General features: G+C 62.6%; 469 protein-coding genes, 10 tRNA genes and 3 pseudogenes (2 of these 482 running past the window's edge). 263 read left to right on the top strand and 219 right to left on the bottom strand.

The features are described from left to right. Together polX and P0648_RS05960 are read left to right on the top strand one after the other, a co-directional pair. Window positions 1-1,091 carry the 3' portion of a DNA polymerase/3'-5' exonuclease PolX gene (gene polX, locus P0648_RS05965; protein ID WP_277505608.1) on the top strand. Its footprint begins 649 nt before the window's first position, so only the last 1,091 of its 1,740 coding nucleotides appear in the window; its start codon lies beyond the left edge, outside the window; its stop codon occupies window positions 1,089-1,091. Beyond that, entirely contained in the window at window positions 1,091-1,531 is a 441-nt protein-coding gene (locus tag P0648_RS05960) for a Mut7-C RNAse domain-containing protein (RefSeq protein WP_277505607.1), read from the top strand. The genes polX and P0648_RS05960 overlap by 1 nt, the downstream gene beginning before the upstream one ends. On the opposite strand, the gene P0648_RS05955 is transcribed toward P0648_RS05960, so the two are convergent. After that, window positions 1,528-2,385, bottom strand: a complete 858-nt coding sequence (locus tag P0648_RS05955; RefSeq protein WP_277505606.1) for a hypothetical protein — start codon at window positions 2,383-2,385, stop codon at window positions 1,528-1,530. The two genes, P0648_RS05960 and P0648_RS05955, sit on opposite strands and share 4 nt — an antisense overlap. Before the next feature lie 153 nt (window positions 2,386-2,538). Between P0648_RS05955 and P0648_RS05950 the strand changes: the two genes are divergently transcribed. The 3 genes from P0648_RS05950 to P0648_RS05940 are packed head-to-tail and all read left to right on the top strand — an operon-like array spanning window position 2,539 to window position 3,990. Continuing rightward, the gene (locus tag P0648_RS05950) at window positions 2,539-2,823 is read left to right on the top strand and encodes a DUF5789 family protein (protein WP_276248185.1); all 285 of its coding nucleotides are present in this window, start codon (window positions 2,539-2,541) and stop codon (window positions 2,821-2,823) included. Between the two features lies 1 nt (window position 2,824). Continuing rightward, a complete protein-coding gene (locus P0648_RS05945; protein ID WP_277505604.1) occupies window positions 2,825-3,502 on the top strand; it encodes a CPBP family intramembrane glutamic endopeptidase in 678 nt (225 codons plus the stop codon). A gap of 38 nt (window positions 3,503-3,540) precedes the next feature. Next, a complete protein-coding gene (locus P0648_RS05940; RefSeq protein ID WP_276248187.1) occupies window positions 3,541-3,990 on the top strand; it encodes a DUF302 domain-containing protein in 450 nt (149 codons plus the stop codon). Here P0648_RS05940 and nreA read toward each other — a convergent pair whose 3' ends face one another. Together nreA and P0648_RS05930 are read right to left on the bottom strand one after the other, a co-directional pair. Next, complete coding sequence (gene nreA, locus P0648_RS05935) at window positions 3,991-5,253, bottom strand: DNA repair protein NreA (RefSeq protein ID WP_277505602.1); 1,263 nt, start codon at window positions 5,251-5,253, stop codon at window positions 3,991-3,993. 173 nt (window positions 5,254-5,426) lie between these two features. Further along, on the bottom strand, window positions 5,427-6,392 hold the full coding sequence (locus P0648_RS05930) for a transcription initiation factor IIB family protein (RefSeq protein WP_276248189.1): 966 nt from the start codon (window positions 6,390-6,392) through the stop codon (window positions 5,427-5,429). Between the two features lie 179 nt (window positions 6,393-6,571). Here P0648_RS05930 and rnhA point away from each other — a divergent pair, with 179 nt between their 5' ends. Further along, window positions 6,572-7,165 carry a ribonuclease HI gene (gene rnhA / locus P0648_RS05925; protein WP_276248190.1) on the top strand — a complete coding sequence of 198 codons (594 nt, stop codon included), beginning with the start codon at window positions 6,572-6,574 and terminating at the stop codon, window positions 7,163-7,165. Further along, complete coding sequence (locus P0648_RS05920; RefSeq protein WP_276248191.1) at window positions 7,158-7,712, top strand: rnhA operon protein; 555 nt, start codon at window positions 7,158-7,160, stop codon at window positions 7,710-7,712. Before rnhA ends, P0648_RS05920 begins: the two co-directional genes overlap by 8 nt. Here the strand turns inward: P0648_RS05920 and P0648_RS05915 are convergent. Then, window positions 7,707-8,066: a PadR family transcriptional regulator gene (locus P0648_RS05915; protein ID WP_276248192.1), complete on the bottom strand. Its 360-nt coding sequence runs from the start codon at window positions 8,064-8,066 to the stop codon at window positions 7,707-7,709. The genes P0648_RS05920 and P0648_RS05915 overlap by 6 nt on opposite strands. 190 nt (window positions 8,067-8,256) lie before the next feature. Here P0648_RS05915 and P0648_RS05910 point away from each other — a divergent pair, with 190 nt between their 5' ends. Continuing rightward, the gene (locus P0648_RS05910) at window positions 8,257-8,790 is read left to right on the top strand and encodes an inorganic diphosphatase (RefSeq protein ID WP_276248193.1); all 534 of its coding nucleotides are present in this window, start codon (window positions 8,257-8,259) and stop codon (window positions 8,788-8,790) included. A gap of 170 nt (window positions 8,791-8,960) precedes the next feature. Further along, the gene (locus tag P0648_RS05905; protein ID WP_276274441.1) at window positions 8,961-10,304 is read left to right on the top strand and encodes an alkaline phosphatase family protein; all 1,344 of its coding nucleotides are present in this window, start codon (window positions 8,961-8,963) and stop codon (window positions 10,302-10,304) included. On the opposite strand, the gene P0648_RS05900 is transcribed toward P0648_RS05905, so the two are convergent. Beyond that, the gene (locus tag P0648_RS05900; RefSeq protein ID WP_277505598.1) at window positions 10,301-11,380 is read right to left on the bottom strand and encodes a tubulin/FtsZ family protein; all 1,080 of its coding nucleotides are present in this window, start codon (window positions 11,378-11,380) and stop codon (window positions 10,301-10,303) included. The two genes, P0648_RS05905 and P0648_RS05900, sit on opposite strands and share 4 nt — an antisense overlap. Before the next feature lie 74 nt (window positions 11,381-11,454). On the opposite strand from P0648_RS05900, the gene P0648_RS05895 reads away from it, so the two are divergent. The 5 genes from P0648_RS05895 to P0648_RS05875 all read left to right on the top strand — a co-directional run bounded on the left by P0648_RS05895 (window position 11,455) and on the right by P0648_RS05875 (window position 16,386). Beyond that, window positions 11,455-12,654: a hypothetical protein gene (locus tag P0648_RS05895; RefSeq protein WP_277505596.1), complete on the top strand. Its 1,200-nt coding sequence runs from the start codon at window positions 11,455-11,457 to the stop codon at window positions 12,652-12,654. 34 nt (window positions 12,655-12,688) lie between these two features. Further along, complete coding sequence (locus tag P0648_RS05890; RefSeq protein ID WP_276248197.1) at window positions 12,689-13,117, top strand: DUF5791 family protein; 429 nt, start codon at window positions 12,689-12,691, stop codon at window positions 13,115-13,117. Continuing rightward, window positions 13,117-14,010 carry an SDR family oxidoreductase gene (locus tag P0648_RS05885; protein WP_277505594.1) on the top strand — a complete coding sequence of 298 codons (894 nt, stop codon included), beginning with the start codon at window positions 13,117-13,119 and terminating at the stop codon, window positions 14,008-14,010. The genes P0648_RS05890 and P0648_RS05885 overlap by 1 nt, the downstream gene beginning before the upstream one ends. A gap of 72 nt (window positions 14,011-14,082) precedes the next feature. Next, window positions 14,083-15,261: a bifunctional oligoribonuclease/PAP phosphatase NrnA gene (locus tag P0648_RS05880; protein WP_277505593.1), complete on the top strand. Its 1,179-nt coding sequence runs from the start codon at window positions 14,083-14,085 to the stop codon at window positions 15,259-15,261. Between the two features lie 36 nt (window positions 15,262-15,297). Then, entirely contained in the window at window positions 15,298-16,386 is a 1,089-nt protein-coding gene (locus P0648_RS05875) for an aldo/keto reductase (RefSeq protein WP_277505591.1), read from the top strand. Here P0648_RS05875 and P0648_RS05870 read toward each other — a convergent pair whose 3' ends face one another. Beyond that, window positions 16,387-16,557 carry an HVO_0758 family zinc finger protein gene (locus tag P0648_RS05870; RefSeq protein ID WP_277505590.1) on the bottom strand — a complete coding sequence of 57 codons (171 nt, stop codon included), beginning with the start codon at window positions 16,555-16,557 and terminating at the stop codon, window positions 16,387-16,389. 149 nt (window positions 16,558-16,706) lie between these two features. On the opposite strand from P0648_RS05870, the gene P0648_RS05865 reads away from it, so the two are divergent. The 4 genes from P0648_RS05865 to P0648_RS05850 are packed head-to-tail and all read left to right on the top strand — an operon-like array spanning window position 16,707 to window position 20,139. Then, entirely contained in the window at window positions 16,707-17,885 is a 1,179-nt protein-coding gene (locus P0648_RS05865) for an MFS transporter (protein ID WP_276248202.1), read from the top strand. Window positions 17,886-17,925: 40 nt separating this feature from the next. After that, a complete protein-coding gene (locus P0648_RS05860; RefSeq protein ID WP_277505589.1) occupies window positions 17,926-19,026 on the top strand; it encodes a glycosyl transferase family 2 in 1,101 nt (366 codons plus the stop codon). A gap of 26 nt (window positions 19,027-19,052) precedes the next feature. Next, window positions 19,053-19,514 (top strand): hypothetical protein, encoded by a 462-nt coding sequence (locus tag P0648_RS05855; RefSeq protein WP_277505586.1) that lies wholly within the window; start codon window positions 19,053-19,055, stop codon window positions 19,512-19,514. A 25-nt stretch (window positions 19,515-19,539) separates the two neighbouring features. Then, window positions 19,540-20,139 carry a CoA pyrophosphatase gene (locus P0648_RS05850; protein ID WP_277505585.1) on the top strand — a complete coding sequence of 200 codons (600 nt, stop codon included), beginning with the start codon at window positions 19,540-19,542 and terminating at the stop codon, window positions 20,137-20,139. Between the two features lie 118 nt (window positions 20,140-20,257). Here the strand turns inward: P0648_RS05850 and P0648_RS05845 are convergent, their stop codons facing one another. Beyond that, window positions 20,258-21,067 (bottom strand): alpha/beta fold hydrolase, encoded by an 810-nt coding sequence (locus P0648_RS05845; RefSeq protein WP_276248206.1) that lies wholly within the window; start codon window positions 21,065-21,067, stop codon window positions 20,258-20,260. Window positions 21,068-21,266: 199 nt separating this feature from the next. Here P0648_RS05845 and P0648_RS05840 point away from each other — a divergent pair, with 199 nt between their 5' ends. Both P0648_RS05840 and P0648_RS05835 read left to right on the top strand, forming a co-directional pair. Continuing rightward, entirely contained in the window at window positions 21,267-22,049 is a 783-nt protein-coding gene (locus tag P0648_RS05840; RefSeq protein WP_276248207.1) for a luciferase, read from the top strand. A gap of 31 nt (window positions 22,050-22,080) precedes the next feature. Continuing rightward, window positions 22,081-23,193 carry an FAD-binding oxidoreductase gene (locus P0648_RS05835; protein ID WP_276248208.1) on the top strand — a complete coding sequence of 371 codons (1,113 nt, stop codon included), beginning with the start codon at window positions 22,081-22,083 and terminating at the stop codon, window positions 23,191-23,193. Here P0648_RS05835 and P0648_RS05830 read toward each other — a convergent pair whose 3' ends face one another. Beyond that, window positions 23,194-23,703 carry an Hsp20/alpha crystallin family protein gene (locus P0648_RS05830; protein ID WP_276248209.1) on the bottom strand — a complete coding sequence of 170 codons (510 nt, stop codon included), beginning with the start codon at window positions 23,701-23,703 and terminating at the stop codon, window positions 23,194-23,196. It lies immediately after the preceding gene. Further along, the gene (locus P0648_RS05825) at window positions 23,700-23,858 is read right to left on the bottom strand and encodes a hypothetical protein (RefSeq protein ID WP_276248210.1); all 159 of its coding nucleotides are present in this window, start codon (window positions 23,856-23,858) and stop codon (window positions 23,700-23,702) included. The genes P0648_RS05830 and P0648_RS05825 overlap by 4 nt, the downstream gene beginning before the upstream one ends. Before the next feature lie 79 nt (window positions 23,859-23,937). Between P0648_RS05825 and P0648_RS05820 the strand changes: the two genes are divergently transcribed. Both P0648_RS05820 and P0648_RS05815 read left to right on the top strand, forming a co-directional pair. After that, window positions 23,938-25,665 carry a radical SAM protein gene (locus P0648_RS05820; RefSeq protein WP_276248211.1) on the top strand — a complete coding sequence of 576 codons (1,728 nt, stop codon included), beginning with the start codon at window positions 23,938-23,940 and terminating at the stop codon, window positions 25,663-25,665. A gap of 74 nt (window positions 25,666-25,739) precedes the next feature. Continuing rightward, window positions 25,740-27,560 carry a flippase-like domain-containing protein gene (locus tag P0648_RS05815; RefSeq protein WP_276248212.1) on the top strand — a complete coding sequence of 607 codons (1,821 nt, stop codon included), beginning with the start codon at window positions 25,740-25,742 and terminating at the stop codon, window positions 27,558-27,560. Here P0648_RS05815 and yjjX read toward each other — a convergent pair. After that, complete coding sequence (yjjX, locus tag P0648_RS05810) at window positions 27,557-28,066, bottom strand: inosine/xanthosine triphosphatase (RefSeq protein WP_276248213.1); 510 nt, start codon at window positions 28,064-28,066, stop codon at window positions 27,557-27,559. The two genes, P0648_RS05815 and yjjX, sit on opposite strands and share 4 nt — an antisense overlap. Before the next feature lie 234 nt (window positions 28,067-28,300). On the opposite strand from yjjX, the gene P0648_RS05805 reads away from it, so the two are divergent. The 4 genes from P0648_RS05805 to P0648_RS05790 all read left to right on the top strand — a co-directional run bounded on the left by P0648_RS05805 (window position 28,301) and on the right by P0648_RS05790 (window position 31,599). After that, window positions 28,301-29,278, top strand: coding sequence for a transcription initiation factor IIB family protein (locus tag P0648_RS05805; RefSeq protein WP_276248214.1), 978 nt, complete (start codon window positions 28,301-28,303; stop codon window positions 29,276-29,278). A gap of 92 nt (window positions 29,279-29,370) precedes the next feature. Then, window positions 29,371-30,408 (top strand): site-specific DNA-methyltransferase, encoded by a 1,038-nt coding sequence (locus P0648_RS05800; RefSeq protein WP_276248215.1) that lies wholly within the window; start codon window positions 29,371-29,373, stop codon window positions 30,406-30,408. A gap of 37 nt (window positions 30,409-30,445) precedes the next feature. Then, window positions 30,446-31,126 (top strand): type I 3-dehydroquinate dehydratase, encoded by a 681-nt coding sequence (locus tag P0648_RS05795; RefSeq protein WP_277505581.1) that lies wholly within the window; start codon window positions 30,446-30,448, stop codon window positions 31,124-31,126. A 53-nt stretch (window positions 31,127-31,179) separates the two neighbouring features. Beyond that, window positions 31,180-31,599 (top strand): zinc ribbon domain-containing protein, encoded by a 420-nt coding sequence (locus tag P0648_RS05790; protein WP_277505579.1) that lies wholly within the window; start codon window positions 31,180-31,182, stop codon window positions 31,597-31,599. 9 nt (window positions 31,600-31,608) lie between these two features. Here the strand turns inward: P0648_RS05790 and P0648_RS05785 are convergent, their stop codons facing one another. The 5 genes from P0648_RS05785 to trpC form a co-directional block, all read right to left on the bottom strand. Next, window positions 31,609-32,781, bottom strand: coding sequence for a 3-dehydroquinate synthase II (locus P0648_RS05785; RefSeq protein ID WP_276248218.1), 1,173 nt, complete (start codon window positions 32,779-32,781; stop codon window positions 31,609-31,611). Between the two features lie 117 nt (window positions 32,782-32,898). Next, on the bottom strand, window positions 32,899-33,693 hold the full coding sequence (locus tag P0648_RS05780; protein WP_276248219.1) for a 2-amino-3,7-dideoxy-D-threo-hept-6-ulosonate synthase: 795 nt from the start codon (window positions 33,691-33,693) through the stop codon (window positions 32,899-32,901). 28 nt (window positions 33,694-33,721) lie between these two features. Continuing rightward, the gene (trpA, locus tag P0648_RS05775) at window positions 33,722-34,534 is read right to left on the bottom strand and encodes a tryptophan synthase subunit alpha (protein ID WP_276248220.1); all 813 of its coding nucleotides are present in this window, start codon (window positions 34,532-34,534) and stop codon (window positions 33,722-33,724) included. Beyond that, a complete protein-coding gene (gene trpB, locus P0648_RS05770) occupies window positions 34,531-35,760 on the bottom strand; it encodes a tryptophan synthase subunit beta (RefSeq protein ID WP_276248221.1) in 1,230 nt (409 codons plus the stop codon). Before trpB ends, trpA begins: the two co-directional genes overlap by 4 nt. After that, complete coding sequence (trpC, locus tag P0648_RS05765) at window positions 35,757-36,509, bottom strand: indole-3-glycerol phosphate synthase (RefSeq protein WP_276248222.1); 753 nt, start codon at window positions 36,507-36,509, stop codon at window positions 35,757-35,759. Before trpC ends, trpB begins: the two co-directional genes overlap by 4 nt. Before the next feature lie 88 nt (window positions 36,510-36,597). Between trpC and P0648_RS05760 the strand changes: the two genes are divergently transcribed. Together P0648_RS05760 and P0648_RS05755 are read left to right on the top strand one after the other, a co-directional pair. Next, the gene (locus P0648_RS05760) at window positions 36,598-37,059 is read left to right on the top strand and encodes an MGMT family protein (RefSeq protein WP_276248223.1); all 462 of its coding nucleotides are present in this window, start codon (window positions 36,598-36,600) and stop codon (window positions 37,057-37,059) included. A 6-nt stretch (window positions 37,060-37,065) separates the two neighbouring features. Next, on the top strand, window positions 37,066-37,350 hold the full coding sequence (locus P0648_RS05755; protein ID WP_276248224.1) for a hypothetical protein: 285 nt from the start codon (window positions 37,066-37,068) through the stop codon (window positions 37,348-37,350). A 17-nt stretch (window positions 37,351-37,367) separates the two neighbouring features. Here the strand turns inward: P0648_RS05755 and P0648_RS05750 are convergent, their stop codons facing one another. After that, complete coding sequence (locus P0648_RS05750; protein WP_276248225.1) at window positions 37,368-37,640, bottom strand: hypothetical protein; 273 nt, start codon at window positions 37,638-37,640, stop codon at window positions 37,368-37,370. Window positions 37,641-37,811: 171 nt separating this feature from the next. Here P0648_RS05750 and P0648_RS05745 point away from each other — a divergent pair, with 171 nt between their 5' ends. Continuing rightward, entirely contained in the window at window positions 37,812-38,660 is an 849-nt protein-coding gene (locus P0648_RS05745) for a VOC family protein (protein WP_276248226.1), read from the top strand. Here the strand turns inward: P0648_RS05745 and P0648_RS05740 are convergent, their stop codons facing one another. Both P0648_RS05740 and lonB read right to left on the bottom strand, forming a co-directional pair. Beyond that, complete coding sequence (locus P0648_RS05740; protein ID WP_277505575.1) at window positions 38,661-39,362, bottom strand: CPBP family intramembrane glutamic endopeptidase; 702 nt, start codon at window positions 39,360-39,362, stop codon at window positions 38,661-38,663. 3 nt (window positions 39,363-39,365) lie between these two features. After that, window positions 39,366-41,399 (bottom strand): ATP-dependent protease LonB, encoded by a 2,034-nt coding sequence (gene lonB, locus P0648_RS05735; RefSeq protein ID WP_276248228.1) that lies wholly within the window; start codon window positions 41,397-41,399, stop codon window positions 39,366-39,368. A 173-nt stretch (window positions 41,400-41,572) separates the two neighbouring features. Between lonB and P0648_RS05730 the strand changes: the two genes are divergently transcribed. From P0648_RS05730 to P0648_RS05720, 3 genes are read left to right on the top strand one after another with little or no spacing between them, the layout of a single operon-like run. Beyond that, on the top strand, window positions 41,573-42,091 hold the full coding sequence (locus P0648_RS05730) for a nicotinamide-nucleotide adenylyltransferase (RefSeq protein WP_276248229.1): 519 nt from the start codon (window positions 41,573-41,575) through the stop codon (window positions 42,089-42,091). Then, window positions 42,088-42,837 carry an S-adenosyl-l-methionine hydroxide adenosyltransferase family protein gene (locus tag P0648_RS05725; protein ID WP_276248230.1) on the top strand — a complete coding sequence of 250 codons (750 nt, stop codon included), beginning with the start codon at window positions 42,088-42,090 and terminating at the stop codon, window positions 42,835-42,837. Before P0648_RS05730 ends, P0648_RS05725 begins: the two co-directional genes overlap by 4 nt. After that, the gene (locus P0648_RS05720; RefSeq protein WP_277505860.1) at window positions 42,837-43,451 is read left to right on the top strand and encodes a trimeric intracellular cation channel family protein; all 615 of its coding nucleotides are present in this window, start codon (window positions 42,837-42,839) and stop codon (window positions 43,449-43,451) included. The genes P0648_RS05725 and P0648_RS05720 overlap by 1 nt, the downstream gene beginning before the upstream one ends. 33 nt (window positions 43,452-43,484) lie before the next feature. Here P0648_RS05720 and thsA read toward each other — a convergent pair whose 3' ends face one another. Further along, window positions 43,485-45,062, bottom strand: a complete 1,578-nt coding sequence (gene thsA / locus P0648_RS05715; protein ID WP_276248231.1) for a thermosome subunit alpha — start codon at window positions 45,060-45,062, stop codon at window positions 43,485-43,487. Between the two features lie 267 nt (window positions 45,063-45,329). Here thsA and P0648_RS05710 point away from each other — a divergent pair, with 267 nt between their 5' ends. Next, entirely contained in the window at window positions 45,330-46,142 is an 813-nt protein-coding gene (locus P0648_RS05710; RefSeq protein ID WP_276248232.1) for an amidohydrolase family protein, read from the top strand. On the opposite strand, the gene P0648_RS05705 is transcribed toward P0648_RS05710, so the two are convergent. Both P0648_RS05705 and P0648_RS05700 read right to left on the bottom strand, forming a co-directional pair. Beyond that, on the bottom strand, window positions 46,139-47,041 hold the full coding sequence (locus P0648_RS05705) for a glycosyltransferase (protein WP_277505573.1): 903 nt from the start codon (window positions 47,039-47,041) through the stop codon (window positions 46,139-46,141). The genes P0648_RS05710 and P0648_RS05705 overlap by 4 nt on opposite strands. Before the next feature lie 58 nt (window positions 47,042-47,099). Further along, window positions 47,100-47,804, bottom strand: a complete 705-nt coding sequence (locus P0648_RS05700; RefSeq protein WP_277505571.1) for a class I SAM-dependent methyltransferase — start codon at window positions 47,802-47,804, stop codon at window positions 47,100-47,102. Between the two features lie 106 nt (window positions 47,805-47,910). Between P0648_RS05700 and P0648_RS05695 the strand changes: the two genes are divergently transcribed. The 4 genes from P0648_RS05695 (at window position 47,911) to P0648_RS05680 (ending at window position 50,004) form a co-directional block, all read left to right on the top strand. Continuing rightward, on the top strand, window positions 47,911-48,075 hold the full coding sequence (locus P0648_RS05695) for a hypothetical protein (protein ID WP_277505569.1): 165 nt from the start codon (window positions 47,911-47,913) through the stop codon (window positions 48,073-48,075). A 144-nt stretch (window positions 48,076-48,219) separates the two neighbouring features. Next, window positions 48,220-48,501, top strand: a complete 282-nt coding sequence (locus P0648_RS05690) for a helix-turn-helix domain-containing protein (RefSeq protein WP_277505568.1) — start codon at window positions 48,220-48,222, stop codon at window positions 48,499-48,501. A 36-nt stretch (window positions 48,502-48,537) separates the two neighbouring features. Next, the gene (locus P0648_RS05685; protein ID WP_277505566.1) at window positions 48,538-49,320 is read left to right on the top strand and encodes an MBL fold metallo-hydrolase; all 783 of its coding nucleotides are present in this window, start codon (window positions 48,538-48,540) and stop codon (window positions 49,318-49,320) included. A 36-nt stretch (window positions 49,321-49,356) separates the two neighbouring features. Further along, on the top strand, window positions 49,357-50,004 hold the full coding sequence (locus P0648_RS05680; RefSeq protein ID WP_276248238.1) for a YkgJ family cysteine cluster protein: 648 nt from the start codon (window positions 49,357-49,359) through the stop codon (window positions 50,002-50,004). Window positions 50,005-50,036: 32 nt separating this feature from the next. On the opposite strand, the gene P0648_RS05675 is transcribed toward P0648_RS05680, so the two are convergent. Beyond that, entirely contained in the window at window positions 50,037-51,218 is a 1,182-nt protein-coding gene (locus tag P0648_RS05675) for an MFS transporter (protein ID WP_277505564.1), read from the bottom strand. Between the two features lie 121 nt (window positions 51,219-51,339). Here P0648_RS05675 and P0648_RS05670 point away from each other — a divergent pair, with 121 nt between their 5' ends. Together P0648_RS05670 and P0648_RS05665 are read left to right on the top strand one after the other, a co-directional pair. Next, window positions 51,340-51,546: a hypothetical protein gene (locus P0648_RS05670; protein WP_277505563.1), complete on the top strand. Its 207-nt coding sequence runs from the start codon at window positions 51,340-51,342 to the stop codon at window positions 51,544-51,546. 152 nt (window positions 51,547-51,698) lie between these two features. Further along, window positions 51,699-52,079 carry a hypothetical protein gene (locus P0648_RS05665; RefSeq protein WP_276248241.1) on the top strand — a complete coding sequence of 127 codons (381 nt, stop codon included), beginning with the start codon at window positions 51,699-51,701 and terminating at the stop codon, window positions 52,077-52,079. A 171-nt stretch (window positions 52,080-52,250) separates the two neighbouring features. On the opposite strand, the gene P0648_RS05660 is transcribed toward P0648_RS05665, so the two are convergent. Beyond that, window positions 52,251-52,673: a TRAM domain-containing protein gene (locus tag P0648_RS05660; protein WP_276248242.1), complete on the bottom strand. Its 423-nt coding sequence runs from the start codon at window positions 52,671-52,673 to the stop codon at window positions 52,251-52,253. Window positions 52,674-52,911: 238 nt separating this feature from the next. Between P0648_RS05660 and P0648_RS05655 the strand changes: the two genes are divergently transcribed. Beyond that, window positions 52,912-53,151, top strand: coding sequence for a hypothetical protein (locus P0648_RS05655; RefSeq protein WP_276248243.1), 240 nt, complete (start codon window positions 52,912-52,914; stop codon window positions 53,149-53,151). Here the strand turns inward: P0648_RS05655 and P0648_RS05650 are convergent. From P0648_RS05650 to P0648_RS05595, 12 genes are all read right to left on the bottom strand, one after another. Beyond that, complete coding sequence (locus P0648_RS05650) at window positions 53,141-53,761, bottom strand: winged helix-turn-helix transcriptional regulator (protein ID WP_276248244.1); 621 nt, start codon at window positions 53,759-53,761, stop codon at window positions 53,141-53,143. The two genes, P0648_RS05655 and P0648_RS05650, sit on opposite strands and share 11 nt — an antisense overlap. A gap of 51 nt (window positions 53,762-53,812) precedes the next feature. Then, complete coding sequence (locus P0648_RS05645; RefSeq protein ID WP_369685104.1) at window positions 53,813-54,904, bottom strand: SPFH domain-containing protein; 1,092 nt, start codon at window positions 54,902-54,904, stop codon at window positions 53,813-53,815. A gap of 180 nt (window positions 54,905-55,084) precedes the next feature. Continuing rightward, window positions 55,085-55,648, bottom strand: a complete 564-nt coding sequence (locus P0648_RS05640) for an NfeD family protein (RefSeq protein ID WP_276248246.1) — start codon at window positions 55,646-55,648, stop codon at window positions 55,085-55,087. Between the two features lie 37 nt (window positions 55,649-55,685). After that, entirely contained in the window at window positions 55,686-55,847 is a 162-nt protein-coding gene (locus P0648_RS05635; RefSeq protein WP_276248247.1) for a hypothetical protein, read from the bottom strand. 25 nt (window positions 55,848-55,872) lie between these two features. Continuing rightward, window positions 55,873-57,627 carry a pyruvate kinase gene (gene pyk, locus P0648_RS05630; RefSeq protein ID WP_277505560.1) on the bottom strand — a complete coding sequence of 585 codons (1,755 nt, stop codon included), beginning with the start codon at window positions 57,625-57,627 and terminating at the stop codon, window positions 55,873-55,875. A 42-nt stretch (window positions 57,628-57,669) separates the two neighbouring features. Further along, window positions 57,670-57,867, bottom strand: a complete 198-nt coding sequence (locus tag P0648_RS05625; protein ID WP_276248249.1) for a hypothetical protein — start codon at window positions 57,865-57,867, stop codon at window positions 57,670-57,672. A 50-nt stretch (window positions 57,868-57,917) separates the two neighbouring features. Beyond that, window positions 57,918-59,975 carry a methionine--tRNA ligase gene (gene metG, locus P0648_RS05620; RefSeq protein WP_277505557.1) on the bottom strand — a complete coding sequence of 686 codons (2,058 nt, stop codon included), beginning with the start codon at window positions 59,973-59,975 and terminating at the stop codon, window positions 57,918-57,920. A gap of 265 nt (window positions 59,976-60,240) precedes the next feature. After that, entirely contained in the window at window positions 60,241-60,930 is a 690-nt protein-coding gene (locus P0648_RS05615) for a hypothetical protein (RefSeq protein WP_277505556.1), read from the bottom strand. A 39-nt stretch (window positions 60,931-60,969) separates the two neighbouring features. Continuing rightward, window positions 60,970-61,491: a YqaA family protein gene (locus P0648_RS05610; RefSeq protein WP_369685105.1), complete on the bottom strand. Its 522-nt coding sequence runs from the start codon at window positions 61,489-61,491 to the stop codon at window positions 60,970-60,972. 166 nt (window positions 61,492-61,657) lie between these two features. Further along, window positions 61,658-62,389: a hypothetical protein gene (locus tag P0648_RS05605; RefSeq protein WP_276248252.1), complete on the bottom strand. Its 732-nt coding sequence runs from the start codon at window positions 62,387-62,389 to the stop codon at window positions 61,658-61,660. Window positions 62,390-62,430: 41 nt separating this feature from the next. Next, window positions 62,431-64,704, bottom strand: a complete 2,274-nt coding sequence (ppsA, locus tag P0648_RS05600) for a pyruvate, water dikinase (protein ID WP_277505554.1) — start codon at window positions 64,702-64,704, stop codon at window positions 62,431-62,433. Between the two features lie 147 nt (window positions 64,705-64,851). Further along, window positions 64,852-65,751: a PhzF family phenazine biosynthesis protein gene (locus P0648_RS05595; protein WP_276248254.1), complete on the bottom strand. Its 900-nt coding sequence runs from the start codon at window positions 65,749-65,751 to the stop codon at window positions 64,852-64,854. A 109-nt stretch (window positions 65,752-65,860) separates the two neighbouring features. Here P0648_RS05595 and P0648_RS05590 point away from each other — a divergent pair, with 109 nt between their 5' ends. The 4 genes from P0648_RS05590 (at window position 65,861) to mtnP (ending at window position 68,884) form a co-directional block, all read left to right on the top strand. Then, window positions 65,861-66,025, top strand: coding sequence for a hypothetical protein (locus P0648_RS05590; RefSeq protein WP_276248255.1), 165 nt, complete (start codon window positions 65,861-65,863; stop codon window positions 66,023-66,025). Between the two features lie 159 nt (window positions 66,026-66,184). Beyond that, window positions 66,185-66,898, top strand: coding sequence for a phosphoribosyltransferase (locus P0648_RS05585; RefSeq protein WP_276248256.1), 714 nt, complete (start codon window positions 66,185-66,187; stop codon window positions 66,896-66,898). Window positions 66,899-66,998: 100 nt separating this feature from the next. Further along, entirely contained in the window at window positions 66,999-67,955 is a 957-nt protein-coding gene (locus tag P0648_RS05580; RefSeq protein ID WP_276248257.1) for an AEC family transporter, read from the top strand. Between the two features lie 74 nt (window positions 67,956-68,029). Then, window positions 68,030-68,884 carry an S-methyl-5'-thioadenosine phosphorylase gene (gene mtnP, locus P0648_RS05575; RefSeq protein WP_276248258.1) on the top strand — a complete coding sequence of 285 codons (855 nt, stop codon included), beginning with the start codon at window positions 68,030-68,032 and terminating at the stop codon, window positions 68,882-68,884. Between the two features lie 220 nt (window positions 68,885-69,104). Here mtnP and P0648_RS05570 read toward each other — a convergent pair whose 3' ends face one another. The 4 genes from P0648_RS05570 to P0648_RS05555 all read right to left on the bottom strand — a co-directional run bounded on the left by P0648_RS05570 (window position 69,105) and on the right by P0648_RS05555 (window position 74,389). Continuing rightward, complete coding sequence (locus P0648_RS05570; protein ID WP_276248259.1) at window positions 69,105-69,617, bottom strand: NUDIX domain-containing protein; 513 nt, start codon at window positions 69,615-69,617, stop codon at window positions 69,105-69,107. Between the two features lie 40 nt (window positions 69,618-69,657). Continuing rightward, window positions 69,658-70,491, bottom strand: coding sequence for a ScpA family protein (locus P0648_RS05565; protein ID WP_277505553.1), 834 nt, complete (start codon window positions 70,489-70,491; stop codon window positions 69,658-69,660). Next, window positions 70,484-74,056 (bottom strand): chromosome segregation protein SMC, encoded by a 3,573-nt coding sequence (gene smc, locus P0648_RS05560; protein ID WP_277505552.1) that lies wholly within the window; start codon window positions 74,054-74,056, stop codon window positions 70,484-70,486. The genes P0648_RS05565 and smc overlap by 8 nt, the downstream gene beginning before the upstream one ends. A gap of 63 nt (window positions 74,057-74,119) precedes the next feature. Further along, window positions 74,120-74,389, bottom strand: a complete 270-nt coding sequence (locus tag P0648_RS05555; protein WP_276248262.1) for a bZIP transcription factor — start codon at window positions 74,387-74,389, stop codon at window positions 74,120-74,122. 135 nt (window positions 74,390-74,524) lie between these two features. On the opposite strand from P0648_RS05555, the gene gatB reads away from it, so the two are divergent. The 4 genes from gatB (at window position 74,525) to P0648_RS05535 (ending at window position 79,755) form a co-directional block, all read left to right on the top strand. Beyond that, window positions 74,525-76,012 (top strand): Asp-tRNA(Asn)/Glu-tRNA(Gln) amidotransferase subunit GatB, encoded by a 1,488-nt coding sequence (gatB, locus tag P0648_RS05550; RefSeq protein ID WP_277505551.1) that lies wholly within the window; start codon window positions 74,525-74,527, stop codon window positions 76,010-76,012. A 68-nt stretch (window positions 76,013-76,080) separates the two neighbouring features. Then, window positions 76,081-76,716, top strand: a complete 636-nt coding sequence (locus P0648_RS05545; RefSeq protein WP_276248264.1) for a helix-turn-helix domain-containing protein — start codon at window positions 76,081-76,083, stop codon at window positions 76,714-76,716. A gap of 23 nt (window positions 76,717-76,739) precedes the next feature. Then, window positions 76,740-78,329 (top strand): S8 family serine peptidase, encoded by a 1,590-nt coding sequence (locus tag P0648_RS05540; protein WP_277505550.1) that lies wholly within the window; start codon window positions 76,740-76,742, stop codon window positions 78,327-78,329. A gap of 166 nt (window positions 78,330-78,495) precedes the next feature. Further along, window positions 78,496-79,755, top strand: coding sequence for a transposase (locus P0648_RS05535; RefSeq protein ID WP_277505547.1), 1,260 nt, complete (start codon window positions 78,496-78,498; stop codon window positions 79,753-79,755). Between the two features lies 1 nt (window position 79,756). Here the strand turns inward: P0648_RS05535 and P0648_RS05530 are convergent, their stop codons facing one another. Beyond that, complete coding sequence (locus P0648_RS05530) at window positions 79,757-80,278, bottom strand: hypothetical protein (RefSeq protein ID WP_277505546.1); 522 nt, start codon at window positions 80,276-80,278, stop codon at window positions 79,757-79,759. 121 nt (window positions 80,279-80,399) lie between these two features. Here P0648_RS05530 and P0648_RS05525 point away from each other — a divergent pair, with 121 nt between their 5' ends. The 3 genes from P0648_RS05525 to P0648_RS05515 all read left to right on the top strand — a co-directional run bounded on the left by P0648_RS05525 (window position 80,400) and on the right by P0648_RS05515 (window position 84,328). Further along, on the top strand, window positions 80,400-82,883 hold the full coding sequence (locus P0648_RS05525; RefSeq protein WP_276248314.1) for a DNA topoisomerase I: 2,484 nt from the start codon (window positions 80,400-80,402) through the stop codon (window positions 82,881-82,883). 40 nt (window positions 82,884-82,923) lie between these two features. After that, window positions 82,924-83,628, top strand: a complete 705-nt coding sequence (locus P0648_RS05520) for a phosphoglycerol geranylgeranyltransferase (protein WP_276248313.1) — start codon at window positions 82,924-82,926, stop codon at window positions 83,626-83,628. A 349-nt stretch (window positions 83,629-83,977) separates the two neighbouring features. After that, on the top strand, window positions 83,978-84,328 hold the full coding sequence (locus P0648_RS05515) for a HalOD1 output domain-containing protein (RefSeq protein ID WP_276248312.1): 351 nt from the start codon (window positions 83,978-83,980) through the stop codon (window positions 84,326-84,328). A gap of 2 nt (window positions 84,329-84,330) precedes the next feature. Here the strand turns inward: P0648_RS05515 and P0648_RS05510 are convergent, their stop codons facing one another. Further along, window positions 84,331-84,768: an NUDIX domain-containing protein gene (locus P0648_RS05510; RefSeq protein WP_277505544.1), complete on the bottom strand. Its 438-nt coding sequence runs from the start codon at window positions 84,766-84,768 to the stop codon at window positions 84,331-84,333. Between the two features lie 65 nt (window positions 84,769-84,833). Further along, complete coding sequence (locus tag P0648_RS05505; protein WP_277505543.1) at window positions 84,834-85,337, bottom strand: hypothetical protein; 504 nt, start codon at window positions 85,335-85,337, stop codon at window positions 84,834-84,836. Window positions 85,338-85,764: 427 nt separating this feature from the next. On the opposite strand from P0648_RS05505, the gene P0648_RS05500 reads away from it, so the two are divergent. The 9 genes from P0648_RS05500 (at window position 85,765) to wecB (ending at window position 94,210) form a co-directional block, all read left to right on the top strand. Continuing rightward, a complete protein-coding gene (locus P0648_RS05500; RefSeq protein ID WP_276248436.1) occupies window positions 85,765-86,043 on the top strand; it encodes a PadR family transcriptional regulator in 279 nt (92 codons plus the stop codon). 186 nt (window positions 86,044-86,229) lie between these two features. Then, a complete protein-coding gene (locus P0648_RS05495) occupies window positions 86,230-87,213 on the top strand; it encodes a DUF1616 domain-containing protein (protein WP_276248309.1) in 984 nt (327 codons plus the stop codon). A gap of 1 nt (window position 87,214) precedes the next feature. Further along, complete coding sequence (locus P0648_RS05490; protein ID WP_276248308.1) at window positions 87,215-87,799, top strand: metal-dependent hydrolase; 585 nt, start codon at window positions 87,215-87,217, stop codon at window positions 87,797-87,799. Window positions 87,800-87,985: 186 nt separating this feature from the next. Then, the gene (locus P0648_RS05485) at window positions 87,986-88,621 is read left to right on the top strand and encodes an acyltransferase (protein WP_277505542.1); all 636 of its coding nucleotides are present in this window, start codon (window positions 87,986-87,988) and stop codon (window positions 88,619-88,621) included. Next, the gene (locus P0648_RS05480) at window positions 88,618-89,724 is read left to right on the top strand and encodes a DegT/DnrJ/EryC1/StrS family aminotransferase (protein WP_369685670.1); all 1,107 of its coding nucleotides are present in this window, start codon (window positions 88,618-88,620) and stop codon (window positions 89,722-89,724) included. The genes P0648_RS05485 and P0648_RS05480 overlap by 4 nt, the downstream gene beginning before the upstream one ends. Further along, window positions 89,721-90,707, top strand: a complete 987-nt coding sequence (locus P0648_RS05475; protein WP_277505541.1) for a Gfo/Idh/MocA family protein — start codon at window positions 89,721-89,723, stop codon at window positions 90,705-90,707. Before P0648_RS05480 ends, P0648_RS05475 begins: the two co-directional genes overlap by 4 nt. Beyond that, window positions 90,704-92,044, top strand: coding sequence for a nucleotide sugar dehydrogenase (locus P0648_RS05470; protein WP_277505539.1), 1,341 nt, complete (start codon window positions 90,704-90,706; stop codon window positions 92,042-92,044). The genes P0648_RS05475 and P0648_RS05470 overlap by 4 nt, the downstream gene beginning before the upstream one ends. A gap of 1 nt (window position 92,045) precedes the next feature. After that, the gene (locus P0648_RS05465; RefSeq protein WP_277505538.1) at window positions 92,046-93,131 is read left to right on the top strand and encodes a glycosyltransferase family 2 protein; all 1,086 of its coding nucleotides are present in this window, start codon (window positions 92,046-92,048) and stop codon (window positions 93,129-93,131) included. Continuing rightward, the gene (gene wecB, locus P0648_RS05460; protein ID WP_277505536.1) at window positions 93,128-94,210 is read left to right on the top strand and encodes a non-hydrolyzing UDP-N-acetylglucosamine 2-epimerase; all 1,083 of its coding nucleotides are present in this window, start codon (window positions 93,128-93,130) and stop codon (window positions 94,208-94,210) included. The genes P0648_RS05465 and wecB overlap by 4 nt, the downstream gene beginning before the upstream one ends. Window position 94,211: 1 nt before the next feature. Here wecB and P0648_RS05455 read toward each other — a convergent pair whose 3' ends face one another. Both P0648_RS05455 and P0648_RS05450 read right to left on the bottom strand, forming a co-directional pair. Then, window positions 94,212-94,673 (bottom strand): SRPBCC domain-containing protein, encoded by a 462-nt coding sequence (locus tag P0648_RS05455; protein ID WP_277505535.1) that lies wholly within the window; start codon window positions 94,671-94,673, stop codon window positions 94,212-94,214. Window positions 94,674-94,730: 57 nt separating this feature from the next. Then, window positions 94,731-95,819: a DUF354 domain-containing protein gene (locus P0648_RS05450; RefSeq protein ID WP_276248301.1), complete on the bottom strand. Its 1,089-nt coding sequence runs from the start codon at window positions 95,817-95,819 to the stop codon at window positions 94,731-94,733. Between the two features lie 146 nt (window positions 95,820-95,965). On the opposite strand from P0648_RS05450, the gene P0648_RS05445 reads away from it, so the two are divergent. The 7 genes from P0648_RS05445 to P0648_RS05415 all read left to right on the top strand — a co-directional run bounded on the left by P0648_RS05445 (window position 95,966) and on the right by P0648_RS05415 (window position 108,290). Beyond that, window positions 95,966-97,177, top strand: coding sequence for an antibiotic ABC transporter permease (locus tag P0648_RS05445; RefSeq protein WP_277505532.1), 1,212 nt, complete (start codon window positions 95,966-95,968; stop codon window positions 97,175-97,177). Window positions 97,178-97,297: 120 nt separating this feature from the next. Continuing rightward, entirely contained in the window at window positions 97,298-99,220 is a 1,923-nt protein-coding gene (locus P0648_RS05440) for a hypothetical protein (RefSeq protein WP_277505531.1), read from the top strand. 58 nt (window positions 99,221-99,278) lie between these two features. Continuing rightward, the gene (locus P0648_RS05435; protein WP_276248298.1) at window positions 99,279-100,403 is read left to right on the top strand and encodes a glycosyltransferase family 4 protein; all 1,125 of its coding nucleotides are present in this window, start codon (window positions 99,279-99,281) and stop codon (window positions 100,401-100,403) included. A 51-nt stretch (window positions 100,404-100,454) separates the two neighbouring features. Further along, window positions 100,455-102,038 carry an alkaline phosphatase family protein gene (locus P0648_RS05430; protein ID WP_277505530.1) on the top strand — a complete coding sequence of 528 codons (1,584 nt, stop codon included), beginning with the start codon at window positions 100,455-100,457 and terminating at the stop codon, window positions 102,036-102,038. 132 nt (window positions 102,039-102,170) lie between these two features. Next, window positions 102,171-103,421, top strand: a complete 1,251-nt coding sequence (locus tag P0648_RS05425) for an AI-2E family transporter (protein ID WP_276248296.1) — start codon at window positions 102,171-102,173, stop codon at window positions 103,419-103,421. Between the two features lie 551 nt (window positions 103,422-103,972). Beyond that, window positions 103,973-106,516, top strand: a complete 2,544-nt coding sequence (locus P0648_RS05420) for a hypothetical protein (RefSeq protein ID WP_277505528.1) — start codon at window positions 103,973-103,975, stop codon at window positions 106,514-106,516. Window positions 106,517-106,652: 136 nt separating this feature from the next. Further along, complete coding sequence (locus P0648_RS05415) at window positions 106,653-108,290, top strand: hypothetical protein (protein WP_277505527.1); 1,638 nt, start codon at window positions 106,653-106,655, stop codon at window positions 108,288-108,290. On the opposite strand, the gene P0648_RS05410 is transcribed toward P0648_RS05415, so the two are convergent. Next, window positions 108,263-109,231 carry a glycosyltransferase family 2 protein gene (locus P0648_RS05410; RefSeq protein ID WP_276248293.1) on the bottom strand — a complete coding sequence of 323 codons (969 nt, stop codon included), beginning with the start codon at window positions 109,229-109,231 and terminating at the stop codon, window positions 108,263-108,265. The two genes, P0648_RS05415 and P0648_RS05410, sit on opposite strands and share 28 nt — an antisense overlap. Before the next feature lie 237 nt (window positions 109,232-109,468). Here P0648_RS05410 and P0648_RS05405 point away from each other — a divergent pair, with 237 nt between their 5' ends. The 5 genes from P0648_RS05405 to P0648_RS05385 all read left to right on the top strand — a co-directional run bounded on the left by P0648_RS05405 (window position 109,469) and on the right by P0648_RS05385 (window position 114,759). Beyond that, the gene (locus tag P0648_RS05405) at window positions 109,469-110,971 is read left to right on the top strand and encodes a lipopolysaccharide biosynthesis protein (RefSeq protein ID WP_277505523.1); all 1,503 of its coding nucleotides are present in this window, start codon (window positions 109,469-109,471) and stop codon (window positions 110,969-110,971) included. A 49-nt stretch (window positions 110,972-111,020) separates the two neighbouring features. Further along, a complete protein-coding gene (locus tag P0648_RS05400; protein WP_277505522.1) occupies window positions 111,021-111,836 on the top strand; it encodes a polysaccharide deacetylase family protein in 816 nt (271 codons plus the stop codon). A 14-nt stretch (window positions 111,837-111,850) separates the two neighbouring features. Next, a complete protein-coding gene (locus P0648_RS05395) occupies window positions 111,851-112,816 on the top strand; it encodes a sugar phosphate isomerase/epimerase (protein ID WP_277505520.1) in 966 nt (321 codons plus the stop codon). Window positions 112,817-112,856: 40 nt separating this feature from the next. Next, window positions 112,857-114,029 carry a VCBS repeat-containing protein gene (locus P0648_RS05390; RefSeq protein WP_276248289.1) on the top strand — a complete coding sequence of 391 codons (1,173 nt, stop codon included), beginning with the start codon at window positions 112,857-112,859 and terminating at the stop codon, window positions 114,027-114,029. A 67-nt stretch (window positions 114,030-114,096) separates the two neighbouring features. Continuing rightward, window positions 114,097-114,759, top strand: coding sequence for a hypothetical protein (locus P0648_RS05385; protein WP_276248288.1), 663 nt, complete (start codon window positions 114,097-114,099; stop codon window positions 114,757-114,759). Window positions 114,760-114,769: 10 nt separating this feature from the next. On the opposite strand, the gene P0648_RS05380 is transcribed toward P0648_RS05385, so the two are convergent. Both P0648_RS05380 and P0648_RS05375 read right to left on the bottom strand, forming a co-directional pair. After that, window positions 114,770-115,666, bottom strand: a complete 897-nt coding sequence (locus P0648_RS05380; protein WP_277505516.1) for a glycosyltransferase family 2 protein — start codon at window positions 115,664-115,666, stop codon at window positions 114,770-114,772. Next, window positions 115,663-116,787 (bottom strand): Gfo/Idh/MocA family protein, encoded by a 1,125-nt coding sequence (locus P0648_RS05375; protein WP_277505514.1) that lies wholly within the window; start codon window positions 116,785-116,787, stop codon window positions 115,663-115,665. The genes P0648_RS05380 and P0648_RS05375 overlap by 4 nt, the downstream gene beginning before the upstream one ends. 227 nt (window positions 116,788-117,014) lie before the next feature. Between P0648_RS05375 and P0648_RS05370 the strand changes: the two genes are divergently transcribed. Beyond that, entirely contained in the window at window positions 117,015-117,236 is a 222-nt protein-coding gene (locus P0648_RS05370; RefSeq protein WP_276248285.1) for a hypothetical protein, read from the top strand. Between the two features lies 1 nt (window position 117,237). Continuing rightward, window positions 117,238-118,170: a glycosyltransferase family 2 protein gene (locus P0648_RS05365; RefSeq protein WP_277505511.1), complete on the top strand. Its 933-nt coding sequence runs from the start codon at window positions 117,238-117,240 to the stop codon at window positions 118,168-118,170. Between the two features lie 184 nt (window positions 118,171-118,354). On the opposite strand, the gene P0648_RS05360 is transcribed toward P0648_RS05365, so the two are convergent. Further along, on the bottom strand, window positions 118,355-119,080 hold the full coding sequence (locus P0648_RS05360; protein WP_277505510.1) for a helix-turn-helix domain-containing protein: 726 nt from the start codon (window positions 119,078-119,080) through the stop codon (window positions 118,355-118,357). 87 nt (window positions 119,081-119,167) lie between these two features. Continuing rightward, window positions 119,168-119,791, bottom strand: coding sequence for a hypothetical protein (locus P0648_RS05355; RefSeq protein ID WP_276248281.1), 624 nt, complete (start codon window positions 119,789-119,791; stop codon window positions 119,168-119,170). A 627-nt stretch (window positions 119,792-120,418) separates the two neighbouring features. On the opposite strand from P0648_RS05355, the gene aspS reads away from it, so the two are divergent. The 8 genes from aspS to P0648_RS05315 all read left to right on the top strand — a co-directional run bounded on the left by aspS (window position 120,419) and on the right by P0648_RS05315 (window position 127,279). Continuing rightward, entirely contained in the window at window positions 120,419-121,723 is a 1,305-nt protein-coding gene (gene aspS / locus P0648_RS05350) for an aspartate--tRNA(Asn) ligase (RefSeq protein ID WP_276248280.1), read from the top strand. A gap of 304 nt (window positions 121,724-122,027) precedes the next feature. After that, window positions 122,028-123,230 (top strand): MFS transporter, encoded by a 1,203-nt coding sequence (locus tag P0648_RS05345; protein ID WP_276248279.1) that lies wholly within the window; start codon window positions 122,028-122,030, stop codon window positions 123,228-123,230. Between the two features lie 48 nt (window positions 123,231-123,278). Beyond that, window positions 123,279-123,857, top strand: a complete 579-nt coding sequence (locus P0648_RS05340; protein WP_277505509.1) for a pyridoxamine 5'-phosphate oxidase family protein — start codon at window positions 123,279-123,281, stop codon at window positions 123,855-123,857. Window positions 123,858-123,929: 72 nt separating this feature from the next. After that, window positions 123,930-124,763: a pantoate kinase gene (locus P0648_RS05335; RefSeq protein WP_277505508.1), complete on the top strand. Its 834-nt coding sequence runs from the start codon at window positions 123,930-123,932 to the stop codon at window positions 124,761-124,763. Between the two features lie 36 nt (window positions 124,764-124,799). Beyond that, the gene (locus P0648_RS05330) at window positions 124,800-125,555 is read left to right on the top strand and encodes a 4-phosphopantoate--beta-alanine ligase (RefSeq protein ID WP_277505506.1); all 756 of its coding nucleotides are present in this window, start codon (window positions 124,800-124,802) and stop codon (window positions 125,553-125,555) included. Between the two features lie 42 nt (window positions 125,556-125,597). Then, the gene (locus P0648_RS05325; RefSeq protein ID WP_277505505.1) at window positions 125,598-125,945 is read left to right on the top strand and encodes a hypothetical protein; all 348 of its coding nucleotides are present in this window, start codon (window positions 125,598-125,600) and stop codon (window positions 125,943-125,945) included. Window positions 125,946-126,029: 84 nt separating this feature from the next. Continuing rightward, window positions 126,030-126,305, top strand: a complete 276-nt coding sequence (locus P0648_RS05320; RefSeq protein WP_276248274.1) for a DUF2892 domain-containing protein — start codon at window positions 126,030-126,032, stop codon at window positions 126,303-126,305. A gap of 47 nt (window positions 126,306-126,352) precedes the next feature. Beyond that, window positions 126,353-127,279 (top strand): sulfide-dependent adenosine diphosphate thiazole synthase, encoded by a 927-nt coding sequence (locus tag P0648_RS05315; RefSeq protein ID WP_276248273.1) that lies wholly within the window; start codon window positions 126,353-126,355, stop codon window positions 127,277-127,279. Between the two features lies 1 nt (window position 127,280). On the opposite strand, the gene P0648_RS05310 is transcribed toward P0648_RS05315, so the two are convergent. From P0648_RS05310 to P0648_RS05290, 5 genes are all read right to left on the bottom strand, one after another. Next, window positions 127,281-127,532 carry a hypothetical protein gene (locus tag P0648_RS05310; RefSeq protein WP_276248272.1) on the bottom strand — a complete coding sequence of 84 codons (252 nt, stop codon included), beginning with the start codon at window positions 127,530-127,532 and terminating at the stop codon, window positions 127,281-127,283. A gap of 80 nt (window positions 127,533-127,612) precedes the next feature. Then, window positions 127,613-128,299 (bottom strand): class I SAM-dependent methyltransferase, encoded by a 687-nt coding sequence (locus tag P0648_RS05305; RefSeq protein WP_276274455.1) that lies wholly within the window; start codon window positions 128,297-128,299, stop codon window positions 127,613-127,615. Further along, the gene (locus P0648_RS05300) at window positions 128,299-129,195 is read right to left on the bottom strand and encodes a thiamine-phosphate synthase family protein (RefSeq protein ID WP_276248270.1); all 897 of its coding nucleotides are present in this window, start codon (window positions 129,193-129,195) and stop codon (window positions 128,299-128,301) included. The genes P0648_RS05305 and P0648_RS05300 overlap by 1 nt, the downstream gene beginning before the upstream one ends. Beyond that, window positions 129,192-129,779 carry a dCTP deaminase gene (dcd, locus tag P0648_RS05295; RefSeq protein ID WP_276248269.1) on the bottom strand — a complete coding sequence of 196 codons (588 nt, stop codon included), beginning with the start codon at window positions 129,777-129,779 and terminating at the stop codon, window positions 129,192-129,194. Before dcd ends, P0648_RS05300 begins: the two co-directional genes overlap by 4 nt. Window positions 129,780-129,834: 55 nt before the next feature. Continuing rightward, window positions 129,835-130,470 (bottom strand): Yip1 family protein, encoded by a 636-nt coding sequence (locus P0648_RS05290; protein WP_277505502.1) that lies wholly within the window; start codon window positions 130,468-130,470, stop codon window positions 129,835-129,837. A gap of 85 nt (window positions 130,471-130,555) precedes the next feature. Between P0648_RS05290 and pth2 the strand changes: the two genes are divergently transcribed. Next, window positions 130,556-130,894, top strand: a complete 339-nt coding sequence (pth2, locus tag P0648_RS05285; protein WP_277505500.1) for a peptidyl-tRNA hydrolase Pth2 — start codon at window positions 130,556-130,558, stop codon at window positions 130,892-130,894. A 15-nt stretch (window positions 130,895-130,909) separates the two neighbouring features. Here pth2 and P0648_RS05280 read toward each other — a convergent pair whose 3' ends face one another. Continuing rightward, window positions 130,910-131,278, bottom strand: a complete 369-nt coding sequence (locus tag P0648_RS05280) for a hypothetical protein (RefSeq protein ID WP_277505499.1) — start codon at window positions 131,276-131,278, stop codon at window positions 130,910-130,912. A gap of 428 nt (window positions 131,279-131,706) precedes the next feature. Between P0648_RS05280 and truD the strand changes: the two genes are divergently transcribed. Continuing rightward, the gene (gene truD, locus P0648_RS05275; RefSeq protein ID WP_277505497.1) at window positions 131,707-133,026 is read left to right on the top strand and encodes a tRNA pseudouridine(13) synthase TruD; all 1,320 of its coding nucleotides are present in this window, start codon (window positions 131,707-131,709) and stop codon (window positions 133,024-133,026) included. 39 nt (window positions 133,027-133,065) lie between these two features. Beyond that, window positions 133,066-133,785 (top strand): DUF2103 domain-containing protein, encoded by a 720-nt coding sequence (locus P0648_RS05270; RefSeq protein WP_277505496.1) that lies wholly within the window; start codon window positions 133,066-133,068, stop codon window positions 133,783-133,785. 1 nt (window position 133,786) lies between these two features. On the opposite strand, the gene P0648_RS05265 is transcribed toward P0648_RS05270, so the two are convergent. Next, the gene (locus P0648_RS05265; protein ID WP_277505495.1) at window positions 133,787-135,007 is read right to left on the bottom strand and encodes an MFS transporter; all 1,221 of its coding nucleotides are present in this window, start codon (window positions 135,005-135,007) and stop codon (window positions 133,787-133,789) included. Between the two features lie 230 nt (window positions 135,008-135,237). Here P0648_RS05265 and P0648_RS05260 point away from each other — a divergent pair, with 230 nt between their 5' ends. The 5 genes from P0648_RS05260 to P0648_RS05240 all read left to right on the top strand — a co-directional run bounded on the left by P0648_RS05260 (window position 135,238) and on the right by P0648_RS05240 (window position 136,670). After that, window positions 135,238-135,522, top strand: coding sequence for a 50S ribosomal protein L37ae (locus P0648_RS05260; protein WP_276248320.1), 285 nt, complete (start codon window positions 135,238-135,240; stop codon window positions 135,520-135,522). 12 nt (window positions 135,523-135,534) lie between these two features. After that, window positions 135,535-135,669: a DNA-directed RNA polymerase subunit P gene (locus tag P0648_RS05255; protein WP_276248321.1), complete on the top strand. Its 135-nt coding sequence runs from the start codon at window positions 135,535-135,537 to the stop codon at window positions 135,667-135,669. A 64-nt stretch (window positions 135,670-135,733) separates the two neighbouring features. Further along, window positions 135,734-136,018: a KEOPS complex subunit Pcc1 gene (locus P0648_RS05250; protein WP_276248322.1), complete on the top strand. Its 285-nt coding sequence runs from the start codon at window positions 135,734-135,736 to the stop codon at window positions 136,016-136,018. A 39-nt stretch (window positions 136,019-136,057) separates the two neighbouring features. Beyond that, the gene (locus P0648_RS05245; protein ID WP_276248323.1) at window positions 136,058-136,432 is read left to right on the top strand and encodes a prefoldin subunit beta; all 375 of its coding nucleotides are present in this window, start codon (window positions 136,058-136,060) and stop codon (window positions 136,430-136,432) included. A gap of 1 nt (window position 136,433) precedes the next feature. Then, window positions 136,434-136,670: a DUF3194 domain-containing protein gene (locus P0648_RS05240; protein ID WP_276248324.1), complete on the top strand. Its 237-nt coding sequence runs from the start codon at window positions 136,434-136,436 to the stop codon at window positions 136,668-136,670. 42 nt (window positions 136,671-136,712) lie between these two features. Here the strand turns inward: P0648_RS05240 and P0648_RS05235 are convergent, their stop codons facing one another. The 3 genes from P0648_RS05235 to P0648_RS05225 are packed head-to-tail and all read right to left on the bottom strand — an operon-like array spanning window position 136,713 to window position 139,645. Then, window positions 136,713-138,569, bottom strand: coding sequence for a DUF2070 family protein (locus P0648_RS05235; RefSeq protein WP_277505493.1), 1,857 nt, complete (start codon window positions 138,567-138,569; stop codon window positions 136,713-136,715). 35 nt (window positions 138,570-138,604) lie between these two features. Beyond that, window positions 138,605-139,153, bottom strand: a complete 549-nt coding sequence (locus tag P0648_RS05230; protein ID WP_276248326.1) for a GMP synthase subunit A — start codon at window positions 139,151-139,153, stop codon at window positions 138,605-138,607. Between the two features lie 57 nt (window positions 139,154-139,210). Next, complete coding sequence (locus tag P0648_RS05225; protein WP_277505492.1) at window positions 139,211-139,645, bottom strand: VOC family protein; 435 nt, start codon at window positions 139,643-139,645, stop codon at window positions 139,211-139,213. 120 nt (window positions 139,646-139,765) lie between these two features. On the opposite strand from P0648_RS05225, the gene P0648_RS05220 reads away from it, so the two are divergent. Further along, a complete protein-coding gene (locus P0648_RS05220; RefSeq protein WP_277505491.1) occupies window positions 139,766-141,022 on the top strand; it encodes a hypothetical protein in 1,257 nt (418 codons plus the stop codon). Here the strand turns inward: P0648_RS05220 and P0648_RS05215 are convergent, their stop codons facing one another. Then, window positions 141,023-141,547 (bottom strand): hypothetical protein, encoded by a 525-nt coding sequence (locus P0648_RS05215; RefSeq protein ID WP_277505490.1) that lies wholly within the window; start codon window positions 141,545-141,547, stop codon window positions 141,023-141,025. It abuts the gene before it with no gap. Between the two features lie 74 nt (window positions 141,548-141,621). On the opposite strand from P0648_RS05215, the gene P0648_RS05210 reads away from it, so the two are divergent. The 3 genes from P0648_RS05210 (at window position 141,622) to P0648_RS05200 (ending at window position 144,057) form a co-directional block, all read left to right on the top strand. Further along, on the top strand, window positions 141,622-141,969 hold the full coding sequence (locus P0648_RS05210; protein WP_276248330.1) for a DUF192 domain-containing protein: 348 nt from the start codon (window positions 141,622-141,624) through the stop codon (window positions 141,967-141,969). 71 nt (window positions 141,970-142,040) lie between these two features. Further along, window positions 142,041-143,579 (top strand): (R)-citramalate synthase, encoded by a 1,539-nt coding sequence (locus P0648_RS05205; protein ID WP_277505487.1) that lies wholly within the window; start codon window positions 142,041-142,043, stop codon window positions 143,577-143,579. Between the two features lie 43 nt (window positions 143,580-143,622). Next, window positions 143,623-144,057: a thioesterase family protein gene (locus tag P0648_RS05200; RefSeq protein WP_276274463.1), complete on the top strand. Its 435-nt coding sequence runs from the start codon at window positions 143,623-143,625 to the stop codon at window positions 144,055-144,057. 3 nt (window positions 144,058-144,060) lie between these two features. Here P0648_RS05200 and P0648_RS05195 read toward each other — a convergent pair whose 3' ends face one another. Beyond that, a complete protein-coding gene (locus P0648_RS05195; protein ID WP_276274464.1) occupies window positions 144,061-144,660 on the bottom strand; it encodes a hypothetical protein in 600 nt (199 codons plus the stop codon). A 116-nt stretch (window positions 144,661-144,776) separates the two neighbouring features. After that, the gene (locus P0648_RS05190; RefSeq protein ID WP_276248334.1) at window positions 144,777-145,163 is read right to left on the bottom strand and encodes a VOC family protein; all 387 of its coding nucleotides are present in this window, start codon (window positions 145,161-145,163) and stop codon (window positions 144,777-144,779) included. Between the two features lie 154 nt (window positions 145,164-145,317). Between P0648_RS05190 and P0648_RS05185 the strand changes: the two genes are divergently transcribed. The 4 genes from P0648_RS05185 to P0648_RS05170 are packed head-to-tail and all read left to right on the top strand — an operon-like array spanning window position 145,318 to window position 149,230. Then, a complete protein-coding gene (locus P0648_RS05185; protein ID WP_276248335.1) occupies window positions 145,318-145,947 on the top strand; it encodes a Yip1 family protein in 630 nt (209 codons plus the stop codon). Beyond that, window positions 145,944-147,425, top strand: a complete 1,482-nt coding sequence (locus tag P0648_RS05180; RefSeq protein ID WP_276248336.1) for a hypothetical protein — start codon at window positions 145,944-145,946, stop codon at window positions 147,423-147,425. Before P0648_RS05185 ends, P0648_RS05180 begins: the two co-directional genes overlap by 4 nt. Next, window positions 147,412-148,101 (top strand): ABC transporter ATP-binding protein, encoded by a 690-nt coding sequence (locus P0648_RS05175; RefSeq protein WP_276248337.1) that lies wholly within the window; start codon window positions 147,412-147,414, stop codon window positions 148,099-148,101. Before P0648_RS05180 ends, P0648_RS05175 begins: the two co-directional genes overlap by 14 nt. Beyond that, entirely contained in the window at window positions 148,094-149,230 is a 1,137-nt protein-coding gene (locus P0648_RS05170) for an ABC transporter permease (RefSeq protein WP_276248338.1), read from the top strand. Before P0648_RS05175 ends, P0648_RS05170 begins: the two co-directional genes overlap by 8 nt. A gap of 3 nt (window positions 149,231-149,233) precedes the next feature. On the opposite strand, the gene P0648_RS05165 is transcribed toward P0648_RS05170, so the two are convergent. The 4 genes from P0648_RS05165 to P0648_RS05150 all read right to left on the bottom strand — a co-directional run bounded on the left by P0648_RS05165 (window position 149,234) and on the right by P0648_RS05150 (window position 153,672). Continuing rightward, window positions 149,234-150,247, bottom strand: coding sequence for a metal ABC transporter permease (locus P0648_RS05165; RefSeq protein ID WP_277505483.1), 1,014 nt, complete (start codon window positions 150,245-150,247; stop codon window positions 149,234-149,236). Further along, window positions 150,247-150,990 carry a metal ABC transporter ATP-binding protein gene (locus P0648_RS05160; protein ID WP_277505481.1) on the bottom strand — a complete coding sequence of 248 codons (744 nt, stop codon included), beginning with the start codon at window positions 150,988-150,990 and terminating at the stop codon, window positions 150,247-150,249. Before P0648_RS05160 ends, P0648_RS05165 begins: the two co-directional genes overlap by 1 nt. Further along, window positions 150,987-152,051, bottom strand: a complete 1,065-nt coding sequence (locus P0648_RS05155; protein WP_277505480.1) for a metal ABC transporter substrate-binding protein — start codon at window positions 152,049-152,051, stop codon at window positions 150,987-150,989. The genes P0648_RS05160 and P0648_RS05155 overlap by 4 nt, the downstream gene beginning before the upstream one ends. Window positions 152,052-152,229: 178 nt before the next feature. Continuing rightward, on the bottom strand, window positions 152,230-153,672 hold the full coding sequence (locus P0648_RS05150) for an amidase (RefSeq protein ID WP_276248342.1): 1,443 nt from the start codon (window positions 153,670-153,672) through the stop codon (window positions 152,230-152,232). A gap of 130 nt (window positions 153,673-153,802) precedes the next feature. Here P0648_RS05150 and P0648_RS05145 point away from each other — a divergent pair, with 130 nt between their 5' ends. Further along, the gene (locus P0648_RS05145) at window positions 153,803-154,033 is read left to right on the top strand and encodes a hypothetical protein (protein WP_276248343.1); all 231 of its coding nucleotides are present in this window, start codon (window positions 153,803-153,805) and stop codon (window positions 154,031-154,033) included. 56 nt (window positions 154,034-154,089) lie between these two features. Next, on the top strand, window positions 154,090-154,317 hold the full coding sequence (locus P0648_RS05140; protein WP_276248344.1) for a hypothetical protein: 228 nt from the start codon (window positions 154,090-154,092) through the stop codon (window positions 154,315-154,317). On the opposite strand, the gene P0648_RS05135 is transcribed toward P0648_RS05140, so the two are convergent. After that, window positions 154,314-156,635, bottom strand: a complete 2,322-nt coding sequence (locus P0648_RS05135; protein ID WP_276248345.1) for a cation-translocating P-type ATPase — start codon at window positions 156,633-156,635, stop codon at window positions 154,314-154,316. The two genes, P0648_RS05140 and P0648_RS05135, sit on opposite strands and share 4 nt — an antisense overlap. Window positions 156,636-156,789: 154 nt before the next feature. Here P0648_RS05135 and P0648_RS05130 point away from each other — a divergent pair, with 154 nt between their 5' ends. Further along, window positions 156,790-156,999 (top strand): hypothetical protein, encoded by a 210-nt coding sequence (locus tag P0648_RS05130; protein ID WP_276248346.1) that lies wholly within the window; start codon window positions 156,790-156,792, stop codon window positions 156,997-156,999. 10 nt (window positions 157,000-157,009) lie between these two features. Here the strand turns inward: P0648_RS05130 and P0648_RS05125 are convergent, their stop codons facing one another. The 3 genes from P0648_RS05125 to P0648_RS05115 all read right to left on the bottom strand — a co-directional run bounded on the left by P0648_RS05125 (window position 157,010) and on the right by P0648_RS05115 (window position 158,719). After that, the gene (locus tag P0648_RS05125) at window positions 157,010-157,447 is read right to left on the bottom strand and encodes an ester cyclase (protein WP_277505477.1); all 438 of its coding nucleotides are present in this window, start codon (window positions 157,445-157,447) and stop codon (window positions 157,010-157,012) included. Between the two features lie 78 nt (window positions 157,448-157,525). Further along, window positions 157,526-158,458 (bottom strand): DMT family transporter, encoded by a 933-nt coding sequence (locus P0648_RS05120; protein ID WP_276248348.1) that lies wholly within the window; start codon window positions 158,456-158,458, stop codon window positions 157,526-157,528. Window positions 158,459-158,470: 12 nt separating this feature from the next. After that, a complete protein-coding gene (locus tag P0648_RS05115) occupies window positions 158,471-158,719 on the bottom strand; it encodes a hypothetical protein (protein ID WP_277505474.1) in 249 nt (82 codons plus the stop codon). A 92-nt stretch (window positions 158,720-158,811) separates the two neighbouring features. On the opposite strand from P0648_RS05115, the gene P0648_RS05110 reads away from it, so the two are divergent. Then, window positions 158,812-159,561 carry a PHP domain-containing protein gene (locus P0648_RS05110; RefSeq protein ID WP_277505473.1) on the top strand — a complete coding sequence of 250 codons (750 nt, stop codon included), beginning with the start codon at window positions 158,812-158,814 and terminating at the stop codon, window positions 159,559-159,561. A gap of 189 nt (window positions 159,562-159,750) precedes the next feature. Here P0648_RS05110 and P0648_RS05105 read toward each other — a convergent pair. Then, window positions 159,751-159,834: transfer RNA gene (locus tag P0648_RS05105), tRNA-Ser, on the bottom strand. Window positions 159,835-159,939: 105 nt separating this feature from the next. Here P0648_RS05105 and P0648_RS05100 point away from each other — a divergent pair. After that, complete coding sequence (locus tag P0648_RS05100; RefSeq protein ID WP_276274470.1) at window positions 159,940-160,890, top strand: MoxR family ATPase; 951 nt, start codon at window positions 159,940-159,942, stop codon at window positions 160,888-160,890. 5 nt (window positions 160,891-160,895) lie between these two features. Here P0648_RS05100 and P0648_RS05095 read toward each other — a convergent pair whose 3' ends face one another. The 14 genes and pseudogenes from P0648_RS05095 to P0648_RS05030 all read right to left on the bottom strand — a co-directional run bounded on the left by P0648_RS05095 (window position 160,896) and on the right by P0648_RS05030 (window position 172,429). Continuing rightward, window positions 160,896-161,393 carry a hypothetical protein gene (locus P0648_RS05095; protein WP_277505470.1) on the bottom strand — a complete coding sequence of 166 codons (498 nt, stop codon included), beginning with the start codon at window positions 161,391-161,393 and terminating at the stop codon, window positions 160,896-160,898. Beyond that, a complete protein-coding gene (locus P0648_RS05090) occupies window positions 161,390-162,709 on the bottom strand; it encodes a DUF58 domain-containing protein (RefSeq protein ID WP_277505468.1) in 1,320 nt (439 codons plus the stop codon). Before P0648_RS05090 ends, P0648_RS05095 begins: the two co-directional genes overlap by 4 nt. Further along, entirely contained in the window at window positions 162,710-163,285 is a 576-nt protein-coding gene (locus P0648_RS05085; RefSeq protein ID WP_276274473.1) for a hypothetical protein, read from the bottom strand. Next, a complete protein-coding gene (locus tag P0648_RS05080; protein WP_276248355.1) occupies window positions 163,282-164,202 on the bottom strand; it encodes a DUF4129 domain-containing protein in 921 nt (306 codons plus the stop codon). The genes P0648_RS05085 and P0648_RS05080 overlap by 4 nt, the downstream gene beginning before the upstream one ends. Before the next feature lie 59 nt (window positions 164,203-164,261). Beyond that, window positions 164,262-164,744, bottom strand: a complete 483-nt coding sequence (locus tag P0648_RS05075; protein ID WP_276248356.1) for a hypothetical protein — start codon at window positions 164,742-164,744, stop codon at window positions 164,262-164,264. Further along, window positions 164,741-166,231, bottom strand: coding sequence for a cobyric acid synthase (locus P0648_RS05070; protein WP_277505464.1), 1,491 nt, complete (start codon window positions 166,229-166,231; stop codon window positions 164,741-164,743). The genes P0648_RS05075 and P0648_RS05070 overlap by 4 nt, the downstream gene beginning before the upstream one ends. Then, a complete protein-coding gene (locus tag P0648_RS05065) occupies window positions 166,228-166,929 on the bottom strand; it encodes a cob(I)yrinic acid a,c-diamide adenosyltransferase (RefSeq protein WP_277505462.1) in 702 nt (233 codons plus the stop codon). The genes P0648_RS05070 and P0648_RS05065 overlap by 4 nt, the downstream gene beginning before the upstream one ends. Next, complete coding sequence (locus P0648_RS05060) at window positions 166,922-167,638, bottom strand: adenosylcobinamide amidohydrolase (protein ID WP_277505461.1); 717 nt, start codon at window positions 167,636-167,638, stop codon at window positions 166,922-166,924. The genes P0648_RS05065 and P0648_RS05060 overlap by 8 nt, the downstream gene beginning before the upstream one ends. Beyond that, window positions 167,631-168,638: a threonine-phosphate decarboxylase gene (locus tag P0648_RS05055; protein ID WP_277505460.1), complete on the bottom strand. Its 1,008-nt coding sequence runs from the start codon at window positions 168,636-168,638 to the stop codon at window positions 167,631-167,633. Before P0648_RS05055 ends, P0648_RS05060 begins: the two co-directional genes overlap by 8 nt. Next, window positions 168,628-169,625 (bottom strand): annotated as a pseudogene (cobT, locus tag P0648_RS05050) (nicotinate mononucleotide-dependent phosphoribosyltransferase CobT). Before cobT ends, P0648_RS05055 begins: the two are co-directional and overlap by 11 nt. Next, window positions 169,622-170,161, bottom strand: a complete 540-nt coding sequence (locus tag P0648_RS05045) for an NTP transferase domain-containing protein (RefSeq protein WP_277505858.1) — start codon at window positions 170,159-170,161, stop codon at window positions 169,622-169,624. Before P0648_RS05045 ends, cobT begins: the two are co-directional and overlap by 4 nt. Then, window positions 170,161-170,904 carry an adenosylcobinamide-GDP ribazoletransferase gene (cobS, locus tag P0648_RS05040; protein ID WP_277505459.1) on the bottom strand — a complete coding sequence of 248 codons (744 nt, stop codon included), beginning with the start codon at window positions 170,902-170,904 and terminating at the stop codon, window positions 170,161-170,163. The genes P0648_RS05045 and cobS overlap by 1 nt, the downstream gene beginning before the upstream one ends. Continuing rightward, window positions 170,895-171,791 carry an adenosylcobinamide-phosphate synthase CbiB gene (gene cbiB / locus P0648_RS05035; protein ID WP_277505458.1) on the bottom strand — a complete coding sequence of 299 codons (897 nt, stop codon included), beginning with the start codon at window positions 171,789-171,791 and terminating at the stop codon, window positions 170,895-170,897. Before cbiB ends, cobS begins: the two co-directional genes overlap by 10 nt. Next, window positions 171,791-172,429: an HAD family hydrolase gene (locus P0648_RS05030; protein WP_277505457.1), complete on the bottom strand. Its 639-nt coding sequence runs from the start codon at window positions 172,427-172,429 to the stop codon at window positions 171,791-171,793. Before P0648_RS05030 ends, cbiB begins: the two co-directional genes overlap by 1 nt. 184 nt (window positions 172,430-172,613) lie before the next feature. Here P0648_RS05030 and P0648_RS05025 point away from each other — a divergent pair, with 184 nt between their 5' ends. Genes P0648_RS05025 through P0648_RS05015 form a run of 3 tightly spaced genes read left to right on the top strand, consistent with a single transcriptional unit; the run spans window position 172,614 to window position 177,981 of the window. Continuing rightward, window positions 172,614-174,152: an NADH-ubiquinone oxidoreductase-F iron-sulfur binding region domain-containing protein gene (locus tag P0648_RS05025; RefSeq protein ID WP_277505456.1), complete on the top strand. Its 1,539-nt coding sequence runs from the start codon at window positions 172,614-172,616 to the stop codon at window positions 174,150-174,152. Between the two features lies 1 nt (window position 174,153). Continuing rightward, window positions 174,154-177,372 (top strand): formate dehydrogenase subunit alpha, encoded by a 3,219-nt coding sequence (fdhF, locus tag P0648_RS05020; RefSeq protein WP_277505455.1) that lies wholly within the window; start codon window positions 174,154-174,156, stop codon window positions 177,370-177,372. Next, window positions 177,373-177,981 (top strand): molybdenum cofactor guanylyltransferase, encoded by a 609-nt coding sequence (locus P0648_RS05015; protein ID WP_277505454.1) that lies wholly within the window; start codon window positions 177,373-177,375, stop codon window positions 177,979-177,981. It abuts the gene before it with no gap. 74 nt (window positions 177,982-178,055) lie between these two features. Here the strand turns inward: P0648_RS05015 and P0648_RS05010 are convergent, their stop codons facing one another. Beyond that, the gene (locus P0648_RS05010; RefSeq protein ID WP_276248368.1) at window positions 178,056-178,307 is read right to left on the bottom strand and encodes a ribbon-helix-helix protein, CopG family; all 252 of its coding nucleotides are present in this window, start codon (window positions 178,305-178,307) and stop codon (window positions 178,056-178,058) included. Between the two features lie 163 nt (window positions 178,308-178,470). Here P0648_RS05010 and P0648_RS05005 point away from each other — a divergent pair, with 163 nt between their 5' ends. Beyond that, window positions 178,471-178,731 (top strand): hypothetical protein, encoded by a 261-nt coding sequence (locus P0648_RS05005; RefSeq protein ID WP_276248369.1) that lies wholly within the window; start codon window positions 178,471-178,473, stop codon window positions 178,729-178,731. 35 nt (window positions 178,732-178,766) lie between these two features. Here the strand turns inward: P0648_RS05005 and P0648_RS05000 are convergent, their stop codons facing one another. Both P0648_RS05000 and yqeC read right to left on the bottom strand, forming a co-directional pair. Next, entirely contained in the window at window positions 178,767-179,009 is a 243-nt protein-coding gene (locus tag P0648_RS05000; RefSeq protein WP_276274486.1) for a PRC-barrel domain containing protein, read from the bottom strand. Between the two features lie 267 nt (window positions 179,010-179,276). Then, complete coding sequence (gene yqeC / locus P0648_RS04995) at window positions 179,277-180,008, bottom strand: selenium cofactor biosynthesis protein YqeC (protein WP_277505452.1); 732 nt, start codon at window positions 180,006-180,008, stop codon at window positions 179,277-179,279. A 222-nt stretch (window positions 180,009-180,230) separates the two neighbouring features. On the opposite strand from yqeC, the gene P0648_RS04990 reads away from it, so the two are divergent. The 4 genes from P0648_RS04990 (at window position 180,231) to P0648_RS04975 (ending at window position 183,349) form a co-directional block, all read left to right on the top strand. Then, window positions 180,231-180,965 carry a hypothetical protein gene (locus tag P0648_RS04990; protein ID WP_277505451.1) on the top strand — a complete coding sequence of 245 codons (735 nt, stop codon included), beginning with the start codon at window positions 180,231-180,233 and terminating at the stop codon, window positions 180,963-180,965. A gap of 92 nt (window positions 180,966-181,057) precedes the next feature. After that, a complete protein-coding gene (locus tag P0648_RS04985; RefSeq protein ID WP_277505450.1) occupies window positions 181,058-181,210 on the top strand; it encodes a DUF2080 family transposase-associated protein in 153 nt (50 codons plus the stop codon). 243 nt (window positions 181,211-181,453) lie between these two features. Beyond that, window positions 181,454-182,959, top strand: a complete 1,506-nt coding sequence (locus P0648_RS04980) for a transposase (protein WP_277505449.1) — start codon at window positions 181,454-181,456, stop codon at window positions 182,957-182,959. 12 nt (window positions 182,960-182,971) lie between these two features. Beyond that, window positions 182,972-183,349: a sensor histidine kinase KdpD gene (locus P0648_RS04975; RefSeq protein WP_277505448.1), complete on the top strand. Its 378-nt coding sequence runs from the start codon at window positions 182,972-182,974 to the stop codon at window positions 183,347-183,349. 1 nt (window position 183,350) lies between these two features. Here P0648_RS04975 and P0648_RS04970 read toward each other — a convergent pair whose 3' ends face one another. Next, the gene (locus P0648_RS04970; RefSeq protein ID WP_276248373.1) at window positions 183,351-183,833 is read right to left on the bottom strand and encodes a right-handed parallel beta-helix repeat-containing protein; all 483 of its coding nucleotides are present in this window, start codon (window positions 183,831-183,833) and stop codon (window positions 183,351-183,353) included. Beyond that, window positions 183,826-185,016: a glycoside hydrolase gene (locus tag P0648_RS04965; RefSeq protein ID WP_277505447.1), complete on the bottom strand. Its 1,191-nt coding sequence runs from the start codon at window positions 185,014-185,016 to the stop codon at window positions 183,826-183,828. Before P0648_RS04965 ends, P0648_RS04970 begins: the two co-directional genes overlap by 8 nt. A gap of 252 nt (window positions 185,017-185,268) precedes the next feature. Here P0648_RS04965 and P0648_RS04960 point away from each other — a divergent pair, with 252 nt between their 5' ends. Together P0648_RS04960 and P0648_RS04955 are read left to right on the top strand one after the other, a co-directional pair. Continuing rightward, window positions 185,269-186,732, top strand: a complete 1,464-nt coding sequence (locus tag P0648_RS04960; protein WP_277505445.1) for a sulfatase — start codon at window positions 185,269-185,271, stop codon at window positions 186,730-186,732. A 39-nt stretch (window positions 186,733-186,771) separates the two neighbouring features. Next, entirely contained in the window at window positions 186,772-187,779 is a 1,008-nt protein-coding gene (locus P0648_RS04955; RefSeq protein WP_277505444.1) for a formylglycine-generating enzyme family protein, read from the top strand. A 16-nt stretch (window positions 187,780-187,795) separates the two neighbouring features. On the opposite strand, the gene P0648_RS04950 is transcribed toward P0648_RS04955, so the two are convergent. The 5 genes from P0648_RS04950 to P0648_RS04930 all read right to left on the bottom strand — a co-directional run bounded on the left by P0648_RS04950 (window position 187,796) and on the right by P0648_RS04930 (window position 192,984). Then, window positions 187,796-188,002, bottom strand: a complete 207-nt coding sequence (locus P0648_RS04950; RefSeq protein WP_277505443.1) for a hypothetical protein — start codon at window positions 188,000-188,002, stop codon at window positions 187,796-187,798. A 102-nt stretch (window positions 188,003-188,104) separates the two neighbouring features. Then, window positions 188,105-189,505, bottom strand: coding sequence for a S8 family peptidase (locus P0648_RS04945; protein ID WP_277505442.1), 1,401 nt, complete (start codon window positions 189,503-189,505; stop codon window positions 188,105-188,107). 188 nt (window positions 189,506-189,693) lie between these two features. Beyond that, the gene (locus tag P0648_RS04940) at window positions 189,694-190,563 is read right to left on the bottom strand and encodes a universal stress protein (RefSeq protein ID WP_277505440.1); all 870 of its coding nucleotides are present in this window, start codon (window positions 190,561-190,563) and stop codon (window positions 189,694-189,696) included. A 137-nt stretch (window positions 190,564-190,700) separates the two neighbouring features. After that, the gene (locus P0648_RS04935) at window positions 190,701-192,191 is read right to left on the bottom strand and encodes a carboxylesterase/lipase family protein (RefSeq protein ID WP_277505439.1); all 1,491 of its coding nucleotides are present in this window, start codon (window positions 192,189-192,191) and stop codon (window positions 190,701-190,703) included. Between the two features lie 22 nt (window positions 192,192-192,213). Next, entirely contained in the window at window positions 192,214-192,984 is a 771-nt protein-coding gene (locus P0648_RS04930; protein WP_276248380.1) for a hypothetical protein, read from the bottom strand. A 379-nt stretch (window positions 192,985-193,363) separates the two neighbouring features. Between P0648_RS04930 and P0648_RS04925 the strand changes: the two genes are divergently transcribed. Beyond that, a complete protein-coding gene (locus tag P0648_RS04925; RefSeq protein ID WP_277505438.1) occupies window positions 193,364-193,534 on the top strand; it encodes a hypothetical protein in 171 nt (56 codons plus the stop codon). A 66-nt stretch (window positions 193,535-193,600) separates the two neighbouring features. Here P0648_RS04925 and P0648_RS04920 read toward each other — a convergent pair whose 3' ends face one another. After that, window positions 193,601-194,842 (bottom strand): transposase, encoded by a 1,242-nt coding sequence (locus tag P0648_RS04920; RefSeq protein WP_277505436.1) that lies wholly within the window; start codon window positions 194,840-194,842, stop codon window positions 193,601-193,603. Window positions 194,843-194,896: 54 nt separating this feature from the next. Here P0648_RS04920 and P0648_RS04915 point away from each other — a divergent pair, with 54 nt between their 5' ends. Beyond that, window positions 194,897-195,046, top strand: a complete 150-nt coding sequence (locus P0648_RS04915; protein ID WP_276248383.1) for a hypothetical protein — start codon at window positions 194,897-194,899, stop codon at window positions 195,044-195,046. A gap of 66 nt (window positions 195,047-195,112) precedes the next feature. Here the strand turns inward: P0648_RS04915 and P0648_RS04910 are convergent, their stop codons facing one another. The 3 genes from P0648_RS04910 to P0648_RS04900 all read right to left on the bottom strand — a co-directional run bounded on the left by P0648_RS04910 (window position 195,113) and on the right by P0648_RS04900 (window position 197,663). After that, complete coding sequence (locus tag P0648_RS04910; protein ID WP_276248384.1) at window positions 195,113-195,373, bottom strand: hypothetical protein; 261 nt, start codon at window positions 195,371-195,373, stop codon at window positions 195,113-195,115. A 178-nt stretch (window positions 195,374-195,551) separates the two neighbouring features. Continuing rightward, window positions 195,552-196,691, bottom strand: a complete 1,140-nt coding sequence (locus tag P0648_RS04905; protein WP_276248385.1) for an NAD(P)/FAD-dependent oxidoreductase — start codon at window positions 196,689-196,691, stop codon at window positions 195,552-195,554. Between the two features lie 159 nt (window positions 196,692-196,850). Continuing rightward, window positions 196,851-197,663, bottom strand: coding sequence for a winged helix-turn-helix domain-containing protein (locus P0648_RS04900; RefSeq protein ID WP_276248386.1), 813 nt, complete (start codon window positions 197,661-197,663; stop codon window positions 196,851-196,853). A 1,374-nt stretch (window positions 197,664-199,037) separates the two neighbouring features. On the opposite strand from P0648_RS04900, the gene P0648_RS04895 reads away from it, so the two are divergent. The 6 genes from P0648_RS04895 (at window position 199,038) to P0648_RS04875 (ending at window position 206,403) form a co-directional block, all read left to right on the top strand. Next, window positions 199,038-200,195 (top strand): low temperature requirement protein A, encoded by a 1,158-nt coding sequence (locus P0648_RS04895; protein WP_277505431.1) that lies wholly within the window; start codon window positions 199,038-199,040, stop codon window positions 200,193-200,195. Then, complete coding sequence (locus tag P0648_RS20545) at window positions 200,159-200,338, top strand: BBE domain-containing protein (protein ID WP_369685098.1); 180 nt, start codon at window positions 200,159-200,161, stop codon at window positions 200,336-200,338. The genes P0648_RS04895 and P0648_RS20545 overlap by 37 nt, the downstream gene beginning before the upstream one ends. 308 nt (window positions 200,339-200,646) lie before the next feature. Further along, window positions 200,647-203,181 (top strand): PAS domain S-box protein, encoded by a 2,535-nt coding sequence (locus P0648_RS04890; protein ID WP_277505429.1) that lies wholly within the window; start codon window positions 200,647-200,649, stop codon window positions 203,179-203,181. Continuing rightward, complete coding sequence (locus P0648_RS04885; protein WP_276248389.1) at window positions 203,174-203,626, top strand: response regulator; 453 nt, start codon at window positions 203,174-203,176, stop codon at window positions 203,624-203,626. The genes P0648_RS04890 and P0648_RS04885 overlap by 8 nt, the downstream gene beginning before the upstream one ends. A 6-nt stretch (window positions 203,627-203,632) precedes the next feature. Beyond that, complete coding sequence (locus tag P0648_RS04880) at window positions 203,633-205,693, top strand: bacterio-opsin activator domain-containing protein (RefSeq protein WP_277505428.1); 2,061 nt, start codon at window positions 203,633-203,635, stop codon at window positions 205,691-205,693. Window positions 205,694-205,923: 230 nt separating this feature from the next. Continuing rightward, window positions 205,924-206,403, top strand: a complete 480-nt coding sequence (locus P0648_RS04875; protein WP_277505427.1) for a helix-turn-helix domain-containing protein — start codon at window positions 205,924-205,926, stop codon at window positions 206,401-206,403. A 77-nt stretch (window positions 206,404-206,480) separates the two neighbouring features. Here P0648_RS04875 and P0648_RS04870 read toward each other — a convergent pair whose 3' ends face one another. The 4 genes from P0648_RS04870 to P0648_RS04855 all read right to left on the bottom strand — a co-directional run bounded on the left by P0648_RS04870 (window position 206,481) and on the right by P0648_RS04855 (window position 209,560). After that, complete coding sequence (locus P0648_RS04870) at window positions 206,481-207,869, bottom strand: ATP-binding protein (RefSeq protein ID WP_277505425.1); 1,389 nt, start codon at window positions 207,867-207,869, stop codon at window positions 206,481-206,483. Window positions 207,870-207,983: 114 nt separating this feature from the next. Beyond that, window positions 207,984-208,388, bottom strand: a complete 405-nt coding sequence (locus P0648_RS04865) for an SWIM zinc finger family protein (RefSeq protein WP_277505424.1) — start codon at window positions 208,386-208,388, stop codon at window positions 207,984-207,986. A gap of 106 nt (window positions 208,389-208,494) precedes the next feature. Further along, window positions 208,495-208,638, bottom strand: coding sequence for a hypothetical protein (locus tag P0648_RS04860; RefSeq protein ID WP_277505423.1), 144 nt, complete (start codon window positions 208,636-208,638; stop codon window positions 208,495-208,497). Window position 208,639: 1 nt separating this feature from the next. Continuing rightward, a complete protein-coding gene (locus P0648_RS04855) occupies window positions 208,640-209,560 on the bottom strand; it encodes a transcription initiation factor IIB family protein (protein WP_277505421.1) in 921 nt (306 codons plus the stop codon). Between the two features lie 216 nt (window positions 209,561-209,776). On the opposite strand from P0648_RS04855, the gene P0648_RS04850 reads away from it, so the two are divergent. After that, window positions 209,777-209,926: a hypothetical protein gene (locus P0648_RS04850; RefSeq protein WP_277505420.1), complete on the top strand. Its 150-nt coding sequence runs from the start codon at window positions 209,777-209,779 to the stop codon at window positions 209,924-209,926. Window positions 209,927-210,099: 173 nt separating this feature from the next. On the opposite strand, the gene P0648_RS04845 is transcribed toward P0648_RS04850, so the two are convergent. Beyond that, a complete protein-coding gene (locus P0648_RS04845; RefSeq protein WP_277505419.1) occupies window positions 210,100-210,900 on the bottom strand; it encodes a hypothetical protein in 801 nt (266 codons plus the stop codon). Between the two features lie 115 nt (window positions 210,901-211,015). On the opposite strand from P0648_RS04845, the gene P0648_RS04840 reads away from it, so the two are divergent. Beyond that, the gene (locus P0648_RS04840; RefSeq protein WP_277505418.1) at window positions 211,016-211,480 is read left to right on the top strand and encodes an ArsR family transcriptional regulator; all 465 of its coding nucleotides are present in this window, start codon (window positions 211,016-211,018) and stop codon (window positions 211,478-211,480) included. 148 nt (window positions 211,481-211,628) lie between these two features. On the opposite strand, the gene P0648_RS04835 is transcribed toward P0648_RS04840, so the two are convergent. Further along, the gene (locus tag P0648_RS04835) at window positions 211,629-212,477 is read right to left on the bottom strand and encodes an OB-fold nucleic acid binding domain-containing protein (RefSeq protein ID WP_277505417.1); all 849 of its coding nucleotides are present in this window, start codon (window positions 212,475-212,477) and stop codon (window positions 211,629-211,631) included. An 868-nt stretch (window positions 212,478-213,345) separates the two neighbouring features. Between P0648_RS04835 and P0648_RS04830 the strand changes: the two genes are divergently transcribed. Then, the gene (locus P0648_RS04830; protein ID WP_277505415.1) at window positions 213,346-214,155 is read left to right on the top strand and encodes a hypothetical protein; all 810 of its coding nucleotides are present in this window, start codon (window positions 213,346-213,348) and stop codon (window positions 214,153-214,155) included. 2,285 nt (window positions 214,156-216,440) lie between these two features. Here P0648_RS04830 and P0648_RS04825 read toward each other — a convergent pair. The 3 genes from P0648_RS04825 to P0648_RS04815 form a co-directional block, all read right to left on the bottom strand. After that, entirely contained in the window at window positions 216,441-217,079 is a 639-nt protein-coding gene (locus P0648_RS04825; protein WP_276248415.1) for a hypothetical protein, read from the bottom strand. A gap of 458 nt (window positions 217,080-217,537) precedes the next feature. Beyond that, window positions 217,538-218,611, bottom strand: a complete 1,074-nt coding sequence (locus P0648_RS04820; protein WP_276248416.1) for a low temperature requirement protein A — start codon at window positions 218,609-218,611, stop codon at window positions 217,538-217,540. Window positions 218,612-218,706: 95 nt separating this feature from the next. Further along, entirely contained in the window at window positions 218,707-220,650 is a 1,944-nt protein-coding gene (locus P0648_RS04815; RefSeq protein WP_277505411.1) for a bacterio-opsin activator domain-containing protein, read from the bottom strand. A 228-nt stretch (window positions 220,651-220,878) separates the two neighbouring features. On the opposite strand from P0648_RS04815, the gene P0648_RS04810 reads away from it, so the two are divergent. The 3 genes from P0648_RS04810 (at window position 220,879) to P0648_RS04800 (ending at window position 224,750) form a co-directional block, all read left to right on the top strand. Continuing rightward, complete coding sequence (locus P0648_RS04810) at window positions 220,879-224,118, top strand: PAS domain S-box protein (RefSeq protein WP_277505408.1); 3,240 nt, start codon at window positions 220,879-220,881, stop codon at window positions 224,116-224,118. A gap of 103 nt (window positions 224,119-224,221) precedes the next feature. Beyond that, window positions 224,222-224,548: a HalOD1 output domain-containing protein gene (locus P0648_RS04805; RefSeq protein WP_277505406.1), complete on the top strand. Its 327-nt coding sequence runs from the start codon at window positions 224,222-224,224 to the stop codon at window positions 224,546-224,548. Window positions 224,549-224,600: 52 nt separating this feature from the next. After that, window positions 224,601-224,750: a hypothetical protein gene (locus P0648_RS04800; RefSeq protein ID WP_276248420.1), complete on the top strand. Its 150-nt coding sequence runs from the start codon at window positions 224,601-224,603 to the stop codon at window positions 224,748-224,750. 29 nt (window positions 224,751-224,779) lie between these two features. Here P0648_RS04800 and P0648_RS04795 read toward each other — a convergent pair whose 3' ends face one another. From P0648_RS04795 to P0648_RS04770, 6 genes are all read right to left on the bottom strand, one after another. Further along, window positions 224,780-225,331 carry a hypothetical protein gene (locus P0648_RS04795; protein WP_276248421.1) on the bottom strand — a complete coding sequence of 184 codons (552 nt, stop codon included), beginning with the start codon at window positions 225,329-225,331 and terminating at the stop codon, window positions 224,780-224,782. A 65-nt stretch (window positions 225,332-225,396) separates the two neighbouring features. Continuing rightward, window positions 225,397-225,699 (bottom strand): hypothetical protein, encoded by a 303-nt coding sequence (locus P0648_RS04790; RefSeq protein ID WP_276248422.1) that lies wholly within the window; start codon window positions 225,697-225,699, stop codon window positions 225,397-225,399. A 54-nt stretch (window positions 225,700-225,753) separates the two neighbouring features. Beyond that, complete coding sequence (locus P0648_RS04785; protein WP_276248423.1) at window positions 225,754-226,041, bottom strand: winged helix-turn-helix domain-containing protein; 288 nt, start codon at window positions 226,039-226,041, stop codon at window positions 225,754-225,756. 20 nt (window positions 226,042-226,061) lie between these two features. Next, window positions 226,062-226,664 (bottom strand): protein sorting system archaetidylserine decarboxylase, encoded by a 603-nt coding sequence (locus P0648_RS04780; RefSeq protein ID WP_276248424.1) that lies wholly within the window; start codon window positions 226,662-226,664, stop codon window positions 226,062-226,064. Between the two features lie 51 nt (window positions 226,665-226,715). Next, complete coding sequence (locus P0648_RS04775) at window positions 226,716-227,261, bottom strand: metal-dependent hydrolase (protein WP_276248425.1); 546 nt, start codon at window positions 227,259-227,261, stop codon at window positions 226,716-226,718. Between the two features lie 50 nt (window positions 227,262-227,311). Further along, window positions 227,312-227,890 carry a hypothetical protein gene (locus P0648_RS04770; protein WP_277505402.1) on the bottom strand — a complete coding sequence of 193 codons (579 nt, stop codon included), beginning with the start codon at window positions 227,888-227,890 and terminating at the stop codon, window positions 227,312-227,314. A 138-nt stretch (window positions 227,891-228,028) separates the two neighbouring features. On the opposite strand from P0648_RS04770, the gene P0648_RS04765 reads away from it, so the two are divergent. Further along, a complete protein-coding gene (locus P0648_RS04765) occupies window positions 228,029-228,265 on the top strand; it encodes a helix-turn-helix domain-containing protein (RefSeq protein ID WP_277505401.1) in 237 nt (78 codons plus the stop codon). 39 nt (window positions 228,266-228,304) lie between these two features. Here the strand turns inward: P0648_RS04765 and P0648_RS04760 are convergent, their stop codons facing one another. After that, window positions 228,305-228,475: a hypothetical protein gene (locus tag P0648_RS04760; protein ID WP_277505400.1), complete on the bottom strand. Its 171-nt coding sequence runs from the start codon at window positions 228,473-228,475 to the stop codon at window positions 228,305-228,307. 52 nt (window positions 228,476-228,527) lie between these two features. Further along, entirely contained in the window at window positions 228,528-229,856 is a 1,329-nt protein-coding gene (locus P0648_RS04755; RefSeq protein ID WP_277505399.1) for a cytochrome P450, read from the bottom strand. Between the two features lie 99 nt (window positions 229,857-229,955). Here P0648_RS04755 and P0648_RS04750 point away from each other — a divergent pair, with 99 nt between their 5' ends. Continuing rightward, entirely contained in the window at window positions 229,956-232,070 is a 2,115-nt protein-coding gene (locus tag P0648_RS04750) for a CocE/NonD family hydrolase (RefSeq protein WP_277505398.1), read from the top strand. Here the strand turns inward: P0648_RS04750 and P0648_RS04745 are convergent. The 4 genes from P0648_RS04745 to P0648_RS04730 form a co-directional block, all read right to left on the bottom strand. Then, window positions 232,067-232,987, bottom strand: coding sequence for a hypothetical protein (locus P0648_RS04745; protein ID WP_277505397.1), 921 nt, complete (start codon window positions 232,985-232,987; stop codon window positions 232,067-232,069). The genes P0648_RS04750 and P0648_RS04745 overlap by 4 nt on opposite strands. A gap of 64 nt (window positions 232,988-233,051) precedes the next feature. Next, window positions 233,052-234,056 (bottom strand): lipid II:glycine glycyltransferase FemX, encoded by a 1,005-nt coding sequence (locus tag P0648_RS04740; RefSeq protein ID WP_277505395.1) that lies wholly within the window; start codon window positions 234,054-234,056, stop codon window positions 233,052-233,054. Window positions 234,057-234,347: 291 nt separating this feature from the next. Beyond that, the gene (locus P0648_RS04735; protein ID WP_277505394.1) at window positions 234,348-234,602 is read right to left on the bottom strand and encodes a hypothetical protein; all 255 of its coding nucleotides are present in this window, start codon (window positions 234,600-234,602) and stop codon (window positions 234,348-234,350) included. A gap of 92 nt (window positions 234,603-234,694) precedes the next feature. Then, a complete protein-coding gene (locus P0648_RS04730) occupies window positions 234,695-235,969 on the bottom strand; it encodes a transposase (protein ID WP_277505393.1) in 1,275 nt (424 codons plus the stop codon). 53 nt (window positions 235,970-236,022) lie between these two features. Here P0648_RS04730 and P0648_RS04725 point away from each other — a divergent pair, with 53 nt between their 5' ends. Continuing rightward, window positions 236,023-236,160, top strand: coding sequence for a hypothetical protein (locus P0648_RS04725; protein ID WP_277505390.1), 138 nt, complete (start codon window positions 236,023-236,025; stop codon window positions 236,158-236,160). Between the two features lie 76 nt (window positions 236,161-236,236). On the opposite strand, the pseudogene P0648_RS04720 reads toward P0648_RS04725, so the two are convergent. The 3 genes and pseudogenes from P0648_RS04720 to P0648_RS04710 all read right to left on the bottom strand — a co-directional run. Further along, window positions 236,237-236,417: pseudogene (locus P0648_RS04720) on the bottom strand (hypothetical protein); the annotation flags it as partial. Then, window positions 236,414-237,187: a P-loop NTPase gene (locus tag P0648_RS04715; protein ID WP_277505389.1), complete on the bottom strand. Its 774-nt coding sequence runs from the start codon at window positions 237,185-237,187 to the stop codon at window positions 236,414-236,416. The pseudogene P0648_RS04720 and the gene P0648_RS04715, both read right to left, overlap by 4 nt. Window positions 237,188-237,382: 195 nt before the next feature. Further along, window positions 237,383-237,844: a hypothetical protein gene (locus tag P0648_RS04710; protein ID WP_277505388.1), complete on the bottom strand. Its 462-nt coding sequence runs from the start codon at window positions 237,842-237,844 to the stop codon at window positions 237,383-237,385. A gap of 290 nt (window positions 237,845-238,134) precedes the next feature. Here P0648_RS04710 and P0648_RS04705 point away from each other — a divergent pair, with 290 nt between their 5' ends. The 3 genes from P0648_RS04705 to P0648_RS04695 all read left to right on the top strand — a co-directional run bounded on the left by P0648_RS04705 (window position 238,135) and on the right by P0648_RS04695 (window position 241,216). After that, entirely contained in the window at window positions 238,135-238,431 is a 297-nt protein-coding gene (locus P0648_RS04705; RefSeq protein WP_277505387.1) for a PadR family transcriptional regulator, read from the top strand. 135 nt (window positions 238,432-238,566) lie between these two features. After that, window positions 238,567-239,886 (top strand): S8 family serine peptidase, encoded by a 1,320-nt coding sequence (locus tag P0648_RS04700; protein ID WP_277505386.1) that lies wholly within the window; start codon window positions 238,567-238,569, stop codon window positions 239,884-239,886. A gap of 277 nt (window positions 239,887-240,163) precedes the next feature. After that, window positions 240,164-241,216, top strand: a complete 1,053-nt coding sequence (locus P0648_RS04695) for a hypothetical protein (RefSeq protein ID WP_277505385.1) — start codon at window positions 240,164-240,166, stop codon at window positions 241,214-241,216. Window positions 241,217-241,413: 197 nt separating this feature from the next. Here the strand turns inward: P0648_RS04695 and P0648_RS04690 are convergent. Further along, window positions 241,414-241,487: transfer RNA gene (locus tag P0648_RS04690), tRNA-Tyr, on the bottom strand. 139 nt (window positions 241,488-241,626) lie between these two features. Between P0648_RS04690 and P0648_RS04685 the strand changes: the two genes are divergently transcribed. From P0648_RS04685 to P0648_RS04665, 5 genes are all read left to right on the top strand, one after another. After that, window positions 241,627-242,154, top strand: coding sequence for a zinc ribbon domain-containing protein (locus P0648_RS04685; protein ID WP_277505383.1), 528 nt, complete (start codon window positions 241,627-241,629; stop codon window positions 242,152-242,154). Window positions 242,155-242,357: 203 nt separating this feature from the next. Next, window positions 242,358-242,537 (top strand): ribbon-helix-helix domain-containing protein, encoded by a 180-nt coding sequence (locus tag P0648_RS04680; protein ID WP_276245404.1) that lies wholly within the window; start codon window positions 242,358-242,360, stop codon window positions 242,535-242,537. A 3-nt stretch (window positions 242,538-242,540) separates the two neighbouring features. Beyond that, window positions 242,541-243,722 carry a cell division protein FtsZ gene (ftsZ, locus tag P0648_RS04675; protein ID WP_276245405.1) on the top strand — a complete coding sequence of 394 codons (1,182 nt, stop codon included), beginning with the start codon at window positions 242,541-242,543 and terminating at the stop codon, window positions 243,720-243,722. A gap of 113 nt (window positions 243,723-243,835) precedes the next feature. After that, a complete protein-coding gene (locus P0648_RS04670; RefSeq protein ID WP_276245406.1) occupies window positions 243,836-244,270 on the top strand; it encodes a trans-aconitate 2-methyltransferase in 435 nt (144 codons plus the stop codon). Continuing rightward, window positions 244,267-244,446 (top strand): hypothetical protein, encoded by a 180-nt coding sequence (locus tag P0648_RS04665; protein ID WP_276245407.1) that lies wholly within the window; start codon window positions 244,267-244,269, stop codon window positions 244,444-244,446. The genes P0648_RS04670 and P0648_RS04665 overlap by 4 nt, the downstream gene beginning before the upstream one ends. On the opposite strand, the gene P0648_RS04660 is transcribed toward P0648_RS04665, so the two are convergent. From P0648_RS04660 to P0648_RS04645, 4 genes are read right to left on the bottom strand one after another with little or no spacing between them, the layout of a single operon-like run. Further along, window positions 244,443-245,414 carry a TIGR00269 family protein gene (locus tag P0648_RS04660; RefSeq protein WP_276245408.1) on the bottom strand — a complete coding sequence of 324 codons (972 nt, stop codon included), beginning with the start codon at window positions 245,412-245,414 and terminating at the stop codon, window positions 244,443-244,445. The genes P0648_RS04665 and P0648_RS04660 overlap by 4 nt on opposite strands. Before the next feature lie 44 nt (window positions 245,415-245,458). Next, window positions 245,459-246,160 (bottom strand): hypothetical protein, encoded by a 702-nt coding sequence (locus P0648_RS04655; protein ID WP_277505379.1) that lies wholly within the window; start codon window positions 246,158-246,160, stop codon window positions 245,459-245,461. Next, window positions 246,157-246,750, bottom strand: a complete 594-nt coding sequence (locus P0648_RS04650; protein WP_276245410.1) for a HalX domain-containing protein — start codon at window positions 246,748-246,750, stop codon at window positions 246,157-246,159. Before P0648_RS04650 ends, P0648_RS04655 begins: the two co-directional genes overlap by 4 nt. Before the next feature lie 54 nt (window positions 246,751-246,804). Then, window positions 246,805-249,906, bottom strand: coding sequence for a PAS domain S-box protein (locus tag P0648_RS04645; RefSeq protein WP_276245411.1), 3,102 nt, complete (start codon window positions 249,904-249,906; stop codon window positions 246,805-246,807). A gap of 92 nt (window positions 249,907-249,998) precedes the next feature. Here P0648_RS04645 and P0648_RS04640 point away from each other — a divergent pair, with 92 nt between their 5' ends. Both P0648_RS04640 and P0648_RS04635 read left to right on the top strand, forming a co-directional pair. Next, the gene (locus tag P0648_RS04640) at window positions 249,999-250,649 is read left to right on the top strand and encodes a hypothetical protein (protein WP_276245412.1); all 651 of its coding nucleotides are present in this window, start codon (window positions 249,999-250,001) and stop codon (window positions 250,647-250,649) included. A 47-nt stretch (window positions 250,650-250,696) separates the two neighbouring features. After that, a complete protein-coding gene (locus P0648_RS04635) occupies window positions 250,697-251,317 on the top strand; it encodes a plastocyanin/azurin family copper-binding protein (protein WP_276245413.1) in 621 nt (206 codons plus the stop codon). Between the two features lie 10 nt (window positions 251,318-251,327). Here the strand turns inward: P0648_RS04635 and P0648_RS04630 are convergent, their stop codons facing one another. Beyond that, window positions 251,328-252,113: a class I SAM-dependent methyltransferase gene (locus P0648_RS04630; protein WP_277505376.1), complete on the bottom strand. Its 786-nt coding sequence runs from the start codon at window positions 252,111-252,113 to the stop codon at window positions 251,328-251,330. A gap of 1 nt (window position 252,114) precedes the next feature. After that, the gene (locus P0648_RS04625; protein WP_369685064.1) at window positions 252,115-252,984 is read right to left on the bottom strand and encodes a deoxyribonuclease IV; all 870 of its coding nucleotides are present in this window, start codon (window positions 252,982-252,984) and stop codon (window positions 252,115-252,117) included. A gap of 86 nt (window positions 252,985-253,070) precedes the next feature. On the opposite strand from P0648_RS04625, the gene P0648_RS04620 reads away from it, so the two are divergent. Beyond that, window positions 253,071-253,604 (top strand): peroxiredoxin, encoded by a 534-nt coding sequence (locus P0648_RS04620; protein WP_277505375.1) that lies wholly within the window; start codon window positions 253,071-253,073, stop codon window positions 253,602-253,604. Here the strand turns inward: P0648_RS04620 and P0648_RS04615 are convergent. The 3 genes from P0648_RS04615 to P0648_RS04605 form a co-directional block, all read right to left on the bottom strand. Beyond that, window positions 253,601-254,416 (bottom strand): biotin/lipoate A/B protein ligase family protein, encoded by an 816-nt coding sequence (locus P0648_RS04615; RefSeq protein WP_276245416.1) that lies wholly within the window; start codon window positions 254,414-254,416, stop codon window positions 253,601-253,603. The two genes, P0648_RS04620 and P0648_RS04615, sit on opposite strands and share 4 nt — an antisense overlap. 42 nt (window positions 254,417-254,458) lie before the next feature. Next, the gene (locus P0648_RS04610) at window positions 254,459-254,632 is read right to left on the bottom strand and encodes a hypothetical protein (RefSeq protein WP_276245417.1); all 174 of its coding nucleotides are present in this window, start codon (window positions 254,630-254,632) and stop codon (window positions 254,459-254,461) included. Window positions 254,633-254,870: 238 nt separating this feature from the next. Beyond that, window positions 254,871-255,083 (bottom strand): DUF302 domain-containing protein, encoded by a 213-nt coding sequence (locus tag P0648_RS04605; RefSeq protein WP_276245418.1) that lies wholly within the window; start codon window positions 255,081-255,083, stop codon window positions 254,871-254,873. A gap of 52 nt (window positions 255,084-255,135) precedes the next feature. On the opposite strand from P0648_RS04605, the gene P0648_RS04600 reads away from it, so the two are divergent. Then, window positions 255,136-255,804: a hypothetical protein gene (locus tag P0648_RS04600; protein WP_276245419.1), complete on the top strand. Its 669-nt coding sequence runs from the start codon at window positions 255,136-255,138 to the stop codon at window positions 255,802-255,804. 143 nt (window positions 255,805-255,947) lie between these two features. Then, window positions 255,948-256,856 (top strand): serine/threonine-protein kinase RIO2, encoded by a 909-nt coding sequence (locus P0648_RS04595; RefSeq protein ID WP_276245420.1) that lies wholly within the window; start codon window positions 255,948-255,950, stop codon window positions 256,854-256,856. A gap of 148 nt (window positions 256,857-257,004) precedes the next feature. Here the strand turns inward: P0648_RS04595 and P0648_RS04590 are convergent, their stop codons facing one another. Then, the gene (locus tag P0648_RS04590; protein WP_277505372.1) at window positions 257,005-257,868 is read right to left on the bottom strand and encodes a hypothetical protein; all 864 of its coding nucleotides are present in this window, start codon (window positions 257,866-257,868) and stop codon (window positions 257,005-257,007) included. Window positions 257,869-258,205: 337 nt separating this feature from the next. Between P0648_RS04590 and otsB the strand changes: the two genes are divergently transcribed. Together otsB and P0648_RS04580 are read left to right on the top strand one after the other, a co-directional pair. Beyond that, window positions 258,206-259,021 (top strand): trehalose-phosphatase, encoded by an 816-nt coding sequence (gene otsB, locus P0648_RS04585; protein WP_277505371.1) that lies wholly within the window; start codon window positions 258,206-258,208, stop codon window positions 259,019-259,021. Window positions 259,022-259,114: 93 nt separating this feature from the next. Beyond that, complete coding sequence (locus P0648_RS04580) at window positions 259,115-260,437, top strand: MFS transporter (protein ID WP_277505369.1); 1,323 nt, start codon at window positions 259,115-259,117, stop codon at window positions 260,435-260,437. Here P0648_RS04580 and P0648_RS04575 read toward each other — a convergent pair. The 5 genes from P0648_RS04575 to P0648_RS04555 form a co-directional block, all read right to left on the bottom strand. Beyond that, window positions 260,426-261,913, bottom strand: a complete 1,488-nt coding sequence (locus P0648_RS04575; RefSeq protein ID WP_277505368.1) for a trehalose-6-phosphate synthase — start codon at window positions 261,911-261,913, stop codon at window positions 260,426-260,428. The genes P0648_RS04580 and P0648_RS04575 overlap by 12 nt on opposite strands. Window positions 261,914-262,032: 119 nt before the next feature. Next, a complete protein-coding gene (locus P0648_RS04570) occupies window positions 262,033-262,278 on the bottom strand; it encodes a PRC-barrel domain containing protein (RefSeq protein ID WP_276245425.1) in 246 nt (81 codons plus the stop codon). A gap of 287 nt (window positions 262,279-262,565) precedes the next feature. After that, on the bottom strand, window positions 262,566-263,642 hold the full coding sequence (locus tag P0648_RS04565) for a hypothetical protein (protein WP_277505367.1): 1,077 nt from the start codon (window positions 263,640-263,642) through the stop codon (window positions 262,566-262,568). Continuing rightward, the gene (locus tag P0648_RS04560) at window positions 263,635-263,841 is read right to left on the bottom strand and encodes a DUF4177 domain-containing protein (RefSeq protein WP_277505366.1); all 207 of its coding nucleotides are present in this window, start codon (window positions 263,839-263,841) and stop codon (window positions 263,635-263,637) included. Before P0648_RS04560 ends, P0648_RS04565 begins: the two co-directional genes overlap by 8 nt. Before the next feature lie 100 nt (window positions 263,842-263,941). Then, window positions 263,942-264,130 (bottom strand): DUF1328 family protein, encoded by a 189-nt coding sequence (locus P0648_RS04555; RefSeq protein WP_276245428.1) that lies wholly within the window; start codon window positions 264,128-264,130, stop codon window positions 263,942-263,944. A gap of 358 nt (window positions 264,131-264,488) precedes the next feature. Between P0648_RS04555 and P0648_RS04550 the strand changes: the two genes are divergently transcribed. Next, window positions 264,489-265,076 carry a 50S ribosomal protein L15e gene (locus P0648_RS04550; RefSeq protein ID WP_276245429.1) on the top strand — a complete coding sequence of 196 codons (588 nt, stop codon included), beginning with the start codon at window positions 264,489-264,491 and terminating at the stop codon, window positions 265,074-265,076. Between the two features lie 21 nt (window positions 265,077-265,097). Here P0648_RS04550 and P0648_RS04545 read toward each other — a convergent pair whose 3' ends face one another. Beyond that, window positions 265,098-266,366: an MFS transporter gene (locus P0648_RS04545; protein ID WP_277505364.1), complete on the bottom strand. Its 1,269-nt coding sequence runs from the start codon at window positions 266,364-266,366 to the stop codon at window positions 265,098-265,100. Window positions 266,367-266,534: 168 nt separating this feature from the next. Here P0648_RS04545 and P0648_RS04540 point away from each other — a divergent pair, with 168 nt between their 5' ends. Beyond that, window positions 266,535-267,191 carry an RNA ligase partner protein gene (locus P0648_RS04540; protein ID WP_277505363.1) on the top strand — a complete coding sequence of 219 codons (657 nt, stop codon included), beginning with the start codon at window positions 266,535-266,537 and terminating at the stop codon, window positions 267,189-267,191. A gap of 386 nt (window positions 267,192-267,577) precedes the next feature. Here the strand turns inward: P0648_RS04540 and P0648_RS04535 are convergent, their stop codons facing one another. Further along, the gene (locus tag P0648_RS04535) at window positions 267,578-269,056 is read right to left on the bottom strand and encodes a CoA-acylating methylmalonate-semialdehyde dehydrogenase (protein ID WP_276245432.1); all 1,479 of its coding nucleotides are present in this window, start codon (window positions 269,054-269,056) and stop codon (window positions 267,578-267,580) included. Window positions 269,057-269,227: 171 nt separating this feature from the next. On the opposite strand from P0648_RS04535, the gene P0648_RS04530 reads away from it, so the two are divergent. From P0648_RS04530 to P0648_RS04520, 3 genes are read left to right on the top strand one after another with little or no spacing between them, the layout of a single operon-like run. Beyond that, window positions 269,228-270,562, top strand: coding sequence for an aspartate aminotransferase family protein (locus tag P0648_RS04530; RefSeq protein WP_276245433.1), 1,335 nt, complete (start codon window positions 269,228-269,230; stop codon window positions 270,560-270,562). After that, a complete protein-coding gene (locus P0648_RS04525; protein ID WP_276245434.1) occupies window positions 270,562-271,083 on the top strand; it encodes an Lrp/AsnC family transcriptional regulator in 522 nt (173 codons plus the stop codon). The genes P0648_RS04530 and P0648_RS04525 overlap by 1 nt, the downstream gene beginning before the upstream one ends. After that, window positions 271,076-272,224: a M20 family metallopeptidase gene (locus tag P0648_RS04520; RefSeq protein ID WP_277505361.1), complete on the top strand. Its 1,149-nt coding sequence runs from the start codon at window positions 271,076-271,078 to the stop codon at window positions 272,222-272,224. Before P0648_RS04525 ends, P0648_RS04520 begins: the two co-directional genes overlap by 8 nt. Before the next feature lie 170 nt (window positions 272,225-272,394). Here the strand turns inward: P0648_RS04520 and P0648_RS20540 are convergent. Beyond that, window positions 272,395-272,517: pseudogene (locus P0648_RS20540) on the bottom strand (ABC transporter ATP-binding protein); the annotation flags it as partial. Here P0648_RS20540 and P0648_RS04510 point away from each other — a divergent pair. The 8 genes from P0648_RS04510 (at window position 272,474) to P0648_RS04475 (ending at window position 279,941) form a co-directional block, all read left to right on the top strand. Beyond that, window positions 272,474-272,764 carry an ABC transporter permease subunit gene (locus P0648_RS04510; RefSeq protein WP_369685667.1) on the top strand — a complete coding sequence of 97 codons (291 nt, stop codon included), beginning with the start codon at window positions 272,474-272,476 and terminating at the stop codon, window positions 272,762-272,764. The pseudogene P0648_RS20540 and the gene P0648_RS04510 overlap by 44 nt on opposite strands. A gap of 47 nt (window positions 272,765-272,811) precedes the next feature. Continuing rightward, the gene (locus tag P0648_RS04505; protein WP_277505359.1) at window positions 272,812-273,339 is read left to right on the top strand and encodes a metal-dependent hydrolase; all 528 of its coding nucleotides are present in this window, start codon (window positions 272,812-272,814) and stop codon (window positions 273,337-273,339) included. 64 nt (window positions 273,340-273,403) lie between these two features. Then, complete coding sequence (locus P0648_RS04500) at window positions 273,404-274,537, top strand: ABC transporter substrate-binding protein (RefSeq protein ID WP_276245437.1); 1,134 nt, start codon at window positions 273,404-273,406, stop codon at window positions 274,535-274,537. Between the two features lie 2 nt (window positions 274,538-274,539). Continuing rightward, window positions 274,540-275,493, top strand: a complete 954-nt coding sequence (locus P0648_RS04495; protein WP_277505358.1) for an FAD-dependent oxidoreductase — start codon at window positions 274,540-274,542, stop codon at window positions 275,491-275,493. A 1-nt stretch (window position 275,494) separates the two neighbouring features. Next, entirely contained in the window at window positions 275,495-276,601 is a 1,107-nt protein-coding gene (locus P0648_RS04490) for an iron ABC transporter permease (protein WP_276245439.1), read from the top strand. Continuing rightward, the gene (locus P0648_RS04485) at window positions 276,601-277,455 is read left to right on the top strand and encodes an ABC transporter ATP-binding protein (protein ID WP_276245440.1); all 855 of its coding nucleotides are present in this window, start codon (window positions 276,601-276,603) and stop codon (window positions 277,453-277,455) included. Before P0648_RS04490 ends, P0648_RS04485 begins: the two co-directional genes overlap by 1 nt. Window positions 277,456-277,537: 82 nt before the next feature. Further along, window positions 277,538-278,725, top strand: a complete 1,188-nt coding sequence (locus tag P0648_RS04480) for an ABC transporter substrate-binding protein (RefSeq protein WP_276245441.1) — start codon at window positions 277,538-277,540, stop codon at window positions 278,723-278,725. Window position 278,726: 1 nt separating this feature from the next. Next, a complete protein-coding gene (locus P0648_RS04475) occupies window positions 278,727-279,941 on the top strand; it encodes an ABC transporter substrate-binding protein (protein ID WP_277505355.1) in 1,215 nt (404 codons plus the stop codon). 13 nt (window positions 279,942-279,954) lie between these two features. On the opposite strand, the gene P0648_RS04470 is transcribed toward P0648_RS04475, so the two are convergent. The 5 genes from P0648_RS04470 to kynU form a co-directional block, all read right to left on the bottom strand. After that, a complete protein-coding gene (locus P0648_RS04470) occupies window positions 279,955-280,605 on the bottom strand; it encodes an alpha/beta hydrolase (RefSeq protein ID WP_276245443.1) in 651 nt (216 codons plus the stop codon). Beyond that, window positions 280,602-281,576, bottom strand: a complete 975-nt coding sequence (locus tag P0648_RS04465; protein WP_276245444.1) for a ring-cleaving dioxygenase — start codon at window positions 281,574-281,576, stop codon at window positions 280,602-280,604. The genes P0648_RS04470 and P0648_RS04465 overlap by 4 nt, the downstream gene beginning before the upstream one ends. Window positions 281,577-281,668: 92 nt before the next feature. Continuing rightward, window positions 281,669-283,237: an ABC transporter substrate-binding protein gene (locus P0648_RS04460; protein ID WP_277505354.1), complete on the bottom strand. Its 1,569-nt coding sequence runs from the start codon at window positions 283,235-283,237 to the stop codon at window positions 281,669-281,671. A gap of 2 nt (window positions 283,238-283,239) precedes the next feature. Further along, window positions 283,240-284,547, bottom strand: a complete 1,308-nt coding sequence (locus tag P0648_RS04455; RefSeq protein ID WP_277505353.1) for an APC family permease — start codon at window positions 284,545-284,547, stop codon at window positions 283,240-283,242. 124 nt (window positions 284,548-284,671) lie between these two features. After that, window positions 284,672-285,937 carry a kynureninase gene (gene kynU / locus P0648_RS04450; protein ID WP_277505352.1) on the bottom strand — a complete coding sequence of 422 codons (1,266 nt, stop codon included), beginning with the start codon at window positions 285,935-285,937 and terminating at the stop codon, window positions 284,672-284,674. A gap of 94 nt (window positions 285,938-286,031) precedes the next feature. On the opposite strand from kynU, the gene P0648_RS04445 reads away from it, so the two are divergent. Next, on the top strand, window positions 286,032-286,460 hold the full coding sequence (locus tag P0648_RS04445; protein WP_276245448.1) for a hypothetical protein: 429 nt from the start codon (window positions 286,032-286,034) through the stop codon (window positions 286,458-286,460). A 2-nt stretch (window positions 286,461-286,462) separates the two neighbouring features. Here P0648_RS04445 and P0648_RS04440 read toward each other — a convergent pair whose 3' ends face one another. Next, window positions 286,463-287,182, bottom strand: a complete 720-nt coding sequence (locus tag P0648_RS04440; RefSeq protein ID WP_276245449.1) for a helix-turn-helix domain-containing protein — start codon at window positions 287,180-287,182, stop codon at window positions 286,463-286,465. Between the two features lie 241 nt (window positions 287,183-287,423). On the opposite strand from P0648_RS04440, the gene P0648_RS04435 reads away from it, so the two are divergent. The 7 genes from P0648_RS04435 to nucS all read left to right on the top strand — a co-directional run bounded on the left by P0648_RS04435 (window position 287,424) and on the right by nucS (window position 291,471). Continuing rightward, entirely contained in the window at window positions 287,424-288,392 is a 969-nt protein-coding gene (locus P0648_RS04435; RefSeq protein ID WP_276245450.1) for a transcription initiation factor IIB family protein, read from the top strand. Then, window positions 288,389-288,769 (top strand): hypothetical protein, encoded by a 381-nt coding sequence (locus P0648_RS04430; RefSeq protein WP_276245451.1) that lies wholly within the window; start codon window positions 288,389-288,391, stop codon window positions 288,767-288,769. The genes P0648_RS04435 and P0648_RS04430 overlap by 4 nt, the downstream gene beginning before the upstream one ends. 72 nt (window positions 288,770-288,841) lie before the next feature. Continuing rightward, window positions 288,842-289,201, top strand: coding sequence for a helix-turn-helix domain-containing protein (locus tag P0648_RS04425; RefSeq protein ID WP_276274979.1), 360 nt, complete (start codon window positions 288,842-288,844; stop codon window positions 289,199-289,201). A 140-nt stretch (window positions 289,202-289,341) separates the two neighbouring features. Further along, window positions 289,342-289,647, top strand: a complete 306-nt coding sequence (locus P0648_RS04420) for a hypothetical protein (protein WP_276245452.1) — start codon at window positions 289,342-289,344, stop codon at window positions 289,645-289,647. 75 nt (window positions 289,648-289,722) lie between these two features. Next, window positions 289,723-290,064, top strand: coding sequence for a thioredoxin family protein (locus P0648_RS04415; protein WP_277505348.1), 342 nt, complete (start codon window positions 289,723-289,725; stop codon window positions 290,062-290,064). Between the two features lie 102 nt (window positions 290,065-290,166). Then, window positions 290,167-290,673, top strand: coding sequence for a DUF6735 family protein (locus P0648_RS04410; protein WP_277505347.1), 507 nt, complete (start codon window positions 290,167-290,169; stop codon window positions 290,671-290,673). Between the two features lie 51 nt (window positions 290,674-290,724). After that, complete coding sequence (gene nucS, locus P0648_RS04405) at window positions 290,725-291,471, top strand: endonuclease NucS (RefSeq protein ID WP_277505346.1); 747 nt, start codon at window positions 290,725-290,727, stop codon at window positions 291,469-291,471. Here nucS and mutS (P0648_RS04400) read toward each other — a convergent pair whose 3' ends face one another. The 8 genes from mutS (P0648_RS04400) to P0648_RS04365 form a co-directional block, all read right to left on the bottom strand. Next, a complete protein-coding gene (gene mutS, locus P0648_RS04400) occupies window positions 291,472-294,006 on the bottom strand; it encodes a DNA mismatch repair protein MutS (protein WP_277505344.1) in 2,535 nt (844 codons plus the stop codon). A gap of 60 nt (window positions 294,007-294,066) precedes the next feature. Continuing rightward, window positions 294,067-295,164 (bottom strand): Xaa-Pro peptidase family protein, encoded by a 1,098-nt coding sequence (locus P0648_RS04395; RefSeq protein ID WP_277505342.1) that lies wholly within the window; start codon window positions 295,162-295,164, stop codon window positions 294,067-294,069. A 41-nt stretch (window positions 295,165-295,205) separates the two neighbouring features. Next, entirely contained in the window at window positions 295,206-296,258 is a 1,053-nt protein-coding gene (locus P0648_RS04390; RefSeq protein WP_277505341.1) for an S-adenosylmethionine:tRNA ribosyltransferase-isomerase, read from the bottom strand. Then, window positions 296,258-297,004: an SDR family oxidoreductase gene (locus tag P0648_RS04385; RefSeq protein ID WP_276245459.1), complete on the bottom strand. Its 747-nt coding sequence runs from the start codon at window positions 297,002-297,004 to the stop codon at window positions 296,258-296,260. The genes P0648_RS04390 and P0648_RS04385 overlap by 1 nt, the downstream gene beginning before the upstream one ends. Before the next feature lie 46 nt (window positions 297,005-297,050). Then, window positions 297,051-297,668 (bottom strand): heme-binding protein, encoded by a 618-nt coding sequence (locus tag P0648_RS04380; protein ID WP_276245460.1) that lies wholly within the window; start codon window positions 297,666-297,668, stop codon window positions 297,051-297,053. A gap of 42 nt (window positions 297,669-297,710) precedes the next feature. Continuing rightward, entirely contained in the window at window positions 297,711-298,340 is a 630-nt protein-coding gene (locus P0648_RS04375; protein ID WP_276274537.1) for a DsbA family protein, read from the bottom strand. 68 nt (window positions 298,341-298,408) lie between these two features. Next, window positions 298,409-299,737 carry a permease gene (locus P0648_RS04370; RefSeq protein WP_277505338.1) on the bottom strand — a complete coding sequence of 443 codons (1,329 nt, stop codon included), beginning with the start codon at window positions 299,735-299,737 and terminating at the stop codon, window positions 298,409-298,411. A gap of 152 nt (window positions 299,738-299,889) precedes the next feature. Beyond that, a complete protein-coding gene (locus tag P0648_RS04365) occupies window positions 299,890-300,261 on the bottom strand; it encodes an SHOCT domain-containing protein (protein ID WP_276245463.1) in 372 nt (123 codons plus the stop codon). 441 nt (window positions 300,262-300,702) lie between these two features. Between P0648_RS04365 and P0648_RS04360 the strand changes: the two genes are divergently transcribed. Further along, window positions 300,703-302,655, top strand: coding sequence for a copper-translocating P-type ATPase (locus P0648_RS04360; protein ID WP_369685674.1), 1,953 nt, complete (start codon window positions 300,703-300,705; stop codon window positions 302,653-302,655). On the opposite strand, the gene P0648_RS04355 is transcribed toward P0648_RS04360, so the two are convergent. Then, entirely contained in the window at window positions 302,612-303,607 is a 996-nt protein-coding gene (locus tag P0648_RS04355; protein ID WP_277505336.1) for a bile acid:sodium symporter family protein, read from the bottom strand. The genes P0648_RS04360 and P0648_RS04355 overlap by 44 nt on opposite strands. Window positions 303,608-303,743: 136 nt before the next feature. Here P0648_RS04355 and P0648_RS04350 point away from each other — a divergent pair, with 136 nt between their 5' ends. From P0648_RS04350 to thiD, 3 genes are read left to right on the top strand one after another with little or no spacing between them, the layout of a single operon-like run. Next, complete coding sequence (locus P0648_RS04350; protein ID WP_276245465.1) at window positions 303,744-304,754, top strand: AIR synthase family protein; 1,011 nt, start codon at window positions 303,744-303,746, stop codon at window positions 304,752-304,754. A gap of 49 nt (window positions 304,755-304,803) precedes the next feature. Continuing rightward, window positions 304,804-305,832 (top strand): AIR synthase family protein, encoded by a 1,029-nt coding sequence (locus tag P0648_RS04345; RefSeq protein ID WP_276245466.1) that lies wholly within the window; start codon window positions 304,804-304,806, stop codon window positions 305,830-305,832. Continuing rightward, on the top strand, window positions 305,829-307,187 hold the full coding sequence (gene thiD / locus P0648_RS04340; RefSeq protein ID WP_277505335.1) for a bifunctional hydroxymethylpyrimidine kinase/phosphomethylpyrimidine kinase: 1,359 nt from the start codon (window positions 305,829-305,831) through the stop codon (window positions 307,185-307,187). The genes P0648_RS04345 and thiD overlap by 4 nt, the downstream gene beginning before the upstream one ends. Before the next feature lie 74 nt (window positions 307,188-307,261). On the opposite strand, the gene P0648_RS04335 is transcribed toward thiD, so the two are convergent. Next, the gene (locus P0648_RS04335; RefSeq protein WP_277505334.1) at window positions 307,262-307,654 is read right to left on the bottom strand and encodes a hypothetical protein; all 393 of its coding nucleotides are present in this window, start codon (window positions 307,652-307,654) and stop codon (window positions 307,262-307,264) included. 176 nt (window positions 307,655-307,830) lie between these two features. On the opposite strand from P0648_RS04335, the gene P0648_RS04330 reads away from it, so the two are divergent. Next, the gene (locus P0648_RS04330) at window positions 307,831-308,586 is read left to right on the top strand and encodes a hypothetical protein (protein WP_277505333.1); all 756 of its coding nucleotides are present in this window, start codon (window positions 307,831-307,833) and stop codon (window positions 308,584-308,586) included. Window positions 308,587-308,604: 18 nt separating this feature from the next. Here the strand turns inward: P0648_RS04330 and P0648_RS04325 are convergent, their stop codons facing one another. After that, complete coding sequence (locus P0648_RS04325) at window positions 308,605-309,027, bottom strand: low molecular weight phosphatase family protein (protein ID WP_277505331.1); 423 nt, start codon at window positions 309,025-309,027, stop codon at window positions 308,605-308,607. 300 nt (window positions 309,028-309,327) lie between these two features. On the opposite strand from P0648_RS04325, the gene mutS (P0648_RS04320) reads away from it, so the two are divergent. Beyond that, the gene (mutS, locus tag P0648_RS04320; RefSeq protein WP_277505330.1) at window positions 309,328-311,955 is read left to right on the top strand and encodes a DNA mismatch repair protein MutS; all 2,628 of its coding nucleotides are present in this window, start codon (window positions 309,328-309,330) and stop codon (window positions 311,953-311,955) included. A gap of 10 nt (window positions 311,956-311,965) precedes the next feature. Here the strand turns inward: mutS (P0648_RS04320) and P0648_RS04315 are convergent, their stop codons facing one another. Together P0648_RS04315 and P0648_RS04310 are read right to left on the bottom strand one after the other, a co-directional pair. Further along, entirely contained in the window at window positions 311,966-313,720 is a 1,755-nt protein-coding gene (locus P0648_RS04315; RefSeq protein ID WP_277505329.1) for a GMC family oxidoreductase N-terminal domain-containing protein, read from the bottom strand. Beyond that, a complete protein-coding gene (locus P0648_RS04310; protein ID WP_277505328.1) occupies window positions 313,717-314,826 on the bottom strand; it encodes a hypothetical protein in 1,110 nt (369 codons plus the stop codon). Before P0648_RS04310 ends, P0648_RS04315 begins: the two co-directional genes overlap by 4 nt. A gap of 361 nt (window positions 314,827-315,187) precedes the next feature. On the opposite strand from P0648_RS04310, the gene P0648_RS04305 reads away from it, so the two are divergent. Then, window positions 315,188-315,961, top strand: a complete 774-nt coding sequence (locus tag P0648_RS04305; RefSeq protein ID WP_276245472.1) for an IclR family transcriptional regulator — start codon at window positions 315,188-315,190, stop codon at window positions 315,959-315,961. A gap of 159 nt (window positions 315,962-316,120) precedes the next feature. Beyond that, on the top strand, window positions 316,121-317,617 hold the full coding sequence (locus tag P0648_RS04300) for a class I adenylate-forming enzyme family protein (RefSeq protein ID WP_276245473.1): 1,497 nt from the start codon (window positions 316,121-316,123) through the stop codon (window positions 317,615-317,617). Window positions 317,618-317,635: 18 nt separating this feature from the next. Here the strand turns inward: P0648_RS04300 and P0648_RS04295 are convergent, their stop codons facing one another. Both P0648_RS04295 and glpK read right to left on the bottom strand, forming a co-directional pair. Then, window positions 317,636-318,751, bottom strand: coding sequence for a hypothetical protein (locus P0648_RS04295; RefSeq protein WP_276245474.1), 1,116 nt, complete (start codon window positions 318,749-318,751; stop codon window positions 317,636-317,638). 2 nt (window positions 318,752-318,753) lie between these two features. Continuing rightward, window positions 318,754-320,295 (bottom strand): glycerol kinase GlpK, encoded by a 1,542-nt coding sequence (gene glpK, locus P0648_RS04290; RefSeq protein WP_277505327.1) that lies wholly within the window; start codon window positions 320,293-320,295, stop codon window positions 318,754-318,756. A gap of 275 nt (window positions 320,296-320,570) precedes the next feature. On the opposite strand from glpK, the gene glpA reads away from it, so the two are divergent. From glpA to P0648_RS04260, 6 genes are all read left to right on the top strand, one after another. Next, the gene (glpA, locus tag P0648_RS04285; RefSeq protein ID WP_277505324.1) at window positions 320,571-322,235 is read left to right on the top strand and encodes an anaerobic glycerol-3-phosphate dehydrogenase subunit GlpA; all 1,665 of its coding nucleotides are present in this window, start codon (window positions 320,571-320,573) and stop codon (window positions 322,233-322,235) included. Beyond that, complete coding sequence (glpB, locus tag P0648_RS04280; RefSeq protein ID WP_276245477.1) at window positions 322,232-323,470, top strand: glycerol-3-phosphate dehydrogenase subunit GlpB; 1,239 nt, start codon at window positions 322,232-322,234, stop codon at window positions 323,468-323,470. The genes glpA and glpB overlap by 4 nt, the downstream gene beginning before the upstream one ends. Further along, complete coding sequence (locus P0648_RS04275) at window positions 323,467-324,735, top strand: anaerobic glycerol-3-phosphate dehydrogenase subunit C (protein ID WP_276245478.1); 1,269 nt, start codon at window positions 323,467-323,469, stop codon at window positions 324,733-324,735. The genes glpB and P0648_RS04275 overlap by 4 nt, the downstream gene beginning before the upstream one ends. Before the next feature lie 119 nt (window positions 324,736-324,854). Next, entirely contained in the window at window positions 324,855-325,025 is a 171-nt protein-coding gene (locus P0648_RS04270) for a hypothetical protein (protein WP_276245479.1), read from the top strand. Window positions 325,026-325,211: 186 nt separating this feature from the next. Next, window positions 325,212-325,367, top strand: coding sequence for a hypothetical protein (locus P0648_RS04265; RefSeq protein WP_276245480.1), 156 nt, complete (start codon window positions 325,212-325,214; stop codon window positions 325,365-325,367). 17 nt (window positions 325,368-325,384) lie between these two features. Continuing rightward, the gene (locus P0648_RS04260) at window positions 325,385-325,609 is read left to right on the top strand and encodes a hypothetical protein (protein WP_276274540.1); all 225 of its coding nucleotides are present in this window, start codon (window positions 325,385-325,387) and stop codon (window positions 325,607-325,609) included. A 23-nt stretch (window positions 325,610-325,632) separates the two neighbouring features. Here the strand turns inward: P0648_RS04260 and P0648_RS04255 are convergent, their stop codons facing one another. Next, the gene (locus P0648_RS04255; RefSeq protein WP_277505323.1) at window positions 325,633-326,676 is read right to left on the bottom strand and encodes a twin-arginine translocation signal domain-containing protein; all 1,044 of its coding nucleotides are present in this window, start codon (window positions 326,674-326,676) and stop codon (window positions 325,633-325,635) included. Between the two features lie 222 nt (window positions 326,677-326,898). Between P0648_RS04255 and P0648_RS04250 the strand changes: the two genes are divergently transcribed. Together P0648_RS04250 and P0648_RS04245 are read left to right on the top strand one after the other, a co-directional pair. After that, entirely contained in the window at window positions 326,899-327,756 is an 858-nt protein-coding gene (locus tag P0648_RS04250; RefSeq protein ID WP_276245483.1) for a hypothetical protein, read from the top strand. 87 nt (window positions 327,757-327,843) lie between these two features. Next, window positions 327,844-329,250: an FAD-binding oxidoreductase gene (locus P0648_RS04245; protein WP_276245484.1), complete on the top strand. Its 1,407-nt coding sequence runs from the start codon at window positions 327,844-327,846 to the stop codon at window positions 329,248-329,250. Window positions 329,251-329,265: 15 nt separating this feature from the next. Here the strand turns inward: P0648_RS04245 and P0648_RS04240 are convergent, their stop codons facing one another. Continuing rightward, entirely contained in the window at window positions 329,266-330,570 is a 1,305-nt protein-coding gene (locus P0648_RS04240; RefSeq protein WP_277505322.1) for a sodium-dependent transporter, read from the bottom strand. A 202-nt stretch (window positions 330,571-330,772) separates the two neighbouring features. Here P0648_RS04240 and mutL point away from each other — a divergent pair, with 202 nt between their 5' ends. From mutL to bcp, 7 genes are all read left to right on the top strand, one after another. Further along, a complete protein-coding gene (mutL, locus tag P0648_RS04235; RefSeq protein WP_277505319.1) occupies window positions 330,773-332,809 on the top strand; it encodes a DNA mismatch repair endonuclease MutL in 2,037 nt (678 codons plus the stop codon). A gap of 93 nt (window positions 332,810-332,902) precedes the next feature. Continuing rightward, window positions 332,903-333,856: a sugar kinase gene (locus P0648_RS04230; RefSeq protein ID WP_277505318.1), complete on the top strand. Its 954-nt coding sequence runs from the start codon at window positions 332,903-332,905 to the stop codon at window positions 333,854-333,856. A 69-nt stretch (window positions 333,857-333,925) separates the two neighbouring features. After that, window positions 333,926-335,311: an NAD(P)/FAD-dependent oxidoreductase gene (locus tag P0648_RS04225; protein ID WP_277505317.1), complete on the top strand. Its 1,386-nt coding sequence runs from the start codon at window positions 333,926-333,928 to the stop codon at window positions 335,309-335,311. 156 nt (window positions 335,312-335,467) lie between these two features. After that, window positions 335,468-336,691 (top strand): PGF-CTERM sorting domain-containing protein, encoded by a 1,224-nt coding sequence (locus P0648_RS04220; protein WP_276245490.1) that lies wholly within the window; start codon window positions 335,468-335,470, stop codon window positions 336,689-336,691. Window positions 336,692-336,721: 30 nt separating this feature from the next. Continuing rightward, the gene (locus P0648_RS04215; protein WP_276245491.1) at window positions 336,722-336,862 is read left to right on the top strand and encodes a hypothetical protein; all 141 of its coding nucleotides are present in this window, start codon (window positions 336,722-336,724) and stop codon (window positions 336,860-336,862) included. A gap of 37 nt (window positions 336,863-336,899) precedes the next feature. Further along, window positions 336,900-338,168, top strand: a complete 1,269-nt coding sequence (locus P0648_RS04210) for an MFS transporter (protein ID WP_276245492.1) — start codon at window positions 336,900-336,902, stop codon at window positions 338,166-338,168. A gap of 31 nt (window positions 338,169-338,199) precedes the next feature. Beyond that, window positions 338,200-338,655: a thioredoxin-dependent thiol peroxidase gene (gene bcp, locus P0648_RS04205; protein WP_276245493.1), complete on the top strand. Its 456-nt coding sequence runs from the start codon at window positions 338,200-338,202 to the stop codon at window positions 338,653-338,655. On the opposite strand, the gene P0648_RS04200 is transcribed toward bcp, so the two are convergent. The 5 genes from P0648_RS04200 to P0648_RS04180 all read right to left on the bottom strand — a co-directional run bounded on the left by P0648_RS04200 (window position 338,652) and on the right by P0648_RS04180 (window position 341,002). Continuing rightward, the gene (locus P0648_RS04200; RefSeq protein ID WP_276245494.1) at window positions 338,652-339,428 is read right to left on the bottom strand and encodes a winged helix-turn-helix domain-containing protein; all 777 of its coding nucleotides are present in this window, start codon (window positions 339,426-339,428) and stop codon (window positions 338,652-338,654) included. The genes bcp and P0648_RS04200 overlap by 4 nt on opposite strands. 51 nt (window positions 339,429-339,479) lie before the next feature. Beyond that, a complete protein-coding gene (locus tag P0648_RS04195) occupies window positions 339,480-339,626 on the bottom strand; it encodes a hypothetical protein (protein ID WP_276245495.1) in 147 nt (48 codons plus the stop codon). A 100-nt stretch (window positions 339,627-339,726) separates the two neighbouring features. Then, window positions 339,727-340,140, bottom strand: coding sequence for a hypothetical protein (locus P0648_RS04190; RefSeq protein ID WP_276245496.1), 414 nt, complete (start codon window positions 340,138-340,140; stop codon window positions 339,727-339,729). A 2-nt stretch (window positions 340,141-340,142) separates the two neighbouring features. After that, window positions 340,143-340,475: a hypothetical protein gene (locus P0648_RS04185; protein ID WP_276245497.1), complete on the bottom strand. Its 333-nt coding sequence runs from the start codon at window positions 340,473-340,475 to the stop codon at window positions 340,143-340,145. Window positions 340,476-340,516: 41 nt separating this feature from the next. Further along, entirely contained in the window at window positions 340,517-341,002 is a 486-nt protein-coding gene (locus tag P0648_RS04180; protein WP_276245498.1) for an Lrp/AsnC family transcriptional regulator, read from the bottom strand. A 194-nt stretch (window positions 341,003-341,196) separates the two neighbouring features. Here P0648_RS04180 and P0648_RS04175 point away from each other — a divergent pair, with 194 nt between their 5' ends. Beyond that, window positions 341,197-342,129 (top strand): DMT family transporter, encoded by a 933-nt coding sequence (locus tag P0648_RS04175; protein ID WP_277505311.1) that lies wholly within the window; start codon window positions 341,197-341,199, stop codon window positions 342,127-342,129. A 41-nt stretch (window positions 342,130-342,170) separates the two neighbouring features. Here the strand turns inward: P0648_RS04175 and P0648_RS04170 are convergent, their stop codons facing one another. Together P0648_RS04170 and P0648_RS04165 are read right to left on the bottom strand one after the other, a co-directional pair. Continuing rightward, window positions 342,171-342,470, bottom strand: coding sequence for a hypothetical protein (locus tag P0648_RS04170; protein WP_276245500.1), 300 nt, complete (start codon window positions 342,468-342,470; stop codon window positions 342,171-342,173). 42 nt (window positions 342,471-342,512) lie between these two features. Next, a complete protein-coding gene (locus P0648_RS04165; protein ID WP_277505309.1) occupies window positions 342,513-343,178 on the bottom strand; it encodes a DUF6663 family protein in 666 nt (221 codons plus the stop codon). Here P0648_RS04165 and P0648_RS04160 point away from each other — a divergent pair. Both P0648_RS04160 and P0648_RS04155 read left to right on the top strand, forming a co-directional pair. Further along, on the top strand, window positions 343,171-344,091 hold the full coding sequence (locus P0648_RS04160; protein ID WP_276245502.1) for an ABC transporter substrate-binding protein: 921 nt from the start codon (window positions 343,171-343,173) through the stop codon (window positions 344,089-344,091). The two genes, P0648_RS04165 and P0648_RS04160, sit on opposite strands and share 8 nt — an antisense overlap. Further along, window positions 344,088-344,501, top strand: a complete 414-nt coding sequence (locus tag P0648_RS04155; RefSeq protein WP_276245503.1) for a desampylase — start codon at window positions 344,088-344,090, stop codon at window positions 344,499-344,501. The genes P0648_RS04160 and P0648_RS04155 overlap by 4 nt, the downstream gene beginning before the upstream one ends. Here the strand turns inward: P0648_RS04155 and P0648_RS04150 are convergent. Then, on the bottom strand, window positions 344,484-345,305 hold the full coding sequence (locus tag P0648_RS04150) for a molybdopterin-synthase adenylyltransferase MoeB (protein ID WP_276248442.1): 822 nt from the start codon (window positions 345,303-345,305) through the stop codon (window positions 344,484-344,486). The two genes, P0648_RS04155 and P0648_RS04150, sit on opposite strands and share 18 nt — an antisense overlap. A gap of 74 nt (window positions 345,306-345,379) precedes the next feature. On the opposite strand from P0648_RS04150, the gene P0648_RS04145 reads away from it, so the two are divergent. After that, entirely contained in the window at window positions 345,380-346,027 is a 648-nt protein-coding gene (locus tag P0648_RS04145) for a type 1 glutamine amidotransferase (RefSeq protein ID WP_277505308.1), read from the top strand. A gap of 6 nt (window positions 346,028-346,033) precedes the next feature. Here P0648_RS04145 and P0648_RS04140 read toward each other — a convergent pair whose 3' ends face one another. Further along, window positions 346,034-346,519 carry a dihydrofolate reductase gene (locus P0648_RS04140; protein WP_277505307.1) on the bottom strand — a complete coding sequence of 162 codons (486 nt, stop codon included), beginning with the start codon at window positions 346,517-346,519 and terminating at the stop codon, window positions 346,034-346,036. A gap of 144 nt (window positions 346,520-346,663) precedes the next feature. On the opposite strand from P0648_RS04140, the gene P0648_RS04135 reads away from it, so the two are divergent. Further along, the gene (locus P0648_RS04135; protein WP_277505306.1) at window positions 346,664-347,020 is read left to right on the top strand and encodes a four-helix bundle copper-binding protein; all 357 of its coding nucleotides are present in this window, start codon (window positions 346,664-346,666) and stop codon (window positions 347,018-347,020) included. An 814-nt stretch (window positions 347,021-347,834) separates the two neighbouring features. Here the strand turns inward: P0648_RS04135 and P0648_RS04130 are convergent. Continuing rightward, window positions 347,835-347,909 (bottom strand) — tRNA-Ile (locus tag P0648_RS04130). 100 nt (window positions 347,910-348,009) lie between these two features. On the opposite strand from P0648_RS04130, the gene P0648_RS04125 reads away from it, so the two are divergent. Beyond that, the gene (locus tag P0648_RS04125; RefSeq protein WP_277505305.1) at window positions 348,010-348,429 is read left to right on the top strand and encodes a hypothetical protein; all 420 of its coding nucleotides are present in this window, start codon (window positions 348,010-348,012) and stop codon (window positions 348,427-348,429) included. Window positions 348,430-348,636: 207 nt separating this feature from the next. On the opposite strand, the gene P0648_RS04120 is transcribed toward P0648_RS04125, so the two are convergent. Further along, window positions 348,637-348,709, bottom strand: a tRNA-Asn gene (locus P0648_RS04120). A gap of 99 nt (window positions 348,710-348,808) precedes the next feature. Between P0648_RS04120 and cca the strand changes: the two genes are divergently transcribed. Continuing rightward, window positions 348,809-350,170 carry a CCA tRNA nucleotidyltransferase gene (gene cca / locus P0648_RS04115; protein WP_277505304.1) on the top strand — a complete coding sequence of 454 codons (1,362 nt, stop codon included), beginning with the start codon at window positions 348,809-348,811 and terminating at the stop codon, window positions 350,168-350,170. On the opposite strand, the gene P0648_RS04110 is transcribed toward cca, so the two are convergent. The 4 genes from P0648_RS04110 to P0648_RS04095 all read right to left on the bottom strand — a co-directional run bounded on the left by P0648_RS04110 (window position 350,149) and on the right by P0648_RS04095 (window position 353,685). Continuing rightward, window positions 350,149-351,162 carry a histone deacetylase gene (locus tag P0648_RS04110; RefSeq protein ID WP_277505303.1) on the bottom strand — a complete coding sequence of 338 codons (1,014 nt, stop codon included), beginning with the start codon at window positions 351,160-351,162 and terminating at the stop codon, window positions 350,149-350,151. The genes cca and P0648_RS04110 overlap by 22 nt on opposite strands. Beyond that, window positions 351,159-351,590 carry a histone gene (locus P0648_RS04105; RefSeq protein WP_276245510.1) on the bottom strand — a complete coding sequence of 144 codons (432 nt, stop codon included), beginning with the start codon at window positions 351,588-351,590 and terminating at the stop codon, window positions 351,159-351,161. The genes P0648_RS04110 and P0648_RS04105 overlap by 4 nt, the downstream gene beginning before the upstream one ends. A gap of 66 nt (window positions 351,591-351,656) precedes the next feature. After that, window positions 351,657-353,060 (bottom strand): single-stranded DNA binding protein, encoded by a 1,404-nt coding sequence (locus P0648_RS04100; RefSeq protein ID WP_276245511.1) that lies wholly within the window; start codon window positions 353,058-353,060, stop codon window positions 351,657-351,659. Window positions 353,061-353,193: 133 nt separating this feature from the next. After that, on the bottom strand, window positions 353,194-353,685 hold the full coding sequence (locus P0648_RS04095) for a hypothetical protein (protein ID WP_276245512.1): 492 nt from the start codon (window positions 353,683-353,685) through the stop codon (window positions 353,194-353,196). A 166-nt stretch (window positions 353,686-353,851) separates the two neighbouring features. On the opposite strand from P0648_RS04095, the gene P0648_RS04090 reads away from it, so the two are divergent. Beyond that, window positions 353,852-353,924 (top strand) — tRNA-Arg (locus tag P0648_RS04090). Window positions 353,925-354,132: 208 nt separating this feature from the next. Here the strand turns inward: P0648_RS04090 and P0648_RS04085 are convergent. Further along, window positions 354,133-354,501, bottom strand: coding sequence for a hypothetical protein (locus P0648_RS04085; RefSeq protein WP_276245513.1), 369 nt, complete (start codon window positions 354,499-354,501; stop codon window positions 354,133-354,135). Between the two features lie 236 nt (window positions 354,502-354,737). Between P0648_RS04085 and P0648_RS04080 the strand changes: the two genes are divergently transcribed. Beyond that, window positions 354,738-355,220 carry an HTH domain-containing protein gene (locus P0648_RS04080; protein WP_276245514.1) on the top strand — a complete coding sequence of 161 codons (483 nt, stop codon included), beginning with the start codon at window positions 354,738-354,740 and terminating at the stop codon, window positions 355,218-355,220. Window positions 355,221-355,255: 35 nt separating this feature from the next. Further along, entirely contained in the window at window positions 355,256-355,873 is a 618-nt protein-coding gene (locus P0648_RS04075; RefSeq protein ID WP_277505301.1) for a DUF309 domain-containing protein, read from the top strand. A gap of 1 nt (window position 355,874) precedes the next feature. Here P0648_RS04075 and azf read toward each other — a convergent pair whose 3' ends face one another. Both azf and P0648_RS04065 read right to left on the bottom strand, forming a co-directional pair. Continuing rightward, window positions 355,875-356,621 carry an NAD-dependent glucose-6-phosphate dehydrogenase Azf gene (gene azf, locus P0648_RS04070; RefSeq protein WP_276245516.1) on the bottom strand — a complete coding sequence of 249 codons (747 nt, stop codon included), beginning with the start codon at window positions 356,619-356,621 and terminating at the stop codon, window positions 355,875-355,877. Between the two features lie 61 nt (window positions 356,622-356,682). Then, window positions 356,683-357,291: a translation initiation factor IF-2 subunit beta gene (locus tag P0648_RS04065; protein ID WP_276245517.1), complete on the bottom strand. Its 609-nt coding sequence runs from the start codon at window positions 357,289-357,291 to the stop codon at window positions 356,683-356,685. A 96-nt stretch (window positions 357,292-357,387) separates the two neighbouring features. Here P0648_RS04065 and P0648_RS04060 point away from each other — a divergent pair, with 96 nt between their 5' ends. The 3 genes from P0648_RS04060 to P0648_RS04050 all read left to right on the top strand — a co-directional run bounded on the left by P0648_RS04060 (window position 357,388) and on the right by P0648_RS04050 (window position 358,939). Beyond that, on the top strand, window positions 357,388-357,723 hold the full coding sequence (locus P0648_RS04060) for a dihydroneopterin aldolase family protein (RefSeq protein ID WP_276245518.1): 336 nt from the start codon (window positions 357,388-357,390) through the stop codon (window positions 357,721-357,723). A 78-nt stretch (window positions 357,724-357,801) separates the two neighbouring features. Beyond that, window positions 357,802-358,251, top strand: a complete 450-nt coding sequence (locus P0648_RS04055) for a DUF5790 family protein (protein WP_276245519.1) — start codon at window positions 357,802-357,804, stop codon at window positions 358,249-358,251. Between the two features lie 211 nt (window positions 358,252-358,462). Further along, window positions 358,463-358,939, top strand: a complete 477-nt coding sequence (locus P0648_RS04050) for a hypothetical protein (RefSeq protein ID WP_276274562.1) — start codon at window positions 358,463-358,465, stop codon at window positions 358,937-358,939. A 20-nt stretch (window positions 358,940-358,959) separates the two neighbouring features. Here P0648_RS04050 and P0648_RS04045 read toward each other — a convergent pair whose 3' ends face one another. The 3 genes from P0648_RS04045 to P0648_RS04035 are packed head-to-tail and all read right to left on the bottom strand — an operon-like array spanning window position 358,960 to window position 362,196. After that, complete coding sequence (locus tag P0648_RS04045; RefSeq protein ID WP_276245521.1) at window positions 358,960-359,685, bottom strand: creatininase family protein; 726 nt, start codon at window positions 359,683-359,685, stop codon at window positions 358,960-358,962. A 33-nt stretch (window positions 359,686-359,718) separates the two neighbouring features. Further along, complete coding sequence (locus P0648_RS04040) at window positions 359,719-361,635, bottom strand: ABC transporter ATP-binding protein (protein WP_276245522.1); 1,917 nt, start codon at window positions 361,633-361,635, stop codon at window positions 359,719-359,721. 51 nt (window positions 361,636-361,686) lie between these two features. Further along, window positions 361,687-362,196: a DUF192 domain-containing protein gene (locus P0648_RS04035; protein ID WP_277505297.1), complete on the bottom strand. Its 510-nt coding sequence runs from the start codon at window positions 362,194-362,196 to the stop codon at window positions 361,687-361,689. Window positions 362,197-362,280: 84 nt separating this feature from the next. Here P0648_RS04035 and P0648_RS04030 point away from each other — a divergent pair. The 4 genes from P0648_RS04030 (at window position 362,281) to P0648_RS04015 (ending at window position 365,622) form a co-directional block, all read left to right on the top strand. Beyond that, window positions 362,281-362,354, top strand: a tRNA-Val gene (locus P0648_RS04030). A 507-nt stretch (window positions 362,355-362,861) separates the two neighbouring features. Then, window positions 362,862-364,217, top strand: a complete 1,356-nt coding sequence (locus P0648_RS04025) for a nitrous oxide reductase family maturation protein NosD (RefSeq protein ID WP_277505295.1) — start codon at window positions 362,862-362,864, stop codon at window positions 364,215-364,217. 268 nt (window positions 364,218-364,485) lie between these two features. Continuing rightward, window positions 364,486-364,559 (top strand) — tRNA-Phe (locus P0648_RS04020). Window positions 364,560-364,920: 361 nt separating this feature from the next. Next, a complete protein-coding gene (locus P0648_RS04015) occupies window positions 364,921-365,622 on the top strand; it encodes a hypothetical protein (RefSeq protein ID WP_276245525.1) in 702 nt (233 codons plus the stop codon). Window positions 365,623-365,692: 70 nt separating this feature from the next. Here the strand turns inward: P0648_RS04015 and P0648_RS04010 are convergent, their stop codons facing one another. Next, on the bottom strand, window positions 365,693-366,130 hold the full coding sequence (locus P0648_RS04010; protein ID WP_277505294.1) for an SRPBCC domain-containing protein: 438 nt from the start codon (window positions 366,128-366,130) through the stop codon (window positions 365,693-365,695). Window positions 366,131-366,213: 83 nt separating this feature from the next. Here P0648_RS04010 and P0648_RS04005 point away from each other — a divergent pair, with 83 nt between their 5' ends. Next, a complete protein-coding gene (locus P0648_RS04005) occupies window positions 366,214-366,552 on the top strand; it encodes a hypothetical protein (RefSeq protein ID WP_277505293.1) in 339 nt (112 codons plus the stop codon). Between the two features lie 50 nt (window positions 366,553-366,602). Beyond that, window positions 366,603-366,728: a hypothetical protein gene (locus P0648_RS04000; protein WP_276245528.1), complete on the top strand. Its 126-nt coding sequence runs from the start codon at window positions 366,603-366,605 to the stop codon at window positions 366,726-366,728. A 33-nt stretch (window positions 366,729-366,761) separates the two neighbouring features. On the opposite strand, the gene P0648_RS03995 is transcribed toward P0648_RS04000, so the two are convergent. Beyond that, window positions 366,762-367,757, bottom strand: coding sequence for a hypothetical protein (locus P0648_RS03995; protein ID WP_276245529.1), 996 nt, complete (start codon window positions 367,755-367,757; stop codon window positions 366,762-366,764). Between the two features lie 355 nt (window positions 367,758-368,112). On the opposite strand from P0648_RS03995, the gene P0648_RS03990 reads away from it, so the two are divergent. The 3 genes from P0648_RS03990 to P0648_RS03980 all read left to right on the top strand — a co-directional run bounded on the left by P0648_RS03990 (window position 368,113) and on the right by P0648_RS03980 (window position 369,034). Continuing rightward, a complete protein-coding gene (locus P0648_RS03990) occupies window positions 368,113-368,307 on the top strand; it encodes a cold-shock protein (protein ID WP_276245530.1) in 195 nt (64 codons plus the stop codon). A 2-nt stretch (window positions 368,308-368,309) separates the two neighbouring features. After that, window positions 368,310-368,504 (top strand): cold-shock protein, encoded by a 195-nt coding sequence (locus tag P0648_RS03985; RefSeq protein ID WP_276245531.1) that lies wholly within the window; start codon window positions 368,310-368,312, stop codon window positions 368,502-368,504. A 122-nt stretch (window positions 368,505-368,626) separates the two neighbouring features. Then, the gene (locus P0648_RS03980; RefSeq protein WP_276245532.1) at window positions 368,627-369,034 is read left to right on the top strand and encodes a nuclear transport factor 2 family protein; all 408 of its coding nucleotides are present in this window, start codon (window positions 368,627-368,629) and stop codon (window positions 369,032-369,034) included. Window positions 369,035-369,055: 21 nt separating this feature from the next. Here P0648_RS03980 and P0648_RS03975 read toward each other — a convergent pair whose 3' ends face one another. Continuing rightward, the gene (locus P0648_RS03975; protein WP_276245533.1) at window positions 369,056-369,487 is read right to left on the bottom strand and encodes a universal stress protein; all 432 of its coding nucleotides are present in this window, start codon (window positions 369,485-369,487) and stop codon (window positions 369,056-369,058) included. A gap of 164 nt (window positions 369,488-369,651) precedes the next feature. Here P0648_RS03975 and P0648_RS03970 point away from each other — a divergent pair, with 164 nt between their 5' ends. Next, on the top strand, window positions 369,652-370,077 hold the full coding sequence (locus P0648_RS03970) for an Hsp20/alpha crystallin family protein (protein ID WP_276245534.1): 426 nt from the start codon (window positions 369,652-369,654) through the stop codon (window positions 370,075-370,077). Between the two features lie 66 nt (window positions 370,078-370,143). Here P0648_RS03970 and P0648_RS03965 read toward each other — a convergent pair whose 3' ends face one another. Both P0648_RS03965 and P0648_RS03960 read right to left on the bottom strand, forming a co-directional pair. Then, on the bottom strand, window positions 370,144-370,338 hold the full coding sequence (locus P0648_RS03965) for a hypothetical protein (protein ID WP_276245535.1): 195 nt from the start codon (window positions 370,336-370,338) through the stop codon (window positions 370,144-370,146). A 98-nt stretch (window positions 370,339-370,436) separates the two neighbouring features. Next, entirely contained in the window at window positions 370,437-371,426 is a 990-nt protein-coding gene (locus P0648_RS03960) for a glutathione S-transferase family protein (protein WP_277505290.1), read from the bottom strand. 143 nt (window positions 371,427-371,569) lie between these two features. Between P0648_RS03960 and P0648_RS03955 the strand changes: the two genes are divergently transcribed. Together P0648_RS03955 and P0648_RS03950 are read left to right on the top strand one after the other, a co-directional pair. Continuing rightward, window positions 371,570-372,100: a 50S ribosomal protein L16 gene (locus P0648_RS03955; protein ID WP_276245537.1), complete on the top strand. Its 531-nt coding sequence runs from the start codon at window positions 371,570-371,572 to the stop codon at window positions 372,098-372,100. A gap of 45 nt (window positions 372,101-372,145) precedes the next feature. Further along, on the top strand, window positions 372,146-373,000 hold the full coding sequence (locus P0648_RS03950) for a RimK family alpha-L-glutamate ligase (RefSeq protein WP_276245538.1): 855 nt from the start codon (window positions 372,146-372,148) through the stop codon (window positions 372,998-373,000). 6 nt (window positions 373,001-373,006) lie between these two features. Here the strand turns inward: P0648_RS03950 and P0648_RS03945 are convergent, their stop codons facing one another. Together P0648_RS03945 and P0648_RS03940 are read right to left on the bottom strand one after the other, a co-directional pair. Further along, complete coding sequence (locus P0648_RS03945; RefSeq protein ID WP_276245539.1) at window positions 373,007-373,390, bottom strand: Hsp20/alpha crystallin family protein; 384 nt, start codon at window positions 373,388-373,390, stop codon at window positions 373,007-373,009. 42 nt (window positions 373,391-373,432) lie between these two features. Then, window positions 373,433-374,446, bottom strand: coding sequence for a type II glyceraldehyde-3-phosphate dehydrogenase (locus P0648_RS03940; protein WP_276245540.1), 1,014 nt, complete (start codon window positions 374,444-374,446; stop codon window positions 373,433-373,435). 115 nt (window positions 374,447-374,561) lie between these two features. On the opposite strand from P0648_RS03940, the gene P0648_RS03935 reads away from it, so the two are divergent. Both P0648_RS03935 and P0648_RS03930 read left to right on the top strand, forming a co-directional pair. Then, window positions 374,562-375,536 carry an aminopeptidase gene (locus P0648_RS03935; RefSeq protein WP_277505289.1) on the top strand — a complete coding sequence of 325 codons (975 nt, stop codon included), beginning with the start codon at window positions 374,562-374,564 and terminating at the stop codon, window positions 375,534-375,536. A gap of 52 nt (window positions 375,537-375,588) precedes the next feature. Continuing rightward, on the top strand, window positions 375,589-376,242 hold the full coding sequence (locus tag P0648_RS03930) for an HVO_0476 family zinc finger protein (RefSeq protein WP_277505287.1): 654 nt from the start codon (window positions 375,589-375,591) through the stop codon (window positions 376,240-376,242). A 36-nt stretch (window positions 376,243-376,278) separates the two neighbouring features. Here the strand turns inward: P0648_RS03930 and katG are convergent, their stop codons facing one another. After that, window positions 376,279-378,417, bottom strand: coding sequence for a catalase/peroxidase HPI (katG, locus tag P0648_RS03925; protein WP_277505286.1), 2,139 nt, complete (start codon window positions 378,415-378,417; stop codon window positions 376,279-376,281). 251 nt (window positions 378,418-378,668) lie between these two features. Here katG and P0648_RS03920 point away from each other — a divergent pair, with 251 nt between their 5' ends. Both P0648_RS03920 and P0648_RS03915 read left to right on the top strand, forming a co-directional pair. Further along, on the top strand, window positions 378,669-379,607 hold the full coding sequence (locus tag P0648_RS03920) for a class I SAM-dependent methyltransferase (RefSeq protein ID WP_277505285.1): 939 nt from the start codon (window positions 378,669-378,671) through the stop codon (window positions 379,605-379,607). A gap of 21 nt (window positions 379,608-379,628) precedes the next feature. Then, window positions 379,629-380,369, top strand: coding sequence for a protein-L-isoaspartate O-methyltransferase (locus P0648_RS03915; protein ID WP_276245545.1), 741 nt, complete (start codon window positions 379,629-379,631; stop codon window positions 380,367-380,369). Here the strand turns inward: P0648_RS03915 and P0648_RS03910 are convergent. Continuing rightward, complete coding sequence (locus tag P0648_RS03910; RefSeq protein ID WP_277505284.1) at window positions 380,366-380,815, bottom strand: carboxypeptidase regulatory-like domain-containing protein; 450 nt, start codon at window positions 380,813-380,815, stop codon at window positions 380,366-380,368. The genes P0648_RS03915 and P0648_RS03910 overlap by 4 nt on opposite strands. 76 nt (window positions 380,816-380,891) lie before the next feature. On the opposite strand from P0648_RS03910, the gene P0648_RS03905 reads away from it, so the two are divergent. After that, window positions 380,892-381,926 carry an ATP-binding protein gene (locus P0648_RS03905; protein WP_277505283.1) on the top strand — a complete coding sequence of 345 codons (1,035 nt, stop codon included), beginning with the start codon at window positions 380,892-380,894 and terminating at the stop codon, window positions 381,924-381,926. Between the two features lie 649 nt (window positions 381,927-382,575). Here the strand turns inward: P0648_RS03905 and P0648_RS03900 are convergent. After that, window positions 382,576-382,648, bottom strand: a tRNA-Asp gene (locus P0648_RS03900). A gap of 258 nt (window positions 382,649-382,906) precedes the next feature. Beyond that, window positions 382,907-382,979: transfer RNA gene (locus tag P0648_RS03895), tRNA-Asp, on the bottom strand. Window positions 382,980-383,188: 209 nt separating this feature from the next. On the opposite strand from P0648_RS03895, the gene P0648_RS03890 reads away from it, so the two are divergent. From P0648_RS03890 to P0648_RS03865, 6 genes are read left to right on the top strand one after another with little or no spacing between them, the layout of a single operon-like run. Further along, window positions 383,189-383,416 carry a DNA-directed RNA polymerase subunit H gene (locus P0648_RS03890; protein ID WP_276245548.1) on the top strand — a complete coding sequence of 76 codons (228 nt, stop codon included), beginning with the start codon at window positions 383,189-383,191 and terminating at the stop codon, window positions 383,414-383,416. Then, window positions 383,416-384,975, top strand: coding sequence for a DNA-directed RNA polymerase subunit B'' (locus tag P0648_RS03885; protein ID WP_276245549.1), 1,560 nt, complete (start codon window positions 383,416-383,418; stop codon window positions 384,973-384,975). Before P0648_RS03890 ends, P0648_RS03885 begins: the two co-directional genes overlap by 1 nt. 1 nt (window position 384,976) lies before the next feature. Further along, window positions 384,977-386,803: a DNA-directed RNA polymerase subunit B gene (rpoB, locus tag P0648_RS03880; RefSeq protein ID WP_276245550.1), complete on the top strand. Its 1,827-nt coding sequence runs from the start codon at window positions 384,977-384,979 to the stop codon at window positions 386,801-386,803. After that, a complete protein-coding gene (locus P0648_RS03875) occupies window positions 386,800-389,736 on the top strand; it encodes a DNA-directed RNA polymerase subunit A' (RefSeq protein WP_277505282.1) in 2,937 nt (978 codons plus the stop codon). Before rpoB ends, P0648_RS03875 begins: the two co-directional genes overlap by 4 nt. After that, the gene (rpoA2, locus tag P0648_RS03870; protein ID WP_276245552.1) at window positions 389,729-390,919 is read left to right on the top strand and encodes a DNA-directed RNA polymerase subunit A''; all 1,191 of its coding nucleotides are present in this window, start codon (window positions 389,729-389,731) and stop codon (window positions 390,917-390,919) included. The genes P0648_RS03875 and rpoA2 overlap by 8 nt, the downstream gene beginning before the upstream one ends. Then, window positions 390,919-391,344, top strand: coding sequence for a NusA-like transcription termination signal-binding factor (locus P0648_RS03865; RefSeq protein ID WP_276245553.1), 426 nt, complete (start codon window positions 390,919-390,921; stop codon window positions 391,342-391,344). The genes rpoA2 and P0648_RS03865 overlap by 1 nt, the downstream gene beginning before the upstream one ends. 67 nt (window positions 391,345-391,411) lie before the next feature. On the opposite strand, the gene P0648_RS03860 is transcribed toward P0648_RS03865, so the two are convergent. Beyond that, window positions 391,412-391,669 carry a hypothetical protein gene (locus P0648_RS03860; RefSeq protein ID WP_276245554.1) on the bottom strand — a complete coding sequence of 86 codons (258 nt, stop codon included), beginning with the start codon at window positions 391,667-391,669 and terminating at the stop codon, window positions 391,412-391,414. Window positions 391,670-391,869: 200 nt separating this feature from the next. On the opposite strand from P0648_RS03860, the gene P0648_RS03855 reads away from it, so the two are divergent. From P0648_RS03855 to P0648_RS03845, 3 genes are all read left to right on the top strand, one after another. Continuing rightward, entirely contained in the window at window positions 391,870-392,298 is a 429-nt protein-coding gene (locus tag P0648_RS03855) for a 30S ribosomal protein S12 (protein WP_276245555.1), read from the top strand. Next, on the top strand, window positions 392,295-392,909 hold the full coding sequence (locus P0648_RS03850; RefSeq protein WP_276245556.1) for a 30S ribosomal protein S7: 615 nt from the start codon (window positions 392,295-392,297) through the stop codon (window positions 392,907-392,909). Before P0648_RS03855 ends, P0648_RS03850 begins: the two co-directional genes overlap by 4 nt. A gap of 114 nt (window positions 392,910-393,023) precedes the next feature. Continuing rightward, complete coding sequence (locus P0648_RS03845; protein WP_276274567.1) at window positions 393,024-393,500, top strand: hypothetical protein; 477 nt, start codon at window positions 393,024-393,026, stop codon at window positions 393,498-393,500. A gap of 6 nt (window positions 393,501-393,506) precedes the next feature. Here the strand turns inward: P0648_RS03845 and P0648_RS03840 are convergent, their stop codons facing one another. Continuing rightward, window positions 393,507-394,034, bottom strand: coding sequence for a hypothetical protein (locus tag P0648_RS03840; RefSeq protein ID WP_276245558.1), 528 nt, complete (start codon window positions 394,032-394,034; stop codon window positions 393,507-393,509). A gap of 433 nt (window positions 394,035-394,467) precedes the next feature. Here P0648_RS03840 and P0648_RS03835 point away from each other — a divergent pair, with 433 nt between their 5' ends. Genes P0648_RS03835 through P0648_RS03825 form a run of 3 tightly spaced genes read left to right on the top strand, consistent with a single transcriptional unit; the run spans window position 394,468 to window position 396,870 of the window. Beyond that, entirely contained in the window at window positions 394,468-395,091 is a 624-nt protein-coding gene (locus tag P0648_RS03835; protein ID WP_276245559.1) for a DUF6230 family protein, read from the top strand. Window positions 395,092-395,123: 32 nt separating this feature from the next. Further along, window positions 395,124-395,534 (top strand): DUF6114 domain-containing protein, encoded by a 411-nt coding sequence (locus tag P0648_RS03830; protein WP_276245560.1) that lies wholly within the window; start codon window positions 395,124-395,126, stop codon window positions 395,532-395,534. Beyond that, a complete protein-coding gene (locus P0648_RS03825; RefSeq protein WP_277505279.1) occupies window positions 395,518-396,870 on the top strand; it encodes a hypothetical protein in 1,353 nt (450 codons plus the stop codon). The genes P0648_RS03830 and P0648_RS03825 overlap by 17 nt, the downstream gene beginning before the upstream one ends. A gap of 14 nt (window positions 396,871-396,884) precedes the next feature. On the opposite strand, the gene P0648_RS03820 is transcribed toward P0648_RS03825, so the two are convergent. Then, window positions 396,885-397,646, bottom strand: a complete 762-nt coding sequence (locus tag P0648_RS03820) for a DUF5781 family protein (protein ID WP_276245562.1) — start codon at window positions 397,644-397,646, stop codon at window positions 396,885-396,887. Between the two features lie 264 nt (window positions 397,647-397,910). Between P0648_RS03820 and P0648_RS03815 the strand changes: the two genes are divergently transcribed. From P0648_RS03815 to P0648_RS03710, 22 genes are all read left to right on the top strand, one after another. After that, a complete protein-coding gene (locus tag P0648_RS03815) occupies window positions 397,911-400,097 on the top strand; it encodes an elongation factor EF-2 (protein ID WP_276245563.1) in 2,187 nt (728 codons plus the stop codon). A 112-nt stretch (window positions 400,098-400,209) separates the two neighbouring features. After that, window positions 400,210-400,683: an Lrp/AsnC family transcriptional regulator gene (locus P0648_RS03810; protein WP_277505277.1), complete on the top strand. Its 474-nt coding sequence runs from the start codon at window positions 400,210-400,212 to the stop codon at window positions 400,681-400,683. 462 nt (window positions 400,684-401,145) lie between these two features. Then, the gene (locus P0648_RS03805) at window positions 401,146-401,694 is read left to right on the top strand and encodes an amino acid-binding protein (RefSeq protein ID WP_276245566.1); all 549 of its coding nucleotides are present in this window, start codon (window positions 401,146-401,148) and stop codon (window positions 401,692-401,694) included. Then, on the top strand, window positions 401,691-402,638 hold the full coding sequence (locus P0648_RS03800) for a homoserine dehydrogenase (RefSeq protein ID WP_277505275.1): 948 nt from the start codon (window positions 401,691-401,693) through the stop codon (window positions 402,636-402,638). Before P0648_RS03805 ends, P0648_RS03800 begins: the two co-directional genes overlap by 4 nt. A 128-nt stretch (window positions 402,639-402,766) precedes the next feature. Then, the gene (gene tuf / locus P0648_RS03795) at window positions 402,767-404,035 is read left to right on the top strand and encodes a translation elongation factor EF-1 subunit alpha (RefSeq protein ID WP_276245568.1); all 1,269 of its coding nucleotides are present in this window, start codon (window positions 402,767-402,769) and stop codon (window positions 404,033-404,035) included. A gap of 6 nt (window positions 404,036-404,041) precedes the next feature. Then, window positions 404,042-404,350 (top strand): 30S ribosomal protein S10, encoded by a 309-nt coding sequence (gene rpsJ / locus P0648_RS03790; RefSeq protein WP_276245569.1) that lies wholly within the window; start codon window positions 404,042-404,044, stop codon window positions 404,348-404,350. A gap of 142 nt (window positions 404,351-404,492) precedes the next feature. Then, window positions 404,493-404,564 (top strand) — tRNA-Ala (locus tag P0648_RS03785). A gap of 502 nt (window positions 404,565-405,066) precedes the next feature. Beyond that, entirely contained in the window at window positions 405,067-405,909 is an 843-nt protein-coding gene (locus P0648_RS03780; RefSeq protein ID WP_276245571.1) for a hypothetical protein, read from the top strand. Between the two features lie 96 nt (window positions 405,910-406,005). Continuing rightward, a complete protein-coding gene (locus tag P0648_RS03775) occupies window positions 406,006-406,839 on the top strand; it encodes a hypothetical protein (RefSeq protein WP_277505274.1) in 834 nt (277 codons plus the stop codon). Between the two features lie 112 nt (window positions 406,840-406,951). Then, window positions 406,952-407,716, top strand: a complete 765-nt coding sequence (gene glpR, locus P0648_RS03770) for an HTH-type transcriptional regulator GlpR (RefSeq protein WP_276245573.1) — start codon at window positions 406,952-406,954, stop codon at window positions 407,714-407,716. Further along, complete coding sequence (pfkB, locus tag P0648_RS03765) at window positions 407,713-408,624, top strand: 1-phosphofructokinase (RefSeq protein ID WP_277505273.1); 912 nt, start codon at window positions 407,713-407,715, stop codon at window positions 408,622-408,624. Before glpR ends, pfkB begins: the two co-directional genes overlap by 4 nt. Before the next feature lie 137 nt (window positions 408,625-408,761). After that, window positions 408,762-409,886, top strand: coding sequence for a PTS fructose transporter subunit IIC (locus P0648_RS03760; protein WP_276245575.1), 1,125 nt, complete (start codon window positions 408,762-408,764; stop codon window positions 409,884-409,886). Window positions 409,887-409,922: 36 nt separating this feature from the next. Further along, a complete protein-coding gene (locus tag P0648_RS03755) occupies window positions 409,923-410,387 on the top strand; it encodes a PTS sugar transporter subunit IIA (protein WP_277505272.1) in 465 nt (154 codons plus the stop codon). Beyond that, complete coding sequence (locus P0648_RS03750; RefSeq protein WP_277505270.1) at window positions 410,387-410,650, top strand: HPr family phosphocarrier protein; 264 nt, start codon at window positions 410,387-410,389, stop codon at window positions 410,648-410,650. Before P0648_RS03755 ends, P0648_RS03750 begins: the two co-directional genes overlap by 1 nt. A 2-nt stretch (window positions 410,651-410,652) precedes the next feature. Further along, window positions 410,653-412,335, top strand: coding sequence for a phosphoenolpyruvate--protein phosphotransferase (gene ptsP, locus P0648_RS03745; RefSeq protein ID WP_277505269.1), 1,683 nt, complete (start codon window positions 410,653-410,655; stop codon window positions 412,333-412,335). After that, window positions 412,332-412,769 (top strand): PTS fructose transporter subunit IIB, encoded by a 438-nt coding sequence (locus P0648_RS03740; protein WP_277505267.1) that lies wholly within the window; start codon window positions 412,332-412,334, stop codon window positions 412,767-412,769. Before ptsP ends, P0648_RS03740 begins: the two co-directional genes overlap by 4 nt. A gap of 178 nt (window positions 412,770-412,947) precedes the next feature. After that, window positions 412,948-413,649 carry a helix-turn-helix domain-containing protein gene (locus tag P0648_RS03735; RefSeq protein ID WP_277505265.1) on the top strand — a complete coding sequence of 234 codons (702 nt, stop codon included), beginning with the start codon at window positions 412,948-412,950 and terminating at the stop codon, window positions 413,647-413,649. A gap of 177 nt (window positions 413,650-413,826) precedes the next feature. Continuing rightward, window positions 413,827-415,110, top strand: coding sequence for an ABC transporter substrate-binding protein (locus P0648_RS03730; RefSeq protein ID WP_369685673.1), 1,284 nt, complete (start codon window positions 413,827-413,829; stop codon window positions 415,108-415,110). Between the two features lie 28 nt (window positions 415,111-415,138). Continuing rightward, a complete protein-coding gene (locus tag P0648_RS03725; RefSeq protein ID WP_277505260.1) occupies window positions 415,139-416,080 on the top strand; it encodes a branched-chain amino acid ABC transporter permease in 942 nt (313 codons plus the stop codon). After that, a complete protein-coding gene (locus tag P0648_RS03720; protein ID WP_277505258.1) occupies window positions 416,073-417,236 on the top strand; it encodes a branched-chain amino acid ABC transporter permease in 1,164 nt (387 codons plus the stop codon). Before P0648_RS03725 ends, P0648_RS03720 begins: the two co-directional genes overlap by 8 nt. A 1-nt stretch (window position 417,237) precedes the next feature. Continuing rightward, complete coding sequence (locus P0648_RS03715; protein ID WP_276245583.1) at window positions 417,238-417,987, top strand: ABC transporter ATP-binding protein; 750 nt, start codon at window positions 417,238-417,240, stop codon at window positions 417,985-417,987. Next, a complete protein-coding gene (locus P0648_RS03710) occupies window positions 417,984-418,718 on the top strand; it encodes an ABC transporter ATP-binding protein (protein WP_276245584.1) in 735 nt (244 codons plus the stop codon). Before P0648_RS03715 ends, P0648_RS03710 begins: the two co-directional genes overlap by 4 nt. On the opposite strand, the gene P0648_RS03705 is transcribed toward P0648_RS03710, so the two are convergent. Genes P0648_RS03705 through P0648_RS03695 form a run of 3 tightly spaced genes read right to left on the bottom strand, consistent with a single transcriptional unit; the run spans window position 418,719 to window position 422,063 of the window. After that, window positions 418,719-420,359 (bottom strand): acyl-CoA synthetase, encoded by a 1,641-nt coding sequence (locus P0648_RS03705; protein ID WP_277505256.1) that lies wholly within the window; start codon window positions 420,357-420,359, stop codon window positions 418,719-418,721. A gap of 52 nt (window positions 420,360-420,411) precedes the next feature. Continuing rightward, complete coding sequence (locus tag P0648_RS03700; RefSeq protein WP_276245586.1) at window positions 420,412-421,716, bottom strand: ribonuclease R family protein; 1,305 nt, start codon at window positions 421,714-421,716, stop codon at window positions 420,412-420,414. Between the two features lie 50 nt (window positions 421,717-421,766). Then, complete coding sequence (locus P0648_RS03695; RefSeq protein WP_276245587.1) at window positions 421,767-422,063, bottom strand: hypothetical protein; 297 nt, start codon at window positions 422,061-422,063, stop codon at window positions 421,767-421,769. Window positions 422,064-422,188: 125 nt separating this feature from the next. Here P0648_RS03695 and P0648_RS03690 point away from each other — a divergent pair, with 125 nt between their 5' ends. After that, entirely contained in the window at window positions 422,189-422,668 is a 480-nt protein-coding gene (locus P0648_RS03690) for an RNA-binding protein (RefSeq protein WP_276245588.1), read from the top strand. 15 nt (window positions 422,669-422,683) lie between these two features. On the opposite strand, the gene P0648_RS03685 is transcribed toward P0648_RS03690, so the two are convergent. Then, the gene (locus P0648_RS03685) at window positions 422,684-423,832 is read right to left on the bottom strand and encodes a S8 family peptidase (RefSeq protein ID WP_277505255.1); all 1,149 of its coding nucleotides are present in this window, start codon (window positions 423,830-423,832) and stop codon (window positions 422,684-422,686) included. A gap of 185 nt (window positions 423,833-424,017) precedes the next feature. On the opposite strand from P0648_RS03685, the gene sepF reads away from it, so the two are divergent. After that, window positions 424,018-424,377, top strand: coding sequence for a cell division protein SepF (gene sepF / locus P0648_RS03680; protein ID WP_276245590.1), 360 nt, complete (start codon window positions 424,018-424,020; stop codon window positions 424,375-424,377). A gap of 200 nt (window positions 424,378-424,577) precedes the next feature. On the opposite strand, the gene P0648_RS03675 is transcribed toward sepF, so the two are convergent. Beyond that, window positions 424,578-424,961, bottom strand: a complete 384-nt coding sequence (locus tag P0648_RS03675; RefSeq protein ID WP_276245591.1) for a DUF5611 family protein — start codon at window positions 424,959-424,961, stop codon at window positions 424,578-424,580. Between the two features lie 25 nt (window positions 424,962-424,986). Further along, window positions 424,987-425,760, bottom strand: coding sequence for a hypothetical protein (locus P0648_RS03670; RefSeq protein ID WP_277505252.1), 774 nt, complete (start codon window positions 425,758-425,760; stop codon window positions 424,987-424,989). Window positions 425,761-425,898: 138 nt separating this feature from the next. On the opposite strand from P0648_RS03670, the gene P0648_RS03665 reads away from it, so the two are divergent. Both P0648_RS03665 and P0648_RS03660 read left to right on the top strand, forming a co-directional pair. Further along, window positions 425,899-426,195: a DUF6432 family protein gene (locus tag P0648_RS03665; RefSeq protein ID WP_277505251.1), complete on the top strand. Its 297-nt coding sequence runs from the start codon at window positions 425,899-425,901 to the stop codon at window positions 426,193-426,195. Window positions 426,196-426,234: 39 nt separating this feature from the next. After that, window positions 426,235-427,311: an aminomethyltransferase family protein gene (locus tag P0648_RS03660; protein ID WP_277505249.1), complete on the top strand. Its 1,077-nt coding sequence runs from the start codon at window positions 426,235-426,237 to the stop codon at window positions 427,309-427,311. A 6-nt stretch (window positions 427,312-427,317) separates the two neighbouring features. Here P0648_RS03660 and P0648_RS03655 read toward each other — a convergent pair whose 3' ends face one another. The 4 genes from P0648_RS03655 to P0648_RS03640 all read right to left on the bottom strand — a co-directional run bounded on the left by P0648_RS03655 (window position 427,318) and on the right by P0648_RS03640 (window position 433,700). Then, entirely contained in the window at window positions 427,318-428,409 is a 1,092-nt protein-coding gene (locus tag P0648_RS03655) for a geranylgeranyl reductase family protein (protein WP_277505247.1), read from the bottom strand. 172 nt (window positions 428,410-428,581) lie between these two features. Next, complete coding sequence (locus P0648_RS03650) at window positions 428,582-429,580, bottom strand: hypothetical protein (RefSeq protein ID WP_277505245.1); 999 nt, start codon at window positions 429,578-429,580, stop codon at window positions 428,582-428,584. 42 nt (window positions 429,581-429,622) lie between these two features. Beyond that, window positions 429,623-432,571 carry an excinuclease ABC subunit UvrA gene (gene uvrA / locus P0648_RS03645; RefSeq protein WP_277505244.1) on the bottom strand — a complete coding sequence of 983 codons (2,949 nt, stop codon included), beginning with the start codon at window positions 432,569-432,571 and terminating at the stop codon, window positions 429,623-429,625. A gap of 40 nt (window positions 432,572-432,611) precedes the next feature. Further along, window positions 432,612-433,700 (bottom strand): GNAT family N-acetyltransferase, encoded by a 1,089-nt coding sequence (locus P0648_RS03640; protein ID WP_277505243.1) that lies wholly within the window; start codon window positions 433,698-433,700, stop codon window positions 432,612-432,614. Between the two features lie 240 nt (window positions 433,701-433,940). Between P0648_RS03640 and P0648_RS03635 the strand changes: the two genes are divergently transcribed. The 3 genes from P0648_RS03635 to P0648_RS03625 are packed head-to-tail and all read left to right on the top strand — an operon-like array spanning window position 433,941 to window position 436,668. Continuing rightward, window positions 433,941-434,390: a universal stress protein gene (locus tag P0648_RS03635; protein WP_277505242.1), complete on the top strand. Its 450-nt coding sequence runs from the start codon at window positions 433,941-433,943 to the stop codon at window positions 434,388-434,390. Window positions 434,391-434,439: 49 nt separating this feature from the next. Beyond that, entirely contained in the window at window positions 434,440-435,120 is a 681-nt protein-coding gene (locus P0648_RS03630; protein WP_276245600.1) for a TIGR00266 family protein, read from the top strand. A 54-nt stretch (window positions 435,121-435,174) separates the two neighbouring features. Continuing rightward, complete coding sequence (locus tag P0648_RS03625; RefSeq protein ID WP_277505241.1) at window positions 435,175-436,668, top strand: LVIVD repeat-containing protein; 1,494 nt, start codon at window positions 435,175-435,177, stop codon at window positions 436,666-436,668. Here the strand turns inward: P0648_RS03625 and P0648_RS03620 are convergent. Genes P0648_RS03620 through P0648_RS03610 form a run of 3 tightly spaced genes read right to left on the bottom strand, consistent with a single transcriptional unit; the run spans window position 436,665 to window position 438,595 of the window. Next, window positions 436,665-438,044 carry a DUF402 domain-containing protein gene (locus P0648_RS03620; protein ID WP_277505240.1) on the bottom strand — a complete coding sequence of 460 codons (1,380 nt, stop codon included), beginning with the start codon at window positions 438,042-438,044 and terminating at the stop codon, window positions 436,665-436,667. The genes P0648_RS03625 and P0648_RS03620 overlap by 4 nt on opposite strands. Then, the gene (locus P0648_RS03615) at window positions 438,041-438,415 is read right to left on the bottom strand and encodes a hypothetical protein (RefSeq protein ID WP_277505239.1); all 375 of its coding nucleotides are present in this window, start codon (window positions 438,413-438,415) and stop codon (window positions 438,041-438,043) included. The genes P0648_RS03620 and P0648_RS03615 overlap by 4 nt, the downstream gene beginning before the upstream one ends. A 45-nt stretch (window positions 438,416-438,460) precedes the next feature. After that, on the bottom strand, window positions 438,461-438,595 hold the full coding sequence (locus P0648_RS03610; RefSeq protein WP_277505237.1) for a hypothetical protein: 135 nt from the start codon (window positions 438,593-438,595) through the stop codon (window positions 438,461-438,463). A 115-nt stretch (window positions 438,596-438,710) separates the two neighbouring features. Between P0648_RS03610 and P0648_RS03605 the strand changes: the two genes are divergently transcribed. Next, on the top strand, window positions 438,711-439,745 hold the full coding sequence (locus tag P0648_RS03605; protein ID WP_276245605.1) for a PrsW family intramembrane metalloprotease: 1,035 nt from the start codon (window positions 438,711-438,713) through the stop codon (window positions 439,743-439,745). Here P0648_RS03605 and P0648_RS03600 read toward each other — a convergent pair. Further along, window positions 439,742-440,317 carry a riboflavin synthase gene (locus tag P0648_RS03600; RefSeq protein WP_276245606.1) on the bottom strand — a complete coding sequence of 192 codons (576 nt, stop codon included), beginning with the start codon at window positions 440,315-440,317 and terminating at the stop codon, window positions 439,742-439,744. The genes P0648_RS03605 and P0648_RS03600 overlap by 4 nt on opposite strands. Before the next feature lie 84 nt (window positions 440,318-440,401). Between P0648_RS03600 and P0648_RS03595 the strand changes: the two genes are divergently transcribed. Beyond that, entirely contained in the window at window positions 440,402-440,644 is a 243-nt protein-coding gene (locus P0648_RS03595) for a hypothetical protein (RefSeq protein ID WP_277505235.1), read from the top strand. Here the strand turns inward: P0648_RS03595 and P0648_RS03590 are convergent, their stop codons facing one another. The 5 genes from P0648_RS03590 to P0648_RS03570 form a co-directional block, all read right to left on the bottom strand. Continuing rightward, entirely contained in the window at window positions 440,645-442,480 is a 1,836-nt protein-coding gene (locus tag P0648_RS03590) for a UvrD-helicase domain-containing protein (RefSeq protein ID WP_276245608.1), read from the bottom strand. It lies immediately after the preceding gene. Between the two features lie 65 nt (window positions 442,481-442,545). Further along, complete coding sequence (locus P0648_RS03585; protein WP_276245609.1) at window positions 442,546-442,704, bottom strand: hypothetical protein; 159 nt, start codon at window positions 442,702-442,704, stop codon at window positions 442,546-442,548. A gap of 104 nt (window positions 442,705-442,808) precedes the next feature. Then, complete coding sequence (locus tag P0648_RS03580; RefSeq protein WP_276245610.1) at window positions 442,809-442,988, bottom strand: HVO_0416 family zinc finger protein; 180 nt, start codon at window positions 442,986-442,988, stop codon at window positions 442,809-442,811. Window positions 442,989-443,114: 126 nt separating this feature from the next. Further along, a complete protein-coding gene (locus P0648_RS03575) occupies window positions 443,115-444,614 on the bottom strand; it encodes a carboxypeptidase M32 (protein WP_276245611.1) in 1,500 nt (499 codons plus the stop codon). Between the two features lie 51 nt (window positions 444,615-444,665). Further along, entirely contained in the window at window positions 444,666-445,733 is a 1,068-nt protein-coding gene (locus P0648_RS03570) for a M20 family metallopeptidase (RefSeq protein WP_276245612.1), read from the bottom strand. A 105-nt stretch (window positions 445,734-445,838) separates the two neighbouring features. On the opposite strand from P0648_RS03570, the gene P0648_RS03565 reads away from it, so the two are divergent. After that, window positions 445,839-446,504 carry the 5' end (the start) of a PINc/VapC family ATPase gene (locus P0648_RS03565; RefSeq protein WP_277505232.1) on the top strand. Its footprint extends 1,182 nt past the window's final position, so 666 of the gene's 1,848 nt are visible here — the first part of the coding sequence; the start codon lies at window positions 445,839-445,841; its stop codon lies beyond the right edge, outside the window.

Below are 446,504 nucleotides of genomic sequence, written 5' to 3'. Positions count from 1 at the left end.
GGTGGCCCGACGTAGACGTCGTCATCGAATCCGGGACCAAGAAGGCCTCGGTGCGCTCGTCGGGTCTCAGAATCGACCTTCGCGTGGTCGACGTCGCCGACTTCGGCGCGGCGCTCCAGTACTTCACTGGGAGTAAGGCCCACAACGTTCACCTCCGCAACGTCGCCATCGACCAGGACCTCAAAATGAACGAGTACGGCGTGTTCGACGTGAGCGGCGTAGACGACCCGGATGCGGGCCAGCGCGTCGGCGAGCGCATTGCTGGGGAAACAGAAGAGAGCATGTACGACGCTGTCGGCGTCCCGTGGATGCCACCCGAACTCCGGGAGGACCGCGGCGAGATCGAGGCCGCCCTCGATGGCACCCTGCCGACGCTCGTAGAAGAGCGCGACATCAGAGGAGACCTGCACCTCCACACCGAGTGGTCGGACGGAAACAACACCATCGCCGAGATGGTCGAAGGGGCCGCAGAATTCGGCCACGAGTACCTCTGTATCTCCGACCACGCGACCGGTCCCGGCATGGTCGGTGGGGTCGGTCTCGACGACGAGGAGTTGCTCGAACAACTCGAGGAGATTCGCTCGGTGGCTGCAGACGCCGATATCGAGGTGTTCGCGGGCGTCGAAGCAAACATCGACGCAGACGGCGGCATCTCCATCGGCGACGAGGTTGCAGAGGCACTGGACATCGTCGTCGCCTCGCCGCACAGCGGCCTCGACGGGGATGCCACAGACCGCCTCGTCACGGCCGTCTCGAATCCGGACGTGAACATCCTCGGCCACCCAACCGGTCGGTTGCTCAACCAGCGATCGGGTCTCGAATTTGACATTGAGGCGGTTGCGAAAGCCGCCGCAAAACACGAGACTGCCCTCGAAATCAACGCGAATCCCCACCGCCTCGACCTCTCTGGGAGCATGGTCCAGCAGGCGTTGAAACACGGCGCGACAATCTCCATCAACACCGACGCCCACAGCCCGGCGAGCTACTCGCTCATTCGCTACGGCGTCCACACGGCCCGTCGCGGGTGGGCTGAGGCAGACGACGTGGTCAACACCTGGCCGACCGACGACGTGCGCGAGTTCATCGAGTGATGGCACCGCGGCTGCTGCTCGACGTGATGCTTGGCCGACTCGCGAGCTATCTGCGCATGTGCGGCTACGACACCGTCTACGCGCTCGACCGTAACATCGAAGCGGACGACGAACTACTCGCGCTTGCCCGCGAGGAAGACCGGAGACTGCTCACGCGAGACGTTTTACTCGCAGCGCAAAGCCACGCGAGTATCCTCATTCAAGAACGCGACGTACACGAGCAGTTGCGCGAACTCGAGGCCACCGGCCTCACACTTGAGCTCGCAGAACCGGCGTACTGCGGGCGGTGTAACGGCTCGCTCGAACCGAGTACATCCGATTCACGCCCCGAATACGTCCCGGACGAGGTGACCGCATTGTGGCGGTGTCGTGACTGCGGGCAGTTCTTCTGGAAAGGGAGCCACTGGGACCGCGTCGAACAGACGCTCGAATCGCTCTAATCGTCGAGATTCGACTGCCACTGAGCACACGGTTCCATGTCGCTCATCAGTTCGTCGTGCGCCCCACAATAGGGCTTGCGTCCCTGCGTGGTCTGGACGTACTGGAAATGCGCGCAGTTGCCACAGTACGGGTCGGCGGGTCGCTGCTGGCGTGGCTGGTCCAGTAGTTCTGCGCCGTCGTCGAACGACACGTCCCGTCGCTGACGGGCGTCCGCGCCGCCGTCGCTCATCTGGCGAGCGTGCCGGGAGGTTTGTCGGGACTTCTGTACGGCCGTCTGCGTCTCGACTTCGCCGTCCGGCTGTGCACCGAGCAGGCCAATGCCACCGAGGCCACCGGACAGCGCAGGGCCATCGACGGCGACAATGCGCGTCTTGCCCTCCTTGGTTACTTCGAGTTTGACCGTTCCGCCCGGCTTGTTGCGAACTTTGAAGTTCGTCACGCCGGCGAACAGACACCAGAGTGTGGTCATCGTACCGAGGAAGTAGACCGCGACGACGGGGAGCGTGAGGTCGACCGGGTCCTGGAACCACATCTTCGGGAACGCATACCAGAAGAGTGCGACACCGAGCAACGAGACGCTCGCGCCAAGGGTGGCGAGTACCCGAGTGCGCCGTCCCGCCGGCAGGACGCTGAAGATGCCCACGAAGACGGCAGGCAGGCCAATGCCCGCGAGGACGCCCGCGACCTCCCGCGATTGCCAGAGGATATCGCCGACGACCTGCGTCGTGGCGACGATGATGCCGAGGACAACGAGGACCGCGCCGACGCCGAACAGCCCGAGGCCGAGATACAGCCGTTGGAGGCTCGCTTCAGTGCCCACGTTCCTCTCGTACACCTCCGTAAGGCTGGTCATGACGAGGGCTACACTTCCCCTCCACAAAACAGTACGTCAGACATTGCTCTATTTATTGTCACTATGCGCGACTTGCGCGTGTACGCGGTGCTAGAGCGTGCGAAAACGCCGCGAGTCGAAAGGTCTAATCACGGGGCAAGCAAACGTCGTCCCATGGCAGACGAAGTGGAAGAAGAGACTGGGCCGGCAGTCGAACTCGGCGAGGGTGAAGCCGTCGAAGGCATCCCGCTCGCTCGCGTCGCGTCCCGACTGACGTGGGGCATCGAGCACAGTGAAATCGAACGCCGCGAGGGCGACACGGTCATCCGGACGCCGGACGGGCCACAGTCGCTCGCCGACGTCCTCGCGAAGATCGACACGCCGTACTTCTCCACCCGGCAGGAGTTCGTAGACGACGTCCGCACAGCAATCGGCACCGGCCCGGTCCCGACCGAATAAGGTGGCAACCGAGGCGCTGCGACGGCGACTCTCATCGCTGTCCTGGGTGCAACTCGCACTTCTCTGGGGAGCCATCCTCACCATCGTCTGGATGGAGTGGGAGACCACCGGCCTCAACCAGCGGGTAGTCCGCGAGTCGGTCGTGTACATCGTCGGCCCAGCCACGCTTGCACTGTTCTACGGCAAGCACCTCGGCTGGCGCGTCGACCGCCTCGCGCTCAAGAACACCGTCCTGCTCGCGCTGTTCGTGTTACCCTTCTACATCGTCGGTTCCTCACTCCCCTCGGTCAGAACCTACTACCCGATGTGGGAGACGGGGGCTGCACTCGGCGAGTTTCTCCCACACACTGTAAAGCAATTCGTCGTGGTAGTCGCCGCAGAGACCTACTACCGTGGCCTCCTGTGCGTCAGCGTTCGCGAGATTGGCTTTAAGAGCGTGTTCATCAGCCCAATCGTATACACCTTCCACCACCTCGGCAAGCCGCCAATCGAGATTCTCCTCTCCGGGCCGACGGACGTGCTGTTCGGTGCCGTAGACTACAAGAGCAACTCCATTCTCCCCTCTATCGTCGCCCACGGGATGGGGCTCGCGCTGCTCGATTGGCTCGTCCTGCACGACCCGCTCATCCCGCCCGAGCAGGTGCTCTCGTGGTTGCGCTGGCTTCCGATTCCACTCTAGCGAGAAGCCTTTTTGCTCTGCCGTCCGTCCCCCCGGCTATGAGCCCAACGTTCGACCCGTCAGAACTCGACCCTAAGGCCATCGGCGAGGAGACGGCGACGCTCCGGATGGACCACGACGAAGCAATCGAGCACGTTCGTGAGGCGTTCACGAGCGCTGGATTCGGCGTCGCCACCGAATTTTCGCCATCCGAACTGCTGAACGAGAAGGTGGATGCAGGCCGCGACCCGTACTACGTCCTCGGCGCGTGCAACCCGAAGATGGCGGACTGGGCGCTCGACGCGAGCGACAACAAGATTGGGGCGCTGTTCCCCTGCAACGTCGTCATCTGGGAGGAAGAACCCGGCGTCCAACAGGTCTACCACGTGAGCATCATGCGAGCAGCGCGCCTGCTCGGCATGGCTCCAGATAACGAGGAGTGGGAGGAACTGGTCGCAGAGACGGGCGAACTCGTCGACGAGGCGTTCGCGAACCTCGACAGCGAGTGATCAGGAGAAGTCGGTGAGGTTCGCCTGAATCCCCGACACCATCGACGATTTTCTGCGGAGGTCGTTGAGCGAGACCGGCAAGAGCGGTGCGACCTGTCGAACCGCATCGTGGAACGACTCAGCCTCACCGTGGTCGCCGTCGAAGGCGTTTCGCACGCTCTCTCTGACCTGCCAGACGCCCACCGGCCCCCAGTAGTCGTCGGAGACGTGCCGAAGGACGAGACACTTCGCCTGCCGCCCGATGGACTCCAGATGTTCGAGGACGCCGAGCCGGGCGGCGTAGTACGCCCCGGACGTTTCGTCGACGTAGGCCGTGCGGCCCTCGTAGCCCTCAGAATCGGCCCCCATCCAGAGTGCGCCACCGGGGTCGGGGTTCCAGATGCTTCCCGGTGCTTTCATCTCGACGAGTTCGAACTCCCAGCTGCCCGGCGCGAGGACGACCCAGAACTGATTGCCCATGTACTCGTTCGTCCACACCTGCACCGAGTCGATGCTCGGCGCGTTGCGGATGCGCCCTCGCAGATACTGGCCGACCGTGTCGTCGACGGCGGTAATCGACCAGCGCGTCGGAACCAGCTTCCGTGTCTGAGCCTGCCCGAGTGCCCCCGCCGAGAGAATCTTGTTGATGTCGTAGACGTCGAATCCGCGACGGTAGAGATAGTTCATCGCCCCTTGTGCCTGCCAGTCGTCGTCTTCGAGCGTCTTCTGGACCGGCCGCGGAATGTAGGGATTCTCGGCGAGGTCGGCCGACCGAGCGCGAGCTCGCGGGCCTGTCGGGGTCGAAATCTCGTCGATGGTCGGCTGTAAGTCGAGCGAGGAAGCGTTGTCGAGACCGATTTCCACATCGACCGGGCGGCCCGCGATTGCCACCTCTCGCTGGACGCCGACGAAGCCGTCCCACACGTCGTTGACGTCGACGGCCGCAGAGCGCGTCGAGTTGAGGAGACCGGTTCGACGCTGGAACACGTCGTCGATGCTCAGCCCCTGGCGGTACCACTCGCCGCTGGTCGCGAAGTCTGCGGCGTTCGACTCGGGATCCATCGGAGAGAGCAGGCCCGTCGAAACGCGGGGGTAATTAGACCGGCCGACGAAGATAGACGGGGCAGTGCTCCCGAACAGCGAATCGCCCTGTAACACCTCGTTGAACGACCGCTGGGCATTGTCGATGTAGTCGAGGATTTCGTAGGATTTCTCGGCCGCGAGCCGCCGTCGCTCGGCGTCGGGGTCGCGTTCGAGTCCCTCGATGAATTCGTCGAGCCGCATTCGAGTAAACCGACGGCTGGGACGGCCTTCAATGTTCGTTCGTGGCGAGCAGGCGACACCGAATCCGCCCACGAGACGGCGTGTCGCACGACCGCAGTGCGTCCCGTGGCTGGCGTGCAGGTGATGTCACTCCGTGGTCGCGGCTTCGGTGATAAAAGGCAGGGTGGACGGGCCTAGTTGTGGATGCCCATCGCTTCGATCTGTTCTTGGTAGCGGTTCCGGATGGTGACCTCGGTGACCTGCGCGACGTCTGCGACTTCTCGCTGGGTCTTCTTCTCGTTGCAGAGCAGCGAAGCGGCGTAGATAGCAGCGGCGGCGTAACCGGTCGGCGATTTGCCGGACAGCAGGCCTTTTTCGGCGGTCGTCTCGATAATCTCGTTTGCCTTCGACTGAACTTCTTCAGAGAGGTTGAGTTCAGAGCAGAACCGGGGGACGTACTTCTTCGGGTCCACTGGACGCATTTCGAGACCGAGTTCCTGTGAGATGTAGCGATAGGTGCGGCCAATCTCCTTGCGTTCGACACGCGAGACCTCGGAAATCTCCTCTAAGCTACGCGGGATGCCTTCCTTGCGGCAGGCGGCGTAGAGTGCGGACGTGGCGACCCCCTCAATCGAACGTCCGCGAATGAGGTCTTCTTTCAATGCGCGGCGGTAGATAACACTCGCAACTTCGCGGACTGACCGTGGCACACCGAGCGCGGAGGCCATGCGGTCGATTTCGGAGAGCGCGAACTGCAGGTTCCGTTCGCCCGCGTCCTTCGTGCGAATGCGCTCTTGCCACTTGCGGAGTCGGTGCATCTGACTGCGCTTTTTCGACGAAATAGAGCGGCCGTAGGCGTCCTTGTCTTTCCAGTCGATGGTCGTCGTAAGCCCCTTGTCGTGCATCGTCTGCGTCGTCGGTGCACCTACACGCGACTTTTGCTGGCGTTCCTGGTGGTTGAACGCCCGCCACTCCGGACCTGGGTCGATGTTTTCCTCTTCGACGACTAAGCCACAGTCGTCACAGACAATCTCCCCCCGGTCTGTACTCTTGACAAGATTCTCAGATTCACATTCAGGACAAGTGCGAACCCCCTCTCGCTCCTCCCCGGTTGATTCCTCCTCGAGCGTACGCTCCCGTGTTCGGGTGGACCGTGTCATCGCATTTTTATAGTAGTAACACCGAGCTACTTAAACCCTTGGTGTGAATCTTGTGGCTCGTCCGAGGACAGGTACAGATCACACCAGCGAAAAACCGCAGTACAGCGCCGATGTGAGACTGTGTTGCCGGAAAGATAAACCGGAAATCGTATATTAGACTATCAGTGACTTCACCTCCAATGCCAGTCATCGAGTGCGATGTAGCAGAGGCGCGAGACCGCCTGCAAGCGGCGGGTATCGAAGTGCAAGCAGGCAACACAGACCACGAGCAGTGGCGGGCCTCCTACGAGGGCGCGACGGCCGTCGCCTACGCGGACAAGGTCGTGATTCAGGGAACGAACACCGCTCGACTGGCTGGCCTCCTCGAAGGTGGTGGCGGCCGCGCGCACCTCTACTTCGACGGCGCGAGCCGCGGGAATCCCGGTCCGGCTTCCGTCGGCTGGGTCATCGTGACCGGCGACGGTATCGTCGCGGAGGGGAGCGAACGAATCGGTGAGACGACCAACAACCGAGCCGAGTACGAGGCGCTCATCACGGTACTCGAAGTCGCCGCCGATTACGGATTCGACGAGATACACGTTCGCGGTGACTCCCAACTCGTCGTCAAGCAGGTTCGCGGCGAGTGGAACGCAAACGACCCCGGGATGCGCGAACGACGAGTACGCGTCCACGAACTGCTCGGAAACTTCGGCGAGTGGTCGCTCGACCACGTTCCGCGAGAGATAAACGAACACGCTGACAAGCTTGCGAACGAGGCCCTCGACGATGCCTGAAGTACCTGACGACGTGATAGCTGAGGCAGAGCGACTGACGAGACTGGCGCTTTCAGTCGTCGACGAAAACGAGGCGGCGGCTCACCGAGCACGGCGAGACCAGCTCGTCGCCGGATACGATTTCGTCGCTCGCGTCCGCGAGGAAGGAACGCGCCACACGCTGGTGCTGTACCCGACCGAGTGGGTCGAAGACGACGAGGTGCAGTTCGACCGCATCCGGGATACGTCGCGGGCGATAGAGCGCGTCATCGACGGCACCGGCGCGGAGAGCGAGTGGGAAGCCGTCGAAGCGCACAATCAGGCTCTCGTCGAACAGATCAGCACCGAGTTCGGTGACGACCACGCGGCGAACGTCCGGAAGTTCGCCGATTTCATGGGCAACCACTACGTTCGGCGGCTGGACTCCGCGACGACCGCAGAGGTAGAAGAATTCCTCTCAGAGTACTATCTGCGCAACACGTGGCCGACCGACGCGCAAAAAACGATTGTGCGAGCGAGTCTGGCGCGAGCGTTCGAACTCGCGGGCAGAGAGTCGCCGCCGTTATAGCTGCTTGTTGATGATGTCGCGAACGGTTGACGCCCGGTCGTCCTCGTTCACGAACTTCGAGAGAATCCACTCGAGTTTGTCGACGACCGCGCCCTCACCCTTGCTGGTGAGTGCGTACTGGTTGGTGCGCTTGTCGAGTTCACTCTTCTCTACGAGTCCCATCTCCACGAGGTCGTCTAAGTTGGGGTAGAGACGCCCGTGGTTCACCTCTGAGCCGTAGTACGACTCGAGTTCCCGCTTGATTGCGAGCCCGTACATCGGTTTTTCGCTCAGGATGACGAGAATGTTCTGTTGGAACGCTGTCAGGTTCCGGACCATGCCCAGGTCATTCGATACTGCTTGTGCCTCTGACATAGGGGATGATATGTCACCAATCCATTTAACACTTCTCAACCAATCAGCGGGTTTCACGCCGGCTACCGGTGCTTATTGCCGACAGATTGGTGGGAACCGGCGTGCTGTGGAGCAGATAGGGTCAGCGTGTGGCGCCACCTCGCGGGCATGCCGAAAGGACTTTTTTCCCCCCTCACCGACACGCAGGTGCATGGCGAATCTCTGGGAAGATCTGCAGACAGGGCCGAACTCGCCCGAAGTGATCAACGTCGTCGTCGAGTGTCTCAAAGGTGAACGCAACAAGTACGAGTACGACAAGGACATCCCCGGTGTCGTCCTCGACCGCGTACTTCACTCGAACGTCCACTACCCGAGCGACTACGGGTTCATCCCGCGCTCGTACTACGACGACGAAGACCCATTCGACGCGCTCGTCCTCGTAGAGGACGCGACGTTCCCCGGGTGCATCATCGAAGCCCGTCCGGTCGCCCTCATGAAGATGGACGACGATGGCGAACAGGACGACAAGGTCATCGCTGTTCCGAACGAGGACCCACGCTTCGACCACATCGAGGACTTAGAAGACATCCCACAGCACCTGCGCGACGAAATTGACGAGTTCTTCTCGACGTACAAAAACCTAGAGAAGGGCAAGGAAGTCACGACGCAGGGCTGGGAAGACAAGCAGGCGGCGTACGACGCCATCGAACACGCACGCGACCTCTACGCACAGCACTTCGGCTGAACGGTCGCTGTCGGCGACACCGCCAACACCCTCACGTTTTCGGCTGTGTTCGATTACCCGACCCACGGGTGTGGCGCGGGTCGCCGTCACGAATTGCCGCAATCGACGAGTCCACCTGATTTTCGCAGTCGAAACGAAACTTCTTGTGCCCCACGACGGAATGGGTGGGTATGGGTTTGTTCGACCGGCTCCGTGGCGACGATGCTCCTCGCGTCGCTTTCTTCGGTATCGACGGCGTACCGTACAGCCTTCTCGCAGAACACGAGGACGAATTTCCGAACCTCGCCGCACTCGCGGACGAGGGGGCGTCCGGTGCAATCGACAGCATCGTCCCGCCCGAATCGAGCGCCTGCTGGCCATCGCTTACCACGGGGAAGAATCCCGGTGAGACTGGTGTCTACGGGTTCCAGGACCGCGAGGTCGGTTCCTACGACACGTACGTCCCGATGGGGCGCGACGTGCAGGCGGAACGCCTCTGGGACCGCGTGACCTCCGAGGGACGCAACGCGACGGTGATGAACGTCCCCGTCACGTTCCCACCCCAGCGCAACGTCCAGCGCATGGTCTCCGGGTTCCTCTCACCGAGCCTCGACAAAGCGAGCTATCCAGACGATCTGGAATCGACGCTCGCCGACTTCGGCTACCGAATCGACGTGAACGCCAAACTGGGCCACGACGACGACAAGACCGCCTTCATCGAGGACGCCCACAAGACCCTCGACGGACGGTTCAAGGCGTTCAAGCACTTCGTCGAGCAGGACGACTGGGACCTCTTCTTCGGCGTCTTCATGACGACCGACCGGGTGAATCACTTCCTGTTCAAGGACTACGAACACGACGGCGAGTACAAGGAGGAGTTCATGGAGTTCTACCGGAAGGTAGACCGCTACCTCGGCGAACTCCGCAACGCGCTTGCAGACGACGTGACGATGGTGGTCGCGAGCGACCACGGCTTTACCACCCTTAACTACGAGGTTCACTGCAACGCCTGGCTCAACGAAGAAGGGTGGCTCGATTACCAGGATGACGACCACTCCGGACTCGACGACATCTCCGGGGACACGAAGGCCTACTCGCTCATTCCCGGCCGCTTCTACATCAACTTAGAGGGGCGCGAACCCCGCGGCAGCGTCCCACAGGACGAATACGAAGCCGTCCGCGACGAACTCAAGTCGAAGCTCGAAGCACTCGAAGGCCCCGACGGCAAGAAGGTTGCACAGCGCGTGGTCAAGAAGGAAGAGGCTTTCCGCGGCGACCACGAGGACATCGCTCCCGACCTCGTCGTCATCCCGAACCACGGCTACGACCTGAAATCCGGGTTCAAGCCACACGGCGACGTCTTCGACGTCGGACCACGAAACGGGATGCACAGTTTCGACAACGCCTCGCTCTACATCGACGACCAGAACGCGACCATCCGCGACGCGGACCTCTTCGACATCACGCCGACCATCCTCGACCTGATGGATATCGACTTCGCCCGCGACGCCTACGACGGCGCGAGCCTGCTCTAAAACAGGTCCTCTAACTGGTCGTTTTTGAACGCGGCCGCCGGGTCCGTCCGCTTCTCTGGGCGCGACTCGTGGGCCACTTTCGCCCGCTCCATGAACTCCCTGAGCCGTGGCGACCGCTCGACGCCACACACGAGCACCAGCACCGCGATGCGCTCGCTGTCGAGCGGGAAGTCGCCACCACGAACCTGCATGCTCCCCGTCTCGTCTTCGAGCCACCGCCGCGCCTTTTCGACGCCCTTCCTCGAAAGTCGGTCGGGCTTACCCGCGACGACGAGCAGCGCAGCTTCAGCGTCCACCGCGTTCGGCAGACTTGACCCGGTGAGCAGCGCGTTCCGGGCAACACTCGTGATAACGGTCAGATTCTCGCCCGCGTCTGGACTCGCCGTCGCACTGGCGTAGCCGAGGGCAGCAATACCGCCCGCCCGGAGGGTGTTGATGACCTCGCTCGAATCGACGACGCTCTCCCCGACACCCTCCGTCGCCTCGCCCGCCGCGAGCAGGAGGCCGACTCGCTGGGCGATGTGCTCGTTTATCGTCCCGAACCCTTCTTCGACGCTCTCGCCCGTTGCGTGCCACGCGTCGTTGTCGATGAGCAACACGGCGTCTGCCTCGCGGGCCACCGTCTTCAGCGACCGACCTGCGTTCGCCTGATAAAGCGACCCCTCGCTACGCCCGGGGAGCACACCGATGACGTACACTGGAATGTCGTAGATTCGTTTCAGGTGGCGGGCGAGAACCGGCGCACCGCCGCTGCCCGTGCCCCCGCCGAGTCCAGCGACGATGAACAGTGCCTCCACCTCCGAGGTGATGCGCCCGTCGAGCGCGTCCATCACTTCCGGAGCGTCTTCGTCCATGATTTTCGCGCCGAGTTCGTTGTCGCCACCGACGCCGTGGCCCTTCACCCGCTCCTGGCCGATGAGTAGTGTATCGATGGAGAGTCCCTGGAGGTCCGCGTGCGCGGAGTTCACCGCGAGTGCTCCGCGAATCGCGTCGAACCCCATTCTGGCGTCGAACTCGGCCATTCGTTGCGTGAGTTTCCCCCCGGCCTGTCCGACCCCGATGAGAACGGCTTTCATACGAGAATGTCGATTGCTGAACTAATCAACGTTGTCCCGGACATTCAAAGCAGATGGCGCGACCAGCGTCGGCTATGGTCGATACAGAAACGCTCGAAACCCGGTTGCAAGCCGTCGAACGCGCACTCACCGATTCCGACCACTCCGTCGCCGCGATTCTCAACGCTCAGCGGGAGGTGACGGCAGAGCCATCCCGACCCATCGAAGGGTCGGTGACGGGACCAGTCACGCTCTCGGTGGACGGAGCACCCTCGTATCTCACACTGGCGGCGGTCACCCACGAGTCCGTACCCGCCGTGAACCGAGGCGAGACGACGCATCCGCTCGTCGCTCGAAACCAAAATCTGTTCACCATTCCGTACGGCGATGTCGCGGATACGGTGACTGCGGGACTTGGAGGCAATGAGGAGCGGACAGACCTCCGAACCGCCGCACAGGTCCTGAAAGCGTCGCGTTCCGTCTCAGCCGCCACCGCGAACGAATCGCTCGCCACGAACCGACGTGAACTCGAAGCGTCGGTGTCCACGGGGACAGGTCACGTCACCTCACGCCTCGTCACGGCCCTGAGACGGGAGGGAGTTGGGGCGAGCGACGACGCCCAGGAGCAACTCGTCGAGGATGCGCTCGGTCGATGGCAGACGCCAGCGGGCAGGGCGCTCACACTGGCAAACGGGTCGTCCACCCGGGCAGTGGCACGGGCGGGTGCGGCCGAAGACGACTCCCGCACCGCGGAGCGACTCGCCGTTCAGTTAGACGTGGCAGTCGCAGAATCGCTGCAAGAACAGTCGTCCCGACCGACCGAGGAAGTGGTGAATACCACGCTTCAGACGACCAGAACCGTCTCCCAGACGGTGGCGAAAGAGGTCATCGCGAACGCGACAGAGCACCACAGCAAAGCGGTGCTCGAACGGCGACTCAACCGCTCGTTCGCCCGGCTTCCGGCTGGCCTTCCGATCGCGCCGATGCCGGGGTACTGGTACGCGACGACGAACCTCTGGACGGTCGATGTCGCTGGATCATACACTCGATTCACAGTCGCGTCGTCCACTGGACCCCGGGGAATCGCCTACACCCGGGCGGGTCAGACAGTAACGCTCGACGTCGATGGAGACGGCGTCGTCGAACGGTTTGGACGCGCTCCGAAGGTGTCGTTCGCCGTTAAAACGGCTGTCGTGGTCGTCGTCCCACCGGGTCGCGCCGGCGTCGGCGATATCGACGGCGACGCGGACGAACGCTCTCCGGGCTGGCCCACCAGCAGTACCGGTGGCAAGTGACAACCACTTGTACCGGGAGGTTCTACAGAGGCGCATGTTGTACGACGTGAGCGACGAGCCGGGCGAACTGTCGCCCACCGAACTGCGAGCCCTCTACGAAGCTGAGTTGCGCGAGACGATTTCTGCGGTCGGCATCGAGTCCGTGGCCGCAGCGAGCGACGTGGACATAGAAACCGTCGAGGCGCTGGCTGGCGGCGAGTCACCCGCACTGACGCTCGAAGACGCAGCGGCGATTCTCGCCTGTGACGACGCGCTCCCCGACAAACGAACCATCCTGATGGAGGTCCGCGACCACCTGCTCATGGGAATGACCACGGCCATCCTCGACGTGGAAGCCATCGAGTCCGGGCTGAACAACCACCTCGACGCGCGCGACATCCAGCAGAAAGTCGAGGGGCGTGCGCCGATGACGCTGAGCGAGTTCGCGGCGCTCCACCAGTTCATCGAGAGTCGAAAACGCTGATGCGCGTCGCAATCCTCGGCTGTGGCTACGTCGGGCTGGAACTCGGTCGCCAGCTCACGCCCCGCCAGGAGGTGTGGGGCGTCAGGCGCTCTGCCGAGGGCCGAAACGCCATCGACGCGGCCGGTTTCGAGCCGATTCGCGCAGACCTGACCGACCCCGACTCACTCGGTGCGATTCCAGACATCGATGCCCTCGTGTTCGCGGCGAGTTCTGGTGGCCGCGGAGCGGCCGCTGCCCGCCGCATCTTCGTCGAGGGATTACAAGGAGCAATCGACCACTTCGGGGCGAGAGCGAACGCTCCAGACCGACTCGTCTACACCTCGAGTACAGGCGTCTATGGCGACCACGGCGGCGAGTGGGTGGACGAAGCGACGCCCATCGAGCCGACGACAGAGAAGACGCGTGTGCTCGCCGAAGCAGAACGAGTCGCCATCGAATCGGCCGCCGACGCGGGAATCGATGGAACAGTCGCACGATTCGCCGGGTTGTACGGCCCAGACCGCTACCGGCTCGACCGTTACCTCTCGGGCCCGGTCACGGAGGGGTATCTCAACATGGTCCACCGCGACGATGCGGCCGGTGCGCTGGCCTATTTCCTCGAAGCGGACCTTGCACGCGGGGAGGTAGTGTTGGTCGCAGACGACGAACCAGCCGCGAAGTGGACGTTCGCCGATTGGCTCGCCACGGAGTGCGGCGTGCCGGAACCGCCAAAGCGAACGAAAGCCGAGCGCCTCGAAGCCGACGCACTCTCCGAGGCGGCGAGACGGCGGATTCTGACGAGCAAGCGCTGTTCGAACGACTATCTCCGCGCTCTCGGGTACGAATTCGCGTTCCCGACGTACCGCGAGGGCTATCGCGCTGCTATCGACGCGTACCGCCAGCAGAACCGGTAGCCAGCGAAGAACCCATACCCAGTGTCGTGGTTGAGGGTAACATACTTACCAATTCGCGTAGAGCGAATGGGTATGTCGAGACAGGCGGTTGTCGCAGGCGAATTCGGTCAACTTACCGATACCGCCTCGGCATTCGCCGCGGAGAACCCGTTGCTCGTCGCTGCCGGTGGCGTTCTTCTCCTCGCACTGCTCGTCTTTGCGGTGCGGGCGGGAACGCCTCAACTGCGTCGGCATCCGAGTTCGAAGTTCTGCAAGCAATTGGCTCGATACGACGAGGTGACGGTGCTGATGCACCCGAACCCCGACCCGGACGCGATGGCGTGTGCGGCGGCAGTCGAATTCCTCGCAGAGAGCGTCGGGACGCGGGCAACGCTCCAGTATCCGGGAAAGATTCGCCACCAGGAAAACCGAGCGTTCGAGACGGTACTCGACCTCGAACTGGTCCACATCGACACCGCAGGCGACCTCGCCTCCGAGAACGTCGTACTCGTAGACCACAACGTCCCACGGGGGTTCAACGGCGCATCAGGAATCGTCCCGTTCGCCGTCATCGACCATCATCCGGGGACTGGAACGGGAACCGCCTTCACCGACTGTCGGACGGCCTACGGGGCGTGTTCGACGATTCTCGCGGAATACCTCGACGAACAGGGCTACGAACCCGACCGCGAGGATGCGGACGTAGAGAAACCGATTCCCCGAACGCTCGCCACCGGCCTGTTGTACGGAATTCAAGCCGACACGAAACATCTGACCAAGGGCTGTAGTGCGGCGGAGTTTCGCGCCTGCAGCTTTCTGTTCCCGGGCGTGGACGAGGATTCGCTCGACCGCATCGCCAACCCGCAGGTCGGAGCCAACGTGCTCAAAATCAAGGCTCGCGCCATCACGGAGTGTGACTTAGACCACCCGCCGTTCGCCGTGAGCGACGTGGGTAACGTCGATATCGTAGACGCCATTCCGCAGGCCGCAGACGAACTCGTTCGCCTGGAAGGCTTTACGGCCGTCGTCGTGCTGGGGTCGAGCAATGGGACCATCCACATCTCGGGGCGCTCCCGGGACGACCGGGTTCACATGGGAAAGACCCTCCAGGAGGTCGTAAACGACATCCCGATGTCGAGTGCGGGCGGCCACGCGAGAATGGGCGGCGGACAGGTTTCGGTCGAACACATGGAGGGCATCGGCCCTCGAAAGGGGATGAACCGAGAGGAACTGATCGACCGCCTGTACGACGGCATGGCCGGCGAACTCTAACTGGGGGCTTTTACCCCTCGCGGCGCTACGACAGGCATGGCTACTGCCGACGGCACCTGGCGCTATCGGAATCGCTACTTCGAGCGGTTCGGCCGCGCCTATTTCCGGCGTTTTGGCGACCAGACCATCACGAGCATCGGCCTCGGAACGTACCTCGGCGACCCGACCGACACGGTGGACGAGTCCTACCACGAAGCCATCGTCACGACGCTCGAATCGGGCTGTAACGTCGTGGACACGGCCATCAACTACCGAAATCAGCGAAGCGAGCGCGTGGTCGGCGCGGCGCTCGCGGATGCGGACGTAGACCGTGAGGAGATTCTCGTTTCGACGAAAGGCGGGTTCGTCCCGTTCGACGGCGACCGCCCGGAAAATCCGGGCGAGTACGTGAAATCCGAGTACGTCGATTCCGGCCTCGTCTCGCGGGAGGACCTCGCCCACGGCAGCCACTGCATCTCGCCTGCGTATATCGACGACCAGGTAGACCGGTCGCTCGAAAATCTCGACCTCGATACCATCGACCTCTACTACGTCCACAACCCCGAGACGCAACTCGACGTGCGCTCTCGAGAGGCGGTGTACGACGCGCTCGAAGCCACGTTCACGCGACTCGAAGAGCGGGCCGCAGCCGGGGACATCAACCACTACGGTGTGGCGACGTGGGACGCCTTCCGCGTACCGAAAGACCACGACCACTACCTCTCTATCGTGGAGGTCGTCTCGCGAGCACGGAAGGCTGCGAAAGCCGCCGGCAACACGACCACCCACTTCCGGGCGATTCAACTGCCGTTCAACGTCGGGATGGCCGACGCCTTCACCCAGGAGAGCCACGACGGCCCGGAAGGAGCACAGAGCGTCCTCTGGTTCGCCAGAGAGGCGGGGCTCAACGTGTTCACGAGCGCGAGTCTGTTACAGGGGCGACTCGCCCGCGACCTGCCGGACGCCGTCGCCGCCCAACTGCCCGGTGAGACGACCGCTCAACAGGCACTCAACTTCGCCCGAAGTGCCCCCGGCGTGACCTGCTCGCTCGTCGGAATGTCCTCGCCGGCCCACGTCGAAGAGAATCTCAAGGCCGGCGAAGGGGACGCGATGGGTGCCCGGGCGTTCGACGCCATCTTCGAATGATTAGCGCAGTTCGCGCCACTCCGTACCACAGTCCGGGCAGGCCCGTACCGAGCCGATTTCGTCCGGGTCGTTTCGCGTCTTGAGTTTCTTGTTGCACTCCGCGCAGGTGAGCCGTTCGTAGGTGTCCTTGACGATGGCCCCCGACCGAAGGCCCTTGCGAGTCGATTCCATACTGCCGGGCTACGGACGGGGAGCCCAAATATACCGGGGTGGCTGTAGAGCCGGTAAACCCGCTCACGGGACTGCACGATACGTGAAGTCAGGAGCACGCAACGGGGCACTTCGGAACCTTTGAGAGGGCGAGGGTGAAATCCCAGGACGTGTCACGCCGCCAGTTATTCGGCTCGCTCTGTGCGATGGTGTTCCTCGTCAATCTCGGACGAGTGCTGTTCGCACCGCTCTTAGAGCCGCTCATCGTGGACTTCGAGACGACCCGCACGACGATGGGTCTGGTGGCAACCCTCGCCTGGATGGGCAGTGCCCTGCCACGGATTCCGACCGGCTACCTCCTCACTCGGGTCCGCCGGCATCGCGTGGTTCTGCTCACGGGCTTCATCCTCACCGCCGCGTCGCTGTTCACCGCGGCCGCGTCCTCCGTCGAAATGCTGATGGTCGGGTCGTTCTCGATGGGCGTCGCGAGCGGGGCGTACTTCATCGCCGCGAATCCACTCGTGAGTGAACTCTACCCCCAGCGCCTCGGGCGCGCCATCGGCGTCCACGGTATGTCGAGCCAGATGGCCGCCGTCCTCGCCCCGCTGCTCGTGACCGCGGTGCTCTTCGTCGACGACTGGCGGAGCGTGTTCCAACTCGTCGCCGTCGTCGCCCTCCTTGCGACGGCCGTGCTCTTTCTCGTCGCCCGTCGAACCGACATCCCGCAGGGTGGAGCCTCCGACCGCAATCTGCTCACGGCGGTGAAAAAGCAGTGGCGCATCATCCTCGCAGGCATCGCCTTCGTTGGCGTCGCCTCGTTCGTCTGGAACGGCCTGTTCAACTGGTATCCATCCTACCTGACGGTGAAAGGGCTGTCGCCTGAAACCTCCCGAACTATGCTCTCGGTCGTCTTCGCCGCGGGCGTCCCCGCCTTCCTCGTCGGTGGCCGGTTCGCAGACCGCTTCGACACGGTGCGCCTGCAACTCGCCATCGTCGGCGCGTTCGCACTGAGCCTCGTGGCTCTGACGTTCGCCGCCGGATTAATACAGATTATCGTCGTGAGCACAATCATCGGCTTCGTCATCCACAGCATGTTTCCGACCGTCGATACCTTCCTGCTGTCGTCGCTGCCCGACCAGCACCGCGCGAGCGCCTACTCGGTTTACAGCGGGACGATGATGCCGATGCAGGCGACCGGCTCGTACGTCGTCGGCGGCCTCACCGACGTGGGATACAGTTACGGAACGATTTACCAGTTCTTCGCGGTCTGCCTCGTCGGCGTGATGGTCGTCCTGTTCGTGCTGAACCGCGCCGGACGCATCCCGCGGCGCGGCCGAACCGACGCCTGAATGCGGCTGCTTTTTGCGACCCAGAACCTATCAGTCGCCGATGGAGTACGTCCAGGAGCGCGTGACGACGCTGCACGACCTGACCGGGCACGTCCCCGACGCGCCGACAGACCGGGCCGCCGTCGTCGTTCCGATGACCGAGCGCGAATACGCGGGACTGGCCGCAGAACGGGTACTCTCGACGCTGGAGCGCGTCGACCCCGCCCGCGTGGTCGTCCCGCTTCGGGCGAGTGCGGACCGCGTTGGCGACTTCTGTGACTGGTTCGACGCCTTCGAGTTGGACGTGGACCTACTCTGGTGTACCGGACCGGGACTGGGAGACCGCCTCGCGGAGGCGGGGCTCTCCGGACCGATGGGAAAGGGTCGGGACGTGTGGCTCGCCCTCGGCATCGCCGCCCAGGAGGAGTACGTCGTCGTCCACGATGCGGACGCGAAGACCTACGCCGCGAGCCACGTTCCACGGCTTCTCGCACCGCTCGCGGGCGAGTACGAGTTCACGAAGGGCTACTACGCCCGCGTCGAGAACAACCAGCTCTACGGCCGCCTCGCCCGCCTGTTCGTCGCGCCGCTGCTTCGGGCGCTCGTCGCCGAACACGACGCCCCGATTCTCGACTACCTGACGGCGTTTCGCTACCCGCTCGCCGGAGAATTCGCATCCACCTCGAAACTCGCCCATCACCTCCGTCCCCAGCGCCAGTGGGGGCTCGAACTCTCGACGCTTGGCGACGCTTTTGGTGCAGTCGGCTTTACTGGCTCTGCGCAGGTCGATTTGGGGAAACACGAACACGACCACCGCGCCGTCTCCGGTCCGACTGGCCTCTCGGACATGAGCGAAGGAGTCGGACAGGCGCTCTTTCAGGTGCTCGCAGACTTCGACGTAAAACCGGATTACGACGCACTGCCGGGGCAGTACCGCGAGACTGCGCTCCAGTTCGTCCGTCAGTACGCCGCCGACGCCGCGTTCAACGGGCTCGACTACGACCGCGAAGCAGAACGCCGGCAGGTGGGCGTGTATCAGCAGGCAATCGAACCACTGACCGATGACACGCGCCTGCCGTCGTGGGACGAGAGTTCTCTCTCGTCCGACGAGGTGTGGGCAGCCTCGCGAATCGACCTCGAAGCCGCGATGGATGACCATTAAGCCCGGGTGGCCAGAATGTGATGACGATGGACCTGAGCCACGACGAACTCGCGGGGGTTGTAGACCTCTTTACCGCACTCACCCGTGAGGAACTCACCACTGCGCTCGCCGAACTTGCCTACCGACAGGGCACGGAGGACGCGGTGTTTACGGACCAAATCGACGCCGCCGTCGAACGCTACTTTCTGGTCGAATTCGAGCGCGACGGAACGGCCTACCTCACACCCGGCCCGGTCGCGTTCCCCGAGTTGCCCGACGGCGGCGAAGACCTCCCGCACATCCTCGATGTAGAATTGCGAGAGATAGACCGGAGCGCGATTGCTACGCCCGTCGAGGCACGATTTCGTCGGGACGCCGCGGCCGCCGTCAACGCGGGCGACGACGAGCGCATCCTCCACCTGCTCGACGTGAGCTACGACCTGGAAGCGTGGGGACCGGTCGACTTGGACGCCGCCCGCGACCTGCTCGACGAGGCCCGGGCGAATTAAGCCGCTCCGTCGCATGACTTCGCATATGAATCTCGACCGGGTGGCGCGCTACTCGCCCTCCGAAGTCACGGACGAGGAGCGCGAAGCGGGCGTCCTCGTGCCCATTCTCACCCGTGACGGGGAGCCACAGCTTCTCTTTACGAAGCGCGCAGACCACCTCGGCGAACACCCCGGGCAGATGTCGTTTCCCGGCGGCGGGCGCGAGCCCGCGGACGCGGACCTCGAAGCAACTGCCCTCCGAGAGGCAAACGAGGAGATCGGCTTGGACCCCCGCACCGCAGAAATTGTGGGCCGACTGGACGACATCAGGACGATTACGAGCTACGCGGTGCGCCCCTTCGTCGCCACCGTCCCCGACGCCCAGTACACCCCCGACGAGCGCGAGGTGGCCGAAATCGTCGTCCTCAGCCTCGACGACCTGACCGACCTCGCGAACTACGAGTCAGAGCGCCGGATGCACCCCCACTACGGCGACATCCGACTGCACTTTTTCCACGTCGATGGCTACACCGTCTGGGGCGCGACGGGGCGCATCCTGGTGAACTTCCTCGAAGTCGCGACGGATTGGGAGATGCCACGGAAAGTTGATAGGGTGGTTGATCCAGACGCGGACTTGCCCACTTGAGCGGTTTATCGCGAAAGAGCGAGTCAGCGTCTGTTTGATGCTGATTCACCGACGTGAGCGTCTCGTCGCGAACGCGTGAATCAGCGTCTGTCTGATGCGGACCTTCCCACCTGAGTCCTCACGGCGCACGAGGAACTGACTCCGACTCTCGAACGAACGTGAGCACAGCATCCACGAATTCGTCCGGAGCCGAATTTATCGCGACGTGGCCGTGACCCTCGAACGTGACGATTCGGCTGTTCGGCAGCGTTTCTGCGAGCGCGGCCGTGGCTTCCCGGAGGAACGGAGCACTCTCGCTGCCGGTCAACAGCAGCGTCGGCATCGTGAGCGCGGCGAGTCGGTCGGCGTCGAATTCGTACGCGTCTGGGGCCGCCTCCTCTCTCGCGATTGTGTGTGCGGCGGCGACGCGGTCCGGCCAGTTCGGAGCCGTGCGAAGCACGTCAACCCCCGCTGGTGGCATCCCGGCGACGTCCTTGAAGAAGCGGACCAGTGCTTGCTCGTTCTGATTGCGGTCTACAAGTGCTTGTATCGCTTCGAGCGTCTCGTGGGACGAGATGACCTGGCCCGTCGGTGAGAACGGCGGTTCGTACAGGACGAGTTTGCTGACGTTCTCGGTGTGCAGCGCGGCCTCCAGCGAGCAGAGTGCGCCGTACGAATGGCCGAGCAAGACCACTGGTTCCCCGATCGAGTCGACGACGGCGACCACGTCTTCTACCTCTCGCTCTAAACTATACTCGGGTGCGTCACCGCTCTCGCCGCGACCTCGGCGGTCGATGGCGTAGAGCGTGAAGTGTTCTTCGAGCGCCGAGCGGATTGGTTCCCACCGGGTATGGTCAGCCGTCGTCCCGTGAACGAGGACCATCGGTGGCCCGTGGCCCGTCTTTTCGTACGCAATCTCGATTCCATCTGCCGAACGAACTGTTTCCATCTGCCTCCCCTCACGAGACTAGACGAGCGCGACAGTGCTCTCTGTTTCGCCCGCATTCGAGACAGTCAGCTGGCCGTGACAGGCAATTTCGCCACGAGCGATAACCTTTTGCCGGGAACGGCGATAGAAGGTGTATGGTCGCACAGACGATGGATCGAGTTCCGGAGCGGCGATAGACTATTTTCCATGAGAGGTGGCTATGCTAACTGGTGAGACACGTCTCTCTGAGACGGGTTTGGACGCGGTCGCGCTCAAACCCGCGGAGTGTGACGTGCGCAGAGCGGACGCCCTCTCCGTGGGCGTCGTCACGATAGACTACGAGGGCCGCGAGCACCTCCCCGACGTCGACGTACTCGCCGAACTCGCCCGGACGAAGGAGGTCAGACTGACCACGCCCGTTCGCGCAGACGGTTTCGACCCCCTCGGCGACGACTCGCGCTACGACGAGATTCCAGATGGAATCAAGCAGGTGCTCGTCGCCGGCCACTCGGCGTACCTCACAGCGGAGGAGCGAAAACGTCCCATAGCGCCCCGGTTGGCCGCCGCCCTCGAACGTGCGCCCGACTCGTGGGTCGGCACGGAAGGCGTAGAGCGAATCGCGCTCGCCACCGGCGGGACGCAGTTCGACCTGCTCTCGCGGACGACCCGACGAGACGTGCGGGCGCTTCGGGCCGCCGGCTACGACGGCGAACTCGCCGTCTACGCACCCACGGTGCTCACCGACGACGAGGACGAGATTCTGGATGCAGTTGGAGCCTACGCCGCGCGCAGACGGCCCGTCGCCCGGGCGCTGCCCGACGGCGCGGCCACCGACTCGTCGGCCACCGGTCGCGCTCGGAAGGTGTTGCTCGCGGCGAGTCGCGACTACGCGCTCGTCGGCACGCCCAGCGCGGTCGCAGAACAAATCGAAGCGCTCCGCGCGGTCGGCGTCGATACCGTCGTCGGCTACCCCGCCCGGGGCATCGACGAGTTTCTGCGCTGAGAGTTAAGCCCCCGGCCGACGAGGGTTCCGTATGACGTTTCGAGTGGCCGTCGCCGGCGGCGGCGCAGTTGGCGTGACCACCGCCCACGACCTCGCGGTGCGCGACGCGGACGTGACGCTTTTCGAACGCGACGAACTGGCGAGCGGGTCGAGCGGCCGCGCCGCTGGCGTGTGTTACTCGCACTTTCCGAACCCGGTTGACGCGCGGATTGCTCGACGGTCGCTCTCCCGATTCCGGGAGTTCGCCGCTGCGCGCGAGGACTTCGAATTCACGTCCTGTCCGTACGTCTGGTTCGCTCACGAGTCAGACGAGGAGCGGTGCGACCGGCTCGGCGAACAGGTCGAGCGGATGAACGCAACCGGCGGCGACGTCTCCCGCGTGACGCCTGCGGAACTAGAAGCCGACTTCCCGGCGTTACGGGCCGCGGACATCGGGGCGGCCGCCCGTGCCGACGACGCCGGCTATACGGAACCCGCCACCTACGTCCGGGCGATGGGCGAGGCGGCCCGTGAAGCCGGCGTCACCATCGAGGAGAACGCGCCGGTTCGTCTCGACGACGATGGGAATCTGGAGACACCCCGGGACGCAGGTGCGTTCGACGCCGTGGTTCTCACGACGGGTGTCCAGACGAAGAAATTACTCGCAGATGCAGGCATCCAGATTGCGATGAAGCCGTACCGGGTGCAGGCGCTCACTACCGAAAAGGCGGCAGCGAGCGACGAGATTCCGATGACCTACGACGCGACTGAGGGGTTCTACTTTCGCCCGCGGAAAGGCGGCCTGCTCGTCGGGGACGGGACCGAACTGTTCGAGCGCGATCCGGACGACTACCCCGAGGATGCAGACGACGAGTTCGTGGAGACGAACCGGCAACGAGTGGCCCGACGCGTCGCGTTCGAACCGAGAGTTTCCCGAGCGTGGGCGGGGATGTGTGGGGCGACGCCGGACTACGACCCACTGGTCGGGGAAGTAAGAGACGACTTGTTCGTCGCCTGTGGCTTCCAGGGCCACGGCTTCATGCGCTCGCCAGGCATCGGAGAACTGCTCGCAAAACAGGTGCTCGGGGAAACCGACTTCGACGCGTTCGACCCGACACGATTTCGGGGCGACGAGGAGTTCGAAATCGTCGAAGGACTCAGCTGATTACGGCCGGTCTTCGTCGTCTGCTGCCTCGTCCGTGTCCTCGATGTCGTCCGTGCCTGCCGGCTTGACGTCGGATTCGTCGACGTCGTCCATCTCGATGACCTCGTCCTCCTCGTCTTCGACCGTGACTTCCGTCTCTTGCACCTTCGGCACGCGGACGTGAAGGGTGCCGTTTTTCGTGAGTTTCGCCGTCGCGTCGGTCGTATCGACCTCTGCCTCGGGGGGCAGTTTCACGCTGCCGTCGAGCGAGAGGCCGCGGCCGGGAAAGCGCATCTCGTAGCCGTCGTGGAAGTCACGGAAGCGGTCGACGCGGACGTGGATGGTGTTCTCGGCAAAGCGCACCTGCACGTCGCTCTGGGTCGCCCCGGGAGCGTCGAAGACGGCGAGGAAGGCGTCGTCGCTTTCGAGTAAATCGACGGGCAGTGGCTTTCGTTCCTGGACGCGACTGGAGGCGCGCCCGACGTTCTCGACGATGACGTTCCCGATGGATTTGCCAAGTTCCTTAATCATACCTCGATTTCCTCCAGCGAGTCGTCTCGCTCGCAGTACGGGCAGGAGAAGTCTGCCACGGTGACGCTGTCTGGCATGTCGTAGGTGTAGTGCAACTCGAACATGTCGAGCTCGCAGGCGTCGTTCGTGCAGGCTACTTCGAGCGTCTTTGGCATGCGAGGAGATAGTGTATCCACGAGTATAAGCGCGCGGGCTTTCGCATCCGTTTTACCGTTCGACGGGCTAGACTGGCCTATGACTGACCCCGCCGACCTGCAGGTCACCATCGTCGACGGGTACGTAGACGAACCGGCGCACTTCGGCGTGCCACCGTACATCTCGACGTATCCGCGGTACACGGCGGGCGCGCTCGTAGACGCCGGCGTTCCCGAGTCCCAGATTACCTACCACACCATCGACGCACTACGCGACGAAATGACCAACTGGCGCGACGTCGAGGAAGCCGACTTGCTCATCTACGTCGGCGGAATGACCGTCCCCGGGAAGTACGTCGGCGGCACGCCCGCCGAACCCGACGAGGTCAAACGCCTCGCGTGGACCGCCAGGGGCACGACGCTCATGGGCGGCCCCATCCGATTCGGCGTCGGCGAGAACAACGAGGGCGGCAGCGACATGGAGCGCAAGGACCTCGACTACGACTTCGTCGCCAAGGGCGACATCGAGGCGGCCGCCCACGACCTCGTCGAAAGTGGCCTCGAAGGCTTCGGCGACCGGATGCGCTCGAACGAGGAAATCGACCGCTGGGCCGCGAACGGCGCGTTCGTCATCGAGAACCACCCGAACTATCCCGAATATCTCATCTGCGAAATGGAGACCTCCCGGGGCTGTGCTTACCGCTGTTCGTTCTGCACGGAACCACTGTACGGGAACCCAGCGTTCCGCAGCGCAGAGTCCGTCGTGCGCGAAGTCGAGGAACTCTACACCCGCGGCGCGCGCCACTTTCGCATCGGACGGCAGGCCGACATCCTGGCCTTCGGCGGCGACGGCGAGAAACCGAACCCGGACGCCCTGCGCGACCTCTACGGCGGCATCCGCGAGGTGGCCCCTGACCTCGGCACGCTCCATCTCGATAACATGAACCCCATTACGGTCGTGAAGTGGCCGGAACTGTCGAGAGAAGGCATTCGCGTCATCGCGAAGCACAACACGCCCGGCGACACCGCCGCCTTCGGCCTCGAAAGCGCGGACCCGGTCGTCCAAGAGGAGAACAACCTAAACGTCACAGCAGAGGAGTGTTTCGAGGCAGTCAAAATCGTCAACGAGGAGGCTGGCTGGCGACCCGGTGACGACCCGTCTGCGGCCCCGACCCACGGCGAGGAGGCGTCTGCACGGTTACCAAAATTGCTGCCCGGCATCAACCTCCTGCACGGGCTGAAAGGCGAGACGAAAGAGACCTACCAGCACAATCTCGACTTCCTGCAGCGCGTCTACGACGAGGGCCTGATGGTCCGTCGGGTGAACATCCGGCAAGTGATGGCCTTCGCGGGCACCGAAATGTCGGAGACAGGGTCGGCAATCGCGAAGGACCACAAGAAATTGTTCAAGAAGTACAAAAAGCAGGTGCGCGAGGAGATCGACAACCCGATGCTAAAACGAGTCGCGCCGGCGGGAACTATTCTCCCCCACGTCCACCTCGAATACCACAAGGACGGCAAGACGTTCGGCCGTCAACTCGGAACCTACCCGCTGCTCGTCGCGGTTCCCGGCGAGCGGGAACTCGGGCGGACCGTAGACATCGTCGTGACCGACCACGGCTATCGCTCGATTTCCGGCGTCCCACACCCCCTCGACGTGAACGAGGCGACCATGGACGAACTGATGGCCATTCCCGGCCTCGGTCGAGGGCGGGCGGGAGACATCATCGTCAACCGACCGTACACGACGCCCGACCAGCTCAAATCGCAAGTGGGCGCGGACGTGGGACCGTTCATCGACACCCTTCTTCCCGGGCAGTCGAACTAACAGTTTTTTCGACTGGTCTTCGCAGTGAGAGCAGGCCAGAAGTGCTTTAGGAGTCGGTGGACGAAACTCCGGTAATGAGCCAAGACGTTGAAGTGAGCGTGGTTCTCCCCGCCTACAACGAGGAGAAAACCATCGAGCACACGGTGAAAACCACGCTCGACACGCTCGCGACGTTCCTCCCCCCAGGCTCGTTCGAAGTCATCGTCGCCGAAGACGGGTGTGACGACCGTACCCCTGAAATCGCAGACGAGATGGAAGCGGAGTTCCCCGCCGTCCGCCACTTCCACAGCGATGAACGACTCGGCCGCGGTGGCGCGTTAGAACGGGCATTCGAAGCCTCCCACGGTCGCACGCTGGTCTACTTCGATACGGACCTTGCGACGGACATGAAGCACCTGGAAGAACTCGTAGAGAGCGTTCGCTCCGGCGAGTACGACATCGCGACCGGGTCGCGGTGGATGCCAGGCAAAGAGATAGACCGCCCCGCAAAGCGCGGAATTCCGAGCAAGGGCTTCAACGGCCTCACGCGGTTTTTCCTGCGCTCTGACTTGCTCGACCACCAGTGTGGGTTCAAAGCGTTCGACCGCGAGGCGTTGTTCGACATCATGGACGACGTCGAGGACAACCACTGGTTCTGGGACACGGAGGTTCTCGTTCGCGCCCAGAAGAAGGGCTACCGCATCAACGAGTTCGCCGTCGAATGGACGCCCATGGAGGACACGAAAGTGGACCTCGTCCGCGACGTGTTCGGGATGGGCAGCCAGATTCTGCGGGTCTGGTACGAGTTCTCCGTCAGCCCGAAAATCAACCGCAAGACGACGCTCGGCGCGGGGACGCTGCTGACCATCGTCGCCCTCCTCCTCATGACCCAGTACATCGACTTCAGTCAGGTCATCACGGAGATGCAGGGCGCAGACCCCGTTCTCATCGGCGTCGCCGCGGTCATTTACCTCGTCTCGTGGCCGCTCCGCGGCGCGCGGTACAAGGACATCTTGAACAAACTCGGCTTCCGCGAAAAGACCGGCTTCCTGACCGGTGCCATCTTCATCAGTCAGACCGGGAACCTCGTGTTCCCCGCCCGTGCCGGTGACGCGGTGCGTGCCTACGTGGTGAAGACCCGCCGGAAAGTGCCGTACCCCTCCGGGTTCGCGTCGCTTACCGTCGAGCGTGTCTTCGACCTGCTCACCATCACGGTGCTCGCGGGCGCGGTGTTCATCCTGCTCGCACTGACCGGGTTTACGAGCGTCGAAGGCCTGAGCCAGGCCATCACGCAGATTAGCGGCGAGCGCGGACAGAGCGGCCGGTACGCCCTCTACCTCGCCGGATTCGTCGGCGTGGCCGCCATCTCCGCGACGGCGCTCATCGTCGCCTCCGCGCGGACGGAGAGCAACCACATCCGGAGTTTCGTCACCCGCATCAGCAACGACTCCTACGCCGACTACGTCGCGGGCGTCTTAGAACGGTTCGCCGGAGACGTGCAGGTCGTGGCGAGCGACAAGCGCGCCTTCGCCCGCGTCGGCGCGAGCAGCCTGCTCATCTGGACGCTCGACGTGCTGACCGCAGTCGTCGTGTTCGCCGCCTTCGGCGTGGATCTCCCGTTCACCACGCTGCTCGCCGTTGGGTTCTTCGCAGTGAGCGTCGGGAACCTGGCGAAGGTTCTCCCCCTCTCGCCCGGCGGCGTCGGCCTCTACGAGGGGGCCTTTTCGCTGCTCGTGGTGGCGCTGCTCCCCGTCTCGTGGGAAGTCGCACTCGGCGCGGCCATCGTCGACCACGCCGTGAAGAACATCGTGACGGTGCTCGGCGGCGTCGCCTCGATGCTGCTGCTCAACGTCTCGCTCACGACGGCAGTAAAAGAGAGCCGCGACGTACCTGACGTCGAAGCCGTCGAGAACTAGTACAGGTCGGTGACGAAGGGGCCGAGCGCCCCCGCTACAGCCTGCGTCAATGCCGCTTCGCGGTCCACGATACCGGCCGTGAGCGCTCCTGCTGCACCCTGTTTTTTCGCCACGTTGTTCATATCGAGTACGTCGTCCATCACGGGGCCGAGTTCCTCGCCCACCTCGATTCGTGCGGCGATATCTTCGGGGAGCGCGAGACTCGGTCCCGCGCCGCGCCCGACGCGCTCGCCGTCCGTGACGGCCGCCCACATCACGAGGTAGAGACGGTCGTCGACCGTCGCGACGCCACCCTCGATGCCGATACCGAGGTCGAACTCACCCGCGTCGAGCACGGCTCGCGCCCGGTTTTCGGCTCCCGAGATGGTCTCCTGAAGACCGCGCGGCTGTTCTGACACGCCCGATTCGACGGCGACGGGTTCGACCGTCGCGTCCAACACGTTCGCGAGTGCCTGTTCGGTGGCCCTGACTTTGACCGGATTCTGACTGCCGACGCCGACGCGCATGGCAGTGAGAAGCCGCGTCGGTCACTTGGGAATTACCATCCGCGGCTCGACGCATGACAATATATAACATTTGTGCCGGCAGAACCTGAAACGGCCATTTGTTCCTGTTTCGCGGCGATACCGTAGCGTAAACCAAAACCCTTAAATGACTTTCGTCCGAAGCCCGGGCCACGGACAGCCATCCGGGATTTCTCCAGATACGCTTCCCGGATAGCCCCCGCCAGCGCTACACCCATGAGAGAACACACCCGCACGCGAACCCGAGCACAAACAGAAGAGAGCGAGAACGAACAGGAATCGAGCAACAACAAGCTCAACTGCCCAGAATGTGGCTCCGGCAAACTCGTCGGCGACTCCACCCACGGCGAGACGGTCTGTCAGGACTGTGGTCTCGTCGTAGACGAGAAAGAAATCGACCGCGGCCCAGAGTGGCGCGCCTTCGACTCCCGAGAGAAGGATAAAAAATCGCGCGTCGGCGCCCCGACGACCAACACGATGCACGACAAGGGGCTCTCGACCAACATCGACTGGCGCGACAAGGACGCCTACGGGAAGTCCCTCGGCAGCCGCCAGCGCGCGAAGATGCAGCGCCTTCGCAAGTGGAACGAACGATTCCGCACCCGCGACAGCAAAGAGCGCAACCTCAAACAGGCACTTGGGGAAATCGACCGCATGGCCTCGGCCCTCGGCCTCCCGAACAACGTCCGGGAAACCGCCTCGGTCATCTACCGCCGCGCGCTCTCCGAGAACCTCCTGCCCGGACGCTCCATCGAAGGCGTCGCAACCTCGGCGGTCTACGCCGCCGCCCGCCAGGCGAGCATGCCGCGCAGTCTCGACGAAATTGCGGAGGTCTCCCGTGTCGAGAAGAGCGAGATTGCCCGCACGTACCGCTACGTCGTCCGCGAACTCGGCCTCGAAGTGCGCCCCGCGGACCCAGAGAGCTACGTGCCGCGCTTTGCCTCCTCGCTCGACCTCTCCGAGGAAGCAGAACACCGCGCCCGCCAGCTCCTGCGCAACGCCAAGGAGCAGGGCGTCCACAGCGGCAAGTCGCCGGTCGGCCTCGCCGCCGCCGCCGTCTACGCCGCCGCGCTGCTCACCAACGAGAAGACGACGCAGGCCGCCGTGAGCGAAGTCGCAGACATCAGCGAGGTCACCATCCGCAACCGCTACCACGAACTGCTCGAAGCCGAGCAGGACGTGCCGATGGCGTAACTCCTGCCACCCGTTTTCCGTTTTCCGTTTTCCACCCGCCGACGAGTCATGAGACCGCAAGAAACGTACCCCCGGCCCGCGACTGACCGTCCATGCAGACCGAACACGTCATCTACGCGTCCGACGCCCGCGAGATGACACACGTAGACGACGGGACGGTCGACCTCGTCGTCACATCCCCGCCCTACCCCATGATAGAGATGTGGGACGGTCTCTTCACGTCGCTCGACGCGACCATCGACGAGTACCTCGACTCAGGGGCCGGCGACGCCGCCTTCGAGGCCATGCACGAGGCGCTTGCCCCCTGCTGGGACGAACTCGCCCGCGTGTTGCGCCCCGGCGGCATCGCGTGCATCAACGTCGGCGACGCCACCCGTTCTATCGGCGGCGATTTCCAGTTGTTCCCGAACCACGTCGCCGTCGTCGACGCGATGCGCGACCGCGGCTTTTCGGTGCTCCCGGACATTCTCTGGCGAAAGCCGTCGAACCGCCTGACGAAGTTCATGGGCTCTGGAATGCTCCCGACGAACGCCTACGCGACACTCGAACACGAGTACATCCTCGTGTTTCGCAAGGGTGGCACCCGCGAATTTGACCCCGGCTGTGCGGAACGCTACGAGAGCGCCTTCTTCTGGGAGGAGCGAAACGAGTGGTTCTCAGACCTCTGGACCGACGTGCGCGGAACCGGGCAACTGCTCTCCGATGCGAATCGCGACCGCTCTGGGGCGTTCCCCCTCGAAATCCCACTCCGGCTGATTCGAATGTTCTCCGTCTACGACGACACCGTCTTAGACCCCTTCTGGGGAACCGGAACGACGACGCTCGCGGCGATGCTCGCCGGGCGAAACTCACTCGGCTACGAACTCGACGCGGACCTCGTCGCCCAGTTCGACGAGCGAGTAGAAGGTGCGCCGGAACTCTCTCGCAAGCGCACGAGGGCGCGACTCGACGCTCATCGAGACTTCGTCGCCGCCCGAAAAGCCGACGCAGACCCGCCCGACTACGAAGCAACCCACTACGATTTCCCGGTCGTCACTCGTCAAGAACGCGAAATTCGGTTCTACGTCGTCGCCGGGGTCGAACCGGATGAAGACGGCTATCTGGTTACCCACGAACCCCATTCCTCGTAGGGGTATGCTTTTTTTACAGGGGCGTGTATCCCCTGCCATGGATTTCGACGAGTTCGTCCTCGCCGCGAGTACCGCGGTGCTGGACGACGAGCCGGATGCCCGGCCCCACGCCGACGCCGTCGAATTCCGGATGGACCTCGCCGCCGACCCGCTCGCGGCACTCCGGAACTACGGCGGCACCCTCCCCATCATCGCGACCAACCGCGTGAACTGGGAAGGCGGCCAGGCTGAGGACGACGCCACTCGGCTCGATACGCTCTGTGCGGCCGCCGCCGAAACCGCCGTGGAGGCGGTAGACATCGAACTCGCCGCGATTCTGAACGGGGACGGGGCGCGGGTGGTAGACGCCGCCCGCGAGTCGGACACGAAGGTCATCGTCTCGGTCCACGACTTCGAGGAGACCCCTCGCATCGCCGAATTGCGCCACCTGCTCAAGGAGGCGACCGACCACGGCGACGTGGGCAAACTCGCGTGCACGGCGACGAGCGTCGACGACGTCCTCGACCTCCTGTTCGCGACGCGGACGTTTTCGATGAACGGTCGCCCGGTGGCGACGATGGCGATGGGGAAACTCGGCCGTCACTCCCGGGTCGTCGCGCCGCTGTACGGGTCGTGTCTCGGTTTCGCGCCCATCAGACCGGAAGATGCGACGGCTCCGGGCCAGTACGACCTCGCGACGTTACGCCAGCTGCTAACCCAGCTGCAGGGCGATGGCTAAAACGGGGTCGTTCGGAAGTTTAACAAACAGTGACAACCGAGACGGAGGAAGTGATGGGGCAGACTATGCGTAAGCGCCCGTGGCTCGCTGCACTCCTCGCGTTCATCTACCCTGGCCTCGGCCACGTCTACATTCGGGAGTGGCTCAGAGCTCTCCTCTGGTTCGGGTTGATGATTGCGACGGCGTCGTTCGTCATCCCCGAGCAGGCCGTCCAGACGGCGGACCTCTCGCTCTCTGCGCTCTCCCGCGCGAGCGAGCAGTTGCCGCTGGAAGCGGCCCTCTCGGTGCTGTTCATTACGGCATTGAGCATGATCGACGCCTACCGACTCGCAGCGACGAAAAATCAGGAAGTGAAAGCCGTCGTAGAAGGGACGCGCTGTCCGAACTGCGGGCGCGACGTCGACCCCGAACTCGGCTTCTGTCACTGGTGTACGACGGAACTCCCACAGACGACCGCGCCGGAAAACCAGTAAGTCCGCCGGTTATTTCTCGATGATGCTCTCTTCTACAGCCTCGCCGAAGTGGCGAGCCGTGTCCTCGTAGTAGATTTTTACCTCGTCGCCGACCGCGAGGTCCGTGACCGCCTTGCGGCCTTCGGCGGTGGCGACCTTGATAGTCTCTGCGTTCTGCAGGAGCGTCTCGATGCGGTCGCCGTTTTCTGTCTCGGCTTCGACCCGGAACATCGGGCGCTTCTCGATTTTCGCCCGGCCGACGATGGCCTCGCGGGTGTGTCCCGCCGTATCGACGACCTGCACCTCGTCGCCGCTTTTGAGTTCCGCGAGGTACTTCGTGCCGCCGTCTGGCGTCCGGACGTAGGCGTGGACCGCCCCAGCGTTCACGCGGAACGGGCGAGAGGCGACGTACGGCGACTCTGCGGTCTCCGCGTGGACGAAAAAGAGGCCGCGGCTCATGCTGCCGACCAACATCCCCTCGTCGTGTTCGAACAGCGACCCCGTGTCGACGCAGACGCGGTCTGCGGACCCCGTCTGTTCGATGGCGGTGACGGTCGCCCACTGGAGGTCGAGCGACTCACGGGCGGCGTCGTCGCGCACTTCGACCGTGCGACGAATCTCGTCGGGGTCGTCGGTGTCGAGCAACACGGCGTCTGCGCCGAGTTCGAGCGTCTCGAAGGCCGTCTTCGCCTCTGCGGCTGTTTGGACGCCCGCGACGAGTTCCGTCTCCTCGCCGATGCGGGCGATGAGGTTTTCGAGCGGGATGATGGTCCAGTCCTCGCCGATGACGATGGTATAGTCTGCGTCCTGGGCGGCGGCCTCGGCGAACGACTCGTAGTCCTTGTTCAGAATGCGGACGTACGCACCGTGAGCGCGGTCGTCGCTGCGCCGCAGTGTAGAGAGGTCAGCAGACCCGGAGAAGTCGTTTGGCAGGTCGACGGTTCCGTCACCTTCGCCTTCCTTGCCGACGATGGTCGCGTCGGGTAGGTCCTCGATGCCTTCGGGTTCTGCGTCCATGACGTGGACGTCGCCGTTTGTGAACGCCGCGACGTTCACCTGGCCGAGTTCGCGAACCTTCGCGACGTCTTCGCTGTCTACGAGTACCCAGTCGACGCCGGCCTCGAGCCCAGCGGTGATTCGTTTCCGGCGCGCCTCCCAGTCGCCGACGGTGTCGTCGGCTTTGAGCCAAACGGAGCGTGTCATACTCTGACGCTCGCGGCGGGGATTCTTGAACGTGGCGGAAGTGGCCACTGTCTCCCCGCCGGCCGGTTTCGTGGCCGTCGCTGGAGAAGGCTGGAGACGTGATGAAACACCGCTTCGTCAGGCTTTAACGGCGAGGCCGGCGCGTTCGAGCGCGTCCGCGGCGGGTGCGTCGTTGTGTACCACGTCCGCGACGGCGCGGGCGATGGCCTCTGGGTTCTCGTGCTGGAAGATAGACCGACCCATTGAGACGCCGGCCGCGCCGCCGTCCATCGCGCCGCGGACCATCTCGATGGTTTCTAAATCAGTTCCTCTGGAGCCGCCGGCGATGACGACGGGGAGGCGGGTCGATTCGGTGACGTGACGGAAGCTTTCGGGGTCGCCCGAGTAGGCCGTCTTGATGATGTCCGCGCCGAGTTCTTCGCCGAAGCGGACGGCGTGGCCGAGGGCTTCTGCGTCGTGTTCGTCGATGCCGGGGCCGCGTGCGTAGGTCATCGCAAGGACAGGGATGCCGAGTCGGTCAGCCTCGGAGGTGACCCGTGCGAGGTCTTCCATCTGTTTCGGTTCGTGGTCTGACCCGACGTTGATGTGCAACGAGACGGCGTCAGCGCCGGCGCGAACCGCGTCTTCGACGGTGCTCGTCATGCGTTTGTCGTTTTCGTCGGGACCGATTGTCGTAGAAGCGTTGAGGTGGACGACGTAGCCTTTGTCGTTCTTGTTCGCGTGGACGCGGGGGGCGATTCCCTTCTGGGTGAGGACGCAATCTGCGCCGCCGCGTGTCACCGCGTCGATGGTCGATTCGATGTCTTTGAGGCCCTGTACGGCCCCGAGTGTAATGCCGTGGTCCATAGGGACGATGACGTATCGACCCCGTGTGCCGATTCGCTCGAGACGAGCTGTTTTTCCGATACTCATTGGTATGTTAGTGTGTAGCAAGCGTTATTTAAGTGCGTTCCGGTCGCGGCACACGTTGGGAGTATCCCGTCCGTGCGCCCTCGGCCAGTTCTGCCGCCTTCTGTTCCAGTTTCGTCGCCACTTCGTCCCCAGCGGCAATGAGGTCAACGAAGACGCTTCCGGCGACGACGCCGTCCGCGCCCGCGGCGACGATTTCGCGAGCGTGGTGACGCTCGCTCACCCCGAAGCCGACCGCCTTCGGCACGTCGTAGTCCGCGAGGCGGCCGAGACTGTCGTGGGTCTGCGAACTCACGTCCGCCTGCGCCCCGGTGGTCCCGAGGCGCGCCTGGACGTAGACGAATCCGGAGACCTGTTCCATCACCCGGTCGAGTCGGTCGCCCCGGGTCGTCGGCGCGACGATGAAGATGAGGTCGAGGCCGAACTCGTCGCAGGCCGCCCGCAGGACGCCCGACTCCTCGACCGGGAGGTCCGGAACGATGAGGCCAGCGATGCCAGCCGCGGCGGCCGCCTCGACGAACGCGCGGACGGGCTCGTCGCCGAACTGGTAGATGAGGTTGTAGTAGGTCATGCAGACGATGGGCACGTCCACGTCGAGGTCGGCCACCAGGTCGAGGTACGACCGCGGCGTCATCCCCGCATCCAGCGACCGCTGGATAGCGTTTTGAATCGTCGGGCCGTCCGCGATTGGCTCCGAGAAGGGCAGGCCGAGTTCGATGACATCCGCCCCACCGCGGGCGAGCGCGCGGACCTGTTCTTTGGTCGCCGCCGCGTCCGGGTCGCCGGCGGTGATGTACGGCACGAGCCCGGGCCCCTCGCGGAAGGCGTCGCCAATCTCGCTCATTCGAACACCCCCATCTCCGGGGCGTTCGCAAGGTCACGCTGGGCAGTCTCCTCTAACACCGATTCTAAGTCCTTGTCGCCCCGGCCTGAGACGTTCACGATGACCGAGTCACCGAGGTCGTCTGCCGTTTCGAGGTAGGCGATGGCGTGGGCGGTTTCGAGCGCAGGGATGACGCCCTCCTCCTGGGAGAAGCGGTGGAACGCTTCGAGGGCGGCGTCGTCGGGGACCGTCACCGGCGTCACACGCCCGCTGTCGACGAGGTAGGCGAGTTCCGGGCCGACGCCGGCGTAGTCGAGGCCCGAACTGATGCTGTGGGATTCGAGAATCTGGCCGTCGCGCGACTGGAGCAGGCGAGTGCACGCGCCGTGGAGCACGCCGACAGACCCCGTCGAGAGCGACGCGGAGTTCGGGGCGACGCCTGCCTCTTCGTCCACGTCGAGGCTGGAGCCACCGGCTTCGACGGCGTAGAGGGATACGTTCTCGTCGGGGACGAAGTTGTGGAACGCGCCCATCGTGTTCGACCCGCCGCCAGCGCAGGCGACGACGCTGTCGGGCAGGCCACCGGTTTTCTCGCGAATTTGCTCGCGCGCCTCTTCGCTGATGACCGACTGGAAGTCACGGACCATCCGCGGGAAGGGGTGGGGACCGACCACCGAGCCGATGACGTAGTGGGTGTCTTCGACGTTGGTCGCCCAGTCGCGCATCGTTTCGTTGATGGCCTCCTTCAGGGTTCCGCGCCCCACGTCCACGGGGTTGACCGCGGAACCGTTGATTCGCATGCGGAACACGTTCGGCCGCTGGCGGGTGATGTCTCGGCGGCCCATGTAGACTTCACAGTCCATGCCGAGGTGGGCCGCAGCCATCGCCGTCGCCGTGCCGTGCTGGCCGGCCCCAGTTTCGGCGACGATGCGCTCTTTGCCCATGTATTTGGCCAGCAGTACCTGTCCGAGCGCGTTGTTCAGTTTGTGCGCCCCGCCGTGGACGAGGTCCTCGCGTTTGAGGTAGACGTCGGTTCCGTACCGCTCGCTGAGTTGCGCTGCGTGCTGGAGCGGGGTCGGCCGGCCGCCGAAGTCGCGCAATCGGGCGCGAAAGTCGTCCATGAAGCCGTCTTCGTTGTCGAGCACGTACCGTTCGTACGCGTCGGTCAGTTCCTCGATGGCGGGCATCAGCACTTCCGGGACGTACTGGCCGCCGTATTCGCCGAATTTTGCGGGTGCGTCACTCATAGCTGAGAGAGTCGTCGGGTGTTTTCGGTCACGTCGCCGTCCATGATGGCGGTTCCGATGAGGAGGCCGTCCGCGCCGGCCTCGCGCATGCGGGCCACGTCTTCGGGCGTCGAAACGCCGCTTTCCGCGATGCAAAGTACGTCGTCTGGAACCTTCGGAGCCAGTCGCTCGAAGGTGCCGAGGTCCACCGACAGTGAGGTCAGGTCGCGGTTGTTGATGCCGATGATGTCGGCTCCCGCATCAAGGGCCGCTTCGAGTTCGGCTTCGGTGTGAACTTCCACGAGCACCTGAAACCCCCGCTCGCGGGCGGCCGTGAGCAGGCCGTCGAGGTCAGAGACGAACCGAACGATGAGCAAGATGACGTCCGCCTCCACCCCGTCGAGTTGCTCCTCGCGGAGGATGAAGTCCTTCCTGAGTACGGGCACGTCGACCGCCTCGCGGACTGCCCGGAGGTTGTCGAGCGACCCGCCGAAGTGGTCCGGTTCCGTGAGCACGGAGATGGCGCTCGCCCCGCCCGCAACCATCTCGCGGGCGAGTTCCGCAGGGTCATCCGCTCGGATTCCCTCGGTGGTCGGGCTCGTCGGTTTCACCTCGGAAAGTATCGGGACCCGTCCCTCGGCCGCCGCGGCGTCGAACGCCGACCTGAGCGACCGCGGTTCGACCGACACCCGCTCTGTTGCCCGTTGCCTGCGGCGGGCGGCGGCGAGGATGGCGGCCACCTCGGGGGCGACCTCGTCTCTAACTACCATTGTTGTTCAATGATGAACTGATTTGTACATAAGGCTTGCGCAGTCGAGAGAGCCGAATGTTGAAGTTCGAGACGGTCCACGTACAGGTATGGACGAGTCTGCTGGTATCTACGCCCGCGAATCCGACTACTTAGACCGGTTCGTACAAATCGGCGTCGCGAGCGGCCGAGTCATCTCGGTTTCGTTCCCCGATAAAGCGCCAGCGGACGCGAACCCCGACCACCCGGTCCTCGACCGTATCTTCGCCTACCTCGAAGGCGTCCAGGAGTCGTTCGACACCGTCGACGTGGCGCTTACGGTCCCTACCGCCCACCGGCGCGTGCTCGACACGGTCCGACAGATTCCCTACGGCCAACAGTACACCGTCGAGCGAATCGCTCGAATGACCCCCGAACTGGACCCACAGGACGACGCCGACCTGACGCTCGTCAGAACCGCCCTCGACGAAAATCCGACACCCATCCTGATTCCGGACCACCGGGTGCGCGACGGGCCGAGTGCTGCACCACCGGAAATCGAGCAGAAGCTTCGCTCGCTCGAAGGGCTGTAGGGGTCAATGGTCAACTACGAAACGATTTTTCTCGGCGTCGAACCCCCAGAGGCAGCAGAACGCATCTCCAACATTGTCAAACACCTGCGCCAGTCACAGTCCGGCAAGGAGTACGAGTACCGGACGAACGCCGGCATTCATCTCGCCACGCTCTCGCCGGTCCGCGACCGGTCCGGAAAACGGAAGTCAAAGCTCCGGTATCGCACTTCCATCATCGGCGCACACCTGTTTCACGCCCACAACAAGGGAAAAGAGATACGCGCGGCTGTCGAGTCGGTGCGGGTACGATAAAAATACTGGGTGGAACTTCAGTCGTCGGCGGGTGCGCTCTTCCGCGTCGGCGTCATCGGCTCGCTCAGTTTCCCGACCGGCGAGGAGCCGCCAGCCAGGATGGACGCGGAGACGAGCAGTGCAGCGGAGAGCACCACGAAATCACCGCTCGCCGCGCGGCCGGCGAGTTCGGCACCCATCGTCACGACGAACACCGTGACGTAGAAGCCGATGATCGCGAGGATAATCATGACGAGGAACGCGACGACGTTCTCGACTAAGTCTCCGAGTGCGTTGGTTACTTTACCCATAGTGTAACACCAGTAACGTGTTGCCACAGCAACTATTTATACTTATGTTAGACACATGTCTGACGCGTAATTTAGTGTGTGGATGATGGAACCGCTTTGCTGGACTCGAATTTCCGGCGGCGATGGGACTATCCAGACACATCACATACCAGTAACCAATCGATCGAAACCATGTCACCACACATCGCCCCGGAAACCCACGTCGGCCGCGTCGCCCTTCGCGTAAACGACCTCGACCGAGTCGTCGAGTTCTACAGCGACGTCGTCGGCCTCGCCGTCCTCACAGAATCCGAAACGGCGGCGACCCTCGGCGCGGGAGGCCGACCGTTCCTCGAACTCACCACAGCCCCGGACCTCCCTGAGCGCGGACGAACCGAAACCGGCCTGTTTCACACAGCGTTTCGTGTGCCGACTCGCGAGGCACTCGGCGACGCACTCCACCGCGTGGAAAACCAGTGGCGACTCTCAGGAGCCTCGGACCACCTCGTGAGCGAAGCACTCTACCTCAACGACCCGGAGGGCAACGGCATCGAAATCTACACCGACCGCCCGCGCGAGACGTGGGAGCGCGACGAGGACGGCGAACTCCTGATGGATACGCTGCCACTCGACCTTGGTGAGTTGCGCGAGCTGGGAGACACCGACAGCACCGTCCCCGACGGTACCGACGTGGGCCACATTCACCTCGAAGTCTCCTCGATTCCGGCGACTCGGGAGTTCTACGAGGACGCGGTCGGACTCGATTCGCCCGTCGCGCTGCCCGCACCCTACGGCGGGTCGTCGCTGTTCGTCTCCGCCGGGGGCTACCACCATCACATCGGCGCGAACACCTGGAACGGGCGCACCGACCCGCCCAGCGGCCGCGGACTCGACTGGTTCGAACTCGTCGTCCCCGACGAGGCGGCGCTCGCGGCGGTTCGCGACCAGTTCGACACCGCAGGCGTGGACGTTGCCGAGGCTGACGGCGAACTTCACGTCCACGACCCGAACGGCATCGAACTCAGAATTCGCACCGAATAATCAGGCGACGCCCTCGTGAATCACGAATTCGAGGGCGTTTACGACGTAGTGGGCGACCACTACCACGACGAGGCTCCCCGTCGCGACGAACGCGGCGGCGAGGACGAGGCCGAGCGCCCACGTGACCACGATGCCAGCGACGCCCTGTGCGCCGTGGCCCAGCGCGAATGCGAGTGACGAGAGCACAGCCAGCACCCACGGTGAGACGCCGTAGCCCGCACTCAGCGCACCGACGAGCGCTGCTCTGAACAGGAGTTCCTCGAAACCCGCGATGATGGGCAAGACGCCCACGAGCAACAGCAGCCAGCCGCGTCGCGTCTTCGGGGCGAGCAGTTCGCGCAACTCGTCGCCGTGGTCGAAGCCGAGCCGACGCATCGACCACGCGCCGAGGCGATTGGTCCCGTAGAGCAACGCCCCGAGCACGAGGCCGATGGCGACGGTGGCGGCCGTCGGCAGGTGAACGCCAAGAGCAGGCCACGGAATCTGTGTGACCCACGCCGCGAGCAACAGAAACACGCCGAGAAAGCCCTGCGAGAACGCGACGTTCGCGAGCAGCATTCCCGTCGTTAGCCCGTGGGGCTGTGCGTGAGCTGGGTCAGGTGGAGCCGCCTCGATCACGACGGAACGCGAGGCGTAGGAGAGTGAAAGCAAGAGGAGTAAAATGAGGGCGACGAGTCCCGTGAACGTCGCCCACTGGGCCACGGCTTAGTTCGGACTCGGGCTGCCGTGTCCCGTGCGGCTCCCCGACTTCTCGAGGGCCTGCCCGGTGATGCTCTTCAAGCGGTCGACGAGCGAATCCTTCTCGGGTTCGCCCGCGAGCGCGACTTCGAGCACTTCGCTGATGTGGCTGACCGGGATGATCTCGATCTGCTCTTTGTACTCGTCTTCGATCATGACGTCCTGCTCGTTCGCAGCCGGGATGATGACCTTCTTGAGACCGGCCTTCGCGGCCGCCTCGATTTTGTGGGTCACCCCACCGACTGGGAGCACGTCGCCACGGACCGACAGCGAGCCCGTCATCGCGAGGTTCTGTTCGACGGGGATGTCCTCCAGCGCGGAGATGACGGCCGCCGCGACCGTAATCGAAGCAGAGTCACCGTCGACCCCGCCCTGTCCGGTCTGGACGAACTGGATGTGGATGTCCTTCTCGGAGATGTCCTCGTCGGAGAACTTCTTGATGATGGCGCTCACGTTCTGGACGGCCTCCTCTGCGATGTCCTGGAGCTGGCCGGTCGCGATGACCTGCCCCGGCCCCTGGGACGGCGTGACTTCCGCCATCACGGGGAGGACGATACCGGAGTCCTCTCCCATGACCGCAAGCCCGTTGACGCGGCCCGTGACCGCGCCTTCGTTGACAGTGAGGTCGTAGTCCTTGCGGCGCTCGATGTACTGGTCTGCCAGTTGCTGCTCGATGGAGCGCGAGCGCTGCTTTGCCTGCAGGACGTGTTCGCGCGTCGTGTTCGGTGCGTCCTCGGCGCGGGCGATGTCACCCGCGACGCGGACGAGGCCACCGAGGTCACGGAAGCGCAGCGTCAGGTGACCCTTGCGGCCCGCACGGCGGCGGGCTTCGAGGATGACCTCGCTGATGGCTTCGTCCGTGAAGTGTGGCAGGCGGCCGTCTTTCGCGACTTCCTGTGCGACGAACCGGGCGTACCGGCGGCGCATCTCGGGGGAGTCGCGGATGGAGTCGTCCATGTACACCTCGTACCCGTACCCTTTGATACGGGACCGGAGTGCTGGGTGCATGTTCTCCATCGCGTCTAAGTTCCCTGCTGCGACCATGACGAAGTCCGTCGGGACGGGTTCGGTCTGGACCATCGCGCCCGAGGAACGCTCGGACTGGCCCGTAATCGCGAACCGACCCTCCTGAATCGCCGTCATGAGGTGCTGCTGGGAGCGAATGTCGAGGGTGTTGATTTCGTCGATGAACAACACGCCCTTGTTCGCCTTGTGGATGGCACCGGCCTCGACGCGGTCGTGGCTCGGCGTCTCCATCCCACCGGACTGGAACGGGTCGTGGCGCACGTCGCCGAGGAGTGCCCCGGCGTGTGCACCGGTCGCGTCCTCGAACGGCGCGCTCTTCGTGTCGCCGTTGTTGACCAGCAGGTTTGGAATCATCGAATCGCTCGACCGGCTTCCGTACCGGAACGCGAGGTAGACGACACCCGCTGCGAGGATGCCGAGCAGAATCTGCTGGGCGACGAGCAGCGAGTAGCCAATCACGATGGCGATGATGATCCACATGAGGAACGAGCGCATCTGGTTGCGCTTTCTCGCTTCCTCTTTGTGTGCTTCGATAATCTGTTCACCTTTGCCCGCGGGGACGGTACGGACCTTTGGCTCGTTGCCGTCGTCCGGGTTGTGGTAGACGAGGACGTCCTGTAATTCCTCTTTGGGCAGGAGTTCACTCATCGCCTTTGCGAGCATCGATTTGCCCGTACCCGGTGAGCCAATCATCATGACGTGACGCCGCTGTTTTGCGGCCTTCATGATGACGTCTCGGGCGTGGTCCTGGCCGATGACCTGGTCGACCAGCCTGTCGGGGATTTCGATATCCTCAGTGGAGGATATCTGCAGGCCACCAAGCAAGCTGTCTTCGTCCGCTTCGACAACTGCTGACTCGGCCCCGACCTCGACATCGCTGCCGAGTTCGTCTTTGGATTCGTCTCGGTCGGCTTCGGGAGAAGCCTCTTCTTCCGCTTCCGACGAGACGTTGTCAGTCTCCATGTCGTTACTCATAGAACTACGGTTTCCGCTATCTGATTTCAGGGGCTATCATTTGATATACTTTCTCCCCGAATGTCTCGCTCAGACACTACCGAAACCCCCGGACATCGGCTGGTTCCGGCGGAATTTGCCGCCCGGCTCGGACGACCCGACGGATTTTATAAACCGGGCCTGTAACTGCGGATATGACTCGCGGGTTCTTCATCGGCCGCTTCCAGCCGTTTCACAACGGGCACTACGCGATGGTCGAACGCATCGCAGAAGAGGTAGACGAACTCGTTCTCGGCATCGGGAGCGCCGGTGACAGCCACACCACCAACGACCCCTTCACCGCGGGCGAGCGCATCATGATGATAACGAAGGCGCTCACCGACATGGACCTCGTCACCTACGCCGTGCCCATCGAGGACTTAGACCGCAACTCCGTCTGGGTGAGCCACGTCCAGAGCATGAGTCCGACCTTCGACGTCGCCTACTCGAACAACCCACTCGTCGTCCGCCTGTTCAAAGAAGCGGGCGTCGAAGTGCGCCAGTCGCCGATGTTCAACCGCGCCGTCTTCGAGGGCACGGAAGTCCGTGCACGGATGATAGAGGGCAAAAACTGGGAGGAACTCGTCCCAGAGGCGGTGACTGAGGTCGTCGAAGAAATCGACGGCATCGACCGCATTCAGCACGTAAGCGACACGGACGCAAACGACGAATGATTACGCTGAGTTCAGACTTCGGTTCGCCGTATCCCGCCGCGATGAAGGGCGTCATCCTCCAGCAGACGGACACCCGGCTGGTAGACGTTTCCCACGAGTTTCCGCGACAGGATGTCCGCGCTGCCGCGTTCTGGTTGCGCGAAGTGCTGCCCTACTTCCCGCCCGCCGTCCACCTCGTCGTCGTCGACCCCGGCGTCGGCACCGACCGGAAGGCCATCGCCGTCCGCGCGGGCGACCACCTCCTCGTCGGCCCCGACAACGGCGTCCTGCTCCCGGTCGCCCGACGACTGGCAGCAGACTTCTCCGTGTTCGAACTCGACGCAGGACGACCGAAGAGTACGACGTTCCACGGTCGAGACGTGTTCGCGCCCTGGGCGGCGAAACTCCACGATGTCGGCGTCGAATCAATCGACGACCTCCCGGGCGTGACGCGAACTGACGCGTACGTCAACGAACGCTTCCCCGAACCGACGATAACCGACGACGGTGCGACGGGCGAAGTACTCGTCGTGGACGACTTTGGCAACGTGATTACGAACATCCCCGGGCACGTCCTCGACGGCCGCAAGATGGTCACGGTGAACGACCAGCCCATCCCGATTGGCGAGACGTTCGCCGCCGTCGGCATGGGCGCGAAGGTCGTCACCGTCGGCAGCCACGAGAACGTCGAACTGGCCGTCAATCAGGGACGTGGCGACGAGGCGTTCGCGCTCGGCCCGGGCGACGACGTAACCCTTTCCTGGTGATGCTCTCTGCGTTCGCGGTGATGAACGTCGTCGGCCTGCTCGCGTTCGCCGTGACCGGGTCGCTCAAAGCAATCGACGAGCAACTGGACGTGCTCGGCGTCTTCGTCCTCGGGACAATGACCGCCCTCGGCGGCGGAATGACCCGCGACGTCCTCGTCGGCGCGGTTCCGAACGCGCTGCAATCGACCGACGACGTGACCATCGCGCTCGCAGGCGTGGTACTCGCAATTTTCCTCTCGCGCACTCGCAGGAACTGGGTTCAACACTCGGCGATTCTCGTCCCCGACGCCATTGGCCTCGCCGCCTTCGCCGCGACGGGGGCACTCGTCGGCGCAGAGGCGGGCGTCTCCGGATTCGGTGTCGTCCTGCTCGCGACGCTCACAGGCGTCGGTGGCGGCCTCATCTCCGACGTGTTGCTCCAGCGCGTTCCTGGCGTCCTCAAAGAGGATTTCTACGCCACCTGCGCCGTCGCCGGCGGCGTCGTGTTCTGGGCCGTCTCGGAAGGTGGGGCCGGCCCCGATGTCGCCGCGGCGGCCTGCGCCGCGACGGTGCTCGCGCTCCGGTTGTTGGCACTCAGGTTCGACTGGTCGCTCCCCCGCGTGAGCGTCTCCTGACTGGTTCGAACAAAAAGAATAGACGCGACGTGATTACTTCGCGGCGATGACGTCGTCGATGCGGACGATCATGGTCGCGGCTTCGGTCGCTGATTCGACCGCCCCGTGCTTGACGGCCGCCGGGTCGATAATACCGTAGTCGAGCGGGTCGCCGATGACGCCCGTCTGGCCCTCGGCGATGATGCCGGCGCGGCCGTCGGCCTCGAAGCGCGAGCGGAGGTCGACGATTGCATCGATTGGGTCCATCCCGGTGTTCTCTGCGAGAGTTCGTGGAAGCATGTCGACGGCGTCGGCGAAGGCCATGACCGCGAGTTGCTTGCGACCCTCGATACCCGCGGACTTGGTGCGGATGTAGTCGGCGATGGCGATTTCGGTCGCCCCCGCGCCGGGGACGACGCCACCCTTGTCGAGGGAGGCAGTCACCACGTCCAGGGCGTCCTCTAAGGCGCGTTCGAGTTCGTCGACGACGTGCTCGGTTCCGCCGCGGACGAAGACGGTGACGGACTTCGCGGCCGCGCCACCCTCGATGAAGGTGAGTTCGTCCTCGCCAAAGCGCTGGACGTGAATGAGGTCGGCGTGACCGAAGTCGTCTTTGGAGACGTCTTCGAGCGTGCCGATGCGGGTCGCGCCCGTCGCGCGAGCGATGGCAGTCGCGTCCTTCTTGTTGACGCTCTTGAAGGCGAGAATGCCGGCTTTCGCGAGGTATGAGGCGACGCGGTCGTCGATGCCGTCGGTGACGAAGACGACGTCCACGCCAGCGTCTTTGAGCGCGGCGGCGTAGCCGCGCAGCTCACCCTCTTCTGCGTCGAGCGCGGCGTTCAGCTGCTCGATGGAGGTGATGTTGTACTCGGCGTCGACGTGGCTCTTTCGCACGTCGAGTTCCATGTCGAGGATGGCGATGGTCGCGTCTTCGACCTTCCGAGGCATGTTGTCGTGGACGGGTTCCTTGTCGAGAATGACTCCCTCTACGAGCTCCGTCGCCGAGGAGGACGACCCAACTTTCGTCTGGATGCGGACGTCGTCACGTTCGACGCGCTTTTCGCCCTGAACGTGGCGGATGGCTTTCACCACGGTCTTTGCGAGGGCGTCTGCGGTGACGCCACCGGTCCCCTTACCGGTCATCGAGGATTCGGCGACTTTCTCTAAGAGTTCGTCGTCGAGTTCGTCGTCCATGACCTGTGCGTCGATGGCCTCGTGAGCGAGGCGAGCGGCCTCGTGGTAGCCCTCGACGATGGTCGTGGGGTGGACGTCGTCTTCGAGCAGGTCCTCTGCCTTCGCGAGGAGTTCGCCCGCGAGAACCGCCGCTGTCGTCGTCCCGTCGCCGACTTCGTCCTCCTGGCTCTGGGAGACCTCGACGATCATCTGGGCCGCCGGGTGCTCGATGTCCATCTTGTTGAGGATGGTCGCACCGTCGTTGGTGATGACGACGTCACCCGACGACGAAACGAGCATCTTGTCCATCCCGCGTGGGCCAAGCGTCGTGCGGACCGCGCCGCTTACCGCTTTCCCCGCGGCGATGTTCGAACCCTGGGCGTCGCGGCCTCGGGTTCGTCGCGTTCCCTCGCTCAGAATGAAAAGGGGCTGACCCCCGGCGTAGAATGCTTGTGCCATAACTGAAACCTCGGTATCTGAATGTTTATAATTCTATATAAATCTTTCTCAAATGACGAGAAAACCGCAAGCAAGCGAAGGCGTGTCGTAGCACAGTTCGCTGAGAGGGTCGTTCAGAAAAGTGATAATTTCACGAGAGAGATGCCTGATTCTGGGACGGTTCGCCGGGTTGCGGGCGGTGGGAGACGACCCACGCTGTCCGCAGAAATTCAGACAATCCGACACGAATCGGTACGACCATATTCCGGCCCGTCGATTCCTTTCGAAATGCTGGAACTGGAACACAGATTCCGCGTCGTAGACGTCCACGCCCGGCTCAGCACGGACGAGGGAGGTGTCAGTACACGAGGCCGAGCCATCGGGCCGGAGAACTTAGAACGGGAACTCCACCAGGCGGGCGTCGTGAAAGCCGTCGTCTACCCGGACGCCGGCGAGGGAGCCTACCTCCGGGCGAACAACGCCGTCGCCCGTATGAGCGTCGAGCGTCCGTTCGTCGCCTTCGCCAGACTCACCGGCACACTCGACGCCGAGGCGAACATCGGCGCGCGATTCCGGAATCTCGCCGCGCGCCGAAAAGACTGGCACACGTCGCCCGAGGACGTCGAACGCTACGCCTACGACGACCGGTTCGAAGGGTTCGTCGTGGACCCGACAGCAGACGGCCTCCTCGACGGTGAGGTTGTTGCCCAACTCGCCGACGTGTCGCTCCCCGTCCTCGTGCGCGGAGGGGTGTCCTTCCCACCCGCTGCCGTCGCAGAAGCGTTCCTCGACTGGGACATCCCGCTCATCCTCGCGCATTTCGGCGGCCACCCGCTCGACCGAGCGTTGATGGACGAGGCGATTTCGCTGCTCGATTCCCACGACACGCTCTACCTCGACACGAGTTTCGTCCGCTATCGCGGGCTGTTAGAACGAGCCATCCGCGAGCACCCGGACCGCGTGCTGTTCGGCAGCGGTGCCCCCGACACGCACCCGAACGTCTCGGTGATGGAGATTCTGACCCTCGACGTTCCAGAAGATGCGATGGCACGAGTGTTCTCGAAAAATCCGTCGCGGGTCGTCCCCGCGCTCGCGCCCTAACGCCAGGTGTACACTTCGACAGCGCGGTCTGCTCGCGACGACATCCCGTTCGGGTTGCGCCGTCCACTCTTGTCCTTTCGCCGCGAGAAAATCCCGTCTGCTGTTCCACGAGCCATGCCGCGGAGGACGTCGCGGCCGCTTCCGACCCAACTAGAGGGCGTCGCGTTGCCACGGGCGACGTCGCGCAGCGTGTCCAGTGCGTCCGCGCCGCCGTGGCTGAGCGTCCGGCGGGCGACGGTCGGGCGAATGCCGTAGTTTTTCACGAGGCGATAAGTGAGCGCGCGATACTTCCACGCCCAGTCGCGCTCGCGGCGGCCGCCGTCGGCTTCGAGGCCGCGGTGGACGCACATCTTGCCCGCCCAGCCGACCTGATAGTCGTTCGCTGCGAGGCGGTGGGAGAGGTCGCGTGCGCCGCCGGTCTGGAGGTACTCGTCGAAGCCATCGAGGGCTTCGAACACGTCGCGGTGGAAGGCCGCGTTCGAGCCGTTGACGTAGGTGACTTCGCGGCCGGCGATGGCTCGCGATTCGAGAACCTCCGAAGCCAGCCCCGTCGTGAGTTCACGATGCGTCGGGCCCGTGACCGCATCAGCGTCTTCGAGGCCGGCGACGACGGCCTCGAACCAGCCGGCTTCGATGGCGCGGTCAGAAGAGATGAAGGCGATGGCGTCGCCGTCGGCGCGGACCGCCCCGGCGTTTCGGGCCACGTTCAGGTTTCTGTCGGCGAGTTCGATGAGTCTGGTGACGTCGTCTCGCTCGCGAATCATGCCCGTCGTCCCGTCCGTCGAGGGGCCGTTTACGACGATTCGCTCTGCCTCTGGGGCGTGTTCGGTGAGCGAGTCGAGCGTGCGAGCGAGGCGCTCTCGGTCGTTGAGCGTGGGGATGACCACCGAGAGCTTCATAGTACTCGATAGAAGCACGGACAGGTAAAAATACCCGGTGTTCGCTGTCGGCTACCTGTCAGTTTTTGTGAGCCTTCCAGTAGGAGACGGAGGCGAGATTTCCGAGAGCAGTGTCGCCAAGCGAGGTGTCGAGACGGCGGGCGGTGGAGGCGATGCCGTTCGGAATGCTGCGATAAAAGCCGTATGGCAGGAGGAAGTCGTGTTCGACGTGGTTGAGCGTCAGGTCCGTCTCGCTGAACAGCGAGGAAACCTCGTCTTCGGTGTAGAGGCGTGACCCCATCGGAAGGAGCCAGTTGTAGACCGACCGCGCGCTCGGCGCGTTGAAGGTGTCGAAAAAGACCACGTCGTTCGAGACGCGGCGCATCTCCGAGAGGAACGACGCGGGGGTATCCGCGAGGTGGAAAAAGCGCATCGCGAACACGATGTCGAAGTGGTCGTCGGGGAACGGTAAGCGCGCTGCGTCCCCGCGCATGAACTCGATGTGGTCTGCGACGCCCGCGGCGCCAGCCTTGTGGCGGCCCTGCTGGAGCATCGCCTTCGAGATGTCGAGACCGATGATGTCTGCGCCACGCTCTGCGAGCATCACGGTAAACCGACCGGTCCCGCAGGCGATTTCGAGGACGTCTTTGCCCTCGATGTCGCCAACTGCGTCGAGCAACGCCTGTTTTTCCCGACGGTCGATGAGGCGGCCGCCCCGAGAGAATCGTTTCGTGTCGTACTCTTCGGCCACCTCGTCCGCCTGGTACCACTCCTGCCCTTTCACGCTACCATCACTTCTCTGTCGAGGGGATAAAACGATACTGGAACAGTCCCACGGCGAGGTGAGGCCGCCACAATTATGCTGATTGCTACCAAAGTACATGGTAGGAATGACGACCTGTAGCCATTGCGGCAACGAATACACCGCAGACCAGCTCATCCGCCACGAGCGTCCGCGCCTCGTAGTCATCCACTGTCCCGGGTGCAACGCGCCACTCGGCCAGTACCGTCGTCACGGCGACGACCCGCACGTAGACCTGGCGAAGCGTGCCTGAACGGTGATTACGCCCGATCGTTGAACCTGGTGCAAACCAGTCAAATTTCTATGTTTTAAGGATGATTATACGCACTTATGCATCCCTATTATTTGGAGGTGTTTAGAGACAACATTTACCAATGACCTCCCGAGAGCAGGTGGTATGAGCACGACCACCAAGGAACGTACTCGCACAGCCGAAGACTCACCGTTGGCAGACCCCGACTTCCGCGAGCGGCTTCGTGAGCTCCCACCGAGCGCGAAACTCGTCGCGAAAGTCCTCGAAGGACAGGCACCGCTCTCGCAGGGACAACTCGCGGACGAATCGCTGCTGCCAGACCGCACCGTCCGCTACGCGCTGAATCGACTCGAAGAGGTCGACCTCGTGAACTCGCGGTACTCCTTCCACGACGCGCGCAAGCAAGTCTACACGCTCGAGAACTGAACCCAGTCTTTTCGTCATCCACACCGTTTTTGGGGTATGGACCCCGTCGCCTGCATCCCCGTGAGCGTCGCAACCTACGCCCCGGAAGGCGCGACCAACGCCTACGTCGTCGGCACGAACGGCGCGATTCTCATAGATCCAGCCGCCCGGAGCGACGACCTCGACCGAGAGGTCGAAAAGCGAAGCGTCGAACACGTCCTCGTAACCCACACGCATCCGGACCACGTCGGCGCGGTGGCCGCTTACGCCGAGGAGTGCGGTGCGACCGTCTGGGCACGCCGTGGGCGTGAAACCACCTTCGAACAGGCGACGAGCATCGCCCCCGACCACACCTTCGTCGAGGGAACGACGCTCACCACGCAGAGTCGAGACGAAGTGACTGTCCTCGACACGCCCGGCCACGCCCGTGACCACGTCGCCCTCGCCACCGACCACGGCATCTTCTCCGGCGACCTCGCAGTTCAGGAGGGGAGCGTCGTCGTCGCGGCAGGCGAGGGCGACGTTCGCGCCTACCTCACGGCGTTGCGGCGACTCGCCGCCCGCAATCCTCCACGACTCTATCCCGGCCACGGGCTGATCATCGAGAACGTCAGGGAGACGTGCGAACGCCTCATCCGCCACCGGCTCGACCGCGAAAAGCGCGTGCTCGCGGCGGTCCGTGAAGGGGCGACCACCCTCGACGCCATCACCGACGCCGCCTACGACAAGGACATCTCTGCGGTGCGGTCGCTCGCGGAGGGCACGGTCGCCGCGCACCTCGAAAAACTCGATGTTGAGCACAAGCTCTCGTGGGACGGCACGCGGGCCACCCCGCGCTGACGACGCGCTTTTCAGCGCCGGGGCGGTAGCAAGCGTGTGCAAAGTCTCGAAGCCGAACTCGAAGATGCGCGAGCACTCTCCATTTCCGAGCTAGCCGACGCCATCGAGTCAATCGGCTTCGAGTGTACGCGGTGTGGTGCCTGCTGTAAAGCCGACGACGCGGACCCCCACACCGCGACGATTTTTCCCGACGAAGTGCGCGACATCCAGCAGACCCACGAATACGACTGGCGCGACGTGGCCCGCCCGATGCCCTACGGTTTAGACGAAGCGGGCGCGGGCGAGACGTTCGAGTGGGCCATCCAGACCACCGGGTGTGGCGACTGCTCGTTTTACGTCGAGGAGGACGGCGTCGGAGCCTGCTCAATCCACGACGACCGCCCGCTCATCTGCCAGACCTACCCGTTCAGCGTCGCGCTCGGCGGAACCAGCCAGCCGATGGGCGAAGCCGTAGACCAGCAGGGAATGGTCCGCGCCCACGAATGCGAGGGGCTCGGCCGCGACATCTCGCGAGCGGAGGCAGAAGAACTGGCCGCGGCGCTCAAAGAACGCGCCATCCGTGAACTCGAAGAGGCAGTCGGTGTCCGCGACAACTACGCCGTCACGAATCCTGCTGACGAAGACGTTGTCGTCCACGATTCAGAGGGCGCAAAGCGAGCGGACGGGACGCCAATCGAGGAGTAGCGGTGAGTCGCAGGCGGTGGCGGTGAATCGGTTCAGGGTCCAGTCGCGCTCTTGGGAAGGCGCGCAACCGCGGCGATGCCACAGGCCGCCACCAACCCGGCGACGACGAATGCCGTCGTCCACGAGAGCGTCTCGACGAGCCAACCAGCGGCGACGGGTGCGACCAGCGACCCGGTGATGGACAGCGTCATGAGCACCGAGAGACTCGTCCCCGCCGACTCGGTGGGGGCGACCTCCTCGACGAAGACGTAGAAGACGCCCGTGCCGAGTTGGGACCCGATACCGGCGAGTAACAGCGCGGCCGCGAAGCCGACCACCGACGTGGAAAGCCCCGCACCGACGAGTGCCGGCACGACGAGCAAGAACGCCGCGACGATCACTGGCCGGCGACGACCGCCAAGCCGGTCAGAGAGCCAGCCGCCGCCCGGCCGAGCGACCAGCCCCATCGCGGGAACCAGCGCGGTGAGCGCGCCGGCGACCGCGATGTCTACGCCGACGACTTCGGTGGCGTAGGTCGGCATCCACGAATTCAGAAACACGAACAGCGAGTAAGCACAGAAACTACTGAGTGCGATAGCCAGCACGCGACGGTTCCCCAGCGCAGCGACGAAGTTCCCCGCCGAGAGTGCCGACTCGTTTCTGACTGGCTGGTCGAGCGCCCAGACGAACAGTGGGAGCCCACAGAGGGTGACGACGCCGTACACCGCCACGACGCCTTGCCAGCCGAGAAACGGCACGAGCGTCGGCCCGGCGGCCTGCGCGAGGGTGACCCCGGCGGGCGCGCTCGCGACGAACAGACTCGTTCCGAGAGCGCGACGTTGCGGGGGAAACGACTGGCTGACGATGTTGGTGTTCGCCGTCCAGAGGAACACGGCCGCGATGCCGCCGACGAATCGCGTCGCGAGAAACGCGGGATACGTCGTCGTAACGAGACTCGCTGCCGAGACGCCGAGGAACAGAACTGCCCCGGCCAACACGAGTCTGCGGTTGTCGTACCGGTCCATCAGGAAGCCACTCGGAATCTGGAACAGCGCCCACGCAAGAAAGACGACGCTGATTGCGAGTCCCGCGGTGGGTTTGTCGATGTCGAAGGCGGTGACGAACGAGGGAAGAATGCTCGCCGGGGCGAACAGATACGCGTTGAATCCAATGGAAACGATAGCACACCCCGCGAGCGCCAGCCACGGACGCCGAGCGGATGCCGTGGAAGTCATGGCGAATCAACTGTCGGTGACGACAAAACCTCGGGGGTTGCGGCACCTTTGTCGGAACACGCTCGACGCCCGTCACTGACAGGTGAACAACACCTTTACCCGTCACCCGAGATGGGTGCGTATGCGCGGCCCGCTTCACGCCCTCTGGAACACCCGTCTGATTGGGACGTATCTCAAATTCAGAGTCGGCATTGTCCTCGCGGTTCTACTGGCGATGGGAGCAGGCGTCGTCGCGCTCGGAATCGGCGGCATCGCTGGAACGGTCGCCCTCTTTGGTCTCGTCGCGCTCGCCTTTCTCACGCTCTGGTTCGCCGTCCTGACGAGGTGACAGTACGTCTCGATTGCTGAGATTGCAACTCCTCGCGCGCCCCGAGACGTTCTGCACCGATTCGAGACAGGTCGGCTTAATAGGTCAAATCCGTGGGTCGTGGGATGCTAACGAAGAATTTGGCCGTCCTCTCTCAGCTTGGGGAAGAGCCAATGCACTCGAACATAGAGGCAATTCCAGTCGAAGTGGAGACAGAGGAGATGATTCTCCACGAGATGCACCTCGGTGAGATGAACGTCGGCTACGAGATTTTCAACGCGCACGTCACCACCGACGAAATGTTCGCGGACCTGCCAGACGGTCGCTGCCAGTCGCCACACTACGGCTACGTCATCGAGGGTCAGCTGACCCTCAGGTACGCAGACGAGGAGGAGACGGTCGCCGCTGGCGAAGTCTATTACATCAGACCCGGACACAACGTGACGCTCGAAGCCGGCACGAAACTCGTGGAGTTCAGCCCGCTCGGCGAAAGCTACGAACAGACGCTCGAAGCTGCCGGTGAGGGCGTAAAGAAGATGGAAGCCTCAGACTGAGGCTGATTTTTGGGCGATAGCAACCCTGATTAGCGTTTGCGGTGCGGCGCGGTCGCGGTGCGGTGGCTCACAGGTTTGCATCCGAGAGCGATTTATCGCTCTCGGCCTTTTTCGCGCACGTTTTTGCGATGAGTGGTGCGCTCCGCGCACCCGAATCGGAAAAAGGTGCGGTCAGAGGACGTCGTCGTCGATGATTTCGCCGACGGCGAAGTTCGACTTGACTTCCGACACTTCGATTTTGACGCGTTCGCCGACCTCGGCACCCGGAACGATGATGACGTAGCCGCGCTCGACGCGCGCGATGCCGTCACCCTGTTTGCCGATGTCTTCGATTTCGACGTAGCGAATCTCACCAATTTCGACCGGTGGCTGGGGCTCAGACGAGACCGTAGACCCGGACGACGCAGATTCACCGGCGTCGCTGCTGGAACTCTCCTCCGCTTCGTGGCGGGAGATGAGTGCGACGCGATAGGTTTCGCCGGCTTCGATGGAGCCGGTTTCAATTTCACGACGTGGGATCTCGACGACGTACTTGTCGTCGGTGACCGTCACGTCCGCGCTGAACAGACACAAGAGCTTATCAGAAATCTCCAAGGGTAAACCTCCGTCGTGAGGTATTGTATGCAACTGATAAAGAAGTACCGCCGCCGTTTCAGCCGACTAACACGTACGACACGGTGAATCTCGGGTGAAAGTGGACGTTAACCTGCTGTACCAACGGACACGCGAGGTGAGAGTCGAATGTGCACCGACGGGGATGAAACCGCACGACTGCGGCGTGTTAACCGGTCGTACCAAACCGGCTAAAGTACCGTCTGTCGTAGGAATTGGTATGAGCACGAGCGCGGCAGCAGCAATCGACCTCTCTGAAAAACAACGGCGCATCCTTCAGTACCTCCGCGAACGCGGGCAAACGAAGACCTACTTCAAATCGCGACTCATCGGCAAGGACCTCGGCATGTCAGCCAAAGAGGTCGGGACGAACATGACCGCAATCGAGAACGGTGAGTTCGACATTCACGTCGAGAAGTGGGGCTACTCGTCGTCTACGACCTGGAAAGTCACCGTTTAGGGTCGTAGCGAATCAGCGATGCCGCGTCCGCAGCGAAGGCAGCGGCCTGCTCGTCGAAGGAGTTCGCGTAGCGGACAAGGAGCGTGAGCAGGGTTTCTGGTTTTTCGAGCGCGTAGCCGTCGGCCCGCGAGAGGACGCCTGCGCGTTCCAGTTCGGCGGCGTACTTGCTCACGGTTGGGCGCGAAACGTCGAGAGAATCTGCGAGCGAGCTCGCGGAGATTTCTGGGTCGCGCAGGAGCGCGATGAGCATCCCTCGGGGCGTGTCCCGACGGAGGTAGCCGAGGGCGACTTGCTCGAAGTCCGAAAACTGGTTCGCGGGGAAAAAGCGCTTGTAATCGCCGTCGCGACGACTCTCGACGGCCCCGGCTTCGAGCAGTCGCCGGAGGTGGTGTTGGGTCTCGCCAGTGCCGAGTTTCAGGTCGTCTCGAATCTTCGAGAAGTGCGCGCCCGGAGTCGCCGCGAGGTAGCCAGCGATGGCTTCGCGGGCGTCGCTGTCGCCCGTGTCCCGGCCGGAATCGACGAGGCGGGCGAGCGGACTCGCCGCACCGAGCGCAGCGAACCGTTTGAGGGTCGCTCGCTTGCTCTCGTCGACGTTCTGGCCTCCAGACATATGCACAGGCATTAGGCGCTCTGCGATAAAACGCCTTCGCTTGTGTGAGACTCACTCACTGCCGGCTTCTGGTTCCTTCTCCACCGACTCGTCGGATTCGAGTTTCGATTTGTCCTTGTCGAGGTCCTTGTCGAGTTTCGAGTCCATCTCTTCGATTGCCTTGTCGATACTCTGCATATCGGCGGAACCGGCTTTGACCGCCTGGGCAGCCTCTTCCATCGCTTCGATATCGACTTCGGCTTCCTGGTCGATTTCACCGAGAATCTGCTCGATGTCGTCTAAGCCGAGCATCTCGCGGGTCTCGTCGTCGAAGTCGAGACTGGAGAGTTGGTCTGCGCTGACCTGAACGTCGCTGCCAGTGAGGTGTTTGCCGTACCGGGAGAACAGGGAGGTGAGTTCCTGGGGCAGGACGAAGGTAGTCGATTCGCTCTGACCGATGGCTTCGAGCGTTTCGAGGCCCTTGTCGATGACGGCGCGCTCGCCCATCGATTCTGCGGCTTTTGCCCGCAGGACGGTCGAAATCGCGTCACCCTGTGCTTCGAGAATCTGACTCTGTTTTGCACCTTGCGCGCGGATGATGTTCGACTGCTTGTCACCCTCTGCGCGCTCGATGGCGCTGCGACGTTCACCCTGTGCTTCGAGAATCATCGCACGACGGCGACGCTCGGCGGAGGTCTGTTGCTCCATCGCTTGCTGGACGTCGGCGCTCGGATTGACCTCACGCACCTCGACGCTCTCGACGCGAATCCCCCACTCGTCGGTGGGTTCGTCGAGTTCGCGGCGGATGCGCGCGTTGATTTCCTGACGCTTGTTCAGCGTCTCGTCGAGTTCCATGTCACCCAGCACGGCGCGGAGGGTGGTCTGGGCGAGGTTGGAAACGGCGGTTTTGTAGTCTTCGACTTCGAGGAACGCCTTCTTCGCGTCCATCACCTTGATGTAGACGACGGCGTCCGCGGTCACAGGCGAGTTGTCGCGCGTGATGGCTTCCTGACGCGGGACGTCGAGCGTCTGGGTACGCATGTCGAAAGAGTAGGTCCGCGAGACGAACGGCGGAATGAACGAGATACCGGGTTCGAGCAGGCGGCGGTACTCACCGAACACCGTCAGCGCGCGTTTTTCGTACGCGTTGACGATTTCCACCATCTGGTAGACGATGATGATGGCGAGTAAGAGCGCCACGATGGCTCCAATCGAGAGCCCGATGCTCGGTCCCAGTCCTTGGAGGGGGGTTACAGGGAGCATATGTGAATCTCTAGAAGGGTAGGTTAAAAAGGGTTCCTCCGAAAATTGCCCGCGACTACCGTATTTTTCGCCGTTTCGCGCTCAAATTGCGTCCGATTCTGACTCTTTTTCGACGCGTTCTGCTTCTTGTCGTCCTTTCGCGAGTTCGCGGTCGATGTCGTCTTCGATGACTTCGAGCGATTCGACGGTGATGACGTTGCCGCCGCCGGGGTCTACGACCATAATTTCAGTTCCCTCTGGAATCGTCCCGTGGACCGAACGAGCGGCGTAGAAGGGATTGAAGCCGCCGGCGTCGAGTTTCACCTCGCCCGAGGTGTTCGTCACCGTCTCCGTCACGCGGCCGGTCTGGCCCTTGAGCGACATCGAATCGCTCGTCTGGCCAGTCCCCTTGCCGCCGTAGATATCGAGGTTCCGGTACGCCCAGAGGGCGGCCCCGCCGGTACCGAGGACGAGCGCGGCGAGGACGAACGGCATGAGGGCGGGGGCGACGACCGACCCGAGGGCGAGGCCGATGAGCCCAGACACGAGCAGAGCGACCCCGAGGACGATGAAGTGGGCACCCGGAGCCAGCGCTTCTGCGACGACGAGAATCGTGCCCGCGACGACGAGCAACAGCGAGAGGGACTGGTCGAGCAGCTCTACCATACCCCATCTTGGCGGGCGTTGTGGATTAACGTTTGGCCTACAGGACCAACCGAGAGAGGGCGAACAGCGCGAGCAACGCACCGAGGACGACGAATGCGATGTGTTCTGGCTTCGGGGATCCTGGGGTCAAATCCTCCACTGCAGTCTCCCCGTCGTCTTCCAGATCTTCGAGTTCGTATTTCCAGTCGCCATCAGACATATACCCTCAACTAGTGGCCCCCGCCTCAAAAGGGCTCCCGTCGCGGCCCGCGCAGGACGTTGCCCTCGTAGACGACGCCGCGTTCCGCATCGAGGGTGACTGTCGTCCCGTCGGCGACGGCGAGTTCCGCGTCACTCACCATCGGCACGTCCAGTTCACGCGCAACGAGCGCCGGGTAACCTGTCAATCCCGGCTGTTTCGCGACGATACCACCAATGACCGAAAGGTCGCCGTCGAACTGGTCGTCGAATTCGTCGGGAAGCACGACGATGGAACCCGGTTTCACCGACGAGAGGTCGCCCGAAGACAGCGTGACCGCAGGACCGACCGCCCGGCCGACGTGAACGCTGCGACCCGTCGCAATCGGTTCGGCGGCGACGTGGACCTTGAGCATGTTCGTCGAGCGGCCTTCGAGTTCGCTCATCATGCCGGACACCACGACCACGGTGTCTCCGCTTTCGGCGACGCCTGCATCGAGGGCGGCCTGTGCGGCGCGGTCGATGATGGTTCCGACGCCTTCGCTCGCGCCCAAATCGACGTACTGCGGGATGACGCCCGCAGAGAGCGCGAGCTGGCGGCGAACCACGTCGTTCGGCGTCGCGGCCACGACGGGTACCTCTGGACGGAACTTCGCCGTCTTGAGCGCGGTGTACCCGGATTCGGAGGCCACGACCACCGCGCTCGCGCCGACGTCGCGGGCGAGGTAGCGAGCGGAGCGCGAGAGGGCTTCGGCGCGAGATTCTCCAGCCTTCGGGATGCGCTGTTCGCGTCCCTCCACGTAGTCGTCGCTCGATTCGGCCTCGCGGATGATACGGTCCATCGTTTCGACCACGCGCACGGGATGGTCGCCGACGGCGGTTTCGGCGGAGAGCATGACGGCGTCCGTCCCGTCGAGGACGGCGTTCGCCACGTCGGAGGCTTCGGCGCGGGTTGGCCGCCGGGAGTGAATCATCGAATCGAGCATCTCCGTGGCCGTGATGACGGGCACGCCCGCCTCACGGCAGGTGCGGATGATGCGCTTCTGGATGATTGGCACGTCCTCCATCGGGCACTCGACGCCTAAATCGCCGCGGGCGACCATGATGCCGTAGGCGGCTTCGACGATTTCTTCGAGGTTGTCCACCGCGTCTGCGCGTTCGATTTTCGCGATGACGGGGATGGCCGCTCCGCGGTTTTCGAGTTCCTCGCGGACGGTGTAGATGTCCGCTGCGTTCCCGACGAAACTCGCGGCGACGAAGTCGACGCCCGCCTCGACAGCGAGGTCGAGTTCGCGGCGGTCGTCCTCGGTGAGCGCGTCGAGGCCTAAATCGACGCCGGGAACGTTCACGCCCTTGCGGCCTTTGAGTTCGCCGCCACTTTCGACGCGGGCGGTGACGGTATCTTCGCCCACCGACTGGACGACCGTCTCGATGCGCCCGTCGTCGAGGAGAACGCGGTCGCCCGCAGAGACACCCTCGATACTCACAGAGAGGCCGACGCGCTCGGGAGTGGCGTCGTCGCCCTCGTAGAACTCGATGGTAGACCCAGTTTCGAGGAAGATAGGGTCGTCGAGGGGTGCGGTGCGGACCTCCGGCCCGGCGAGGTCGAGGAGCGCGGAGACGGGTTCCGCGGTCGCTTCGTCCACCTGCTGGACGGTCTGTATCAGGTCCTTTCGCACGTCGGTCGAACCGTGGCTCGTGTTCAAACGGGCGACGGACATCCCCGCGTCGGCGAGGTCACGGATGACGCCGGGGTCAGAAGAGGCGGGCCCGAGCGTGCAGACGATTTTCGCATTGCGCATTACTCGAAGCGAGGAGACGACGAACGAAAAAATTTGGGAGAGTCACCACAGGTTCGTGTAGGCGTTGTGGATGAGCGCGATACAGATGCAGATGGTGCCGAGGGCGAGGCCCACGTCGGTAATCGGGAGCGTCGCGGCAGATTCGACCTGCATCCCGAGTCCCACGGCTGAGAGGATGATAGCGACGAAACATGCAACGATGATGAGCCGGGGAAAGGCAATCGCTTGGCGGATGGACATACGCGAACTATCCCATCAACCAACAAATAGGTGCTGACGCGAGTCGCGAGTTACGCGATTTTCGTGCCCGGTTTCGCGTCGCCGAGCGTGGTCAGCAGGTCGGCCTGGTCGCCTGCGGCAAGTAGCATGCCGTTGGATTCGACGCCGAACAGTTCGGCCTTTTCTAAGTTGGCGACGATGATGACACGCTCGCCCACGAGGTCGTCCACGTCGTGCAGTTCCTTGATGCCCGCGACGATTTGGCGGGTTTCGAGGCCGATGTCCACTTCGAGACGGACGAGTTTGTCGGAGCCCTCGATTGGCTCTGCGAGTTCGATTTCCCCGACGCGGAGGTCGAGGGCGAGGAAGTCGTCGAAACTGATGCGGTCGTCTGCGATGGGTTCGAGTTCGGTCATTTCGGAATCGTCGTCTTCGTCTGGGTCGTCTGCGGTCGCTTCTGCGATGCGCTGGTCGAGTTTCGCGTTCAGGTCTTCGACGCGCTCGTCCGGAATCTTCTCGAAGAGTTCGCTCGGCGCGTCGAAGTCGGCCTGCGGCGCGTCGAGGGCGGCGTCGAGGCCCACGTCGTGAACCGAGCCATCTTCGCCGAGTTGGCTCCAGAGGTTCTCCGCCTTCTCCGGGAGGGCGGGTGCGAGGAGCACGGCGAGCGCCTTCGAAAGCTGGACACAGTCGTAGATGACCTGTGCGGCTTTTTCGGGGTCGTCGTCGGTGAGTTTCCACGGTTCGTTGCGCTGGATGTACTCGTTGCCGAACTGGGCGAGGCGCACGCCCGCGGTGGTCGCCTGCCGGATGGAGTAGTCGTTCAGCCCCTCGCTGAACTCGGTGATGGCCTGCTCGATACGCGCTCGGACTTCCTCGGAGAGGTCAGCCTCCGGCGTGCCCTCGTAGTTGCGGTGGGCGAACAGCAGCGAGCGGTAGAGGAAGTTCCCGACCGTGCCCACGAGTTCCGAATTGACGCGCTCCTGGAAGCGCTCCCACGAAAAGTTGATGTCCTGCTGGAAGCGGCTGCCCGTGGCGATGTAGAATCGCAGCAAGTCTGGGTGGAAGCCCTCTGCGAGGTACTCGTCGGCCCAGACGGCCCGGCCACGCGAGGTCGAGAAGCCCTTGCCGTCCAAGTTCACGAAGCCACTCGCCATGACGGCGCGCGGTTCGTTGTAGCCTGCGCCGTGGAGCATCGCCGGCCAGAAGATGGTGTGGTGCTGGATGATGTCGCGGCCAATGACGTGGATGATTTCGCCGCTCTCTTTCCACGTCTCCTCCCAGTCGTACTCGTCCGTGCCGACACGCTCGCTGTACTGCTTCGTCGAGGCGATGTACTCGATTGGCGCGTCCACCCAGACGTAGAGGACGAGGTCCTCGGCCCCTTCTCCCGGGTAGTCGATACCCCAGTCCATGTCGCGGGTGATACACCAGTCCTGGAGTTCGCCCTCGATCCACTCGCGTGGCTGGTTGCGGGCGTTGTCGGTGCCTTCTAAGCGGTCGATGAATCCCTGAAGGTACTCCTGCAGTTCGTTCAGGTTGAAGAACTTGTGCGGCCGGGAGCGGTACTCCGCCGGGTTCCCGGTGATGATGCTCGTTGGGCTCTCGATTTCGCCGGGTTCCAGATGGCGGCCACAGCCCTCGTCACACTCGTCGCCGCGGGCGGTTTCCCCACAGTAGGGACACGTTCCCGTGACGTAGCGGTCGGGCAGCGCCTGGTCTTCCTCTGGGTCCCACGCGACCATAATCTCCTTCTCGTAGATGTAGCCCTCCTCGTCCAGTTTGCGGACGATTTCCTGGGTGAGTTCCGTATTGGTCTCGTCGTGGGTGTGGCCGTAGTTGTCGAAGGCGATGTTGAACTTCGGGAACGTCGTCTCGTACTTCTCGTGGAAGCGCAGCGCGAACTCCTCGGGGGTGACACCCTCTTTCCAGGCGTTCACCGCCACGGGCGTTCCGTGCATGTCAGAGCCGGAGACGAACGCCGTCTGCTGGCCGAGTTTGCGCAGGCCCCGCGAGTAGATGTCGCCGCCCACGTAGGTTCGCAGGTGGCCGATGTGCAGGTCGCCGTTGGCGTAGGGCAACCCGCAGGTCACCACGGCCTGGTTGTCCGTCGGGAACGAATCGTGACTCATATGCAATCCTCACTCTCGTGGCGGTGTAAAACCCGCCGATTTCGGTCGTATGTCATGTGTCGGTGTTGGGTACTGGTCGCTCAGCGATTCGAATATGAAAACTCGGGTTTCTGCCACGCATTCGCCGTATGAGGGCGCTCGGCGTGACGTCCTCCCGAAGACGGCTCCGAGACGGAGCGCGGGCTACATGCGCATCGAAAATCGGAACGGAACCGTCTGGGTCACACCACCTCGTAGTCCGCAATCGAATAAAAAGGTTCGCCGTTCAATCGGTAATTTCGATGCCGCCAAATGCAACAAATCCGGTGACGACGAGGTCCGGCGTTTCCCGATCTTCGGCCACCGGGTGGCGCATGCGCGAGTCTTCGATGGCTCCGAGGACGGGGAGTACTTCGAGGCGCACGTCCCACTCCGGGGGAACACGGAACTCTGCGCCCCCGAACAGCGTGATGACGTTGAGCGTCGCAGGCCCGGCGAGTTGCGCGTCCCGCAGGTCGATGTCAGCGCCACCGAACACGGTCATCACGTCGCCGCCGATGAATGCAGGTGAGGCGAGGCGACGTTCGACGCCACCGAATAGCACCATCGCGTCGAGTCGGTTCAACCGTTCGACGGGGATGTTCCGGCGGCGATACCGACTCACCACGATACCTCCACCGATGAGGATGAGGCCGAGGGGCCACCACTGCCCGATGACGGCCTCCGAGAGAACGTCGAGGACCAGCAATTGGACGGTTCCCGCGACGACGATGAGGACGAGCGGCCCGACGAGGTTTCGGAGGCGACTGCGGACGATTGCCCACAGGCCGATGAGGACGAACACCGACGGGACGAACTGCCAGATGCGGCCCGTGTCGTACAGCCCCGTGGTCTGGACGAGTAACAGGAGGCCGATGACGATGAGTACCCCACCCGTGAGCAATTGCCCTGACAATCTGCGGCGACTGGCTGCCATGCTCTAGAACTTGGTCGCCACGGAGCCTAAGCGTGCCTCTCAGGTAACCGACGTGAACGCGCCGATGACTCCAAGGGTGAATAGGAGGCGTCCAACGCTGCCCGCGAACGTAGCGACGGCGAACTTCACGTAGTCCTCTTCGAGCACGGTGAAAGCGTAAATCGAGAGGGTGTCGGGGAAGCCCGGCACCGAAAGTGCGAGGGCGAGGCCGACGAAGCCAAATCGCTTCGCGAGTTCGACGATTCGCCGCTCCGACCACGCGACGATATTGATGCCGGAGCGTTCGAGTGCCCGGATGATGGGGCCTGACTGTTTTGCCTGGTGCCCGATGTGGAACGCGAAGACGCTCCCTGCGGCCTTGCCGAGCCCGCTCGCGACGATGATGAGCGCGAGTTCAGCACTGTCTGGCAGGCCCAGTTTGAGCGGTGCGCCGAGGACGATTTCGCTCGGGAGCGGTAACACGACGGCGATGAGAAACGAGTAAATCGCGATGATGAGGAGGCCAAGCGGCCCAGTCGCGGTTTCGACAGCTTGCTCTAACGCTTCGAAGAAGCCACCCACGAACGCGACGTGTTCTACGAGCGCGGCCAACGCGACGAACGACACACCTGTCACTCAGCACCCATCGTACCTAAGTCTTGAGGCAACGGCGAGACGAAAATAGTGGTATCGTCTGTCATATTTCGAGTTGTCTTGACCATTGCCGAGGCTGGTGCTGGCACGTCGATTATGCCGCACCCGAAACCCACGACGGTTTCTCGACGGTCGAGTCGTTTTCGAGGAGTTGGTAGTCGATTTGCATCGTCTGTGTCGAGCCGGCGAGCGCGTAGTCCATCGTGGCGGACATCGCGTGGACGCGGCCCGTCTCGTCGACGATGATGGTCCCCTCGAACTGGCTCACGTCGGACGCGCCGCGAACGAGTTTCGTCACGTTCTCGGGAGCCGTCTGCGAGGTGAGCGTCGTGTAGGTGTGGCCGTCTTTCTCCTCTGTCTTCTCGACGGTGTAGCTGTCGTCGACAAACGTGTCGATGAACGAGGCGCTCGCGAGACTCTGCGGTTGTTGTGGCTGGCCGCGCTGGTACTGGACGTTGCCGCCGTTCTGGATGCGGACGAACTGTGCCGTATCGTTCGCCCAGACGTCGAACTTCACCGACGACGACCCGACCGACTCCGTCACCCGGTACTGATACGGCGAGAAGCCTTCCTCGACCAGCACCTGCTGGCGACGGGTGAACTCGACTGCCTGGTCGTTCTGGACGATGCTGCCGTCGATGGTGATGTCCGTCTCGTAGGACTGTTCGGACAGGGCCTGCGTGTGCGCCGAGACGAGCGCCGTCTCGTTTTGAACGCCGCCGTCTGCGATGCCCGGTGGGGACGCAGAACCGCCCGTAAAGGGGAGCGAACACCCCGAGAGAACGAGCAGCGCGGCGACCGCGAGTGCTGTCGCAATCCGTTGCATGCGCTCACGTCGTGGGGGTGCGTGAAAAAAGACTCCGTTGTCTATCGGACGGAATCGAGGATGAGTTGCTGTTCGACGCGCTTGACTTCGTGCTGGACGTCGCGGACGGCGTCGATATTGGCCGAGATAGAACTTACGCCCTTGTTGACGAGGAACCGAACCATCTGGGGCTTCGAGCCAGCCTGCCCACAGATGCTCGTCTTCACACCGTATTCACGGCACGTCTCGATGGTCTCGCCGATGAGTTTGAGCACGGCCGGGTGCAGTTCGTCGAACCGGTCTGCGACGCGCTCGTTGTTCCGGTCGACGGCGAGGGTGTACTGGGTCAGGTCGTTCGTCCCGAAGGAGGCGAACTTGATGCCCGCCTGGGCGAGTTCCTCGATGGAGAGAGCACTGGCTGGCGTCTCGATCATCACACCCCACGAGCGTTTGCGGGGGTCGATGCCGGCGCGCTCCATGAGCGATTTCGCCTGCACGACGTCCTCGGCGTCGTTTACGAGCGGGAACATGATTTCGACGTTGTCGTAGCCCATCTCGTAGAGTCGGCGGAACGCTTCGAGTTCGTGTTCGAACACGTCAGGTCGGTCGAGGCTGCGGCGGATGCCACGGTAGCCGAGCATCGGGTTGTGCTCGCGTGGCTCGTCTTCGCCACCCTGGAGCTGGCGGAACTCGTCGGTCGGCGCGTCGAGCGTGCGGACGCGGACTGGGCGCGGGTAGAACTCGTCTGCGACGCCGCGGACGCCCTCGACGATTTCCTCGATGTACTCGTCTTCGCCGTGGTCCTTGATGTAGCGCTCCGGGGTCTTACCCGTCGAGAGAATCATGTGCTCGAGACGGAGCAGGCCGACGCCGTCTGCACCCGTCGCGGCGGCCCGGGGGGCAGCCTCGGGGATGGAGACGTTGACCTTCACCTCGGTCGCGGTCATCGGCTTGACCGGAGTCTTCGGGCGGGCTTCCTCGATTGGGTCGCGCTCGATTGCCTTGTCGGCTGCGCCACCCTCGCGGATGGTGCCCTTGTCGCCGTCCAAGGTGACGACCTGGTCGTCCGTGAGTTCGCGGGAGGCGCTGCCCGTGCCGACGACGGCCGGGACGCCGAGTTCGCGCGAGACGATCGCTGCGTGGCTCGTCATGCCACCTTCGTCGGTGATGATGCCGGCGGCGCGCTTCATCGCGGGCACCATGTCCGGCGTGGTCATCTCGGCGACGATGATGTCGCCTTCACCGACCTTGTCGAGCTGGTCGAGTTTCTTCACGATGCGGACCTTCCCGCTCGCGATGCCTGGGCTGGCTCCGAGTCCGCTCAGGATGACGTCGTCTTTGTGTTTCTGTTTAGCCGAGCCGTTGCCGTCCGTGCTCGCCTTCGCCGCCTCTTTCGAGATGGTGGTGATGGGCCGCGACTGGAGCATGAACGCCTCGCCATCGATGATGGCCCACTCGACGTCCTGTGGGGTGTCGTAGTGTTCTTCGACGATTTCACCGAGTTCGACGAGGCGGGCGATTTCATCGTCGTTGAGGACGCGCTTGTTGCGCAGTTCGTCCTCGACTTCTTTCTCTACGGTCTTGCCCGTCTCCGGGTCTTTGATGCACTGAATCTTCTTGTCGGCGATGGTCACCTCTTCGACCTCGCCGGATTTGCGGTCGACGACGTAGTTGTCCGGAGAGACGGACCCGGAGACGACAGCCTCACCGAGCCCCCACGCGGCCTCGATGATGACGCGGGGTTCGCCCGTCGAGGGGTGGCTCGTAAAGAGGACGCCACTCTTCTTCGAATCGACCATCTGCTGGACGACGACGGCGATGTTCACTTTGTGGTGCTCGAATCCCTGCTGCTGGCGGTAGTAAATCGCGCGCTGGGTGAACAGCGACGCCCAGCACTCGCGAACCTTTTCGAGGAGTTCGTCCTCACGGATGTTGAGGAACGTCTCCTGTTGGCCCGCGAAACTCGCGTCCGGGAGGTCCTCTGCGGTCGCAGAGGAGCGGACTGCGACGAACGCCTCTCCGTCGCCGAGGTTGCGATACGCTTTGAGGATTTCCTCGCGGAGTTCCTCGGGCAGTTCGGTTTCGAGGATGAGTTCGCTCGCGCGCTCGGCCGCCGCGGCGAGCGCCTTCGAGTCGTCGGCATCGACGTCGACGGCTTCGAACAGCTCCTCGTCGATACCGGTTTCTTCGATGAACGTTCGGTACGTACCCGCCGTGACCACGAATCCCGGGGGTACGGGGAGGCCCGCGTTCGTGAGTTCGCCGAGGGACGCACCCTTGCCACCCACGGATTCGAGGTCATCAGCCCTGATTTCGTCCAGCCAGAGTACAGGCATTATCTTCACCCATATGCTGACTAAGTGCGATAAAGAAGGTTCCGGCTCTCGTGACAGACATAGCATAGCACAACCGGACGGTTCGGGCGAAAACTGCGGGCGACGCACGGACTCGGAAATCGTACCCGTTTGACACGAACGCGGCCGTCAGGCTTCGAGAATCTCGTCTTCGTCGAGCGCGGGAACTACGAGCGACCCGTCGAAAACCGTGATGGCACGCCCACCAACTCGAATCTGGTCTCCCACGCGCACGCGGACTCCGCCAGGCCGCTCGACGAAGTGGCCCTGCTCGAACACCATCTCGTCGGGCATGGAGTCGAACGCGCCGAAGTGCCGGAGGTACGCTCCCGTCGCGCCGCTCGCCGTGCCGGTCACGGGGTCTTCGGGAACGCCTGCTCGCGGGGCGAACATCCGCCCGTGGAGCGTCGAGTGGGCGTCCAGCGCGTCGAAGGTGAACGCGTAGATGCCAGCAGTATCGACCCTCTCGCTCAGTTCTTCGATTTTCGCCATGTCCGGCTCCGCGTTGCTGAGGTGTTCTAAGAAGGTGACGGGGACGACGAGGAATGGAAGCCCGGTGGTGGCGCGGGCGAGTGGTAGTTCGTCCTCGATGTCCGTGAGCCCCGCCGGGTCGATGCCGAGCGCCTCCGCTACCGTCTCGTAGTCGACGTCTACCTCGCGAATCTCCGGCTGACTCTGGGTCATCCAGATGGTCCCGTCTTCCTCCACGTCGATGTCGAGGACGCCGACGTTCGTTTCGAGCGTGTGGGTTCCCGGGTCGATGGCACCAGCCTCGTGGAGGAAGGCGTGGCTCGCGATGGTCGCGTGGCCACAGAGGTCCACCTCCTGGCGGGGCGTGAAGTAGCGAATCCGCCGGTCTGCACTCCCGGTCGAGAGCAAGAAGGCGGTTTCGCTCGCGTTGAATTCGCGGGCGACCGCTTGCATCTGGGCCGCGGAGAGGCCGTCGGCGTCGGGCACGAGGCCCGCCGCGTTGCCCGAAAGCGGTTCGTCTGTGAACGCATCCACCAGCAGCGCACGACGTGTCTCCATAGCCCATCCGTCGGCCCCCCGGGGTATCAAGTCTGCGCCGCGGACAGTCCAAAAAAACGGCCATTTTATTTATTAGATATTAGTCCAGAAATTTACCGAGGACAGCCGTATGAGCCTCACAGACAAAATAAAAGGCCTCGTCCCGAGCGGCGAGGAGAAAGTCTACAGTTACCGGTGTCTCGAATGCGAAACGGAGTTCGAATCGCCGGAAGCGCACATGGCGAAGGTCGAATGCCCCAACTGTCACGCTCGGGGCGGCCGGTCCATCGTCTGAAGCCGCCACCGACACGCTCCCGTGGTGGCGGGAGACGTGGCGTCGAACCTGGCGGTACACGTCCCCGTTTTTCGAGCTGGCACGCAGACAGTGCGCCTCGCGCTGATTCATACCACTTAATTGTGCGCGACCCGTCTGCGGCGGTGGTGAACATCTAGTATGGGCGACCTGCCGGACGAATTCAAGTGCACCATCACGAATTGGGAGTACATCTACTCGCTGTGCCGAGAAGTGAGCGACGAGGTCAAAGCGGCGCAGTTCGAACCCGACGTGGTCGTGGCACTCGCCCGCGGTGGCTGGTTCGCGGGTCGTTGTATCTGTGACTTCCTCGGGCTCGACGACCTCACGAGTTTGAAGATGGAACACTACGTGGGCACGGCCCAGAAATCGGGCACGCCAGAGGTGCGCTACCCGATGCCCGAAGGCTCCGTCGAGGGCAAAGACGTGCTCATCATCGACGACATCGCCGACACCGGCGGTTCCATCAAGCGGGCAGACGAGTACGTCCGCGAACGCAACCCCGGCGAAGTCCGCACCGCGACGCTCCAGTTACTCGGCACGAGCGAGTTCGAACCGGATTACGTCGGCGAAAAACTCGAAGAGTGGGCCTGGGTCGTCTATCCGTGGAACTTCATCGAGGACATAATCGACCTCACGAGCGGCGTCATGGTCAAAGCCGGTCAGGACAGCTACACGGCAGAGGACGTCCGCCACTTCCTGAAAGAATATCACGAGGTAGACCGCATCGAGATGGAAATCGCCCAGCCGAATCGACTGCCCGAAGTGCTCTCGGAGATGGAGCGTCGCGGCGTCGTCGAAGCCACGAGCGCCGGCAAGTGGCGACTCGCGGACCACGAAGACGCTGGTGTCTAGGTGAATGAGTTCGCCTGCGCTATCCGCGAAGTCGAGCTGGAGAACGGATAGCGGCGGCGCGTCGTGCAGCGCAGGGCGAGGGAGACGGGGTGTGTGACCGATGAGTCTGCTCTCCATTTTCGCGACGGCCATCTTGCCCATCGTCTCGCTCGCGGGCCTCGGATTCCTCCTCGGCAGAGTCAAGGACGTCGACACCGGTCCGCTCAACACCGTCGTCGTCTACATTCTCGCGCCGGCACTCGTGTTTCACAGTCTCGCGACCACGACGCTCGGCGGCGACACCCTCGTCCGCGTGGTCGGCGGTGTCGCCGTCTACCTCGTCGCGATGGTCGTCATCGGCGAAGCCGTCGGTCGCCTGTTCGGCCGGTCGGAACCGCTCCTCTCCGCGCTCGTCCTCGTGAGCGCCTTTCCAAACTCCGGGAACTACGGCATTCCCGTCGCCGAGTTCGCCTTCGGCGCGACCGGTCGGAGTACGGCCGTCCTCTTTCTCGCCGCCCAGAGCGTCCTCATCTACACGGTTGGCGTCTACATCGCCTCGCGAAGCGGCGGGAAAGACGGCTTCGCGGGCGTGAAACGCGTGTTGCGCATTCCACTCGTCTACGCTGTCATTGCCGCGCTCGCCGTCCGGTATCTCGGCGTCGTCCCGCCCGCAGAGACCACGGCGATGACGACGCTCAAACTCGTCGGCGACTCTTCGATTCCGCTCATGTTGCTCATCCTCGGCATCCAACTCGCGAGAACGAACTACGGGGCCGCGCTCCGGCGGGCCGGGACGGCGAACGTCCTCAAGATGGTCGTCGCCCCCGTCGTCGGCCTCGGCGTGGCCTTCGGGCTTGGCTTCACCGACCCGACGGTGGCGAAGGTGTTCGTCCTCGAATGTGCGATGCCCGCGGCGGTGACCCCGCTCATCCTCATCTCCGAGTTCGCGAGCGACCAGCAGATTGGCAACATCGCCGTCGCGGAGTACGTGAGTACGGTGGTGCTCACGACCACGCTGGTGAGCGTCCCGCTGCTCACCCTCTACATCGCGCTGCTCGAAACGGGCGTCCTGTTCTGACCGCGGCCGTATTCGAGAGCCGGGAGAGGCGAGAAAGCGGATACTTTAGGTAAAACGCCTCCGTGGGTGCGAATATGATTGGCTTCATCGGCGGCAGCGGAATCTACGAAGCGCTCCCGCTCGAAAATACCCGCGAAGAGGTCGTAGAGACGCCCTATGGCGAACCGAGTGCACCCGTCACCATCGGCGAGTTCGGCGACACCGGACGCGAGGTCGCGTTCCTGCCCCGCCACGGGTCGAAGCACGGTCGCTCCCCGACGCACCTGCCCTACCGCGCCAACATCTACGCCTTCAAGAAACTCGGCGTGAAGTACATCCTCGCGAGCAACGCCGTCGGGAGCCTGAAATCCAGTCTCCACCCCGGCACGCTCGTCGTCCCAACCCAGATTTTCGACCGGACGAAACACCGCAAATCCACCTTCTTCGGCGACGGTATCGTCGTCCATCAGCCAATCACCGAACCGTACAGCCCCGAACTCGTGAGCCACCTCGCCGACGCCGCGAAGTCGGTCACCAAGGCCAAGGTCAAAGAAGGCGGCACCTACGTCTGCATCGAGGGTCCGCAGTACTCCACTCGCGCCGAATCCGAGTTCTACCGCGCCCAGGGCTGGGACATCGTCGGCATGACTTCGATTCCGGAGGCGAAACTCGCCCGCGAGGCGGAAATCGCCTACGCCACCGTCGCTGGCGTCACGGACTACGACGTCTGGAAGAAGGACCACGAGGTCACGCTCGCGGAAGTGCTCGAAAACGCGGAGAAGAATCAGGCGGCGATAAAAGAGACCGTCGAGGAAGCCATCCGCACGCTCCCCGAAGACTTCGAGTGCGAAGCGCACACGGCGCTCGAAGGAACGATTAACACGCCGGCAGACGCGATTCCAGAGGAGACCCGCGACCGCGTCGAACTGCTCGTCTCGGACTACCTGTAGAGCAATCGCTCACGCGGTTTGTTATCCGGCCCGCGAGCCGTGCTCACCGGCCCTTGTCACGGACGTACTTGAGCGCCCGAAGGAACTCGTCGTGGTCGACCCTGCCCTCTGTCTCCTTGAGTCGCTCCTGAAGTTTGGCTGGCGTCATGCTACACAATAACTTACACGGTTTTCCATTATAATTGTGTCGCCGCTAGCAGGATTCACACCCAACCGCAGGCTACATCTCGAAGAAGAGTTGGATATCGTCCAGGACGGCCCCGCCTGCGGCGTCGTCTGGAACCGAAGAAATCCATCGCAAATCCCACGCTCCCGCTTCGTCGACCTGTGTGGCCTCCGTTATTGTCTCGCCCGCGAGTGATGACGCTCGCATCACGACGTCGTACCCGACAGTCTGGCGCGAACCGTCGCCCTCCGGCGCATAGTGCTTCTTGCGAACGCGTGCGACACCGTCGATGACGACTGCACAGTCTGTGAGTTCTTCGACGCGCCGTGTGGCCACTGCGACCCAGTCTTCACCGGACTCAACGCTGTCGTATGGGAGCGTCATGTGCGGCCCCTCTCGATGGATGAGCAGCAGCACCTCTCCTTCGTCGTTCGTGATGCCGACGATCACCATCCCCTGTATCGGTTCGTACGCGTCGAAGTGGTGTTGATGCTCGACGCAGGGCTTCTCGGTGTACTCTACGTCTGCACGAGTTTGCAACGAAGCAGGGTCAGAAAGCGCGTCCATGCCATTCGACGAACACGAACGGGTCGGATAAATCCTCGGCTCAGTCCGTCTCGGCCACCGCGTCGCTCGCACTCGCGACTGCCGGCGGGTTCTGAATCCAGAGGTCGCCGAAGATGTCCTCCTGTTCCAGCACGATGCGCCCGCGGTGGGCCATGAACAACAACGCGAGGAACGTCGTGACCCGAGAGCCACCGGCGGTCGAAACCTCCTCGAACAGCACCTCGGTGCGCCCGTGGTCGTACTGTTCTTTCAGCATCACCCACACGTCGTCGATGACCTCCTCGATGTGTTCGGTGTGGGCCGTGCCGGTGACTTCCTCTTCGGTGGGTTCGTCGTCCATGCGGAAGTCGTCCGCAGAGCGGTAATCGAGCGTCTGGGTTCCGCGGCGGAAGCCCTTCGGCGAATTCGACGTGTCGTACTGGCGGCGTTCTTTCCACCACGAGCCGCGCTCTGCCTCCCGGAGTTCCCGGACGAGCTGGTCGAGCGTCTGAGGCGTCCCGCGAACCGACTTGCGGTCGAGGCGGCGCTCCATCTCGGCTTCGAGGCCGGCGATGGGGTCCGGACCGTCGAACTCAGGTTCCTGACCGGGTGGCGCTTCCCACGGCTCCATCCACTCCTCTTCTTCGGGTTCCGGGTCGTCCGGTTCGAGCAGCGCGTCGGATTTCATCCGCAACAGGACGCTCGCGTAGAACAGCGCCCGCCCCGAGGTGCGCAGGTCCGCCTCGTCGAGGGCGGCGAGGAACTTGTCCGTGACGTCCACGATGTCGATGTCCCACGGCTCGATTTCACCCTCCTCTGCGAGTTGGACGAGCAGTTCGACCGGTTCGACCTCGTCTTCGGCCTCGACGAGCGGTTTGGGTTCGATTTCAGTCATCTGCGGGCACCTCCTGTGAACTCAGGTCGATGCCAGTCACGACGCTCACGTTGTCGTCGTGCATGGTGACACCGATGGCCCGCTCAGAGCGTTCGAGCATCGCAGACCGGTGGGAGACGACGACGAACTGGGCATCACCAGCGAGTTCGTCCACCATCTCGCCGACGAGGTCCGCGTTCACCGCGTCGAGGAAGGCGTCCACCTCGTCAAGTGCGTAGAACGGCGCGGGGTTGTACCGCTGGAGCGCGAAGATGAACGCCAGTGCGGTAAGCGACTTCTCCCCGCCGGACATCGCATCGAGGCGCTGAATCGGCTTGTCGCCGGGTTGGGCTTTCATCGTGAGGCCGCCGTCGAACGGGTCGGCCTCGTTTTCGAGATGGAGCGTCCCCGAGCCACGCGAGAGACTCGCGAAGATGTCCTCGAAGTTGTCGTTGATGTCGGTGAAGGCGTCCATGAACGTCTCCTTTTTCAGCGACTCGTAGGAGTCGATGCGGTCGTTGATGGCCTCGCGTTCGTCCACGAGCGTGCCCTTCTTCTCGGTCAGGTCGTCGAGGCCGTCTTTGACCTCGTCGTACTCGTCGATGGCGAGCATGTTGACCGGTTCGAGCGCCTCCATCTTCCGCTCCAGACGGCCGATGGTTCGCTTCACCTCGTCGTGGTCGGGAATCTCCTCGGGGTCGTAGTCGCCGACCTGTCCGGCGAGTTCGTCGACCTCCCATTCGAGGCGGTCTGCGGCGCTCTCTGCGCTTTCGAGTTTCGACTGCACGCCGGACACCTTCTCGCGGGCGCTGTCGCGCGTCTGCTTTGCGTCCTTGAGGTCGCCCTTCAGCTCCTCGCGTTCTGCTTTGAGGTCTGCGAGTTCGTCCTCTAAGTCCTCGACTTGCTCCGCTTTGGCTTCGAGCACCGCCTGCTGGTCTTCGATTTTGCCCTCCAACTCGGCGATGCGCTCTTGCTGGGCGGCCTTCTTGTTCTGGGCAGATTCGATTTCGCCGTGGAGGTCCTCGATGGACTCCTCTGCGTACTGCTTTTCGAGGCCAAGTTCGTTGAGGCGGGCGTCGAAGGTGTCGAGTTGGGATTCGTGGTCCTCCTTTTCGGCCCGAATCTCGTCCATCTCCGCGGTGAGTTCCGGAATCTTCGAATCGGCGAGTTCCGACTCCAGTTCGTCGATGTCGGCCTCGATGTCCGCGATGCGCTCGTCGTGGGCGGACAGTTTCTCCTCTAGGGCCTGCATCTGCTCGTTGACCTCTTCACGTTCTGCGTCGAGGTCGGCGATGTCCGCTTCGAGCGCTTCGATGCGCTCGTCGGTGCTGTCGAGTTGCCCCCGAACGCGTTCGAGGTCGGATTCGATGTCCCGCACCTGGTCTGCGCTGTCCGCCTTTCGGTCACGAGCGTCGTCCAGACGCTCCTCTACGTCGCGAATCTCCTCGTTCAGTTCGCGACGCTCGTCTTCGAGACTGGCGATTTTCTCGGCCACGCGTTCGAGTTGGCCCTTGCCAGACTTCGAGAACGAGTAGCGCGACCCACTCGACGACCCGCCGGTCATCGCTCCGCTCTTCTCTACGAGTTCGCCAGAGAGCGTGACGAGGCGGAAGTCACCCATCAGGTCGCGGGCCGTCTCGATGCTGTCCACGACGAGCGTGTCGCCGAGGACGTACGAGAAGATGCCCGCGTACTGCTTGTCGAAGTCCACGAGGTTGTACGCGAAGTCCACGACACCGTCGTGGTTCGGCACGCTCGGCAGGCGGCGGGTGTGCATCTTGTTGATGGGCAGGAACGTGGCGCGACCCGCGTTCCGCCGCTTCAGGTACTCGATGCACTGCTGGCCGACGCCGTCGTCGTTGACCACGACGTGAGCAAGCCGGCCACCGGCGGCGGTCTCACACGCCGTCGCGTACTCTTGGGAGACGCCACCGAGTTGGCCAACGGTTCCGTGGACGCCATCGAGGTTGCCGTTGAGGATGGTCGTCACAGCGCGGCCGTAGGAGGTGTCGCCCGACTCGTCGGCGCGAGCGTTGAGTTCCGCGTACTCCTGCTGGCGGGCGCGCAGGTCTTGCTCTATGTCGTCGAGTTCCGCCTGCAACTCGCGTTTTTGCTGTTTCAGGTTGTCGACGACCTGCGAGATGTTGTCCCGGTTCTTCCGCGCCTTCTCGAGTTCGTCTTCGAGATCTCTCGCCGTCGCCTTGAGTTCGGGAATCTCTTCGCGAACCTCCTCGATTTTTGCTTCCTTCTCCGCCTTCTCGTTCGAGCGCCGGCGCGCCTCGTCGAGCAGGCGGTCTTGTTCGCGCTGGGTGGCGTTCTTCTCCGTCTTCGCCGCCTCCAGCGCCTCGCGTTTTTCGTTGAGTTCGGCCTTCACCTCGTCGTACTCGGTGTCTACGGCGTCGATTTCCGCCTGAAGGTCTGCGAGTTTCGCCTGCTTTTCCTGTATCTCCGCGACGACGGAGGATTTCGCGACCTTCGTCTCGCGTATCTCGCTTTCCAGGTCGTCTACCGTCTCCTGTTTGCGGTCGATCTGGATGAACGCCTCGCGGCGGCGCTGTTCTGCCTCCTGAATCCGTTCTTCTGCGGCGTCGATGGCGTCTTCGAGGCGGGCGATTTCGCCTTTGACCTCCTCGATTTCGCGTTTGATGCGCAGTTGCTCGTCTTCGCCTTTCGTCTCGATTTCGGTGTTGAGGGCGTCGAGTTCGTCTTCGAGACGGACGACGCGACCCTGTTTCTCGTCGAGGTCGCGTTGCAGCGATTCCACTTTCTGCCGGTGGCGCTCGATGCGTTTCTCGGTCTTCGCCAGGTCTGCGCGCTTGTCTTCGAGTTCCGCGGCTTTCAGATAGCCTTCGTACTCCTCTTTCTCCTCGCGATGCCCTTTATATTCGAGGGCAGTTTCGCGTTCGTCGCTTAGCTGGTCGAGGCGGGCCTGTTTCTCCTCGATGCGCAGTTCGGCCTCCGAGATGCGGTCTTTGACGACTTCGAGTTCCTCGAAGGCGGCCTCCTTTTTCGCGTCGAATTCAGCGACGCCAGCGATTTCGTCGATGATGCCCCGGCGCTCGTACGGCGTCATCTGGATAATCCCGGTCACGTCGCCCTGCATCACGACGTTGTACCCTTCTGGGGTGATGCCCGCCTGCGCGAGCAGGCCTTGAATGTCCGAGAGGTTCACGGAGCGCCCGTTCAAATAGTAATACGAGTAGTAGTTCTCGGGCGTCTCCTTTACCCGGCGGCGAATCGAGATGTCGTCTACCTCGCCGACGTTCTCCGTGCCGGCGGCGTTCACGACCTGTGCGCGAGAAAGCGTGGCGTCGCTGTTGTCGAGAACCACTTCGACGCTGGCCTCGCGGGTTTCCTCCCCGCTCGGGTCACCGTCGTTGCCGGGGTTGTAGATGAGGTCGGTCAGTTTCTCGGCGCGGATACCGCGCGTTCGAGCGAGTCCGAGGGCGAACAGCACGCTGTCGATGATGTTCGACTTCCCCGACCCGTTCGGGCCGGAGACCGTGGTGAAGTCCTCGTAGAACGGGATTCGCGTCTTGCGCCCGAAGCTTTTGAAGTTGTCAAGGACGATTTCTTTGATATGCATAGTCGGCGAGATGTCGCGCAGGAGTGGCGCGCGACGCGGCCAGGAATCGAGTGCGAAGCGACGTTACGCGACGATGATGTCGTCGGTTTTGGTCGATTCCTCGTCGGTGTTATCTACATCCTCGCTCTCCTGCCCTTTAGGGGCTTCGGAGGCGTCCTCTGCCTCGGTTTTTCGCGTGAGTTTCCGGTCGAGAAGATCCTCTGGTTCGACCTCTTCTTCGAGCGCCTTGACACGCTCTTTCGTTTCGATGAGTTCGTCGGTGAGTCCGGAGACAGAGGCCTGGAGTTCTTTGACGCGCTTTTCGAGTTCCTCGACGCGGTTGCCGCGAGTCATACTCCTACACGCCGCTTCTACACCCATAAACATACGTCAGACATTGTGACGAAACATGACAGGTTCACAGAGAGTTAGTGGCGCGGGGAGTTCCGTCCCGTTACGCTTTAGCGGGCGGGCGCGGAATTACGGCTAATGACCGCACAAGCCGCCGAGACGCGGGACCTCGCCGTCGTTATCGGGCTCGAGGTCCACGTCCAGCTAGAGACTGCCACCAAAATCTTCTGTGGGTGTTCTACTGCCAACGCGGACGCGGAACCGAACTCCCGCACCTGCCCCGTCTGTCTCGGGCTTCCGGGGGCACTGCCCGTCTTGAACGAGGGGGCCGTGGAAGCTGCCGTTAAAATCGGGAAGGCACTCAAGGCGACCATCCCCGAGGAGACCACGTTCCACCGGAAGAACTACTTCTACCCAGACCTGCCGAAGGACTTCCAGATTACCCAGTACGACGCCCCCATCTGCCAGGATGGCCAGTTGGAGGTGAACGTCAAGGGACAGTCGCGCGTCATCGGCATCGAGCGCGCCCACTTGGAGGAAGACCCCGGCAGCCTCCAGCATGTCGGTGGCTCCATCGACACCGCGGAGTACGTCCTCGTGAACTACAACCGCGCCGGGACGCCACTCATGGAAATCGTGACAAAGCCGGACTTCCGCTCGCCGAGCGAGGTGCGTGCCTTCCTCAAGAAACTCGAAGAAGTACTCGACTACCTCGGCGTCTTCGACTCGACGCGCGATGGGTCGCTGCGCATCGACGCCAACATCTCGCTCGTTCCCGGCGAGGAGGTCGAGGAAGACGGCTCCATCGGCGACGAGGCACTCGCCGCGGCGAACCGCACCGAGGTGAAGAACATCTCCAGTCACAAGGGCGCAGAGAAGGCCCTCGCTTACGAGGTCACCCGCCAGAAAAACGCCGTCATGCGCGGCCGTGAGGTCGAACAGGAGACTCGCCACTGGGACGAGTCCCGCGGCATCACCGTCTCCATGCGGTCGAAAGAGGAGGAAAAGGACTACCGCTACTTCGGCGAGGCCGACCTCCCGCCCCTGCAGGTGTCCCACTGGAAGGAAGAAATCGACATCCCAGAGCTGCCACACGCCCGCCGCGAGCGGTTCCAGGAGGAGTACGGACTTTCCGCCGAGGCCGCCTCGAAACTCACGTCGACTAAGCAGGTGGCCGACTTCTACGAGCGCGTCGCCACGGAGTTCGACCCGGACCTCGCAGCGACGTGGGTCGCGGACAACCTGCTCGGCGAACTCAACTACCGCGACATGGAGATTACGGACGTCGCAGACCGATTAGACGAGTTCGTCCGTCTCATCGAACTCGTCGCCGACGAGAAAATCACGGTCAAACACGCCCAGGAGACGGTCATGCGGACGATGCTCGACGAGGGAATCGACCCGGACACCATCGTCGAGCAAGAAGGCCTCAGCAAGGCAGACACGGGCGAAGTCGAACAGGCAGTCGCGGCGGCCATCGACGAGAACCCAGAGGCGGTCGAAGACTACCACAGCGGTGAGGGAAGCGCACTCAACTTCCTCGTCGGACAGGTCATGCAGAAAACCGGCGGCAGTGCGGACCCTGGAACCGTCAACGAGCTGCTTCGCGAGCGTCTCGACAGCTAACGCAGACGTTCACGATTCTAGATGGGTGGCAATGGGGCTTAATATGTCTCCGTGTCGTATCCCAAACAATGTCAGGGTTGATGCCCTCCGACAGCGACGCTCTCTCGAACCAGGAGGGCGAGCTGCGAACGCTCTGGCTGGACAACGAAGACGCAGGTGACCTGCTGTCTTCACTGGCGTCCGAGACGGCACGGGCGATTCTCACCGAGTTACACAAACAGCCACAGGCCGCCTCCGAACTGGCCGACTCCGTGGGAACCTCGCTGCAGAACGTACGCCACCATCTCACGAATCTCGACGAGGCAGGACTGATACGCGTCGCGGACACGCGCTACTCGCCGAAGGGCCGTGAGATGAACGTCTATGCTCCAGCACAGGAACCGCTCGTGGTCTTTGTCGGACGCGAAGAGAAGAAGGATGGATTCGTCGATTCGTTGAAGCGACTGTTCGCTGCCGTCGGCATTCTCGCCGTCGCGAGCCTGCTCGTCCAGGCGCTCGTCCAGACCACCGTCGTCGGCGTCGGCGGTCCGGGGTCGCTGCCGCGGGTGCCCGATTCGGTTGGGTCCACTGGTGGCGTGCTGTCGCTGCTCGATGCCGTGCCGCCAGGCGCGCTGTTTTTCGCAGGCGGCGCACTCGTGTTGGCGCTCGTAGCGGGCTACCTGTACCGAAACGAGCGTCGCACGCCCAGACGACAAAGAATTTAACGATTAATCGCCCTTTTGTAGACATGTGGGTTCGTGGGGAGCGGTTTGCCGTCTTCGCGCTCGTCTTCGCGACGGTTGCGGTGGCCGTCGCTCCGGGTGCGATTTTCTCAGGAGGTGACCAGTTCGACGGCCCGAGCCCCGAGCGCATCGCCCAGCTCGAAGACCAGTTTCGCCCCTACGAAGACCAGTTCGACCAGCAGATAGACCGCGACGCACAGGTCGTGGTGCTGTTGAAGCAGGGTGCGCCCGTCCCGGAGGGCCACGGGCTGCAGATAGAACGCGTGGAGGTACGAGAAGGCAGTCACTATCTCCACGGGTCGATTCCCTATTCGAAGATCACGACGCTTTCTGCTGACCCCCGCACCGAAACGATTCTCATCGAACATAGACCACGCCTCCCGGCAATCGAAAATCGCGTCGCGACGGGCGTTGTAACCATCGGCGCGACCGACCTCCACGACCAGGGCGTGCGCGGTGACAACGTCACCGTCGGCATCGTCGGTCGCGGGTTCAGAGTGAGCAGTCCGGAAATCGCCGACTACGTTGGGGCGTACCGAACCTTCTCGACTGAGGATTCGGCCCCCGCCGCGGACGCGCACGGAACGGCGGTCGCGAGCATCGTCGCGGACACCGCTCCGAATGCGACGCTCTACCTCGCGGACGTCGGAACCGAGACGACCGCGAGCGAGTACGACCGCGCCATCACCTGGCTGCTCGACTCGGAGGTAGACATCGTCCTCGACGCGGGGAGTTACTTCGACGAGGGCACAGCGGAGTCGAGCATCAACGACATCGCCAACCGAGCGAGCGAAGAGGTCGTGTTCGTCACCTCTGCCGGGAACTACGCAGAGCGCCACTGGCAGGGCAACCCGTCCGCAGCAGACGGGTCGTGGGTGTCGTTCGCAGACGGCGTCGAGGGGAACGCACTGGCCGGCGGTGCGCCGATTACGGGTGAGGTTCACCTGACGCTCTCCTGGAACACGAGCGACGACTACGACCTCTACTTGCTCCGAGAAACCGGCGCACAGGACACCGTCGTCGCGAAATCGACGAGTCGCCAGACCGAGGGCGCTTCGAGCGTCGAACGCCTTTCGGTGATGGTTCCCCAGGGCCAGTACTACGTGGGAATTTACGGACACCAGACTACGGGGAACACCTCACTCGACCTCTTTTCGAGCAAGCGTAATCTCACCTACGCGACTCCAGAGGGGAGTCTCGCCGCACCTGCCACTGCCCCCTCGGTGCTGACGGTCGGGTCGTCTGACGGGCGCGACGTGGCGGCGTTCAGTTCTCGCGGGCCGACCGCAGACGGGAGAAACGGCGTGGACCTCGTCGCGCCCGGCGGCGTCGGCGGCGTCGACATCGCGGGCGTTTCGGCCGGGACGTCGGTCTCTGCGTCCTACGCCGCCGGGTCGGCGGCACTGCTCAAGTCCGCGTACCCGGGACTGTCGGCAGCCGAAATCACCGCGCTGCTCACCGACTCGGCGACGGACCTCGGCGAGGAAGGGGTCGATTCGGAAAGCGGCTACGGCGAGGTGAACGTCTCTGCGGCCTACGAGCGGGCGAAGGAGAAATACGAACCGCGGGAGACGGGCATCGCAACTGGCCCTTAGCTGAAAGGTAGGGTGCTAAGCCCCCTTCCTCAAGGAGCGAACGGAGTGAGCGAGTAGGGAGGGGAGACAGCACCCGCACAAGTTTCAAACACCCTACTCAATACCATTAATACACCCTGTTTCGTACAGTTTTATACATCGTATGGAGTATAGTCCACGCTTCTGATTGTTGCCCAACGAGGAGCAACGCGACACACTGGACTGGACGCGAAACACCGTACGACAAGTGTACAACCACGGCCTCTACCGATTCAACCAACTCGACGAATCCGAGGGAACCGTGAAACAACGAGTCCGGCAAGTCCGCAACGAGCTACCCGAACTCAAAACATGGTGGACAGACCTGAAAGACGTGTACTCAAAGGTCTTGCAAACACACATCGAGCGCATCGCTCGAAACATCGAGAACCCCAGGAAACTCAAAAGCAAAGGCTACAACGTCGGCTCGTTGAACTGGAAGAAACCACGAGAGTTCCGCAGTTTCACGTACAACCAATCGGGCTTCAAACTCGACACCAAGAGTGGCCCAAACGGACGTGGCAAACTTCGACTCTCGAAACTCGGTTGGATTCCAATCCGTCTCCACCGCGACATCCTCGAAAACGCAGAAATCAAAGAGGTGACGGTGAAGAAAGAACCGACTGGTGCGTGGTACGCCTCGTTCTGCATCGACGTAGAAGAACCTGCGAAGCCCTCAGTCGAATCTCTCACCGTTGACGATTGTGTTGGCATTGACCTTGGCGTTCTCAACTTCATCCACGACTCGAACGGTCTTTCCGTTGGACGCCTCGACTTGTCCGACGACCGAGACCGACTTGAACGCGAACAACGAGCATTGTCTCGGAAAGAGTACGAGTCGAAAAATTGGGACAGACAGCGTCGGAGAGTAGCAAAAATCCACGCTCGGATGAACGAGAAGAAGTGGGACTTCAAGAACAAGCTCGCGCACTACTACACGACGCACTACAAAGCCGTGTTTTTCGAAGACTTGAACGTAAAGGGGATGCTCGAAGGCCCACAGAACGCGCGAAACAAAGCCGAAGTCGGATGGCGAGACCTAATCTCCATCTTCAAGCATCACGGTCGAAAGAACGGGTGCTACGTGGTCACGGTCAAGTCAGAACGAACGACGCTCAATTGTGTTTCATGCGAAACGAGTGTGTACAAACCGTTGTGGGTTCGTGAACACTCATGTCCGACGTGCGGATTCAAGACTGACCGAGATTGGAATGCAGCACTCAACGTCCTCTCACGAGGACTCAAGAAACTAGGAGTGGTTCACTCCGAATTAATGCCTGTGGAGACTGCGACTGCTGTGTCTACTGACGGTGGCGAGTCATCGTCCATCGTGGTGGATGCAAGTCGCGTCACAGAAGCAGGAAGCCCCGTCCTCAACGAACGCGTCAGCGCGAGTAGGGCGGGGTAGTTCACTCTGTTTTCCAGTAGAGCAGTCCGAAAATGAGAGTCGCGCCAGCCTCAGAGAGCTTCGAGGCCGCGTCGAGCGGAACCTCCACGAGGTGCTGGACGACCGTCGTCAGGATGCCGCCGCCGTGGGTGTGCCCGCCCGCGGCGAGGAACGCCTGGCCGTGGTTGATGACGGTGTGCCAGAACACCCAGCTGCCGATGTAGGTGACCATCATTGCAATACCGAGGAGGTAGAGTTTCTTGCGGGCGACCAGGCCGTTGAACAGCGCGTAGAGACCCGCGAGAACGACGATCGCGGAGACGGTGAACAGAAATGGGCGCGGGTCGGGAAACGCCCCGGAGTTCAGGTAGTAGGAGACGGCACTCGGCCGTGTGTAGATGAGCACCCGTGGAACGCCGAGAAACAGGTGGATGCCGGCCGAGATGAGAACGAGTTGCGCCGCGATGAATTCGAGGACGCGCACGGTGCCCTTGTCCATGCCCGACTCGTAGACATCGTGGGCTAAGAGGGAATCGATTCTCACTCTCGCGCACGCGAGCGCACTACGCGCACGGGCTCCGTCTGGCGGTTTTTCGGCGAAAAGTATAGAAACGACCTGCGCGTACACCGGGGGTAATGACTGCAATTTCGCGGGGTGTCCCCTCGTGGAGCTGATAATTACGGAGAAGGACATCGCGGCGCGTCGAATTGCCGACATTCTCTCGGGCGAGCACGCGAGCGTCGAGCGCGAACACGGCGTGAACGTCTATCGCTGGGCGGACAAGCGCGTCGTCGGGCTTTCGGGCCACGTCGTCGACGTGGATTTCCCGCCCGAATACTCGGACTGGCGCGACGTCGAACCGTCCGAACTCATCGACGCACAGGTGGTGAAGAACGCGACGAAAGAGAACATCGTCCGCACGCTTCGTCTCTACGCGCGGAAAGCGGACAACGTCACCATCGCGACAGACTACGACCGCGAGGGTGAACTCATCGGGAAGGAGGCCTACGAGCTCGTCCGCGAGGTAAACGAGGACGTGCCCGTCCAGCGGGTGCGCTTCTCCTCGATTACCCACAACGAGGTGACCAAGGCGTTCGAGGACCCGGACGAACTCGACTTCAACCTCGCCGCCTCCGGCGAGGCGCGACAGGTCATCGACCTCGTGTGGGGGGCCGCACTCACGCGTTTCCTCTCGCTCTCGGCGCGACAACTGGGCAACGATTTCATCAGCGTGGGCCGCGTCCAGAGTCCGACGCTCAAACTCATCGTCGACCGCGAGCGCGAGATCGAGGCGTTCGACCCCGAAGACTACTGGGAACTGTTCGCTGACCTGACGAAGGACGCAGAAGCCTTCGAAGCCCAGTACTTCTACGAAGCGGACGACGGCACGGAAGCAGAGCGCGTCTGGGACGAGGCCACCGCGGCCGAGGTGTTCGAGACGCTCAAGGACGTGGAGGCGGCGACGGTCACGTCGGTCAACCGCCGCACGCGAACCGACGACCCGCCGGCTCCGTTCAACACCACGCAGTTCATCCGCGCGGCGGGGTCGCTTGGCTACTCCGCGAAACAGGCGATGAGCATCGCGGAGGACCTCTACACCTCCGGGTTCATCACTTACCCCCGGACGGACAACACCGTCTACCCGAACGACCTGGACGTGCGCGACCTGCTCGAAACGTTCCAGAACCACCGCACCTTCGGTGAAGACGCCAAATCCCTCCTCGAAGCCGAGGACATCGTCCCGACGCGGGGCGACAGCGAGACGACCGACCACCCGCCGATTCACCCGACCGGGGAGATTCCGACGGCGAGCGAACTCAGCGACTCCGAGTGGGAAGTGTACGAACTCGTCGTCCGGCGGTTCTTCGCGACGTGTGCGGACCCCGCGGAGTGGGAACACCTGCGCGTGGTGGCGGAGGCGGCGGGCCTCAGCCTGAAGGCAAACGGTAAACGCCTGCTCGAACCCGGCTACCACGCCGTTTACCCGTACTTCTCGACCAACGAGAATTTCGTCCCGGACGTGGACAAGGGGGAGGAACTCGCGGTCAGCAACGTCCGCAACGACGCCAAACAGACCCAACCACCTCGCAGATACGGGCAGTCACGCCTCATCGAGACGATGGAGAAGATGGGCATCGGGACCAAGGCGACCCGCCACGAGACGCTCGAAAAACTCTACGACCGTGGCTACGTCGAATCCGACCCACCGCGGCCAACTCGCCTTGCAATGGCCGTCGTCGAAGCAGGCGAGGACTACGCAGAGCACCTCGTCACCGAAGAGATGACGAGTCAACTCGAAGCCGACATGCAGAAAATCGCCAAGGGCGAGGCGACGCTGGACGAGGTGACCACCGAATCCCGCGAGATGTTAGAGAAGGTGTTCGCCGAACTCGAAGCCTCCCGCGAGGAAATCGGCGACCACATCCAGAAGTCGCTCAAGGCGGACAAGACGCTCGGGCCGTGTCCCGAGTGTGGCAATGACCTGCTGGTCCGGCGCTCTCGACGAGGCTCCTACTTCGTCGGCTGTGACGGCTATCCAGACTGCACGTACACCCTGCCACTGCCCTCTACGGGCAAGCCGCTCATCATGGACGAGACGTGCGAGGACCACGACCTACGGAACGTGAAGATGCTCGCGGGTCGCCAGACGTTCGTCCACGGCTGTCCGCAGTGTAAGGCAGACGAGGCGGACGAGGAGGAAGACGAGGTCATCGGCGTCTGCCCCGAGTGCGGCGAGGAACACGGCGGCGAACTCGCGATCAAGCGGCTTCGAACCGGGTCGCGACTCGTCGGCTGTACCCGGTATCCTGAGTGTGACTACTCGCTACCCCTGCCGCGGCGCGGTGAAATCGAGGTGACCGAAACCCGGTGTGAAGAACACGACCTGCCGGAGCTCGTCGTCCACAACGGCGACGAACCGTGGGAACTGGGCTGTCCCATCTGCAACTACGAGGAGTACAAATCACGAAACGAAGTGACGGACATCGAGGACCTGTCGGGAATCGGGAAGAAGACTGCCGAGAAACTCAAAGCCGCCGGCATCGAGAGCCTCGACGACCTCAAAAACGCGACCCCCGAGGACGTCGCAGACCAGGTTCAAGGCGTGAGCGCAGACCGGGTGCGTGAGTGGCAGGCACAAGCAGACTGAGGCCGAAGGGGTTTTAGTCAGCCGTTGGATTTGAAAGCGTATGCGAAATTCGTGGGACGACTGGGACCACATCGTGAAGCTCGACCCAGACAAGACGCTCGTCGACGGCGAGACGTTCGAAGACGTCTGTGCCACCGGGACCGACGCCATCGAAATCGGCGGCACGACGGGCATGACCGAGGAGAAGATGTCCCGCGTCGTCGACGCCTGTGGCAAGTACGACGTACCACTGTACATCGAACCGAGTCACTCCGGGGCCGTCGTCCACTCTGACTATCTGGACGGCTATTTCATCCCCGTCGTGTTCAACGCGGGCGACATGACGTGGATGACCGGCGCACACAAGGAGTGGGTGCGGATGGACGACGGTATCGACTGGGAGATGACGACCACCGAAGCCTACATCGTCCTCAACCCCGATTCGACCGTCGCCGAGTACACGCAGGCGAACTGCGACCTCGAACCCGAGGACGTCGCCGCCTACGCCGAGGTGGCAGAGCAGATGTTCGGCCAAGAAATCGTCTACATCGAGTACTCGGGCACGCTCGGCGACCCGGAAACCGTCGAGGCGGCCCACGACGCTCTCGACGAGGCAACACTGTTCTACGGCGGCGGCATTGGCGACTACGACGCCGCCTACGAGATGGCACAGGTCTCTGACACCGTCATCGTCGGCGACCTCGTCCACGACGAGGGTGTCGATGCAGTCGAGGCGACCGTTCGCGGCGCGAAGGACGCGAACTGAGGCGAACACGGCGGCCTGTTTTACTGTCGATTCCGCTGCCAAATCGGAGCGAGGCGACTCCTCGAGAACGGCTCTGTTAAAAAGGGCGCTTCCAAAACAGATTGGGATGTGGCAATACGTCAGATTAATAGAGTGAGACACCACCGAACCATCCCCAGTTATTCGGGAGACATAGGCCCTAAACCACAATATATTGAAAGCAGTGATAGTCCCACTTTCGAAACAATCCACATTCTGATAGCATTAGAAAACCGAATTATTAAATACGAGTTGGTCGCACTGTAGTGTGTACTGAATACGACTGCGCTACGGACGAGATACCGGCTTTATTAACTCGAGCATTTCCATCATGAACTCACAGCAACCCACCAACCGGACGGTACCGTTGCACGAACAGCAGTCAAACGCGTATCACATCTACCACGATCCGGGTCACTCCGGCGTCGGCGCGACCATCATGGATGCGGTCGCTTCTATCGCCGAGAAATCGGTCAGCGAACTCGGGCCGCTGAACGACATCATCGATCCCGACGCGCTCGACGCCCTCTTTTCGGCCCAGCCTGACGGCCGCCCGCGGGGCACCGGCTACATCCACTTCGCCATCCAAAATTTCGAGGTGAGCGTCCACAGCAACGGACACATCTCCATCGTTCCCCACGAGGAAGACCCACTGACAATCGGCCGGTTTGGCCGAAACTAGGCTCAAAACAGCTTCGACAACTGGGCGTGTAGATTTTGACTGAGCCGAACGGCAGTCGGCAGTGGCACCCAGGAGTAACTGTACACCTCACCGACTTCTTCACCCGTCCCGGTCACGACATGGTCCCACGAGTCACGCGGCTCCTCGACTTCGAGGTGGAAGAAGTACCGACGGTAGTGTTTGAGCCGATCCGCTTTCTCCCGCGTCCACGTGTCCGCCCCGAGCGGGCGAATCGACGCGAATTCGGTGAGGCCACTTTCTTCCGCGACTTCGCGGACGACGGCGTCGAACGGTGATTCGGCCGGTTCGACCGTCCCTTTCGGCACCTGGAGGCCCGTAACGCCCGGTTCGTGGAACACGAGCAACTGCGCCGTTCCGTCCACCTCGCGCGTGATGTACGCACAGGCCTTGGGGACAGTGTCCACCCATTGTGAAATCATGGAATCAGGAGACGAGAGCGAAGCGGATAGTTACAACCGACCTAAAAGAGCGTCGTAATTGTGAGTCACTCGATGAGCGATTCGATGGTCGCCATGTTCTTGCCGCCCCGTTGGCGGTTGTAGAGGTAGTGGGCGACCGTGATGCCGATGACGCCGATGGCGATGAGGAAGGCGACCGTGTTGCCGTTCATCGCGTCGAACGGGGGCACCTGGAACCAGAGGCCGAGCAGCAGGAACACACTAATCACCGAAAGCACTGCGTAATACAGCGGCCACGGGAGGCTCTGGGCCGGTTTCGTGTCGAGGTACCGTGAGAGCTGATCTGCTCGTGGCGTGAGCTCCGCGATGCGTGCGTCACTGTCGTAACGCACGATGTCGAACTCCGCGAGCTTCGGGAGGTGTGTCTGGTACAGCGAAATGTACACGCGTCTCGTCTCCTCGTCAGTGATGGATTCGAGCGGTGCTCCGCTTTCCCAGGCGGCGATGTGTCTCGCCAGTTCTTTCAGTTCCGCTGTTCCCTCGTGCGAGTAGAGGTAGTAGATGACGTATCTACGTCGAGAACTGCTCAATACTTCGAATATATTGTCTTTTGAGAGCGTATCCGTCGTCTGTGACATGTTCGACTCCTGGGAGCGACCACGGACATCCCTGCCCACCCTTGTGTGCATCATGTGCCCGAACACCCATCAATAGACGAGCGACGGTCTTTGTTACAGAGTCGTTAGAAATCACCAATTAATGATACATCTGTAGCAGTTGACACCTAATCCGTCAATCTTCGCGAATTCAAGCACAGACTATTTGCCGTCTGTCGGCCCGAACGGGCGAATTCGGCCGGAATACGACTTTTATTCACGATGATACGAGATTTGCCCGGAAAGCTGAGATTACACGACAGCAGCTAGATAGAACAGTGGTAGTGTTTCGCAACTAACTGACATTCACGGGTGGATAACAAAATCCCTAGCCCCAGTATTGCTCTCTATGTCAATGGAGATGTTCGAACTGACAGGCTTTCAGCGCGACCTGCTGTACGTCATAAACGGAAAGGAAAAGCCCTCAGGGCAGACCATCAAAGAAGAGCTGGAACAGTACGTCGGTGAGATCAACCACGGCCGCCTATACCCCAATCTCGACACGCTGGTCGAAAAGGAACTGGTCGAAAAGGGGCAGATAGACCGCCGAACCAACTACTATAACATCACCGCGAGCGGGCGCGACATCATCGAGAAGCGACGGGAGTGGGAACGCCAATACCTCAGCGCCGTCCTGTAGACTCGCCTCGACTGACCGGGCACGCGCGTCCGTCGGTGTGTATCACAGTTCGAACACCCCCTTCTTTTCGTAATTTCCCAATAACAAAGCGCGTCTCGCGCGTGTAACAGACAAGATGGGACGACACGAACGTCCGGTGGTGGCGACGCAGGCAGCGCCGGTCGGCCACCACACCGGAGGACACTGATGGCGCTCGCGAACGCCGCCGAAACCGGCAGCCAGCAAGCGCGTCGGTTGCCGTGGGACGTAGGCCTCGTCCTCCTTCTCGTCGCCCTTTCGCTCGCCGTCGGGTCGCTCGATGCGGGAGCACCGCTCAGGGTTGCCCTCGCGTTCGTCGCCCTCGTATTTCTTCCCGGATTCGCGCTGACGACACTGGTTTTTCCCGGACGAACGAGCCACCGCGCTGCACCGACCGACCGGACGATTCCAAGCCTCGATACGGTCGAACGACTCGCCCTCTCGGTCGGACTCAGCGTCGTGGTCGTCATCACCACCGCCTTCGTGCTGTCGCAGACGGCCTTCGGCCTCGAACTGCCGACGCTCGTCGCCGCCGTCGCACTCGTGACCGGAACCCTCGCCGTCCTCGGTGCGATTCGGCGACTTCGGGTCCCCGCCCCGTATCGGTTCGCGGTCGTGCCGAGAGAACAGTACGGTGCGATTCGAAACTGGCGACGCGAGACGCCGCCGGTGGACGTGGCGCTCACACTCGTCCTCGTCGTGGCCGTCGTTGGGTCGCTCGCGGGGCTCGGGTTCGCGCTCGTCTCACCCCAGTCGGGGGAAGCGTACACCGACTTCCAGTTGCTCACGGAGGAAAACGGCCAACTGATTGCTGGGGGCTACCCGACCGAACTCACCCGCAACCAGCCCGCTGCCCTCGTCTTCGCCGTCTCGAACTTCGAGGGTGAGGCAGCCACCTACACCGTCGTCGTCCAGTTACAGCGGGTGAACGCCGAAGGGCAGGTCACTAACGCCGCCGAACTCGACCGCTTCGAGGGCACGGTGCAGGCCGGCGACCGCTGGGTGCTCCCGCACACGGTGACGCCAACGGTGGCCGGAGACGACCTGCGAATCGCCTACCTGCTCTACAAAAGCGACCCGCCGGCAACTCCCTCGCAATCGAACGCGTACCGCCAACTCTATATCTGGGTGACGGTGGCGGAGGAGGCCTGAAGTGTGGCCCTGGGAACACCTCGCCGTTGGCTACCTGGTCTACTCGCTGTCCGTCCACGTGACGCGGCGGCGAAAACCGTCCGCGCTCGCCGCACTCGCGGTGGGGTTCGGGTCGCTGTTCCCGGACCTCGTCGATAAGCCACTCGGCTGGACGTTCGCCATCCTTTCGAGTGGCACGTCGCTCGCCCACTCGGTGCTCGTCGCCGTCCCGCTCGTCGTCATCGTCTGGGCGATCGCCGCCGCGCGTGGCCGCGGCGACGTTGGCGCGGGGTTCGGCGTCGGCTATCTGCTTCACCTTCCCGCGGACGCGTTCTACCCGCTGGTGTTCGGGCGCCCGCCGAAGTTCAGTTCGTTCTTCTGGCCTCTCATTCAGGTCGACTCGCCAGCACGTGGCGGCCTGCTCGAAACAGTCGTGTACTTTCTGAACCAGTACGTCGGCCTGCTCGGAACCCCGGAAGCCACTGCCTACCTGGCGTTTGAGTTCGCCTTACTGCTCGCCGCATTCGGCCTCTGGGTGTACGACGGCTACCCAGGCGCGCCGTTTCGGGGCCGAAAGCGGGTGAATCGCTCTGCTCCGCGAGACTGACCAAATTAACGTCGTTCAATCGAACGAATCGCATGACAGCACAGGAGGTTTGTCATTCACTTCCACGAATAAATCCCAGACTTCCGATGGTCAGTAACCGAATAACAAAGCGCGAAAGGAGTCTTTCAGAATACAAGCCCGCCACCAACACGGGGTAACGTGGAAACAGGGGGAGGGCAGGGAGTTATGAGTCACAGCTACGAAACCAGACAGCCGGTTGATGCGGGAGAACCGGAAACCCAGCGAGTACAGCTCGGAGACCACTGCCGCGTCGAGGACAACGTCCACCTCGCGACAGCCTACGACGTCCACCAACGTCCGACGGTAATCGGTGACTGTGCGGCCATCCGCGCGGGAACCAACATTTACGCGAACGTCACCATCGGTGACAATCTCAGAACCGGGCACAACGCCCTCGTACGCGAAGGAACCACCATCGGCGACGACGTGCTCGTCGGGACGAACACCGTCATCGACGGCCAGACGACCATCGGGTCGCGGGTCAGCCTCCAGACGAACGTCTACATCCCGACCAACACGACCATCGGCAACGACGTGTTCGTCGGCCCGGGCGTCACGATGACCAACGACATGTACCCGATTCGAAAGGAGTTCGACCTCGTCGGACCCACGCTCGAAGACGGCGTGTCAATCGGCGCGAACGCGACGATTCTGCCGGGTGTCACTATCGGCGCTGAATCGTTCGTCGCGGCCGGTGCCCTCGTCATCGAGGACGTGCCACCGCGCACGCTCGCCCTCGGGGTGCCAGCCACCCACCGCCCGCTGCCGGCGTCGCTGCAGGGGAGGAATCAGATCGCATGATGTCGATTCCCGACAAACGCATCCACCTCGCGAACCCGCAGATGGGTGAGGAGGAAATCGCCCGCGTCGTGGCCGTCATGGAAAGCGGCCAGCTCGCAGACGGGCCCGAAGTTCGGGCCTTCGAACGCGAGTTCGCAGACTTCTGCGGCGCGAAACACGGCGTCGCCGTCTCGAACGGCACGACCGCCCTCCACGCGGCCTTCGTCGGCCTCGGCCTCGCCGAGGGGTCGCGCGTCGTCACCTCGCCGTTCTCGTTCATCGCGAGCGCGAACGGCATCCGCCTGGCCGGCGCTGACGTCGGCTTCGTGGACATCGACCCGGCGACGTACAACATGGACCCCCACGCCCTCGAAGCGCAACTCCGCGCCGGCGAGCAGATAGACGGGGTCCTCGCGGTCCACCTCTACGGGCTGCCCGCGGACATGGCGCACCTCGCTGAACTCCGCGACGAATTCGGCTTCGTCCTCGTCGAGGACGCGGCGCAGGCGCACGGCGCAACGGTGAACGGACGGCGGGTCGGCTCGCTCGGCGACGCCGCCTGCTTCTCGTTCTACCCGACCAAGAACATGACCACGGGCGAAGGTGGGATGATTCTCACCGACGACGCAGACGTCGCAGAGCGCGCCGCCCGGTACATCAACCACGGGCGCATCGGCGTCTACGAGCACTCCGAAGTCGGCCACAACTTCCGCCTGACCAGCATCGGGGCCGCCATTGGCCGGGCACAGCTCGAAAAGCTGCCCGGGTTCACTCAGGCACGCCAGGACAACGCGGCGCTCCTCACCGAACGCCTCGCCGACACCGGCCTCGTGACGCCCTTCGTCCCGGCAGACCGAACGCACGTCTACCACCAGTACACGGTGCGAACGCCCGACCGCGACGCGCTGAAGGCGCACTTAGATACCCGCGGTATCGACTCGGGGGTCTACTATCCGAAGCCGATTCACCAGCAACCCGCCTACGCTGACATGACCTTCCACGCGCCCGAGGCCGAAGCGGCGGCCGCAGAAGTGCTCTCGCTGCCGGTTCACCCGACGCTCTCAGAGGAGGACCTGGCCCGCATCGTCGCGGCTATCACCGAGTTCTCGGAGGGGTCGCTATGAGCCTCACCAACGGGACGCTCAAAGCGGGCGTCATCGGAACCGGCGTGATGGGACGTAACCACGTTCGCATCTACTCCGAGATTTCGAAGGTCGACCTCGTCGGCGTCACCGACGTAAACGAGGCGGCCGCAAAGGAGGTCGCAGAGACCTTCGGCACGCAGGCGCTCACGCTCGACGAACTCATCGACCAGGCGGACCTCGTCTCCATCGCCGTTCCCACCCAGTTCCACTACAAGGTGGCGAAAAAGTGCATCGAGAACAAGGTCCACGTCCTCATCGAGAAGCCGTTCGTCGACGACTTAGACCAGGGGCGCGAACTCATCGAGCTCGCGAACGAACACGGCGTCATCATCCAGGTCGGCCACATCGAGCGGTTCAACCCGGCGGTCGCCGCCCTGCTCGAACTCATCGGTGAGATGGACGTCATCGCCATCGAGGCCCACCGCCTCGGCCCACCCCTCGCTCGCGTCATCGAGGACAGCGTCGTGATGGACCTGATGATCCACGACATCGACATCCTGCTGTCGCTGGTCGACAGCCCCATCCGGAAGCTGTCCGCGATGGGCGCCCGAGGCGTCCAGCACGCCACCGCGCAACTCGCGTTCGAAAACGGCGTCATCGGCGTCCTCTCTGCGAGTCGCCTGACCCAGAAGAAGGTGCGGACGCTCAACGTCACCACCCGCGAGTGCCAGATCGAAGTCGATTACATCGACCAGACGGTGCGCATCCACCGCCAGTTCCACCCACAGTACACCGACGAGAGTGGGAAGATGCGCCAGCGCTTCGAGAGCGTCACCGAACGCCCGCTCGTCGAGACTGGCGAACCGTTAAAGCGCGAACTCAAGGCGTTCATCGACGCGGTCACGACCGGCCAACAGCCGCTCGTCACCGCAGAACAGGCGCTTCGCGCAATCGAAGTCGCCCGACAAATCGACGCCCTGGCGGCGGCGAGCGAAGTCAAAGCGGAGGTACTCACGGAATGAACGGCCTATACAATTCGGCAGAATCGCACGCAGACCAGCGCCAGGCGCTCGTAACCGGGCAGGTTCCCGTCTCGGTCTTCGGACTCGGGAAGATGGGGCTCCCGCTCGCGGCCTGCTACGCAGCAGCCACGAGCAACGTCATCGGCGTCGACGTGAACACGGCGGTGGTCGAAGCCATCAACCGCGGGGAGTGCCCCATCGAGCGCGAACCCGGCCTCGACGAACTCGTCGCCGAGTTGGTCGCAGACGGCAAACTCCGCGCCACGACCGAGGCGGAGACCGCGGTCGCAGAAGCACGAATCCACGTCGTCATCGTGCCGACGCCCATCACCGAGGAGAAGGACCCGAACCTCTCGATTCTCGAAGATGCGGTGTCGAAAATCGGCCGCGGGCTGAAGCCCGGTGACCTCGTCGTCATCGAGTGCACGGTCCCGCCAGGCACCAGCAAGAACCTCGTCGTCCCGCTGCTCGAAGCCGAAAGCGGCCTCGAATTCGGCGAGTTCGGCGTCGCGTTCTGTCCAGAGCGCACCTCCAGCGGGCGCGCTCTAGAAGACATCCGCGGGGCGTACCCCAAGGTCGTCGGCGGCGTGGACGCAGAGAGTGCCCGGGTCGCGGAACTCATCTACCGCGAAATCAACACGAACGACGTGCTCGTCGTCTCGGATGCGACCACCGCGGAGGCGGTCAAACTGTTCGAGGGACTCTACCGCGACGTGAACATCGCGCTCGCGAACGAACTGGCTCGCCACGCCGGTGACCTGGACGTGGACGTAAACGAGGCCATCGAGGTCGCGAACAGCCAGCCGTTCTGCCACCTGCACTCGCCGGGCCCGGGCGTCGGGGGTCACTGCATCCCCTACTACCCGTACTTCGTGATGCGCCGGGTTTCGGGCGACATGCCCCTGCTGCGGACCGCTCGCGAGGTAAACGACAGCATGCCCGAGTTCACCGCCGGCAAGATGCGCGACGAACTCGACGCGGCCGGCCGAGATATCGCCGATTCGACCATCCTCGTGCTGGGGCTGACGTACCGCCCCGCCATCAAGGAGACGCGAGCGGCCCCCGCAAAGCCGCTCATCGAGTCGCTGCGCCGGATGGGGGCGAACGTGCTCGCGGTCGACCCGATTCTGGACGACACGAGCGAGTTCGACGCGGTTCGCGTCCACCTCGACCAGCCAGAGACTTACGACGTGGACGGCGTGATTCTCGTGACGCCACACGAGGAGTTCGACGCCATCGACTGGGACCGGTTCGCGGACGTGGTGGTGATAGACGGCCGCAGAACCCTGCACGGGCGGGCGGCCGACCACCGCGTCTACACCATCGGGAGCAAGTAGTATGTATCGCGGGCAACGCATCGGCGTTGTCGTACCCGCATACAACGAAGCGAGACTCATCGGGCGCGTCATCGAGACGATGCCCGCCTTCGTCGACCGGATTTACGTTTTTAACGACCACTCGACCGACGACACGTGGAACGCCATCCAACACGCCGCACGAGTGGCAAACCAGCGCGTTGCGAGCGAGGGCGAGTACGACGAGCGCGTCGTCGGCGTCAACAACCCCGCGAACATGGGCGTCGGTGGCTGTGTGAAACACGGGTTCGGTCTCGCGCTCGCAGACGGCATCGACATCGTTGCGCGAATGGACGGCGACGGGCAGATGGACCCGACGCAACTCTCGCGGTTGCTCGACCCTATCATCGACGGCGTCGCCGACTTTTCGAAGGGCAACCGACTGTGGTACAAGGCGTATCACCGCGACATGAGCAGATGGCGGCTGTTCGGTAACTCCGTGCTCACGGGTTTGACGAAGGTGGCGAGTGGCTACTGGAAGATGGTGGACCCGCAGAACGGCTTCTGTGCGCTCTCGCGGCGGACGCTCGAAACCATCCCTTTCGAGCAACTGTACGAGGGCTACGGGTTCGAAAACGACCTGCTCGTGATGTGTAACGTCTACGACCAGCGCCTCGCTGAGGTGGCACACCCAGCCGTCTACGGCGAGGAAATAAGCGACATCCACTACGCCTCGTTCGTCCCGCATCTCTCTGCCATCCTCCTGCGGACGTTCCTCTGGCGGCTCAAGATGAAGTTCTTCGTCTACGACTTCCATCCGGCCATCTTTGCATACATCATCGGCACGTTTGGCCTGGCGTTCGGCGTCGTCGCCACGCTCCTCGTGGGTAGCGGCGTTCTCACCGGGACGGCGGGCCTGACCGACGGACTCCTGCTCTTTTCCGTGTTCTTGCTCTCCTCGCTTCTGCTCATCCTCGCCGTGAGCGTCGACGTCGAACGAAACGCCGACCTCGTGGTGCTCGTCCACCACAAGCCAACGGTCGGCGAGCAGGCGACGGAGCACGTCTCCGTCTCGGTGTCGTCACCCGACGAGGAATCGTTCGGACGGCAACGCGGTGATGTCCAGTGAAGCTCTGTTCGGTGGTCGGCGCACGCCCCCAGTTCGTGAAGGCGTTTCCCGTCTCGCGGGCGCTCGCTGCCGACCACGACGAGGTGCTCGTCCACACCGGCCAGCACTACGACGAAACCATGTCTGCGGTGTTCTTCACTGACCTCGACATCCCCGAACCGGCGTACAATCTTGGGGTGGGCTCCGCGCCTCACGCCATCCAGACGGGCGAGATGATGGCGAAACTGGACGCCGTCTTCGACGAGGAACAGCCGGACGCGGTGCTCGTCTACGGGGATACGAACTCGACGCTCGCCGCCGCGCTGGTCGCGGCCAAACGCGATTGCGTACTCGCCCACGTCGAGGCGGGCCTGCGGAGTTTCAACCGCGAGATGCCAGAAGAAGTGAACCGCGTGCTCACCGACCACGCCGCGGACCTCCTGTTTGCGCCAACCGACACCGCCGTGGCGAATCTCGAACGGGAGGGCATCACCGCGGGCGTCCACCTGACCGGCGACGTGATGTACGACGCCATCCTCGCGGTGGCCGACCGAGCGATGGCGGAATCGACGGTGTTGGACCGATTCTCGCTCACCGACGGTGAGTACATTCTCGCAACCGTCCACCGGCCCGCGAACACGGACGACCCCGAGACGCTCCGGGGCATCGTCGAGGCGCTCGGCGACGCCCCGCTGCCAGTGGTGTTTCCGGCCCACCCGCGGACGGTGGCCCGCCTCGAATCCTTCGGCCTGCTCGACACGGCGCACAACAACCTCAAACTCGTCTCGCCGGTGGGCTACCGCGACCTCGTCCGCCTGCTCGCGGGCGCTGAGCGGGTTGCCACGGATTCGGGCGGCATCCAGAAAGAGGCCTTCTTCCTCGACACGCCCTGCGTCACCCTCCGCGAGGAGACCGAGTGGATGGAGACGGTCGATGCGGGAAGGAACGTCCTCGTCGGATCCAGCCCGGACGCCATCCGCGAGGGTCTCACCCGGGCGTTCGCGCTGTCGGAGAAACCAGCACCCTACGGCGACGGACACGCCGCGGAGAAGATTTGTGAGGTGCTGACCCACGAAGTACCACGACTACAGAACCAGTGAATTAGGCCGCCGCGTCCGCGCCGTCTGCTTTTGCCATCGATTCTGCTCGTTCCTTGAGTGCCGCGTTCACGCCGTGGAAGTTGCGCTCGGTCTGGTCGCCGAAGAAGCGATTGAACAGGCCGACGAGGACCCCCGAGAACCGCTCTGCCTGCGTCAGCCGTGACGTGCCGTCGCCGAGGTCGGTGATTTCGAAGCGGTGTTCGCCGTCGAACAGTCCCCGGACGTAGAGGTGGCCGAGCCATCGCAGTTCGCGGTTTGCGTCCGCTCTGAGGACTTCCGGTTTGAACGACGGCGAGCGCCCCGCCGCGGGGCCGGGCGTGATGTGCAACCGCGTTCCGACGGTCGGGCGTCCGGCGATGTGCATGAAGTCGTTCCACTCGGGGTAGTGGTCGAAGTCGGTGAGCACCCGCCAGACCGTCTCCGGCGGCGCGTCGATGTCGATACTGGTGGTGAGTTTGTCCATGGTGAACCAAAACGCTCGCACGGAGCATAGCGTTCGCCTGAGGGGTGAGTACAGGGGTCATGGAGCAGGTCGCACGCCCGCACCGCGCTCCACCTGCGCGATTCCCTCGACTGCGCCCATGTGTGCTGCCACCTCCACGATGAGGTCGGTGAGATTCACTTTGTCCGCGATGTAGGCGTCGCGCTTTTCGGCCCACTCGGCTTTCGCGTCGGGGGTTGCGACTAGGTCGCGGGCGAGGGTGAGGACGGTGTCGAACTCACGGACGTTGTAGATGAGGCCGTGGACGGCGAGGTCGGTGAAGTTGCCCATGTCGTCCGCGCCGACCCAGGAGTTAGACCGGATGGCGGGCGTCCCGAGCAGGGCGGCCTCCGTGACCATCGTCTGCGTGTCGGCGACGAGCAGGTCGGCGGCGGCGAGCGCGTCGTGCATCAGTCCCGGGTGCAGGTCGAATCGGCGGGCGGGAAGGTCGTCGAACGCGAGGGATTCTGACTCGTCGGAGACGAACACGGTGACGTACTCGGCGAGGGCGGTGAGGAGTTCGCGGCGCTGGGCGGGCGAAAAGCCAGCGTGGCCCACGTCGTGGTGGGAGCCAAAGGCATTGAACCGGACGATGGCGAACCGCTCGTCCGTGTCGAGGCCGAGCAGGTCGCGGATGCCGGGGTTGGGCACGAACACGTCCGGGTGGAGGTAGGCGGTCTCTTTGAATCCGGTAAAGTGGAAGTGCTTCTGGCCGAGGTCCTTGCGGAAGGCGTGGGGCGTCAGGATGGTCGTCGCAAAGCGCCGGGAGAACCGGTGGTCGAGGCTCGTCGGCTCGGAGTCGAGGATGAGGACGACCGGTGCTCGGGAGACGGCCCCGGCGAAGGCGGCGTACGAGCCCATCCCGAAGACGAGGTTCGGGGAGAACTCGCGGGCGAGTCGGAGGATGCGGGCAAAATGCCTCGGGAGGTTGCGCAGCAGCGACCCCTTCGTCGGCCCGCACGACCCGTAGACGAGGTAGGGCAGGTCGTAGTATTCGAGCAAGGAAACGGTGACGCCGTAGTCCCGTCCCAGGATGAGCACTTCGTGGCCGTCGGCCTGCAACCGGCGCACGGCGTGTTTGTAGAGGTGGACGTGCGCCGGAGTGTTCGTGAAGAACAGGTATCGCATGGGCGCTCTGACCCCACAGAGGGGGGCAACCAGCGTAACTACTTGGGTGCATATTTTCTCAGACAGGCTGTAAGCCCTGCTTACACGCGGTCTCAGGCGTACACTCGGTGACTAACAATTGGGGTTCGCCCCGTCTGTCCACGTGGATGGCTCGCTCTGACGAGCGGACGGTTCGACCCGAGGAGCTGCTCGCGGCCACCCTCCGCTACGCTCGCGCCCGGTCGTACACCGGCTGGGACTACGCAGACGGGATGAGTAGCCGCCTGCTCGCCGCGCTTCCGGTCGAGAATCGGTGGCTGAACTTCGTCGTTCAAGAGGGAATCAAGCGCGCTCCCATCAATCTGCGACCGCTGTTCCTCGTCGAGCGACGCCAATCGTTCAAGGGGAGCGCCCTGTTCGCTCTCGCGAATCGACGGGCGAGCCAACTTGGTCTCGACGACGTGGATTACGACGCGGAGGCGCGCGGACTCGCAGATTGGCTCGTCGCCAATCAGAGACCCGGCTATCACGGCTTCTGCGGCGGTCACGCACACGTCCTGCAGGAGTTGGGAGGGAAGCGACAACCCACGGAGGGTGACGTCGTTTCGACGACCTACGGCGTCCGGTCGCTGCTCGAACTGGCTGCGTTCGACCCGACGTACGCGCAGGTCGCGGAGAGCGCCGCAGCGTTTCTCACGACCGACCTCAACTACACCGAAACAGGCGACGAAGCGTACGTCACCTACGTCGCCGCTGAGGAGGCGACGTTCCACACCCTGAATGCCATCGCGCTCGCGGGAAGCTGTTTCGTGGACCTCTACGCCCACACTGGTGACGAGACGTACGCCGAGAAGGCCACGAAACTCCTCGCGTTCGTCGTGGCCCGTCAACAACCGATTGGCGGGTGGTACTATCGTGACCCCCGCGAAGCGTCACACCTCTCGATGGACGGCCACCACAACGGCTTCATCATCGAGTGCCTCCAGCACTACGCGGCCGTGGTCAATGCAGACCGGTTCGAGACGGCACTCGACGTGGGACTCGCATTCTACCGTACTCGCCTGTTCGACCCGGACGGCGCACCTCGCTGGGACGAACGGCGGGCCTTTCCACGGGACGTCCACGCGGCCGCACAGGGCATTCTCGTGTTCACGCGGGCCGGTGACCTCAACTTCGCCGGGCGCATCCTCCAGTGGACGGTTCGGAACCTGTACCTGGGGGACGGGCGGTTCGCGTTCCGTTGCGGTCGGTTCTACACCAGACGGGTCGTATTGATGCGGTGGGCCGAAGCGTGGATGGCCTACGCCATCGCGGAGTTCGCTCACGCTCGCTCGAAAGCCGCCCTTGAACCGACGTCAGAGCGGGCCGGGTCTCCCTGAGCCGTCGGCTGCCATCCCGTAGACGCAGGCCTCGCATTAACTCTGGAATAACAAAGTCTGCGCCGGGGCTTCTAGTGGTAAGAAGCGGTCGTGTCTTCCGACAGTCAGAACCCGGAGCGAATGGAATCTGCCGTGGATAGCTTCGTCGATGGGCTGGGCACTACGCGACACGCCGTCGGCGTCGCAGACCGCTACGAGGCGCGAAGACGCGGTGGAACAGTCGCGCTCACCGTCGGCTACCTCTCGCTGCTCGCCGCCGTAGTGGTCGCACACGCGGCCCCGGCGACGCGCTACGAACTCTCGATTTACGAAGCCACGCCGGTCGCGTTCTGGATTGGGGTCGCCGCGGCGTTCCTTATCGCCATCGTCGTAGCTCTGTACGGCGCAGCGTGGAGTCTGCGGGCCGGAAGCGTCCTGCTCGCCGGGACGGCGACCACGTCGGTCGTCGGCCTGCCGTTGATTCGGGGCTACTACTTCTACGGATTGCTCGACTCGCTCATCCACCTCGGCTGGGCGCGGTCGCTCGACGCAGGCGTGTTCACCGTCTACAGCATTCCGTATCCGGGCAGCCACCTGTTCGCGGCCGTGCTCGGCCGCCTGACCGGGTTCGCCATGCCGACGGCGATGCTGTTCACCGTGCTCGTGTTCACCGTGGTCTACTTCCTGTTCGTTGCGCTCACGGCCAGACTGCTCCTCCCTTCGAGTCGAGTGGCCATCGTCGCCGCGTTTTCGGCGTTCTTGCTCCTGCCAATCAACAGCCTCGCGACGCACGTTTCCTTTCACCCCTTCACGCTCGCGACGCTGTTCTTTCCGCTCTTTCTGTACCTGCTGGTCAAGCACATGAGCCACGAGGCAAACGACGACCGCCTGCCGCAATTCGTCTCCGCGGCGTCGCTCGTGCTGCCGCTCGTCGCGTTCGTCATGGTCATCTTGCACCCACAGTTGACGCTCAACGTCCTCCTGTTCGTTCTGGGGATGGCCGGAGTTCAGTTGCTCTACCGCCTCCTGCAACCGAATAGCGCGGCGGCGGGCTATCGGGCCATCTACGGACAGGTGTTCGTCCTGCTGGTCATCTTCGTCTTCTGGGTGAACCAGCACCAGTCCACGTTCAACACCTTAGACCAGACGCTCGCGGCGGTCGAGGGTCTGTTGCTCGGAACCGCTGCCGCAGGACAGGTCATCAGTTCGCAGTCCGATTCGGCGGCCGACATCGGCGTGAGCCTCGCTGAACTGTTCGTGAAGCTCTTTCTGGTGAGCGTCGTGTACCTCGCAGCGAGTGCCCTGCTAATCGTCGGGTGGCTCCGCGGACGGGCAGTAGAAACCCGCGTCGGCGGGCTGCTGCCGTTTTTCGTCTGGGGGTCGCTCGCGTTCCTCCCGGTCGTCGCTGCGCAGTTCATCGGCGACATCTCGACGTACTTCTTCCGGCACCTCGGATTCGCCATGGTCATCGCCACGATTCTCGGTGCAGTGGGAATTACACGCCTCGCGGGGCGTGTTTCGAGCGGATCTCTCAGCACGCTCGTCCGGCCACTCATCGTGCTCGGGGTGGTCGCACTCGTCGCGCTCTCGCTGGTGAGCCTGTTCCCCTCGCCGTACATCTTCCTCCCCGGTCAGCACGTCGCCGCCCAGCACATGGAGGGCTACCAGACCTCATTCAACGCCCAGCCGGCGGACAAGACCATCTGGTACGGGGCGGTGAGGACGGGCATCGACCGCTACGAGGCGGCGTTCTACGACGAACCCTTCTCCATCCACAGCGGGCCGGCCCCCGAATCGGCGATGCTCACCGGATTGCGACCGTACTACGAGAACCATCCAGAGGAAGTCGTCAGGCGCGACCACTGGTTCGTCGTCACTCAGACGGATATAGAGCGAGAGGTAGACGCCTACCGCGAACTTCGCTACTCGCGGGCGAGTTTCACCGCCATCACCACCGAGAGGGGCGTCCACCTCGTCCAGTCGAACGGCGAGTACCACCAGTTCTACGTCGATATCGGGGCTCGCCCGCCAGTCCCCGAGGGGACGTTCAGAGAGAACACGTAGGGCATCGGTCGGATGTTCTATAGGATAAGTTGTGACTTACTAACCGGCGAACCCGCGTATGTCAGTTAGTGACATGGGTTCGGTCGAGGTGCTGGTCGTCGGGCCGGCGAGCAAGGAGACGGGTGGGATAGCCAGATACATCGCCGCGCAGGTGTCGTACTTGCCGAGAACGGTTCGCACCCGGGTCTACGACGTGGCTCCGGCCTCGGACGGAACCGGCGCGTGGTGGCTCACAAAAGAGGTGTTTCGGGCAGGGTTGCGCGCGGTTCGGTTCCCGTTCCAGTCACGACCCGACGTCGTCCACGTCCACACCTCCCACTGGCGGTCGTTTTACCTCTCGTCGTGGTTCGTCCTCGTCGCCAGCTACCTCTGGCGGCGGCCCGTCGTCCTCCACGTCCACGGCTCCGAGTTCGATGACTTCGTAGAGCGGGCCTCTCGCCCGTCTCGTCTGCTGCTTTCTCGGGTGTTCGCTGCCGCCGCCGCGGTCGTCGTCCTCTCTGCCTACTGGCGCGACGTCCTCAGGCCGGTCGCGGGAACCACCCCGCTGCTCGTGCTCCCGAACGCGGTAGACCCGGACGAGTACGACCCCCACTTCGACGTGACGCCCCCGCACGTCGCGTTCGTCTCGAATCACGTCCCCCGAAAGGGCCTGCGCGAGTTCGTAGACGCCGTAACCGCCTGCAAGCGTGAGGGGCTCGACTTCCGGGTGACGATTGCCGGACGCGGCCCGCTCTCACACTTCGCGGAGGCACTCGCCGAGACGACGCCCGACGTGACCTACCGCGGCTTCGTGAGCGAGGCAGCGAAACGCGACCTCCTCGCAGAAAGCTCGATTTACGTGCTCCCGACGCACGCAGAGGGGTTGCCAATCGCCATCCTCGAAGCGATGGCCGGTGGGAACGCCATCATCTCGACCCCGGTGGGGAGCATCCCCGAACTCGTTGGCGCGGAGGGCGGGATTCTCGTCCAGCCGGGTGACGGAGAAGAACTCGCCGCCGCGCTCGGGTCGCTCGTGGCAGCCCCCGAAACCGTGCGACAGATGGCAGAGACGAATCGCCGACTCGTCGAACAGGAGTACACCTGGCAAGGGGTCGCAGCCAACCTCACTGCACTGTACGCGGGATTGGCGGGAGGGCAGCCAGTCGGCGAAACCACGGAGACTGACCCGCTCGTCGTCGAGTGACGCTGTAGTCGCCGCGTAACAATACCCGTCGCAGGCCTATCTTCTGGCAGAATGTCCACGCAGAGCCACGGCCGGGCGTTCGTCCTCGGCTTCGACGGCGTCCCGTGGGACCTGGTCGTGCGCTGGAGCGACGCTGGCGAGTTACCGAACTTCGCCCGTCTGTTCGCGGAGGGGGCCGCCGGCCCGCTCGAAAGCACGAAACCGGCGAACACGCCCGTCGCCTGGCCAGCCATCGCCACCGGAACGTGGCCCGACCGCCACGGCGTCTACGAGTTCGTGAAACTGGGCGCGGACTACACCCAGCGACCCTACTCGCGAAACGACATCCGCGAGCCAGTGCTCTGGGAGCAACTCACCCCGGCAGTCGTGGGCAACGTCCCGCTCACCTACCCGCCGGCCGAAATAGACGGGGCGCTCGTGACGGGGATGCTCACGCCCTCGGCCTCGGCGCGGTTCGCCCACCCCAAATCGCTCGAAGCGCAGATACGCCGCGAGCTTCCGGACTACCAGTTCGAACTCAAGTGGCACGAGTACGGCGACCGGACCGAGGCGTTCCTCGCGGACCTCGAACGCCTCGTCGCCAACCGCCGAAAGCTCATGGAATTGCTCATGGAGCGCGAGGACTGGCGACTGTTCTTCTTCGTGTACGTCGCTCCCGACCGCCTCCAGCACCTCGTCTGGGACGACGACGTGCTCCTCAACCACTACCGGACGCTCGACGACATCCTCGGTGAGGTCATGGCTTACGTCGAGGCGCGCGAGGCGACGCTGTTTGTGGTTTCAGACCACGGCTTTGGCCCCGTCTCCCGCGTAGTGAGCGTGAACCGCCTGCTCGTCGAAACGGGCTACCTCGTTCCGCGGTCCCAGACCGGGGTGCGAGGAGCGCTCTCGAAACTCGGCCTCGACAAGACTCGCGTCCTCGCAGCCCTCTCGCGGGTCGGCATCACCGACCGCCTACTGGTGCAGTACCTCCCGCCGGGCGTCCTCAAGTCGGCGGCAGCGCGCATCCCGGGCGACCACCAGCTGTACGACGTGGACTACCGACGAACGACCGCCTTCCTCCACGGCCTCGGGAGCGTCTACGTCAACGACACGGCGCGGTTTACGCCCGGCGCGGTCTCCCCGTCGGACCGCCCTCGAATCAAGGCCGAACTCGCCGCGCTGCTCGCAGCCCTGACCGATCCCGAGACGGGAGCGCCCGTCCTGTCGGTGTTCGACGGCGCGACGCTCAATCCTCGCGACCCGAACGGTCCTGACCTCGTCATCACCGCTCGCGAAGGCTACCACGTAGACCCGTCGCTCGGCCCCGAAGTCGTCGGCGACGTGACCGGCGTCGCGGCGTACCACAGACCAGACGGCATCTTCTTCGCGTGGGGACCGGACGTCGCGGCAGGCGTCGCCCCTACCGAGGCGTGGGTGGTGGACGTCGCGCCGACCGTGCTCCACGCCGCGGGCGAATCGATTGCGAAGGATTCAGACGGGCGCGTCCTCACAGAAATCTTCGCCCCCGACTCCGAGACGGCACGACGGGAAATCAAGTCACGCGCCTACCGGCGAACCCAATCTGCCGGCATCGTCGAGGAAGATTATTCCGCGGTCGAAGACCGCCTGCGCGGACTGGGCTACCTCGAATGAGCGGGCGTTGCCGCCGGGGCGAACGCGGCCAACGGTTAATACCGCCCAAGCGGTACTAGAGGGAAGGCTCTCACGGGTCGCGCCGGGGTGGGAACGGCGGGCTGCGACTCGCCGTGTAGGCTCCCGAAAGCCATGACAGACACTTCCAACACAGACGCCGGTACACCTGCCGAGCGGTCGCGCATCTTGCGAGCGTTACAGCAGAGCGAGATGAGACGCGACCGGGCGGGGCTGTGGGTCGTCGCGCTAGTGTTGTTTCTCACGCTCGCGTACGTCACCTGGCAGTTCGTGGGGACCGTCGTCCTCGGGCTGTTCATCTACTACGTGACGCGGCCCGTGTTCAAGCAGGTGAACAGACGCATCCAGCGACGGCTGTACGCCGTCGTCGTGACGCTTACGTTGGTCGCGATTCCCGTGCTGTTCCTCGTCGGCTGGGCGATCGCCATCATCATCAACACGCTGTCGCAGTACCTCGATGCGGAGCGGCAGGCCGAGCTGACAGCGCTCATCGCCCCGTACATCGACCTGACGACCGTACTCCAGGATTCTGAGGAGACGATTCGATTGCTCATCACGGACCCCAGTCAACTCGCCGACTCGGGACTTGGCGACGTACTCGGGCAGGTGACGGACGTGCTGCTCGCCTCGCTCGCGACGCTACTGAACGTGAGTTTCCACGCCTTCATCGCCCTGCTCATCGCCTTCTTCCTCCTGAAAGACGACTACCGATTCGTCGCCTGGGGACGGCAGACGATTCTCCGGCGCGACAGCCCGCTCGAACACTACTTCAGGACGGTCGATGCCGACCTCCGGTCGATTTATTTCGGCAACATCCTGAACGCGCTCGCCACCGGCCTGCTCGGGGTGGTCACGTACGTCGTACTCAATCTGTTCGCCCCGGCCCCGGTGCGCATTCCCGAACCGGTGCTCGTCGGAATGCTCGTCGGCGTCGGCAGCCTCGTCCCGGTCATCGGTATGAAAATCGTCTGGGTGCCCGTCGCGGCCCTCCTGTTCGCTCGTGCGGCGCTCGTCGCCCCCGAAGCACTCTGGTTCCCGGTGGTGTTCAGCGTCGTCTCCATCGTCGTCGTGGACACCATCCCAGACCAGTTGCTGCGCCCCTACGTGAGCGGACGGTCGCTCCACATCGGGGCGGTGATTCTCGCCTACACCTTCGGCCCCCTGCTGTTCGGGTGGTACGGCATCTTCCTCGGCCCACTCATCCTCGCCGTGGTCTACGAGTTCGGCCGAATCGTCTTCCCGTGGCTGGTGGACCCGACGTACGAACCGCGACCAGCACCCGTCGTCAAAGCCGAAGACCCCGCAACCGAAGCGACAGACCAGCCGGATTCGGCGGCTGCCCCAGAGGGGAGTGAGTCTGCCTGAAGCGGGGCTCCCGGCGCGCACGCGTCAGACGCGAAACGTGATAACGGCCGGTTCACCGTCGGAGCACAGGCGACAGAATAAGCGTTCGAACGACGGAATCCCCAATCGAACAAAGTCGCCAGCGGCGTGGCCATCCACCATCCGAGCCAGCCCGAAGTCACCCTCGAAAAGCCACGGACATACATCACAATTTCTGACAGTATATTCAGCAGTGTGAAACGATTGCATACGGCACGGTCGGGCTCCGTACCGAATCTCGAAATGACCAATTTCGCGATACATGAGTGTGAACTATCACGTCAGCGATACCGTTTCGGCGCGCAGAGTGTTCACCTGGTACTGGCCCGTATAAACTTACACAGTCGCCCGATTAATCCGGAACTAATCCGATTGGTCGAACAGTTATACGGACATGAATCACCTGGTTGATAAATAGGTTAGCGGCGGAGACAGTCAGGATTTGATTAGTATGTTTGCGTGACACTCAACAAATCGAACTAATGTCAGAATCACAATATTTATGGTCGATAGCTTGTGCTTAACGAACTGCAATGGCACGCGAACTGGCACGCGGACAGCAACGAAAAGCGACGGCAGAGGAGGACGACTCCCTTCTCAATCGTCGCGATTATCTTAGAATGGGTGCGTACGCGGCAGCGGCCGGCAGTACTGCAGCGGTCGTTTCCTCCGGCAGTGCGAAGGCTGCGACGACCCGACACGGCATCAGTTTCGACCGTGTCGTGAACATCGTCGACGACTACGGCGCAGACCCAACTGGCACCGAACCCGTGAACTCGGCCCTCGAGCAAGCGGCGAGCGACGGAACCCTCATCAAATTCCCCGAAGGCAGCTACAAATTTAGCGGCAAGTACATCCCCCGCAACAACCGCCTCGGATTCCTCGGCGAAGGCGACGTGAAATTCGTCCCGCCGAACGGCTACACAGACCTCCTCATCGACAGCTGGTCCGGGTACGACGAAATCCTCATCGAGAACATCGACATCGACATTCGAGACGAGAGCACGACGGCGGGCATCCGCCTGAAGTGCCAGACCAAGTTCCATTTAGAGGACATCGAATACCGCGGGCGCGGCATCACGGCCCACCAGGGCCAGATAAGCGCGTTCCTCCTCGCACTCGAAAGCGCAGATGGCGAGGGTGTCCTCAAGAAAGCCGTCGCCAAGAAAGGCTCCCGGTTCGACGGCTACGAGGGCGGCAACGGCCGCATCGGCGTCTGGATTGGCTGGTCGAACAAAGGGACCATTCGCTTAGAGGAGTGTGACTTCCGCGAGTTCGGGAACAACGCCTGTTACACCTCCCGAACCCCCGGCAACGTCCAGATCGTCGATTCGTACTTCCTCAACAACAACGCCTCTCAGATTCGCCTGAGTGGCAAGGGGAGCTACGTCAAAAACTGCGTCCTCGAAATCGACTTCGACAAGTACACCGGCCCGAAGCCAATCGACACGTCGAACGAGTTCGGGATTCGCGGCATCTCCGTCGACCAGGGTGTCCAGCAGGACGTTCCCGCGATTCCGGCGGGCGCAGAAATCGTCGACTGTGACATTATCGGCCGCAACGCCCCGCAGGGCGTCGGCCTCATCAACGTCTCCCCGCAGGGACGCAGCGTGACGGTCAAGAACACGCGCATTCAGTGTGACCTTCCGAACACGCCTGCGGTCCGCCGCGGCGAACCCGGCGCGATTCAGTGGCGGCCGTACCAGCAGGTTCCACCGAAACCCCACTACCTCCACCTGGAGAACTGCAGCATCACGGGGAGCGCGGACGGCCGGGAAGCGGTGTTCATCGACAGCGCCGACGGCAGTTCCATCACGGACTGCTGTATCCAGCAGACCGGGTCCGGGCGCTCCGGCGTGCGCGTCGTCAACTCGAACGACGTGAACGTGACGAACTCGACCATCAACGTGAGCGGAACGGCAGTCGATTACCAGAACTCGACGGGCGAGACGGCCGGCATCGAGCAATCCGGCTCCTGCCCGGTTCCGAGCACGAAGATTGGTGCGTCGAGCGACCAGACCGATTCGGACAGTGACGCTGCATCCACCCAAAGCGCCGAAGGTGATTCTTCGGACTCGAAATCCTCGGGCGATGAGACGGAATCTGACTCCAACGAGGCCGCAGCCACTGATTCGAACGAGAAGGTCCTCACCATCAACGGCGTCGAATCGCCGGGCGAGTACGTCTTTTCGGTGAGCGGCGACCTGCAAAAGAGCGAGGCGAACGGCGCGACCGTAGACGACAACGACGACCTCTCGGGGGCCACTGCCCGCGGACAGGTCGAAGGCGGCATCGACAGTTATACTTTCACCGGTTCGTTCACCCGGTTCGACGTGACGGGCGGCAACCCGACCATCACGGTAAACGGTGAGGCCATAGACCCGTCGTCGGTCGCCCAGACCGCAGACGACGCGCCACAGAAGGGCGTCACGGCAGCCGATTCGACCACCAGTGCGTCGAGTGATGCCGGTTCGAGCAGCGGTAGTTCGAGCGGCGGAAGCGCCACTGGCTCCACCAAATCGAGCGCAAAGGACGCAGCGACGCACACTATCGCGCTCGTCGGCGCGGCCACCGGAACGACCACCTACACGTTCAACGTGAGCGGTTCGGTCTCGGAGGCTGCCGACAGCAAACTCGACCTCAACAAGAACGTCTTCGGGACGAACGTCGAGGGTGCGGTTTCGAAAGCGGCCCACAGCTACCAGTACTCCGGTGAAATCACCGACATCTCGGTGGACGGCCCGGCAGACATCTACGTAGACGGCATCAAGGTTCGGCCAGAGGAGGCACTCGAACGGCTTCCAGAACTGCCGAACCTGCTCATCCTCGACGGCGACGCGAGCGACGACGTCACCGGCTACATGGTGTCGGTCGACGGCGAACTCGTGCGCAGTGACGCGCTCAGTTCCGCCCCCGAGGACGCGACGACGTGGGACCGCTTAGACGACACCGTAAAGAACGGAACCGTCACCGGCGTGGTCGCGGAAGGGACCGACGCCTACCGCTTCGACGGCGACGTGACCAAGTTTAAGGTTCGCGGGTCTGCCGCGATAACCTTCGAAGACCTGGACGGCTAAGCCAGTCCGCTCGCTGCCATTCTCCCCCGCTCTCGTACGGTGAGCGACAGTGCCCGTCCGTCGGCGGTCGGTTTGCTGTGACACACTGTCCGTAAGCGCAGAATAACGATACGCTCCCGTCGTCTCCGTCGAAGTAATGGGCACGCGCCCGTCCAGACGGCGATATCTCGCGGCGATAGGAGCCGCCGCACTGGGCGGCGGCCTCGCCGGGTGTCAGTTCGTTCCTGGACCGACGCCTACGCCGCCGCCCACGCCGCCCGAAACCCCGACGGCGGAACCACCGAACCTGTTGCGCCACGGCATCCAGTTCATACGGTCGGTCGACCTCGTGGCTGATTTCGGCGCAGACCCGACTGGGTCAGAACCAATCGACGACCTGCTGGCGATGGCGGCGACGGCCGGAACCCTCGTCGTCCTGCCGGCGGGTCGCTATCTGCTGAACGAGACGTACAACTTCGAGGCGAACACGGTTGGCCTCCTCGGAATTGGTGACGTGCGTATCGTCCCGTCGGTGGGGTTCCACGACCTCGTCTTCGACACCAACGAAGTCGACGTCGACGAGATTCTGCTCGAAAACGTCGATATCGACATTACCCACCCACAGACGTCCGCCGGCATCCGCCTCCTGACGCGGACGAAGTTTCACGTCCAGGACCTGGAGTACGTGGGTCGCGGTCTGACCGAGTTCCGCGAGCAAGCGAGCGCGTTCCTGCTCGCCATCACCGACCCGGATGGCCTCGGGACGCTCAGGCGGGTCGTCGCAAAGGAAGGCGCGCGCATCGACGGCTATCTCAACGGAAACGGACGCATCGCCGTCTGGGCGGGGTGGGAACACAAGGGAACTATCCGCATCGAGAAGTGTGATTTCCGCGAGTTCGGAAACAACGCCTGTTACACCTCCCGGACGCCCGGGAAGGTACAAATCGTCGATTCGTACTTCCTCAACAACAACGCTTCGAGCATCCGCCTCGGCGGAAAGGGCAGTTTCGCAGAAAACTGCACGGTCGAAATCGACCTGGAGAAATACACTGGTCCACCGCTCGAAAACATCTCGACTGGCTTCAACACGCGCGCCATCGTGGTCGAAACCGGCGTGCAACTCGACGTGCCCGGCATCGAACCAGGCGCAGAGATTCGAAACTGCCGGGTCATCGCTCGCAACTCGCCGAAGTCCCAGTCGCTCGTCGAACTCTCGCCACAGGGCCAGACGATGGTGCTGAAAGATTCGGTCATCGTTTGCGACATCGACGACACGCCCGCGATTCGCCGGGCGCGGCCGGGCGAACTCCCGTGGCGACCCTCCCAGCAGGTGCCGCCGAAGCCACATTGGATTACCGTCGAAAACGTCACCATCCTCGGCTCTGCGAGCGGCGGCGAGGCCATCCGCATCGAGGAAGGTCCGGAATCGGTCTTCAGAAACTGCCGCATCGAACAGTCCGGCGCGGGACGCGACGGCATCCGACTGGTCGATTCGACCGACTGCCTCGTCGACGGCGGGTCGATAACCACCGCCCGCCACCCGATTCGCGTCGAGTACGGCGGCCTCGCAGACGACCGGTGTCTCCTGAAACTCGGGTCAGCCCCGACGCTCTCGTCGGTCGAAACCGCCGACGCACCCCTCCTCTACGAACATACGACCGATACGCCGACCCCGTGTATCGTGACGGCAGCCCAACCCTTCGTAAACGGGCTCGACCGGTCGGTCATCAACATCGACGACATCAGCGACGAGAGCCCAATTCGGCTCTACGGCAACGTGTTGTTCGAGGCCTGAGTTCGGGAGACGCGGCGCTTTAGCGTCCGGGCGAGGCCGTAGGTAAGCCGCCCGCCGAGCGAGAGTGCGAGATACGCCCACGACGCGGAATCCGTCGGGGTCGCTCGCAGCGCCCGAATCGACGCCCGGCGAGCGTCGCGATAGGCGCCAGCATCCAGTGCGGCCACCGCGAGCATCCGAGCGGTCGCGGCCTCGAACTCGGGAACCATGCCGTAGGACGCCGCGAGCGGGCGGTGGGTTTCGAGCAAAAGCGGGTACGCGGTATCCCGAATGCGCTCGAACTCCCCCGAGAGTTGGTCACCCGCGCCCATCCGGCGGACGACGAGCGGTTCGGGGACGATGTCGAACGCACACACAGTCGCGAGTCGGAGGTACCACTCGCGATCCTCCCAGACGGGGAAGCGGTCGTCGAGCGTCCCGGCCGCGTCGAGCGCGGTTTTCCGAACGAGCACCGTCGAGAACGGGGCTAGCGGTTCGCCTCGGAGCAGGTCGCGAGCCACCCAGCCTCGCGTCGTCGGCGTCCGAATCGTGGTCGTGCGTCCCCTCGTATCGACGTAGCGTTGGCCGGTGTACACCACGCCGACGTCGTCGTCTGCGGCCGCAAAACGGGCGATTTGCTTTTCGAGTTTTTCGGGTTCCCACTGGTCGTCGTCGTCGAGAAAGGCGACGTACGTGCCGTCAGCGGCGGCGAGGCCGCGGTTTCGTGCGGCGGCCGCCCCCTGCGGGTTCGCGGTTCTGATGAAGTGCGTCTCCGCGATGGCCGCGAGTTCGAGCCCTTTCAGGACGTGTTCTGCCGATTTCTCGGAGTCGTCTACCACGATGAGTTGGATGGACTCGTATGTCTGGGCGTTGATGCTCGCAATCGCCTTCGTGAGTGCGTCAGGCCGGTCGCGCGTCGGGACGACGACGCTCACGAGCGGGGTTTTGCCGGCTGCTCCCATACCTGCTCTTCGCCCCGAACGGACATTGTTAGTCAGTTCCTGTCACACCGTGGTTGCGTCGGATTTGGCAGCCAATTCCGTCTCTGTCTGCCAGTTTTCCGATTCGACGACGCCGCTTACGCGACATTAACTCTGAAATAACAATTGCCGCCGACGGCCCAGGTACAGGATAATGAGCGTCCCGTCTCTTCCGTATGGTTCGTCGCTGCGACGCGGACGCAGGCTAGTGGTGGTACGATGAGAGTTCCCGGTGGCGGTCTCTTTCGGCGGTTGCTCCCCGGCGGGTCGCTCGCAGACCGGACGATAAAGAGCGGTATCTGGGTGACGATATCGAACATCACCGACCGCGGCCTGCAACTTCTGTTGCTGGTCATCCTCGCCCGATTGCTCGCGCCCGCCGACTTCGGGCTGATGGGTATCGCGTTGCTCACGGCGACGGCGCTCCGACGACTCTCGAATCTCGGCCTGAATCAGGCACTCATCTACCAGAAGGGCGACGACGTCGACCACTACCTCAACACCGCCTGGAGCATGGAAGTCGCCCGCGGCTTGCTCCTTGCGGCAGTGACGTTCGCCATCGCGCCGCTGGTCGCCGACCTCTTTCACGAACCGCGCGCCCTGCCCGTCCTGCAAATGGTGGCGATTTCGCCGCTGTTGACGGGTATCAGAAATCCGGGCGTCATCTACTTCCAGAAGAACTTGGAGTTCCACAAACAGCTCGTCTACCAGTTGTCGGGGTCGTTCACCAACTTCATCGTCGCGGTCACCATCGCGGTCATCTACGGCTCGGTCTGGGCGCTCGTCCTCGGCTACGTCCTCGCGGACGCCGCCCGCCTCGTTGTCTCCTACCTCGCCCACGAGTTCAGGCCGGGGCTGTCGTTCGACCTCAGCGCGGCCCGCGAACTGTTCACCTACGGGAAGTGGGTCACCGGGGGCGGCATCGTCACGTTCCTCTACAGTCAGGGCGACGACGCGGTGGTCGGCTGGCTGTTGAACGCCACCTCACTCGGCTTCTACCAGGTCGCCTATCAGTTCGCGATGGCCCCGGCGACCGAAATCGCCGCCGTCATCTCCTCGGTGGCCTTCCCGAGCTATTCGAAATTGCAGGATGACGTCCCCGCCTTGCGGGAAGCGTTCTTCCAGACGGTGCAGGTCTCGACGGCCGTCTCGTTCCCCCTCGCGGTTGGCATCGTCGCCGTCGCGCCCACCTTCGTCGTCGCCTTCCTCGGCGAGACGTGGGAACCGACCATCGTCCCGATTCAACTCATCGGCGTCTACGCCTTCCTCATCTCGATGACGATGACGTTCGCCCCGGTGTGGCAGGCACGGGGCCACCCCGACTACGGGACGAAAGTTTCGGCGCTTCGCACCGTCTTCCTCGCCATCGTCATCATCCCCGCGACGCTCCAGTACGGCATCGTCGGCACCGCCGCCGCCGTCGTCGCGACGTACGTCGTCCCCTCCGTGCCCATCGACATCTACCTCCTCGTTAGAACCGTGGAGACGACCTACGGCCGGTTCGTCCGCGAGATTACCTACCCACTCGTCGCCAGCCTCCTGATGGGCGGTGCGGTCTGGGCGACCCAGCTGCTCGTTACCGTCAACCCGCTGGTTGAGTTCGTCCTGCTCGTAATAGTCGGGGCGGGCGTCTACGGCGCGGTCGTGTTCGTCCTCACGACCCGCTTTGGGTGGAGTCTCGGCCGAAACATCCGCACCATCGGAGCTGTGGTCCGCGGATGAGTCGATTAAGCGGCGGGTACTTTAGCCACTCGGCGACCCTCCTTTCGCTATGACCGGGGCGTGGGACGCACTCGCCAGCAGCGACCGCAGGCTCCGTCTCTCCAGCCGATTCCCCGACCGCAGAAACGCGATTCTCGTCTACCATTCGGTGGGGATGCCCGGACGCTTTGGCACTGTCTCTGTCGAGCGGTTCCGCCGCGACCTCGACTATCTCACAAGCCGGTACACCGTCTGTGACCTGCCCGACGTACTGGAGTCGGGGACCAAAAAACGGGTCGCCATCACCTTCGACGACGGCTTCGCCGACTTCGAGACGAACGCGCTCCCCCTGCTCCGGGAGTTCGACTGTCCGGCGACCGTGTTCGTGTCGAGCGATTTCGTCGGCGACGAGAATCTGAGCCACTTCGCAGCGCGTCACGAACTCGAACCGACGGCGGACCAGGTCATGTTGACCGCGGCGCAACTACGGGCGCTCGCCACGGACCCACTCGTGACCGTGGGCAATCACACACGGAGCCACCCACGCCTCTCTGAACTCGGAGACGACGAAGCCCGTCGTGAGGAGATTCTCGGCGCGAAGGCCGCCCTGGAAACCATCGTCGGCGTGGAAATCGACCGCTTTTCGTACCCCTACGGCGACCACGACCCGGCGAGCGTCGTGCTCGTTCGCGATTCTCACGCTCTCGCCGTGACGACGGCAGGTCGCCTCGTCGCACCGGGAAGCGACCCGTATCTCCTTCCGCGACTTGCGGGGCACGTCCCCGAATCGACGCTGCGATGGGAGCTATCCGACCTCGGGGACGCGATTCGGACAGCGACACGACGCATTAACGGTCGGCTTACAATGCCCTCACGCCGTGTCTGAGCAGCCAGGTTCGCATGCTTCGCCCTGCCATCCAGCTCTACACGATTCGCGACCTCGACGAACCGCTCGCCGACGTCGTCCGCCGGGTGTCGGAAGCCGGCATCGAAGGGGTCGAGTTCGCCCATCGCATCCAGCGCGAAGACCCGGAACCCGTCGCCCGCGCGCTCGCGGAGACGGGCGTCGTCCCGGTCGCCGCCCACGTCGAATTACAGCAACTCGAATACGACCGCGAGACGCTGCTCCCTCGCTACCGGACGCTCGGGTGTGACACGCTCGTCGTCCCGCACCTCTCGAAGGCACACTTCCTGACTGAGCGACGGGTGCGACAGCTCGCACAGCGACTCAATCGACTCGGCGAGCAGCTCACAGCCGAGGGCTTCAGTCTCCTCTATCACAATCAGGACCACGACTTCTTCCCGCTCGTCGAGTCGGGGTGGCTCGGAGCGGCGCTCACGTCGATTTCGCCCGAGACCCACGACGTGCGCACGGAGTCGTTCGGCCAGCGCGTGTGGCGCATTCTGGGCTCCGCCGGTGACAGACAGTTCATGAAACGATACCTTACCGACCTGCCCGAGGTCCCCCTCGAACCGACGGCGTACGGCCTGCTCGCGACGCTTCTCGACCCGGAGTACGTGCAGTTCGAAGTGGACGCCGGGGCGGTGGTGGCTGCTGGTCACGACCCCGTTGAGGTGCTCGAATACGTCGCCGGTCGCTCGCCGCTCGTCCACCTGAAAGATGTTGCGAAGCCGGAGACGCCGCGACCCGGCGGCGGCCAGCGGTCGGTTCAACCGGGCACCGGTGGCCTCGACATCGCGGCCACGGCGACGGCCGCAGCGCGCCTCGGGACCGAGTGGGTCGTCTACGAACACGACCACCCCGAGGACGCACTCGACGCACTTGCTCACGGGGTGTCGGTCCTGCAGGCGATTACCGGAAAATCACCCGGCGACGACTCCCCCTCACCGGCGCGGGCCGATTAAGCGGTCGCTTACAATTCGAACCGAGGCCGTCAGTTTTCCCATGAAGTTCCGCCACGAGACCATCGACCCGCGGCCGCCGTGTACGCGCCTCGGCATCTGCCTCACGACGGATTTGACCGGCAACGGCCTCCCCGACGTCATCGTCGGCGGGATGGGAGCGATAAAGAACATGAAGATTCGGGGGCGCTACAGCAGCCTGCCGAACCTCGCGGGACTGAAGGACATGGTCGGTCTGAAAGAAGAGAGCATCTTCTGGTACGAGAATCCCGGGTGGCGACGCCACCGCCTCTCCACCTCGCCCGACCTCTACGTCTTCGGCAACGCTCTCGGGGACGTGAACGGCGACGGCCGCCTCGACCTCGTCGTGGGCCAGGCCTACCGGGGGACGAAGCTATTCTGGCTCGAACAGCCAGCAGACCCCACTCAGCCGTGGCCCGAACACCTGATCCACGACAAGTACGACAAGTACCACGACATCGCGGTCGCCGACGTGGACGACGACGGCGAGAACGAAATCGTCGGCCTCTCACAGGAGAGCAAAGTCATCTTCTACTACGACGTTCCAGCCGACCCCACCCAGTCGCCCTGGCCCGAGGAGAACCTCCACGTCATTGCCGAGGGGCTGGCCGTCGAGGGCCTCGTCGTGGTGGACGTAGACGGCGACGGCGAGACGGAAGTCGTCGCTGGCCCGCACATCTTCTCACAGCCTGCCACGCCCGGCGAACTTTGGCACCACGAAGAAATTTCGACGGGGTGGGACTACACCCGTGCCGCCGTCGCGGACATAGACGACGATGGAGACCTTGAGATAATCCTGGCAGAGGGCGACTCGCCAACCTACGGTACCCACCCCGGCCGCCTCGCGATTCTCGACCCGCCGACGTGGGAGGCGACCTTCATCCACGAAGACCTGTTCTGCCCGCACAGTTTGCAGGTCGCGGACGTAGACGGCGACGGCCACCTCGACATCTACGTCGGCGAGATGGGCCTCGGCGAGAATCCGAACCCCCGTCACTTCGTGTTCCACAACCAGGGTGACGGCACGTTCGAACCGGTGGTCATCGCGACGGGAATTCCCACCCACGAGGCGAAAGTCGTCGACCTGAACGGCGACGGCCGCCTCGACATCGTGGGCAAACCCTACGAACCGGAACGCCACGTGGACGTGTGGTACAACGAGCGCGAGGACACGGCGGGCTTCGCTGACGACTGACCGGCTGAAACCCCCGCACAACTGCCAGAATCCAAGAGTATAATTGTCATACCGATAATCTACGTCCATGTCACTCATCGCAGCGGCGACGGCGGGCGCGGTCCTGGGCGTGCGCCACGCCCTCGAATCGGACCACCTCGCGGCGGTCGCGACGCTCGTCGAGGACGACACCGACCAGTCGGGCGTGGTCGGCGCGTCGTGGGGCATCGGGCACTCGCTCCCCATCGTCGTCCTCGGCCTCCTATTCGTGGCCTTCGGCGTCCACCTTCCCGAGTCGATAACCAGACTGTTCGAGTTCGTCGTCGGCGGCATCCTCATCTTCCTCGGCGCGCGGATGCTGTACTCCGCCGTCGGCGGCGTGGACGTCGAAGCCCATACTCATGGCACCGGCGTCCACACCCACTTGCGCGTCGGCGAGTCCGCATTTGGCTCCGACCACCAGCACGTAAACGACGACTCGTTCCTCGTCGGCGTGCTCCACGGATTCGCCGGGAGCGGCATCCTCGTCGTCGCACTCGTCTCCTCCGCGCCGACGATGGGCAGCGCGCTCACCTTCCTCGCGGCGTTCAGCGTCCTCACCATCGCGACGATGGCCGCCGTCTCGGTCATCTGGGGGCACACCCTCGATACGCAGTTCTCCGCGTACCTAAAGGGCGCAGCAGGACTGTTCGGTATCGTCATCGGGGCGCAACTCGCGCTGTCACAGGTCGCCGCCATCGGCCTGTTCTGAGCGCGCCGGGTCAGCGGCGGAGCGCACTCAGCGGTGCCGCGAGCGATTCGATAAGACGAATTTTGAGCCGGTCAGTGAAGCCGAGGCGGCCGGGGACGCCCGGTCGGTTCGCCTCGTACTCGCTCGTGAAGGCGAACAGATGCGGGTAGTCCTCACGGAGGGCGGCCTGATAGCGCCTGAAGTACCGCTTTTTGTTGACGTACACCCAGAATCCGTCGGCGTAATCGTGGGCGACCACGGCGTCCGGGTAGTAGACGATTTTCGACGCCGGAATACCCGCCTCGAGTGCGCGGTAGGTCCACTCGATGCCTTCGTGACCGGCGCGGCCCTCGAACGACTCGTCGTAGCCGCCGAGCGAGCGGAAGGTGTCGCGGTCGAACGAGGTGTTTCCCTCCACGTTGATGTACGTCGGGAACTGAGCCGGGCCGAGGTCGTAGTGGCTCTGCATCTTGTTGTAGATGGTGTCGGTGCGCGGGACGACCCGCCCGCGGGCGGCGATGACGTTGCTCACTCGATGGACGCGAAGGTGTTCTTCGACGAAGTGGGGGTCTGGAACCGCGTCGTCGTCGAGAAAGACGAGAAGTGGCCCGGCAGCCAGATGCGCCCCTAGATTTCGGGCCACCGTCACGCCGTGGTTTCCGGTCAGTTCGACGTAGGTTCGGACCCGGCGCGACCCGGCGAGCACCGCGGGGACGTCCCACGTCGTCCCGTTGTCCACGACGATGACGTCGAAGGCGTCCGCCGTCTGTGCGTCGAGGGCGGCGAGCGTCGTTTCGAAGGCGGCTCGGTCCGTCCGATAGAGCACCACGACGACCGTCGCGAGGATTTCGTGTTCGGGAATCGTGACCGCGGTCGTCCGCGCGACGAGCGACCGATAGCGGGCGGGCAGGGTGTCGAATGTCGTCATGTTTCTGGATGGGTCGAATCGGTGGCGGGTCGCAGGTCGCCAGCCTCGACCATCGATTCGAGCGGATTGTCCTCGACGCCGAGTGGGAGGCTGACCCGTCCTCGGCGGCGGGCGGATTCCCAGCACGCGAAGATGAGTTCGGTCGCCGCGAGCGCGTGTTTCCCGCTCAGTTCGCTCTCGCGGTCGGTTTCGAGGCACTCGACGATGTGGGCGATAGCCCGGTCTACGTACGTCGTCCGTTCCTCGCGGCCGAATCGAGAGAGCAGTGCGCCCATGCGACCAGATTGCGGTGGTCCGTAGACGCCCTCACCACCGGTGTCGACCGCGCGCCAGTCGCCCATCGTCTTGACGAACAGTGCGGGCGTGCTGTGGCGAATCTCGATGACGCCCTCGCTCCCGACGAGTCTGAGGAAACAGCCGATCATGTCCGCACCCCAGCCCGTCGCGGCGAGGCCATAGACGCCCGAGTCGTACTTCCACTGGGCGAGTCCCTGGTTCTCGTTGTGCGTCCCGAACCACCGATTTTCGACGGAGTATTCGACCTGCGCGAGGACCCACTCGACCGGCGTGCCGTCGGTCATGTAGTCGGCAAGGTCGAACAGGTGCGTTCCCGTGTCGTAGAGGTCGCGGTCGGCGAATTCGATGCGTTCGAGCGTCCCGATTTCACCCGCATCGAGCAAGGCCTTCATCCGGCGAAACGGTTCGCCGAAGCGATACTGGTGGTTGAACGTGAGTTGAACGTCCGCCGCGTCGCAGACGGCGACCATCCGTTTTGCGTCACCCCAGGTGAGCGCCATCGGCTTCTCACAGTGAATCGCCCGCACCGAGGGATGGCGAGCGCAGGCGGTGACGATGTCAGCGTGCGTTCCCGGCGGCGTGGCGATGCTCACGATGTCGGGGTTCGCGGCGTCGAGCATCGTCGACACGTCGGTGTAGACGCCGTCGATGCCGAACGCCTCGGCGAACGCCTGTGCGTTCTCGCGAACGATGTCGGCGCACGCGACGAGCTGGCACTGCGGGAGTCTGGCGTACCCGCTCGCGTGGCGGTAGGCCATCGCGAATCCTTTCGTGCCCGGTGGCGGCGTTTTCGCCCCGGTGCCGACGAACGCGACAGAGAACATACCTGTAAACTCGAAGGGAATGGACACGCAAGAGTATAGACCGGCTAACGACGGGATAGCGGGCCTCAACCCGGTTTTACTGAGAGTAAGTGTTTTATTTCATACACGTTAGCTCGCGCTTCGCGCTTTCGGGTAGTGATGAAAGCGAACCTTAACCAAAATCGGCCGGAAGATGACCGCTCGAAGCCGTCGAATAACTAAACGACTGCTGGCCGTTTCACACCAGTATGGGGGAGCAATGCCCGCACCGCCCAGGGGGGCGTGTCATCGATTGTGCACTTTGCCAGCCGTTGCTCGGCAAGGAGGCAGAGGAGACGAAGACGCTCTACTACGCCTCCGGACGCTGGAAGCCAGTGGACGAGGCGAAAACGGAGACTGAGAAGAAGCCTCCCGTTCGCCACAGTTCGACCGCCGTCGGCGACTGGGCGGCCCGCCACGGCAGCGACTGAGATGGCTCCCCGGGTCTCGATTATCGTCCCTGTTTTGAACGACCCGGTTGGATTGAAACAAACGCTCACCACGCTTTCTGCGCAAACGGACCCGGATTTCGAGGTTCTGGTCGTGGACAACGGCTCGACCGACGACACGAGAGCGGTCGCTCGGGCCTTCGCACGGCGCGATGAACGGGTGAAGCTGCTCGTCGAGACAGCGGTGCAGAGTTCCTACGCCGCGAGAAATCGAGGAATTCGACACGCGCGAGGTTTCCTACTCGCGTTCGTGGACGCGAACGTCACCGTCGAGCCGGGGTGGCTCGAAGCCGTCGTCGAGCGCATGGGCAAGGACGTCTCGTACCTCGGGTGTGCGGTCGAGGTGTCCTCCGAGGGTCGGGAGACGTTCGCGGCGAAGTACAATCGGCTGACCGACCTGCGTGTCGCGTACTTCGTCCACCGCCTCGGGTTCGCGCCGACGTGCTGTCTCGTCGTCCGGACGGCGCTCGTTGAGGCGGTTGGCCCGTTCGACGACCGCCTCACGTCGAGCGGCGACGTGGAGTTCGGAAACCGCGTGGCCGGGGCAGGCTATCAACTCGTGTACGCGCCAGACATCGTGATGCGCCACCCGTCGAGAACGTCGGTGCGAGCGCTCGTGAAGAAGGCGGTTCGCATCGGCCGCGGTAAAAGTCAATTGCGCCGCTACTATCCCGAGCGCTACGGGACCCCGCTTCGCGGTATCGTAAATCCCGCGGCCTACCTCCCCCCGACGCGGCGGGCGTTGCGGACGCTCGTCGTCGGGTGGGAGTCACTTTCAATCAGGGAGAAACTCGGCGTCTTCGGTCTCTTTTACCTGCTCAGACTCGCGAAGGCGTACGGGCAGCTCGCGGCGGTAGCCGAACAGGACCGGTCCCCGAGACAGGAACGCGTCGTCGGGCGGACGGGACAGGTTTGAGCGTGTGAGCTTTCAGCTCTGCGAAATAGCGTCTCGAAAGGCTCTGGGCCGCAACCACAATAGTCGCTGGCACGCGAACTGGCATAGGTGCGTCGCGGCCCTGAGCACGCGTATATTTGTTCTGTCAGCTGATAAACGCACTGGATTCGTGCCTCGGCTGTGAACACTCTGCGTGCGCTGAGTGTCACTCGTCGTTACGAAACGAATCGATGTCCGGGAGCGCATTCACTCCGGCGTGCGTCCCGAGATAGTTGGCGTCACGGACGGTTCGCAGAAATTCACCGTGAGACTGATACTCGCGGAACGTGAGGACGCGGCCGCCTTCGACGGCGAAGACGATTTCGAGCGTGCCGTCCGGTAATCGGTAGTGGTCTGCCCGCGTCACCTCGGGTGGCAATTCACCGACCATACCGCCTGTTAGCGGGCTGACGATATGAACGTCCGGCAAGGGAGACTCGCGAGTGCGTTCCCAGAGCTTCTCGAACTGCGCCATCAGCTCGTCGTCGAGGGCGAGTCGGACCGTCATTACTCGCTCATCGAGGTCGAAGTCGAGGGGCTCCAAGTTAAGTTCCCGAACCGCAACCCCTGTGGACGGAGCCTGGTCGAGATGTACGGCGATGCCGTCCGTGGTGATGTCGATCGCGAGCGAGTCGATGGCCGTTACGAACGCCCGCTTGTTCGGCGCAGAGACCCTCGCGTGGTCCTCGCGGACGAGTCCGCTCTCTACGAGATCAGAGAGCCGTCTGTACACGGTCGATTGAGAGACGCCGGTCTGTTCGGTCAGGTCCTCTATCGTCACCGGACCACCACTTCCCGCTTGCAGAATCTCGCGGGCGACGCTATCTCCAAGGAGCGAGAGGATGCGCCTCGTGGTCGTTCCGCCGTCTCCATTTTCCCCCAGAATCCCCATAGTCTGTTATTCAGACGTATTCCTAGGATATGTAGTTTTAGTCACAAAAAATGTGGGCCGGTCAGCGGGATATTCGGTGCGGAGCCGTTATTCGGTCGGCTGGGCTGCCTGTCCGCGAAGGGCAGACACCAGTTCGAACACACGCCCCTCTGGCGAGTATTCGGTGTAAAGCTGCACACCGGTGACCGCGACGAGCGTCGCGGTACTGAGTGCGGCCCACCACAGACCGGGAATCGACGTGAACGGCGAGATACCGATGAGGGCAGCCGAGACGCCGAGACCGATGGTAATGGCCATCGCGAGGACGTACTTGCCGATTGACGACGGCGATTCCGTCTGCGTTTCCATCAGGTACGGGTCGAGTTGCCCAGCCGATTCGAGCAACTGAATCGTCCCGCGATTCTTGTTGAACGCGATGATGCCAGCACTGTCCATCTTCGGCAGGTGGCACTGGTACAGTCCGATGTACACTCGCTTTCGCTGGTCAGAGGACAGTTCCATGACCGTGATGTTGTTTTCTTTCGCTGCAATGTACTCTGCAAGTTCGTCCAGACGGGCTGTGCCCCCGTTCTGTTCGAGGTAGCGGAGCGCATCGCGGCGGCGGCGGTTCTTCAAGATTTCGAAGATGACGTCTTTGTCAAGCGGGTCTGCTTTGATTTCAACGTCTCCCCCCACGTCGGCGTCGTGCGCGACGGATTGTAGTGAACTCATTTGTATCACCGTTGAGCACGAAATGTTCGTACGAGCTGCCAAGCGGAACTGGCAGGCACAGATACACTGGCCTTTCCCCACATTCCCCCACTTGGGCCCCCTACGCCCACCATGCTGGTTACCGTGAACCAAACCATAATATGCGCTCCCTTAAGATAAGGTTAATCCAACGTTGCAGATTCTGAAGATGTTTGACGAGCGATTCGCAGCGTCTGACAGAGACGACCTGTGTCGTGTTTTTACCACCATATCCTACATTCGCGAAATAAATACTGTCAGAAACATAATATTGTTTATTGTCGCGTGTTCACGGGTCCTCGAAGCGGTCACAGTCGCACGAATATGAGCTGTCCCATGTCACAGATATGTTCTATCATATGATACTCTTCGGTTACTGATTGTCATACACTGCGAAATCGGTAAGTCGGACATAAGCGCCCCAAAACTCGGTATATCCAACCTTCCAGTACGGAAGGCAGTGGCGACTCAGCATATCCTATATATTAACCCAGACAGTCCAGAAATCCGTCGGATTCGAGAGTGAGGGGAACGCGCGCACCTGGCGCTGACTCGCGTAAGAGGGTGAAAAGCGAGTATCTTAAAGGGGGTGCCTCCAAATTCGCGGGTATGCAGGACCGCACACACACGGCAGACGTCTCGCCCGGCGAGACGGTCACCATCGCGGGCTGGGCGCACGAGACGCGCGACCTCGGTGGGATTGCTTTCCTCATCGTCCGGGACAAGACGGGGAAGATTCAGGTCAAGTTCGAGAAAGACGAGATGGACGACGACCTCGTCGAGACCGGCACGAACGTCTCCCGCGAGAGCGTCGTGACGGTCACCGGCAAGGCCGAGGAAGAACCGCGCGCCCCGACCGGCGTCGAAATCGTCCCCGAGTCCATCGAGATACTCGCCGCCGCAGAGCCAGAACTCCCCCTCGACCCGTCGGGAAAGGTCGACGCTGAACTCTCGACCCGCCTCGACAACCGCACGCTCGACGCCCGCCGCGACGAGACAAAGGCCATCTTCGAGATTCGCGCCGAGATTCTCCGCGCCGTCCGCGACTACTTCCGCTCGGTCGGTGGCACGGAAATCAACACGCCGAAAATCGTCGCCACCGGGACGGAGGGTGGGACGGAACTGTTCCCGATCACCTACTTCGGCCAGGAAGCGTTCATGAACCAGTCGCCACAACTGTTCAAGCAGCTGATGGTCGGCTCCGGCTTAGAGCGCGTTTTCGAAATCGGCCCAATCTTCCGCGCAGAGGAACACAACACGCCACGCCACCTGAACGAAGCGACGATGATCGACTTCGAGAGCGCGTTCATCGACCACCAGGAAGCGATGGACGTGTGCGAGGGGACGCTCAAGGCGGCCTACTCGGCCGTCGCCGAGAACTGCGAGGAAGAACTCGAAACCCTCGGCCTCGCAGACGACTTCGAGGTCCCAGCGGACGACTTCCCACGCCTCACCTACGAGGAGGCCATCCAGCGCATCAACGCGACGGGCGAACTGGACGAACAACTCGTCTGGGGCGACGACCTCCCGACCGAGGGCGAGAAGGCACTCGGCAAGGACGTCGGCGGCCACTACTTCATCATCGACTGGCCGAGCGAAATCAAGCCGTTCTACATCCAAGACTACGACGAGGACCCCGACCTCTCGAAGGGCTTCGATCTCATGCACCCGCGCATGGAACTCGTCTCCGGTGGCCAGCGTGAACACCGCTACGACAACCTCGTCGAAGGCTTCAAACAGCAGGGTCTCGACCCGGACGCCTTCGAATACTACACCAAGATGTTCAAGTACGGCATGCCACCGCACGCCGGCTGGGCATACGGTGTCGAGCGTCTCGTCATGACGATGCTCGGACTGTCCAACATTCGTGAGGCTGTTCTGTTCCCGCGGGACAGACAACGTCTGAGCCCATAGGGCGAAGACTTGGCTGTTAGCGAGAGGAACGGTAGTGACTCTCGCCAAACCGTCAGCGTCTGAGTCCGTAGGACGAAGACCTGACTGCCGACGAGGCTAGCGCGAGCGAGTCTCGTCAGTCTGTAGCGTCTGTCGACGTAGGCGACGACGCGACCGCGAACATGACGTCCTAATCAGGACGCACCCTCTGGAAGCAACCGACTATCCTCATTTCTCGACTACTAACCTGCGCAGTGCCAACACCCCGCTTCAGGAACGGCTTTCTCCGCGGCGCACCTCAATCCATTAACAGGAGGGGGAAGCTATGGCGCGCACACAAACGAGCATCATTTTACGCTACTATTTCTACATGGCTGGCTCGTCGTTTGGGTTCATCGCGCCAATCTGGGTCGTCCTGCTCGAATCGCGGAATCTGAACTTCACGGAAATCATGGTGTTAGACGCCATCTTCGCCGTAACGCTCGTGCTCGGGGAGGTGCCGACAGGCTACCTCGGCGACCGCATCGGGCGGCGGACGAGTCTCATCCTGAGCGCGGTCATCGTGAGTGGGTCGTCGCTCGCGTTCGCCGTCGCCCAGCGATTCGAGACGTTCCTCGTGGTGTATTTCATCTGGGCAGTGGCCATCACCATGCGCTCTGGGAACGACAGCGCGTGGCTCTACGACACGCTGAAACAGTTCGGCAACGAGGCGACGTTCACTCGCGTGCGGGGTCGGGGATTCTCGGTCCTGCTCATCACCGGGGCCGTCTCGTCGCTCGCGGCGGGTGCCCTCGCGGAGGTGGACATTCGGTATCCGTTCGTCGCGTTCGCGATTCTCGGACTGGTGAGCGCGCTCGTGTTGCTCACGATGCCCGAACCAACCATCGAGTCGGGGGCGGGCGAGACGCTCTCGATTGCCCACGTTCGGGACGTCATCCAGCGGAAGTTGTTTCGACCGCCGTTGCGGGCGTTCGTCATGTTCGTCGCGCTGTTCTACGCGGCGACGTGGAGCGTCGAGATTCTGGTTCAGCCGGTGAGCACGCGTCTCGGCCTCGGTTTCGGCGAGCTGGGCGTCATGTACGCGACGTTCGCGGTGTTCGGTGCGATTGCCTCCGGGTCTGCCGACTGGATTCAGGAGCAGATTGGGGTCCACCGCTGGCTCATGTTAGCGACCATCGGGCTCGGGGCGAGCCTGTTGCTCATCCTCGCCGTCCCGCTGGTGGCCCTGCCGTCGTTCTTGCTCATGCACACGGCGTTCAACGCGGCGCTCCCGATGGTCGAACAGCACCTAAACGACCGGATGCCCTCGGTCGGACGGGCGACGGTGTTGTCTGCGATTTCGATGGCGGTTTCCGTCGCCAGTGTGCCGCTCAAGCTCGGGAGCGGGGCGCTCGCGGACGCCACCTCGCCGGCGATGGCCGTCGTTGGGCTCGGTGCAATCTTGCTCGCGGGTGGTCTCTACGTCGTCGTCGCGAACGTCTCCCTCTCGGGCGGAGAAACCGCCGTCCTCGGTAGTGAGAGCGACTGAGGGTCGGCAACCGATACGCCCATACCCGCGACCTCCGTAGCGCCGCCAATGGGAGACGAGCTGCCGGGCAGCGACGGCGAGCACGCGCTGCAAGAGCGTTTCGAGACGAAAGAACGGGCACTTCGCTTCTACGAGGACAGCATGCACGAGGAGTTGAACGAAGTGATGCAGCGGTTCATCGGTGAGCGCATCCTGTTCTTTCTCGCGACCGCCGACGCGAACGGGCACACAGACTGCTCGCCGCGACTCGGACCGCGCGGGTTCGTCACCGTCCTCGACGAGAAGACGCTCGCCTACCCCGAGTACCGGGGCAACGGCGTCCACGCCTCGCTCGGCAACATCGAAGAGAACCCCTACGCCAGCCTCACGTTCGTCGATTGGTGGGACACCACCGTCGGACTGCACGTGAACGGGCCGGCCACCCTGCACGACGAGTTGTCGGGTGCCGTCGACCCCTCGGGAACCGACCGGCAGAAGGTGTGGGTGAAGGTGGACGTCGAGGAGGCGTACATCCACTGTGCGAAACACCTCCCCCAACTCTCTATCGAGGAGTTCGACCCGCCGTGGGGGACCGACGACGAGGGCGCGAAACGAACCGACTTCTTCGACGACGAGAATAAATTGTAAACGTTTTACAATCGGGTAACGGAGTCGCGAGTAGATGATGCTGGGTGACCGGGCGATGGAGGCGAAGAGCCGATGAGTCGAGAGCGAGCGCAGGCGTTCGTTCCCGGCCACGTCACTGGATTCTTCAGCGCCCACCAGCACGACGACCCACTCCGTGCGGGGTCGCGCGGGGCGGGCCTCACGCTGACCGACGGCGTTCACGTCACCGTCGAGCCGGCAGCAGAGACGACGGTCACGCTCGAAGGTCAGTCGGCAGAGATGACCGCGGTGAACCACGTCCTCTCGGAACTCGGCGTCTCGTGTACGGTAACGGCGACGACCGACCTCCCGATAAGCGCGGGTTTCGGCGTCTCCGGGGCCACCGCTCTCGGCACGGCGCTCGGAGCGAACGCTGTCTTCGACCTCCACCGGTCTGAAAACACGCTGGTCGGCCTCGCTCACGCGGGTGAGGTGCAGGCAGGAACCGGCCTCGGCGACGTGGTAGCGCAGGCACGCGGGGGGATTCCAATCCGGCTCGAACCTGGCGCACCCGGCTTCGGAACCCTGGACGGGATTCCAGCCCGCGGCCCGGTCGAGTACTGCACGTTTGGCTCGCTTTCGACGGCCGACATCATCACGGGAGACACGGTGCAACTCACGGCGGCGGGCGAACGTGCGCTCTCCTTCCTGATGGAAGAGCCGACGCTCACCCGGTTGATGGTCGCCTCTCGGCGATTCGCCCGCGAGGCAGACCTGCTGACTGCGGAGGTGGAGACGGCCATCGACGCCGTCCAGGACGCGGGTGGGCAGGCCGCGATGGCGATGCTCGGCCAGACGGTGTTCGCGCTCGGAACCGGCCTCTCGGACGCTGGCTACGACGCGCATTCGTGTCGCATCCACCCACCGGGTGCGACCCTTGAAGAGTAACGCGCGATTTTTCAGGCGGCCGACCGAAGCAGTGCTATGAGCGAAATCGAGGTTCCCGAAGACCACCCCCGCTACGAGTCGCTACTCACGCGACACCGTATCGAGGAAGGGGTGCGAACGGGCATCACCAGTCTCCAGGGACTCATCGCCGAGGGGCGTGGCGAGGCCTACGACTACCTGCTCGGGGAACGGACGCTTCCGAGCGCGGACGAGGCCGCACGCGCCGCCGCTGCCCACCTCTTGCTCGCGGACCACGCCGTCCTCTCGGTGAACGGCAACGTCGCCGCGCTCGTGCCCGGCGAACTCGTCGAACTCGCCGAGGTGACCGGTGCGGACATCGAGGTGAACCTGTTCAACCGGACGCCAGAGCGAATGCAGGCCATCGCTGACCACTTGGCAGAGCACGGCGCGACGGACGTGAAAGGGCTCACGGCAGACGCACGGATTCCGGGCCTGAGCCACGAGCGCGGCAAGGTAGATGCAGACGGCATCTTCGACGCAGACGTGGTGCTCGTCCCGCTCGAAGACGGCGACCGCGCGGAGGCGCTCGGCGCGATGGGGAAGACCGAAATCGTCGTCGACCTGAACCCGAAATCCCGCTCGCCGCAGATGGCCGCCGTCCCGGTCATCGACAACGTGATGCGGGCGATTCCGAACATCACGCGCCACGCCCGGGACCTGAAGGGAGCGTCCCGCGAGGAACTTGAGACCATCGTCGCCGACTTCGACCGCGAGGCCGCCCTCGAAGCGGCAGAGCGGGCGATTCGAGAAGGCATCGACCGCGACGACTGAGGCGCTGAAACGATTTTGTCGGTGTGCGACGTAGAGAGAGCGATGGACGATTCCGTACAGCTCGGCCCACCGCTCGTGACCTGCCAGCCGTTCGCCTCGCTCGAAGGCGGTCGGTTCAAGGTGGCGACGTTCAGCCCAATCTGGTTCGAACTGGACCAGCGCGACACGCGGAAACTCTACGACGCGCTCTCCCGGTTGTACGACGGCCACGGCGGCGTCACCTTCCCGGTCACGAACCGACTCGCGCCATCGACGGTTCCACGGAACCTGCTGGTCGACGTCGAGTCGCGGACGGTCGCCTTTTTCGCAGACCACACGGAGGTCATCTCCTTCGACGCCCGCGACACGCGCAAGATTTTCGATCTGCTCGACCGAAACCTGCGCCCCTGAGGCCAGTCACGGTCGAATACCTGCGCAACTCCCCAACCAGTTGTGCTTCGAGATTAGGATGTCTCGTCGCCTACAGATAGCGAGATGCAGAAGAATGTCGGCGGAACCGACCGCACGCTCCGGCTCGTGGTTGGCACCCTCTTGCTCGCCGTCGCGGCGGCGACGTACACCCAGCGTCTGAGCCTCGCCCTGAGCGTGGTGCTGACGGTCGCCCTCGTCGGCGCAGTCGCTGTAAGCGGCTTCTACCTCGTGACGGGCGCGCGTCCGAACTGGTCGCTCGCGTCCGCCCCTAGAATGTCACTGGTTAGCCGCCGGTTCGTCCACCGCACCGACGATTTTCACCCACCTGACCGCGACTGACGCTGACCCAAACGCCTTTGTATTACTCGATTATATTACCGAGTGGTATGACGCAGTTCGACCCATTCAGCGAGGCCAGTGAAGCGAGCGTAACGAGTGCAATCGCCCAGTCCTGGAGCGAGGAGTTCTTAGACCACGTCGAGTCCGACGTCATCATCGTCGGCGGTGGGCCCTCCGGGTTGGTCGCCGCGAAGGAGCTGTCCAGTCGCGGCGTGAAGACGATGGTCGTAGAGAAGAACAACTACCTCGGCGGCGGGTTCTGGCTCGGCGGGTTCCTGATGAACAAGATTACCGTCAGAAGCCCCGCTCACCACGTGCTCGACGAACTCGGCGTCCCGTACGAGGACACCGACACGGAAGGGCTGTACCTCGCGGACGGTCCCCACGCCACGTCCGCGCTCATCGAGTCGGCCTGTGCGGCGGGGGCGAAGATTCAGAACATGACCGAGTTCACCGACATCGTGGTGCGAGAAGACCATCGCGTCGGCGGCATCGTGATGAACTGGACGCCGGTCCACGCCCTGCCACGAGAACTCACCTGCGTGGACCCGGTGGCCGTCGAGAGTGACCTCGTCATCGACGGGACGGGTCACGACGCGCTCGTCATCAGCAAACTCAGAGAGCGCGGCGTCTTCTCCGCGCCCGGCCTCGAACACGCCGCAGAACACAACACCGGCATGGACAAGACCGGGTCCGGCGAGTACGGCGCACCGGGCCACGACTCGCCCGGCCACGACTCGATGTGGGTCGGCAAGTCCGAGGACGCCGTCGTCGAGAAGACGGGCCTCGCCCACGACGGGGTCATCGTCACCGGCATGGCGACGGCGACGACCTACGGACTCCCGCGCATGGGACCGACCTTCGGTGCGATGTTACTCTCGGGGAAGAAGGCGGCGCAGGCCGCGCTCGACGAACTGGGCGTGGAGGCAGAACCCGTCTCCCTCGGCCAGCGAGCGGCCCCGGCCGACGACTGAGTCACGCCCGCCGGGAGGTCCAGACGAGTTCCATCGCCAGCCAGAACAGCCACCACACGAGGAAGACGAAGAAGACGATGGCGACGGAGGAGAGGACGCCCAGTTCACTCGCCAGTAAAACGACGAGTGAGTAGGTGCTCGCCACGAGCACCAGGGCGACGACCAGTCCAACCATGCCGAGCGCGTGGTGGGCGACGAACCCGACACGGGGAGTAGCGTTGCTCCCGTTTTCGGTCGAATTGGCGTGTGACATGTTATCTCGCACCATACACTAGACCGTACTCGGTCCGAGAATATCAATTATCGCGGTTCCGCGATGGCAGCGAGCGAAACTCACTCGTTCGATTCCGGCCGCCTGCCGCCCGTCACCTGCACGAATCCGAGCGCCCGGTCTTCGTGCGTCCGAGCGACGGTTCCGTGTTCAAGCGCGCGCCGCGCCGCCGCAACCCGCGAATCGAGAACGTTCCACGGTTCCTCGCGGTGGCGACTGCGGGTTCCGGGTGGCGACGAGGCGAGGACGAACGCCTGAAACAGCGCGTTTAGCGGTTCGCCGACGAGGCGCGAACTCTGGGCGGCGTCGAGCAGGACGATGCGACCGCCGGGCCGGAGGAGTGAAATCCAGTCGCCAACGGTGCGTTCTGGGTCACCGAGCATCCCGACGACGAACGACGAGATGACGGCATCGACCGGCCCGCATACTGGGGGACGACTCGCGTCTCCCCGGACGACGTAGACGTTCGCCCAGTCCTCACGCTCCACTCGCGCATGGGCCTGGTCCAGCATCCCTGCCGTGTAATCGACGCCCACCAACGTCCCGTCTGAGCCGATTCGCTCGCGGATGAACGGGAAGTTCGCCCCCGTCCCACAGCCCATGTCGAGGACGGTGTCGCCGGGTTCGAGTGCGAGCGTCGAGACGGCCGCGTCGCGTACCGACCCGACGCCGGGCGTGGAGGTGGCGATGACGTCGTAGAGACGCGCCCATCGACCGTAGAACTGCTGGGCGGCTGCCGTGCCGCTCATCAGACGAGGTCCCGAACGCGCTCTGCGACGGCCTGCGCGTCGCTCCCGAGCAGGTACGTAATCGGTTCGATGCCGAAGCCGCCGGGCTGGGAGAGCACGTCCACAGTTGGGTCATCCGCCAGCGCGGCGTCGATTGCCTCGTCGAGAGGCAGGTCGGCGTCGAACGTCGCGGCGGTGTACCCGGCGTCGTCGAGGGCACTCGCGATACGGTCGTCGTAGCGGATGTTGAGCGCGGCGCGAGCGGGCGACCCGTTCCGACGGGCAGCCAGCAGGACGCTCGCGACGTGCTCGCTCACGCCGAATTCTGGTTCGCCGGGGACGGTCGCGGTTCCCTTCACGTCGAAGATGCGGCCGGGGACGCCGACTACGTCGTCGATGGTCGCCGCGTCGGGCAGACACTCGACGAGGTTCGACCCGACGTTCGGGATGAGCGCGGCGAACCCGGACGTGTTCTGGAGCGTCCGGATGCCCCGGCGTACCGACGAGAGGACGCGCTCTGAGGCTCTGAGGCCGCTTTCCGGGTCGTGAATCGAGAGCGGGCCGTCGTAGCGGGCGAGCGCCGGCATCTCGGCTTCGTGCAATTGAGCGAGGAGGTCGCCGCGTTCGAGTTGGCGGATGAGCACCTCCGTCTCGATGAGGCCCTGTACGGGCGTCATGTCGCCTTCCGCGAGGCCGTCTGCGAGGCGCGTGACGAGGTTCACGACGCGCTCGTCTTCGAGTACCTGCTGGTTGCGCGTTACCTCGCCGTGGGCGTACTTCGAGACGGCGCTCTGGCTGATGCCGAGCACCGCGGCGACTTCGCTCTGGGTCAGGCCGCGGTCACGAAGCGCCTCTGCGAGCATCGACCGAAACGTGGGGAGGAACTCGTCGACGACGATTTCTTCGACGAATCTCACTGGTCGCCACCGAACTCCCGGTCACCCCCAATCCGTGAGGCTTGGGGGCCGACCTGGTCCTGGTACTTCGAACCGCGTTCGGAACCGTAGGGTCGCTCCGAGCGGGTCTTGAGTTCCGTGAAGATGAGCTGAGAGATGCGCATGCCCGGCGTGAGCGCGACTGGCGCGGTGCCGAGATTCGAGAGTTCGAGCGTTATCTGGCCCCGGTAGCCCGGGTCCACGACGCCCGCCGTCGCGTGGACGACGATGGCGAGACGCCCAAGCGAGGAGCGACCCTCGACGTGGGCGAGCAGGTCAGCCGGAATCTCGACGCGCTCGATGGTCGTCCCGAGGACGAAGTCGCCCGGGTGCAGGATGAACTCCCCATCTTCCTCCACGACCGTCTCTTTGACGTATTTCCCGACCTCGTCGTCGCGGTTGGGGTGGATACACGGGATGTTGGCCCGCTGAAATTCGAGAAACTCGGGGCCGAGTCGGAGGTCGATGCTGGCCGGTTGAATCTGCAGTTCGGGGTCTGCGAGCGGTTCGACCACGAGGTCGCCGTCCGTGAGGCGCTCGCGGATGTCCGCGTCTGAAAGTATCATACAACTCTATCGTCCTCCCGGGGTCGTAAAATGCGCTGGTTGCTTGCCTCTCGAATCAGACCACAGACGTGATGAACAACAGGAAGGCGACGATGCCCGCGATGAGCAGGGCGGTGTCTGGTTCGAGTTCGTGGAACTCCTTCATCCCGAACGCCCAGATATAGCCCTGCCAGCCCACCGAGACGAGCGAGATGAGAACGCCGAGGATGCCAGCACCGCCCTGCATCCGCTGGACGAGGCCGACGAACTGCTCGGGGGACGACGAGATGGGTTGTCCACGTAGCGTGAGGTACACGGAGCCAGTCACGAGAAACGCGGTGAAGATGGTGGGAATCGTCGCCCAGCCGGTAATCCGAAGCGAGTCCCCGAAGGTTCCCTCGCCGTCTGCGAGTTTGATACCGATGTGGAGGACGGCAGTAACGAGGACCCACCCGACGATGGCGGCGATGAAGACGACCGGCAACTGACCGAGGAACACGTCCCAGAGAACCGAGTCCGCGGAGACCTGCTGGCCATTGTGCGTGACCGTCGCGTCTATCTTCTGGGCGAAAATTAGCCCCATGAGCAGGAGGTTGACGACGGTGACGAGGGCGGTGAGGACGACCACACCCGTCGCGGCCGCGAGATCGTCGGCCCACGGGTTCTCCTCGAAGAACGTCCCAGGGTCGAACAGGAGGGTTTTGACGAACATTGTGGCGAGTTCTCGACAGTTTGATAAGTACTTTCTCCCGTGGCGAGTAGCCACACCTATACGCCGCGGGCGATTCGCCTCGTGTATGAAACAGGCCATCGTCGCCCGCACGGACATCGGGATGGGCACGGGCAAACTCGCCGCGCAAGTGGCCCACGCCTCGCTCTCCGCCTACGAGGACGCAGACACACCAACGCGCACCGAATGGAAGGGCGAGGGACAGAAGAAGGTCGTTCTGAAAGCGAGCAGCGAGTCAGAGCTGTTCGAACTCGCCGACAAGGCCCGCGCCGAAGGCCTCCCCTACGCCATCATCCGCGACGCCGGACACACCCAACTCGAACCGGGGACGGTCACCACGCTCGCCGTCGGCCCAGGACCGGACAATCTGATCGACAAGGTGACCGGCGACCTCTCGTTGTTCTAACGCTTGGTGGTCAGTTCAACAAGTTTTGGTCCCGACTGTTACATCAGTCGCTGAAACAGTAATGGCAATTTCTTGTTGTTCACAGCCGCTCATCGAGAACGATTTAGACACACTCGCTGTGTTGTCTGGAATAATCTTTATTTGGTATGTTCCACCTTCGAATGCATTCGTTTCTTCATAATTCTCGTCCGGTTTTAATTCGAAGGCTTGGTCAAATACCAATTCTCCAGTTTCCGTTTCTGCTTGGACCGTTACTCTCCGTTTTTCAGCTGTCCCGTTCACAACAAGAACATCTACTGAAGTGGTGTTACTGAATTGACTACACCCACCAATCAGCAGCGTCGATGTAGCTAAAATCCCGTTGATAAAGTTCCGTCGTTTCATCTGTGAAAAAATCGAGTTTGTTCAAAATATTACTTTCTACGCAGTCGCTCGGTTTCAAGACAATTTGAACGGTGACGACACACTCGTTCTGTTCCATCTCAGAAGGGTAGATACCGTACGATGGTATCGCTTCACGTCGTTCAAAAATCGACCTGCCGTCACTACTTCCCGTGGACGTCTTTCTTGTGTTGTTCGAGTTCTTCCTCCGAGTGGAACACTTCGCCGCACGCACAGACGAAGTGTTCGTGGCCGGAGTGGTCTGTGTGGCCTTTCGTACCCATGCTCCGAGATAGACTGGCTGGCGACATGAGTCCGCGCCAACACCGTCGTAACCAGGTTACCTCGGAGTGGGGGCGAGGTTGGTGGGCTTAAGGCGCTCGGCGAGAAGTCCACGGTATGAATCTTCCCACGCTCGGAGGGACACGCTGATGCGGGCGGCCCACCCCGTCGAGCAACTGGTCGGTATCGACCACTACGTGAGCGACGCCGAGGGCATCGGCGGGAAACTACGGGTCGCGCCGGAGGACTTCCGAGTGCGCGAACTCGAACGGTTCTCGGTCGAACCCGTTTCTGCAGATACCGGCTCCTACGCCTACCTCGTGTTCCGGGCGACGCTCGACTCGTGGGACACGAACCAGTTCACGAAGGAGGTCGCGAGCCGGATGGGCGTCAGCCGCGAGCGTCTCTCGTGGGCCGGGACGAAGGACAAACACGCCGTCACGACGCAGTTGTTCAGCATCTACGACGCCGACCCCGAGGACCTGCCGGACATCCCGGACGCCGACATCGAGGTGCTCGGCCGGGCCGGGCGCGGTCTCCAGTTCGGCGACCTTGCGGGCAACGAGTTCGAGATTCGAGTGCGGGACGCCGACCACCCCGAGAACGTAGCGGACATCACCGCCGACCTCGCCGACTTTGGGGGCAGAGACGGCATCGTCGGCGTGCCGAACTTCTTCGGCCACCAGCGGTTCGGGAGCAGGCGGCCGGTGAGCCACGACGTCGGCCTCGACATCGTTCGCCGCGACTGGGAGGCCGCGGTCATGGCCTACGTCGCGAATCCCTCCGAGCGAGAGCGCGAGCAGACCCGCGAGGCCCGCCGGTTCGTCGGTGAAACCCGCGACTGGAAGGCCGCCCTCGAAGATTATCCAGGCTACCTGCACTACGAGCGGGCGATGCTCCACAAACTCGCAGAGAACGGCGGCGAGTCCCCCGAGGACTTCCGCGAAGCACTCGAAACCTTCCCGACGAACCTTCAGCGCCTGATGGTGAACGCCGCACAGTCGTACCTGTTCAACCAGATTCTCTCCGAGCGACTCGCCCGAGGAATTCCGTTCGACCGGGCCGTTGCGGGCGACGTGGTCTGTTTCGCGGATGCGGACGCCCCTGGCGACCTCGTCCTGCCCGACACCGACCGCGAGCAAGCCGTGACGGAGAAACGGGTGGACACCATCAACCGCCACTGCGAACGCGGGCGAGCGTTCGTGACAGCTCCGCTCATCGGCACGGAAACGGAGTTCGCAGACGGCGAACCCGGCGAAATTGCTCGTGAAGTGCTCGAAGCGGAGGGGCTCACCCGTGAGGACTTCGACCTGCCCGGGGAGTTCCACTCGAAGGGAACCCGACGGGCGATTCTCCTCCAAACGGGCCTCGAAACCGCGGACACGACGTTCACCTTCTCGTTGCCGAAGGGGTCGTACGCGACGGTGCTCATGCGCGAGTACCTGAAGACCGACCCGGACTCGATGTGAATCCCGTTTTTTAAACCCGATGGCGCGCCACCTTCACGCATGAACTGTCGCCAGTGCGCCTCGTCACTCGAACGCCCGGGTGACTACTGTCTGGTCTGCCAGACGCGCAACTGCGACACCGTCGTCCTCGACGTGGAACGCGACCACGCCACCCTCACCTTCCTCTACGAGGAGGAGCTCGTCGGCCACTCCGACGTGCGGACGACGCCCGAGACGGCCGAGGAACTATCGACCGTCGAGCTGCGGAACTTCGCTGGACGCATCGCCGACGACCTCCAGCGAAAACGCCCCGACGAAGTGTACGCCACTGGCGACCGAGCGGTCATTCAGGCCGTCCGTGCACAGGCCCACTACGACTTCTATCGTGTTTCGGGCGACGACCCGGTGGAGGCCGTCCTCGCCCGCCTTGGCGAACCGGCCCTGGAAGTCGTGGAGTTGGACCCGAAGGAGAAACTCGGCGGCTCGCACACCACGCTCATCGGCGAGCGAGCGGGCCAGAAGGTCATCATGCTCGTCGCCGGCCACCCGAACGTGAAGAAGATAATTCCCGGTCCCATCGACGCCGGGGGGTCCGGTTCTCGGACGGGCGTCCGGGCCAAGGCCACCCGCGCCGACGAACACGGTAACGTGCGCCTCCTGCTCCGTGATGGCTCCAGCGTCCAGGAGAACCGCGTCGTGACGACCGCAAGCGACCGCGAGATGGGCGAGCGCATCCGCGACGACGTGAACGAGGCGTTGGCCGAAGAAGGGTTTCAGTGAATCAGTCGTCTGTGAGGCTCACCGTCGTCGGGTTGAGTTCACCAGTCTGTGAATAAACGCTTCCGACAAGGAGGAGGCCCGCCACGAGCGGAATGATCGCACAAGTGGCGTACACTGGTGCGAAGCCGAGCGCATCGATGAGCGGGAGTGACACCAACGGCCCAAGTGCGCCGCCCAAGTCTCCGAGTACGTTGTTCGTCGCGGTCGCTCGCCCCATTCGTTCCGTGGGTGTGAAGTCGGCGAGAAGCGCGATGAGCGGGCCGCTCGTCCCACCCTGCCCCATGCCGATGAGCAGGCAAGCAAGTGCAAGGAGAGGGATGGTTTCTGCGAGGGCGAGCAAGGCGAACCCGACGAACGAGACGACGAGGAAGCCAAGCAAGACCGGGACGCGCGCGCCGTAGTCGTCACTCAGTTTTCCGCCACCGAAGGTGAATGCGGCCGCGGCAACGACCGTCACGGCCATCAACAGCCCGGACATCCCCTGTGGGCCGTAGCCCCAGATACTGAGATCGTGGAAATCGAGAAAAAGGACGAGCGTAGAGAACAGCGCACCGAGGTACGCAAAATAAAGCCCAAAGTTAACCGCGCCAACAGTGAGTGCGGAGGCACTCACGTCAACGTCCCACGGTTTTACGCGCCGTGGCGGCCCGGAGATGTGCGTCTCAGGAATCGCGACATAGGCGATGGCACTCGCAAGCAGGGCGAACGCCGCCGCGAGGACGAACGCTGTCGTGACAGAGTAGAGGTCACTCACGACTCCACCCATGACCAGCCCAGCGGGGAAGCCAAGCGTCATCCCACCTCGGACGACGCCCATGTTCGTCCCCCGAGATTGCCCCGTACTCACGTCTGCGGCAATCGTGTATGCGGTGGCGAATACGAGTGCACTGCCGAAGCCCCAGCAGATGCGAGCAGCGAGGAACCATGCTTCGGGGAATCCGGCGTTCAGCGCGACGACGTAGCCGAACGTGGCGATACCCTCGACGAACAGTCCCGCAATGAACGGCTTTCGCGTTCCGATACGGTCGATAAGCGACCCAGCAGGGGTGTTGGCTATGACCCGCGTAAATCGGTTCGCACTCAAAATGAGTCCGACGACGAACGGCGAAATACCGAGCAGTGCGCCGAGGTTCGGGAGGATAGGGAACACGACGCCGCCGCCAAACCCGACGAAGAAGGTGCTCACGATAACCGCGATGATGATGGTACGCGGACGGGTCATCGAATCGGCCTGCTTTTGCGGGACGACAGAATCGAACGCATTGGGTACCGAAGATGGTTCGACAGGGGGGTTATCCCTGTCGTTCACGGGTGTCTCAACCGGCTTCTACGGTTTTTGCGAACGCGCCACACACGCCCGGAAACGCCGTCGTTGCACCCCTGACAAACCCCCGCAGAGCGCCTCCGCAACTCAAAGGCTTTATCTGTCCCCTGGGGGTATGCACACGTATTATGGCCGAGCAAAAGAAGGGTCGACGAACCGGCAGCGCCGGTCGGTTCGGCGCACGCTACGGTCGCGTTGCGCGACGCCGTGTAGCTGAGATCGAATCGGACATGAACAAGAAACACGCCTGCCCCGAGTGCGGTGCCCACAAGGTCACCCGTCAGGGAACCGGCATCTGGCAGTGTGCCCGCTGTGACTACAAGTTCGCAGGCGGCACCTACCGACCGGCGACGCCCGGTGGCAAGTCTGTCAACCGCTCCATTCGCGCCGCCCTCTCGAGCGACGACGAATAATACCACTCTCATATGAGCTACAAGTGTTCGCGCTGCAAGCGGGACGTCGAACTCGACGAGTACGGCGGCGTTCGCTGTCCGTACTGCGGCCACCGTGTGCTCTTAAAAGAGCGCAGTCGCGTGGTCAAAGAAGTCGACGTCAAGTAATCGGCGACCTCGATGCCGGCGGGCGGTGGCCACACCGCCGCCGGAGCCGGCGCCTGAATCAGCAATGAATCATTCTTTCGAGGACGCAGAACCGTTGCACACCGCGATTCTCTCGTTCGAGTACGAAACCGACGCCTACGCCCGCATAGTGGCACGGAGCGTCCGCCAGGAACTCGACGAAATCGAGGGCGACCGCACCACCGCCACGCTCACCCGCGAGGGGGCGACGGTCACCGTCGAAGTCGGGGCGGCAGACCTCGTCGCCTTGCGCGCAGGGTGCAACACGTGGCTCACCCTCGTCAAAACAGCAGAATCGCTTGCGGACGTGGGTTTCGACGCGGAGCACTAAGAGACAGGGTTTTTCAGTGAGCACCGCTACGGTGGACACATGCAGGGTAATCTTCCACCGGAAGCACAGGAAAAGCTCGAAGAACTGCAGGGTCTCCAGCAGACCGCCCAGCAGGTCGCAACCCAGAAACAAACCGCAGAGTCCTCCCTTCAGGAAGCCAAAGCGGCGCTCGAAGAACTCGAGAACGTAGACGAGGACGCGACGATGTACCGCGAAGTCGGCGAACTGTTCATCCAGACCACCTACGAAGAAGCAAAAGAGAACCTCTCTGACAAGGTCGACACGCTCGAAATCCGCGTCGAGACGCTCACGAAGCAAGAAGACCGCGTCGAGAGCCAGTTCGAAGAACTCCAGGAGGAGCTCCAGCAGATGCTCGGCGGCGGTGCAATGGGCGGCGCAGGCGGCGCGCAGTAAGATGCCAACCGACGACGAAGTCGTTCAGACGGCCGCAGAGGCTGCTGAAGGACTCGTCTTCGCACGCTACAAGAACTCCGAGGTCAAAGACCTCGACATCACCGTCCACTTCGAGGATGGCGTCCTCGAAGTCGACGTGTATCTGAACGCACCCGGCGACGCCGAAGCGGTTGCCGACGAGGCCGCCCGCGCGGCACAGGACGCGGTCGACGACCTGTTCGAAGCGGAATCGGCCTGAGTCGGCACGCACTTCTCCGTTTATTTTCGTGGTGAGCGACGGCTACGCCAGCAAGAAGATGAGGATGCTCACGCCGAAGACGACGACGATGAACGCCGCGGCGAGCGCCCCGCCCATCGACATGAGCGCGTTCGCGTGACTCGCGAGGGTTTCCGTGCGGTCGTTGCCGAACACCGTCACTTCCGCGCGCGACGTGGCCATCCCGGCCTCGACGGGTTCTAAGTCGGCGCGGGCCGCCTCCGTGAGCGAGATGATGAGGTCGACGAGTTCGTCGTGGGGAATCGCGCCACCGACCTGATTTGCCGATTTCACCGTGTTCACCACGTGGGTGTCGGTGGTCATCACTTCGGCTTGGTCTACATCCGGAATCGCCTCGACGATGCGATCGCGCAAGCCCGGCTCCATGTTGTTGCCGTCCACGAGGACGTACGCGGTGAGCTGGTCGTCGACTTCGACGAGGGCGACGCGGACGCCGAGCGGGCCGATGCCCTGCGGGGGCGACCAGGGCGTCCGGTCCCACGCCACCCCGAGTTGCGCCGGGCCGCGAGGGGCGCGAGCGAGCGCCGCGGCGACGGCCCCAGATGCCTGAATCATGTCGTACGACCGCTTACTTCCCGGCACGACGTGCCCGAGGTCCGGTCCCGTAAGGCCGTTGTTCGAGTTGTGGGCGTCGACGAGCATCACGTCCTGGAGGCCGTGGACGCGTGCCTCCGCACCCGCGGTCATCCCGATGGAGAACTCCACGTCGTCTGCGAACTTCGGCGAGAACGTCGAAACGAGCAGCGCGTCGTCACCGAACGCCTGCCCGAGGAGTGAGGCGTCGCCGACCTTCTCGCGAACGCTCCGGGTGGCGTCCTGACTGTAGGTTATGTTATCGAACGCCTCGGTGGCGGCGTCGAGAATCGAATCCACCTCGTGTTCCGTGACGAGATTGAAGTCGTGACCCGCCGTCGCGTGGGGCGGAAAGGCCAGCCCGTCAGACCAGTCTGCGACCCGCTCGGGAAGGTTCCCCCCGCCGATTTCACCCATCGGCCCGGGATGAATCATCGGCAGGGTAAATCGTGCCTTCTCACGCCCACCGGGGGTTCGAAACGAGAGCACGGTGACGGGGACGATGGCCTCCTCGCCGATATCCTCGAAGAACGTCTCCAGTTCGCGAGACCCCTCGGCGATATGGCCGATGAATCCGCGGATGAAGTCGAGGACGGAGACGTTCATGCTGCGTCGCCACGGACGGTCGATGACGGCGAGGAACGCCCAGACGGCGGCGGCATAGAGGACGCAGATGACGCCGAGAATGAGGAAGTCCTGTGGGATGATGACGAGCAGTTCGGGCGGTGCTCGGTCCGGTCGCGAGAGATACGACTGGGCGAGCGGGCCGCCGATTTCGAAGTAGCGCATCGTGCCGGAGTAGACGAACAGAAGCGCCGCGGCGGCCACTGTCTGGATACTCGCGGGAATCGACGCGATGAGCAGCGATTTGCGCGAGACGGCCATCACGACGAGCAGTCGGAGGGCGTACACGCTCGCGAGGGCGGCGAGCAACGCGTCGAAGACGAACCCCTGTCCAAGGGGGGTGAACACGGCGATGACACCCGCGGCGATGAGGAAGGCGATGACGACGAGTTCGCCAGCGAGCGCGAGCAACGACGCGCGATTGCGCGTGAGTTGGCCGCCGAGTTTGCCGTCGATCCACGGGGTCAGCACGCTCGCGATGATAGTCGGGACGCCGATGAAGAAGATGCCCTGCCAGGCGTCTTCGAGGACGAACCGGAAGTCGAAAGCCGCGACTCCGGCGACGGCGGCGATGAAGAGGGCAAATGCGAGGCTGGAATACCACCGCGGTGCGCGGAAGATATAGCGAGAAAGTGCCGCAAGGTCACCTTGCGTGGCAGTCATTACTCAATACTTCTAGGGAGAGGACAAAAATCCCGTTACTCGCAGATGGCGCGGAAGTTCTCGAACACTTCCTCGCCCTCGTCGGTGTGGGCGACTTCTGGGTGCCACTGGACGCCGTAGAGGTCACGGTCTACGTTGCTCATGGATTCGATGCCACAGACGTCGCTCGTGCCGGTGTGGGTGAAGCCCTCGGGGAGTTCTTTGACCTCGTCTGCGTGGCTGGCCCAGACGCGTGTTTCGGGTGCGAGCGACCCGAGGAGCGGGTCGTTTTCGTCGAGAATTTCGACCGTCACGTCGGCATAGCCGCCGTACTCGCCGCCGCCGACGCGCCCGCCGAGTTTTTCGGCCATAATCTGCATGCCGAGACAGATGCCGAGCACCGGCACGTCCATCTCGAGATACTCTTCACAGCGCCCGATGTCGTCCATGCTGGGGCCGCCCGAGAGGACGATGCCGTCCGCGTCGATGTCTTCGGGCGGCGTGTCGTTGTCGATAAGGTCCGTGTCGATGCCGAGGTCGCGCAGCGCCCGGTGTTCTAAGTGGGTGAACTGCCCGTGATTGTTAATCACGACGATGCGGGTCATTAGCGGTGAGTAGCGAGTATCGTCGTATAAACCTCCTGAAACGGGCCGATTTTCGCGTCAGAGTGCGAGCGGGTCGAACCGGCCGTTGTACCCGTCCCACGTCCGCTGGTCGTTCGCGGCGCGCGTGTCGAGGTACACTTCGAGGCCGTTGCCGTCCGGGTCGTCGAAGTAGAGCGCTTTACTGATGCCGTGATCGAGCGCCGCCACGTCCACCTCGCGGACGACGAGTCTCCGGTAGATGTCCTGCATCACTTCGACCGACTCGACTTCGAACGCGGCGTGGAACATCCCCACCCCGTCGCCCGGTCCCGCCGCGTGCGGCCCAATCTCCTGAAGAGCGACGTCGTGGTGGCGCTCGCCCCACGAGAGGAAGACGTAGTTCTGGTGGCGCTCGGTCTCCCCGAGGGCGAGCACCTCCGTGTAGAAATTGTGGGCACGCGAGAGGTCCCGCACCTTGAGGTGGACGTGGCCGACGAGGGTTGGGTGGTTCATTGAATCGTGTCGTGGCGAGTGGGACACAAGTCCGTTGTGGCTACCCATCAACAGACCAGATAGTCACAGATATTATATTTTTTACACAACACTATATCGCCTTCCATCGAATCGTCAGGGATGGACAGACGCGAGTACATGGAACTGCTTGCGGCGGGGGGTGCACTGGGAGTGGCGGGTTGTACGTCGGCCGAGCAGGGCCCGACGACTGAGCCTCCGTCGGACGACATTCCACCGCTCACGACGGCAGACAGAGCGTCGCAGGAAGACCCGACGACTGAAACACCAACGAGCGAGGCGACGACCGAGACCCAGACCACACAGGAGCCAACCGAAAGCGAACCAGGAACTACTGCTGAGCAGCCGACTGAAACGGAAGCCGAACCCACGACTCAGGAACCAGCCGAGACGACCCAACAGCCGACCACCGAGGAACCGACGCAAACCACAGAAACGGCGACACAAGAGCAGACGACGCAAGAACAGACGACCCAACAATCGACGACGACCGAGGAGCCTACGACCACGACTCAGGAGCCGACGACCACGGAAGAATCGACGACTACGACCGAGGAACCCACAGAGACGCCCACTGAGACAGCCCAGGAACCGACCACCGAGGAACCGACAGAAACGACGACCGAGGAGCCAACCGGACAGGCCACCTTCGAACTCGTCGCCTTCGACGCACCCGAAGAGGTGGATATGGGCACGGCGTTCACCTACTCGTTTACCGTCGAGAATACGGGGGACGCAACAGGTGAATTCGAGACGGAGGTCAACACGAAAGTCGATTACTGGTTCGATTGGCCGACGAAACCGTTCCAGTGGGCTGTGACCCTCGGACCCGGCGAGCAGGCGACTTTCCAGAGCGAGGAAATCAAGGGGTGGTGGGACGCACCGTACACGATTCGGATCGAGGCACTCGACGAGGAACGGCAGATACGGTTTACACGGCCGGTGCTCGCCTTTGGTGAGTCCTTCGAACTGTGGGACGGAAAGCGAATTACCATCGACATAGACGTGGGGGACCAGACGAGCTACTTCGTCCCCGTCTTCGACTACGATGCCATCGCGCTGGACAAGAAAGACTCGGCAAACACCTTCGTCCACGCCTGGATTTCCATGGAAGATATCAGTGGTGAAATCTGGCAGTTCGTCCTTGGGTCGAACGGAGACTGGTACTCGGCAAACTACGGACGCCATCCTGGATTCTACCCGTATCTCCCGGACGACCACGACACCCGCGAGGGATGGCTCACCTTCGAGGCGTCCAGCTCATTCGACCCTGATGACGTCACCGTGGGTTGGCAGGACGAAGACGCGATTGCGATGATTGGGGCGTATTGGACGAACAATCCGGCCGGCGTACCCTGATTACTCGTTTTTCCTGCGCTCGCTCGCTGTCTGAAAGCCCAGTTCGTCAAGCTCCTGACCTCGGCGTGTTTCGCCCTCGGCGATGGCTTCGGGATCGGGACTCGCGTCGTCGTCGATTCTCGCAAAGGAGTTGTGAATCTTCGCGTGACACCACCGACAGAGAAACACCGTGATTTCGTGGGTGCCGGCCTCCCGGTCGGCGTAGGAGAGGTGGTGTTCTTCGAGGAGTGGACGGGCCTGAGTCGAGTGTTTGTTCAGTCGCTCTTCTAAGCCACAGCGGGCGCACTCGCGGTTGTGCTCAGTCGAGCGAAAGTGCGGGCAGTCGCGCCACTCCCAGTCGTGATCTGGGTCAACAACCGGGCACTGAAAATCGTCTGCTTTCCGCGCCGCGGCGAACTCGGGGTCGTTGCCGGCGTAGTGGAAGGCGTAGCGACACCGCCCGTCGTCGGTGAGGTGGTCGCACCGCTCGACGTGGGCGTAGGGATCGTCCACCCCGACGGAGGTTCCCTGCGGCGTCTTCGCCATACCCCACGTTGCGCGTCCGTGGATTTGAAACTGACTCCCGAATCACTTTTCCGCCCGCCCGCCGACGACAGCGTGTGCGACTCGTTCACGATTCAGCCGAGGGCCGGCACGTGCTCGCCACGCAGGTGGAGACGGCCGACAACGTCCTCCAGCAGGGCGTTGGCCTCATGTTCCGCCGGTCGATTTCCGACGACTACGGACTCGCCTTCCGGTTTTCGAAGGCGCGACGGCGCGACATCCACATGCTGTTCGTGTTCTTCCCAATCGACGTCATCTGGGCGCGAGACAGCGAGGTGGTGAAGGTCGAAACCCTGCGCCCGTGGCTCGGCTACGGAGCGGCGACGGCCGACCTCATCGTCGAGTTGCCCGAGGGTGCGGCGAGCGACGTGGCTATCGGCGACCGTCTCGCCATTGTCGATTGAACAGCAACATCTGCCACATCAGCCTGGTTTAAGTCCCCAGGGGCGTTTCGTGAGGATGGCTATCATGACCAGTGACCGTTTTATTCGGGTCCCTTCCCGAATCACATCTCACCTCTGACTCGGTTTCCGTACAGTTCGTAGATACAACGCTTCGCGACGGTGAGCAAGCCCCAGGTGTCTCGCTCACTCCAGACCAGAAGGCCCAGATTGCCCGCGAGTTAGACCGGGCGCGGGTCTCCGTCATCGAGGCGGGCAGCGCCTGCACCGGCGCGGGCGAGCGCGAGACTATCTCGCGAGTCGCCTCGCTCGGCCTCGACGCCCGGGTGACGAGTTTCGCCCGCGGCGTGCAGGGAGACATCGACCTCGCACTCGACTGCGGCGTCGACGGCGTCCACCTCGTCGTGCCGTCGAGCGACCGCCACATCGAAACGAAAGTCGGGACGACCCGCGACGACGTCGTCGCGAACACCGTCTCGCTCGTCGAATACGCCCGCGACCACGACCTCTGGGTCGAAGTCCTCGGCGAAGACGGGTCGCGCGCCGACTTAGACTACCTCGAACGATTGATGGGCGCGGCCTTAGACGCTGGTGCAGACCGCGTCTGCTACTGCGACACCGTCGGGCACGCGACGCCCGAACACACCTACGAGGCCGTCTCCCGACTGGCCCAATTAGGACCGACGGGCACGCACACCCACGACGACCTCGGCCTCGCCGTCTCGAACGTCCTCGCCAGCGTGCGGGCGGGCGCAGACCTCATTCACGCGACGGTAAACGGCATCGGCGAGCGCGCCGGCAACGTCGCCTTAGAAGAGGTCGCCATCGCCTTAGACCACGGCTACGGCATCGAGACGGTGGATACGACCCGGCTGTTCCCCCTCGCACAGACCGTGGCCACGGCGACGGGCATCCCGCTCGCGCCGAACAAGGCCGTCTGCGGCGAGAACGCCTTCAGCCACGAGAGCGGCATCCACACCGACGGCACGCTCAAAGACGACGCGATGTACGAACCCTACCCCCCAGAAAAGGTGGGTCGGGAGCGCCGCCTCGTCCTCGGCAAGCACGCCGGGCGTGCGGGTGTCGAGGCCGCACTCGAAGAACACGGCGTCAGCGTTAGTGACGACGAACTCGCGACGGTCGTCTCCCGCGTGAAGGAACTCGGCGACCGGGGCAAGCGCGTCACCGACGCCGACCTCCTCACGATTGCAGAAGAAGTCCAGCAACGAGAGCGCGACCGGCGCGTCGAATTGCTCGGCCTCACCGCCGCCTCGGGTGGCGGTACGCCAACCGCGAGCGTTCGCCTCCTCGTCGATGGCGAAGAGCGCGTCGCTTCCGGTACGGGAAGCGGCCCCGTCGACGCGGCCGTCTCGGCCGTTCGGTCGGCGCTCGGTCCGGCGGCGGACGCCCAGCTCGACAGCTACCACGTCGACGCCATCACGGGCGGCACGGACGCCGTCGTGACCGTCGAAGTCGAGATGTCCCGCGATGGCCGCCACGTCACGGTGTCCTCCAGTGAAGCGGACATCACCCGCGCGAGCGTCAACGCGATGGTCGACGCACTCGACCGACTACTCGCCACCGAATCGACGCGCGTGGTCGCCGACGACTGACCACTCGCAACACGCTTTTCGTGTGCGCCACCCGAGAAGAGCCATGGCTGAATTCTACGACGTGTTCGAAAACCGGGTGCGCTTCGCCGAGACAGACATGCAGGGCGTCGTCTTCTACGGAAACTACGTCACCTTCCAGGACGAGACGTTCAACGCCTTCCTCCGGGAGATTGACTACGGCTACGACACGTTCGCAGACAAAGGCTGGGACGTCCACGTCGTCCACGTGGATGTAGATTACCACGCCCCCGCGAAGTTCGACGACGTAGTCGTGAACGCGATGCGCGTCGCAGAACTCGGCACGAAGAGCATCACGTTCGCCTACCGCGCCCGAAAGAAGGCCGACGACACACTGTTCGCCTCGGGCCACGTCACCCACGTCGCCGTGAGCGCGCAGACGGGCGAGGCAATTGCGATTCCAGACGACTTCCGCGAGGCGCTGCTCGCGTTTCAGGAGACGCCGCCGGAGGTCCGGTAACAATCACGACCCGAAGCAATCAACTGTTCGCCCGCCTCGCCAAGGGTCGGGATGGAGTGTCTCTGAGTCATCACTCGCCCCGGTACTCTCTGCACGGATGACGACCGACTGGTCGACGTAGTACGTCACAAAAATACGGGGAGAGTCGCCGATAACAGCTCCATCTTCCGTCTCGACGGTTTCAGAATATCGATATTGAACTCGAACGAGAGCAGTCTGTTCAGGCGCGTCGTAGGTCCGTGTCTCGTCTATCCAAATCGAGACGTTGGTGAGGCGGTCCCCGTACTGGGCCAGCAACGAGTTCACTCTGTACGCTTTTTCGTATTCAGTGACGTACTCGACGATGCCACCTCCGTTTTCGATCGACTCGGGACGTGACGGGTACGCTTTCGGTTCGACCGCATTCTCAGCGCGTGGTGGATTTGGTTCTGGTCGGTAGGCTGCCCCACAATCGTAGCTGGGCGGTGTTCGTGACGGTTCGGGCGTTTCCGTGCTGGTGTTCACGTCGGAGGGGGCCGTATCGAGACACGCCGTGAGCGCACCAGACAGCCCGACTCCGGTTAGTGTGAGCAATTGGCGGCGGCGAAACCGAGGGGCAGTCATATCGAGAAAATCACACAATACCGGTAAATGTCTTCTCTACACGTTCGCCACTTGCGGTCCATCCCGTACTACCGTCAAACTCACCTTCGACAGCTGTATCAGCAACTAAGCTTGGCTCAGGCGGCCGTCTCGTCGGCTTCCATCAACCCGAACTGGTTGCCTTCAGTGTCCTCACAGTACGCGAGCCAGCCGACGCCATCGACGGCGTGTTTTTCGGTGATGACTTTCCCGCCGAAGCGTTCGACCAGGTCCACCGTCTCGTCCACCGAGTCGACGTCCACCGTACAGGCAAACCCATTAAACGGGTCGTGGCCCGTAGGTCTTGGCCCCTCTCGTTTGGTGATTGCGCCGTCGATGCCCGGTTCGTCCGCCTCGCCAGTGACGAGCAGCCAGTAGTCCATGTCGCCCCACTGCTCTGCGGTCCAGTCGAAGACGTTCTCGTAGAATTCGAGGGCGCGCTCTGGGTTCTGTGCGTGAATCTCGAAGTGAACAATGCGTCCCATCTGAATTTCCCAGATTTCGTAGGATGCCAGCAGATTAATAGATTCGCACGGAAACGGCCGCTTCTGCTTCCAGAACCCATCTAAACTAAAAACTCGTTCTGTGATATACTGTATCCCTGATACAGTTATCTCCTTTCGAGACTAACCTCAGGTGATGATTCTCGACCTCGTTACGAACCCGGACGCGTTCTTCCGGGCAGAGGCCGAGTCACCGCGGCTTTGGGGAGCCGCTGGGGTCGTTTTGCTCGCGGGGGTGGTCGGGGCGATAACGTCGTTCCTCCTGCTCTCGCGCATCCTCACCGCGCTTCCTGCCGACGTTGGCCCGGCCGTCGCACTACTGAGCTACACGTTCGGCGTCGGCGGGGCGCTTGTCACGCAGTTCGTCGTCTGGGTGCTGTTCGCCGTCGTCTTCCACGTCATCTCCATCGTCTTCGACGGTGAGGGTGACTTCAGAAAGACGCTCGCATTGACCGGGTGGGGGTTCGTCCCCGCCATCTTCGGCGGCCTGCTCGGCCTCGGCGCGATGTACCTCGCCCTGCAAGGAATTCCGTCGCCGACCACGCCCGAAGCTATCGAGCCGTTTACGCTCGCAGTCACTCGGTCGAGCGTCCTGCAAGTCGCCGGTCTCGTCGGTATCGCGTTCACCCTGTGGAGCGCGTTCCTCTGGGCGTTCGCCGTCAAATACGCCCGCCACGTCACGCTCGGCCAGGGAATACTCATCGTCGCGCTTCCGGTCGCGGTCAGCATCGCACTCACACTCGCAAGCCAACTGTTTGTTCCATGAAATCCACACTCCTCACCATTCTCGTCGTCTGCGCGTTGCTCGCACCGACGACCGCACTCGCCCAGGAAGACACCTTCATCTCGGTCACGGGCGCGACGGTCACCCCCGAGCAACCCGGCGTCGCAGACCTCGTCACCGTCACCGCGACCATCCGCAACTCAGCGGGCAGCCAACAGGCGTTCGAAGTGACCGCCGTCTCGCTCGAAGCCCGCGAGGGCTCGACCCGCTACGACCGCGTCGAAGACCTGGGGACGCTCTCACCGGGTGAGAGTCTCGCCGTGCCGCTCACCGTGACCTTCGAGGACGCGGGCGTGAAGAAACTCGAAGTCGAAGTCCGCGGCCGCTCGACCAACGGCTCTGGCGAGACGATTCGTTACCCGGTCACCATCGACGTCCGCGAATCGGTCATCGATGGGTCGGTCCCCCGCCTGCAAATCGTGACCGGGTCACCGGTGTCGAACACCGAGAGCACCTACGCCGTGCGCGTCTCGAACGGCGGCGAGGCGACGCTGCGCGACCTCGAACTCACGCTTTCGGGCAGCGCCATCGCCGTCGAGGACGCCGTTCGCGTCGTTCCCCGACTCGAACCCGGGCAGTTACTCACGTTCAACTTCACCGTCGAAAACGAACGAGCGGGCCAGTTCACGACCGCGGCCGAACTCTCCTACACCGTCGGCGACGACCGACGCACCGTCTCCGCGACGCGCTCCGTGACGGTCGAACCGCTGGTCGAGAACGTCGTCGTGGAGGCGAGCGTGCAGGCGACCGAAGACACCGTCGTCTCCCCGCCCGTGACCGTCTCCGTGTTGAACCTCGGGAACGCACCCATCGAGAACGTCGTCGTGACGGCCGCGACACAGGACGGCCTCGCCGTCGCACGAACGTTGATTCCCGTTGTCGCCGCGGAGTCAGCGGGCAGCGCAACGCTCGACCTGACCGGCGTGACCGACCCGACCGACCTCATCATCCAGACCGCCTACGAGACCGGAACCGTCTCCGGAACGAGCGAAACCACGCTCCGCTACACCCCGCGCGTGGGCGTCGTCGCGCTCACCGGCATCAACACCGAGTTCGAGGACGGCACACTCCACATCACGGGCAGCGCGAGCAACGTCGGGCAAGGCCCCGCAGAGAGCGTCGTCGTGCGCGTCGTCCCCGCAGACGGCGTGACGCCCGCCCAGCCGTTCCGCGAGTACTTCGTCGGGACGGTCCCCGAGAGCGACTTCGTCGTCTTCGACCTCTACGCCGAGGTAGACGAGGAGGTCACCACCGTGCCCGTGAGCGTCACCTACCTCGCGGGCGGCGAGGAGCGAACCGAGACGGTTCAGGTCCGCGTCGAAGGCGACCGCACCGCGAACGACCAGCCGACCGACGGCGGCCTCGATCTGCCGCTCGTTCTCGGCGGTGTGTTCGTCGTCCTGCTCGTGGCCGGGGTCGTCGGCTACGCCTGGCGCAACTCTCGCGATGGCGCTCGTTGAACTGCGCGGCGTGGTCAAGCGCTACGAACTCGGCGGCGAGACGCTCACCGTCCTCAAGGGCGTCGATTTCGCCATCGAACCGGGCGAGTTCGTTGCGGTCATGGGACCCAGTGGCTCCGGGAAATCGACCATGCTCAACATGATCGGCCTGCTCGACGAGCCGAGCGAGGGGACCGTCCTGCTCGACGGCGAGGACGTAACCACGCTCTCTGACCGAGACCGCACCAAGGCCCGACAGGGAGCCATCGGCTTCATCTTCCAGGACTTCTACCTCATTCCCTCGCTCACGGCGACCGAAAACGTCGAACTACCGACGCTGTTCGGCGGGGCCGCCGCCGCGGAGGGGCGAGTACGGGCAGAACAGTTGCTCACCGACCTCGGCCTCGGCGATAGACTGGACCACCTGCCCTCTGAACTCTCTGGCGGCCAGCAACAGCGCGTGGCCATCGCCCGGTCGCTCGTGAACGAACCGCGCGTGCTACTCGCGGACGAACCGACGGGCAACTTAGACCAGAAGACGGGCCGAGAAATCTTAGAGCGCCTTCGAGCCATCTGCGACGAGGGCGTCGGCATCGTCGCGGTCACCCACGACCCGAACGTCGCCGCGTTCGCCGACCGCCGGGTCAACATCGTCGATGGGGTTATCACCGGCGAGGAGGTCGTGACCGATGTTTGAACCAATTTACCGGCGCTTCCCCGCGGTGATGATGGCGCGGCGCAACCTCACGCGAAACAAGATTCGCTCGGCGCTCGCCATGCTCGGCATCGTCATTGGCGTCCTCGCCATCGCCTCGCTCGGCATCTTCGGGAACACCCTGCAGGTGAGTGTCACCGAATCGCTCGGCGACATCGGCAGCGAAATCATCGTCTCGCCGGCGTTCGAGGAGGGCGTGAGTTTCCTCTCAGACCGCGACGTCCAGAACGTCGAACGGGCGGCTCCCGGCGCGACGGTCACGCCGGTCGCCCAGAAACAGGGCGTCATCGAGTTCAGCGGCGAACAACAGGTGATACAGGTGTTTGGCGTCTCCCGACCCGGCGACCTCTACGAGGCGGAGGCCGGTTCGATTCCGCCGACGCTCAGAAGCGGCGCACTCGTCGGGACGACCCTCGCTGAAGACCTCGGCGTGCGCGTCGGCAACAGCATCGTCGTAGACGGAACGACCTACCGGGTGAGCGCGATTCTCGCCGAGAGTCAGGCGTTCTCGCCCACCTCCGCGAACAACGGCGTCGTGATTCCCGTCGAGGCGTTCCCCGCACGCGAGTACGGCCAAATCGTCGTCGATGCCGGGTCAGGCTTGGAGGCGAACGCGACGGCCGAAGCCATCCGCGGCCTAAACGACCGAGACCGCCGCTACGAAGTGTTCGAACTCGCCGACATCTCCGCGCAAATCGCAGAGGCGTTCAACGCCATCGGCACCTTCCTCATCGCCATCGGGGCCATCTCACTGGTCGTCGCGGGGGTGAGCATCCTGAACGTCATGCTCATGAGCACCATTGAGCGACGCACCGAAATTGGCGTCCTCCGGGCCGTGGGCGTCCAGAAAATCGAGATTCTCGGCATCATCCTCGTCGAAGCCCTACTGCTCGGCGTCATCGGCGGCGTCGTCGGCGTCTTCCTCTCAATCGGCGCGGGCATGGCCGTGAGCCAGTTCATCCTCGAAGACCCATTTGGCGTGTTTACCCTCGCGAACTTCGCCTTCATCGGGCAGGCCTACGCCTTCGGTCTCGGGGCAAGTCTCATCTCTGGCCTCTACCCGGCGTGGCGAGCGGCGAATCTGAACCCCGTGGACGCCCTCCGCGGGTGAAAATCAGTCTGAGTTCGTCTCTGTCGTTCCGGTGGTGATGCTCCCCAGTTCGGGGGTTTCGTCCACGGTGAACCGCGTCTGGAGTTTGCCAGCGACGACGGCGAGCGCGTAGAGTGCGACGGCGACGAGGACGATGACGCCCCCAGCGGTTGCCTCGCCGTAGTACGCCGCGCCGATACCCAGCAGGACGGCGAGTTGCGCGAGAATGACGGAGACGAACAACGATTCGGTGAAACTTCGCGACACCTGCGTCGCCCCGGCGACGGGAACGACGAGCATCGCGGCGACGAGAATGACGCCCATTATCTGCATCGCGCCGACGACGACGAGCGCCGTCAGCATGACCATCACGCGGTTGTACCAGCTCACGGACAGTCCCGAGACGGCCGCGGCCGTCTCGTCGAAGGTGACGTAGAGCAGTTGGTTGCGGAACACGGCGACGGTCCCGACGATGATGGTGAACAACACGAGCAAGATGGCGGCGTTCTCCGCGGACACCGTGGCGAGGTTGCCGAACAGGAACTGGTTGATGCCGACGGCGAGGCCGCCCGCGTTCAGGCTGATGAGCACCGACCCGAGGGCGAATCCCGTCGAGAGGACGATGGCCATCGACACGTCGTTGTAGGCGTCGGTGGCCTCGGCGATGAGTTCGATGAGGAGCGCGGCGATGACGGCGACGACGACGGCCGTCAGATACGGCGACACCCCGAGACTGAACACGCCGTTCAGGAACAGGCCAATCGCCACACCCGCGAAGGCGGTGTGGGCGAGGGCGTCTCCGATGAGCGCGAGTTGTCGATGGACGAGAAACGTCCCGATGAGCGGGGCCATCACGCCGATACAGAGGCCGACGAGGATGGCGCGGTGCATGAACTTGTACTCGGGGCTGATTAGCTCCAGGCCGGTCAGGTAGTACAGTTGGGTCATGACCCAGTACCAGCCTTCGAGGAGGACGTACAGCGGCGAGAGGACGGGGTCAAGCGGACTCGACTGCAGGAGGATGCCGAGTTCGAACATCAGGCATCACCCGAGATGGCCACTGCCGTCCCGAACGCCCGGTGGAGGGCGTCGCTTTCGACGAACTCCGTGGTCGGCCCGTCGAAGTAGATGCCGCGATTCAGGCAGACGACGCGGTGTGCGTGGTCGGCCACCGCCCCGAGGTCGTGTTCGATGAGCAGGATGGTGATGCCCTGGTCGTTGAGGGCTTCGAGCAGTTCGTAGAACGCCTCGACGGATTCTGCGTCCACGCCGACGGTCGGTTCGTCGAGGACGAGCAGGTCTGCCTCCCCGGCGAGCGCCCGGGCGATGAACGCTCGCTGGCGCTGCCCGCCCGAAAGCTGCGTCACCCGACGGTTGGCGAAGGCGGTCATCCCCACCGTTTCGAGTGACTGGTCTACGATTTTCCAGTCGGCAGCCGAGAGCCGACCGGTTCCGACGTGCGGAAAGCGCCCCATCTTCACGACTTCGCGGACGGTAATCGGCATCTCCTTCGAGGCGCTCGCGTGCTGGGCGACGTAGCCGATTCGCGCACCATCGTCGAACTCGTGAGACGGTTGCGAAAAGAGGCGTGCCTCGCCGCTGTCGGGGCGGAGCAAGCCGAGCATGAGTTTCATCAGCGTCGACTTCCCCGAACCGTTCGGCCCGACGACGGCGACGTATTCGCCCGACTCGATCTCGAGGGAGATGTCTTCGACGACGGGCGTCGCAGTGTAGCCAAAGGACACGTCAGAGAGACTGATGAGCGGGGCCTCCTCAGTCATTCGAAGTTCCTCCACTCACCGCTCCAGCCGTCCGGCCCGGCTTCGGCGGGCGACGTGTTGCCCAGGACGACTTCGAAGGTTGGCATGTTGATGTTGTATGCAATCTCTTCGTAACCCCAGTCGTTTGCGACCCAGTTCTCGCGGACGCCCGCGTACGGCGTGACCGGGTAGTACGCCTCGACGTCGGTCTCTGCGAGCAGTTGCTTCGCCGGCTTTCGCGTCTCGAAGACGCCTGCGCCGATGTAGCTGATGTCGAACTCCTCGATGGTTTCCTTCGCCTTCGTGATGTCGGAGGGTTTCACGTCGCCGCTCGCCGCGAGATTCACCACGAGCGGGCGCATCTCCACGTCGTAGCGCGTCCCGATGTACTGGAAGGCGTTGTGCGCGGCCAGCTGGACGACCTTTCGCTCTGCGGCGTCGAAGATAGCCTGGTAGTCGGCGTCGATGCGGTCGAGAACCTCGGACTTGTACGCCGTCGCGTTCGCCTCGAACGTGTCTGCGTGGTCGGGGAAGTACTCGACGAAGCCCGCGGTGATGTTGTCCACCGAGGTTTTCGCCCGCTGTGGGTCGAGCCAAAAGTGCGGGTCCTGCCCTCTACCCTCGCCGACGCCCTCCTCTTCGGGGTCGAGGCTCGCGGCGAGGTCGACCAGTTCGACGCCTTCGCGGACGTTGATGAGTTCGGTGTTCGCGCCGTCGTCTTCGAGCGTCTGAATCGCGCGGTCGGCCCACGGCTGGAAGTCCTCGCCGACGTGGATGAACACGTCCGCCTCGATGATGTCGCGGGTGACGCTCGAATTCGGCTCCCAGCCGTGCCCGTGCAGGCCCGTCGGGACCAGATTCTTCACTTCGACGGGCGTGTCTGCGGCGATTTTCCGCGCAAAGTCGTAGAAACTGAAGAACGATGCGACAGCAACTGGCCCGTCAGTATCGTTGTTCTTTCCGCCTGCGACCGCCTCACCGCCGCCGAGACACCCGGCGAACCCTGCAGCAAGCAGTCCAGCGCCGGCAGCGAGCGCCTTCCGCCGCGTCAATCTGCCCGATTGAGAATGCGTGTCAGTCATTGATATCTGATTTAGACGGGTGAGTTCACTTAACAGTATTGGTCTAACTCAATGTTTAGACTTATCTAAATCGTTGGTGTGGGCAACAGGCTGTCAGATTCTCCGAACGGAAAATGCAGTAGTGAGCGTCCAGCACGAGTCAATCCAGGAAACGAGAACGAGGTTGCTCAGCGAGCAGTCACTTCGGTGGCCGGTGGTCGTGCCACGACGCCACCTGCTCGAACGCGCGGCACGCTGCGAGCACCACGTCGTCGCGGTGGCGACGGCCGACCACCTGCATTCCGACGGGGCGACCATCGACGACGCCCGCGGGGACCGATGCCGCCGGATGGCCGGTCAGGTTGAACGGGAGCGTTAAATACCAGCCCGTGTACGGGTCTATCTCCTCGCCGTCGATTTCCTCCGGCCCGTAGATACCACGCTTGAACGGCGGCGTGCCCATCGTCGGCGTCAGGATGAGGTCGTAGTTCGCGAAGACGCGCTCGACTGCGTCCACGACTTTCGTCCGAATGGCGTTCGCCTCCGAGAGCGCCATGACCGAGTGCTTCTTTCCGAGATGCGCCATCGCACCGAAGGCCGGACTCAGGTCCTCTGCGTGGTCCGCGAGGTTGACGCCGAACGCCTCCTCGGAGTGGGCGACGACCCACGCGACTCGCGCCTGAAACAGGATGCGCCCCGCCGTCTCCACGTCCTCCCAGATGTCGCCGAAGGCGGGGTCTGCACGTTCGACGGTCATGCCCGCTTCTTCGAACTTCTCGGCGGTCTCGTGGGCGATGTCTCGCACCTCGTCTGCGACGGTGAACGCCTCCATCGTGGGGGAGAACGCGACGGTCAGGTCATCGACTGGCTGGGAAAGCGCGTCGAGGTAGCTGCCCTCGCGGGCCGGCAGCGAAAAGGGGTCAGCCGGGTCGGGACCCGAAAGCGCGTCCATGGCGAGCGCGGCGTCCTCCACAGTCCGGGTGAGCGGCCCGGAGTGGACGAACGGCCACGCGTCGAGAAAGCCGTCCGGACGCTCGCGGTGGGCCACCCGCCCGAACGACGGTTTCAGCCCGAAGATGCCACAGCACGATGCCGGAATTCGAACGGAGCCACCTGCGTCCGTCCCGAGCGCGAGGGGAGCCATGCCATCTGCGACGGCCGCCGCGCTGCCCCCCGAGGAGCCACCCGCGGTGTACTCCGGAGCGTAGGGCGTGCCCGTCGAACCGAACAGTTCGTTGTCCGTAATCGCGACGTGCCCGAACTCCGCAGTGTTGGTCTTGCCGAGGACGATGCCCCCGGCGTCTTTGACCCGCGAAACCTCGATTGCGTCCGCGTCGGGGACAACGTCGGCGAGCGGTTTCGACCCGAACGTGGTCTGCATCCCCGCGGTCTGGAGCAGGTCCTTGACCGCGATGGGGAGGCCGTGCAGTGGCCCGACCGTCGCGCCACTGGAGACGGCCTGTTCTGCTTCCCGTGCGGCCTCACGCGCCTCAGCCTCGGCGAGGTGGACGTACGCGTTCGTGCGCTCGTTTCGCGTCTCGATGCGGTCGAGATGGGCGTTGAGCACTGCAACTGGCGACAGGTCGCCTGCCCGGATGCGTCGGGCGAGCGATGCGGCAGGTTCGAAACACAGGTCGGTCATTGTGTGCGGATTGTTCGCACGCCGACAAAAGTGTAGGTTCCGCGGCAGTCGCGGACGAGAGTCGTGTGGCCGTCTCACCCGGCGCATGTAGGCACAAAACGCATTATTTCGAATTGAGTAGTGGGAAATAATGTGGGGAGGGAACGGAGAGTCGTCGATTGGAGCGTCCGCGCTGACCAGACAGTTCTTGCTCTTCCTCGTGGCGCTCGCCGTCTGGGTCACGCCGCTCGCCATCCTTCGCGTCGTGTTTTCGGCGGGCGACATCTCCGTCTCGGCTGTCGGCCTCGTCGTCGGCGTACTCATCGCCTACGCGCTCAGGCCGGCGTTCGTGGAAACCCGACAGACCGACCGAAACGAGTGACGCGACAAGTCAATCCACGCACGAGGTTTATTGTAGCTTCCAGAACAGGTTCGGGTATGCGCCGAAACTTCGGTCCGGAGGACACCGAGGACCACTCGCTCAAGTACGCCCTCCTCTTCGCGGCAGTATTTCTGTGGCTGGTGCCGACGATTATCCTCCGAGTCGTGTTTCACGCGAGCGACGCGCAGTTGCTGGTGGCGATGTTCGTCATCGGGTCCATCAGCTACTACATTTTCAAACCGCTGTTTAAACGGGTTCACGTCACTCACGGCGTAGACGACTAAGTCATCTCGGGAATCGAGACTTCGTCTTCCGGTTCGATTCTGGAGAGTCGCATCGCGTTGCCCGTCACCACCGTCGTCATGCCCACGTCGCCTGCGAGCACGGCGACGACGACGGAGACGAAGCCGAGGGGAATCCCGACGGCGAGCAGCGCCTTCACCGCGAGACTGCCCCAGATGTTCTGTCGGATGACGCCGTTTGCCTGGTGGGCGAGGTCGTAGAGGTAGGGCAGTTTCGAGAGGTCGTCGCCCATGAGCGCGATGTCCGCGGTTTCGATGGCGGTCGCAGAGCCCGCCGCGCCCATGGCGATGCCGACGGTGGCGGTGGCGAGCGCGGGCGCGTCGTTGATGCCGTCGCCGACCATCGCGACCGATTCGTACTCTGCGAGGAGAGCTTCGATTGCGTCCACCTTCTCCTCGGGGAGCAGGCTCGCGCGGAACTCGTCTACGCCCACCTCGCGGGCGACGGCCTCGGCTGTGCCCTCGTTGTCACCGGTGAGCATCACCGTTCGGACGCCGCGGTCTTTGAGTGCGGCGACCACCGCTTTCGCCTCGGGACGCACGGTGTCCGCGACGGCGATGAGACCTTCCAGGTCGTCTGCGGTTCCGATGAGCACCACCGTCTTCCCCTGGTCTTGCAGCCGGGGAATGGTGTCAGAGACGAGGTCGAGACAGCCCTCGCGCTCGCACTGGGCCTGCGTCTCGTGTGGAAGGTCGCCCGCGCCCGTGGTGAAGTGGACGTGGTCTAAATCGAACCCGAGGTCCTCGAACAGCGCGGGTTTGCCGGCGTAGTGGGTCTCGCCCCCGAGTTGGGCGCGCACGCCTTTGCCGGTCAGGCTCTCGAAGTCGTCGATATCAGCCGTGTACTCGGCGTCGATGTGCTCGGTGATGGCGGCGGCGATGGGGTGTTCGCTGCGCGATTCGACGCCATAGGCGCATTCGAGCACGTCGTCCGCCGAGTTGCCGTTGAGCGGGATGACGTCCGTGACCGAGAGTTTGCCCGTCGTCAGCGTGCCCGTCTTGTCGAAGGCGACGGTTTCGACCTCGCCCATCGCCTCCAGGTAATTACCACCCTTGATGAGCACGCCGTTTCGGGCGGCGCTCGTGACCCCCGAGACCACCGTGACGGGCGTCGAGATGACGAACGCACACGGGCAGGCGATGACCAGCAGCGCGATGCCGCGGACGAACCACTCGACCCACGGCGCGGCGAACAACAGCGGCGGAATCGCGGCGGTGAGAATCGCGGCCACGACCACGACGGGCGTGTAGTAGCCCGCAAATCGCTCGACGAACTGCTCGCGTTTGGTCTGTTTCTCCTGGGCGCTCTCGACGAGGTCGATGATGCGTGCGAGCGTGTTCTCGTCTGCTCGCGCCGTCACCTCGACTTCGAGATAGCCGGCTTCGTTCAGGGTGCCTGCGTACACCTCGTCACCCGGTTCCTTGTCGATAGGCACGCTCTCGCCTGTGATGGGAGCTTGGTTAACCGCGCTCTCACCCTCTACGACCGTGCCGTCGGTCGGAATCTTCTCACCCGGCTGGACGACGACGATGTCGCCTACGTCGAGTTCCTCCACCGACCGCTCGTGGGTGTGCCCGTCATGTTTGACCGTCGCCGTCTCGGGAGCGAGCGAAAACAGTTCTGCGAGCGAGGTGCGGGCGCGTTCGATGGACCGCCGTTCGAGCAACTCGGCGACGTTGAACAACACGGCAATCGACCCTGCTTCGACGAACAGGTTTTCTGCCGGAATGGCGAGCGTGACACCCGTTGCGGCGAGAATCGCGACGCTCATCAGGAAGTCGATGTCGAGGTTCAGGTTGCGCGCCGAGTAGTAGCCGTTTCGGAGGATGACCTGCCCGCCGACGACGATGGCCGTGAGAAACAGCAGGTCGGAGACGGTGAACTGGCGGGTGAGAACCGACGCGATAGCCACGTCGAAGCCAGCGAGCAGGAACTCGAAGACGAGTGCAAAGAGCAGGAACACCCCGCTGACGGCCGTTTTCTTCGCCCGGGTAGAGCGCCACACTGAGGTCGACGGTTCGTCTCTGGTCGCACCCACTTCGTCCAGATTCGCTACTTCGTAGCCCGCCCGGTCGAACGCAGCGAGCACCGCCTCTCGCGTCGTCTCGTCGGGGTCGAACACGACCTCCGCTTTGCCGGTCGTTGGGCGAAGGTCGTACTCGACGACGCCGACAACGTCGTCGAGCGCGTTACTAATCTTTCCGGCGCAGGAGGCACAGTCCATCTCGGGGACCGAAAGCGAGAGCTGCTCGCGATGGCCGTGTCCGTGGCCGGCAGGTGCGGAAGATTCCGCTGTCATTACCTGATTTTCGCGGTCGTTGCTTATTAATCAAGCTACCATTTCCACCACCCATATTAATAAATTTGGCGTTGGTGGGGGGGTTGAGTTAATAACTCGGGCTGCACTGGCGGGCAAACGCGCGACTTTTGGGTTTCCACGCCCAACCCCGGATATGGACCGGACGACGTCGGCCGTACTCGCGGTCATCCCCTTCCTCTTTCTGGGCATCGCAGACATCGTCTTGTTACTCGTCTGGGGGCTCGACCCACTCTGGGGATTCATGATTCTCCCGCCAATCCTCTTCATGAGCGTTCTCGCATGGATTGGCTTCAAAAGCGGCTTCATCGGCAAGACTGCCGACGAATCGCAGCGACCAAACTAAGAATGCGTGCTCAGCTTCCCTGTTCTGGAATCACGCCGACCTGCTGCATCAACGAGAGCCCGTCGGGAATCGCCCACGACTCGACGATTTTTCCGTCTTTGAATCTGAACTCGACGATGTCGTTCACTTCGATGGCCTTGTTGGACGCCGGGATGCCGTTGAGTTCGCCCGAGTGCATCCCCTTTGACGTCCCGCGCGTGACGACACGGTCGCCCTCTGCGATGACCTCGTTTATGCTGTAGTCCGTTTCCGAGAGACCTGCGTGAATGGCTCTGAAGTACTCCTTTATTCCTTCGGGGCCGATGATGTCGCCCTCTACTGTCGTATCGTGCCCAACGAATTCTGCGGCACAGAGGTCGTCTATCGTGTCGTACTCACCCCGCCAGAGGGTTTCGAGTGCGCGGCGTGCAACGTCCTTGTTCTGCTCTATCGATTGGTCTGTTGCCATGTTTGTCACCACTACTACAGACGACGACAGAGCGGATAGCCGTTGACCAACATCACGAAGCCGAGGACTGTCTCGGCGTCAGGAATCTGTCTGCTGGCGAACCCGCGCGACCACCGTTCCCACGCCCGCTCGGAGGGCCTCGCGTTTGACCAGGGCGAATCCACAGAAAATGGCGAGGAAGCCGAGAACGCTCTGGGCACTCACGAGCGACCCGAGCAGCGCGAAACTGAGCACCGTCGCCCAGACCGGTTCCAAGTAGCCGATGAGGTTGATCTGAATCGGGCCGAGGCGGTCTAACAGTTCGAAGTAGATGAAGAAGGCAACGGCTCCCGACCCAACTGCGAGGTACGCGAGCGAGAGGATACCGGTCTGCGTCCAGGCGATTTGCGCCATCGACTCGCCACGAGCGAGGGCGACGAGATGGAGTAACGCCGCGCCGAGCAGCATTCCCCACGCCTGAAGCGACTGCACAGGGAAGTCGGTGCGAATCGGTCGGGTGAGCACCGCACCGAGGGCGAAACACACCGAGGCGACGAACACGAGCGCGATGCCAAGGACGTTCGCCGTGAGCAGGTTTTGTGGGTCGGGGTTCGCGATGATGACGACACCGAGGAGGCCGAGACCGAGGCCGACGAGGCCCGGCAGACGCAGGCGCTCGCTCGGGAGCAGCGCACTCGCGAACACCGTCGTCAACACCGGCCCGAGGCTGATGATGACCGCCGCAATCGCCCCGGAGACGAACTGCTGACCGAGATACAGAAAGGCGTGGTGCCCGCCAATGAGAAAGCCACCCGAAATGCCCGCGATGAGCCACTCGGCTCGCGAGCGGGGTAGCCAGCGCGCAGTCGAACTCACCGCGTAGCCAAGCATGATGGCCCCCGCAATGTAGTACCTGAGCGCGGCGAACAACACCGGCGGGAAGAAGTCGAGACCGATTTCGATGGCCACGAACGACGCCCCCCAGAGCAGGCCGAGCAGGGCGAACAGCAGGGCGGTTAGATTGCGGGGCACAGTCGGATTTACTCAAACCACCACGAAAAAGCTGACTTCTGTGGCAAGAACATCGGTATTCGCACCGAAGAATTGAAGAAATATCCAACACAGGGCGGCGAGCCGTTCTTTAAGAATCTGCCCATCACCGGCGACCCGTTCGGCGATCGACCGGGAAACGGCGTCTCGCTCGACGAGGCACACCGCTACGAGAAAATCGTCGGGCGCCATCGACCCAACGGAGTGGGAGACGCTCCTCGAACGCGAGTTCGGCATCTCCATCGACGGCGTGACCGCGTTGTGACTCGCAGTAAACTCGTCAGTCGGGCAGAACGCTTAACCACTTCTTCGCAGAGTCTCCACATACGAGAAAAATGGAGACCACCATCTCCGTACGAATCGACCCCCACGTCCACTCGGAGGGCTCATACGATGGCCGCGAACCGGTCGAGCTCATCCTCGAACACGCGAGCGAAATCGGGTTGGACGGCGTGGTCGTCACCGACCACGACACCATCGAGGAGTCGCGGAGAGCGGCGGAACTCGCCCCCGAGTTCGACCTCATCGGCATCCCCGGCGTCGAAGTCTCGACGAAAGCCGGCCACCTCCTCGCCATTGGCGTTGAAGAGTGCCCGCCGAAAGGCCAGTCCTTCGCCGAGACCGTCTCGTACATCCGTGACCTCGGCGGCATCGCCATCACCCCCCATCCCTTCCAGCGCACCCGTCACGGCGTCAGAAAGCGCAATCTCTCTGACTGCGACGGCATCGAAGTGTACAACTCCATGCTGTTCACCGGCTACCGGAATCGGCGGGCGCACAAGTTCGCAGAGCGACGCGACTACCCGAAAATCGGCGCGAGCGACGCCCACTACCTCCCGAACATCGGCCGCGCCGTCACCGAGATTCACGTCGACGAATCCGAGGTGTCGTTCACCGAAGAGACCGTAGACGGCGACCGCCTCATCGACGCCATCCGCGAGGGCGACACCACGATTCACGGCAAACGAACCCCGATTCACAAAAGCGCCCGCCAGTACGCCATCGGCGCGAGCAAAAAGTCACTGTATCTGCTGACTTCGCAGTTGCCATTCCTGCCGACGATTCCGAGTGCGTTTGATCAGTGAGCAAATCCTGCGGATTTGCGAGTCTCGATTCAGCCTTGCTGAATCGTTGGTGAGCAATCACGAAGTGAAGATTTGAACCTCGGTCGCTCGCTATGCTCGCTCCCTGGTTCAAATCTCAATTGGTTGCATACAACTGTCCCAGCGTGCGAGCGACACAGCGGTAGCTCGCGGGTGTTGAAAGTTGAAAGACGCCGAGAGTGAGATTTGAACTCACGAGTCCGAGGGACAGTTGCTTTCGAGGCAACCGCCTTGGCCGGGCTAGGCTATCTCGGCTCTACCAGAGAGTTCCGGCGTGTTGCGTTTATCCGTTTCGATTTTTGCCGAGCGAAAACCATGAAAAGCGATAGACATAAACGGCCGCCGGACCCCGATGTGTGCATGGATATCACGGATGCGAGCGCGGAGTGCAACGCCGTGCTAGACGGCGTGAGCACCGCCGTCATCGCAGAGCGCGACTTTCTCGAAAGCGTCCTCATGGGTATTGTCGGGCAGGGCCACGTCCTCATCGAAGACGTGCCCGGGACGGGCAAGACCCTCACTGCCCGGAGCTTCGCGAAGGCGCTCGGCCTGTCGTTCTCGCGCATCCAGTTCACCCCGGACCTCCTCCCCTCTGACGTGACCGGGACGCACGTCTTCAACGAAGGCGACCGAACCTTCGAGTTCACGGAAGGCCCCATCTTCGCGAACGTCGTCCTCGCAGACGAAATCAACCGCGCCCCGCCCAAAACGCAGGCCGCTCTCCTCGAAGCCATGGAGGAAAAACAGGTCACCGTCGATGGGGACACCCACCAGCTTCCAGACCCCTTCTTCGTCATGGCGACGCAGAATCCAGTCGAGCAGGAGGGGACCTTCGCGCTCCCGGAAGCGCAGGTCGATCGCTTCGCGGTGAAAACGTCAATTGGCTATCCCGACGAGGACGGCGAGTTCGAGCTGCTCAAACGCCGGGCGGCCCGCCGCGTCCAGAGTCCCTCCGTCGAGCGCGTTCTCACGACCGAGCGCGTGCGTGACCTCCAGCGCGCCCCCGAGAACGTCCACGTGGACGACGACCTGCTGCGCTACATGGTCGCCATCTCACGAGAGACCCGAGCGGACCCGCGGGTCCGGATTGGCGTCTCCCCTCGCGGAACCCAGCGCCTGTTCGAAGCGGCCCGCGCCCGCGCGGTCATCGTTGGCCGCGAGTACGTCACTCCCGACGACGTGAAGCGAATCGCGCGCCCGGTGCTCGCCCACCGCGTCGTCCTCACGCCGGATGCGAAAATCAGCGACATCACGAAGGCGGAGATCATCGAAGACGTCCTCGAATCGGTGGCCGTACCGACTATCGACTGAGCCGACTACTCTCGAAGTACCGAGGTCAACATCAGCGCCCCGATGAGCAGGAGCACCAGCGCGGTCAGTGAGTTCGTCCCTGTCGCCAGTTCGAACACGCCGACTGCGAGCGTCCCGACGAGGAGTGCCACGACGAGGCTCCCACCCGCGTGAACGAGTTGCGCCCTTTTGGTTGCAGTTTCCCGACCGAGTTGCTCGCCGAGACTCACTGCGTTCTCGCCGACGTCCCAGGCCAGAATTGCCGCGCCCGCACCGAGGAGCGTAAGCGGAGTGGAGAGCCCAGAAACTCCTGCCAGCAGAAGGGCGACGAACAGCACGCCCGCGCCGACGGTCACGCCGAGGCGTCGACCGCGCAGGACGCCGATACCCATGCTCACGAGTCCGGCGAGCGCGAGCAGCAGCGTCGCTGGGCCGGCGTAGGCCGCCACCAACACGGCGACGAGCGCGACCCCCATCGTGAGCACCCGTCCGAAATCAGGCGGCGTGCGGTCGATGTCGCTCATTGAGCCAGCCTCCGGGCCGCCTTCTCTAAGGTCGCCGGCAGCGACTCGTCACCCGGCCAGTCGATGACGCGAATCCCCACGGCGCGGAGGTTCGACAGTCGCGTCTGGCGTTCGATACGGGCGAGTCGCTGGCCGGGCGTCTTCGTCGCCGTCGGGTCCGGACTGAGCACAGTCACGAGGTGGCCGTAGGCGTCGAATCGTCGGGCAAGCGAGGCGATATAATCGTCACACATCGGCGAGATGAGGACGAGTTGCGCGTGACCAGGCAATCGTTTTCGCAGTTGATTCACCCTGACCGAGGGATAGAACGGCTCCGTCGGCGGCGTCGGGGCGAGCGATTCGTGCGTCGAGAGTGCCTCTCGCACCCGGGCGCGGTGCTCGTCGTCGGCACGCGGCCCGAGCCACAGCGGCGTCGGCGAGAGCGTCGCCACCCCTACCTGGTCACCCGTCGCGAGCAGCGAGACGAAGGTGTGACTTGCGGCGTCGATACTCCGCTGAACTGCGGTTTCTGCCTCCGCGTTGGGCGCGAGGTAGGCCTCTTTGCGGGCGTCGATGAGGAGCACGACCGTCGCGGCGCGTTCCTCGCGGAATTCGAGCGTCGAGAGGCGACCGGTGCGCGCCTTCCGATTCCAGTCGATTCGACTGAGCGGGTCGCCCGACCGGTACTCGCGGGTGGCGAAGAACTCGATGCCCGAACCTCCAGTATCGGTTTCGACCTGCCCGGTATATTGGGAAGTCTGCGCCCGAAGCGGGAACGTCCCCACCGGCGGAAGTGGACTCACACAGCGAACCATCCCCTCGCAGGGAATCTGCACCGCGCGTTCGACCGTCCCCGGAAGGTTCCGCGCAAGAGCCAGAAGTGGGCGAAACTCGTGGCCACCGCGGACCGCCTCGACGGTGTACGAGAGCGTGACCGATTCGCCGGGCCGCAACGCGGTGGCGACCCGGGGCGACCCCGCAGTCACGTCGAGGCCCGCCGGCACGCCGTCAGTGAGTCGAAGGTCGACGAGCGGTTCGGTCCCCTCGTTTCGCACAATCGTCGTGATTTCCACCTCGTCGCCGGGTTCCGGCGCGTCGGTTTCGACGGTTCTGTTCACGCTGAGTGACACCTGCGGCGCGGTTCGAAGCTGTGCGTAGGCGGCGAAGCCGACGCCGAGGACGCCAGCGAGCAACACCGCGGGTCTGTTCGACAGGACGCCGAGGGCTCCGGCGAGGAAAGCGACGACGCTCACGCCCGTCCACCGGCCCGTTTTCCGGTCGAGTATCTCACCGAGGTCAGGCAGTTCGTCCGGGTCAGGTCGAAGCTGTCTGCGCATTCACCTAGCCTCCGTGATGAGCCGGCGATTCAGCGCGTCGATGACGTGACGCGCGCGGCGCTGGAACGTCGATTCGCTGGTAATCGAGGTACTGAAAAAGCCGCCGAGGAACCCGCCGTCGTCCACGTCGGTCGCGAAAAAGGCGGCGGCGTAAACGTCGTCAGTCCACGTCCCTGCCTTCATCTGGGCTCTCGCTTGCTCCTCGGTGAGACCGCCATACCGGGTGAGGACGGCGACGGTCGCGTGTTCGAGACGGTCTCGCACTTCGTCGCGCCGACGTGCTCCGCGCATTCGGCCCATGGCACCGAGGTCGCCAAAGCCCTCGTCGAACGCCGTGCCCGGAATCGGAACGGGGTCCCTCCGCTCTACGACACGGGTCGTGGCAGCCTCTTCGGTGGATTTGAGTCGGTCCGTCGCTGCGCTCACCGCCTGAACGAGCGCCACCACGCCGAGGACGGTCACGATGATGTACGTCGGATTCGAGAAATCGATGAGGCCGGGGACGAACGCCGCCAAAATACCGAGCGACGCGGTGACCGCCCCGAGCAGAATGAACAGCGAGCGACCGACGCTCATACCGCGCCCTCGCCGTAGGTTCGTTCGATGCGCCGGAGTGCGCTCACCGCGCGAGATTCGCGCTCGTCGGTCGGCGTGTGGCCGCCGTAGCGAACCTCCTCGAACAGGCGCGTGAGTTCGGCCACGTCCGCCGATTCCATGCCCGCCGCAACCGCCGCGTCTGCGAACTCCGTCGGCGTGCTCGTCGCCGGGTTCGGCAGGTTGAGATGGTCGGTCATGGCCTTCCACGCGCGGTACACCTCGTTGTCAGGTTCACCGCCGTTTCGCTCGATGCGCCGGGCCGCTCGTCCGGCTACGGCACCGATTTCGCTCACGTCCACCTGTGGTGCGCCGGGGACCGTCTCCTCGTCCTCGTCGTCGCCCCGCACTGACTGCGTGTAGGCGAAGATGAACAACACGAGCACGATGCCGAAGATAATGGCGAACGCCGTCGGAACTGCGGGCTGGGTGGCAATCTGCGTGGCGTCCACCTCGCCCATGCTCCCGCCACCAGGAAGCTGGATGCTCCCGCCGTCTCCGAAGCCGCCGGAGCCGGAGCGAAGGTCGAACCCGCCCCCTTGCAGGAGAAAGTAGAGCAACACGGCGAGGAAGATGCCGACACCGAACACAGAGAGGGGGCCTTTGATGCCGTAATCACGGTAGAGCACGACGATGCCGACGACTGCGCCGACGATGATGAAGACGCCGACGAGCTGTGAGAGAAGTCGGTAGAACGGCGAAACGCTCGACTCTTCCTGGGGCTGGGGCGCAGGGCCGCCGAACGAGAACTCCTCGTCGGAGCCGATGCCGATTTCGCTGGACCCGACACCAACTCCCGGGGAGGACTCTGCGGTTGCGTCGAGGTTCGCGGCCGCGACGGAGAGGGCGAGCACAGAGAGGAGGGCGATGGCGGCGAGCGCGACGTGCTGCCGATTCACAAAGCAAGTAGGCCGTGGGCGGAATTTAGACTTTTCCCATCACGCTAACAAGTTCGGTGTTAGGCTTTCTCGACCCAGACGTTCACGTCGTCGCGGATGTGGTCCGGCACGTCGACGTCGTCGAACTCCTCCAGATGAATCGTGTACATGTCGCCGCGTGCGGTGATATAGCCCGGCCCGAGGCTCTGGAAGTGGGTTGCGAGGCCATCGTCCCACTGCTCCGAGACGATGTGGCTGAGCATGGCGAACATCGCGTCCTCTTCTGCGATGCCGTAGCGACCCTGCGATTCGACGATTTTCACGCTACACGTCGGACACTGGTGAATCTCGTACCCGTCGGTCGTGGCGAAAATCTCTTCTTCGAAGTCGATGGCTGCGAGGCGTTCGTCCATCCGACCGTGAGCCTCACAGACCGCCTTTTCCTCGGGCTGATCGCCGATGTAGAGTGGCGTGTAGTCGCCTTGCATGTCCGAGGCTTCGCCCGGGCAGGTAACTGCGTTGTGGTCTCGAATCGGAATCCATCGACACTCATCGACACTCATCGACAAATCGAGTCGAGGAATGCAGCATCCAGCTGCTCCGTCACCAGTCTCGCTGCCCGGTCTGCGGGGTCGGTTCGCCCCTTTCCAACTCCAGGCGGGGACTTCCCCGTTGCCTCGAACACCGCGGTCACGAACGCGCTGCGAACCGATTCGTTCTCGAACAGGCCGTGGAGGTACGTCCCGAGCACGCGGTCGGTGGCCGCGCTCTCCGGGCCGAGCGGTTGGGAGACTGCCTCCACTGCCGTCGTCCGCCCCATGTGAATCTCGTAGCCGGTTGCCGAACCAGACGCCCCAGCGAGGAGGCCGTCACCATCCACCGTGACTGTTGCTCGCGTCACGCGCTTTTCCGGACGGAATTCGGTCGTCACCGGGAGCAGGGCGACGCCGGGGAGTTCGCCCCGCTCGCTCGTGCTCTCGATTTCGACGTTCGTGAGACGTTCGCCGAGCATCTGGAAGCCCCCGCAGATGCCGACCACCGGCCCGTCGAAAGCGCGGAGTCGCTCGTCGAATCTGGCCCCACGGAGCGCGAGCAAATCGTCCACCGTGTTCTTCGTCCCCGGGAGCACGACGGCGTCGGCCTTCGAGAGCGAGGAATCGAGCGGGAGGAACGCGATACGGACGCCCGGTTCGGCCGCGAGCGGTTCGAGGTCGGTGAAATTCGAGATGCGGGGGAGTCGCGGGACGGCAATCGTGATTGCATCCGACTCGGAAACGCCGTCGTCTGCGCCCCAGGTTGCCAACTCGCCTTCAACGGGGAGCGAGACGCTGTCCTCTTCCGGGAGGCCGGGGTCGTCGTAGGGCAGCACGCCGAGACAGGGGATGTCCGTTCTGGCTTCCAGTCCTTCGAGGCCGGAATCGAGGAGACTCGGGTCGCCTCGGAATTTGGTGATGGCCGTTCCGACGACGCGCTCGCGGAGGTCCGCGGGCATGAGTTCGAGCGTCCCGTAGAGGCTGGCGAACACGCCGCCGCGTTCGATGTCGCCGAGCAAGAGGATGTCCGCGTCCGCGAACTGCGCCGTCTCGCGGTTGGCGAGGTCGCGCGCTGCGAGGTTGATTTCGGCGATGCTGCCCGCGCCCTCGGCGACGATGACGTCGCGTTCTGCGGCGAGGCGAGCGAAGGACTCCTCGGCCGCGGCGCGGGCGCGTTGCCACCCGGATTCGTAGTACGCACCCGCCTCGAAATTCCCCACTGGCTCGCCCTGAATCACGAGTTGCGACTGACCGTCACCCCGCGGTTTGAGCAGGACCGGGTTCATGTCCGTCGTCGGCGGGACGCGGGCGGCGCGAGCCTGAACGTACTGGGAGACGCCAATCTCGCCCCAGTCCCCATTCGGCGAAAGGGCCACACGGGCGTTGTTGCTCATATTCTGGGCCTTGAACGGGGCGACCGAGACGCCAGCGTCGGCGAGGGCGCGACACAGACCCGCCGCGACGGTGCTCTTGCCAACGTGACTCGCCGTTCCGGCCACCAGGATGGTTCGCGTCAATACTCCGTCCCACGCCGGGCGCGCTGGCCGGCGTCGAAGGGGTGTTTGTGCTTTTTCACCTCGGTCACGAGGTCCACCGCGTCGAAGATGTATTCGGGCGGTTCGTGGCCCCCGGTGAGGACGAGTTCGAGGTTCGGCGGTTTGTTCTCCGCGAGCGCGACCACGGCGTCCGGGTCCACGAGCCCGCGATTTGCCGCGTACAGCACCTCGTCTAAGATGAGCATGTGGACGCCCGCTTCGGGGTCGTCGTCGAATGCGAGCGGCCCCTCGAGGTTGGCGTCCGCGGTCGCCCAGCACAGTTCTCGCGCCCGGTCGAGCCCGGCCCTGGCGCGGGCGGCGTGGTCGTCGTCGTCGCTGCCGTCGAGGAAGCCGTGCCAGCCGTAACTCCCGGACGTTTCGTAACTGAACCCGGGGAAGGCGTCGATGGCGTTGTACTCCCCGCGTACGTCCTCGACGCTCGACGCGCCGCCTTTCATGAACTGCAGGAAGTGGACGCGATAGCCGTGTCCGGCAGCGCGAAAGCCCATGCCGAGGGCCGCGGTGGTCTTTCCCTTCCCGTCGCCCCACCACACCTGCACCAGGCCGAACTCCTCGGGGGCGCTCGGTTCAATGGCACGGGCAGTTGGAGTACGGCCTTTGCCGGGTGTGTTTTCTAGCTGGTCGTCTCTCGTCGGTGGGTTCGAGTCTGAATCAGTCATCGTTCTGTGGGTCGAAGGTAGTCGCTCTATCCGCTGTCGCGACGCCGTATTTCGCGTCGTCGACGCTCTCTGGCATCGGTTTCTCGGGGTCGTCCGCGTACCGGGCCGTGAGGGCTGCCTGCACGGCTTCTCGAACGCAGGCTCTCGCCGCGATGCCGACGGCCGTCGCGCTCCCCGCGAAGGTGGCTTCCTCACCGGCGGGGTCGCTGCCGACGACGACGGCGTCTGTGGTGGTTCCCGTGAAGCCGGTCTCTGCGAGGAGAGTGGCGGTCTTCGCTTCAACCACCACGGCGAGCAGGGTGGCCAGCGCGTCGTCCGCGAGCGCCCGGTCGGTGCAGAGGACGACGTTCACCGTTCCCGCCTCGGGTTCAGCGGTCGGAGCGGACGGCGCTCCCGAGGGGTCCATCGGCAGGGTCGCCGGGTTCGAAACCCCGGCGGTCGCGTAGGCGACGACGCCGTCCAGTCGCGCACCCCGGAGGTGCGCCATATCGACGCCGGTTAATAGTGTCGGGCCAGTCTCGTGGAACTCAGCGCGCTTCCGACGGGCTTTGGTGTATTCGTCGAGGTCGGTCCGTTCCCATCCCTCCGGAACGCTCACGTTGAACGCGGCGTCTGCCGTCTCGTAGCCGCCGTTCCAGCCCGTCGAGAGCCACCGCGCACCCGGCTGGCGAACGCGAAGCACGCCCTCCCGGACGGTCGGGTCAAACATCGAGCACCTCGAGCAGTTCGTCGTTCTCGTCGGGGAGGCGAACCGCCACCCGGACGTGCGAGTCGAGGCCGCGAAACGTCGTCGCGTCGCGGATGGCGATGCCGTGCGAGAGCGCGTGTTCGAGAAGGTCAGTCACGTCCCGGTTGCCCACGTCGAGGAGCAGGTACGGCGCGTCCGAGGGATGGACGGTGAACTTCTCGCCGAGTGCCGACGCCATGCGGTCGCGTTCGCTCGCCACGCGCACTCTCGTCTCCGCGACGAACGCAGTCTGGCGCATGCAGAACGCACCCACGTCGAGAGCTGGCGTACCCATGTTCCAGGACCGCCGGGCGGCGAGCAGCGAGTCAAGCAGGTCACCCTCGGCCACCGCGAATCCGGCGCGGATGCCGGGCAGGCCGAACAGTTTGGTGAGCGACCGGGCGACGACGACGCCCGGTTCACCCGCGAGCGACGGGTGGTCGGTGAACCCGAGAAACGCCTCGTCTACGAGCAGAGGCGTCCCGGCATCCCGACACCGCACCGCGAACTCTCGCAAACAGGCCGGGTCGACCGCCTCGCCCGTCGGATTGTTCGGGGTACAGCAAACGGCGAGAGCGTGGCCAGCGGGGTCGGCGGCGAGCAGTTCGTCGTGAGGAACGTGCGAGACAGTCGCTCCCTGCAATCGCACCTCGCGGGCGTATTCGCCGAAACTCGGGTACGGCACTAGTACGGAGTCGCCCGGCGAGACGGTGCACTCGATGGCCAGTCGAATCGCCGCGAGACCGCCGGGCGTCGGGACGACCTGCGACGGGTCACAATCGACGTACTCGGCGGCCGCCTCACGGTACTCCGCGGGCGGTTCCTGCGGATACGTTCGGGCGCGTTCGAGGGCGGCAGCGTACACCTCGCGAACGCCCGGCGGGACGAGCGGGTTCGTGTTCGCGCTGAAGTCCAGCACGTCGGGGTCGTCGCTGCTCCCGTGGGGCACCCGACCCGTCGCCCGGACGGCCTCAGGGTCCATCCTCACCCACCAGTCGGTCGTAGCACGCGACGATTCGGTCGCGGACGGCAGCCATCGAAACGCCCCGTTCTGCAGCCAGCGCGAGCGCCCCGCCCATGCCAGCACCCTCCTTCGCGACGCCCGCCCGGTAGTGGTCGAAGGCGACGTGGTCGCCCGCTGGGAATCCAGGGTCGGTGACGGTGCAGTCGAGGTCGAGCGCGGCCGCCGCCCCGACCACGTCTGCGGAGGAGTCTGCGGCCACGAACGAGGTGGTCGCGAGTTCGAGCGGCGCGTCGATACCGGCGTGTCGAACCAGCGCCGCCGCCGCAATCTGCTGGGTGCCGCCGGCGAGCGTGACCCGCGCCCCCGGTCGAGCGCGCCTACGGCGAGGCCGGCGACGGCAGCGAGCATCGGGTCGCCCATGCGTTCTACGGCCCGAATCGGGTCGCCCGCGCAGTCCCCGGGTTCGAGGTCGCTGGCGCGAAGGCCCGCTTCGACCACCCGCTCTTTCAGCGATTGCGGGTTTTCTGGAAGCGACGACGAAGTCGAATGCGGTTCGCCAAGCGCGGTGAGCACCCCGAGTGCCGTCGTCGTCCCGCCCGGAATGGACTCGCCGACGACGAGGTGGTCGTCAGGCAACGACCGGCCGAGTTCCACGCCACATTCGTAGACGGCGTGGGCGTTCGAGACGGGTTCGGGGTCTCGAATATCGCCACCCGGACGGTTGCCGAGGGAGACGGTCGGCGCGCCCGTCGGCGCGGCGAGGCCGGCGTCACAGACGAGCAGCGGGAAGTCGGTCCACTCGCGCACCGCTCTGGTCACGATGGCCGGAGTCGGACAGCCGTCGGGGCTGACCGGGACGACCGGGGCGAGCGCAGGCTGGCCGTAGGCGAGCAATTCTGCGTCCGCCGCGGGCGTGTGGGCCATCAGCGTCCGGGTTGCGCCCGCCGCGCTGATACCCTCGATGCGTGCCGTCTCGGTCGCGGCACAGACGAGAAGGAACCTCACAGCCACGCCTCCGCAATCTGGGCGTCCGTCGGTCGATTCACGTTCACTGCCAGTCGATGGTCGTTGGTGAGCATCATGCGTTCATCGTCGGTCGGGGCGACCACGTTCACGCCCGTCGGCGCGACCGGGCCCCCCTCGTGGTCGAAAGTCAGGTCGGCGCTCACGCCGAGACGCGCTTTGAGCGCGGCGGGGACGCAGACGGTGAGCGAGTCACCGTCGTATTCGTGGAGAACCGCGTCTACGGCATCGCCCGTCAGGAGCGGGAGGTCAGCCGCGACGGTGAGAACGGGTTTCGACACCCGTTCGAGGGCATAGCCGAGGTCGGAAACGTAGCCCTCTCCGGGGGCACGAATCTGCGGCAAGTCGTCGAGATGGCGTGCGGTTTCGGGCGTGTGCGGCGAGACGACGGCGACGACGCGGTCGACGCGGCTTTCGTCGAGGGCGGCGACGACGCAGTCTACCATTCTCGTCCCGCAGATTTTGTAGAGTGGTTTTTCGACGTCGGCGTTGAGGCGGGTACCCCGACCGCCGCACATCACCAGTGCGTCCACGCAATCACCCCCGCGTGAAGCGCGACGACGCGCACGAGTTCGTTCGTCGCGCCGAGCACGTCGCCACTGACACCGCCGAGCGTCCGGGTCGCCCACCAGAACAGGGCGAGTGCGGCCCCGAGACCGGCGACAAGCGAGACAGCTCCCGCCGGATTCGGCCACGACAGCGCGGCCACCGGCAGCGCGACGAGCAGTGGAATGACCGCAGACCAGGGGCCGAGCGGCGCGGTGAGCGTCGAGCCGAGGCCCTCGTGAGGGGCCGTGCCGAGACACGCGACGAGGACCATCCCGAGTTTCGCCGCCACCTCGGCGACGACGACGAGCGAGAGTGCCCGGACGGGAAGCGAAGCGAGCGCGAATCCAGCGGTGGCGAGGCCGAGGAAGACAACGGCGACGGCGAGCACCGCACCCACGCCGACGGTCGTATCGCGCATGACCTCGCGGCGGCGTTCGGGGCCGCCGTGGACCGCGAGCGCGTCGCCGAGGTCGGCCACCCCGTCTGCGTGATTGACACCGGTGACGAGCAGCACCCAGCAGACGAAACAGAACGCGAGCGTCGCGGGCGGGAGCGGCGCGAGGAAGGGGAGTGTGAGCAACGCGCCGAGGACGTAGCCAGCGAGCGGGAAGGCGACCGGCGTCCGGACGAACGCCTCCCACGCGGCACCCGTCTGGCCGACGGGTAGTTGCGAGAGAAAGCCGAGCGCACCTCGGAGCGCGGTCAGAACCACACGGCCACCCCGGCGAGGAGGAAGGCGAGCGTACAGGCGACGGAGACGAGGCGAATGCCGTGGTTCGCCGTCTCTGCCGAGGGGAGTGGCGCGTCAGGGTTCAGCGTGTACGCCTCGGGTTTGTGCAGTCGCGTGTTCGTGGCGACGGCGAGCGTGGCCATCGGCCACCCGGAATTGGGCGACGGCGGGGTTCGCGCCCACCGACGGGCCGCGGCGAGGGCGCGGAGGTTCCGGGCGGCGAGGGCGAGCAACACCGCGCTCAGGCGGGCAGGCACCCACATCACCGCGTCGTCGAGTCGCGCACTGGCCCAGCCGTGGGGTTTCGACGGGTAGCCGAGCATCGAATCGAGCGTGTTCACCGCCTTCACCCAGACAGCAGCGGCGACGCCGAGTGCGAGCGACACCTGTGCGCCGACGGCGAACGCGAGCAGTGGCGCGACGAGGCCGTCGGCGACGTTCTCGGCAGCGCTCTCGACGGCCCCACTTCTGAGTTCGGCAGCGCCGAGCGTGGTCGTGTCCCGCCCGACGAGGCCGCGAATCTGTTCGCGCGCGCGAGGCGAGTCGGTGTCTATCGCTTCGACGACGTCGCTGGCGAGACCGACGAGCATCGAACGACTCGTGACCGAGAATAGCCAGCAGCCGGCGACCGTGGCGGCGAGGAGTTCCGTTTCGAGGGCAGCGATGCTGGCGAAGGCGACCGCGGCCGCTGCCAGCGGCAGGAGCGTCGCAATCGCCGTCCCGACGAGTTTCGGGGCGGGCCAGGCGCGGTCGAGCGGGGCGACAAGCCGGCCGAACAGCGCCACGGGGTGGACGCGACTCGGCGGCTCCGCGAAGAGCGCGTCGAGCGCGAAGGCGAGTCCCACGACGAGTGCGGCCGGCCAGCCCATCAGCGTTCCACCAGCCAGTCTGGGAATTCGGTGAGGGGGACGTCGTCTAATAGAACGGCGGTCGCGCCAGCGTCCGCGGCCCCGCCGTCTGTCTCCGGGTCGTCGCCGACGTGAACCAGTTCGGTGACGGGGGCGTCGAGCATCCGAGCGACGGATTCGAACGCTCTGGCGTCGGGTTTGCGCCAGCCACACCCGAGACTCGTCACGATGGCGTCGAATCGCTGTGAGTCGAGGTCAGAGCGGACGAGCGCCCGGCGAGCGAGTCCCGGTACGCTACAGTTAGAGAGGACGCCGACCGGGCCGTATTCGCGGGCGGCGGCGACGGCTTCGACCGCGCCCGGTCGGGTGGTCACCTCGGGGTCGAACGCGGCGACGAGCGCCCGGCGAACCACGTTCCCGTGGCCGTCCCCGCCCGCCCGGAAGTCCACACCGCGACTGCGCAGCGCGGCGTTTACGTGTGCGGGAAGCGGCACCTCCGCACCGGGCGGGGCGTCTACGTGAACCTCGTGGTAGGCGTCTTCCCAGTCGTCAGGGACGGTGACGTTTCGCGTTTCGAGTTCTGCGGCCACCGCCGCCGCGGGGTCGTTCGGGTACGTCACCGAGACGAGCGTCCCGAACAGGTCGAACGAGACGGTCATCGACCCCTCCGGCGAGGGACGGTTCGTCGTCGAGTCGGGTGCCTGCGTTGGGTCACGGTTGTCTGTTACTCACCCCGTTGTACAATAAAAATGCACCTACCGCAAGCTGAGTTGTTCTTCTGCCGTCACGTCGCGTGTCCCCACGCCACAAACCTTTCGACGCTGCTCCACCGAGACCTATGAAATGGGAGCCACGACGGGCGCGGTGGGGCGACAGGACGCCGTCAGAATCTGCGCCGGGCCGGAGACGAGAGACCGGGCACGAGCCCTCGCCTCACGGATCCGTGAGGCGACGGAGAGGCCAGTGTTCGAGGTCGGTTCGACCGGAATCACGGGCATCGAACCGCTCGTCCTCGTCACGCGCGAGGGGGAGACGGCGTTCTACGAAGCGCCGACCGACGAACGACTGGATGAACTCGCGGAATCGTTCGACGACTCGCCGTCGAATGCGGACGCCGTCGTCGAACACGACCCGGCGCGAGAGACACTGCCCCTGCCCGAGACGGGGCCACTCGCCGTCGGAACTCGGCGCGTCCTCGCGCGGTGTGGCTGGGCGGCCCCGGGTGCGCCAGCAGACGCAGGCGAGTTCGTTTTCGAGAGAATCGACGACGAGACGGCCGACACAGTCCGCAACTGTGGCCTGCTCGGGCGGGGACGCGGCGACGGCAGCACAGACCAGCCGATTGCGACGGCGTGGGACCTCGCCCGCGAGGCCGAGGGCGACCCGGTCGTCGTCGTGAACGGCAACGAAAGCGACGCGCGAAATCACACCGACCACCTCCTGCTCGAAAGTGACCCACTCGCCGTGCTCGACGGCGCACTCACCGTCGCCCAGCTGGGGGGCGGTGACGATCCGGCCGACGTGGTCGTCTACCTGAACGAATCGGAGACGCTGGCCCAGGAGCGCGTTCGGGCAGCAGTGGAGGCGCTCGCAGACGAACGCGACCTCGATGGGATTCCAGAGGTAGTGGCCGGCCCCGACCGCTTCATCGCCGGCGAGATGACGATGGCGCTGGAGGCCATGGAAGGGAAAGACCGGTTGGAAGCACGGCTTCGACCGCCGACTCCCGCGGAGGTTGGCCTGTACGGGCGACCCACCGTCATTCACACCCCGCGGACGCTCGCGCAGGTGCGCGAGGCGGTTCGCTCGCCCGATACGTTCGACCCTGAGGCGGCCGACCCGGGGACGCGACTCGTGACCGTCTCTGGCGACGTGGACGCTCCGGCGACGGTCGAACTGCCGACGACGGCCTCGCTGTCGGCCGCCCGGGATGCAGTGACCGTCGACGGGCCGCTCAAACTCGCCTGCGTCGGCGGACAGTTCGGCGGCCTGACCGACACCCTCTCCCACGAGGTGAGCGCCCCCGCGTTGGCGCGGGCGAATCTCGGAACCGACGGCGCGGTCGAACTGTTCGGCGAGCGCACCTGTCCCGTGGCACTTGCGGGGACGCGGTCACGGTTTGCCTACGAGGAGAATTGTGGGCGCTGTGTCCCGTGTCGCGAGGGTTCGACGCAACTCGTGAACCTGCTGCGCGACGTGTACGACGGCCAGTATGCGAGAGCGAAGATACAGGAACTGGCCCGCGTCATGCGCGAAACGAGTACCTGCGACTTCGGGCGGATGGCCTCCCGCCCGGCGACCACCGCAATGGCCACCTTCGAGGCCGACTTCGTCGCACACGCCGAGGGCCGCTGCCCGAGTGGCGTCTGCGAGGGGATGTGAGATGAGTACCGACAAGTCAGACCCACTGCCCGGCGTTCCACGCATCGACGACCCGCGGACGAGCACCCCGCTGACCGAGACGTTCAACACGGGGACGGCGAGCGACCCCGAGGTGGGGACTCGCGGGGAAGACATGACCACGATAACGGTGGACGGCACCGCCGTGGCGCTGCCGCCCGGGTCGACGCTGATGGACGCGCTTTCGAGTGTGGATACCGCGGCGTCCGTGCCTGCCCTGTGTTACTACGACCGCCACGAGGCCGGCGAAGCGGAGCGGACCGACGCCGCCGGCGAAATCGGCCCGCGCAGCGAGTGTCGCACCTGCATGGTCGAAACCGACGACCACGGACTCGTCCCGGCGTGCAGTTTCCCGGCAGAAGACGGCCTCTCCGTGCGGACGGATGCCGCGAGCGCGACCGAGGCCCGCGACGTGAACCTCGACCTCGTTCTCTCGAATCACAACCTCCGGTGTACGACCTGCAACCAGAATGGTCGCTGTGAGCTCCAGGACGTGAGCATCGAAAACGACGTGATGCACCCGCGTTACGGCGTGTTCGACGACCGCGACGAGTACGCTCCGCTCGACGATTCTCACCCGTTCATCCAGATAGACCGCAACAAGTGCATCCTCTGTAATCGCTGCGTCGAAGCCTGCAACGACGTGCAGATGGAAGGCGTCCTCCGCATCGAGGGCTCCGGGGCTGACACCCGAATTGGCTTCCAGAACGGCGCAGAGACGATGGCCGACTCGATGTGTGTCTCGTGTGGTCACTGTGAGTCGGTGTGTCCGACTGGGTCGCTCACGAACAAGGGGATGGCCAATCTGGCGACGCTCCCGATTCCCGGCTTCAACCAGCGCAACTCGATTGGGACCGTCATCGAACACGAGAAAGTGGAGACGGCCGATAAGACCGACGCGACGAATCGGGGCATTGGCGGCGCGAGCGAGCGCGAGGTTGCGAAGAAATCGGGCGTCGCACGGATGATGGCGCGGGCAAAACAACGCGCCCGGAAGACGGCAGATGGCCTCGGCGAGCGGGCTATGCAGACGGTCGAACACACCGCAGAGGACCTTGCAGCGCGGACGATTCCAGAGGGCTACCTGTTCGCCGTTGCGAGCGCGGTGAGCGACGTGCGCCTGCGGAACGTCGAGAAGACGGAGACGACGTGTGGCTACTGCTCGGTCGGGTGTCGCTTCGACGTGTACACCAAAGACGACGACTTCCTCGGCGTCCAGCCGACCGACCCGGACGTGGCTCCCGTCAACGACTTTTCGACCTGCGTGAAGGGGAAGTTCGGCTACGAGTTCGTCGACGCCGACGACCGCCTGACGAAACCGCTCGTCCGCGGCGACGACGGCGAGTTCCACGAGGCGTCGTGGGAGGATGCCCTCTCGCGGGTGGTCGCGGGCCTCTCGAGAATTCGCGAGGAATCCGGCCCCGACGCGTTGGTCTGCTTTGCCTCCTCTAAGTGCACGAACGAGGAGGACTACCTGATGCAGAAATTCGCCCGGCAGGTTCTGGGGACGAAAAACATCGACAACTGCGCTCGCCTCTGTCACTCCTCGACCGTCGCCGCGCTGAAACAGACGGTGGGTTACGGTGCGATGACCAACCGCATCAACGAGGACATCGGCGAAACGGACGCCTACCTTATCACCGGGTCGAACACCACAGAGAGCCACCCGGTGCTCGCGACGCGCATCAAGCAGAACGTGGACGCAGGCGCTGACCTCGTCGTCTTCGACCCGCGCAAGGTCGGCATCGGCGAGCACGCGAGCCAGTTCGTTCGGGTGAAACCCGGCTACGACGTGGCGTGGATTAGCGGCCTCACGCGCTACATCATCGAACACGACCTGCACGACGAGCAGTTCATCGAAGAACACACGAAACACTTCGACGAGTTGGTCGAGAAGGTCGAACCGTTCACCCCCGAAGAAGTCGAACGGCTGACGGAGGTTCCCGCAGCCGAACTCGCACAGGCCGCAGAGACGCTCGCCGCCGCAGAGAACGTCGTCTTCGGGTGGGCGATGGGCATGACCCAACACTCCCACGGGACGCAAAACGTCCTCGCGCTCGCGAACCTCGCGCTCACGCTCGGGCAGGTCGGAAAGCCAAAGGCCGGCCTCTCGCCGTTCCGCGGCCACAACAACGTCCAGGGCGGGGGCGGCGACATGGGCACGCTCCCGAACTCCCTCCCGGGCTATCAGGACGTGACCGACGACGACGTGCTCGACAAGTTCGAGAAAGCGTGGGGCGACCGCCCGCCGAACGAGGTGGGCCTGAAAGTCACCGAAGCCTTCGACGAGGCCCACGAAGGCAACGTCCGCGGGATGTACATCATGGGCGAGAATCCGGCGCTCTCTGAACCCGACATCAGCCACGCAGAGGAGGCGCTCGCGAATCTCGACTTCCTCGTCGTCCAGGACATCTTCCCGACGGAGACGACCCAGTACGCAGACGTGATTCTCCCCGCGGCCGCCTTCCCGGAAAAAGATGGGACGTTCACGAACACAGAGCGCCGCGTCCAGCTCGTCGGCAAGGCGATGGACCCGCCCGGCGAGGCCCGCCAGGACTATGAGATTCTGCAGGACCTCGCCAATCGGATGGGCTTCGACTGGGACTACGACCACCCGGCCGACATCATGGACGAGATTGCCGAGGTGACGCCAATCTACGGCGGCGTCGACCACGACCGCCTCGCGACCGAGGGTGGCCTCCAGTGGCCGTGCTGGGACCAGGAGCACCCAGGGACGCCTTACCTCTACGAAGAAGGGTTCAACTTCGAGGACGGCAAGGCCCGATTCGTCCCCGCAGACATGGGCCAACCCGGCGAACTGCCTGGTGAGGAGTACCCCCTCACCATGACGACGGGGCGCGTCCTCTATCACTTCCACACGGGGACGCTCACCCGTCGCGTCGAGGGCATCATGTCCCACGTCGGCGAGAGTTTCGTCGAGATTCACCCCGAGACGGCCGAAACGCTCGGTATCGAAGACGGCGACTACGTGACCGTCGCGTCGAAGCGCGGCGAGATTACCGTGAAAGCGGAGGTCACCGACCGCCCCGGCAAGGGCGTCGTCTTCATCCCGATGCACTTCGCCGCGGGTGCGGTCAATCGCCTCACCAACGAGGCGTTCGACGAGATAAGCGGCATCCCCGAGTACAAGGTGGCGAGCGTCCGGGTGACCCGCGCGGACGGGCCGCCCGAGGAGCACTGAGTGCGCGCCGCTGTCATCATCGCAGGCGGTCGTTCGACCCGCTTTGGCGACGCGGACAAAGCCGTCGCCGACCTCGCGGGCACGCCCATGATTCGCCGGGTCGCAGACCGCCTCACGGGAGTCGTCGACGAACTCGTCGTCAACTGCCGCACTGACCAGACCGCCGCCATCCGCGAGGCGCTGGCAGGCTATCCCCATCCCGTCCGAGTCGCCGAGGACGAGGACCCAGACGAAGGCCCGATGGCCGGCATCCGCACGGGGCTGCGAGCGGTCGAAGCCGAGTACGCCGTCGTCGTCGCCTGCGACATGCCGTTCGTGGACGCCGAGTTGGTCACCTCCCTGTTCGAGCTGGCCGCGGGCCACGACGCCGCCGTCCCGAAACTCGACGACGGCTGGTACCAGACGACCCACGCCGTCTACCGAGCGCAGCCGATGGCCGACGCCTGCGACGCCGCGCTCGCCGCGGGCGACCACAAAATTATCGCGCCGTTGTTCAAATTAGAGTACGTCGTGGTCGAAGAAGACGCGATTCGCGCCCACGGAAACGTCGAGAGTTTCGAGAATTTGAACACCCGCGAAGAGTTCGAGGCCGCAGCCAGGCGGTTTTGAGAACAGTGTGGCACTCAGAGGAACTCAAATTCAACGTCGTCAGATAATGCGACCTGTATCAGCAATCGCAACGATTACGCATTCAGGCCCCATCGAACGTCATCACTGACTGCCTCGAGTTCTCGTTCTGCGCGTTTGACACGGTCTCGTCCGACGAGTTCAATTGCCGTCTCTCGGTCAATCTCCTCGCTCAGGTAGCGAGAGAGAACGAGATCTATCCAAAGGTCCTCGACACCGCGTTCCAATGCCTGTTCGAGGATCTCCGACTCAGGAATGCCTCGGGCTTTGGCGATTTCTTGGACCCGTTCGGTGAGATCCGTGACCATGGTTCACAAGAATTCCTCAATGAGGGAAAAACCCACGGGCGAACACCCCGAGTTCACGGGTTTCGAGGGCGTTTCCCGACGATTCTGAAAACCGTATTGCCGGCGAGATATACCGCTCGAAGGTGAAATATAGCTATTCCATCGGCCAGCGTCAAATCGCGCTATGGCACAATCTGACTCCGGTGGGAACCACGACGCAGCGAAGCACATCGTCCTCGAACCCGACGCCATCCACGAACAAGAGGGCGGCCTCTACATCGACTGTCCGGCCTGTGGCTCTGCGACGCCAATCCTCACCATCGTCGAGACGGGTCACTGCAGTGGCTACGTCGAAGCAGAGATGACCGAGACAGGCGGCGACACCGACCCCGTAGCTGGTGATTGCCGGGCATCGCTATCGCTCGAACTCGTCTGGGAAGACTGACTGAAAAAATCGGCTCCGGAAACCCCTCCTCCAATTTAAAGGCGACCGAGGTGGATTTCGTCGTCAGTGATTCGGTCGACGTGTCCCGTGCGAAGCGGGTAGGTCTCTTCGTCCTGGTCCTCCCAGCCGAGTTTCGCCTGCAGCTTGTCGAAGACGCCCGGTTCCGGGTTGATGTACGCGACGCCCTCGCGGACGGCGGCGACCATGCCGATTTCCTCGCCGCGGGAGTCTACAACGCGCTTTCCAACGTCACTGTCGGAGAAGGTCACTTCTTGCATGACAGGTAGATTCGTCGTGCGTTCAGGGCTTTATTATTAAGATAGAAAGGACGATTAAATTAAGCGATTTTTCCAGACCATCCGTGAAATAATACAAGCACTGAAATCTGGTGGTTCCGACACGCGGGACTATCAATCGGTCAACTACATCCCGCTGAATGGGCGGGAAGTGCCGCGAGCGGCCCTTAGGAGTTTCCAACTACTCACGGATATTCTGACTTTCTCACTTATGTCGAAGCTAACGGTTCTGACACCCAACAGGTCCGCTCAACGCTCGACCACGGCGACGAGCGGGTCGGTCGCAGTCATCTGGGAGAGCACGACGCGCGGGACGGAGGAGCGGGCGAGCACGGCGGTTGCAATCTCGCGGCCGACCGATTCGAGGGCGGTGTCGTCGACCATGTTGACGAGCGGAATCGCCGTTGTGCCGTCGGGGAGGTCCTTCAGCCCGCCTTCCTCGCTCGCGAGGACCGTCGCAACGTCTTCGGCCGTAAGGTGATCGCCGAGTGCCCGGCCCGTCACGCTGGCGACGCGCTCGGGACGGTGGACGTGTGCTGCCGTCAGTGGTTCCCCCACGACGCGGGCGCTCGCGATGGGAATCACGGTGTCAGCGTTCTGTGGAAGCTGTGGCTCTCGGTCGTTTGGCGCTTTGAGCAGGCGGGTGCGCGCCCCGTCCGCCTTCACGAGAACCGGGATGTCGGGGAGCGCGTCCGCGAGTCGAGCGACTGTCTCCGGGTCGTATCCACGATAGCGGTCTGCTCGTTCGCGTTCGGCCACGAGGCCGAGCGGCCAGGCGTGGGTGGAAGCGAGCGCGCTCTCAGGGTCGTCGGTGACCACCACCTCGCCGACCTGTTCGTCGAAGATGGGAATGCGGACGGTGGCCGTCACGACGGCCCGACCGAGTCGGTTTGCGAGGTGATAGAGCGTCGTCTTCTTGCCCCCTGCGCCGACCACGCAGGCGACGCCCGATTCCGCGGCGAGTGCGTCGACAATGTCCATTGGCACGTCGTTCGGGTCCAACGCTAAAAGCCTGAATCGTTCTCGAACATGTACTTCGAGTTACGCGAATTTTTATTTCACTACTTGAGAAAATCGTATTTGATTACCAATGTGTTCGATTGAACGACGATACCGATAGAGACGATGACGGAAAATCACTCACAACACGCATCCCGTGTGGAGTGGATACCGAGACTTATCGTTGGTCTCGGGGCGTTCCTGTTGCTCACACACCTTCTCGAGTGGGCGCTGTACCCGGGTTCGTTTCAAAGTTTCCTCGCGGGCGGCTTTCTCATCAGCCTGTTCACCACGATTCCGGCCACGAGTGGGATCATCGTCGCTGGCTACTGGCTCGATCGCAGCGACCTCGAACCGACGCGGTACGAACGCATTGCAAAGTGGACCGCAGGGGGTTTGCTCGTCTTTCTCGGGATTAATATACTCATCATCAATGCCATCTTCCTCGAGTTTTTCCCGGCTGACAGACAGGCTTCGCTGTTGGTCGGCTGGGTTCGCTTCGCGATGAGTCTCGGCGCTGCTTGCGGGCTGTTCATCGGCATCGTCGAAGCCCGCGCCATCGAACGCGCCCTCGACGCAGAGCGGGCGACGATGCGCGCGGCAGAACTCGAACACCAGACCGACCAGCTCGAATTCTTCAACAGCATCCTCCGTCACGACGTGCTGAACGGAATGACCGTCATCCGCAGCCGGGCGGAGTTCCTCGATGACGACCTGACCGACGAAACCCAGCGCAGGCACGCAGACACCATCCTCCGATGGAGCGACGACATCGTCCTCATCATCCAGCGGGTCAGGCGCATCCTCGATACCCTCACCGAATCCGCCGAGTTCGTCCCGACCGCCACCGACCTCGCGAGCGTCGTCGGAGACGAAGTAGACCGTATCAGCGCCACCTACCCCACAGTCGAGTTCGAAACGGAGGTGCCAGAAGGGTAGCGTAACAGCTACAAAAATTGGCAGTGAACAGCAGTCCTTCAATACAAATCCGACCCAAACATTTATTTTATACTGAGTATAAATTCAGTATAATGGCCGAGTTCACGTTCGAGGGTCGGGAAGCCCTTGAGAAAGAAGCGAAACCCGTTGGAGGCGGCGCACACGTCCTCGTGCCGAAAGACTGGATTGGCGAGAAAGTCGCCGTCATCCGCCTCGAACAGCAAGAAAACGACGAAGACGAGTAACACACGATGGCGTCCACACACCTCTCACTCCCGATCCGACTCCCGTTCGAGGAGCGAGAGCGACACGCCCGATTCGACTCCCTCACAACTCGTGTAGCAAATACACTTATCGAGCAATACTGGACGCCTAAACACCTCTCAGGGATTGACGAATCCTCGTATCAAGCGTGGAAATACTTTGACGAAGACGAAGCATTCGCAGATGTTGGATTGTACCTTCCGAGTCGGTACAAGCGGTGTGTGATGCAGAAAGTGGGAGAGACCCTCCGAAGTCACGCTGATAAACGTGAAGCCTTCCAGTCAATCCAATCAGTTCACCCCGACCACAAGATTCGCCGTATCCACACCCGACGAATCAAAGAACAACTCTGGAACTCAGAGAACTACATCAAATCCGGGTACGTTGACTTGCTCATCGGGCAACTCAACTCGTACTACGACCGTCACGGACGGTTCCCTGACTCGTATTTCGAGATGCAAGAGTGTCCCTCGTACTCGAAAGGTGTGCTTCCGTACTCCGCTGACGATGGGCCGACATCAGGGCAGGCAGTCAAATACGGATATGACGAAGACACGCAAACACTCACGACCAAACTCAAAACACCTGATACACTTGAACCCGAGTCTCGTGGTGATTGGACGTGGACAGAACACGAACTTGAGGGCTACGAAGCGTTCCACGAATTGCTCGAACATGGCAATCTCTCTGCCCCCTCGTTCCACCCCACACGAACCAAAACGGGAGAGGATTACTACGAACTATCATTCCCCGTCGAAGTCAAACACGCGAAGAAATCAGATGACGTAGAAACCGTCTTAGCAATTGATGGGGGCCTCAGAAAAGACGCAACTGCTGTTGTCGTGAACGACGATGGAGAACAACTCTCCGTCCCGTATTTCATCCAGAACACAGAGCGAGACAAGATGAGACGGCTTGCTCAGGAACGTAACCAACTCAACTCCAAACTTGCCTACCTACGCGGAAACGGACGTGACCATACGGACTCGTACACCTGTGTCCGCGCGGAGTACGAGCGCGTGAACAACAAGATTCGGCACAAGCGAGAACAACTCGTTCACGACGTTGCCAATCAAATCCTCGCACTCGCGTTAGTGTACGATGTTGATGCGATTGTTCACGAAGACCTACGAAGTCTGTCCCCGCCTCGTGGTGAGGGACAGTTGTCGTGGGAATTATCGTCGTGGGCACGCCGAGAAATAATCTCGAAAATCGAGTACCGCGCCGAAATCGCCGGACTGCACGTTGAGAAAGTGCGTCCGGGTAACACGTCTCGGTCGTGTCCTCGATGTGGTTCCACCGGGCACACTACGAAGTCCCCCGACCACTTCCACGAGGTGTGGTGGGGTGGTCACTTCCGCTGTGACAACGCTCGGTGTGGCTTTCAGGCCAACCGGGACTACGTTGGTGCGGTGAACGTAGCCCGCGTGTTCTTTAGCGAGACGGCTGAGCTGGAACACGGTTTCACGTCTTCCTATACGGGGGACTTTGAAATCGTACCAGCTAGCCGTTCCGCTGGCCCGCGTCTCACGTTCGGTGACGCTCCCGTAGCGTATCTCGGACAGTCGGAAAAAGATGTGACTGCTGGTGGCGGGTCGTGCTTCATAGCGCCCGCTGTCACCCCGACAGAGACGAAAAACAATAGCAGTAACAACGATTCAGTGTCAAGCCCAGCGACACACAGTACGTCTTGCTTCGTCAAGCAGACTGCTGTTTACTGCCGAAAATAGGAACGGTTGTTCGTGGCCGCAGACGACCTGCTCGGCGAAGTCATCGGCAACCTCCTCACGAACGCCGTCGAACACAACGACCAGGAGGGATTGACCGTCACGACCAGCGCCACCGCCGAGGGGGACACCGTGACGATCCGCATCGCGGACACCGGTCGGGGCGTCCCCGACGACCTGAAGACGAGCATCTTCCGCCGCGGAGAGACCGGCCGCGGAATCCACGCCGGAACCGGCTTTGGCCTCTTTTTCATCGATTCGATGCTGTCGATGTACGGCGGCCAGATTCACGTCGAGGACAACGACCCTCACGGGGCCGTGTTCGTCGTCGAACTGCCACGAGCGACCCAGAAACCTGCCAAAGCGAGCGCTAAATCGGTGTCGCTGCGATGACTCACCCGCGACGCGCCACGCGATAAACGTCCCGGCCGGCGTTCGATTCGAAGCGGTTGTCCTCGAGCGAGACGTTGCTCGGCGCATCCATCATCACGCCGAGAACGTTCTGGACGATGTGGGAGTCACGGACGCGCACCGACTCGGTGTTGACAAACGAAATGCCGTACCCGGTATCGACGAGGCGAGCGTTTCGAACGACGCCGCCCCTGACGTTCTCGAACCGGATGCCGTAGTCCCACCCGCTGACCGTGAGATTGTGAATCGTCACGTTCTGGACGTCCGCGGCGACGATTCCCGTCGTATCGCTCACGCCCCGTCCGGCGAGCGTGAACCCGCGTCCATCGAGGACCACGTCGTCGGCTTCGATTCGAATGCACGCTTCTGAGAGATGGGTCCCGCCGCCGTTCTGGATATCCGACGCCAGCGTGTATCGTCCAGGCTTCGTTATCGTCACCTTCGCGCCGATCGTTCGCTCACTCATCGGCCCCCTCCGTCTGCGGTGGGGTCGCCCACGCTGGCAGGCGTTTTCGCACCTCGCCCTCGAAGTCCGACGTGCCGGACATCGCCTGTATCGCTCGGGCGTCGTCGAGACTCCACACCGCGCCGTCTTCGTGAAACAAGCCGTTTACGACGCCGTTGCTCCGCTGGGGCTGAATCCACGCCGGTTTCACCATCAACGACCAGAAAAAGTTGCCAAAGCCCGTCTCGTGGACGAGCGGGGCTAAACTCGCGTAGTCAGGCGTTCTTTCGCTCGGTTTCGGTGCCGACGTGAATCCGCGACCACGGCGCGTCCGTTGCCATTCGGTAAGCCAGATTGGCGAGTCCATCGCGTCGTGGAGGACGGCGACGCGGTCGAGCATCGTCCGAAACGTCTGGCGGTCGCTCGCAAAGTTGTAGTGAAACTGGAGGATTTCGCTTCCCCACGCCGCGTACTCGGCGTTCTTGCCGAGGCTGGTCGACCCGACGGTGAGCGGGACGGTTCCCCGGTGGTCCGCGGCCGTGGCGAACATCGCTTCGGCGAAGGATTTGCGGATTGATTCCCACCCCGGTTCGTTCATCAGTTCGATGCCGAGCAACCGCTCGTCGTCGCGGTAGCGGTCCATGAACCAACGGACAAATCGACGCGTTTCGTCCCACTTCTCTCGATTGAGCAGGACGATGCTGGATGGCGAACTGAGCCCAATTGCCGTTCGCGGGTCGGTGTCTTCGAGACGACTCGGTTTCGGTTCTGCACCAATGGCGTCGAACAGGCCGAGAAGCACCGAGATGTCTCGGTCTGCCGCTGCCGCGAGGAAGTGGTCGAGGGCTTCCTCGTGCCCCTCCGGGTCGTCCTTCCACACTTCGTAACACAGCCACGTCCGAACGGCGTTCAGGTTCACCCGCTTTGCGTACGATAGGTCGCGCTCTATCACCTCTGGGTCGTATCGGTCCCACATCTGATAGAGGTTGAACGCACGCGACGGGATGTAGACCGCACCGCGCACGTCGACCGGGTCCGGGTTGTGACGGTTCCCCGGTCGTTCTCGGGACTTGTCGGTTGACAGCGGCTCCGCTTCGGTCGAATGTGCGTCGCGATGACGAATCGTTCTATACCACGCCGTGCCCGCCACGCCTGAGGTAGCCCCGGCCAGCAATACGTGCCGTCGCGAGATGTCAGGAGCCATCGCACAGACTCCAGAAACTGGCTGTCAGCCCTTCGTCAAAGGCTTTTACGGTGAGTTGAGTGGGGACCATGAGTTACGTTCGCGGGATGCGCCGTCACCGTCCGCAGCTGACGCATATTCTTGTGTGAGAGTCTCTGGGTGGGTTTTCTCGGCCCGCTATTAGCGATTTTGGCCACGTTCTGGAAATTGGTACAGACGGACAGGACCGCGGCGATGCGAACAGTTTTGACACCGGCCACAGCAGTGTGTTCCATGTCAACAAGCCGCCCGAACATCGTCTTCGTCATCACGGACCAACAGCGGATGGACACCATCGGGGCGCTCGGAACCTCGCACATGGACACGCCCAATCTGGACCGCCTCGCCGAAGAGGGTGTCACGTTCACCGACTGCCACATCACCGCCCCGTCCTGTGCCCCCTCGCGTGCGAGTCTTTTTACTGGACACTACCCGCACACGACGGGCATCTACAAGAACGGCGACCGGTGGACACGCTCGTGGGTCGAAGACCTGCGCGAGAGCGGGTATCACACCGTGAACGTCGGGAAGATGCACACCGCGCCGTACAACACTCCGCTCGGGTTCGACGAACGCTACGAGGTGGAGAACAAGGACCGCTACCTCGGCCCGGTTCCCGCGGGCGACCCACCGCTCCCCGGCGAGAAGTTCTACTTAGACGAGTGGGACCGGGCGCTCCAGGCGCGCGGCCTGCTCAAACAACAACGGGAGTTCTACCGCCAATGGGATGACTACGACGAACGCCTTGGCGCGTTCGAGTGGGAACTCCCCGAAGACGCCCACCCGGACGTGTTCGTCGGCGACTTCGCGGCGCGATGGCTGAACCACATGCCCGCGCTCGACCAACCGCTGTTCATGCAGGTTGGGTTCCCTGGGCCCCACCCGCCGTACGACCCGACGCCCGAGTACGCAGCGGCGTACATGGATCGCGACCTCCCGCTGCCGACGCGCTCTGACGCCGACCTCGAGGGCCAGCCACCGCCGCTCAAAAAGCTCCGAGCGCACCACGAGGCAGTGGACCACGACTCGGTGAGTCACGACGTGGACGCGAGCGACGAGCAGCTCCACCGGCAGCGAGCGTACTACTACGCGAACGTGGCGATGATAGACGAACAGGTCGGCAAGCTACTCGACGCCCTCGAAGCGAACGGCTACGACGACACCGTCGTCGTCTTCACCTCCGACCACGGCGAGGCCCTCGGCGACCACGGCCACATCCAGAAGTGGACGATGTACGACGTCATCACGAACGTCCCGACCATCGTGTGGTCGCCCGACCGCTTCGAATCGCGCACCGTCGAGGAGTTGGTCTCGCTGTTCGACCTCGGGCCGACCGTCCTCGACCTGGCCGGCGTCGAAGCCGACCCGTCGATCGAAGCCCAGTCGCTCGTTCCCGCACTCGAAGGCGACGACGAGTGGACCGGCCGCGACCAGGTGTTCGCCGAACACGCCCGCGACGGCATCCTCCGCGAGACACAGTTCATGACGATGGTGCGGACCGACGACTGGAAACTCGTCCACTTCGTCGACGAGGAAGAAGGCCAACTGTTCGACCTGAACGCAGACCCGGACGAACTCGTAAATCGATGGGACGACCCTGACGCACAGGCCGTGAAACGCGACCTCCTCGATACACTATTGGAGTGGCGGATTCGGAGTGGGGTGCGGTCGGCTGATTGGGCGACGGAGTTCAGGTGAGGTCGGGACAGTGAACGTCACTCTGACGGAGGAAACCACGTGACTGCGGACGACCCCGTCTGCTGTAGCGCGTCGCGAAGTGGCAAATCAGGCGAGAGGCGCGAATCCGACGAAGCCGACGCCGTCGAAGCAGCGCAATCGACCGCGCCAGCCGCCTCCGACGATCCGCGGACGAAGGCGATGGTTCGTCTCGACGGCGGCTCCTTTGAGATGGGCACCGATGAGGACGTGGGCTTTCCCGAAGATGGCGAAGGCCCGGCGCGGGAGGTGACCGTCGACCCGTTCTACATCGACACATTCGCCGTGACCAACGCCCAGTTCCTCGCGTTCGTCAAGGAGACGGGCTACACCACCGAGGCAGAACGCTTTGGCTGGTCGTTCGTCTTCGCGGATTTCGTGGCCTCCGAAGACGAGAGGCACATTCTGCGAGCGGCCCCCGAAACCGAGTGGTGGGTGGCCGTCGAGGGGGCGAATTGGCTCTTCCCGGAGGGACCGAGTGCGAACGTCATCGAGGACGACCGCCTGACCCACCCCGTGACACACGTCTCGTGGGCAGACGCCACCGCCTACGCAGACTGGGCGGGCAAGCGCCTCCCCACCGAGGCCGAGTGGGAGTACGCCGCCCGCGGTGGTCTCGACGGGAAACGATACCCCTGGGGAGACCAGCTAAAACCGGAGGGTGAGCATCGCTGTAACATCTGGCAAGGTGAGTTTCCAGTGCAAAATACTGGCGCAGATGGCTTCGTCGGGACGGCGCCCGTAAACGAGTACGCCTCAAACGACTTTGGCCTCTACAACACCGCGGGCAACGTCTGGGAGTGGTGTGCCGACTGGTTCAGCCCCGACTTTCACACGACCCTCGCCGCCGACCACGACAACCCGACCGGCCCGCCCACAGGCGACGCCCGCGTGATGCGCGGGGGGTCGTACCTCTGCCATCGCTCGTGGTGCAATCGCTACCGGGTCGCCGCGCGCAGCAAGAACACGCCCGACAGTTCGACCGGGAACATCGGGTTTCGCTGTGTCGTAGATGCAAAAACTGAGTGAGAACGGGCAAAGCCCCTCATTCAGCGTCGGCCGTCGCGCCGAACGCCACCCCCAGTCCGGCTCCGAGTGCCAGTCCCATCGCGCTTCCTAACGCGATTCCGAGCGCAACGTTTCCCAACACGACACCGACCGCCGACCCGAGGCCAGTTCCGAGTGCCATCCCGATGACGATCCAAATCGCGAGCGACCCGTCGCCATTCTCCGAGCGAGCGCTCCCAAGCATACTCACAGGTCGGTTCAGTGTCGGAAAGCAGTTTCCGTGGGACGAGCAAGTGGGCACTCGACTCGCGAAAGATGAAATGAAGAAAGATGAAATGAATGGCCGTTATTGGGCGGCCTTGACCAGCGCTTCGAGGTCGAGGTGGCCAGCGCCGTGGTAGGTTTCGCCCTCTTCTGGCATACTCGCCGTGTCTGTGAGGAGCTGTTCGACTTCCTCGACGGAGGCGTCTGGACGCAGCGAGCGAATCAGCGCGACGGCACCCGAGACCTGCGGTGCGGCCATCGAGGTGCCGGCTTTCCACCCGTAGCCGCCGGGAATCGTCGAGTAAACGAGGTCCTGTGCGGCTCCCTCGACGCCCGCGTTGAACGCTTCTAGGTCGGCGTTCCCGCCGCTGGCGCTGATATCAACCGCACTCCCGTAGTTCGTGTAGAACGCGGGCTGGGTCGTCGGCTCTTCCAGTCTGTCGCCTGAGAGCCATTTCTCCTCGTTATCGCTGTGTTTGTCGCCCCAGCCACAGCCGATTGGACCGGTCGCACTCACGCCGAAGACGCCCTCGGCTTCCGTCGGCAGGCTGAGTGTGCTCTCGGGGGTCATGTCGAGGCCGTCGTTCCCGGCGGAGTTGACGATGACCGTCCCCTGTGACCGGACGTATTCTGCGACCTGTTCTGCGATACGGAGTTCCTCGATGAGGAAGGGATAGTCTTCGGGGTAGACGTACGGAGCGGGGAAGCCCACGCTGTAGTTGATGGCGTCACAGCCAGCCTCGGCGGCTTTCACCCATCCGGCGTAGCCGTCGCCCTGTTTGCCTTCGACGCCCGAGAACATCCGGTAGGAGACGATTTCCGTATCGGGTGCGGTCCCGAGGACGCCACCATCGGGGCCGTCGTTGCTGTTCGTCGCCGCGATGATGCCAGCGACGTGGGTCCCGTGGCTCCCCGCGCCGTTTGGTCGCCAGTCAAAGCGGTCTTCGGAGACGTTCTCGGAGAGGTCGTCGTTGACGACGTCCGCGAGGTCGGGGTGGCTGTCGTCGACGCCCGTGTCGACGACGGCGACGCGCGTTCCCTCGCCGGTCGTGGTGTCGTGAATCGACCGCTCGTTTTCGGGCTGGTCGGTGAGTTCGTCACTGACGTTCTGGACACGCTTGTCCCACTGGTACTCGGAGTTCTTTGGCGCACCGTCGTGGTTGTGACTCGCTCCCTCACCGTCGAGGGAGGGACCGTCTCGGGACGCGACTGCACCTGTCGTATCGTCGCTCAGGTTGAGGGTGATATCACTGACCGTCGTCCCGTCGACGCGTGACTGGTCGCCGCGGGCGACGAGGACGTCCGCCTGCGAGAGGTCGTGGACGATTTCGATGTCGTCTGGAACCGCCCCACGCTCGACGTCCCGGAGGTTGATGAAGAATCGCGAGTCTGCTTCCTGTGCCGTTACTTGCCCAGCCCCCAGGGTCCCCACACTGACCGCCCCAGTAAGCTTCAAAAACGTCCGCCGATTGTAATCAGACATCCGAATAACCTTGGCCGATTGACACGTATAACGTTTGTGTTAGCAGAAGATAGGTAGAAAAATACGAGTTGAATCGAGTGCGGCACAGCCCCCAGCTGTCCCTCCGGTCGAAGGTACCGAGCCACTCGAATCTGTTTAAACCACCACTGGCAATCGCTTCGTTGTTGCCGGGACGTCGCGTTGGCGAACTACTCAGGTTCACCGACCGTGAGCACGGGCACCGGTGCCGATCGAACAGTCTTTTCTGCGACGCTTCCGAGGAGGATTCGCTCCGTCCTGCGTCTGCCCGTCGTCCCCAGGACGACAACGTGGATGTCGTTGGCGTCGATACAGTCGAGAATCGCATCCACCGGATCCCCGTGTTCGAGATGTTCTACTATCTCGGAGAGACCGAAGGTCTCTGCTTCTGTGACGAGTTCTTCGATGGCTTCCGTTGCTGCTTGTTCGTGTGCTTGTTCAGGAAAAGCCGACCGAATATCGAAGCCGAGTGATGCGTCGTCCACGACCGAAAGGACGTGAGCGGTTGCGTTAAGCGACTCCGCGAGCGCCAGTCCATGTTTCGCTGCCCGGAGTGCGCCAGCACTGCCATCCGTTGGGATGAGCACATTCTCGTAAGGGAACACCAACTGCTCGTCGGGCTGCATTCTGGCGGTGAGGACAGGGACCGAAGCGAGACGGACGACCTTCTCGCTGACACTACCGTGGAGATACCGTGACAGTCCCGTTCGCCCATGGGTGGCCATCACGATCAGATCATGCCCGTACCGCTCGGCGTACTCGACGATGGTGGGCGCTGGATTCCCCTGTACGACGTCAGTCTCGTACTCGACACCACGGGCCGACAAGGTCTTACCTGCATCCTCGACGATGTCTTCGCCCTCCTCGACGAGCGCGTCGACCACCGTGTTTTCGACGACGGTGACGCTGTCGCGCGTCGTATCTGCGACGAAAAGGAGATGGACCGTTGCGTCTGCCCAGTTCGCAAGCTCCCCGACGTGCCGGAGAATTTCACGACTGTCCTCGCTTTCGTCAACTGGGAACAGGATATTCTCGTACATACTCCCGATACAGACTGATACGGGAGGTGCTTTCTAAGGTGTTTGCACGGGGGGAGTGTTGTTACAAGCGGCGATAGATGACAAAATTCCACGAACGCTCTCGAGTCACAGGTCCCCTCCAGTGCGTTCACGATCTGCTACCGTACCCCTTCCCATAGCGTCCGCTCGTTGGACACGGAATCGTCGACGACCTCCGAGGTTGTATCGAAGTGCATGGTTGCCCTGCGACCGAAATTATACATTGGCCAGCCGCAATCTCCAGTAGTCGCAAAGCCGACCCACGCGGCGTGCATCGTGTCAGCGAGCGATTGCGGCGGGTTGGGTCCCCAAAGTGCCTCGGTCTCGTTTCCGAGCGTATCGAAGACAAAGGGAATCTCTAGGGCATGGCACGCGCCGATGCGGCCGTTGAACTGTGGGGAACGCCAGGCGAATTCGTACATGTAGGTTGCCTGTGCGTTCTTCGCATGAGCGTCAGCCAGGCGGATCGCAGGGATACGCCAGAACCAGTCGGTCTGAATGGCTGCGAGCAGGTCGCCAGCACCGGCGTCGGGATAGAGATTGCGATACGTGGATAACGCCTCTTCAACCGAAAGTCCGTATGCGGCGACAGCGCCGGACAGGGCCTCCTCAGTTATCTGGTCGATGATACCACTGGCCACCAAGAATAACCGATGCTCGTCGGTGTTCGTCCCCACCAGTAGGTCGATATCTGAACTGGCACCTGCCTCGATGCAATCGAGTGGGGCCGCAGGAAGGACGTCCCCGTCGACCACCGGCTGCCACGGCATGAAGGTAGCCACCACCTCACCACCCCAGCGCTCCGGGTCGGGAGTCGATTGCAGATCAACCCGTAGCTCTTCTTGCGCAGCCAGCACGCGATCGACGGGGACATCGGCGATTGCCTCTCGGGTAGCTTCCACACCAAGTTTCTCGGCGAGATGCTGGGCAATCTGCGTCCCCGTCTCAGGCGACAATACATGCTGGGCTCCTCCGCTCTGAGCGATGGCATGCTGGAACAACCCTTCGGCAGAGGGCATGGCGAGCAACGTCGCGACGCTCATCGCGCCAGCCGATTCGCCAAAGATGGTGACGTTCTTCGGGTCGCCACCGAAAGCCGCGATATTTTCCTGCACCCACTCGAGGGCGGCGACCTGGTCGAGCAAGCCCAGGTTTTCGATGCCGTCGTCAAAATAGAGGAATCCGTCAGCTCCAACCCGGTAACTGATGGTCACACAGACGACGCCGTCACGAGCGAACCGACTACCGTCGTACCAGGGCGAGGCGCTTGTCCCGTGATATTCGTACACCCCGCCGGGAATCCACACCATCACCGGCCGAGTGGCTGAGCCGGGATCTTGGGTCCAGATGTTGAGCGTGAGACAATCCTCACCAGAGTCGGTGAGCTCCGGGAGGATTAGCTTGACCTCCGGCGGGTACTCCGGTTGCGGTGACTTCGGGCCGTAGGTGAGCGCGTCCCGCACGCCACTCCAGGGCGCAGGTGGTTGCGGGGGCTGAAACCGATTCTCCTCGTACGGTGGGGCCGCGAAGGGAATTCCCTTAAACACGCATACGCCATTGACCTCACTACCACGGACCGTCCCGGACCTGGTACTGACAAGCGTATTCATTTCTCAGTCTCCCTGAAACCCCCTACACAGGGGCCGGCGTCTCGCTATCGGCCGGGACCGTCTCCTCCTCGGAGGGGAGTGCGATGAGCTGATTGAACGCCGCTGCGAGCGTCGCGAGCGTGAAGACCGTCGTCAGCGCACTGCCGACCTGGGTGATGACAACGCCGACGACGCCGCCGGCCACCCCGCCGATGCCGAAGACGGCGCTCACGACGAGCTCGATGAGGACGACTGCAACGCCAAGCAAGAAGAGTCGCAGGCGGTGCCCGCGGGTCAACGCCCAGCTCTCCTGCATACCCGCGATGAAGTTTCGGTCCTCGGTCGCGACGTAGACGGTCCAGAACGCCAGTGCGACGAGCAAGAAGATGCCGGGGATGACGAATAAGACGAAGCCAATCCCGACGATTATCGCGAAGACGATGACGCCGACGAAGAAGTTCACGCCCGGCCACACGATGTTCTGGGTGAAGTTCGCTCCCGGCAGGCGCTCGGTCTCGTCACTCACGAAGGTCCGGAGTGCACCGATGGTGAGAACGATCGTTGCCAAGCCCGCGAGGAGTGAGACGAGACCTCCCACGACCGGTGGGACAGCCAAGGGGGCAGCACCGATCTCTCCAGGGAACGGAAACTCCGGCGGGAGAACGCCGCGGTCTGCGACCCACCGTGTGACACCGAGCCCGACGATTGTGTTGACCGTCGAGACGACAAACAGGACACCCACGAGGAGCAGGCCGTTCCGGGCGACGGTCCGGTTGACGCCTCTCCGCAGGGCGGCTTCAATGTTAATCGGCATAGCGTGTATTCGTACGCTCTCGGCCGACATATAGCGCTAGTCTGACTCCTGGCTACTGGGAATGATCGAGTACATCACGAACGATCGACAGCCGATACCGAGCGTACTCCCAGTTCTTCGACTCGGCGCTATTTCGTCGTCACGTATGTCGGAGCCGGTACGCACCATCGTTTCAACTCCTGAGTCCACACACCGCTGGACGATGTGTTTCGAGAACGTGTGGGACTGACTTCCTCCCACGACTGAAGTCGGGGCTTTCTCCTCGAACCACTGTAAGTGGATGCGGCGAGCCCCCCTCCGTCAGTGTGTGTCCAGCGGGCCGTCCGGGGGTGGGAGGCCTATATTTCATGCGGGCGTATCTTCCACCTTAGGTGGCACCATGAAGACGCAGTACTACACCGCGACGAGCATCGACGGGTATCTCGCTGACGAGGACAACTCGCTCGACTGGCTCTTCCAGTTCGGCGAACTCGACGGCATGGACGACGAGTACGCACAGTTCATCGAACAGATTGGCGCGGCGGCCATGGGGTCTACTACCTACGAGTGACATCCTCCCCGTCGTAAACGACGGGGCTTCCCCGACACGGGGACTCAGGCCGAGTGCCTGAAGGTTTCAGTCCTGATGCGTCGTGAGGGTCATTTGCGCTGGTGCGCTCGTCTCACGGTGGACTGTGGCGGTGTCACAACCGCTCCCGTCCTGTGGCGAGTCATCGCCTGCCTGTTTCACTGGCAGGCTCTCTCCCCACGGGTCTACGCGACGTGCGATGTTCGCACTCGCGTTAATATCCGCTTGAAACGTCGAAACGTGGCACACCGGGTTCTTGCACTTGAACTCAGCCTGTCGGGGCCGATACCCGATGTGCTTGCACGAGTGGCACGTCTTCGACGTGTACTGTGGGTGGACGTACCGAACCGGAATACCCGCGTCTCGTGCTTTGTCCTCAATACGCCCCTGCAAACGGGCGAACGCCCACGAGTGCAGACGTCGATTCATGTACTTCCCGTAGTCCAGCGACTCACGGATGTACGCCAAGTCCTCCATCACGATAACAGGGTTATCGAACTGTTGAGCGTACTCCACGGACTCACGAGACGCCTTCTCGATGATGTCCGTGAGTCGATTCTGGTAGTACGAAAAGCGTTCTTCGACGCGCCACTCGGATGCGTCTCGCTCTTGGAGGCGTTTCAGGGTGGTGAACATCTCCTTGCGGAGTCGCTTGGCTTCCTTCCCGTTGATGAGAAGTGGTTTGGTGGGGGTGTCGTGTTGGAGGGCACAGCCCGTAACCAACATCGACTCGCCAATATCGAATCCAACCCGAGTCGGATTCTCAGGGATTTCGGAGGTGTCCGTGATTTCGTATTCGACGGTAACGTGGAGTGTCCACGTCTTCCGGTGTTTCTGCAAGCGAAGTTCGCCCACTTTGGTACCCGACTCGTCATCGAGTAGTTCGCCCCACAAGTCCTCTTGCTCGGGATTCAGTCGAAGTGGTATCCAGAAGTTGGTTCCGCGACCGGGTTGCGGAACGTTCCAACAGATTTCGTACTCACGCGAGGAGTCGCGGTCGAACTTTCCAGCCCGATTCACGAATCGGAGCGGGTGGTCTTCTTTGAGTTCCTTCGCACGGTACGTGCGTCGGAGTTTTGGGACGTAGGATTTGAGAGCGTCTTTCGCTTGGTACGGCAAATTGTACGGAGTTACCACGTCGTTCGTGGCGCTCATCGTCGTGCAACCGTTGTCGAACGCCTCGTAGAGTGCCTCTCGGTACTCGGTGAGGGTTTGCTGGAGGCGTTGCTCTTTGCACCGCGTGGGCGGTGCGAGCGTGGCTTCCAGCGTCTTGTTCGCGGTTGCAGACACAGTAACCTGTACGAATTAGACACACTTAAACGTAACTAATACGTAACACAGGACATGACGAAGTACGTAAAAATCGAGTTCGATAACGAGGAGCAGTACGAATCGTTGAAAGAGACGAAAGACCACTACGGGTTTACGTGGAAAGGGATGTTACTGAAGGCGCAACGCACGTTGGAGTCCCAACCGAGCGACGAAGAGCAGTAGTTCAGCAGGTGTCGGATTCCCTCCCGGCCTGAAGGCCGGGATTCCCTCCTTGTAGGAAGATGGCTACTACATCACGTCGACCGCGTCCGATTCGGCGAGCGCCGCCCTGAGTTCGCCGCGAGCAATCTTCGCGACGCCCTCGATTGGCTGAAGCGTGCCCCACTCGGGAACTGCCTCGCCGCAGTCCGGGCACCGCCGCACGACGCGGTCGCGCGCTGGTTCGATATTCCAATCCACGATAGCGTCGTCGTGGCCCGTCCAGCCACAGCGACAGTCGAGTTTCGCGTGCGGTTCGCTGAAGCTTCGCTCCCAGCGCGGTTCGGTCATTGGACTAGCAACCCGAGAGAGTATGTTAAGTGTTGTCTTTGGCCATAGTAGGGTGAGTGAAGTGATGCAGCCTGAGTCTTAAATACGAATTCGCGGCCAGAGGGGCCATGGGAAGAAATCAGATGGCGACGTGTACGAGACTGGCCGTTCTCAGACGTGAGGCCGACGTCACACTCGACTACGACTGCTGTGGGAGGGCGTCCACCGATCCAGTATAGCTCGGCCGAGGCTGCTGCTGGCGCGCCGTCGACGTCAGGTGGTCGACGACGTACTCCGCATCCCTGCCGACGCCGGTAAACAATCCCGATGTCATCGCATACAGGAAGAACAGGCCAACGAAGTACAGGCCCGGCTCATCCGGGACGACACCGCGCACGTGAACGGGCTCCTTGGGCTGTTCCTTCCCGTCGAAGATTGGAAGGTCGATCCACGAAAAGTCAGGACGGAAGCCAGTGCACCAGATGACGTTCTTGACGTCAAGGACCCGGTCGTCCCCGACGACGGGGCGGCCGTCGCGGACGCCAGTCGTGCGAGGCACTCGCTCGATGCCAGCCGCGGCCAGATCACTCGGCTTCGTGCGCACCAGCTGGATGCCCTGGGACAGCATCTTCGGACGCTTCCGGCGCCCAATCGGCGTCTCCGTCGTGAGAATTCTGTGAAAGAGCACGCGCATCACGAACGGGCCCCCCAGGTGACGGCCGAACCAGGAGTCGATGTGGAATGGCACGTGACCGACGTCCCGGCCAGACAGCCACGTCTCGTGCTCGTCGACGACATCGAGGGCGATCTCTGCTCCCGAGTTACCCGCACCGACGACGAGCACGCCCCCGTCCTGCAGCTGTTCGGGGTTGCGGTAGTCGCTCGTGTGCAGCTGGACGACGTCGTCGGAGAGCTTCGACGCGAACGCCGGGACCTTCGGGGCCTGGTAGCTCGCCATCGCCACCACGACGTTGGTCGCCTCGATCCGCCGGTCGCCCGCGGTGATGAGGAAGCGATCGCCGCTCCGTTCCAGCCCATCCACGCGGACGCCGAGTTCGACGGGCAGGTCGAACCGTTGGGCATAGGTCTCCAAGTAGTCGGCGACCTCATCCTTCGTGGGGAAGGCGTGTGGTGAGCCCGGGAAGTCCATCCCTGGCAGGCTCGAGTAGCGGGCGGGCGTGAACACCCGGAGAGAGTCCCAGCGGGCCCGCCATGCGTCGCCAACGCGGTCGCTCGCGTCGAGAATGACGAAGTCCTGGTCGTGCTGGTGCAGGTAGTACCCGGTCGCCAGTCCGGCCTGGCCGCCGCCGATAACGACGGTCTCGTATCGTTCGATCATGTGTTTGGTCCTCGGTAAACGTACGCGACGGAGGGACGTGATGGTGCCGCGTGCAAGATTTCACGCCCTGAAATCTCGGGGAGGCCGGATCCCTGCTCCGTCAGAGGCTCTCGGCTGGCCGGGTTGCAAGTCCGATGACGGTGGCCGTCGCCCGTGGCGTTACGACGGCACGCGTGATTCGAAGGCGGTAGGATCTACCGGGGTCGCCTCTGCACGAACTTGCTCGAAGATCGAGATGGCCCAGTCACGCGCCTCTGGGGCGTCGGTGTCGATGACCGCCACGAGTGCCCCAGTCTTGGCGTCATGACAGCAGATGCCGGCCCGGTCGTCCACGATGCCGAGACCGCAGCGATCACCGTCAGGAAGGTGGTCGTGGACGAGGACGGTCGCATTCTCGCAGGCGGCGACCTCCATGATCCGGGCAGGGTTCCAGGCAAACATCCCCTCCAGAGTCTCGGGCGTGAACACGTACTCGAAGGTCATCCCGTCGAGGACTGCGCCGCAGGCCGTCTCGAGGTTGCTCGACTTGTAGACGATGTTGTCGAACCCGCGCAACGACGAGGTCGACGCGATGAGCTGACCGAGGCGCTCGACGGGCTCGTAGGGGTACCCTGGCCCGGGGTAGGAGACGACCGCGTCGGCGAACAGGTCGACGGAAAAGCCCGGCATCTCGACCGGCAGCCACTGCCAGACGTCGCGGAGTTTCTCCTCGACCTCCATCGCGTCCCGGAGAGTCAAGAACTGGTCGGCCACGTACTCGCCGAGGGGGGTCAGCCCGTACGTGGGGCCGTCCCTGCCGAGCCACTTCCGCTCTTCGAAGTCGGCGAGCACCCGTCCGACGGTTGGCGAGGAGGCGCCGGTGGCCTCACACAGCTCTCGACGGTCAGTCGGCCCGTCGCGCAACGTTTCGAGGACGCCGACGCGGTGGGCCGACGTGGCCAGGAACTGGATGTTGTCGATTCCCGCAGTCATAGGTACTGTAGTAGGGCGAGGAGCTTAGCGTTTCTACCGTGGGGAGGGACAGGCGACTCTCTGTTCGAGGGACTCGGGAAGATCACGTGTTGCTGAGGCAAACACCAAGTCAACTGCCAGTTTTCGGACAGTCAATCACGACGGGAGACCGTCGCAACGACAACCACGGATACGCAGTGTGGGCACTCATACGTGCGGGTTCAGTGGTTGCGAACCGTGCGGCGTGGACAAGACGCTTCGCGTCTTGTTCGCATCTCGCAGGACCACAGGTCCTGCGGACTCGTCGGAATCCAGCGGATACCGAGACACCAGAACGCATCGCGTTCTGGGGACGATTCATCCCACGACTCAAGTCGTTGGTTTTCTCGCCTAATCTCTATAAAGATTCAAGAAGAATACTGGTGGCTTTAGCTGAATTGCAGGCGGGTACGCCCCCTTCCTCAACGAACGACCGAAGGGAGTGAGTAGGGAGGGGATACACCGCCGTCTTCGTCTACGTTCACTGTGCGGTATACCTTTACTCCCCCCGCGTTCAAACGGTGTCGTAAGGCACTCACTCCACTGCGTCCGGTGTTCAAACGTGGTTCGCGAAACGGCTTCGCCGTTTCGTCATCACGAAAGGCGCGACGCGCCGTTCGAACGACGACAAAAAGCGTGCACCGGTCGTGGCTGTTGAGTGTCCATCCGGTAGGAGTGGGACACTCCGAACCGCCTGTAAAGGGAAATCGCCTGCGGAGTCTGGAACCGCTGTGGAAACGGTTTCTGCAAGTTCCGACACAGAAACAGGAAGCTCCCACCTCAACAAGTGAGGGCCGGGTAGGCCCGAACGCGGTAGGTGGGAGTAGTTCACCCACCAGATGAATCCGACTATTTAACTCACAATCCACCGTATTACGCACTGTGCGTGGAGAGCTGGCAGTTGACCCGGAGTTTGCCACGGTTCATAGCCGAAACCAAAACGTAAGCCGACCACGTCCCCAGAAATCACAGATTTCTGGTGTGCGAACGAGACGCGTCTCGTCAACGCCGACCGTCGTTAAACAATCAGGTAACTCGAAGCCCCATGCGGGTACGAGTAACGGCTTCGTGGCAGCGCCACTGGCTGACTGTCCAGCAAACCTTAGACTCCCAACCTTCAGGATTGACCTGCCCGGCCAACACCGGGTGGGAGACCCGCGTCGTTAGACGCGGGAGGATGTCACCCTGTCTGATGACCTCAACTACACTCGCTAATCGCCCGAAATGAGCCCTCAGATGCCTCCAAACGAGACGAGAGGCAATCAGCGCGCCGAATCAACGACGATGGGGCAGACAGTTCGCCAGTTCGGGACGTCTGCCGTCCGACTGTGGCGAACAATCAGCGTGCCTCCACGAGTGTACACCACCGATAAGCCCCGACACGCGACATGGCTCGAACTCTTTTTCGATCTCGTCTACGTTGCAGCCATTGCCGAACTTGGTGGGCTACTGCATGATGACCCGAGCGTCAGTGGGTTCCTCGGGTTTGCCGGCTTGTTCTTCATCGTCCTCTACACCTGGTTGGGCTTCACGCTCTACGCTGATCAATTCGATACCGACGATTTGTTCCACCGGCTCGGGATGGCGGCGACCATGTTAGGCGTCATCATCCTCACGGCGACCATTCACGACGCCCTCCGCGGTGGCTCGGTTGCCTTTACGCTGGCGTACCTCCTGCTTAGAGTCCTCATGATCGGCATGTACCTCAGGGCTTGGTTTAGCATCCCAGATATGCGGCTGTTCACAGAAGCGGTCATACTCTCGACAGCGGCGAGTGCCGTAGTCTGGGCGTCATCGCTGCTCGTTTCCGAGCCCTGGCGGTTCGTCATCTGGGGGCTATCCTACGTGGTCGGTCTGGCGACGACCACCGTCGTCTACGTCGGGAGTGATACCATACCGAAACCTACCTCCCACTACTCCGAACGGCTCGGCCTATTCACCATCCTTGTCCTCGGAGAAACCGTTATCGCGATAGCCGTGGAGACGTCGGGTACTGACTGGGGATTCAACTCCGGACTCGTCGCTGGAGCCGGGTTTATCGTGGTGCTGGCCTTGTGGTGGACCTACTTTCGCCACGTCGATGAGTGGTTCCTCCACCGCGCGTTCAACGAGGATAAAGGGGCGTGGTCACGTGTCCGTGAATACTCGCTAGTACACGTTCTGAGCCATTACTTGGTCTACGTCGGGATCGTCGCTGCCGGTGTCGGCATCGCGTTTACCGTCGAGGCCGCAGCAGCTGGACAACCGATTGAGTGGAACCGCGCGGCGGTACTTGTGGCCGGCGTCGCCACCTACCTCCTCGGGACCATCGTCGTCCATCGAACAACGTTCGACCCAGTGAGGGATAGATCGGTGGTTCTTCGGCTGGGGGTCGTTGCGCTCGTCACCCTGTCTATTGTGCACCCCCCTATCGAGCCTATCGCGTTCCTCGGGTTCGTGGCTAGCTTGCTGGTGACGTTCAACATCGTGGAAGGTGGATGGGCGGTAGTCGCCGGCCCAACGAGAGAGAGGTGACCAGCCCTCAGGAGATCGGCGCTTTCGTTCGACGGTGGTCAGTTTGCCCAGCCTCAAATTATGACCGACTGGTCGCGTTGAAAAACGAGTGGGATCCGGATAATCGTTTCCGGATGAATCAGAACATCTCGCCAACGGTCTGAGTGACGTCCCTCGTTCGTGCACAGATAGAGGGATACTCAGTTGACCGCGCCCACTGAAGTGAATGCACATGAACAATGTTGGATGATAGTCAAGTACACGCATTCCCAGAATGCTCCAGTGGCCGCCATCCGGCGAGAGGAGCCGCGAGGACTGAATTCTAGGTACGAGCGGTGTGAGAAATATATACGAGATTTTTACATTAGTTAAGGAACATGTTTATTATCGTTCCTTGTGTCGTGGCCGTATGGAAACTCCTGAGAAAAGACCACCCACCACCCTAAGGGATACCCTGCGGGTGTTCGAGAAGGTGGACACCAAATACGCGCCGCTCACAGCTCAGGAGGTCGCAGACGGACTGGGAACGACCCACAAAATCGCACGGGAACACCTCGCCCGACTCACAGAGCAAGGCACACTTGGCTCGAAACGCGTGGGTGACACCCGCGTCTGGTGGCTCCTCGCCGACCGGACACACCGAGAAGCAGACCTCCGGCGCGAGCGCGAACTGACCGACCAACTCCTGAAGACAGCTCCGGTCGCCATTTCGGTCAAGAATGCAGCTGGCGAGACGATAGTAGCGAACCGACGCGCCCAAGATCTCCTTGGGTTGTCAGAACGAGAAATCCTGGACAAACCCGAAGACGTAGACGAGTGGGACATTTTCGACGCCACTGGCGAACCCCTGGACCCCGAGGACACGCCAGCGGCACGCGTCTATCAAACTGGTAACCCGGTGTTTAACGAAGAAGTTGCCATCAGGCGCCCATCTGGAGAGCAAATGTGGTTCTCGGTGAATGCCGCTCCGATCTTCGACGACGACGGAACCCTCGATCGAGTCGTCTCCGCTGGTGAGGACATTACCGAACTCAAGAAACGAGAGCGACAACTCGAACAACGAAAGAGCGACCTCGAGACGGAGTTGAGCGAAATTCTCGGGCGAATTTCAGACGGCTTCTACGCACTCGACAACCAGTGGTGCTTTATCCACGTAAACAGCCGCGCAGAAGAAATCCTCCAGCACACAGCAACAGACCTCCTCGGAACGCAAATCTGGACGGCGTTTCCGGATGCAGAAGACAGTCTTTTTTGGGAGCAAGTTCACGAAGCGATGGACTCCCAAGAGCCCGTCTCGTTCGAGGTGCACGAAGCGCACGAAGACCGCTGGCTCGAAGTGAACGCCTATCCATCGAAGACCGGGCTTTCGGTGTACCTCAAAGACATCAGTCAGCGTGTACACCGCGAACACCAACTCGAGCGTTACGAGAAGATTTTTGAGACCATTCAGGATGGCGTGTATTCCGTCGATAACGACAACCGATTTACGATGGTTAACGACGCCTACCTCGAGATGGTTGAATATCCGCGAGAGGAACTCATTGGAGCGCATTCCTCGACGGTCGTCGAAACAGAAACGACCGAAACAGCCCAAGAAATCCAACAGAGCCTCGAAAGCGACGAGGTTGAATCGTCAAAGCTCGAAGCAGACCTGTATACTTCCTCCGGCAGAACGATTCGCGCAGAAGCCACGTTTGCTCTCCTTCCAGGGGACGGTGACGGCTACGAGCGAGTTGGTGTTGTTCGCGACGTCAGCGACCGCGTTGCGCGCGAACGGGCTCTCACCGCCCGTGCTCGCCAGCAGAAAGCTGTCTCAGAACTTGGGCAGCTAGCGCTTGAAAACTCCGACCTCGACGACTTGTTCAAGCAAGCGTCACAACGCGTCGCAGCAGTACTCGAAAACGACTACTGCAAAGTACTCGAGCTTGACGCCACCGCAGAGCACTTACTGTTACGCCAGGGCGTCGGCTGGCGCGACGGAATCGTCGGCACAGCAACGGTTTCGAGCGTTGAGGCAGAGTCACAAGCCTCGTACACGCTCCTCTCTGAAGGACCCGTTATCGTTACCGACCTTGAAAACGACACACGGCTCTCTGGACCAGAGCTGCTCACTTCACACGGCATTACCAGCGGTATCAGCACGATTATCGGGTCACTCGAGGCGCCGTGGGGAATCCTCGGAACGCATGCCACAGAGAAGAAGTTGTTCACTGACGAGGACATCTCATTCATCCAGAGCGTTGCCAACATCCTCGCAGAGGCCATCGAGCGCCAGCGATATGAAGACGAACTGGAGGCCCTGGTCGAGGCGCTCGGAGAGTCAAACGAGCGCCTCGAACAGTTCGCCTACATCGCCTCCCACGACTTACAAGAACCCCTCCGCATGATCTCTAATTATCTCCAGCTCATCGAAAGTCGATACAGGGATGAACTCGATGATGACGCTCGCGACTTCATCGATTTCGCGGTAGATGGGGCCGAGCGAATGCGAGAGATGGTCAACGGCCTGCTCAAATATTCGCGCGTCGATACGGAAACCGAGCCGTTCGAGCCGACAGATATCGAGGCTGTCGTAGAGCGAGTGCTCGCGAACCTGCAGTTACCGATAGAACAACACGCAATTGAGGTGGCTGTCGAGCCGCTTCCAACTGTCTATGGAGACCGCAAGCAATTCGAGCAGTTGTTCCAGAACCTCGTCTCGAATGCCATCAAATATCGGAGCGATACGTCTCCGCAAATTGAAATCGGCGTCACAGAACGCGAGACCGACTGGCTGTTTGCCATCTCGGACAACGGGATTGGAATCGATACCGACCACCACGAACGCATCTTCGAGGTGTTCAGGCGACTCCATTCTCACGAAGAGTACGCAGGGACCGGCATTGGCCTCGCCCTGTGTCGGAAAATTGTCGAACGACACAGTGGTCGCATCTGGGTGGAGTCTGCACCCAACGAAGGCTCGACGTTCTACGTTACGATTCCACGGACAGAGGTTTCCAATGAGTAACACTCGCAACGCAACACCAATCGACATTCTGTTAGTCGAGGATAATCCAGGCGACGTACGACTCACCAAAGAGGCATTCAACGAGGGGCAGATTAACAATAAATTACACGTCGTCACCGATGGTGAAGAGGCACTCGACTTCCTGTATCGTCGTGGTGAGTACGAATCGACGATTCAACCGCAACTTATCCTCCTTGACCTGAACCTGCCAAAAGTCGACGGCCTTGAGGTCTTAGAGCAACTCAAATCGGATCCAACCCTCCGACACATTCCAGTCGTCATTCTGACGAGCTCTGCAGCAGAAGAAGATATCATCAAAAGCTACGAGTTACACACGAATGCCTATTTGACCAAGCCAATCAATCCAGCCGAATTCATCAGCCTCGTCCGGACGTTCGAGCTATTCTGGTTTGAGTTCGTACAGCTACCCCCACGGGAGCGCTGAAACCCCATGCATCGACAGAAATCCGCTCACGACGAAGCAATCTCGATACTCCTTGTCGAGGACAATCCCGGTGATGCCCGTTTTATCAGAGAGTTATTCCGCGGTGTTGAAGAACTCTCTGAGCGCGCGCCGACTCCGGATCGAAACCGACTGACAGAGCAGACAGACAGTCCACTCCCTGCCGACCCGACAATCGTTCACGAGACACGACTCACAGCCGGCCTCGAACGTCTCACAGACAGCCACATTGATGTCATTCTGTTGGACCTGAATCTGCCAGATAGCGGTGGGCTAGAGACGGTCGAAACGGTTCGAACGCATGTACAATCAATCCCAATTGTCGTGCTCACTGGCCTTCGTGACCGGAACCTTGGGGTAGCGGCACTCCGCAAAGGGGCCGAAGAATATCTCGTCAAAGATGAAATCAACGCGGATATGTTGATTCGATCGGTACACCACGCGATCGAGCGGAAAGCCCACGAACGAGAGCTCGTACAGTACCAAACACTCATCGAGACCGTGAGTGATGGCGTGTACGTCGTTGATGAGGAGTCGCGGTTCGTTCTCGTGAACGAGGCACTCGAATCGATAACCGGATATTCACGTGACACACTGCTCGGCGCTTCAGCTACGCGCCTGCTGACCCAGCCTAACAACGAGACGGGCGACGAAGCCAGCAAGTCGAAACTGGCAGCCGAAAACCAGCCAGGAAAGATTGAAACGGAGCTACGAACCGCAGACGGCAGTTCGATTCCAGTCGAAACGAACGTCACGCCGCTTCCACTCGGTGACGATCGATATGGGCAGGTGGGGGTCATCCGCAACATCACCGAACGAAAGGAGCGAGAGCACAAACTTGAGCGCCAGCGAAATCAACTTGCGATGCTCAACTCGTTAAACGAGCTCGTCCACGAAATTTCACACCTCATACTCGAATCGACCACCCGCAAAGAGATCGAGCAACTGGTCTGTGAGCACCTTGCAAATTCAGATGCCTACGAGTTCGCCTGGATTGGTGATGTGACCTCCGACAACGAAACAGTCACCATGCGGGCCGAAGCCGGCGTCAATGGCTATCTCGATGCAACGACAGTTCGGGTCGGCGACGATGTTGAAGGACACGGCCCAACCGGGAAGGCAATTCGGACCGGCGAGGTTCAGGTTTCCCAGAACATCCACCGAAACCCGACCGATGAACCGTGGGCCGAACGGGCCTGCGAACACGGAATCGGTGCGTTTGCGGCCATTCCAATCGAGTACGAAAATACCCTCTATGGCGTGTTGAACATCTCTGCTGCGAAGCCAAATACGTTCAACCAGAACGAACGCACGGTCATCGCTCGACTCGGAGAGGTAATCGGCCACGCAATCAATGCCATCGAGCGAAAGCAAGCGTTGATTAGCGAAGAGGTGGTCGAACTCAGATTCCAGGTCCGAAACGTGCTCGGCGCAGAGACGCCCCACGCAGGGACAATCACGTTCGACCGGACGATTCCACTTGGCGAGAACAAGTTTCTCCAGTACGGGACGGTGACCCACGAGGCAATGGAGACACTCGCCGCCTTTGTCTCCGAATTTCCGCATTATCGAGACGTGACACTTGACGACCCGGAAGCAGACGTATCTCGATTCGAAGTGCAGCTTTCAGGGCCGCCTGCCATCTCATCGGTTGCAGCCATCGGTGGGCGTATCGAATCTGTCGCGATCGAAAAGGGAGATATCAACATTGTGGCCCAGATTCCACCGGGTGCAAACGTTCGCCGAGTCGTCGACGCCGTCAAAGCGGAATATCCCCGTGCGGAGATACTAGCTAATCGTCGGACGACTCGTACCACCGAGCGAGCACAACGACTCGACCAGATTATTCACGAGCGGCTTACCGATAAACAACGAGCTGCGCTCGAAACGGCCTATTTCGCTGGGTTCTTCGAATGGCCACGCAATAAATCAGGCGAAGATGTCGCCACGTCGATGGGGGTTGCCGCCTCAACGTTTCACGAACACATCCGCACAAGTCAGCGAAAACTCTTACGTGCGGTTTTCGATACTGACCACTCCCACGACTGACGTCGTGGGCGTTCTCCTCACGTCTTTGAGAATCGAACAGATAAGAGGCAACTAGTCGACACTGCAGGCGAGTGCCCCACAAACGACACATTTCTAGAGTGCTAAAAATCAACATAGGCCACGGTAGATACCTCCAACAAGTTGTTTGTATGGTGTTGGATGTTGAAAATAACAAACGCCGAAAATTTTGGGTGGTAGGATATTGATACTCGCGGAGAATTGAAGATGTAATGATACCCACCCTCTCGGTAGTCACTGACCGGTTGCAGCACGTCATGTCCTTGTTGGCTCAGGGCCAGCCCGTTCTCACTGACGCGAACGATATCGACTTGAAAGACGCATCTGCAGAGGGTGAGAAGACTGTTGCACGAAACAGAACGGTTGGAGAAGAAAACAAGACAGCGGTTGACCCTGCTGAGTTGCAGACACCCAGTGACGTTTTGGCTAAACTGGGACAGCTGCCAGAGGAGTTCGTCATCCACCTGCTCGAATCGAACGACGGACGACTGAAACAACAGGCGTTCACCGAGCTTACCGCGTGGTCACCCTCAACGACAAGTCGCCTCCTCCAAGAACTAGAAGAAGACGGACACATCGTCCGTGTGCAGATCGGTATCGAGAAAATCGTCTACCTCCCTGAAGAGGCACCGACGAGTACGATCGAACCTCCACATACTACATCCACCGAATTATCAGTAACCCACAACTGAGGTCGTACGGGTGCATTCAGTGGGGCAAACCGGAAAGAGAGGTTAATAAACGGGTGAACGAATCTGACTTCGTTTTTCTACGGGCTTAGCAAGTCAGCAAGTCGATTACAATCGAACAGTTCCCACTGATCATCGAGCGATTCTCGAAGTCCCGGTGTGAATCCTGCCTTAGAGAACAGCGCGTACGTCTCCGTCCGTCCGCCCGTGTGCCAGCGAACCGATTCCGCTTTCGTACGAAGTTCATCGGCGAGCGTCTCGCCCACAGGACTGTTCGTCCACTTGCATTCCCCGAGAAGAATTTGGTCGCTTCCCGGTGCGAGCGCGACAATGTCGATTTCGTCTTCTCCGTACCACCACGAACCAACCTGGGAATAGGGTTCAAATTCTCCGCGCCGCACTGCCTCCCAGACTGCCTCTCGACAGATGCGTTCGAACGTCACACTCACGTGCCGTGGGAGGTCTGGCTCGATCGTTTTTTCGTATACCACCTGTGGCACTTCCTCGATACCAGAGCGGTTCGGTTCGATATACCGGAACCAGAAGCGGAGAAATTCATCGTCGATTTCGTATATCGAGCGCTTGGATTTCTTCGCTGACTCCGTCACTGGAATGCGCCGTTTGATGAATCGCAGTCGACGGAGTGTCTGGAGGTACCGCGACAGTGGCCCGACGTCGATACCCGTTGCCCCAGCGATTTCGTTCGGAGTCGAGTGACCGGTTGCAATTGCTTCGAGAATACTCATATACCGTCCTGGATTTCGAACTTCAGACCGAAGCAAGAACTCAGGTTCGTTGTAGAGAATCGATCGCTGAGAGAGAACGTGATTGTAAACGTTCGATGAGAGGTCAGTTGTATAATCGAATAACGTCACATAGAGCGGGGTTCCACCGGTGATTGCGTAGGATCGAACTGCATCCTCGAACGAATACTCGATAACGTTGCGAGCCGCCCTAAACGAAAACGGATCAAGGTCGAGTTGTGAGGTTCGACGACCAAAAAGTGGACTCTCATGACTGAGTACCGCAGACTCCATCACGCTAATACTCGACCCACAAAGGATGAGTGTTGAATTCGTCTCAGAAAGTACCTCATCGACGAATCCCTGGACGTAGGACGGAAGCGAATCGTTCGAATCAACCAAATATGGAAACTCGTCGATGACGAGCGTCAAATCCTCCTGGGCAAGGTTTTCGCCCACATAGTCGAACGCGTCTGGCCAGTCTGTAATTTGAGGAAGACGATCATCGTACCGTGTTGCAACCTGCTCGACGAATTTCTCCAGTTGGCGAGATTCAGACTCTTGTGCAGCGAGATAGTAGACGTGTGGCCGATCAGCGCAGAATTCTTTCAACAGTGCAGTCTTTCCAACCCGGCGACGACCGTACAGTACGATAAACGAGTGACCTGGAGAGTCGTGTTCCTCGACCAATGTCGCAAGCTCGGTTTTCCGGTCGTAGAAGGTCATTATCTAGATAATCATTATCGAGATAATGACTTAACGGTTTTTGTTGGACCACGAGACAGACGGGCGTGACAGCAGTCCCACGCCCCTTGGGGACCGATAAACTGGGTTGGGGGTCTACGCAATTTCCTCCTGTTCAGCCAGGTAACACTCCCAACAGGTAAACCCGGGAAAGCATTCGTCACAGGCAGGCTCGTCCACTTCCGTTGGCTCTGCACGGGTGACGCCGCCATCGGTCACGACGCGTTCGACCTTCTGAGCGGCCTGTAAGATGGGTGCCCGAATCGCCACGGCGAGCCGGTGTTTACACGCACCCTCGAACCGTGCGTCCGCAGGACATTCGCAGTGTGTGGGAACGCCATGCCTGACCGCCACGAGATACTCGTGATTCTCTGGGTCAGCGTAACTCCCGTTTCTGACGAGCACGCCTCGTTCGGTAAGGGAGAACTCGAAGGCTTCGTATTGGGCGCGTTTCAGTGAGCGATTCGTGTACGTCAGTCGATTGAGAAGGTGTTCTGACATGGGGATACAGCGGAGCCTGTGACAGGCCCCGCACCCCTTGGGGGCAGATAAACTCTCAGACGTCTCGCCTGTACAGCAGTGGTTGAGACGAAGGAAGAATCGGCGTTCAAAACTCGAACGTGACCACTTCCGTTGGGCCACAGTACGGACACCGTGAATCGCCGTGATCGAGGGTCATCCCGCAGTGGCGACACTCGTAGACGGTATTGTCTGCGACCTCGCTAAACCACCACTCTGCCAGCCATCCCATCTCACGCCACCGCCACGAGGGCGTCGCGGTGTTTTCGCAGTGTACACGTCGAGACGTCTGCCGCCGCCGCCAAGTCAAGTTGAAGGACTCGCTCCTCGGCATCTCTACTCGCCAATTCGAGACACGCTGCAGCTACGCCAGCAGGATTACAGCCGTTGCCGATGCCCTGTTCGCGTGCTTGTTCGATGTAGTCGAGGGCCCGGTGTCGAACAGTCGGCGACAGGTCGAGCGCCGAGGAGAGTTGCGGAATAAATAGACGTGGCGTGGGAGGGGGCGTAGGTAAGCCTAACTCGGTATTCAGCACACCAAATGCGTTGCGGACAGAAGCCTCGTTACACTGGGCGAATCGAGCGATTTCTGTGATAGACCGGGGGAGAGCGTTGCAGCGACACACCGCGTACACACACCCAGCCGCGATTGCTTCGAGTGAGCGACCTCGGAGCAGATTCTTTTCTTGAGTTGTCCTAAAGAGCGCACACGTCTGGTCGCGGATGCTCCGCCCGAGGTCGAGACCACTGACGATTCGGCGAATCTCGTAGAATCCACGGACTTGGTTACGTTCACGCGTCGTCGCGCGCTGTGCACGTCCCTGTTCTCGACGCAGTCGTCTGAGTTGACGTTGTTTTTCGAGTGGAAGGCTGCGTCCCTTGCCGTCCTGGTGCTTGCCAATGGTCGTCGAGAGTCCCTGGTCGTGCAGTGAAGGAGTGAGGGGTGCACCCGTCCGTTCGGGGTTAGATTGGTCTTCGGAGAACGACCGCCACTCCGGACCAGGGTCAATAGCTTGGTCAGACAGGATGAGGCCACAATCGTCGCAGACGGTTTCGTGCGTGTTCGTGGTTACTCTGCCGTCGCATTCAGGGCAGATGTTCGTGGGCTGTACGTCTTCGTCGAACGCCGTTTCGTAGATGTTTCTCGTCGCCATTCGAAATCACGAGGGACAGGAAGCCCCTCGCCCCTCAGGGGCGCATAAACTGGCGTGACGGACGGGCATCCTAATCGTGTGCAAGTTGATATTCAACCCGTCTCCGGCCCTGTAGTAACGAGAGTACGTTTCGTCTGTTCTCCGTGAAAACCAATGACGACAATAACATTCTTTTCTGGTGGAATGATTAATATACTAACACTTCCTAGGAGGCCTATGGACACAGAAAAGACCTCCACCGAAGCGGGCGACGGTTCGCATCCCGGTCCTTCACCAGCAGATCACAGAGCGGGCGATACGACGAATCCCGGCCCCGCACCGGAAGAACACGAAGCAGATGGTGCAGCAGGAACAGGCGGACCTTAGTCGAGCATTCAGCATTTTTCTGTCCAGCTGATAGAGCAAAGTGGCGATGTCGGTCTCCGCGAGTGCGATTCAACCCATCTTCGGTCCTACTGTAACGTCCCTTCGACCTCGTTCAGACCAGCCTCGTAGTTGACTTCTGTTCCTTATTGATGGTCAAATTTTCCACTCGTTCGTCACTGCTCCTCGCGTTCTTCCCACGTGGGACGTGGAGTCGGCGAGGGAAGCTTCGAGACGGCCGTTCGGAGGTCATCTTCCGTAGACCAGGGGACACAGCGACCATGTAGTTCGAATTTTCTGAATTTGTTGAGATGGACCCAGCTGTACGTCGCGAGCGCATCGTCCGTGCTTTCTCGCTCGCCAACCACATCCCAAACGTCCGGTTCTGTAATGTCGATATCGGCACGACGTGCACGGTCGACGAGAGACGCAATCTCTGTCTCTCGTTCATCGTCCGCCAACTCATCGGTGAACGCAATCTCGATTGCAGCCTGAATGACCTCCTGTTTCGACTCGAGATTCGTTTCGGAGATCCAGGTATAATCGCGTGGAAACACGTACGACTTCTCGAAATAGGGGGCGTCGTCAATTTCCCCCAGTTCCGGTGCCTCGCCACCACTATCCTTCTCGAACACGCCGACGATATAATCGGCATATGTCGCGAGCAGGGAGAACATGATGTCGAAGGAATTGAGCCGGTTGGTCGGAAGCTCTACGAGATCGCCCATGATGAAGGGGTAGGCACCAAGCTGCTTCGAGAGTTCATTTTGGACGGCACGAAGACGACGAATGTACGGGTCACGGTAGCTGCCCAAAATGAAATACGAGGTTCGCTGACTCCAGAGATAAGGGAGCTCACGCTGGGCGAATCGCCAGATGTTCCGTTTTTCTGTGGGCTCAAGTTCGAGACCACCAACAGCCTCGTGAACCAGTTCCATAATTACAGCCGCGTCAGGCGGTGGGCTGGGGCCACTCATCACCTCCGTATTCTAACCACTACACCATATTCCTATTGAATCAATGTGGTTTTTCAAAGAAAAACCAACTTGGATAATCCGAACCATTATAGCGACGCTCACCGTAGAGGCGAATATGAGCGAGAGCGACACTGGGGCTGTGGATACAGGGCCGTTCGCAGAGCAACAGCGTTTATTCAAACTCCTCTCGCAGGACACGCGCCACCTCATCATTCAAGAGTTGCTGGGCCATCCCGCCCACCTCATGTCCCTTGCCGAACTCGAGTACATGGTCGGGAAGAGTCAGGCAGCGATCAAAGACCAAGTAGAGACACTCATCGAGGCAGGAATTCTCGCCCAATACACGTACGAACCTAGCAAAGGGAAACGAGACCTTCCCTCGCAGTTCTACGGGTTTACCACACGCGGGGTTGAGATTCTCTACGACTACAAATATCTCCGTGGAGTCCCGATTGCCCGCGCGCTGTACGAGAACACGCGGAAGACAGAGAAAGTCGAGCGACACGAAGCGGCACCACGTCCAGCACTCCCCACAGCTGTCGTTGAGGCACTCACCTTCGACGAACCAGACCTCAAGTGAATAGTCAGCTCATCGGTGGCAAACGCATGTTCACCACCGCATCACGGTTGTGGCTGCGCGCGCAGCGAGGCAACGAGCGAGCACGGAGCGGAGGGTGGGGAGGTGGGTCGGTGGGTGGACGGCGACAAAAAAGAGCGCCGTGGTTAGTCTACTTCCACCACTCTCCGCGTTCTGGGAATTCGATATTCGACCACCGTGTCAGTGCAATCGAACACCGCCCCTCGTACCAGTTTTTCGCCGCCGCTCGAAACCGCACCCTGTCGCCTTCACGAACCAATGGTTGTTTTGATTTCTTCCACACCGTGAATCGGATTCTCCCACTCTCATCTTCGAGGAGCCCAACCGATTGAATCGCTGGATGCGATGGCTCCCAAATGCGCTCGATTCGGCCTTCAACGGTGACTTCGCCTCTATCCATGTCACCGACTTTCGCGATGGGAACGATTCCTCCCGGTCGCATCCACTGGTCTTCGATGACTGCTGTGGCCGCACCCACCAGCTCTGCACCATTGCTCATCCGCTCTGCAATCTGTTTCGAGAGCACTGCCCGAGAGACACTGCTTTTCACCATCTGGTGAATGCGCATCGCTTGCTGATTCACCGCCGCCAACTCCTCGCGACGCAGACCCTTACGAGGGTCTTCTCGGCCTGGCTCTAATCGGGCATCCACGCTGGCCGCCCGCTTTTCGAACTCAACGTTCCGTTCTTTGCTTTGTTCGCTCACCCTTCGCCGTGTCCGCGCTTCCCGGTCAGATTCTTGCCTGTCGTCCCACCGCGTCCGCGTCTTCGCAATCTCCCACTCGCGTGCTCTCATGCGCTCTTCTGCAGCTAGGGTCAGTCCAGTCACTCCCGTATCCGGGTGATTCAAATCGACTTTCGCCTGAATCTCCATCTCGACTGTGGGCCGCAGCTCGGGGCGCTCATCTGCCGCCTCAAATTCGTAATCATGTGCCTGTTCGACCGAAGCTTCTTCACCGATAGTGCGTTTAGTACTCATTGGTAATTCCTCTTAGGACAGGGTTACCGCAGAAGGCGCTCACTCGGCGTCTTCTTTTGAACCACAAACTCTCCAGCCGTGGCTCTCAACACAACTCGTCACATTCCTGCGCGCTCGCTTCGCGCCTTCGTAAGCGACCTCCGGGAGCGAAGCGAGCGCGCCTGAAAACCAACACAAACGAGTCCGCGCGAAACGCGACCCGCCGACGCGAGCGCCCAGCACGCAAGCCGGTTTCGCGTCCGTCGACCACGGGGAGACGCAACCGAAAGCGCGCTTGGTGCTGGCGTCGAAACCAGACGCCCGGACCGGCCGTAGGCCGCACGCCCGGAATGGTCGGTCGCGAGCGAACGAGGCCCGACCGAAGGGAAGGCCTCGGTGCGGAGGCGCGGTCGCTCGAGCGGGCGAACGAAAACACACCAGTCAACCACTCTCCAAAGACCACACAGCCCACGGGGTGGGATTGAACGGGGCCGGGCGCTCGCGCGTGTCTGGTTGCCTCAGCGACCCCTATCGGCGCAGCCGATATGTCGCCTGAGCGACCGCGAGCGTCCGGGGGCGTTCGAAAGCCTCTACTCTCGGTGTCAACGTTCTCGCTGCCGTCGTCTCCCGTGTTGAACCCCATTCGTCCAGTGTCCCACTCGACTGCACGAGAAATTGAGTGCCAGATCTCGAGGTAGATGCCAAATCAGGGGCAGATTCGAATTTTCTCAAGGCTACTCACTCCAGAGTTCAGAGGTAACCAGTAGAAACTAAAGGTATTTGATATTGTAGAATAAGGCGTATCGGACTGCATTGTGTTATCTCCCTGCACAATAGTTATATATTTGATATTAACGTCTATGACCGTATGGTATCGAAGCGGCAGCGTGTGATTCTCGTTGTCGCGGCTGTTGTGGTTCTGATGCCGTTGGCTGCCCTCGGTATGTTACTGTTCCCGCCCGACTTCATGTACAGTCACTACTCTTCGTACGCCTACACAACATCGATCAGTACGAACACGACCATTGAGAACGTGACCGTGTTCCTGCCATTCCCTGCCGGAACAGACGTTGGGTCAGATCCGGTTTCGGATCTATGGATCTACGACGACACCGGAGCCCAGGTCACAGACTGGGAGGCAGCCGTCGTCCAGACTCCCCACGGGCCGATGATGCGCCTGCACGCAGACCAGTTGGTCGGAGAAGATCGCTACGTGCTCTGGACATACGCCCCCAACGGCTCAGTAATCGATCGCCAAGAGATCGGCCCAGACGAGATTCCAGCCAATATGACGAATCGGGAACTCGTTCGCGACCCGACCAGGTACTCGATTGCCTGGCAGACCACGGTCGATCACGATATCGAGACACGCTACCCGGTTGGCAATGCGTCGTTCATCGTCCCAACCAACGACGTGGCAGCCACCTCGTGCCAGGATCCATGGTCGGAGACGGACACATGTTTCACGTTCACGAGCGTGATCGGGACGACCTACGAGGCAGATCAGACGGCAACGGTTACGGTCGGGGAGATTCGGTTCGAAGGCTGGAATGAATGGGGATTCTGGCTAGCAAACAGTTTCAACACGTTTGAGGCGACCACCTCGCCGGCAGTCTTCACCGATGACCAGCAAGGCTGGGTTTCCGTCGATGGGCAGCTCCACGGAGGAATGGGCCGATATGACGGGCCAGCAAGGTAACACTCGCTGTCACAGCGCCCAGACCATCGCGTCAGAGCGTCATAGCTGTTCATCAGCGCAGTGATGAGGACCACCGGAAGTGAGGGGACTATTTTCTGAAGTTCAGGAGTCACCTTCGGTATGGGAGACCCCGAACATAGAAGCTCCTTCGCGTGGTGGTTCGGCGTGACACTGTTAGCCGGCATCCCCGGCATCGTCAGCGACAGCGATCTCACGACGTCGCCGAGTGCCATCCCGGCCGGCCTGACGCTCCCTCTCCGTGCCATTGTGTCAGGAATCAATCGCAGTGGCATAGAACAACAGACGCTCTCAACCGAACAACAGCGACGTCGTCTACGACCTCGATTACCAAAGCCCATAGAATGAGGCGTCCCTACGTGGGTTAGAAAAATACGAAACCACACGACTCCAACCGATTGTGGAGGTTGAAAATCACATATGAGGGATACCGTTCTCGGCCTGATTGGTCTCCCCAGAGAAACTGCGTTTCATAATCGACGTGAAGACGTCCACCCGACGAAACAAGCGTCTTGGCACCGCTCAGCGAGTCGCTGTGGTCTCAGAATCGGATTCAATCCCCGGAAGAGAGTAACCAAGAACAGAGCAAGTGGGAACGAGGCAGAAAGAAGCGAGCTAGAAGGTACGCGAGAGCAGTCAAGAACAGGTAGCAAACCCAATATCGGGGTACGTGAGGGGAATAGCGCGTGTTGTATTCACCGATGCCCGTCCACAATCCAGAGTGCAAAACCACCAGACGCAAACCGATTATGAACGTTTGAGCGGGGATTTCAGCGGATTCGAGGCAGTCTCGAGATTCGACTAACCTCCAGAATACGCGCCCTCCGGGCGCTGAAATTCCAATAATGGCTCTGCGAAGAACCCGAACCTAGTTCGAATACAGTCCCTGTACCTTACACTCCTCCGGGCGCTGAGCCCGAGTATGACCGGACAAGTAAGCGCACACCCAGCCCGATATGCCCTGATACCGTCACTCGACCCGTGAATCCGAGAATGAGCACCCGAGACCAGTCTAGAGTGGCCGTGAGACCGCGCATAAACGGGCTGTCCGAGCCGAGTAGAGCGACAACAGAGACACGTTCTGATTCAGATTCACTGTGAAACCACCGGAGGGAAACCGAGTATGAGAACTTGAGTGCAAAGGTCGTCGCTGCATCCGCAACCGTGGATAGTGACCTCGAACTGTGGAGGCCGAGCTCAACCGCACGAATGCTTCCGAGACAGTGCATTCAACTCGCGATGAACACCGCAAATTGTTCCACACTCGGAATCCGGGCCTAAGGATGGCCGAACACAGAAACGAGGGTTGCTCAGTGAGTAACGTAGTTTCCACAATCGGCTTCAAACTCCGGAAGAAGGCGTGAGAACAGCATGTAGCGCTGAGTGTGAACGGTGGAAGCCGGAGGCCAGAATGGGAACAATGAAAACGGAGTTTGGAGGGGAGAACCCACAGGAGTGGGTATTTCGAGAGTTTCAGAATTCGTGTTGTCGCGTGAAACAGGCCGTTCAATCTCGAATCAGACCGCCAAAATCCAAAACCGCACGACGGAAACCGATTGTGGAACTCATAGCGCCCCAATTCCCAGCAAACTGCCCGAATCGACCCGGATTTCACCCGCACATGCATACTCGAATTCCCGGGTTTCAACCCACTCAAACCCACGGTTTGGTAAAAAGAACATCTCGGGGCACAGCACGTCACCTTCCTCCACACTCGCCTTGGACTCTACACAGGAACATCTCTTCCGGAGAATCAGCCCGATGGTGTAGGTTCCAAAGGAAAGTTACTCCGAAAACCCGAATTCAACTACAGAGTCTTCTAAACGCCCGATAACGGGGTTTCAGTAGCATAGGAATTCTGTATATTCGTAGCCACAGCCGACATCGAATTTATCGGGCTTCGAAACCCTGAACCGCCAAGGTTCGCCCCGTAGAAGCCCAGAAAACCCAAAATTGCAAATCAACATAGTGGAGGCCTGTCTGGTTGTGAACGCTCGTGAGCAAAACGGGACGTAGTGGAATTTTTGGCCGATTCTGTCGATTAGCGGCTGGGTTTGCTGGAAAACGACGCTGGTTTTGAACCCAAAAACCCTGGAGGGAAACCGATTGTGGAAATTCGAACGGGCAGTCACAATCCTTCCTATAGTAGAGGTGTGCAGCCGAGACGCACTTCATTGCTGTCGTCAATATCACTTCAAAACGTAGTTACGATTGAGGAGTTGGATGTTGTGGTGATCCACAGACATTCAAATCACGGTGGTTGCAGGTCAGGGCATACCAAGAGCAGTAATGCGTTTGTAAAGATAGTAGCCCAGATAAACCGGTATGGGAATCACGAATAAGAGGCTCACTGCAGCGTAGGTAAACTGCGAAGTTGGATTCGGTTGCCAATCAGCAGATTGCAGGCGAACGAAGGCGGCGTCTTTGTAGATCGCGATGGGGAAGAGAGCTGTCACAAACAGGCCAACAAATCCGAGTAGCGGCTGGTTCACGACTGTCTCGATACCACCAATCAGAACGGGGACAAGGAGAGTTGCAAGTGCGACGAGCCACCAGTATTGTCGAGCTTCCCAGTCGATAACGGTCTGCTGGCGTTTGTAGAGATAATGTAAGAGCGTCAATCCACCGAACACCACCCCTAACACCGCGTACAGCCACGGTTTCGGCTCCCAGTCAAGGCCCTTTCCACGAAGACGCCGCGCATCGAAATACAACAATACAGGAACAACGAGGCGAAGAATAACTGGAACGAAAAGGAAGCCAGCACCGACGAGCCAGTTTTGCAGGAAGACAATCGACCCAGTCAATGCGCCAATCAGGATTACAACAAAGAGCGGGAGACCAAGGAGGATCCCTTCGAGTCCTCGGTACGAACGTGATGGAACGTTGGAAATTGGAACCGCCATCAGTGACTCTCCGGGATACCGCGGGTTGGTTGACTTGAGAAATTTTTCTGCGCGAACGGATTTGTGAATCGTTGCAAGGATCCAATCATCTGTTGACAGGATGGGTATTTCGAAGTTAGTTATTGTTGATATACCGGGCGGTAGGAGGCGTCTATCGTGTAATAGAGCTATTGGAAAGCTTCCCCAGTCAACGTCGATATATCGAGGAGAAGACCACATGCTGGGAGAACTAACCGCCACACTAGAAAGTTGGTGTCGTCCAGAATGAGACGAATAGTTCAGACCAGGAAACTTCGACACCATCCCCGTGATGGTTATTTGAAACGGATACCCTCGAATCGAGTGCCATTGAACGGAGTGTGACTCTTGCGGACAGTGCCGTCGCGTTCGACGTGACGGTCGTCACCGAGCGGGGAACGACCGAATTGACGGTCGTGGTGTAACCGAGAGAACAACCATCACTCAACTGCCTGTCTGCTCGCCCGAAGTTCACGCCGGTGAGCAGACCACAGCGTCTCGTAAGCGGCGAGCCCGCAGAACAGCACCGTGAGCGCCGCGAGGGCGACAAATGCAGGAATCTGTAGGGCGACGAGGATCAGCGCGAGCGAGACGAGCGAGACGACGAGGCGGAGGACGCTCACCGTGCGGTGGTCGCGGTAGCGAAACGCGTTGTGTCCGAGGAGGTAGAGCGCGCCGCCACCGAACAGCGCGACGGCGGGAATCAGGGCGAGTGCGTCGTTCACGTGGGCGATGGTCTGCTCGATGCCGAGGGCGATGAAGATGATGCCACCGACCATCGAGAGGTGGATAAAGCTGTAGGAGTCGCGGGCGAGCACCGTCCGCTCGTAGTCGTCGGTCACCGAGGCCAAACGGCGTTCTGCGGCGAGGACGATGTAGTCGAAGTAGAGCCACCAGAGGGCGATGACGAACGTGATACCGAACAGTGCGGCGAGGAGGACGGCGAGCGAGAGGGCGAGGCCCTCCGCGCCGACGCCGAAGTCGATGGCGATGGCGAGCACCCAGAGTGCGCCCTGAAGGAGGCCATCCGTGAATCCGGCGACGAGGAGCAATGCGGGGCCGCCGAGGAACCCCGGAGTTACGCGAAGGACCGCACTCCGCGTGTCGGGTGGGGTGGCGACGGCGTAGAGGACGACGTGCAGGGTGCGGACGACGACGTAGGCGACGCCGAAGAGAATCGCTGTTTCCTCGAACGCCCCGGGGACGGCGAGGACGACGACGAGCATCGCGGCCATCGCCGCGAGGATGACCAATCGGGCGGGCAGGACGTCCTCTGCAGGGACCGCGTCGGTCAGCCAGGAGTAGCCAACCCACGCCCACCAGAGGATGGCGAGTATGGCCGCGCCGCGAAGCACGCCCGGCCAGGTGAGGTCGTGGGCGAGGAACGCAGTCACCTGCGTGAACGAGAAGACGAACACGAGGTCGAAGAAGAGTTCGAGCGGTGTGACGGCCTGTTCCTGTTCGGCGGCGTCTTCGGGTTGGACTGGTGGAGAGGATGGGTCGGCGGCGCTCATCGTCGATTCCTGCTCAATCTATTCGCGTGCTGTCTGCATCTAGTTACTGAGAGGTGTGACACGCTGAGGGGTGAGGTGTGTACCGTGGAAAGCGGCTACAACTCGTCGAACAGCACTTCGAACACCTTTCGCTCGGCGATGCGCAGGTGCTGGGAGAACGTCGGGTGGGAGATGCCGAGTAACGAGGCCATCTCGGAGCCGGATTTGGCCCGCGGCCAGTCGAAAAAGCCGGCGAGATAGGCCATCTGGAGGACGTCGTGCTGGCGGTCGGTGAGTTTCGTCTCGACGCCGGCGAGGAAATCGACGGACGAGCGGCGCTCGCGCTGGGTCTTGCGCTGGGCGACCAGCGACAGTTCTGCGAAGTTCGATTCGATGGCCGCAACGACGGCTGCGACGTCGGTTCCGGTGGGCAGTTCGACGATGACGCGAACCTCGCCGTCGGCTGAGATGACCTGCTTGACCGTGCCGCCGTAGTCGCCGACGAGGTCTACGACGGACTCGCCGTCGTATTCGAGCTGGACGACGTGCGACGACTCGCTTTCGGAGACGACGGAGACGGCGAACTCGTCGGGACTTCGCGACGCGAGGTCGGCGAGGGTCTCTGCGTCGATGCCGTGGACCGTGATGAACTCGACGAGCGTGCCGTCGTCGCGGCGGACGAACCCGTCGAGGGAGAATTGTGCTTCGATATGTTGGGCGGCGCGCACGAGGAAGTCCTCCTGGTCGGTCAGGACGAATTCGAGTTCCGTGACGGTATCCGTCATGAGCGCCGTCCGGGCTTCTGCGGCGTTCATCGCCGCGGCGACGGTCTGGCCAAGTTCTGCGAACACCGACTTCTCGACGCGGTCGAAGGCGTTCGGTTCGTCGGCGTACAGCGCGAGGACGCCGTAAATCTGGTCGTTGTAGACGAGCGGCGTGGCGAGCGCAGACCGAAAGCCCTGGTCTAAGGCCGCCTCGCGCCAGAGCGAGGCGACACTGTCCGCGGTGATGTCCATCGCCACCTGCGATTCGCGTTCGAGAATGGCGGTTTTCGCCGTGACGCCGCCGTCGAACTTGCCCGCAGTCGGTCGCGCTTCGAGGTACGACTGCCCCTCTCCGGCCCACGCCGTGGGTTCGACGCGGTCTGCGGCGACGTGGTACTCGCCGATCCACGCGAACTGATAGCGGTCGTCCTCGATGAGGCGTTCGCAGACGGTCTGGGCGATTTCGAGTCGCGTGGTCGCTTGCACGAGCCCTGCGTTCACGTCTCTGATGACCCGGTTGATGTGATTCAACCGCCGGAGGCGTCTGGCCTGCTCTTTGCGGGCGTCTTCGCGCCGCCGTCGCACCGAAACGTCCCGGCCGATGCCACATACTCCCCAGGGGTTGCCGTCGTCGTCGGTGAGCAACGCGCCCGTGAACTCGATAGGAATGGTCCTGCCGTGTTTGGTCACGAGGTCGGCTTCGACCTTCGCCTGCCCGTCGTCGACGATTTGGTGGATGGTTCGCCTGACCAGCGCGACGTCTTCGCCGAAAAAGTCGGTCGGCCCCATGTGTCTGACTTCCTCGTCGGTGTAGCCGGTCACGGCCGTCACGTTCGCGTTCCAGCGCCGGAAGGTCCCGTCCATGTCGAACAGGAAGAAGATGTCAGGGAGCGATTCGATTGCCGCCTCGAGTTCGAGTGTGTCGCGCATCGACCGCTGGTGGCCGACCGCCCGGGCGAGGTGTTCGATGCTATCTCGCGTTGGCTCACTCGCCGGGAGACACTGGGTCGCCCCCGCGGCGAGTGCGTCAGCCGCATCGCGTTCTGCCTCGTAGCGGTAGAGAATCGGCAACGCAGGGTTACTCGCTCGGGCTCGCTCAACGAACGCGTGGTCGTCGCCGCCGGGAACTGAATCGACGACGAGGACGCCGCGAAATGTGGTGAGTGCCGAGCGTGCCGGGGCCTCGTCTGTGACCACGCGAACCGAGAGGTCGTGGTGGTCTGTGAGTCCCTCCGCGAGGACCGACGCCCGCTCCGAACGGCCAACGAGTAAGACGGCGGGGGCTGTCTGCGCCATCACCGTCTAGCCAGGGGACACAACCGTTTAACACATCGGCCTTCGACCCGCATGTCATCTGCGTGAACAGACGCCGGTAGAAATGACAGCTGTTGTGGGTATACGCCCGACGTGCCGGAGGTTCCACGGACCGTCCGACGACACCCGTCTATTCGATTGTTAACATGACGAACCCCCTGGTTTTTTAGTTCAGTTCGGAGAGAGTGTACTAAACAACAACGTGTCGTGATGTTACAAAATTCACATATTCTATACGTCACCGATGCGCAAGCGGGGGCCGACGCTGACGCGGTGCGGACGCACCTCGCCGAGCGACGAGCGGACGCCCACGTAGCAGTCGCCACCGTAGCGGAGGGGAAACGCATGGTCGAAGCAGGGGCCACGGACGCAGTCGTGACCGATTTCGACGGGTTCGCCAACCTGTCGTCGGCGTGCGCTGACCTACCTGTCGTCGTGTACGCGAGCGACCCCGCACCCGATGCCGTCGAAGCGGCGTACGACGCGGGCGTCACGGCCGTCGTCGAACGAACCGAAGCGAGCGGCGCGATTCTCGCGGCAACGCTCGACCGTGTGCTGTCTGCGGACGGGGGCGAGGGGTCGCTCGACCCGGCGAACGGATCGCACCTCGACGCCATCGTCGAATCGGCCTCCGATTGCATCGTCACCATCGACGCGAACAGCACCATCCAGTTCGTCAACTCGGTCGTCGAAACCGTGTTCGGCTACGACCCGGAGGCACTCGTCGGGGAGCCGCTGACGAAACTGATGAGCGATTCGCTCGCCGAACGCCACCTCGGAGCCATCGACCGCTATCTCGACACCGGGGAACGCCACTTCGACTGGGGGTACGTCGAACTGCTCGGCCAGCACCGCGACGGTCACCAGATTCCCCTCGGGGTCTCGTTCTCCGAGTTCGAGCGCGACGGCGAGCGCTACTTCACGGGCGTGCTTCGCGACATCACCGACCGAAAGCGTGCAGAGCGGCTCAGACGGCGGCGAAAACGCCAGTTCGACGCCGTGTTCAACGACCCGTTCACGTTCTTCGCGCTGCTCGACCGCGACGGAACGGTCCGAAACGTGAATCGACCAGCACTCGACTTCGCCGACGTGGACGTGGCCGACGTTGCCGGAAAACCGTTCTGGGAGTGCCCGTGGTGGAGCCACTCGCCCGAGTTGCAGTCGAAACTCGAAGCCGAACTCGAACGGGTCAAAGCGGGGGAGTACAGCAAGTTCGAAGCCACCCACGTCAACCCTGCGGGCGAGACCATAACTGTCGATTTCCAGGCCCGGCCCGTGGTCGACGGCGACGAAGTGACCGGTATCGTCGCGGAAGGTCTCGACATCACCGAGCAAAAGCGGCTTCAGGAAGAGTTGCGCCACCAGCACATCCTCAACCAGCGGGTCATCGACACCGCACCCGTCGGCATCGTCGTCATCGACGAGTCGGGCAACATCGAGCACATCAACGACCGGGCGGTGGACATCGCCGGCGTCTCGCGCGACCGACTGGAAGGCGGGGCGAGCGAGTTCAGTTTCACCGACGACGAAGGGAACCCGATTCCCGAGGCCGACCTCCCGTTCAGAACCGTCCTCGAAACGGGAACCACGGTGTACGACGTCGAGCTGGGCGTCATCCGGCCGGACGGCAGTCGAATCTGGCTCTCGCTGAACGGGTCGCGCCTCCTCGCAAACGACGGCGAAACCGTCCGAGGCATCTTCACCTTCGAGGACATCACCGACACGAAGCGACGAGCCACCCGACTGGAAGCGCTCACCGAAAAGGCCCAGCAGTTGCCCGAGGCAAAGACGGCGACCGCGGTCTGCGAGACCATCGTGGACGCCGCCGCGGACGTGCTCGACCTGCCCTACTCCTACATCCTTCGCTACGAGGAAGCCGAGGGCACCCTCGAACCCGCCGCCCAGACCGAGGGCGTCGCAGCCCTCGTCGAGTCACCCATGCTCGGCGACCTCGGCGAGAGTCCCGTCTGGGAGGTGTTCATCCGCGACGAAGCGACCGTCCTGTCCGAGGGGGACCAGCGAATCCCAACAGCGTCTGCGATACAGAGCATCGGCATCTTCCCGCTCGGGGAGTTCGGCGTGTTCGTGACCTGCTCGCCCGACGCAGACGGTCTGCGAGAGACGGACCTCCTGCTCGCAGACATGCTCTGTGCGAACGCGCGCTCGTCGCTCGCACGCGCGGCGCGAGAGGCAGACCTCAGACGCCAGCGCGACACGCTCGAACGCAAGAACAAGCACCTGGCGCGGGTAAACCGCATCAATCGAGCCATCCGCGACATCACGAAGGTGCTCATTCAGGCGGAAACCAAAGAAGAAATCGAGTCGCTCGTCTGCGAGAAGTTGGCCGCCATCGACCCCTTCGCGTTCGCCTGGGTCGGCCACCAGGACCTCGCGACTGATACGATCACGCCAGTCGCCTCGGCGGGCGACGGTGACGGCTACCTCGACCGCGTCCAGATTGCGACGGACGGTTCGACCACGGGCGGGTGTCCGGCCGGGCGTGCCCTGCGGTCGAAACAACCCCAGGTGCTGAACAACATCCTGACCGACGTCGACGCCGAACTGTGGCGCGAAGAGGCGCTGTCTCGGGGGTTCAGGGCGAGCATCGCCGTCCCGCTCGTCTACCGCGACACGGTGTACGGCGTGTTGAACCTGTATTCGAGAAAGCCACTCGTGTTCGAGCAGATGGAGCTGTCCGTTCTCACGGAACTCGGCCAGTCCATCGGCTACGCGATGAACGCTCTCGAACGAAAGCGGGCGCTCGTGAGCGAACGGTCGGTCGAACTCGACTTCGTCTGTGGTCCCCTCGACTCGCCCCTCTTCGGGTTCGTGGACGGATCGCTGGGAACGTTCGAACTGGAGAACGCAGTCAGACGACTCGACGGGAACGTCCACCTGTTTTTCGACGTGCGGGGCATCGACCCGGACGACCTGCGAGCGCACGTGACGGCGTCGCCCGCCGTCGAACAGTTCGCGCTCATCGCCGCGGACGACGACGGCTGTCGCTGTGAGTGTACCGTCCGCGACGACACGCTCGTCTCCTCGCTCGCAGACCGCGGGGCGAGTCTCGACCACCTGTGCGTAACCGCCGACACCGCGACGCTGACCGTACGAATCCCACAGAGCGCAGACGTTCGGGACATCGCCGCCCACCTCGAATCGACCGTCGGCGGGGTGGAACTGCGAGCGAAGCGGGAGTTCGACACACCGGTCATGACGACACAGGAGTTCGAAAGCGAAGTACGAAATCGGTTGACACAGCGCCAGGAGGAGGTTATCAAAACCGCCTACTTCAGCGGCTTTTTCGAGTGGCCACGAGAGAGCAACGGCCAGGACGTCGCGGAGATCCTCGGCGTGACCCAGCCAACAATCAACCGACACATTCGAGCAGGCGAACGGGCGCTGTTCGGCCTCCTGTTCTCGGGAGACGACCCGTGGAAGGCGGAGTGACGGCCCGAGATTGCTGATTTACTATCGTAAATTCGCCGCGTCCTGAGACTTACATATCAACAGTCAAGTGATTTGATGGTTGTCCACCGATAGTAAAGCGGAGATGAACGACACGGTGCGGGTAACAGGGCAACGGGCGCGGCGACCGGTCAGCGAACTTCTCGTACACGCACTCGCGAAGTGGGGTCGGGTAGCCCCACACGAACTCGACGTGTGCATTTACGATTACGTCGACCCAGAGGCGCTCGACCAGTTGTTTACGCCACCGCGTGTTGGCCTCCCTCGACGAGGAACGGTGACGGTTCCACTGGAAACCGTCGTCGCCACCATCGACGTTGGGCGCGACGATGCCGTCGAGATAACTATCGAGCCGCAGGTGTCGAAGACTGGCGCGTACACGCACTCGACAGTAGCGGGCAACAGTGACTGAACAGGGCGTGACGACACACCGTGGTCGCGTCGATGACAGCCGTGGGAGTACTATGGAATACGACAACATACAGAAACGAGAGACACACGAACTGATTTACACCGAATACGAGGACGAGTTTCGCTCGGTCGCCGTCATCGAGGACCCGGAGTTGCTCGATGCCTGGCTCCTCTCGACACACTACGTCCCGATAGAGCAGTGAACTGACGCTCCATTTTCGCGAATCCTGCGTCAATAGTAGCTCCCGCCATCGGTCGTCGTCGTCCCGTTCGTCTGCCGGACTGGCGTTCCGTCGGGACGGAGAACCCACCAAACGTCGTTTACCCCCTGCCCGTTCGCATCACCGGGGTTCTCGTCGGGGGCAAAGTAGTAGAGTGGCCATCCGGCGGCGGCGACCTGCGTCGATCCCTCCCCCCGGTCGAACGTGGTGAGGGCCGCGCTGACGGCTGGCGCTTTCGTCGGTGATTCGCTCACGGTAAGCGGCGGCCACGTCTCTGCACACGACCCGCTGCAAGTGCTTGAGGGGTCACCCTCGGTATCGCTGTCGAACATGTAGAGCGTCATTCCCTCCGGACCGACGAGAATGTCGCCGAGGTCCGGATGGGAAGCGACCTGCACGGTTTCTTCGGCGGTGCCGTCAGCGGTCGTCGTCGTGTCGGCCATCGTGGTGGGTTCGGCTGTCGTCGACTGAGTCGTCGTCTCGCCACCACCTGACCCGCCGACACAGCCGGCGAGCGCGCTCGATGCGGCGACAGTGAGAAACAGGCGTCGTGAGAGTACCATGTCTAGAACGGCGACGATTCGTGCAAAGAACGTTGTCCGAATTTCGTCCAAAATTCGTCCAATCTTCACGCCCAGGTGATACGTGCGAGGTAGGCGAGGGCCACCAGTTCGAGGCCACACAGCAGCGTCATGCCCACCTGCACGTCGGTTCCCGCGTTGGTGAACCAACCGATGAAATCGGGGTGGACGAGGTAGAAGGAGAGCCAGAGGAGGTTCTCGACGAAGAGGAAGGCCGCAAACACGAGCAACCCACGGGTGTGGTCTGCGCCGTGACGCCGGAAGTTTCGGAGCCAGACCGAGCCGAGGACTACCAACAGGAGAATGTTCACGGCGGCGGCGACGCGGGCCGCCTCAAGCCAGATGCTCATCGCTTCCTCGTAGGGGTGTCGTAACCATAGGTGCTGTCCAAAATTCGTCCGAACTCATGGGTCCTCCGTGTCCACCACGGCGAGTACCTCCTCTACGACCGTCCAGTTCGATTTGAGCTGGTCGGTAAACAGGTAGACGGCGGCATAGTCGTCGTCGGTTCGTCTGACGACGTTGTTCTTCAACAATACGTCCAGATGGTGGCGAATCGTCGTGTAGTCGAGGTCGAGGGCCGTCGCGAGTTGGTTCGCGTTTCGAGGGCGCTCTGCAATCGCTTTGACGATACGCACGCGCGTCGGGCCGCCCCGAGAACTCGCGAGTACGTACCAGAGAACGCCCTCCATTGATACTGCTGTTTTTCCGATTACTCCTTAAATCCGCGTGCGAGCATCGACGACCCCGCCCGGACGCGGTCACCCTGCTCGACGGTGAGCATCTCTTCTGTAACGTCTGGCGGCAAGAGCACGTCCGCCCGACTGCCGAAGGAGATGTGCCCGATGCGGTCGCCTTTCTCGACGGTGTCGCCTACCTCCACGTAGGGGTGGATGCGCCGGGCGAACCAGCCGGCGATGAGGACGACGGTGTAGTCCTCGAACTCGATGTGGAGCTGTTCGTTGTTGTCCGATTCCTTCGAGAAGGCGAGTTTGTAGCCACCTGGCTTGTGCGTGACCGACTGGACGGTTCCGGCGAGCGGAGCGCGATTGACGTGGACGTCACGGGCGCTCATGTACGTGCCAACGCGGACCTGGTCGCCCTCGCGGCGGATGACCGACACCTTGCCGTCGGCGGGGGCGGCCACGCCCGTCTCGACGATGTCGCGCTCTGGGTCGCGGTAGAATAGCAGGACGGAACCGGAGAGCAGGAGGCCAAAGAGCGCCCCGATGGGAGAGAAGATGGTCGCCGCGAGGCCCGCGAGGAACGCGACGACGGCGAACTTGAGTCCGTCGGGGGCGAGTCCAGGAGTCATACGAGCGAATTGCGTCGCGGTCGGTATCAAAGCCGTGTTTCGGCCCGGGAATCACGCCGGGAAGAAGTCCGGGACTTGTTTGCGGATGACAGTGTAGACCACCGAGAGCGCGATATTGACGATGAGCAGGTAGAACAGCGCCCCCGTCGCGACGACAAAGGCGGGTATCGAGAACAGGATGCAGAGTGCGAGGTCCTCGGGTGAGCCGTCGTATCTGACCCCGCGGGTAGGCGGAATCCAGCGGTCTGCGGGATGGAGAAACACGGCTCGCGTCGAGGGGCCTTCCCACGGGTGGGCCTCCGCGCCGCCGCCGAAGATGTCCGAAATCGAGTGTACCCACGCAAACGCGAGGAAGGTGAACAGGCCAACGACGAGTTGCGAGGGGACGAGGATGACCAGCACCGCGAGCGGGAGCGCGGCGACGCCGAAGTAGACTGGGAAGTGGAGCGTCTTTCGGTGTTCGAACACGACGTCGAAGTCCGGGAAAATGCTCGCCACGACGGCGACGCCGAGGACGAGCGTGGTGTAATCGGGGAGGAGGGCGGCGAGGCCGTACGCGAGCGACAGGCCGAGCGCGATGTGGGTCGTCGTCATCATCGAGGCGTCTACCGGGTGTAGGGCAGCGAGCGACAAAGCAGTTCGTTCGGTCAGTCGTCAGACTGCGACCGATTGGTCTGGGAGATGGTCCGGGCGACTTCAGAGCGGTGGACTTCGACGGTGCGGGTCTCACCCTCGGTGGTGATTTCGACGGTAACCATGTCGCCGGGCGTGTTGCGCGTCTTGAACGTCGCGACGGCGACGAACACGTAGGCGAACGCGATGATGGTCCCGAGGAAGTAGAGGCCGACGACGACCAGCGTGAGGTCGGGATTGCCCGTCGTCGCGCCGTTCCACCAGTAGGGATAGGCGAACTGGAACAGGGCGACGCCGACGAACGCGAGCATACTCCCGCCAAGGACGCCACGCAGCGCCCCCTTCTCGGTCGGGAGGGCGATGACGACGCCGAGCAACAGCGCGGGAATCGCCACGCCCGCGAGGACGCCCGCGAGTTTTCGGGCCTCGAACACGCTCCAGCCGAACGACTCGAAGACCGACGTCGTCGCCATCGCGATGGCCGAGAGGAGGCCGACGGTTCCGGCCACGAGAAAGAGGACGCCGAGGAGCAGTCGGCGCGTGTTCCCCTCCGACTGCTCGCGCTTGCTGTAGGCGTCTGCGATGCTCTCCATACGGCTTCGTACACGCGAGAGAACAATAATGACACGTCAGACGCACGTCAGACGGCTAGCGAGGCGCGGGCAGCGACCACCTATTTTCGACAATTGTTGAATAGTAGTTTTATTATCGTCGAAATACGAGTGGCTGCAATGAGTTCGAATCACGCTGCCGTCGCACCGAATCGTCGACCACTGCCCGCGCAGTTGGCCTCACCGCGAGCGAAACTCGTCTACCTCTACCTCCGAACCGAACAGGAAGCGACGATAGACGACCTTCACGAGGCACTCGGCATGGCGCACATCTCGCTGTATCCGATTCTCAGAAAGCTCGCCAGTCGGGGCTTCGTCGAGACGGAGGGCGACCAGTACTGGTTGCTCGAAGAATAGTGGGTTCCGGCTAGCGCGTCTGCAACGAGTCGAACCAGGTCAGTACGTACCGATGAATTCCCTGAGCGCGTAGACGATAGCGATCGTTGCGACCGCGATGCCAATCGTTCCGAGCGTTTGGTTTCGCGGGACGACCGACGTCTCTGCGACGACGAGTAGCGCAACAAGTATCACGAGTACCGAAAAAAGTCGCTCAGTACGGGCTGTCATATCCAATCTTGTTGGACTGTGGACATTAAGTGTTCGGTTGGAGTGTCTGCCCTCACCGTCTCCGGACGCGAACACGAATCCCATCCTTCGGTCGCAGCGTAATCGCCGGGTCGAGTTCGAGCGGTTTTGTCGAGACGGCTTCGACGTCGAACTGTTGGAGAATCGTCCCGAGGACGAACTTCGCTTCGAGCATGGCAAACCGGTCGCCGATGCACCGCCGCGGCCCGCCGCCGAACGGGAAGTAGGCGAACGCGGGCAGTTCGCGCTCGAAGGCGGGCGTCCAGCGGTCGGGGCGAAAACTGCGCGGATCGGAGAAGAATCGCGGGTCGCGGTGGATGACCCACTGGTGCATTCCGACCGTCGCGCCGACCGGGATGTGGTAGCCGCCGATTTCGTCGTCCGTGAGCGGTTCGCGAAGCAGGCCGTACACTGGCGGGTAGAGGCGCATCGACTCCTTGAGCACCTGGTCTGTGCGCGTCATCGCCTTCACGTCGGCCATCATCGGCGGGTGGCCAGCGAGCGAGTCGAGTTCCGCCTGCACCTCCGCGAGCACCGGTGGGTGGCGCGTGAGCAGGTCGAACGTGTACGAGAGGGCGAGCGCCGTCGTCTCGTGGCCGGCGAGGACGAGCGTCAGCACCTCGTCACGGAGATTCTCCTCGGGGACGCCTGCGTCGAGCAAGCGCGAAACCACGTCGTCTGCGCCCTCGCGGGTCCCGGCGTTTCGCTCGCGGATGATGTTCGCGACGACGGCGTCGAGGGCCTTCGCCGCCCGGTGGAATTCGAGGTTCGTCCGGGTGGGCAGCCAGTCGGGCACTTCGAGTGGCAGGCGCGAGGAGCGCCGGAACTGCTCCATGACCGTCTCCAGCGCCTCGCCGATTTCCGTCGATTCGCGGCGAATGTCCACCGAGAACAGGGCGTCGGCGACGATTTCGAGCGTGAGGCGCATCATGTCCTCGTGAACATCTCTGACTTCCTCGTCGGCCCACTCTTCGAGAAGGCGTTCAGTGTAGCCCGTCATCATCTCCGCAAACGCGGCGATTCGCTGGGGGTGGAAGGCGGGTTCGAGTCGGTGGCGTTGCTCGCGCCACGCCGCGCCCTCGCTGTTCAACAGGCCCTGGCCGAGTAGGCGCAGTTCGTACTGGAACAGGTCGCCCTTGCGGTAGTTCTGGTTGTTCTCGACGAGGACGTACTTCACTAGGTCCGGGTGGTTGAGCTGGTAGAAGGGCATCCCCGCGAACTCGAGGTACACCACGTCGCCGTAGGCCCGGGCCGCGTGGGTCATGTACGAGAGGGGGTCGCGACCGAACTGGAGGCTGTTGCCGACCACCGGCAGTCCGGTCGGACCGGGTGGTCTGGCGTCACGATTCTCCACGAGAGACATGCGCCCCAATAGGGCTCGTTCGCGCATGACTCTTTCTCAGAACGTTTTGATGGCGTTGTCAGAGGGCCTTTTGTGCGACACCGAGAGTCGCAAACGAATATGACTCGAGATGCAGGCGACCGGAGGCTCTCACGACGACGAGTGCTCCAGACATCGGGCGCGCTGGCTGGCGTATCGCTACTCGGTCTCTCCGCGACACCAGCCGCTGGGGCCGCCTACGAGACGACGACGGGGAAAAGCGAACCACAGTACGAGAAACTCCCAGCAGAAGACCACTACGTCGAGACGGAGTTCGTCGTAGACGGCGAGACGGAGACACCCACCCTCTACGGGTCTATCATCTGCCCGGACACGGACGAATCCGTGCCGGTTATTGCCACCTACTCGCCGTACAACGACATCCGCAGTCCGCAAGGCGAGGCTGGCAGCACCGCAGCGGACGGCGTCGCAGACTACTTCGTCCCGCGAGGCTACGCCCGGGCGATGTTCGACGTGGTGGGCACGCGCAATTCCGAGGGCTGTTACGACTACGGGGGCATCCGCGAGCGAAAGACGGCCGCGCAGGTCGTCGAGTATCTCGGCACCCGCGAGTGGTCCTCGGGCAAAGTCGGCATGATTGGGGGGTCCTACGACGGCACGACCCAGCTTGCAGCAGCCATCGAAGACCCGGACCATCTAACGACCATCATCCCGCAGGTGGCCATCGACCGCTGGTACGACTACGCCTTCGGCGGGGGGATTCGCTACTTCCTGAACAACGAGTATCCCACCGACGAGGGATTCGACACGCCGCTGGCCTTCGACTTCGGGTTCGGCCTGATTCCCCCGATGAACGGCGGTGACACCGACCAGTTCACGAGCACGTTCGGCGACCGCATCACGCCGTGTGACGAAATCGAGCACACGAATCGCGCCTACGAATTCGACCCGGTCTACGACGCGTTCTGGGACGAACGCGACTACCGGGCGAAGGCCGAGAACGTCTCGTGTTCGGTGTTCATCGAAGGCGGGTGGCTCGACCACAACGTCAAACACTGGGACTCGACGCGATTCTTCATGGCGCTCCCCGACGATGTGCCCAAAAAGCTGGTCATGGGCCAGTGGAACCACGCGGCGAGCCAGTTCGAAGACGCACAGGACATCCGTCACGCCTGGTTCGACTACTGGCTCAAGAGTCTCGACACCGGTGTGATGGACCTGCCGCGAGTGGACACGCAACTCAACACCGGCGAGCGCATCCAGCAGGCAGACTGGCCGCCCGAAGGAACCCGCGACGTCGAAGTCTCGCTCACCCGCACTGCGAGTGCGGACCCGCTCGAACTCGGCCTCGAGGGGACGAGCATTCCAGTGTACGACGACGTGACGCCGCCGGTCACCGAAGAGGAGATGTTCTCGGGGTCGAATCGCGGCTATCTCACCTTCAAGGCGGGACAACTCGCCGAGTCAGTGCGCATCTCGGGCAGTCCGTTGCTCGACCTGCTCGTCGCCTCGTCTGACGATTCGACGCACTTCACGCCCGTCCTGTTCGACGAAGCGCCCGACGGCAGCACGGAAGTCATCACCCGAGGCTTCCTGAACGCGCGTAATCGCGACGGCCTCGACCAGTCAGAACCCGTCCCCACAGACGACACCTACCGTGCCCCGGTCGAACTGTGGGACATCGATTGGGAACTGCCCGCGGGCCACCGTCTCGGACTGGTCGTGGCCTCCGACAACGCAGACTGGGCGCTCGACGACCCTGACGGCGAGAGCACAAACGAACTCCTCCTCGACGCCGGCGGCGCAGACGGGTCGCGTCTTTGCTTGCCCGTCAGTGAAGGCGACGCCCGCGCAACCACGCTTTCCGTCTCGGGAACGCGCGAAGACGACGGCTCCGTGTTCACGGGCGGGCAGACGAATCAGATAGCCCTCACCGTCGAGGTGTCAGCGCCGGCCGTCGTCCGCGACTACGTCCCCGGCGGCTGGACCGTCCTCGACGTGGGTGACGTCTCCCACACCGGACCCGCCGGCGACGGGCAGGGCCAGTACGTCTACTTCGACACCGACCCGGCCGAGACGGTCGCTGTCACCTACTTCGTCGAAGCGCCCGCAGGGGCGACGGCGACCGGGTCGTACGACTTCGGCCCTGTCGAAGCGCGGGCAGCGGCTGGACAGGTCTGGCTCGGCGTGAATGGGACGACGGACGAAAATACGGTCGTGGGTCAACAGACCTAGACGCGACGGGTCAGCATGTCGACGACGTTGTGTCGGATGGCCTGAATCCGGTCTACCGTCTTCGCGCCGTCTGCGAGAACGGGATACGACACGTCGAGGGGTCTGTACAGGTAGTCGTGGAACGACCCGCTGTCGGTGCGACGGATGCCGAATCTGATACCCTCCTGCATCGCGTGCTGGCGCTCGGTGAGCACGGTCGTCACCCGGTCTTCGATGTCGTCGAGCCGTTCCCACGCGGCATGGAGGTCGGCGTACGACCGCCGGTAGAACGGTTCACTTGACACGTCGTCGAGTTCTTCCTCGGCCGACTCCAGCAGCGCGGTCGCGTCTTCGAGTTCCTCCAGTTCCCGGTCCAACGTCCCGAGCATCGCGTCGCGCTGGTCGCGGGCCAGTTCGGCCTGCTGGACGAGCGCCTGCTTCAGCGGCGGGGTGAGTTGTGTGCCGTGCCTCACCGCGCGCGCGAGTTCGTCGCCGAACTCCATCGCCATGTGGACTTCGAGCGATTCGTCGTACTCTTCTGTGAAGTGGGGGACGGTCATCACCGTCTCCTCGAACGCCTCGCGCACCTCGCGGATGGACTGGTCTGCCGACTGGACGTTGGCGACGGTCATGCCACTCGTCTGGACCTGCGTCGTTACCTGTGAGACACTGATTCCGGACAATCGCCGGAGGAACCGTGTGTACGCATCGCGCTCTGTCCGCGTCCGCGACGATTCGGTCTCGCAGACCCGTCTCGCCTGACCGAGATAGAGCGCGACGGCAACGAGCGCGAGGGTGAGAATCCCCGCGCCGAGATAGAATAAAAGGTCGCCCAGCTGCTCCGCCCCTGCACACTCGAATGCCTGACACCACGCAGCGTCGCCCATTTGTGGGCTGCGCGTGTACACCGCGCTCGCCGTGACCCCCGTTGAAACCATGTTGGACTATAACACGGTCTACTGGCGCATAATCGTTGTGTCAGCGGTGGCTATTGTCAGGCACTCACGAGAGTAGTTTGTAGATGCCAGCGACCACGGCCATCTCTTGGCTTGCCCGCTCGATGTTGAAGTACGGTCGTAACACCGGGTTGAACTTCGATTTGTACTGGTTTATCTGCTGGACGTTCGCCCCCGCGAAGTCGTACCACGTCAGGCCGTTTTCCACGCCGTCGGCCATGATCTTCCAGTCGAGCAGGTCGTTGACCGGGACGTCTAATCCCGGCGTCGCCCCGCCCAGCCACACACAGATGGTGTCGCCAAAGGAAACGACGATGTTGCCACCCGCGTAGGTCCCATCGACGTGGGCTTCGTAGGGCAGCACGCTCCCCGCGGGAAGTCTGCGGTAGAGTTCCATGACGAGTTCTGGCGTCACTTCGAAGCGTTTGTCTTGCTCTACGTGACGTGCTTTCACCTGCGTGATGATGCGCTCGATTGCGTCCTCGCCGCCGACCGTGACGGTGGCCTCGTTGGCCTCCGCCTTGCGAATGTTGGTCCGAGCGTCACCACTGAACTGTGCCAGCAGGTGGTCTTTCCCGCCCGTCAAATCGACGTGGTAGGTGTAGCGCGGCAAGATATCGAACCCGTGCCAGATGTATGGACGGATGTCCTCGTAGCCGACGGCGCTTCGAATGTTGAGATACCGCGACCGAACCGTCTCTTCTAAGTACTCGAGACAGCCGTCGACGAACTCCTGATGTCTGGCTTCGAGCGTTCGCTGGCGAAGGTGGCTGCTGTTGAGGAGCACCGGCCCGAGGTACGGGATTTTGAGCCCCGCGGGCGGTGAGAAGGCGACGGTGAGCCCGAACACCGACTTGACGAACACCGGAAACAACCCCACGACTTCCTCTCCCTTCCGTCCAACGAGCAACTCGAGCGTCGTCCGCGAGTGTGCGGCGAGCACGTCGAGCACTTCGAGCTGGTGGAAGAACGTCCCCTGGGGAGACGCGGCGACGTAGTCGTTCCATCGCTGCTGGTCTGCGATTGATGCGAGTTCGACCTGAACAGTCATGCGTCCCCTCCACTGGGACGGCGTCGGATGCTCACGATACCGAGCGACGATTTCATTGTTTGATATGTCGCCCAAGAACGACATTGTTAGGCGGGATTTACCCGGCCGTTCGTGCGGTTAAGAGCGGCCAACTTATCAAAATTGCAGTATTACGGCCGAAGAGGCTAATCGGATGGTGACACCACCGAACCATCGATAATCGCCCGTTATCTCACGGTTACTGAGCAGGACAGTGTCACCAACTGACCCGGCAACCGCATCCCGCGTCGCGCCGCCGTTGACGCGACGCTATTAATCGTCGAACCCCCACTCTTGGGCACGCGTCGCGGCCTCCTCGCGTGCCTGGCGCTGGATGGCTTCGATTTTCTCGTCGTCTGCGAGAAACGCCTCTACAGCACCGAGTTCGCGCTCTGCAGGGTCCGCCGCGCTGTCGCGTCGGTCCGACGGTGCCGCCTCCCGCGTGCGGGCCGCCAGGTCCGGGTCGCCGGCGAGGCGGTCCGCGGGTAACTCGGGCGGGACGGTCAGGTCGGTTGCGGCGTGGGCCACCGCGAGAATGTCTTCCTGGAGTGAGAACAGCGAGACGCTATGACATCCTCCCTGGCGTGAACGCCGGGGTTTCCTCGCGCTGGGGGTATCGCTTACCGACCCACGGAGGCAACTTGCGGGTTCGTATGCTCCTCGTTGGGAACTGAGCGTGGTGACTCTGACCATGAATGGTCGTCCCACTTGAGGCATACAGGCCGTGCCATCGACCGTGGTACCGTCGTCTGCCGTCTCAAGAACGTCTCCGACGCGGTGAGGTCTGCGTGCCCCTCGAATCCACACGGACATGTCAGCGTGTCTCTGTGGCGCGTCGTATCCTCAGTCGAACCGCAATTCGGACACTCCTGACTCGTCCACGCCTCCGACCGAGCATCCACTGAAATGCCGTATTCTTCGGCGGTACACGCCAGTCGATTCACGAACGCTCTGAACGCCCAGAAATTGTGCGTCTTTGCGTTCGTCTCTACCGACCAGTGTGTCTCCAACACGTCGGTTAAATCACCCACGTACACTGTCGAAACGCCATCTTCGTACAGGCGTTTGATGAGGTCACGGACGAGTGCGTCTTGCGCGTGGTCACGTCGCTTGGTACGCCGGTCGTACAGGCGTCGGATGCGGTGACTACTGTATCGGCCATCCTCCAACAGTGATTGGAGGCGGGCAATCTCTCGCGTCGTCTCGCGGAATCGCTTGAACAGGTCGCGTCCTTCGTACAGGTATTGTTGGCCGGTTGTGGTTGTGCAAGCGACGAGGTTGTTCGCACCAATGTCCAGAGCGGCTTCTTCCGAAGCCAGTGGGTGTGCCAGCCGAGAAGTGTCGATAGTGACTGGCTGAAAGGCACTGAACGTCTGTGCTTGCTCGTCGTAGAACAACTCTAACCGACCTTGCTTGTCGTACTCTTTCCAGTTGGGGTCGCCCCGAACTTCGAGGCGGAGACGTTCGCGGTGTCCAAGACCGTACTCGTCTTTCAGGTCTTTCCCGACGAGAATTTCGAGCCGAGAGTATTCGCCCCACTCAACGGAGTACGACGTGTTGCGAATGTACGTGCGGAGTTCGCGTCCGTCTTCTGCGTTGCCCCAGAAGCCGGGTTTGCCGTTGGCTTCGCCCTTCTTCTTGAGGCTGAAGAACGACTTCCACGCTTCGCGGTTTTTGCGTTCAATTTGCTGAACCGTGGACGCGCCGAGAATACCGCCGTAGCGCCCGCGATACTCGCTGATTTTCCAGACATCGCCGTCTGGGTCGGCGTAGTGTTCGCGGCGTTCGTAGGTGATTTCGTTCCAGAGAGCGGCAGAAGCGTCCAACAGGCATCGAAGCAACTCCTCGTCCTCGGCGGACTGCGGAATCACCTCAAACGTGTTGGCTCGCTTCATCAACTACGGGTTGTATCCGAACACACAAAAGTGTGGGGTTTATGTGTTATTGTATGGTCGAAGTTCGCATCGAGTTTGACGACGACGAACAGTACAAACGACTGAAGGAACTGAAGAAGCACCGTGGACTGACGTGGAAGGGCTTACTTCTCGAAGGCGAGAAGAAAGTCAGGGAAGATACCCCGGAGTAAGCGTCGAACATAGTCTGTGAAATATAGTGTCGGATTCACGCCCGCCCTAAAGGGCGGGACTCTCTCCTTGATTCAGGTAGGCGAGAACTGGAATCCCATCTTCGAAGGTCACGACGCCCCTGCCCGCCTGGTCGAGCAGCAGCGAATCTTGCGGGACGAGGACGGCGTAGCCAGTTAGCTCTCGGTCGAGCGCCGAGCGGCGCAGAAACGTCTGCGACAACTCGTGATTTCACCAGGTCTCCACGCGGAAGCCTCATGGGGTCTTTGGAATCACCGCACTGCGAAAGCGGTCTGCCACAGCGTCCGATTCGCCGGCCTGCACCTCGATGGTCGCAGCCGCCTCGCGGTAGGCGTCCGCAGCGACCGAGTCGGGGGCGTGAGCGAGCAGCGGTTTTCCGGCACGGCGGGCCGCCCGCGCCGACTCGCTCGCCGGAACTGTCGCGAGAGTCGGGCCGTCGAAGTACCGTTCGGCCTGCGTTGCGATGCGGCCGATACCCACCTCGTCTCGTACCTTATTGAACAGGACGCCCGCGGTGCCCGTCCCGTACGAGCGGGCGTACTCCTGGACCTTGAGCGCGTCAGAGAGTGCGGGAATCGTCGGTTCCAGGACGACGATGATGCGGTCTGCGAGCACGATGGGCAACACCGCACTCTTGCTGTCGAGTGCCGCTGGCGAGTCCAGAAGAAGCACGTCGGTGTCCGCGGCCAGTTCGGCGACGACGTGTTTGAGCCGGTGTGGGTCTGCGGCCTCGAAATCCGCGAGATTCGTCCCGCAGGGAACGACCTTCATCCCAAACCGCTCGTAGACCGCCGCCTCGACCGGCGCTGGGTCGTCGCTCAACAGCACGTCGTGCAGCGTCGTTTCGACGTCAGCGAGTCCGGCGTGAAACAGCAGGTTCGCCATGCCCGTATCCGCGTCCACGACGGTCACGTCGTACTCGGCGGCGAGCGCCATCCCAAGCGCCAGCGTACTCGTCGTCTTGCCCGTGCCGCCTTTTCCGCTCGCAACGGCGAACGCCTCGACCATTGTATTCAGTTCGATTGGCATGAAGGATAAACGTTCGCACATTCCGACCATTGTGAACACACGACCACCACGTTCCACTCACTCGATAGCATGCTGTGGATTCGACCGGGCTAACCGGAGCTACGAACCGGCGTCTTGGCTGGGACGTGGCGGATATTCGAAAGGATTCTACTGGGTATCGAAACCGGGCCGTGCTCACCGGAGCAACTGCTTGAGCGGTGGCGTCCCGGTTCGGTTGACCGCTTGCAGACGTTCGCGCGCTGAGTAGCGTGCTTCTCGCAGGTCGCGGGGGGACACGTCCTCGCCACGAGCACGATTCCGGCAGAGCGCGTAGAGTTCGTCGACCGCCTGCTGGTACTCCACGACATGCTGGACGCACTCGAGGGCGGACCGCAGCGCAGCCGGTTCGGGGGGTTCTTCGAGAAGCTGGTAGAAGTCGGCCGTCGAACCGGCCGCCGACCCGATGCCGATGAGCGGCACGGACGCGTAGGTGCTGAACGCGTCTGCGCCGGGAACCGACAAGGAGAGGACGACCACGTCTGTGTCCGCATCTGGTCCGACGGACACGTCCGTAATCGACTCGACTGTTGTCACGTCGTGGTCCGCGAGGGCCTCGGCTACCACGACACTGGTGGCGCTTTCAGCAACAACGACCACATTCACAGGTCTACGTCTCCCCCGGACGGCATAGATGTTTGGGAGTTCTCATTAGGTTATCCCAACCAGGAAAGTGCCGTGAGAGAAATTGGAGAGAAGGCCGCTTCTCTACAGGCTGTCGTTAATAAATCGTATTTCGCGATAGGAAATCCAATCAACTGGGCTCGAAGAACCATCGCTTCTGTGCGTCACCGGTACTCGTGACGGTGCGAATGCGGGTCAGAACACATGTCAACGAGACACGTATTCGGCCATTAGGGATAAGAAGGGGTACACGATAATGTGATGTAATGCACGACCTGACTGGTTTCCAGCGTGACCTGTTGTACGTGATTGCAGGGAAAGAAGAACCGCATGGCCTCGCCATCAAAGAAGAACTCGAAACGTACTACGAGAAGGAGATTCACCACGGGCGACTCTACCCGAACCTCGACACGCTCGTCGACAAGGGCCTCGTCGAGAAGGGCGAACTCGACCGCCGGACGAACTTCTACACGCTCACGCGTCGCGGGCGGCGTGAGATTGAAGCCCGCAAAGACTGGGAAAAGAAGTACCTCGACAACGTGCTGAACGCGGCCACGGCGTAAGCCACGCGACACCCACCTCCACTTTTGTAACAATTGCACGAACGAGCGACAGCTTCGTCCAAATGTTATCCGGTTTTAATTAGACGAGTTTAATTATAGAATAATATATATTCGTGTGAACGAAAGTTAGCTCGCATGGTAGCTACTTCACGCCGTCGCTTCCTCAAAGCGAGCGGCCTTCTCGTGGGTGGGATTGCCGCCAGTCCAACAGTCTCCGCCACCGAATCGACCGACCGTTTCATCGTCGAATCGAAGAATCTGCGGGACGCAGACTTCGAAGACGCCGCCCTCACCGTCGTCCATCCCCTTGACGCACTGGACTACACCGTCGTCTCCGGGACAGAGTCGGCCGTCGCCGACCTCGGTGTCAAATACGAACCAGACCTCGTTTACGAACTCGACCTCCCTGTGACCGCGACGGAAGCCGCGGACGAGCCAGGCTATCCCCTTCAGTGGGACAAACAGGTACAGGACATTCCCGCCGTCCACGACGTGACGCGCGGCGAGGGCACCCGCGTGGCAGTCATCGACTCCGGCGTCTCAGCGAGTCACCCGGACCTCCAGCACGCCGTGAACGTGGACCTCTCCCGTAATTTCACAGGTGACGGCTACGGCGCGGGCCGCGCCGTCGGCGGCGGGCACGGGACCCACGTCGCGGGCATCATCGCCGCGAACGACCAGAACGACGTGGGCGTCACCGGCAGCGCACCGGCGACCGAAATCGTCGATTGTCGCGTGTTCTCGACTGGCCCCTCCGCGAGCTTCGCCGACATTCTCGCCGCCCTCGTGTACGCGGGCGAAATCGGCTGTGATGCCGCGAACATGAGCCTCGGCGCGTACCCCGTCTCGCGACAGGCGAACGGGGAGTTCTACGGAAAGGTACTCAACAACACGACCTCCTACGTGAGCAACCAACTCGGGACACTCATCGTCGCCTCCGCCGGGAACGACGCCGCGGACCTCCAGCACGACGGGAGCGTAATCAGCCTCCCGAACGAGGCAGCAAACATCATGAGCATCAGCGCAACTGGCCCCATCGGCTACATGTGGGGCGAAGAAGGGCTCCGCGAGGAGTTCGTCTCGCCTGCGTTCTACACGAACTACGGCACGAACGCGGTGGACCTCGGCGCGCCCGGCGGCGACGCGGATACCGACGCCATCGATACGGGGGTACCGTGGTTCTACGACCTCGTGTACAACACGTACACCGTCCCGACCTACGACGAAGCGTCGAACTCGTTTACGTTCGAGAACACCTACTCGTGGCTCGCTGGGACGAGCATGGCCGCCCCGCAGGTCGCGGCCGCTGCGGCGCTCGTAAAGAGCGTGAATCAGGACTATTCGGCCACGCAAGTTAGGGACACCCTCGAGGACACCGCAAGCGTGCCGGAAGGCCAGGACAAGGCGTACTACGGGGCGGGCTTCCTCGACCCGCTCGCCGCCGTACTGAACTGAACCACGGAATCGGGACCGTTTCAGTTTTTCCGATTCTGCGACAACCATTCAACTCTATCGAGAGAACGAACTATTTGAGGAGATCGTTCAGACTTGCGCTGGTTAGGTTCATCAAGAGAACAGTGACGTCCTCCCCACCCTGCTCGCTCCCTAAGGTCTATCGCTGAAGGTGAGGTCTTAGCGCCTACACCGATAAAGATAACTCCACGTTCGGTTCGCCGCTTGATGGAGGAAACTTTGATAAGTTCATACAATTAACTCTAAAATTACGAGTTCGATGTCTGATTCAAATCAGAGAACAGCTCGGAGAACATCTCTCGCAGACGAACTTCCTGACTGGTTCGTCTTTGGAGGCGTGTTTGTACTCGCGATGCTCTTTTCAACGTGGCGCGTTGCGTATCTGGAACTGGGCCAGGCGAATACGCTCTTTTACGATGCACAAATAGTCTGGAAACCACTCACAGAGCAGGTGATGGGAGGCGTACCACTGTATACGGGACCTGCAGTCGATAACAAGCCACCACTCTTCCAGTACGTGAATCTCATCGCTGGATACACGGGCGAATACAATATCTCGATGACCCTCCTCGTCGGGATTGCAAACGCACTCACTGCAGGGCTAGTGTACCGCTGGCGAGCCAACCACGGCGAACCACGCGAAGGAATTGCCATTGCGATACTATATCTCGCGACACTGCCGCTTGTGAACGGACTTGTCATCAACGCCCGATCGTTCGCCATGGTCGGATTAATGATTGCTGTGATATACACCCAGCCCGGAATTCGCGGTGGTGCGGTCGCGGTTGCAGGGCTGTTTTCACAGTATAGCTTTTTTGCCGTGCCAGTTCTTGTCGTCCATTCCTCCCAGCGCACGCAGAAACTCCTCCGGTGGCTCATGGTTTTCACGGCCACAGCCCTCTGTATCGTGGGGATGGCGTTTGCTTCTGTAGGAGTCATTTGGGGCACCGAGTCGATGACGAACGCGATGTACTACAGTATGAGTGGAGCTGGCGAGTACGTTACGAGTGGAAACACTCACTCACCGTTCCACTCTGTGACCACCTGGTTTGGTATTCTCAGTCACACGATGGTGAACCTCGCATGGCTGCTCATTCCAACCACTTTGGGTGGACTTCTGGTGGTAATCGAAAGTTTTCGTGTTCCGTGGTCAGAGCGCACGTTCGCTTTAGCGCTCGGCGTTTCGCTCTCACTTCCATTATTCATTCGTTCACTGCTCTATTACTGGATTCCTGCGCTCCCCTTCTTCGGACTTCTCGCGGTACACGCGCTCTCCCGATTTCTAGCAGGCAGTAGCCATGAGGAACGGTAACTAGCACAGCGGACGACGAAGTAGGAAGTCCAATCTTTGCGACCACACTCCCCGATTCGAACTCGTCGTAGGAAAAGTCCGCTCTCCCCGATTTGAACGAAGTGAGACGGTCTCGTTCGCTCCGCTCACGAGCTGCGACTCACAGGTTCAAACCGTCCGGATAGACGTTTCACTGCTCACATGGTTCGCAGGAAAAGTCCGCTCTCCCCGATTTGAACGGGGGACCAGCCGATCTACAGTCGGCTGCTCTACCAGGCTGAGCTAAGAGCGGATACAATACAACGTAGGTCGATTGTCCGACTTAAGAATTATTATTCGAAACCGCCAGCGGGACGCCGGACGGCTGACGGGCGTCAGACTGGTAGGAAAATTAATATGGTTGGGAGACAAGCCGTAAGACGACAGCTGAGATGAGTAAAATTACGTTTCGGGCCGACGATGATCTCGTGAGACGCCTCGAGGAGTTCGACTCCTCGAAGAGCGAGGTCATGCGCGAGGCACTGCGCCAGTACCTCGACGCCGCGGACCCGACGCCAACCAAAAAGCCGGCAGCCGAGACGAGCCTCGACGACCTGGTCGCGGCACGCGTCGACGCGCTCATCGACGAGCGCCTGGATGCCCTCATCGACGAACATCTTCGGTCGCGCGCGGGGAGCGGCCAGGACGTGAACGTGAACATCACCCTCGACGGAGAAGGGATGCGCGCGCGCCAGACGCCGCGTAAGACATCCGAGCCGGAGCCACTCGACGCGACGGACAATGCCTGTGTCCAATGCGGCGAATCGCTGGACGGAGACCACGTGTACTGCCCGAACTGCGGTGAGAAAGCAACCCACCGCGTGTTCTGTGAGTGTGGCGACGAGGTCCGGTCGGACTGGGCGTTCTGCCCGAGCTGCGGCCGTCGGACCCCGGCAGCCGACGTGTTGGACCGCTCGTAACCGAGTTACGGCGACGATTTTGCGCGATTGTCTTACAATCGCCACAACATTTATAACCCTTCAATTAGTGCATACTTCTGCGTAAGACGGTTGTCTTACACACCAGCAATTTGGGGGTGGCGCGGTGCGGCCTCATGCGGTTTTGGTGTGTAAGACAGGTGTGCGGGGGACCCGCATGCTTCCATCTTACAAGGGGATATACCATGGAGCGTGTGACACTACGGATTCCAAAGCAGCAGATCGAGGAGGTCGAGAGAATGGTCGAGACGGGAGAATTCCCGAACCGAAGCGAGGCCATTCGCTCCGCCGTCCGCGAGATGCTCAACGAACAGACAGAGGGTCGTGAACCGACGACCAAGAAGCGCAACTGGGCGAGGGTCTAACTAATGCAAGACATCGTTCAATCCGCGCTCGAGAACTCTGAAGCAGAACAGCAAAAGCGAAACGACGCAGCTTCGACCAACGACGAATTCGGCGACCCACGCATCGTCATCGTTGGTGCTGGTGGTGCCGGTAACAACACCATCAACCGCCTGTACAACATCGGCGTCGAAGGCGCAGACACGATCGCCATCAACACCGACAAGCAGCACCTCAAGATGATCGAGGCGGACACCAAGATTCTCGTCGGCAAATCGCTGACGCAGGGGCTTGGTGCCGGTGGCGACCCGTCGATGGGCGAACGCGCAACCGAGATGGCTCAGGGGACCATCAAGGAAGTGCTCGGCGAGGCAGACCTCGTCTTCGTCACGGCAGGCATGGGTGGCGGTACCGGGACCGGTGCCGCACCTGTGGTCGCCAAAATCGCCAAAGAGCAAGGCGCAATCGTCGTCGGCATGGTCTCGACACCGTTCAACGTCGAGCGTGCCCGCACGGTGAAGGCAGAGGAAGGACTGGAGAAACTCCGCAACGCCGCGGACTCCATCATCGTCCTCGACAACAACCGTCTGCTCGACTACGTCCCGAACCTCCCAATCGGCAAGGCGTTCTCGGTCATGGACCAGATCATCGCCGAAACCGTGAAGGGTATCTCGGAGACGATTACCCAGCCGTCGCTCATCAACCTGGACTACGCCGACATGACCGCCATCATGAATCAGGGTGGCGTCGCCGTCATGCTCGTCGGCGAGACACAGGACAAGAACAAGACCGAAGAAGTGGTTCGCGACGCGATGAACCACCCACTGCTGGACGTGGACTACCGCGGTGCATCCGGTGGGCTCGTCCACATCACCGGCGGCCCAGACCTTACCCTGAAAGAGGCAGAGGGCATCGCCCAGAACATCACCGAGCGCCTCGACGCCTCGGCGAACGTCATCTGGGGCGCCCGCATCCAGGAGGAGTACAAGGGCAAAGTCCGCGTCATGGCCATCATGACCGGCGTCCAGAGCGCCCAGATTCTCGGGCCATCGACCCAGAAGCAGGCCAACCGCTCGCGTGCGAAGCTGAACGAAGGCAACAACGGTAGCACCAACGACAACGACGACGGCATCAAAACCTTCGGCGCACAGTCCGACGGCGGCCAGAACGAACTCGAGAACAACAACGGTCTCGACGTCATCCGGTAGACGTCGCTCCCAGACCTCATTCCAAGAACTACGGTTTCTTTTTTCGCTTTTTTTCGCCCGTGAGGGCTCCTCGTGCGAAGCGTTTACCGGACTCCGATGAGATGCTTCGTTCAATGACCGACGACGGGACGATTTCGACGTACGATTCGCGGGTCACAGAGTACACGGAGCGAAACCACGACCGCTCGGTAATCGAAGCCGAAGTCCGTGAATTTCTGCGACACGTCGAACGTAAGACACCGCGTGAGACGGCCCGCATCGCCGACGTCGGCTGTGGCCCCGGCTTCGAATCCACGACGTTCGCCGCGGCCGGTCACGACATGGTCGGCGTCGATTTGACCCCCGACTTCCTCCACGCTGCCCGCGCCGACGTGCCCAATGCCGAATTCACCCGAATGGACATGCGCACCCTCGGGCTCGCGTCGGACAGCCTCGACGGCCTCTGGGCCTGTGCCCCTTCCTCCACGTTCCCCGCGAAGACGCACCCGCGACGCTGGCCGAATTTCGGCGTGTCTTACGTCCGGGCGGCGTGCTCCACGTCTCGGTGAAACAGGGAGACGGTGAGTCTGAAGGCGACGTGCACGAGGGCGACTCACGGACGTTTACGCTGTACGAGGTGGAAGAGTTGGAGGAGTTGGCGAACGAGGCTGGCTTCAAGATCGACTCGTGTGAGGCGAACGACGACGGCTGGATTCAGTTGGTGGCGGCCGCAGAAAAGCGCTAGACAGCGTTTACAGCCTCGACCAACTTGCACTTCCGACAGACGTCCCGGGTCGTCGCCGACCCACAGCGTTCGCACTCCACGAGATTCGTCTCGCCGTCGCCGTCCTCGCGGTACTCCTTGGCGGCGATGGCGGCGAGTTCCTCGTAGCCGGCCATAATCGAGTGGCGCGTGCCGGGGTGGTTCGATTCTAAGTTGAGCAGGAGTTCCTGAATCTCGCCGCGGAACGCCTCCGAGGAGTGAGGGCATTCGGTGATGTGCGCGGGGAGGTTTTTGATGTGGGCGTAGAGGGCAACTTCCTTCTCGGGAATGTCACGGAGCGGCTTGGCGCGGGGGATGAAGTGGTCTGACTCGCCGCGCTCGTCGAAACTGCCGAGACTCGCGTCGAAGTGTTTCGCGACCTGTCGGACGTCGCCTTCCAAGATGTTCATCAGCGCAGTCTGAGCTTCGTCGTCCAGATTGTGCCCGGTCAGGAGTTTGGTCGCGCCGTATTCTTCGGCGTACTTAGAGAGCAGGTCCCTGCGGAACACGCCGCAGTAGGCGCAGGCGGCCATGTTCATCGGGTCCTTCTCGACGACGTCGTCCATCTTCAGGTCGAACTCGTCCTCGTAGGTGACGACTTCGTGGCGCATGTCGAGTTTCTCCGCGAGTTCGACGCAGGCGTCGAGACTGGTGTCGCGGTAGCCCTCGATGCCCTCGTGAATCGTGAGCGCAATCATCTCGATGCGCGGGTCCTGGTTGAACGTCTCGTCTAAAATCGAGGTGAGGACCACGCTGTCTTTGCCCCCCGAGAGGCCGATGACCCACGTTTCGGGGTCGTCGGGCGTGGCCGAGCGCGGGACGAGTGAGTCCTCTCGAATCCGGCGTCGGACGCGCTTTTCGACCGACTGGCAGAAGTGGGACTCACAGAGGTGGCCCCCGGAGTACGCCGCGTGCATGACAGCATCGCGGTCGCACTTGTCGCATTCCATTGGGCGACGATTACGGAGCGGCGCGTATCACCGTTTCGCCTTAACTACTCGAGTGGCGTCCAGGTGGACGCTACGTTCGGCAACCCGACCACGCGCGCTTCGAGCGTCCCGTCGTCGGTTTCGCGGAGTTTGAGGGCTGCGTCGAACAGCGACCTGAGCACGTTCAGGTCCGCGTCGTCGTGGGCCGACGGGTCGATGGTGTAGACGCCAAAGTAGCCCGCGGCGGACACCCGCCCGGTGAGGACGTGGAGGAAGTTGAACACGCGGCCGACCTCGGCGTAGCGAAGTAGCGTCGAGAGGGAGAACACCCCAAGCCGGAGGCCCGACGTCGCCCCCGCACCGATTTCCTGCGTGCACTTGACGAGGCCGACGCCGATGCCGGTGAGGTCGCTCGGCGAGGTGACGTACTTCACGTGAGGTTCGTCGTCGAACGAACCCTTCCCCGAGACGCCGGTACAATCGACGACGTACAGCCGGTCTGCGTCGCCGTCGAAGGCCGAAACGTCGCGGACGACCCGGTCTGCGTTCGCGTCCGAAGAGATGACGACGGCGTTCTCGCCCTGTGCGGTACCAGTCGCGAGCAGCTGCGTCGCAAGCTGGCGGGTGTCCGCCTGGAGCGGCCCCTCGATGAGGAGGTTCGTCCCCGGTGGCACCTCCTCGAACCCTTCGATGTCGATGGCCGAGCCGAGCACGTAGGTCGTCGGACGCGAGACGACCGCCTGCAGTTGCCGGTCACTGCTACTCATTGCTTGCCACCTCCCTCGCCCGCGTCGAACCCACGGATGGCTGCGACGAACGACATGTCGTCGAGAAACGCGTCTTTCTGTGCGTCGAGTTCGGCTTCGAGTGCCTCGATGGCGGCTTCGAGTTCGGCGAACGCTTCACTTCCTGCCAGTTCGCCGGCTGGCTTCTCTGCTGTGAGTGCGGCCCGTTTCGCGAGCAACGAGTGGTACTCCCTGACCTGTCCCGTGTAGGCATCGCGTGCCAGTAAATCCTCAATCGTCTCGACGAGTTGCTGTTCGGTCGGTGGCTTTCTGACGTAGTCGTCGAAGCCCATCTCGATGATGTCGAAGTCGGGGTCGACTGCGGTGACCATCGCGACTCGACAGTCGATATTCCGGCTTCGAATTTCGGCGAGAACTTCGTCGCCGGACAGCCGGGGCATCATCCGGTCGAGCAACACGACGTCCACCTCGTCGGTGAGCACGTCGAGGGCCGCCTGCCCGTCTCCGGCGTGACGAACGTCGTATCGGTCCAACAACCACATCTCGTAGGTTTCGGCGACGTCAAGGTTGTCTTCGACGATGAGGACGACAGGTTTCTCGGGAGAAGTCATTCGAGTGGGCTGATAATTCGGGCCCACTACTATGATGGTTTCCCACGAACCAGGTCAGGCCAGCGGGAGGGTGATGACGAAGACGGCCCCAGAGGGGTCGTTGTCCTCGATGTGAACCGTACCGCCGTACTGGTCGACCATCGTATCGACGAAAAAGAGCCCAAAACCGCTGCCCGCAGACTTCACGTGACCGGTCTCGTCGCGCCTGAAGATGTGGTCTTTCAGGTCGTCGGGGACGCCGACGCCGTTGTCGCCAACGCGGACCGTCGCCGTCTCGCCGTCGGTCGTGAGCGAAACGTCGATGTGTGGGTTCTCCGTTCGGTTGTGCTCGACGGCGTTCGTGATGACGTTGCCCAGGACTTCGGCGAGTAACGCGTTCGCCTCGACGGTGACGGCCTCGTCGATGTCGACGTCGAATCCGATCTCCGGATAGGCAGACCGGATGCGGTCGACCTGTCTTTCGAGAATGTCGGACAGGGACACCGGGTGGAACTCCACGCCCCGTCCCGCGAACAGGTCGAGCATCACTCGGACGTGCTGGACGAGTTCGATGATATTGTCAGACCAGCGCTCGATGGTCTCTGCGTGTCGTTTCTCCTCTCCTTCGAGTCTGTCGCGCAAGTACGTCGCTCGCGACTGAATCACGACCATCCCGTTCAGGATGTCGTGGCGCAGGAGACTGTTGAGAAATTCGAGACGGTCGTTTTGCTCCTGTAAGTCGGCCTCGAAGCGTGCTTCTTTGAGCGCCGCCTCGGTGTTTGCGGCGAGCAACCGCGCGATGGACACGTCGGTTTCGTCGAAGTCTCCGGGGACGAGCGACCCGATGTTCAACACGCCGGCAGACCCGAGCGGCAAGATGAGTTCGCTTCGAATCTTCGTGTTCGGATTGTACCGACCCTCAGTAGCCTGCACGTCCGCAATCGTGAATGGCGTTCCCGACTCGAAGGCCTGCCAGGAGAGGCTCTCACCGTCTGCAGTGAACGTCGGCATTTCGGAGAAGAGTTCGGCCGACTCGTCGGTCCACGCGACCGGTTCGAGTCTCGTCCCCGTCTCGTCGGCCAGCCAGAGGGTACAGAGCGGGAAGCCGAGGACGTTTCGCGCCGTCTCGATGGCGATTTCCGCGACTTCCTGCACCTCGGTCGTCGCGACCATCGTCCGCATATCCGCGTGCAACGCCTCGATGGTTTCTTCACGGGAGATTCGTTCGAGCGCGTTTTCGACGCTGCGAGAGAGGATGCTCACGAGATAGCGACTCGTCTGTGAGACCGTCTGGCGTTCGAGCGACCCCAGCCCGAGCAGCCCGTGCGACCCGAGCGGGACGTACACGGCGCTCGTAAGCGGCAGTGGGAACCGACGCGCGGCGGGGAAGTCCTGATAGTTTTCGACCACCTGCATCTCACCATTCTCGAATGCGTCCATCTGTTGCATCCCGGGCGTGACGACGAGGTTGTCGATTACCATGTCAGCGTCTTCGAACATCTGGTGGGCAGCATCGGACGCGTGCGTCGGAACCAGCGAATCTCGCTCTTCGTCGTACGTCCAGTAGATGGCGAGCGAGTAGTCCATGATGGACTGGCTGATTTCGACCGCAGACTCGATGACACTGGATAGGTCGCGTTCGGTGCCGAGGTCGAGGGTCGCCTCCTGTAAGAGATTGAGCCTGATTTCTTCGAGGCGACGTTCGGTAACGTCGCGAGCCGTACAGACGAGGTGGCCGTCCGCGAGCGCGTTCAGCGACAGTTCCTGCGTGAATTTCGACCCATCGCGTTTCGTAGCGTGGGTCTCGCCGTTCCAGTGGCCGATCGATTGGAGCGCCGGGAACACGGTCGATTCGACGCGTTTCAATTCCGTGGAGTCGTAGTGGGTGCGCCACGACGCTCCCACGAGCGCCTCAGGGTCGTCGAAGCCGTAGAGCCGCGCGTGGGCGGCGTTCAGGTAGACGTACTCCCCGTCCGGGTCGATAATCGCAATCCCGTCGAGGGCGTTTTCTATCGCTGCCGCCTGTAAGTCGAGGCGTTGTTCGCGTTCCTTTCGTTCCGAGATGTCGATGAGGATACCCGTAAACAGGTGCTGGCCATCGAAGGTGGTTTCACCGAACGAGACGCTGAGGGGGACTTCGTGACCGTCGCGGTGGAGTCCCGCCAGTTCGAGCGCACTCCAATCGAGGTGCTGTTCGCCCGTATTGAGGTAGCGGTTTACACCAGCTTTGTGCGCGGGTCGGAATCTGTCTGGAATAAGCGTCGCCATCGGCTCACCGACGAGTTCTACGGCGTCGTAGCCGAGCATTTCGGCGAGTTGCTGGTTCGCGAATTGAATGACGTTGTCCTCGTCGAGCGTGACGACACCGACGGGAGCGTTTTCCGTAAGGGCCCGGAAGCGAGCGCGCTCCTCCCTGAGTGCGCGCTGGGATTCGTGTTTTTCAGTGATGTCACGGATGACGACCGCGAGGCCGCCGTCGTCCAGTTGGTTGACCGTGAGTTCCTTCGGGAACGTCGTTCCGTCGCAGCGAACGCCCGTGAGTTCGCCGCGCCAGCCACCGGTTTGCTGAACCGCAGGTTTCACTTCCTCCTCGAGTCGGTCCGTCTCGACGGTCAGTTCCAGTTCGAGGTAGGAGTGGCCACACAGTTGGTCCGCAGACTCGAAGCCGTAGATGTCGAGAAACGATTGATTTGCCGACTGGAATCGGTGGTGTTCGTCCAGCACCGCGACGCCGTCCATCGTCGCGTCCACTGCCTGTTCGGTCCGAACTGCTCGCTCTCGGTGCTCTGCTCTACGAACGTCCAGAAAGCCGATTGCGGCCCCGGATAGTCCGCCGACGGTGACGTTTACGAGTGCCTGTTCGAGTATTTCTGCCGTCGAGATGCCGCTCGTGAGGTTATGATACCCTGACCAAAGACTCACGACGAAGAGGACGCCAATTCCCGCGACCACCCAGAGCGCGATAGAGGCGACCTTTGCGGGCGAGAGACGGGACTGAACCAGCCACCAGCCGAACCCAACCAACCCCATCGCGAGAAAGAGCGGAAGGACGTGTTCGAGCGCAGAGAGAGACGAATGTTCACTGTACAGGAGGCCGGATGAGAGCGCCGCGAGCAGCCCGCCAAGCAGGGCGACCGACCACTGCTTGACACGGCGCAACGCGACAGCGAAAGACATACCGAACACTCACAACATATCAGCAAGAAAGTTTTCCCTAACCAACACGCGCGGAAGCAACCGTTTTCCGCACCCGCTTGCAATACCCGGGCATGGAACTGGACCGTGCGACGGCGGTCGACCGCGTCGAACGACTCGTCGAGACGGTCGAGAACGAGACGATGCCGGTCCCGGTGCGCGAAATCTGGGTGTACGGCGACCTCGCACTCGGCCTCGACCCCGTCTCTCGCCTCGATATCTACCTGAAAAAGGACCTGCTGTTCCACGGCGACGCCAGCCGTGAGGAGGAGTTTCGCCGCGAATACGGCGTGAAGGGCGTCGGGCAGACCGTCAGTCTGGAGTGGGCAGAACAGTACCCGGAGTACATCCGCGCGAACGACAACGGGCACGTCGCCCCCGAAAAGTGCCTCGCCGCCCACCTCGTCGACAGCGACGAACCGATTCACCTCGAAGTGTGCAACGCCGGGTTCGAGAACAACGTCACCCAGCGCCTGAAAGGCGCGATGGCGCGTGAGGCATACGAACAGATTCTCGACCCCCGCGGGGCCGCCCTCTGGATAGATGGCCAGCGCTCGACTGACGCCTTCGACAAACTGCGAACCGGCGAGTACGTCTTCCCGACGCTCGCGGGCGCACTCGAAATGCTCGGCATGGACGACGACGAAGCCGCCACAGCGGCGGACGCGGTTCGCGCCTACCGGTCGAGTCAGGAGGGCGCGTCCGTCCGGGGTGACGTTGTCTAACACGCTGGCCGCAACAGGTTTTAGACTGGTGTGCTGTATTCCCGACAATGACCGACTGGACGACGCGCCGCCGACTGCTCCAGCTTACGGGGGCAGGGCTCGCACTCTCGCTCGCTGGCTGTACGTCGGGTGGATCCGAGACCGACCAGACGACGAGCGCCACGACCGCTGGACAATCGAATAATACGACGACCACGGCCGCGACGACGACGCGGACGGCGACACCCGAAGACCCAAGCGAACCGTCGGGCGACACGACCGTCGAGATGTGGACGGAGGGCAGTGAGACCGGCTTCGCCCCGGATATCGTCTGGGTCGAACAGGGCGCGACTGTGACGTGGAAGCAGGTCAGTGGCGTCCACTCGGCGACCGCGTACCACCTCGACTACGACCAGCCCACACGCATCCCGGACGAGGCAGAGCCGTGGGACAGTGAGGTGCTGGTAGACGAAGGTGCCGTGTTCGAGCACACCTTCGAGGTGGAAGGCGTCTACGACTACTTCTGTACGCCCCACGAGAAGGTGGGAATGCTCGGGACTGTCATCGTCGGCAAGCCGTCCCCCGACGGTCAGCCCGGCCTGGAACCCCCACAGAAAATGCTCCCCGAGGAAGCCCAGAAGAAAATCGAGGAACTCAACGAGCGGACGAAGAAGATTCTCGACGGGTAATTCGCGTCACTCAAACGCGCCCGACGGTTACGTAAAACGGCACGGTCTCAGTTTTCTCGTAGGTTTCTGCTTGCATCTGCGCGATTGCCTCGCGCCCCATCTCGCGCCACGCGGTTCGCAGGGCGTCGTACTGGTCTGCGGTCAGGTCACCGGCGAGCAGCGTCTTCCGGTCCTTTTCGAGTCCCGACCCGAGCGCTTTTCGCTTCGCCGCTTCGAGTTCGTGGGCCGCATACGGCACAGTGACCGTTCGAGTGTGGTCGTAGCGGACGGTCGAAACGTCGGTGAACCCGGCGTCACGGAACAGGGCAGCCGCGTCCGCGCCGAGCGTCACGTCCGTGTTTACGCCGGCGACGTAGTGTTTACGCGCCGTTTCCGCGAGCTGCGACTCAGCAGCGACGGTCGAATCGATGGTCACCGCACCGTTGTCCGGTTCGATGGCCGCGACGAGGTCGCCCGAAACGCGCCCGAACTCGCGGACGGCGACGGCGGGGTCGGGCAGATTGATGAGCAGTGCCTGACAGACCACGAGGTCGAACGAGTCGTCCGTAAACGGAATCGAGAGGGCGTCTCCGAGGACTGCGGGCCCAGAAAGGTGTGCAAGCAGCGCCGGGTCGCGGTCGAGACCGACCACTTCACTGGGCGTCTCCGCGCTGAGTACCGTCGTCAGTTCGCCCGTGCCACAGCCAACGTCGAGGACACGCCGGCGATTCGGGAGATCGAGACCGGCGAGTGCAGACCGGTCCGTCCACATCCCGCGGCGTGTCTCGCGGAGGTACTCGGCGGCGAAGCGACGCATTTCAGTTTTCGCGCAGGTCCTTCACGCGGTCGATGTTCCACGCGAAGCCCTTGCCGTCTTCCGTCGGCGTTTCGAGGACGAGCGGGACGTCTTCGAGGTCCGGATGGTTGATGATGGCGCGCATGCCTTCTTCACCAATCAGGCCCTCGCCGATGAGGGCGTGTTCGTCCTTGTTGGTTCCACAGGCGTGTTTTGAGTCGTTGAGGTGGATGCACTTGAGGTGTTCGAGGCCGACGACGTCGTCGAGTTCTTCGACGGTTTCGTAGACGCCCTCCTCCGTCGAGAGGTCGTAGCCCGCGGCGAAGGCGTGGGCCGTGTCGAGGCAGATGTCCAGATTCTGGTCCGAATGTTCGAGGACGTAGGCGAGGTGCTCGAAGTCGCCGCCGAGTTTCGTCCCGCTCCCGGCGTCGCTCTCGATGAGGACGGTCACGTCCTCGGGGACGTCGAGTTCGCTCAGCGCGGAGACGGCGTTTTCGAGGCCGCCTTCGACGCCTGCACCGGTGTGTGCCCCGAGGTGGACGTTCACGTACTCGATGTCGAGGGCGGCGGCGGCGTCTACTTCCTCTTGCATGCTGTCGATGGACTTCTGTCGGAGGCCGTCTTTCGGCGTACAGAGGTTCACGAGATACGAGGTATGGATGACCCACGGGCCGTCGAGTTCGGCGGCCGTCCGGTCTCTGAACAGCGCCACCTCTTCCTCGCCGAGGTCCGGGCTTTGCCAGACCTGGGGAGAGTGGGTGAAAATCTGTCCGCAGTTGCCGCCGAAGGCGACCTGGCGGAAGACGGCGTTCGCGATGTTGTCGTGTGGCGGTTTATCGTCGTCACTCGACACTTTCGAACTCGACATAGAAACGTGTGCTCCGACTCGCATACGCGTCTTTTTTCCCAGAGGAGCAAAGGGGCTTCGAAGGTGTCTCCGACCCGAGTCTATACATTCGTGTAGACCTATCAGAAATCATGACTGGAACCAGAGGACTCACTGTCGGACAGGAAGCGCCGGAGTTCACCGCCCCGCTCGTCACGCCGTCGGGGGCCATCGAACCGACCACGCTCTCTGCGCTGCTCGACGACCGGCCCGTCCTTCTCGCGTTTTACACGAACGACTTCACGCCCGACTGCATCAGCGAGTGTTGTGCCTTTCGCGACTACGACTGGTTCGCGACGGGCGAGCAGGTGCAGGTCGTCGGCGTGAGCAAGTCTCGCCCCGCCACGCACCGCCGGTTCATCGACCATCTCGGCCTCTCGTTTCCGCTCTACTCGGATACCGACCTCTCGATTGCGGAGGCCTACGACGTGCGATATCGGGCGTTCAAGGTCGTCCCGCGCGCGCATCGGTCCTGCTTCCTCATCGATACAGATGGCGTCATCCGGTACCGGTGGCTGGCGGACGACCCCATCGACCCGACGCGGGACACCCCGCCGATGGCGGCGCTTCACGAGGCCGTCGTCGAACACATCGGCGAACCGGAAAACAAGACGTTCGGGTTCTAGTTTGCGAGCGGATTCGTCCGCTCTCGGTTCCACGCGTCGGTGGCGAATTTCGTCGCTGCTCGCTCGCGCGCACGGTCGATTTCGTCCTGCGTCCATTGGCCTTCTTCTGCGTTCGCCCACTCACCGAGTGCGTCTTCGAGGGCGCGAACCGCCTGCTCGCGGTCGATGCCCGCGAGTTCGCGAATCGAGGTGATGCGAGTTTCTACGTCTTCGGGAGTGAGGTCAGGGTCTGCAAACACGGCCAGATGCGTCTCCGCGTCGAGGTCGTACTTAAGCGACCCGTGCTGGATGATGGCGTCTCGACGGCGGTACTGGGCGTTGCCGCTTATCTTGCGCCCCGCCGCGACCACGTCGTGGGCGGGATGCAGGTCGCGCAGGTAGCACGACGGTTGGTAAAGCGACGGCTGGGGTTCGTCCGCGAAGTGGGCGGGGACGTCCATCGCGGAGAAGGCATCGAAGACGGGCGTACACAGCAGTTCGTAGGTCTCCATGAGGTCGCCGGGCAACTCCGCCGCGGGCGCGGTAATCGAGTAGGAGATGTCGGTGTCGTAGCCGTGGAAAATACCGCCGCCGCCGGTCGGTCGCCGGGTGACCGTGATGCCTTCGCGGTCGCAGTAGTCCCAGTCGGCGGTGTCTGCCTCCTGTCTGTAGCCGAGCGAGAGCGTGCTCGGTTTCCAGCGGTAGACTCGAAGCGTGCGCGGTCCGCCGGCGGCCGCCGTCTCTGCTGCAATTTCGTCGAGTGCCATGTTCATCGGCCCGTCCCACGATTCTTCGCGGATGAGCCGCCACTCGCGGTCTGCGAGGTCTGTCATCAAGTCACTGTCCGCAGGCCGAAAAGAAAGGAGTTGCGCCGGTCAGTGGTCTTCGAGTGCGCCGTGGGCGGCCCCCGCGTGGATGGCGGCGACCGTCACACAGTCGAGACACGCCCAGACGCGGTCGTCGTTGTCGCCGAACACGCGCCGGAACTGCGGGGTGACGGCCTGTCCGCAGTTTTGACAGAGCGTCTTCTCGAACGCGGCTCCGTTCACGGCGTCACCTCGAACGGGTGGTACGGTCGGTTTCGGTACTGAAACGGTGTGGAGACGGTGGTAGTGATGGCTATTCCCCCCTGAAGGTAATGGCGTGAAAGTCGTGACCCCACACGACTTTCAGTTGGGCCCCGAATTCCCCACCCCCATTGGGTCCGGTGACCCGTACTCATTCGAGAATTTCAACCAACTAACAAATAGTGCTTGAGTGGTAAAGCCCTATTTATTGCACAGTCGATTACGGTGAATCTTCCCCGGTTGCGAGACCATCGAGAACCGAGGCAATCTGCGTCAATCGCTCGTCCTCACCTTCGATATCGTGACGGTCGGACAGATACTGCGGGTCGTTGTATGTCACGTTCACAGTGCCGTCTTCCTCCCAGACGAGGAGTTTCTGGGGCAGGACAGTATCGACTGGATACGAATTTACACCGGCGGCGGGGCAATCCACGCCCACCGAAAGAGATAGGTTGTATATTTGAGATTTGAAAAGCAGCTCCGAAATGCACGCACGAACGATGGTCCTCGTCTGGCTGGCGCTGGCGCTCTCCGTCGGCAACGGTGCTGCGCTGACCCCGCACCCGGCGCTCGACACCGCGGTCTCACTCCCAGACGACACGACCGACACTCTAACCGACACAGACGGCGATGGGCTGACAGACGCCGAAGAGGAACAGAATTACCAGACAGACCCGAGAGAAGCCGACAGCGACCAAGACGGACTCGGTGACGGCAGAGAAATCCAGTACGGCACCGACCCGGCCGACCCCGATTCGGACAACGACGGCGTCCTCGACGGTGAGGAACTCGACGTGACCGACCCCCTCCACCCGGATACCGACACCGACGGGCTGAGAGACGGTGCCGAGTTGGAGCACGGAACCGATCCCGTGCGGAGCGACACCGACGGCGATGGCTTACCGGACGGCGAGGAAATCGACCGCGGAACCGACCCACTCAGTGTCGACTCAGACGGCGACGGTGCGCGTGATGGTGAGGAGGTTCGCCTCGAAACCGACCCGCTGCAACCCGACCAGCGGACGGAACTCGACCTCTCGCTGTCGGCGATGCAAACGCAGATCGCGACGTGGAAACCGGTCGATTTCGTCGGCGTCGGAGTACTGGTCGCCCTGGCTGCGTTCAGCGCGTTTTTCCTCTTGCGACGGGCCTAACGGAGTCGCGCTTCGGCCAGCACCCTCCGTAAACCACCGCGGAATGAACCACTAAGCTCGGATTTTATATCCCAATATGCGGTTTATTCACCATGCTCCCGCACACGCGGAACTTTTAGCCACGGGCCCGCTATCAGCCAGTAATGGTCAGAAACGTCGCACCCGAGATGGCGGATCTCGAGCCCGAGGACTTCTATCTCCTCTCGGGCATCGAACACGGGATGCGCTTTAGCAAGTGGGTCAACCGCGAGAAACTCCCCGAGTTCGCGAACCTCACCGAGAAAGAGGTCGATTACCGCATCGACCGGTGTCACGACCGAGGGTTCATCGAACGAAAGACCCAGCAGTACGAGGGGTTCCGGCTGACCTTCGAGGGGTACGACATCCTCGCGCTACGAACGTTTGCGGAGCGCGACACCATCCGCGGGTTCGGATCACCACTCGGCGTCGGCAAAGAGAGCGACGTCTACGAAGTGCAGTCGTACAAACCGCTCGCGCTCAAGTACCACCGGGAGGGCTTTACGAATTTCCGACAGGTGCAAAAAGAGCGCGACTACACGTCCGACAACCAGCACGTCTCCTGGCAGTACACCGCCCGCAAGGCAGCAGAGCGCGAGTACGAAATCCTCGAAACGCTCTACCCCGACGTGCGAGTCCCCCGGCCCATCGACCACAACCGTCACGCCATCATCATGGAGAAGATAGACGGCGTCGAACTCTCCCGGGCCGGACTCGAACCGGAGCAGGTCGTCCCCGTGTTGAACCTCATCCTCCGCGAGATGCAGGGGGCCTACGAGCGAGGGTACGTCCACTCGGACATGAGCGCGTACAACGTGTTCGTCGGAACCGACGGCGTCACGATTTTCGACTGGCCACAGGCGGTGGCCACCGACCACGACAACGCCGCGGAACTGCTCACCCGCGACGTCGAGAACATCGTTGGCCACTTCCAGCAGAAATACCCCGGGCAGATGGCCGACAACATAGACATGCGCGCCATCGCCCAGGCCGTGATGGCCGGCGAGTTCGAGTCGATCGAACACACGGCGTAGTAGGATTCCGTATTTTCGGCAGTTAGAGCCTCGATACGGCCGAGTATGCGATTGTGGAGGCGCGATGAATAAACCGTATTTCAGGATATGAAATCTGCGTTCGAGGCGGAATCCACCGTAGGTAGCGTGCTACCAACGGTTGAGACGGCTACCCGAACACTTCGAGTTGCGCTTCGTAGTCTGTCCCGTCGTACGCGAAGTAGACCTCCTCGGAGAACTCGACGCGTCCCAAGTCCGGCTCTGGGGTATCGTCCACACCGAGTCGCGCTAAAATATCGGTGAAGTCGGTCGAGAGCGGAACTGTTTCTTCGTATCCGAGACCCCCCTGCGCCGAGTCGAGCAGTGACTGCTGTTCGTCCGTGAGGTCTTCGCTCCAGAAGGTAGTCTCGAGATACGTGTCGTCGAGATAGGCACGGTACGCGGCTTCCGAGTCAGCGATTCGCGTCGCTTCGTGTTCGTACTGCGCGAGTTCGACCGACACTTCTTCCACGACCGCACGGGCGTATACCGTTCCGTCACCCGATTCGAAGACGACGTGCGTGAACGGTGGTGCGGGGACGAGGTCGGTTTCGTCGGCTGACCGGCGAAGGAACAGGTGTCCCCGGTGTTCGGGCGGTTCATCTTCGAGGTCGATAAAGCCGTACTCGGGTGCCATCCTGCCTTCCGCAGTTTCGACTGCGTGAATATCGAGTTCCGAAAGCCCGTGAGTCGTGTCGAGAGGCGTTGGATTACCCAGGCCGAGACTGGAGGTGTACGTTTCGGCGTCAGCAGGTGGTTGACCGTCGATGCGGTCGAACCAGAGCAGCCATCGCGTCCGCGTCACCGTCCCCGTTTCCCTGACGCGCACTTCGTAGTAGTTCCCTTCCTGTTCCAGATAGGCGGGAACGTTTCTCCCGGTGGTCGAAAGGGCGAAACCCTCGGTGGTGACCGCGCCCTCGGTTACGATTCGTGAAGCAAGGTCCCGGTCGGATTCGTCGTACGGACCGGCGGCTCGCCAGGTGAACCGACCCACAAGAGATGGCCCGAGCCTGCGAAGGGAAAGCCGATATCTGGGGGCATTGTCTGTACGTGTAACACACCCACCGACTGTGCCAATGGCCACCCCACCGAGCGAAGTCAGGAACGTCCGTCGAGACGGGGAGCGACCGCCGGGAGTAGCAGATGGCCGATGTGGAGGAACCTGCATACGACAAAATGTTAATCTGTTGGTAAATGTTTTCTCCCACTTCGACGCAAACCAAGTGGATTGGACCTCGAAATAGCCGCTGGTAGCGCGCGCTGGCAGGGGCGGGTGCCGCTGGAACCGCCAGAGCACTTAATTGGCTCACGCGAGTGTGACGACTCACGAAATGTGTTCGTCTCCCCAGTCGCTTCGTGAGCCAGTGTTACAGCGCCGCGTCGCCGCCGAACTGGCAGCCGGAGAGACGCTCGCGCTCTGTCTCGACTTCGACGGGACGCTCTCGCCGATTCGCGCCGACCCGACCGCCGCGACGCTTGCCAGCGAGAATCGACGACTGCTCACCGCGTTCCGTGACCATCCGGCCACCGAAGTGGCCGTCATCAGCGGGCGGGCGCTCGCCGACGTGCGCGACCGGGTTGGCATCGAGGGACTCACCTACGCCGGGAATCACGGACTCGAACTGCAGAGAGACGGGCGAACGGTCATCCACCCGCTCGCGGCGGCGTGTGAACCGACCATTCGTTCGGTGGTCGAGACGGTTCGAGACAGCCTCGCGGACATCGACGGCGCGTTCGTAGAGGACAAAGACGTCACCGCGACCATTCACTACCGAGGGGTTGCAAGTCAGCAGGTCGAGGCAGTGCATCGAGCAGTGGACCGAGCGGTCGCGGACGCAGACCGTCCCGTTCAGGTCGGCGACGGTAAGGAGATACTCGAAGTGCGTCCGGCTGTCTCCTGGGACAAAGGAGCTATCGTCGAACTGGTCGACGAGTCCGCTGGCCCGGGTGCGACTACCGTCTACATTGGCGACGATACGACCGACGAAGCCGCCTTCCGAGCAGTCGGCCGGTCGGGCGCGTCGGTTCACGTCGGAACCACCAGCGAAACCACTGCCGCGTATCAGCTGTCTGACCCGGAGGCGGTGACCGCTTTCCTCGGTAGGTTGTGGGCTGAACTGGCGAGTTCGGCCGACGTTGAGGGCTGAGCGACGGCCGCTTGCTCGCTGTTCTCGCCGTCTTTCGGCGTCGACTGGCCCGCAGTTCTTTACGTCGTGAGAGTTGATTTTCCAACACAATATATGGGTGAAAATAGATGGCTTGCTGCGTGGGGACTGGGCTCGATTGCCGCCGGCGGTGCGTCGTTGCTCGTGCCGCTCTACGTGGTCAACCTCGGTGCCGGGCCCGGCGAACTCGGCGTGCTCGCGTCAATGGCGGCACTCGCTGGCGCAGTCGGGGCACTCGTCTGGGGACGACTCGCCGACAGGATGGGGCGTTGGCGACTGCTCGGCGTGGCTAGTCTCGGCGGCATCGGGCTCTCGCTTGCGACCATTCCGGTCGTTTCTGGAACGACCCTCATTGTCGCGCTGAACGGGTTGCTCTGGCTCTCGTTTTCCGCCGCGACGCCCGTGTTCACCATGCTGACAGTGAACGACGCGAATCCCGGCGAACGGAGTGGACGGCTCGCCCACCTCAACCGAGTCCAGGGCTACGGCTGGGCGAGCGGCCTCGCCATCGGAACTGTCTGGACCGTCGTGTCGAGTCAAATCTTCGCACTCCCGGCGCTCGCGAGCCAGCGACTCTTCTTTGGGATGTGCGCCGCAATGGCAGTCGGAAGCGTCCTCGCCGCCGGGGTCTGGTTGCCTGTCGGTGGGGGGCGGACGCCCTCGAACGGAACGACGAACCGGCAGCGAAACCCTCGTCCGGTCGTCGCGTCCACGTTCCCATTCCTGCCGAGTCAGTTGTACTGGAAGGTCAGAGGGCTCCAGCCCCAGCAGTTCGTCACCCGATTCACCCCGGCGCTGGCGGCGTATTTTTTTACCGTGGCGCTGTTCTTCGCCGGATTCGGCATCTTCTTCGCTCCCCTGCCGGCGTATCTCACGGTGGTCGGCTACTCTGAGACGTTCATCTACCTGTTCTACGTCGTGTCGGCGCTCGGGTCGGCAGTCTTCTTCGGCAAAGCCGGGGAATTGAGCGCGACGCGCAATCGTCGGTCGCTCCAGGCGGGTGCGCTCTCTATTCGCGGGACCGCACTTCCCGCCGTCGCGCTCGTCGGCTCGGGCACGGCATTCGGCGCGGGCGTCCTTGCACTTGGTGGCATCTTCGCACTCATCGGTGCTGCCTGGGCAGTCATCGCGCTCACCGCGACCGAGTTCATCTCGGACCTCGCGCCGTCGGTGATTCGGGGTGAGGCCCTCGGGATGTACACCGCGCTCTCCGCGCTCGCCGGCGGACTCGGAAGCCTGCTCGGCGGGGCGCTCGCCGACACGCTTGGCTACTCGCTCACGTTCACCGTCGCTGGCATCGTCGTGCTCGTGAGCGCCGTGTTCGTGATGAAACCGAAACTCCTGCGCGTCGGGTTCGGCGCGGGACAAAAACAGGAAGCCGGGTCGTCACTCGATTGAGGCGGCCTCGGCGAAGAAGCCGTCTATCCACGACTCCAGATTCTCCTCGCGGACGACCTCTCTGAGCGCACGCATCCTGGCGATGCGCTCTGCTTTCGACAATTCGATTGCCTGCTCGATCGTCGCGGCCATCGCGCCGGTGTCGTGGGGATTGACCGTGAGTGCCCCCTCACCGAGTTCCTCGCTCGCGCCGGCGAGTTCGCTGAGAACCAGGACACCGTCATCGTCTGTCTGGGCAGCGATGTACTCCTTCGCGACGAGGTTCATCCCGTCACGCAGCGAACTAACGAGGCCGATATCGCTGTGGTGATACAGCGAGACGAGGTGTTCGCGTGAGAGGTGCGCTCGCGTCTCGACCACCGGTTGCCAGTCGTCGGTCCCGAAGCGGTCGTTGATGCGCTCGATGGCGTCGGCCACGGTCTCCTGAAGATTCTGATAGGCAGGGATGCGACTGCGACTTTCGGTCCCCTTCTGAACGTAGGTTAGTTCCTCTCGTAGGTCGGGACGATGCTCGAACAGCGATTCGAGGGCGTCGAGGCGCTTTGGAATCCCTTTCGTGTAGTCGAGACGGTCCACGCCGAGGGCGACCTGCACGTCAGCATCGATGCTGTGTTCGGCACGGAAGTCGGCCCAGAACGATCCGTCTGCGGCACGGGCCTGCTTCCGGACGGATTCCTCGTCGATACCCATCGAGGCGTGTGTGACGGTCGTCGTGCCCTGCGCGGTGTGAACCGTATTCTCTTCCCAGTTGACCGTCGCTTCGGGGAGCAACCGGTCTGCACATTCGAGGAAGTTCGCGGCGAACCGCGGCGTGTGGAAGCCGAGCAGGTCGTTCCCGGTGAGGCCGTCGAGGATTCGTTCCGCGTGGGGACAGGCGCGGAAGACGTCCGGGGCGGGCCACGGGATGTGGAAGAAGTGCATCAGTCGGACGTCCTCGTCCAGACGATTTCGCACCATCCGCGGCACGAGGGTGAGGTGGTAGTCCTGGAACCAGATTGCACCGCCCGGCTGGGCGTGGGTGACGACCACGTCTGCGAACTTATCGTTCACCTCACGGTAGGTCTGCCAGTCGCCCGTGTCGATGTCAATTTTCTCGGCCATGCTGTGACAGAGCGGCCAGAGCAGCTGGTTGCTGTAGCCGTCGTAATAGCCTCGAACGTCGAACTCGCTGAGCGAGAGCCGTTGCAGCGTGTATCTGGGTTGGTCGGGCGGGACCCGGACACAGTTGTCGTCGTCGGTCGACGCGGAGTCTGCGTCCCCATCACCCCAGGCGACCCACGTCCCCTGTATCTCCTGCATCACGGGGTCGAGACCGGCGGTGAGGCCGCCACACGGTCTGTCTACGGAAATCGTTTCGTCGTCCTCGTCGAAGGAGTGGCGATACGGCTGTCGGTTCGAAACCACGACCACGTCCGAAAACGCGTTCGTCGGGTCTGTGGCTGCTGACGTCTGATTGACTACAGAGCGCTGTGACATATGGTATAATTGACCACGAGCGCCACCCCTGTAGACCCGTGGCTTGCTTGTGAAAGCCGAGCAGAGAAATTGCCTGCAGACCCGCCTCCAGTAGGTGGTCGAGACTGTTCAGAAACGTGCTAATAATCGTCTTTCAGGTAGACACCGTCGTCGCTGACCGACCCGACTGCGTGGAGTGCGAGCGGGTAGGTGTCCATCCCGTCTTCGCTCACCGACCACCCGAGTTTCGAACGCAGGAGGCCGGAAAGTCCGGTTTGCGGCGCGACGTACACCGTCTCCTGGTCTACGCGTGCGACTTCGCCAACCGTCTCGTCTCCCCAGAACACCGTCTTCCCCGAATCGATTTCGGCGAGTTGTATCGTCATAGCGCTACTTGGAGTCTGTCCCCCAAATTACTTGACCATGCAAATGCAGGCGATATCGCATGCCGGCGGCGACTTGCAAATGCAGGCACAAGAATAGTGCCTGCGCCGTCGGAACTGACGGCTGGGCTCTGGGACGGTTTCCACGACAGCGCTTTCCCGCTGTCGGACGAGATGAAATCATTGGATGGAGCTTCCGAAGGGGGACTCCGCCGCGCTGGGGGGCGCGGACCGCTTCTCTCGTCGCCATCTCAGAACCCGGTGGTTCTCTCGACGCCATCGAAAGCCGCTTAGCGCTGCGATTCGCGCAGGATGAGCGGTCCGATGGCGAGCGTTCGCTTCGCGATGGTTGCGATGCGGGCGATGTACGACACGAGCAACAGGAAGGGCAACAGCGTAATCGACAGCGCCCCGACCACGAGCCAGACGATAGTCGGGATGCCGAGCATCGTGCCTGGCACCGTTCCGCTCCCGATGAACGTGAGCATCCCACCCGAGACGATGAGCGCCGGAATCGCGGCGTAGAGAATCATCTGGGAGAGGTCGATGAGCGCCCACTCGAAGTAGAGTGTCTTGATGTGCTCGCGGGCAGGGCCGAACATCGTGAGCGTCGTCTTCAGTTCTTCGAGCAGCCCCTGGTCGTCGTCGGTGAGGACGTCTTCGTACTCGTGTTGAATCCGCTCGACCTGGAAAATCTTCCAGCCGTAATTGAAGTCGAGCGCCGAGTAGAGCACGTCGAACTCGCCGAACTTCGCGCCGTCGAGTTCGGACTTCACCTCGTCTGCGTTCCCGGTCAGACTGTCGGTGAACTCGTCCACCTCGTCGCGCAATTGGTCGTTGTCGTGACCTGAAATCTGGTCGCGGAAGGCCTTGGTCCGGCGCTGTGTGGCATGGACGAGATGCTGGAGGAACGCAGATGGGTCCGCCGGCACCGGGTGGCCGAGCAACTCCTTCGTGTAGGTGCGAAAGTCCATCGTGTTGCTCATGCGCAGGTGCTGGTCGCCGAGTGGGCCGTTCTCCTGTGAGACGACCAACTGGGTGATGGTGACGACGAGCGTCGTCCCGGTGATGATCGCCCCGAGCATGGTCGAGAAGATTGTCTCGATGGTGTCCCCCGACTGGAGGTCGGACTGGAACGCCGGGTAGAACACCGCCCCGAGGACGAGCAACGAGACGAACACCAGGCCGGCGAGCGCCCCCGTCACCGCGAGGCGGTTCGCGTCCAGCATCACGTACAGTTTGATGCGACTCTCGTTGGTCCGCTCGGTCATCGTGTTCGCGGTGCTGATGTCCGCGTCACCAGCGGTGTCTAACTCCGTGTCCGAGTCGGCGTCGCCGTTCAAGTCGGTCGTCGCCTGATCACTCATCACTGCCCTCTGTGGCCGGGCGTTTGAAGACCAGATACTTCGTCCCGCCGCCGACGTACGAGATAGATTCCGCGAGTTCCCACCCCTCGCTGCCGAGTTCGTTGAGTTCAGCTGTCGGGTCCGTCGCCTCTTTCTTCGTCGAACCACGAGGCGGCTGAATTGTCTTGTACTCCCACGCCACCGTCGAATCGCTCCCCATAGATTCTGCGTTGGGACGTGAGTTAAAAAGGCAACTGGCCAGCAGTTTGGCGTTGTGACTCTCAGGGTCGCGAGTGCGTCAGAAAAATCACGGCGTCACGTCACAGGATGAGCGCGATGATGGCGAGGATGAGGAAGATCGCGATGAAGATTTTCGCGATTTCCATCGTAATCCCCGCAATCCCGCGTGCTCCCACGACGGACGCGATGATCGCCAGCACGAAGAACAACAGCGCATACTGGAGGAACTGGCCGGAGAACGCCTGCAGCGGCGTGAGTAACTCCAACATCTCAGTTCACCTCCGAACGGCCGGATTGGTGTGCGGGCAAGTCGCCATCTGCGCCGCTTGGTAGTGGCACCATGGCGTCCTGTATTCTGGGCCGGATGCCCTTTGTTAAGCAGATGCAAAGATTACAAAATACGGACCTTATGTCCGACGTAAGGTGTGAAACGGTTCGTAGCGAACGTCCGATTCGAAGGCCTTAAGCGGCAAAGCGCGGAAGTGGCGAACAACTCGCTGGGCGACACGGGCACCAGCGGGCACCTGTGAATTCAGGTCGGAATGTGGCCAGGGTGGACCGTCCACCGAACCGCACGGCCCCGCGCCGTCGAGATGGCTGAACCACGCAACGCCCGTGGTGATACCCATGGCAAAAAGCTTCTACTCTCACATCCGAGACGCATGGAAGACCCCGAAGGAAGGCAAACTCGCCGACCTGCAGTGGGAACGAATGCAGGACTGGCGAAACCAGGGCGCAATCGAGCGCATCGAGCGCCCCACCCGCCTCGACAAAGCCCGCCAGCTCGGCTACAAGGCCAAGCAGGGCATCGTCGTCGTGCGCGTCAGCGTCCGCAAGGGCAGCGCCCGCAAACAGCGCCACAAAGCCGGTCGCCGGTCGAAGCGCCAGGGCGTAAACCGCATCACGCGCAAGAAGTCCATCCAGCGCATCGCCGAGGAGCGCTCCTCGACGAAGTACCGCAACATGCGCGTGCTCAACTCCTACTGGGTCGGTGAAGACGGCCGACAGAAGTGGTTCGAAGTGATTCTGGTCGACCCGGCACACCCGGCCATCCAGAACGACGACGACCTCAACTGGATCGTCGACGAAGACCACAAGGGACGCGCCTTCCGCGGTCTCACCAGCGCCGGCAAGTCCAACCGCGGCCTCCAGAAGCGTGGCAAGGGGACGGAACACAACCGTCCGTCCACCCGCAAAGGCCAGCGTCGCGACTAAACCGCAGTTTTTCTTTCGCGCTCAATCTTCCGTGACTGGCGAGACCCCCGTCCGGTAGGCTTCCGCGCCGAACTCCGGGTGGGTTTCGCGCATCCAGACAATCGCGACGCCGCCAGAGAGGAACATCGCGAGGGCGACCATCACGAAGGCTGCCTCGATGCCGAGGGCGTCTGCGGTGACGCCGATGAGGATTGCCCCGAAGCCGTAGCCAGCGTCGCGCCACATGCGGTAGACGCCGAGGCCCGTCGCCCGCCACGTCGGGTGGGCGGCGTCGCCAACCACGGTGATGAGGTTCGGGTAGAGCAGCGCCATCCCGACGCCGGTGAATCCGGCAGTCAGTATCCACGGCCAGTAGCCGGTGACGAAAACCGTGCCAAGCACGCCCGCCCCGGCGATGAACATCCCGGAGATGATCGGGATGCGCCGGCCGATGTCGTCTGCGAGTTTGCCGGTGTAGAGTTGGAGGACGCCCCAGACGCCGCCGTAGACGCCAACGACTACGCCGACCTGTGCGACGTTCAGCCCGTTGGCGGTGAGATAGAGGGGGTAGGCAATCCAGACGAGAGCGTCCACGAACTTCTCGACGCTGCCCGCCTGTGCGGCGGCGAACAGCGTTCGGTCGCCCCACGTCGCACGCTTGAGGACGGCGGTGAAGGGGAGGTTTGCGTCAGCACCGTCGCTCGCATCCGCCTCAGCCTGCGCGTAGGGCAGCGTCTCTTCGACGAAGAATATCGCACCGAAGAGGGCGAGGACGATGACCCCCGCGAGGAAGTAGAACGGTTCTGGTTGGAGGCTGTATTCGGCGGCGATGACGCCGGTAATCCACGCGCCGATGGCGACGCCCGTGTAGCCAAACGCCTCGTCCAGGCCGACGGCAGTGCCGCGGGCGGCCTCACCCGCGAGGTCGATTTTCGCGTTCACGCTCATACTCCACGCGAGGCCCTGATTGACCCCGAGGAGGACGTTCCCGAGCGTAATCCACCACCAGTTCGGCGCGTAGATAAGGATGACCGGGATAGGAAGGGCAACTAGCCAGCCCGCGATGAGAATCGGGCGACGACCGTAGGTCTCCGACCACTTCCCGCCGTAGAGGTTGAGCAGGGCTTTGACGAAGCCAAAGCTCACGACGAACGACCCGATAATCGCGAGCGACTCGACGCCGAAGAGGTCTCTGCCCAACAGCGGGACGACGTTTCGCTCGGCCCCGATGGTGAGGCCGACGGCGAAGACGGTCAACAGTTGGAGGGCGAACTGTGCGCGATTCTGCCGAATACCCTGTGCGTAGTTCATTTATGTGAGAGCGGGGTGGTCACTGCACGTTCTCCAGCGGTGATTATATCGGTACCGTCCGCAGGCCAGTATTGTCCAATATGGGCACAACTATTGCATCCAACCTGATTACGGTGTTGCTTCCACGTGCCATTGGTATCTATTGCCACGCGCGACGAACGGGTAGTGATGGCTGACCATCCGCTGAAACAGCGATTCGTCCTTGACACGACGACGTTCATCACGGAGGAGATTCGGGTGGACGACGAAGGCGTTGAGGAAGCGGTCGACCGACTCCTCGACCTCATCGCCGAAGCCAAACTCAAACTCCACATCTCCTGTTACATCCCGCCGTCGGTTTACGACGAACTCGCTCAGATGCTCGAAGACCGGGGCGTCTCAGACGAGGTGCTCTCGAAACTGAACACCTGGCTAATCAAGAAGAATCCAGACCGGTACACCGTGATGATTCCGGCCGAAATCGTCTATGAGTTCATCGAGGAGATGAGCAATCGCGTGAACCGCGGGCTGCGCGTCTCAGAGAAGGCGGTGCGGAAAGCAGAGGAGTCGAAAGACGCAGCGAACGGCGATGTCATGAGCGAAGTCGACAAGGTCATCTCCGAACTGCGCTCTGAGTATCGCTCGACGCTTCGGCGGGGGATTCTCGACTCCCGGGAGGACTTCGACCTGCTGATTCTCGCCCGCGAACTCGAAGCCGGGGTCGTCACCGAGGACACGGGCATCATTCGGTGGGCGGAGGATTTCGGGCTCAGATACCTGAAAGGCCGGGACTTCCCGTTGCTCCTCGAATCGTATCTGAACGCGAGCGACGGTGAGACGGCGTAATCACTCGCGGTCATAAAATCGTCGAGAGCCACGAATAGGACCCGAACGGGAAACGTTTTCCACAACCCTCTACGGCTCTTCTGGTTTCCCAGATTCACGAACGACGCTTACACGCCATCCGTTACATGGCCTTCACAACACGCCTTCCGGAAGGCGACGTTTGTGGATTGCTTCGGTTCTCCTTCGGAGCGTTGACTTCGTTCTCCTTTCACAGAGACTCAGTTGTTGCCCCTAACCTGTTCCGTACTGTCTGAGATCAGAGTTTCTGGTTCAGATCGCTCGGTGAATCCTCGTGGTTCCCGATACACCATATGGTACGTCACATCATACCATAAAACTGCGTTCGTTTACCCAGACACGTTCTCTCTCAAAAGATAAGCACGTCTTCAGGCGTCAGGCCACCGCTCGATGTAGATGGTCTTGTCCGTGTAGAACTGAATCATGTCCTCGCCCTGTGCGTGCAGGTCGCCGAAGGCAGAGGCTTTGCGCCCGCCGAAGTGGAAGAAGGCCATCGGGGCGCTCGTCCCGACGTTCACGCCGAGGTTGCCCGCCTGCGCTTCGTTGCGGAACCGGCGAGCGTCCGCACCCTCGCGGGTGAACAGACTCGCCGCGTTCCCGAACTCACTCATGTTCAGCGTCTCGATGGCGTCGGTCATGTCCGAGACGCGCACCAGGCCGAACACCGGACCGAAGATTTCCTCGCGCGCGATGGTCATGTCCGGGGTGACGTCGCCGAAGATGGTCGGGCCGATGAACTCGCCGTCGTAGCCCTCGACTTCGACGACCCGCCCGTCGCGCAGGAGCGTCGCACCCTCGTCGATGCCGCTCTGGATGTGGCCGCGCACCCGCTCTGCGTGGGGTGCAGAAATCATCGCGCCGATGTCGGTGCCCTCGTCAAGCCCGTAGCCGACGACCTGCTGGTCTGCGATTTCGACGACGAGGTCTGCGAACTCGTCGTACACCGAGTCGTGGACGAGCACCACGTCGTTGGCGAGACAGCGCTCGCCCGCACAGGCGCAGGCCGAGGAGACGGTCTGCTCTGCGGCGTGGCGGAGGTCCGCGGACTCCGCGACGATGATGTGGTTTTTCGCCCCGCCCTGTGCCTGCACGCGCTTGCCCGCGGCGGCGGCTTCCTTGTAGACGTGGCGGGCGACCGGCGTGCTGCCGACGAAGGAAACGCCCGCGATGCCCTCGTGGGTGATGAGCGCGTTCACGGTGTCCTTGCCGCCGTTTACGAGCTGGACGACGCCGTCTGGGAAGCCCGCCTCGTCGATGAGTTCGAAGATGCGCTGGGCAACCAGTGGGTCCTGCTCGGAGGGCTTCAGAATGAACGAATTCCCCGTCGCGACGGCGTACGGGAGGAACCAGAGCGGAATCATGCCCGGGAAGTTAAACGGCGTGATGGCGGTGAAGACGCCGAGTGGCTGGCGGATGGCGGCTTCGTCGATGCCGGGTGCGGCGTTTTCGAGGAAGCCAGCCTGCATCATCGTCGGGATGCCACAGGCGACTTCGACGTTCTCAATACCGCGGCGCAGTTCCCCGCGCGCCTCGGCGAGCGTCTTCCCGTGTTCCTGGACGAGAATCTCCGCGAGTTCGTCCTGATGTTCGTCGAGCAGGGCTTTCAGCCGGAACATCGGCTGGATTCGCTCGACGACTGGCGTGTTTCGCCACGTCTCGAACGCTTTCTGCCCGGTCGCGATTGCCTCGTCTAGCTGTGCCTGGCCGGTGAACGGGACGTAGGCGAGTTCCTCGCCAGTCGCGGGGTTGACGACTGGTTGGCCGTCGTCGCCCTCGACCGCGGTCCAGTTGCCACCGACGTAGTTGCGTACCTCTCCCGTCTGAGAGAGGGCGTCAAGTGAAACCATGTGCGTGAATGGTTCTCAGCCACCACTATAAAGATTCGTCGCGCTAAAATTCGATAGATATCGGCTTCTTTCGAACAGTGTTCAATTGTTTTCCGAAACTACACGAAAGAGTTGTCTAATCGAGCTATTGAGCAAAAGATTAACCATACATGAGAATCGATGTCAAGCCACATGACGAGCCAAGAGGCCGCGGATGGCATGAACGAAATCGAGCGGCTGGACAAACAGTACGTCTTCGGGACGTGGTCGTACCAGTCTGAAGTCAGACCGACGCAAGTCGTCGGCGCAAACGGGAACCGCATCGAGACGGCAGACGGGAACAGCTATCTGGACCTGTCGGGCCAACTCATGTGTTCGAACCTCGGGCACTCGGCCGACGCCGTCGCGGAGGCGATGGCCGAGCAAGCACAGCGTGCCGCCTACGTCGCGCCGGGCTACACCACGGAAGCGCGCGCGAAACTCGGGCAAAAACTAGCCGAGGTGACGCCGGGCAACCTCACGAAGACGTTCTTCTCTACGAGTGGGACGGAGGCAATCGAGGCGGCCATCAAAATCGCCCGCTTCGTCACGGGCAAGCACAAAATCGTCTCGCGCTACCGGTCGTACCACGGCTCTACCTACGGGTCGATTAGCGTCACGGGCGACCCCCGCCGACTGATGGCCGAACCGGGCATCCCGGGCACCATCAAGGCTCCCGACCCCTACGCCTACGGGTCGACGCTCGAACCGATGGAAAGTCTCGAATACATCGACGAGATGCTGATGCTCGAAGGCGACACCGTCGCCGCCATCCTGGTCGAACCCATCGTCGGGTCGAACGGAATTCTCGTCCCACCAAAGGAGTACCTCCCCCGGTTGAAAGAGATCGCCCACGACCACGGCGCACTGCTCATCGCGGACGAAGTGATGAGCGGCTTTGGGCGCACCGGCGAGTGGTTCGGCTGTGACGTCTTCGACGTGACGCCGGACATCATGACGATGGCGAAGGGCCTGACCGGGGCGTACGCACCGCTCGGCGCGACCATCGTCACCGACGAGGTGGCCGCCCACTTCGAGGACAACATGTTCTGTCACGGCCACACCTACTCCGGGCACCCGGTGGCCGTGGCCGCGGGTCTCGCCGCCGTCGAAACCTACGAACGCGAGGGTCTCATCGACCAGGCGCGCGAGCGCGGGGCGTACCTCGGCGAGAAACTCGAGGAACTCGCAGCAGACCACCCGAGCGTGGGCGAAACTCGCGGCGTCGGCCTGTTCCGTGGTATCGAACTCACGAAATCGAGCGAGGGGCGCGTGCCGTTTGGCCACCGCGAGGACAAGATTTCGATGGGCAAGACTGTCGTCGACGAAGTTTCCGGCGCGGCGAAAGAACAGGGCGTCTACGTCGCGAACATGATTAACACGCTCATCATCGCGCCGCCGCTCACCATCAGCGAGGACGAAATCGACGAGGCGGTTGCGGCGCTCGATACCGCGCTCGAAGTCTCAGACGCCGCGATGGAGGAGTGATGGACGGCGCCCCCGCCGTCTCGCTCGACGAGACAGACTTCGCGCTGCTGTCGGCAGTCGAACGCGACTTCGACGTGAGCCTGGAGACGCTCGCGAACGAACTCGGTCTCTCGAAATCGGCGGTCCACTATCGACTGTCGAAATTAAAAGAGAACGGGGCGATTTCGGGTGTCACGGCGGACGTAGACCCCCACGCCCTGGGGCTGTCGATGGTGACGATAACCGAAGTGTCGGTCACCCACGAACGAGGGTACGCAGAGGAAATCGGTGCCCGACTCGGCCAGATTGGCGGCGTCCAGCAGGTGTTCTACACCCTCGGCGACGTCGACTTCATCGTCATCTCCCGGGTCGCCTCGCGCGAACAGATGAACGCCCTCTTAGACGACATCGTCGCCGTCGAGGGTGTAGACGAAACGTCCTCACACTTCGTGATGAAAGAGATTCCCGTGAATCCAGAACGCCTGCTCAACCTCTCCAAGACGCAGGCGACGCAGTTGCTCTCCGGAGATGCAAATGACTGACGAACTCACCGAACTCATCCAGGACCTCGTCCGTATCGAGACGGAAAATCCACCCGGCAACGAAGCCGCCGCCGCCGAGTACATCCACGATTGGTTTCGCGACCAGGGCATCGAGTCGTGGCTGGTCGAGGAACCCTATCCAGACCGCCCGCAGGTCGCAGCGCGGGTGGGCGACGGCGACCCGACAATCGTCCTGAACGGCCACATCGACGTGGTGCCGGCGGGCGACCGCGACCAGTGGACCTATGACCCGTACGGCGGCGAAATCGCAGACGGGAAACTCTACGGTCGGGGCAGCGTGGACATGAAAGCGCAGGTCGCCATCGCGATGGTGCTCGCTCGCGACCTCGCCCCGGAATTCGAATCCGGCGACATGCCGGGGTCACTCGTCGTCCACGCGGCCATCGGCGAGGAAACCGGCGAACCCGGCACGAAATCACTCCTCGAAGAAGGCTACGACGGCGACTACGGCGTCGTCCTCGAACCGACGAAACTGCGCACTGCGACCAGCGAGAAGGGCCTCGCGTGGTACGAGTTCTCCGTCGAGGGCGCGCCGTCGCACGCGAGTCGCCCCGACCAGGGGACGAACGCCATCATGCACGCTCGCCCGCTGCTCGACGCCATCGAAGCCTACGACGCGGAACTGCGGACGCGGACCGACCCGCTCGTGGAGAAGGCCTACGCGACGGTGACGAAGTTCGAAGCCGGGACGAAGGAGAACGTCGTGCCAGAACGTGCCGTCATCACGATTGACCGCCGAATTCTGCCGGGTGAGCCGGTCGAGGGCGTCGACGCGGAAATTGACGACCTCGTCGCCGAGGTGGCCCGCGACCACGACGTGGACATTTCGTGGGAGCGAATTCGGACCTACGAGGCCGCAGAAATCGACGTGGACAGCCCGCTCGCCGATGTGTTCCGAAAGCATTCGGCAGAACTCGGCGGCGTCGACCCGGAGCCGTGGGGCATTCAGGCTTCAACGGACGTGCGTAACTTCGTCAATGACGCGGGCATCGAGGCCATCACCTGGGGGCCGGGCGACCTCTCGCGAGCGCACAAGTTCGACGAGTACATCGAACTCGCGGAGGTCGAAACCGGGTACGACGTGCTCGACCGCGCCGTCCGCGAGGTGCTAACCCGCTAGTCGTCGCCGTAGAGGTGACAGGCGGTCGGGTGTGACTGTCCTCGCAGTTCGAGCGCCGGATTTTTTCTATCGCAGGGTGAGTCGAACCGCTCTGCGAGCAGGGCGGCCGCCCCCTGCTCGTTGCCCGCGGCGAGTTGGTCGAGGGCGTTCGAAAAAACTGCTTCTGCGGCGTCGTCGACGAGCGAGGAGAGGAAGTCGAGAATCTCTGCCTGCACGCTCACGTCTAAGGCACTCACGGGTTCGTCCGCGATGAGCAGGTCAGGGTTGACGACGAGCGCCATGGCGATAACCACGCACGCGGTCGAGCAGCGCGACCGCCCGGTCGCCTGCCTCACGCTTATGGTGCTCAACGTCTACGTCATCGAGCGACTGTTCGGCATCGGCGGCATCGGCCGGTTGAGTCTGTTCGCCATCCTTCAGCGCGACCTTCCGCTCGTCATCGGGACGGCGATGATCATCGTCCTCGCGAGCGTGGTCATCTCGCTGCTCCAGGACGTTGCGAACACCATCATCGACCCGCGTGTGGCCGGCGACGCCTGAGTCGGTTGGCCCGCACCGTTATCTGGGATTAGTGCTTTTGCCGGGGCATGGTAGACCTCTCGGGACACGTCGCGTTTGCCCTCCTGCTCTCACTGCCCGTCTGGCTGACGTTCGACCGACGCCACAGTCTCGTCTTTCTTGCCCTCGCCGCACCAACGGCGCTGTTGCCGGACTCTGACCTCTTTCTCCGGGCGGTGCTCCCCGTCTCCCACCACGGCATCACCCACACCGTCGTGTTCGCACTCGGACTGGCGCTCGCCATTGGTGGCCTCGCCGCCACCGTGGTCGCCCCGCGCATTCGGTCGCACCTCGACCGATATCTCGGGTCCGTGCCGAGTACGCGCGACGTGTTCGGATTCACCGCCGTCGCCGTCTTTATCGGGGCGTCAAGCCACCTCGTCGGCGACATCCTCTCTGCGCCAGACATCGCCCCGCCGATCAAGCCGTTCCTCCCCTTTACCGACGCGCCGGTCATCGTCGATACCATCTACTACAACGCGGACGTGTGGAACTACGGTCTGTTCGCCACGCTGGTGGCCGTCCACGGCGTCATCTACTGGTACGTCGGCGAGTGACACAGTAGTTTAGGCGTGCCAAAAAATCGGAATCGTTATAGTGGTTTAGGCAGGCCTAAACCCCATGGACAAGCAGACGTGGGCACCGACGCGACGAACCCTCCTCACGACCGGCGGCGCGCTTGCCGGTGCGTCGCTGGCCGGTTGTCTCGGCGGCGCAACCGACTCGAGCAACGAAGACGAAAGCGACGGCGACTCCGGTGACGGTCCCTACACCGTCTCGATGGCTCCCGTCGGCGAGGTCACCTTCGACGCCGTCCCCGAGACGTGGGTCGCGAACAACGGCAGTTGGGCCGACATGGGCATCGCACTCGGCCTCGAACCGCCGAAGGCGCTCTGGCTCACGAGTCGCTATCACACCCAGTACTACGACGAGATTCCGGGCGTCTCGGTGGACAAAAGCGACATGGTGTCGCTCTATCAGGACGGCGTGAGCAAGGAGTTGTTCTACGAACTCGACGCCGACGTCCACGTCATGGATCCGAACTTCCTCACCAATCGGTTCAAGGGCTGGAAACAGGCCGACGTAGACGAGATTACGGACACCATCGGCCCGCTTTTCGGCAACTGCATCTACGCCCAGCACTACCCGTGGCACGAGGACTATCGGTACTACTCGCTGTACGAAGGCTTCGAAAAACTCGCCCAGGTGTTCAAGCGAACCGACCGCTACGAAGCCTTCGCCACCCTCCACGACGAGTTTCAACAGCAACTCACCGACGTCGTCCCCGACGAGGGCGACCGGCCCGCCGTCGCCGTCCTCTGGGGCGTCGGCGAGGAACCCGAGGAGTTCTACCCGTACATCATCGGCGAGGGAACCGGCTTCAAACACCTGCGCGACCTCGGCGTGAGCGACGCGCTCGCCAATACCGACGTGAAAGACTTCCACGGAAGTCGCGCCGCCATCGACCTCGAAACGGTGCTCGAAGTCGACCCAGAAGTGCTCATGCTCCGGGGCTACGAGGCGAAGTCCGAGGCCGAGTTCCAGGACACCGTCGTCTCGGCGCTCGAGAACCACGAAACTGCGAGCGCACTCACCGCGGTCGAAAACGGCGACGTGTACCGCGCCGGCGGCCTCTATCAGGGTCCGATTACGAACCTCGTGTTGACCGAGCGGACGGCAGGACAACTGTACGACTTCGAGGGTGAACTGTTCGACCGCGACCGCGTCACGAGCATCGTCGACGGAGACGTCTAACCGTGGCGCACGAGCGGTCGGACGACGCAGACTACGACGTGGTCGTGGTCGGTGGCGGCCCCGCTGGCTGTTCTGTCGGCGTGTTCACCGCCCGGTACGGCCTCACGACGGCCATCTTCGACCGCGGACGCTCCTCGTTGGGGCTGTGTGGTCACCTCGAAAACTACCTCGGCTTCCCCGCCGGCATCGACATCGAGACGTTCTACGCGCTCATGCACGACCACGCCGAAGAGGCCGGGTGCGAGCGTATCCCCGACCTCGTCGAATCGGTCACCCGGCGTGACGAGGGTCGTGGGTTCGTCGTCGAACCACAGGAGGGTGAGCCGGTCACCGCCACGCGCGTCGTCGCGGCCACTCGCTACGACGGCGAGTACCTGCGACCCCTCGGCGGGGACGCGATGTTCGAGACCCGCGAGTACGACGGCGAACAGCGGGAGTTCTTCGACAACGACTACGCGGACGCAGACGGCACGACGCCGGTCGAGGGATTGTACGTCGCCTCCCCCTCTGCTGCGGCAGACCGGCAGGCAATCATCACGGCCGGGCGGGGCGCGCGCGTCGGGCTTGCGGTGGTCGAAGCCGGCCGCCGCGAGCAGGGCTACCCCGCCGAGATGGCCCCCCGCTACGACTGGGTGCGCCAGGAGTCCAGTCGGCCCCCTGAGTGGGACACCCGCGACCGATGGCGCGAGTGGGCAGAAGAGAAGCGACCCGAAGACCACGAACTGGACGAGGAGCGGTGGGTCGCCCTTCGAGAGGCAGAAATCGACCGCCGACTCGCGACCTACGTCACTGACGACGAACGCGACCAACTGGCGGCCCGCGGTCAGGAACGACTGCTCGAACACGTGGACGACGAGCGCATCCTCGCGTACGCGCGGAATCTCGAATCAGCAGGCGAACAGTCGCCAGCAGAACCGGCCGTGAGCAAAAAGCGCGAGCAATCGGTGGAGCACTGACATGGCGAGCGAGAACGACTCGGTCGAACTCGGGAACCTTGGCGTGCTCGGCCGCTTCGACCGGTCGCTCGTGACGCTCTGTCTCGGCAGTCTCGTCGTCGTCGTCGCTGGGGGCCTCGTGCAGGTCAGTTTTGGCGCGTACTCGATGAGTCTCGGGGAGGCGTGGCGGGCGGTGTTCAACCCGAACGTCATCTTCAACGTCCAGACGTGGCAGGCGTTCCTCCTCGGCGGCGAAGTGCCCGAGATGACGAAACAGAGCCTCATCGTCTGGAACATCCGCCTGCCGCGGGTGTTCGTCGCGATGCTCGTCGGGATGAACCTCGCTGTCTCAGGAGCCATCTTCCAGGCGGTCACCCGCAACGAACTCGCGAGTCCGTTCGTCCTCGGCGTCTCCTCGGGTGCAGGACTGCTCATCCTGCTCACGCTCGTCGTGTTTTCGGGACTTACCGCCTTCCTCCCGCTCATCGCCTCCGTCGGCGGGGCGCTCGCGTTCCTCGTCGTCTACGTCATCGCGTGGAAGAACGGGACCTCGCCCGTGCGACTGGTGCTCGCAGGCGTCATCGTCGGCACCGTCTTCGGGAGCCTCCAGACGGCGCTGTTCTTCTTCGCAGACGACATCGGCGTCGTCCAGTCGGCCATCGCGTGGACCACCGGGTCGCTCACCGGAACCGACTGGGAGCAAGTCCGTATGGCCCTCCCGTGGACGCTCGTCGCCATGTTCCTCGCGCTACTCGGCTCTCGCCAACTCAACCTCCTCATGCTCGGAGAGACCACGGCGAAGTCGCTCGGGATGCGCGTCGAGAAGGTTCGCTTCGCGCTGTCGGGCGTTGCCGTCCTCGCGGCGGCGGCGAGCATCGCCGTCGCGGGTATCGTCGGCTTCGTCGGCCTCATCGTCCCGCACATGGTGCGAACCATCGTCGGCAGCGACTCGCGGAAACTCGTCGTCGGCTGCATCTTCGCGGGGCCGGCGCTGATGGTCGCCGCAGACGTCGGGGCGCGCCTCGTGTTGAACCCCGTCCAGATTCCAGTCGGCATCGTCACCGGCCTCGTCGGCGGTCCGTACTTCCTCTATCTGATGCGAAAACAGGATTCGATGGGTGAACTCTGATGAGCGACAGCCACCACATCACCGAGCGAATCGACGCGGAAGCTGAAGCGGACGAGCGACCGCCGAGTGAACTCGTCGGCGAGGCGCTCGAAATTGGCTATCCCACCACGGACGAACCGGTCGTCGAGTGCGACACGGTCGTCCTGCCGGCGGGTGAGGTGACGGCGCTGGTCGGGCCGAACGGCAGTGGCAAGAGCACGCTGCTGAAAACGATGGCCAACCAGCTCGCCCCCGACGGCGGACACATCCTGCTCGACGGCGAGCGCATCCAGTCGTTCGACTCGAAGCAACTCGCCCAGCACCTCGGCTTGCTCTCGCAGGAGAACGACTCGCCGGGGACGCTCACCGTCGAAGAACTCGTCTATCACGGCCGGTATCCCCACCGGAGTTTCTTCGATTCGCTCTCCGCGGCGGACCGCGAGGCAGTAGACCGCGCAATCGACTTGGCTGGCGTCGAGAATCTCCGCGACGCCGAGATGGGAAATCTGAGCGGCGGGCAAAAGCAACTCGCGTGGATCGCGATGGTGCTCGCCCAGGACACGGACGTTCTCCTGCTCGACGAGCCGACCACGTACTTGGACCTCCACCACCAGCTTCGCGTGATGGAGGTCGTGCGGACGCTCAACCGCGAGAAGGGCGTCACCGTCGGCATCGTGCTCCACGACATCGGACAGGCAGCGCGGTTCGCGGACAACCTCATCGCGATGAAGGACGGCGCGTTGTACGACTGGGGACCGCCGCGCGAAGTCGTGACGGAGGAACTGCTCGCAGACGTGTTCCGCGTCGACGCGGACGTGGACGGCGAGAGCCCCACCGGCCCCCACATCGCCCCCCACCGCGCCATCGAACGGTGAGTTCAGGGCGCGAGCACAGACCGTATTTTTAGGCCGACCTAAAAATCGGAGCTGTTATATATTTTTAGGCTAGCCTAAAACTATGCGAGATTCACAGACGGGCACGGACGGCGTGACGAGACGGACCTACCTGAAATACGGGAGCGCGGCACTCGGAAGCGCGTTCGTCGCTGGGTGTACGGGCGGCGCAGACGAAGCGCCGGGCACGGAGGGGTCGGACGACAAACCGACCGCAGAAGGTGGAGACAGCACCTACTCGATCACCATGGAACCGATGGGCGAGGTCACATTCGAGTCGGTCCCCGAGCGGTGGGTCGCCTACGACGGCGGCTACGCCGACATGGGCGTCGCCCTCGGGAAGGGAGACGGCATGGCCGGAATCGGCAGTTCAGACCGCTACTACACGCAGGTGTACGACGAACTGCCGGGCGTGAGCGTCGACCGCGAATCGCTCGAAGCCAACGACCTGGGAGAGGCGGGCATGTCCAAGGAATTGTTCTACGAACTCGACTGCGACGTCCACGTGATGGACCCGCAGATGCTCGTAAACTGGTTCGACTGGAAGGAATCCGATGTCGAGGAAATCGAGACGGGCGTCGGACCATTCGTCGGCAACCTCATCTTCCGCCGGGAAGACGAGTGGCACGACTACCGCTACTACACCCTCTACGAGGCCTTCGAGAAGGTCGCTCAGCTGTTCGGCGAAGTCGAACGGTACGAGGCCTTCGAGACGCTCCACGACGAGTTCATCGCCGACGTGCAGGCGAAGCTTCCGCCAGCAGACGAGCGCCCGAACGTCCTCCTCGTCTACGCGGGAAGCGACCAGCCCGAGGAGTTCTCCCCCTACCGGCTGAACGACAAGGGGACGAGCAAGAAACAGTGGCACGACCTCGGCGTGAGTGACGCGCTCGCGGGAACGGACGTCGACGGCCTGAGCACGACCGACCGCGGGAAGATTGACTACGAGACGATGCTCGAAATCGACCCCGACGTCATCATGCTCCGGGCCCACGAGCGCAAGTCGGCCGCCGAGTTCCAGGAGACGGTGCTCTCGTTCATGCAAGACCACCCCGTCGCGCGCGAACTCACGGCCGTCCAGAACGGCCGGGTCTATCGCGGTGGCTACCTCTTTCAGGGACCGATTCATAACCTGTTTCTCACCGAACGGGGCGCACAACAACTCTATCCCGACGTGTTCGGCGAAGTTACGGGCGACGACCAGTTGTTCGACCGCCAGCGCGTCGCAGACATCGTGAACGGGGAGTTCTGACGTGAGCGAGACGGGAAGCGACCGCACGACTGGCCCGACTCGACGCCAATATCTTGTCTCCGGCGGAGCAGTCGTCGCCGGCGGCCTCCTCGCCGGGTGCACCTCGTCGAAGTCGCCTGACGAGACGACGGGAACGGCAATGAGTGGCCCGGATTCGTCGGTGAAACCATACACGGCAACCATCTCTCCCGTCGGCGAGGTGACGTTCGACGGTGTCCCGGAACGCGTGTTCACCGTCTTCCCGCAGTACCTCGACATGGCCGTCGCACTCGGCCACGGCGACGCGGTCAACGCGGTGTACGTCCCGGAGATGTCCGGGACGACGATGAACCACTACTACCACCACTTAGACGGCGTCTCTCTCGACTGGGAGGGACTTCACGACCCGCTGGCCGACGGGCTCTCGAAGGAACTCCTGTACGAACTCGACAGCGACGTCCACCTCGCCGACCCTACGTGGGTGGCCACTCAGGACAGCTGGACCGAATCCGACGTTTCCGAGGTGGCGACCCAACTTGCCCCCTGGTTCGGCAACTTCTACAGCGGGACGCAGGCCGCGCCGCCGTCGGGGGCCGACGAGTACGAGTATTACACGCTCTGGGAACTGTTCGAGAGGATGGCGGCGGTGTTCGACGAACGAGAGCGATACGAGGCGCTCGAACAGGTCCACGCTGACCTCGTCTCGCACATCCAGGAGAATCTCCCACCGAAAGTCGAGCGACCGACCGCGGTCCGCGCCACACTTTCTGCCGACGGGACGAAATTCTGGACGTACCACCTCAACGAACCGGGGTACTGGCTGGCCGACACCCGCCCCCTCGGCGCGAACGACGCGTTCGAATCGGCAGACTGGGGCGGTCTGTGGGGCACGGTCGATTACGAGGCCATGCTCGAAGCAGACCCGGACGTCATCCTCCACCTGTGGGGGCTGACGCCGAGTTACAGCATGTCCGAGACGCGCGCGACACTCTCGAACGACCCGGCAGGCAAGCAGTTGCGGGCGGTCAAAAACGACCGCGTCTACGCCGCTGGGATGCGCTATCAGGGGCCGATAATGAACCTCTTTCAGCTCGAGATGGGCGCAAAACAGCTCTACCCCGACGTGTTCGGCCCGTGGCCAGGGTACGAAGACGGCGACCACTACCCGGAGATACAAGAGGATGAACACCTGTTCGACCGCCAGCGCGTCGCCGATATCGTGACCGGCGAGTTCTGAAGAAGGAACCGATTCAATCGACCAGACCGGAGACGAGTTCCCGGACGGCGTCGATTTCGTCGTCGTTCACCGTGTGGCCCATGCCGCGGTAGATGCGTTCGTCGACTTCTGCGCCGAGTTCGGAGAGGACTTTGGTGGTTTCCTGGACTCGGTCGAGCGGAATGTGTGGGTCGGAGTCGGAGCAGCCGAGGAACACTGGCGTCTCTTCTAAGTCACCCTCGTAGTTGCGCGGCGTCCCCCGCGGGCCGATGAGGCCGGCGCTCAGCCCCGCGACGCCGCCGTAGCGTTTCGCGTTGCGAGCGATGTACTCGGTGGCCAGACAGCCACCCTGTGAGAAGCCGACGAGTGCGGTATTTTCGGCCGGGATGCCGGCCTCCTCGATTTCCGCGAGCAGGTCGGCGACGAGTTCGAGCGCAGAGGAGAGGTGGGGCTCGTTCGTCGAGATGTGGTTCATGAACGAGTAGGGATACCACGTGTTGTTCGCCGCCTGCGGGGCGAGATACGCGACGCCGTCGACGGCCAGTTGGTCGCCGAGCGCGAGGATGCCGGTGGCCATCGCGCCGCGCCCGTGGAGCAGGATGACGGCCGCCTCGGCTTCTTCGAGGGGCGTCCCGCCGCGGGAGACGTGCTGGCCCTGGTGGGGATGTTCGTCCGTCGTGCTCATTGTTCGGCCTCCATCGTGGCCGGGCGAGAGACGTCGAGCGGCGGCAGGTTCGCTTCGATTTCCTCACGGCGACCTTCGAGCCATTCGGGAAGCACGAGGCTCGTGCCGAGGGCGTCGAGTTCCTCGTCTACGGTGTAGCCGGGGTTCTCGGTCGCGATTTCGAACAGCACGCCGCCGGGTTCGCGGAAGTAAATCGAGTGGAACCACTTGCGGTCGATGATGTCGGTCACGTTCAACTGCCGGGCGACGAGCGCCTTGCGCCACGATTCGTGAACCTCGTCGTTCGGGACGCGGAAGGCGACGTGGTGGACCGTCCCCGCACCGGGAACGCCACGCTCACGGTCGGAATCTTCGACGATGTCCACGACGAAGCCGCGGTCACCGGACGACCGGAACCGCTGGCGTTCTGCGTCCACGTCGCCGACGCGCTCGTAGCCCATCGCCGAGAGCAGGTCGGCCGTCGGGCCGGCGGCTCTGAGCGCGAGCGTCACGCCGAAGAAACCGCGAATCTGGTTTTCTGCAGGAACCGGACTCTCGTCCCACGGGGTGCCCGCCGGGGCGTCCGGGTGGGCGACGAGTTCGAGTTGTAGGCCGTCCGGGTCACGGAACGGGACGACCGTCTCGTCTGCACGCTGTTCCGGGTCGCTGTACTCGACGCCCAGGTCTTCGAACCGTTCGACCCAGTAGTCGACCGCGTCCGGGTCTACGAGAAAGCTCGTCGTCTGCGCCATGCCCGCCCCGGCGCGGCCCGGCCGGGCGTGTTCGATGGGGAAGAAGGTCATCGAGGTGCCCGGAGAGCCGGCCCCGTCGCCGTAGAACAGGTGGTAGGTGTGAACCTCGTCCTGGTTCACGCTCTGTTTCACGAGACGCAGCCCGAGGGTCTCGGTGTAGAAATCGACGTTTCGCTGGGGGTCGCTCGCGAGCGCCGTGACGTGGTGGATGCCTTCCGTAGGGTCGAAATCTGATGTCACGTTACTCGCACTAAGCGATGGGCACGAAAATACCTTCGCAGACACCACAGCCACCAGGTGACGCCGATGTTAGCTGCAGCCCCCAACGGGGCCTACGGATCGAGGGCGGCAAGTCGGGGATTCTCCCCCGGCAGCGGATGCGGGTCGAAACCGTCGATGCCTGCGGCGAGGCCAAAGGAGTTGTCGAGCGTGAACACCGGGAGCGCCACCCGCTCTTCGAGCAGGGTACGCGTCGCCGACTCGTACAGGTCGCGGCGACGCGCCTCGTCGGTGGTTTTGCGTGCGTCATCGAGGGTCTGCATCACCGATTCGTTCTGGTAGAACGTCCCGTTGGTTCGCCCCTCCGCGTTCTCGTGGAACAATGGGTAGAGGTACGTGTCGGGGTCCGGCCCGCCGGCCCACGCGTCCACGAAGATGTTGTACTCGCTCGGCGACCCTGAGACGATCTTCTCGCGGAACTCGTCCCACGGGTACTTCTCGGTCCGAGCGCGGTAGAACCCGACCGCAGAGAGGCCGTGGACGAGTTCCTCCGCGATTTTCTCTCGCAGGAGGTCGTGTTTCGGCACGGCGATAGTCGGGGCCCACGACCCCACGTCGGCCTCGATGAACAACTGCTTCGCTTTCTCTTTGTTCTTCGCGCGCGGAATCGACCGCCACGCGTCGACCGGCAGTTCCCACTCGCTCGCGAGCTGCGGCGGGAGCAGACCGTACTGGCGTCTGCCAACCGGCCCGATGAACTGTTTGGTCACCTCGTCCAGGTTCACGAGGTAGTCGATAGCCAGCCGAACCCTCGGGTCGGCGGTCGGCCCCTCGTTGCAGTTGAAGCCGATGTAGTGAGAGAGATAGCCCTCTTGAAGAGCCGTTTTCGCGTTCGAGAAGTCCTTCGTCACGTCCCACAACCGCGGATTCACACGTTCGACGATGTCGTTTTGCCCCGTCTTGAGGCTGGTCGTGCGAGCGAGGTCTGAGTGGTTCTGGACGAACCGGGCGTGCGTGATTGTCGGGGCTGCGTCACCCCAATACTCCGGCCAGTGGGTGAGCGAGACGTGCTCGCCGAGCGTGGCCGTCTCCACCTCGTAGGGGCCGGAGCCGACGGGTTTCTTGTGGGCGAACTTCTCGGGGTTCGACTCTCGGACGCCTTTCGGCACGATGCCCCGAGTGAGCGCGTGGCCCATCGCCGGATAGGGGTGCGAGAGGTGGAACGCGACCGTCGTTTCGTCGCGAACCTCGATGTGGTCGAGTGGCCGCACCTGCCACATATCGGGACGTTCCTCCTCGCGGACCGCGCGGTAGGAGTAAGCCACGTCCGCGGCAGTCACCGCGGCTCCGTCGTGGAACCGTGCGTCCGTTTCGAGCGTCACGACGTGGGTTTTCCCGTCGTTCTCGACGGTGGGTTCGCCCGCGGCGAGTTGCGGGACGAGGGTCATGTCGTGGTCGTAGCGGTACAATCCCTCGAACACGTTCGTCGCCACCGACTGCGACCACGGGTCGGCCATCCGAACGGGGTCGAGCGTCTTCGGCGCGAGTGCCTGGGCGTACCGGACTGAGGGCGCGGAGTCCCGCCCGAGGACGCTCGAACAACCGGCGAGTGCGGCGGTGCTCGCAAGGCCGCCGAGTCCCTTGAGCACGCTTCGTCTGCTGAAATCAGTGGTGTCATTCATGGTCATTCACCCGACATCCACGGCAGCACGTCTTCGATTGGTTCTCGTTCGAAGTACAGCAGTTCGACGCCGATGACCGCCGCGCCGATGAGCAGGACGGTCACAAACATCTCCGGACTGTTGAGATAGAGGTCGTAGAGCAACAGCGGGAAAAACGCCGCCGTGCCGAGGAGTCCGACCACCGGAATCGGCGTGATGAGGTCCAGCTGGTCGCGCTGTTTCAGGGCGAGATAGCTCATCCCCCCGAACACCGCGATGAAGGCGAGCGAGGCGAAGGAGGTGATGCTCTTCAGACTGCCCACCACGGCGAAACCGGCAGAAAGCGCCCCCAACACGACGACGATTCGTTTCGGTATCTCGCCGTCGCTGCTCCCGCCGATTTTTTCGGGGAGGAGACCCCGGTCGATGAGGTTCTGTGAGAATAGGGCGCTCGAAAATAGCGTGGCGTTCACCGCGCTCGCCGTCGAGAACAGCGCAGAGATGCCGATGATGAGCGCACCGATAGTCCCCATGAACTGGAGACCGGCGTAGAGCAGCGACACCTCCGGGGAGACGGCGATGACCGAAATCTTGAGCAGGCTCACCGTCGTCAGCGCGACGAGTATGTAGAGCACCGTTGCAGCCGGAATCGAGATGTAAATCGCTTTCTTGATGTCTGTTTTCGGGTTGTCGAACTTGTCCTGGTCGTACATCAGGAGTTGCCATCCCTGGAAGGCAACGAACGACATCGCCGCGCCGAGGATGGGGTCGCGAATCGACATCGACGAGAGCCCGAACGTCAACTTCTGGACGGTGAATGCGTGGTACACTCCCCAGATGCCGAACACCCCGATGACGACGACTTTGATGAAGGTGAGCACGTCCTCTGCCTGCCCCGTCTCCGCGGCCCCAACGAGGTTGAGCGCGACGAACGCGCCGATGAGGAGGATTGAAACGGCGTTTGCAACGGGAATCCCGTAGAAGTGGAGGCGACCGAGCAGTTCCGAGAAGAACGAGGAGAAGGCGTAAGCGTAGAGCGCCATCGACCCAACGTACCCGAACAGTAGGGTCCAGCCGGTCATCCCCGCGAGCGTCGAGTTGCCGACGAGTTCCTCGATGTAGGTCGGTGCGCCTCCCTTAGCGTCCACGAAGGTGTTCAGTTTCACGTAGCTGTACCCCGCACACATCGCGACGATGCCCGCGACGAGCCACGCGAGCCACGATGCGTCACCGGAGATGGCGACGACGATGCCGAAGGCCGAGTAAATCCCCCCGCCAATCATGCCACCGAGCGCCATTGCAACGGCTTCTTTGAGTGAAAGCTGTCCCATGTGTCAGTCCGAATTCGAAAACGTCCACTCGTCAATCGGAATACGATACCCACCGTCCCCAACGCACGTCGTCCTTCTATTGGGCAGGACGGGCGCGGGTACAATAATGGCTACGGCCAACCGGTCAGGTCACCCCGCCCTGTCGCAGTTTGAACCTTTCATATGCAAGGTCATCGACGATTTCCCCGAGCATTTCGACGACGTGCCACACGTCCTCGAAGGTTGAGTAGAGCGGCGCAGGACACACGCGGACGACGTTCGGCGGGCGGAAATCGACGACGACACCGCGCTCTTTGAGCGCGAGCGAGATGCGGTAGGCTTCCGCGTGTTCGAGCGCGATGTGACCACCGCGGCGGGCGTGTTCGCGCGGCGTCCCAATCGCGAATCCGCGGTCTGTGAGTTTCGCATCCGCGAGCGCCACGAGGAAGTCGGTGAGCGCGAGCGACTTCTCGCGCACGGCCTCGATGCTCGTCTCCTCGAAGATGGAGAGCGACCCGTCGAGGGGGGCCGCGGCGAGAATCGGGATGGTTCCGATTTGCCACGCGCCCGCCGACTCGGCAGACGTGAACTCGTGGCGCATCTCGAACTGGGTGGCTTTGTCGTGACCCCACCATCCGGCGAGTGCGGGCGTCGTCCCGAAGTGTTTCGAATTGACGTACAGACCGGCGATGGCCCCCGGCCCGGCGTTCAGGTACTTGTAGGAACACCAGACGGCGAAATCGACGCCCCACGCAGACAGTTCGTGGGGAACCGCGCCGACCGAGTGGGCGAGGTCGAATCCGGCGAGTGCGCCGCGGTCGTGGGCCGCCTCCGTGATGCGTTCGACGTCGAGCAACTGCCCGCTTCGGTAAAGCACTGAGGGCATGAACACGATGGCCGTCTCGTCGTCGATGGCTGCCTCGATGTCGGCCTCGTCGATGGTGCGTCCGTCTCGACTCTCGACGGAGACGAGGTGGTCGTCCGGGTCGAGTCCGCGCAGACGGAGTTGGGACTTGATGGCGTAGTGGTCGGTCGGAAAGTCGAGGTCGTTGACGATGATTTTGCCCGGGTTGTCCGCGAGGAAGGTGCCGATGAGCGTGTGAATGTTGACCGTCGTGGAGTTGGCGACGACGACCGCTTCGGGGGCCGCGCCGACGAGCGGGGCGGTGCGCGCGCCGAGGCGTTCGCCGTAGTGAAACCAGTCCGGGTCTGCGTCCGTCCACCCCCGGATGGCGAGGTCGCGCCACTCGGCGACGGCGTCCGTGAGGGCGGTGTCCGCGTCTTCGGAGGAGAGGCCGAGCGAATTGCCGTCCATGTAGAACTCGTCTTCGCGCGTGTGAAAGCGCGCTCTGAGGTGTGCGAGGCCGTCGGCCGCGTCGCGCTCGCGGGCGGCGGCGAGTGAAAGGTCCATATCGGGGGAACGAACCGGGCAGGGAAAGCCCTTGAGTGAAGTGAACGTTTCAGTCTACGGAGTAGTTATCCGGACGCCACCCGAAGTGCTACCAATGCGCTTGCACCTGCCCGCGTTCCTCTTCGGCGAGGAACCGGCCCACTTCCTTCCGCTGGTGGTGCTCGCCGTCCTCCTCGCGGGGGCGACGACGGTTGCGTACGAACTGGTGTTGCACCAGATGCTCGGCGGTGTCGTGTTCTATCCCGGGCCGGTCGCCTTCCTCGGCGTGCTCGCCGCCGGACTGGCGGGCCTGCGAAACAGCGGGCTCGTGGTAGGCATACTGCTCGGCGCGGCCCCAGCGTTCGGATTCAACGTCTTTCACTACGTGCTCTCCATCGGCCACCGGTCGGTGCAGTGGGGACTGGTCGAAGCCGCGTTGAGTCCCATGCTGGTCATCGGTGGCGTCATCGGCGTCGTGGGCTTCTTGCTCGGGCGCGGCCTCGACCGGCTCAGTCCCGAACTCGCGCGAAAAAGTGGCGTGTGACTTCAGAGACACTCGTTTACGAACCCGCTCGCCAGCCAGGATTCGGCGCGCTGGAGGCGATACTGGAGCGTCGATTGCGGGACGCCGATTTCGTCTGCGAGTTCGGCGAGCGTCGTCTCGCGGGGGGTCTCGTAGTAGCCGTGCGAGACGGCGAGTTCCAGCACCTCGCGCTGTTCGAACGGGAGTTCGCAGGCCGTGATGGCCTCGTCCGTCCAGTGGGTCGGATTCGAGAGGTGTGAGAGCGACACGCTGACGCCACCAGAGAGGTGCGCCTGCACCGCGTCGAACAGTTCGCCGACGCTGTCGTCAGAGCGCATGAGGATACGCCATTCGTAGGCATTCCCGCGGCGCTGGGTCTCGTAGAGCAGTCCCGGACCGAGGTGTTCGTGGGCGAGCGAGGGGAGGGTGCGACACTCCTCGATGCCCTGGCGGTAGGTGTAGATGGTTGCGCTCGTGGTGTCCGCCGCGAGTAATTCGTGTTCGCGATACGAATCGCAGGTCGGGTCGTTCAGACACTCGTTACAGCGCGAGGGGTCGGTGAGAAGGTCCGTGAGCGCGGAGACGGCAGGTTCCGGACCGGTGATGCGGTCTAACCGCCACATGTCGTTCCCAGCGACGGCGCAATCGAGTGACTTAGACAGCGCGGCCGGATATTCGATGAACACGTCTGCGACAGGGTCTACACCCGGTTCGTACGTGAGGCTGAACACGAACTCTCTCATTGCCCCAAGTTGGTGTGTACCAAGTAAAGAGCGTATCGGTCTGCACAGTTAGGCACAACATTTATAGTAGGTTATGACCGGGGCATGTATGCGGTTTCCCCTAAATTTCGCCGCGTTACTTACTGTGACGTAAGCAGGTGACACGAGTGTTATTTGGTCTATACCAAACGAGGTTATAACCCCAAACGGTCCCTACAATGTCGTGTATAGAACCGCGTAGCTACCCCCATTTCCCACTCCAGTGCAACAAGTAACCTCATACAATCAGTCGGAACGGACGAAGCGCACGCAGACTCGCGAACAGCAGGCCGAAGTGACCTGTCCAGAGTGTGGGAGTCTCCTCACGACTGACCACGAACACGGCGAACGCCACTGTGAAGAGTGTGGCCTCGTCGTCGAAGAGACAGAGCTCGACCACGGCCCAGAATGGCGAGCGTTCGACTCCGCAGAGCGCGACCAGAAGTCCCGCGTCGGTGCCCCGATGACGAAGATGATGCACGACAAGGGACTGTCCACCACCATCGACTGGCAGGACAAGGACGCTCGGGGGAACACCCTGAGCGCGAAAAAGCGAAAGCAACTCGGTCGCCTTCGGATGTGGGACCGCCGGACGAAGACCCGTAACGCCCGCGACCGCAACCTCAGACAGGCGCTCGGCGAAATCGACCGCATGGCAAGTGCCCTCGGCCTGCCGAAGGCCATCCGCGAGACCGCTTCGGTCATCTACCGCCGCGCCCTCGAAGAGGACCTGCTGCCGGGCCGCTCCATCGAAGGGATGGCGACGGCTTCGCTTCACGCCGCCGCTCGGCAGGCCGGGAACCCCCGAACCGTAGACGAGATGGCGTCGGTCACGCGCGTCGGCGAGATGGAATTCCAGCGCGCCTACCGCTACATCGTCCGCGAACTCGACCTCCAGATTGCGCCCCCGGACCCCGTCAGCTACGTCGGTCGGTTCGCCTCTGGTCTCGACGTGAGCGACGAGACCGAACGCCGCGCCCGCGAGTTGCTCGAAACCGCAAAGCGCGAGGGCATCCTGAGCGGGAAGTCCCCGGTCGGCCTCGCCGCCGCGTCGATTTACGCCGCTGGCCTGCTCACCAACGCCGAAATCACGCAGGCAGAAGTGAGTGAGGTCGCAGACATCAGCGAGGTCACCATCCGCAACCGGTACCGCGAGCTTCTGAAGACGGAACAGGAGGCCGCCGCCGCGTGACGACGCACCGACCAGCACTCACGTGCTATCGGTGTGGCCACCAGTACGATTACCTCGGCACGACACCGCATCCGGGTCGCTGCCCAGCGTGCGATTCGCGTGCGGTCACGCCAGCAGGAAACCTCGTCGTCGTGGGAACTGAGACTGACACGGACGGCGACCCTCCGGTCGTCCGCCTGCAAGCGACCGACGGGAGCGACCGAACCTTCCGGTTCACGTTCGAAATCACGGGCGAAGGAAAGGTCGCACTCCGGCGGTTGCTCGTGGACAACACCCTCATCCGCAGTCCGGACGGGACGTGGCCGGAGGCCGTCGTTGCCGAACCGATTCGAGAGACACTCGCGGACGCGGGCTACTCGCTCGCCCCCACCCAGTAAGTTTCATTTTGTAACCTGGTTCCAATCCGAACCTCTATATCGAATGGGACCCCAGGTATGACGAGAACGCCCATGCAAGGCCAGGACGCAGAAATTGACAAGTACTCGGAAAATGCGTGTGTCGTCATCGACTCACTCCAGCAAATCGGGTCACAGTGGCGACTCATCGTCCTCCACGACCTCCAGGAGGGCGAAAAGCGGTTCAACGAACTCAAGCGTTCGACCGACGCGAGTTCGCGCACGCTGTCGCGGGTGCTCGACGACCTCCAGGAAACAGGGTTCGTCGACCGCCGTCTTGAAGAGGACGCACCGGTCGCAACGTACTACAGCCTCACCGAGAAGGGAGCCTCGCTGTTTCCCGTCTTCGAAGAGATCGAACGCTGGGCGAACGAGTGGCTCGACACGTCCATCATCGAGCCAACAGCCGACTGACAGGGCCGCGTTTTCGTTCCCGATGTGACCGCGTGGCTAGCCACGCGTACCCACGGAAATCGGGCGCATACGGGCCGCTGTCGCCGGAATCGAAACCTTTTGCATCGACCCGTCCTGACCCTCGACTGGAGGCACCATCGATGCGAGGCACACAGCAATCTCCCACCCATCCCCCGGAATCGACGACCGCCTCGCCCGACATCGACTACCTCATCGACTGGGACGCAGACACCCAGGGTCGAATCCACGTCACGCTCCCCCGGTGGCGGCGATTCGGCGCGTATCTCGAATCTCACCTGTTCGAGTGGGGCGAGTCGGTCGGCGACACGGTCGAAGTACACTACGTGAAATCCATCCACCGAAACGGACAGACCACGCGCATCTACCGCGACCCAGACATCGTCGCCGCGCTGCAGCGCGAGCGGAACGTCGTCGTGAGCTGGTAGACGCGACCCCATCGATAACCCACTGTTCTCGCACCCACCCGGCAGGCTAAGTGCGTCGCGCAAGTACAGTTGTCAGTGACAGCCACCACGCCAGCGAAACCAGACCGGCCGGTCCGCCTCGAATCGGCCGCCGAGTTAGACGCCCTCGTCGCGGACCACGACCTCGTCCTCGTCGATTTCTACACCAAGGGCTGTACCCTCTGTCAGAGCATCGAACCGGTGCTCGGGAACGTCCACCGCGTCTCGGAAGCCGTCGTCGCGCTCATCAATCCCGTGAACGACATCGACCTCGTCGAGACGTACAACGTCCGAAGCGTTCCGACTCTGTTACTGTTCAAAGATGGCGACGTGGTGGATCGCCTCGCCGAGGGGTTCCAGAGCACAGAACAGATTCTCTCGTTCGTCGAGTCGGCCTGACCTTTTTATCCGAAGACGGGGCCAGGTACCCGTGCCGTGTCCCCAGCGCAACACCCCCAGCAAGCAGCACAGTCCCCCAGCACAGCGGAGCGGTGGTAGCAGATGGGTCACCGTGCCCTCGTCGCCTACGAACAGGCAGACGGGACGTTCGACCTCCACTACTCCCAGTGGGGAGCCCTCGGCTTTCGCCTTGCATACACGCTCGCCGAAACTGACCCCTTCGGCCCCGACGAGACGGTCGAACCCACGCCCCGGGCCACGGGCCTCTCGCTCGACGTCATTCTCACCGATTACCTCGATTTCCTGTTGCACGAGGCGTTCTACGTCGTCTCGCCCGGGTTCGACGTGACGGCCTACGTTCCCGTCTGGTTCGGGCTCGAAACTGACGACGAGGTGGTTGGCAACGGCGCGCTCGTGCCCGTCATCTGGCGGAACGGGACTCCCGTCGATGTGGAGTATCTCGAAGGCTGGGTCGATGGCGCAAAGACCAGCCTCCGCGCCCACCACGAGCAGTGTGCGCTCACCCCGGCTGCCATCCAGGAATTCTTCGCAGAGACACTTCCCGAGTGGTTCGGCAACGACGTGATACTCGCCTCGGAGGTGCGCTGAGTCCGGCGCTCAGCAGGCGGTTTTTATGCGCCGAGTGGCAACGCTCACGCAGTGACCGCGACAGACGAGGAGCAAGCAGGCCCACCCGCGACGCTCTCCCAGCCGACGCCAGCGGCGGCCACCGACTTCCTCGAAACCGCACTCGCCCGCGACTCGTTGATAACCCTGTTCGGGCGCTGTACGGTCGAGTACGACGGCCGGGCGGCGAGCTATCTCGGCCCCGGCGACCGCCACATCATGCTCAAACCCGACGGGTCGTTGCTCGTCCACACGGGCGAGGGGCAGAAACCGGTCAACTGGCAACCACCGGGCTGTACTCACGAGCCACGGCTCTGTGAGGGAAGTCTCCAGATTCGAAGCGTACGGTCCAACCCCGCCGAAGAACTCCTCGTGACCTTCGAGTCCGTGGTGCAGGTCGCCGCGTTCGACCCGACCGACGAGAGTACGCTCGCCGTCGAAGGGACCGAAGCAGACCTGAAACGACGCATCCTCGACGACCCGTCGCTCGTCGAACCGGGCTTCCAGCCACTGGCTACGGAGCGCGAGACGCCTGCTGGCGCAGTGGATATCTTCGGGCGGGACGCCGCCGGCCGGACCGTCGTCGTGGAGTTGAAACGCCGGCGCGTCGGCCCGGACGCGGTGGGGCAACTTGGCCGCTACGTCGAGGCGCTTCGGCGGGAGTTACACGCGGACGCCACCGTTCGTGGCATCCTCGTCGCTCCCTCCGTGACCGACCGGGCACGCGACTTGCTCGCAGAGAATGGGCTCGAATTCGTCGCGCTCGACCCGACCGCGTAATCAGTCGAGGTCGTTTTTCAGCCGGTGGAGGACGTTCATCGCTTCGAGTGGCGTCGTGTTCGCGAGGTCGACCTCACGGAGGAGGTCGGCGAGGTCGCCATCGACAGCGGGTGGTTCTTGCTCGGCAACGTCTGTCTCGGCGAGCAGTTCCTGCGACCGGGTAACGACCGAGGCGGGCAAGCCGGCGGCCTTCGCGACTTCCACGCCGTAGGAGGCGGCGGCCGCGCCGGGCGAGAGGTCGTGCTGGAACACGACTTCGTCGTCCACCTGCGTCGCTTCGAAGTGGAGGTTGTGGACGCCCGCAAGGCGGTTTGCCATCGCCGTCAGTTCGTGATGGTGAGTCGCGAACAGCGTCCGCGCACCGATATCGTCGTGGATGTGTTCGGTTACCGCCCGGGCGATGGCGAGGCCGTCTGTGGTGCTCGTCCCGCGGCCCACTTCGTCCAAAAGGACGAGCGATTTGTCGGTCGCCTCCCGCAGAATGTCGGCAACCTCAGTCATCTCGACCATGAAGGTTGACCGCCCGCCAGCGATGTCGTCGGACGCTCCGACTCGCGTGAAGATGCGGTCGACGAGTTCGATTTCCGCGCTCGCCGCGGGGACGAAACTGCCCACCTGCGTGAGAATCGTGAGGAGGGCGACCTGTCGCATGTAGGTGGACTTCCCGCTCATGTTCGGCCCGGTGAGGATGGCGAACCGGTCGGTCGCGTCGAGGTGCGTGTCGTTGGGCACGAACGACTGTTCGGTACGTTCGACGACGGGGTGGCGACCGCCTTCGATGTGGATGCCGTCGGTTCCGATGTCGGGCCGGGTGTAGCCGTGATTCGCCGCGACGTCGGCGAGCGAGACGAGCACGTCGAGCGCCGCGAGCGTGTCCGCGACGGCCTGAATCCGCGCGGATTCGGCGGCCACCTCGTCGCGGATGTCGCGGAACAACTCGTGTTCCAGGTCGTCTGCGCGCTGTTCGGCCCGGAGGATTTCGTCCTCGCGTTCTTTCAGGTCGGGCGTGTAGAATCGCTCTGAGTTCTTGAGCGTCTGGCGGCGCTGGTAGTCGTCTGGAACCTTCTCGAGGTTCGGGTTCGTCACCTCGATGTAGTAGCCGTGGACCTGGTTGAACCCGACTTTCAGCGACCCGATGCCGGTGCGTTCGCGCTCGGTTTCTTCGAGGGCGTTTATCCACTCCTTGCCGGAGCGTTCGGTATCTCGGAGTTGGTCTAAGTCGTCGTCGTAGCCGAGTTTGATGACGCGCCCCTCGGTGATTTCGACCGGCGGGTCTTCGCGGATGGACTGGGCGATGAGGTTGCGAATCTCGGGCAGGTCGTCGAGGCCCTCGTGGAGCGACTGGAGTTGCTCCGAGTCGGCGTCTCGCAGGAGGTCTCGGAGGTTGGGAACCACGTCGAGGGTCTGTTTGAGCGAGCGCAGGTCCCTGGCGTTCGCCCGCCCACGAGAGACGCGTCCGATGAGTCGCTCGATGTCGTAGACGTCCCGGAGGTGGTCGTGGGCCGCCTCCCGCACCTGGAGGGCGGTCGTGAGTTCCTCGACCGCGTCGAGCCGGTCGTCGATGCGCGTCGAATCGACGAGCGGGCGGCGAAGCCACGCCTTCAGTTTGCGACTGCCGAGCGCCGAGGCCGTCTCGTCTAAGATGCCGACGAGGGTTGCGTTTCGCGCCGCGTGGACCGCCCGCGGCTCGAACAGTTCGAGGCTTCGGAGGGCGACGGGGTCGAGCAGGAGGTACTCCCGGGGGTCGTAGCGCGTGAGGTGGTTGAGGTAGTCGAGGTGGCCGTCCTCGCCGCCGCGAGTGTATTCGGCGTAGGCGAGCAGCGCCCCACAAGCCTGAATCTCCGCTTCGCCCGCGAGCAACGCCTCCGGCGGGCCAAAGTAGGTCGAGATGCGGTCGCGGGCCGCGTCTGACTCGAAGATATCGTCAGAGACGGGCGTTACCATGCAGTCTGCGTCGAACAGGTTGTCGTCCACGCCGGGGCCGACGATGGCTTCGGTGGGGGCGAAGCGACCGAGTTCGTCGCGAATCGAGTCGAGCGACTGGGCGCTCGTCGCGAGGAACTCACCGGTCGAAACGTCGAGCAGCGCGAGGCCGTACCCGGCCGTCAGACAGGCGACGTAGTTGTTGTCGTCAGTCCGAAGAAGTTCGTCTTCGGTGAGCGTCCCCGGCGTGATGATGCGGGTGACCGCGCGGTCGACGATGCCGGAGGTTTCAGACGGGTCCTGCACCTGGTCTGCGATGGCGACACGAAAGCCCGCGTCGAGCAGTTTCGCGACGTAGGAGGACGCGTTGTCGATGGGGACGCCGGCCATCGGGTAGCGGCCCGTACTGTCCTCGCGGGCGGTAAGCGTGATATCGAGGAGCCGGGAGATGGTCTCTGCGGCGTCGCAGAACGCCTCGTAGAAGTCGCCGACCTGAAACAGCACCAGACAGTCTTCGTACTGGCCCGTCAACTCGAAGTACTGACTCATCATCGGCGTCAACTCGTCTGCGTTCTCGGCCATCTGTGCGGGTTGCCCAAGCGCCCCTTCCATGTGAAAGGGAGTCGCCTTCAGCGTCAAAAAGATGCTCGGGTTGGGCCGTCGGTCGCCAAGTCAGTAGTGGCGCGGTGAGTGATTGAGGCGTTCGTGGCCGTCTTCGGTGACCACGACGAGGTCCTCGATGCGAACGCCGAATTCGTTCGAGCGGTAGACGCCGGGTTCGACGCTGAACACCATGCCGGGTTCGAGTTCCATCTCGTTGCCGGCGACGATATAGGGGTCCTCGTGAACGTCGAGGCCGACACCGTGACCCGTCCGGTGGATGAACTGCTCGCCGTATCCTGCTTCCGTGATGATGTCGCGGGCAACCTGGTCGATGCGCTCCGCTTTCACACCGGGTTCGACCGCTTGCACGGCGGCTTCCTGGGCCGCTTTCACCGCGTCGAAGGCGTCCTCGAACCCGTCTGGCGGGTCGCCCGCGAACACGACAGTGCGCGTCTGGTCGCTCGGGTAGTGGTCGCAGAACACGCCAAAGTCGAGGACAACAGGGTCGCCCGCCTCGATTTCTCGATCGCTGTGGCGGTGGTGGGGCTTCGCCCCGTTCGGTCCCGACCCGACGATGACGTCGAACGAGAGCGCGTCCGCACCGGCGTCGCTACACAGAGTCTCGATGTGTCGGGCGAGTTCGGCCTCGGTCATGCCGATTGCCTCCTCGCCCATTGCTCTGACGCGCTCGCACACGTCGTCCGCGATGGCGGCCGCTCTGCGCATCGCGGCCAGTTCGGTCTCGTCTTTGCGCATCCGGAGGGGGGCGAGGGCTTCGCTCGCGAGGCCGAATGTGGCCGTCGGTGCGGCAGCTTCGAGGTCCTGGGTGAACTGCGCCCACAGCTGGTCGTCCACGAGGAGATTTCCGGCCACGATGTCGAGGTCGATGAGGACGTTCTCGACGAGGCGGCGCGGGTCGTCGCCGTCGGCCCAGGTTCGCACGTCTTCGACCCACGAGGCGTCGCGAATCTGCGCTTCGTACAGTTCGGGCGCGACGAAAATAGGGTCTCCCTTGCGGGCCACGAACAGGAAGAGGTGACGCTCCATCGGTTCGTCGTGAAACCCCGAGAGATAGTACATATTCTCGCCGGGAAAGCAGACGACAGCGTCCGCGTCGGCGGCGAGCGCCTCCTGACAGGCACGGGTGCGTCGCTCGAATGCGTTCATACGAACCGTTTTCGCGGCAGGGTCAAAGGGCTATCCACCGCTCAGGCGAGGATGAGGTGTGAGTCGCCGAATTCGTGCCAGAGGTAGCCCTCGTCTATGGCTTCCCGGTATCCGTCCATGATGCGCTCGCGTCCCGCAATCGCGTAGAGCATTGCGAGGTGGGTCGTCTGGGGGTCGTGAAGCCCGGTCAGTAGGCCATCGACGACGTGAACCCCGCTATCGGGTGAGATGAACCGACGGGTGAACCCACCGGTCGCCCGGACCTGTTCGCCATCCCACGCGGTTTCGACGGCGCGGACGACGGTGGTCCCGACGGCGACGACTCGACCCCCGCGCGCTTTCGTGGCCGAAATCGCTCGCGCCGTCGCGGCGGGAACCGAGAACGGTTCGGGATAGAGGGGGAGGCAGGCGTCCTCCCGGCAGCCGAGTTCGCACTGGTCGGCTTCGACCTCCAGACTCGACACGCCGGTGTGGAGAGTGAGCGTCGCGATACCCACCCCGCGGGCGCGGAGACGGTCCACGACGCGGGCGGTGAACGGCCGGGCGGCCGAGGGCATCTCCGCGCTCCCCGGCGTCGTGGCGAAGTACGTCTGGTAGGCCGAAAGCGGAAACGCGCGGTCGAGGTAGCCGTACCGGATGGGCGAGCCGTGCGTCGCCATCGCCGCTCCCACGTCGCCGGCTATGCGGACGAACGTGAGTCGTGGAATGTTCGGGAATACGGAGACGATCCGACCGTGGAGGCCCGCAACTTCGAGTCGGTCGCCCGGTGAGAGGGAGAGCGGGCCGGGTTCGCTCGCGCTTCGTCGTGGCTCAGTGAGCCAGAGGCCGTGTCCGTAGTCGGTACACAGGTTGAGGATGAACGCGCCGTCCGGACCGGTCGCTGGGAGGCTGGCTGGAATCGTCGCACTCTGGTTGACGATGAGCAGGTCGCCCGGACGGAGGGCGTCGGCGAGATGAAGGAACCGGTCGTGGTGGTGGCTCCCGCCTTCGCTCACGAGTAAGCGCACTTCGTCGCGTTCGAGCCCTCGTTCCTCTGGCGGTTCGATCGCCTGCAAGGCTTGCGGGCGTTCGAACTGCAGGTCGGTTAGTTGCATCACGGCGCGGCCTCCCAGTAGTCCGCCTGCGCCTGGAAGCGTCGCCCGTTGATTGCGAGCGGGTCCTGCCCGAGCAACCAGCCCCAGAACGGGAGCGTAATGTCTGGCAGCGGACGGTCCGTGATGTCCTCGCCGGGGTACGCCTGCTGGTGCATGTCGGTTCGCATATCGCCGGGGTCTACGATGACGACGCCGACCTCGCCTTCGAGTTCCGCGGCCAGTGTCTTGCTCAGGAGTTCGAGCGCCGCTTTGCTCGCACCGTAGCCACCCCACCCGGGATAGCCCTCCACGCCCGCGTCGCTCGTAATGTTCACGACGAGTCCTGACCGCGCGGCGAGCGCCGGAAGGAGCGCCTGAATTAGCGCGAGCGGGGCGACCGCGTTCGTCTCGAAGACGGCTTCGAGGTCAGCGAGGGGATACTCGGCGAGCGGCGGAAGCGGAGACGGTCCGAGCGTCGAGGCGTTGTTCACGAGCAGGTCGAGGCCGCCGCGTTCGTCTACGTACTTGCGTAACGCGTCGCGGTGGGCGAGGTCGGTCACGTCGCCGACGACCGTTTCGACTGGTCCCTCGAAACCCATCGCCTCGATGTCGCGGGCCGTCTCGGTCAGGTCGGCCGCCGTCCTCGCGGTGAGCAACAGGTCGTAGCCATGCCCGGCGAGGAAGGTCGCCACTACCTTGCCAAGACCCTTGCTCGCGCCGGTGACCAGGGCGAGGCGCGCGTCGCCACTCGCTGTCGTCGAATCCATGCAAGAGATACTCTGCCAGTGCGGAAAAGGTGCGCGCAGTGACGAGTTACGGGGCGATTTCGACGGCGACCTCGTTTCGCCGCATGAACGGGGGCGTCCACGGCGCGTCGTACTGGAGGACGTAGGGGTCGCCTTTCACAATAATTTCGTTGTCCGTGAGCGTCCGGAGCAGGGCGCGTTTCTCGCGTTCGATGCGGTCGTCGGTGGCGTACCAGCCAAACGACCGCACTGCAAGCGTTCGGGGCACCTCCACGACGAGCGAGACGGTCGGGTTCGTGGGTTTCGGCACCGCTGCGGGGGTGTATTCGCGTGGCAAGAAAAAGCCCATCGTGACCTGCGCTTCGTCGGTGACGGTGCGAACCGGTGCGGTCATCGAAATCTTCCCGCCGTGGGTCCGCACGGGCGCAGTCATCGAAATCTTCGACGCGCCCTCGTTCTCGCCGGAGATGTACTCAAACAGCCGGCGGAACGCGACGTTTTCGTTTGGGGCTCTCGTCTCCGCGACGATGACCTCGGGGTACTCCCTGAGTTCGACCCCGTCTACGGTGCTGCGTATGGTGTAGGGGATGCGGTCTGCAGCCCGTTTGTTGTAGAGTCCCCACGCTGCCCAGATGGCGAGGAGACCGGCCGTCGTGGCCGCCGCGAATTTGGCCGTGCGATTCACGAACGATGTAAGCCCCGAGAGGCGATAAGTACCGGTGGCGAATCAGACGCCTTCGACGAGTCGGTCGAGTTGCTCGGGCGGCACCGCACCGCGGGCGGCGTAGCCGTCGTAGGCGAACGTCGGGACGCCCGTGACGCCGTACTCGTGAGCCTCACTGAACTTTTCGAACACCTGCTCACGGAGCGTTTCGTCGTCAAGCGCGAGTTCGATTTCCTCGGGGTCGATGCCCGAAGCTTCGGCGAGTTCGAAGAGAACCTCCCGGTCACCGATGTCCCGACCGTCCTGCCAGAGCGCGGTGAAGATGGCCTCGTCGAAGTCCAGCCACTGCTCGGGATACTCCTGTTTGACGTAGAAGGAGGCGACTTGTGCATCGAGGGAATCGATGTCCGTCGCGAGGTCGAGGGTCATCTCGACGTCGTACTTTTCCTGCAGGCGGCGGACGTTCTCCTTGGCCTGGGCGTAGTAGTCTTCGTCCTTGCCGTCGTCGACCGAGAAGTCGATGGTGCCGTCCGGGTTGCGCTTTTGGCTGCGGAGGTCGAACGGATGCCAGTCGACGTCGAGTGGCTCCTCACGAGTTTCCTGGTACTTCGAGAGGGAGTGTCGGCCGAGGTAGCAAAACGGACAGACGTAGTCCGAGAACACGGTAATTTGGTCGGATTCGGAATCGCTCATATGGCCTTACTTGGGCGACGAAACAAAAGGCAGTTGGTCGGGTGTGTACTTGCCGCGGACGACCGTGTTCAGTCCGTGGAGTGCGCCATTCCGCCAGGAGCGTCCTCGCCGGCCGATTCGCGGGTATGCAGCCAGTAGAGGGCGATGAAGACGACAGTCGCCAGGACGTTCAAAACGAGTTTGTAGTTCATCTCGATTTTCACCTCGGCGACCTGTGCGGTCGAGGGGTCTGGGATGAGGCCCAGCCCGAGGAACAGGAAGTGGATGACCACGCCCACGAGTACCGCCGCGAGGAAGATCATCCCCGAGAGCATGGCGGCGAATTTCGTCCCGTAGTACTCGCGGTAGGCGTCCATAATCGGCGGGACGATGAGGTCCGCGTAGATGTACGAGAGCACCGACCCGAACGGCAGGCCGTTCGTCCAGAGGACGGTTCCGAACGGCACGTTCCCGACCGAACAGACGAACGTCGCGACGCCGACGATGGCCCCGAGGGCGGCCGTCCAGACGATGAAGACGGGAGCGCCGCTCGCACCGCCCGAGAAGAGACTCGTCCAGACGGTCTGTGGGATGAATCCGGCGATGAGGCCGGCGAAGACGAACCCGATAGCGATTTCGTCCCAGAGCATGGCCCACTCCTTCCACTGCTTGTCGGCGAGGGCTTTCCAGCCCGCTTTCGAGGTGGCCTGTTCGACGATGGTCGTGTTCGCTTCCTCGGGGTCGAAACTTTCCTTGCACGACTGCGAGCAGAAGTGGTAGGTCGTGCCGTCGTGCTGTATGTGATAATCCGTTTCTTCGGGGTTCACCTCCATACCACAGACGGGGTCCTCTGCGGTGGGCTCGCCGTCGCGCTGGGCGTTCTCGCGGGCCTGGTCGATGACCTCGTCCGGGACGAGGTAGACGAACCCGACGGTCATCAGGCCGATGAGCAGGAAGCCACCGAGGAAGTCAGCGAGCAGGAATTCCCACCCCAGCAGAATCCAGATGACGGCCCCGATTTCGATGACGAGGTTGGTGGAGGCGAACATGAACGCGCCGAGCGCGGCGGCCGCCGAAGCCCCCTTCTTGAAGAGGTTCTTCGCGGTCGCGATGGCGCTGTAGGAGCACGAAGACGAGACGAACCCGAAGAACGTCGCCGCGCCGATGTCTCGTGGTCCGTGCCCGGACATGAGGTCGGCGATGTCGTCGGAATCGACCCACGCCTCGACACCGCCCGCGATGGCGAACCCGAGGACGAGCGCCCACCAGGTAATCCACGCCATCGCGACGGTGGTCGTGGCGGCCGTCGTCGCGCTCTCGACGAAGAACGTGGAGAGTGGTTGATTCGTGGTCGCAACGCCAATTCCGACCACGGCCAGTGCGATCGTCGTTAATAGGGCGTACTCCCAGCGGTCCATGAGTCTCTCGTCTAAACAAACGGGAGCGGACTCTAATGCGATTGTGGCTTGGAAACCGAAACACAGGACGGCATTCGGTTTGGTTTCCAAACCGGAGCCGGAGAACAACTGGCGATGGCAAATCCGGTTCGACGAGCGCGAACGCCGTCAAATCACCTCGAATCGGCTTCGAGGCGGTGTTTTCGCGTCTCGTACTCCTCGTCGGTCAGGTCGCCGCGTGCGTACGCGAGTCGTAATTCGTCGAGCGCGGAATCGGTTCCACTGTTCGATATCGACCGCACGAGCAGATAGCCGCCGGCGACGATGGCGGCGAGAAACAGGAGTTGACCGACGAACGCTACCGCGAGCATCCATCCGGGAATCGCCCCGCTTCCCATCCCGAAGCCACCACCCCAGAACCCGCCCATCATCGACCCGAAGCCCATCATGCCGAATCCCACGAAGAGAATCGGGAAGAGGAGGAGCGCGCCGAGGATGACGAGTACAATCGAGCCCACTCGTCGGTCCGTTGTTGATGTCGTCATTATCGCACTCACGTATTGTTAATTGTAGACAATACCACACGTAGAGATATGCGAGACTGCTTGAATACGTTTTTCCCTCAGAAACCACGGTTTTTCGCCCCTTCGGCATTGAAATCGAAAGTCGATACGCGAGACCCAACCCACGGTTTCGTGCCGGTTCGTCGTCGCCCGTAGCGTCGGCCGACTTTCCATTGCTGGTTCAGCCCGCAGTGAAGAAGGCGGCAAGGGGATGAAACGACGCGACAAATATACACCATGGGTAACACTTCGACACCCGGGACCGATGCGGAATCGTTCGGCCCCGAGGAGAGCGCCAGTCACGGAGCGCACGGGCACAACGTGGTCGAGCGAGACGGACGGCCTGCCGGTCATGGAGGGCACGCAAGACCGGCCATGCACACTGCCCAACGTGCCCACACAGACCACACCGGTCACGAGGCGATGTTCCGCCGCCGATTCCTCGTGTCGCTCGTCCTCTCGGTTCCGGTCGTCTTCTGGAGCGAGTTCATCCAGGATACCCTCGGGTACGCGGCGCCAGTGTTTCCGGGCAGTTCGCTGATATCGCCGGTCCTTTCGGTCGTCGTCTTCGCCTACGGTGGCGTTCCCTTCCTGCGGATGGCCCGGACCGAGGTCGATAATCGCGAACCGGGGATGATGCTACTCATCTCGCTCGCGATTACGGTCGCATTCGGTTACTCGATTGTGAGTCTGTTCCTGCCCGGAACCACGCCCTTTTTCTGGGAACTCGTCACCCTCATCGACATCATGTTGCTCGGCCATTGGCTCGAAATGCGTTCGGTGCGACAGGCTTCGGGCGCGCTCGACGAACTGGCGAAACTCCTGCCCGATACCGCAGAGCGCGTCACCGCGGACGGTGGGACGGAGGAAGTCCCCGTCGCGACGCTGACAGAAGGCGACGTCGTCCTCGTCAGACCGGGCGCAAGCATCCCCGCTGACGGGATGGTGGTCGAAGGGGCCTCGTCCGTAGACGAGTCGATGATTACAGGCGAATCGAAACCGGTGGACAAGGAGGCCGAAAGCGACGTCGTTGCGGGAACCGTCAATCAAGACGGCAGCCTTCGCGTTCGCGTGACGAAGACAGGCGACGACACGGCCCTCGCAGGCATTATGCGCCTCGTCGACGAAGCCCAACGCTCTACGTCCCAGACACAACTGCTCGCAGACCGGGCGGCGGGGTGGCTGTTTTACATCGCCCTCGCTGTGGCGGCGTTCACCGCCGTCGCGTGGGTGCTTGCGACCGGATTCTCCATCGGCGTGTTAGAGCGGGTAGTGACGGTGCTTGTCATCGCCTGTCCTCACGCCCTCGGCCTCGCCGTGCCGCTCGTCGTCGCCATCAACACCTCGACCGCCGCCCGAAACGGGATTCTCGTTCGCAATCGCAAGGCGATGGAGGAAGCGCGGAATCTGGATGTCGTGGTCTTCGACAAGACGGGGACGCTGACGAAGGGTCAACAGGGAGTGGTCGGCATCAAAACTGAATCGGGGTGGGACGAAACGCGGGCGCTCACCGTTGGGGCGGGCGTCGAGGGCGACTCAGAACACATGATCGCCCGAGCGATTCGAGCGGCGGCGACCGACCGCGGACTGGTCGGCGTCACCGTCTCCGACTTCGAGAACCTCCGTGGGCTCGGCGTCCGCGCCACCGTAGACGGGGCAGTCGTCCACCTCGGTGGCCCAAACCTCCTGACAAACCTTGGCATCGAACCGTCGGGTTCCATCCGCGCGTTCGCCGCGGAAGCCGGGGAAAACGCCCAGACCGTCGTCTATCTCGTCGAGAACGAAACGGCTATCGTCGCCGCCTTCGCGCTCGCTGACGTCGTTCGCGAAGAGAGCAGACGGGCCGTCGATGCTCTCCACGCGATGGGCATCGAGGTCGCCATGTTGACCGGCGACAGCGAGGACGTGGCGCGCGCGGTCGCCACAGACCTCGGCATCGACCAGTATTTTGCCGAGGTACTCCCCGACGAGAAAGACGCAAAAATCGGCCAGTTACAGGCGGCGGGCAAACGCGTCGCGATGGTCGGCGACGGCGTCAACGACGCACCGGCCCTTGCCCGTGCCGACGTCGGCATCGCCATCGGCTCCGGCACGGACGTGGCAATCGAGTCCGGCGACATCGTCCTCGTCGAGAACGACCCGGTCGACGTGGTGCGACTCGTCGAGCTCTCGCGAGCGAGTTACCGCAAGATGCAGGAGAATCTCGTCTGGGCGACGGGTTACAACGTCGTTGCACTCCCGCTCGCGGCGGGGATTCTCGCGCCGGTCGGCATCCTGCTCTCACCCGCCATCGGCGCGGTGTTCATGTCCGTCTCGACGATTATCGTGGCCGTCAATGCTCGCCGGCTCCGTGGGGTCGCGTTGACCCCGTCGTGACCGACTCTTCACGCGAGAAGTAACTCGCAAGCGCCGGCCCAGTGACGTTGTGCCAGACGCTGAACAGCGCCGGGACGAGCGCCGCCGTCGGGCTGAAGAAGGCGGTGGCGAGCGCGACGGCGAGGCCGCTGTTCTGGAGGCCCACTTCGAAGGTGGTCGTCCGAACCCGGTCTTCAGCCATCCCCGAGAGTCTGCCAACGCCGTACCCTGCGCTGAGACCGATGGCGTTGTGGGCGACGACGGCGACGAGCACCGCCGCGCCCGCGGTGAGGATGTTTTCGACGTTCAGGCCGACCACGGCCGCGACGATGGCGACGATGGTGGCGACGCTCACGAGCGGGAACACGTCGAGGCCGACCTCGGCGGCGGCCGGCGCGTACTCGTCTAGAAGGAAGCGAACCCAGAACCCGACGACGACGGGGATGAACACGATTTGGACGATGCTCACGAAGAGGTCCATGAACGTGACGTTCAGCGTCTCGCCTGCGAGGAAGACGACCCATGCGGGCATGACGATGGGTGCGGCGAGCGTCGTCACCGTCGTGATGGCGACCGAGAGCGCGACGTCGCCCTTTCCGAGATAGGCCATCACGTTCGAGGCCGTGCCGCCGGGGGCCGCGCCGACGAGGATGACGCCGATGGCGAGTTCCGTGGGCAACTGGAGGGCGATGGTCAGGCCATAGGCGGCGAGTGGCATCACAATCCACTGGGCGACTGCGCCGATGGCGACGTCACGCGGTTCTGCGGCAAGCCGGCGGAAGTCGGCGGGACGAAGCGTGAGACCCATTCCGAGCATGATGAGGCCGAGACCCGGGGAGATGAGGCCGCGCTCTGCAATCCACGTGAACAGGCCCGGTTCGAGGAGTGCAATTGCCGAAAACAGGAGCACCCAGACGACGAAGTATCGGCTCGCGAGGTCGCTTACCCGGCGAACCGCGCCGAGGGCGCTCATCGTGACTCGCTCCGGCGTGCCCGAGTAATGTCATGTTCTGTCATGCGCGTATATCAATCGAATCGACAGGTTATGTGTATCGGTTTCGGCAACGCCATCAGCACGGCTTTTACCCGACACACCCACACTTTTGCGTATGACCGACCTCGGCAAGGTGGACCGCGCCTTCTTCGACGCCCTCATTTACCCGCATCTGGGGGCAGCCCGCGACGACGTGACTCTCGGACCGAAACACGGCGTCGATTTCGGCGTGCTCGACGTGGGCGGAGAGGCACTCGTCGTCGCCACCGACCCCATCTCGATTCTTCCGCAGCTCGGCTTCGAACAGGCCGCTCGCTTCGCCCTCCACATCGTTCTCGCGGACGTGGCCGTGTCCGGAATCGCCCCCTCGCATCTCGCCATCTCGTTTTCCCTGCCGCCGGAGATTACCGACGAGCAGTTCGCGACCATCTGGGAGACCATCGACGCCGAGTGTCGCGAACTCGGCATCAGCATCGTCACCGGCCACACCGCCCGGTACTCGGGCATCGAGTACCCGTGGGTGGGCGCGGCGACCGTGTTCGGCGTCGGCGACCACACAGACCTCGTCCGGCCCGACGGAGCGAACCCGGGCGACAACCTCCTCGTCACGAAAGGTCCGGCCGCCGAAGCGGTTGGCCTGCTCACCAGCCTGTTCGGCGACCAGATGAACCTGGACGACGAGACACTCGAACAGGCGCGAGCACGCCTCGAAGACACGAGCGTCGTTCGGGACGCGCTCGTCGCCGGAGCGGCGGGCGGCGTCACCGCGATGCACGACGCCACCGAAGGCGGGATTCACGGTGGTCTCGTGGAACTGGCCCGCGGAGCAGGGGTGCGCATCGACTTCGACCCCGACGCGGTGCCGATGCTCCCTGGCGTGGCAGAAACCTGCGCGTATCTGGACATGGACCCGTGGGCCTCGACGAGTTGTGGGACGCTCCTCCTGACCGTCGAACCCGGAGCCGTGGCCCGCGTCGTCGCCGCCCTCGAAGCCGAAGACATCCTCGTCGCGGAGGCCGGAACGGTCACCGAAGGCGAGGGCGTGTACGCAGCCGGCGAGCGTATCGAGCATCCCGACGTGGACCCGTCGTGGGCCGTCTACGCGAAATACGCCGAAGACCGCTAACGTCGCCGACACCACTACCAACTAATAGCACCCAGTTGTAATTCGAGGTATGGCAGAACTGGGTAAAGTAGACCGGGAGTTCTTCGAGGAGTACATCTATCCGAATCTGGGCGCCACCCGCGACGACGAGACGCTGTCGCCCCAACACGGCGTCGACTTCGGCGTCATCGACGTCGGCGGGAAGGCGGTCGCCCTCGCGACTGACCCCGTGTTCCTCATGCCGTCGCTCGGCTTCGAACGCGCGGCGTGGTTCGCATTCCACATCCTGATGAGCGACGTGGCCGTCTCGGGGATGACCCCGACGCACCTCTCCATCGACTTCAACCTCCCGTCGGAGATTACCGACGAGCAGTTCGCGACGGTCTGGGAGACGTTCGACGCGGAGGCCAAGGAACTCGGCGTGAGCGTCGTGACCGGGCACACTGCGCGCTACGCCGGATGCAACTACCCGATGGTCGGCGGCGCGACCGCCATCGCCGTCGGTGAGTACGACGACCTCGTCCGGCCGGACGGCGCGCAGGTCGGTGACAAAGTCATCGTCACGAAAGGCCCAGCCGTCGAAGCGACCGGCCTGCTCTCGATTCAATTCGAGTCGCTCATGGTCGACGAGCTGGACGCAGACACAATCGAGGCCGCCAAAGACCGCTTCTACGACATGAGTCCGGTCCAGGATGCTCTCGTCGCCGCGGCCGCCGGGCCTGTCACCGCGATGCACGATGCAACCGAGTGTGGCATCTTCGGCGGCCTCTACGAAATCGCCCGTGCCGCCGGCGTCGGCATCGAGATGGAGACCGACGCCGTGCCCATCCTGCCGGGCGTCCGTGAGACCTGCGACTTCTTCGACATCGAACTGTGGCACTCCATCAGCGAGGGGACGCTGCTCGCAACAGTCCAGCCAGAGGGCGTAGACGACGTGCTCGCCGCGCTCGACGCCGAGGGGATTCCAGCCGCGGAAGTCGGCGAAGTGGTCGCAGACTCCGGCCTCGTCGTCGACGGCGAACCGACCGACCACCCCGGCGTGGACCCGTTCTGGGGCGCGTTCGAGGAGTACATGGGCAAACTGCAGGAGGCAGAATGACCCGGCGAGCTTCCCCCGTCTCGCCACCCGTGTGCCTGACCATCGCGGGGAGCGATTCGGGCGGCGGGGCAGGGATTCAAGCGGACATCAAAACCATGGAAGCCCACGGCGCATTCGCCACGAGCGTCGTGACGAGCGTAACCGCCCAGAACACACAGGGGGTGACAAGTTCGTACACCCTCCCCGTCGCAGAAATCGAAGCGCAGTACGACGCCGTCGTTTCGGACTTCGACGTGCGCGTGGTAAAGACGGGAATGCTCGGGACCGCCGAGGTCGTCGAAGCCGTGGCCGACCGACTGGCCGACTTCGACGCCCCACTCGTCGTGGACCCCGTAATGGTCGCCACCTCTGGGGACCGGCTGCTCGAATCTGCGGCGGAGTCGGCCTACGAGCAATTGGTCGCACAGGCGACGCTCGTCACGCCGAATGCGGACGAAGCGACGGTCCTCACCGGCGTCGAAATCGCGACACCAGCAGACGCAATCGAGGCAGGCGAGCGACTGGTCGAGATGGGCGCGGACGCCGCGTTCGTGAAAGGCGGCCACCTCTCGGGAGCCACCGTCGTTGACGTGCTCGTGGCAGACGAAGTGACGAGATTCACCCACCCGCGCGTGGAGACCGACGCGACCCACGGGTCGGGGTGTACCCTGTCGAGCGCCATCGCCGCTCGCCTCGCCCAGGGCGACGCACTCGCAGACGCCGTCGGGACGGGCGTCTCCTTCATGACGCGAGCGGTGCGCTATCCACTCGACGTTGGGGAGGGTCCGGGCGCGGTCCACCACCTCGTCGACCTGCGAAACCGCGCCGCCCGCGAGGAGACGGCGGAGGCCGTCGAGGGGATTGTCGAGCAGTTCGTCGCCCGCGACGTGAGCGCGCTGGTTCCCGAAATCGGCATGAACGTCGTCGGCGCGACGCCCTTCGCGGAGGCCGTCTCCGAGACGGCGGCAGTCGAAGGACGCATCACTCGCACGCTCTCGGGCGTGAAACCGAATCGGGGCGTGCGCTTCGGCGCGTCGAGCCACGTCGCCCGGTTCCTGCTTGGCGCGCGGGAAAGCGTCCCGAACCTCAGATTCGCGGTCAACTGTCGGTTCGACGACGAGGTGGAAGCCGCACTTTCGGAACTGGAGTGGCCGCTCGCGGAGTTCGACCGGAGCGTCGAACCCGAGGACGTGAAAGCACGAGAGGGCAACACGATGGGGTGGGGCGCACGCCGGGCCTTTGGCGGTGCGGGCGAGACGCCAATCGCGGTCATCGACCGCGGCGAAGTCGGCAAGGAGCCAATCGTGAAACTGGTTGCAGAAGACGCGGAGACGCTCGCAGAGAGGGTGTTTGCGTTGCTCGCGGCGCTCGATTAGTTTCTGGAGACGTCGAACGATTCAACGGTTTTCCCGTTGTGACGGACAGTGTATTTCTTCACTTCTTCGATCTGTTACGTTATTTGAATCCGATACTGGGTACGAGACGGACACTCTTCGAGGTCTTCTGCTTCCTTTGTGAAAACCGTGAGCAGAAGCTCATTATTCTCAGTGACTCGATTGACGTTCTGGAGATACGCAGTTTTCTGTGGCTCTCCGTCGGTGATGTTTCCAGTGATTCTGATTCGATTTGCAGACGAATCGTGAGTGAACTCCACTTCGTTTGCGGATTCTAAGTTCGTGTCTTCAGCGAGACAATCGTGGTTGAGTACGTCGAATTCAATCGACTGATTCGGGTCGTCGATGTACGCTGTCGTTTGTTCGTTCGCAGAGCCATTCCTGAAATCAGTACAGCCAGTGAGTGCCGTAGCTGCAACAACCCCGAAGAGGAATTTTCTCCTATACATTGAGTGAAAATAACTATCCAGCATGATAAGTACTACGAAATGACCCATAAGATTCAAAATAGAAATAGATTGGATTTACATGTGAATAGACATATTTATAATAATTCAATAACTACTCATGGACGTAGATATCAAATAAAAATCCGAAGAAATTGTCTCGTCGTAATGTTTTGAAGATGACTGCAGGAGCTACAGCTCTTGGTTCCATACCTATTGTTGGTGCTGCTGGACGAGCAGACAAATCGTTCAAGAAAAAAATTCAGGCGTCTCATCGTAGACTTGAGAACGGTGCAAGCCTAAAAGAGCGCGAAGAATTCCTCAAAAATCAGGGCATTGGATTTGACAAGAGCCAACATGTCTACGATGTTCCTAGTAATGATGGAGGAATCGGTACGATGTCATACCAAGATAATGATCTTGACATCTCATGCTACCTGTGGCACAACTGCCCGAAAGGAGAGTACTATGCCGAACTCATATGGACGTACAACTGGGAATGGGATGATTCTGGACAAAAACCCAACGACCGAGTCGGTATCGGCTATGAAAACCAGTGGTGGGATTTTGAATCCTACAATGTCTCAGAGACTACAGAGACGAGCACTTATGTAACTCCGAATGAGAACGAATTTGGTGATGGACCTTCGTTCGAGGTGGATGATTATTATATTGGGTGGGACGGTGCAGAGAACGACCAGCATTGGGCAGGAGTTTATCTGGAACCGGTCGGGAACTATACCTCAGATGAACGGCGTATCCAAGGAGGTTATTCGCATATTTGGAATAATGTCTCGATCGATAGTGTCTCCATAGGTTATCCATGGGGGGTCTCCGTGTCTGTGAGCGATTCACGATACGAGTGGAGGACTACAACTGATGATAGTGGAAATCTCCTTCGTGTGAGACAAGAAGATTCTAACTACTGTTCATAGACGATAATCCAACCTCCATCAGGCGAGTTCGTCGAACAGTTCGACAACTCGCCCCTCGATTTCGTCACGAATCTCACGCACTTCCTCGGGCGATTTTCCGTGCGGGTCATCTAGGTCCCAGTCGCGACTCTCGCCGCCCCAGCCGAAGGGGCAGACGTCGTTCGCGTCACAGCCCATCGTGATGACGTAGTCGTACTCGGCCAGGTCGTCGGGCGTGACTTCGTGGGGGTCCCGACCCGTGATGTCGATGCCGAGTTCGGCCATCGACTCGGCGACGTTCTCGTGGACGCGCTCTGCGGGGTTCGTGCCGCCGGTGAGCAGGTCGATATGGTCGGCGTTGCGGCGGCCGCGTTCGCGTTCGGCGAAGGCCATGGCCATCTGGCTGCGCCCGGCGTTCTGCACGCAGACGAAGGCGATTCGGGTGGAGTCGGTGGCGGTCATTGGAAGTGGTGTAGGGACTGCTGGTTGATTATCGTGACTGAAAGCAGGAGGGTGACGTACGCAGCCCCGGTGGGTGACGGATGGTAGTTGGTATGACAGCAACTGCCTCTGGATTGACTGGTTCGTGGGCTGTGTCTGATGCCTGTCTGACTCGTACGTCATCTGCACGTTTCGATAACGGGGCTAAATAACTCGCTATGAAACCTATAGAGCCGTACAGAGCCCGCAATACGACTCCCCGAAACGCGGTGTCCGGGCGAACCCACAGCGTTTTACACTCCCTCGCGGAGAGGTGAGAGTATGACTGAGGCGACGGGCATCGTCGGCGAATTTCTCTCGCTCAAGGAGTCTACGGATGCCGATATTCTCGCGATGCAGTGTGGCGACTTCTACGAATTCTTCGCGGACGACGCCGAACTCGTCGGCGAGGAACTCGACTTGAAAGTCTCACAGAAGTCCAGCCACGGTTCTTCGTATCCGATGGCCGGCGTCCCGCTCAAAGAACTGACCCCGTACCTCAAGGCCCTCGTCGAACGCGGCTATCGCGTGGCCGTCGCAGACCAGTACGACACCGAAGACGGCGGCCTCGCCCGCGAAATCGTCCGCGTCGTCACCCCCGGAACGCTCCTCGAAACCACCTCGGCTGACGCCCAGTACCTCGCCGCAGTGGTTCGCGGTGACGACGCCTACGGGCTGGCGTTCGCGGACGTGACCACGGGTCACTTCCACGCCACGGAAGTCGAAGATGCAGACGCCGCGCTGACCGAACTCTACCGCTTCGCGCCCGCCGAAATCCTCCCCGGTCCCGAGGTTCGGGGCGACGAGACGTTCCTCTCCGACCTGCGTTCGCGAACCGACGCTTCCCTCTCGTTGCACGCGGCAGACGCGTTCGCGCCGGGCCGCGCCCGCCACACCGTCGCCGCGCAGTTCGGCGACGAAGCACTCGCGAGCGTCGGCTTAGAAGAGGCAGAAGCCGCGATTCAGGCCGCCGGAGCGGTGCTCGCTTACGTCGACGAATCTGGCGTCGGCGTCCTCCAGTCGATGACGCGACTGCACCCCTACCGGGCCGACGACCACGTCGAACTCGATTCGACAACCCAGCGCAACCTCGAACTCGCGGAGACGATGGGTCGGGGCGGCCAGTCGCTGTTCGGGACGCTGGACCACACCGTAACCAGTCCGGGCGGTCGCCTGCTCAAATCGTGGCTCCAGCGCCCGCGACGCTCGCCGCAGGTGCTCGAAGTCCGCCAGCAGAGCGTCGCCGCGCTCGCCGAAGCCGCCCTCGCACGCGAAGAGATTCGAGACGTGCTCGGCGATGCCTACGACGTCGAACGCCTCGCAAGTCGCGCCGCGTCCGGGAGTGCTGGTGCGAGTCAACTGTTGCAGGTGCGGGATACGCTCGCGTTACTCCCCGACCTCGCAGACGCAATCGACGCCGACCCGACGCTCTCCGACTCGCCACTGGCGAGTATCGTGGCGAACCCCGACCGCGAGGCTGCGGCAGGCCTCCACGACGCCCTCGACGACGCGCTCGCAGACGATCCACCGGCGACGGTAACGCAGGGCGGCCTGTTCCGGTACGGCTACGACGACGAACTCGACCGGCTCATCGAGCGCCACGACGACGCCTTAGACTGGATCGAGACGCTCGCCGGGCGAGAGAAGTCGAAGTACGGCATCTCTCACCTGCAGGTAGACCGCAACCGGACAGACGGCTACTACATTCAGGTCGGCAAGTCACAGGTCGAGAAGGTTCCCGACGCGTACCGCGAAATCAAGACGCTCAAGAATTCGAAACGGTACACGATTCCCGAGTTAGAGGAGAAAGAGCGCGACATCTTGCAGGTCGAAGAACAGCGTGGCGAACTGGAGTACGAACTGTTTCAGGACCTTCGCGCCGAAGTCGCCGCCGAGGCCGCCCTGTTACAGGACGTGGGTCGCGCCCTCGCCGAGCTGGACGTGCTCGCGAGTTTTGCCGCCCACGCCGCGAAGCATCGCTGGGTGTGCCCCGAACTTGCTGACCACGGGCCGGTGGACATCGAGGCGGGTCGCCACCCCGTCGTCGAACAGACCACAGAGTTCGTGCCAAACGACGCCCGGCTCGACGATAACCGGTCGTTCCTAATCGTCACCGGGCCGAACATGAGCGGGAAGTCCACCTACATGCGACAGGTGGCGCTCATCGTCCTACTGGCGCAGGTGGGGAGTTACGTACCCGCGAAAGCCGCCCGCATCGGTCTCGTCGATGGTATCTTCACCCGCGTCGGGGCGCTCGACGAACTCGCACAGGGACGCTCTACGTTCATGGTCGAGATGCAGGAGTTGGCCAATATTCTCCACTCCGCGTCCGAAGACTCACTGGTCATCCTGGACGAAGTGGGTCGCGGAACTGCAACCTACGACGGCATCTCCATCGCGTGGGCGGCCACGGAATACCTCGTGAACGAGATCTCGGCCAAGACGCTCTTCGCGACCCACTATCACGAACTCACGAGTCTCGCGGGACGGCTCCCGGGCGTCCACAACGTCCACATGGGCGCGGACGAGCGCGACGGCGACGTGACCTTCCTCCGGACGATACGCGAGGGGGCCGCAGACCGCTCCTACGGGGTTCACGTCGCGGAATTGGCCGGCGTCCCGCGCCCCGTCGTGAGCAGGGCGGACGACGTGCTCTCTCGCCTCCGGACGGACAGGGCCATCGACGTTCGCGGGAGTGCGAGCGGGACGAAACAGGTCGTCTTCGACCTCGGGTCGGGGCAGTTGCGCGAGTCCGACGACGACTCGGGGAGTGATGTGCCGGACCCGGAATCGCTCGAGTCCGCCGCGAAAGCAGTGCTCGACGAACTGGGTGGAATCGACGTGAACTCGATTTCGCCGGTCGAACTGATGGCGAAGGTCCAGCAGTGGCAGGATTCACTCGAAAAATGAACAGCGGGAGTTAGAAGTAGAGCGACGCGATTTTGTCGGCGGTGCGCAGGGCGAGCGCCTGCCCCGAGTTCGTCGGGTTCGGGCCACCGAGGCCGTTGGCGAGCGCCGAGTGGTCCGCGACGAACAGCCGGTCTACGTTCTTCGCCTCTGCGTTCGAGTCGAGCACCTTGCCCATCCGCATCGACGACTGCATGTGGAGGAGCAGCGGCGGCCAATCACAGCGGTGGACGTGCTCTGCGCCGGCTTCCCGGTGGATGCGAGCGGCGATGCGACAGAGTTCGTCGCGCTTCGCGTCGTCGTCCGGATGTGGCGACCACTTGATTTTCGGCACGGCACCGTGTTCGTCCGAGAACGTGTTGTCGAGCGAGACGCCGTTGTCCTGGCGTGGCAGGTCGTCGGTGAGGATGAGCAGCGCCTTCGTCTGGCGGTAGTCGGACATCCGCCGTTTGAGTTCCTCGCCGACTACGTAGCCGCGGGTGTCCCACGGTTCGTCCGGGTCCACGGGCGTGTCGAAACTGTAGCCCGCCTGGCTGAACAGGTAGTCGGCGTAGGAGACGAGGCCGGGTGACATTCCGATGTCCTCCATCCCGCCGACGCCCGGCTTGTCGAAGCGGACGGCGGAGTTCTGGCCGATGTAGGGGTCCATGTGCTCGCCGTCGGGGTTGATTTCGGCGATAGTGTCGTCGTCGTAGACGCCGACAACCCAGTCGAACCAGTGGGTGGTGAGGCCCTTGCCGACCCAGCCGTCGTCCGGCAGGCCGGAGTTGAGCCAGAGGCGTGGCGACTCGATACAGCCGCCTGCGAGGACGACGGTGTCCGCCTCGACGGTTTGGGTCATGCCGGACCAGCTGTCGCGGAAGGTGACGCCGCTCGCCTCGATGCTGCCCGGCCCGCCCGTCGTCTCGATGTTCGTGACGTAGGCGTTCGGTCGGATGGCGACGTTCCCCTTCTCTGCGTCCTTGTTCGTGTCGAGCGCGGGTGGCACGTAGCTCACGTTACTCGACTTGCGGGCTTTGTCGCGGACCGGCGCGTCCACCGGCGTCGAAGAGCCCTGGAAGTGGTCGCCGACGAGCGTGTCGCCGCGGAAGCCGTCGTCGTAGCTAAAGGAGCCCTCGTAATCAGCGTCGAGTGGCTGGCCGTTCGAGGTTTCGCGGCCCGGCACCTCGACGGCGTTGGCCTGTGGCCGCCACCCCGTCTCGGTGACGTTTTTGCTGTCGATGAGTGGGTAGCCCGCGTTCGTCGCCCCCTCGATGAAGACCTCTTCTTTGCCCGTCATGGGTGCCTGCTGGGTGCTGGTCATCTCCTCGTTTAGCTGGTAGTAGGGAACGAGTTCCTCGTAGGAGATGGGCCAGTGGTCCTGCGTGTCGATGGCGTAGGGGTACGCCCGGGGGTGGTTCGCGAAGTAGTGCAGCGACGTGCCGCCCACGGCGCTGATTTGCCAGATGAACGCGTTCTGGTGGAGGTTGCGGAACCACGGGGCCCGGGAGTGGTCCGCGGGGCCGACCCGGAGGTACCCCCAGGTCGGGTCGTTCGCATCCGCCTCGAGGTGGGTGAACTGTTCGTCTAAGAGCTTACCGTCCAGGTCAGCGGGGTCGGTGCTGACGGTGCCGCCTGCGTCGGCGTGTGGTTTCGGCCACTGCTTGTTGCCGTGGAACGCCCCACCTTCGAGGATGAGCACGTCGAGACCGTGGTCGTCTGCGAGTTTCCACGCCGCCGCCGGGCCGTCGGCACCCGCGCCGACGATGATGACGTCTGGATTATTCATTGGGAGCCACCTCCGAGACCGTCGATGACGTCATCGCCAGCGAGGTCGTCGGGTAAGTTCAGATTCTTCGCTTTCGGGTCTTTGAAGCCGCCGGGAACCGCGTGCCGCCAGTTTGCGGCGTAGCCGGGTGCGGGGCCGGGGTAGTCGGTCTGGGTTCTGCTCTGGACCTCGCCTGCGGGAACTTCCATCTCGCGGTCGTTTGGCATCTCTGCCTTCGTGCTGCCGTAGCCCGACCACTCGGTGTAGTAGCCAAAGCCGTGGAGGCCGTTTACCGCCATCACGACGTACTTGAGAATGCCCACGTCCGGAAGCATCGGCGAGAGCAATTCGTCGAGGTCGTCCACGACGCCGCCGTCGACGATGGTCCAGAGACAGCGCAGCCGGTCTTCGGGTGCGAGGCGGGTGAACGTCCCGCCGGCCGGGAACTTCTCGTTCGGTGCGGGCGGCTCCTCGTTTTTCCCCTTCGCGAGGAACTCTGCGGCCACGACGTCGAACGCGAACGTAAATACCGGCGCGTAGGGGTAGTTCTGGAGCACCTGGTGGTACTGTTCGCCGTCGGAATCGACGGTGACCTCGAAGTTCGCGATGCCTTCGGTCGAGGTGTCGAGGTCCGCGAATCCGACGTCGATGGAATCGACCGCGCCGAAATCGAGGTGGTCTTCGAGTTCGTCGGTGTCGAGGCCCAGGTCGAGTAGGTCGAGCAACGTGAGGTCGGCGAGGTCGAGGAGCGCGTCGAGTGGGGAGCCGAGGCCGCCGAGGTCGAGGTCGAACTCGAACAGCGCGGTCGGCATGGAGAGTCCCGTCTCCGATTCGACCTTCTCGGTCACCATCTCGGAGCGAATCTCTTGGAAGTGGTTGAAGTCCCAGATGAGAAATTTTTCGAGTTCGGCGTCGAGGCCGCCGGGAACGTGTTCCGAGCCGAGTTCGGCTTCGAGCTGCGGGGTCCGCGGAATAATCGCGTCCACGATTGAGCGGTAGGTGTCCGCCGTGTGCGGGTCGCTCGGAAGCGGGTCGGTCAACGCTGCCTGTGCGTCAGCGATGGTCGCGTTCGACATCGAGAGGGCGGCGATGCCACCGATGCCTTTCATGACGCCTCTGCGCGTCATGGAGCTGTTGTTTTTGTCCATGGTTGTCACTGAATGAGGGCGATACCAACAACCGTCAGCCAACTGCTGGCGGCCCGTATTGCAGCCAATATAACCGTGGTTAAATAAATCTTGGTATTGATTGATAACTTATAGATGTGCGCGATACCTTCGCAGCCACCGTAGAGGAGAAGAGAACTTCCGGGCTTCAGAAGTCGAAAATGAGGCGATTTAGCGTTTCGGACACGTCTCGAAAACGAGCCAAATTTAATGCGTGTTTTTTGGTAATTTCGGGTGTGAAGTTGTCTCACTATCCGGCTCGAACGCACGTCTGTCCCACATCGTCGAACAGAACTAAGTGTGGACCGCCCGAGCGAGAGGCATGGACGAGCCAGTTGTTCCCATCAATTCGATAAAACGGTCGTACGAAATCGTCGGTGAGATTCGCGACCGGGAAGGGTCGGGCGCGACCGAACTCTCGGGCGCGCTCGACCTTCCGAAGAGCACCGTCCACAATCATCTGAAGTCGCTCGAAGCGCTCGGCTACCTCGTCAAACGCGGCGGGGAGTATCGGCTGAGCACCCAGTTTCTCCACCTCGGTCGGGAGTCGCGCAACAGCAACGAACTGTTCATCCACGGCCGACAAGCGTCGAAGGCGCTCGCCGACGAGACGAACACCTACAGCCAACTCGTCGTCGAAGAAAACGGTCGCGGAGCCATCCTGCTCGCGACGCGCTGGGAGTACGAGGACCTCCCACCCTCCGCCCGCCACGTCTACCCCACGCACGAACACCTCCACACGAATGCGCCGGGGAAGGCGATTCTCTCCGCGTTCACCACCGACCGCGTCGAGAAAATCGTCGCACGCCACGGCCTGCCGGGGAGAACCGAGAAGACGCTGACAGCCCTTCCAGCCCTACGCGAAGAGCTCTCGACTGTCCGCGAACAGGGGTACGCCGTCGATACGGGCGAGATGATTCCGGGCATCGTCGGCGTGGCCGCGCCCGTGGCGACCGACGACCGGGTGTACGGCGCACTCGCCGCCTACGGCCCCGCGAGCGACCTTCGAGGGTCACTCGACGGCGACCTCTCGACCGTCGTCCGTGAGAAGGCCGCCCACGTCCGCGACGAGATCGTCTTCGCCACGATGGACTGAGCGGGCCTCGTTTCCCACATGGTCGAACGGCATTTGGCCGCTTTGCCCGTGCCCCGCCCGCCCATCGGAACGACCGTGAATACCCGTCCGTTCGTTATTCATTGCTGATAATTATTATTCGTGGGAAACACGCATTGTCGAGCAGGCGTATCGTGAGCCATGAACTTCGCGAACGTCCTCGACCTCGCCGCCGGGAACGCGCCGGTCAAGCCGGCGGTGAGCGACACGGACATCCTCCACACCTACCGGGCACTGAAAGCGCGGACGAACGCCGCGGCGAACGCGTTCACCGATATTGGCGTCGAGTCAGACGAGCGCGTAGGTATCTGCCTCACCAACAGCCTCGAACTGCTGACCGCACACCTCGGCGCGATGAAGCGCGGGGCCGTCCCCGTCCCGCTGAACACGCAGTTCTCGCCGTCGCAGATTCGTCACACCCTCGACGCGAGCGACGTGTCGGTCCTCGTCACGGACGACTCGTTCGCAGAAGTCGCGGGCGACGTCGAGGTTCCGATTACGGTAGACGGAAGCGTCGGCGAGGACTTCCACGACCTGCTCGCCGCGGCAGACGACGATTACGAGGTCTGCCCACGCCGGAGCGACGAACTCGCCGAAGTGTTCTACACATCGGGGACCACCGGCCAGCCGAAGGGCGTGCGCCACACCCACGGGAATCTCCTCTCTAACGCCCTCGGCATCGTGAACTACCTGAACCTCACCCGCCAGGACGTGGGCCTCACCGTCTGTCAGTGCTTCCACGTCACCGGTCTCAACGTCACGACCACGCCGCTGCTCTACACGGGAGCCGCGAATCACCTCCTGCCGGCGTTCGACCCCGAAACGGTGTTCGCGACCGTCGAAAACCACCGGGTGACCTACGCCTTCCTCACACCGAGCATGCTCATCGACCTGCTCGACCACCCAGCACGCGACCACTACGACCTCTCGTCGCTCGAAACGGTGGGCGTCGGCGGCGCACCGCTCCCGAAGGGCCGGTTCCACGAGGCCGAAGAAACCCTCGACTGTGCCGTCCTCGAAGGCTACGGGATGACCGAGACCACGCCGCTCGCCGCGTTCAACCGCCCGGACCCGACCCCGCGCAAACCCGGAAGCGTCGGCCCAGTCGCCCGGGAAGTGGTGGCACTTCGGGTGGAGCACCTTGAGACGGGAGAGTCTGTATCCCCCGGCGAGCGCGGAGAGTTGCTCTGGCGAGGCGACACCGTGACCCCCGGGTACGAACGCCCGCAAAACGACCGGAAGGCGTTCGTCGAGCGTGACGGCGTCCGCTGGCTGCGTTCGGGAGACATCGGCTGGGTGGACGACGACGACCACCTGTTCATTGTCGACCGCCGCGAGGACATGTTCACGACGGGGTGTGCGAACGTCTATCCACGAGAAATCGAGGACGTGCTCTACGACATCGAGGGCGTCGAGAGCGCCGCCGTCATCGACGCCCGAGACGACCTTCGCGGGGCGGTCGTGACGGCCATCATCACCCGGTCGGGAGACCTCTCTCGTGAACGCATTCGGGAGGTTTGCGCCGCCGCGCTGGACGAACACGAGGTTCCCCAGCGAATCGAGTTCGTGGACGAGATTCCACAGACGGTGACGGGAAAAGTGAACCGGGTTGCCCTGCGCGAGTCCTACGGCGGGTAGTCGAAACGCGCCCGCGAATCAGAGCAAGCCAAGCGTCGGAACCCACCCGGCCTGCGGGAGGACGCCGACGATAGCGAGCACCGCGATGAAGAACGAATTCACGACGATTGCCGCCGCGGGCGGGTCGAAGTGCGTGTCGCTGTGGGCGTAGAAGACGCGCTGGATGACCTCACCGGTGAGGGCCCCGCTTACGCCGAACAGCGCACCAATTGCGAGCGCGGGCAGAATCGGAACTGTCGTCACCGTCTCCGGAACGATGGCCAGTGCGGCCGTGCTCGCCGGCAGCGCGATGTGGTGGGTGACCGGAATCTGCTCGATGCCGAGTGCGAGAAACACGAGCGAAGCGGCGCTGATGCCGAAGGCGAGGAAGAAACTCCCCGTCTTGACCGCGGTGTAGGCGGCGAGCAGGCCGACGACGAGGCCAATCATGGCGACGTTCGCCCACTCGTACTGGTGGGGGAGCCACGGTTCAACCTTGAATCGAGTCGCTGTCGCACCGCCGTCTGCAATCGGCTTTCCGCCGTCGGCGACGACTTTGCCGCCCTCTGCGGTCTGGCGCATCTCCTCGCGCTCGAACGGCGACATGTCGAGGATGCTGCGGCCCCGCACGTCCCCGATGACCGGGAAGCCGAGGACGATTCGGTGGAAGATGGCAGAGAGAACGACACCCATCGCGATGGGGTCCCACGGAAGTGCGAATGCGCCCGAGAACTGGCGGATGAACATCCCGAGGATGCCGAACAGGCCACCGACGACGAGCACGTCGGGTTTCGTGCCGAGCGCGTGGGCAATGTTCTTCGCCTCGAAGTAGTCGAAGCCGGTGTCCATGTAGCCCTTCCGGGCGGCGTAGGCGGCCGCCGCCGCACCGCCGGCGAAGGAGATGTGCGGGCCGAACACCGGACCAAAGGCGATGCTCCCAGTGATACCGACGTTGATGGCGTCGGCGGAGGCGACGCCCGCGGCACCGAGTTCGCTCTTGATGATGTTCGCGCCCTCACCGACGATGACCATGAGGCCGGTGAAGACGAAGGCTGGAAGTGCGCCGATGGCTGCGCCGAACGCGCCGCCCGCGAACGCCGCGACGACGAGGACGAGCCACGCTTCGAGCGTATTGCCGAAGAATTCGACGGCCACGCTCAGTCACCTCCGTCGCGCGCCCAGTCGAGCGAGCGGTCGACTGCCTCGTGCCAGCGGTCGAACCGCGAATCGGCCTCTGTGGGCTCCATCTCCGGGGTGAACTTGCGGTCTACGTGCCAGTTGTTCCGCAGTTCGTCTACCGTCTCCCAGTAGCCAACCGCGAGGCCGGCGGCGTAGGCCGCGCCGAGAGCCGTGGTCTCGTCGACTTCGGGGCGGACGATGTCCGTCTGGATGATGTCAGATTGGAGTTGACAGAGGAAGTTGTTCTTGACCGCGCCGCCGTCGACGCGCAGGTAGTTCATCTCGATGCCCGAATCGCTCTCCATGGCTTCCGCGACGTCGCGGGTCTGGTAGGCGATGGATTCGAGCGTCGCCCGCACGAGGTGTTCGCGCTTCGTCCCGCGGGTGATGCCGACGATGGTGCCGCGAGCGCGGCCGTCCCAGTGGGGTGCGCCGAGACCCGTGAAGGCGGGGACGACGTACACGTCGTCGGTCGAATCGACCGCCCGGGCGAGTTCTGCGGTCTGGGCCGGGTCGGCGATGAGTTCGACGTCCTCTAACCACTCGATGGCCGCGCCGGTGATGAAGATGGAGCCTTCGAGGGCGTACTGGACCGGTTCGCCGGAGCGCTGGAAGCCGATAGTCGTGAGCAGGCCGTGGTCGCTCGCGACGGCCTCCTCGCCGGTGTTCATCAGGAAGAACGACCCCGTGCCGTAGGTGTTCTTCGCGTCGCCTTCGTCAAAACACGTCTGGCCGAACAGGGCCGCCTGCTGGTCGCCGAGCGCGCCGGCGACGGGGACGCGCGCCCCGAGGAAGCCCTCGGGGTCGGTGTATCCGTAATAGTCGTCGTCGCTGGACGGGCGGACTTCCGGCAGGAGTTCCCGAGGGATGTCGAACTCGGCGAGGAGTTCTGCGTCCCACGTCAGGTCGCGGATGTTGTAGAGCATCGTCCGCGAGGCGTTGGTCACGTCGGTGACGTGCTGGCCCGTGAGTTTGTAGATGAGCCAGGTGTCGATGGTCCCCATGCGCAGTTCGCCCGCCTCGGCGCGGTCGCGCACGTCCTCAGGGCGGCTTCGCTGAATCTTGATGGGGTCTGCGTTGTCGAGCAACCACTCGGCTTTCGTCGCGGAGAAGTAGGCGTCTGCTTCGAGGCCCGTCTTCTCTCGAATCCACTCGACCTTCTCGTCGGCTTCGAGTTCCTCGACGCGGTCGGTGGTCCGCCGGTCCTGCCAGACGAGGGCGTTGTGGACCGGCGTACCCGTCTGGGCGTCCCAGATGAGCGTCGTCTCGCGCTGATTCGTGATGCCGAGCGCTTCCAGCTGGCCCGGGTCGATGTCCGCTTCCCGCAGCGCCCGCGAGACCACAAGTTTGGTGTTCTCCCAGATTTCGACGGGGTCGTGTTCGACCCAGCCGGGTTCGGGGTAAATCTGTTCGTGCGTTTCGTAGGCGTTGGCGACGACCTGCCCGGCGTGGTCGAAGACCATGAACCGTGTGCCAGTCGTGCCCTGGTCTATCGCACCGATGTAGGTGTTCGTTGTCATTGGTGGGAGTGGGGGAGAGACGACGTGCCCGTCGATTCGTGCCCGCCGCCCGCAGAGACCAACCGAATTGTAATCATCGTTTGGTCTGTTGGCGTAGTCTGCTCTAGAATTGCCGATAAATCTTCGGGCCGCTCGTCGGTTGCGATACAGCAATTGTCCAGAAATCCGGGAATAATTCCCGTGGTTCGTGTGAACACGATGCGCGAGAGGCGGCAGAAATCACCCCCGCGCGGCGGTAAACGTGAAGTACTCTCACCCGACAGGTGTACCATTGGATGGAGTCGAGAACTGAAGTCCTCGTCATCGGCGGGGGCTCTACGGGCTGTGGTATCACCCGGGACCTCGCGATGCGCGGGGTGGGCGTCACCCTCGTAGAGCAGGGCAATCTGACCCATGGAACCACCGGGCGGATGCACGGGTTGCTCCACAGCGGCGGTCGCTACGCCGTTTCTGACCAGAAATCAGCCCGCGAATGTATCGAAGAGAACCGCGTCCTCCGGGACATCGCCGCCCACTGTGTCGAGGAGACGGGTGGGTTGTTCGTGAAGCGCCCGGAGGACACAGACGATTACTTCGAGGAGAAACTCGCAGGCTGTGAGGCCTGTGACATTCCCACGGAGATTCTGAGTAACGAAGAAGCCCGCGAAGTCGAGCCTTTCCTCGCCCCGGACATCGAGAAGGCCATCTGGGTTCCGGACGGGGCGGTCGACCCCTTCCGGCTGTGCGTCGCGAACGCCGCGAGCGCGGAGCAACACGGCGGACGAGTCCTGACTCACGCGCCCGTCACCGACCTCATCGTGGAGGCGGGCGAAGTGGTCGGCGCGAAAATTCGCCACGAACCGGGCCCGCGAAACGCGGCGACCGCCGGCAAAACCGAGACCATCTACGCAGACCACGTCGTGAACGCGACGGGAGCGTGGGCCGGGCGTCTCGGCGAGATGGCGGGCGTCGACATCGAGGTGCGCCCCTCGAAAGGCGTCATGACCATCATGAACGTCCGGCAGGTGGACACCGTTATCAACCGCTGTCGCCCCAAAGGTGACGCGGACATCATCGTCCCCCACGAAACCACCTGCATCCTCGGAACCACCGACGAGGAGGTTTCTGACCCGGAGGATTACCCCGAAGAACAGTGGGAAGTCGACCTGGTCATCGACGAACTCACGAAACTCGTCCCGATTCTCGGAGACGCCCGCACGATTCGCTCGTTCTGGGGGGTGCGCCCGCTGTACGAACCGCCGGAAGTCGGCAGCGCAGACCCCACCGACATCACGCGGGACTTCTTTCTGCTCGACCACGCAGACCGCGACGAACTGCCGGGCATGACGAGCATCGTCGGCGGGAAGTTCACCACCTACCGGATGATGGCCGAGTCGATTGCCGACCACGTCTGCCAGAAACTCGGCACCTGCACCCGCTGTGAGACGGCCGACGTTCCACTTCCCGGCAGCGAGGATTTCAGCGTCCTTCGCGACTACATGGACGAGTTCAGTCTTCGCTCGCCGGTCGGTCGACGGTCGGTCCAACGCCTCGGCTCTCGCGCCGACGACGTGCTGAAAACGGACGCCCCGAATCCGGTTCTCTGTGAGTGCGAGGGCGTCACCCGAGCCGAGGTGCAGGACGCACTCTCCCAATCGGGAACCGACCTGAACGCCGTCCGCATCCGCACTCGGGCGTCGATGGGCAACTGTCAGGGTGGGTTTTGCTGTCACCGGCTGGCGGCCGAACTCCACCCGGACCACGACGAGCAAACCGCTCGTGCCTCCCTCGACGACCTGTATCAGGAACGCTGGAAGGGCGAGCGCCACGCGTTGTGGGGCGAACAACTCTCGCAGGCCGCGCTCAAACACGCCCTCCACGCGGCGACGATGAATCGGGACACGGACCTCGCCAAAACGGGTACACCCGACTGGACCGACTTCGACGGAGGCCAGCCGTGATAGAGAGCGACGTCCTCGTCGTCGGCGGCGGGCTTGCGGGCGGGACGGCGGCGCTCTCGGCCGCCCGCGAAGGCGCAGACGTGCGCCTCGTCTCGCACAAGGAATCGACGCTTCGCCACGCGTCCGGCCTCATCGACGTGCTCGGCTACCACGACGGTACTCTACTCGCGGACCCCTTTTCCGCGGTCGGCGACATGCCAGAAGGGCATCCCTACGAGCGCGTCGGCTCGGCGGCCGTCGAAGCGGGCCTCGACCTGTTCGACGAGGTGGCAGGCGACCTGTACGCGGGCAGTCACACGACGAAGAACGCGCTCGTGCCGACCCACGGCGGGACAGTCAAACCGACCGCTCGCTACCCCGCGAGCGTCGCGCCGGGACTTGCGAGCGACGACGGCGAGATGCTCCTCGTCGGGTTCGAAACGCTCACCGACTTCGACGCACCACTCGCCGCAGACCACCTGCAAAATGCGGGCGTCCCGTTCGAAGTTCGAGGGGTCACGGCGCGCTTCCCGATGCTCCGGGCGGATGCGAAAATTACGCGGTATGCGAAGGTGCTCGACACCGACGAGAAGGGCATTCGCAGCCAACTCGTCGAGGCGATCGAACCGCACCTCGGCGACGCGACACGCGTGGGTTTCCCGGCCGTCCTCGGCCACGACCACCCGGCGCGTGTTCGTGAGGCACTCGCCGACGCACTCGGCGCGGACGTGTTCGAGGTCCCGAGCGGCCCGCCCTCGCTGCCCGGAATGCGCCTCGAAGACGTCCTGTTCGCGGCCCTCCGCGAGGCGGGCGTCACCATCGAGACTGGCAATCCAGTCGTCGGCTTCGAAGCCAGCGACGGACGCATCGACCACGTTGCCGTGAAACGCACCCACCAGCGCGTGCCGTATTTCGCAGATGAGTTCGTGCTGGCAACCGGCGGCCTCGTCGGGAAAGGAATCACCACCTCGCGCGAGGGTGTGCGCGAACCGGTGTTCGACCTGCACGTCCCACACCCGGAGAACCGATACGACTGGTTCGAAGACGAGGCCTTCGGCGACCACCCCTTCGCCCGATTCGGCGTGGCCGTCGATACGGACCTCCGACCTCTCGACGGGTCGGGTGCGGTCGAGTACGCAAACCTCCGGGCCGCAGGCGGCGTTCTCGGCGGCGCGGACTTCGCAGCAGAGAAATCGGGTAGCGGCATCTCGCTCGCAACCGGGCGGGTCGCCGGGAGGCGAGCAGCGCAATCATGAGTGACTCTGAAAACTTCCCCATCGACGTATTTCCCGAGACGGAGGAGATGGACCTCCGGCCCGGGGCGGACAGTTGCTACAAATGCTCGGCCTGCGACACCTCGTGTCCCGTCGCCGAGGTGGATGACGACTTCCCCGGCCCGAAGTTCCAGGGGCCGGAACAGTGGCGGTTGAAACGAAAGGAGGACACGAGCGTCGACGAGTCGGTGATGAAGTGTTCGAACTGCATGCGTTGTGACGGGGCCTGTCCCTCCGGTGTCCCCCTCTCGCAGATGCACAACACCGCTCGCGCCGAGTACGTCTCTGAGGAGATGTCCATGCTCAGCACCGAATACTGGCGCAATCGCATCCTCGCGAACTACGGCACGCTCGCCCGGATTGGGTCGAAAGTCCCGCGACTCACCAACTTCGTGATGGGCAACTCGCTTGTCCAGCAGGTAAACGAGAAATTCCTCGGCATCACCGCAGAGCGCGAGTTCCCCGAGTTCGCCACGGAGACGTTCGTCGAGTGGTTCGAGAAACGTGGGGGGTCCACGGTCCAGTCCGAGGACAAACGCGTCGCCTACTTCCACGGCGACTACGCGAACTACAACACCCCCGAGGTGGCGAAGGCGCTCGTCCGCGTGTTCGAACACTACGGCTACGAAGTGGCCGTCCCCGACCAGCGGTGTTCCGGCACGCCGATGTTCGCCAACGGCATGATGGACGACGCGCGCCGCGCCGCGAAGTTCAACGTCGAAACGTTCCACAACCTCGTCGAAGATGGCTACGACATCGTCTGTTCGTGTACCTCGTGTTCGATGGCGCTCCGCCAGGAGTACCCCGAACTGTTCACCTTCGACGGAACCGCCGAAGTCGCCGCCCACACCTACGAGGCGCTCGAATACCTGCGCATCTACGAGGACGTCGAAGGTGACCTGAAAGGGGCGAAACCGAACTTCCCCAACCTCGCCTACCACGCGCCGTGTCACGCCCGCAATCAGGGCCTCGACGGACAGGCCGTGAACCTGTTCTCGGAACTCGACGGCCTCGAAGTCACGGACGTCGGCGACTCCTGTTCGGGGATTTCGGGGACCTACGGCTGGAAGGAGGAGAACTACGACACCTCCATGAAAATCGGCGAGGAGATGTTCGAGCACATGGAAGACGCGCCCGGCGAAACCGGCCTGACCGAGTGTCCGACCTGCGCGATGCAGATGGGCCACGGCTCTGGCTACGAGATACGCCACCCGCTCGAAGTCGTCGAGTCGGCGCTGGTGAACTGACGGAGAGAGCAGTTCACTGACTTCTGCCAGTGTGAGTGCAATCCCCCACCGGCCAGCGTGTGAAGTTTCTGAACCGTCTGCTGCGGTCATTTTATGAGAATGAAGAACAGTTGACACACATGGAGCCGTACGAACAGCTGTTTGCGATAGGTATGGTGATACTGATAGCCCCCTTCATCCATCCACTCCTCGTCGTGTTCGCTGATTTTCTCCAGGTCATCGTCCCTATTGGATTCGTTACGATATTTCTCGGCGTGCTATTGCGAATCTCAGAGAAATATTCTGCGTGAATGCGCAGCTCATGGAGCACCAGCGAAGTGGTAGAGTTCGAACCGACGAATTGTCGTCTCAATTTCACGATTCACGGAGTTTCACGGCCGATTAGGTAACGAGATTTCACTCGAAAATCCGATAGAAATGTTTTTCAGCTAACATATATTGCCGCCCCAGAAGTAGGCTTACCTGGGGAAAAGTCAATGAGACAAACCTACCACGCTGGGGGAATCGCGGTCGAATCGCTACTGAACACGGCTGTGGGCCGACGCCTCGTCTTCGTCCTACTCGTGGCGCTCGCGTTGCTCGTCGCAGCGACCGGGAGTGCTGCGGCAATGGAGACGTTCCACGTCATCTAGGAGGCGCAGCCGAATCGATGCCACTCGAAGTGCTGGTGACGCTGGTCGCGTGGGTGGCGATACTCGGGCTGTTGGTCCTGCTTCCGTGGCTCGCCATTTCGGCGGTCGGCGGCGCGATAGACGCCTTCGAACCACGACCGAAGCCACTGCCCGTTGATCGCGTCGAACCGATAGACAAGCCGGCTATCGCGGACGGGTCCGGGTCGGCGTTCGACCCGAGTGACCCACACCCGCACCGGTGACGTTTTTTAGAGACGCGATGCGCTCAGCATTCGCGGTCAAGCAGGTCGTCCACGAGCGCAGACCCGACGCGATAGACGTTCTCGACGCTCGGCGCGAAGCCGCCGGAGTCCGCGGCGAGGCTCTCTTCTATCGTCTGACCGGGATGTGGCTGGTCGAAGTTCGAGACGCTGCGGATGCTCACGTAGCGGTCGAGCAGCCCGTAGCGTTTGAGGACGGTCGCCGTCGCGAAGTCCTCCATCTCCGTCGTGGCGTAGGTGCCGACGTCGTACTCGTCGACGATGTGCTGTGCTTGCTCTGAGAACGTCTCCCCGTGCCAGTAGGTGTCTCCACAGAGGGTCGTCCCGACGCCGACGAACGGTTCCGACTGAGCGACCTCCTCGTCGTAGAGTGCGCGGTACTCCTTCGCTCGCTCGCTGTCGGTGAGCGTCACGTCCTCGGCGAGCGTGCTGGCGCGTTCGACGAGGTCGTTGTTCAGTTCGAAGGCGTGGTCCGGGCGGTGCGGGCGGAGCATCATCGCGTGAGGGTCTGCCGGGCCGTCTGCACGCGACCAGCGGTGGAGCAGGTCCCAGTCGGCGACGGCCTCGCTGACGAACACGGAGCCGAGCGTGCCAACCGACGGCGGTGACCCAGAGATTCCCGCCGTGACGAAGTAGGTGTCTTCGAAGTCGAATTTCGGCGACCTGAGAATGGCCGAAAGCGACCCGGCAGTGTTGCTCTTTCCGATGCCCGTGATGGTCCCCGCGACGCCCTCGTCGTTGTAGTAAACGGGCGCGAACGCACCGGGAACGTCAGCCTCGGTCGTCAGGTCGTAGCCGTCGTACCAGAGCTGGAACTCGCCGGGTGCGTCGCCGTTCTCTCGTTTCTTGAGCTTCGCGACTTCGAATGCCGCGAGGACGAACACCTTCACGTCCACGGGGTCCTCGACTGCGTCGGTGTCTCCAGCGAGGCTGGCCTGGGCCTCCTGCGACCCGGCACTCGACAGACAGCCGGCGAGTCCGGCGAGGGCAGTTGCACCACTGGCTTTCAGGAACTGGCGGCGGACGAGCGCGTTGCGCTTTCCAGACATGTGCAAATGTGTGCCCATGTGACTTAAATAAATTCTGGAATTCGCCAGTTTTTTGAGCATAAACTTGCATATATTTGAGAAATGTATGTGGCGCGAAACATCAACGCTTCCACACGCGATTTCCGGTTCGAGTGTCCCACAACGGGAGCCGACATGTGCTGTTTACTCCCGACGTGCAAGAATAACTACTAAATTGGTCGTGTTCGAAAGATAACACTCGAAATGCCCTCCTTCATCACTCGCGTGCAGACCGGTCTGAGTCTCGCGCAATCGTACCTGGCGTTGGCGGTCGTCCCCCTGCTCACCGCTCTCGTGGAAGTTGAAAAGCTGGAGCGAATCGTCGCCCATCAGGGATTCCACATCGGCTTCAGATTCAGTGTTCCCGCAGACGTGGTGAACCTCTGGACCTTCGTTGACGTGCCGAATCAGGGGTTCCACGTCGAATCGGTCGCCCCAGCCATCGGTCCTATCTTCCTCACGCTTCCGGCGACACTCCTGCTCTCCACAGTCCTTTCCGCAGGCTACTTCGGCAGCATCGCGGAGGCACTCGAAACTGGGGAGTATCGGTTCGTCTCGAACGTCAAGAAACACTTCGTGGCGTTCCTCGTCTACGCAATCGTCCCTGTCGTCCTCGTCGCACCCCTGCTGCTGTTGGGTGGACAACCGCTTAGTCCGTCGATTATCCCCGTCGTTTTGCTTCTCGGGATCGCCTTCCTCGTCCTCGGATACCTGTTCTACGCGACGCCGTATCTCGTCGTCCTGCGCGACACCGGGCTCGTGGCAGCCGCGCGCGGTGCGTACGGCATCGCGGTCGATGGCGGCGCGTTCTTTCGCTACACGGTCGGCTTCGTGTTGTTCTCGATGCTCCTCTCCGGGTTCGCGTCCGCGTTCGTCGTGAACCTCGGCGTCGTCGGCCTTCTCGTTGGCGTCCTCGTGCTCGCGCCTGTGGGACTCGGCCTCAACATCGCCACGATGCAGTTGATAGCCGACATCGACCCGCACTCGCCACCGAGCGTCGGCCTGCAGGACGCGATTGACGGGAGCGCCGGGACAGACTCGTCTACGGATTCTGCAGCCTGATTCACGATTGAACGACTCTCTGCGAAACTATCAAATTACATACGATTTCATCTTCTCAATCGTCGTAGTTCATGCAGGTGAGGTGAAATGGCACTTACAACCAGAAAACTGGACGGAGACGCCGTCACGGCGCTCCGAGGGATGGTGAGGGGGATGGTACTGCTTCCGGACGAACCCGGGTACGACGATTCGAGACACATCTGGAACGCGATGTACGACCGGCATCCGGCGGTCATCGTCCAGGCCCGCGGGGCGAGCGACGTGATGCAGGCGGTCCGATTCGCCAGGGAGCACGGCCTCGAAATCGCCATCAAAGGCGGCGGGCACAACGTCGCCGGCAACGCGGTGTGCGACGACGGGCTGGTAATCGACCTCTCCGAGATGCGATCGGTTCACATCGACCCCGAAGCGAAGACTGCCCGCGTGGAACCCGGCTGCAAACTTCACGACTTCGACGTCGAGGCGCAGGCCCACGGCCTCGTGACGCCAGCAGGATTCATCTCGACGACCGGCGTGGCGGGACTCACGCTCGGCGGTGGCTTTGGCTACCTCTCGCGCAAGTGGGGGCTGACTATCGACAACCTGCGGTCGGTGGACCTCGTGACCGCGACCGGCGAGTACGTCACCGCGAGCGGGACCGAGCACTCGGACCTGTTCTGGGCGATTCGCGGCGGCGGCGGCAATTTCGGTGTCGTTACGTCCTTCGAATTCGACCTCCACGAACTCGCGAGTCCGATACTCTGTGGACCTATCGTCCACGCGTTCGACGACGCGCCCGCTGTGATGCGCGAGGTGGCAGCATTCATCCGCGACGCACCGGACGAAGTGAGTTGCCTCGTCGGCATCCGCAACTCGCCACCGGCACCGTTCATTCCACAGGAGTGGCACGGAAAGTTGATTCTGCTCGTCGCACCGATGTACGCCGGATCGGTCGAGGCGGGTGAACAGGCGCTCGCGCCGCTGCGGGCAATCGGCGAACCAATCGTCGACGCCGTCGCCCCCCGACCGTACACGGTGTTCCAGACGTTGTTCGACGCGGCCGGCCTTCCCGGCAGCAGAAACTACTGGAAGGCACACTACCTCGCAGACCTGACCGACGAGGCGATAGCCGTCATCTGCGACCACGCGGCGACCATCTCGACGCCGGAGACGACTATCGGTATGCTGTCACTCGGCGGCGAGATTGCGCGGGTTCCAGAAGACGAGACACCCTACCCCCACCGCGATGCGGGGTGGGTGCTGAACGTCCAGTCACGGTGGGTGAACGAGGCCGAAGACGACGCCCACATCGCCTGGGCGAGAGACCTCTTTACCGACATGATTCCCCACTCGACCGGCGGGGTGTACGTGAACTTCCTCAGCGAAGGAGAAGGTGAAGACCGAATTCGTGCGGCGTACGGTCCAGAAGACTACGACCGCCTCGCCGAGGTGAAGGCGGCGTGGGACCCGGACAACGTGTTCCACATGAACCAGAACATCAAGCCCCGGACCTGAGCCGGTTCTGATTTTTTAGAGCCCGAAGTACTTCGCGAAGCTCAACACGAGCGTCATGATGACGGCGGCGAGCAGGCCGATGCGGACGTGCCAGAGCCACAGCCGTGAGAGCCCCTCCTGTGCGCCGCGGCTGAGTTCGGTGATGGCGTCGCGGCCGTACACCCAGCCGACGTAGAGCGTAGCGAAGAAGACGCCGAGCGGGAGGAGGATGTTGCTCGCGATGCCGTCGTAGAGGCCGAGTGTTCCCGTGTCGAGTGCCGTCGGGATGCCGACGAGGAAACTCGTGAGGCCGAGGCCAGCGGCGAGGATGCGTCGGTCGATGTCGTAGTTGTCCACGAAGTAGGCGACGACGACTTCGAGCAGGCTGATGGCAGAGGAGATGGCTGCGATGAGCACGACGGCGTAGAACAGCACGCCGAGCAGGCGGCCCGCGGGCAGCGACTCGAACGCGGTTGCGACGCTGATGAAGATTGCCCCCGCTCCGGGGTCACCCGGGTCGATGCCCTGTGCGAACAGCAGCGGGAACACGACGAGGCCCGCGAGGACGCCGATGAACGTGTTCACCGTGACGATGGCGAGACCGTCGGTGACGAGGCTCTCGTCGCCCTCGATGTACGAAGAGTAGGTAATCATCGCGCCCATCCCGAGCGAGAGAGTGAACAGCACCTCGCCGACGGCAGCGGGGACGATGGTCTGCCAGTTCGCCGCGAGGTGGGCGAAGTCCGGCTGGAGGAAGAACTCGTAGCCAGCACCCGCACCCGGCAGCGTGGCCGCCCAGATGGCAAGCCCGACCATCATCAACACGACGGAGGGGACCATGACGCGATTCCCGATTTCGATACCGCGCTCGACGCCGAGCGCGACGATGCCGATGGTCACGGCGAGGAACAGACCAGCGAAGGCGAGCGCCTCAGGCCCGGCGGACACGGTTCCGAAGTAGCCCTCCGGGTTACCGAAGTACGCGCCCGTCGCGCTCCCGACGATGTAGCGTATCACCCACCCGCCGACCACGGAGTAATACGAAAGAATCCAGAACCCGGTGAACAGCGCGAGGACGCCCGCCAGTTTCCAGGCCTTGTGGCCGTCGAAGCCGTAGGCATCGACCACGTTCTTCCGCGCCCGCCGCCCGATGGAAAACTCCACCAGCATCGCGGGGAGGCCAATGGCGAGTATCGCGATGATGTCCACGAGAAGGAACGCCGCCCCGCCATTCGCGGCCGCTTCGTAGGGGAACCGCCAGATGTTACCTAGTCCGACCGCACTGCCGACCGCCGCAAGAATGAATCCGATTCGTGACTTCCAGTGCTCTCGTTGTGCCATATTTGGCGGTGCTTCGGCAAATATTGCAATAAAGATATTGGCCCTGATATGGACACTCACACCAAATATCACGTTATCACAAGCCATGGCGTTACGAATCAACACCGGATTGATAGGGGCCTACCCCGTCGGTGTGGACGATGACCGACTGTCCACACGTTCTCTCTCTTCGTACAGTCACCGCGCACGCGGAGGCGGGCCGATGACCGACCGCCCCGAAATCCGCCACCTCGACGCCACGACCATCGAGCGAATCGCCGCCGGGGAAGTGGTCGAGCGCCCGGCCTCCGTCGTCAAGGAACTCGTCGAGAACAGCATCGACGCGGACGCCTCGCGCATCACCGTCACCGTCGAGCAGGGCGGGAAGGCGGGCATCCACATCAGCGACGACGGGGTCGGGATGACCCGCGAAGCTGTCGAACTGGCCGTCCAGAAGCACACCACGAGCAAGATTCGCGACAGTTCGGATTTGGAGGCGGGCATCGGGACGCTCGGTTTCCGGGGGGAGGCCCTCCACGTCATCGGCGCAGTGGCGCGGCTGACCATCCGCACGAAACCTCGCGGAGGCGAGACGGGTACGGAACTCGCCTACGAAGGTGGGAGCGTCGAACACGTGAAACCCGCCGGGTGTCCCGAAGGGACGACCATCGACGTCGCGGACCTGTTCTACAACACGCCCGCCCGGAAGAAGTACCTCAAGCAGGATTCCACGGAGTTCGCCCACGTGAACACCGTCGTCACGCAATACGCCCTCGCCAACCCGGACATCGCGGTGACGCTCGAACACAACGGCCGCGAAGTGTTCTCGACCACGGGCCAGGGGTCGCTCGAAGCGACGCTACTCTCGGTGTACGGCCGCGAAGTGGCGAAAGCGATGCTACCTGTCGAGCAGGTTCCACCGGGGCCGCTCGCCGACCTCTCGGGCGTCGTGAGCCACCCCGAAACCACCCGGAGCAGTGCCGAATACGTCTCGACCTACGTGAACGGGCGATACGTCACCTCGAAACCCGTCCGCGACGCCGTCGTCGAAGCCTATGGGTCGCAAATCGCTCCCGACCGCTACCCCTTCGCCGTGCTGTTCCTCGACGTGCCGCCAGAGACCGTAGACGTAAACGTCCATCCGCGGAAGATGGAGGTCCGGTTCGGCGACGACGCGGCGGTTCGCGAGCAAGTGAAAAACGCCGTCGAGGGCGCGCTGATGCGCGAAGGCCTCGTTCGGACGGCGGCCCCGCGAGGCCGGTCTGCCCCCGAACAGACAGAAATCGTCCCCGAGACGAGCGGGCAAGAAGACACCGAATCACCCGGCGTCTCGCATCCGGCGACCCGCAAACGCACCCGGACACGCCCTACGCCGTCTCGCCCCGAGAAACGCCGTCGGGCGCGTCCAGCGGCCGCCTCGCGTCCAGCCACCGACGAGAGCAGCGCGGACGAGGACGGTAACGAGGGAGGCGAACCCGAAACGGCAGACAGCAGCGACGAATCGACGCGGACAGCACCGGCCCGGCGTGAGTCGGCGGACCCGACAGCCGAGACGCCCACCGACACCACCTCGAACCGGAAGTTCCGCGACCGACCGACACAACAGACGCTTTCTGGCGAGCGGACGACGGGCGAGCGCGAGTTCGACCGCCTGCCCGCGCTGCGCGTCCTCGGCCAGCTCGACGACACCTACATCGTCGCGGAGACGGCAGAGGGAATGGTCCTCGTAGACCAGCACGCGGCGGACGAACGGGTGAACTACGAGCGCCTCCGCGAGCAGTTCCTCGGCGACGTGCCCGCACAGGCGCTCGCGTCGCCAGTTTCGCTCGAACTCACCGCACGCGAAGCCGAGTTGTTCGCAGACTACGAAGCGACGCTCGCGGAACTGGGATTCGAAGCGACCCTTGCGGACGACCGGACTGTTCGGCTGACGGCGGTTCCCTCGGTCGTTGCGGGGGCGGCAGACCCGGCGTTGCTCAGGGACGTGCTCTCAGAGTTCGTCGACACAGAACGGCCCGCAGAGACGGTGGACGCCGTGCGCGACCACCTCCTTGCCGACCTCGCGTGCTACCCGTCGATTACGGGGAACACGTCGCTCACGGAGGGGTCGGTGGTTGACCTGCTCGCCGCGCTCGACGCCTGCGAGAACCCCTACGCCTGCCCGCATGGCCGACCGGTCGTCATCGAGATCTCGAGCGCTGAAATCGAGAACCGCTTCGAGCGCGATTACCCCGGCCACGCCGGCCGCCGTGAAGAGTGAATCGAGCGACACGACCCCGGGAAACGCGAATCTCTGCTTTTCCAGACAGTCTCACCCCACTGAATTAAGTCGGTAGAAAGTGTCAATAGATTCATGGCTGACCTGGTTACCTTTGGGGAAGCACTGCTCCGACTCAAACCGGAGGCGAACGACCGACTCGAGACCGCCTCGGGGTTTACCGCCTGTGTTACCGGCCCGGAGTGTAACGTCGCCATCGCGGCCCAGCGACTCGGTACGAACACGTCGTGGCTCTCAAAATTGCCGGACACGCCGATTGGCCACCACGTCGCGCGGTCGATTCGCCAGCACGGCATCGACACGGAAATCGTCTGGACCGACGAGGGCAGGCAGGGAGTCGTCTACGTCGAACAGGCGACCGCGCCGCGAAAGGCGACCCGCACGCCCGACCGAATGGGGATTTCGATTGGCACGCTCACACCGGACGAACTACCCCAGGAGTACGTCGAAAATGCAGCCTGTTTCTTCGTCAGCGGGGTGACGCCGGGAATCTCTGACACGCTCGCCGAGACGACGGCCCGCCTGCTCAGGCAGGCGAAGGACGCGGAGGTGAAGACCGTGTTCAGTCTGGACTACCAGCAGGACTGCTGGACACCCGAGGAGGCCCGCGAGACGCTCACCGAGTACTTCTCCGCGGTAGACATCTTCATCGGACGCGAGCGCGACGCCCGGACGGTGTTCGACCTCGAAGGGCAACCGGCGGCGCTCGCCCACCGAATCGCGACGGAGTACGATCTCGAGACCGTCGTCCTCTCTCGTGGCGAACAGGGTGCAATCGCTCTCGACGGGACGACCATCCACGAGCAGAAGCCAATCCACACGGAGACCGTCGACCCAGAAGGGACCTACGACGCGTTCTGCGGGGCGTTCGTGGCCCGCCACCTCGCCGGTCACTCCTTCGACGACGCGATTCGATACGGGGTCGCAACGGCGGCCCTCGCCCGGACGATTCCCGGTGCGGCGGCGACCATCTCTCTGCCGGAGGTCGAACGGGTTCTCACGGAGCAATCGGACGCAAACCGCCGGTAACCACCGGGCGGACTGGAATCGCACAACCGGGCCAAACGGCTAACAGGCACGCCCGCAACATCTTATCGTATGACGCACGTCGCAATCATCGGCGCGTACGGCAGCGCCGGTGTCGCCGTCGCCCAGTCGCTCGCAGACGAGGACGTGGAACTGACGCTCGTAGACGACGGAGAGCCGGGCGGCGGTCTCTGTATCCTCCGGGGCTGTATGCCGTCGAAGGAGGTGCTCTCTGCTGCGGCCCACCGGTTTCAAGTTCGCCACGACGAGCGGGTCACGGGAACACCCGAAGTGGACCTGCAGGCGGTCGTGGAGACGAAAGACGAGCACATCTCGAACTTTGCGAGACACCGGCGGGCGGCGGTTCACCGTCTCGCCGACCGGGACAACGTCACTTTCCTTCACGAAACGGCGACGCTCGTCGGCGACCGAAAACTGGCGGTCGGCGACCGGACCATCGAACCCGACTACCTCGTCGTCGCCACCGGGTCTACGGTTTCGGTTCCCGACCTGTCGGGCATCGACGACGTGGACTTCTGGACGAGCGACGACGTCCTCGACGCCACGAGCCTCCCCGGCTCGGCCATCGTGATGGGCTTTGGCGTTATCGGTCTCGAACTGGCTCCCTATCTCAGCGAGTGTGGCGTGGACGTAACCGTCATCGAGCACGACGCTCGCCCGCTCGACGACGCCCCGGACGAGTACGGGGACTGGGTTCTGGACATCTACCGCGACGAGTTCGACATTGAGGTTCTAACGCGCACCCGCGAGCAGGCAGTGAAAAGCACCGACGATGGCGGCGTTCGCATGACTGTCGAGCGAGACGATTCGACCGAGACCATCGACGCAGATGACCTGTTCGTGTTCACAGGTCGCCGGCCGAACGTGGACGGCCTCGGACTCGAGAACACCAGCCTCGAAGCCGAACCTGGATGGGTGAGAGAGACGATGCAGACGGTGGAAGACGACCGCACCTACGTCGTCGGGGACGCGAATGGGAAGGAACCGCTGTTGCACGTCGCGAAAGAGCAGGGGTTCACCGCCGCAGACAACATCCTCGCGGACGTGGCGGGCGACCAGCTCACCGCCTACGAGAACTACCGGCATCTGGTTGTGTTCTCGGGCCTCGGCGTCTACCCCTACGCTCGCGTCGGCCACACGCCCGAGGCCGCACGTGAGGCGGACTACGACCCGATAGTGGTGACACGCGAGGCGGCAACCGACGGCGTGTTCAAGACGAAACATCACGACGCGGGGATGGCCACGCTGGTCGTCGCCCGCGACGGGACGGTACTCGGCTATCAGGGCCTCCACTACCATGCGGACGTGATGGCGAAGACGATGCAGGTAGCGGTGGCGCTCGGCCAGGACGTGCGCACGCTTCCGGACCGCGCTTATCACCCGACGACACCGGAGATTCTCGACGGATTGTTCCGCGCCGCGAAGGACGAATTATAAGCGCGTCAGACACCTCTTCGCGTTCAAACAGGTCACGCGATATCACAGGCAGATGAATCAGGATTCAGGCAGAATTTTCGATACACAGCACACTGTCTGACGATTCTATGAGACAGGATGACAGAGATTTATATTCTTTGGACATGAAGTAGACGTATGAGATTTCGTGCGCTCGCCGTCACACTGGTCGTGATTTTTTCCGTATTCGCCGGACCAGTCGCCGCACAGGAAACCGTGACGCTCACCGCGAGCGTCGTCGACCGAGCAGGCTCCCCCGTCTCCGGCGCCGAACTCACGGCGTCGTGGGACGGCGGCGAGCTCACCCGCACGACCGCTGGCAACGGCAAGGCGTTCCTCGACGTGCCCGAGGGAGCAGACGTGACGATAACCGTCTCCCACCCCACCTACGTGAGAAATCGCCCGCTCGTCGTTGAAGATGCGAGCGAACAGGAGATTACCGTCAACGTGGCTCAGCGAGGGTCGGTCGACCTCGTCGTGAGCGACGAAGACGGACCGCTCGCAGACGCCAGCGTCATCCTTTCGAAGGACAACCAGGAAATCGTCCGCGAGACCACAGACAGCGACGGGTCGGTCGAGACGGGAATCATCGAGCGCGGGGAGTACAGCATCACCGTGCTCAAATCGGGCTACTTCACCCATCGGGGCCCGCTCTCGGTCACGGGCGACATCAACCGACAGGTCGACTTAGAGCGCGGGTCGGTGACCGTTCAGTTCTCCGTGCGAGACGACCACTTCGACCCCGCACGGCCGGTTCAGGACGCCCGCGTGACCGTCGGCGGGTCGACAGTGACGACCCTCGGAAACGGTGAGGCGACGCTCCAGATCCCGGTGAACACGCGCGTCAGTGCGGAGGTTACCAAAGAAGGCTACGACGGACAGACCGTCGAGTTCAACGTCGCCGAACGTGCTCGAACCGTGGACGCCACCATCCAGCGAACGCCGTCGGTGACCATCGAATCCGCACAGAGCCGCATCGTCGTCGGTGAGAGCGTCAGGCTCGAAGTCACAGACGAGTACGGCGACCCTGTAAGCGGAGCCACCATCACGGTAGACGGCTCTGCGGTCGGCGAGACGAACGACCAGGGCGTCCTCGTGGCGACCATCGAATCTGCGGGTGAACAAGAACTCGTCGCAAGTATCGACTCGCTCCAGTCAGAACCGCTCGTCGTTGAGGGTATCGAGGCCAGCCAGCAGACGACGACCACGGAAGCGCCGACGACGACGGCGACGACTACCGAACCGACCACCGTCGCTGACGACGAGACCACCACCAACGTTGGCCTGCCGGGCTTTACCGCCATCACAGCCGTCCTCGCGCTGGTCGTCGTAGCGTTCCTCGCCCGGCGGCGGCTGAGATAAGGTTAGGTCGATTCAACACCAATTGTTCGTATGGATCTGAGCCTGCTGGTCATCGGGGCGTTTTTCGCCGTTCTCGCCGTCCACCAGTGGCTTCGCTGGCGGTGGCGGGCTGCGTGGTTCGACCGTATCTGGCTCGAAGCGGAGGAAGAACAGCGGGTAAAACGTCAGTGACACCTAGTGCTATTTTGGTCGGCATCTGACACCACGTATGGCAGGTGACGGCGTCCGCCGGACGCTTAGAGAGGTGGCCGGACTCGAACGCGACGTGCTCGTCCTCTCCGTCGCGATGCTCGCGTTCAGCCTCTCCTACCAGATGACAGACCGGTACGTCGCCGCCTACATGCAGGCGCTGGGGGCCGGCGCGGGCGTCATCGGGATCTTCGGCAGTTTCAAGCAGTTCATCGCGGCCATCTACCCCTACCCGGGCGGGGCGATTTCTGACCGCATCGGCACGCGGCGAGCGCTCACGCTGTTCGGCCTGCTCTCTGTCGTCGGGTTCGTTGTCTGGCTGGCCGCGCCTGGCCTCGGCGGGCCGCTCCCGGCGTGGGCGTGGCTGTTCGTCGGCCTCGTCCTGGTCCAGGCGTGGAACTCGCTCGGCCTCGGCGCGACGTTCGCGCTCGTCAAACAGAGCGTGGATGCCGCCCATCTCGCACGCGGATTCGCCGCCACGGAGGTCGTCCGCCGGGTCGGCTTCCTGCTCGGCCCGCTGTTCGCGACGGCCATCTTCGCGCTCACCGCCGGGTTCCTCGACGGCTTTCAGTTCGTGCTTGTCGTCGCGATTGGCTTCGCCGTGGTCGCGACGGTCGCCCAGCGCCTCCTCTACGACCCGATCGGCGACACGCTTGGGAAAGCGTGGGCCGGACTCGCGTCGGTGCGCGAGGACCTCGCCGCGCTCCCCCGGCCGCTGCGCCCGTTGCTCGTCGCGGACACTCTCGTCCGGTTCGCCAACGGGATGGTGTACGTCTTCTTCGTCCTCGTCGTGGTCGACCGCTTACAGGTGAGCGCGACCCTGCCAGTCGTTGGCCTCCTGCGCCCGGAGGCGTATTTCGGGGTGTTGCTCGCCGTGGAGATGGTGGTCGCGTTGCTTGTCATGCTCCCGAGCGCGTGGGTGGCCGACAACTGGGGGCTCAAACCCGTCGTTGCCGCCGGGTTTTCGGTGTACGCGCTCACCCCCATTCTCCTCATATCCGCACCACCGGAGGCACTCGTGGTCGCGCTCGTCTTCGCGTTCTCGGGCCTGCGCTTTGCGGGCCTTCCCGCACACAAGGCGCTCATCGTCGGCCCCGCAGAGAAAGGGGCTGGCGGGCGAGTCACGGGAGCGTACTACCTGCTCAGGAACGCACTCACTGTGCCGGGGGCGGCCGTGGGCGGCTTTCTCTACGCCCAATCACCGACGATCGCGTTCACCGTGGCTACCGTCGTTGGCCTCGTCGGGACGCTCGTGTTCGTGGTGTTCGGGGTCGAGCCGACAACATAACGGGTTTCGTCGTGGGGTCCCAAGCAAGGGTATGCTCGAAGTCGGAGACGAGGCTCCCTCGTTCACACTCACGAATCAGGACGGCGAGGACGTTTCACTCGCGGACTACGCTGGCAGACACGTCGTCGTTTACTTCTACCCGCGGGCCGACACGCCCGGCTGTACCACCGAAGCCTGCGAGTTTCGCGACCTCTGGAAGCAGTACGAAGCGCGCGACATCGCGGTGCTCGCCATCAGTGACGACCCTGTTGGCGACCTACAGGACTTCGCTGAAAAGTACGACCTGCCCATCGAACTTCTGAGCGACGAGTCGGGTGCGGTCGCCGCAGCTTACGACTCCTACGGCGAGAAGAACATGTTCGGCAAGACGTTCGACGGCGTGTTCCGGAACACCTACCTCGTCGGGCCTGACGGCACCGTCGTCGACGTCTACCGGAACGTCACACCGGAGGGCCACGCAGCGACCGTCCTCAAAGCGCTCGACTAGTCGGTCACGCACTCGGCCAATTCACGGTACGATTCGAACTGCGCTCTGCCCCACGCGATGGCGTCTGCGTCGTGGTTAGTGACGAACGCCCGCATGTTCTGGCGGCTGTCGTAGAGGCTTATTCCCACGAACGGTTCCGGTTCCTCGACCACGATAAGTTCGTACGGGAGCGGTTCCTCGGTCGTGAAAAAGCGGAAATTTTCGAGCGCGAACACGTCCTCCATCACGTCCGCGTACTCGGAGACGAGGTAGGTGACGACGGAGGTCGTCGTGAGTAACTCGGCCTCGAGCGACCCCGAGCGCAACTCGTTTGCGAACAGTTCGACGTACCGAGACCGGGTAATCGGGGAAAACCCCTGGAGGCGCGAGGCCTCTCTGACCGCCTGCTCGAAGGCATCGACCGGGCGGTCCGGGTCGTGGGAGACGGCGTGGACCACCTCGCCGCCACAGAACACGTCGGCAGGGAGGTTCGCTTCGCGAGGGAGGTCAGAGAGGGGCGTTTCGAGTTCACAGAGCGTTTTTAGATTCTCGTAAAACGAGTCGTACAGTTCGACTACGAGTCGCCCAAACGTCGTCAGATGGTACTTGCCACCGTCCTGTTCGACGAGTCTGAGCGCCTCGAGTTCACGCGTCCCCCGGTAGACGGTCGAGCGTGACGCCCCGAGTGCGTCTACGAGGTCTCGCGTGTCCTGTGGGCCGTCGAGGAGGCACGTCACGAGTTCGCTCCGTTTCCCGACGACCTCCATCGCCTCACGCGGTGCTGGCGTACCCATACTCTACTCTGTGATGAAGCGTCAGGTGGATAAGCGTACGGGTGGGTTGGTTCACTCGATTTCGAGCCGGGCGATGTCGGCTTCGCCGCAGTACGGACACTCACTGAATGCGGACTCGACGGTCGTTCCACACTCTCGGCACTCGTAGACGACTGGGTCGTCGTCGACGGCAAATACGGTTTTTACTCTATCTAACACTGATATTCTCCCCTGGCCGTTAGTCACGTATTACAACTAATCCACCATAATTATGCAGTCGTTAGTTCTGACAAATCGAGTTGTTGAACAGTCACAACAGTTATCTATAATCGACGGACAGTGCGGCGTCCGGCGACGATTTCGCCCGCCTGTACGTCGGCGGCCCGCTGCCCACCACGTCGAAGGCCTCGATGCGGATGACGAGGCGGCCAGCAGGTAGGGTTGCACGCAGTAGTGGCCCTGTACTCGTCACGACGACGTAGGGCGGGGCGGCGACCGGTTGTGCCTGCATCGTCTCGCCGCCGGCCTCGACCGCCGTCGCGAGCATCGCGGGGTAGGTCGAGAGCACGCCCCGGTCCGTGAGGAGGGCGCGAAACGGTTCGACAAGGTGCTCGCGGTCGCGCACTGACTCGTCCGGCCACGCCTCGCTCACAGCGTCTGCACACCGAAGTGTCTCGCGAATCGTCTCGCTGTACTCGGCTACGAGCGCGCGCTGAATCCCCGCTGTATCCATCGTCACTCCGAGATGGTGTTGAGGACGTAGGTGGAGAACCCAACCTCAGTGATGTCCTCCGCGTCCAGGGCTTCGAGCCAGCCCTTTTCCATGTGCCAGGTGCCGCGCAACGTTCCCTCCGTGTCGGTGACGCGGGCCTCGATTCTGCGTGGGCGGGCTGCCTGTTCGCGGTAAACCGTCACGACCTGTCCGACGCTCTGTTGTGGAACGCCCGTGCCCGGAGCAACCGTCTCGTATTCGAGTTCGAGCGTCTCCTGGGTTACCGTCGCGTCGGTCACGTAGACGCCGAAGCTCATCAGGTGCATTTCGAGCGTCTCTTCGAGCGACTCGCTCATGGCTCACGAGAGGGGCGGCAGGCACATAATGGCCACCATCGTCACTCTTCTGCGAGTTCGTCGAGGAGGGTTTCGAGGCTGTAGCTGTCGAGTGCCCGGTTGCTGTCGCGCAGCGTCGAGATGACGAACGTCGAGTTGGTGCGCTCTACCTCCTCCAGCGATTCGAAGTCAGTGATGAGGCGTTCTACCTTGTCCGCGTCAGAAAGCTGGGCGATGACGATGAAGTCTGTCTCGCCCATCGTGAAGTACGCCTTGGTCACGCCCTCGATGGCGAGCAGTTTCTCCTCTACGTCCTGGTGGGGGCCGTGGTAGTCGGTGAGCACCTCCACGATGACGGTGACGCCGAGGCCGAGTTCCTCTAAGTCGAGGTCGTAGAGGTCGTTGGTGATGACGCCTCGCTCTTTGAGTTTGTTCAGTCGGTAGTGAATCGTCGAGACCGGAATCTCCGTCTCCTCGTGGAGTTTCTCTGGACTCCCGGTTTCCAGGTCCACGATTGCCTTGAGCAGCGTGATGTCGCGCTCGTCCATTGGCCCAACCCACGCCACCGAGGCGGTTGAATCTATCCTCTCAGCGACGAGCCATGCGGACACCCAGCACTCAATCTATAAGGATTAATTACCCGTCAAAATCGAATTTTAGCCCGATTATCGTAGATTTCTACAAACCATAATGGATTGTTTGTAGTAGAGTTTAAATGTCTGCGTCTATTTCGACTAGGCACATGAACAAACGGCTCCTCGCTATGTTCGCCCTCCTCGCGACGTTCTGGGGCACCTCCTTCGTCGCCATCGAGGTGGGCCTGCACGCATTCCCACCACTCCTGTTCGCCGCCCTGCGCTACGACGTCGCCGGGCTGATTATCCTCGGCTACGCGGCCCTGACCACAGACCGGTGGCTTCCGCGCGCGAAAGACGAGTTTCTGCTCGTCGCCATCACGGGCGTGACCATCATCGGCGCGTATCACGGCCTGCTCTATCTCGGCGCACAGCACGTCCCCGGCGCGATTGCCGCTGTCATCATCAGCCTCTCACCGGTGTTGACCGCCGTCTTCGCGAGCACGTTGCTCCCAGACCAGTCGCTTCACCCGCTTGGAATCGCCGGCCTGCTGGCCGGTCTCGTCGGCGTGGTCGTCATCGCCAATCCCGACCCGTCTAACCTGCTCTCTGCGAGTATGCTCGGCATCGTCCTCATCTTCCTCGGCACGGCGAGTTTCGCCCTCGGATCGGTGCTCACCCGGCCGATTCGCTCTGACCTCCCGCTCCCCACCCTGCAGGGCTGGGCGATGCTCCTCGGGTCCGGTCTGCTTCACGTCGTCAGCGTCGCTCGCGGTGAGTCGTTCGCCGCTATCGAGTGGACCCTTCCCGCCGTCACGTCGCTCACGTACCTGACGCTCATCTCGGGAGTCGTCGCGTTCCTGCTCTACTTCGAGTTGCTCGACATCCTCGGCCCAATCGAGATCAACCTCATCGGCTACCTCGAACCGGTCGTCGCCTCCACGATGAGCTTCCTCCTGCTCGGTCACGTCATCAGCGCACCGACGCTCGCTGGCTTCGTCGCCATCTTCGTCGGATTCGCGCTCATCAAGTACGAGACCCTGCAGGCGGCGCTCCACACGGCGTCGGCCAGAGCGCGCCGAACCACCCACCGGTTCTAACCGGCGCTCCCTGCGTGAATCGTTCGAAAAACAGTCGCCCGCTACGCTTCTTCTTCGCCGCGCTCCGAGTACGCAGCGTAGCGAAGCAGGTTCAGACTCCACTCCTCTGGCAGGTCGGTGATGAGGTCGTTTACATCCTGAGATTCGTAGTCGCCCGAGAGAATTTCCGCGACGAAATCTGCGGCCTTGCCGTAGGCGACCGACTTGCCGAGTGACTCGCCTTTCTGCTCTGCGCTCCACTCGTCTTCGTACTCGATTGCTTCGAGTTTGTGAGCGCCAGAGAGGATGCGAAGACGGAGTCGAAGATTTTCCAGTGACTTGCGGTCGGATGAATCTTGCATAGCTATTGGCGTCTCGTATGTGGGCCTGTGGTATAAAATCCGCTACCGCCGCGGGCAGTCGTAGGTGTCCCGAACCGTGTCCGCGAGCATGCCGCCCTTCTCCAGACAGATGTAGACCACGACGAACGGTTCGACCTCCGGATTGAGAACGAACACCTCGTAGGGCGGCGCGACGTGCTCGCCGACCCGTTCGACGAGCGGTTCGAGCGGGGTGATGCCGTCGCGGAATTCAGAGAACAGGTCGCGTTCACCCGCCTGTTTCACGAAGGTGTAGACGACGCCGTTTGGCTCGTTGTCGGTACTGTAGGTGACGGTGGAGTTCATCCCCTCACCCATCGACTCACCCTCCTGCCAGGTGTCCTGGGCGGCCTCGAAGATGTTCGTCGCGCCGTCTACGAACTCGAACAGCGTCTCCGTACGCACCGAGAGCGTCGTGACCCGCGGCGTGCCCTCCTCCCACTCGACTGTCGCGTCGATGGTGTAGCCCGGTTCGAGGTCGGCGACCGACTCGCCGACTGCCACGTACGTCGGGTCGTACGATTCGACGTCGAGCAGGAGGAGTTCGTTCTCCTCACGCGTGCTCTCGAGAACGCGAAACGTCCCGTGGGTCGTCACCTGCATGCCCGGCGGTAGGCCGGGGAGCCTCTTGAACCGCCCGTCTCGGGGATGACTTACAAGCGCCGACCCCCAACCGACGCCCATGCGCATCGTCTCGCTCCTGCCCGCTGCCACCGAGTTGCTCTACGCCCTCGGCGTCACACCCGTGGGCGTCAGCCACGAGTGTGACTACCCGCCCGCCGCCGCTGACCTGCCGTCCGTGGTCGAATCGCGCATCGACGCCTCGGCCACGAGCGCCGAAATCGACGCCCAGGTGCAGGCCGCGATGGCCGAACACGGCAGCATCTACGCGCTCGACCGCGAGAAGCTGCGGACGCTCGACCCGGACGTCGTCGTCACGCAGGGCGTCTGTGACGTGTGCGCGGTCGATTCTGCGCTCGTCGAGACGGCCGTCCGCGACCTCGGCCTGGACGCCGAAGTCGTGACGACGGACGTTCACTCGCTCGCAGACCTGTATCGCGACCTGCGGAAGGTGGGCGCGGTGACGGGCCGAGAGGAGGCGGCCGAGGAGGTCGTTTCTACACTGCAAGCGCGGGTCGGCGAGGTCGAATCGCGGGCGAGCGCAGCCTCTGAATCACCCACAGTCGCCGTCCTCGACTGGCTCGACCCGGTGATGGTCGCCGGTCACTGGATTCCCGAACTCGTGGAATTGGCTGGGGGAACCTACCCACTCGCCGACGTGGGCGCGGAGTCCAGACCCCGCGAGTGGGCGACGATTCGGGAGTGCGACCCGGACGTGCTCGTCGCGGCTCCCTGTGGATTCGAACTGGCCGACGCCAGCGACGACGCCACGCAACTTCGCGAGAACCCGGGGTGGGACGACCTCACCGCGGTCCGGACGAACCGGGCCTACGCGATGGAGGGTCACCATCTCGTGAACCGCCCCGGCCCGCGACTCGTGGACACGCTCGAACATCTCGCACGACTGATTCATCCCGAGGAGTTCGGCAATCCAGACCCCACCGTCGCGGCCACAATCTCCCGAACCATCCCCCCACGATGATTCGATTCACGCAGGAAGCGTACGACGCACTCGTGGACCACGCGATGGCGGGCGCACCCGAAGAGATCTGTGGCATCCTCGAAGGCGGGCGCGAAGGAGACACAGCACAGGTGCAGGCCGCCCACCCGGTCGAAAACGTGGCTGAACAGCCACGGACGCGCTATACCCTCGACCCGGAGGCACAGCTCGACGTGATGGAGGAAATCGAGGAGCGCGGCGCGTCAGTGGTTGGCTTCTATCACTCACATCCCGACGGGCCGACGGGGCCGAGCGCCACCGACGAGGCTCAGGCGACGTGGCCTGGCTACTCGTACGTTATCGTCGCACTCGCGGGCCGCCCCTTCGTCGGGTCGTGGAAGTGGACCGGCGACCGGTTCGAACAGGAAGTCGTCTCAGTCGGCGGTGATTGAACAGGTTTCCGCATACTCCACGTCGTGGACGGACTCGATGGCCGGGTCCTCCCCGCAGACCGGGCACTCGGGATTCTTCTGGATGGTGACCTCCTCGAAGGTCATGTCCATCGCGTCGTAGAACAGCAGGCGACCGGTAAGCGTCTCGCCTTTGCCCATCAGGTGTTTCACCGTCTCCGTGGCCTGAATGCAGCCAACGGTCCCGGGGAGGACGCCGAGGACACCCGTCGTCGCGCAGTCGGGGACGGTTCCGGCCGGGGGCGCTTCGGGGAAGACACACCGATAACACGGCGAATCCTCGTCGCCCGAAAAGGTCGTGACCTGCCCCTCGAAGCGGTAAATCGCACCGTGCGAGAAGGGCGTGCCGGCGAGGGTGCAGGCGTCGTTCACGAGGTAGCGCGTCTGGAAGTTGTCGGAGCCATCGACCACGAAGTCGTAGTCCGCGATGAGGTCCTCTACGTTGTCGGGGGTGACGCGCAGTTCGTGGGTTTCGACGGTGATGTCGGGATTGAGTCGGGCCACGTACTCCGCGGCGCTCTCGACTTTCGGGTCGCCGATGTTCGCGTCGGCGTGGATGACCTGGCGCTGGAGGTTGCTCCGTTCGACCACGTCGTCGTCGGCGATGCCGAGGGTGCCCACGCCCGCGGCAGCGAGATACTGGATAATCGGTGCGCCGAGACCACCGGCACCAACGACGAGAACGTGGGCGTCGAGCAGGCGCTTCTGGCCCTCGGGGCCGACTTCGTCCATGATGATGTGCCGGGAGTAGCGGTCGAGTTGTGTCGCGTCGAGGTCCAAGCCCATGGCTTCAGATTGGCGGTGGTGGAGGATAAACGCCCGGGTGAGGCTTATCACGCCCCCATCCCTACCCCCGAGCAATGATTCTCGTCCTCGAAAACGAGGTGGACCCGCGCTATCGCTACTTCGGCGAGGCACTCGTTTCGCACCTGCCCGGCGAGGTGACCGTCTACGACTACCCGGCCCAGGGCGGACGGCCCTCGCTCGACGGCGTCGAAGCAGTCGTCATCGGCGGCAGCACCGCCGGCGTGTACGAGGCAGACGACCATCCGTGGATGGACGACGAGAAGGCGTTCATCTTGGCCTTGGTCGAAGCGCGCGTCCCGACGCTCGGCGTCTGCTTCGGCCACCAACTCATCAACGAGGCGCTCGGCGGCCGGGTCGAACACCGCGGGACACACGCGAAACTCGAAACCGTCGACCTCGGAGACGACCCGCTGTTCGAGGGCGTAAACGACGTGATTCCGGCCGTCCACGGCGACTTCGTCGTCGAGCGCGGTGACGGAATGGACGTACTCGCTGCCGCCGACTACTACCAGAACTTCGCCACCCGCCACCGCGAGGCTCCCGTCTGGACCGTGCAGTTCCACCCCGAGTTCACTGCGGAACTCCTGGACGCGGTCCGCGAAGACTTCGGCTGGACTGACACCGAGCGGTCGTTCGACGACGTGAACGCGGTCAAACTGCTCGCGAACTTCTGTTCGATGGCACGAAAAATAGACGCCTGAGTCCGGTCACTCGATGTCCTTCCGAACCCACTCTTGCAGCGTAAAGCGGTCGTACTCAGTCTCGGATTCGAGTTCCCAGTCGCCCTCGTCCCACTCCGGGTAGTAGGCGTCGCCCTCGTACTCGCCGGGAACGCGGCTGAGAACCATCCGATCGAGGTGCGGCTGGAACAGTTCGTAGATTTTCCCGCCACCGATGACGTACACCGTGTCGTCGCCGAGCGATTCTGCGATGTCGAGCGCCTCCTCCAAGTCGGCGGCGTGGTGGGCAGTTTCAGGTTCGAACGCCGTCTCGCTCCGACTGAGGACGATTTGTGCGGTACCGGGCAAGTCATCAAGCATCGACTCGAACGTCTTCCGTCCGAGGATGATGGGATGATCTGCGATGCGGGCGCGATACTGTCTTTTGTCCTCGGGAATGCTCTCCCACGGAATTTTCCCGTCCTTCCCGATGACGAGGTTATCTGAGATGGCGGCGACCGAAACGAGTTCCATACGTAATCTGCGGCGGCGCGGGAAAAAAGCGTATTCACCGGGAAGGTGAGACGCCACGGTTTAGATTCCGAAATTCAGCCCCGACGGACCGTAACATTCTGAGCCACAATTGAGGAAAGGGAAGCCGTCGTATCTAGACACGCTATGTCACTGGCAGACACCGTCTCCGAAATCAGTCACCTGAGCGACGAGCAGCAAGAATGCATCGAGAACTGCACCCGCGCTGCGGAGGTGTGCGAGTGGTGTGCCGACGCCTGCGCCGACGAGGACGGCATGGGCGAGTGCATCCGCCTCTGCCGTGACGTGGCGGATATTGCCTCGCTCCACGCCCGATTCATGGCACGCGATTCGGACTACAGCAACGACCTCGCGAGCATCTGCGCCGACCTCTGTGAAGCCTGCGCCGAAGAGTGCGAACAGCACGACCACGACCACTGCCAGCTGTGTGCCGAAGTGCTGCCCGAATGTGCCAAGACGTGTCGGCAGATGGCGTCGGCGTAAGGAAACCGCCAGTTTCCGTTTGCCAATCAATTTTTATCTGTGAACAACTATCGGGGGTTGATACCAAGCACAGTTATTGGCAACTTGGTTCAGACATTCGAATTGTGTTGCCGTTTACAGTCAGTTTTAGAACGCTGATGTAGTCAGAATTCACTTGCCCGATTCTATTGTCAAATAGAGTCCGTGTTAGAAGATATCAAATTTCCAACTGTATTTATATATGGCAAAGTTGTAGTAATTCACGATGGGCAACAGATTGGGGAGAAGAGATTTTTGTCGAACCGCACTTGCGGCATGCACAATAGGCACCACATTATCACTCGCAGGATGCACATCATCTACTTCAGCCAGCAGTCGGGGCGCTCCAAGTTCTCGTGATGTTCGAACCACCGTTTGTCGAACTGAAAGTGAATGGAGAGAGATTGAATTAGTAAACCATTTGGGTTCAGTTAGTGCCGGGAATGTGTGGACCTGGAAGCTAAACCTCCAAGAAGGAGATGTTGTGACAATAAGCGCACTAAAAATTGATGGAGCGCGGCCTGCAGTCGAGATTTTGAACCCAAGAGGGAACCAGATAATGAAATCGGACCCCAATTCTAAATTGTATCGGCGATTTACAGCGTACGAAGCAGGGACTTACTACTTCAAATTCGAAAATGAGGCGGTGTTTACAAGTGGGCAATGGGATGTATCTGTAATTGCAAATAGAAAATACGACCGTAGAGTTTGCAATTAGTTTTACTTTTGAATTCGAATACAGTTGGGCGGGATAGTGGATCTACATTTAGCGTTCACGGAGTTCGCAGATGAAAAATGGGCCCTGCAGGATTTGAACCAGCGCTCACCCGGTTATGAGCCGGGCGCTTTAACCAGACTAAGCTAAGGGCCCTCTGTTGGCTCCTTTTCTCGTCTTCGTATTTAGCCTATCGCTTGCCGAATCCCCGCCACCGATATGGTTGATACAATCCGACCCCTCTTACCCCACCACCATGGAACGAGGGGACTTCGGCACCGGCATCGACCACGAACTGGCAGAGAGCATCGTAAGTGCAGCCCGAACCAGTCTCGGTGACACGTTGCGCAGCGTGGTGTACTTCACGCCCTCACAGTTCGACGTGCTGTACACCCGCACCGACCTCTACGAGTCGGGTGCAGAGGTGCGCGACGCCAAGTCGCGACTCGTCGATTTGGAGATGATGGGATTTGCTGAAGCGCCACTCAGAACCGTTCTCACGGAAACGAGTGCCCCGTCGAGCATCGGCCCCTACGAATTCACCGTCCGATTCCACGAAGAGGGGTTCGTCGTCCGCGTCGTCCGCGGCAACCACGGCGTGCTCCTGACGACGGATGCCATGGACGTGAACGCCTTCGAAGAGACGGTCGATGCGTTCAATCGACTCCTTGAATAACGGCACTTTCGGCTACCGGCACTGATTCGCGTCGTTCGGAGACGAGACTCCTCGTGAGGGGTGATGATTGGAAGAAGCGCCGTCGTCAGGGCTCGAATCCACTCGCTCACTGCGTTCGCTCGTTATTCCAGCCTGTCGAGTTTCGCTGATACCACTCTCAGAATGTGTTCGGAGCAGGAGCTCCTCACGGGTTGAGAGTGGAAGAAGCGCCGTCGCCAGGGCTCGAACCTGGGACCACCTCGTTAACAGCGAGGTGCTCTACCATCTGAGCTACGACGGCCCATTACTGCACTTTCTGGTAGAGGGAGTTGCATGATATGACTTTCGTTTTTTCCCTCGCATCGACACGCTTTCACTACCGCGCGGGCAAGCAGTTTCAATGACTGAGCGAGACGAGTACGAGCGGGTCTTCGAGAGCGTCCGGGCGTGGGTCGAGCCCGACGCTGACGAGCAAGCCCGACTCACCGAGGCGGCAGCGGCGCTCCTCGAGCGCACAGGAGAGGCCATCGCCGACCTCGGCGTCGAGGCCGACACCATCCTCGTCGGGAGCACCGCACGCGGGACGTGGATCAGCGGGGACCGCGACATCGACGTATTCGTGCGGTTTCCAGAATCACTTGCGCGAGAGGACCTCGAACGGTTTGGCCTGCAAATTGGCGCTACCGTCCTCCCCGACGGGCAAAAAGAGTACGCAGAACATCCCTACACCAAAGGCGACTACGACGGCTTCAGCGTGGACCTCGTGCCCTGCTATGCCGTGCCAACGGCCGCCGATATCAAGTCCGCAGTAGACCGGACGCCGTTTCACACCGAGTATCTAGACGACCACCTCACCGACGACCTCGCCGGAGAAGTGCGCCTCGCGAAACAGTTCCTGAAGGGAATCGGGAGCTACGGGTCAGACCTCCGGACGGAGGGTTTTTCCGGCTATCTCACCGAACTCCTGATTCTCGAGTACGGTAGCCTTCTCGCGTTTCTCGAAGCCGCGGCCGATTGGAAGCCGCCAGTAAAGTTCGACCCGGAGAACCACGGCCAGCGCAGTTTCACCGACCCGCTCGTCGTCATCGACCCAACCGACCCACGTCGGAACGTCGCCGCGGCCGTCTCGCCCGCGAACGTCGCCCGGTTGCAACACCACGCCCGAGCGTTCCTCGTCGCGCCGAGCGAAACCATGTTCATCCCCGCCACCCCGGACCCCCTCAACACAGACCAGGTCCGAATGGCAATCGACCGCCGGGGAACGATTCCCATCGCGGTCCGTTTCGAGACGCCGGACATCGTCGAGGACCAACTCTACCCGCAGTTGCGCAAGTCCATCGAAGGCATGGCGAGCGAACTCGACCGTCGGGGCTTCGACGTGCTCCGGACGGCCACGTTCGCGGCGGAGACGGCGGTGCTGTTCGCCGAGCTCGAAGTGGCGAGTCGTCCAGCAATAGAGCGCCACGAGGGACCGCCGGTCCACGTCCGCGAGCACGCGACGGGCTTCTACGAGAAATACGCGGACGACCCTGACGCCTTCGGGCCGTTCATCGACGGCGACCGCTACGTCGTCGAACGCGACCGTGAATTCACGACGGCGCGGGCGTTCCTCGAAAGCGAGGCGCTCTTCGACGTGGCGCTCGGGGCGACGATTCAACGGCAGGTAGAGAAGGAGTACGAGGTGCTGGCTGGGTCCGACGTCGCCGACCTCGCAGGTGAGTTCGGAGCGCAACTGGCGCATTACTTCTCGCCGAAGCCGTGAACCTTCGCGGTCCGGTCGATGATTATTTGGGCGCGCTCTGAGGCGTCGCCATCGGGCTGAACCGGTTCGCGTCCGTCGAACACTTCGTGGACCATCGCGATGCTCTCTGCGAGCGTGTCGAGTCCGTAGCCACCTTCGAGGACGAATCCGAGCGCGGCGTCGAGGTCTGCCGCGAGCGACCGCACGCGGTCGGTGAGCACGCCGTAGCCCTCCGTCGAGACGCGCATTCGCGAGATGGGGTCGTGTTCGTGCGCGTCGAAGCCGGCGCTCACGAGGAGCAGGTCCGGTTCGAACGCTTCCAGTGCGGGGACGAGCAGTTGGTCGAACGCGTCTGCGTACTCCGCGTCGCCGCTACCCGAGGGGAGCGGGGCGTTGAGCGTCGTTCCCTCGCCTGCCCCCTCGCCGACTTCTTCTGCCTCGCCGGTCCCGGGGTAGAGGCCCGCCTCGTGGAACGAGGAGTAGTGGACGTCGCCACGCTCGTAGAAAATGTCCTGCGTGCCGTTACCGTGGTGGACGTCCCAATCGAAGATTGCGACGCGACTCGCGTCGCCGCTGTCGAGGGCGGTCTGGGCTGCGACGGCAGCGTTGTTCACGAAACAGAAGCCCATCGCGTTGTCGTAGACCGCGTGATGACCCGGCGGCCGGCCGATAGAAAACGGCGTGTCGCGGCCTGTTTCGCCGCTGAGGGCGGCCGTCGCGGCCCACTCCGCGAGGCCGGCACTCTGCAGGGCGGCGCCCCACGTCGCTTCGACAGCGATGGTGTCGGGGTCCCACTCACCACCGCCATCGGCACAGAACTGCTTGACGCGGTCTACGTACTCGTCTTCGTGCACGGCGCGGACGGCGGCCTCCGTCGCGGGGGCTGCCTCGACGTAATCGACGCCGTGTTGCTTCGTGAGTCCGCGACGAATCGCGCGGAGACGGTCTGGACTCTCAGGATGGCGAGCCCCCGTGTCGTGGTCCAGACAGACCTCGCTGTAGCCAAATTTCATTCAAAGAGTTCGAAGTACGTCTGGATGTCTTCTGCTTTGATGGTGCGGCGGTCTGCGTGCCTGGCGAGAATCGCCGCGGCCATCGCGATGTTTTCGGCGTAGTCTTCGAGGATGTCCGCGAGGGCGATTCGCGCGTCCATCGCCACGCGATATCGGTCGTCGATGCGTAGGCGGGCGATGCGGTCGACAGGCGCGATGGGCAGCGTCAGCGAATCCTTGTCGACGAGTTGTTCGACCCCGAAGTCCTGTGCCATCAGCGTCTTGCGACCGTCCGCAGTCGCGTGCTCTGCGGCGTCGATAGCCAGCGTCGCGCCGTGCCCCTGAATCCGGCGTGCGAGCTCTTCTGCGGCATCAGCACTCACGCGGAGGGACCCGGCATTGCGCCGAATGATGGTGTCTACCGGGGCGAACGGTAGCTCTACACTCATACCACAGAAGGGGTCCGATTGCCCCATAAGAGTTTCCGTCGGACTCGCTAGCCGTCGCTGCGCCGCTTAGAAGATATCCGACGCGTCGAGCCGTCCGTCGCGGAGCGTCCCTCGGACCGTAATCTCCTGACCGAGCTGCACCGTCTGGGAGGTTTCGACGCTCATCGTTTCTTTCCCGTCGTCGAGAACGACCGGATTGCCAGCCTGCACGACCGTTCCGGTGAATTCGACGGTCTCACCGTCCGCGCTGGATTCAGCATCGCCGTCGTCACCCGTCTCGGGTTTCGGCTTGTTCCCCTCGGCGAACGCAGAGAGTCCCGTGTCGCTTGGGCTGTCCTGTGTCGCCGACTCCACCTCGCGGTCGGTGTCCTGGGTCACCGTGATGGTCGTCCGCCAGCCCGCGGAGGCTTCCATGTCCTCCTGCCAGCCGTCTTTGATTTCGACGTCCGCGAGGTGGACCTCGTCGCCGGGTGCGATTTCGTAGTCTGCTTTCTCACCCCAGAGGGCGACACGGATATCGCCCGTCGAGTCCTGCACGCGGATGTTTCTGACCTGTCCCTCCGACCCGTCGTCGCGGTCGAAGGTTCGTTTTGGGTCCGCAGAGCGGACGACGCCGCCGATGTCAGCGTTCATGCCGATTTCGAGGTCGGCGATTGGCGTCGATTCTGGGACGTATTCTACGTCCTCGTCTATCTCTTCGATCTTGCCGCGGTTGCCGACGTGCAGTTCTAAGTTGCCGTCGCGCTCGCGGACGTAGCCGTCTACGACTTCGACTGACGTGCCTGTGGTGAGTTCCTCGGCACGGTTCGCCTGCTCGTCCCACATCGTGACTCGGATGCGTCCCGTCGGGTCGCCGAGCGTGATGTTCGCGACGCGACCCTCGGAGCCGTCGTCCCGCGAGAAGGTGCGAACCGTCCCGGTGTCGAGGACCTTCCCCTGGAGATTGACGTCCGAGAGGCCGAGCGAGAGTTTCTCGATGGTGTGGGTGTCGAGCACCTCGACGTCGATTTCGACGTCCTCGTCGGGTTCGGCCTGGTCGACGCTCACTTCGACACCGTTGTACCCCTCTTTCGGGCGGCCCTTGATGCGCAGGACCGTGCCGACGTCGAGTTGGCCGTCGGCCACGGCTTGAGCCTGCTCGTCCCAGAAGGTGATGCGAATCGTTCCGGTTTCGTCTGCGACTTCGACGTTGATGACGCGGCCGTCCTCGTCCTCGCCGTCGCGCTCGAAGGTGCGGAGGTCGCCGACCTTCACCACTTTCGCGATGAACTTGACCTCCTCTTGGCCGGGTTTGATGTCCCCGATGCCGGAAACCTCGCCGTCTTTGAGTTCGTGCGCGATGAGCATGGCCGCCGTTTCCTCGTCGGCGAGGCCCCCCATCTGCTCGACTTTCGCGGCGACGGCCTCGCGGAATTCCTCCTCCGAGACGTCAGCGTCAAGGTCCGCATAGATGTCCTCGATATCGCCCATAATCGTACGATTCACCAAGTTATGGCCGCGCTTAAGCGTTGTCGTTGGTCGAATAGACGGCTCTCGTCGGTCGGTTTTTTCAGGCCGAATCTAGCGTGCATGACGGGGGATTGTCCCGCCATCCGACTTGAATCTACGCCGACTGTGATTTCTTGGTGACTTCCGTCTTCTCGCCACTGACGGTGTGGTTCACGACGACCGTCTCGGGGAGACCGTTTTCGAACCCGACCGACGCCTCGTACTCGATCTTCTGAATGCACTGCGCGCACATCGCGTCCTCGTCTGGCTGTTCCGTGACGACGTGAACCGTGAGCGTGTCAGACTTCTCGTCGTATTCGGCCGATTCGAGTTTTCCGGTGTGACAGGCGTTTGGCCCCCAGATGACCCCGCTGACCTGCACCTGCGACTGGTCGGGCTGGAACGAGACGCTCGCCTCGCTGACTTCGTTGCCACAGCCCGCACTGACCACCGAGAGCGATTTGTTCGTCACCTTCGGCTTCGGCTCTGGCGTCGCGGTCGTAGTCGTGCTGCCACCCGCACCATTTCCATTTCCGGAACTGACGCAGCCTGCACCAGCTACCACGGCGACGCCAGCGGCGGTCGTGATGAATGTCCGTCGATTCATACCAATACCGTCGCCGGGTGTAATAAAGGACGTTGGGTAGATTCAAAGAGCCATTTCACATATCGAAACCCGGTGCGCGCGAGTGAGTGACACCCGCAAAATCGACGGACGAAGCGAGGGCGAGAATCGTAACCCCTTTAACCGCGCCGGAGGTACGTGTAGATGAGTCCTGATAGGGTAGTGGACTATCCTCCTGGCTTGCGGAGCCAGGGACCGGAGTTCAAATCTCCGTCAGGACGTTTCATTTCATTCAAGGACCTGATTTGCTCCACGCTCGCGTTCGCTCGCGTGGAACTCCGTGAGAACTGCGTTCTCACGTGCCTCACACTCGTTTCACTCGTGTGAGACTCCGTCAGGACGTTTCGTTCAGAACCAAACGACGAGCGAAGCGGTGCGCTCGCTCGTTATTGGGTGTCAACCGTTTCTACAAAAAATCGAGTGACGACGTTAGTCACCCGTGTACAGCAGATAGCCGAGGACGACGAGCATGGCGACCTGCACGACCTTGTCGAGAACCCCAATCGTAAAGTGGGGCGTGCCAGCGAGAATCCAGAGGACGATTTGGCCGGCGACGAAGAGAATCCCGATGGCGTAGAGGAGTCGTCTAAAGACGTTGAGCGCCATCGCGACGACCGCGGCGAAGAAGATGACGCCGGCGAGGAGGAACGGAACCATGGCGTCCAGCGTGTAGAGATAAACGTGAACTGCCCCCGTGATGATGGCGAGCACTGCGAGCAGCCAGTGAACCGACGTGAGCGATTCCATTCGAAAGCCAAACCCCTCGTCTGCCAGCGTCCGGGATGGTTGGGTTGCCATGGTGCGACCCTAGGACATCTCCCGCACGTGACATAGGTATAGTATCGTTAATCGAAGAATGTCATTCGTTTGCGAGTACCGCTGAGAGTTGCTGTCCGTCAAACGGTTTTGGGATATTACTGGACATTCATAACATTTTAACACGTGCTTAGTCGAAGAAACTGACTGTCCGTCCGGTGGCCAAACAACTATATGTGAAGGAAGTCCGTACTCCCCCTCAGAGGGGACAGGGGACAATGAGCCACCAAGCAGAGACTCGACTCGAACTGTACGTCCGCTCGCTCGCACCTGGAGTCGCGCGCGAGCAGCAAGACCGCATCATCGACCAACTGGACTCACTCAAGGACGCAGACGCTATCGCAGACTACGACATCGAAGTCTGGGGCAGAGAGGTGTGCACGACGGCAGCCACCGCGCGCACCGAAGCCGGCAAGCGCGTCCTCGACAAAATTTCCGAGTTCGAACGGTGGGCCGACCGAAACGGCCGGTCGCTCTCTTCGGTGTTCGAGGTCCACGAAGTCGATTCGAGCATTACCGACGAACAATACGAGAGCATCGTCCTCCCGCTGATGGTGCTCGCAGAGTACCACGACGACGAACTCGTCGGCGTCGCGCCGTGCGCCTACGAAGGTGCACCCGTCACCATCGACGAGTGCCTCGCCACGCTGGACGAGCAGACGGACCGACCGCTACTCGCTGCCGGACAGGCGAGCCAGTAGCCACACCTTTTCACCTTCGCTCTCGAGATTCGCGTATGGACGACCACCTCCAGGCAGGCATCGCCATCTACAACGCGGGCGAGTTCCACGCCGCCCACGACGCCTGGGAGGACGTATGGTTGGACCTCGACGCAGGCAGCGACGACGAGCGCCTGCTCCACGGCCTCATCCAGTTCACCGCCGCGGTTCACCACGCGACGCGCCAGAACTGGGAGGGCGTGGCCGGACTCGTCGAGAGCGCGGGGGAGTATCTCTCCGGACTTCCCGCCGACTACCGAGGCGTGAACGTCGGGCCGGTCCGCGACTACCTCACGACGCTCGCCCGCGACCCGACTGCCATCGACTTCGATGCGCCGCTCGCGCTAACCTACGAAGGACGCGAACTCCACGTACACCACCTCGACTTTCCGGCGGCCGCGATTGCGGCGCTGGTGCTCGCCGAAGAACACGATTACGACGAGGCAGTCGTCGCGCAGGCAGTCGCCTACGCACGAGACGATTTAGCAGCGAACAATCAGACAAGTCAGTTTATCACGTTCGTGATGGACTTTGCGTCCGACCCTGCCCACCGCGGCATCGTCTTCCAGCGACTTGCTCAGCACGTAGAACGCCGGAAATCGAAAGAACGAGACGTAGAGGGATTATTCGACTGAGCTATTCGTCGAAGTGCGCAGAGTTGTCCCGTGGCTCGTAGCCGAGGACCTCCTTCGCCCGGTCGATGGAGTAGTACTTACGGTCGTTGTCCGAGATGCCGTAGACGATTTCGTAGTCGTAGTCGGCCTGGATACATCGGTCGAACAGGTGCGCACAGTCGCGATAGGAGAGCCACATCGCCTGGCCACGCTCGTAATCGATTGGCGGGTGGTCCTTCGTGAGGTTGCCGATGCGCACGCAGACCACGCTCAGGTCGTGGTGGTCGTGGTAGTACCGGCCGAGAATCTCGCCGGAGGCTTTGCTCACACCGTAGAGGTTGCTCGGTCGGGGAAGTTCGGTGCCGTCTAAGCGAAACTCGTCGTGCGTGCGGTAGATGTCCGGTTTTCGCTCCTCGGTCTCGAACGCGCCCACCGCGTGATTCGAGGAGGCGAAGGCGAACTTCTCTACGCCCGCGTCGACCGCTGCTTCGAGGATGTTCTGTGTGCCGTCGATGTTGTTCCGTAAGACGCTATCCCAGGGGGCCTCGGGACGGGGGTCACCCGCGAGGTGGATGATTGCAGAGACGCCCTCGACCGCTTCTCGGATGGCCTCCTCATCCGTGATGTCGGCGACGACGTACTCGTGGTCGACCTCGCCGGTGGGGGGTTCGCGGTCGAGGAGTCGCCACTCGTACTTGTCGGCAATGTCGCCCAGGATGGCCGTGCCGACGCGGCCCGCAGCGCCCGTGAGTAAGACCGGGTCGTCCATTCAGATGGTTCTCGGAGCGGGGACAGTAAGTAACGTGCGATTCAGAAAAGTCGTCTGTAGATTAGGCGAGCCGCGCGAACGCCAGCGTGCCAGAGATGTTCTCGATGTAGATGTTCACCACGTCACCCTCGCGTGCGCCGGGCACGAAGATGGTGTACTTGCCTTTCTCGGCGACGCCGTCGCCCTTGCGACCGGTGTCGGTAATCTTGACCTCGTAGGTCTTGCCCTCTTCGAGGACGGCACGGTTCTGGGTCGCGGAGGTTTTGCTGCGCTTTGCGACGGGGCGGAAGGCACCACACGCCTCACAGCGGAGCATCTGCGTGCGCCCTTCCATCGTCAGGCGGGTGTCGGGAAGGCCACACTCAGAGCAGATGACGAACTCTTCCATGTAGCTCTCGATGGCCGCCTCGAAGTCGGAGGGCGAGAACGACCCGTTATAGCGCGCCCAGTTCTCCTCTATCTGGCCGTTCGTCCCGAATTCGCGCTGGATTGCGCTGTGGAGATGTTCCGGTTTGCGCGAGAGGGCGTCCGCGATGGCGTTCAGGTTGGTCAGGCGAGTGAACGCCCCGTCCTTTTGCACTTCCGCGTCCGGGACGCGAAGTCGGTCTTCGCTGCCCCGGAAGTCGGGCACAGACTCCATGGCTCTGTTGAGGCTGGCTTCGTAGTCCATACTCGAACGAGGTGGTCGGGGCCTAAAGGAGTTGCGTGATTAGCTATCGCGTGGGGTCACAGAAGACGTATTGGCCCGGAAGGCGGAGAAAGCGCCATGGAACCGACCGACGCAGAGACCGCCTGTTTCGAGGCGGGCATCAAGTTCGGCACGCTGTATCACCAGTTCGCGGGGACGCCCGTCAGCCCCGAGAGTGCTGACTCGCTCGCCCGTGCTATGGAGGAAGCGATTTTGAACCAACCCCACTGTGAGGCAGTCTCGGTGGAGATTCGCAAAGACGACCTCGCAGCGGCCATCGACCACGGCTACACCGAGCTTACGGGCAAGTTCATGGACGTCGAGATGCGTATCGAGTACGAAGGTGTCACCGTGCACACGCGCATGGCGATGGAAGGCGGCTACCCGATGATGCGCGTCGTGGACGTGGCCTGAAAAACCCCCTGACAGCACGCGATTTTCACTTTCAGTTTCGGGCAATGGTTTAAAAGGGATGCCAACGAATACCAGGCCATGAGTCAAGCGACGCTCAACGACGACGAACTCTTCGGCGAAGCCGCAAGCGAAATGCGTGCCGACGTGGAGTCGCACCTCCAGCAAGCATACGAGTCGCTCCCAGCTGCGGACGACGTGTGGGACGTGGAAGCCGAGAACACCCTCGGCGTCCTCAACTCCCTTCGCTCGGCCCTCAATACGGGCGACGCAGAAGAGCACCTGCGCAACGCCAAAAAATGGTACACGATGGGCGTGCGGGCTGACGCCTTCGAGGACGCAGACGACTTAGAACAACAAATCGAGGACCTCACCGAACTCATCGAGGAGATCGAGGAGGCCCACGAGAAGGTCGGCGGCCTCACCTCGACGATTCCGAAACTCCGCAAATCGCTCGAAGCTATGGGCGAAGAAGCGGAGGATGCGGACGAAGAAGACGAGGAAGAAGAGGAAGAGGACGAAGAAGAGTAGGGACCACTCCGAGCGTCGCCGTGACGTTCTGCAATTCGCGCATTGAATTTTCGGAGAGCGACAGCTTTTGACACAGAAGTGGTTACAAACCTTGCTCGCTCCCTTTTCCGCGGACAGGTACCAGAATGCAGACGAAGGCTGAAACTACCACTTGAGATTCCAGTTTCGAATCAGGCGAAAGAATCCTCTTGGCTGTGCGCGAACTGATGGTATGATAACGTATTCGACGGAGATACACCCGCCGACAGACGCCCTCGAACTCACCGTCGAAGCCTCAAGTGCCCCCACAGCAACGAGTCCACCGCTCGTCACGGTCTGTTTGACATACGTCGGAGATACCCCTACGACGTTATACTATGGGTACATTGCCCCGTTCAATCGCTTTTCCGCGTGGAACGACGACGAGACAAAACGAGTGATGATCTTCCCACCTCGGTTAAACGAGCAACAGCATGTGATTCCGGACCAGCCAGTCGGGAAGAGCTGGCCGATGGGTCTGTCAGCGCTGCAACTCGAGAGTGGGCGACTATGGAAAGTCACGGCAGGGGACCGGCTCTGTGAGGAGTACGCCGTTCTCACGTTTGCTCCCTCTCTGGCTGGCTATCCGAAGGGAACCTACACGGCTCGTGACCGAGTGAAATTTGATGATAATGAGTTCGAAGTGCGACTCAGAATCGAGTGTACGTAAGCAGGAGCGTGGGCAACGGATTACTTGTGGACGGGCCGCGACACATCTCGCTCTCTGACTGCTTCTAACAACGTTGCAAGCGCCGTCCCCGCATCGTCGAGCAATGCTTCGCCGCGCTCTGCGTCGCCTGCGCCCGGGTCGCCAACCACACCATTTTCCGTAAATTCCGCCGAATCCACCGCGAGGTTCACGCGACTCGCCCAGTCGCCCCAGCGTTCAGCCGCCCCTTTGCGGGCTTCCTCGATGCGGTCTTCGTGGACGAGGTCGGGGTTCGTGTGTCGGAGCAGTGCGGTTTCGAGTGGCCCGCCGTGACCCATTTCCTTGCGCCCGGTAAACCAGGTGAAGGGGACGGCAAAGGCGTCGTCGTGGCGGGTGATGGTTTGGCAGACTTCGGCGAGTGCGTTGATGTTGCCGCCGTGGCCGTTGACGACGACGACGCGGTCCCAGCCGTGGTACGCGAGGCTCTGGACTGTTTCGCGCACGTAGCGCCGGAAGGTGTCCTCTGAGACCCAGAGCGTGCCGGTGAAGTGGCGATGTTCTTCTGCGATACCGACGGGAATTGTGGGGGCAACGACGAGATCGCCATCGTAGGCCTCGTGCCCGGCGGCGGCGACGGCCTCTGCAGTGAGAATGTCCGTGCCGAGTGGGGCGTGTGGCCCGTGCTGTTCGGTGCTGCCGACGGGGAGGAGTGCGAGATTCGTGTCGGCGGAATCGGCGTCCGTCCACGTCTCTTCGGCGAGGTACATGGACGACTCATGTGCCTGGCGCACCTTAATGGGTCAGTCCACGGACTCGGTGCGGGCCTGCCTGCGGGCGGCGCGTTCGACGAACTCCTCGGGTAGGGAGTCGATTTCGCCCGCTTGCACCCCCCAGAGGTGGGCGTAGAGACCGTCCGCCGCGAGCAGGTCGTCGTGGGTGCCGCGTTCGACGATTTTCCCGTCCTCCAAGACGACGATTTTGTCCGCGTCCTTGATTGTCGAGAGGCGGTGGGCGATGGCGAACGTCGTCCGGTCTGCGGTGAGTTTGTCGAGACTTCGCTGGATGAGCATCTCCGTCTCGGTGTCCACGTCGCTCGTCGCCTCGTCTAAGATGAGGATGTCCGGGTCGCGGAGGATGGCTCGGGCGATGGCGATGCGCTGGCGCTGTCCGCCCGAGAGTTTCACGCCGCGCTCGCCGACCATCGTGTCGTAGCCGTCGGTGAGGTTCTCGATGAAGTCGTGGGCTTCCGCGGCTTTCGCCGCCTCCACCACGTCCTCCTCGCTCGCGTCGAACGTGCCATAGGCGATGTTCTCCAGAACCGTCCCGTAGAACAGGAAGGTGTCTTGACTGACGTAGCCAATGGATTTACGGAGGCTGGAGAGGGTCACGTCACGGACGTCGGTGTCGTCTACTTTGACCGCTCCCTCGTCTACGTCGTACATCCGGAGCAGGAGTTTGAGGAAGGTCGATTTCCCTGCGCCCGTCGGGCCGACGAGCGCGAGCGTCTCGCCGCCCTCGACGACGACGGAGACGTCTTCGAGGATGGTGTCCCCGTCGTCGTAGCCGAAGGTGACGTGGTCGTACTCGACGCTCCCGTCTTCAACGTTGAGGTCGATTGCGTCGGGCGACTCCTCGATACGAGCGGGTTCGTCCATCAGGCCGAAGATGCGGGCGCTGGAGGCACGGGCCCGCTGGTACATGTTGATAATTTGTCCAAACTGCGCCATCGGCCAGATGAACCGCTGGGTGTAGAGGATGAACGCGACGAACTGGCCTGTGGTGAGCGTCCCCGAGAGTGGGCCGGGCGGTCCCGAGAGGACCCAGACGCCGCCGACGGTGAACGTGATGACGAAGCCAATTCCGGCGAGGACGCGCAGTGCTGGGAAGAACTTGATGCGCGTCGTAATGGCGTCCCAGTTGGCCTCGAAGTAGTTCATCGACACGTCGTCGACGCGGTCTGATTCGTACGTCTCGGTGTTGCTCGCCTTGATGACCTGGATGCCGCCGAGGTTGTTTTCGAGTCGGGAGTTAACCTTGCCGACCGAGGAGCGAACGTCCGCGTACTTCGGCTGGATGATGCTGACGAACTTGTAAGTGAAAAACGCGATTGCGGGCACCGGGACGAGTGCGATTGCGGCGAGTTGCCAGTTCATCGAAAACAGGATGACGGCGATGCCGACAACCATGACCGAGAGGCGGAACGCGGAGTTCATCCCGTCGTTCAGAAACCGCTCTAACCGGTTTACGTCGTTCGAAAGGATGGACATCATCTCGCCGGTTTGCTTGTCGGCGAAGAAGTCCATGTTCAGCCGCTGCATCTTGTCGTAGGTGTCGGTGCGGATGGCGTGCTGGATGTTCTGTGCGAAGTCGTTCCAGCCCCAGTTTCGAATCCAGTGGAAGGCCGCGCCGCCGAAGAAGGCGAAGCCGATGATACCGGCAGAGAGCCAGAGTTGCGCTGGGCGGTCGGCCGGGAGCCAGGCGTCTGGGACGAGCCAGAGGCTGAACGCCGCTTCCTGGAGGAAGATAGCGTCGATGGCGACGGCGAGGATGAGTGGGGGCAAGAGGTCGAGGACACGGGCGACGACGCTTCCGAAGAGACCGACGACGAACGAGAACTTGTTTGCTGCGCCGTAGTGGGTGAACAGGCGTAACATCGGGTTCTCGGCGCGTTCGCGTTGGGCTTCGAATGGGTCGTCCTCGTCTGCGTGGACGTCCATTGCCCTGAGTCACGGGAGGGAGACTGAAAAGGATGTTCCCAAATTGACTGATTAGTCGCCGATGGAGACGGTGTCACCCACCGAAACGTTGTTCCTCGTCGTCCAGCCCTCATTCACTTCGAGGACGTACTGGCCGGTCCCTGTGTACCGCGTAAGGTCGTTGTTGCTGGTTCCGGGTTCGACGGGAGCGTGGTAGATTTCGGTGATTTTGCCGTCTGCCCCGATGAAGATGATGTCGAGCGGGAAGTCCATGTCTCGCATGACGTAGGTGTGTTCACCCTCCTCCTCGTAGGTGAATATCATCCCCTCGTCTTCGTCGAGCGACGTGGTGTTCGAGAGCCCGGTGTAGCGTTTGTCCTGCGTGTCGGCGACGCGAGCCTGCACGACGCCGAGCTGCTCGCCGTTCTCGTCGGAGACGGTGACCTCAGTCCAGTTGTACTCGCCATCTGCGGGCGGAGCAGCCGGGCCGACGAGCCCGAAGTTGAACGCGAGAAGGGCGGCAATCCCGACGATGAGAAATGGGATGGGGCCTTTGAGGAGGGTTCGCAGCGAGGGGGCCATGACTGAAAGAAGGAATGGGACCCCGGTAAGGGTTCCGGACGAGAAAGTAACTGTTATTCTTGGGCAGTGATTTGGTTGGGGTGCGGGCTCGTGGTCTAGTTGGTTATGACGTGGCCTTTACAAGGCCGAGGTCGGTGGTTCGAATCCGCCCGAGCCCATTTCTGACGACACAACACGACGAGCGAAGCGAGGAGTCTGTGTCGTCTGAATGGGTTATAAGGATTCGAATGAGGGAGCGGTAGCGACCGGGGTTCGAATCCGCCCGAGTGAAGTCCCCGGGTCCGAAGCCGTCCGGGTGAACTTTCGAGAGACGGCGCCATTTTATTGAATTTTTATTATGTGTTGTTTTCCTGATAGTCAGGGTAAAAGATTATATTGTCAGAGGCCTAATGAGAAAGTGGCCTAACTGGAGGGCCCCCAAAATCCAGTGTGAGTCGTGCTACTTACGGACGATTCACTTCCCCCAGGACTGCTGGCACTCCCCCACTTGTGCCGGCAGTCCCCCATCTGTTCCAAGAACTCGAATCCGAACCGGGAGTTGAGTTGTGTTTCTGTCGTTACAAATCCCCTGCTGGCAAGACCATTTCAGTGAGTTTTCGTTGTTTCATCCGCTTAGCGCGTTCATAATAAACACCCTCAGGCGCTGAAACAAAGAGTACACCTCCATGTCAACACAGACTGCGGTTTTTGGAACCCTCCTTGTCCTCCTCTCTACCACTGCGGGCGGGACCGTCGTAGGGGGCGCACAGAGTGACGTTGTCGAACTGAATTCCTGTCAGGTCATCTCCGAGTCTGGAACCTATCATCTCACGCAGAACATCTCGAACGAAGGCCGAGACGCCTGTCTTCGCATCACCGCGAGCGACGTGACGGTAGACGGAAACGGGTTCACCATCGACGGCCCGGCACAGGGACCGGCGATTCTCGTCACTGGTACCGAGACGCTCTCTGACGTGTCGCTCTCCAATCTCGCCGTCCAGCGCCGAAGCGGTGGCGTCCAGTTGAAGGGCGTTTCCAGTGGAACCGTCGAGAATCTCGACCTTCGAGACGGTGACGTGTCGGGCGCAATTCTGCTCGAGAACTCGACTGACATCACGGTCGCGGACACCGACATCTCACGGAGTCTCTACGGAATCGTCCTGCGCAACGCGGACGGGAACACCCTCGTCGGCAACGACTTCGGTACGAGTTACACCGCCCAGGAGACGCTCATCATCGACGATTCCTCCCGGAACGTCGTGCAGAACAACCGTTTCGTCGAGGGGACGGTCGACATCCGACCCGACGCCCCGGACAACACGTTCGTCGGCAACGAATTCATGACGACCGACGAGACGTACGAGAGTACGGCGTTGCTCGTCCGCAGCAGCGACAACGTCATCCGAGACAACACGCTCAAAAACGTCCAGACGGGCATCGCCGTCTCCGGTGAGAACAACCTCGTCCACGGCAATCACGTCATCGGAGCCACCGACTTCGCAATCGACGTGAACGCCGGTGGCCAGCGAATCGAGAACAACACGCTCGTCGGCAACGGCGAGGGCATCCAGATGGCCGGCGGTGGCATCCAGCTCGAAACCGGCGACCACATCGTGGTGGGTAACAAGCTCGCAGACAACGTCCACGGCATACAACTGCGGACGGTCACTGGCGGCGTCACCATCGAACGCAACCGCATCGCGGGGAACAACATTGGCATCGAAATACACAACACGGCACTCTGTGGCGCAGGTGGCGAGGGTGCAGAACTCGTCTCCGTCCACCAGAACGACATCGTCGAAAACCACGCCTTCGGCATCGCGAACCACGATGACGACTTCGTCGATGCGATGGGGAACTACTGGGGTGCTTCTGACGGCGCATCGTCACCCGAAGACGCCTCGGATACGCTCACGGACCCCGTGTCCGAGGAAAAAGCAGACGGCTACGGTGACGCCGTGACGGGACGAACCGCCTCCAACACGTCGAGCGTCCACTTCGACGGCTGGCTGGAAAGTCCCGTCTTCAACGCGACAGCGTGAGTGGCTCGATCGTCCCTCGAACCGCACGGTGAAGCGGTCGGCTCTGCCGGAAGCGATATGTGTCACCACACCCCATTATCCGTGATGGCAAAATCCTGTCCCGAGTGCAAGGGCTACGTCAAATCGGCCGGTGGGACTGACTACGAGTGCGTAGACTGCGGAACGCTGTTCGACGTGGCGGACCTGTTTCTCCCCTGAATCTGCCGCCGCCTTTCGAAATCCTTTTTTGTGCAGTCACCCTCCGTTCGATTGCACACCAGCGCGGTGCGCCGCCTTAGCTCAGCCTGGGAGAGCACTCGACTGAAGATCGGGCTGTCCCCGGTTCAAATCCGGGAGGCGGCATTTTCCAACTCTCGAACGCACGAGCGAAGCGAGCGCGTCGAGAGGTGTAACATCAATCCGACCGGATTTGAATCAGGGAGCGACAGCGACCGTTGTTCACAATCCGGGAGGCGGCATGTCCCTGCGAACAACGTGAGCAGTGAAATTGTTCACGAGCGATTTGAACCCGACGAGTCGCAACCGTGAACGAAGCGAGCGGTCCGTCTCGACTCGGTTCACAATCCGGGAGACGACAACCTGTGAAAACCGAAAGCGACTGTGAGTGAATCACAACCCAAAACCGGCAAATTTGCGGGAAGGCGGCCACCGTTTCCGGTTCTAATCACCCCATAATAACCATCCCCGAGTACTGAGGGCGCGTATGAAACGCCCCCTACTTTCGATTTTCGTCGTCGGGCTCGTCCTCCTTGCCGGATGTACCGGCCTCGGCGGCCAAGGAGACCAGTCGACGACCGACGCGACGACCGAAGCGACAGAAGCGACCACGACAGCCGCGCAGACGACCACGGCGAACGCCACCACGGCAGCCCAGACCACGACCCAACAGACGACGGAAGCGACGACGCAGGAACCGACGGAAACGTCGGCACCGCGTGAGGCGTGGACGCGCCCGCAGCCGCCGAACACGCCGCTGCAGAACAACATGGGCGAGGAGAACGGGTCGCGTATCTTCTCTGTCGAGGTAGTTGACGGGAACGGCTCGAGTTCCGAAGGCTACTCCTCGGTCGAGTTAGAAGTCACCGCGAACACGAGCATGCAGCGCGTGGACCCGGCCGAACACGGCACCGTGGACGGCGAACCGTACTTTCTCGTGTACGTGAACGGGTATCTCGAGAAGGACGGCGACCACACCCGGGCGAAGGGTACGCTCGTCGACCGACAGAACGTGACGTTCAAAGAGCGCGGCACGTACTCGCTATCGATTCCGGCGGAAGCCTTCGAGGAGAGCAACGCTGAGGAAGGCGAGGTCGAAATCATGGTCCTCCTGCTCGATGCGGATAAGACGTGGGACGACATCTACGGCGCGAAGAACGTCACCGTGAACTACAAACCCAAAGAATAACGCGAGTCGCGGCTGCAGGCAGCCGTTTCGCCCTGCTTTTTTTACCGTTGTAGAACGCCGAGTGACGAGATTATGTTGCCTTCGCCGCCTGCTCTGCACGGGATTTGAGCGCGCGGTTCATCGCCTCGTAGTCGCGTGCTGGGTCGTCGGTCAGCGCGGATGAGACGAGGAGTCCGCGCACCGATTCACGGTTGTGAAGGCGCGTACGACTGCCGTCGAGTGGTTCGAGTTCGTACACGTGTCGTCCCTCGAAAATTCGTGTGTGGAGGAGGGTGCCGACCCAGGCGAGTCGACGCTCGGGTTCCAACTCGCTAATCGTCACCGTCATGTCGCGGTCTTTGACCCCCTTTCGGCGGATGCGGATGTCAAGGGACGAACCGACCCGAAGGTCACCACGTGCACGCACGATGTGGGGGTTCCACTCGGGATACGACGAGAGGTCGGTGAGGAGGTTCCACACCACGCTCGGCGGCGCGTCGATGTCCACGAACGTCTCTATCGATTGCATACGTGAAAGAGGGCCGCTGAGAGGATGACCGTTTCCGGCCATGGTGCTTACAATCACGGCAATCCTCACCGACACCTAGCGTCATGACGGCGTTCGACTACCACGAACCCTCGTATTCGGGGACGACGACCGACGATTGGGACGCGCCTCAGAAGAACGATTTCGATACCGATGACCTCGGTGAAATCGCAGACCACTTCGCCCTCTCGGCGACTGGCTTCCCGCCCGAGAACTTCACGGACCTGAAGCTCCCGGTCGTAGACCCGGACGGGAAGCTGAACGAAAACGCCTTGCAGACGGCACATGGCGGCGCACACAGCGTCGAAGCCATCGACGGCCTTACCGACGACGCTGTAGAGTCGGTGAAAGACTTGCTCGAAGACTTGGCACAGGAGGCGTTCGACGAGGACATCAGCGAGTAGGGAGAAAGGCGGCCACAAGTCGTAACCGTGGCAGTCGACAACGGCCAGTCATGCGCACTTCGACCATCATCCTGGCGTTCGGTGCAGGCCTGTTCGTACTGCCAATTCCCGGCACGTTCATCGGCGGAGCGCTCGTGCTCCTCGTCGGGGCGATCGTCCGGTGGCTGGGGAACTGAGGCGCACTGCTTTTCGGCCGTCCTCGCCCGTGCTTAGCTATCGGTTCGCTCCTCTGGTGGGATGAACGGACCGACAGATACGGTTCGGTGGGCAATCGTCGCGGCTCTAAGCGTGTAGGCAATAAAGAGCGCCAGCGGAACGAAGATGAGCGCGAGACCCACGCTCACGAGCATGGGGAGCAGCGAAGGAGCGACCATGACGCCACTCGACGTGTAGACGAGCGCGAGCAGGACCGTGACCACGAGCGCGAGGAAACCAGAGCTGGCGATGAAGCGAGAGAGTTGGGCGAAATCTTGCTGCAGTGAGAGGGTTTTGAAGAACTGGCGGGTCACCGCAATCGCCTCGAGAAGGCGGTCGATTGCGTCGAGTTGCTCGGTTGCCTCTGTCGGGAGGTCCGCGGTGTAGGTATTCTGCATGTATTCAGTCGCACGCAGGTTGCGTGCGTACTCGGTTCCCATGATGACCGAGAGAACGTCGACGATCGCCTCTTCGCTCTCGATTGCGTCGTCGATATTGGCCCCGTACTCGGCGACGTCGGCGGCGTACGACGAGAGCGTCGCGTGGGATTCAGCCGTGGACGTGAGGTTCTCGTCGAGTGTGTTCGCTCTGGCTTCGAGCGTCCGGGCGATGAGCGAGAGAAAATCAGCCGGGTCGTTCGGCGTCGTGGCTTCCCCAGCGAGGGTTCGAACTTCCTCGCGCAAGGTCCGCGAACCGTCGAGTTTGTCGCGCAGTTCGTTCGGCGACCCGAACACGCGCGAGAGAATGAGCTGGTTGATAGAGAGCGCGACGGTAATCAGCGTCAGCACGCCCGACGCGAGGCCACTCGTGAAGAGTGACGAGGCGACGCTGCTCGGGCCGACAGCCAGCACGCCGACAGCGACGAGCGAGAAGAACGTGAGAAAGACGACGAGTGTGAAGATGCCTGCAACCACGAGCCGGTTGCCGCCGAGCAGAAACCAATTTACCAGGCGCTCGAGTGGACCTGCTGTCTGCTGGACAGACGAGACAGTCTCCGGTGGCTCACCCATCGTCCCCACGCCCCCAGAACAGGACAGCGATGAAGAACGAATTCACAGGTTAGAGGGTGTTTTCAGGCCATTTTCGACGTTCGCTACAAAATAACTCATTGGTGAATCAAAGGCTCACAGTCCCTTAAATCGGCTGGCCGCAAATGCAACGCATCTGTCGTGGAAGAAGTTGTGAATACCAACGGAGTGGTGCGGTTAATCCCGGAAACGATAGGTGATTGCGTAGAAAATCACGGAAATACAAGTCATAAGTAGCAGAAAGTCACCCATAACAGGACGATTGACCAACTGACATTTGGATTTTGAGAATAAATACACAAGCCTTAACACCGGCTGGGACATTCGTCCATTCGTAATGGCGAAAGGTACGGTTGATTTCTTCAACGACACCGGCGGTTACGGATTCATCAAGACGGACGACGCAGACGACGACGTGTTCTTCCACATGGAAGACATCGGCGGCCCTGACTTAGAAGAAGGTCAGGAAGTCGAGTTCGATATCGAGCAGGCCGACAAAGGCCCACGCGCGAAAAACCTGGAGCGCCTGTAATCATGGCGAAAGGGAAAGTCGACTTCTTCAACGACACCGGCGGCTACGGTTTCATCAAGACAGAAGACTCCGACGACGACGTGTTCTTCCACATGGAAGACGTCGGCGGCCCTGACCTCGAGGAGGGGCAGGAAGTCGAGTTCGACATCGAACAGGCCGACAAAGGCCCCCGCGCGAAGAACGTCACCCGTCTGTAAACCGGGTTCTACGTTTTACGCGAATTCAACATTCTCAGCGTATTTTACGGTCGTGAGCGACGCATCGGGCCGCATCCGACCGCCACACAAACGTTTTTCCGCAGTACGGACGAGGGTGAACCATGGCATCAAGTGTCGAAGAATTCCTGGAGATTAGTCAACTCAAACACGAATACTGCTATCGAATCGACGACGGCGACTACGACGAGTGGGTGTCGCTGTTCACCGAGGACGGAACGTTCGGACGGGCCGGGCAGGACCCCGCCGAGGGGGCCGAGGGCCTCCAGTATTTCGCGACCGAGATTTTCGACAATATGTACCAACAGACCGCACACCTGCTCTCGAACCCGGTCATCGACGTGGACGGGGACGAAGCGACCGGGCAGTGGTACCTGCTGCTCCAGTTCACTGACGACGAGGGGGAACAGCAGTGGATGCAAGGGCGCTACGAGGATGAATTCGAGCGCGTAGACGGGGAGTGGAAACTCTCGTCGGTGACGGTGGTCCCGCAGGCGAGCGGGTCGCTCTGAGCGACAAATCCTCCCGGCGGTTCAGTCGTCGTCCCGCATCCGAACCGTGAGACACGGGGCCGGCGAGCTCCGGACGACCTTTTCTGCGACGCTGCCGAGCAGGTAACGTCCGAGACCCGTACGACCGTGGGTCCCCATCACGACGAGGTCGATGTCGTTGTCCTCGACGTAGCGCAGGATCTCGCGATGTGGCGACCCCGTCTCGATGGTCGTCTCGACGACGACGCCTTCTTCGACCGCCTGGGCTTCGATGTCTGCGACCGCGCGTTCGCCGTGTGCCTGAAGCGAGTCGATGATGAGCGCCACGTCCACCTCGGGGGCGAACGCAGCCGTGTCCACCACGTAGAGGACGTGGAGTGTCGCGTCGTAGGTTTCGGCGATGTCGAGTGCTTGCTCGACTGCCTTTTCGGTCCCCTCACTGCCGTCGGTCGGTATCAAAATGTTATGGTACATACAGAAACTATGACGTTCGCTGTCTTAGCGATAGTGCTTGCCCGCCTGCCACAGCACACTTACGTCAAGTGAATGTATCTCTGTCCTGCTGTTTTCACCTTGCTATCACGGGTGACGCTACGTTTAATATCTCATACGACTTATAAGGGTGTCGGTAACCTACCATGCGATTCAACGACCGATTCGACGAGATGGACCGCCTGATGGAACAGATGCGCGAACGCATGATGCGCTCGCCGTTCTGGGGCATGGAGGGCGGCGACTTCGCCGCCAACTTCCGCAACATGGGTGGCAACCTGACCCTAGAGACCGACGAGGAGGGCTACGTCGTCCTCGGCGACATGCCCGGCTTCGAGAAGGAAGAAATCGACATCCGCTTCGACAAGGGTGTGCTCACCGTCACAGGCACCCACGAGGTAGAGAGCGAGTACGCCTCACAGCGCCGCCAGGTCCACGAGCAGCTGACGATTCCCGGTGAGATTCGGGAAGCCGACATCACCGCCTCGTACCGCAACGGCGTCCTCGAAATCCACCTCCCAACCGTGGAGGACATGGACGACGACAGCCACCGCATCGAGATTAGCGACTAAGTCGCTCGCTCAGTTCGACGCTCCGTTTTTCAGAAAATAATGTTGTGCCGAAACGCGTGTGGGACGTTACGCGTCCGATTCTTCCGGTTCTAGTTCAGAAATCGTGATTTCTTCGAGATTTATCTCCTCTACGTTGTCTTCAAAATCCTCGAGTTGTTGGTCTTCACCGACCGTTGCCAGTTCCCGTTCGGCCTCGACCGCGAGCAGTTGTTTCTCCTTCTGGAGGCCCTTCTTCTCTCGGCCACGCTTTGCATCTGGCATAGACGAATGTGGTACGCTACCAAGGTACTTGAAGCTGCCTCGGCTGGCAAATGAAGCGAAAAGCTGTCCGGAAACCTGAACGACGCGGTCAGATTGGATTACTGGACGAGCGCTTCCGGAGGCCGGCCCGCGAGACGGTCGCGATCGTGTGGCTCTTCGAAGTCGAGGACTGGTCCCTTCGGGATGATACCCTTCGGATTGAGGCTCTCGTGGGTGGTGAAGTAGTGTTCCTTGATGTGTGCGAAGTCGAACGTCTCCGCGACGCCGGGCGTCTGGTAGAGGTCTTTCAGGTAGTTCCAGAGGTTCGGGTAGTCGGCGATGCGGCGGAGATTGCACCGGAAGTGATTCACGTACACCGGGTCGAAGCGCACGAGCGTCGTAAACATACAGATGTCCGCCTCGGTGAGGCGGTCGCCGGCGAGGTAGCGCTGGTCTTCGAGCACGTCTTCCCAGTAGTCGAGATTATCGAACAGCTCGGTGACGGCATTCTCGTAGGCGTCCTGTGAATCGGCGAAGCCGGCGCGGTAGACGCCGTTGTTGATTGGCTCGTAGATGGCGTCGATAATGTCGTCTATCTCCTCGCGGTAGCCCTCCGGGTACAGCGTCACCTCGGTGTTGCCGAAGTCCGCGAAGGCCGTGTCGAGCATCCGAAGGATTTCCTCGGATTCGTTGTTGACGATGGTTCCCGTTTCCTTATCCCAGAGGACGGGCACGGTGACGCGCCCAGTGACGTTCGGGTCGGCTTCGAGGTAGGTCTCGCGCAGATAGTCGAAGTCGTTGATGGAGTCCGCCGTACAGCCCGCCTTCTCGGGCGTGAACTGCCAGCCACCCTCGTCGCGGTAGGGGTCGACGACGTCCATCGAGATGACGTCCTCGAGCCCGCGAAGGCTTCTGATGAGCGCGGTGCGGTGGGCCCACGGACACGCCCACGAGATGTAGAGGTGGTAGCGCCCTGCCTCCGCCGGATACTCGGCCTCCGGGTCGTCCTCGATCCAATCGCGAAACATCGTGGACTGGCGCTCGAATTCGCCGTCCAAATTCGTGGACTCGTAGTGGTGACCCCACTCGCCATTTTTGAACATCTTCATGGCTGATGCATAGGAAGAAACGGCAATAACGGCTCGCAATCGTGTGACCGATTCGCACGAAATCGGGCGCGAGAGAGACCCAAACGGTGCCGTCGGTTCGAAGGGTTTATTGACGCGGTAGGCGTCAGCCTCCAGTAGTAACCATGGCCGACAAACCTGCCTCGATGTACCGGGACATCGACAAGCCGTCGTACACCCGACGAGAGTACATCACCGGAATCCCCGGTTCCAAAGTCGCACAGTACAAAATGGGTGCCGTGGACGCAGACCCCGACGACTACCCTGTCCAAATCTCCCTCGTTCTCGAGGAAGCCTGCCAGATTCGTCACGGGTCGCTCGAAGCAGCACGCCTGAGCGCGAACCGCGCGCTCATCAAGCAGCTCGGTGAGGGCAACTACAAGATGATTCTCCGCAAGTTCCCCCACCAGGTCCTCCGTGAGAACAAACAGGCAACCGGCGCGGGTGCAGACCGTGTTTCTGACGGGATGCGCCTCGCCTTCGGGAAGCCAGTCGGCACCGCCGCACGCATCCAGAAGGGCGAGCGCCTGTTCACCGCGTGGTGTGACGTGAAGGACGCCCCCGTCGTCAAGGACGCCTTCCGTCGTGCCTACAACAAGGTCACGCCGCCGTGTCGCATCGTCGTCGAACGCGGCGAAGAACTGCTCGTCGCGTAAGTCGGCCACGGACCCTTTTTATCGCTGCCCACGCTCAGTCAGCGTATGCTGCGTCTCGCGGTTGCGACGGACAAGGAAACGTACCAACGTATCCAGTCGCCACTCGAAGCCCGAGGAATCGTCGCAGAACACGTCAGAACGTCAGAGCGAACGCTCTCGCTCACCGAACCCTGGGACGGGTTCGATGTCGGCTTCGTCTACCCCTCACGCATCATGGAAGGCGGCGTCGCAGACGCGCTCCTCGATGTTCCGTGGGTCAACGACCGCGAGGCGATTCTCACCTCTCGAAACAAAGCGGGCGTCATCGCCACACTCGCCCGCGAGGGGATTCCCGTCCCCGAGACGACGCTCGTGTCGAATCCCACCGAACGGGCCGACCTCGAAGCCGTGTTCGCGGACTTCGAGACGCCCGTCGTCGTCAAACCCAACTCCACGACTCGCGGAACTGGGGTCGTAAAGGTCCACGACGCAGACTCCTTTCTCGGCGTCACCGACTACCTCACGCTCGTCCACGACTACATGGCGACCGGCGACAAATCGTTTCTCGTCCAGGAGTTCGTTCCCAACGCACGGGACTACCGCGTGATGGTCCTCGACGGGGAATACGTCGGCGCGGTCGAACGTCGCCTGCCCGAAAATAGCGACCACTGGAAACACAACGTCCACCGAGGAGCCACAGCCACCGGTGTGGACCTTTCTGAAGACCTCAAAACACTCGCCGAGCAGACCGCAGAAATCCTCGACATCCCGTTGCTCGGCGTCGATATCCTCGCCACCGACGAGCGAGCGGTGGTGAACGAGACGAACGCGCGACCGACCATCGACGACTCGGCGAAGTACGAAGACGGGTTCTACGACCGACTCGCTGGAGTCATCAGAGAGACGGCGAAATACGAGTGAGAACGCTCAGTTAACGCTGATATCGGCGGAATCCTCGGCACGTTCGAGGGTCACTTCGAGGACGCCGTTGTTGTAGGTGGCTTTCGCCGAGTGTTCGTCGACGCGAACAGGGAGCGTGACGTGTTCGTCGTAGTTTCGCGTGTCGCTCTCTGCGGTGATGGTGAGCGTCTTTCCATCGCACTTCAGGTCGATTTGGTTCTTGTCGATGCCCGGTAGGTCCGCGATGACGCGAACGACGTCCGTCTCCTCGTAGACGACGACGTGCGGGCTTTCGCTCCCGTCTGCCCGGTCTACGTTGACGTCCACGTTGCCGCCGATGACGTCGTTCATCATCCGCTCGATTTCCCGGAACAGGTCGTCGAACGGGTCGCGGTCATCTCGTCGTTTCATTGGTATGCTGTAGGGTGGTTGAAGCCAAAAGACTTGGGACGGTTAGATGCCCATGCCCATCGCCTCGTTGGTCTTTTCGACGCTCTCTTTGGCGTCTGCGGTACCGAGGACGGCGCGGATGGCGTCTACGTTCTCAGGAACCACGTCTGACTCCTGGTGGATGGCCTGGAACAGATAGAGGTCGTTTCCTTCCATGCTGATGGACTCGCCCCAGATACAGTTCTCCCAGAGGTCGCCGCGCGGGCGGTCAATGTCGTGGGCGAGTTCCTTCAGCTTGCCCGCCCCGTCGATGTTCATGTGCTCGGGGATGACGAACGTGCGCGACTCGTTTTCGAGGAGTTCACGAACCTCCGCTGGGTCCGGCGTCGATTCGAGTTCGACGTTCACGCTGTGGGTGTGCATGAGCGTCGCTGGAACCTTCATGCCGAGGGTGTCGATTTTCAGGTCCGGGAAGATGGTCTTCACGTCGGGACCGTGGTGGGAGGGCAGCGAGATTGGGTTCGGGAGGATGTCGTTGATGGGACCCCGAGACGTCTGACCGGGGTCGCCACCGCGGCGGACGAGCGTGACGCGCATCTTCTCGATGCCGTACTCCTCTTCGAGGGGCGCAGCGAGTCGTGAGAGGCCGGTCGTGTTACAGGAAACGACGCGGACGTGGTCTGCGCCCTCCGCCTGCGCGAAGTTGCCGCGGGCGTTGAAGCTTACGTCGACGAGGTCCGCGTCCTCGCCACCCTGGTAGAGCGCGGGCGTCTCGTACTGCTCGTAGAGTTCCTTGTTCTGCGCGCCGATGCCGGACGGGGTGGCGTCGACGATGATGTCGGCTTCCTCGATGAGTTCCTCGACCATGCCGTCGATTTCGATACCCGAATCCGCGAACAGTGAGGCGCGGTCTTCGATGGCGGCGTAGAGCGGGTAGCCCTTCTTCACCGCCGTCTCCGCCTCGAAGTTCGGGCGCGTCTTCGCGACGCCGATGACTTCCATGTCATCCTGTGCGCGAACGGCGTCCGCGACGCGCTTACCAATTGTGCCGTAGCCGTTAATCCCGACTTTTATCATATGTGGCGGTGGTTTTGCTGTCCGCATAATCGTTTCGGGCAATCGTGTATGTCGTCAGCGTGGCACAACGTCTCGGATGGGAACGTTGAATGGCACCCGTCACTAGGCAGTTATCATGTCAGAACAGGCCACCGACGCCGCCCTCGCCGCCGCGGCCGAGACCGCCATCAACCAGTGTCTCGACCTCCAGTCCGACGAGTCCTGCCTCATCGTGACCGACGACAAACGCGTGCGAATCGGCGAAGCACTCTACGAGGCCGCCCGAAACGTGACAGCAGACGCATCAATCATGCGCTACCCGCCGCTCAGCCAGCACGGCGAAGAACCCGCCGCGCCCGTCGCGGCCGCCCTGCGCGAAGCAGACGTGTTCCTCGCGCCGACGACCAAGAGTCTGAGCCACACCCGCGCCCGCAGCGAGGCGAACGAGGCGGGCGCGCGCGGCGCGACGCTGCCGGGAATCACCGAAGCAGTGTTCACGACCGGTCTCGACGCCGACTACGAGAACATCAAGGAGACGTCCTACGATACGATAGCGAAGGTCGAGAACGCAACGACCGTTCGCGTCACCTCCCCACAGGGCACCGACATCACCTTCAAGTTCGGCGACCGCAAATGGCTCGCGGACACCGGCATCGTCCACAAACCCGGCCACTTCTCGAACCTGCCCGCAGGCGAGGTGTTCATCAGTCCGGTCACTGCGAACGGGACGTTCGTCGTCGACGGCACGATGATGCCCTACGGCCTGCTCGACGAGGGACAGGAGCTCTCATTTACGGTCGAAGACGGCTACGTCACCGAGGTCAGCGACGACGACATCCGCGGGCAAATCGAAACCGCCGCAAAAGAGGTCGGGAAGGACGCCTACAACCTCGCCGAATTCGGCATCGGGACGAACGTCGCCGTCGACGAACTCGTCGGCTCCGTCCTCTTAGACGAGAAGGCGGCGGGCACGGTCCACATCGCCATCGGTGACGACGCGGGCATCGGCGGCGACGTGTCCGCGCCGCTCCACCTCGACGGCATCCTCCGCGAACCGACCGTGTACGCAGACGGCGTAGAAATCGAACTGCCACAGCCACGCCGGGACTGACGCCTCTCGCGAACCGCCACGCACTTTTAGGCTGGGACGGCTAGATTCGACCATGAGTACACAATCAGACCGCGTTGCCGTGGTCTGCCCCTCGTGTTCGCCCACACTCGAAACCGTCCACGAGGTGCTGAAGCCCGGAAGCGGCCAGATCACCGTCCGTTGTACGGACTGCGGTCACGTCCACAAGACGACCGTCGAGAGCGAATCGACCGTTGAGAAGATGGTCGTCATCTCTCAGGACGGCGAGTCCGTGAAAGCCACTGTGAGCGCCCCGCCAAAGGAGACGAGCGCCGTCGGCGAGGAGTTCATCGTAGACACCGAGGAGGCCATCCTCACCGTCCGCATCACGAGCATCGAAACGACCGACGGCAACCGCGTCGAGGAAGCGACAATCGAGGACATCAAGACGTTCTGGACGCGCGCCGTGGACAACATCAGCGTCAATGTCACCATGCACCCGAAAGACGGGCGACGTGACGAGACCAAGAGCCTGAAGATTCAGGTGCCCGGCGACTACGACTTCACCGTCGGCCGCACCGAGGAACTGGACGGCGAGGAGTTCACTGTCGAAGGCATCATCCTCCGCGACGACGCCGAGGGCTACGACCGCGAGCAGTTCGACTTCGGCGGCGACTCGGCGAAGGCAAAGGACATCAAGCGACTCTACGTCCGCGACGAGAGTTCGACCGCCTGGTCGGCCTGGTAACGAAAAAGAAAAACGCCGAATCCGCAATCGCCGCGCTTATTCGAGGTCGAAGCGGTCCAGGTGCATTATTTTGCTCCACGTCTCGACGAAGTCGTCGACGAACTTCTCTTCTGCGTCGTTGCCACCGTAGACCTCTGCGATGGCTCGAAGCCGCGAGTTCGACCCGAAGACGAGGTCGGCGCGCGTCGCCTTCCACTTGACTTCGCCCGTGTCGCGGTCGTGCCCTTCGAACAGGTTGTCGGACCCTTCGACTGGTTGCCAGTCGATGTCCATGCCGAGCAGGTTCACGAAGAAGTCGTTCGAGAGCGTCCCCGGTCGGTCAGTGAAGACGCCGAGGTCGGCCCCTTCGTAGTTCGCGTCGAGCGCCCGCATCCCGCCGACGAGCACCGTCATCTCGGGTGCCGTCAGGTTCAGCAGGTCCGACTTGTCCACCATGGCTTCCTCAGCAGGTCGTTCGGCCGCCTCGGAGCGGTAGTTCCGGAACCCGTCTGCGTCCGGTTTGAGCGCCTCGAACGATTCTGGGTCGGTCTGCTTCTGCGAGGCATCGACGCGGCCCGGTTCGAACGGGACGGTCACGTCGTAGCCGGCGTCTGCCGCCGCCTGATCGACTGCTGCGTTGCCACCGAGGACGATGAGGTCTGCGAGCGAGACCTGCGTCCCATCGGACTGAGAACTGTTGAAGTCCTCCTGGATGCCTTCGAGCGTTTCGAGAACGGTCGCGAGTTGCTCGGGTTCGTTGACCTCCCAGTTCTTCTGTGGGTTGAGGCGAATGCGGGCCCCGTTCGCGCCACCGCGCTTGTCGCTGTCGCGGTACGTCGATGCCGACGCCCAGGCGGTCTTGACCAACTGGGAGCGGGACAGTCCTGAATCGAGAATCTCCGCCTTGAGCGTGGCGACGTCGTCCTCGTCAATCAGATCGTAGTCGACTTCGGGAAGCGGGTCCTGCCACAGCATCTCCTCGTCCGGAACCTCCGGACCGAGGAACCGAATCGGTGGGCCCATGTCGCGGTGAATCAGCTTGTACCACGCCTTCGCGAAGGCGTCCTGGAACTCGGCTGGGTTCTGCTGGAAGCGCTCGATGATTTCCCGATAGTCCGGGTCGCGCGTCAGGGCGATGTCCGTCGTCAGCATCATCGGCGTCTGCTTTTTCGACGAGTCGTGGGCGTCCGGGACGGTGTCGTGAAGGGTCTCGTCCGTTGGCTTCCACTGCCACGCACCGCCGGGGCCTTTCTCCGGTTCCCACTCGTAGTCGAGCAGGTTGTTCAGGTAGCCCATGTCCCACTGGGTCGGCGCGTCCGTCCAGGGGCCTTCGATACCGCTCGTAATCGTATCGGCACCTCTTCCGGATTCGTGGTCGCTCTCCCAGCCGAGGCCTTGCTTTTCGATTGGAGCTGCCTCGGGCTCCGGACCGAGGTTCTCCGGGCTGTCGGCACCGTGGACCTTCCCGAAGGTGTGCCCGCCCGCGATGAGTGCGGCCGTTTCCGTGTCGTTCATCGCCATGCGGCTGAACGTCTGGCGGATGTTGTCCGCCGAGGCGAGTGGGTCCGGCTGTCCGTCTGGCCCCTCGGGATTCACGTAGATGAGACCCATGACGGAGGCCCCGAACGGATTCTCGAGTTCGCCGCTCTCGTCGAAGCGCTCGGACGCTTCCATCTCGTTTTCCGGCCCCCAGTCGACTGCCTCGTCGGGTTCGTAGGCGTCGACGCGCCCACCGGCGAAGCCGAACGTCTCGAAGCCCATCGACTCCAGGGCGACGTTTCCGGTCAGGACCAGCAGGTCGGCCCACGAGAGTTTCTGGCCGTACTTCTGTTTGACCGGCCAGAGCAGTCTGCGCGCCTTGTCGAGGTTCGCGTTGTCAGGCCAGCTGTTGAGCGGGGCGAACCGCTGTCGGCCGCCCGCCGCGCCACCGCGGCCGTCGGTCGTCCGATACGTGCCGGCGCTGTGCCACGCCATTCGGATGAATAGCGGGCCGTAATGGCCGTAGTCGGCCGGCCACCAGTCCTGTGAATCGGTCATTACCGCTTCGATGTCCGCTTTTACCTCGTCGAGGTCGAGCGAGAGAAATTCTTCTGCGTAGTCGAAGTCCTCGTCCATCGGATTGCCGGGGTCGGCGTTCTGGTCGAGGATTCGCAGGTTCAGTTGGTTCGGCCACCAGTCTTGGTTGGATTTGCTCATTGGGTGTGTGCCTCTGTTACGTCGTTCGATGTGGGCTGACCGGAAGTGGTCAGCTGGTCGGTTCGCGCTGCAGTCGTCTTGGAATGGTCGGGTGTCCCCATCCCACGTGGTGGTCTGACGTCAGACATTCAATTCAGTCGTATGCGAACTTAGGGTGACAGGCGAAAAAAGGTAGCGGAGACGGCAGGGAGTGGACGGCGTTCGTTTTTACGTCTCCCGTCCGTTTCTCCGCCCATGACGGAGGCACGCTAATGCCAACTCGAGACACCGACCACCGCGAGGAGTTCCGCGAACTGCTCGTCCTCTGGGCGGCGCGTCGCGCCGGAATCCTCGACGCAGTGATGACCAGGGCGGGGACGCCCGCGGCGGTGGCCCGCGAAGCCGACGTGACCGAACGAGCGGCGCGAATCACCATCGAGGCGCTCTGTGAGCGAGGCTTTCTCAAACAGGTCGGCGAGGAGTACGAACCGACGAATCGGGCGCTCGGCTTCTTCGCAAAAACCGACCTCAAATCCATCGGGCGACTCTCGCACGAACTCGACGCGTTAGACCGCTGGGTCGCCCTCCCGGAGGCGATGCAGTCTGGACTGCCGACGCCCGAACCGCCGGAGTGGACGGTGAACAGGCTCGGTGCGCACGCGGCGATGGACGACGCGACGGTTCGCGCCGTCGTGACCGCGGCCGTCCACTACCACGACGGCGGCCTCCGAGTGCTCGACGTCGGCGGCGGCCCGGGCACCTACGCGCTCGAATTCGCGGCGCGTGGCTCCGACGTGACGCTGCTCGACGCACCCGACGTGGTCGAACGCGACCGCAAACAACTCCGCCACGAGGACATCGAGCTGCTCGCCGGCGACTACATCGATTCGATTCCCGGTGAATACGACCTGGTTTTCGCCGGTGGCGTGGCTCACTGGCACGGGCCAGCCGACGTCGCCGCGCTCGTCGAGAACGCCGCGGGCGCGCTCGCACCGGGTGGGTCGCTCGTGATGAGTGAGTCCGTACGCGGACGCGCCGCAAACGCCGCGCTCGTGGGTGCGCACATGCTCGCGCAGAGTGAGCGCGGAGACACGCACACCGAAGCGCAGTTTCGCGAGTGGTTGTCGGCAGCTAGTTTGAAGCGGATTCGCGTCGAATCCATCCCCGGTACGGACCTGCAAGTGGTCTGTGGCAGGCGCGCCATTGATTAGTTTCCGGTCACTCTCTCGGGTATGGACCTCGCGGTGCTCCGCGACGACATGGTCGCGAGCCTGGAACACGAGAGTAAACGCTGTGTGACGAGCGACGCGGTCAGCATCGCGATGCGCACCGTCCCCCGCCACTGCTTCGTCGACGACGCTCGTGGAGCCTACACGGACCAGGCGTTCGACCACCGTGGAACGACGATTCTCGCTCCGAGCACCGCGGGTCGCCTCCTCGAAGCGCTCTGTCTCGAACCCGACGAGTCGGTTCTCATCGTTGGCGCTGGCGTTGGCTACACCGCCGCCGTCGTGGCCGAAATCGTCGGCGCAGCCAACGTCCAGGCCGTCGACATCTCGCGTCAGCTCGTCTACGACGCCCGTCAGTGCCTCGCCGATGCCGGATACGAAAGCGTCTACGTAGACCAGGGTGACGGGGCGTTCGGCTTGCCGGCATACGCGCCGTACGACAAGATTCTCGTGGAGGCCGCATCCGTTCGACCGCCTGCCGCGCTCCTTGACCAACTCGCGCCGGGTGGCCGGTTGGTGATGCCACTCGGCGCGGGCGAGCAGACGCTCGTCGCCATCGAGGGCGGCGACGTGGTCGAGCACTGCGGAACGGTCATCTTCCGGCCACTACTCGTAGACGGCGAGCAAGCGGGGACGGTCGAACGCAACCGCACTGCCCGCGAGGACTACGAACACGCCGTTCGCGACGCGGAGTCGCGCCACGGCTGGGAACAGGAGTGGATCGACTGGGACCACCGCCTCTAGTCGCGCACCACCAGCAATTCCGTATTTTCCCGTCGGTCGACGAACGAACTACCAGCCGGTGGCTTCACCGATAGTTCGAGCGTGCCCATGTCGCGGTTGGGAGCGAGACTCGGAGAGAGTGAGACTGTCGCCTCACCATCGCCGTTCGTCCGCGCTGTGTGAATGCGTTCGAGGTCTGCGGTGCCGCCACGAACGACGACGGTCGCGTTGGAGACCGAATTTCCGTCGGCGTCGACAACTTCGAGTGTCACGTCCTCAGAGCCGGGATTGATGACCGCTGGTTGAGGGCGAACGTCGAGTTCCGAAACCGCGAGCCCCTGCACGCCAGAGAGCATGTTCATCATCACGCTGAGACTCGCCACGCCCACCACGAGCGCGATGACGAGTCGAATCGGTAGGCTTTCGATTGCACGGTCGTCAGCGAGCAGCCTGCTGAATGCGGACATACCCCGGGCTGGTCCCGCGTTCTGATATAAAGTCTCGGACGAGGGTTCAAGTGCGATACCGAGACGAGAGGGAGCCATGGACGTGCTCGGACGGCGGGATTCGCAGGGGCCAGTTGCGAGTGTGGGCCACTTCAGAGCACGCGACGGAAGTCGCGGCGGCGAGGTGGGACTCGACCTGAACCGCCCGCACGCGGCGCTCGTCGTGGGCAAGCGCGGGTCGGGGAAGTCCTGCACTCTCGGCGTGCTGGCCGAAGAGGTGGCACAGGCCTCGGGTATCGCGCCGGTCATCCTCGACCCGATGGGCGCGTTCTCCGGATTGGCCGAGGCTGCCGGTGAGTTCGCGGCGACGGTCGAACGGTCACCGACGATTGCACCGGAGACGCTCTCACCGCGTGCCTGGTGTGGGCTGTTCGACCTGGACCCGGCCGGCGCAGTGGAGAGTCTCGTCTGGCGTGCGGCGAGAGCGAAGCCGACGCTCGACGCGATGGAGGAATTCGTGGAGACAGCAGAAGCAGGTCGGGCGACGCGCCGTGCCGCCCTCAATCACCTCGCACTCGCACGCGAGTGGGGCTGCTTCGGACCCGATGGCCTGTCGGTTGGCGCACTCTGTACAAGTGCCCTGACAGTCCTCGACTGCGCTGGCTTACCTGCCGCTCCGATGAACGCCATCGGCCGAGCAGTCGCGGACGCGCTCTATCAAGCGCGAATGCGTGGCGAAATCGACTGTTTCCCGTGGTTGCTCGTCGACGAGGCGCACGTCTTCTTCGACGGTTTAGCCGCGCCGGCGCTCCGGACGTTGCTCACCCGCGGTCGCCAACCCGGTGTCAGCCTCGTCGCCGCGACCCAGCGTCCCGGCGCGTTGCCGCCAGTGGCCCACTCGCATGCGGACCTGCTGGTCGTCCATCGAGTGACGAACGAAGCAGACCGGCGGGCGGCCGCGAGCGCCCGTCCGACGTATCTGGACGGCTCGTTCGCAGGTCGGATGCCGACGGAGCCGGGCGAGGCGCTCATCGTGGATGACGTTACCGAACGGATGCACGCGGTAAAAATCCGACCCCGGGAGACCGCCCACGGCGGAGATACCCCTTTCGTGTCTTCGCTCACCGAGTGAAAGAGAGATGGCCAGCCTCCACCGGGCAAGTTAGAGGCTGGTCGAAAGTTGTCAGAGGCACGTATCGAGTCCGGGCAAGGCTCGACCGCACCAAATTAGAATAGAGACCGCAGGGGCATATCCCCTTGGCATGAATATCCAAGTTGTTAACGTCCCGGTGGGAATTTAGTGGCGATTTTCTTACAGGACCGGATGATAGCATAATACTGCGCGACTCTCTGACGAATCCTCTAAGAGCCTTGGCTCGCGAAAACACCCGAAATACGGTCATTCGTGTCGTGAAAGGTGGTCGGTGGGAATCCGCCAAAAAACGTGTCAGACCAGCGAGTGAACTTACAACCAATTGTTGCCGATTCCACAAGCGTGGGAACCGCTCTGCATCGACGAGGGACCAGTCAGAGGAGGTTGATTTTGTGTGAAGACGAATCTGTTCGGTCGTTTTCGGGGTGCGAGGTATAGATCGCTCTTGCTCTGAGGACGGTAGGAAACGGAAAAGTACCCGAGCCTCACTGTGCTGGGAGCACGGCGGATTTGAACACCAGTCGCAGGCAAGCTGCTCCTTTGTTCAAATCCCTCTGTGGGTGTTACACCAGAATCAGTCGTGCTCGGCGACGAGACGCCTCGCTGGACAAATTGGTTCTGTAGAAAACGCCCGAGCCGGGATTTGAACCCGGGTCACGACCGTGACAGGGTCGTATGATAGGCCACTACACCACCCGGGCGGGTGACGCAACTAACCGTTGCGGGGTGTCGGCCTTAAGGCTTACTAGGTGAGTACGAGGGTGGGAAAACCGCCCTCGTTCGTCAGCTGAGGTCCGTAGAAGTCGTTCAAGTTTCGCAGAAGCGAGGGCACCGTGGATTTGAACGACTCTCGCTCACGGTGTTCGCTCGAACGTTCAAATCCCTCTATAGTTGCGTTACAACTCACACGATTCCGAGCACACGCTACGCGGTGCTCGTCAGTTAGTTCGTTGAAAAAGCGCCCGAGCCGGGATTTGAACCCGGGTCACAACCGTGACAGGGTTGTATGATAGGCCACTACACCACCCGGGCGGGTGACGCAACTATTCGTAACGGAGTGTTGGTCTTAAGACTTACTAAATCGATGGACGACGGCGGGTGGTACCGTGTGCCCCGACCGGTTCGCGGGCGTGCCACGCGTGCGCGCTCGGAGACGAGGTTAACAACCCTTAAATGGACCGCGCCTGTACTGGCCTGTAGTATCTCGTGAGAGCCGCTTCTCCCACTGGCCAGAGGCAAACATGGTAGACGTAAGCCAACACAAACTTGTCCCAGAACACCTCGTGCTCGACGACGAGACGGTCGAGGAGGTTCTGGAAGAATACAACATCAATCGTACCGACCTTCCAAAAATCAAACGCACCGACCCCGCACTCCCGGACGAGGCGGAAGTGGGTGACGTCATCAAAATCGTGCGAAACTCCCGAACAACCGAGACGGCGGTCGTATACCGCCTCGTGGTGGAATAATGAATACGGACGATAGACGCGCAATCTCCAGACAGTACTTTTCGAGGGAACGACTCGCAGAACACCACTTCCGTTCGTTTAACGCGTTCTTGGAACGCGGCATGCAGGAGGTCGTCGAGGAAAAGGCGACCATCGAGACGGACATCGGCGACAAAGAAGGCGAAGAACCGGTGTACGTCGAACTCGGCAACGTCCGCGTTGTCACCCCGCGTGTACGCGAAGCAGACGGTAGTGAAGAGCTCCTGTACCCACAGGAAGCTCGCCTGCGCAACATCACCTACGCCGCTCCGGTGTTCATGGAGATGTCCATCATCAAGGGCGGCGAGGAAGAAGAAGAACGAGTCGTCGACCAGGCCGAGACGAAGGTCGGGCGCATGCCCATCATGGTCGGCTCGTCGAAGTGTAACCTGAACGGGTTCAACCACGACGAACTCGTCGAAATCGGTGAGGACCCGGCCGACCCCGGCGGCTACTTCATCGTCAACGGTTCAGAGCGCGTCCTCATGACGAGCGAGGACCTCGCGCCGAACAAGATTCTCGCCGAGTACGACACGAAGTACGGCGACGAAATCCAGGTGGCGAAAACGTTCAGCCAGCGCCGCGGCTACCGTGCGCTCGTGCTGTGTGAGCGAAATCGTGAGGGACTGCTCGAAGTCTCGTTCCCGTCCGTTTCCGGCAGCGTGAGTTTCGTCACGCTCGTCCGCGCGCTCGGACTGGAATCAGACGAGGAGATCGTCCACCGCGTCTCCGAGGACCCGGAAGTCGTGAAGTTCATGCTCGAGAACTTAGAGGCCGCAGAGGTCCAGACCACCGAGGAAGCCATCGAGCACCTCGGCAAGCGGGTCGCGAGCGGCCAGGGCAAGAACTACCAGTTGAAGCGGGCCAACTACGTCATCGACCGCTACCTCCTCCCCCACCTCCACGAGGACGGCGTCGACGAGGAAGAGGTCCGCATCAACAAGGCGTACTACCTCTGTCGGATGGCCGAGGCGTGTTTCGAACTCGCACTGCACCGCCGCGACTCCGACGACAAGGACCACTACGCCAACAAGCGCCTCAAGGTCAGCGGCGACCTGATGAAGGACCTGTTCCGGACGGCGCTCAACAAGCTCGCACGCGACGTGAAGTACCAGCTCGAACGTGCGAACATGCGTAACCGCAAACTCTCCGTGAACACCGTGGTTCGCTCTGACGTGCTCACCGAGCGCTTAGAACACCCAATCGCGACGGGCAACTGGGTCGGTGGCCGCTCGGGCGTCTCACAGCTCGTCGACCGCACGGACTACATGGGTGTGCTCTCTCACCTGCGCCGACTGCGCTCGCCACTTTCGCGCAGTCAGCCGCACTTCGAAGCCCGCGACCTGCACGCGACCCAGTGGGGTCGCATCTGTCCTTCGGAGACTCCTGAGGGGCCAAACTGTGGGCTCGTGAAGAACTTCGCGCAGGCGATGGAGCTATCGCAGAACATCCAGGACGAACAGGAACTCAAACGCGAACTGGCGTCGATGGGAGTCGAGGGCATCCCGGGTCTCGAAGGCGTCGAACCAATGGCGGACTAACATGAGCCAGGGAAGAGAAGCAAAAGTCTACGTAAACGGGAGTCTGGTCGGCACACACCCAGACCCGGCACAGCTTGCAAATCAGGTCCGAGAGGCCCGCCGACGCGGCGACGTGAGCGAGATGGTGAACGTCTCGGTCAAAGAGCGCACACGTGAGGTCATCATCAACGCGGACGCGGGACGTGCCCGCCGTCCGCTCCTCATCGTCGAGAACGGCGAACTGCTCGTCTCCGAGGAGGAAGTCGAGAAGGTCTCCGCGGGCGAACTCGAGTTCGACGACCTCGTCGACCGCGGCTACGTCGAGTACATCGACGCAGAGGAAGAAGAGGACATCTACGTCGCCGTCGAACCCGACGAGATTACAGAAGACCACACGCACTTGGAAATCGACCCGCAGCTCATCTTCGGTATCGGTGCGGGCATGATTCCGTACCCGGAACACAACGCCTCGCCGCGTATCACGATGGGGTCGGGGATGGTCAAACAGTCGCTGGGAATGCCAGCGGCGAACTACCGCATCCGCCCCGACACGCGCCAGCACCTCCTGCACTACCCACAGCTCTCGATGGTCAAAACGCAGACCACCGAACAGATTGGGTTCGACGACCGACCGGCGGCACAGAACTTCGTCGTCGCGGTCATGAGCTACGAGGGGTTCAACATCGAGGACGCGCTCGTCATGAACAAGAACTCCGTCGAGCGCGCGCTCGGTCGCTCGCACTTCTTCCGCACCTACGAGGGCGAAGAACGTCGCTACCCAGGTGGACAGGAAGACCGCTTCGAGATTCCGGACGACGAAGTGCGCGGCGCTCGCGGTGAAGAGGCCTACACGCACCTAGACGAAGACGGCCTCGTCAACCCCGAAACCGTCGTATCCGAAAACGACGTGCTCCTCGGCAAGACGAGTCCGCCACGCTTCCTCGAAGAACCGGACGACATGGGCGGCCTCTCGCCGCAGAAGCGCCGCGAGACGTCCGTCACCATGCGCTCCGGTGAGAACGGTGTCGTCGACACCGTCACCCTGATGGAGGGTGAAGACGGCTCGAAGCTCTCGAAGGTGAAAGTCCGCGACGAGCGGATTCCGGAACTCGGCGACAAGTTCGCGTCCCGTCACGGACAGAAGGGTGTCGTCGGCCACATGGCACCGCAGGAAGACATGCCGTTCACGGCCGAGGGCGTCGTGCCCGACCTCGTCCTGAACCCGCACGCCCTGCCGTCGCGGATGACGGTCGGTCACGTTCTCGAAATGCTCGGCGGCAAGGTCGGTTCCTTAGAGGGCCGCCGCGTCGACGGGACGGCCTTCACGGGCGAGAACGAGGAGAAGATTCGCCAGGCACTGCTCGACCAGGGGTACAACTCTGCGGGCAAAGAGGTCATGTACTCTGGCGTGTCCGGGGAGAAAATCGACGCCGAGATTTTCGTCGGCGTGATTTTCTACCAGAAACTCTACCACATGGTTTCGAACAAGATTCACGCGCGCTCTCGCGGGCCGGTGCAGGTGCTCACGCGCCAGCCGACCGAAGGGCGTGCGCGTGAAGGTGGGCTTCGTGTCGGGGAGATGGAGCGCGACGTGCTCATCGGGCACGGCGCGGCCATGGCGCTCAAAGAGCGCCTCCTCGACGAGTCCGACCGGGAGTTCATCTACGTCTGTGGACACTGTGGCATGAGCGCGGTCGAGAACGTAGACCAGCACCGCGTCTACTGTCCGAACTGTGGCGAGGAGACGGACATCCACCGTATCGAGATGAGCTACGCGTTCAAGCTCCTGCTTGACGAGATGAAGGCGCTCGGCATCGCACCACGCCTCGAACTGGAGGACGCAGTATGAGTTCCAATAGCACACCCAAAGAGATTGGCTCCATCAGCTTCGGGCTGATGAGTCCCGAGGAGTACCGTGAGATGAGCGCGACCAAAATCATCACCGCAGACACCTACGACGACGACGGGTTCCCCATCGACATGGGCCTCATGGACCCGCGTCTCGGAGTCATCGACCCCGGCCTGCAGTGTAAGACCTGCGGGAAGCACTCCGGGTCGTGTAACGGCCACTTCGGCCACATCGAACTCGCCGCGCCCGTCATCCACGTCGGCTTTACGAAGCTCATCCGGCGGCTCCTTCGTGGCACCTGTCGCAACTGCTCGCGGCTCTGCCTCACCGAGGAAGAGCGCGACGAGTTCCGCGACCAGCAGACGGTCGCTCGCGAACTCGGCAACGACCTGAACGACGTCACGAAGGCCGCCATCCGACAGGCCCGCAAGGCGGACACCTGTCCGTTCTGTGGCGAGACGCAGTACGACATCCAGCACGAGAAGCCGACCACGTACTACGAGGTCCAGGACGTGCTGGCGTCCGACTACGCAGAGCAAATCGCCGCGGCGATGCAGCCAAACGAGGAAGAAGACTGGGCTGGGCTCTCGCCACAGGAGCTCGCAGACAAGACGGAAATCGACCTCCAGCGTATCAACGAAATCCTCTCCGGAGAGTTCCGTCCGGTCGAGATGGACCGTCGCGCCCTCGAAAAGGCGCTCAAAATCGACCTGACGGTCGAAGACATGAACAAGCTGATGCCCTCGGACATTCGCGACTGGTTCGAGGACATCCCGGACGAGGACCTGGAAGTGCTCGGCATCGACTCCGAGCGCTCGCGCCCCGAGTGGATGATTCTCACCGTGCTGCCGGTTCCGCCGGTCACCGCACGCCCATCCATCACCCTCGACAACGGCCAGCGCAGTGAGGACGACCTCACGCACAAACTCGTGGACATCATCCGCATCAACCAGCGGTTCATGGAGAACCGCGAGGCGGGTGCCCCACAGCTGATTATCGAGGACCTTTGGGAACTGCTCCAGTACCACGTCACGACGTTCATGGACAACGAGATTTCGGGGACGCCGCCGGCCCGTCACCGCTCGGGTCGCCCGCTCAAGACGCTCAGTCAGCGTCTCAAGGGCAAGGAAGGGCGCTTCCGTGGTTCGCTGTCCGGGAAGCGTGTCAACTTCTCTGCGCGGACGGTCATCAGCCCGGACCCGACGCTCTCGCTCAACGAGGTCGGGGTTCCTGACCGCGTCGCAAAGGAGATGACCCAGACGATGAACGTCACCGAGCGCACCTTAGAGGAGGCCCGGACCTACGTTCGAAACGGCCCGGACGGCCACCCCGGTGCGAACTACGTGCGCCGCCCGGACGGCCGCCGCCTGAAGGTCACGCACAAGAACTGTGAGGAACTCGCAGAGAAGGTGGAGATTGGCTGGGAGGTCAACCGCCACCTCATCGACGGCGACATCGTCATCTTCAACCGCCAGCCGTCACTGCACCGGATGTCCATCATGGCCCACGAAGTGGTCGTGATGCCGTACAAGACGTTCCGCCTGAACACGGTTGTCTGTCCGCCGTACAACGCCGACTTCGACGGCGACGAGATGAACATGCACGCGCTGCAAAACGAGGAGGCGCGTGCCGAAGCGCGCGTCCTCATGCGTGTCCAGGAGCAAATTCTCTCGCCACGCTTCGGTGAGAACATCATCGGCGCGATTCAGGACCACATCAGTGGGACGTACCTGCTCACCCACGAGAACCCACAGTTCAACGAGACGCAGGCACTCGACCTGCTGCGCGCGACGCGCGTAGACGAACTCCCAGAACCGGACGGCAAGGACGAAGATGGGATGGCTTACTGGACGGGCCGCACCATCTTCTCCGAACTGCTGCCGGGCGACCTGAGCCTCGAGTTCACGTCCTCGGCGGGCGACACCGTCATCATCGAGAACGGCCAGTTGCTCGAAGGCACCATCGACGAGGACGCGGTCGGCGCGTTCGGTGGAAAGGTCGTAGACACCATCATGAAGCTGTACGGCGCGACCCGCGCTCGCATCTTCATCAACGAGATTTCCTCGCTCGCGATGCGTGCCATCATGCACTTCGGGTTCTCGCTCGGTATCGACGACGAGTCCATCGAGTCCGAGGCCGAAGAGCAAATCGACGAGGCAATCGACAACGCCTACGAGCGCGTCCAGGAACTCATCGAGACCTACGAGAACGGCGACCTGGAGTCCCTGCCGGGACGCACCGTCGACGAGACTCTCGAGATGAAAATCATGCAGACGCTCGGGAAGGCCCGCGACTCTGCTGGTGACATCGCAGAGGAGCACTTCGCCGACGACAACCCGGCGGTCATCATGGCCGAATCCGGGGCGCGTGGCTCGCTGCTCAACCTGACGCAGATGGCCGCGTGTGTCGGCCAGCAGGCAGTGCGCGGCGAGCGCATCAACCGTGGCTACGAGGACCGCACCCTGAGTCACTACCAGAAGGACGACCTTTCGGCGGACGCCCACGGCTTCGTCGAGAGTTCCTACCGGAAAGGACTCTCCCCGCGTGAGTTCTTCTTCCACGCGATGGGTGGCCGCGAGGGGCTCGTGGACACGGCAGTCCGCACCTCCAAGTCCGGCTACCTCCAGCGTCGGCTCATCAACGCCCTCTCCGAGCTCGAAACGCAGTACGACGGCACGGTACGCGACACGAGCGACACCATCGTTCAGTTCGAATTCGGTGAGGACGGTACGAGTCCGGTGAAAGTCTCCTCGTTCCAGGACCACGACATCGACGTCGATCAGATCGCAGACCGCGTGCTGAACGCGGAGTTCGAGTCCGAACGACGGAAAGAAGAGTACCTCGGCCTCAAACGGCCGCCAACGAACCTCTCGGAGTACGCTGACGTGCGTGAAAGCGAGTACGCCGCGGAGGGGGTCGAATCCGATGACTGAACAAGAATACGACGTACCCGAGGCAATCGCAGAACAGGTCGAAGCGACCGAGCTTCCGCGACGCCTCAAGACGAAACTCTACCAGACGTTAGAAGAGCGAAACGTCACCGACGAGCAGGCAGAAGAAATCGTCATGGCGGTCGAGAACCGCTATCTCGAGACCCGCGTCGACCCACTCGACCCCGTTGGCACCGTGAGTGCCCAGTCGATTGGTGAGCCGGGGACGCAGATGACGATGAACACGTTCCACTACGCGGGTGTGGCAGAAATCGACGTCACGCAGGGGCTTCCACGACTCATCGAGCTGGTGGACGCCCGCAAGACGCCGGACACCCCGATGATGACCATCTATCTGGAAGACGAATACGCCACGGACAAGGAACTCGCCCACGAGGTCGTCTGGAACGTCGAATCGACGCGCATCCTCGCGCTCGGTGACATCAGCACGAACGTCGCCGACATGCTCGTCCAGGTGAACCTGAACCAGGAGACGCTGGACGAACGTGGCCTGACTGCAGAAGACATCGCGGGCACCATCGAGGACAAACTCGGCGTGAAGACGGTCCAGAACGGCACGTCCATCGAGTTCGGGCCGGAGAAGCCGAGCTACCGCGACCTGCTCCAGCTCGTCGAGGAACTGCGCGAAATCGTGTTCAAGGGCATCGAAGACGTTCGTCGCGTCGTCATCCGCAAGGAGAACTTAGAAGACGAAGACCAGTACGTCCTCTACACCGAAGGGTCTGCCTTCGGCGAGGTCCTCACCATCGAAGGTGTGGACGCCTCGCGGACGACGTGTAACAACATCCACGAGATTCACCACACCCTCGGCATCGAGGCCGCCCGCGAGGCCATCATCGAGGAGACGATGAACACCCTCGAAGAGCAGGGGCTTGGCGACGTGAACATCCGTCACATGATGCTCGTGGCGGACATCATGACCAACCGCGGCGAAATCGAGTCCATCGGTCGCCACGGTATCTCCGGCAGCAAGGAGTCCGTGCTCGCCCGTGCGGCATTCGAGGTCACGGTCAACCACCTGCTCGACGCTGCCATCCACGGCGAAGTCGACGACTTAGACGGCGTCACGGAGAACGTCATCGTCGGGAAGCCAATCCGCCTTGGCACCGGTGACGTCGACCTCAAGATGGGGTCGATAAACCGGAGCGCGGAGCAGGCAGACTGATGAAAGTCACCCTCTCTGACACCGCTCGCCAGTTCATCGCCCTCTTCGAGGACGTGACGGGGGCGACCGCTCGCGACTGCGTGGTCGACGAGGAGAACGACCGTGTCATCATCCTCGTCGGCGCGGGCGAGATGGGCCGGGCCATCGGACCCGGCGGCAAGCACGTCAGAGAGGTCGAAGCCAAACTCGGCCGCGACATCGAACTCGTCGAAAATGCGGATACGCCAGAGGCGTTCGTCGCGAACGCACTCGCGCCGGCAGCGGTCTATCACGTCACCATCAGCCACAACAACGACACCGTGGCCTACGTCGAGGTCGACCAGGACGACGCCGGCGTGGCGATTGGGAGAGAGGGGCGCAACATCGCGGCGGCGCGGGTGTTAGCGAAGCGCCATCACGACATCGACGACATTCAGTTAACCTGACTCGCACGCGCGAGACAGGACACTTGCGGCGCTCAATTTTCGCGGTGAGAACGAAGAGAAGCGGAGGTTACCGGTTGAGTGCCTGGCGAGCGAGCGAGAGGCCGCCGATAATGACGATGGACGCGGCGAGCAGGAACGCGAGGCTCCACGACATGCCGACGACGATACCGGTAAAGGAGTTGGGTGCGCCGAAGGTATCGACGACGAGCCCGAAGACGAATAGGCCGAGGACGATGGCGATGAGTTTCAGCAGGAAGGCATACCGGAACAGTTTCTCTAAGAAACTCACGTCTGAGGAGGGACTCGTACCCGTTGGCGTTGACATAGGCAAATGTAGACGCGAAAACCGTAATAATCTTTTTCTCTTGATGACGGGGCACACGGTGCGTTGGGACGGACGGAGCCGGACGCGCCGTGCGTGCTCGCCCGGAGCGTGATACCACGCGTCACGTTTCGTCGTCGTGGCCCCGTCTACGGGTGCGAAAAGGGAGGCTTAAGTAGCTCCGTCAGGTACGAAAGCGTACTATGGCGAACGGCAAGTACGCCGCGCGGAAGCTCAAAAAGGACCGTCAGTCACACCGATGGTCCGACTCTGAGTACGCGCGACGCGCCCGGGGGCTCGGCGTCAAGTCTGACCCTCTCGAGGGCGCACCGCAGGCCCGAGGTATCGTCCTGGAGAAAGTGGGCATCGAGGCAAAACAGCCCAACTCTGCAATCCGAAAATGTGTCCGTGTTCAACTCATCAAGAACGGGAAGCAGGTCACCGCCTTCTGTCCTGGTGACGGCGCAATCTCGTTCATCGACGAACACGACGAAGTCACCATCGCCGGCATCGGCGGCGCGAAGGGTCGCGCAATGGGTGACCTTTCGGGTGTCAACTACAAGGTCGAGAAGGTCAATGGCGTGTCCATGATCGAGCTCGTCCGTGGCAACAAGGAGAAGCCGGTTCGATGAGCGAAGAGGAAGCACCAGAGCCAGAGCAGCCAGCGGGCAGCGACGAGCAAGAGACCGCTGCTGAGCTGTTTGGCAAGTGGGACGTCTCGGAAATCGAGTACACGGACCCAAGCACCAAACGCTACATCACCGTGACGCCCATCGCCCACACGATGGGTCGCCACGCAAACAAGCAGTTCCAGAAGAGCGAAATCAGCATCGTCGAGCGCCTCATCAACCGTCTGATGCAGACCGATGAGAACACGGGCAAAAAGCAGCAGGCGAGTTCCATCGTCGCAGACGCGTTCGACATCATCGCAGAGCGCACCGACGAGAACCCGGTCCAGATTCTCGTCCGCGCCGTCGAGAACTCCGCGCCCCGTGAAGAGACCGTCCGTCTCAAGTACGGTGGCATCTCGGTCCCACAGGCCGTCGACGTCGCACCACAGCGTCGCGTCGACCAGGCGCTCAAGTTCATCGCACAGGGCGCATACAGCGGCTCGTTCAAGAAGCCGACCAGTGCCGCAGAGGCACTCGCGTCCCAGCTGCTTGGTGCCGCAGACTACGACGTCCAGACGTACGCTATCGGGCAGAAAGAAGAGAAAGAGCGCGTCGCCGCCGCCGCTCGGTAACCGTTCCCTTCTCTCCGTTTTCACCGACCGCCGAGCGACAGCCTCGTCCCCGGTATAAACACCCGTTTGTTCCCGCCAGCAGGCTTTTTTATATTTGCAGAAATCGGTAGAAGAATGGCGGAGACTGACACACTCGTCCCACACGACCCCGTTGACGTTCCGGAGGTAGACTATTCGACGAAGGTGCTCGCTGGCGCTGCGACGGTTGGCATTCTGGTGAACCTGAACGCGCTCATCATCCCAATTCTGGGAATAATTGGCGGTGGCGTGCTCGCTGGGTTTATCGCGGCGTACGCGGCAGGCGGCACCTATCGCGGCGTCGCCCACGGCCTCATCGCGGGGGCACTGACGGGGTTCGCGGGCGGCCTCGTGGTCGTCCTGACCGGGAGCCTCATCGGATTGTACAGCGAACCACCGTCCTTGCTGTTGAACTTCGTCGGACCGGTGAGCCCGTGGTACGACCACATGGGCGGCGCGGGGAACCTCCTTATCGTGACGACGATTACGATACTCATCACGGTCGATGCCCTCCTTGGAAGCCTGTTCGGCAGCGGGGCACGCCGGGCGGTCGACCAGGTTATCGACCGCTGAGAACGATTACTTTTCGCGGACCAGTCCGTAGACGAGACCCATCATCCCGCCGTAGGTCGCCCAGCTAAACAGGGCAATTGGGTCCACGAGGGGAGTCGCGGTGGGGTAACCGAGGATGGCGAGCCACCCGGGGACGAAGAGACTCCAGAACATGAGACCGACGACGATGCCGTATCCCTGTCCGAGTGCGAACAGCGTCACGCCCAGTGCGGAGCGACTGAGCAGGGGGACGAGGAGCTTCTGGAGGACGGTGCTCTGACTGGAGAGCATGATGACCTTGTTGACGAACGCGTTCACCGACCCGGAGACGAAGGCAACGAACGGAATCCCGAGGAGGATGCCGTAGCCGAACAGCGCGAGCCAGCCGCCGTTGAGCGAGGCCATGCCCACGGTGGCGCCGATCTCGCGGATGGCGTCGGGGTTCCAGAGCTGGAGAATCAACCCGCCCTGAAACGCCCCGAACAGCCCACCCGCGACGATGGCCTCGAACTGCTCGCCAGTGATTGCGACCGAAGACCGGAGGTTCTCGTACATGGCCTCTCGTTCGATATATCGGTGGAAAAGTCTCGTGCAGTGTGCAGCCGGGTGTTTAAATATGTCCGGGTGACAGAGTGCGAGCAGGCCGAACTGACATTCTCAATACCATTTAATTCATTAAAATGAAACCAGGTAAGTTACTAATTCAAACCTGTTGTCATAAAGGACCGTGCTAACCCGGGGAAACTATCAGGTGGAAAACTGGCTTTCTGCAAGGTACGTGACGGCAGGTCACGGTGTGGGCGACCGAGCTGCCACGGGCCGATTGGGTCGTTCCCGATTATCCAGCGACAATCGATGGAAGTCGGGCTGGTCCACAGGCCCGTGTGTTGTGATGTCACCCCAACGTTGCCCTGCAGCGTGAGGACACACCCATCCCGTCGTCATCCTCGTGATACCCATGTACAGAAAAGCACTTCTGGCAAAAGGAATGAGCGCATCGTTCGGAACCCTCCTGCTCGTGGGAGCCCTCGTCATGGCGACGGGTACGGCTTACGCAGCACCCCTCGCAGGCATCGGCGGCTTTACGATTCAGGCAGAGGAGATTCGAGCCGACTCGGCCGTCATCTACCCCGGCGCTGACGACACCAGCGAACAGGGAGCCTACCCGATGGCCGTCGTCGAGCAGAAAGGCGTAGAAATCGAAGGGCTGAAACTCATCAAAGAACTCGAAGTCGACTCGCTTCCCGGACTCAGCGGGAACGCGCGTATCGTGATGACGTCGAGTGAGACAGTCGAAGCCGACCAGCAACTCATCAAGGTGAGTAACATCCAGGCCGAGCAGGCGACGTTCAACCAACAGCTCATCGACGAGCACCACTCGGACGACCCGACCCGCAAATTCGACATCAAGTCCGGGTCGGCAACCGACGACATCGAAGGCCGGACCGTCTCCATCAACAACGACGGCCCTGCACAGGTGCTGAAGAATGCGAGAATCAACACCCACTACCTCGCGACCAACACCATTAGCCTGCCCGGACTGGAACTCGACGTTCAGTACGACGCAGACGGTGACGGCGAGTACAACGAAAACAGCGGCGACGGCGAATAAGACACATGACGTCTGAGCAGACCGATACCACAATGATTCCCGGACTGGCCCCCCTCAGACAGCGACACGACCGCTTTACAAACTGGCGCAGCGAGCGACCGTTTGCCGGTGGTGTGCTGTTGATTCTCGCGAGCGCCATCATCGGGTACGTCCCGCTGCAGTTCGCGGGTGAACTCATCTTCATCGGCGGCACGTTCACCATCATCGGGCTAGTGTTCGCGACGTTCGTGTTCCTGTCCGGAGTGGGCGCACTCTCCATGCCGGAGCACTCGACCATCTTCGGCGTGGCGGGTGTGGCACTCTCGATTCTCTCCCTGATGGGCGCCCTCGGCGGCCTGTTCATCGGGATGCTCATCGGCATCGTCGGTGGGAATCTGTGTGTCGCGTGGGACAAAGGCCGCAGAGCCGAGGCTGAGGCATCATCAGATGAACAAACTGCGTAGCGTACTCGCAGTCGTCGCGGCGACGACGCTGCTCGTGAGTGGTGGCGTCGGCTTTCTCGCGACGGACGTTGCGACGGCGGCCCCGGACAACGTCGACGACCGCGAGTCGTTCACCGTGAGCACGGGTCAAATCGACTTAGACGAGAGTGGCGGCCTCATTTGTGCGGAAAAGCAGGCCCCCGACGTGAACAAGGTCACCGTCACGCAGGCGACGATGAAGGACGTGACCATCTACCTGAACGGCGGAGAGATTCAACAGCGCATCGAGATGGACGAGAGCAGAGTGAACCAGTCGCTGGTCATGTACACCAACGGCGAGAACGCGCAGGTGAACCTGCTCGCCACGCTCAACGCGTGTATTCCACTCGACCAGAACTCAGAAACCGTGGTCGAAGCGTACTTCCTGACCGCAGAGTCCCTCGATTCTGACGGGATGGAACTCATCGCCGGCCCGGATGCCGCGAGCGACGCGCCCGAACCGGGTGGTCTCTCGCTCCCACCGGGCCTCACGAACAACTCGACGAACTCGAGTTCGGACCCGGTTCCCGACCTCGACAACTCGACTGACGACGTGACCGACACGGTCAACAACACCACCGACGTCGTTGACGACCCGACGGACGCCGTAAACGAGACGACTGACGACGTGACCGACGTGGTGAACAACACGACGGACGACGTCTCAGACACCATCGAGAACCCGACCGAGACGATAGAAAACGGGGTGGACAACACCACCGACACGGTGAACGACACCGTAGACGACCCGGACGGGACGGTCGATGACACGGTCGACAACACCACGGACACGGTGGACGATACGACGGACACGGTGAACGACACGACGGATGGTGCGACCGACACCGTAGACGACACGACAGACGCGGTGAATGAGACCACGAACGACACGACGGACACCGTGGACGAGACGGTGGATGACACGACGGACGCGGTGGACGACACGACCGGTGGAGCGACCAACGATACCACCGACGCCGTAGACGACACCGTGGACGAGACGACTGATGGAGTTGACGACACGACCGATACCGTCGAGAACACGACCGACGGGACGACCGACACGGTCGACGATACCGTGGACGACACCACGGACACGCTGAGCGGGACGACGGAGACCGCGTCGCCGACGGAGACGACAGAGACCCAGGGCGACAGCACAGACACCGTGGACGAGACGACTGACGGGGTGACGGATACGGTAGACGACACCACCGATGGACTCGTCACCACGACAGAGAACACGACCGAGAGCGACGACTCGGACGACGGACTGCTGTTGACGCTCGGCCAGCAGTCAGACGGGTTGCTCTCGTAGAGTAATCGGGCGGTTCAGTCCGCGGCAGCGTCCGCGTGCCCGCCCGTGTGCATCGCATATTTTCGCGTGATATCGACGAGCGATTTCCGGTAGGCGCTGCTGTCCGGGTCGCGCGCGAGCGTGCGGAACGTTCGTTTGAAGGACTCGACGTCCACGTTCGGCGCGTCAGCTGCAGCGACCCCCGCGAGTTCGTACAGCCGGTGACCCGGACCGATGAGGTCGTGGCGTTCTGCGAGGCCGAGCGCGAAGGCCGCGTTCACGGCCGTGATGTCCGGGTCGGATGCGCGCGTGTGTCGGACTGCTCCCGGCATGTCGATGGGACGGTCTGCAACGGCGGTCGCGAGGCCGGCTTCGAGGAAGGCGAGCAGTTTCGTCGCCGGGGCAATGTCGAGGGTGATGTCGTCGGCGTAGATGTCCTTCATGTGATTCGCAATCTGGTAGCAGTGGGTGAGCTTTCGCTGCTCGACCTGCCGCCCGGTGAACGCGAGAATCAGCGCCTCCGCAGTCGATTGAAGGTGCGAGGGATGGCCTTGTTCGTACCGGTACATGTGGGCGTACTCGTGCAAGACGAGTTCCCGGCCCATCGCGCTCGACGCCGCCTGCCTGGAGATGTTGAGCAGGTGGTGTTCTGCGTAGTGGGCCGTCCACGTGCGTTCGTCGGGGTCGTCACGGACCGCGACGAGGACTGGCCAGTCGAGGTCGTATTCGGTCTCAAAGAGGTACTGCGCCCCGAGAAACGGGTCCTGAGGCACGCCTACGGGCACACGGACATCCATGTGTATACCTACCAAACGACACGGCCGAACAAGACTCTTGTGGGGAATGTTGACATACCGAGCGAAAACGAGCGGTTCACGCGGATTTCACGCGGTTTGGCGCTCGTTTCGGGTGTTCGCCGGTCGAAGGGACGAGTCGAGCCGTTCGAGTCGTAAACGAGCGGTTGGAGCCTCGTAGTGCCGATTTTCTGGAGAGTTGATGTGTCAACGCTGGCTCGCACGAAACACTATCCTTTTGAACCTCCTGCCGGAAGGTTAGCCCATATGGGCCGACGAAAGAAGATTGTCCAGGAATGTGAACGCCTGATGGACAAGCCGGAGCACATCCGGAACATGGCCATCGCGGCGCACATCGACCACGGCAAAACAACCCTGACCGACAACCTGCTCGCTGGTGCAGGGATGATCTCCAAGGACCTCGCGGGCAAGCAGCTCGCGATGGACACCGGGGAGGACGAACAGGAACGTGGGATTACCATCGACGCGGCAAACGTTTCGATGACCCACGAGTGGGAAGACAAGAACCACCTCATCAACCTCATCGACACCCCAGGCCACGTCGACTTCGGTGGCGACGTGACCCGTGCGATGCGCGCAGTCGACGGTGCGCTCATCGTGGTCGACGCAGTCGAGGGCACGATGCCACAGACCGAGACAGTCGTCCGCCAGGCACTCCGCGAGGGTGTCAAACCGGCACTGTTCATCAACAAGGTCGACCGCCTCATCAACGAACTGCAGGAAGGCCCACAGGAGATGCAACAGCGTCTCCAGAAGGTCATCCGCGAGGTCAACGAACTCATCCGTGGGATGGCAGAGGAGAAATACGAGGAAGAAGGCTGGAAGGTCTCCGTCGAGAACGGGACCGTCGCCTTCGGGTCTGCCCTCTACAACTGGGCAGTCTCCCTCCCATCCATGCAGGAGACCGGCATCGACTTCGGTGACATCATCGACTACAACCAGAACGACAACGTCGACGAGCTCAAAGAGCTCTCGCCGCTTTCTGACGTCGTGCTCGACATGGTCGCGGAGCACTTCCCGAACCCAGTCGAAGCACAGCCACGTCGTATCCCGACCATCTGGCGCGGTGACCCAGAGAGCGAAATCGCGATTCAGATGCGCGACGTCGACGACGACGGCGAAGTCGTCTTCATGGTCACTGACATCTCCATGGACCCGCACGCAGGCGAAATCGCATCCGGTCGTCTGTTCTCCGGAACCATCGAGCGCGGTCAGGAGCTCTACGTCTCCGGGACTGCGGGCAAGAACCGCATCCAGTCCGTCGGCCTCTTCATGGGTGGCGAGCGCGAGGAAGTCGAGCGCGTCCCTGCGGGTAACATCGCAGCCGTGACCGGCCTCCGCGACGCCATCGCTGGCTCCACCGTCTCCTCCGTGGAGATGACGCCGTTCGAGTCCATCGAACACATCAGCGAACCCGTCATCACGAAGTCCGTCGAGGCAAAGAGCATGGACGACCTGCCAAAGCTCATCGAGACGCTCCGTCAGGTCTCCAAAGAAGACCCAACCATCCAGATTACCATCAACGAGGACACCGGCGAGCACCTCATCAGTGGGCAGGGTGAGCTCCACCTCGAAGTTATCACGCAGCGTATCGAGCGCAACCAGGGCATCCCAGTCACGACGGGTGAGCCAATCGTCGTCTACCGCGAGAAGCCGCGCAAGGCCTCGCAGACGGTCGAGGGCATCTCGCCAAACCGCCACAACCGCTTCTACGTTCGCGTAGAGCCACTCTCGGAAGAGATTGTGGAACTCCTCAAGCTCGGCGAGGCATCCATGGACATGCCGGAACTCGAACGCCGCGAGGCGCTCATGGAAGCCGGGATGGACAAGGACACCGCCCAGAACGTCGAACACATCTACGGGACGAACATCCTCATCGACGACACGAAGGGTATCCAGCACCTGAACGAGACGATGGAACTCGTCATCGAGGGTCTCGAAGAGGCACTCGACGACGGCCCACTCGCGAAGGAGCCAGTCTCGGGCGCACTGTTCCGCCTCGAAGACGCGAAGCTCCACGAGGACGCCATTCACCGCGGTCCAGCACAGGTCATCCCGGCGACGCGTGACGCAATCCACCGGTCGCTCATCGCTGGCGAAGTCTCCCTGCTCGAACCGATTCAGAACGTCCGCATCGACGTTCCGACCGAGCACATGGGTGCGGCGTCCGGCGAGATTCAGGGTCGCCGTGGCCGCGTCGACGACATGTACCAGGACGGCGACGTCATGGTCGTCGAAGGCGTCGCCCCAGTGCAAGAGATGATCGGATTCGCTTCCGACATCCGCTCCGCGACGGAAGGTCGCGCCTCCTGGAACACGGAGAACGCAGGCTTCCAGGACATGGCTGACAACCTCCAGCCAGAGACCATCCGCGAAATCCGCGAGCGCAAGGGCATGAAGCTCGAACTGCCCGAGTCGATCAACTACTTCTAGAGCACACCCACTCAGCGGGTGTTTCTCTCTCTATTTCACCGTTCCCGAGCAGCGCGTTCAGCTTTCTGCGGGCGGAGAAGGTTTGATACAGGTCCACCGCCATTTCTCTGGGATGAGCGACGACCCACTCGACGCCGTGGACAAGGGCGTCATCTACGCACTCCAGCAGAATGCGAAAGACGCGACGACGCTCGCCGTCGGCGAGCAATTAGACGTCTCCGCGAGCACGATTCGCAACCGCATCGAACGCCTCGAAGCCGAGGGCGTCATCACCGGCTATCACGCCATGGTGGACTACGAGAAGGCTGGTTTCCCACTGCACGTCCTCCTCGTGTGCACGGCGGAGTTAGACGACCGAAACCAACTGGCGCTGGCGGCACTCAAGATACCGGGCGTAGTGAACGTTCGTGAGTTCATGGTTGGCGAGGGCAACGTCCGGGTCGAAGCCATCGGCACGTCGAACGACGACATCACGCGCATCGCCCGGGAACTGGCGAGTCTCGGACTGCGCATCTCTGAGGAGATTCTGCTGCGCGCACAGTACGTCTCGCCATTCGAGGCGTTCAACCCGGAATTCGAGGAATAGTGCGAATTTCGCAACGCCTACTGATTTCTTTTGTGAAAAAAGTAGCCTAAGAGAGTGCGAATACAGCAATATTTATCAGTCATTCCGGCTATCACTCAATTGCCGGAGTTCGGTGTTCTCGGGGTAGGTCGCATCGCTCCCGGACAATGTCACACGGGGTTCTATACGAAGTCCGGCATCCGAGTCCCAGTGGGGACAGGGACTCGTTCTCGCACGAGTGGGAGGACTCGTGCGGGTCGACTTTACGTGGATTCGAACCGCGAGTTGCAACCATCGAGGGACGGCCTCACGTCGAAAGAGATGACAGGACAGAGACCTGCTCACCAGTTGCGTGTTACATCAGGCTTTTATCGTCGCACGAGTGAGAAAGACGCATGATTCAGGCCTTTCACATCGAAGACGGTTCGATGGTCCGCTCTCGCGCGGCTTGCGCCTCACCGACGGTGTTCGTCGGGTGGTCAGATGAGTGAGCAAGCGACGACCGACGGCGGGCAGTACACACGGGCCTACATCGTGCGGCTCGAACTCAACGATGAGCCCGGCGAACTTCTCTCTGCGCTCGGCCCAATCGCCGAGAACGGTGGAAACCTGCTCTCGATCTTTCACGAGCGCGGGTCGATTACCCCTCGTGGGCGCATCCCGGTCGAGGTGGACTTCGAAGCGACCGAAGAGCGATTCGAGACCATCGTGTCGGAGCTGCGCGCGAACGGCGTGAACGTCACGCAGGCGGGACCAGAACGCTATGGCGAGGAGATGAACATCGTGCTCATCGGCCACCTCGTCGAAACGGACCTCTCCGACACGCTCTCGCGCTTAGAGGAGTGTACGAGTGCGTCGGTGGCAGACGTCTCGCTGACCGCGCCCAACGGTACCGACGAGGTGTCCTGTGCCCGGATTCGCCTCGCGACCCAGCGTGGCAAAGCGGAGTACGTCCTCGAAGTGGTGCGCGAAATGGCAGCCGAAAAGGAATTAGAGGTCGTCGAACCGCTCCTCGAAGGAGGTGACGCATGAAACTCGCCATCCTCGGTGCGGGCGCTGTCGGGCGCTCGGTGGCCGAATTGGCCGGCGAGTACGGCCACACGGTGACGGCCCTCGCAGATTCCCAGAGCGCGGCCATCGACCCCGCCGGCATCGACATCGACGGGGCACTCGACCGGAAATCCCGCGGCAAGCAGGTCGGCAACGACGACCCTGATGCGGTGCTCGCGGGTGAGTACGACGTGCTCGTCGAGGCGACGCCGACGACGCTCGGCGACGCGGAACCCGGCTTCAGCCACCTCCGGGCGGCCCTCGAAGCCGATCGCCACGTCGTGCTCGCGAACAAGGGCCCGGTGGCAGAGCGCTACGCGGACGTGCGCGCCCTCGAACGCGAGAGCGCGGGTGACGTGCTGTTCGAGGCCACCGTCGGTGGCGCGATTCCCGTGCTCTCGACGATTGCGGACATGGGACCGCGAAACATCACCGCCGCTCGCGGCGTGCTGAACGGGACGGCGAACTTCATCCTCACGCGCATGGCCGCGGAGGGCCTCGGCTACGAACACGTCCTCGCAGAGGCCCAGGACCTCGGCGTGGCAGAGGCAGACCCAACCTTCGACGTGGAGGGCACTGACGCGGCACTCAAGTGCGTCATCCTCGCGAACGTCCTCGCCCAGGGTGACCGCGAGTTCACGCTCGCGGACGCCGACGTGAAGGGCATCTCCTCGATTCCGCCAAGCGCCCTCGACCTCGCCGCCGAAGACGGTCAGACGATTCGGCTCATCGGCGAGGTGTCTGGTGAATCCGTGCGCGTGGGCCCGCGGCTGGTTTCCGAGCACGGCGCGCTCGCCGTGGCCGGCACCCGCAACATCGTCCAGTTCGAGACGAAGCACGCCGGCAGACTGAACATCAGTGGGCGCGGGGCCGGTGGCCCCGAAACGGCGACGGCCATCCTCGCCGACATCGGCCGACTGCGCTAGCATCGAAACCGTGCCATGGGTTGGCAAAACGCCCAACGGCGGCGGTGTGACCCGGATAGCGTTCCGAAATTGTTTTAACCGCAACTCCCAAAAGAACCCGATATAGCGCCTCTGTGCGTGAGATACCAATGAGCGAAGACAAACCGCACCAGAACCTGGCTGTAATCGGCCACGTTGACCACGGAAAGAGTACGTTGGTCGGGCGACTCCTTTACGAGACAGGGAGCGTTCCCGAGCACGTCATCGAACAGCACCGCGAAGAGGCAGAGTCCAAAGGCAAGGGTGGCTTCGAGTTCGCCTACGTGATGGACAACCTCGCCGAAGAGCGCGAACGCGGTGTCACCATCGACATCGCCCACCAGGAATTCGACACCGACGAATACTACTTCACCATCGTCGACTGTCCTGGTCACCGCGACTTCGTCAAGAACATGATTACCGGCGCGTCCCAGGCAGACAACGCCGTCCTCGTCGTCGCCGCAGACGACGGTGTCGCGCCCCAGACCCGCGAGCACGTGTTCCTCGCCCGCACCCTCGGCATCAACGAGCTCATCGTCGCCATCAACAAGATGGACGTCGTCAACTACGGCGAAGACGAGTACAAGGGTGTTGTCAAGGAAGTCAAGAACCTCCTCAAGCAGGTTCGCTTCAACACGGACGACGCGAGCTTCATCCCGATCTCCGCGTTCGAGGGTGACAACATCGCAGAGGAGTCCGAGAACACGCCATGGTACGACGGTGAGACCCTGCTCGAAGCACTCAACTCGCTTCCAGCACCACAGCCACCGACGGACGCACCACTGCGTCTCCCAATCCAGGACGTCTACACCATCTCCGGCATCGGTACGGTCCCCGTCGGCCGTGTCGAGACCGGCACCCTCGACGTCGGCGCGAACGTCTCGTTCCAGCCGTCCGACGTCTCCGGTGAGGTCAAGACCATCGAGATGCACCACCAGGAAGTGCCACAGGCCGAGCCTGGCGACAACGTCGGGTTCAACGTCCGTGGCATCGGCAAGGACGACATCCGCCGCGGTGACGTCTGTGGTCCTGCAGATGACCCACCGAAGGTCGCAGAGACCTTCCAGGCGCAGATCGTCGTCATGCAGCACCCATCCGTCATCACGGCTGGCTACACGCCGGTCTTCCACGCCCACACGGCGCAGGTCGCGTGTACCATCGAGTCCATCGACCAGAAACTCGACCCAGCCAGTGGCGAGGTCGCAGAGGAGAACCCGGACTTCATCAAGAACGGCGACGCAGCGGTCGTCACCGTTCGCCCCCAGAAGCCACTGAGCATCGAGCCGTCCTCCGAGATTCCGGAGCTCGGTTCCTTCGCAATCCGCGACATGGGTCAGACCATCGCGGCCGGCAAGGTCCTCTCCGTCAACCAGCGGTAACCTACGATGCAACAAGCACGCGTCCGGCTCGCGGGCACCAGCCCCGTGGACCTCGACAAAATCTGCAGCGACGTCCGCGAAATCGCGGAGAAGACCGGTGTCAACCTTAGCGGCCCCGTGCCGCTGCCAACGAAGACGCTGGAAGTCCCCACCCGCAAATCGCCTGACGGTGAAGGCACGGCGACGTGGGAGCACTGGGAGATGCGCGTCCACAAGCGGCTGATCGACCTGGACGCCGACGAGCGTGCACTCCGTCAGCTGATGCGCATTCAGGTTCCCAACGACGTCAGTATCGAGATCGTTCTCGAAGACTGACACCGCGCACCCGCGCCTTTTTCGAACACGCACAGAGGGACCAGTTTCCCTCCCCCACGTTGGGATGTGAGCGTGTCACTCACACAGGCAACGGAAAGAACAAGGTTCAAATAACGAACGCGGTTACGTTCATCCGCGCTTCGGGCTTGTAGATCAGCGGCAGATCGCTTCCTTCGCAAGGAAGAGGCCCCGGGTTCAAATCCCGGCAAGTCCACTATTACTTTCGCGACACAACACGACGAGCGCAGCGAGTCGCTGTGTCGCGTAATCATCGTCCGACGAAGCCGGGATTTGAAGCCCTGGAAGACGCAGCTGTCGAGTGGAACGAGACAGACCGTCTTCCTCCGGGTTCAAATCTTGAAGCGGCGTTCGCCGTCGGTGCTGGGCTCTATACTGCACTCATGATAGTGGTTTAAAAGGGAGTATCGGATTCGAGATTCGCGCTGGTCGAGTTGTGCAGTGCAGTTGTCTCCGCCCGGGACAAAATGTCGTACGTTTACTCGCGGTTACGATGGACAGAACGACGGTAAATATCAATTAACCACAAATAGCAATCGGAACGATTGTCAAAAGCAGAATCAGTGAGTTTCGACCCACATTATCCATGTTGCGTGAGGTTTCACACAACCGTCCAGAGTAATAGTCTGTTTATACTGACAGTTAGTGAATAGTTTTCTTCTCTATTCGCGTAATTGCACTCTCAGGTGGTAAATACTATGTCAGCAACAGAACCGTCCGCGATGGAGACTGAAACTTCGACCATGCAGGAAGTAAAGCGGGTCGCGTTTTACATTTCGGTGCTGGCGACGCTCGCTGCCTTCCTCATCACGACCGGGGAGCTGTTCTTGCTCCTCGGACTCGGGTTCGTCATCGGTGAGGAACTCGGCATCCACCAACTACACGTGATGGGCATCGCAATTGGCGTGTTCTTCGCGTTCCTCGGCGTGCTGGTACAACTGTACAAGCCCATACGACGGGTCGCGTCGTTCCAGGCGGCCGCGATTCTCCTGCTCATCGCCGCCATCATCTTCACCGTGATTCCGAACGAGACGGCAGTCATCCTCTACCCGTTCGTCGGCGCGTTCATCCTGATGGGCATCCTGCACCCGGCAGGCACGAAGCTCCTCACGGTACGCAATCGGTACAGCCCGGCGGTCCTCGGACTGACGCTGCTCGCGGCGATTCCGCTGCTCGCGTTCGCTGTCGACCAGTTGACCCTGCAAATGTCCGGTGACGAACACGCGCTCATGGGCCACTACGGCATGATGGCGACGGTTAGCCTGACCATCCTCGCCGCGGGCCTGCTCGTGTCGTTCCAGTCGATTGGCTACCGCCTGCTCGGCTGGCTTACCGCGTTCATGACGGCGTACTTCGGGGTGCTCTCGGTGGCGCTCCAGCCTCAGGCGTCGAACGTCGGCGTCCTCTGGGGCGCGCTCGCCATCGTCTGGGCGATCGCGCTCGTCGTCGCGACCGAAATGACCCTTCGCAACCCGGAGTCGGCCTACTTCAACCGCATCCTGGGCGAGCGAGAGGAGACGGTCACGGGCAAGCCTGCCTGAGCGGCCCTTTTTGTCGTCGAAATAGCCCCTTATTAGCGACAATCGATTCATTATCATCTCCTCACCGTACGTCTGTACGCCTACAGAGTGATTTCAATGGCAGTTACAGAATCAACATTCGACCAATCGACGACCACGACGATGCACCGTGTAAAGCGCGTGGCGTTCTACCTCGTCGTCCTCGTGACGCTCGGCATCTTCGTATTCACCGCAGGCGAGTTGCTACCGTTCCTCGTTCTCGGGTTCACGATGGGTGCTGAACTCGGTATCCACCAGTTCCACGTGATTGCACTCGCGAGCTTCGTCGCGTTCGTCACCCTCGGCGTCCTCGTCCAGCTGTACAAGCCCGAGACGAGGGTCGCGACGTACCAGGCGACGTTCCTCGCCATGGCCATCTTGACAGCCCTCTCAGTCTTCACGGGTGACCTGTTCATCCTGCTGTACTTCGTTCCAGTTGCGCTGATTGGACTCCTGCACCCGGCAGGTCGCCGACTGCTCACAATTGGTGAGCGATACAGCCCCGCCATCCTCGGCCTGACGCTCGTAGCTGCAATCCCGCTGTTGGCCTACGCCGGAAACCAGTTCCAGCTGCAGGCAACCGGTGACGAACACGCGCTGTTCGGCCACTACATGCCGATGGTCGCTATCGCACTCACGATACTCGCTACGGGCCTGCTCGTGGCCTTCGAGTCCGTCGGCTTCCGCCTGCTTGCGTGGCTGACCGGCCTGTTCGCCGTGTACGTCGGATTCGCGTCCATCGTGCTCCCGACGCTCGCATCGAGTGCTGGCACGCTCTGGGGCGCGCTCGCCATCGTCTGGGCCGTCGCCTTCGTCGCGGCGACCGAACTGAGCGTGCGCGAGTCCGCCTCGTCGTACTTCAGCCGGGTGCGCACCACTCGCGAAGAGAGCGTTCCGGGGAAGCCAGTTTGAGCGCCTCCTGAATCGAGCGGGGAACACTGATTTTTGCGCACAAAAGCACGCAGAAATCCAACACAAGCAATTAACAGGTGTGCCCGTATACACCTAGTCGAACGACCAACGCATGTTACCCGCAGAGCGAAAGCGAAAAATCGTCGAACTGGTCACCGCACGAGACGGGTGTGCCGTAGACGACCTCGCAACGGAACTCGATTTCTCGAAGGCGACGATTCGTCGCGACCTCCGTCAACTCGAAGACGACGGACTCATCGAACGCTCCCACGGCGGAGCAGTCCCGGTGACTGCCGTAGGGCGCGAACAGAGTTACGGCCAGCGCGACGTCCAGCGTCTCGAACAGAAAGCGGCCATCGCGGAGGTTGCAGTCGAGCAGATTCGCCCCGGACAGGTCGTCTTCTTCGACGCGGGGACGACGACGATGCAGGTCGGTAAACGCGCGCCAAAAGACGGGTCGTTTCTCGCGGTAACGAATTCACCGCTGCTCGCGATGGAACTTACGAGCGACGAGAACGAAGTGAAACTCACGGGGGGAACACTCCGCAGGCGGACTCGTGCACTCGTCGGCCCGAGTGCGACTGGGTTCATGGAACGCATGAACTTCGACCTCCTGTTTCTCGGCACGAACGCCATCGACAGCGATGGAGGCTTGAGCACCCCGAACGAGGACGAGGCCCTGGTCAAAGAGGTCATGATCGAGCGGGCAGCACGCGTCGTCCTCGTCGCAGATGGGTCGAAAGTCGGAAAGCGGAGCTTCATCGAGTTCGCAGACCTGGAAGGCGTGGACGTGTTCATCACCGACCGGTCGCTCACCCGGGCGGAGCAAGAAACGTTCGACGCAGCAGACGTCGCGGTCCTGGAGACTCCCGAATGATTCTCACTGTCACGCTGAACCCCGCGGTAGACCACACGCTCACCCTCGACCAACCACTAACCCACGGCGCGGTCGCCCGGACCGGCGACGCCCAGTACGACGCCGGTGGGAAGGGCATCAACGTTTCGAAGTACCTGACCAAGCGGGACGTCGAGACGTATGCGACGGGCCTCATCGGCGGTTTTCTCGGCGAGTTCATCGAGACGCGACTGGACGAGACGGGCGTGCATGCGGATTTCGTCGAAATCGCGGGTCGCACGCGGTTGAACACGACACTGCACGCGCCGGATGGCGAGTTCAAGATAAATCAACACGGACCGACCGTCAGTCTTGATGCAATCGACCGAATCGTCGAACGCGCCCACGAACACGACCCGGATTCGGTGGTTGTGGCGGGAAGTCTCCCCAAGGGACTCGACGCGTCTGCCGTAGACCGCATCGCGAGGGCTGGGCCGTGGGAGACCGTCGTCGACGTGGGTGGCGACTTACTCACCGAACTCGACGCGGAGTTCGCACTCTGTAAACCGAATCGAGAAGAACTCTCGGCGGCGACCGGACTTCCGACGAAGACGCTCGACGAGTGTATCGCGGCGGGAAAAGCGCTACAGCGGCGAGGATACGACCGCGTCGCGGCGTCGCTTGGCGGAGACGGTGCGTTGCTCGTCACTCCAGAAACCGTGTTCCACGCGACTGCGCTCGACGTGCGCGTCGTGGATACGGTCGGTGCGGGAGACGCATTCCTCGCTGGATTACTCTCCGCGTACGCACGCGGGACCGGTGACGAAGGAGCGCTGAAAGAGGGCGTCGCAGTCGCCTCAGAAGTGGTCACGACGCCCGGCACCACAGTACCGATGCTGTCAAACGTACAACTGAACACTGGTCGTGTGACTGTTTCTGTTTGCCAGTGATTACGAGGTTTCAGCGCGTTATCCGTTGGTTTCGAAGAGATTGTGAAAACCGGCAGGAAAATTTTGGCAATTTCTTGTGCAGAAACAATCAAATCCGAAACATCTTTTGAACACTCTCTCTAGGTTCTGGGCAGACCATGTCATCTAGCGATTCGGCAGAAACGGCACTTCGAGCACACGTTACCTCCGTAAAGGAGAACCTGATGACCGGGGTTTCGTTCATGATTCCGTTCGTCACCATCGGCGGTATCTTCCTCGCGCTCGGTTTCGCCGTCGGCGATACCAGGACTGTGCTCGACAACACTGGCTCACTCGGCTGGTTCCTCGCACAGATTGGTTCGGCGGGTCTCACGCTCATGGTGCCGGTTCTCGGTGCGTACATCGCGTACGCAATCGCGGATCGTCCGGCGCTCGCACCCGGATTCGTCCTCTCGTATTTGCTCCAGCAGGGAACGATCGTCACTGAGGCGGGCAAGTTCATCGGTCTTGACGCCGGCGGCCTCGGCGCGGGATACCTCGGTGCCCTCGTCGCCGGACTGCTCACCGGATATGTCGCTCGCTTTTTCAAGAACCTGAACGTCCCGCGCGTCCTCGCCCCGATGATGCCGGTGCTCATCATCCCTGTCCTCACGACAGCGGTGCTCGCCCCTGTCGTCCTCTTCGGGATTGGCGCACCGGTCGCCATCGCAAACGAGTCTCTCAACACCTTCCTCAAGAGTTTACAGGGAGGACAGGCGGTCGTCATCGGCCTCATCCTCGGCGGGATGATGGCTTTCGACATGGGCGGCCCCGTAAACAAAGTCGCCTACCTGTTCTCGGTCGGCCTCATCAGCGAGCAGGTGTATGCACCCATGGCCGCCGTCATGATCGCTGGCATGACACCGCCAATCGGCATGGCGATTTCGAACTACATCTCTCCGGAGAGGTACGCATCAGAGATGAAGGAAAACGCGAAAAACGGCTTTCTGATGGGCTTTTCGTTCATCACAGAAGGAGCGATTCCCTACGCCGCGGCCGACCCGCTTCGAGTCATCCCCGCACTCGTGGCTGGGAGCGCTGTCGCGGGTGGCGCTTCGATGTCGCTCGGCGTCACGATGCCCGCCCCGCACGGTGGCATGTTCGTCGTGTTCCTCTCGAATCAACCGCTCCTGTTCATCGGCTGTGTCCTGCTCGGGTCGCTCGTGACCGCGGGCGTGGCAACCGGCCTCAAGTCAGCTGTTGGCGAGACTGTCACAGGAACTACGTCGCAAACGTCCGATTGACTACTCACTCGAACAAATCCACCTTTTGGCTAACCTATGAATCCAGAAACTATCGACACCCTGCTCCCGACGACACACATCTCCCTCTCGGGAGCCCCGACCGAGAAACGCGCGTGTATCGAATACCTCCTCGACCTGGCAGTCGATGGCGGTCGCGTTTCAAACCGAGAAAAAGCCCTCGCTGCACTACTCGAACGCGAACAGCAGACGACGACCGGCGTCGGCATGGGAATCGGCATTCCCCACGCGAAGACCGACGCCGTGGACGAACCGCTCGTCGCCTTCACCCGCGTCGAAGACGGAATCGACTTCGGCGCGATGGACGACGAACCGGCCCACCTCATCTTCATGATTCTCGTCCCGGCGGCCGGTGGCGAGGACCACCTCGAAATTTTGAGTTCGCTCTCCCGTGCGCTCATGCACGATGATGTCCGCGAGTCGCTGTACGAGGCGGAAACAGAACAGGACGTTCGCGACACCTTAGCGGAGGCGGTCGCCTGATGGAGCGCACCGTTACCGTCGTCCCAGAGGACGGCATCCACGCTCGCCCCGCCGCTAACTTCGTCGAGACCGCGGGCGAGTACGACGCCGAAATCACCATCGCCCCCGTCTCCGACGACGCGGTAAACGCCGGGAGCATGCTCGCCGTGACGAGCCTCGGAATCACCGCGGGCGACGACGTGGTCATCGCCGCGGAGGGGTCGGACGCCAAAGCGGCTCTCGACGCACTCGAAGTAATTTTGACAACGCCGGCGGGTGATTGACGATGGCCCGAACGGTCACCGGAACCGGCGCGACCCCGCTCGCAGACGTCGGAACCGCCCACTGGCACCGACCCGAGGCCGACCTGCCCGACGACGAGTCGGCCGGGACTCCCACAGAGGAACAGGCCCGATTCGACGCTGCCGTCGAAACGGCCCGTGAGGAACTCGAAGCAGAGCGCGAGCGCACTCGCGAACTGATCGGTGAGGAGGAAGCCGGCGTGTTCGACGCCCACATCCAGTTCCTCGCCGACCCGCAAATCGAAGACAGCGTCACAGACGACATCGAAGACGGCCTCGCCGCGGGAACAGCCGTCGAGGAGGCATTCGCCGACCCCATCTCGCAGTTCGAAGCGATGGACGGCATGATGGCAGAACGGGCGGACGACCTCCGCGACGTGCGCGACCGCCTCCTGCGCATCCTCGCCGACGGTGAACGAATCGACCTGTCGGCCCTGCCGGCGGGAACTGTCCTGCTCGCAGAGCGCCTTACACCGAGCGACACCGCTCAACTCGACCCCGCCCGAATCGCCGGATTCGCAACGGTCGAGGGAGGACGGACCTCACACGCGGCGATTTTCGCCCGGTCGCTCGGCATCCCCGCCGTCGTCGGCGTCGGGTCGGAACTCGACGCCATCGAAGCGGGAACCGAAGTCGTCGTGGATGGGGACGCAGGCGAGGTCGTCGCCGAACCGGATTCGGCACGCAAAGCCCGTACAACGGACGAACGCACCGTCGGGGTGCGGAACGAACCAGTCGAAACTGCGGACGAATTCCCCATCGAAGTCGCCGCAAACGTGGGTACGCCCGCGGAAATCGAATCTGCCGTGGAGCACGGCGCGGATGGAATCGGCCTGTTTCGAACCGAATTCCTCTTTCTCAACCGCGAGGCTCCGCCCGACGAGGACGAGCAGTACGAGACGCTAGTGGAGACGCTTTCTGCGTTCCCCGACGGCCGCGTCGTCGTCCGCACCCTCGACGTGGGCGGCGACAAACCGATTCCATATCTCGACCAGCCAGCCGAAGCGAATCCGTTCCTCGGCGAGCGCGGCATCCGCCGGTCGCTCGACGTGGACGAGTCGCTGTTTCGCACGCAGATTCGGGCGCTCCTTCGCGCCGCCGCGAGCGAGCACGGCGACGGACTTTCGGTGATGTTTCCCCTCGTTTCGACTATCGAAGAACTGGACCGGGCGCTCGAAACGGTCGAAGACGTGGCCGCGCAACTCGAGGCAGAAGGCGAAGCCTGGACGCGACCCGAACTCGGCGTGATGATAGAGACGCCGAGTGCGGTGTTCGTGGCGCCGGAACTCGCCGCCCGCGTGGACTTCTTCAGCATCGGGACGAACGACCTCACCCAGTACGTGATGGCGACCTCCCGCGAGAACGACCGTATCGCCCACCTCCACGACCCGTGCCACCCGGCCGTCCTTCGGGCCATCGACCGAATCGTCTCGGTGGGCCACGACCACGACTGCTGGGTCGGAATGTGCGGCGAGATGGCGGGAGACCCCGCCGTGCTCGAACTTCTCGTCGGCCTCGGCTTAGACGAACTCAGCATGAGCGCCATCACCATCCCCGATGTGAAAGCCGCGATTACCGAGACGACTCGAGACGACGCGAGGACACTCGCCAGCGACGCGCTGGCCGCAACGACTTTCGATGACGTACAGAAACACCTCAATCCATGAAATTCGTCGCAGTCACAGCCTGCCCGACCGGCATCGCACACAGTCAGATGGCAGCAGAGAACTTAGAACAGCACGCCCCGAAGAAAGGCCACGAAATCAAGGTCGAAGTCAACGGGGCGATGGGCACCGAGAACGAACTCTCGGCCGACGACATCGCTGGCGCTGACGCAGTCATCGTCGCCGCCGACACGAAGGTTCAGACCGACCGCTTCGAGGGCAAACCACTCGTCAAGGGGACGGTCAAAGACGCCGTCAACGACGCCGAAGCGCTCATCGACGAAGCCGCGTCGGTGGCCGGCGACGCGACCGCAGAAGCTGCACCCGAGACGGAGACGGACGTGACCTCCACCGAGACTGAGTCGGCCGCAGACCAGTCGAGTACCGACGAGGGCGACGGCGGCCTGTTCGGTAAGGTCAAAAAGCGATTTACCTGAGAACGTCCGACCCATTTTTCGCGGTTTACCGTGACGCCGACACGTCGCTGAGTAGCGCCAAGGCGCTCGTGTCTGTTTGCTCGACCGGGCGATTAGTCAAGACAGATACCTGTCCAGAATCCATGACAGGAATTTATACCGAATGACCATGTGAGTAATTCACAGTTAGGCACCGGCCATGATTGACCTCACGCTCGATATGAAGCAGTACGATTGTCCGTTCATCGACACCACAGACGACCACCCGGTGTCGTTTACCGCGATGCAGTGGGATTTCGACAATCGCTCCCAGCAACTGGAGACGCGGATGCTCGTCGAAGCACCGAGTCGCTCCGCGCTGGACGACGGCCTCCACGCGCTCGCAGACCACAGGCACATGCACGACCTCGAACTGCTCTCGAAGCGCGAGGACAGAGCGCAGGTGAAAACCGCTATCGGCGAGACCCACGCCATGGCGACGGTGCGCGAGTTCGACGGCTACATCACCGGGCCGTTTCACATCGAGGGAGGGTCCGAAACGTGGCACGTGGGCGTAGACGACGGTGGTCTCGCAGACGACTTGCTCGCCGAACTGGAACGCCACAACGATTTCGGCGTCGAGGCCCGCCGAACCTACGAACTGAGCGAACTGTTCGACCTGTTGCGAAACGCCGGTCCGGCCATCTCCCTGCTCGAAAGCTGTCGGAATCTCTCGACGGTCGAGCGCGACACTCTCACGACGGCGGTCGAATCCGGCTACTTCAACAGTCCCCGGGACGCGAACCTCGCGTCGCTCGCAGACGAGTTCGACATCTCGAAAACCGCCGTTTCGAAGAACCTGCGACGGAGCCAGCAGAAGCTGCTGGAGAACGTCATCGCGGCGATGGCTGACCTCGAGTGAGCCGGACGTTTACATATTAACCCGCTGCTATTTCGCGGTTTGTGAGGAAAATTGGTGTGTGACAGCAGTCGGCATGCGAGACGAAGTCGGTTGTCGATGGACGCAGCCTCTGCACGCGACAGACACACAGCCATGACTCACGAAATTTCTCCAGACGACGGAATGGACCGACGAACGATGCTCAAAGCCGTCGGCGGGACGGCGCTCGCCGCGGCCCTCGCCGGGTGTAGTTCGCTCATCGGTGCGGGCACGAACGAAAACGACGCTGGTGGCACACAGGACGTGCCGGACGAACCGATTCAGGCTGGTCTCCAGACGTTCACCGAGGGGCCGGCGTCCGTTCTCGGCCTGCAAGCCCAGTACGGCGCGGAACTCGCCATCTCCCGCATCAATGAGGCAGGCGGCGTCGCGGGTCGCGAAATCGAACTCGACGTGAAACACGAGGCAGACGCCTACGTCGAGAACTACAAGCAGTTCGTCTCCGAGGGCAAAGACGTCACCTTCGGCCCCATCTCCTCGGGTGGCCACGCCGCGCTTGCCCCGGAAGTCGAGGCCCAGGGCGTCGTGAACGTTGCCACCGACGGGACGGTGACCACCCTCTACGAGGAGACGGTTCCGGACCCGACCTACTCATTTCGCTTCCAGAACTACGACGTGATGGAGTGCGTCTCCGCCGCCCGCGAGACGGTCAACCGCCTCGGCGCGGAGAACGTGAACACCGTCGCGGGCATCAACCCGAACTACGCGTTCGGGAAAGACGAGTGGAAGGTGTACACGACCGCGCTTAAGAAACTGACCGACGTCGAAATCGTCCACGAAGGCTTCCCCGACCTGCTCGCAGACGACATGTCCACCCACATCACCGAGGTCAACAACGAGCAGCCGGACGTGACCTTCTCCAGTCAGTGGGGTGGCGACGTGGTGACCCTGATGAATCAGGCCGCCGCGAACAACATGTTCGAGAACACCCAACTCGTCGGCACGGTGCTCTACTCCGCCGTGAACGACCTGAGCCAGGACGTCGTCGAACAGGCCCAGGCGTTCTCCGGCTCGCGCAACTACTACTGGGGTGAACCGGAGCCATCTCGCTGGAGTCCCGGCCAGCAGCTGCTCGACGACGCTCGCAACCAGTGGGACATCGTCCCGAGCGGGCACTTCATGAGTGGCTACGGCGCAGTAGCCGCCTGGGCAACCGCCACCCAGAAGGCGGTCGATATGCTCGGCGGGTGGCCAAGCCAGGAACAAATCGCCATGTCGCTCGAAGGCCACGGCTTCTTCACGCCCGCCGGCTACCACGTCATGAGCGAGCGCCACCAGGGTCTCTCGACTTCTTACTACGGCGAGATGGAGTGGTCCGGTGACGTTGGTGCGCCGATTCTCACCGACGTCAACTCCTACACACCACAGGAAGTGTCGCCACCGCCGGGAACGACCGCCATCGACTGGATCGAGAGCTGGTGAGCACGCCCATGAAACCTACTCGAAATCCATGAGCGTCCTCACCAACTTCATCACGCACACGCTCCACGGCATCCAGTACGGGTTCATCCTGTTTCTCATCGCCTCGGGGTTGACCATCATCCTCGGCATCCTGGACGTGCTGAACCTCGCCCACGGCGAGTTGTACGCCCTCGGCGCGTACGTCGCCGCGAGCGTCGTCGGCTACGTCGTGGGTCTCGTCCCGCCACCGACCGACCCAGCCTCGCAGGCCATGTTCGTCGCCGTCGTCCTCGGTGGGGCCGTCCTCACCGCCGCCCTCATCGTGCCCGTCGGCGCGGCCATCGAGGCGGTGCTGTTGCGCCCCATCTACGACCGCGACGAGGTGTACCAGTTGGTCCTCACGTTCGCGTTGCTCCTCATCATCAAGGACGCAATCAAGTTCGGCTGGGGCCCGCAACCCGTCCGCCTCCAGAGCGTCTTCAGTGGCATCAACAGCATCCCCGCCGCCTCGCTCGTCGGATTGAACTATCCGACCTACAACCTCGTCATCATCGTGGTCGGGGCGATTACCGTCGTGGGTCTGTTCTACTTTTTCAACCGGACGAAGACGGGGCGCATCATCCGCGCGACGGCCATCAACCGCGAGATGGCGACGGCAATCGGCGTGAGCACCGACCGAACCTTTACGCTCGTGTTCGCCGTGGGCGCGTTCTTCGCCGGCTTCGCCGGCGCGATGGCGCTGCCGCCGACGAACGCGACGTTGGAGATGGGCGCGAATCCGCTCGTCCTCTCGTTCGTCGTCATCGTGATTGGCGGGCTTGGCAGCCTCCGGGGCGCGTTCGTCGCCGCGCTCGTCGTCGGAATTCTGAGTCGGTGGGCGACGTGGCAGTACCCGCCCGCCGAACTCGCCGCCCCCTTCGCCATCATGGCGCTCATCTTGCTCGTAAAGCCCGACGGCCTATTCGGAACGTGGGGTGAAATCGATGGGTAGCCGCCTTCCCGGTCTCGTCACCCGCGACGGCGAGCGCAAAGTGCGGGTGATGCGTGGACTCGAACTCACGCTCCGACAAACTGCACTCGCGCTCGTTGGCCTCCTGTTCCTGTTCGCGCTGCCGGACATCGCGCGGCTCTCGCCGTCGATTCAACTCAGCGTCCTCCATCAGGGAATCGTGTTCGGCCTCGCCGCAGTAGGCCTCAACTTGCTCGTCCGGCACACGCAACTCGTCTCGTTCGGGCACGCCGCCTTCTTCGGGACGGGTGCGTACACCACGGCGGTGCTCGCCGCGAAGTACGACGTAACTGAGTTCGCTCTCCTGTTGCTCGCGAGCATGCTGCTCGCGACGCTCATGGCGATGCTCATCGGCTTTCTCTCGCTTCGCCACACGGGGCTCTACTTCTCCCTGCTGACGCTCGCCTTCGGCCAACTCCTCTACGCGCTCGTTCAGGGGCAGTCGTTCTTCGGGTCGAGTGACGGCCTGCCCGTCCGCCCGGGGCCGAACATGCGCCCCGACGTCTTCGGGTTGGGGCTGCCGCCGGACGCTTACAGCGTGTTGCTGTTCTACCTCACCGTCATCCTCTCAGTCCTCGGATTGCTGGTGATGTGGCGCATCATCCACTCGCCGTTCGGAGCCGCACTCGACGCCATCGGGCAGGACCGGACCCGCGCGAAGTTCATCGGGATTCCAGTCCGCCGCTACGTCTGGCTCGCGTTCGTCATCTCCGCCGTCTACGGCGGGATGGCCGGCGCGCTCTACGCGATGGTCCAACAGCACGTCCGTCCGGGGCCAGTGCTCTACTTCCTGCGCTCTGGTGACATCCTGTTCATGGCCATTCTCGGCGGGTATCAGACCCTGCTTGGCCCACTCGTGGGTGGCATCGTCCTCGTCCTCCTCCAAGACGTGGGCCGTGACCTGACGAACTACTTCGACGCGCTGACCGGCCTCGTCCTGCTGGCGCTCGTCTTTGGTTTCCCGCAGGGCATCGTCGGGTCGCTCAAGCAGGGCGGGCGCGTCCGCGAGGCCGCCGCGAGTTTCAAAGACGACCCCGCAGTCGTCGGGTCGTGGCTCTCGTCGTTCGCAGAATCGCTCGTCACCGCCGCGAGTCGGTCGGTGCAGAACGTGAAAGTCCTCGTCTTCGGGGTGAAGTGAGATGTTAGAAGCCAAACGCTTGAGAAAGCAGTTCGGAAGTCTGGTCGCGACGAACGACGTGTCGGTCGAATTTGGCCGCCACGACGGTGAAATCGTCTTCATCGTCGGGCCGAACGGCGCGGGCAAGACGACGCTCGTGAACCTGCTGACCGGCCTGCTCGAACCGGATGCCGGCAGCGTCGTCATGGACGGCGAGGACGTGACGGAGATGGCTCCCGAAGAGCGCGTCCACGCCGGCCTCGTCCGTAGTTTCCAGGTCGTCCAGGTGTTCGACGAGATGACCGTCCGTGAAAACGTGCGCACCGCCGTCCTCTCGAAGGAGAAAAAGCTGATGAGCCTGTTCAGCTATCGCGACGAACACGAGGAGGTAGAGCAGAAGGTCGACGACCTCCTCACCAAGTTCGGCCTCGACGAACAGGCCGACTCGGTCGCAGAGGAGTTGCCCCACGGGACGCGCAAACTCCTCGACGTGTGCATGTCGTTCGGTCTCGAACCGGACTACCTGCTGCTCGACGAACCGACCGCGGGCGTCTCCACGAAAGAAAAGGAGTACGTCATCGACACCATCGCGAGCGTCTCGAAGGAAGAGGGCGTGACCACGGTCACAATCGAACACGACATGGACATCGTGAAAGGCTACGCAGACCGCGTCGTGGCGCTCCATCAGGGAGCGATTCACGGCGAGGGCGACCCATCGATTCTCGAAACTGACGCCGAACTTCGCCGCCTCCTGATGGGGGTGGAAGAATGAGCGACCCGCTCCTCACAGTCGAGAAATTGAACGCCGAAGTCGAGGGATTCCAGGTGACCCACGACGTGTCCTTCGAGGTGAACCGGGGCGAAGCAGTGGGCCTCGTTGGCCGCAACGGCGCAGGCAAGACCTCTACGTTCCGAGCCATCATGGGCCTGACCCCCATCCAACGCGGGTCGGTCCGATTCGCGGGCGAGGAACTCACCGCGATGCGTCCAGAACTCATCCCAAAGCGCGGCATTGGCTACCAGCCAGAAGACCGCAAACTGTTCACCGGGATGACGGTGGACGAGAACCTCCGTCTGCCCATCTGGACCGCCGGGAAGGCGCGCGGTATCGACGACGAGGACGCCGTCGTCCGCGACGTCTACGAGGTGCTCCCGGAACTCGAAGAACGGTCGAACGCGAACGTCGAGAACCTCTCGGGCGGACAGGCGAAGATGGCGGCCATCGGTCGCGCGCTCGCGCTCAAGCCAGACCTACTCATCTTAGACGAGCCACTCGAAGGCCTCGCTCCCGTGGTCGTCGAGAACCTGAAAAAACACATCAGAGCCATCAACGAGCAGGGCATCGCCGTGCTCATCGCCGAGTCGAACGTGACCCACGTCCCCGAAATCGTAGACCGCATCGTCGTCGTCGAACGCGGCGAAGTGGTCGATTCGGGCGACCCCCACGAACTGAAAAAGAAGCCGGCGATTCAGGAACTGATGCAGGGCAGCGGCCAGGAGTAGTCAGTTCGCGAGTTCCCGTTCGCGCAGTTCTTTTCGCTGAATCTTCCCGGTCGTCGTCTGTGGCAGTGTCTCGACGAACTCGATTTCGCGTGGATACTCGTACTTCGCGAGGTTCTCTTTGACGAGGTTCTGAATCTCGACTTCGAGCGCCTCGCGCTTCTCGACGTCCGATTTCACCTGCACGAACGCTTTGATAACCTCCCCTCGGCGCTCGTCCGGGACGCCGACGACGCCGACCTGTTCGACGTCGGGGTGTTCGAGAATCGCGCTCTCGACTTCGCCCGGGCCGACACGGTAGCCACTCGTCGTGATGAGGTCGTCGTCGCGCGACTTGAACCAGATGTAGCCCTCGTCGTCGCGCGTCGCGAGGTCGCCGGTGAGGTGCCACGGGCCGACGCGGGAGGCCGCCGTCTTCTCAGGGTCGTTCCAGTACTCTTTGAACAAGACGGGGTTGCCTTCTCGCCTGACCGCGATTTCGCCGACATCTCCCACGGCGCACTCCTCGCCCGTCTCTGGGTCCACAATGGCCACGTCGTGACCGGGAACCGGCTTGCCCATGCTGCCGGGCAGGGCGTCGAACCACTGACGGCAGTTGGTGACGAGCAGGTTGGCTTCGGTCTGCCCGTAGAGTTCGTTCACGGCGACGCCGTCGAGTTCGTCTGCGGCCCAGTCGAGGATTTCCGGCGTGAGCGGTTCGCCCCCCGAGCAGATGGCGTGCAGGGAGAGGTCGTACTTCTCGGTCGGCGACTCGACGTCCATCAGCATCCGGATGGCCGTCGGGGGGAGGAACGTGTCGGTGACGCCAAACTCCTCCATGAGCGAGAAGGCCGTCGCCGAATCGAATTTACCCATCGGGTAGCCGACGACGGGGCGGCCGTAGTGCCACGCCGGGAAGACGAGGTCGCCGAGTGCGCCAATCCACGCCCAGTCTGCGGGCGTCCAGCAGACGGCGTCCTGCACGTCGTGTTCGAAGTACATTCGAAACGCCGGGCAGTGGCCCACCCAGACGCCGTGACCGTGGAGCGCGCCCTTTGGTGGCCCGGTCGAGCCGCTCGTGTAGATGATGATAGCGGGCGTGTCTGCGTTTGTCTCTACGATGTCGAACGTGTCCGGTTGGCCCGCGAGCACCTCCTGAAACGAGGTTTCGACGCTCCCGTCTCCGCCGTCGACTTCGACGACGTGCTGGAGGTCAGGACACTCGTCACGAACTGCCCTCACCACGTCCGTCACGCTCTCGTCTCCGACGACGACCGTCGCCTCGCTGTCGCGCAGGCGATAGCCCACCGCGTCCGGGCCGAACAGTTTCGACAGCGGCAGCGAGATTGCTCCGAGTTTCCAGCACGCGAGGTGGGTGAGCAGGTTCGCCGGTTTCTGCGGGACGAGGACGGTCACGCGGTCGCCGCGCTCGACGCCGAGGTCTGCGAGGCCGTTTGCGAGTTGGTTCGACAGGCGGTCGAGTTCGTGGAAGGTGTACGCCTCGCGTCGTCCGTCGGGATACGCCTGATAGAGGGCAATCTGGCCCGGGTCGGCGTGTTTTCGGACGAGGTCGTAAGCAAGGTTGTAGCTCTTCGGGATGTCCCACTCGAACTGGTCGCGGGCTGCGTCGTAGCTATCCCCCGGAATCGTGACGTGCCATGGCATGGCAAAAATTACGCGGGCTGCTGACTACAATCCGCGGGTTGATATGTGAATTTTATTCGTCGTCTACCGCGTCGTCCTCGTCGTCGTCGGAGACGACTTTGAGCCCGCGGCTGTTGACCGCGTAGGGGTCGAGGCCGACTTCTTCTAAGAACTGCTTATACTGGCGCTCGCAGGTTTCTGCGGCCTTCTGTCGTTCGGAGGCGCGGTCACAGAGTTCGACGAGGTTCTCTGGCACGTCGTTCTGGTAGACGATCCAGTGGTTGATGAGGTCAGAGAGGCGGCGAATCGGGCTCGTGAAGTGGCCGTAAATCTCGAAGTTGAGCGCGTGGTGGCCCCCGAACGGGTCGTTCATGTACTTCGCGCGTGGCATCACCTTCATCACGGCCCACTGAATCTTGTTGAGTTGGCGACCCGGCGCGTTCTCGATAGTCGCGTTCACGGCCTTGCGCGGGTCGTCCCACGTGCTGCCGGGAATCTTCACGCCGTCTAAGTCCTGAATCTCCTGCAGTGCCTTGTCCCACTCGTCGGGCGTTGGCTGTGGGTGAACGCGGTACATCGCCTCGACGCCGCGACCCCACATGAGTTCGTGCGTGACGGCCTTGTTCGCCTTCAGCATGCACTCCTCGATGATGGTGTGGGCGCGGTCGCGGCTCGGGTTGAGCACGAGCGACCCATCTTCCTTGCGCTGTTCGTGGAGCTGGTTCGCCAGTTCGAAGACGAGCGAAATCTCGTCGTGGAGGGCCGCGTCCTCGTCTTCCAGTCGCTTTTCTGCCTGTGAGTAGGTCAGGCGCTCGTCGGACTCGATGACGGACTTGTAGATGTCGATGGACTCGTAGGAGAGCGTCTCCTTGCTGATGTGCATCTCGACGGTGTGGGCGAGGCGCTCCTCGTTTGGCACGAGCGAGCAGACGGTCTCTGCGAGCATCGGCGGGAGCATGTGGATGGTGTAGGCGGGCAGATAGACCGTGTTGCCGCGCTTTACCGCCTCGTCCCACATCTTCGATTCTGGGTGGACGTAGTGGGTCACGTCGGCGATGTGAACCCACAGCGTGTACTCCTCTTCTGACTCTTCGATGCTGATGGCGTCGTCGAAGTCCTGGGCGTCCACGGGGTCGATAGTCCAGGTCTGCATGTCCCGGAGGTCAGCGCGGTTGTCGACTTCCGCGTGGATTTCTTCTTGCACGTCGGTGGTGCGTTCTTCTGCTTCGGCCATGACTTCCTCGGGGAAGGCATCGCGAATCTCGAACTTCTCGAAGAGTTCCTCGCGTTTGTTCGCGAGGTGGCGGGCGAGGTCCTCGTCGATTTCGACGGGGCCCTGGCCCTCGGCCGTCCCGGCGTAGGCCTGTTCGTCAGTCATGTGCTGGGCTACGCGTGTCGAACTGAAAGGCGTATCGACCCGAAAATCAGCTATCGCTCGCCGAGCGATTCGTAGCGGTCGCGAACGGTGGTCGCGTATCGCGCGAGAAATTCGTCCTGAGAGACTTCGCCTGCGCCACACTCCTCTAACAGGTCTTCGAGCCCGGCTCGTGGCTGGTGGCAGAGGTCGGTGTCACACTCCTTACAGAGGTGTTCGAACTGCTTTCCTTCACGCTCCCAGCGGTTGCCGAGTTTGTCGTACTCGCGTGCCTCTTTCCTGAGGACGGTGCTTCCGCAGGCAGTGCAGGTGACCACCGTGCTGGCCCGGGACTTCCGGGGACCCCACATGACCGGGGCTTAGACTCGGTTGTAATTAACTGTATTGGCTGGCACAATTCTGGTCGCACTGGCGGCGTCTCGCGGGGCGCAAAAGAGTCTGTAAGAGTTAATGCCCGGCGGTGACAGGTTCAGGTATGGAAGTCAAATCTCGCCACCACCTCCGGAGTGACGAGGTAACGAAGATCAAACAGGCACTCTCCGCCGAACTCGGCGTGGACCTGGACGCAGATAGTTTCGAACTCGTCGAGTTCAAGGACTCCGCGTTCGACCTCATTCTCGTCGACGGCGACGCGACGGTTGGCCGTCTCGACGGTCGACCGTTTCTCACGGTCCGTGGCGCGAACGATTTCCCACCGGAGCGTAACGTCGTCACCGTGGACGCGGGAGCCGTCTCCTTCGTCTCGGACGGCGCGGACGTGATGCGACCGGGCATCGTCGAAGCCGACGAGACCATCGACGAAGGCGACATCGTCGCAATTGCAGAGGAAACCCACGGCAAGGTGCTCGCCATCGGCAAAGCTCTCACCGACGGTGCCGACATGGTCGGCGACTCCGGAAAAGTCGTGAAGTCCATCCACTTCGTTGGCGACGAACTCTACAACTTCACCGCGTAAAAAAGGGGATTCGAGTTAGTTGTCAGAGGAGTCGAGACCGAGCGCCGCGGCCACGTCGAGCAGGCCGGACCCGGACTCGTTCGTGGCGAGGCCGATGTCTTCTGCTGAATTTTGCAGCGTCGAACGAGCCTGTGAGTTCGAACTCCCGTTCGCCATGAGCTGTGCGCCGGCACCGGCGACGTGCGGCGTCGCCATCGACGTTCCCGAGAACGTGTCGTAGCCGCCGATGACCGACGAGTAGATGTCCGTGCCGGGGGCGGCAATTTCGACTTCTGGTCCCTGCGAGGAGAAACTCGAGAAACCATCCGAGGAGTTCGTCGAGGAAACGGCCATGACCGTCGAGTAGGCGGCCGGGTAGCCGACACAGTCGGTACACGGGCCGCTGTTGCCTGCCGCACCGACGAGGAAGACGCCGTTGTCCACGGCGTACTGACAGGCGTCTTTGAGCGTCTGTGCGCCACTGCTCGCCCCGAGGCTCATCGAACCGACGTCGTAGCCCTGGTCTGCGGTCCACTCGATACCGGCGGCCACGTCGGAGAGGGAGCCGCTTCCGCGCTTGTCGAGCACCTTGACCGCGTGGAGCGTCGCGTCGGGTGCGACGCCGACGACGCCCTCTGCGTTGTCGATACCGGCGGCGATGCCGGCACAGTGGGTGCCGTGGTCGTTGTCGTCGTCCCAGTCGTAGGCGTAGTTGCCCTTTGCTTTCGTGAACGCCCTCCCGGTGCCGAGATTCGCGGCGAGGTCGGGGTGGTCAGAGTCGATGCCGGTGTCGATGATGGCGAGGTCGGCGCCGCTCCCGGTTTCGCCATTTGCGTGAGCGACGTCCGCGTCTGTGCGGTCTACGCCCCACGGCAACGTCTGCGCCTGGGTCGTGACCCCGTCGCCCGGCTTGCCGCCGATGGCGTACATCGTGATGTCCGCTTCGACGTAGCGGACGTCGTCGCGCTTGCGGAGTTGTTCGACCGCTTTGTCCGAAAAGCGCCCGGCGACCGCCTGCCCAATCGAGCCGAAGTCGAGGGTTCTGCTGACGGAGTCCGCCCGGTTTCGTGCTTCTTCACTCGCACCTGGCGAACTCGTTCCGACGATACGACGAGGAGCCCGGTTCGCCGCAGCCGTGCCAACGAACATCGTCCCGACGGCACCGACAGCCGACGTTTTGAGCAAATTTCTTCGAGTTAAATTTACATCTGACATAGATGTAACCTAAACTTTCGTTATAGTTATTTAAAACTTGGCTTATGTTCGCATGGACCACGTAGGTACTACCGTGGGTGTGAGTGACTCTGAGAGGCGGGAAACGAACTCCGTCTGACGTAAAGCCTATACTCGAAGGAACCGGTTTGTGTTCTATGGGACTTATGAGCAAGCTCCTGGGTGAACGTGGGTCTCGCAAGACCGACGACTACCTGGAGCTGAACATCGACGACTTCGAGGCGGCGGCTGGCGACGCCAAGATGCGCGTCCACATCGCGAAAATCGGGAACCAACAGGACGTCATTGCCATCAAGGACGCCATCTATGACGGCGACCTGGTCATCGCGGACATCACCCGACACGCGACCGAGGACCGCACAATGCAGCGCATCAGCGACGAACTCCAGCAGGTCGCCCAGGAGGTCGGTGGCGATATCGTCCAGAAGGACGACGACCAGCTCATTCTCACCCCGACGGGCGTCTCAATCAGCCGCCAGAAGCTCGGCGGCCGCTAGGCTCGCGGTCATTTTTCAGACGCACAAAAAAGTGCCCGGTCGGAATTCCCATGACAGACAGCGCCCTCAGTCCCCGAACCGGTACGCGGGTCTGACTCCCACCAGCCGAGTACCGTGTCTGAGAGCTATTATGTCAATACGTAACACACGACGATAAATCTAGGTGTTTTCTCAGTACTATCCTGAAAAGCGAACGGAGGTTAGAAGTCGGGGGAGTCGTCTTCGACTTCGCGTTTCATGGACTCGCGGCGGCTCTTTGCGTCGCGTCCCGTGGCTTCGAGCAGGAAGTTGTTTTTCGCGCTCACGGCGTCTGCGGCGTGGTCTGCGAGCCCCTTGTCGAGGATTTCCTTCGCGTCGTGCTCTTCGAAGTGAACCGCGAGTTTGTCTTTCTTGCCGCTGTACTTGACCGCACCAGCGACGATGCGCTTGAACACCGGATTTTTCGGCTCGCCGACGACGAGGAGGTCGCTCCCTTTGAAGTCCTCCGTCCCCGTGATGGGACCAAAGTAGTCTTCGACGGTCGCTTTCATGTCGGGGATTCGCTCCTCCAGCGTCTCACCGCGGCGCATCTTGTACTCCTTCATAGACAGGTGTTTGCGTAGCCAGGTTTTACTCTTTTCGCGTCGCGACCCGGTCTAAGTAGCCCTGCTTACACGACGGACAGATATCGCCCTCGCGCAGGGGTGATTCACGAACCGGCGTGTCGAAACCACACTTTGGACACTGGAACACGCCCTCGCCGGGAGCGATTGCTCCCGCATCGGTCGTCTCCTCGACTTCTGGTTCGTCTGCCTCGTCCGCGCCGTTCTGTATCCAACTCGTGTCTTTCGGGTCCTCGCGTGCCGGTTCGTCCGGCCACGCGCCGGGTTCGCGCTCCGGTTCGTCCGGTTCGTCGGTGAGGATGACGCCGTCGTCGGTCTCCGCGTCGAGTTCGTCGAACGTCGATTCGGTTTCGATGTCTTCGAGGTCCGGACCCGTGTCGTGCCCCACGCCGGCGTCCTCGTGGTCGTCGATGATTTCTACGTCCTCTTCGCTCGGGTCGGCGGGCGGTTCGACGGCATCCGCCTCGGAAACGTTCGTCTCGTCTTTGTGGTCGAACGCCGACGCGTCCTCGTGGTCGAACCCGTCTTCGGCTGCGTCCCCGTCAGCGAGGTCGTCCGTGACGATAACGTCCGGTTCGTTGGGAACTGGCTCCGGTTCGCCCGCGGGCGATTCGGCCGACGTAATCTCCTTTGCCTCGGAGCGAACCTGCGTCCCACCGCAGCGTTCGCACACTTCGATCTCGCGCACCGTGACGACGACTTCACTCCCTCGTTCCTCTCGCTCCCGCTCTACCTCCAGTTCGCCGTAGCGGTGACCGAGAAGCGAACACTTGAGACTCATTGGCAAATGCATCCCCACGTGCGAGTATAAGAGTACTGTTTCCCGGACTGTCCGGCGAGAAAACTGGCAGACGGCCACCACCACGGATGGGCCACGAGAGGGGACAAGGGTAAGATGCATCCCGACATACAGTGGGGTATGAGGGCAAAGCGTGAGTATCGGAACCGCGACGCGACAGAGGTTGCGGTGCTCGACGCCTTGGTCGACCGAAAGGGAGAGGGCATGACCGTCTTCGAGCTCAGAGCGCACGCGGACATCTCCATCGACGAACTCGAAGACGCGCTCGCCAACCTGAAAGAAGCAGGCCTCATCGAGGTGACCGACGAGGGGGCGCGAACCGTCATCCTGCCGGACGATAAGGTCGTCCCTGAACCGGGCGAGGCCGAGCCGAAACCGTCGCTCATCGACAGAATCATCGAGAAATTCTCGCCGTAGAGGGCGAAGTTTATTCCCGGGCAGGAAATACCACCAGCCATGACCGTCCTCGAGGGGTTCCACGAAGACCACGGCGCAACGTTCACAGAGCGCGGCGGCCGTCGCGTCGTCGGCAACTACGGACGGCCCACCCAGGCACACAAAGCCGTCCGAAACGTCGTCGGCGTCATCGAGATGGGCTACGGGGTCGTCCTCGTCGAAGGCGCAGACCGCGTCGAGTTCGTCGACAACGCGATTTCGAACACCGTCCCGACCGAGGACGGCCAGGGCGTCTACGCGCTCCTGCTCGACCCACAGGGTCGCGTCGAACTGGACATGTACGTCTACAACGCTGGCGAGCGCCTGTTGCTGTTCACGCCGCCGGACGAGGCCGCTCCGCTTGCCGAAGACTGGCGCGGGAAGACCTTCATTCAGGACGTAGACATCTCCGTCGCCACCGACGACTTCGCCGTGTTCGGCGTCCACGGGCCGAAGGCCACGGAAAAAGTAGCCAGTGTCCTCACCGGTCCGGGCGCACCCGAGGGCGCGCTCTCATTCGACCGCGGGTCGATGGGCGACGCTGGCGTCACCGTCATCGCGACCGACGCGCTAACCGGCGAGGAAGGCTACGAAGTCGTCTGTGCGGCGGACAAGGCCGAGGAAGTCCTCGACGCCCTGCTCTACTTCGGCATGGCGGCGACCCCCTTCGGCTACGACACGTGGGACTCACTCACCCTCGAAGCCGGAACGCCACTGTTCGAGACCGAACTCGAAGGGCGGATTCCGAACGTCGCCGGCATCCGTAACGCACTGAACTTCGACAAGGGCTGTTTCGTCGGCCAGGAAGTCGTCTCCAGAGTCGAGAATCGCGGCCAGCCAAGCCGACGACTCGTGGGACTCGTCTGCGAAGAAGTTCCCGAAGCAGGCGCAAACGTCACCGCAAACGGCGACGACGTAGGTGAGGTGACGCGCGCCGTCCAGAGTCCCTTGCGCGACGAGCCAATCGCGCTCGCCTACGTCGAATACGGACTGGACGCAACCGACGTGACTGTTGGGGAAACGACTGGCAGCATTGAACCGCTCCCCTTCGTCGAGGGGAGCCAGCAATCCGAGCGACTGCCGACGTATCCGAACTGAAAACAGCTATTTTCGCGACAGCAACGTCTTCAACTGCTCGCGCGAGGCGAGGGTCGTCGGCTTGTCCATGTGGACGCCAATTTCGCCTGCGAGCGTGCTGAGTCCGGCCGTCTGAACGGGTTTCGGCAGCGAGTACGCCTTGCGAATCCACGCACCGAGTCGAATCTCCGTCCGGAGGTCCTCGCGCCACGCCCGCTCGTAATCGCCGAGCGTTCCCGGGTCGTCCGGATTCACGGTTTCAGCGGCGTGGTCTGCGGCGGTCATACCGTAGACGATGCCGCCGCCGGTGAACGGCTTGGTCTGCGCGGCGGCGTCGCCAATCAACAGACTTCGACGGCCCGTCACGCGCTTTGGCGGGTCAATCGGAATCATGCCCGCACAGAAGTGGGAGGTCTCCACGTCGTAGCCAGAGACGAACTCGTCGAACAGTTCGCGGGCGGTCGGCGAAGAGCCGGGCGGCGCGGCGAGGCCGTATTCGACACCCGCCTCACCGCGTGGGATGCGCCACGCGAAGAACGTCGGCGCGGTCAGGTGGACGTCCACGTATTCGCCGGGGTCGTCCTCCTCGGAAAAGGCGAGAACGCCCTGCAGTTTCTCCTGTGGTTCGGGGAGGCCACACTCGCGGCGCACCCGCGAGACGGGGCCGTCACACCCGACCACAATCTTCCCCGCAAACGTCTCCATGCCGTCCGGCGTTTGCGCAACGACCTCGACGCGGTCGCGACGCTCCGTAACCTCGGTAACGCTGTGGTCTTCGCGCAGGTCCGCCCCCGCTGCGACGGCCGCGTCGGCGAGCACTTCGTCGAGTCCTACGCGGTCGATGACGTTCGAGATAACGTCGCGTTTGTAGAAGAGATGCGAGTCGCTCCCCGGGCCGTCAGTGTGAAAACGCGCACCGGAGATTTCGTTCTGGAGGAGCTTTTCTTTCGTCCCTTCGGTAGTGAATTCCCAGAGGTCGGTGCTGACGTGCCCCGAGCAGGCGAGCGGTTTGCCCACTGTCCCTCGTTCGAGCACGAGCACGTCGTGTCCGTCCTCGGCGGTTCGCCGGGCGAATCGCGACCCGGCCGGTCCCGCACCGACGACGACGAAATCGTACATTGGCTTCGCCTATTCTATCCGTCAGTATATACTTCCCGGCCTGTGGCCGCCCCGTGCGAGAATTTATCAGTGAAGCCGCGGCCAGCACGGCCCATGCACTGAGAACCGCCACGGAGTCGCCGCGACTGTCCGGCATCCGACTTCGTGGAGCCGATACGCCGGCTGTTTGCCCTTATTCGACGACTGCAAAGCCGCGTGGCGTCATCCGCTCGTAGCGGTTTTCCCACGGTATCGAGAGTGTCGTCCACGACCGACCCATGTCCCCGGAGCGAGCGATGCCGTGGTTCGAGAAGGCGTAGACGACGCCCGGTTCGCCGACCGTTGCTAACTCCGCCCGAACCAACCCGTCACCTTCGTCGAGGTCGCCACCACACCGCTCCCACGGGCCGCCAGTCTCGCGTCGATAGACGTAGGACTCGGCCGATGAAGGGTTGTGCGCCGCGTACGCTCCGTTTGCGGCGGAGAGAACCACCGTGTCCGGGTCACCCGGATCTGGTGCGACGCTCCAGCAGTAGCGGTGATTCAACCCCTCCTGGGGGTGCGACCACGACCGCCCGCCGTCACGCGACTCCGCGTAGCCGTCGCCAGCCGCCGCGTAGACCCGGCCCGGCGCGTCCGGGTGGACGGCCAGCGAGTGATTGTCGAACCGCGACCCGGAGGGTCGTTCGTGCCACGACTCGCCGCCGTCCTCGGAGTAGACGAAGGCTCCGGCCTCGATGCCGACGTAGAGTCGGTCGGGGTCTTCGGGGTCCACCTCGATCCACCGAACGTGATGGGTGTGCGGCCGCGGCGGGAAGTACCACTCGTCCGCCGAAGGCAGGTCGGTGAGCGGCGAGAGCGCGGTCCACGAGTCGCCGCCATCGGTGGAGCGATAAACCGCGCTCGGTTCCATGCCGACGTAGACGGTATCCGGGTCGTGCGGACTCACGCGTGCTGACATCACGGCTCCCTCGATGACATCCTCACCGACCGATTCCCAGGTGTCGCCAGCGTCGAGACTCCGCTGGAGGCCGGACTCGAACGTTCCGACGAAGATGCGCTTCGGTTCGGCCGGCGAGACGGCCACGCATTCGATCGAATGACCGTCGAGTCGCTCGGTTGCCTGCCAATCCCCACCCCGGCCGGTCGCGACCACGAGCACCTCGCGAAGCGGTGCGTAAATTGAGGTCATACCGAGAGATACGCTCGCCCGACGGAAAGAGGTAGTGCGTCGTTAGTCGTCGGTCGTTATCGCCGGAGCCACACGGTCCGCACGCGGCCCGTCGAGGTCGATTTCGGGGAGCAGGTCGCGCAGATAGAGGCCGGTATAGGAGTCGTCGTCGCGGGCGACTTCCTCGGGCGTACCCGCCGCGACGATTTGGCCGCCGTTCTCACCACCCTCCGGTCCGAGGTCGATGATGTGGTCTGCGTTCTTCACGAGGTCGAGTTCGTGTTCGACGACGACCACGGTGTTGCCGTTGTCCACGAGCCGCTGGAGCACGTCGATGAGTTTGCGCTCGTCCTCCGAGTGCAGACCTGTCGTTGGCTCGTCGAGCAGGTAGAGCGTCTCGCCGGTCTGTTTCTTGCCGAGTTCCTCTGCGAGTTTCACGCGCTGGGCTTCACCACCAGAGAGCGTCGTAGACGGTTGGCCGAGGCGCATGTAATCGAGACCGACGTCGGAGAGCAACTGCAGGCGGCGTTTGATACGCGTGTCCGCCTCGAAGAACGCGAGGGCCTCCTCGATGCTCATATCGAGAACGTCCGCGATGTTCTTGCCTTTGTACGTCACGTCAAGCGTCTCATCGTTGTAGCGGTCGCCGCCACACTCCTCACACGGAACGTACACGTCAGAGAGGAAGTTCATCTCGATTTTGACGGTTCCCTGCCCGCCACACTCCTCACAGCGCCCGCCCTTCACGTTGAACGAGAAGCGCCCCTTCTCGTAACCACGCTGACGGGCGAGTTTCGTCTTCGCGAACAGCTCGCGGATGTAGTCGAAGACGCCCGTGTACGTCGCCGGGTTCGACCGCGGCGTGCGGCCGATTGGACTCTGGTCGATGAGGCGCACCGTCTCGATCTGGTCGAGACCCTCGATGGCGTCGTGTTCGCCGGGGTCGACGCTCGTGTTGTTGTTCATCGTCCGCGCGAGACTCTTGTAGAGAATCTCGTGCATGAGTGTCGATTTCCCCGACCCGGAGACACCCGTAACTGCGGTGAAACAGCCGAGCGGGATGTCAACGTCGAGGTTCTGTAAGTTGTGCTGGCGGGCGCCCTTGATGGTGAGTTTGCCGTCGGATTCTCGTCGGTCCGTCGGCACGCGGATGGCTTTGCGCCCGGAGAGGTACTCGGCGGTGATGGTGTCGGCCTCGAGTATCTCGTCGTACGAGCCCTGAAAGACGACTTCGCCGCCGCGTTTGCCGGGGCCAGGCCCCATGTCGATGATGTTGTCCGCCCGGCGCATCGTCTCCTCGTCGTGTTCGACGACGAGCAACGTGTTGCCGATATCTCTGAGTTCACAGAGCGTGTTGAGCAGGCGGTCGTTGTCGCGCTGATGGAGGCCGATGGACGGTTCGTCGAGCACGTAGAGGACGCCGACCAGTCCGGACCCGATCTGTGTGGCGAGGCGAATCCGCTGGCTCTCGCCGCCCGACAGGGTTGCGGCCTCCCGGTCGAGCGTGAGGTATTCGAGACCAACTTCGCACATGAAGCCGAGGCGGGCGCGAATCTCCTTGAGAATCTCCGTCGCGATGGTTCGCTCGCGGTCGGTAAGGTTCTCTTCGAGTCCCTCGAAGTAGGTGAGCGCGTCGCCGATGCTCATGCGGTTCACCTCTGGAAGGGACGTACCATCCACGAGGACAGCGCGAGATTTGGGCTTCAGGCGCGACCCGTTACACGCCGGGCACGTCGTGACCGACATGAACTTCTCGATGTGCTCGCGGGCGCGCTTGCTGTCGGTTTCGACGTGGCGTCGTTCGAGGTTCGGGATGACGCCCTCGAACGGCTGTTTCTTCCGGCGGACGCCGTTTTTCGTCTGCCACTCGAACAGCACCTCTTCGCGCGTCCCGTAGAGAAAGCCCTCCTGTACCTCGGTGTCCAGCTCTTCGAACGGTGTGGTGAGCGAGACGTCGTAGTGCTCGGCCATCGAGTCGAGCTGGCGGCGGTAGTAGGTCCGGTTGTAGCTCCACGGTTCGAAGACGTGCTTGAGCGGCTGGCTCGGGTCCTGAATGACGAGGTCTTCGTCGATTTCCTTCGTCTCGCCGAGGCCGGAACACTCTGGACACGCCCCGTACGGGCTGTTGAACGAGAAACTGCGCGTCTCCACTTCACTCAGGTCGATACCACAGTGGGTGCACGCGAGGTCCTCTGAGAACTCGACGACGAGTCGGCCATCTTTCTCAGCGTTCGCGCCGAGCGACCCGGTCGAGCGCGTCTCGGAGCCGAGTTTGACGCCGTTCGGCGGGTTTGGCAGGACGACCTTGACGATGCCGTCGGTCTCGCGGAGTGCGGTTTCAACGCTGTCGGTGATGCGAGAACGGGCTTTCTCCGCGATTTTTACGCGGTCGACGACGACGTCGATGGTGTGTCGGAAGTTCTCGTCGAGCGTCGGTTTCTCCACGGTGAGGTCGTACTCCTCGCCGTCGACTTCGACGCGCGAGTAGCCGTCACTCACGAGATCAGAAAAGAGGTCTACGAACGCACCTTTCTGGTCGCGCACGACGGGTGCGGCGATTTTCGCCTTCGTGCCGTCGGGCAGTTCGAGGATGCGACGCACCATGTTCTGGGCGCTCTGTTCGCCCACCTCGCGGCCACACTCGGGACAGTGTGGAATGCCGACGCGGGCGTACAGGAGGCGCAGGTAGTCGTGGAGTTCGGTCACCGTCCCGACGGTCGACCGCGGGTTGTTCGCCCCGTTTTTCTGGTCGATAGAGATGGCTGGCGAGAGTCCTTCGACGCTCTCGACCTGTGGTTTGTCCATCTGTCCGAGGAAGTTGCGGGCGTAGGCACTCAGACTCTCGATGTAGCGGCGCTGGCCTTCTGCGTAAATCGTGTCGAAGGCGAGCGACGATTTCCCCGACCCCGAAAGTCCCGTGACGACGGTGAACGTCTCGCGCGGGACGCGAACGTCGAGGTCTTTCAGATTGTGCTCTTTGGCCCCCCTAACCTCGATGTAGTCCTTGCTCATCTACGCCTGCGTATGGACGCTGGCCGTGAAACGCTGTCGGTTAGGACGTGGTTTGCGCGGCCGAAGGAAGCAGCCAATTTGCCGGCTCGAACACGTTCACCGGCAGCGGTTTTGTCGAGTGCACATAGAGGGTGTACTCGGGTCCGCCGACCACCAGTCTGCGGAGTCGGCTCTCGTCGCGTTTGAAGCCAAATTCGGCGAGAACTGCCTCGGGCAGCAAGCCGTCTGGAACCTGAAGGAGGGTCGCGTCAGCGTGCTCCTCGCAGAGGTGGAGAAGGATACGTCGGAGGCCGATAGTCCGGTCCGCGTCGCCTTCGAGTGGTGCCACCTCTGCGAGGGTGACGACACGCTTGTCGCCGACCATCTTGATTCGCGTGACGACGGAGGCGAGCGGCACGCCGTAGCGGGTTGCTGTATAGGTGGTCCACTCGTCCTGTGGGTTGCCAAACCGCCACGCGAGGAAGCGTTCGTCGCGTCGGAGGTGGAGACGCGACGGTGTCGCTCGGCGCGAGAGCACCACGAGGTCGTCGATGAACACACCATCGGCCTGTTCGATGGCGAGTTTTTCACCGAGGGTGACGCGCCGGTCGCGGCGGCGGCGGAGGAATCGAGCGAGCGCCGTCGTGACCGTGGCGATTGGTCCGAGCGGTCGGACGAACGCGCCCGGGTCCTGGATTCGGGAGTGTGTTTTCGTGGGTGCGACCCGGATCCAGCCCCAGTGGTCGAAGATGGGGGCGGCCGCGTCGTTGAGGAACGAAAAGAGCACGTCGTGCGTCGCCTCGCCGTGTGAAATTGTCTCCTTCGCGAGTTTCGAGTAGATGCCCGTCCCCCGGTAGTCCGGATGGATGATAGCATCGACAAGCATCGCCCCAGCGAGCGATTCGGTGCCGTGGGCGAGCGGGAACGACAGGTAGCCCTGCATTCCGATGACCGTTCCATCGACCTCGGCGACGAGCAGTGAGAAGTCGTCGGCGAAGGGATTGTCGAGATACTTCCAGTCGAACCAGTCGGGCGTTGCAGGCGCGGAGAGACTTTCTTCAACGAGTGCGCAGATGGCGTCACGGTCGCCGTCTGTAGACAGGCGAATGGTGACACCGTTTACATACGCCGTGTGTGTGACGAGTGCCATACCTGTCACGTCTCTGTGATTCACTATTGTTACAGAGTCTCAACAGCCGCGCCGAGACGGGAAGTGGGCTGCTAACTGCGAAGGCGGTTGGAAACTGGCCGGGCGGCAGTTGGAGGAGGGTCGCCGACGTGTCGTGCGAAAGGAGTGGCTACTGAGTGGGGAGAAAATGCTTCGTCCGCGAAAAAACACTCGCTCATCTGTGGCCCTAGATTTAACCGGTGACGTGAGAACCCGTGTTGTATGGCACTGGATACCATGTTGCTCGCGGTTGGCCCCCGCGATGCGAACAGTGTGGGCCGACTCGCAGAGACCGTAATCGATGTCGCAAAGCCGACCGGTGCAACCGTCGTCCTCGGGCATGTATTCACCGAAGAGGAGTTCGACTCGGTTCTCGAACGGCTCGACTTTTCTGTGGAAAACCGCGCCGAACCGGGCGAAGTTGCGCGACGGCACACGACGATTCGAGAGCTCACAGACCACTTCGACGAGGCGGGCGTCGAGTACGAAATCGAGGGAGCGGTCGGAAACCACGGCGACGCCATCGTCGACCTCGCGGAGGGGGTCGATGCAGACCGAGTCGTCATCGGCGGGCGAAAGCGATCGCCGACCGGCAAGGCCGTGTTCGGTTCGACCGCCCAGGAAGTGCTGTTCGCCGCGCCGTGTCCGGTGACGTACGTCAGGCGGGACTGACCGACCGGGCAAATCTCCTTAACAGTTGCCGGCCAATGTCTACGGTGAGATGCATCACGAAATCGGCCACCGCCCGTCGTTCGCCCTCGTAACCATCCACTTAGATGCAGGAGAGGCAATCGTCACCGAAGCGGGTTCGATGGTCAGCTACACAGACGGCGTCGAAATCAAGACCGCAGCAAACGGCGGCCTGCTCGGGTCGCTCAAACGGTCCGTGCTCGGCGGCGAGAGTTTCTTCATGAACACGTTCACCGCGACCACGGACGGCCACGTCACGCTCGCTCCGCCACTGCCGGGTGACGTGGTGAACCACGACATCGAAGACGAGACGCTCTACGTCCAGTCGGGGTCGTTCCTCGCGGCCGACCCGAGCATCGAAATCGACACCAAATTCGGCGGCGGCCGGACGTTCTTCGGCGGCGAAGGACTGTTCTTGCTCAAACTCACGGGGACCGGCGAGACGTTCCTGTCGAGTTACGGCGCGATTCAGGAAGTCGACCTCGAACCCGGCGAGAAGTACATCGTCGATACGGGACACGTCGTCGCCTTCGAGGAGACGACAGAGTTCACGGTCAACAAAGTCGGCGGTCTCAAGTCCACCCTTCTGAGCGGCGAAGGCCTCGTCGTCACCTTCACCGGCCCGGGCCGCATCTGGATGCAAACCCGGAGCGAGGACGCCTTCCTCTCGTGGCTCATCCCGCAGTTACCGACGAGAAACAGCAGCAACTGAGCCGTCCACGTACCTGACCAAAAACATCATACGTACAACGTGTTTAGGTGAGACATGCGCCGCAGACAGGTCCTCAAAGCCGCAGCCGCAGGCGCCGCCCTCCCCGCATTCGGCCGCTCGGTTTCCGCCCAAGCGGCGGACGAATCGTACACCCCGCTGGGGACGCTCGACCTCGCTCGAGCGAAAGAAGTCGTCGTCAGTGCCGACGGCGAAACCGCCTTCCTCGCCCTGACCGACGGGTTCGCCACCGTAGACGTGAGCGACCCCGCCAATCCGGCCGTGCTCACAGAAAAGCGCGGACTGCTCGGCGACGTGGACGGCGGCCCCCTCCGAAACATCTACGACGTGAAAGTAGACGGCGACACGCTGCTCGTCGCCGGCCCGGCGAACCCGACCGCCGAGGAAAACATCAACGCGTTCATCCTCTACGACGTGTCGGACCCGGCGAATCCCTCCCGCCGCGCCGTCCACGAGACCGACTTCTTCCATCACAACGTCTTCGTCGAAGGTGAGTACGCCTACTTCGGCGACAACGAGCACGCCCAGGACGAGGAGAATCGGCGAAACGAACTCGTCTTCTTCGACATCAGCGGCGAGCCGGAGGAAGTGGGTCGCTGGTCCGTCGTGGACGCGGAAGAAGGCTGGGCAGACGTCGGCGTCGGCGTGTGGACGCTCCACGACCTCTACGTTCAGGACAGCATCGCCTATCTCGTATTCTGGGATGCCGGCACGTGGATGGTCGACGTGAGCGACCCGGCGAACCCGGAGTCACTCGGAAGCGTCCGGTCCCCCGACCCCGAAGAACTGTCGCAGCTCACGAACGACCAGCTCAACCAGATGATTTTCGAGCCCCCGGGTAACGACCACTACGTCACCGTCAACGACGACGCGACGGTGATGGGCGTCGGCGGCGAGTCCTGGGACGTGGACACGAGCGACGACTCCGGTGGTCCGAGCGGCATCGAGCTGTTCGACATCTCGGATATGGCGAACCCAGAGCCCCTCGCGATGCTCGAACCGCCCGAAGTCGACGACGCCTCGTTCCAGGGGACGTGGACGACGTCCCACAACTTCGACATCGTGGGCGACCGCCTCTACTCCTCGTGGTATCAGGGCGGCGTGAAGATTCACGACATCTCGGACCCGGCGAATCCCGAGGAACTGGCGTGGTGGCGCGAACCGACGCAGACGAGTTTCTGGACCGCCCAACTCGCGGTTCCCGGAGAGTTCTTCGTCGCCACGAGCCACGAGAACCCCGCCGTCAGTAACGGTGCCAGCGGAGCGGCCCTGTACACGTTCCCCGACCGGGCGGGCGAACAGGAGAACCCGCCGTCGCTTACGGGGACACCGACGCAGACGGCGACTACCGCACCGACGCAAACGACGAGCACGCAGACCACGACGGCAGCACCGACGACGACGGCCACGAGCACGCCCGAACCGACCACGACGGAGACGACTGGGCCCGGCTTCGGCGTGCCTGCGGCGGTCGCTGGTGTCGGCCTCGGGGCGTGGCGGTATCTGCATCGCGAGCGAAACGAAGATTAAAGCGCCTTTTCGAGCGCGCTCGCCACGCGGCGAGCCTTTTCTGCGAGTTCTGGAGAGATGTTCCCGAGGGCTACTGCAGCGTCCAGTTCGTCGTCGTCGACGCGCTCGACCGTGCCGTCTGCGTGCTTGATGACGTCGACGTGGAGGTCCACGTAGCGGACGGTGTCGGGGAAGATTTCGACTGGCGTGCAGACGTTGACGTACGTCCCCCGTCGGTCGCCGTCCTGACTGCGGTACACCGTCGGATACCACCACTTGCCCTCGGTGAACTTCGTCACCGCCACGTCGCCGGCGCGGCGGGGAACCTCGAGTGCGTCGTAGTTACCGCCGGGCGACATCTTGCGGGTGACCGTGATGCGCTGGTTATCGACTTCGCGGTCGGTCACTTCGCCAGACCCGAGGGTGATGAGTCGCCCGTCTGGTTTCCCGTGGCCGATGGCGACAGTGTCGCCGGCCATCGGTCCAAACTGCCGGGTGACCGCGGCGAAGGGGAACTCGCCCTGTGGGTCGCAGATATCCTCGACGAAATCGACCGCGGCGCTGGCCCGGCGGTCTGCGGCCTTGATGCGGTGGTGGCCGGGCATCGTCGTGGTGACCGCCCGGCGGTGGTCGTCGAGGGCGAATCGTGAGTCGCGACCAAACCAGACCCAGCGCGTCGCCTCGCCGTCGTGGAGCGCGAGGGGTGCCTCGTCGGTCGGGTCGGGGGCGTCGGCGAGTGACCCTTCGATGGCGTCAGCCTGCGCGACTGCCGCCGAAAGCGCGTCGTCGAGCGCGTCGAGACTGGCGGCGTCTGCGTCCCGACCCCAACTCACGTACCAGCCCTCGGGCGGGTCGGTCGGAAGGAGGTCGCCGAGGGCCATCGGCCGGGTGCCGGAGGGTTCGGGACCGCGGACGAGCGTCGCGAGACCGCCCATCACGCGGATTCGTGTGTCTACGACGGGTCGGTCGCCGCTCCACGGTGCGGCGGGGTCGCGAACCTGCACCCGAAGGGCGTCGTTTTCTGAAACCCGGTCGTCAACCTTCGAGTAGGGGAGAAACCCTTCGGCCGCTCCAAGGTCGACGACCGCACCGCTGCCGAGCGTTTCCGTCACGACGACGTTGCAGACCGCGCCGCGCGGGGCCGGGTCGGCCCACGAGAACGTGTCGATACCCACGGCGAGCAGGTCGTGGAGTTCGCCGACTGCCTCGTCGGTTCCGACGACGCCGACGCCCTGCCGGTCTGCCGTGGTTTCGACGGTGGCGTCGTACTCCGCGTCTTCGAACGCCTCGTCGAAGCGGTTACGGATTGGTTCTGAGGCGAGCACGACGTCGTGGCCGGCATCGTGAAGCAGGTGCGTGACCGCCGTCGTGTAGATGCCCCGGACGCGGACGTTCATAGCGCGTCTCTGCTCGCAGCGAAGCGGACGCGGTCGTGGACGGTCGCGCCGAGGTTCAGTTCGACCACGTCGTCGCCGAGGACCCGCCCGCCTTCGATTGGGACGCCCCACGAGTCGAACCGGAGGTAGCCGCGGATGTCCGCCCCATGGGTGAACAGGTCGCAGTACGAGATGGTGTGTTCGGGAAACTCGGCTTTGCTGTGGGCGAGGTCCATGTCGGAGTAGACGGTGTCGTGATCCTCGAAGAAGGCACGAAGGTGGTCGGCGTCCGCCTGCGTCGCCTCGACGACCGCTCGCGAGACGGCTTTCAGTTCGTCGAGCGAGAGGCCAGCGTCACGAAGCGCCTTCTGCGTTCGCTGGTCGAAGTGCATGGGCGTCGGTTGGGACGGCGGGATTGAAAATAACGCGGTCTGTCCTCAGTCGTCTGCGGGTGCCGCGGACGGGGCGGCTGGGTCTTGGGCTGCGGTTGCTTCGTCCTCGCTGTTCGACCGTCGGTCGGTTGTCGGCGGTGCGGTGTAGAGTAAGCCACGACTCGTGCTGTACCGTGTCATGACCTACCAGTGGGAGCGAAACCCTTGATAAAACTACTCCTGATACTGTATTAGGTAGCTGAATCAGTGCTAGGACGGCAGAACAATTAGGGTCGGGGCTGCCTTACGAAGTGACATGACGCGAAGACGAGACCCGGTGCAGGCGCGCGCAGACGGGTCACACGACCTCTACGACGTGGCAACGTGGGAGGCACGCTCTCGCCTCGACCGAATCTCTGTCCGACTGCATCGGTGGCTCAACCTCACGCTCAGGGCCGTCGTCATCCTCGCCGCCGTCCTCATTTTCGTCTCGCAGTTCGCCCTCGGCGGCTTTGGCGCGGTAACCGACCCGACCGTGACCGCGCTGGTCGTGCTCTCCGCGCTCCCGGCGCTCGGCCTCGCGTGGTACGTCCACCGCGAAGACGCCACCTCCGGCGAACCGCTCGAACTTCTGGTCGCCACGTTCATCCTCGGCGTGCTGTTCGCCGGGTTCGCCGGCATCCTGAACACCGTCGTCGGGTCGAGCGTCCAGGCAATCGGCTCCGGGTTCGGAACCGCCCCGCTCATCGGCCTCATTCTCATGTTCTATCTCGTCGTCGGGCCGGTCGAGGAGGTCGTAAAGTGGCTCGCCATCAGGCTCTACGCCTACCGCTCTGACAGATTCGACGCGGTCATCGACGGCGCGGTGTACGGGGCCGTCGCAGGTCTCGGCTTCGCGACCATCGAGAACGCCCTCTACATCACCCAGAACCTGAATGCGGTGATGCTCGGCAGCGGCAACATCGTCGGCGCTGGCTCCGGCATCACGGCGGTTCGCGCCCTCGCCGGGCCGGGCCACGTCATCTATTCTGCGTTCGCCGGCTACTACCTCGGCCTCGCGAAGTTCAACCCCGAGAATCGCGGTCCCATCGTCGTGAAGGGCCTGCTCATCGCCGCCGTCATCCACGGCACCTACAATACGCTCGTCTCCACCGTCCCAGACATCGTCGTCGCGCTGGTTCCGGGAATTTCGCCGTTCACCGTCTTCCTCGGGTTCGTCATCGTCTTCGACGGCATCTTCGGCTACATCCTGCTGCGGAAGATTCGCCGCTACAGCCGCACCTACAAGGAACTTCACCACGGCAAGGACGCGAGCGAATTCGAAGTCGCGAAAACGGAGTACGACGCCTAAAGCAGCTGTTCTACGTACTTCGCGATGACGTCCACTTCGAGGTGGACGCGGTCGCCAACTTCCTTTTCAGAGAGGTTCGTCAGGTCGTAGGTCGTCGGGATGATGGCCACGGTAAAGGCGTCTTCCTGTCGGGCTGCGACCGTGAGCGAGATGCCATCGACGGTAATCGACCCCTTCTCGACGACGTATTTCGCCGATTCTGCGGGTAGTTCGATTTCGAACTCCCAGTCCTCGCCGAGTTGCTCGATGCGGCGAATTTCTGCCGTGCCATCGACGTGTCCCTGCACGATGTGGCCGTCGAACCGACCGTCCGCGGGCATCGCGCGTTCTACGTTGACCACGTCGCCTTCCTCGACCGCGTCGAAGGCGGTGCGCGAGATGGTCTCCTGCAGCAAGAAGACGGAGAACCACCCGTCGCCGTGTTCCTCGACGGTGAGACACGCGCCGTTTACGCTGATGGACTGCCCGTGGGTGAGGTCGGTGAAGGGGACGCCGAGTTTCAGCCGCCGGCCACCCTCGGTGTCGGTGACCGCGAGCACGTCGCCCGTGGTTTCGACGATTCCGGTGAACATGCCGAGAGGTAAGCAGGGCGCAGAAAAGAATCCCCCGCCTCGAAAGCCGTGGTGTTTTTGCTCGCGGACGCGGACTCTCGATTAATGGGAAAGGGCATCATCGGTACCATCCAGTTGGCCATCGCGCTCGCGTTCGCCATCCCTGTGGGCCTGCTCGGCCTTGACATGCTTTCGCGGGGCGAGACGCTCATCGGCGCTGGCTTCATCGGCCTCGCCGTGCTGATGATTGCGATAGAGGAGTACATCACCACCCCCGGAGACCTGCCGGGCATGGCCGCAAAGAAGGTGGCCGGCGCGGTGATAAAAGAGAAAGACGAAGAGGAGTAGTCAGTCGGCGGAGATGGGTTCGACGGCTTCTGCGAGCAGTTCGTCGAGCGGTTTGTCCACCGGACGGTTGTGTAACAACACGTCGATGGGGAGCGTCGGCGCGCCGTCCACGAGATTCTCCATCATCACGAGGCGTTCGCGGGCACGACTCATCCCGACGTAGAAGACGCGACGTTCGTTGTCGGTCATCATCGGAATCGGACTCGTGCGCTTCGTGAACTCCACGTCGGGCGAAAGCGAGGGGTCCTGTTCGATGAGCGCCGCCATCTGCTCGACCACCTTTTCGGTGAGGTCGGTGGCGACGAACACGTGGTCTGCTTCACGACCCTTCGCCGAGTGGATGGTGCCGATGCGGACTTTGTCGCGGTCCAGGTGCTGGTACTCGCCGCTGAAGTAGGCTTTGAGCGAGCGTTTCTGGAAGGAGGTAACCTTCCGAAGCATGTCCGCGGCCGATTCGGGGGCCGGGACGAACGGCGCGAACTGACGGATGAAGTCGGGGTCGAATTCGAGGTTCGTGAGGTCGTCTTCCTCGTGTTCTTCTTTTGCTTCCTCGATGGCCTCGAACAGCGCTTCGCGGTCGTTGGTCCCGAACGCGGAGTCCGCGAGCATGTTCGCGAGACGGCGTGCCTGCAGTCCGTCTACGTTCTCGCCCTCGGCGATGGCTTCGACCGCGGTGACGTACTGGTAGAGGCGGTCGGTCCACATCCGCTGGTCGGTGAGCACGCGGAACGGGATGCCCTCGCCGATGAACTCGTCCATGAACTGGAACATCTGGTAGCGGGCGCGAAACAGCACCATGATGGTTCCCTCCTCGTCGGCCACCGTCCGACGGAGTTCACGCACGAGGTCCAGCATCGACGGCGAATGCATCGCTTCGACGATGCCGCCCTCCTTGCGGGGCTTGAGTTTCTTCTCCTGGCGCTCCTCGATGTGTCGAATCTCGTGTTGGACGACGTTCAGAATCTTCGACGGAAGGCGGTAAGAGTTCGGAAGAATCACGTCCTCGCCACCTTCGTTGAGCAGGAGTTTCGGGTCCGCGCCCTGCCACGCATAGACGACCTGGTCGTCGTCACCGGCGATGAGGACGTGTTTCATGTGCTTTTTCCACTCCTCGTACACGGCGTACTGGAGCGTGGTGATGTCCTGGAACTCGTCGATGACGAGGTAATCGACGCTCGGCAGGAGCGAGCGCTGGTGGACGCGTTCGAGCATGTCGGCGAAGCCGACCTTGTCGTTTTTGCCCTTGTAGGACTGCCACGCCCGGATGGCCTCCGGGATGTCGATGCGCTTGTCGTCGGAGGGCCACGTCGGCGTGTACTTGTTGCCCTCCTGTGCGTTCGGGTCGATTTCCGGTGGCAGGCGAACCTTTTCTACGTTCCACTGGAAGGGCACGTCGTACCAGTCGGCCACGTCCCGGCGTGTGCGCTGAAGCCACTGGCTCGTGGCGATAATCTTGTTTCCGATGGTGGTCGAACGGGCGGTGCGGCGGCGCGAACTCGAATATTCGTCTTCGAATTCGAGGCCGTACTCTTCGCAGAACTCCTTTTTGTCCTTCTCGCCGACCACGTCCTTGCGCGAGAGGTCGAGCAGTTCGTACGCTTTCGCGTGCATGGTCGAGACGTTCCCCTGCAACGAGCGGGGGCTCACGTCGAGGCGTTCTGCGAGGCGTTCGCGGATTTCTGCGGCAGCAGCGCGGGTGTAAGAGACGACGAGGACGTCGTTTATCTCGACACCGTCGCGATTGAGGATGTCTTCGACTTCGTCGAGAAGCGCCGTCGTCTTCCCGCTCCCCGGCCCTCCGAACAATCGAGTGACCGTGGGTTCGGCGTCAGTCATTGTCCAATTGGTAGAGTCGGTCATGGATAAACCTCAGGGTTAAAATTTGCGGGGTTCAGGGGTGGTCAGGAGCTGCGCGGCGAGCGTGCATCGCGGACGGCAGCACCTTCTCGAATCTTGTCGGTACAGCGGGGGCAGACGCGGGGGTCGTCGATTCCAGTCGGGGTGAACACACGAGCGTAAGCGTCGGTGACGAAGGAACCACAGTTCTGGCATTCGGGCATATTTCCTACCTAATGTTGTGGAAATTATGTATTATATCTCTATCCCCGGCGTACTCTGCCTCTATTTAACGGGCCGCAAAAATTGACGAATGTGGAGAGCGGCGTTATACCGTTCGCGGGGTCCATCCGCAGACCGAACACTCTGTCGCGTCTGTATCGTGAAGCCCCATACACTCTGGGCACTGGAGTTTGTTATAGTTCTGCTGCCAACCGACGGAAGCAGTTTCGTGGCCACGTTGCGACAGGAACTCGTCGAATACGGTATCGTTCGGTGCTGAGGCCATACATGGTATGCTATACCACGACAGTACTTAGTGTTTCTGGCACCCGTAGTTAAGCAATTGACAGGACAAAAGCTGACTATTTGTCACCAAATGGGCAGTAAAATGGAAAGAAGATAACTTTTCGACTCAGTCGAGGGCGTACAGGTCGCTGTACTTTTTCGTCGTATAGTCGATGAAGTAGTCCGCCGTGTACGCCTCGCCAGTCGCTTCCTTCACCAGTTCGGGCGTCGTGTAGCGTTTGCCGTGGTCGTGGACGTTCGTGTTGAGCCACTCGTGGAGCGCATCGAACGACCCCTCCCGGGCCCGGTCGTAAACGTCCGGGATGGCGTCTTCGACGCTCGAAAAGAGCTGCGCCGAAAGGACGGATCCAAGCGAGTACGTCGGGAAGTACCCGAAGCTGCCATGACTCCAGTGGATGTCCTGCAGACAGCCCTGTGCGTCCGTCTCGGGGCGAATGCCGAGGTACTCCTCCATCTTGTCGTTCCAGACCTGTGGAACCTCGGAGACCTCGATGTCGCCATGGATGAGCGCCTGCTCAATTTCGAACCGGAGGACGATGTGCATGTGGTAGGTGAGTTCGTCCGCCTCGACGCGGATGAAGTTGTCATCGTAAACCCGGTTGACCGCGCGGTAGGCGTCGTCCGTGCTCACGTCGCCGACCTGCGGGAAGCGGTCTTTGAACGACGGCAGGAATCGCTCCCAGAAGGCCCGCGACCGACCGATGTGGTTCTCCCAGAGACGCGACTGGGACTCGTGGACGGTCAGGTCGCGCGCCTCACCGAGGGGCGACCCGTAGGCATCCTGTGGCAGACCAAGGGTGTACTGGGCGTGGCCGAACTCGTGGATGGTCGCGGTGAGCGCGTCGATTGGGTCGTGTTCCTGGAAGCGCGTCGTGATGCGCGAGTCGAACTGCGTCCCGGTCGAGAAGGGGTGACTGGAGGAATCGAGCCGGCCGCGCTCCCAGTCGTAACCCAACAGCGAGAGTGCGTCGCGACAGAGTTCGTTCTGGACGCCCGTGTCGAAGGTTCCCTGGAAGGGGCGGGGGGCTTCGACCCCACTCGCGGCGATGTCTTCGATGAGGGGAACGAGGTTGTCTCGGAGCCGGGTGAGGACGCGGTCTGCGGTGTCGAGTTCGATGTAGGGTTCGTAGTCGGCAAAGAGGACGGCGTAGGGGTCTGCGTCCGGGTCGATGTGGGCGGCGTATTCGCGTTTCAGTTCGACCATGCGTTGGAGCGTCGGCGCGAACGACCCGAAGTCGTCTCTGTCCTTTGCCTTCTCCCAGACGGGGAGTGCCTCGGAGGTGGCGCTCGAAATCTCTTCGACGAGCGACGTCGGAACGCGGGTGGCCCGCTCGTACTGGCGGCGGATTTCGCGGACGGCGGCGGCCTGTTCGCCGGAGACGTTACCGTCGAGCGAGGAGAGTAGGTTGCCGATTTCGTCCGCCGTGAGTAGTTCGTGGCTCGTCGCAGAGAGCGCAGAGAGTTGGCGAGAACGCGCACCGGTGCCGCCTGGCGGCATCATGACCTGCTGGTCCCACGAGAGCAGGTGGCTCGCGTATTCGAGGTTCGAGATTCGACCGTACTTCGAGAGAAGGGTGTCGTATGCGTCGGGTGTGTCCGATGCCATAGATTCACAAGGAACCGGCACACGTATCAATCCTCTCACACGGTCGCTGGCTCAAAGCGTCTCTGCGACTTCGCGGTAGATGGCCTCGCAGACGGCGAGCGTGTCGATGGAAACGCTCTCGTCTTTCGTGTGGGCTTCGCCCTGCTCCGCCGCGCCGCAGATGACGCAGGTCGTCCCGGCCTGCGCCAGCCACCCGGCGTCTGTGGCGTGGGGCTTCGTGACCTGTTCTGGGCTGACGTCCTGTGCGTTCTCGGCCGCCCGGAGCACGAGGTCCGCGAAGTCGGCGTCGTCGCAGGCCATCGGCGGGAGGTCCTGGTCGACCGCCCACGACACGCCCTCGATTGTTTCGACCCGTTCGAGCGGGGCGTAGCCGCCGGGAACCGTCCGCTCGTCTACCGTCACAGTACACGAAGCGGGGATGACGTTCCAGCCACTCCCGCCCTCGATTTCCGTAACCGCGACGCTCCCGGTCATGGCGTGGCCAAGCACCTCGGCGGTCGGAAAGTCGAGGTCACGGACGACGTTCACGGCGTCGCAAGCGCGATAGATTGCGTTCTCGCCTGACTCGACTTCGCTCGCGTGGGCCGCCGTGCCTTCGGCGGAAATCGTACTCCCGCGACGTCCCTTGTGGGCGACGGCCACGTCGGTGACGCCCACCGCCGAGTAGCCAGTCGAGCCTTCCCCGACGATGGCGAAATCAGGGGCGAAACCGTCGTCGATGGCGGCGCGTGCGCCGGTTCCGCCGACCTCTTCGCCGACGAACGACGCAAAGATGAGTTCACAGGAGGGGTCGGCGTCGCGGAAGGCGACCATGGCGGCGGCGACGGCCCCTTTCATGTCGGCGGCTCCCCGACCGTAGATGCGCCCGTCGCGGGTATCGACGACGTACTCGCCGGCTTCGACCTGCGAGTCGTCTGGCGCGACCACGTCGTGATGGCCGACGAGGGCGAGCGACCGGTCGCCGTCGCCTTTGCGAGCGATGACGTTGCCCGTATCGTCGCGCGTCACGTCGCCGTCCGTGTTCTCGCGAAGCCACTCTTCGATGATGTCTCCGACAGCCGTTTCGTCCTCGTGGCTCGGAATCGAGACGAGGTCTCGGGTGAGGTCTGCGACGGTCATTGGCGTGCCTTCGGGGCGAATCACCTTACGCTTCGGGGGTGGAGAGTCCCCTCACCTGGGTGACTGTTGAACAGTCTTATCAGGCCTCGCGGGCGTACAAGGGGTATGAATGTCGTACCGGATACGAGTGTGGTCATCGACCACCGCGTGTCCGAACGAGTCGAAAGCGGCGAATTCGCTGGCGCGACCGTCTACGTTCCGGAAGCAGTCGTTGCAGAGCTGGAGTCGCGGGCCAACGACGGCCACGAGAGTGGCTGGGAAGGCCTCGGCGAACTCCAGAAGCTCGCAGCACTCGCCGACGACGGCGAGATTACCGTCGAGTACGTCGGCCGCCGGCCGAGTTCCAACGAGCGCGGGCGAGCGAAACAAGGTGAAATCGACGCGCTGATTCGCGACCTCGCCTCGGAACACGACGCCACGTTCGTAACGAGCGACGTCGTCCAAAGCGAAGTTGCGAAGGCGAAAGGCCTCGACGTCATCTACCTGGAGCCGACCATCCGGCAGGTCGGCACTCTCGAAATCGAGGAGTTCTTCGACGACCAGACGATGTCCGTCCACCTCAAGGTGGGCGTCCGTCCGATGGCGAAACGCGGCTCCGTCGGCGAGATGGCCTTCGAGAAGATTCGCGAAGACGTGCTCACCGAGAGCGAACTCCGCGAGATTGCCGTCGAAATCGAACACGGTGCCGAGGACGACGAGGAAGGCTTCGTCGAACTTTCCGAACCCGGCATGACCATCGTGCAGTTTCGCGACTACCGCATCGCCATCGCC

Source organism: Haladaptatus sp. DYSN1 (assembly GCF_029489995.1).
In the GTDB taxonomy this organism is placed as follows: Archaea; Halobacteriota; Halobacteria; order Halobacteriales; family Halococcaceae; genus QDMS2.
Note: the sequence above shows the minus strand (reverse complement) of the source record. Positions and strands in the feature narration are given on the sequence as shown.

Bases quoted from the DNA above. Each gene is read 5' to 3' on its own strand.
- P0648_RS05960 (WP_277505607.1), top strand. From the start codon at position 1,091: ATGGCACCGCGGCTGCTGCTCGACGTGATGCTTGGCCGACTCGCGAGC.
- P0648_RS05955 (WP_277505606.1), bottom strand. From the start codon at position 2,385: ATGACCAGCCTTACGGAGGTGTACGAGAGGAACGTGGGCACTGAAGCG.
- P0648_RS05950 (WP_276248185.1), top strand. From the start codon at position 2,539: ATGGCAGACGAAGTGGAAGAAGAGACTGGGCCGGCAGTCGAACTCGGC.
- P0648_RS05940 (WP_276248187.1), top strand. From the start codon at position 3,541: ATGAGCCCAACGTTCGACCCGTCAGAACTCGACCCTAAGGCCATCGGC.
- nreA (WP_277505602.1), bottom strand. From the start codon at position 5,253: ATGCGGCTCGACGAATTCATCGAGGGACTCGAACGCGACCCCGACGCC.
- P0648_RS05930 (WP_276248189.1), bottom strand. From the start codon at position 6,392: ATGACACGGTCCACCCGAACACGGGAGCGTACGCTCGAGGAGGAATCA.
- rnhA (WP_276248190.1), top strand. From the start codon at position 6,572: ATGCCAGTCATCGAGTGCGATGTAGCAGAGGCGCGAGACCGCCTGCAA.
- P0648_RS05920 (WP_276248191.1), top strand. From the start codon at position 7,158: ATGCCTGAAGTACCTGACGACGTGATAGCTGAGGCAGAGCGACTGACG.
- P0648_RS05915 (WP_276248192.1), bottom strand. From the start codon at position 8,066: ATGTCAGAGGCACAAGCAGTATCGAATGACCTGGGCATGGTCCGGAAC.
- P0648_RS05910 (WP_276248193.1), top strand. From the start codon at position 8,257: ATGGCGAATCTCTGGGAAGATCTGCAGACAGGGCCGAACTCGCCCGAA.
- P0648_RS05905 (WP_276274441.1), top strand. From the start codon at position 8,961: ATGGGTTTGTTCGACCGGCTCCGTGGCGACGATGCTCCTCGCGTCGCT.
- P0648_RS05900 (WP_277505598.1), bottom strand. From the start codon at position 11,380: ATGAAAGCCGTTCTCATCGGGGTCGGACAGGCCGGGGGGAAACTCACG.
- P0648_RS05895 (WP_277505596.1), top strand. From the start codon at position 11,455: ATGGTCGATACAGAAACGCTCGAAACCCGGTTGCAAGCCGTCGAACGC.
- P0648_RS05890 (WP_276248197.1), top strand. From the start codon at position 12,689: ATGTTGTACGACGTGAGCGACGAGCCGGGCGAACTGTCGCCCACCGAA.
- P0648_RS05885 (WP_277505594.1), top strand. From the start codon at position 13,117: ATGCGCGTCGCAATCCTCGGCTGTGGCTACGTCGGGCTGGAACTCGGT.
- P0648_RS05880 (WP_277505593.1), top strand. From the start codon at position 14,083: ATGTCGAGACAGGCGGTTGTCGCAGGCGAATTCGGTCAACTTACCGAT.
- P0648_RS05875 (WP_277505591.1), top strand. From the start codon at position 15,298: ATGGCTACTGCCGACGGCACCTGGCGCTATCGGAATCGCTACTTCGAG.
- P0648_RS05870 (WP_277505590.1), bottom strand. From the start codon at position 16,557: ATGGAATCGACTCGCAAGGGCCTTCGGTCGGGGGCCATCGTCAAGGAC.
- P0648_RS05860 (WP_277505589.1), top strand. From the start codon at position 17,926: ATGGAGTACGTCCAGGAGCGCGTGACGACGCTGCACGACCTGACCGGG.
- P0648_RS05855 (WP_277505586.1), top strand. From the start codon at position 19,053: ATGGACCTGAGCCACGACGAACTCGCGGGGGTTGTAGACCTCTTTACC.
- P0648_RS05850 (WP_277505585.1), top strand. From the start codon at position 19,540: ATGAATCTCGACCGGGTGGCGCGCTACTCGCCCTCCGAAGTCACGGAC.
- P0648_RS05845 (WP_276248206.1), bottom strand. From the start codon at position 21,067: ATGGAAACAGTTCGTTCGGCAGATGGAATCGAGATTGCGTACGAAAAG.
- P0648_RS05840 (WP_276248207.1), top strand. From the start codon at position 21,267: ATGCTAACTGGTGAGACACGTCTCTCTGAGACGGGTTTGGACGCGGTC.
- P0648_RS05835 (WP_276248208.1), top strand. From the start codon at position 22,081: ATGACGTTTCGAGTGGCCGTCGCCGGCGGCGGCGCAGTTGGCGTGACC.
- P0648_RS05830 (WP_276248209.1), bottom strand. From the start codon at position 23,703: ATGATTAAGGAACTTGGCAAATCCATCGGGAACGTCATCGTCGAGAAC.
- P0648_RS05825 (WP_276248210.1), bottom strand. From the start codon at position 23,858: ATGCCAAAGACGCTCGAAGTAGCCTGCACGAACGACGCCTGCGAGCTC.
- P0648_RS05820 (WP_276248211.1), top strand. From the start codon at position 23,938: ATGACTGACCCCGCCGACCTGCAGGTCACCATCGTCGACGGGTACGTA.
- P0648_RS05815 (WP_276248212.1), top strand. From the start codon at position 25,740: ATGAGCCAAGACGTTGAAGTGAGCGTGGTTCTCCCCGCCTACAACGAG.
- yjjX (WP_276248213.1), bottom strand. From the start codon at position 28,066: ATGCGCGTCGGCGTCGGCAGTCAGAATCCGGTCAAAGTCAGGGCCACC.
- P0648_RS05805 (WP_276248214.1), top strand. From the start codon at position 28,301: ATGAGAGAACACACCCGCACGCGAACCCGAGCACAAACAGAAGAGAGC.
- P0648_RS05800 (WP_276248215.1), top strand. From the start codon at position 29,371: ATGCAGACCGAACACGTCATCTACGCGTCCGACGCCCGCGAGATGACA.
- P0648_RS05795 (WP_277505581.1), top strand. From the start codon at position 30,446: ATGGATTTCGACGAGTTCGTCCTCGCCGCGAGTACCGCGGTGCTGGAC.
- P0648_RS05790 (WP_277505579.1), top strand. From the start codon at position 31,180: ATGGGGCAGACTATGCGTAAGCGCCCGTGGCTCGCTGCACTCCTCGCG.
- P0648_RS05785 (WP_276248218.1), bottom strand. From the start codon at position 32,781: ATGACACGCTCCGTTTGGCTCAAAGCCGACGACACCGTCGGCGACTGG.
- P0648_RS05780 (WP_276248219.1), bottom strand. From the start codon at position 33,693: ATGAGTATCGGAAAAACAGCTCGTCTCGAGCGAATCGGCACACGGGGT.
- trpA (WP_276248220.1), bottom strand. From the start codon at position 34,534: ATGAGCGAGATTGGCGACGCCTTCCGCGAGGGGCCCGGGCTCGTGCCG.
- trpB (WP_276248221.1), bottom strand. From the start codon at position 35,760: ATGAGTGACGCACCCGCAAAATTCGGCGAATACGGCGGCCAGTACGTC.
- trpC (WP_276248222.1), bottom strand. From the start codon at position 36,509: ATGGTAGTTAGAGACGAGGTCGCCCCCGAGGTGGCCGCCATCCTCGCC.
- P0648_RS05760 (WP_276248223.1), top strand. From the start codon at position 36,598: ATGGACGAGTCTGCTGGTATCTACGCCCGCGAATCCGACTACTTAGAC.
- P0648_RS05755 (WP_276248224.1), top strand. From the start codon at position 37,066: ATGGTCAACTACGAAACGATTTTTCTCGGCGTCGAACCCCCAGAGGCA.
- P0648_RS05750 (WP_276248225.1), bottom strand. From the start codon at position 37,640: ATGGGTAAAGTAACCAACGCACTCGGAGACTTAGTCGAGAACGTCGTC.
- P0648_RS05745 (WP_276248226.1), top strand. From the start codon at position 37,812: ATGTCACCACACATCGCCCCGGAAACCCACGTCGGCCGCGTCGCCCTT.
- lonB (WP_276248228.1), bottom strand. From the start codon at position 41,399: ATGAGTAACGACATGGAGACTGACAACGTCTCGTCGGAAGCGGAAGAA.
- P0648_RS05730 (WP_276248229.1), top strand. From the start codon at position 41,573: ATGACTCGCGGGTTCTTCATCGGCCGCTTCCAGCCGTTTCACAACGGG.
- P0648_RS05725 (WP_276248230.1), top strand. From the start codon at position 42,088: ATGATTACGCTGAGTTCAGACTTCGGTTCGCCGTATCCCGCCGCGATG.
- P0648_RS05720 (WP_277505860.1), top strand. From the start codon at position 42,837: ATGCTCTCTGCGTTCGCGGTGATGAACGTCGTCGGCCTGCTCGCGTTC.
- thsA (WP_276248231.1), bottom strand. From the start codon at position 45,062: ATGGCACAAGCATTCTACGCCGGGGGTCAGCCCCTTTTCATTCTGAGC.
- P0648_RS05710 (WP_276248232.1), top strand. From the start codon at position 45,330: ATGCTGGAACTGGAACACAGATTCCGCGTCGTAGACGTCCACGCCCGG.
- P0648_RS05705 (WP_277505573.1), bottom strand. From the start codon at position 47,041: ATGAAGCTCTCGGTGGTCATCCCCACGCTCAACGACCGAGAGCGCCTC.
- P0648_RS05695 (WP_277505569.1), top strand. From the start codon at position 47,911: ATGACGACCTGTAGCCATTGCGGCAACGAATACACCGCAGACCAGCTC.
- P0648_RS05690 (WP_277505568.1), top strand. From the start codon at position 48,220: ATGAGCACGACCACCAAGGAACGTACTCGCACAGCCGAAGACTCACCG.
- P0648_RS05685 (WP_277505566.1), top strand. From the start codon at position 48,538: ATGGACCCCGTCGCCTGCATCCCCGTGAGCGTCGCAACCTACGCCCCG.
- P0648_RS05675 (WP_277505564.1), bottom strand. From the start codon at position 51,218: ATGACTTCCACGGCATCCGCTCGGCGTCCGTGGCTGGCGCTCGCGGGG.
- P0648_RS05670 (WP_277505563.1), top strand. From the start codon at position 51,340: ATGCGCGGCCCGCTTCACGCCCTCTGGAACACCCGTCTGATTGGGACG.
- P0648_RS05665 (WP_276248241.1), top strand. From the start codon at position 51,699: ATGCACTCGAACATAGAGGCAATTCCAGTCGAAGTGGAGACAGAGGAG.
- P0648_RS05655 (WP_276248243.1), top strand. From the start codon at position 52,912: ATGAGCACGAGCGCGGCAGCAGCAATCGACCTCTCTGAAAAACAACGG.
- P0648_RS05650 (WP_276248244.1), bottom strand. From the start codon at position 53,761: ATGTCTGGAGGCCAGAACGTCGACGAGAGCAAGCGAGCGACCCTCAAA.
- P0648_RS05645 (WP_369685104.1), bottom strand. From the start codon at position 54,904: ATGGTGGAAATCGTCAACGCGTACGAAAAACGCGCGCTGACGGTGTTC.
- P0648_RS05640 (WP_276248246.1), bottom strand. From the start codon at position 55,648: ATGGTAGAGCTGCTCGACCAGTCCCTCTCGCTGTTGCTCGTCGTCGCG.
- P0648_RS05635 (WP_276248247.1), bottom strand. From the start codon at position 55,847: ATGTCTGATGGCGACTGGAAATACGAACTCGAAGATCTGGAAGACGAC.
- pyk (WP_277505560.1), bottom strand. From the start codon at position 57,627: ATGCGCAATGCGAAAATCGTCTGCACGCTCGGGCCCGCCTCTTCTGAC.
- P0648_RS05625 (WP_276248249.1), bottom strand. From the start codon at position 57,867: ATGTCCATCCGCCAAGCGATTGCCTTTCCCCGGCTCATCATCGTTGCA.
- metG (WP_277505557.1), bottom strand. From the start codon at position 59,975: ATGAGTCACGATTCGTTCCCGACGGACAACCAGGCCGTGGTGACCTGC.
- P0648_RS05615 (WP_277505556.1), bottom strand. From the start codon at position 60,930: ATGGCAGCCAGTCGCCGCAGATTGTCAGGGCAATTGCTCACGGGTGGG.
- P0648_RS05605 (WP_276248252.1), bottom strand. From the start codon at position 62,389: ATGCAACGGATTGCGACAGCACTCGCGGTCGCCGCGCTGCTCGTTCTC.
- ppsA (WP_277505554.1), bottom strand. From the start codon at position 64,704: ATGCCTGTACTCTGGCTGGACGAAATCAGGGCTGATGACCTCGAATCC.
- P0648_RS05595 (WP_276248254.1), bottom strand. From the start codon at position 65,751: ATGGAGACACGTCGTGCGCTGCTGGTGGATGCGTTCACAGACGAACCG.
- P0648_RS05590 (WP_276248255.1), top strand. From the start codon at position 65,861: ATGAGCCTCACAGACAAAATAAAAGGCCTCGTCCCGAGCGGCGAGGAG.
- P0648_RS05585 (WP_276248256.1), top strand. From the start codon at position 66,185: ATGGGCGACCTGCCGGACGAATTCAAGTGCACCATCACGAATTGGGAG.
- P0648_RS05580 (WP_276248257.1), top strand. From the start codon at position 66,999: ATGAGTCTGCTCTCCATTTTCGCGACGGCCATCTTGCCCATCGTCTCG.
- mtnP (WP_276248258.1), top strand. From the start codon at position 68,030: ATGATTGGCTTCATCGGCGGCAGCGGAATCTACGAAGCGCTCCCGCTC.
- P0648_RS05570 (WP_276248259.1), bottom strand. From the start codon at position 69,617: ATGGACGCGCTTTCTGACCCTGCTTCGTTGCAAACTCGTGCAGACGTA.
- P0648_RS05565 (WP_277505553.1), bottom strand. From the start codon at position 70,491: ATGACTGAAATCGAACCCAAACCGCTCGTCGAGGCCGAAGACGAGGTC.
- smc (WP_277505552.1), bottom strand. From the start codon at position 74,056: ATGCATATCAAAGAAATCGTCCTTGACAACTTCAAAAGCTTCGGGCGC.
- P0648_RS05555 (WP_276248262.1), bottom strand. From the start codon at position 74,389: ATGACTCGCGGCAACCGCGTCGAGGAACTCGAAAAGCGCGTCAAAGAA.
- gatB (WP_277505551.1), top strand. From the start codon at position 74,525: ATGACCGCACAAGCCGCCGAGACGCGGGACCTCGCCGTCGTTATCGGG.
- P0648_RS05545 (WP_276248264.1), top strand. From the start codon at position 76,081: ATGTCAGGGTTGATGCCCTCCGACAGCGACGCTCTCTCGAACCAGGAG.
- P0648_RS05540 (WP_277505550.1), top strand. From the start codon at position 76,740: ATGTGGGTTCGTGGGGAGCGGTTTGCCGTCTTCGCGCTCGTCTTCGCG.
- P0648_RS05520 (WP_276248313.1), top strand. From the start codon at position 82,924: ATGCGAAATTCGTGGGACGACTGGGACCACATCGTGAAGCTCGACCCA.
- P0648_RS05515 (WP_276248312.1), top strand. From the start codon at position 83,978: ATGAACTCACAGCAACCCACCAACCGGACGGTACCGTTGCACGAACAG.
- P0648_RS05510 (WP_277505544.1), bottom strand. From the start codon at position 84,768: ATGATTTCACAATGGGTGGACACTGTCCCCAAGGCCTGTGCGTACATC.
- P0648_RS05500 (WP_276248436.1), top strand. From the start codon at position 85,765: ATGTTCGAACTGACAGGCTTTCAGCGCGACCTGCTGTACGTCATAAAC.
- P0648_RS05495 (WP_276248309.1), top strand. From the start codon at position 86,230: ATGGCGCTCGCGAACGCCGCCGAAACCGGCAGCCAGCAAGCGCGTCGG.
- P0648_RS05485 (WP_277505542.1), top strand. From the start codon at position 87,986: ATGAGTCACAGCTACGAAACCAGACAGCCGGTTGATGCGGGAGAACCG.
- P0648_RS05480 (WP_369685670.1), top strand. From the start codon at position 88,618: ATGATGTCGATTCCCGACAAACGCATCCACCTCGCGAACCCGCAGATG.
- P0648_RS05475 (WP_277505541.1), top strand. From the start codon at position 89,721: ATGAGCCTCACCAACGGGACGCTCAAAGCGGGCGTCATCGGAACCGGC.
- P0648_RS05470 (WP_277505539.1), top strand. From the start codon at position 90,704: ATGAACGGCCTATACAATTCGGCAGAATCGCACGCAGACCAGCGCCAG.
- P0648_RS05465 (WP_277505538.1), top strand. From the start codon at position 92,046: ATGTATCGCGGGCAACGCATCGGCGTTGTCGTACCCGCATACAACGAA.
- P0648_RS05455 (WP_277505535.1), bottom strand. From the start codon at position 94,673: ATGGACAAACTCACCACCAGTATCGACATCGACGCGCCGCCGGAGACG.
- P0648_RS05450 (WP_276248301.1), bottom strand. From the start codon at position 95,819: ATGCGATACCTGTTCTTCACGAACACTCCGGCGCACGTCCACCTCTAC.
- P0648_RS05445 (WP_277505532.1), top strand. From the start codon at position 95,966: ATGGCTCGCTCTGACGAGCGGACGGTTCGACCCGAGGAGCTGCTCGCG.
- P0648_RS05440 (WP_277505531.1), top strand. From the start codon at position 97,298: ATGGAATCTGCCGTGGATAGCTTCGTCGATGGGCTGGGCACTACGCGA.
- P0648_RS05435 (WP_276248298.1), top strand. From the start codon at position 99,279: ATGTCAGTTAGTGACATGGGTTCGGTCGAGGTGCTGGTCGTCGGGCCG.
- P0648_RS05430 (WP_277505530.1), top strand. From the start codon at position 100,455: ATGTCCACGCAGAGCCACGGCCGGGCGTTCGTCCTCGGCTTCGACGGC.
- P0648_RS05425 (WP_276248296.1), top strand. From the start codon at position 102,171: ATGACAGACACTTCCAACACAGACGCCGGTACACCTGCCGAGCGGTCG.
- P0648_RS05420 (WP_277505528.1), top strand. From the start codon at position 103,973: ATGGCACGCGAACTGGCACGCGGACAGCAACGAAAAGCGACGGCAGAG.
- P0648_RS05415 (WP_277505527.1), top strand. From the start codon at position 106,653: ATGGGCACGCGCCCGTCCAGACGGCGATATCTCGCGGCGATAGGAGCC.
- P0648_RS05410 (WP_276248293.1), bottom strand. From the start codon at position 109,231: ATGGGAGCAGCCGGCAAAACCCCGCTCGTGAGCGTCGTCGTCCCGACG.
- P0648_RS05405 (WP_277505523.1), top strand. From the start codon at position 109,469: ATGAGAGTTCCCGGTGGCGGTCTCTTTCGGCGGTTGCTCCCCGGCGGG.
- P0648_RS05400 (WP_277505522.1), top strand. From the start codon at position 111,021: ATGACCGGGGCGTGGGACGCACTCGCCAGCAGCGACCGCAGGCTCCGT.
- P0648_RS05395 (WP_277505520.1), top strand. From the start codon at position 111,851: ATGCTTCGCCCTGCCATCCAGCTCTACACGATTCGCGACCTCGACGAA.
- P0648_RS05390 (WP_276248289.1), top strand. From the start codon at position 112,857: ATGAAGTTCCGCCACGAGACCATCGACCCGCGGCCGCCGTGTACGCGC.
- P0648_RS05385 (WP_276248288.1), top strand. From the start codon at position 114,097: ATGTCACTCATCGCAGCGGCGACGGCGGGCGCGGTCCTGGGCGTGCGC.
- P0648_RS05380 (WP_277505516.1), bottom strand. From the start codon at position 115,666: ATGACGACATTCGACACCCTGCCCGCCCGCTATCGGTCGCTCGTCGCG.
- P0648_RS05375 (WP_277505514.1), bottom strand. From the start codon at position 116,787: ATGTTCTCTGTCGCGTTCGTCGGCACCGGGGCGAAAACGCCGCCACCG.
- P0648_RS05370 (WP_276248285.1), top strand. From the start codon at position 117,015: ATGGGGGAGCAATGCCCGCACCGCCCAGGGGGGCGTGTCATCGATTGT.
- P0648_RS05365 (WP_277505511.1), top strand. From the start codon at position 117,238: ATGGCTCCCCGGGTCTCGATTATCGTCCCTGTTTTGAACGACCCGGTT.
- P0648_RS05360 (WP_277505510.1), bottom strand. From the start codon at position 119,080: ATGGGGATTCTGGGGGAAAATGGAGACGGCGGAACGACCACGAGGCGC.
- P0648_RS05355 (WP_276248281.1), bottom strand. From the start codon at position 119,791: ATGAGTTCACTACAATCCGTCGCGCACGACGCCGACGTGGGGGGAGAC.
- aspS (WP_276248280.1), top strand. From the start codon at position 120,419: ATGCAGGACCGCACACACACGGCAGACGTCTCGCCCGGCGAGACGGTC.
- P0648_RS05345 (WP_276248279.1), top strand. From the start codon at position 122,028: ATGGCGCGCACACAAACGAGCATCATTTTACGCTACTATTTCTACATG.
- P0648_RS05340 (WP_277505509.1), top strand. From the start codon at position 123,279: ATGGGAGACGAGCTGCCGGGCAGCGACGGCGAGCACGCGCTGCAAGAG.
- P0648_RS05335 (WP_277505508.1), top strand. From the start codon at position 123,930: ATGAGTCGAGAGCGAGCGCAGGCGTTCGTTCCCGGCCACGTCACTGGA.
- P0648_RS05330 (WP_277505506.1), top strand. From the start codon at position 124,800: ATGAGCGAAATCGAGGTTCCCGAAGACCACCCCCGCTACGAGTCGCTA.
- P0648_RS05325 (WP_277505505.1), top strand. From the start codon at position 125,598: ATGGACGATTCCGTACAGCTCGGCCCACCGCTCGTGACCTGCCAGCCG.
- P0648_RS05320 (WP_276248274.1), top strand. From the start codon at position 126,030: ATGCAGAAGAATGTCGGCGGAACCGACCGCACGCTCCGGCTCGTGGTT.
- P0648_RS05315 (WP_276248273.1), top strand. From the start codon at position 126,353: ATGACGCAGTTCGACCCATTCAGCGAGGCCAGTGAAGCGAGCGTAACG.
- P0648_RS05310 (WP_276248272.1), bottom strand. From the start codon at position 127,532: ATGTCACACGCCAATTCGACCGAAAACGGGAGCAACGCTACTCCCCGT.
- P0648_RS05305 (WP_276274455.1), bottom strand. From the start codon at position 128,299: ATGAGCGGCACGGCAGCCGCCCAGCAGTTCTACGGTCGATGGGCGCGT.
- dcd (WP_276248269.1), bottom strand. From the start codon at position 129,779: ATGATACTTTCAGACGCGGACATCCGCGAGCGCCTCACGGACGGCGAC.
- P0648_RS05290 (WP_277505502.1), bottom strand. From the start codon at position 130,470: ATGTTCGTCAAAACCCTCCTGTTCGACCCTGGGACGTTCTTCGAGGAG.
- pth2 (WP_277505500.1), top strand. From the start codon at position 130,556: ATGAAACAGGCCATCGTCGCCCGCACGGACATCGGGATGGGCACGGGC.
- P0648_RS05280 (WP_277505499.1), bottom strand. From the start codon at position 131,278: ATGAAACGACGGAACTTTATCAACGGGATTTTAGCTACATCGACGCTG.
- truD (WP_277505497.1), top strand. From the start codon at position 131,707: ATGCGGGCGGCCCACCCCGTCGAGCAACTGGTCGGTATCGACCACTAC.
- P0648_RS05270 (WP_277505496.1), top strand. From the start codon at position 133,066: ATGAACTGTCGCCAGTGCGCCTCGTCACTCGAACGCCCGGGTGACTAC.
- P0648_RS05265 (WP_277505495.1), bottom strand. From the start codon at position 135,007: ATGACCCGTCCGCGTACCATCATCATCGCGGTTATCGTGAGCACCTTC.
- P0648_RS05260 (WP_276248320.1), top strand. From the start codon at position 135,238: ATGGCCGAGCAAAAGAAGGGTCGACGAACCGGCAGCGCCGGTCGGTTC.
- P0648_RS05255 (WP_276248321.1), top strand. From the start codon at position 135,535: ATGAGCTACAAGTGTTCGCGCTGCAAGCGGGACGTCGAACTCGACGAG.
- P0648_RS05250 (WP_276248322.1), top strand. From the start codon at position 135,734: ATGAATCATTCTTTCGAGGACGCAGAACCGTTGCACACCGCGATTCTC.
- P0648_RS05245 (WP_276248323.1), top strand. From the start codon at position 136,058: ATGCAGGGTAATCTTCCACCGGAAGCACAGGAAAAGCTCGAAGAACTG.
- P0648_RS05240 (WP_276248324.1), top strand. From the start codon at position 136,434: ATGCCAACCGACGACGAAGTCGTTCAGACGGCCGCAGAGGCTGCTGAA.
- P0648_RS05235 (WP_277505493.1), bottom strand. From the start codon at position 138,569: ATGACTGCCACGCAAGGTGACCTTGCGGCACTTTCTCGCTATATCTTC.
- P0648_RS05230 (WP_276248326.1), bottom strand. From the start codon at position 139,153: ATGACCCGCATCGTCGTGATTAACAATCACGGGCAGTTCACCCACTTA.
- P0648_RS05225 (WP_277505492.1), bottom strand. From the start codon at position 139,645: ATGAACCACCCAACCCTCGTCGGCCACGTCCACCTCAAGGTGCGGGAC.
- P0648_RS05220 (WP_277505491.1), top strand. From the start codon at position 139,766: ATGGACAGACGCGAGTACATGGAACTGCTTGCGGCGGGGGGTGCACTG.
- P0648_RS05215 (WP_277505490.1), bottom strand. From the start codon at position 141,547: ATGGCGAAGACGCCGCAGGGAACCTCCGTCGGGGTGGACGATCCCTAC.
- P0648_RS05200 (WP_276274463.1), top strand. From the start codon at position 143,623: ATGGCTGAATTCTACGACGTGTTCGAAAACCGGGTGCGCTTCGCCGAG.
- P0648_RS05195 (WP_276274464.1), bottom strand. From the start codon at position 144,660: ATGACTGCCCCTCGGTTTCGCCGCCGCCAATTGCTCACACTAACCGGA.
- P0648_RS05190 (WP_276248334.1), bottom strand. From the start codon at position 145,163: ATGGGACGCATTGTTCACTTCGAGATTCACGCACAGAACCCAGAGCGC.
- P0648_RS05185 (WP_276248335.1), top strand. From the start codon at position 145,318: ATGATTCTCGACCTCGTTACGAACCCGGACGCGTTCTTCCGGGCAGAG.
- P0648_RS05180 (WP_276248336.1), top strand. From the start codon at position 145,944: ATGAAATCCACACTCCTCACCATTCTCGTCGTCTGCGCGTTGCTCGCA.
- P0648_RS05175 (WP_276248337.1), top strand. From the start codon at position 147,412: ATGGCGCTCGTTGAACTGCGCGGCGTGGTCAAGCGCTACGAACTCGGC.
- P0648_RS05170 (WP_276248338.1), top strand. From the start codon at position 148,094: ATGTTTGAACCAATTTACCGGCGCTTCCCCGCGGTGATGATGGCGCGG.
- P0648_RS05165 (WP_277505483.1), bottom strand. From the start codon at position 150,247: ATGTTCGAACTCGGCATCCTCCTGCAGTCGAGTCCGCTTGACCCCGTC.
- P0648_RS05160 (WP_277505481.1), bottom strand. From the start codon at position 150,990: ATGACTGAGGAGGCCCCGCTCATCAGTCTCTCTGACGTGTCCTTTGGC.
- P0648_RS05155 (WP_277505480.1), bottom strand. From the start codon at position 152,051: ATGACTGACACGCATTCTCAATCGGGCAGATTGACGCGGCGGAAGGCG.
- P0648_RS05150 (WP_276248342.1), bottom strand. From the start codon at position 153,672: ATGACCGACCTGTGTTTCGAACCTGCCGCATCGCTCGCCCGACGCATC.
- P0648_RS05145 (WP_276248343.1), top strand. From the start codon at position 153,803: ATGTGGGGAGGGAACGGAGAGTCGTCGATTGGAGCGTCCGCGCTGACC.
- P0648_RS05140 (WP_276248344.1), top strand. From the start codon at position 154,090: ATGCGCCGAAACTTCGGTCCGGAGGACACCGAGGACCACTCGCTCAAG.
- P0648_RS05135 (WP_276248345.1), bottom strand. From the start codon at position 156,635: ATGACAGCGGAATCTTCCGCACCTGCCGGCCACGGACACGGCCATCGC.
- P0648_RS05130 (WP_276248346.1), top strand. From the start codon at position 156,790: ATGGACCGGACGACGTCGGCCGTACTCGCGGTCATCCCCTTCCTCTTT.
- P0648_RS05125 (WP_277505477.1), bottom strand. From the start codon at position 157,447: ATGGCAACAGACCAATCGATAGAGCAGAACAAGGACGTTGCACGCCGC.
- P0648_RS05115 (WP_277505474.1), bottom strand. From the start codon at position 158,719: ATGGAGATGCCGAACTCGCGTTCGAGGAGCGTCTCCCACTCCGTTGGG.
- P0648_RS05110 (WP_277505473.1), top strand. From the start codon at position 158,812: ATGGAGACCACCATCTCCGTACGAATCGACCCCCACGTCCACTCGGAG.
- P0648_RS05100 (WP_276274470.1), top strand. From the start codon at position 159,940: ATGGATATCACGGATGCGAGCGCGGAGTGCAACGCCGTGCTAGACGGC.
- P0648_RS05095 (WP_277505470.1), bottom strand. From the start codon at position 161,393: ATGAGCGACATCGACCGCACGCCGCCTGATTTCGGACGGGTGCTCACG.
- P0648_RS05090 (WP_277505468.1), bottom strand. From the start codon at position 162,709: ATGCGCAGACAGCTTCGACCTGACCCGGACGAACTGCCTGACCTCGGT.
- P0648_RS05085 (WP_276274473.1), bottom strand. From the start codon at position 163,285: ATGAGCGTCGGTCGCTCGCTGTTCATTCTGCTCGGGGCGGTCACCGCG.
- P0648_RS05075 (WP_276248356.1), bottom strand. From the start codon at position 164,744: ATGAGTGTCGATGAGTGTCGATGGATTCCGATTCGAGACCACAACGCA.
- P0648_RS05065 (WP_277505462.1), bottom strand. From the start codon at position 166,929: ATGACTGATTCAGACTCGAACCCACCGACGAGAGACGACCAGCTAGAA.
- P0648_RS05060 (WP_277505461.1), bottom strand. From the start codon at position 167,638: ATGTTTGACCCGACCGTCCGGGAGGGCGTGCTTCGCGTTCGCCAGCCG.
- P0648_RS05055 (WP_277505460.1), bottom strand. From the start codon at position 168,638: ATGGACCCTGAGGCCGTCCGGGCGACGGGTCGGGTGCCCCACGGGAGC.
- P0648_RS05045 (WP_277505858.1), bottom strand. From the start codon at position 170,161: ATGTGCGGCGGTCGGGGTACCCGCCTCAACGCCGACGTCGAAAAACCA.
- cbiB (WP_277505458.1), bottom strand. From the start codon at position 171,791: ATGGGCTGGCCGGCCGCACTCGTCGTGGGACTCGCCTTCGCGCTCGAC.
- P0648_RS05030 (WP_277505457.1), bottom strand. From the start codon at position 172,429: ATGACCGTCTCGTTCGACCTGTTCGGGACGCTCGTCTCGGTGACGTAC.
- P0648_RS05025 (WP_277505456.1), top strand. From the start codon at position 172,614: ATGGGAGCCACGACGGGCGCGGTGGGGCGACAGGACGCCGTCAGAATC.
- fdhF (WP_277505455.1), top strand. From the start codon at position 174,154: ATGAGTACCGACAAGTCAGACCCACTGCCCGGCGTTCCACGCATCGAC.
- P0648_RS05010 (WP_276248368.1), bottom strand. From the start codon at position 178,307: ATGGTCACGGATCTCACCGAACGGGTCCAAGAAATCGCCAAAGCCCGA.
- P0648_RS05005 (WP_276248369.1), top strand. From the start codon at position 178,471: ATGGCACAATCTGACTCCGGTGGGAACCACGACGCAGCGAAGCACATC.
- P0648_RS05000 (WP_276274486.1), bottom strand. From the start codon at position 179,009: ATGCAAGAAGTGACCTTCTCCGACAGTGACGTTGGAAAGCGCGTTGTA.
- yqeC (WP_277505452.1), bottom strand. From the start codon at position 180,008: ATGGACATTGTCGACGCACTCGCCGCGGAATCGGGCGTCGCCTGCGTG.
- P0648_RS04985 (WP_277505450.1), top strand. From the start codon at position 181,058: ATGGCCGAGTTCACGTTCGAGGGTCGGGAAGCCCTTGAGAAAGAAGCG.
- P0648_RS04980 (WP_277505449.1), top strand. From the start codon at position 181,454: ATGCAGAAAGTGGGAGAGACCCTCCGAAGTCACGCTGATAAACGTGAA.
- P0648_RS04970 (WP_276248373.1), bottom strand. From the start codon at position 183,833: ATGAGTGAGCGAACGATCGGCGCGAAGGTGACGATAACGAAGCCTGGA.
- P0648_RS04965 (WP_277505447.1), bottom strand. From the start codon at position 185,016: ATGGCTCCTGACATCTCGCGACGGCACGTATTGCTGGCCGGGGCTACC.
- P0648_RS04960 (WP_277505445.1), top strand. From the start codon at position 185,269: ATGTCAACAAGCCGCCCGAACATCGTCTTCGTCATCACGGACCAACAG.
- P0648_RS04950 (WP_277505443.1), bottom strand. From the start codon at position 188,002: ATGCTTGGGAGCGCTCGCTCGGAGAATGGCGACGGGTCGCTCGCGATT.
- P0648_RS04945 (WP_277505442.1), bottom strand. From the start codon at position 189,505: ATGTCTGATTACAATCGGCGGACGTTTTTGAAGCTTACTGGGGCGGTC.
- P0648_RS04940 (WP_277505440.1), bottom strand. From the start codon at position 190,563: ATGTACGAGAATATCCTGTTCCCAGTTGACGAAAGCGAGGACAGTCGT.
- P0648_RS04935 (WP_277505439.1), bottom strand. From the start codon at position 192,191: ATGAATACGCTTGTCAGTACCAGGTCCGGGACGGTCCGTGGTAGTGAG.
- P0648_RS04930 (WP_276248380.1), bottom strand. From the start codon at position 192,984: ATGCCGATTAACATTGAAGCCGCCCTGCGGAGAGGCGTCAACCGGACC.
- P0648_RS04925 (WP_277505438.1), top strand. From the start codon at position 193,364: ATGAAGACGCAGTACTACACCGCGACGAGCATCGACGGGTATCTCGCT.
- P0648_RS04915 (WP_276248383.1), top strand. From the start codon at position 194,897: ATGACGAAGTACGTAAAAATCGAGTTCGATAACGAGGAGCAGTACGAA.
- P0648_RS04910 (WP_276248384.1), bottom strand. From the start codon at position 195,373: ATGACCGAACCGCGCTGGGAGCGAAGCTTCAGCGAACCGCACGCGAAA.
- P0648_RS04905 (WP_276248385.1), bottom strand. From the start codon at position 196,691: ATGATCGAACGATACGAGACCGTCGTTATCGGCGGCGGCCAGGCCGGA.
- P0648_RS04900 (WP_276248386.1), bottom strand. From the start codon at position 197,663: ATGACTGCGGGAATCGACAACATCCAGTTCCTGGCCACGTCGGCCCAC.
- P0648_RS20545 (WP_369685098.1), top strand. From the start codon at position 200,159: ATGGGCGGTAGTCGCCGGCCCAACGAGAGAGAGGTGACCAGCCCTCAG.
- P0648_RS04885 (WP_276248389.1), top strand. From the start codon at position 203,174: ATGAGTAACACTCGCAACGCAACACCAATCGACATTCTGTTAGTCGAG.
- P0648_RS04880 (WP_277505428.1), top strand. From the start codon at position 203,633: ATGCATCGACAGAAATCCGCTCACGACGAAGCAATCTCGATACTCCTT.
- P0648_RS04875 (WP_277505427.1), top strand. From the start codon at position 205,924: ATGATACCCACCCTCTCGGTAGTCACTGACCGGTTGCAGCACGTCATG.
- P0648_RS04870 (WP_277505425.1), bottom strand. From the start codon at position 207,869: ATGACCTTCTACGACCGGAAAACCGAGCTTGCGACATTGGTCGAGGAA.
- P0648_RS04865 (WP_277505424.1), bottom strand. From the start codon at position 208,388: ATGTCAGAACACCTTCTCAATCGACTGACGTACACGAATCGCTCACTG.
- P0648_RS04860 (WP_277505423.1), bottom strand. From the start codon at position 208,638: ATGGGATGGCTGGCAGAGTGGTGGTTTAGCGAGGTCGCAGACAATACC.
- P0648_RS04855 (WP_277505421.1), bottom strand. From the start codon at position 209,560: ATGGCGACGAGAAACATCTACGAAACGGCGTTCGACGAAGACGTACAG.
- P0648_RS04850 (WP_277505420.1), top strand. From the start codon at position 209,777: ATGGACACAGAAAAGACCTCCACCGAAGCGGGCGACGGTTCGCATCCC.
- P0648_RS04845 (WP_277505419.1), bottom strand. From the start codon at position 210,900: ATGAGTGGCCCCAGCCCACCGCCTGACGCGGCTGTAATTATGGAACTG.
- P0648_RS04840 (WP_277505418.1), top strand. From the start codon at position 211,016: ATGAGCGAGAGCGACACTGGGGCTGTGGATACAGGGCCGTTCGCAGAG.
- P0648_RS04835 (WP_277505417.1), bottom strand. From the start codon at position 212,477: ATGAGTACTAAACGCACTATCGGTGAAGAAGCTTCGGTCGAACAGGCA.
- P0648_RS04825 (WP_276248415.1), bottom strand. From the start codon at position 217,079: ATGGCGGTTCCAATTTCCAACGTTCCATCACGTTCGTACCGAGGACTC.
- P0648_RS04820 (WP_276248416.1), bottom strand. From the start codon at position 218,611: ATGAGCGCCGCCGACCCATCCTCTCCACCAGTCCAACCCGAAGACGCC.
- P0648_RS04815 (WP_277505411.1), bottom strand. From the start codon at position 220,650: ATGGCGCAGACAGCCCCCGCCGTCTTACTCGTTGGCCGTTCGGAGCGG.
- P0648_RS04810 (WP_277505408.1), top strand. From the start codon at position 220,879: ATGTTACAAAATTCACATATTCTATACGTCACCGATGCGCAAGCGGGG.
- P0648_RS04805 (WP_277505406.1), top strand. From the start codon at position 224,222: ATGAACGACACGGTGCGGGTAACAGGGCAACGGGCGCGGCGACCGGTC.
- P0648_RS04800 (WP_276248420.1), top strand. From the start codon at position 224,601: ATGGAATACGACAACATACAGAAACGAGAGACACACGAACTGATTTAC.
- P0648_RS04795 (WP_276248421.1), bottom strand. From the start codon at position 225,331: ATGGTACTCTCACGACGCCTGTTTCTCACTGTCGCCGCATCGAGCGCG.
- P0648_RS04790 (WP_276248422.1), bottom strand. From the start codon at position 225,699: ATGAGCATCTGGCTTGAGGCGGCCCGCGTCGCCGCCGCCGTGAACATT.
- P0648_RS04785 (WP_276248423.1), bottom strand. From the start codon at position 226,041: ATGGAGGGCGTTCTCTGGTACGTACTCGCGAGTTCTCGGGGCGGCCCG.
- P0648_RS04780 (WP_276248424.1), bottom strand. From the start codon at position 226,664: ATGACTCCTGGACTCGCCCCCGACGGACTCAAGTTCGCCGTCGTCGCG.
- P0648_RS04775 (WP_276248425.1), bottom strand. From the start codon at position 227,261: ATGATGACGACGACCCACATCGCGCTCGGCCTGTCGCTCGCGTACGGC.
- P0648_RS04770 (WP_277505402.1), bottom strand. From the start codon at position 227,890: ATGGAGAGCATCGCAGACGCCTACAGCAAGCGCGAGCAGTCGGAGGGG.
- P0648_RS04765 (WP_277505401.1), top strand. From the start codon at position 228,029: ATGAGTTCGAATCACGCTGCCGTCGCACCGAATCGTCGACCACTGCCC.
- P0648_RS04760 (WP_277505400.1), bottom strand. From the start codon at position 228,475: ATGACAGCCCGTACTGAGCGACTTTTTTCGGTACTCGTGATACTTGTT.
- P0648_RS04755 (WP_277505399.1), bottom strand. From the start codon at position 229,856: ATGTCTCTCGTGGAGAATCGTGACGCCAGACCACCCGGTCCGACCGGA.
- P0648_RS04750 (WP_277505398.1), top strand. From the start codon at position 229,956: ATGACTCGAGATGCAGGCGACCGGAGGCTCTCACGACGACGAGTGCTC.
- P0648_RS04745 (WP_277505397.1), bottom strand. From the start codon at position 232,987: ATGGTTTCAACGGGGGTCACGGCGAGCGCGGTGTACACGCGCAGCCCA.
- P0648_RS04740 (WP_277505395.1), bottom strand. From the start codon at position 234,056: ATGACTGTTCAGGTCGAACTCGCATCAATCGCAGACCAGCAGCGATGG.
- P0648_RS04730 (WP_277505393.1), bottom strand. From the start codon at position 235,969: ATGAAGCGAGCCAACACGTTTGAGGTGATTCCGCAGTCCGCCGAGGAC.
- P0648_RS04725 (WP_277505390.1), top strand. From the start codon at position 236,023: ATGGTCGAAGTTCGCATCGAGTTTGACGACGACGAACAGTACAAACGA.
- P0648_RS04715 (WP_277505389.1), bottom strand. From the start codon at position 237,187: ATGGTCGAGGCGTTCGCCGTTGCGAGCGGAAAAGGCGGCACGGGCAAG.
- P0648_RS04705 (WP_277505387.1), top strand. From the start codon at position 238,135: ATGCACGACCTGACTGGTTTCCAGCGTGACCTGTTGTACGTGATTGCA.
- P0648_RS04700 (WP_277505386.1), top strand. From the start codon at position 238,567: ATGGTAGCTACTTCACGCCGTCGCTTCCTCAAAGCGAGCGGCCTTCTC.
- P0648_RS04695 (WP_277505385.1), top strand. From the start codon at position 240,164: ATGTCTGATTCAAATCAGAGAACAGCTCGGAGAACATCTCTCGCAGAC.
- P0648_RS04685 (WP_277505383.1), top strand. From the start codon at position 241,627: ATGAGTAAAATTACGTTTCGGGCCGACGATGATCTCGTGAGACGCCTC.
- P0648_RS04680 (WP_276245404.1), top strand. From the start codon at position 242,358: ATGGAGCGTGTGACACTACGGATTCCAAAGCAGCAGATCGAGGAGGTC.
- ftsZ (WP_276245405.1), top strand. From the start codon at position 242,541: ATGCAAGACATCGTTCAATCCGCGCTCGAGAACTCTGAAGCAGAACAG.
- P0648_RS04670 (WP_276245406.1), top strand. From the start codon at position 243,836: ATGACCGACGACGGGACGATTTCGACGTACGATTCGCGGGTCACAGAG.
- P0648_RS04660 (WP_276245408.1), bottom strand. From the start codon at position 245,414: ATGGAATGCGACAAGTGCGACCGCGATGCTGTCATGCACGCGGCGTAC.
- P0648_RS04655 (WP_277505379.1), bottom strand. From the start codon at position 246,160: ATGAGTAGCAGTGACCGGCAACTGCAGGCGGTCGTCTCGCGTCCGACG.
- P0648_RS04650 (WP_276245410.1), bottom strand. From the start codon at position 246,750: ATGACTTCTCCCGAGAAACCTGTCGTCCTCATCGTCGAAGACAACCTT.
- P0648_RS04645 (WP_276245411.1), bottom strand. From the start codon at position 249,906: ATGTCTTTCGCTGTCGCGTTGCGCCGTGTCAAGCAGTGGTCGGTCGCC.
- P0648_RS04640 (WP_276245412.1), top strand. From the start codon at position 249,999: ATGGAACTGGACCGTGCGACGGCGGTCGACCGCGTCGAACGACTCGTC.
- P0648_RS04635 (WP_276245413.1), top strand. From the start codon at position 250,697: ATGACCGACTGGACGACGCGCCGCCGACTGCTCCAGCTTACGGGGGCA.
- P0648_RS04630 (WP_277505376.1), bottom strand. From the start codon at position 252,113: ATGCGTCGCTTCGCCGCCGAGTACCTCCGCGAGACACGCCGCGGGATG.
- P0648_RS04625 (WP_369685064.1), bottom strand. From the start codon at position 252,984: ATGCGAGTCGGAGCACACGTTTCTATGTCGAGTTCGAAAGTGTCGAGT.
- P0648_RS04620 (WP_277505375.1), top strand. From the start codon at position 253,071: ATGACTGGAACCAGAGGACTCACTGTCGGACAGGAAGCGCCGGAGTTC.
- P0648_RS04615 (WP_276245416.1), bottom strand. From the start codon at position 254,416: ATGACAGACCTCGCAGACCGCGAGTGGCGGCTCATCCGCGAAGAATCG.
- P0648_RS04600 (WP_276245419.1), top strand. From the start codon at position 255,136: ATGCACGCACGAACGATGGTCCTCGTCTGGCTGGCGCTGGCGCTCTCC.
- P0648_RS04595 (WP_276245420.1), top strand. From the start codon at position 255,948: ATGGTCAGAAACGTCGCACCCGAGATGGCGGATCTCGAGCCCGAGGAC.
- otsB (WP_277505371.1), top strand. From the start codon at position 258,206: ATGTGTTCGTCTCCCCAGTCGCTTCGTGAGCCAGTGTTACAGCGCCGC.
- P0648_RS04580 (WP_277505369.1), top strand. From the start codon at position 259,115: ATGGGTGAAAATAGATGGCTTGCTGCGTGGGGACTGGGCTCGATTGCC.
- P0648_RS04575 (WP_277505368.1), bottom strand. From the start codon at position 261,913: ATGTCACAGCGCTCTGTAGTCAATCAGACGTCAGCAGCCACAGACCCG.
- P0648_RS04570 (WP_276245425.1), bottom strand. From the start codon at position 262,278: ATGACGATACAACTCGCCGAAATCGATTCGGGGAAGACGGTGTTCTGG.
- P0648_RS04565 (WP_277505367.1), bottom strand. From the start codon at position 263,642: ATGAGTGATCAGGCGACGACCGACTTGAACGGCGACGCCGACTCGGAC.
- P0648_RS04560 (WP_277505366.1), bottom strand. From the start codon at position 263,841: ATGGGGAGCGATTCGACGGTGGCGTGGGAGTACAAGACAATTCAGCCG.
- P0648_RS04555 (WP_276245428.1), bottom strand. From the start codon at position 264,130: ATGTTGGAGTTACTCACGCCGCTGCAGGCGTTCTCCGGCCAGTTCCTC.
- P0648_RS04550 (WP_276245429.1), top strand. From the start codon at position 264,489: ATGGCAAAAAGCTTCTACTCTCACATCCGAGACGCATGGAAGACCCCG.
- P0648_RS04545 (WP_277505364.1), bottom strand. From the start codon at position 266,366: ATGAACTACGCACAGGGTATTCGGCAGAATCGCGCACAGTTCGCCCTC.
- P0648_RS04540 (WP_277505363.1), top strand. From the start codon at position 266,535: ATGGCTGACCATCCGCTGAAACAGCGATTCGTCCTTGACACGACGACG.
- P0648_RS04535 (WP_276245432.1), bottom strand. From the start codon at position 269,056: ATGGTTTCACTTGACGCCCTCTCTCAGACGGGAGAGGTACGCAACTAC.
- P0648_RS04530 (WP_276245433.1), top strand. From the start codon at position 269,228: ATGACGAGCCAAGAGGCCGCGGATGGCATGAACGAAATCGAGCGGCTG.
- P0648_RS04525 (WP_276245434.1), top strand. From the start codon at position 270,562: ATGGACGGCGCCCCCGCCGTCTCGCTCGACGAGACAGACTTCGCGCTG.
- P0648_RS04520 (WP_277505361.1), top strand. From the start codon at position 271,076: ATGACTGACGAACTCACCGAACTCATCCAGGACCTCGTCCGTATCGAG.
- P0648_RS04510 (WP_369685667.1), top strand. From the start codon at position 272,474: ATGAGCAGGTCAGGGTTGACGACGAGCGCCATGGCGATAACCACGCAC.
- P0648_RS04505 (WP_277505359.1), top strand. From the start codon at position 272,812: ATGGTAGACCTCTCGGGACACGTCGCGTTTGCCCTCCTGCTCTCACTG.
- P0648_RS04500 (WP_276245437.1), top strand. From the start codon at position 273,404: ATGGACAAGCAGACGTGGGCACCGACGCGACGAACCCTCCTCACGACC.
- P0648_RS04490 (WP_276245439.1), top strand. From the start codon at position 275,495: ATGGCGAGCGAGAACGACTCGGTCGAACTCGGGAACCTTGGCGTGCTC.
- P0648_RS04485 (WP_276245440.1), top strand. From the start codon at position 276,601: ATGAGCGACAGCCACCACATCACCGAGCGAATCGACGCGGAAGCTGAA.
- P0648_RS04480 (WP_276245441.1), top strand. From the start codon at position 277,538: ATGCGAGATTCACAGACGGGCACGGACGGCGTGACGAGACGGACCTAC.
- P0648_RS04470 (WP_276245443.1), bottom strand. From the start codon at position 280,605: ATGAGCACGACGGACGAACATCCCCACCAGGGCCAGCACGTCTCCCGC.
- P0648_RS04460 (WP_277505354.1), bottom strand. From the start codon at position 283,237: ATGAATGACACCACTGATTTCAGCAGACGAAGCGTGCTCAAGGGACTC.
- P0648_RS04455 (WP_277505353.1), bottom strand. From the start codon at position 284,547: ATGGGACAGCTTTCACTCAAAGAAGCCGTTGCAATGGCGCTCGGTGGC.
- kynU (WP_277505352.1), bottom strand. From the start codon at position 285,937: ATGGACCTTTCACTCGCCGCCGCCCGCGAGCGCGACGCGGCCGACGGC.
- P0648_RS04445 (WP_276245448.1), top strand. From the start codon at position 286,032: ATGCGCTTGCACCTGCCCGCGTTCCTCTTCGGCGAGGAACCGGCCCAC.
- P0648_RS04440 (WP_276245449.1), bottom strand. From the start codon at position 287,182: ATGAGAGAGTTCGTGTTCAGCCTCACGTACGAACCGGGTGTAGACCCT.
- P0648_RS04425 (WP_276274979.1), top strand. From the start codon at position 288,842: ATGCAAGGCCAGGACGCAGAAATTGACAAGTACTCGGAAAATGCGTGT.
- P0648_RS04420 (WP_276245452.1), top strand. From the start codon at position 289,342: ATGCGAGGCACACAGCAATCTCCCACCCATCCCCCGGAATCGACGACC.
- P0648_RS04410 (WP_277505347.1), top strand. From the start codon at position 290,167: ATGGGTCACCGTGCCCTCGTCGCCTACGAACAGGCAGACGGGACGTTC.
- mutS (WP_277505344.1), bottom strand. From the start codon at position 294,006: ATGGAAGGGGCGCTTGGGCAACCCGCACAGATGGCCGAGAACGCAGAC.
- P0648_RS04395 (WP_277505342.1), bottom strand. From the start codon at position 295,164: ATGAACGCATTCGAGCGACGCACCCGTGCCTGTCAGGAGGCGCTCGCC.
- P0648_RS04390 (WP_277505341.1), bottom strand. From the start codon at position 296,258: ATGCAACTAACCGACCTGCAGTTCGAACGCCCGCAAGCCTTGCAGGCG.
- P0648_RS04385 (WP_276245459.1), bottom strand. From the start codon at position 297,004: ATGGATTCGACGACAGCGAGTGGCGACGCGCGCCTCGCCCTGGTCACC.
- P0648_RS04375 (WP_276274537.1), bottom strand. From the start codon at position 298,340: ATGAGCGATTCCGAATCCGACCAAATTACCGTGTTCTCGGACTACGTC.
- P0648_RS04370 (WP_277505338.1), bottom strand. From the start codon at position 299,737: ATGGACCGCTGGGAGTACGCCCTATTAACGACGATCGCACTGGCCGTG.
- P0648_RS04365 (WP_276245463.1), bottom strand. From the start codon at position 300,261: ATGACGACATCAACAACGGACCGACGAGTGGGCTCGATTGTACTCGTC.
- P0648_RS04360 (WP_369685674.1), top strand. From the start codon at position 300,703: ATGTTCCGCCGCCGATTCCTCGTGTCGCTCGTCCTCTCGGTTCCGGTC.
- P0648_RS04355 (WP_277505336.1), bottom strand. From the start codon at position 303,607: ATGAGCGCCCTCGGCGCGGTTCGCCGGGTAAGCGACCTCGCGAGCCGA.
- P0648_RS04350 (WP_276245465.1), top strand. From the start codon at position 303,744: ATGACCGACCTCGGCAAGGTGGACCGCGCCTTCTTCGACGCCCTCATT.
- P0648_RS04345 (WP_276245466.1), top strand. From the start codon at position 304,804: ATGGCAGAACTGGGTAAAGTAGACCGGGAGTTCTTCGAGGAGTACATC.
- thiD (WP_277505335.1), top strand. From the start codon at position 305,829: ATGACCCGGCGAGCTTCCCCCGTCTCGCCACCCGTGTGCCTGACCATC.
- P0648_RS04335 (WP_277505334.1), bottom strand. From the start codon at position 307,654: ATGTATAGGAGAAAATTCCTCTTCGGGGTTGTTGCAGCTACGGCACTC.
- P0648_RS04330 (WP_277505333.1), top strand. From the start codon at position 307,831: ATGACTGCAGGAGCTACAGCTCTTGGTTCCATACCTATTGTTGGTGCT.
- P0648_RS04325 (WP_277505331.1), bottom strand. From the start codon at position 309,027: ATGACCGCCACCGACTCCACCCGAATCGCCTTCGTCTGCGTGCAGAAC.
- mutS (WP_277505330.1), top strand. From the start codon at position 309,328: ATGACTGAGGCGACGGGCATCGTCGGCGAATTTCTCTCGCTCAAGGAG.
- P0648_RS04315 (WP_277505329.1), bottom strand. From the start codon at position 313,720: ATGAATAATCCAGACGTCATCATCGTCGGCGCGGGTGCCGACGGCCCG.
- P0648_RS04310 (WP_277505328.1), bottom strand. From the start codon at position 314,826: ATGACGCGCAGAGGCGTCATGAAAGGCATCGGTGGCATCGCCGCCCTC.
- P0648_RS04305 (WP_276245472.1), top strand. From the start codon at position 315,188: ATGGACGAGCCAGTTGTTCCCATCAATTCGATAAAACGGTCGTACGAA.
- P0648_RS04300 (WP_276245473.1), top strand. From the start codon at position 316,121: ATGAACTTCGCGAACGTCCTCGACCTCGCCGCCGGGAACGCGCCGGTC.
- glpK (WP_277505327.1), bottom strand. From the start codon at position 320,295: ATGACAACGAACACCTACATCGGTGCGATAGACCAGGGCACGACTGGC.
- glpA (WP_277505324.1), top strand. From the start codon at position 320,571: ATGGAGTCGAGAACTGAAGTCCTCGTCATCGGCGGGGGCTCTACGGGC.
- P0648_RS04275 (WP_276245478.1), top strand. From the start codon at position 323,467: ATGAGTGACTCTGAAAACTTCCCCATCGACGTATTTCCCGAGACGGAG.
- P0648_RS04270 (WP_276245479.1), top strand. From the start codon at position 324,855: ATGGAGCCGTACGAACAGCTGTTTGCGATAGGTATGGTGATACTGATA.
- P0648_RS04265 (WP_276245480.1), top strand. From the start codon at position 325,212: ATGAGACAAACCTACCACGCTGGGGGAATCGCGGTCGAATCGCTACTG.
- P0648_RS04260 (WP_276274540.1), top strand. From the start codon at position 325,385: ATGCCACTCGAAGTGCTGGTGACGCTGGTCGCGTGGGTGGCGATACTC.
- P0648_RS04255 (WP_277505323.1), bottom strand. From the start codon at position 326,676: ATGTCTGGAAAGCGCAACGCGCTCGTCCGCCGCCAGTTCCTGAAAGCC.
- P0648_RS04250 (WP_276245483.1), top strand. From the start codon at position 326,899: ATGCCCTCCTTCATCACTCGCGTGCAGACCGGTCTGAGTCTCGCGCAA.
- P0648_RS04245 (WP_276245484.1), top strand. From the start codon at position 327,844: ATGGCACTTACAACCAGAAAACTGGACGGAGACGCCGTCACGGCGCTC.
- P0648_RS04240 (WP_277505322.1), bottom strand. From the start codon at position 330,570: ATGGCACAACGAGAGCACTGGAAGTCACGAATCGGATTCATTCTTGCG.
- mutL (WP_277505319.1), top strand. From the start codon at position 330,773: ATGACCGACCGCCCCGAAATCCGCCACCTCGACGCCACGACCATCGAG.
- P0648_RS04230 (WP_277505318.1), top strand. From the start codon at position 332,903: ATGGCTGACCTGGTTACCTTTGGGGAAGCACTGCTCCGACTCAAACCG.
- P0648_RS04225 (WP_277505317.1), top strand. From the start codon at position 333,926: ATGACGCACGTCGCAATCATCGGCGCGTACGGCAGCGCCGGTGTCGCC.
- P0648_RS04220 (WP_276245490.1), top strand. From the start codon at position 335,468: ATGAGATTTCGTGCGCTCGCCGTCACACTGGTCGTGATTTTTTCCGTA.
- P0648_RS04215 (WP_276245491.1), top strand. From the start codon at position 336,722: ATGGATCTGAGCCTGCTGGTCATCGGGGCGTTTTTCGCCGTTCTCGCC.
- P0648_RS04210 (WP_276245492.1), top strand. From the start codon at position 336,900: ATGGCAGGTGACGGCGTCCGCCGGACGCTTAGAGAGGTGGCCGGACTC.
- bcp (WP_276245493.1), top strand. From the start codon at position 338,200: ATGCTCGAAGTCGGAGACGAGGCTCCCTCGTTCACACTCACGAATCAG.
- P0648_RS04200 (WP_276245494.1), bottom strand. From the start codon at position 339,428: ATGGGTACGCCAGCACCGCGTGAGGCGATGGAGGTCGTCGGGAAACGG.
- P0648_RS04190 (WP_276245496.1), bottom strand. From the start codon at position 340,140: ATGGATACAGCGGGGATTCAGCGCGCGCTCGTAGCCGAGTACAGCGAG.
- P0648_RS04185 (WP_276245497.1), bottom strand. From the start codon at position 340,475: ATGAGCGAGTCGCTCGAAGAGACGCTCGAAATGCACCTGATGAGCTTC.
- P0648_RS04180 (WP_276245498.1), bottom strand. From the start codon at position 341,002: ATGGACGAGCGCGACATCACGCTGCTCAAGGCAATCGTGGACCTGGAA.
- P0648_RS04175 (WP_277505311.1), top strand. From the start codon at position 341,197: ATGAACAAACGGCTCCTCGCTATGTTCGCCCTCCTCGCGACGTTCTGG.
- P0648_RS04170 (WP_276245500.1), bottom strand. From the start codon at position 342,470: ATGCAAGATTCATCCGACCGCAAGTCACTGGAAAATCTTCGACTCCGT.
- P0648_RS04160 (WP_276245502.1), top strand. From the start codon at position 343,171: ATGCGCATCGTCTCGCTCCTGCCCGCTGCCACCGAGTTGCTCTACGCC.
- P0648_RS04165 (WP_277505309.1), bottom strand. From the start codon at position 343,178: ATGCGCATGGGCGTCGGTTGGGGGTCGGCGCTTGTAAGTCATCCCCGA.
- P0648_RS04155 (WP_276245503.1), top strand. From the start codon at position 344,088: ATGATTCGATTCACGCAGGAAGCGTACGACGCACTCGTGGACCACGCG.
- P0648_RS04150 (WP_276248442.1), bottom strand. From the start codon at position 345,305: ATGGGCTTGGACCTCGACGCGACACAACTCGACCGCTACTCCCGGCAC.
- P0648_RS04145 (WP_277505308.1), top strand. From the start codon at position 345,380: ATGATTCTCGTCCTCGAAAACGAGGTGGACCCGCGCTATCGCTACTTC.
- P0648_RS04140 (WP_277505307.1), bottom strand. From the start codon at position 346,519: ATGGAACTCGTTTCGGTCGCCGCCATCTCAGATAACCTCGTCATCGGG.
- P0648_RS04135 (WP_277505306.1), top strand. From the start codon at position 346,664: ATGTCACTGGCAGACACCGTCTCCGAAATCAGTCACCTGAGCGACGAG.
- P0648_RS04125 (WP_277505305.1), top strand. From the start codon at position 348,010: ATGGAACGAGGGGACTTCGGCACCGGCATCGACCACGAACTGGCAGAG.
- cca (WP_277505304.1), top strand. From the start codon at position 348,809: ATGACTGAGCGAGACGAGTACGAGCGGGTCTTCGAGAGCGTCCGGGCG.
- P0648_RS04110 (WP_277505303.1), bottom strand. From the start codon at position 351,162: ATGAAATTTGGCTACAGCGAGGTCTGTCTGGACCACGACACGGGGGCT.
- P0648_RS04105 (WP_276245510.1), bottom strand. From the start codon at position 351,590: ATGAGTGTAGAGCTACCGTTCGCCCCGGTAGACACCATCATTCGGCGC.
- P0648_RS04100 (WP_276245511.1), bottom strand. From the start codon at position 353,060: ATGGGCGATATCGAGGACATCTATGCGGACCTTGACGCTGACGTCTCG.
- P0648_RS04095 (WP_276245512.1), bottom strand. From the start codon at position 353,685: ATGAATCGACGGACATTCATCACGACCGCCGCTGGCGTCGCCGTGGTA.
- P0648_RS04085 (WP_276245513.1), bottom strand. From the start codon at position 354,501: ATGGCAACCCAACCATCCCGGACGCTGGCAGACGAGGGGTTTGGCTTT.
- P0648_RS04080 (WP_276245514.1), top strand. From the start codon at position 354,738: ATGAGCCACCAAGCAGAGACTCGACTCGAACTGTACGTCCGCTCGCTC.
- P0648_RS04075 (WP_277505301.1), top strand. From the start codon at position 355,256: ATGGACGACCACCTCCAGGCAGGCATCGCCATCTACAACGCGGGCGAG.
- azf (WP_276245516.1), bottom strand. From the start codon at position 356,621: ATGGACGACCCGGTCTTACTCACGGGCGCTGCGGGCCGCGTCGGCACG.
- P0648_RS04065 (WP_276245517.1), bottom strand. From the start codon at position 357,291: ATGGACTACGAAGCCAGCCTCAACAGAGCCATGGAGTCTGTGCCCGAC.
- P0648_RS04060 (WP_276245518.1), top strand. From the start codon at position 357,388: ATGGAACCGACCGACGCAGAGACCGCCTGTTTCGAGGCGGGCATCAAG.
- P0648_RS04055 (WP_276245519.1), top strand. From the start codon at position 357,802: ATGAGTCAAGCGACGCTCAACGACGACGAACTCTTCGGCGAAGCCGCA.
- P0648_RS04050 (WP_276274562.1), top strand. From the start codon at position 358,463: ATGATAACGTATTCGACGGAGATACACCCGCCGACAGACGCCCTCGAA.
- P0648_RS04045 (WP_276245521.1), bottom strand. From the start codon at position 359,685: ATGTACCTCGCCGAAGAGACGTGGACGGACGCCGATTCCGCCGACACG.
- P0648_RS04040 (WP_276245522.1), bottom strand. From the start codon at position 361,635: ATGGACGTCCACGCAGACGAGGACGACCCATTCGAAGCCCAACGCGAA.
- P0648_RS04035 (WP_277505297.1), bottom strand. From the start codon at position 362,196: ATGGCCCCCTCGCTGCGAACCCTCCTCAAAGGCCCCATCCCATTTCTC.
- P0648_RS04025 (WP_277505295.1), top strand. From the start codon at position 362,862: ATGTCAACACAGACTGCGGTTTTTGGAACCCTCCTTGTCCTCCTCTCT.
- P0648_RS04015 (WP_276245525.1), top strand. From the start codon at position 364,921: ATGAAACGCCCCCTACTTTCGATTTTCGTCGTCGGGCTCGTCCTCCTT.
- P0648_RS04010 (WP_277505294.1), bottom strand. From the start codon at position 366,130: ATGCAATCGATAGAGACGTTCGTGGACATCGACGCGCCGCCGAGCGTG.
- P0648_RS04005 (WP_277505293.1), top strand. From the start codon at position 366,214: ATGACGGCGTTCGACTACCACGAACCCTCGTATTCGGGGACGACGACC.
- P0648_RS04000 (WP_276245528.1), top strand. From the start codon at position 366,603: ATGCGCACTTCGACCATCATCCTGGCGTTCGGTGCAGGCCTGTTCGTA.
- P0648_RS03995 (WP_276245529.1), bottom strand. From the start codon at position 367,757: ATGGGTGAGCCACCGGAGACTGTCTCGTCTGTCCAGCAGACAGCAGGT.
- P0648_RS03990 (WP_276245530.1), top strand. From the start codon at position 368,113: ATGGCGAAAGGTACGGTTGATTTCTTCAACGACACCGGCGGTTACGGA.
- P0648_RS03985 (WP_276245531.1), top strand. From the start codon at position 368,310: ATGGCGAAAGGGAAAGTCGACTTCTTCAACGACACCGGCGGCTACGGT.
- P0648_RS03980 (WP_276245532.1), top strand. From the start codon at position 368,627: ATGGCATCAAGTGTCGAAGAATTCCTGGAGATTAGTCAACTCAAACAC.
- P0648_RS03975 (WP_276245533.1), bottom strand. From the start codon at position 369,487: ATGTACCATAACATTTTGATACCGACCGACGGCAGTGAGGGGACCGAA.
- P0648_RS03970 (WP_276245534.1), top strand. From the start codon at position 369,652: ATGCGATTCAACGACCGATTCGACGAGATGGACCGCCTGATGGAACAG.
- P0648_RS03965 (WP_276245535.1), bottom strand. From the start codon at position 370,338: ATGCCAGATGCAAAGCGTGGCCGAGAGAAGAAGGGCCTCCAGAAGGAG.
- P0648_RS03960 (WP_277505290.1), bottom strand. From the start codon at position 371,426: ATGAAGATGTTCAAAAATGGCGAGTGGGGTCACCACTACGAGTCCACG.
- P0648_RS03955 (WP_276245537.1), top strand. From the start codon at position 371,570: ATGGCCGACAAACCTGCCTCGATGTACCGGGACATCGACAAGCCGTCG.
- P0648_RS03950 (WP_276245538.1), top strand. From the start codon at position 372,146: ATGCTGCGTCTCGCGGTTGCGACGGACAAGGAAACGTACCAACGTATC.
- P0648_RS03945 (WP_276245539.1), bottom strand. From the start codon at position 373,390: ATGAAACGACGAGATGACCGCGACCCGTTCGACGACCTGTTCCGGGAA.
- P0648_RS03940 (WP_276245540.1), bottom strand. From the start codon at position 374,446: ATGATAAAAGTCGGGATTAACGGCTACGGCACAATTGGTAAGCGCGTC.
- P0648_RS03935 (WP_277505289.1), top strand. From the start codon at position 374,562: ATGTCAGAACAGGCCACCGACGCCGCCCTCGCCGCCGCGGCCGAGACC.
- P0648_RS03930 (WP_277505287.1), top strand. From the start codon at position 375,589: ATGAGTACACAATCAGACCGCGTTGCCGTGGTCTGCCCCTCGTGTTCG.
- katG (WP_277505286.1), bottom strand. From the start codon at position 378,417: ATGAGCAAATCCAACCAAGACTGGTGGCCGAACCAACTGAACCTGCGA.
- P0648_RS03920 (WP_277505285.1), top strand. From the start codon at position 378,669: ATGCCAACTCGAGACACCGACCACCGCGAGGAGTTCCGCGAACTGCTC.
- P0648_RS03915 (WP_276245545.1), top strand. From the start codon at position 379,629: ATGGACCTCGCGGTGCTCCGCGACGACATGGTCGCGAGCCTGGAACAC.
- P0648_RS03910 (WP_277505284.1), bottom strand. From the start codon at position 380,815: ATGTCCGCATTCAGCAGGCTGCTCGCTGACGACCGTGCAATCGAAAGC.
- P0648_RS03905 (WP_277505283.1), top strand. From the start codon at position 380,892: ATGGACGTGCTCGGACGGCGGGATTCGCAGGGGCCAGTTGCGAGTGTG.
- P0648_RS03890 (WP_276245548.1), top strand. From the start codon at position 383,189: ATGGTAGACGTAAGCCAACACAAACTTGTCCCAGAACACCTCGTGCTC.
- P0648_RS03885 (WP_276245549.1), top strand. From the start codon at position 383,416: ATGAATACGGACGATAGACGCGCAATCTCCAGACAGTACTTTTCGAGG.
- rpoB (WP_276245550.1), top strand. From the start codon at position 384,977: ATGAGCCAGGGAAGAGAAGCAAAAGTCTACGTAAACGGGAGTCTGGTC.
- P0648_RS03875 (WP_277505282.1), top strand. From the start codon at position 386,800: ATGAGTTCCAATAGCACACCCAAAGAGATTGGCTCCATCAGCTTCGGG.
- rpoA2 (WP_276245552.1), top strand. From the start codon at position 389,729: ATGACTGAACAAGAATACGACGTACCCGAGGCAATCGCAGAACAGGTC.
- P0648_RS03865 (WP_276245553.1), top strand. From the start codon at position 390,919: ATGAAAGTCACCCTCTCTGACACCGCTCGCCAGTTCATCGCCCTCTTC.
- P0648_RS03860 (WP_276245554.1), bottom strand. From the start codon at position 391,669: ATGTCAACGCCAACGGGTACGAGTCCCTCCTCAGACGTGAGTTTCTTA.
- P0648_RS03855 (WP_276245555.1), top strand. From the start codon at position 391,870: ATGGCGAACGGCAAGTACGCCGCGCGGAAGCTCAAAAAGGACCGTCAG.
- P0648_RS03850 (WP_276245556.1), top strand. From the start codon at position 392,295: ATGAGCGAAGAGGAAGCACCAGAGCCAGAGCAGCCAGCGGGCAGCGAC.
- P0648_RS03845 (WP_276274567.1), top strand. From the start codon at position 393,024: ATGGCGGAGACTGACACACTCGTCCCACACGACCCCGTTGACGTTCCG.
- P0648_RS03840 (WP_276245558.1), bottom strand. From the start codon at position 394,034: ATGTACGAGAACCTCCGGTCTTCGGTCGCAATCACTGGCGAGCAGTTC.
- P0648_RS03835 (WP_276245559.1), top strand. From the start codon at position 394,468: ATGAGCGCATCGTTCGGAACCCTCCTGCTCGTGGGAGCCCTCGTCATG.
- P0648_RS03830 (WP_276245560.1), top strand. From the start codon at position 395,124: ATGATTCCCGGACTGGCCCCCCTCAGACAGCGACACGACCGCTTTACA.
- P0648_RS03825 (WP_277505279.1), top strand. From the start codon at position 395,518: ATGAACAAACTGCGTAGCGTACTCGCAGTCGTCGCGGCGACGACGCTG.
- P0648_RS03820 (WP_276245562.1), bottom strand. From the start codon at position 397,646: ATGGATGTCCGTGTGCCCGTAGGCGTGCCTCAGGACCCGTTTCTCGGG.
- P0648_RS03815 (WP_276245563.1), top strand. From the start codon at position 397,911: ATGGGCCGACGAAAGAAGATTGTCCAGGAATGTGAACGCCTGATGGAC.
- P0648_RS03810 (WP_277505277.1), top strand. From the start codon at position 400,210: ATGAGCGACGACCCACTCGACGCCGTGGACAAGGGCGTCATCTACGCA.
- P0648_RS03805 (WP_276245566.1), top strand. From the start codon at position 401,146: ATGAGTGAGCAAGCGACGACCGACGGCGGGCAGTACACACGGGCCTAC.
- P0648_RS03800 (WP_277505275.1), top strand. From the start codon at position 401,691: ATGAAACTCGCCATCCTCGGTGCGGGCGCTGTCGGGCGCTCGGTGGCC.
- tuf (WP_276245568.1), top strand. From the start codon at position 402,767: ATGAGCGAAGACAAACCGCACCAGAACCTGGCTGTAATCGGCCACGTT.
- rpsJ (WP_276245569.1), top strand. From the start codon at position 404,042: ATGCAACAAGCACGCGTCCGGCTCGCGGGCACCAGCCCCGTGGACCTC.
- P0648_RS03780 (WP_276245571.1), top strand. From the start codon at position 405,067: ATGTCAGCAACAGAACCGTCCGCGATGGAGACTGAAACTTCGACCATG.
- P0648_RS03775 (WP_277505274.1), top strand. From the start codon at position 406,006: ATGGCAGTTACAGAATCAACATTCGACCAATCGACGACCACGACGATG.
- glpR (WP_276245573.1), top strand. From the start codon at position 406,952: ATGTTACCCGCAGAGCGAAAGCGAAAAATCGTCGAACTGGTCACCGCA.
- pfkB (WP_277505273.1), top strand. From the start codon at position 407,713: ATGATTCTCACTGTCACGCTGAACCCCGCGGTAGACCACACGCTCACC.
- P0648_RS03760 (WP_276245575.1), top strand. From the start codon at position 408,762: ATGTCATCTAGCGATTCGGCAGAAACGGCACTTCGAGCACACGTTACC.
- P0648_RS03755 (WP_277505272.1), top strand. From the start codon at position 409,923: ATGAATCCAGAAACTATCGACACCCTGCTCCCGACGACACACATCTCC.
- P0648_RS03750 (WP_277505270.1), top strand. From the start codon at position 410,387: ATGGAGCGCACCGTTACCGTCGTCCCAGAGGACGGCATCCACGCTCGC.
- ptsP (WP_277505269.1), top strand. From the start codon at position 410,653: ATGGCCCGAACGGTCACCGGAACCGGCGCGACCCCGCTCGCAGACGTC.
- P0648_RS03740 (WP_277505267.1), top strand. From the start codon at position 412,332: ATGAAATTCGTCGCAGTCACAGCCTGCCCGACCGGCATCGCACACAGT.
- P0648_RS03735 (WP_277505265.1), top strand. From the start codon at position 412,948: ATGATTGACCTCACGCTCGATATGAAGCAGTACGATTGTCCGTTCATC.
- P0648_RS03730 (WP_369685673.1), top strand. From the start codon at position 413,827: ATGCTCAAAGCCGTCGGCGGGACGGCGCTCGCCGCGGCCCTCGCCGGG.
- P0648_RS03725 (WP_277505260.1), top strand. From the start codon at position 415,139: ATGAGCGTCCTCACCAACTTCATCACGCACACGCTCCACGGCATCCAG.
- P0648_RS03720 (WP_277505258.1), top strand. From the start codon at position 416,073: ATGGGTAGCCGCCTTCCCGGTCTCGTCACCCGCGACGGCGAGCGCAAA.
- P0648_RS03715 (WP_276245583.1), top strand. From the start codon at position 417,238: ATGTTAGAAGCCAAACGCTTGAGAAAGCAGTTCGGAAGTCTGGTCGCG.
- P0648_RS03710 (WP_276245584.1), top strand. From the start codon at position 417,984: ATGAGCGACCCGCTCCTCACAGTCGAGAAATTGAACGCCGAAGTCGAG.
- P0648_RS03705 (WP_277505256.1), bottom strand. From the start codon at position 420,359: ATGCCATGGCACGTCACGATTCCGGGGGATAGCTACGACGCAGCCCGC.
- P0648_RS03700 (WP_276245586.1), bottom strand. From the start codon at position 421,716: ATGACTGACGAACAGGCCTACGCCGGGACGGCCGAGGGCCAGGGCCCC.
- P0648_RS03695 (WP_276245587.1), bottom strand. From the start codon at position 422,063: ATGTGGGGTCCCCGGAAGTCCCGGGCCAGCACGGTGGTCACCTGCACT.
- P0648_RS03690 (WP_276245588.1), top strand. From the start codon at position 422,189: ATGGAAGTCAAATCTCGCCACCACCTCCGGAGTGACGAGGTAACGAAG.
- sepF (WP_276245590.1), top strand. From the start codon at position 424,018: ATGGGACTTATGAGCAAGCTCCTGGGTGAACGTGGGTCTCGCAAGACC.
- P0648_RS03675 (WP_276245591.1), bottom strand. From the start codon at position 424,961: ATGAAGGAGTACAAGATGCGCCGCGGTGAGACGCTGGAGGAGCGAATC.
- P0648_RS03670 (WP_277505252.1), bottom strand. From the start codon at position 425,760: ATGAGTCTCAAGTGTTCGCTTCTCGGTCACCGCTACGGCGAACTGGAG.
- P0648_RS03665 (WP_277505251.1), top strand. From the start codon at position 425,899: ATGAGGGCAAAGCGTGAGTATCGGAACCGCGACGCGACAGAGGTTGCG.
- P0648_RS03660 (WP_277505249.1), top strand. From the start codon at position 426,235: ATGACCGTCCTCGAGGGGTTCCACGAAGACCACGGCGCAACGTTCACA.
- P0648_RS03655 (WP_277505247.1), bottom strand. From the start codon at position 428,409: ATGTACGATTTCGTCGTCGTCGGTGCGGGACCGGCCGGGTCGCGATTC.
- P0648_RS03650 (WP_277505245.1), bottom strand. From the start codon at position 429,580: ATGACCTCAATTTACGCACCGCTTCGCGAGGTGCTCGTGGTCGCGACC.
- uvrA (WP_277505244.1), bottom strand. From the start codon at position 432,571: ATGAGCAAGGACTACATCGAGGTTAGGGGGGCCAAAGAGCACAATCTG.
- P0648_RS03640 (WP_277505243.1), bottom strand. From the start codon at position 433,700: ATGGCACTCGTCACACACACGGCGTATGTAAACGGTGTCACCATTCGC.
- P0648_RS03635 (WP_277505242.1), top strand. From the start codon at position 433,941: ATGGCACTGGATACCATGTTGCTCGCGGTTGGCCCCCGCGATGCGAAC.
- P0648_RS03630 (WP_276245600.1), top strand. From the start codon at position 434,440: ATGCATCACGAAATCGGCCACCGCCCGTCGTTCGCCCTCGTAACCATC.
- P0648_RS03625 (WP_277505241.1), top strand. From the start codon at position 435,175: ATGCGCCGCAGACAGGTCCTCAAAGCCGCAGCCGCAGGCGCCGCCCTC.
- P0648_RS03620 (WP_277505240.1), bottom strand. From the start codon at position 438,044: ATGAACGTCCGCGTCCGGGGCATCTACACGACGGCGGTCACGCACCTG.
- P0648_RS03615 (WP_277505239.1), bottom strand. From the start codon at position 438,415: ATGCACTTCGACCAGCGAACGCAGAAGGCGCTTCGTGACGCTGGCCTC.
- P0648_RS03610 (WP_277505237.1), bottom strand. From the start codon at position 438,595: ATGACACGGTACAGCACGAGTCGTGGCTTACTCTACACCGCACCGCCG.
- P0648_RS03605 (WP_276245605.1), top strand. From the start codon at position 438,711: ATGACGCGAAGACGAGACCCGGTGCAGGCGCGCGCAGACGGGTCACAC.
- P0648_RS03600 (WP_276245606.1), bottom strand. From the start codon at position 440,317: ATGTTCACCGGAATCGTCGAAACCACGGGCGACGTGCTCGCGGTCACC.
- P0648_RS03595 (WP_277505235.1), top strand. From the start codon at position 440,402: ATGGGAAAGGGCATCATCGGTACCATCCAGTTGGCCATCGCGCTCGCG.
- P0648_RS03590 (WP_276245608.1), bottom strand. From the start codon at position 442,480: ATGACTGACGCCGAACCCACGGTCACTCGATTGTTCGGAGGGCCGGGG.
- P0648_RS03585 (WP_276245609.1), bottom strand. From the start codon at position 442,704: ATGCCCGAATGCCAGAACTGTGGTTCCTTCGTCACCGACGCTTACGCT.
- P0648_RS03580 (WP_276245610.1), bottom strand. From the start codon at position 442,988: ATGGCCTCAGCACCGAACGATACCGTATTCGACGAGTTCCTGTCGCAA.
- P0648_RS03575 (WP_276245611.1), bottom strand. From the start codon at position 444,614: ATGGCATCGGACACACCCGACGCATACGACACCCTTCTCTCGAAGTAC.
- P0648_RS03570 (WP_276245612.1), bottom strand. From the start codon at position 445,733: ATGACCGTCGCAGACCTCACCCGAGACCTCGTCTCGATTCCGAGCCAC.